The organism is Paenibacillus pedocola (assembly GCF_031599675.1).
Taxonomy (GTDB): Bacteria; Bacillota; Bacilli; order Paenibacillales; family Paenibacillaceae; genus Paenibacillus_AQ; species Paenibacillus_AQ pedocola.
Window position 1 is genome coordinate 3,228,665 of sequence record NZ_CP134223.1, and the last position, 461,373, is coordinate 3,690,037.

At 48.5% G+C, this 461,373-nt stretch carries 432 protein-coding genes, 7 pseudogenes and 5 riboswitches (2 of these 444 only partly in view); of the genes and pseudogenes, 210 read left to right on the forward strand and 229 right to left on the reverse strand.

The genetic code is table 11. The annotated features are described in order from the left end of the window. Positions 1-133: the 3' portion of a sedoheptulokinase gene (locus QU597_RS14025; protein WP_310833181.1), read on the forward strand. 1,856 nt of this gene lie to the left of the window's left edge; the window shows 133 of its 1,989 coding nt (coding positions 1,857-1,989); the start codon falls outside the window, past its left edge; it ends in the stop codon at positions 131-133. Between the two features lie 7 nt (positions 134-140). Here QU597_RS14025 and QU597_RS14030 read toward each other — a convergent pair whose 3' ends face one another. Continuing rightward, the gene (locus QU597_RS14030) at positions 141-1,385 is read right to left on the reverse strand and encodes an MFS transporter (RefSeq protein ID WP_310833182.1); all 1,245 of its coding nucleotides are present in this window, start codon (positions 1,383-1,385) and stop codon (positions 141-143) included. Between the two features lie 116 nt (positions 1,386-1,501). Between QU597_RS14030 and QU597_RS14035 the strand changes: the two genes are divergently transcribed. The 4 genes from QU597_RS14035 to QU597_RS14050 all read left to right on the forward strand — a co-directional run bounded on the left by QU597_RS14035 (position 1,502) and on the right by QU597_RS14050 (position 7,398). Beyond that, positions 1,502-3,283 carry an SgrR family transcriptional regulator gene (locus QU597_RS14035; RefSeq protein ID WP_310833183.1) on the forward strand — a complete coding sequence of 594 codons (1,782 nt, stop codon included), beginning with the start codon at positions 1,502-1,504 and terminating at the stop codon, positions 3,281-3,283. A 119-nt stretch (positions 3,284-3,402) separates the two neighbouring features. Next, positions 3,403-3,867: a hypothetical protein gene (locus tag QU597_RS14040; RefSeq protein WP_310833184.1), complete on the forward strand. Its 465-nt coding sequence runs from the start codon at positions 3,403-3,405 to the stop codon at positions 3,865-3,867. Continuing rightward, entirely contained in the window at positions 3,864-5,636 is a 1,773-nt protein-coding gene (locus tag QU597_RS14045; protein WP_310833185.1) for an ABC transporter ATP-binding protein, read from the forward strand. The genes QU597_RS14040 and QU597_RS14045 overlap by 4 nt, the downstream gene beginning before the upstream one ends. Continuing rightward, positions 5,617-7,398, forward strand: a complete 1,782-nt coding sequence (locus QU597_RS14050) for an ABC transporter ATP-binding protein (protein ID WP_310833186.1) — start codon at positions 5,617-5,619, stop codon at positions 7,396-7,398. Before QU597_RS14045 ends, QU597_RS14050 begins: the two co-directional genes overlap by 20 nt. A gap of 70 nt (positions 7,399-7,468) precedes the next feature. Here QU597_RS14050 and QU597_RS14055 read toward each other — a convergent pair whose 3' ends face one another. From QU597_RS14055 to QU597_RS14065, 3 genes are all read right to left on the reverse strand, one after another. Next, a complete protein-coding gene (locus QU597_RS14055) occupies positions 7,469-8,017 on the reverse strand; it encodes a P-loop nucleotide/nucleoside kinase family protein (RefSeq protein WP_310833187.1) in 549 nt (182 codons plus the stop codon). Then, positions 8,014-8,457 carry a hypothetical protein gene (locus tag QU597_RS14060; protein WP_310828584.1) on the reverse strand — a complete coding sequence of 148 codons (444 nt, stop codon included), beginning with the start codon at positions 8,455-8,457 and terminating at the stop codon, positions 8,014-8,016. The genes QU597_RS14055 and QU597_RS14060 overlap by 4 nt, the downstream gene beginning before the upstream one ends. A 102-nt stretch (positions 8,458-8,559) precedes the next feature. Continuing rightward, the gene (locus tag QU597_RS14065) at positions 8,560-9,282 is read right to left on the reverse strand and encodes a CD3324 family protein (RefSeq protein ID WP_310828585.1); all 723 of its coding nucleotides are present in this window, start codon (positions 9,280-9,282) and stop codon (positions 8,560-8,562) included. Between the two features lie 401 nt (positions 9,283-9,683). Here QU597_RS14065 and QU597_RS14070 point away from each other — a divergent pair, with 401 nt between their 5' ends. Beyond that, on the forward strand, positions 9,684-10,127 hold the full coding sequence (locus tag QU597_RS14070; RefSeq protein WP_310828587.1) for a hypothetical protein: 444 nt from the start codon (positions 9,684-9,686) through the stop codon (positions 10,125-10,127). 202 nt (positions 10,128-10,329) lie between these two features. Here QU597_RS14070 and QU597_RS14075 read toward each other — a convergent pair whose 3' ends face one another. Then, entirely contained in the window at positions 10,330-10,812 is a 483-nt protein-coding gene (locus QU597_RS14075) for a GyrI-like domain-containing protein (RefSeq protein WP_310828588.1), read from the reverse strand. 158 nt (positions 10,813-10,970) lie between these two features. Between QU597_RS14075 and QU597_RS14080 the strand changes: the two genes are divergently transcribed. Beyond that, on the forward strand, positions 10,971-11,396 hold the full coding sequence (locus QU597_RS14080; protein ID WP_310828589.1) for a VanZ family protein: 426 nt from the start codon (positions 10,971-10,973) through the stop codon (positions 11,394-11,396). 17 nt (positions 11,397-11,413) lie between these two features. On the opposite strand, the gene QU597_RS14085 is transcribed toward QU597_RS14080, so the two are convergent. Both QU597_RS14085 and lacZ read right to left on the reverse strand, forming a co-directional pair. Next, positions 11,414-12,040, reverse strand: a complete 627-nt coding sequence (locus QU597_RS14085) for an acetylglutamate kinase (RefSeq protein WP_370656190.1) — start codon at positions 12,038-12,040, stop codon at positions 11,414-11,416. Between the two features lie 150 nt (positions 12,041-12,190). Next, positions 12,191-15,304, reverse strand: coding sequence for a beta-galactosidase, LacZ type (gene lacZ, locus QU597_RS14090; protein WP_310828590.1), 3,114 nt, complete (start codon positions 15,302-15,304; stop codon positions 12,191-12,193). Between the two features lie 117 nt (positions 15,305-15,421). Between lacZ and QU597_RS14095 the strand changes: the two genes are divergently transcribed. Beyond that, positions 15,422-16,234: an AraC family transcriptional regulator gene (locus QU597_RS14095; protein WP_310828591.1), complete on the forward strand. Its 813-nt coding sequence runs from the start codon at positions 15,422-15,424 to the stop codon at positions 16,232-16,234. On the opposite strand, the gene QU597_RS14100 is transcribed toward QU597_RS14095, so the two are convergent. Continuing rightward, on the reverse strand, positions 16,231-16,458 hold the full coding sequence (locus QU597_RS14100) for a DUF6199 family natural product biosynthesis protein (protein WP_310828592.1): 228 nt from the start codon (positions 16,456-16,458) through the stop codon (positions 16,231-16,233). The genes QU597_RS14095 and QU597_RS14100 overlap by 4 nt on opposite strands. A gap of 108 nt (positions 16,459-16,566) precedes the next feature. On the opposite strand from QU597_RS14100, the gene QU597_RS14105 reads away from it, so the two are divergent. Both QU597_RS14105 and QU597_RS14110 read left to right on the forward strand, forming a co-directional pair. Then, positions 16,567-17,139, forward strand: coding sequence for a TetR/AcrR family transcriptional regulator (locus QU597_RS14105; protein WP_310828594.1), 573 nt, complete (start codon positions 16,567-16,569; stop codon positions 17,137-17,139). 149 nt (positions 17,140-17,288) lie between these two features. After that, a complete protein-coding gene (locus QU597_RS14110; protein WP_310828595.1) occupies positions 17,289-18,422 on the forward strand; it encodes an NADH-dependent flavin oxidoreductase in 1,134 nt (377 codons plus the stop codon). Between the two features lie 340 nt (positions 18,423-18,762). Here the strand turns inward: QU597_RS14110 and QU597_RS14115 are convergent, their stop codons facing one another. Then, positions 18,763-19,356, reverse strand: a complete 594-nt coding sequence (locus QU597_RS14115) for a P-loop nucleotide/nucleoside kinase family protein (protein WP_310828596.1) — start codon at positions 19,354-19,356, stop codon at positions 18,763-18,765. 311 nt (positions 19,357-19,667) lie between these two features. After that, a riboswitch (cyclic di-AMP (ydaO/yuaA leader) is annotated at positions 19,668-19,839 on the forward strand. A 60-nt stretch (positions 19,840-19,899) separates the two neighbouring features. On the opposite strand from QU597_RS14115, the gene QU597_RS28870 reads away from it, so the two are divergent. The 7 genes from QU597_RS28870 to QU597_RS14150 all read left to right on the forward strand — a co-directional run bounded on the left by QU597_RS28870 (position 19,900) and on the right by QU597_RS14150 (position 28,340). Next, positions 19,900-20,541: an NfeD family membrane protein gene (locus tag QU597_RS28870; RefSeq protein ID WP_502572711.1), complete on the forward strand. Its 642-nt coding sequence runs from the start codon at positions 19,900-19,902 to the stop codon at positions 20,539-20,541. Positions 20,542-20,563: 22 nt separating this feature from the next. Continuing rightward, positions 20,564-21,985, forward strand: a complete 1,422-nt coding sequence (locus tag QU597_RS14125) for a flotillin family protein (RefSeq protein ID WP_236329804.1) — start codon at positions 20,564-20,566, stop codon at positions 21,983-21,985. A 166-nt stretch (positions 21,986-22,151) separates the two neighbouring features. Next, positions 22,152-22,628 (forward strand): GNAT family N-acetyltransferase, encoded by a 477-nt coding sequence (locus QU597_RS14130; protein WP_310828598.1) that lies wholly within the window; start codon positions 22,152-22,154, stop codon positions 22,626-22,628. 31 nt (positions 22,629-22,659) lie between these two features. Next, entirely contained in the window at positions 22,660-23,466 is an 807-nt protein-coding gene (locus tag QU597_RS14135) for a GNAT family N-acetyltransferase (protein ID WP_310828599.1), read from the forward strand. Positions 23,467-23,501: 35 nt separating this feature from the next. Continuing rightward, the gene (locus QU597_RS14140; RefSeq protein ID WP_054940540.1) at positions 23,502-24,059 is read left to right on the forward strand and encodes a 5' nucleotidase, NT5C type; all 558 of its coding nucleotides are present in this window, start codon (positions 23,502-23,504) and stop codon (positions 24,057-24,059) included. 134 nt (positions 24,060-24,193) lie between these two features. Next, positions 24,194-26,056: a glycoside hydrolase family 13 protein gene (locus QU597_RS14145; RefSeq protein WP_310828600.1), complete on the forward strand. Its 1,863-nt coding sequence runs from the start codon at positions 24,194-24,196 to the stop codon at positions 26,054-26,056. A gap of 25 nt (positions 26,057-26,081) precedes the next feature. Further along, positions 26,082-28,340, forward strand: coding sequence for an amylo-alpha-1,6-glucosidase (locus QU597_RS14150; RefSeq protein WP_310828601.1), 2,259 nt, complete (start codon positions 26,082-26,084; stop codon positions 28,338-28,340). Positions 28,341-28,490: 150 nt separating this feature from the next. Here QU597_RS14150 and QU597_RS14155 read toward each other — a convergent pair whose 3' ends face one another. Beyond that, positions 28,491-28,712 carry a hypothetical protein gene (locus QU597_RS14155; RefSeq protein ID WP_310828602.1) on the reverse strand — a complete coding sequence of 74 codons (222 nt, stop codon included), beginning with the start codon at positions 28,710-28,712 and terminating at the stop codon, positions 28,491-28,493. Positions 28,713-28,888: 176 nt separating this feature from the next. Here QU597_RS14155 and QU597_RS14160 point away from each other — a divergent pair, with 176 nt between their 5' ends. Next, a complete protein-coding gene (locus QU597_RS14160; protein ID WP_310828603.1) occupies positions 28,889-29,785 on the forward strand; it encodes a fumarylacetoacetate hydrolase family protein in 897 nt (298 codons plus the stop codon). Positions 29,786-29,890: 105 nt separating this feature from the next. On the opposite strand, the gene QU597_RS14165 is transcribed toward QU597_RS14160, so the two are convergent. Beyond that, positions 29,891-30,256 carry a winged helix-turn-helix transcriptional regulator gene (locus tag QU597_RS14165; protein ID WP_310828604.1) on the reverse strand — a complete coding sequence of 122 codons (366 nt, stop codon included), beginning with the start codon at positions 30,254-30,256 and terminating at the stop codon, positions 29,891-29,893. A 132-nt stretch (positions 30,257-30,388) separates the two neighbouring features. Here QU597_RS14165 and QU597_RS14170 point away from each other — a divergent pair, with 132 nt between their 5' ends. The 11 genes from QU597_RS14170 (at position 30,389) to hydF (QU597_RS14220) (ending at position 45,815) form a co-directional block, all read left to right on the forward strand. Further along, positions 30,389-31,018 carry an NAD(P)H-dependent oxidoreductase gene (locus QU597_RS14170; RefSeq protein ID WP_310828605.1) on the forward strand — a complete coding sequence of 210 codons (630 nt, stop codon included), beginning with the start codon at positions 30,389-30,391 and terminating at the stop codon, positions 31,016-31,018. A gap of 358 nt (positions 31,019-31,376) precedes the next feature. After that, a complete protein-coding gene (hydE, locus tag QU597_RS14175; protein ID WP_310828606.1) occupies positions 31,377-32,444 on the forward strand; it encodes a [FeFe] hydrogenase H-cluster radical SAM maturase HydE in 1,068 nt (355 codons plus the stop codon). A 78-nt stretch (positions 32,445-32,522) separates the two neighbouring features. Further along, entirely contained in the window at positions 32,523-33,515 is a 993-nt protein-coding gene (locus QU597_RS14180; protein WP_310828607.1) for a 2-oxoacid:acceptor oxidoreductase family protein, read from the forward strand. 22 nt (positions 33,516-33,537) lie between these two features. Continuing rightward, positions 33,538-35,829 carry a thiamine pyrophosphate-dependent enzyme gene (locus QU597_RS14185; protein ID WP_310828608.1) on the forward strand — a complete coding sequence of 764 codons (2,292 nt, stop codon included), beginning with the start codon at positions 33,538-33,540 and terminating at the stop codon, positions 35,827-35,829. Positions 35,830-35,854: 25 nt separating this feature from the next. Beyond that, on the forward strand, positions 35,855-36,355 hold the full coding sequence (gene nuoE, locus QU597_RS14190) for an NADH-quinone oxidoreductase subunit NuoE (protein WP_310828609.1): 501 nt from the start codon (positions 35,855-35,857) through the stop codon (positions 36,353-36,355). 41 nt (positions 36,356-36,396) lie between these two features. Next, a complete protein-coding gene (nuoF, locus tag QU597_RS14195; RefSeq protein ID WP_310828610.1) occupies positions 36,397-38,274 on the forward strand; it encodes an NADH-quinone oxidoreductase subunit NuoF in 1,878 nt (625 codons plus the stop codon). A gap of 8 nt (positions 38,275-38,282) precedes the next feature. Continuing rightward, positions 38,283-40,028 (forward strand): NADH-dependent [FeFe] hydrogenase, group A6, encoded by a 1,746-nt coding sequence (locus QU597_RS14200; protein WP_310833317.1) that lies wholly within the window; start codon positions 38,283-38,285, stop codon positions 40,026-40,028. A gap of 367 nt (positions 40,029-40,395) precedes the next feature. Further along, the gene (hydG, locus tag QU597_RS14205) at positions 40,396-41,829 is read left to right on the forward strand and encodes a [FeFe] hydrogenase H-cluster radical SAM maturase HydG (protein ID WP_310828611.1); all 1,434 of its coding nucleotides are present in this window, start codon (positions 40,396-40,398) and stop codon (positions 41,827-41,829) included. 24 nt (positions 41,830-41,853) lie between these two features. After that, the gene (gene hydF / locus QU597_RS14210; RefSeq protein ID WP_310828612.1) at positions 41,854-43,053 is read left to right on the forward strand and encodes a [FeFe] hydrogenase H-cluster maturation GTPase HydF; all 1,200 of its coding nucleotides are present in this window, start codon (positions 41,854-41,856) and stop codon (positions 43,051-43,053) included. Between the two features lie 20 nt (positions 43,054-43,073). Further along, a complete protein-coding gene (locus QU597_RS14215; protein WP_310828613.1) occupies positions 43,074-44,486 on the forward strand; it encodes an aspartate ammonia-lyase in 1,413 nt (470 codons plus the stop codon). A gap of 45 nt (positions 44,487-44,531) precedes the next feature. Continuing rightward, positions 44,532-45,815, forward strand: coding sequence for a [FeFe] hydrogenase H-cluster maturation GTPase HydF (gene hydF, locus QU597_RS14220; protein ID WP_310828614.1), 1,284 nt, complete (start codon positions 44,532-44,534; stop codon positions 45,813-45,815). A 250-nt stretch (positions 45,816-46,065) separates the two neighbouring features. Here the strand turns inward: hydF (QU597_RS14220) and QU597_RS14225 are convergent. Both QU597_RS14225 and QU597_RS14230 read right to left on the reverse strand, forming a co-directional pair. Then, positions 46,066-46,575: pseudogene (locus QU597_RS14225) on the reverse strand (C40 family peptidase); the annotation flags it as partial. A 166-nt stretch (positions 46,576-46,741) separates the two neighbouring features. After that, positions 46,742-47,602 (reverse strand): helix-turn-helix transcriptional regulator, encoded by an 861-nt coding sequence (locus QU597_RS14230; protein ID WP_310828615.1) that lies wholly within the window; start codon positions 47,600-47,602, stop codon positions 46,742-46,744. Positions 47,603-47,768: 166 nt separating this feature from the next. On the opposite strand from QU597_RS14230, the gene QU597_RS14235 reads away from it, so the two are divergent. The 11 genes from QU597_RS14235 to QU597_RS14280 all read left to right on the forward strand — a co-directional run bounded on the left by QU597_RS14235 (position 47,769) and on the right by QU597_RS14280 (position 61,660). Beyond that, the gene (locus tag QU597_RS14235; protein WP_310828616.1) at positions 47,769-48,317 is read left to right on the forward strand and encodes a hypothetical protein; all 549 of its coding nucleotides are present in this window, start codon (positions 47,769-47,771) and stop codon (positions 48,315-48,317) included. A 157-nt stretch (positions 48,318-48,474) separates the two neighbouring features. Continuing rightward, entirely contained in the window at positions 48,475-48,624 is a 150-nt protein-coding gene (locus QU597_RS14240; RefSeq protein WP_310828617.1) for a hypothetical protein, read from the forward strand. Positions 48,625-49,037: 413 nt separating this feature from the next. Continuing rightward, on the forward strand, positions 49,038-51,740 hold the full coding sequence (locus QU597_RS14245) for an ATP-binding protein (protein WP_310828618.1): 2,703 nt from the start codon (positions 49,038-49,040) through the stop codon (positions 51,738-51,740). After that, positions 51,733-52,449 carry a response regulator gene (locus tag QU597_RS14250; protein ID WP_206104797.1) on the forward strand — a complete coding sequence of 239 codons (717 nt, stop codon included), beginning with the start codon at positions 51,733-51,735 and terminating at the stop codon, positions 52,447-52,449. The genes QU597_RS14245 and QU597_RS14250 overlap by 8 nt, the downstream gene beginning before the upstream one ends. A 180-nt stretch (positions 52,450-52,629) precedes the next feature. Next, positions 52,630-52,803 (forward strand): hypothetical protein, encoded by a 174-nt coding sequence (locus tag QU597_RS14255; RefSeq protein WP_310828619.1) that lies wholly within the window; start codon positions 52,630-52,632, stop codon positions 52,801-52,803. Between the two features lie 225 nt (positions 52,804-53,028). Then, on the forward strand, positions 53,029-53,106 hold the full coding sequence (gene kdpF / locus QU597_RS28780) for a K(+)-transporting ATPase subunit F (RefSeq protein WP_206105117.1): 78 nt from the start codon (positions 53,029-53,031) through the stop codon (positions 53,104-53,106). A 33-nt stretch (positions 53,107-53,139) separates the two neighbouring features. Beyond that, complete coding sequence (gene kdpA / locus QU597_RS14260) at positions 53,140-54,816, forward strand: potassium-transporting ATPase subunit KdpA (protein WP_310828620.1); 1,677 nt, start codon at positions 53,140-53,142, stop codon at positions 54,814-54,816. A gap of 18 nt (positions 54,817-54,834) precedes the next feature. Beyond that, a complete protein-coding gene (kdpB, locus tag QU597_RS14265; RefSeq protein ID WP_310828621.1) occupies positions 54,835-56,868 on the forward strand; it encodes a potassium-transporting ATPase subunit KdpB in 2,034 nt (677 codons plus the stop codon). A 39-nt stretch (positions 56,869-56,907) separates the two neighbouring features. Beyond that, positions 56,908-57,522, forward strand: coding sequence for a potassium-transporting ATPase subunit KdpC (kdpC, locus tag QU597_RS14270; protein WP_310828622.1), 615 nt, complete (start codon positions 56,908-56,910; stop codon positions 57,520-57,522). Positions 57,523-57,589: 67 nt separating this feature from the next. Then, positions 57,590-59,905: a histidine kinase gene (locus QU597_RS14275; protein ID WP_310828623.1), complete on the forward strand. Its 2,316-nt coding sequence runs from the start codon at positions 57,590-57,592 to the stop codon at positions 59,903-59,905. A gap of 276 nt (positions 59,906-60,181) precedes the next feature. Next, a complete protein-coding gene (locus tag QU597_RS14280; RefSeq protein ID WP_310828624.1) occupies positions 60,182-61,660 on the forward strand; it encodes an Lsa family ABC-F type ribosomal protection protein in 1,479 nt (492 codons plus the stop codon). 154 nt (positions 61,661-61,814) lie between these two features. On the opposite strand, the gene QU597_RS14285 is transcribed toward QU597_RS14280, so the two are convergent. After that, positions 61,815-62,711: a LysR family transcriptional regulator gene (locus tag QU597_RS14285; protein WP_310828625.1), complete on the reverse strand. Its 897-nt coding sequence runs from the start codon at positions 62,709-62,711 to the stop codon at positions 61,815-61,817. Between the two features lie 108 nt (positions 62,712-62,819). Between QU597_RS14285 and QU597_RS14290 the strand changes: the two genes are divergently transcribed. After that, positions 62,820-65,012 carry a YhgE/Pip family protein gene (locus tag QU597_RS14290; RefSeq protein ID WP_310828626.1) on the forward strand — a complete coding sequence of 731 codons (2,193 nt, stop codon included), beginning with the start codon at positions 62,820-62,822 and terminating at the stop codon, positions 65,010-65,012. Between the two features lie 159 nt (positions 65,013-65,171). Here the strand turns inward: QU597_RS14290 and QU597_RS14295 are convergent, their stop codons facing one another. Continuing rightward, positions 65,172-66,218, reverse strand: coding sequence for a Rieske 2Fe-2S domain-containing protein (locus QU597_RS14295; RefSeq protein ID WP_310828627.1), 1,047 nt, complete (start codon positions 66,216-66,218; stop codon positions 65,172-65,174). A 108-nt stretch (positions 66,219-66,326) separates the two neighbouring features. Further along, a riboswitch (purine riboswitch) is annotated at positions 66,327-66,429 on the reverse strand. A gap of 269 nt (positions 66,430-66,698) precedes the next feature. On the opposite strand from QU597_RS14295, the pseudogene QU597_RS14300 reads away from it, so the two are divergent. The 9 genes and pseudogenes from QU597_RS14300 (at position 66,699) to QU597_RS14340 (ending at position 76,867) form a co-directional block, all read left to right on the forward strand. After that, positions 66,699-67,195: pseudogene (locus QU597_RS14300) on the forward strand (DedA family protein). A gap of 160 nt (positions 67,196-67,355) precedes the next feature. Next, entirely contained in the window at positions 67,356-70,469 is a 3,114-nt protein-coding gene (locus QU597_RS14305; RefSeq protein WP_310828628.1) for a GNAT family N-acetyltransferase, read from the forward strand. A gap of 20 nt (positions 70,470-70,489) precedes the next feature. Continuing rightward, positions 70,490-71,368 carry an amidohydrolase family protein gene (locus tag QU597_RS14310; protein WP_310828629.1) on the forward strand — a complete coding sequence of 293 codons (879 nt, stop codon included), beginning with the start codon at positions 70,490-70,492 and terminating at the stop codon, positions 71,366-71,368. A 38-nt stretch (positions 71,369-71,406) separates the two neighbouring features. Further along, positions 71,407-72,528 (forward strand): NAD(P)/FAD-dependent oxidoreductase, encoded by a 1,122-nt coding sequence (locus QU597_RS14315; RefSeq protein ID WP_310828630.1) that lies wholly within the window; start codon positions 71,407-71,409, stop codon positions 72,526-72,528. A 30-nt stretch (positions 72,529-72,558) separates the two neighbouring features. Further along, positions 72,559-73,044, forward strand: a complete 486-nt coding sequence (locus QU597_RS14320; RefSeq protein ID WP_310828631.1) for a nitroreductase family protein — start codon at positions 72,559-72,561, stop codon at positions 73,042-73,044. A gap of 32 nt (positions 73,045-73,076) precedes the next feature. Further along, positions 73,077-73,550: a MarR family transcriptional regulator gene (locus QU597_RS14325; protein WP_310828633.1), complete on the forward strand. Its 474-nt coding sequence runs from the start codon at positions 73,077-73,079 to the stop codon at positions 73,548-73,550. Between the two features lie 150 nt (positions 73,551-73,700). Further along, complete coding sequence (locus QU597_RS14330) at positions 73,701-74,936, forward strand: MFS transporter (RefSeq protein ID WP_310828634.1); 1,236 nt, start codon at positions 73,701-73,703, stop codon at positions 74,934-74,936. 94 nt (positions 74,937-75,030) lie between these two features. Beyond that, the gene (locus QU597_RS14335) at positions 75,031-75,261 is read left to right on the forward strand and encodes a DUF2188 domain-containing protein (RefSeq protein ID WP_310828635.1); all 231 of its coding nucleotides are present in this window, start codon (positions 75,031-75,033) and stop codon (positions 75,259-75,261) included. A gap of 163 nt (positions 75,262-75,424) precedes the next feature. Beyond that, positions 75,425-76,867 (forward strand): amino acid permease, encoded by a 1,443-nt coding sequence (locus QU597_RS14340; RefSeq protein ID WP_310828636.1) that lies wholly within the window; start codon positions 75,425-75,427, stop codon positions 76,865-76,867. Here QU597_RS14340 and QU597_RS14345 read toward each other — a convergent pair. The 4 genes from QU597_RS14345 to QU597_RS14360 form a co-directional block, all read right to left on the reverse strand. Next, positions 76,864-77,496, reverse strand: coding sequence for a LysE family transporter (locus tag QU597_RS14345; RefSeq protein ID WP_310833318.1), 633 nt, complete (start codon positions 77,494-77,496; stop codon positions 76,864-76,866). The genes QU597_RS14340 and QU597_RS14345 overlap by 4 nt on opposite strands. A 124-nt stretch (positions 77,497-77,620) precedes the next feature. Next, positions 77,621-78,142 carry a DUF3231 family protein gene (locus QU597_RS14350; protein WP_310828637.1) on the reverse strand — a complete coding sequence of 174 codons (522 nt, stop codon included), beginning with the start codon at positions 78,140-78,142 and terminating at the stop codon, positions 77,621-77,623. A 95-nt stretch (positions 78,143-78,237) separates the two neighbouring features. Next, positions 78,238-79,899: a ribonuclease J gene (locus tag QU597_RS14355; protein ID WP_310828638.1), complete on the reverse strand. Its 1,662-nt coding sequence runs from the start codon at positions 79,897-79,899 to the stop codon at positions 78,238-78,240. Between the two features lie 329 nt (positions 79,900-80,228). Then, positions 80,229-80,828: a TetR/AcrR family transcriptional regulator gene (locus QU597_RS14360; protein ID WP_310828639.1), complete on the reverse strand. Its 600-nt coding sequence runs from the start codon at positions 80,826-80,828 to the stop codon at positions 80,229-80,231. Between the two features lie 129 nt (positions 80,829-80,957). Between QU597_RS14360 and QU597_RS14365 the strand changes: the two genes are divergently transcribed. Both QU597_RS14365 and QU597_RS14370 read left to right on the forward strand, forming a co-directional pair. Next, positions 80,958-81,530, forward strand: a complete 573-nt coding sequence (locus QU597_RS14365) for a cysteine hydrolase family protein (RefSeq protein ID WP_310828640.1) — start codon at positions 80,958-80,960, stop codon at positions 81,528-81,530. 9 nt (positions 81,531-81,539) lie between these two features. Further along, on the forward strand, positions 81,540-81,899 hold the full coding sequence (locus QU597_RS14370) for an MmcQ/YjbR family DNA-binding protein (protein WP_310828642.1): 360 nt from the start codon (positions 81,540-81,542) through the stop codon (positions 81,897-81,899). 74 nt (positions 81,900-81,973) lie between these two features. On the opposite strand, the gene QU597_RS14375 is transcribed toward QU597_RS14370, so the two are convergent. After that, complete coding sequence (locus tag QU597_RS14375; protein ID WP_310828643.1) at positions 81,974-82,813, reverse strand: hypothetical protein; 840 nt, start codon at positions 82,811-82,813, stop codon at positions 81,974-81,976. Between the two features lie 52 nt (positions 82,814-82,865). Continuing rightward, on the reverse strand, positions 82,866-83,729 hold the full coding sequence (locus tag QU597_RS14380) for a MurR/RpiR family transcriptional regulator (protein ID WP_310828644.1): 864 nt from the start codon (positions 83,727-83,729) through the stop codon (positions 82,866-82,868). A gap of 145 nt (positions 83,730-83,874) precedes the next feature. Here QU597_RS14380 and QU597_RS14385 point away from each other — a divergent pair, with 145 nt between their 5' ends. From QU597_RS14385 to QU597_RS14410, 6 genes are all read left to right on the forward strand, one after another. Further along, the gene (locus tag QU597_RS14385; RefSeq protein ID WP_310828645.1) at positions 83,875-84,894 is read left to right on the forward strand and encodes a Gfo/Idh/MocA family oxidoreductase; all 1,020 of its coding nucleotides are present in this window, start codon (positions 83,875-83,877) and stop codon (positions 84,892-84,894) included. 1 nt (position 84,895) lies between these two features. Further along, positions 84,896-85,891, forward strand: a complete 996-nt coding sequence (locus QU597_RS14390; RefSeq protein WP_310828646.1) for a Gfo/Idh/MocA family protein — start codon at positions 84,896-84,898, stop codon at positions 85,889-85,891. Positions 85,892-86,075: 184 nt separating this feature from the next. Beyond that, positions 86,076-88,865 (forward strand): DUF8487 domain-containing protein, encoded by a 2,790-nt coding sequence (locus tag QU597_RS14395; RefSeq protein ID WP_310833319.1) that lies wholly within the window; start codon positions 86,076-86,078, stop codon positions 88,863-88,865. Positions 88,866-89,078: 213 nt separating this feature from the next. Further along, positions 89,079-89,969 (forward strand): hypothetical protein, encoded by an 891-nt coding sequence (locus QU597_RS14400; RefSeq protein ID WP_310828647.1) that lies wholly within the window; start codon positions 89,079-89,081, stop codon positions 89,967-89,969. A gap of 126 nt (positions 89,970-90,095) precedes the next feature. Then, positions 90,096-91,139, forward strand: coding sequence for a LacI family DNA-binding transcriptional regulator (locus QU597_RS14405; protein WP_310828648.1), 1,044 nt, complete (start codon positions 90,096-90,098; stop codon positions 91,137-91,139). A 50-nt stretch (positions 91,140-91,189) separates the two neighbouring features. Continuing rightward, positions 91,190-94,330 (forward strand): alpha-mannosidase, encoded by a 3,141-nt coding sequence (locus QU597_RS14410; RefSeq protein WP_310828649.1) that lies wholly within the window; start codon positions 91,190-91,192, stop codon positions 94,328-94,330. 98 nt (positions 94,331-94,428) lie between these two features. Here QU597_RS14410 and QU597_RS14415 read toward each other — a convergent pair whose 3' ends face one another. Continuing rightward, the gene (locus tag QU597_RS14415; protein WP_310828650.1) at positions 94,429-95,622 is read right to left on the reverse strand and encodes an ROK family protein; all 1,194 of its coding nucleotides are present in this window, start codon (positions 95,620-95,622) and stop codon (positions 94,429-94,431) included. 278 nt (positions 95,623-95,900) lie between these two features. Between QU597_RS14415 and QU597_RS14420 the strand changes: the two genes are divergently transcribed. The 4 genes from QU597_RS14420 to QU597_RS14435 all read left to right on the forward strand — a co-directional run bounded on the left by QU597_RS14420 (position 95,901) and on the right by QU597_RS14435 (position 100,851). Then, entirely contained in the window at positions 95,901-97,658 is a 1,758-nt protein-coding gene (locus tag QU597_RS14420; protein WP_310828651.1) for a methyl-accepting chemotaxis protein, read from the forward strand. Positions 97,659-97,870: 212 nt separating this feature from the next. Continuing rightward, positions 97,871-98,461 (forward strand): YdeI/OmpD-associated family protein, encoded by a 591-nt coding sequence (locus tag QU597_RS14425; RefSeq protein WP_310828652.1) that lies wholly within the window; start codon positions 97,871-97,873, stop codon positions 98,459-98,461. Between the two features lie 20 nt (positions 98,462-98,481). Continuing rightward, positions 98,482-99,147, forward strand: coding sequence for a hypothetical protein (locus tag QU597_RS14430; protein WP_310828653.1), 666 nt, complete (start codon positions 98,482-98,484; stop codon positions 99,145-99,147). Between the two features lie 81 nt (positions 99,148-99,228). Further along, the gene (locus QU597_RS14435; protein WP_310828654.1) at positions 99,229-100,851 is read left to right on the forward strand and encodes a cellulase family glycosylhydrolase; all 1,623 of its coding nucleotides are present in this window, start codon (positions 99,229-99,231) and stop codon (positions 100,849-100,851) included. Positions 100,852-100,867: 16 nt separating this feature from the next. Here QU597_RS14435 and QU597_RS14440 read toward each other — a convergent pair whose 3' ends face one another. Further along, on the reverse strand, positions 100,868-101,458 hold the full coding sequence (locus QU597_RS14440) for a LysE family translocator (RefSeq protein WP_310828655.1): 591 nt from the start codon (positions 101,456-101,458) through the stop codon (positions 100,868-100,870). A gap of 132 nt (positions 101,459-101,590) precedes the next feature. Here QU597_RS14440 and QU597_RS14445 point away from each other — a divergent pair, with 132 nt between their 5' ends. The 7 genes from QU597_RS14445 (at position 101,591) to bshB2 (ending at position 106,510) form a co-directional block, all read left to right on the forward strand. Continuing rightward, positions 101,591-102,475, forward strand: coding sequence for a LysR family transcriptional regulator (locus tag QU597_RS14445; RefSeq protein WP_310828656.1), 885 nt, complete (start codon positions 101,591-101,593; stop codon positions 102,473-102,475). Between the two features lie 241 nt (positions 102,476-102,716). Further along, a complete protein-coding gene (locus QU597_RS14450) occupies positions 102,717-103,487 on the forward strand; it encodes an amino acid ABC transporter substrate-binding protein (RefSeq protein ID WP_310828657.1) in 771 nt (256 codons plus the stop codon). A gap of 29 nt (positions 103,488-103,516) precedes the next feature. Beyond that, positions 103,517-104,176: an amino acid ABC transporter permease gene (locus QU597_RS14455; protein WP_310828658.1), complete on the forward strand. Its 660-nt coding sequence runs from the start codon at positions 103,517-103,519 to the stop codon at positions 104,174-104,176. A gap of 15 nt (positions 104,177-104,191) precedes the next feature. Further along, entirely contained in the window at positions 104,192-104,935 is a 744-nt protein-coding gene (locus tag QU597_RS14460) for an amino acid ABC transporter ATP-binding protein (protein WP_310828659.1), read from the forward strand. Between the two features lie 189 nt (positions 104,936-105,124). After that, entirely contained in the window at positions 105,125-105,433 is a 309-nt protein-coding gene (locus QU597_RS14465; RefSeq protein WP_310828660.1) for a hypothetical protein, read from the forward strand. A gap of 25 nt (positions 105,434-105,458) precedes the next feature. Next, positions 105,459-105,806 carry a YojF family protein gene (locus QU597_RS14470; protein ID WP_310828661.1) on the forward strand — a complete coding sequence of 116 codons (348 nt, stop codon included), beginning with the start codon at positions 105,459-105,461 and terminating at the stop codon, positions 105,804-105,806. 20 nt (positions 105,807-105,826) lie between these two features. Then, positions 105,827-106,510, forward strand: coding sequence for a bacillithiol biosynthesis deacetylase BshB2 (bshB2, locus tag QU597_RS14475; protein WP_310828662.1), 684 nt, complete (start codon positions 105,827-105,829; stop codon positions 106,508-106,510). A gap of 58 nt (positions 106,511-106,568) precedes the next feature. Here bshB2 and QU597_RS14480 read toward each other — a convergent pair whose 3' ends face one another. Next, a complete protein-coding gene (locus QU597_RS14480) occupies positions 106,569-107,882 on the reverse strand; it encodes a uracil/xanthine transporter (RefSeq protein WP_310828663.1) in 1,314 nt (437 codons plus the stop codon). A gap of 245 nt (positions 107,883-108,127) precedes the next feature. On the opposite strand from QU597_RS14480, the gene QU597_RS14485 reads away from it, so the two are divergent. Next, a complete protein-coding gene (locus QU597_RS14485) occupies positions 108,128-109,030 on the forward strand; it encodes a LysR family transcriptional regulator (protein ID WP_310828664.1) in 903 nt (300 codons plus the stop codon). Positions 109,031-109,091: 61 nt separating this feature from the next. Here QU597_RS14485 and QU597_RS14490 read toward each other — a convergent pair whose 3' ends face one another. Further along, positions 109,092-110,456, reverse strand: a complete 1,365-nt coding sequence (locus QU597_RS14490; protein WP_310833320.1) for an MFS transporter — start codon at positions 110,454-110,456, stop codon at positions 109,092-109,094. A gap of 117 nt (positions 110,457-110,573) precedes the next feature. On the opposite strand from QU597_RS14490, the gene QU597_RS14495 reads away from it, so the two are divergent. From QU597_RS14495 to QU597_RS14525, 7 genes are all read left to right on the forward strand, one after another. Next, complete coding sequence (locus QU597_RS14495; protein WP_310828665.1) at positions 110,574-111,461, forward strand: LysR family transcriptional regulator; 888 nt, start codon at positions 110,574-110,576, stop codon at positions 111,459-111,461. A gap of 15 nt (positions 111,462-111,476) precedes the next feature. Further along, positions 111,477-112,025, forward strand: coding sequence for a GNAT family N-acetyltransferase (locus tag QU597_RS14500; RefSeq protein WP_370656267.1), 549 nt, complete (start codon positions 111,477-111,479; stop codon positions 112,023-112,025). A gap of 113 nt (positions 112,026-112,138) precedes the next feature. Beyond that, positions 112,139-113,167, forward strand: a complete 1,029-nt coding sequence (locus QU597_RS14505) for a helix-turn-helix domain-containing protein (RefSeq protein WP_310828666.1) — start codon at positions 112,139-112,141, stop codon at positions 113,165-113,167. Positions 113,168-113,279: 112 nt separating this feature from the next. Further along, entirely contained in the window at positions 113,280-114,074 is a 795-nt protein-coding gene (locus tag QU597_RS14510) for an SDR family NAD(P)-dependent oxidoreductase (RefSeq protein WP_310828667.1), read from the forward strand. Positions 114,075-114,246: 172 nt separating this feature from the next. Then, positions 114,247-116,502: an ATP-binding cassette domain-containing protein gene (locus QU597_RS14515; protein ID WP_310828668.1), complete on the forward strand. Its 2,256-nt coding sequence runs from the start codon at positions 114,247-114,249 to the stop codon at positions 116,500-116,502. Between the two features lie 127 nt (positions 116,503-116,629). Beyond that, positions 116,630-118,072: a cardiolipin synthase gene (gene cls / locus QU597_RS14520; RefSeq protein ID WP_310828669.1), complete on the forward strand. Its 1,443-nt coding sequence runs from the start codon at positions 116,630-116,632 to the stop codon at positions 118,070-118,072. Positions 118,073-118,165: 93 nt separating this feature from the next. Continuing rightward, the gene (locus QU597_RS14525) at positions 118,166-118,336 is read left to right on the forward strand and encodes a hypothetical protein (protein ID WP_310828670.1); all 171 of its coding nucleotides are present in this window, start codon (positions 118,166-118,168) and stop codon (positions 118,334-118,336) included. A 61-nt stretch (positions 118,337-118,397) separates the two neighbouring features. Here QU597_RS14525 and nrdF read toward each other — a convergent pair whose 3' ends face one another. The 3 genes from nrdF to nrdI are packed head-to-tail and all read right to left on the reverse strand — an operon-like array spanning position 118,398 to position 121,828. Continuing rightward, positions 118,398-119,357, reverse strand: a complete 960-nt coding sequence (gene nrdF / locus QU597_RS14530) for a class 1b ribonucleoside-diphosphate reductase subunit beta (RefSeq protein WP_310828671.1) — start codon at positions 119,355-119,357, stop codon at positions 118,398-118,400. Between the two features lie 40 nt (positions 119,358-119,397). Beyond that, positions 119,398-121,482, reverse strand: coding sequence for a class 1b ribonucleoside-diphosphate reductase subunit alpha (nrdE, locus tag QU597_RS14535; protein WP_310828673.1), 2,085 nt, complete (start codon positions 121,480-121,482; stop codon positions 119,398-119,400). Next, complete coding sequence (nrdI, locus tag QU597_RS14540; RefSeq protein ID WP_236329954.1) at positions 121,469-121,828, reverse strand: class Ib ribonucleoside-diphosphate reductase assembly flavoprotein NrdI; 360 nt, start codon at positions 121,826-121,828, stop codon at positions 121,469-121,471. The genes nrdE and nrdI overlap by 14 nt, the downstream gene beginning before the upstream one ends. Positions 121,829-122,150: 322 nt before the next feature. On the opposite strand from nrdI, the gene QU597_RS14545 reads away from it, so the two are divergent. After that, positions 122,151-122,642, forward strand: coding sequence for a pyridoxamine 5'-phosphate oxidase family protein (locus QU597_RS14545; RefSeq protein WP_370656191.1), 492 nt, complete (start codon positions 122,151-122,153; stop codon positions 122,640-122,642). A 109-nt stretch (positions 122,643-122,751) separates the two neighbouring features. On the opposite strand, the gene QU597_RS14550 is transcribed toward QU597_RS14545, so the two are convergent. Continuing rightward, positions 122,752-123,915, reverse strand: coding sequence for an epoxide hydrolase family protein (locus QU597_RS14550; RefSeq protein WP_310828675.1), 1,164 nt, complete (start codon positions 123,913-123,915; stop codon positions 122,752-122,754). Positions 123,916-124,053: 138 nt separating this feature from the next. Next, positions 124,054-124,941, reverse strand: coding sequence for a LysR family transcriptional regulator (locus QU597_RS14555; protein ID WP_310828676.1), 888 nt, complete (start codon positions 124,939-124,941; stop codon positions 124,054-124,056). Positions 124,942-125,040: 99 nt separating this feature from the next. On the opposite strand from QU597_RS14555, the gene zwf reads away from it, so the two are divergent. The 5 genes from zwf to QU597_RS14580 all read left to right on the forward strand — a co-directional run bounded on the left by zwf (position 125,041) and on the right by QU597_RS14580 (position 130,735). After that, positions 125,041-126,570 carry a glucose-6-phosphate dehydrogenase gene (gene zwf / locus QU597_RS14560; protein WP_310828677.1) on the forward strand — a complete coding sequence of 510 codons (1,530 nt, stop codon included), beginning with the start codon at positions 125,041-125,043 and terminating at the stop codon, positions 126,568-126,570. A 39-nt stretch (positions 126,571-126,609) separates the two neighbouring features. Continuing rightward, positions 126,610-127,278 (forward strand): fructose-6-phosphate aldolase, encoded by a 669-nt coding sequence (gene fsa, locus QU597_RS14565; protein WP_310828679.1) that lies wholly within the window; start codon positions 126,610-126,612, stop codon positions 127,276-127,278. A gap of 237 nt (positions 127,279-127,515) precedes the next feature. After that, positions 127,516-128,934, forward strand: coding sequence for an NADP-dependent phosphogluconate dehydrogenase (gene gnd / locus QU597_RS14570; protein WP_310828680.1), 1,419 nt, complete (start codon positions 127,516-127,518; stop codon positions 128,932-128,934). A gap of 185 nt (positions 128,935-129,119) precedes the next feature. Further along, entirely contained in the window at positions 129,120-130,340 is a 1,221-nt protein-coding gene (locus tag QU597_RS14575; RefSeq protein ID WP_310828681.1) for an MFS transporter, read from the forward strand. Between the two features lie 47 nt (positions 130,341-130,387). Then, positions 130,388-130,735, forward strand: coding sequence for a VOC family protein (locus QU597_RS14580; protein ID WP_310828682.1), 348 nt, complete (start codon positions 130,388-130,390; stop codon positions 130,733-130,735). 96 nt (positions 130,736-130,831) lie between these two features. On the opposite strand, the gene QU597_RS14585 is transcribed toward QU597_RS14580, so the two are convergent. Genes QU597_RS14585 through QU597_RS14595 form a run of 3 tightly spaced genes read right to left on the reverse strand, consistent with a single transcriptional unit; the run spans position 130,832 to position 133,697 of the window. After that, a complete protein-coding gene (locus QU597_RS14585; protein ID WP_310828683.1) occupies positions 130,832-131,527 on the reverse strand; it encodes a LutC/YkgG family protein in 696 nt (231 codons plus the stop codon). Then, on the reverse strand, positions 131,524-132,951 hold the full coding sequence (locus QU597_RS14590) for a LutB/LldF family L-lactate oxidation iron-sulfur protein (protein WP_310828684.1): 1,428 nt from the start codon (positions 132,949-132,951) through the stop codon (positions 131,524-131,526). Before QU597_RS14590 ends, QU597_RS14585 begins: the two co-directional genes overlap by 4 nt. Further along, the gene (locus QU597_RS14595) at positions 132,948-133,697 is read right to left on the reverse strand and encodes a (Fe-S)-binding protein (RefSeq protein ID WP_310828685.1); all 750 of its coding nucleotides are present in this window, start codon (positions 133,695-133,697) and stop codon (positions 132,948-132,950) included. Before QU597_RS14595 ends, QU597_RS14590 begins: the two co-directional genes overlap by 4 nt. Positions 133,698-133,862: 165 nt before the next feature. On the opposite strand from QU597_RS14595, the gene aldA reads away from it, so the two are divergent. Both aldA and QU597_RS14605 read left to right on the forward strand, forming a co-directional pair. Next, complete coding sequence (gene aldA / locus QU597_RS14600; RefSeq protein WP_369698821.1) at positions 133,863-135,308, forward strand: aldehyde dehydrogenase; 1,446 nt, start codon at positions 133,863-133,865, stop codon at positions 135,306-135,308. A 200-nt stretch (positions 135,309-135,508) separates the two neighbouring features. Then, positions 135,509-136,420: a glycerophosphodiester phosphodiesterase gene (locus QU597_RS14605; RefSeq protein WP_310828686.1), complete on the forward strand. Its 912-nt coding sequence runs from the start codon at positions 135,509-135,511 to the stop codon at positions 136,418-136,420. Between the two features lie 92 nt (positions 136,421-136,512). Here the strand turns inward: QU597_RS14605 and QU597_RS14610 are convergent, their stop codons facing one another. Further along, a complete protein-coding gene (locus tag QU597_RS14610) occupies positions 136,513-137,688 on the reverse strand; it encodes a serine hydrolase domain-containing protein (protein ID WP_310828687.1) in 1,176 nt (391 codons plus the stop codon). 159 nt (positions 137,689-137,847) lie between these two features. Between QU597_RS14610 and QU597_RS14615 the strand changes: the two genes are divergently transcribed. From QU597_RS14615 to gshAB, 3 genes are all read left to right on the forward strand, one after another. Next, positions 137,848-137,979 (forward strand): DUF6254 family protein, encoded by a 132-nt coding sequence (locus QU597_RS14615; protein ID WP_236329984.1) that lies wholly within the window; start codon positions 137,848-137,850, stop codon positions 137,977-137,979. A 126-nt stretch (positions 137,980-138,105) separates the two neighbouring features. Beyond that, entirely contained in the window at positions 138,106-138,414 is a 309-nt protein-coding gene (locus QU597_RS14620) for an ArsR/SmtB family transcription factor (protein WP_310828688.1), read from the forward strand. Positions 138,415-138,759: 345 nt separating this feature from the next. Further along, a complete protein-coding gene (gene gshAB, locus QU597_RS14625; protein ID WP_310828689.1) occupies positions 138,760-141,069 on the forward strand; it encodes a bifunctional glutamate--cysteine ligase GshA/glutathione synthetase GshB in 2,310 nt (769 codons plus the stop codon). On the opposite strand, the gene QU597_RS14630 is transcribed toward gshAB, so the two are convergent. Further along, on the reverse strand, positions 141,046-141,999 hold the full coding sequence (locus QU597_RS14630; RefSeq protein WP_310828690.1) for a helix-turn-helix transcriptional regulator: 954 nt from the start codon (positions 141,997-141,999) through the stop codon (positions 141,046-141,048). The two genes, gshAB and QU597_RS14630, sit on opposite strands and share 24 nt — an antisense overlap. A gap of 99 nt (positions 142,000-142,098) precedes the next feature. On the opposite strand from QU597_RS14630, the gene QU597_RS14635 reads away from it, so the two are divergent. The 3 genes from QU597_RS14635 (at position 142,099) to QU597_RS14645 (ending at position 144,613) form a co-directional block, all read left to right on the forward strand. Then, positions 142,099-142,578, forward strand: coding sequence for a GyrI-like domain-containing protein (locus QU597_RS14635; RefSeq protein ID WP_310828691.1), 480 nt, complete (start codon positions 142,099-142,101; stop codon positions 142,576-142,578). A gap of 22 nt (positions 142,579-142,600) precedes the next feature. After that, positions 142,601-143,065, forward strand: a complete 465-nt coding sequence (locus QU597_RS14640) for a DUF8821 family protein (protein ID WP_310828693.1) — start codon at positions 142,601-142,603, stop codon at positions 143,063-143,065. 276 nt (positions 143,066-143,341) lie between these two features. Further along, positions 143,342-144,613: a BNR-4 repeat-containing protein gene (locus tag QU597_RS14645; RefSeq protein ID WP_310828695.1), complete on the forward strand. Its 1,272-nt coding sequence runs from the start codon at positions 143,342-143,344 to the stop codon at positions 144,611-144,613. A gap of 97 nt (positions 144,614-144,710) precedes the next feature. On the opposite strand, the gene QU597_RS14650 is transcribed toward QU597_RS14645, so the two are convergent. Together QU597_RS14650 and QU597_RS14655 are read right to left on the reverse strand one after the other, a co-directional pair. Then, positions 144,711-145,040 carry an alpha-glucosidase C-terminal domain-containing protein gene (locus tag QU597_RS14650; protein ID WP_310828696.1) on the reverse strand — a complete coding sequence of 110 codons (330 nt, stop codon included), beginning with the start codon at positions 145,038-145,040 and terminating at the stop codon, positions 144,711-144,713. Continuing rightward, positions 145,037-146,497, reverse strand: coding sequence for a glycoside hydrolase family 13 protein (locus tag QU597_RS14655; RefSeq protein ID WP_310828697.1), 1,461 nt, complete (start codon positions 146,495-146,497; stop codon positions 145,037-145,039). The genes QU597_RS14650 and QU597_RS14655 overlap by 4 nt, the downstream gene beginning before the upstream one ends. Before the next feature lie 186 nt (positions 146,498-146,683). Here QU597_RS14655 and ku point away from each other — a divergent pair, with 186 nt between their 5' ends. After that, on the forward strand, positions 146,684-147,526 hold the full coding sequence (gene ku, locus QU597_RS14660) for a non-homologous end joining protein Ku (protein WP_310828698.1): 843 nt from the start codon (positions 146,684-146,686) through the stop codon (positions 147,524-147,526). Positions 147,527-147,614: 88 nt separating this feature from the next. Here the strand turns inward: ku and QU597_RS14665 are convergent, their stop codons facing one another. Then, positions 147,615-148,469: a manganese catalase family protein gene (locus tag QU597_RS14665; RefSeq protein WP_310828699.1), complete on the reverse strand. Its 855-nt coding sequence runs from the start codon at positions 148,467-148,469 to the stop codon at positions 147,615-147,617. A gap of 169 nt (positions 148,470-148,638) precedes the next feature. Here QU597_RS14665 and bcbE point away from each other — a divergent pair, with 169 nt between their 5' ends. From bcbE to QU597_RS14760, 19 genes are all read left to right on the forward strand, one after another. Continuing rightward, positions 148,639-149,919, forward strand: a complete 1,281-nt coding sequence (bcbE, locus tag QU597_RS14670) for a bacillibactin exporter BcbE (RefSeq protein ID WP_310828701.1) — start codon at positions 148,639-148,641, stop codon at positions 149,917-149,919. 547 nt (positions 149,920-150,466) lie between these two features. Further along, positions 150,467-156,862, forward strand: coding sequence for a rhamnogalacturonan lyase family protein (locus tag QU597_RS14675; protein WP_310828702.1), 6,396 nt, complete (start codon positions 150,467-150,469; stop codon positions 156,860-156,862). Positions 156,863-157,096: 234 nt separating this feature from the next. Beyond that, positions 157,097-158,086, forward strand: a complete 990-nt coding sequence (locus tag QU597_RS14680) for an NAD(P)-dependent alcohol dehydrogenase (RefSeq protein WP_310828703.1) — start codon at positions 157,097-157,099, stop codon at positions 158,084-158,086. 63 nt (positions 158,087-158,149) lie between these two features. Further along, the gene (gene ppsA / locus QU597_RS14685; RefSeq protein WP_310828704.1) at positions 158,150-160,765 is read left to right on the forward strand and encodes a phosphoenolpyruvate synthase; all 2,616 of its coding nucleotides are present in this window, start codon (positions 158,150-158,152) and stop codon (positions 160,763-160,765) included. 117 nt (positions 160,766-160,882) lie between these two features. Further along, positions 160,883-161,146, forward strand: a complete 264-nt coding sequence (locus QU597_RS14690; protein WP_310828705.1) for an FAD/FMN-containing dehydrogenase — start codon at positions 160,883-160,885, stop codon at positions 161,144-161,146. Positions 161,147-161,241: 95 nt separating this feature from the next. Further along, positions 161,242-161,940, forward strand: coding sequence for a response regulator transcription factor (locus QU597_RS14695; protein WP_310828706.1), 699 nt, complete (start codon positions 161,242-161,244; stop codon positions 161,938-161,940). Between the two features lie 7 nt (positions 161,941-161,947). Then, positions 161,948-163,273, forward strand: a complete 1,326-nt coding sequence (locus QU597_RS14700; protein WP_310828707.1) for a sensor histidine kinase — start codon at positions 161,948-161,950, stop codon at positions 163,271-163,273. A 14-nt stretch (positions 163,274-163,287) separates the two neighbouring features. Beyond that, positions 163,288-163,506: an SHOCT domain-containing protein gene (locus tag QU597_RS14705; RefSeq protein ID WP_310828708.1), complete on the forward strand. Its 219-nt coding sequence runs from the start codon at positions 163,288-163,290 to the stop codon at positions 163,504-163,506. A 33-nt stretch (positions 163,507-163,539) separates the two neighbouring features. Further along, positions 163,540-164,973: an MDR family MFS transporter gene (locus QU597_RS14710; RefSeq protein ID WP_310828709.1), complete on the forward strand. Its 1,434-nt coding sequence runs from the start codon at positions 163,540-163,542 to the stop codon at positions 164,971-164,973. A gap of 225 nt (positions 164,974-165,198) precedes the next feature. Beyond that, positions 165,199-165,864 (forward strand): MarR family winged helix-turn-helix transcriptional regulator, encoded by a 666-nt coding sequence (locus QU597_RS14715; protein ID WP_310828710.1) that lies wholly within the window; start codon positions 165,199-165,201, stop codon positions 165,862-165,864. A 139-nt stretch (positions 165,865-166,003) separates the two neighbouring features. Further along, positions 166,004-167,356 carry an MATE family efflux transporter gene (locus QU597_RS14720; protein ID WP_310828711.1) on the forward strand — a complete coding sequence of 451 codons (1,353 nt, stop codon included), beginning with the start codon at positions 166,004-166,006 and terminating at the stop codon, positions 167,354-167,356. Between the two features lie 189 nt (positions 167,357-167,545). Beyond that, entirely contained in the window at positions 167,546-168,790 is a 1,245-nt protein-coding gene (locus QU597_RS14725) for an LTA synthase family protein (RefSeq protein ID WP_310828712.1), read from the forward strand. 87 nt (positions 168,791-168,877) lie between these two features. Then, complete coding sequence (locus tag QU597_RS14730) at positions 168,878-169,066, forward strand: hypothetical protein (protein ID WP_310828714.1); 189 nt, start codon at positions 168,878-168,880, stop codon at positions 169,064-169,066. 358 nt (positions 169,067-169,424) lie between these two features. Beyond that, positions 169,425-170,519: a GerAB/ArcD/ProY family transporter gene (locus QU597_RS14735; RefSeq protein WP_310828715.1), complete on the forward strand. Its 1,095-nt coding sequence runs from the start codon at positions 169,425-169,427 to the stop codon at positions 170,517-170,519. Next, positions 170,516-171,928, forward strand: a complete 1,413-nt coding sequence (locus QU597_RS14740) for a spore germination protein (protein WP_310828716.1) — start codon at positions 170,516-170,518, stop codon at positions 171,926-171,928. The genes QU597_RS14735 and QU597_RS14740 overlap by 4 nt, the downstream gene beginning before the upstream one ends. Continuing rightward, on the forward strand, positions 171,918-173,108 hold the full coding sequence (locus tag QU597_RS14745) for a Ger(x)C family spore germination protein (protein WP_310828717.1): 1,191 nt from the start codon (positions 171,918-171,920) through the stop codon (positions 173,106-173,108). The genes QU597_RS14740 and QU597_RS14745 overlap by 11 nt, the downstream gene beginning before the upstream one ends. Before the next feature lie 132 nt (positions 173,109-173,240). Then, the gene (locus tag QU597_RS14750; RefSeq protein ID WP_310828718.1) at positions 173,241-174,158 is read left to right on the forward strand and encodes a helix-turn-helix domain-containing protein; all 918 of its coding nucleotides are present in this window, start codon (positions 173,241-173,243) and stop codon (positions 174,156-174,158) included. A 166-nt stretch (positions 174,159-174,324) separates the two neighbouring features. Further along, a complete protein-coding gene (locus tag QU597_RS14755) occupies positions 174,325-174,870 on the forward strand; it encodes an NAD(P)H-dependent oxidoreductase (RefSeq protein ID WP_310828719.1) in 546 nt (181 codons plus the stop codon). A 63-nt stretch (positions 174,871-174,933) separates the two neighbouring features. Continuing rightward, entirely contained in the window at positions 174,934-175,926 is a 993-nt protein-coding gene (locus QU597_RS14760; protein ID WP_310828720.1) for an aldo/keto reductase, read from the forward strand. Between the two features lie 79 nt (positions 175,927-176,005). On the opposite strand, the gene QU597_RS14765 is transcribed toward QU597_RS14760, so the two are convergent. Beyond that, positions 176,006-177,223, reverse strand: a complete 1,218-nt coding sequence (locus QU597_RS14765) for an NAD(P)/FAD-dependent oxidoreductase (protein WP_310828721.1) — start codon at positions 177,221-177,223, stop codon at positions 176,006-176,008. A gap of 122 nt (positions 177,224-177,345) precedes the next feature. Here QU597_RS14765 and QU597_RS14770 point away from each other — a divergent pair, with 122 nt between their 5' ends. Beyond that, positions 177,346-178,167: an acyltransferase domain-containing protein gene (locus tag QU597_RS14770; protein WP_310828722.1), complete on the forward strand. Its 822-nt coding sequence runs from the start codon at positions 177,346-177,348 to the stop codon at positions 178,165-178,167. A gap of 65 nt (positions 178,168-178,232) precedes the next feature. Here the strand turns inward: QU597_RS14770 and QU597_RS14775 are convergent, their stop codons facing one another. Then, entirely contained in the window at positions 178,233-178,781 is a 549-nt protein-coding gene (locus tag QU597_RS14775) for a TetR/AcrR family transcriptional regulator (RefSeq protein WP_310828723.1), read from the reverse strand. Positions 178,782-179,196: 415 nt separating this feature from the next. Here QU597_RS14775 and QU597_RS14780 point away from each other — a divergent pair, with 415 nt between their 5' ends. From QU597_RS14780 to QU597_RS14790, 3 genes are all read left to right on the forward strand, one after another. Then, complete coding sequence (locus QU597_RS14780) at positions 179,197-180,042, forward strand: SDR family oxidoreductase (protein WP_310828724.1); 846 nt, start codon at positions 179,197-179,199, stop codon at positions 180,040-180,042. Positions 180,043-180,246: 204 nt separating this feature from the next. Beyond that, positions 180,247-181,227 carry an aldo/keto reductase gene (locus QU597_RS14785; RefSeq protein ID WP_310828725.1) on the forward strand — a complete coding sequence of 327 codons (981 nt, stop codon included), beginning with the start codon at positions 180,247-180,249 and terminating at the stop codon, positions 181,225-181,227. A gap of 58 nt (positions 181,228-181,285) precedes the next feature. Further along, a complete protein-coding gene (locus QU597_RS14790) occupies positions 181,286-181,696 on the forward strand; it encodes a cupin domain-containing protein (protein ID WP_310828726.1) in 411 nt (136 codons plus the stop codon). Between the two features lie 103 nt (positions 181,697-181,799). Here QU597_RS14790 and QU597_RS14795 read toward each other — a convergent pair whose 3' ends face one another. After that, entirely contained in the window at positions 181,800-182,345 is a 546-nt protein-coding gene (locus QU597_RS14795) for a TetR/AcrR family transcriptional regulator (RefSeq protein WP_310828727.1), read from the reverse strand. Between the two features lie 214 nt (positions 182,346-182,559). Here QU597_RS14795 and QU597_RS14800 point away from each other — a divergent pair, with 214 nt between their 5' ends. From QU597_RS14800 to QU597_RS14810, 3 genes are all read left to right on the forward strand, one after another. After that, on the forward strand, positions 182,560-183,135 hold the full coding sequence (locus tag QU597_RS14800) for a cyclophilin-like fold protein (protein WP_310828728.1): 576 nt from the start codon (positions 182,560-182,562) through the stop codon (positions 183,133-183,135). A gap of 52 nt (positions 183,136-183,187) precedes the next feature. Continuing rightward, the gene (locus QU597_RS14805) at positions 183,188-184,201 is read left to right on the forward strand and encodes a cyclophilin-like fold protein (RefSeq protein WP_310828729.1); all 1,014 of its coding nucleotides are present in this window, start codon (positions 183,188-183,190) and stop codon (positions 184,199-184,201) included. Positions 184,202-184,272: 71 nt separating this feature from the next. Continuing rightward, positions 184,273-184,824, forward strand: a complete 552-nt coding sequence (locus tag QU597_RS14810; protein WP_370656268.1) for a sugar O-acetyltransferase — start codon at positions 184,273-184,275, stop codon at positions 184,822-184,824. 196 nt (positions 184,825-185,020) lie between these two features. Here the strand turns inward: QU597_RS14810 and QU597_RS14815 are convergent, their stop codons facing one another. Then, positions 185,021-185,497, reverse strand: a complete 477-nt coding sequence (locus tag QU597_RS14815) for a ferritin-like domain-containing protein (protein WP_310828731.1) — start codon at positions 185,495-185,497, stop codon at positions 185,021-185,023. A gap of 179 nt (positions 185,498-185,676) precedes the next feature. On the opposite strand from QU597_RS14815, the gene QU597_RS14820 reads away from it, so the two are divergent. Then, positions 185,677-185,940 carry a hypothetical protein gene (locus QU597_RS14820; protein WP_310828732.1) on the forward strand — a complete coding sequence of 88 codons (264 nt, stop codon included), beginning with the start codon at positions 185,677-185,679 and terminating at the stop codon, positions 185,938-185,940. Positions 185,941-185,970: 30 nt separating this feature from the next. Here the strand turns inward: QU597_RS14820 and QU597_RS14825 are convergent, their stop codons facing one another. Beyond that, entirely contained in the window at positions 185,971-186,387 is a 417-nt protein-coding gene (locus tag QU597_RS14825; RefSeq protein WP_310828733.1) for a VOC family protein, read from the reverse strand. A gap of 851 nt (positions 186,388-187,238) precedes the next feature. Between QU597_RS14825 and QU597_RS14830 the strand changes: the two genes are divergently transcribed. Beyond that, entirely contained in the window at positions 187,239-187,433 is a 195-nt protein-coding gene (locus QU597_RS14830) for a DUF2933 domain-containing protein (protein WP_310828734.1), read from the forward strand. Between the two features lie 79 nt (positions 187,434-187,512). On the opposite strand, the gene QU597_RS14835 is transcribed toward QU597_RS14830, so the two are convergent. Then, positions 187,513-188,172, reverse strand: coding sequence for a hypothetical protein (locus QU597_RS14835; protein WP_310828735.1), 660 nt, complete (start codon positions 188,170-188,172; stop codon positions 187,513-187,515). Positions 188,173-188,369: 197 nt separating this feature from the next. On the opposite strand from QU597_RS14835, the gene QU597_RS14840 reads away from it, so the two are divergent. The 7 genes from QU597_RS14840 to QU597_RS14870 all read left to right on the forward strand — a co-directional run bounded on the left by QU597_RS14840 (position 188,370) and on the right by QU597_RS14870 (position 193,508). After that, positions 188,370-189,248, forward strand: coding sequence for a hypothetical protein (locus tag QU597_RS14840; RefSeq protein WP_310828736.1), 879 nt, complete (start codon positions 188,370-188,372; stop codon positions 189,246-189,248). A 20-nt stretch (positions 189,249-189,268) separates the two neighbouring features. Further along, a complete protein-coding gene (locus QU597_RS14845; protein WP_310828737.1) occupies positions 189,269-189,826 on the forward strand; it encodes a hypothetical protein in 558 nt (185 codons plus the stop codon). Positions 189,827-189,870: 44 nt separating this feature from the next. After that, a complete protein-coding gene (locus QU597_RS14850) occupies positions 189,871-190,335 on the forward strand; it encodes a cytochrome b/b6 domain-containing protein (protein WP_310828738.1) in 465 nt (154 codons plus the stop codon). A 33-nt stretch (positions 190,336-190,368) separates the two neighbouring features. Next, positions 190,369-190,668 carry a hypothetical protein gene (locus QU597_RS14855; RefSeq protein ID WP_310828739.1) on the forward strand — a complete coding sequence of 100 codons (300 nt, stop codon included), beginning with the start codon at positions 190,369-190,371 and terminating at the stop codon, positions 190,666-190,668. 3 nt (positions 190,669-190,671) lie between these two features. Then, on the forward strand, positions 190,672-191,052 hold the full coding sequence (locus tag QU597_RS14860; RefSeq protein ID WP_310828740.1) for a hypothetical protein: 381 nt from the start codon (positions 190,672-190,674) through the stop codon (positions 191,050-191,052). A gap of 29 nt (positions 191,053-191,081) precedes the next feature. Continuing rightward, on the forward strand, positions 191,082-191,642 hold the full coding sequence (locus QU597_RS14865; protein ID WP_310828741.1) for a hypothetical protein: 561 nt from the start codon (positions 191,082-191,084) through the stop codon (positions 191,640-191,642). Between the two features lie 138 nt (positions 191,643-191,780). Further along, the gene (locus QU597_RS14870; RefSeq protein WP_310828742.1) at positions 191,781-193,508 is read left to right on the forward strand and encodes a multicopper oxidase family protein; all 1,728 of its coding nucleotides are present in this window, start codon (positions 191,781-191,783) and stop codon (positions 193,506-193,508) included. 83 nt (positions 193,509-193,591) lie between these two features. On the opposite strand, the gene QU597_RS14875 is transcribed toward QU597_RS14870, so the two are convergent. The 3 genes from QU597_RS14875 to QU597_RS14885 are packed head-to-tail and all read right to left on the reverse strand — an operon-like array spanning position 193,592 to position 195,853. Further along, positions 193,592-194,215, reverse strand: a complete 624-nt coding sequence (locus tag QU597_RS14875; RefSeq protein WP_310828743.1) for a class I SAM-dependent methyltransferase — start codon at positions 194,213-194,215, stop codon at positions 193,592-193,594. Between the two features lie 14 nt (positions 194,216-194,229). After that, on the reverse strand, positions 194,230-194,703 hold the full coding sequence (locus tag QU597_RS14880) for a hypothetical protein (protein ID WP_310828744.1): 474 nt from the start codon (positions 194,701-194,703) through the stop codon (positions 194,230-194,232). A gap of 10 nt (positions 194,704-194,713) precedes the next feature. Next, positions 194,714-195,853 carry an Alp7A family actin-like protein gene (locus QU597_RS14885; protein WP_310828745.1) on the reverse strand — a complete coding sequence of 380 codons (1,140 nt, stop codon included), beginning with the start codon at positions 195,851-195,853 and terminating at the stop codon, positions 194,714-194,716. A gap of 498 nt (positions 195,854-196,351) precedes the next feature. On the opposite strand from QU597_RS14885, the gene QU597_RS14890 reads away from it, so the two are divergent. Further along, a complete protein-coding gene (locus QU597_RS14890) occupies positions 196,352-196,927 on the forward strand; it encodes a hypothetical protein (protein ID WP_310828746.1) in 576 nt (191 codons plus the stop codon). On the opposite strand, the gene QU597_RS14895 is transcribed toward QU597_RS14890, so the two are convergent. Then, a complete protein-coding gene (locus tag QU597_RS14895; protein ID WP_310828747.1) occupies positions 196,902-197,519 on the reverse strand; it encodes a hypothetical protein in 618 nt (205 codons plus the stop codon). The genes QU597_RS14890 and QU597_RS14895 overlap by 26 nt on opposite strands. A gap of 494 nt (positions 197,520-198,013) precedes the next feature. Here QU597_RS14895 and lgt point away from each other — a divergent pair, with 494 nt between their 5' ends. The 9 genes from lgt (at position 198,014) to QU597_RS14940 (ending at position 203,561) form a co-directional block, all read left to right on the forward strand. Next, entirely contained in the window at positions 198,014-198,808 is a 795-nt protein-coding gene (gene lgt / locus QU597_RS14900; RefSeq protein ID WP_310828748.1) for a prolipoprotein diacylglyceryl transferase, read from the forward strand. Between the two features lie 77 nt (positions 198,809-198,885). Further along, positions 198,886-199,593, forward strand: coding sequence for a response regulator transcription factor (locus QU597_RS14905; RefSeq protein ID WP_310828749.1), 708 nt, complete (start codon positions 198,886-198,888; stop codon positions 199,591-199,593). Beyond that, on the forward strand, positions 199,590-199,871 hold the full coding sequence (locus tag QU597_RS14910; protein ID WP_310828750.1) for a hypothetical protein: 282 nt from the start codon (positions 199,590-199,592) through the stop codon (positions 199,869-199,871). Before QU597_RS14905 ends, QU597_RS14910 begins: the two co-directional genes overlap by 4 nt. Then, positions 199,868-200,074, forward strand: a complete 207-nt coding sequence (locus tag QU597_RS14915) for a hypothetical protein (protein WP_310828751.1) — start codon at positions 199,868-199,870, stop codon at positions 200,072-200,074. Before QU597_RS14910 ends, QU597_RS14915 begins: the two co-directional genes overlap by 4 nt. Before the next feature lie 617 nt (positions 200,075-200,691). Further along, entirely contained in the window at positions 200,692-201,246 is a 555-nt protein-coding gene (locus QU597_RS14920; protein WP_310828752.1) for a hypothetical protein, read from the forward strand. Between the two features lie 52 nt (positions 201,247-201,298). Continuing rightward, the gene (locus tag QU597_RS14925; RefSeq protein ID WP_310828753.1) at positions 201,299-201,736 is read left to right on the forward strand and encodes a hypothetical protein; all 438 of its coding nucleotides are present in this window, start codon (positions 201,299-201,301) and stop codon (positions 201,734-201,736) included. A gap of 207 nt (positions 201,737-201,943) precedes the next feature. After that, the gene (locus tag QU597_RS14930) at positions 201,944-202,144 is read left to right on the forward strand and encodes a DUF2933 domain-containing protein (protein ID WP_310828754.1); all 201 of its coding nucleotides are present in this window, start codon (positions 201,944-201,946) and stop codon (positions 202,142-202,144) included. A 308-nt stretch (positions 202,145-202,452) separates the two neighbouring features. Beyond that, complete coding sequence (locus QU597_RS14935) at positions 202,453-202,935, forward strand: YncE family protein (protein WP_310828755.1); 483 nt, start codon at positions 202,453-202,455, stop codon at positions 202,933-202,935. Further along, a complete protein-coding gene (locus QU597_RS14940; RefSeq protein WP_310833323.1) occupies positions 202,932-203,561 on the forward strand; it encodes a YncE family protein in 630 nt (209 codons plus the stop codon). Before QU597_RS14935 ends, QU597_RS14940 begins: the two co-directional genes overlap by 4 nt. Positions 203,562-204,216: 655 nt before the next feature. On the opposite strand, the pseudogene QU597_RS14945 reads toward QU597_RS14940, so the two are convergent. Then, a pseudogene (locus QU597_RS14945) lies at positions 204,217-204,357 on the reverse strand (metal-sensing transcriptional repressor); the annotation flags it as partial. Positions 204,358-204,455: 98 nt separating this feature from the next. On the opposite strand from QU597_RS14945, the pseudogene QU597_RS14950 reads away from it, so the two are divergent. Further along, positions 204,456-204,722: pseudogene (locus QU597_RS14950) on the forward strand (HAD family hydrolase); the annotation flags it as partial. A gap of 121 nt (positions 204,723-204,843) precedes the next feature. Here QU597_RS14950 and QU597_RS14955 read toward each other — a convergent pair. Next, positions 204,844-205,329, reverse strand: a complete 486-nt coding sequence (locus QU597_RS14955; protein WP_310828756.1) for a DUF6803 family protein — start codon at positions 205,327-205,329, stop codon at positions 204,844-204,846. Positions 205,330-205,511: 182 nt separating this feature from the next. Here QU597_RS14955 and QU597_RS14960 point away from each other — a divergent pair, with 182 nt between their 5' ends. Further along, positions 205,512-206,021: a TVP38/TMEM64 family protein gene (locus QU597_RS14960; protein ID WP_310828757.1), complete on the forward strand. Its 510-nt coding sequence runs from the start codon at positions 205,512-205,514 to the stop codon at positions 206,019-206,021. Between the two features lie 252 nt (positions 206,022-206,273). Further along, a riboswitch (cyclic di-AMP (ydaO/yuaA leader) is annotated at positions 206,274-206,405 on the forward strand. Positions 206,406-206,409: 4 nt separating this feature from the next. Then, entirely contained in the window at positions 206,410-206,877 is a 468-nt protein-coding gene (locus QU597_RS14965; RefSeq protein WP_310833324.1) for a C40 family peptidase, read from the forward strand. A 367-nt stretch (positions 206,878-207,244) separates the two neighbouring features. Here the strand turns inward: QU597_RS14965 and QU597_RS14970 are convergent. Then, a pseudogene (locus QU597_RS14970) lies at positions 207,245-209,166 on the reverse strand (FAD-dependent oxidoreductase); the annotation flags it as partial. 2 nt (positions 209,167-209,168) lie between these two features. Then, entirely contained in the window at positions 209,169-209,450 is a 282-nt protein-coding gene (locus QU597_RS14975) for an ArsR/SmtB family transcription factor (protein WP_310828758.1), read from the reverse strand. Between the two features lie 334 nt (positions 209,451-209,784). Between QU597_RS14975 and QU597_RS14980 the strand changes: the two genes are divergently transcribed. From QU597_RS14980 to QU597_RS15025, 10 genes are all read left to right on the forward strand, one after another. Further along, the gene (locus QU597_RS14980; protein ID WP_310833325.1) at positions 209,785-210,363 is read left to right on the forward strand and encodes a sulfurtransferase TusA family protein; all 579 of its coding nucleotides are present in this window, start codon (positions 209,785-209,787) and stop codon (positions 210,361-210,363) included. A gap of 24 nt (positions 210,364-210,387) precedes the next feature. Further along, positions 210,388-210,783 carry a DsrE/DsrF/DrsH-like family protein gene (locus QU597_RS14985; RefSeq protein ID WP_042236621.1) on the forward strand — a complete coding sequence of 132 codons (396 nt, stop codon included), beginning with the start codon at positions 210,388-210,390 and terminating at the stop codon, positions 210,781-210,783. Positions 210,784-210,802: 19 nt separating this feature from the next. Next, positions 210,803-211,948, forward strand: coding sequence for an MBL fold metallo-hydrolase (locus QU597_RS14990; protein WP_310828759.1), 1,146 nt, complete (start codon positions 210,803-210,805; stop codon positions 211,946-211,948). Between the two features lie 20 nt (positions 211,949-211,968). Beyond that, a complete protein-coding gene (locus tag QU597_RS14995; RefSeq protein ID WP_310828760.1) occupies positions 211,969-212,196 on the forward strand; it encodes a sulfurtransferase TusA family protein in 228 nt (75 codons plus the stop codon). 314 nt (positions 212,197-212,510) lie between these two features. After that, on the forward strand, positions 212,511-213,296 hold the full coding sequence (locus QU597_RS15000; RefSeq protein ID WP_310828761.1) for a sulfite exporter TauE/SafE family protein: 786 nt from the start codon (positions 212,511-212,513) through the stop codon (positions 213,294-213,296). Positions 213,297-213,408: 112 nt separating this feature from the next. Next, positions 213,409-213,672, forward strand: a complete 264-nt coding sequence (locus QU597_RS15005) for a metal-sensitive transcriptional regulator (protein ID WP_310833326.1) — start codon at positions 213,409-213,411, stop codon at positions 213,670-213,672. Between the two features lie 42 nt (positions 213,673-213,714). Beyond that, the gene (locus QU597_RS15010) at positions 213,715-214,032 is read left to right on the forward strand and encodes a rhodanese-like domain-containing protein (RefSeq protein WP_310828762.1); all 318 of its coding nucleotides are present in this window, start codon (positions 213,715-213,717) and stop codon (positions 214,030-214,032) included. 74 nt (positions 214,033-214,106) lie between these two features. Next, on the forward strand, positions 214,107-214,529 hold the full coding sequence (locus QU597_RS15015; protein WP_310828763.1) for a rhodanese-like domain-containing protein: 423 nt from the start codon (positions 214,107-214,109) through the stop codon (positions 214,527-214,529). Continuing rightward, the gene (locus tag QU597_RS15020) at positions 214,507-214,893 is read left to right on the forward strand and encodes a rhodanese-like domain-containing protein (RefSeq protein WP_310828764.1); all 387 of its coding nucleotides are present in this window, start codon (positions 214,507-214,509) and stop codon (positions 214,891-214,893) included. Before QU597_RS15015 ends, QU597_RS15020 begins: the two co-directional genes overlap by 23 nt. Before the next feature lie 54 nt (positions 214,894-214,947). Next, positions 214,948-215,331, forward strand: coding sequence for a DUF302 domain-containing protein (locus QU597_RS15025; protein WP_310828765.1), 384 nt, complete (start codon positions 214,948-214,950; stop codon positions 215,329-215,331). Positions 215,332-215,618: 287 nt separating this feature from the next. Here the strand turns inward: QU597_RS15025 and QU597_RS15030 are convergent, their stop codons facing one another. From QU597_RS15030 to QU597_RS15055, 6 genes are all read right to left on the reverse strand, one after another. Beyond that, positions 215,619-215,915, reverse strand: coding sequence for an ArsR/SmtB family transcription factor (locus QU597_RS15030; RefSeq protein WP_310828766.1), 297 nt, complete (start codon positions 215,913-215,915; stop codon positions 215,619-215,621). 203 nt (positions 215,916-216,118) lie between these two features. Then, entirely contained in the window at positions 216,119-216,568 is a 450-nt protein-coding gene (locus QU597_RS15035; RefSeq protein WP_310828767.1) for a YdeI/OmpD-associated family protein, read from the reverse strand. Positions 216,569-216,800: 232 nt separating this feature from the next. Then, positions 216,801-218,084, reverse strand: coding sequence for an erythromycin esterase family protein (locus QU597_RS15040; protein WP_310828769.1), 1,284 nt, complete (start codon positions 218,082-218,084; stop codon positions 216,801-216,803). A gap of 172 nt (positions 218,085-218,256) precedes the next feature. Then, positions 218,257-219,039, reverse strand: coding sequence for a glutamate racemase (gene murI, locus QU597_RS15045; protein WP_310833327.1), 783 nt, complete (start codon positions 219,037-219,039; stop codon positions 218,257-218,259). Positions 219,040-219,186: 147 nt separating this feature from the next. Beyond that, on the reverse strand, positions 219,187-222,726 hold the full coding sequence (locus tag QU597_RS15050) for an alpha-amylase family glycosyl hydrolase (protein ID WP_310828770.1): 3,540 nt from the start codon (positions 222,724-222,726) through the stop codon (positions 219,187-219,189). A 474-nt stretch (positions 222,727-223,200) separates the two neighbouring features. After that, positions 223,201-226,674, reverse strand: coding sequence for a discoidin domain-containing protein (locus QU597_RS15055; protein ID WP_310828772.1), 3,474 nt, complete (start codon positions 226,672-226,674; stop codon positions 223,201-223,203). A 321-nt stretch (positions 226,675-226,995) separates the two neighbouring features. On the opposite strand from QU597_RS15055, the gene QU597_RS15060 reads away from it, so the two are divergent. The 3 genes from QU597_RS15060 to QU597_RS15070 all read left to right on the forward strand — a co-directional run bounded on the left by QU597_RS15060 (position 226,996) and on the right by QU597_RS15070 (position 230,127). Continuing rightward, the gene (locus tag QU597_RS15060) at positions 226,996-228,714 is read left to right on the forward strand and encodes a methyl-accepting chemotaxis protein (protein WP_369698855.1); all 1,719 of its coding nucleotides are present in this window, start codon (positions 226,996-226,998) and stop codon (positions 228,712-228,714) included. Between the two features lie 242 nt (positions 228,715-228,956). Then, a complete protein-coding gene (locus QU597_RS15065) occupies positions 228,957-229,370 on the forward strand; it encodes a MarR family winged helix-turn-helix transcriptional regulator (protein WP_310828775.1) in 414 nt (137 codons plus the stop codon). Between the two features lie 4 nt (positions 229,371-229,374). Continuing rightward, positions 229,375-230,127 (forward strand): SDR family NAD(P)-dependent oxidoreductase, encoded by a 753-nt coding sequence (locus tag QU597_RS15070; protein ID WP_310828776.1) that lies wholly within the window; start codon positions 229,375-229,377, stop codon positions 230,125-230,127. Positions 230,128-230,212: 85 nt separating this feature from the next. Here QU597_RS15070 and QU597_RS15075 read toward each other — a convergent pair whose 3' ends face one another. Then, a complete protein-coding gene (locus tag QU597_RS15075) occupies positions 230,213-230,557 on the reverse strand; it encodes a hypothetical protein (RefSeq protein ID WP_310828777.1) in 345 nt (114 codons plus the stop codon). Positions 230,558-230,691: 134 nt separating this feature from the next. Then, a complete protein-coding gene (locus QU597_RS15080; RefSeq protein ID WP_310828778.1) occupies positions 230,692-231,015 on the reverse strand; it encodes a metal-sensing transcriptional repressor in 324 nt (107 codons plus the stop codon). Between the two features lie 197 nt (positions 231,016-231,212). Between QU597_RS15080 and QU597_RS15085 the strand changes: the two genes are divergently transcribed. Further along, a complete protein-coding gene (locus QU597_RS15085) occupies positions 231,213-231,830 on the forward strand; it encodes a class I SAM-dependent methyltransferase (RefSeq protein ID WP_310828779.1) in 618 nt (205 codons plus the stop codon). A 72-nt stretch (positions 231,831-231,902) separates the two neighbouring features. Here the strand turns inward: QU597_RS15085 and QU597_RS15090 are convergent, their stop codons facing one another. Continuing rightward, the gene (locus QU597_RS15090; RefSeq protein WP_310828780.1) at positions 231,903-233,855 is read right to left on the reverse strand and encodes a heavy metal translocating P-type ATPase; all 1,953 of its coding nucleotides are present in this window, start codon (positions 233,853-233,855) and stop codon (positions 231,903-231,905) included. A gap of 164 nt (positions 233,856-234,019) precedes the next feature. Between QU597_RS15090 and QU597_RS15095 the strand changes: the two genes are divergently transcribed. Then, a complete protein-coding gene (locus tag QU597_RS15095) occupies positions 234,020-234,883 on the forward strand; it encodes an AraC family transcriptional regulator (protein ID WP_310828781.1) in 864 nt (287 codons plus the stop codon). A 102-nt stretch (positions 234,884-234,985) separates the two neighbouring features. Here the strand turns inward: QU597_RS15095 and QU597_RS15100 are convergent, their stop codons facing one another. Continuing rightward, positions 234,986-235,522 carry a GrpB family protein gene (locus tag QU597_RS15100; protein ID WP_310828782.1) on the reverse strand — a complete coding sequence of 179 codons (537 nt, stop codon included), beginning with the start codon at positions 235,520-235,522 and terminating at the stop codon, positions 234,986-234,988. A gap of 108 nt (positions 235,523-235,630) precedes the next feature. Between QU597_RS15100 and QU597_RS15105 the strand changes: the two genes are divergently transcribed. The 5 genes from QU597_RS15105 (at position 235,631) to QU597_RS15125 (ending at position 239,513) form a co-directional block, all read left to right on the forward strand. Next, on the forward strand, positions 235,631-235,801 hold the full coding sequence (locus QU597_RS15105) for a hypothetical protein (RefSeq protein WP_310828783.1): 171 nt from the start codon (positions 235,631-235,633) through the stop codon (positions 235,799-235,801). Positions 235,802-235,937: 136 nt separating this feature from the next. After that, positions 235,938-236,873, forward strand: a complete 936-nt coding sequence (locus QU597_RS15110; protein WP_310828784.1) for a LacI family DNA-binding transcriptional regulator — start codon at positions 235,938-235,940, stop codon at positions 236,871-236,873. Positions 236,874-236,928: 55 nt separating this feature from the next. Next, positions 236,929-238,191 (forward strand): MFS transporter, encoded by a 1,263-nt coding sequence (locus QU597_RS15115; protein ID WP_310828785.1) that lies wholly within the window; start codon positions 236,929-236,931, stop codon positions 238,189-238,191. Positions 238,192-238,271: 80 nt separating this feature from the next. Then, positions 238,272-239,057: a GNAT family N-acetyltransferase gene (locus QU597_RS15120; protein ID WP_310828786.1), complete on the forward strand. Its 786-nt coding sequence runs from the start codon at positions 238,272-238,274 to the stop codon at positions 239,055-239,057. 99 nt (positions 239,058-239,156) lie between these two features. Then, the gene (locus tag QU597_RS15125) at positions 239,157-239,513 is read left to right on the forward strand and encodes a DUF4190 domain-containing protein (protein WP_310828787.1); all 357 of its coding nucleotides are present in this window, start codon (positions 239,157-239,159) and stop codon (positions 239,511-239,513) included. Positions 239,514-239,603: 90 nt separating this feature from the next. Here the strand turns inward: QU597_RS15125 and QU597_RS15130 are convergent, their stop codons facing one another. From QU597_RS15130 to QU597_RS15175, 10 genes are all read right to left on the reverse strand, one after another. Further along, complete coding sequence (locus QU597_RS15130; protein WP_310828788.1) at positions 239,604-240,812, reverse strand: response regulator; 1,209 nt, start codon at positions 240,810-240,812, stop codon at positions 239,604-239,606. Continuing rightward, a complete protein-coding gene (locus QU597_RS15135; RefSeq protein WP_310828789.1) occupies positions 240,809-242,575 on the reverse strand; it encodes a cache domain-containing sensor histidine kinase in 1,767 nt (588 codons plus the stop codon). Before QU597_RS15135 ends, QU597_RS15130 begins: the two co-directional genes overlap by 4 nt. Before the next feature lie 78 nt (positions 242,576-242,653). After that, a complete protein-coding gene (locus QU597_RS15140) occupies positions 242,654-243,478 on the reverse strand; it encodes a carbohydrate ABC transporter permease (RefSeq protein ID WP_310828790.1) in 825 nt (274 codons plus the stop codon). A 17-nt stretch (positions 243,479-243,495) separates the two neighbouring features. Continuing rightward, on the reverse strand, positions 243,496-244,386 hold the full coding sequence (locus QU597_RS15145; RefSeq protein WP_310828791.1) for a carbohydrate ABC transporter permease: 891 nt from the start codon (positions 244,384-244,386) through the stop codon (positions 243,496-243,498). A 112-nt stretch (positions 244,387-244,498) separates the two neighbouring features. Beyond that, on the reverse strand, positions 244,499-245,872 hold the full coding sequence (locus QU597_RS15150) for an extracellular solute-binding protein (RefSeq protein ID WP_310828792.1): 1,374 nt from the start codon (positions 245,870-245,872) through the stop codon (positions 244,499-244,501). A 500-nt stretch (positions 245,873-246,372) separates the two neighbouring features. Then, positions 246,373-248,571, reverse strand: coding sequence for a DEAD/DEAH box helicase (locus QU597_RS15155; RefSeq protein WP_310828793.1), 2,199 nt, complete (start codon positions 248,569-248,571; stop codon positions 246,373-246,375). Beyond that, positions 248,568-249,887, reverse strand: coding sequence for an ATP-binding protein (locus QU597_RS15160; RefSeq protein ID WP_310828794.1), 1,320 nt, complete (start codon positions 249,885-249,887; stop codon positions 248,568-248,570). The genes QU597_RS15155 and QU597_RS15160 overlap by 4 nt, the downstream gene beginning before the upstream one ends. 8 nt (positions 249,888-249,895) lie before the next feature. Next, positions 249,896-251,479, reverse strand: coding sequence for a TerB N-terminal domain-containing protein (locus QU597_RS15165; protein WP_310828795.1), 1,584 nt, complete (start codon positions 251,477-251,479; stop codon positions 249,896-249,898). Positions 251,480-251,666: 187 nt separating this feature from the next. Then, positions 251,667-252,881, reverse strand: a complete 1,215-nt coding sequence (locus QU597_RS15170) for an MFS transporter (protein ID WP_310828796.1) — start codon at positions 252,879-252,881, stop codon at positions 251,667-251,669. A gap of 78 nt (positions 252,882-252,959) precedes the next feature. Continuing rightward, positions 252,960-253,727: a DUF1836 domain-containing protein gene (locus QU597_RS15175; RefSeq protein ID WP_310828797.1), complete on the reverse strand. Its 768-nt coding sequence runs from the start codon at positions 253,725-253,727 to the stop codon at positions 252,960-252,962. 115 nt (positions 253,728-253,842) lie between these two features. On the opposite strand from QU597_RS15175, the gene QU597_RS15180 reads away from it, so the two are divergent. Further along, positions 253,843-255,165, forward strand: coding sequence for a hemolysin family protein (locus tag QU597_RS15180; protein WP_206100211.1), 1,323 nt, complete (start codon positions 253,843-253,845; stop codon positions 255,163-255,165). A gap of 178 nt (positions 255,166-255,343) precedes the next feature. Here QU597_RS15180 and QU597_RS15185 read toward each other — a convergent pair whose 3' ends face one another. Continuing rightward, positions 255,344-255,850 (reverse strand): GNAT family N-acetyltransferase, encoded by a 507-nt coding sequence (locus QU597_RS15185; RefSeq protein ID WP_206100212.1) that lies wholly within the window; start codon positions 255,848-255,850, stop codon positions 255,344-255,346. Between the two features lie 23 nt (positions 255,851-255,873). Further along, positions 255,874-256,227, reverse strand: coding sequence for a VOC family protein (locus tag QU597_RS15190; RefSeq protein WP_206100213.1), 354 nt, complete (start codon positions 256,225-256,227; stop codon positions 255,874-255,876). Positions 256,228-256,376: 149 nt separating this feature from the next. Here QU597_RS15190 and QU597_RS15195 point away from each other — a divergent pair, with 149 nt between their 5' ends. Then, positions 256,377-257,723, forward strand: coding sequence for a TrkH family potassium uptake protein (locus QU597_RS15195; RefSeq protein WP_310828798.1), 1,347 nt, complete (start codon positions 256,377-256,379; stop codon positions 257,721-257,723). Between the two features lie 70 nt (positions 257,724-257,793). On the opposite strand, the gene QU597_RS15200 is transcribed toward QU597_RS15195, so the two are convergent. Then, positions 257,794-258,069: a hypothetical protein gene (locus QU597_RS15200; RefSeq protein ID WP_206100215.1), complete on the reverse strand. Its 276-nt coding sequence runs from the start codon at positions 258,067-258,069 to the stop codon at positions 257,794-257,796. Between the two features lie 164 nt (positions 258,070-258,233). On the opposite strand from QU597_RS15200, the gene QU597_RS15205 reads away from it, so the two are divergent. The 3 genes from QU597_RS15205 to QU597_RS15215 all read left to right on the forward strand — a co-directional run bounded on the left by QU597_RS15205 (position 258,234) and on the right by QU597_RS15215 (position 261,106). After that, complete coding sequence (locus QU597_RS15205; protein WP_206100216.1) at positions 258,234-259,466, forward strand: aminopeptidase; 1,233 nt, start codon at positions 258,234-258,236, stop codon at positions 259,464-259,466. A 33-nt stretch (positions 259,467-259,499) separates the two neighbouring features. Next, entirely contained in the window at positions 259,500-260,738 is a 1,239-nt protein-coding gene (locus QU597_RS15210; RefSeq protein ID WP_310828799.1) for an aminopeptidase, read from the forward strand. A gap of 194 nt (positions 260,739-260,932) precedes the next feature. Next, complete coding sequence (locus QU597_RS15215; RefSeq protein ID WP_206105357.1) at positions 260,933-261,106, forward strand: hypothetical protein; 174 nt, start codon at positions 260,933-260,935, stop codon at positions 261,104-261,106. Positions 261,107-261,186: 80 nt separating this feature from the next. On the opposite strand, the gene QU597_RS15220 is transcribed toward QU597_RS15215, so the two are convergent. The 7 genes from QU597_RS15220 to QU597_RS15250 all read right to left on the reverse strand — a co-directional run bounded on the left by QU597_RS15220 (position 261,187) and on the right by QU597_RS15250 (position 267,049). After that, positions 261,187-261,876: an AlkZ-related protein gene (locus tag QU597_RS15220; protein ID WP_310828800.1), complete on the reverse strand. Its 690-nt coding sequence runs from the start codon at positions 261,874-261,876 to the stop codon at positions 261,187-261,189. A 49-nt stretch (positions 261,877-261,925) separates the two neighbouring features. After that, a complete protein-coding gene (locus QU597_RS15225) occupies positions 261,926-262,501 on the reverse strand; it encodes a TetR/AcrR family transcriptional regulator (protein ID WP_310828801.1) in 576 nt (191 codons plus the stop codon). Further along, entirely contained in the window at positions 262,502-263,221 is a 720-nt protein-coding gene (locus QU597_RS15230; protein WP_310828802.1) for an MBL fold metallo-hydrolase, read from the reverse strand. A 165-nt stretch (positions 263,222-263,386) separates the two neighbouring features. Next, on the reverse strand, positions 263,387-264,160 hold the full coding sequence (gene pstB / locus QU597_RS15235; RefSeq protein WP_310828803.1) for a phosphate ABC transporter ATP-binding protein PstB: 774 nt from the start codon (positions 264,158-264,160) through the stop codon (positions 263,387-263,389). A gap of 36 nt (positions 264,161-264,196) precedes the next feature. Then, complete coding sequence (gene pstA / locus QU597_RS15240) at positions 264,197-265,093, reverse strand: phosphate ABC transporter permease PstA (protein ID WP_054940782.1); 897 nt, start codon at positions 265,091-265,093, stop codon at positions 264,197-264,199. Beyond that, positions 265,090-265,992, reverse strand: coding sequence for a phosphate ABC transporter permease subunit PstC (pstC, locus tag QU597_RS15245; RefSeq protein ID WP_206100222.1), 903 nt, complete (start codon positions 265,990-265,992; stop codon positions 265,090-265,092). The genes pstA and pstC overlap by 4 nt, the downstream gene beginning before the upstream one ends. Positions 265,993-266,092: 100 nt before the next feature. Continuing rightward, complete coding sequence (locus QU597_RS15250) at positions 266,093-267,049, reverse strand: phosphate ABC transporter substrate-binding protein PstS family protein (protein WP_310828804.1); 957 nt, start codon at positions 267,047-267,049, stop codon at positions 266,093-266,095. Between the two features lie 316 nt (positions 267,050-267,365). Between QU597_RS15250 and QU597_RS15255 the strand changes: the two genes are divergently transcribed. Further along, positions 267,366-268,262, forward strand: coding sequence for a LysR substrate-binding domain-containing protein (locus tag QU597_RS15255; RefSeq protein ID WP_310828805.1), 897 nt, complete (start codon positions 267,366-267,368; stop codon positions 268,260-268,262). 162 nt (positions 268,263-268,424) lie between these two features. Here the strand turns inward: QU597_RS15255 and QU597_RS15260 are convergent, their stop codons facing one another. The 11 genes from QU597_RS15260 to QU597_RS15310 form a co-directional block, all read right to left on the reverse strand. Next, the gene (locus QU597_RS15260) at positions 268,425-269,249 is read right to left on the reverse strand and encodes a class I SAM-dependent methyltransferase (RefSeq protein ID WP_310828806.1); all 825 of its coding nucleotides are present in this window, start codon (positions 269,247-269,249) and stop codon (positions 268,425-268,427) included. Between the two features lie 45 nt (positions 269,250-269,294). Next, the gene (locus QU597_RS15265) at positions 269,295-270,209 is read right to left on the reverse strand and encodes a DMT family transporter (RefSeq protein ID WP_310828807.1); all 915 of its coding nucleotides are present in this window, start codon (positions 270,207-270,209) and stop codon (positions 269,295-269,297) included. 160 nt (positions 270,210-270,369) lie between these two features. Further along, complete coding sequence (locus QU597_RS15270; RefSeq protein ID WP_310828808.1) at positions 270,370-271,506, reverse strand: zinc-dependent alcohol dehydrogenase; 1,137 nt, start codon at positions 271,504-271,506, stop codon at positions 270,370-270,372. A 91-nt stretch (positions 271,507-271,597) separates the two neighbouring features. Beyond that, positions 271,598-271,804 carry a hypothetical protein gene (locus tag QU597_RS15275; protein WP_310828809.1) on the reverse strand — a complete coding sequence of 69 codons (207 nt, stop codon included), beginning with the start codon at positions 271,802-271,804 and terminating at the stop codon, positions 271,598-271,600. After that, positions 271,801-272,652 (reverse strand): VanW family protein, encoded by an 852-nt coding sequence (locus tag QU597_RS15280; protein WP_310828810.1) that lies wholly within the window; start codon positions 272,650-272,652, stop codon positions 271,801-271,803. Before QU597_RS15280 ends, QU597_RS15275 begins: the two co-directional genes overlap by 4 nt. Continuing rightward, complete coding sequence (locus QU597_RS15285; RefSeq protein ID WP_310828811.1) at positions 272,649-273,170, reverse strand: cysteine hydrolase family protein; 522 nt, start codon at positions 273,168-273,170, stop codon at positions 272,649-272,651. The genes QU597_RS15280 and QU597_RS15285 overlap by 4 nt, the downstream gene beginning before the upstream one ends. A gap of 235 nt (positions 273,171-273,405) precedes the next feature. Further along, positions 273,406-274,128 (reverse strand): 7-carboxy-7-deazaguanine synthase QueE, encoded by a 723-nt coding sequence (queE, locus tag QU597_RS15290; protein WP_310828812.1) that lies wholly within the window; start codon positions 274,126-274,128, stop codon positions 273,406-273,408. Next, complete coding sequence (gene queD / locus QU597_RS15295; protein WP_310828813.1) at positions 274,121-274,603, reverse strand: 6-carboxytetrahydropterin synthase QueD; 483 nt, start codon at positions 274,601-274,603, stop codon at positions 274,121-274,123. The genes queE and queD overlap by 8 nt, the downstream gene beginning before the upstream one ends. Further along, positions 274,603-275,271, reverse strand: coding sequence for a 7-cyano-7-deazaguanine synthase QueC (queC, locus tag QU597_RS15300; RefSeq protein WP_310833328.1), 669 nt, complete (start codon positions 275,269-275,271; stop codon positions 274,603-274,605). Before queC ends, queD begins: the two co-directional genes overlap by 1 nt. A 27-nt stretch (positions 275,272-275,298) precedes the next feature. Continuing rightward, positions 275,299-275,799 carry a preQ(1) synthase gene (gene queF, locus QU597_RS15305; protein WP_206100233.1) on the reverse strand — a complete coding sequence of 167 codons (501 nt, stop codon included), beginning with the start codon at positions 275,797-275,799 and terminating at the stop codon, positions 275,299-275,301. 193 nt (positions 275,800-275,992) lie between these two features. Next, positions 275,993-276,036, reverse strand: a riboswitch (PreQ1 riboswitch). Between the two features lie 77 nt (positions 276,037-276,113). Then, entirely contained in the window at positions 276,114-276,854 is a 741-nt protein-coding gene (locus QU597_RS15310) for a ZIP family metal transporter (protein ID WP_310828814.1), read from the reverse strand. A gap of 317 nt (positions 276,855-277,171) precedes the next feature. Between QU597_RS15310 and ymzB the strand changes: the two genes are divergently transcribed. Beyond that, positions 277,172-277,507 (forward strand): protein YmzB, encoded by a 336-nt coding sequence (ymzB, locus tag QU597_RS15315; protein WP_310828815.1) that lies wholly within the window; start codon positions 277,172-277,174, stop codon positions 277,505-277,507. 38 nt (positions 277,508-277,545) lie between these two features. On the opposite strand, the gene murB is transcribed toward ymzB, so the two are convergent. From murB to QU597_RS15415, 20 genes are all read right to left on the reverse strand, one after another. Next, entirely contained in the window at positions 277,546-278,457 is a 912-nt protein-coding gene (gene murB / locus QU597_RS15320) for a UDP-N-acetylmuramate dehydrogenase (protein WP_310828816.1), read from the reverse strand. A 210-nt stretch (positions 278,458-278,667) separates the two neighbouring features. Then, positions 278,668-279,486, reverse strand: coding sequence for a (2Fe-2S)-binding protein (locus QU597_RS15325; protein ID WP_310828817.1), 819 nt, complete (start codon positions 279,484-279,486; stop codon positions 278,668-278,670). Between the two features lie 38 nt (positions 279,487-279,524). Next, positions 279,525-280,331, reverse strand: a complete 807-nt coding sequence (locus tag QU597_RS15330; RefSeq protein ID WP_236330225.1) for an ABC transporter ATP-binding protein — start codon at positions 280,329-280,331, stop codon at positions 279,525-279,527. Positions 280,332-280,361: 30 nt separating this feature from the next. Beyond that, positions 280,362-281,396, reverse strand: a complete 1,035-nt coding sequence (locus tag QU597_RS15335; protein ID WP_310828818.1) for a FecCD family ABC transporter permease — start codon at positions 281,394-281,396, stop codon at positions 280,362-280,364. Next, entirely contained in the window at positions 281,396-282,454 is a 1,059-nt protein-coding gene (locus QU597_RS15340) for a FecCD family ABC transporter permease (protein ID WP_370656192.1), read from the reverse strand. The genes QU597_RS15335 and QU597_RS15340 overlap by 1 nt, the downstream gene beginning before the upstream one ends. 234 nt (positions 282,455-282,688) lie before the next feature. Then, the gene (locus QU597_RS15345; RefSeq protein WP_310828819.1) at positions 282,689-283,708 is read right to left on the reverse strand and encodes an iron-hydroxamate ABC transporter substrate-binding protein; all 1,020 of its coding nucleotides are present in this window, start codon (positions 283,706-283,708) and stop codon (positions 282,689-282,691) included. Positions 283,709-283,920: 212 nt separating this feature from the next. Then, positions 283,921-285,738, reverse strand: coding sequence for a potassium transporter KimA (kimA, locus tag QU597_RS15350; RefSeq protein ID WP_310828820.1), 1,818 nt, complete (start codon positions 285,736-285,738; stop codon positions 283,921-283,923). 124 nt (positions 285,739-285,862) lie between these two features. Further along, positions 285,863-286,020: riboswitch (cyclic di-AMP (ydaO/yuaA leader) on the reverse strand. A 227-nt stretch (positions 286,021-286,247) separates the two neighbouring features. Then, positions 286,248-286,679 (reverse strand): disulfide oxidoreductase, encoded by a 432-nt coding sequence (locus QU597_RS15355; protein ID WP_310833330.1) that lies wholly within the window; start codon positions 286,677-286,679, stop codon positions 286,248-286,250. After that, on the reverse strand, positions 286,679-287,434 hold the full coding sequence (locus QU597_RS15360; RefSeq protein ID WP_310828821.1) for a DsbA family protein: 756 nt from the start codon (positions 287,432-287,434) through the stop codon (positions 286,679-286,681). The genes QU597_RS15355 and QU597_RS15360 overlap by 1 nt, the downstream gene beginning before the upstream one ends. Positions 287,435-287,528: 94 nt before the next feature. Beyond that, positions 287,529-289,445 (reverse strand): ATP-binding protein, encoded by a 1,917-nt coding sequence (locus tag QU597_RS15365; protein WP_310828822.1) that lies wholly within the window; start codon positions 289,443-289,445, stop codon positions 287,529-287,531. A gap of 229 nt (positions 289,446-289,674) precedes the next feature. After that, a complete protein-coding gene (locus QU597_RS15370) occupies positions 289,675-290,991 on the reverse strand; it encodes a hemolysin family protein (RefSeq protein WP_310828823.1) in 1,317 nt (438 codons plus the stop codon). A 415-nt stretch (positions 290,992-291,406) separates the two neighbouring features. Further along, positions 291,407-291,913: a spore coat protein GerQ gene (gerQ, locus tag QU597_RS15375; RefSeq protein ID WP_370656193.1), complete on the reverse strand. Its 507-nt coding sequence runs from the start codon at positions 291,911-291,913 to the stop codon at positions 291,407-291,409. Positions 291,914-292,003: 90 nt separating this feature from the next. Next, entirely contained in the window at positions 292,004-292,426 is a 423-nt protein-coding gene (locus tag QU597_RS15380; RefSeq protein ID WP_310828824.1) for a cell wall hydrolase, read from the reverse strand. Positions 292,427-292,609: 183 nt separating this feature from the next. After that, positions 292,610-293,365 (reverse strand): SDR family NAD(P)-dependent oxidoreductase, encoded by a 756-nt coding sequence (locus QU597_RS15385; protein WP_310828825.1) that lies wholly within the window; start codon positions 293,363-293,365, stop codon positions 292,610-292,612. 147 nt (positions 293,366-293,512) lie between these two features. Next, entirely contained in the window at positions 293,513-293,905 is a 393-nt protein-coding gene (locus tag QU597_RS15390; RefSeq protein WP_310833332.1) for a DUF2500 domain-containing protein, read from the reverse strand. A 227-nt stretch (positions 293,906-294,132) separates the two neighbouring features. Further along, entirely contained in the window at positions 294,133-294,309 is a 177-nt protein-coding gene (locus QU597_RS15395) for a hypothetical protein (protein WP_167347614.1), read from the reverse strand. A gap of 164 nt (positions 294,310-294,473) precedes the next feature. After that, positions 294,474-295,100, reverse strand: coding sequence for a pyridoxamine 5'-phosphate oxidase family protein (locus tag QU597_RS15400; RefSeq protein WP_310828826.1), 627 nt, complete (start codon positions 295,098-295,100; stop codon positions 294,474-294,476). Positions 295,101-295,229: 129 nt separating this feature from the next. Further along, a complete protein-coding gene (locus tag QU597_RS15405; RefSeq protein ID WP_310828827.1) occupies positions 295,230-296,525 on the reverse strand; it encodes a WD40/YVTN/BNR-like repeat-containing protein in 1,296 nt (431 codons plus the stop codon). 26 nt (positions 296,526-296,551) lie between these two features. Beyond that, positions 296,552-297,934, reverse strand: a complete 1,383-nt coding sequence (bcaP, locus tag QU597_RS15410; RefSeq protein ID WP_310828828.1) for a branched-chain amino acid transporter BcaP — start codon at positions 297,932-297,934, stop codon at positions 296,552-296,554. A gap of 41 nt (positions 297,935-297,975) precedes the next feature. Then, complete coding sequence (locus QU597_RS15415; protein ID WP_206100251.1) at positions 297,976-298,602, reverse strand: LysE family translocator; 627 nt, start codon at positions 298,600-298,602, stop codon at positions 297,976-297,978. Positions 298,603-298,748: 146 nt separating this feature from the next. Between QU597_RS15415 and QU597_RS15420 the strand changes: the two genes are divergently transcribed. Next, complete coding sequence (locus QU597_RS15420) at positions 298,749-299,675, forward strand: L-lactate dehydrogenase (protein ID WP_206100252.1); 927 nt, start codon at positions 298,749-298,751, stop codon at positions 299,673-299,675. 296 nt (positions 299,676-299,971) lie between these two features. On the opposite strand, the gene QU597_RS15425 is transcribed toward QU597_RS15420, so the two are convergent. From QU597_RS15425 to QU597_RS15435, 3 genes are all read right to left on the reverse strand, one after another. Continuing rightward, positions 299,972-300,943, reverse strand: a complete 972-nt coding sequence (locus QU597_RS15425) for a glycoside hydrolase family 113 (protein WP_310828829.1) — start codon at positions 300,941-300,943, stop codon at positions 299,972-299,974. A 230-nt stretch (positions 300,944-301,173) separates the two neighbouring features. Continuing rightward, positions 301,174-302,106 carry a tyrosine-type recombinase/integrase gene (locus QU597_RS15430; protein WP_310828830.1) on the reverse strand — a complete coding sequence of 311 codons (933 nt, stop codon included), beginning with the start codon at positions 302,104-302,106 and terminating at the stop codon, positions 301,174-301,176. 88 nt (positions 302,107-302,194) lie between these two features. Next, on the reverse strand, positions 302,195-303,106 hold the full coding sequence (locus QU597_RS15435; RefSeq protein ID WP_310828831.1) for a LysR family transcriptional regulator: 912 nt from the start codon (positions 303,104-303,106) through the stop codon (positions 302,195-302,197). A 133-nt stretch (positions 303,107-303,239) separates the two neighbouring features. Between QU597_RS15435 and QU597_RS15440 the strand changes: the two genes are divergently transcribed. Next, positions 303,240-304,553, forward strand: a complete 1,314-nt coding sequence (locus tag QU597_RS15440; protein ID WP_310828832.1) for an APC family permease — start codon at positions 303,240-303,242, stop codon at positions 304,551-304,553. A 256-nt stretch (positions 304,554-304,809) separates the two neighbouring features. On the opposite strand, the gene QU597_RS15445 is transcribed toward QU597_RS15440, so the two are convergent. Then, the gene (locus tag QU597_RS15445; RefSeq protein ID WP_310828833.1) at positions 304,810-305,019 is read right to left on the reverse strand and encodes a hypothetical protein; all 210 of its coding nucleotides are present in this window, start codon (positions 305,017-305,019) and stop codon (positions 304,810-304,812) included. 250 nt (positions 305,020-305,269) lie between these two features. Between QU597_RS15445 and QU597_RS15450 the strand changes: the two genes are divergently transcribed. Together QU597_RS15450 and QU597_RS15455 are read left to right on the forward strand one after the other, a co-directional pair. Further along, complete coding sequence (locus QU597_RS15450) at positions 305,270-306,217, forward strand: alpha/beta hydrolase fold domain-containing protein (protein ID WP_310828834.1); 948 nt, start codon at positions 305,270-305,272, stop codon at positions 306,215-306,217. A 206-nt stretch (positions 306,218-306,423) separates the two neighbouring features. Continuing rightward, positions 306,424-307,755, forward strand: a complete 1,332-nt coding sequence (locus QU597_RS15455) for an outer membrane protein assembly factor BamB family protein (protein WP_310828835.1) — start codon at positions 306,424-306,426, stop codon at positions 307,753-307,755. 36 nt (positions 307,756-307,791) lie between these two features. Here QU597_RS15455 and QU597_RS15460 read toward each other — a convergent pair whose 3' ends face one another. Beyond that, positions 307,792-309,018 carry an aminotransferase class I/II-fold pyridoxal phosphate-dependent enzyme gene (locus QU597_RS15460; RefSeq protein ID WP_310828836.1) on the reverse strand — a complete coding sequence of 409 codons (1,227 nt, stop codon included), beginning with the start codon at positions 309,016-309,018 and terminating at the stop codon, positions 307,792-307,794. 350 nt (positions 309,019-309,368) lie between these two features. Here QU597_RS15460 and QU597_RS15465 point away from each other — a divergent pair, with 350 nt between their 5' ends. Together QU597_RS15465 and QU597_RS15470 are read left to right on the forward strand one after the other, a co-directional pair. Further along, positions 309,369-309,572 (forward strand): helix-turn-helix transcriptional regulator, encoded by a 204-nt coding sequence (locus QU597_RS15465; protein WP_039873665.1) that lies wholly within the window; start codon positions 309,369-309,371, stop codon positions 309,570-309,572. Beyond that, entirely contained in the window at positions 309,569-309,985 is a 417-nt protein-coding gene (locus QU597_RS15470) for a hypothetical protein (RefSeq protein ID WP_310828838.1), read from the forward strand. Before QU597_RS15465 ends, QU597_RS15470 begins: the two co-directional genes overlap by 4 nt. A gap of 73 nt (positions 309,986-310,058) precedes the next feature. Here the strand turns inward: QU597_RS15470 and QU597_RS15475 are convergent, their stop codons facing one another. Continuing rightward, complete coding sequence (locus tag QU597_RS15475) at positions 310,059-310,634, reverse strand: histidine phosphatase family protein (protein WP_310828840.1); 576 nt, start codon at positions 310,632-310,634, stop codon at positions 310,059-310,061. Positions 310,635-310,783: 149 nt separating this feature from the next. Between QU597_RS15475 and QU597_RS15480 the strand changes: the two genes are divergently transcribed. Continuing rightward, positions 310,784-310,951 (forward strand): hypothetical protein, encoded by a 168-nt coding sequence (locus QU597_RS15480; RefSeq protein ID WP_167347615.1) that lies wholly within the window; start codon positions 310,784-310,786, stop codon positions 310,949-310,951. Positions 310,952-311,040: 89 nt separating this feature from the next. Here QU597_RS15480 and QU597_RS15485 read toward each other — a convergent pair whose 3' ends face one another. Continuing rightward, complete coding sequence (locus tag QU597_RS15485) at positions 311,041-312,036, reverse strand: cation diffusion facilitator family transporter (protein WP_310833333.1); 996 nt, start codon at positions 312,034-312,036, stop codon at positions 311,041-311,043. A gap of 162 nt (positions 312,037-312,198) precedes the next feature. Then, entirely contained in the window at positions 312,199-313,977 is a 1,779-nt protein-coding gene (locus QU597_RS15490) for an ABC transporter substrate-binding protein (RefSeq protein ID WP_310828841.1), read from the reverse strand. Between the two features lie 141 nt (positions 313,978-314,118). Between QU597_RS15490 and QU597_RS15495 the strand changes: the two genes are divergently transcribed. Beyond that, positions 314,119-315,369, forward strand: a complete 1,251-nt coding sequence (locus QU597_RS15495) for an MDR family MFS transporter (RefSeq protein ID WP_310828842.1) — start codon at positions 314,119-314,121, stop codon at positions 315,367-315,369. A 212-nt stretch (positions 315,370-315,581) separates the two neighbouring features. On the opposite strand, the gene QU597_RS15500 is transcribed toward QU597_RS15495, so the two are convergent. From QU597_RS15500 to QU597_RS15510, 3 genes are all read right to left on the reverse strand, one after another. Continuing rightward, positions 315,582-316,667, reverse strand: a complete 1,086-nt coding sequence (locus QU597_RS15500; RefSeq protein ID WP_310828843.1) for an L-dopachrome tautomerase-related protein — start codon at positions 316,665-316,667, stop codon at positions 315,582-315,584. A gap of 101 nt (positions 316,668-316,768) precedes the next feature. Beyond that, positions 316,769-316,897 carry a hypothetical protein gene (locus tag QU597_RS15505; RefSeq protein ID WP_310828844.1) on the reverse strand — a complete coding sequence of 43 codons (129 nt, stop codon included), beginning with the start codon at positions 316,895-316,897 and terminating at the stop codon, positions 316,769-316,771. A 255-nt stretch (positions 316,898-317,152) separates the two neighbouring features. After that, positions 317,153-317,434: a hypothetical protein gene (locus QU597_RS15510; protein ID WP_310828845.1), complete on the reverse strand. Its 282-nt coding sequence runs from the start codon at positions 317,432-317,434 to the stop codon at positions 317,153-317,155. Between the two features lie 163 nt (positions 317,435-317,597). Between QU597_RS15510 and QU597_RS15515 the strand changes: the two genes are divergently transcribed. From QU597_RS15515 to QU597_RS15535, 5 genes are read left to right on the forward strand one after another with little or no spacing between them, the layout of a single operon-like run. Beyond that, entirely contained in the window at positions 317,598-317,840 is a 243-nt protein-coding gene (locus QU597_RS15515) for a spore gernimation protein GerQ (RefSeq protein ID WP_310828846.1), read from the forward strand. Between the two features lie 12 nt (positions 317,841-317,852). Further along, positions 317,853-318,239, forward strand: a complete 387-nt coding sequence (locus QU597_RS15520; protein WP_310828847.1) for a spore coat protein — start codon at positions 317,853-317,855, stop codon at positions 318,237-318,239. Then, entirely contained in the window at positions 318,236-319,372 is a 1,137-nt protein-coding gene (locus QU597_RS15525; RefSeq protein WP_310828848.1) for a zinc-dependent alcohol dehydrogenase, read from the forward strand. Before QU597_RS15520 ends, QU597_RS15525 begins: the two co-directional genes overlap by 4 nt. A gap of 30 nt (positions 319,373-319,402) precedes the next feature. Then, positions 319,403-319,603 carry a hypothetical protein gene (locus QU597_RS15530; protein WP_310828849.1) on the forward strand — a complete coding sequence of 67 codons (201 nt, stop codon included), beginning with the start codon at positions 319,403-319,405 and terminating at the stop codon, positions 319,601-319,603. An 11-nt stretch (positions 319,604-319,614) separates the two neighbouring features. Then, positions 319,615-319,911, forward strand: a complete 297-nt coding sequence (locus tag QU597_RS15535; RefSeq protein WP_310828850.1) for a spore coat protein — start codon at positions 319,615-319,617, stop codon at positions 319,909-319,911. Between the two features lie 337 nt (positions 319,912-320,248). Here the strand turns inward: QU597_RS15535 and QU597_RS15540 are convergent, their stop codons facing one another. Continuing rightward, positions 320,249-321,205, reverse strand: a complete 957-nt coding sequence (locus QU597_RS15540; RefSeq protein ID WP_310828851.1) for a helix-turn-helix transcriptional regulator — start codon at positions 321,203-321,205, stop codon at positions 320,249-320,251. A 116-nt stretch (positions 321,206-321,321) separates the two neighbouring features. On the opposite strand from QU597_RS15540, the gene QU597_RS15545 reads away from it, so the two are divergent. Together QU597_RS15545 and QU597_RS15550 are read left to right on the forward strand one after the other, a co-directional pair. Next, a complete protein-coding gene (locus tag QU597_RS15545) occupies positions 321,322-322,269 on the forward strand; it encodes a Gfo/Idh/MocA family protein (protein WP_310828852.1) in 948 nt (315 codons plus the stop codon). A 419-nt stretch (positions 322,270-322,688) separates the two neighbouring features. After that, positions 322,689-323,084, forward strand: coding sequence for a hypothetical protein (locus QU597_RS15550; protein WP_310828853.1), 396 nt, complete (start codon positions 322,689-322,691; stop codon positions 323,082-323,084). A 478-nt stretch (positions 323,085-323,562) separates the two neighbouring features. On the opposite strand, the gene QU597_RS15555 is transcribed toward QU597_RS15550, so the two are convergent. Beyond that, a complete protein-coding gene (locus tag QU597_RS15555) occupies positions 323,563-324,072 on the reverse strand; it encodes a GNAT family N-acetyltransferase (RefSeq protein WP_310828854.1) in 510 nt (169 codons plus the stop codon). Between the two features lie 169 nt (positions 324,073-324,241). Here QU597_RS15555 and xerS point away from each other — a divergent pair, with 169 nt between their 5' ends. Continuing rightward, positions 324,242-325,324, forward strand: coding sequence for a tyrosine recombinase XerS (gene xerS, locus QU597_RS15560; RefSeq protein ID WP_310833334.1), 1,083 nt, complete (start codon positions 324,242-324,244; stop codon positions 325,322-325,324). Between the two features lie 48 nt (positions 325,325-325,372). Then, positions 325,373-326,242 carry a pentapeptide repeat-containing protein gene (locus QU597_RS15565; protein WP_310828855.1) on the forward strand — a complete coding sequence of 290 codons (870 nt, stop codon included), beginning with the start codon at positions 325,373-325,375 and terminating at the stop codon, positions 326,240-326,242. Between the two features lie 38 nt (positions 326,243-326,280). On the opposite strand, the gene QU597_RS15570 is transcribed toward QU597_RS15565, so the two are convergent. The 10 genes from QU597_RS15570 to QU597_RS15615 all read right to left on the reverse strand — a co-directional run bounded on the left by QU597_RS15570 (position 326,281) and on the right by QU597_RS15615 (position 334,020). After that, complete coding sequence (locus QU597_RS15570; RefSeq protein ID WP_310828856.1) at positions 326,281-326,622, reverse strand: cupin domain-containing protein; 342 nt, start codon at positions 326,620-326,622, stop codon at positions 326,281-326,283. Positions 326,623-326,772: 150 nt separating this feature from the next. Further along, entirely contained in the window at positions 326,773-327,378 is a 606-nt protein-coding gene (gene mobB / locus QU597_RS15575; protein WP_310828857.1) for a molybdopterin-guanine dinucleotide biosynthesis protein B, read from the reverse strand. A 28-nt stretch (positions 327,379-327,406) separates the two neighbouring features. Then, positions 327,407-328,687, reverse strand: coding sequence for a molybdopterin molybdotransferase MoeA (locus tag QU597_RS15580; protein WP_310828858.1), 1,281 nt, complete (start codon positions 328,685-328,687; stop codon positions 327,407-327,409). 222 nt (positions 328,688-328,909) lie between these two features. Further along, a complete protein-coding gene (locus tag QU597_RS15585; RefSeq protein WP_206100270.1) occupies positions 328,910-329,416 on the reverse strand; it encodes a DUF4178 domain-containing protein in 507 nt (168 codons plus the stop codon). A gap of 122 nt (positions 329,417-329,538) precedes the next feature. Continuing rightward, positions 329,539-329,949 carry a DUF350 domain-containing protein gene (locus QU597_RS15590; RefSeq protein ID WP_206100271.1) on the reverse strand — a complete coding sequence of 137 codons (411 nt, stop codon included), beginning with the start codon at positions 329,947-329,949 and terminating at the stop codon, positions 329,539-329,541. A gap of 127 nt (positions 329,950-330,076) precedes the next feature. Further along, a complete protein-coding gene (locus QU597_RS15595) occupies positions 330,077-330,745 on the reverse strand; it encodes a PspA/IM30 family protein (protein WP_236330336.1) in 669 nt (222 codons plus the stop codon). 70 nt (positions 330,746-330,815) lie between these two features. Continuing rightward, a complete protein-coding gene (gene lpdD, locus QU597_RS15600; protein WP_310828859.1) occupies positions 330,816-331,154 on the reverse strand; it encodes a prenylated flavin chaperone LpdD in 339 nt (112 codons plus the stop codon). Positions 331,155-331,251: 97 nt separating this feature from the next. After that, on the reverse strand, positions 331,252-332,184 hold the full coding sequence (locus tag QU597_RS15605) for a dihydroorotate dehydrogenase (RefSeq protein WP_054942093.1): 933 nt from the start codon (positions 332,182-332,184) through the stop codon (positions 331,252-331,254). A gap of 4 nt (positions 332,185-332,188) precedes the next feature. Then, the gene (locus QU597_RS15610) at positions 332,189-332,893 is read right to left on the reverse strand and encodes a dihydroorotate dehydrogenase electron transfer subunit (protein WP_310828860.1); all 705 of its coding nucleotides are present in this window, start codon (positions 332,891-332,893) and stop codon (positions 332,189-332,191) included. 86 nt (positions 332,894-332,979) lie between these two features. Then, a complete protein-coding gene (locus tag QU597_RS15615) occupies positions 332,980-334,020 on the reverse strand; it encodes an NADH:flavin oxidoreductase/NADH oxidase (RefSeq protein ID WP_310828861.1) in 1,041 nt (346 codons plus the stop codon). A gap of 193 nt (positions 334,021-334,213) precedes the next feature. Between QU597_RS15615 and QU597_RS15620 the strand changes: the two genes are divergently transcribed. Beyond that, entirely contained in the window at positions 334,214-335,092 is an 879-nt protein-coding gene (locus tag QU597_RS15620) for a polysaccharide deacetylase family protein (RefSeq protein WP_310828862.1), read from the forward strand. A 73-nt stretch (positions 335,093-335,165) separates the two neighbouring features. On the opposite strand, the gene QU597_RS15625 is transcribed toward QU597_RS15620, so the two are convergent. After that, positions 335,166-335,837, reverse strand: coding sequence for a 3D domain-containing protein (locus QU597_RS15625; RefSeq protein ID WP_310828863.1), 672 nt, complete (start codon positions 335,835-335,837; stop codon positions 335,166-335,168). Between the two features lie 364 nt (positions 335,838-336,201). Between QU597_RS15625 and ppk1 the strand changes: the two genes are divergently transcribed. Beyond that, a complete protein-coding gene (gene ppk1 / locus QU597_RS15630; protein WP_310828864.1) occupies positions 336,202-338,316 on the forward strand; it encodes a polyphosphate kinase 1 in 2,115 nt (704 codons plus the stop codon). Here the strand turns inward: ppk1 and QU597_RS15635 are convergent. The 3 genes and pseudogenes from QU597_RS15635 to QU597_RS28850 form a co-directional block, all read right to left on the reverse strand. Beyond that, positions 338,264-339,793 (reverse strand): Ppx/GppA phosphatase family protein, encoded by a 1,530-nt coding sequence (locus tag QU597_RS15635; RefSeq protein ID WP_310828865.1) that lies wholly within the window; start codon positions 339,791-339,793, stop codon positions 338,264-338,266. The genes ppk1 and QU597_RS15635 overlap by 53 nt on opposite strands. A 117-nt stretch (positions 339,794-339,910) precedes the next feature. Continuing rightward, positions 339,911-340,633: an amino acid ABC transporter ATP-binding protein gene (locus QU597_RS15640; protein WP_054940844.1), complete on the reverse strand. Its 723-nt coding sequence runs from the start codon at positions 340,631-340,633 to the stop codon at positions 339,911-339,913. Continuing rightward, positions 340,620-342,118: pseudogene (locus QU597_RS28850) on the reverse strand (ABC transporter substrate-binding protein/permease); the annotation flags it as partial. The pseudogene QU597_RS28850 and the gene QU597_RS15640, both read right to left, overlap by 14 nt. Positions 342,119-342,775: 657 nt before the next feature. On the opposite strand from QU597_RS28850, the gene QU597_RS15655 reads away from it, so the two are divergent. Next, positions 342,776-344,533 (forward strand): alpha-glycosidase, encoded by a 1,758-nt coding sequence (locus tag QU597_RS15655; RefSeq protein ID WP_310828867.1) that lies wholly within the window; start codon positions 342,776-342,778, stop codon positions 344,531-344,533. Positions 344,534-344,660: 127 nt separating this feature from the next. Here the strand turns inward: QU597_RS15655 and QU597_RS15660 are convergent, their stop codons facing one another. Then, positions 344,661-345,071: a GNAT family N-acetyltransferase gene (locus tag QU597_RS15660; protein ID WP_310828868.1), complete on the reverse strand. Its 411-nt coding sequence runs from the start codon at positions 345,069-345,071 to the stop codon at positions 344,661-344,663. Positions 345,072-345,373: 302 nt separating this feature from the next. On the opposite strand from QU597_RS15660, the gene QU597_RS15665 reads away from it, so the two are divergent. Then, on the forward strand, positions 345,374-345,919 hold the full coding sequence (locus tag QU597_RS15665) for a TetR/AcrR family transcriptional regulator (RefSeq protein WP_310828869.1): 546 nt from the start codon (positions 345,374-345,376) through the stop codon (positions 345,917-345,919). Positions 345,920-345,927: 8 nt separating this feature from the next. Next, positions 345,928-346,674 (forward strand): type I methionyl aminopeptidase, encoded by a 747-nt coding sequence (gene map, locus QU597_RS15670; protein ID WP_310828870.1) that lies wholly within the window; start codon positions 345,928-345,930, stop codon positions 346,672-346,674. 112 nt (positions 346,675-346,786) lie between these two features. On the opposite strand, the gene QU597_RS15675 is transcribed toward map, so the two are convergent. From QU597_RS15675 to glgB, 3 genes are all read right to left on the reverse strand, one after another. Continuing rightward, a complete protein-coding gene (locus tag QU597_RS15675) occupies positions 346,787-347,149 on the reverse strand; it encodes a hypothetical protein (RefSeq protein WP_206100287.1) in 363 nt (120 codons plus the stop codon). A 116-nt stretch (positions 347,150-347,265) separates the two neighbouring features. Next, positions 347,266-348,690: a glycogen synthase GlgA gene (gene glgA / locus QU597_RS15680; protein ID WP_310828872.1), complete on the reverse strand. Its 1,425-nt coding sequence runs from the start codon at positions 348,688-348,690 to the stop codon at positions 347,266-347,268. A 30-nt stretch (positions 348,691-348,720) separates the two neighbouring features. Next, on the reverse strand, positions 348,721-350,649 hold the full coding sequence (gene glgB, locus QU597_RS15685; protein ID WP_310828873.1) for a 1,4-alpha-glucan branching protein GlgB: 1,929 nt from the start codon (positions 350,647-350,649) through the stop codon (positions 348,721-348,723). A 217-nt stretch (positions 350,650-350,866) separates the two neighbouring features. On the opposite strand from glgB, the gene QU597_RS15690 reads away from it, so the two are divergent. Beyond that, a complete protein-coding gene (locus tag QU597_RS15690; protein WP_310828874.1) occupies positions 350,867-352,093 on the forward strand; it encodes a glucose-1-phosphate adenylyltransferase in 1,227 nt (408 codons plus the stop codon). Positions 352,094-352,202: 109 nt separating this feature from the next. Here QU597_RS15690 and QU597_RS15695 read toward each other — a convergent pair whose 3' ends face one another. From QU597_RS15695 to QU597_RS15715, 5 genes are all read right to left on the reverse strand, one after another. Then, positions 352,203-353,633 (reverse strand): sensor histidine kinase, encoded by a 1,431-nt coding sequence (locus tag QU597_RS15695; protein ID WP_310833335.1) that lies wholly within the window; start codon positions 353,631-353,633, stop codon positions 352,203-352,205. Further along, a complete protein-coding gene (locus QU597_RS15700) occupies positions 353,630-354,328 on the reverse strand; it encodes a response regulator transcription factor (protein ID WP_054940854.1) in 699 nt (232 codons plus the stop codon). Before QU597_RS15700 ends, QU597_RS15695 begins: the two co-directional genes overlap by 4 nt. After that, the gene (locus QU597_RS15705; protein WP_310828876.1) at positions 354,321-355,604 is read right to left on the reverse strand and encodes a hypothetical protein; all 1,284 of its coding nucleotides are present in this window, start codon (positions 355,602-355,604) and stop codon (positions 354,321-354,323) included. The genes QU597_RS15700 and QU597_RS15705 overlap by 8 nt, the downstream gene beginning before the upstream one ends. Before the next feature lie 37 nt (positions 355,605-355,641). After that, entirely contained in the window at positions 355,642-356,367 is a 726-nt protein-coding gene (locus tag QU597_RS15710; RefSeq protein WP_310828877.1) for a phosphonate ABC transporter ATP-binding protein, read from the reverse strand. A 90-nt stretch (positions 356,368-356,457) separates the two neighbouring features. Continuing rightward, on the reverse strand, positions 356,458-357,606 hold the full coding sequence (locus QU597_RS15715) for an MFS transporter (protein ID WP_310828878.1): 1,149 nt from the start codon (positions 357,604-357,606) through the stop codon (positions 356,458-356,460). Between the two features lie 164 nt (positions 357,607-357,770). On the opposite strand from QU597_RS15715, the gene QU597_RS15720 reads away from it, so the two are divergent. From QU597_RS15720 to QU597_RS15730, 3 genes are all read left to right on the forward strand, one after another. Then, positions 357,771-358,694 (forward strand): ArsR/SmtB family transcription factor, encoded by a 924-nt coding sequence (locus QU597_RS15720; protein WP_206100294.1) that lies wholly within the window; start codon positions 357,771-357,773, stop codon positions 358,692-358,694. A gap of 50 nt (positions 358,695-358,744) precedes the next feature. Further along, the gene (locus QU597_RS15725) at positions 358,745-359,497 is read left to right on the forward strand and encodes an HAD family hydrolase (RefSeq protein ID WP_206100295.1); all 753 of its coding nucleotides are present in this window, start codon (positions 358,745-358,747) and stop codon (positions 359,495-359,497) included. Positions 359,498-359,595: 98 nt separating this feature from the next. Further along, positions 359,596-360,363, forward strand: coding sequence for a DsbA family protein (locus QU597_RS15730; RefSeq protein ID WP_310828879.1), 768 nt, complete (start codon positions 359,596-359,598; stop codon positions 360,361-360,363). 109 nt (positions 360,364-360,472) lie between these two features. Here QU597_RS15730 and QU597_RS15735 read toward each other — a convergent pair whose 3' ends face one another. The 5 genes from QU597_RS15735 to QU597_RS15755 form a co-directional block, all read right to left on the reverse strand. Beyond that, entirely contained in the window at positions 360,473-362,779 is a 2,307-nt protein-coding gene (locus QU597_RS15735) for a type IA DNA topoisomerase (RefSeq protein ID WP_310828880.1), read from the reverse strand. Positions 362,780-362,983: 204 nt separating this feature from the next. After that, positions 362,984-363,463 carry a YhjD family protein gene (locus tag QU597_RS15740; protein WP_310828881.1) on the reverse strand — a complete coding sequence of 160 codons (480 nt, stop codon included), beginning with the start codon at positions 363,461-363,463 and terminating at the stop codon, positions 362,984-362,986. Further along, a complete protein-coding gene (locus tag QU597_RS15745) occupies positions 363,460-364,719 on the reverse strand; it encodes a DNA polymerase IV (RefSeq protein WP_054940861.1) in 1,260 nt (419 codons plus the stop codon). The genes QU597_RS15740 and QU597_RS15745 overlap by 4 nt, the downstream gene beginning before the upstream one ends. Next, positions 364,712-364,852: a hypothetical protein gene (locus QU597_RS15750; protein ID WP_310828882.1), complete on the reverse strand. Its 141-nt coding sequence runs from the start codon at positions 364,850-364,852 to the stop codon at positions 364,712-364,714. The genes QU597_RS15745 and QU597_RS15750 overlap by 8 nt, the downstream gene beginning before the upstream one ends. A gap of 232 nt (positions 364,853-365,084) precedes the next feature. Continuing rightward, positions 365,085-366,797, reverse strand: a complete 1,713-nt coding sequence (locus QU597_RS15755; RefSeq protein WP_310828883.1) for a proline--tRNA ligase — start codon at positions 366,795-366,797, stop codon at positions 365,085-365,087. A gap of 549 nt (positions 366,798-367,346) precedes the next feature. Here QU597_RS15755 and QU597_RS15760 point away from each other — a divergent pair. After that, on the forward strand, positions 367,347-369,347 hold the full coding sequence (locus QU597_RS15760; RefSeq protein ID WP_310828884.1) for a methyl-accepting chemotaxis protein: 2,001 nt from the start codon (positions 367,347-367,349) through the stop codon (positions 369,345-369,347). Positions 369,348-369,456: 109 nt separating this feature from the next. Here the strand turns inward: QU597_RS15760 and QU597_RS15765 are convergent, their stop codons facing one another. From QU597_RS15765 to pdhA, 8 genes are all read right to left on the reverse strand, one after another. Next, on the reverse strand, positions 369,457-370,944 hold the full coding sequence (locus QU597_RS15765) for a glutamate synthase subunit beta (RefSeq protein ID WP_206100301.1): 1,488 nt from the start codon (positions 370,942-370,944) through the stop codon (positions 369,457-369,459). 232 nt (positions 370,945-371,176) lie between these two features. After that, the gene (locus tag QU597_RS15770; protein WP_310828885.1) at positions 371,177-371,668 is read right to left on the reverse strand and encodes a dihydrofolate reductase; all 492 of its coding nucleotides are present in this window, start codon (positions 371,666-371,668) and stop codon (positions 371,177-371,179) included. 44 nt (positions 371,669-371,712) lie between these two features. Beyond that, positions 371,713-372,507, reverse strand: coding sequence for a thymidylate synthase (thyA, locus tag QU597_RS15775; RefSeq protein WP_206100303.1), 795 nt, complete (start codon positions 372,505-372,507; stop codon positions 371,713-371,715). Between the two features lie 186 nt (positions 372,508-372,693). Then, complete coding sequence (locus QU597_RS15780; protein ID WP_310833336.1) at positions 372,694-373,668, reverse strand: S66 family peptidase; 975 nt, start codon at positions 373,666-373,668, stop codon at positions 372,694-372,696. A gap of 203 nt (positions 373,669-373,871) precedes the next feature. After that, positions 373,872-375,284 carry a dihydrolipoyl dehydrogenase gene (gene lpdA, locus QU597_RS15785; protein ID WP_310828886.1) on the reverse strand — a complete coding sequence of 471 codons (1,413 nt, stop codon included), beginning with the start codon at positions 375,282-375,284 and terminating at the stop codon, positions 373,872-373,874. Positions 375,285-375,287: 3 nt separating this feature from the next. Beyond that, positions 375,288-376,958 carry a 2-oxo acid dehydrogenase subunit E2 gene (locus QU597_RS15790; RefSeq protein ID WP_310828888.1) on the reverse strand — a complete coding sequence of 557 codons (1,671 nt, stop codon included), beginning with the start codon at positions 376,956-376,958 and terminating at the stop codon, positions 375,288-375,290. Between the two features lie 210 nt (positions 376,959-377,168). Then, positions 377,169-378,146 carry an alpha-ketoacid dehydrogenase subunit beta gene (locus QU597_RS15795; protein WP_054940871.1) on the reverse strand — a complete coding sequence of 326 codons (978 nt, stop codon included), beginning with the start codon at positions 378,144-378,146 and terminating at the stop codon, positions 377,169-377,171. 15 nt (positions 378,147-378,161) lie between these two features. After that, positions 378,162-379,229: a pyruvate dehydrogenase (acetyl-transferring) E1 component subunit alpha gene (gene pdhA / locus QU597_RS15800; protein WP_054940872.1), complete on the reverse strand. Its 1,068-nt coding sequence runs from the start codon at positions 379,227-379,229 to the stop codon at positions 378,162-378,164. 266 nt (positions 379,230-379,495) lie between these two features. Between pdhA and QU597_RS15805 the strand changes: the two genes are divergently transcribed. Continuing rightward, a complete protein-coding gene (locus tag QU597_RS15805; RefSeq protein ID WP_206100305.1) occupies positions 379,496-380,227 on the forward strand; it encodes an alpha/beta hydrolase in 732 nt (243 codons plus the stop codon). Positions 380,228-380,375: 148 nt separating this feature from the next. Here QU597_RS15805 and QU597_RS15810 read toward each other — a convergent pair whose 3' ends face one another. Then, positions 380,376-380,840, reverse strand: a complete 465-nt coding sequence (locus tag QU597_RS15810) for a low molecular weight protein-tyrosine-phosphatase (RefSeq protein ID WP_206105150.1) — start codon at positions 380,838-380,840, stop codon at positions 380,376-380,378. Between the two features lie 171 nt (positions 380,841-381,011). Between QU597_RS15810 and QU597_RS15815 the strand changes: the two genes are divergently transcribed. Further along, entirely contained in the window at positions 381,012-381,653 is a 642-nt protein-coding gene (locus QU597_RS15815) for a thiamine diphosphokinase (protein ID WP_206100306.1), read from the forward strand. Positions 381,654-381,932: 279 nt separating this feature from the next. After that, complete coding sequence (locus QU597_RS15820; protein WP_236330439.1) at positions 381,933-382,439, forward strand: C40 family peptidase; 507 nt, start codon at positions 381,933-381,935, stop codon at positions 382,437-382,439. Positions 382,440-382,461: 22 nt separating this feature from the next. Here the strand turns inward: QU597_RS15820 and QU597_RS15825 are convergent, their stop codons facing one another. From QU597_RS15825 to QU597_RS15910, 18 genes are all read right to left on the reverse strand, one after another. Further along, on the reverse strand, positions 382,462-383,211 hold the full coding sequence (locus tag QU597_RS15825; protein WP_310828891.1) for a winged helix-turn-helix domain-containing protein: 750 nt from the start codon (positions 383,209-383,211) through the stop codon (positions 382,462-382,464). Positions 383,212-383,338: 127 nt separating this feature from the next. Next, positions 383,339-384,394 carry a ThiF family adenylyltransferase gene (locus QU597_RS15830; RefSeq protein WP_310828892.1) on the reverse strand — a complete coding sequence of 352 codons (1,056 nt, stop codon included), beginning with the start codon at positions 384,392-384,394 and terminating at the stop codon, positions 383,339-383,341. 76 nt (positions 384,395-384,470) lie between these two features. Continuing rightward, positions 384,471-386,030 carry a ribosomal protection-like ABC-F family protein gene (gene abc-f, locus QU597_RS15835; protein WP_310828893.1) on the reverse strand — a complete coding sequence of 520 codons (1,560 nt, stop codon included), beginning with the start codon at positions 386,028-386,030 and terminating at the stop codon, positions 384,471-384,473. A 145-nt stretch (positions 386,031-386,175) separates the two neighbouring features. After that, positions 386,176-387,675, reverse strand: coding sequence for a serine/threonine protein kinase (locus QU597_RS15840; protein ID WP_310828894.1), 1,500 nt, complete (start codon positions 387,673-387,675; stop codon positions 386,176-386,178). Between the two features lie 159 nt (positions 387,676-387,834). Continuing rightward, on the reverse strand, positions 387,835-388,902 hold the full coding sequence (locus QU597_RS15845; RefSeq protein WP_310828895.1) for an SAM-dependent methyltransferase: 1,068 nt from the start codon (positions 388,900-388,902) through the stop codon (positions 387,835-387,837). Between the two features lies 1 nt (position 388,903). Continuing rightward, the gene (locus tag QU597_RS15850) at positions 388,904-389,680 is read right to left on the reverse strand and encodes an ABC transporter ATP-binding protein (RefSeq protein ID WP_310828896.1); all 777 of its coding nucleotides are present in this window, start codon (positions 389,678-389,680) and stop codon (positions 388,904-388,906) included. Then, entirely contained in the window at positions 389,681-390,013 is a 333-nt protein-coding gene (locus tag QU597_RS15855; protein WP_310828898.1) for a thioredoxin family protein, read from the reverse strand. Next, a complete protein-coding gene (locus tag QU597_RS15860) occupies positions 390,010-390,354 on the reverse strand; it encodes a cyclic-phosphate processing receiver domain-containing protein (RefSeq protein ID WP_310828899.1) in 345 nt (114 codons plus the stop codon). The genes QU597_RS15855 and QU597_RS15860 overlap by 4 nt, the downstream gene beginning before the upstream one ends. Positions 390,355-390,357: 3 nt before the next feature. Next, positions 390,358-391,215 (reverse strand): deoxyribonuclease IV, encoded by an 858-nt coding sequence (locus tag QU597_RS15865; protein WP_310828900.1) that lies wholly within the window; start codon positions 391,213-391,215, stop codon positions 390,358-390,360. After that, positions 391,205-392,020, reverse strand: a complete 816-nt coding sequence (locus tag QU597_RS15870) for an Fpg/Nei family DNA glycosylase (protein ID WP_206100316.1) — start codon at positions 392,018-392,020, stop codon at positions 391,205-391,207. The genes QU597_RS15865 and QU597_RS15870 overlap by 11 nt, the downstream gene beginning before the upstream one ends. A gap of 46 nt (positions 392,021-392,066) precedes the next feature. Continuing rightward, a complete protein-coding gene (locus QU597_RS15875; RefSeq protein WP_206100317.1) occupies positions 392,067-392,855 on the reverse strand; it encodes a TIGR01457 family HAD-type hydrolase in 789 nt (262 codons plus the stop codon). A 349-nt stretch (positions 392,856-393,204) separates the two neighbouring features. Next, entirely contained in the window at positions 393,205-394,134 is a 930-nt protein-coding gene (gene rnz / locus QU597_RS15880; RefSeq protein ID WP_310828901.1) for a ribonuclease Z, read from the reverse strand. Positions 394,135-394,349: 215 nt separating this feature from the next. Continuing rightward, positions 394,350-397,727: a methionine synthase gene (metH, locus tag QU597_RS15885; protein WP_370656269.1), complete on the reverse strand. Its 3,378-nt coding sequence runs from the start codon at positions 397,725-397,727 to the stop codon at positions 394,350-394,352. Positions 397,728-397,904: 177 nt separating this feature from the next. After that, positions 397,905-398,327, reverse strand: a complete 423-nt coding sequence (locus QU597_RS15890; RefSeq protein WP_310828904.1) for a FixH family protein — start codon at positions 398,325-398,327, stop codon at positions 397,905-397,907. 176 nt (positions 398,328-398,503) lie between these two features. After that, positions 398,504-399,289: an HAD family hydrolase gene (locus QU597_RS15895; protein ID WP_206100401.1), complete on the reverse strand. Its 786-nt coding sequence runs from the start codon at positions 399,287-399,289 to the stop codon at positions 398,504-398,506. A 35-nt stretch (positions 399,290-399,324) separates the two neighbouring features. Continuing rightward, positions 399,325-399,852 (reverse strand): hypothetical protein, encoded by a 528-nt coding sequence (locus tag QU597_RS15900; protein WP_310828905.1) that lies wholly within the window; start codon positions 399,850-399,852, stop codon positions 399,325-399,327. A 48-nt stretch (positions 399,853-399,900) separates the two neighbouring features. Then, positions 399,901-400,104: a DUF896 domain-containing protein gene (locus tag QU597_RS15905; protein ID WP_206100403.1), complete on the reverse strand. Its 204-nt coding sequence runs from the start codon at positions 400,102-400,104 to the stop codon at positions 399,901-399,903. Between the two features lie 110 nt (positions 400,105-400,214). Next, complete coding sequence (locus QU597_RS15910) at positions 400,215-400,628, reverse strand: LysM peptidoglycan-binding domain-containing protein (RefSeq protein ID WP_310828906.1); 414 nt, start codon at positions 400,626-400,628, stop codon at positions 400,215-400,217. Between the two features lie 227 nt (positions 400,629-400,855). Here QU597_RS15910 and lexA point away from each other — a divergent pair, with 227 nt between their 5' ends. Further along, positions 400,856-401,482, forward strand: a complete 627-nt coding sequence (lexA, locus tag QU597_RS15915) for a transcriptional repressor LexA (RefSeq protein ID WP_028530732.1) — start codon at positions 400,856-400,858, stop codon at positions 401,480-401,482. Between the two features lie 183 nt (positions 401,483-401,665). Beyond that, the gene (locus QU597_RS15920; RefSeq protein WP_310833337.1) at positions 401,666-402,004 is read left to right on the forward strand and encodes a L,D-transpeptidase; all 339 of its coding nucleotides are present in this window, start codon (positions 401,666-401,668) and stop codon (positions 402,002-402,004) included. Positions 402,005-402,138: 134 nt separating this feature from the next. Here the strand turns inward: QU597_RS15920 and QU597_RS15925 are convergent, their stop codons facing one another. From QU597_RS15925 to mutS, 21 genes are all read right to left on the reverse strand, one after another. Beyond that, positions 402,139-402,288 carry a hypothetical protein gene (locus tag QU597_RS15925; protein WP_310828907.1) on the reverse strand — a complete coding sequence of 50 codons (150 nt, stop codon included), beginning with the start codon at positions 402,286-402,288 and terminating at the stop codon, positions 402,139-402,141. Between the two features lie 144 nt (positions 402,289-402,432). Next, positions 402,433-402,654, reverse strand: coding sequence for a hypothetical protein (locus tag QU597_RS15930; RefSeq protein WP_236330496.1), 222 nt, complete (start codon positions 402,652-402,654; stop codon positions 402,433-402,435). Continuing rightward, complete coding sequence (locus QU597_RS15935) at positions 402,651-402,863, reverse strand: hypothetical protein (RefSeq protein ID WP_206105359.1); 213 nt, start codon at positions 402,861-402,863, stop codon at positions 402,651-402,653. Before QU597_RS15935 ends, QU597_RS15930 begins: the two co-directional genes overlap by 4 nt. 78 nt (positions 402,864-402,941) lie before the next feature. After that, complete coding sequence (locus tag QU597_RS15940; protein ID WP_310828908.1) at positions 402,942-403,166, reverse strand: DUF6199 family natural product biosynthesis protein; 225 nt, start codon at positions 403,164-403,166, stop codon at positions 402,942-402,944. Positions 403,167-403,486: 320 nt separating this feature from the next. Then, a complete protein-coding gene (locus QU597_RS15945) occupies positions 403,487-403,678 on the reverse strand; it encodes a sporulation protein Cse60 (protein ID WP_054940896.1) in 192 nt (63 codons plus the stop codon). Positions 403,679-404,182: 504 nt separating this feature from the next. Beyond that, positions 404,183-404,752, reverse strand: coding sequence for a GNAT family N-acetyltransferase (locus tag QU597_RS15950; RefSeq protein ID WP_310828909.1), 570 nt, complete (start codon positions 404,750-404,752; stop codon positions 404,183-404,185). Positions 404,753-405,259: 507 nt separating this feature from the next. Beyond that, the gene (gene glnA / locus QU597_RS15955; protein WP_206100409.1) at positions 405,260-406,588 is read right to left on the reverse strand and encodes a type I glutamate--ammonia ligase; all 1,329 of its coding nucleotides are present in this window, start codon (positions 406,586-406,588) and stop codon (positions 405,260-405,262) included. Between the two features lie 36 nt (positions 406,589-406,624). Next, a complete protein-coding gene (locus QU597_RS15960) occupies positions 406,625-407,035 on the reverse strand; it encodes a MerR family transcriptional regulator (RefSeq protein ID WP_019910684.1) in 411 nt (136 codons plus the stop codon). A gap of 268 nt (positions 407,036-407,303) precedes the next feature. Next, a complete protein-coding gene (locus QU597_RS15965; protein ID WP_310828913.1) occupies positions 407,304-407,456 on the reverse strand; it encodes a hypothetical protein in 153 nt (50 codons plus the stop codon). A 61-nt stretch (positions 407,457-407,517) separates the two neighbouring features. Beyond that, positions 407,518-408,771: a methionine gamma-lyase family protein gene (locus QU597_RS15970; protein WP_310828914.1), complete on the reverse strand. Its 1,254-nt coding sequence runs from the start codon at positions 408,769-408,771 to the stop codon at positions 407,518-407,520. Between the two features lie 45 nt (positions 408,772-408,816). Continuing rightward, entirely contained in the window at positions 408,817-410,100 is a 1,284-nt protein-coding gene (gene hflX / locus QU597_RS15975) for a GTPase HflX (RefSeq protein ID WP_054940902.1), read from the reverse strand. Positions 410,101-410,176: 76 nt separating this feature from the next. Next, the gene (locus QU597_RS15980; RefSeq protein WP_206100412.1) at positions 410,177-411,148 is read right to left on the reverse strand and encodes an AAA family ATPase; all 972 of its coding nucleotides are present in this window, start codon (positions 411,146-411,148) and stop codon (positions 410,177-410,179) included. A 103-nt stretch (positions 411,149-411,251) separates the two neighbouring features. Next, entirely contained in the window at positions 411,252-411,908 is a 657-nt protein-coding gene (locus QU597_RS15985; protein ID WP_310828915.1) for a YdcF family protein, read from the reverse strand. Positions 411,909-411,910: 2 nt separating this feature from the next. Beyond that, positions 411,911-412,465 carry a ribonuclease FAU-1 family protein gene (locus tag QU597_RS15990; RefSeq protein ID WP_206100414.1) on the reverse strand — a complete coding sequence of 185 codons (555 nt, stop codon included), beginning with the start codon at positions 412,463-412,465 and terminating at the stop codon, positions 411,911-411,913. Positions 412,466-412,675: 210 nt separating this feature from the next. Then, on the reverse strand, positions 412,676-415,300 hold the full coding sequence (locus QU597_RS15995) for a transglycosylase domain-containing protein (protein WP_310828916.1): 2,625 nt from the start codon (positions 415,298-415,300) through the stop codon (positions 412,676-412,678). A gap of 137 nt (positions 415,301-415,437) precedes the next feature. Further along, the gene (gene hfq, locus QU597_RS16000) at positions 415,438-415,677 is read right to left on the reverse strand and encodes an RNA chaperone Hfq (protein WP_054940907.1); all 240 of its coding nucleotides are present in this window, start codon (positions 415,675-415,677) and stop codon (positions 415,438-415,440) included. A gap of 277 nt (positions 415,678-415,954) precedes the next feature. After that, positions 415,955-416,317, reverse strand: a complete 363-nt coding sequence (locus QU597_RS16005; RefSeq protein ID WP_310828917.1) for a YmaF family protein — start codon at positions 416,315-416,317, stop codon at positions 415,955-415,957. A gap of 202 nt (positions 416,318-416,519) precedes the next feature. Continuing rightward, positions 416,520-417,476 (reverse strand): tRNA (adenosine(37)-N6)-dimethylallyltransferase MiaA, encoded by a 957-nt coding sequence (gene miaA, locus QU597_RS16010; RefSeq protein ID WP_310828918.1) that lies wholly within the window; start codon positions 417,474-417,476, stop codon positions 416,520-416,522. Then, positions 417,466-418,245 carry a class I SAM-dependent methyltransferase gene (locus QU597_RS16015; RefSeq protein ID WP_310828919.1) on the reverse strand — a complete coding sequence of 260 codons (780 nt, stop codon included), beginning with the start codon at positions 418,243-418,245 and terminating at the stop codon, positions 417,466-417,468. Before QU597_RS16015 ends, miaA begins: the two co-directional genes overlap by 11 nt. 34 nt (positions 418,246-418,279) lie before the next feature. Then, complete coding sequence (mutL, locus tag QU597_RS16020; protein WP_310828920.1) at positions 418,280-420,313, reverse strand: DNA mismatch repair endonuclease MutL; 2,034 nt, start codon at positions 420,311-420,313, stop codon at positions 418,280-418,282. A 51-nt stretch (positions 420,314-420,364) separates the two neighbouring features. After that, positions 420,365-423,199 carry a DNA mismatch repair protein MutS gene (gene mutS / locus QU597_RS16025; protein ID WP_310828921.1) on the reverse strand — a complete coding sequence of 945 codons (2,835 nt, stop codon included), beginning with the start codon at positions 423,197-423,199 and terminating at the stop codon, positions 420,365-420,367. A 199-nt stretch (positions 423,200-423,398) separates the two neighbouring features. On the opposite strand from mutS, the gene QU597_RS16030 reads away from it, so the two are divergent. After that, positions 423,399-424,208: a GNAT family N-acetyltransferase gene (locus QU597_RS16030; protein ID WP_310828922.1), complete on the forward strand. Its 810-nt coding sequence runs from the start codon at positions 423,399-423,401 to the stop codon at positions 424,206-424,208. Positions 424,209-424,329: 121 nt separating this feature from the next. Here QU597_RS16030 and QU597_RS16035 read toward each other — a convergent pair whose 3' ends face one another. From QU597_RS16035 to QU597_RS16070, 8 genes are all read right to left on the reverse strand, one after another. Next, positions 424,330-424,554 (reverse strand): hypothetical protein, encoded by a 225-nt coding sequence (locus QU597_RS16035; protein WP_310828923.1) that lies wholly within the window; start codon positions 424,552-424,554, stop codon positions 424,330-424,332. A gap of 5 nt (positions 424,555-424,559) precedes the next feature. Continuing rightward, positions 424,560-425,981, reverse strand: a complete 1,422-nt coding sequence (locus QU597_RS16040; protein ID WP_310828924.1) for a putative amidoligase domain-containing protein — start codon at positions 425,979-425,981, stop codon at positions 424,560-424,562. A gap of 502 nt (positions 425,982-426,483) precedes the next feature. Next, entirely contained in the window at positions 426,484-427,041 is a 558-nt protein-coding gene (locus tag QU597_RS16045; protein ID WP_054940911.1) for an outer spore coat protein CotE, read from the reverse strand. Positions 427,042-427,541: 500 nt separating this feature from the next. Next, positions 427,542-428,576, reverse strand: a complete 1,035-nt coding sequence (locus QU597_RS16050) for an HD-GYP domain-containing protein (protein WP_236330563.1) — start codon at positions 428,574-428,576, stop codon at positions 427,542-427,544. A gap of 208 nt (positions 428,577-428,784) precedes the next feature. After that, positions 428,785-429,774, reverse strand: a complete 990-nt coding sequence (locus tag QU597_RS16055; protein ID WP_236330566.1) for an aromatic acid exporter family protein — start codon at positions 429,772-429,774, stop codon at positions 428,785-428,787. A gap of 95 nt (positions 429,775-429,869) precedes the next feature. Continuing rightward, complete coding sequence (locus QU597_RS16060) at positions 429,870-430,706, reverse strand: ABC transporter permease (protein ID WP_310828925.1); 837 nt, start codon at positions 430,704-430,706, stop codon at positions 429,870-429,872. Beyond that, complete coding sequence (locus tag QU597_RS16065; protein WP_236330570.1) at positions 430,703-431,482, reverse strand: ABC transporter ATP-binding protein; 780 nt, start codon at positions 431,480-431,482, stop codon at positions 430,703-430,705. The genes QU597_RS16060 and QU597_RS16065 overlap by 4 nt, the downstream gene beginning before the upstream one ends. A gap of 109 nt (positions 431,483-431,591) precedes the next feature. After that, a complete protein-coding gene (locus tag QU597_RS16070; protein ID WP_206100425.1) occupies positions 431,592-432,605 on the reverse strand; it encodes an ABC transporter substrate-binding protein in 1,014 nt (337 codons plus the stop codon). 378 nt (positions 432,606-432,983) lie between these two features. Here QU597_RS16070 and QU597_RS16075 point away from each other — a divergent pair, with 378 nt between their 5' ends. Next, entirely contained in the window at positions 432,984-434,711 is a 1,728-nt protein-coding gene (locus QU597_RS16075) for an alpha-amylase family glycosyl hydrolase (RefSeq protein ID WP_310828926.1), read from the forward strand. Here the strand turns inward: QU597_RS16075 and QU597_RS16080 are convergent. Beyond that, positions 434,698-435,366 carry a hypothetical protein gene (locus QU597_RS16080; RefSeq protein ID WP_310828927.1) on the reverse strand — a complete coding sequence of 223 codons (669 nt, stop codon included), beginning with the start codon at positions 435,364-435,366 and terminating at the stop codon, positions 434,698-434,700. The two genes, QU597_RS16075 and QU597_RS16080, sit on opposite strands and share 14 nt — an antisense overlap. A 169-nt stretch (positions 435,367-435,535) precedes the next feature. Between QU597_RS16080 and QU597_RS16085 the strand changes: the two genes are divergently transcribed. Continuing rightward, entirely contained in the window at positions 435,536-435,775 is a 240-nt protein-coding gene (locus QU597_RS16085; RefSeq protein ID WP_036687997.1) for a hypothetical protein, read from the forward strand. 106 nt (positions 435,776-435,881) lie between these two features. Here the strand turns inward: QU597_RS16085 and QU597_RS16090 are convergent, their stop codons facing one another. Further along, positions 435,882-436,019 (reverse strand): hypothetical protein, encoded by a 138-nt coding sequence (locus tag QU597_RS16090; protein WP_167347616.1) that lies wholly within the window; start codon positions 436,017-436,019, stop codon positions 435,882-435,884. 329 nt (positions 436,020-436,348) lie between these two features. On the opposite strand from QU597_RS16090, the gene QU597_RS16095 reads away from it, so the two are divergent. After that, a complete protein-coding gene (locus QU597_RS16095; RefSeq protein WP_054940917.1) occupies positions 436,349-436,975 on the forward strand; it encodes an FMN-dependent NADH-azoreductase in 627 nt (208 codons plus the stop codon). Between the two features lie 264 nt (positions 436,976-437,239). Here the strand turns inward: QU597_RS16095 and rsgA are convergent, their stop codons facing one another. The 4 genes from rsgA to QU597_RS16115 form a co-directional block, all read right to left on the reverse strand. Next, entirely contained in the window at positions 437,240-438,334 is a 1,095-nt protein-coding gene (gene rsgA, locus QU597_RS16100; RefSeq protein ID WP_310828930.1) for a ribosome small subunit-dependent GTPase A, read from the reverse strand. A gap of 467 nt (positions 438,335-438,801) precedes the next feature. Further along, a complete protein-coding gene (locus tag QU597_RS16105) occupies positions 438,802-439,473 on the reverse strand; it encodes an HAD family hydrolase (RefSeq protein WP_310828931.1) in 672 nt (223 codons plus the stop codon). A gap of 132 nt (positions 439,474-439,605) precedes the next feature. Continuing rightward, positions 439,606-440,061: a DUF3939 domain-containing protein gene (locus QU597_RS16110; RefSeq protein WP_310828932.1), complete on the reverse strand. Its 456-nt coding sequence runs from the start codon at positions 440,059-440,061 to the stop codon at positions 439,606-439,608. A gap of 192 nt (positions 440,062-440,253) precedes the next feature. Next, positions 440,254-440,853, reverse strand: coding sequence for a DUF2087 domain-containing protein (locus QU597_RS16115; protein ID WP_310828933.1), 600 nt, complete (start codon positions 440,851-440,853; stop codon positions 440,254-440,256). Between the two features lie 192 nt (positions 440,854-441,045). Here QU597_RS16115 and QU597_RS16120 point away from each other — a divergent pair. Together QU597_RS16120 and QU597_RS16125 are read left to right on the forward strand one after the other, a co-directional pair. After that, positions 441,046-442,028 (forward strand): annotated as a pseudogene (locus QU597_RS16120) (YpdA family putative bacillithiol disulfide reductase). Between the two features lie 20 nt (positions 442,029-442,048). Then, positions 442,049-442,492 carry a DUF441 domain-containing protein gene (locus tag QU597_RS16125; protein ID WP_054940923.1) on the forward strand — a complete coding sequence of 148 codons (444 nt, stop codon included), beginning with the start codon at positions 442,049-442,051 and terminating at the stop codon, positions 442,490-442,492. A gap of 92 nt (positions 442,493-442,584) precedes the next feature. Here QU597_RS16125 and QU597_RS16130 read toward each other — a convergent pair whose 3' ends face one another. From QU597_RS16130 to QU597_RS16140, 3 genes are all read right to left on the reverse strand, one after another. Beyond that, a complete protein-coding gene (locus tag QU597_RS16130) occupies positions 442,585-443,133 on the reverse strand; it encodes a hypothetical protein (RefSeq protein ID WP_206100432.1) in 549 nt (182 codons plus the stop codon). A gap of 1 nt (position 443,134) precedes the next feature. After that, on the reverse strand, positions 443,135-443,548 hold the full coding sequence (locus tag QU597_RS16135; protein ID WP_310828934.1) for a MerR family transcriptional regulator: 414 nt from the start codon (positions 443,546-443,548) through the stop codon (positions 443,135-443,137). A 169-nt stretch (positions 443,549-443,717) separates the two neighbouring features. After that, on the reverse strand, positions 443,718-445,466 hold the full coding sequence (locus QU597_RS16140; protein ID WP_310828935.1) for an ABC transporter ATP-binding protein: 1,749 nt from the start codon (positions 445,464-445,466) through the stop codon (positions 443,718-443,720). Between the two features lie 124 nt (positions 445,467-445,590). Between QU597_RS16140 and QU597_RS16145 the strand changes: the two genes are divergently transcribed. Then, entirely contained in the window at positions 445,591-446,106 is a 516-nt protein-coding gene (locus QU597_RS16145; RefSeq protein WP_054940926.1) for a hypothetical protein, read from the forward strand. 104 nt (positions 446,107-446,210) lie between these two features. Here the strand turns inward: QU597_RS16145 and QU597_RS16150 are convergent, their stop codons facing one another. After that, entirely contained in the window at positions 446,211-446,531 is a 321-nt protein-coding gene (locus QU597_RS16150; protein WP_310828936.1) for a HesB/YadR/YfhF family protein, read from the reverse strand. Between the two features lie 522 nt (positions 446,532-447,053). On the opposite strand from QU597_RS16150, the gene QU597_RS16155 reads away from it, so the two are divergent. The 3 genes from QU597_RS16155 to QU597_RS16165 all read left to right on the forward strand — a co-directional run bounded on the left by QU597_RS16155 (position 447,054) and on the right by QU597_RS16165 (position 452,391). Beyond that, a complete protein-coding gene (locus QU597_RS16155; protein WP_310828937.1) occupies positions 447,054-448,796 on the forward strand; it encodes an ABC transporter ATP-binding protein in 1,743 nt (580 codons plus the stop codon). A 31-nt stretch (positions 448,797-448,827) separates the two neighbouring features. Next, complete coding sequence (locus QU597_RS16160; RefSeq protein WP_310828938.1) at positions 448,828-450,918, forward strand: ABC transporter ATP-binding protein; 2,091 nt, start codon at positions 448,828-448,830, stop codon at positions 450,916-450,918. Between the two features lie 192 nt (positions 450,919-451,110). After that, on the forward strand, positions 451,111-452,391 hold the full coding sequence (locus tag QU597_RS16165; RefSeq protein ID WP_310828939.1) for a winged helix-turn-helix domain-containing protein: 1,281 nt from the start codon (positions 451,111-451,113) through the stop codon (positions 452,389-452,391). Positions 452,392-452,548: 157 nt separating this feature from the next. On the opposite strand, the gene QU597_RS16170 is transcribed toward QU597_RS16165, so the two are convergent. From QU597_RS16170 to QU597_RS16190, 5 genes are all read right to left on the reverse strand, one after another. Next, positions 452,549-453,016: a hypothetical protein gene (locus QU597_RS16170; RefSeq protein ID WP_054940931.1), complete on the reverse strand. Its 468-nt coding sequence runs from the start codon at positions 453,014-453,016 to the stop codon at positions 452,549-452,551. Between the two features lie 37 nt (positions 453,017-453,053). Next, the gene (locus tag QU597_RS16175; protein ID WP_310828940.1) at positions 453,054-453,767 is read right to left on the reverse strand and encodes a hypothetical protein; all 714 of its coding nucleotides are present in this window, start codon (positions 453,765-453,767) and stop codon (positions 453,054-453,056) included. Then, entirely contained in the window at positions 453,764-454,690 is a 927-nt protein-coding gene (locus QU597_RS16180) for an ATP-binding cassette domain-containing protein (protein WP_310828941.1), read from the reverse strand. Before QU597_RS16180 ends, QU597_RS16175 begins: the two co-directional genes overlap by 4 nt. A gap of 225 nt (positions 454,691-454,915) precedes the next feature. Further along, positions 454,916-455,263, reverse strand: coding sequence for a four-helix bundle copper-binding protein (locus QU597_RS16185; protein ID WP_054940934.1), 348 nt, complete (start codon positions 455,261-455,263; stop codon positions 454,916-454,918). Between the two features lie 173 nt (positions 455,264-455,436). Further along, on the reverse strand, positions 455,437-456,471 hold the full coding sequence (locus tag QU597_RS16190; protein WP_310828942.1) for a CobW family GTP-binding protein: 1,035 nt from the start codon (positions 456,469-456,471) through the stop codon (positions 455,437-455,439). A 171-nt stretch (positions 456,472-456,642) separates the two neighbouring features. Between QU597_RS16190 and QU597_RS16195 the strand changes: the two genes are divergently transcribed. Then, positions 456,643-457,158, forward strand: coding sequence for a MogA/MoaB family molybdenum cofactor biosynthesis protein (locus tag QU597_RS16195; RefSeq protein ID WP_310828943.1), 516 nt, complete (start codon positions 456,643-456,645; stop codon positions 457,156-457,158). 110 nt (positions 457,159-457,268) lie between these two features. Here the strand turns inward: QU597_RS16195 and QU597_RS16200 are convergent, their stop codons facing one another. The 4 genes in view from QU597_RS16200 to QU597_RS16215 are tightly spaced (at most 27 nt apart) and all read right to left on the reverse strand, a layout consistent with a single transcriptional unit that may run on beyond the window. Further along, entirely contained in the window at positions 457,269-458,591 is a 1,323-nt protein-coding gene (locus tag QU597_RS16200; protein ID WP_310828944.1) for a nitrogenase component 1, read from the reverse strand. Further along, the gene (locus QU597_RS16205; RefSeq protein ID WP_310828945.1) at positions 458,575-460,056 is read right to left on the reverse strand and encodes a nitrogenase component 1; all 1,482 of its coding nucleotides are present in this window, start codon (positions 460,054-460,056) and stop codon (positions 458,575-458,577) included. The genes QU597_RS16200 and QU597_RS16205 overlap by 17 nt, the downstream gene beginning before the upstream one ends. Before the next feature lie 27 nt (positions 460,057-460,083). Beyond that, positions 460,084-460,941: an ABC transporter ATP-binding protein gene (locus QU597_RS16210; protein ID WP_310828946.1), complete on the reverse strand. Its 858-nt coding sequence runs from the start codon at positions 460,939-460,941 to the stop codon at positions 460,084-460,086. Then, positions 460,938-461,373: the final stretch of an ABC transporter permease gene (locus QU597_RS16215; RefSeq protein ID WP_310828947.1), read on the reverse strand. 560 nt of this gene lie beyond the right edge of the window; only the last 436 of its 996 coding nucleotides appear in the window; its start codon lies off the right edge, out of view; it ends in the stop codon at positions 460,938-460,940. Before QU597_RS16215 ends, QU597_RS16210 begins: the two co-directional genes overlap by 4 nt.

Sequence of the window (461,373 nt, forward strand, 5' to 3'; positions counted from 1 at the left end):
CTCCATGGCTCTTACTGAAGCTGATTTACTGACGGACGAGTATCGGTCACTTCCGCCTGATATATACGAGGATGAGAAGCGGCGGCTATATTTTGAATCCGTGTCAGTATTTCCGGTAGAGGTTAAATCATGACTGTTAATTAAACTAGTGCTCCCCGCTGCCGCCAGAGAGGGCTTAACCAGCAGCCGGCGAAGATCAGTAAATTTACAGCAATAGTGATCAAAAATACGGTACGCGGACCGGACAGCTCGGAGATCCAGCCGGAACCCATAATCGCAAACGGCATCCCCAGCTTGAAAATCGAACCGGTAATCCCGCTTACCCGGCCAATGAGATGATAGGGGGTAGTCTCCTGGCGGAACGTCCAGATGCTGACGGTGCTTACCGTCTCGAAACATCCGTACAGGAATAAACCGAGAGCGAGCAAATAAGCAGAGTGGGAGACGAAGAAGATAATACTCGTAAGCCCGGTGAATAAGCTGGACAAGGTCATTAACCGGCCAACCGGAAAATAACGCCGCAGTCTGCCTATCAGCAGGCTTCCAGCTAGCCCGCCGACTCCAGCTGCCGAGAACACAATCCCAAGCTCCAGATTGCTCAGCTTCAGCTCATCCTTGGCGAAGAAGATAATGGTAGTGTCTACCATACCGGATGAGCAGTTGAGGAACACAACAGCGATGCTCATCGCGACCAGCAAACGGTTCGTGCGCAGCTCGGTCCAGCCTGCCTGAAGCTCCTTCCAGAAGCCTTCCCTGCTATGGGCTGCGATTCGTGGAGTTTCCTCCGTTCTAATAAAGCTTAAGGTGACGAACGCCAAGCTGAAGGCGACTGCCGTGAGCAGCAATGCTTCATGCAGCTTTGGCAGCATTAGCAGGAGTCCGGTCAGCACGGGGCCGGTTATTCCGACAAAGGTAGTGACGAAATTATAAGATGCATTAGCCGGAGTAAGCATGGATGTAGGCAGAGAGTGCTTCACCATGGCAACCCTGGCATTGGAGTATGCATATCCAAAGGTCATCAGCAGAAACCCGGCTACATAGAACAGGAGCATTGAGTGGGTGCCCCGCTCAATCGCCAGATAAAGACCGGCAAGTAAAACAATCTGCAGCAGAATGGCGGTTAAGGACCACCTCTTCTTATGCGCTCTGTCAACAAGTACACCTATGAACACTGCGAGCAGCAGGTTTGGCAGAAACTCAATGCCTCTCATTGTGGACATCACGACTGAGGATTTCGTGAGATCATAAAGAATGAGGGGAAGCGCAAGCTCATAAATTTTATTCCCCAGGGCCATTACGGCACCTGCGCCGAGCAGAATCATAAAGGCCGGACTGAGCCAGATCGGCGGGGCAGCTGTGTCAGTCTGTAAATTGGGTTTAGACATATCTGTTTGTACACTCCTCTTTACCTGTTGGTGTCATCAAATTATACTTTTGGAAAAGTGGAAGTAAAATAGAAAAATGGAATTTGAAATTTCGCCTTTTAGGGGAGGGCAAACGGATGGACATGGCGGATTATTATCTGAGGTTAAAAATGCGTTATACAGCAGAAGCAGACGGCACCTGGTTTCCCGTTACAATGGATGAACTGGCAGCTGTCTTTGACTGCACTCGGCGCAATACCCAATTCCTGATCCAAAAGCTGAAAGAGCAGCATTATATCGGCTGGCAACCGGGACTGGGAAGGGGGAATACATCAAAGCTTGTTTTGCTGCGGAATAAGGAAGAGCTGATGCTGGAGAGGGCACAATATTTAGCCTCACATGGCCAGATTAATGAAGCCTTTAAGTCCCTCCGGGAAAGTGACGGGGAGTCGCTGCATGCCGAGTTCCGCACTTGGCTTGTGGAACAGTTCGGTGTGCAAAAGCAGAAGAGTGAGGCGGATGTGCTGCGGTATCCCTTTTACCGTCCTGTCCTTGATCTTGACCCGATGAAGGTGGTGCGGCGGACAGAAGCGCATATGATTCGCCAGCTGTGTGATACCCTGACCCAATATGATGCAGCCAGCGGCCAGCTGAAGGCAGGGCTTGCCCATCACTGGGAACATGACGGAACATGTAGAAGATGGACCTTTTACCTGCGCAAAGGCGTGCTGTTTCATCACGGAAAACATCTGACTGCAGATGATGTGAAGTATACTTTTGCTCGGATCCGGCAGTGGAACCGAAAAGATTGGCTGGTGAAAAGTGTGCAGACAATCGAAGTTTCAGGCACCTATAGTCTTTGCTTTGAGCTGCAGGAGCGAAATGCGCTGTTTGCACATTTTATTGCCACGGAACGGTTTGCCATTGTTCCGGATGATCTGGAGCAGCTGGCGGCAAGACGTGATTTTACGAGGCTGCCGGTAGGGACGGGGCCTTTCAGCATTATCAGCAACACAGAAACTATGCTTGTCTTGGAAGCTAATGAGCATTATTTTGCCGGACGGCCTTTTCTGGACCGGATTGAGATGTGGGTATGGCCCGGTTATGAGGAGGAGCTGCGGCAGGAGCAACCGCTTGCTAATGCGCATCTCCTGTATTTCGAGGCACTTAATAAGGTGGAGTCAGTGCAGACGCTGAATCAGCTCGAGCTGGGGAGCACGGTGCTTACATTCAACCTTTCCAAACCTGGAGTATTGCAGGATTTACAGCTGCGTCAGGCCATTCACCTGGCACTCAGCCGCAAACAAATGATACTGGAGCTGAAAGGCAGGAGGACTCAGCCCGCGTCGGGGTTTGATCCTGCCTTTTATGATGCTGGCTACGCCGGTGACTGTTCAGCCGCAGCGGCACTGGAACTGTTGAAGCACTCCGCATATGCAGGAGAAATTCTTCAGCTGTACACCTATGAATATTTCAGCAATGAAGAGGACGTACGCTGGATTCAGACAGTATGCAGGAACATAGGTGTGCATATTGAGCTTAACGTACTGCCGATCCGGGAGCTGTCACAAGCGGACTTGATCATTCAGGCGGATATGATTTATGCGGGTGAAGTGCTGGGTGATGAACCCTCCATCACGCTGATAGAAATGTATAGGTCGAATAACGGATATATTCAGAACCATCTCGACCCTTCAATAAGACATAAGGTGGAATCTATGCTGTCTGATGCGATTAGTGAACAAGATGAGGAACAGCGGAGGGTTGTGCTAAGAGCGGTTGAGCATGAACTGAAACAGCAGGTGAACGTGCTTTTTTTGTATCACAGTATGCAGGAAGTCGGCCATGATCCGTCACTGCATGGCATCTCGCTGAATGCCTGGGGCAAAATTAATTATAAGGATGTCTGGGTGAAGTGAAAATTACCTGAACTAACAAGATGAAATATCACTATCAATATTTACCAGTGGCGATTACACTTATATATGGTACAAAAATGCATTTTTGGCTGTATATGAAGATAATCGGAAGGTGGATTATGCGAAAACGACTATGGAGGCTTTTTACGTTCACTTGTATCAAAACGCCTATCGCTGCGCTGCTGATTCTTACAGGACTGATCGCTGGAATGCTCACTCTAATGAACAGTATCCGGATTCAGAATTATGCTAAGGTTCAAGGGGAGATGGAACCAGCCGGCAGAGGCACTGTAATTACAGTGCAGGGGAAGTACGATTTTTCCGGAATACATAAGCAAGACAAGATTACGTGGTACGTAGACGAAAACGAAGTACGACTTGAAGGTACTGTTATAAACATCGATACTCTGTCAGCAGAATCAAGTAAGCTTGTAATACATGCGGGAAATACCAACACGTCAGCCGCCAAAAAAGATCCGGATACCGCCGCCTCTGCGCGTTCTGAATCGCCCGTATACGTCGAGCTCCCCCTCGGGAAGCAAACGGTCTTTGCCATGCTGTTCAATAAGGGGGCGGGGCAGTGAGCCATTCAATGCGTAGCCAGCTCGCGGCCTTGTGGCCGATTATCCGCAAATATAAATGGAGCTTCATCAATCTGTTTTTCTGTATCCTGGTCACTTCCGTTATCGGAATGGTGTATCCGTATATTTTTGGGCTGCTGGTAGACGAAGTATTCTATCACCGCAATCTCCAGTTTTTATTTTTTATCGTGATAGGGTACGGGATAATTTTTCTGTCCGAGCAGAGTCTGCATACGGTTCTGAACAGTGTCTGGTCTTACCTAGTGACCCGGTTCTCGTTCGATATCCGCAAAAAGCTGTTTGACAAGCTGATGCTCCTACAGCCTGCTTTTTTTACGCAGAGTAAATCCGGTGAGCTGATGGCGGTGATCAATCGTGATGCCGATGAAGTAATGAATCTGATCCATTGGAATATTTTTTACCTGACAGCCAACAGTATACGCCTGTTGACGGCAATCGCTTTTGTGATGGCCGCCAATGTGTATTTAGGCCTCCTGATGTTGGTGGTTGTGCCGGTCGTTGTGTTTACGATTATGTCATTCAGCCGGGCCATGAAGTCCCGCTTGAAGAATCAGCGCGAGCAGTACGGACAATTCATGAGCTGGACCCTCGAAATGCTGGCCGGCCTGCGTGACGTGCGTCTGCTCGCCGCAGAGAAGTATAGTACGCGAGTTTTTGTCCGGCAGCTCGTTAAGTATATGCGTCTGAAAAACCAGTCAAGCATGATCGATTTTGTCTCGGAGCGCACGATTAGCCTCATTAGTCTGGGCTCAGATCTGACTTTGTACATCACCGCGAGCATTATGATTGTGCAGGGGCACTTAACGATCGGCGCTTTTATCGCAATTATTGAGTATTTCTCTAAAGGAAGCGGCCTGCTGAAAAGTATGAGCGGTGCCAACAGCCGGATCCAGCAGAATAAAGTGTCTATCGAGCGTGTATTCCAGCTGCTCCAGGAAGAGGAGGAGGAGCTGAACAGCAAGGGACCGCAGGTTCAAGTGACAGATGGCGAAATTGAATTTAAAGGGGTCTCCTTCCGTTACCGGGACGAAACGCCTGTCCTTAATCAGGTTAATTTGGTGATCGAAGGCGGGCAGACCGTGGCAATTGTAGGCAAGAGCGGAGGAGGCAAAAGCACACTGATCTCCCTGCTGCTGGGGTTATACCGGGTAGATGATGGCGATATCCTCATTGACGGAACTTCAATTACGGGTTCCGATCTGAAGTCTCTGCGTAAAGCGGTTAGCGTATCTTTTCAAGAGCCTTTTTTGTTTGAAGGTACAGTGCGGGAGAATCTGTTATGGGGCAGCACGGCGCATTCCGACGATGCTTTGTGGGCTGCATGCGATAAAGCCTTTATTACCGATTATGTGCGTGAGCTTCCGCAGGGACTCCATACCATCATCGGCGGGAGCAGCGGAATATCCATGTCAGGAGGACAAAAGCAGCGGATTGCCCTAGCACGGATGTTCCTGAAACAGCCGCGGATTCTGGTCTTCGATGAGGCAACCTCCGCGCTGGATGGAGAGGCCGAGAACGTAATCAAAGACAGTTGGCACAATCTTGATGGCCGCGTGACAACGATTATTATCGCGCACCGGCTGTCGACGATTATCCGTGCCGACAAAGTGGCAGTGCTGGATCAAGGGCGGATCGTCGCGTTCGCTCATCACCGCAAGCTTTTGGCTGAGAGCCCTGTCTACCGCCAGCTTTTTGTAGAGCAATATACAGAAAGTGAGGTGATTGCTGCCGATGAACAAGTCATTTCATAACATTAGAGTCCGCGTGGAGTGGATACGTACCTTTAAAGAGCAGTGGTTTCACCAGCGGAGGCAGTGGCTAGTTCTGATTGCCTTCAAGCTGATGCTCCTGGCTCTTGGGATGGCAGCGCCGCTGCTGTTCAAACTGCTGGTGGACCAGGTCATGGTTGGACGGAAGCTCCAGATGCTGTGGTTTGTTTGCTTAGGATATGTGGGGATCTATATCGCTGAAACAGCTATCATGGGTGGCCAGACCGCGATTGGCAACAAGCTGTCGAACCGGCTGACCTTTGCCGTACGCCTTGCGGTGTGGCGCAGTTATATGCGCTTGCCGTTCAACAAATTAGAGCGGATGAATACCGGCGATATGAAGGCCCGGATAGATCAGGATGTGGAGTCTGTTAACCGGTTATTTAAAGTACAGGCGCTGGACTATGGTTATAGTTGTGCCATGGTTGTTATCGGTGCGGTATTGATGGCCTGGTTCAGCTGGAAGCTGGCTTTATTTGGTCTGCTGATGGTACCCGTCTCCTTCTGGATTACTAGGAAGCTGGGAAAAGGTGCACGAAAAGCGGCTGAAAGAAACCGTAATATCTATGGCCAGTACGAAGGTTGGCTGCAGACTGCGATTCAAGGCTGGCGTGAGATCAAAGCGAATCATATGCAGAAACGGGTATCTCTCAAGTTTACCGAGTACTGGCATGACATCAGTCAATCCTTTTTCCGGCAGCATATGTATTGGTTCGGTAACCGGGCACTGCAGGCATTCAAGGATTTCTTTATCACCCGGATGAATCTCTATTTCATCGGCGGCCTGCTGATTCTGCATGGAGAGATGACGATCGGCAGTCTGCTCGTGTTCATGAAATATTATGAGCAAATGTTCACTCAGCTGGGGATCATTAATGATTTGGATATGCAGTTTACTGGTGAGCTGCCCGGACTTGAGAAGGTGAAGGTTATGATTACAGAAACACCTGCCAAGCGCGCCAAGCGCGGCCAAATACTTGACCGGAGTGCAGAAGAGCAGCGGGATCAACCGGCCTTACTTGTTGCAAACGTTGCTTTCAGCTATAACGGGCTGAATCAGCAAGTGCTGCAGGACGTGTCTTTTGAGATTCAAGCTGGTACAAGAATAGCAATTGTCGGCAGAAGCGGCTCCGGCAAAAGCACACTGGCTAAGCTGCTGTTAGGCATGTATCAGCCGGACAACGGAGAAATCCGGTTATCGGGCAGAAATATATCTGAAGTGAATGAAACGGAACTGCACCGGTATATCGGAGTGGTCATGCAGGACCCGGCTATTTTCAACATGTCGATCCTCGACAATATAAAGCTGGCCCGGCCAAAGGCAACGGATCAGGAAATACAAGAAGCCTGCTGCATGGCAAATATGGGGGAATTCATCGAAAAGCTTCCTCTGCAATACGAAACGGTCATTGGCGAAAAAGGTGTACAGCTGTCCGGCGGACAGAAGCAGCGGCTTGCGCTGGCCCGGGTACTGTGGTCCGATGCCAAAGTAATCGTAATGGACGAAGCCACTTCGATGCTCGATCATGAATCGGAGACGGAAATTAACCGTACACTGGACAGTTTTGCGGGCGAGCGGACCTTTATCGTCATTGCCCACCGTCTTTCCTCGGTCATGCGGTCAGACCACATTATCCTATTGAATGAAGGCAGCGTGGAGGACCGCGGCACGCACAGTGAGCTTTGGCAGCGGAGCACACTTTACCGGACCTTGTTCCAGCAGCATCTGCAGGAATCTGTATAAAATTTAAGGCCATCCTTTGGGGATGGCCTTTTTTTCTTAGTATAACCCCCAACCAGCCTGAGCTGCCAGGTTACACCTCTGTACTCACCTGCCGTTCATTCCACTTTAATAGGATATAGCTTTTGATTTGCTCAGCTACTTGGGAAGGCGGAGTAGAGGTGGTGTCGATTATAGGCATTGGCGGATTATAGTCGGTGTCTGCATGGTCGAGAAGCCACTGTGCAAATTCCTCATGCTGCTTCAGCATATCCTCTGTCCATATGGCCTTATCCTCGCGGCTGCGAAGCCGGGAACTGCGGGTTAGATCATCGCAATGGAGATTAATGAAGCAGACTTCACTAAAGTTAGCGTATGTATCACATTTTTCGGCATCCCAGGTCATAAACGTCCCGCAAATAATGGTACCTCTCCCTGACTTCGCAACGGCGTTGGCAAAATGCAGCAGCAGGTTGTACCTGTCCTGATATTCCAGCTTATCAGCAGTTGAACCGAAATTATCAAGATCAGTGCTGAACACCACAAATTCGGGCAGGATTGTTCTTAATTCATGCATCACGGTTGTCTTACCTACGCCACTGGCACCTGTGATAATAAATAACGGTAATTTCTGTGTCATCATTCAGTACTCCTTATAAATTCTGTGATATAGCGGTGGTCTTCTTCAGAACTTGTCCAAAAGATAACGGGGGCCTGTATAATATTCATTTGATGCAAGGCAATATTACGGTGGCGTCCATCATTGATCTCAAATCTGCCGAAGGCATAATTCACAATCAAAGGAGGGAAATCCCAGTCCGGTATAATGCTTTTCATTCTCTCAACCACCTGAAAAAACCTGTGAATTTCATCTGCTTCCTTCAAATATGAGGGAGCCCCTTCTTCAATGCCGAACACCGTAATATCGGTCAGGATTGGACCTGCATAGTATCTTTTTTCCAGTAATAAGCCATCCGCGAATTCAAGATTCTCTCCGTCATTTCTCAGAAATAACTGGACCCATTCCTCAATAGCGCCTCGTCCTGCGTATTCAAGGGCACAGGTTGTACTGCCATACTTCATAATGGATCACCCTTCTTACATAATACCCTTCTATTACAATCATAGGTGAGAGGGAGGGCAGATGCTATGTCCTGTTTGGGTTAAGCCGTTCTCGACATGTATTCACTGATATCCTGCATACTCCTCCAGAAACCTGTCATGATCCGGTAGGTCGGTAATCCAAATGATGATGGGATGCTCATTCACCTGTGATCGCTTCAACGCCTCCAATAACGGATTATTGCAATTTAGCTCCAGCCTGCCTTTTTCAAAGTTGACGATTAGCGGCGGCGTTTCTGCTTGGCTATCAATCTGATTCATCCAATACTTAACCTTATCTTCAAAAACATCCTGCTGAATCTGCCACTTCATATGATCTTCCGGACCACTGGAGCGTTTAAATAATGACAAGGGCATTATAAGCGGGCCTAAATAATAGCGGTACATGAGCCGCAGGCCGTCCGAGAAAACCTTGTTGCAGCGGTCAAACAGCAGGTAGGTATGAAGCCACTCTTCCAGCATACCTGCTTCCAAATACTTCATGGCAGATTTTGAGGTCGGATGATAATCCAGTTTGCTGGTATCTTTCCTGGAATACACAATCCGTTTAATCGTCTCCTCAGACAGATGGAACTCCGTTGCCAGCTCGCGGATACCGATGCCATGAACAAATTTGTTAAGGATAAACTGGTTACGTCTGACCAAAAAATGGCGGTAGCCAGAAACCTCGCCCCAGGCTTTCTTTTCGTTGTCGAGGGGGATATAGAGCAGCTTGCCTGCCGCATACTTCTTGATTTCTTTTAACAGCTGCTCCGGTAAAACATTCCCGGCATTTTCATAATTCATATGGATCACCACGATTGTAAAAGTATGCTTAATTATATCGGAAATAGTGTGTTCCGGGATAGCTTGTGTTTTTTCTATTTTGGGTCGAGGCGTGACAATAGAGAATGTTTGGACTTCCGGCTGCTGTAAAGTGTTAGACACCACTTCATAAAGGAGGGGCAAGAACCATGCAAGAATATCAGGAAATATTCGCGGGTAATGGATATAACAGGTCGTACGCAATTGCTACGGGTCTGCCGATTTTGAATATTAGGGGTAGCATATCGCGTGAAAGTAACGGCCAACTACCGTTTCCGTGGGTGTCAACGGGCATCAAGATTGATAAAGAACAGATGTTGGAAACCGTTATGAAGCAAAAGACACTCGAGTATTTGTTTAATATGCAATTCAGTAAGGAGGAGATGACCGACCGCAATTTTGTTGTAGGCTGTTATGAATACAGGAATCCGAATGACAAGGAACAAATATTGCTATATGCGCTGGTTTCGTTGAAGGAATTTCTCGCGAGATACGGCGATGAACGGGCATCGGAGATTCTGATGCGAGTTGGCTGCACCTACGAGAAGATTGTGGAGGAATGCGATGAAGCCATTAAAGAACACTATGCAGTGTTGCGCCAGGCACTTCATTTAAAGAATCTGAGGGACAAATATGATGTCGTTTACGCGTGGAGTGAAGAGGAAGGGGTAAAGACGTACTTAATCAGATACACCAAATCGAGTTATACGAAGATTAAAGCTAAATCATTCGAAGAGTTGACCAAACTCTATGATGAGCAACGGAAGAAGGATGCAAAGAAGACGTTCGCGATTCTGGAACCGTTAGAAGCATTCATGAAAGCATAAAGTAGAACGATTTAAGGTGATTGGAAGCCTAGCGATAGAGGGAGAATTCACAAAATTTATTAAAACAGCCTGGCTTATTGCATGGAATATTTTGCACCATTTGTTACGCTAACGGGAAACATTAGTTCAAGGAAAACAGCGACAATTTAGGGCGCTATTTTCTGCTGACAATAAATAGACGCCCGATCAGGCGCCCTTGTGACTACTTTATAGCTATGTAGATCTCGATTTCTAAGTTTACCGGATCGTAGTTTCTGGTATCATAAAGCTCGAAATCTCCCGTGTAAGTTCTGACCTCCGCTGCTTCCTTGAAATAATCCCATATCTCTTGCCAGGCTTCCGCAACGACTTCATACACCGGGCCTTTTCTTGTTTTGAATACAAGGTACTTGCTCTCGGGTATTAGCATAACTTCAAGATTGTTGTCTTCCCGCGTCCGCTCATCGTTAATTTCATGTCCGATAAGGGTAGTATAAGCCCCGGTCGCATCACTTTCATAGTTGGTATACAGCGAGTAGATATAATGCGGATCTCTGATCCCGGGCAGGGAGGGGAGAGTGCTCTGAAAGTAGGTTTCCCATAGCTTTGGCAAGCGCCCATTTGTTCCTGCTTCTTCTGCGTTTGTGGTACGTACCGCTACTCCTGTAAGCAGCAGCTTTTGCTTGTGTGTGGTATAAGTATTCATAGTCTACATCATCTCCTTGCAACAAATTATACAGGGAGTAACTTGACTGCCTAGTGTCAGGTTTAGAAGGGATGTTCTGTTAAATTGATTAAGTAGCCGGCAAAAAGCTATAATAGCTACTATATCTGTTCATTTACGTATCAGAAAGTAGGATCACTATGAAAGCCGTTATGCTGCTCTTTTGGGGAATTGTGCTGTTCATTTTCACTTGTGCCGCCAATTCAAGCTTTTGGAGTACAGGTGCACTGCCGTATTTCCACTGGACGTCCTCACCGGATTTTCATCACTTGCTCCAAATGGATCTTTACCACACTAAGGCTTATATCATCCGGAAAATCGGGCATTTTTCAGGGTTTTCCATTTTCGGAATTCTGCTCTACCGCATCAATAAAAGCTATGGGAAAAGCATTTTGTGGTCTGTGGCTTTTGCCGTCATGACTGAAATATTTCAACTGTATTTTGCGCGCGACGGAAGGCTGTACGATATGGTTATCGACTCCTCAGGTATCCTGACCGGAATGATCCTCCTGGCACTTATGAAGAGCTGGACTAGAACAAGCGGATTGATAAGCCGGCGCAGTTAAATCAGTTAATCATGCGCTTAGGCTGCCCCTGCGTATAAATAGGCACTCAAAAGATCAGCCATGGTTAATGCCTGCCGTTCAAGACGGTCATAGAGCTGAATACTGCCTTTGTAATCCTGCTGCAACATCGTGACTGCTTCTTCCTTTGTCAAGGCAAGATGCTCGTAAAACATTTTCCGGAATTCTTCTGTAGGAAAATAGGGGTTCAAACGGGCGGGGAATTCTATAATCTGATCGGCATTTGCGTACCAACGTTTCTCCGCCGCTGCAGCGGCTGCACTGTCTCCTGCTTTTGCCGCTTTCACAAGCTCGGAGGCGATAACCAAATGCTCATTAATCAGTTTGCTGAAAGCATCCGCTGCGCCAGCTCCATATAAGGGTCTAAGCGCGTTTCCCATATCCGTGGCATTCTGCAGAAGCCGGGCTACCACTGGATCGGTATCGGGCAAGCCGAAGACCAGACTGGTGATCGACATACGGGTCCAAGCGACATGCTGCTCCCATAAAGAGCGCATAGCTTGCTTGAACTCAAACTGACCGGGGGAGAAGCAGAGCAATTGCTGGCCTGTATTTACAGGAGAAATATTAGACCATCCATACTCCGTTCTATTCGTATAAGGGCCGAAGCTGCCATAAGGATACATTAATGATCCTCCCTTGAATTTTGATACCCTATACTATGGGTATTACGCCTATTTGGTTCGATACACTCACTGATTCTCTAGTACAACACATACAAAAGGGGAACTCCTGTCGAAGGAATTCCCCCTTTTGTTGTACCGTCCTAACTTCGGTTATCTTGGTGAGATCGTAAAGCGGAACGAATAAGGCCGGTTGGCAGGCAAAGTAAACTCGTCATGCGTCGGGGCACCCCAGCTGTCATCACCGCCGACACCCATCTGCTTATAGTTCACCCGCAGTACAGTTTTGTCTGAAGCAGGCAATTTATACACATGATCACTTGCTTCCAGTTCGTCCGGGGTCCATGGCAATGCGTTAACCTCAATCGGAACTATTCCCTCGATATGGAAGCCGGATCCGTTCACGCCTTCTGTAAGAGAAGCATATCTGACATCTGTTTTATTGCCGGATTCCTGAGGACGGAGATAAGGGGTGAACTGGTCAATGACCTTTCCGCTATATCGTCCAATTGCAGCGCCGGTATTTCTATCCCAATGGTTCTCGTGCGGACCGCGCCCATACCAGGAGATGGTATCAAGTCCGCCGTCCATCACAAACATCATGCCGAATTCAGGGATTTCCGGCAGGTCACTGCCTCCCGGGTTCAAGTCCTGCGTGATCTCTACTGATCCATCCGTCCGGATCTCATATTTTACCCGCAGAATGGAGTCAGGATTCGTGAACAGAAGGTAGGTGGCTGAGACAAAGCAGCGGCTGCCCTCCGTATGACAGTTGAAATCGATCAAACTCTGGGAGGAAGATGCTTCTTTCCAGACGGCGCAGCGTTTATCCAGGCCGTTACCCAGATCATTATCCGTGACGGCCCGCCAGAAATTCGCTCTTGCAGGCTGCATTAAACGTTCCTGGCCGGCAGTCTGATAGGAGTACAATTCTCCGGTCGTTGTATTGAAGGCTAGAGAGAAGCTATCGCCTGAAATGGTGACGGCGTTTTCTTGTTCGGCAATGTGAAGTGCACCGCCTGTGGATACCGCACGGCTGGATGGCAACCAAGGCACTAGTACAAACTGTTCCCAGGCCATCTCATGATTGGCTTCCGACCATGAAGTTTCTTCAGGCTGGGTAAAGGAAATAGTAAGTACAGCTTCCTTACCATTCACCAATTCATTCAGCTCATAAGGAATAATAAATTCAACCGTTTCGCCGGGTGCTGCAGCAATACGCATAGTACCTTCTTGAGTGGTTTCTCCATCCCGAGCGATTTTCCACTCCAGACTATATTCTTCAATATTGGTGAACAAGAAGGTATTGCGGATCTGGAAATGTCCTTTTTGCAGATCCAGGGAAGAGATTTTGATGCTCTGATAGCATTTCTTCACCTCGAGCAATTTCGGAGTTACTGTACGGTCAGCAAACAATAATCCGTTGCCGCTAAAGTTTCCGTCATGCGGGGTTTCGCCAAAGTCTCCGCCATACGCCAGGTACTCTGTACCTTCCGCTGTGGTAGTGCGGATCGCCTGATCCACCCAGTCCCAGATAAAGGCGCCTTGAATAATATCATATTTATCGAACAGCTCTGTATAGAGATGCAGTCCGCCGCAGGAGTTGCCCATCGCATGGCTGTATTCGCACAGAATATAAGGCTTTTGCGGGTTATTTTTGGCATATTGCTCCACGGCGTCCGGCTTGATGTACATGGTGGACTCGATATCGCTGGCTGCCTCCGATGGTCTGTAGTGGAAAATGCCTTCATAGTGAACAGGCCGGGTCGGATCTGCTTCTCTCAGGTAATCATGCATGGCAAGGAAATTATCGCCCCCGAAGGATTCGTTGCCCAGGGACCAGATGATCACGGACGGATGATTCTTGTCTCTTTGCATCATGGAATTGCAGCGGTCAATGACATTGGCACGCCATTCCGGTCTGCTTGCGGGAACGTTGTATTCATGCAGCTCCTGCTGGCCATACTGCCAGGAACCATGAGTCTCCAGATTCGTCTCGTCAATCACATAGAGGCCGTATTCATCGCACAGCTCATACCATACAGACTGGTTCGGGTAGTGGGAAGTCCGTACTGCATTGATGTTATGGGATTTCATAAGCTGAACATCGCGGATCATATCTTCTTTGGACAGGGCGCGGCCGGTGTCGCAGGAAAATTCATGGCGGTTGGTGCCTTTCAGCACAATCCGTTTGCCGTTGATTTTCATCAGACCGTCCTTGATTTCGAACGTGCGGAAACCAACCTTGCAGCTGACCGCTTCCTGCAGCTGATCCTGATCGTCCACAACGGTGATGAGCAGGGTATATAAATAAGGCTTCTCCGCACTCCACTTCTTAGGGCGTTCGATGTGTGCGGACAGCTTAAGCTGCTGAACCTCACCTTCAGGAAATGTAATATCCGCCGACAACGGTTGTTCCAAGATTGGCTGTTTCTGGTCATCATAGAGCTGAACACGGACCGAGTGAGGGTTTAGCTCATGGTTGAAATAATTTTCCAGCTGCAGGTTCACCTTCAGATCGGCATCCGCAAAATCTTCATCAAGCTCCGTCACTACAGAAAAGTCCGTAAGGTGTACTTGAGGTGCCGTGTATAAATAAACCTCGCGGAAAATCCCGCTAAGCCGCCAGAAATCCTGGTCCTCCAGCCAGCTGGCATCACACCAGCGGTAGACTTCAACAGCAAGCTTATTCTCGCCTTCATGCAGGTAAGCGGTAATATCATATTCTGAAGGGGTGAAGGTGTCTTCACCATAACCCACGAGTTCACCGTTCACCCATACATAAAATGCGGATTCGACCCCCTGGAAGCTAAGGAATACAGGCTGGCCTTCCCAGGCTTCAGATACAGTAAACGTCCGGGTGTACGAGCCGACGGGATTATACACGGTTGGAGCAAATGGCGGCTTCAGGTCAGGCTCGGAAACAGCCCAAGGATAACGCACATTGGTATATTGCGGATAATCATACCCCTGGAACTGCCAATGGGAGGGCACAGGGATTTCGGCCCAGCTGCTGGTATCGTAATCTGATTTATAGAAATCCTTGATGCGCTGCTCAGGGGTCTTCGCGAAGGCAAACTTCCAGCTGCCGTTAAGGGATTGATAATTAGGGGATGCTGTTTTATCTCCATGCAGTGCCTGCTCAACGGTCGTATAGGAGATCATGGATGAATGAGCCGGCAAGCGGTTCAATTCAAAAATTTCGGGATTGTTATTCCATTCAGGATAGCCGTTGGCGGGTGGTTGGTAGTTTAGCTTCTTGCGCACATTAACATCTCCTTGTATTGTTATATTCATATTATAAATTGGCAAATGCCTATAAGATATACAAGGATATTATAGTGATATAACAATATATGAAACAGGTGAAGAGACTTGGAGAGCATGATGGTTTTTTGCGAGACGGATGATATGGTCCAGCTGCCGCTGTACGCTACAACGATCGGATATTGGGAACACCAGGAAGAGACTGAACGCCTGGCAGGGTTTCCGGATTATCAGCTGCATCAGATTCTGGACGGCAAGGGCGAGCTGACGATAAAAGATAAACGGCAGATTGTCGGCCCGGGAGATATATTCATTACCTTTCCGGATATTCCGCATTCCTACATGCCGGTTAGCCGGGAGTGGGAGCTGGCCTGGATCTCCTTTCAGGGGAGAGAGGCCGGAGGGATGCTGTCCTACGCGGGCATTCGCGAGTCAGGTGTCTGGAGACTAAGAGAACCTGAACTTCTCGGTCCGCTTAAGGAAATGCTGCTGCTGCCCGGAGGCAACGATCTCGAGGTGAACCTGGAACGTTCCAAGCTGCTGTACTCGCTGCTACTGGATTTGAAAAGAAATCTGCCTCCCGCCCCGAATAAGGAGGATGAGCTTGTGCGGATCAAACCGGTGCTGGAGCATATTGAACTTCATCTGCACCGGACATTGACCTTAAAAGAGCTGTCTGAGGTAATCTCTGTTTCTCCGCAATATCTGTGCCGGCTATTTCAGCGTACGGTTCATGACCGGCCGGTAACCTATATCAATAAGCAGCGCATTAACCGGAGCAAGCAATTGATGTATCAGGAACGTGAAAAAAAGCTGTACGAAATCGCACAGCTGACAGGCTTTGAGAACGCGAGCTACTTCTGCGCCGTATTCAAACGATTAACCGGAATGAAGCCGGAGCAGTTCAAGCAGCTGCATGGTTTGGATTAAATAAACTGTAAAATACCCAAGGCGATAAAAAATGCTCCTATCCATATTGCCACAGCACCTAAGAACGTTCTTGAATCGATGTAGGCTTTGCTTGGCTCAGCATCACCGTTCACTTTCCATCCTTCATTCATGCGCCAGCCAAAGGTAGGATTCTTACGGATATACAGACCCCAGGCAATTATCCCCAGACCAATAATAAGCAAAAAAATTCCTGTGACAATCATAAGATCAGCTCCTTTAATGGTTATACGGGAACAGTTGGAAAATGTTGCTTAAATGAACAACACGAAAGACGAGTTGACATTAATCGAACGGTCGTTTATTATAGGCGCATGAGATATAAAGATGAGAATAAAAGCGAACGTATTTTTAATGCATCAATTCAGTTGATAAATGAACATGGTTTGTCGGAAACTTCGATGTCGAAGATCGCGAAAAAAGCCGGCGTATCTGCTTCAACGATTTACGTATATTTTGAAAACAAGGAGGATATGCTGAACAAATTATATTTGAATATAAAGAAAGAAATGAGTCTGGAAGTATTTTATGATTACGATGACTCTATGCCGTTAAAGACAGCATTTGAACATGCGTTAGGAAAATATATTGATTTTGTTTTGACGCATAAAGATGAGTTTTTATTTCTGGAGCAGTTTTCAAACTCACCACTTCTTGATAAATTGTCTCGGAATGAAGGATTGGAATATTTTGAGCCGCTCATTAAATTATTTGAAAAAGGCAAAAGCCAAAATGTGTTCAAACAAGTGGATACGAGCCTGCTCCATATGTTTATGTTTAACCCGGTGATGCAATATATTAAAGAATATTTTGGCGGCCGATTAGAGTTGAGACAAGAAAGCTTGAACGAGATCGTTCAGATGACATGGGATGCTTTAAAAGCATAATTTAGACCTTCAGAGGGAATTGGATTGGAGCATGAAGAATCAATCCCTCTGAAATTTAAAAGCTCATTATTAATCGAATGAACGTTTATTTTAACGAATGTTCGATTTAGAAATATTAAATCCAACCTAAAAATGAAAGAGGTAAAAAAATGAACGCAAAATATAACAAATTAATGGAATCATTTACGCTCAATAATGGAATCACTCTTAGAAATCGGGTTGTTATGTCCCCTATGACTACGTGGGCCAGTAATGACGATTACACGATTTCAGATGAAGAAGTGAGATATTATGAAAAAAGAGTAAACGGTGTAGGACTGGTTATTACAGGATGTACGCATGTTCAAGCAAACGGTATAGGTTTTACACATGAGTTTGCAGGTTATAATGATACATTTATTCCAAGTTTACGAAAATTAGCCGATGCGGCGAAAAGTGGAGGAGCTCCTGCGGTTCTTCAAGTTTTCCATGCAGGGAATAAAGCACTGCCGGCTCTGACTCCAAATGGGGATGTAGTGAGTTCAAGCGCTGTAGAGACTGAGGCTACGGCCTTTGCCCCTTCAGTTTTACCGAGAGCACTTTCTCAGGATGAGATCCTGGACGTAATTCGTGCATTTGGAGAAACAACAAGACGAGCCATTGAAGCAGGATTTGATGGCGTTGAAATTCATGGTGCACATGGGTTTTTGCTGCAAAACTTCTTTTCTCCATTCTTCAATAGACGTGAGGATCAATGGGGAGGGACGCTAGAAAATCGTTTGCGTTTCCCGTTGGCTGTCATTCATGAAATGAAATCTGTAATTCAAAAGCATGCCACAAAACCGTTTATTCTCGGCTACCGATTTTCTCCTGACGAACCCATGGAAGGTGGTCTTCGAATGAACGATACCTATACATTGATTGATCGTCTGATTACAGAAGGTGTGGATTATGTGCATGCTTCACTTACGGATGCTCTCACATCAAAGCCGGTGGATAGTCAAAATGAAGAAACATATCTTGAATTAATAGTGGGATATGTAAACGGTAGATTGCCAGTAATGGCTGCTGGTTCTATGGTAACTCCAGATGATGTTGCAGCCGTATTGGATAAAGGATTAACCCTCGCAGCTGTTGGACATACGTTGATTATGAATCCTGACTGGGTAGAAAAAGTTCAGGATGATAAGGAAGCAGAAATTGAGACAGCCATTAGGATTTCAAAGGTAAGCGAGCTTGAGCTTCCTCAAAAACTATGGAATACAATTAAAGCTTCAGGCCCATGGTTTAAAATCGAAGAATAATATCGCAACTAGGAGCCGATGGGCGGTAAACAAGTGGTGATCGAGACAAGCCTGACGAAGGCACTCCTAAGGAGATAAGCTACCGTTAGATTGAATTGCTGAAGCCGATGCAATTGCGGCTGTTGAGCAGAAGCTTGCTGAGCTTAAAGAAGGGACTAATGCTTATCTGGCTCTGTCAGATAGCCCCCTTATATCAACGATACTTTATCGACCGAATATTATCTATATAATACCGACAGCTACCTCCGAGTTAACTTGGGGTAGCTGTTTTTGGATTGAGAGTAAGGAGAATTTGAAGATAAGCATTACTATGGGAATATAAGTTTTACGTCCATTCTCTTTAATTATTATCACTGTAAATAAACCGCTCTACCTGCTCAGCGGTAGCCGCTATATTAGGATGCGAATTGTCGATCAGCGTTACATTTGCTTCCGGCAAAGGCCATGCAAGGGTGCGGCTGCCGAGTGACGAGCGGAAGAGCTCCCAATGACGGAACTTCCAGTCATCCAGCGGAGAATGCCTGCCCTGTATTCGCTTGCGGAAAAGCTCCTCGTCAGCTAATGTGACCATCACGACTTTGACTAGAACGTCCTGCAGTGTTAGGCCGATCCGCTTCAGCTCGCTTTCAATCCAGCCAGGATCCGCTGCTTCCTTAGTGAAGGGTCCAACCACGTAGACATCGCTGTCCAGGCCGAGATTATCGAGAGCGGCATCCATGGTGATCCGGTATCCCAGATCGCGGCACAGTCTTTTGTATTCGGCGGAATCCCTGTCTGTGGGGTCTAGCCCGTGCATAGTCATAATTGCATCTGCCGCAGGCCTTAATAAAATATCCATGTCGAAAAAGGCGGCTTTGCGGCGGGAAGCAACTGCCTTGGCTAATGTAGTTTTACCGGCACCTGCCGGACCCAGGAAAAAGACAAGTTTGTTCATTGTAATAGGCTCCTTATGATCTGAGTCAAGATGAATTCCAGCTACCTTATCGTAACATGCTTGCCGTTTCAGTTGGAAATCAAAAGAGCGCAGATCCGGGGATGTTTTTTGCGGTGTTTACTGGCCGGATGGGACAGCTTGCGAGAAATGGAGTAAAAATGAGCAAATCATCGGGCGCTTAAGAGCGAAGTCAAAGAATACGCCTTCATTCGTGAAGAGACGGCATTATTTGGCTTTTTATTCCATATGGGACGTTTTACATTAAACGAACACAGGCGTAAGATTCAAATCAGCAACCGAATAATATAACTGTTCTCAAATGGCTGAATTCCGTTAACGGGAACGGGGGAACCAATGGTGAACGCTGCTGATAAGACGCTGCGGCCCACCCGGGGTGAATCCTTGCTAAGCTCATTGGCAGGGTAGGGCAATCTCGCTGCCCGAATCCGTCAGCTAACCCCGTAAGCCTCGAAGAGAGAGGATGAGCGCCATGATCGATTAACCGACCACGGAGAGCCCTGCCGCTTCTGTGGTCTTTTTGCTGTGCAAGCAGGAAGAAAAAACGTTCTGTATAAAGACAAAAAGTCTTATAACAACGTAAGAAAGAGTGTTAAATACTATCGCAAATGCTACAAAGGGGGGATTGATATCGTTACTGTATTTATCGTCTGCTTCTGGGTAGGACTACTGCTTCTCCTAAGCGGCGGATTTCATGGGCATGGTCTGGCAAGTCATATGCATGTTGGAGGCGGTGATGCTGGAGGTCCGGGTTTTGTGCCTATACTTCCGCTGATGGTATTTGTCACAGTCTGGGGTGGTACGGGTTATGTCCTGACGCGGTTTAGCGTGATGACTATGCTTGTAGTGGTGCTGATCTGCACCGTGGTTGCCTTATTGGTGGGCAGTCTGATGTATGTAGTGCTGGCCCGGGTGATGACCCGGTATGACAGCAGCATGAATGAAATGGATTATGATCCATCGGGTCTACTTGGATACATCAGTATTCCTGCATTGGATGGAGCGGTTGGGGAAATGAAATATGTGCTGCACGGAACGAAACGATCCATAGGAGTAAGGGCAGAAGCCGGCCAGCAGCTCACCAAGGGCGATAGGGTGATTATTCTGAAGGTGGATAAAGGAATAGCAACAGTAACTCTCTTTGAGAGTGAAATCGGACAATTATAAATAACGGGGAGTGTCGAATGTTATGGTTCTTCTTTATTTAATCTCAGCAATTGTTGTAGTTATCCTGCTTGCATTGTTCAGTATCGTGAATTCTTATAAAAAGGTTCCGCCCAATCAGGCGATGATTGTGTACGGCCTTGGCGGAAAAAGAGTGGTACAGGGCGGCGGGACATTCGTCATCCCCGGCTTCCAGAACAATAAAACGATCTCTATGATGCTGATGAGCTTTGATGTCATCCCGGCGCAGGCAATGTTCTCCCGGCAAGGCATCAAGCTCAACCTGGAGGCAGTCGCTCAGATTAAGATCAAAAGTGATCCTACCGCTATTCTGACTGCCAGCGAGCAGTTTATCGACCGGCCGGAAGAAGACCGCGAGACGATAATCCTGCATTCAGTGGAAGGTCATCTGCGCGGTTTAATCGGGCAATTATCGGTAGAATCGATACTTAAGACACCTGACGAAATTAACAGCAAGATGCGGGAAACCTGCTCGGAAGACCTCGATAAGATGGGGCTGGAAGTAGTCAGCTTCACCATTAAGAAAATTACCGACGACAAAGGCTACATCGACAATATGGGGGTTCCGGAAATTGAGCGCATCCGCCGCGATGCCAGCATTGCCAAAGCGGAAGCAGAACGCGATATTCAGATTAAACAAGCGGAGGCTGAGAAAGAATCCTCCATTGCCAAAGCCAATGCACATCAGGCCACCATTGAAGCGGAAACCGCTGCCCGCGCCAAGGAATCCCTGTTCGAGAAGGATTTGAACATTAAGCAGGCAGACTTTAAGCTGGAGACAGAAGTGAAGAAAGCCCAGGCGGATCTTGCGTACGAATTGCAGCAGAACAAAATCAAGCAGTCGCTGGTTACTGAACAGGTCAAAATAACGCAGATGGAAGCGGAAGCCAACCGGACAGTCCGGGAAATCGAAGTGGAGCTCAGACAGAAGGAGCTGGAGGCAACGGTAATCAAGCCTGCTCAGGCGGAAAACCAGGCTACGATTATGAGAGCGGAAGCAGCCAAGCAGCGGCAAATTCTTGAAGCGGAAGCTGAGGCAGCCACGACAACCAAACGCGGGCTGGCAACGGCCGAAGCAGAGCTGGCGAAGGGTAAGGCTAACGCGGAAATTGTTCAACTGGCTGGAGCGGCGGAAGCAGGTGCACTGGAGAAGAAAGCCGAAGCATACAAACAGTTCACGCAAGCCGCGCTCACAGTAGAATTCCTGAAGGTTCTGCCTGAGCTGGCTGAGAAAATCGCGTCCCCATTGGCTAAGGTTGATAAGATTACAGTGATTTCACAGGATGGAGCTTCATCCGGCGTGAACAAAATTACCGGAGATATCGCCAAAATCATGACCCAGATTCCTGAATTGACTCAGACGCTAACCGGTATGAACGTGACCGAGGCGATTAGCGGGCTGCTCGGCAGAAATAAAGAACAGTAATCCATTATCGAAGTATTATTCAAACCAGCTCTGTACAGCGGCGATAGCTATTCGTGCCGTACAGGGCTGGTTTCGTTTGTTTCGGCCGGGATCAGTAGTTCAGGTCTGTTGAATCCTGTATAATAGCAAAATAAAACAGATTAGGATTGTTGGGGGCAGAATACAGATGAACATAAGACCGATTCAAATTTCAGACAACGGCTCAATCGAACGGATTATCCGTGAATGCCTGATTGAATACGGAGGCAACCGTGACGGGCTGGCCTGGGCTGATGCGAGCATGCATGATCTTTACAGCTATTACAATGCAGCAGAGAACAGGGCTTACTGGATTGTAGAAGAAGACGGGGAAGTGCTGGGAGGCTGTGGAATCGCCGCTTTTGACGGGTCGGATGAAGTGTGTGAATTGCAGAAAATGTACCTCACTACGTCAACCAGAGGTACAGGAATCGCCTCGGAGCTGTTACAGACTGCTCTCGATTTCGCCAAGCTCCACTATAAACAATGTTACCTGGAAACGCTGCAGACCATGGCCGCAGCGAACCGCTTTTATCAGAAGCAGGGCTTCTCACTGCTGGCGGAGCCGCTTGCCGGATCTGAGCATTTTGCCTGTGACGCCTGGTATATTAAGGATCTAAGCTAGCTAGAGTATTAACATGGAGGAGGTGAATCCAGTGGAACTTCCAGTCCTGACCCGCACACTTGCTGCACAAATCCTGCAGTCTGAGACAGACTATCTCACATCAAGAATTCAATCCATCCTAGAGCGGAAAGGGAATCCGGAGGGAGTGGAGATTGCACGTTTCGGGAATGCTGCTGCTTTTTACATCAGGACTATGCCTTGGGCACTGTTCAATTCCGTTAAAGGACTCTCGGATGAAGATAGTGATCAGTTGGAGGCTATCCTTCAGTTCTACCGGTCCAGAGACCGGGCCTTTCAGATCGATATCGATCCGGTCCGTTCCGGTTCCAGGCTATTCACAGCTCTGGCAGAAAAGGGCTTGCATCAAACAGGCTTTCATTCTGTGCTATACGGGCTACCTAAGCAAGAACCGCCTGCGTCACAGTCTAATATAAAGATTACTGAAATAACGCAGCCGTCTGAATTTGACTCTTTTGCCGAAATTCATTGCCTGGGCTCCGGGATGCCGCTATCTGCCAAACCTCATTTCATGAACAATAATATTGGACTACTGAATAGACCGGGCTGGAAGCTGTTTCTGGCTACGCTTGATGATGTGCCGGCTGGAGTAGCAGTGATGCATATTAGCGGGAGTATAGCTTCCTGCACGCTGGCTGCGACCGCGCCGGAATACCGGAACCGTGGTATACAAACCGCACTGATACAACGCAGACTGTACGAAGCTCATTTTGCGGGTTGTCAGCTTGTTGCTGCACAGGCCAGCTTCGGGTCTACCAGCCAGAATAATCTGGAGCGTGCGGGCTTCCAGATCGCCTGGACACGGTCAGTATGGGGCTGAACAGAAAAATAGAATATAGAAATAGGAGACAATCTATGAGAAAACCAATTATCGCAGTCGATATGGATGATACTATCTGCCATCTCGTTAAGCGGGCGATTTATCATAACAATAATGAATTCCCAACCCATCTGCTACGCTACGAGGATATGTTCGACTGGAACAGTGACCACCTGCGCCATCCGGACAGCACGATGGATATCTTTTTTGGAAGACCGGGTCTGTATGAGGAGCTTGAGCTGTTCGATGAGCATGTGGTTGAAGAGATGGAGAAGCTGCACAATGCTTATGATGTTATTATTGTGACTGCAGCTGTACCGAAAACGGTCGTAGAAAAATGGAACTGGCTGCAGAAGCATATGCCGTTTATCCCGGCTGATAACTTCTTTACCTGCAAGCGGAAGCATCTGATCAATTTCGATCTGCTGATTGATGATGGTCCGCATAATCTTCTCCCTGCTGTACAGGAGGGCAAGAAAGTGCTGTGCATTCCGCATCCATGGAATCTGAGAGCACGGGAAGAATATGCGTTCCCGCTTATGACCTCCTGGAAAGGTGCGAAGGAGCGGATTGATGAAATTCTACAATCGTAGCCATACATAGTTGAATGGATGATCCCTATAACCCTGCCGGGCGTGGATTGACAGACCGCCTGCAGGGACTTTATACTTAAATCACTTAAACGTATAAGTTAAGCTCAAATTTCCGCTGTGAGGAGTGTACTGCTATGGATTTAGCGGCATTTATTCATGAACCTAAAGGGGCATTGTCATACGCCTATGATTCGGAGACCCTGCATATCCGCATTAAAACGAAAAAAGATGATATCCAGTCGGTCACCTTGCTGGCTATTGATCCGTTCAACTGGAAACCGGTAGCCAAGGATTCGCATGTCTATGATTTTGCTATTGATACAATGCAGCATGTGGAGATGAAGAAGGAGTATGTTACCCGTTATCATGATTGCTGGTTTGCCGAGCTCCCGGGCTTTAACTGGAGAAGAATTAAGTATGGCTTTGTGCTGAATGACGGCCATGAGTGTTGTTTTGCCGGCTGCCAGCAGTTCGTTCCGCTTCCCGAAGACTGGACACCACCTAAGGATCACACGAACTATTTCTATTATCCTTATATTCTGGAAGAAGATCTGTATGAGGCGCCGACTTGGGTAAAGGATACGGTATGGTATCAGATTTTTCCGGACCGGTTCAACCGGGGTTCTGCTGAAGAGGATGCGAAAGATAGGGAAGATCTACTGGAATGGGGCAGTGATGAGCTGGACGGCGTTCATAAAAAGTTCGGCGGAAATCTGCAAGGCGTCATTGAAAAACTGGACTACATCCGGGATCTGGGCTGTGACGGCATTTATTTCACACCTATTTTTGATTCGCCAAGCTCACACAAATATGATACGAAAGATTATTTCAAGATTGATCCGCATTTCGGTGACAATGATAAACTGGGCCTTCTGGTAGAAGAGGCGCACAAGCGGGGGATACGGGTCATGCTCGATGCGGTGTTCAACCATTGCGGCTATGAGCATCCGTTCTGGCAGGATGTATTGAAGCACGGCAGCAGCTCGCCTTATTTTGACTACTTCTATATCCTGGACGCGGACAAACCAGTGGTACCTGACACTGCGCTTGCGGCCAGGGAAGGCTATTATTTCGGAGAGCATTTGAATTACCGGACGTTTGCGTATACGGAGCAGATGCCCAAGTGGAATACCGCCAATCCTGCGGCAAGGGAGTATCTGATAAGCGCAGCTGTCTATTGGACGGAACACTATAATATTGACGGCTGGCGGCTCGATGTGGCGAACGAAGTTTCCCATGATTTTTGGCGGGAATTCCGGAAACGGATCAAGGCCATCCGCAAAGACATTTATATTCTCGGTGAAAACTGGCTCTATTCGAATCCGTGGCTGCAGGGTGACCAGTTCGATGCGGTGATGAATTACGAGTTCACTGGACCGGTTACCCGCTACTTCGGGACGAATCTTCCGGAACAGGAGCAGTATACTGCTGAGGATTTTGTGAATGCCATCAATCAGCTGCTGGTCAGCTATCCTAAGCATGTGGCGCGGAATATGTTCAATCTGCTCGACAGCCATGATACCGCGCGGATTCTGCACTTTTGCGGAGACGACCCGGAGCTGGTGAAGCTTCCTTATGTTTTCCTGCTGACCTATGGCGGTTCTCCGAGCATCTATTATGGCGGTGAGGTTGGCCTGGGCGGAGACGAACATCATAACCGTCAGTGTATGCCTTGGAAGCCGGAGCAGCAGAATCTGGCGCTATATCAGACGATCCGCAGACTGATCGGGCTCCGCAAGGAGAATCCGCTGTTTAAGGCGATTGATATCGAGTGGTTATCAGCAGGGGGAGCAACTAATACTTTGATTTACAAAAAAGAAAGCAGCAGCGGAACCCTGTATGTACTCATCCATAATTCCAGCGAGCCAGCTGATATTGGGCTCCCTAGCGAATTACAAGGACGGAAAATGAGAGATTTGTACAATGATCAGCCGGTTGAAACCGCTGCGGAAATCCGTATGGAATCTCATTCGTTCAGGCTGCTGGCAGCGGAGTAAACTAAATCATGCAGGAGGAACAGTCATGACATCAGGTACGAAACGGTCTATTCTGGAAAAAATGACGATGACCGTTGAACGGAAGGACAACCGCGCAGTCTCTTTTACCAATAAAGAAGCTGCCTATTACTTTACCCAATCCCATGTAACGGATCATCCTGAACACGCTTATTTTGAGGGATTGAACGTTGCGAAGAACCGGCTCTTTGGCGGGTACACCTTGTATGCAGACCATCAGGAGCTGGATGATCAGGAAGCTGCAGTTGAGGTCAGCCCCTATTCCATGATCCGCACCCACGGCAGTCTGACTGAAGAGCTGTGGCTGTTTGATTACCGGAATGTGCTTGAGGTGAGCCTGAGCGGGGCAGGCCAAGACATTGGGATTGCTCTAAAAGGGAAAGAGCTGGAGTATTTGAAGCTCAGCAGGAATACTGCATATTTCAAGGCAATGGAAGGGGAGTGGGTAATTGCCCTGCGTCCCCGTAATGCCCGTCCGTTATCGCTGCTGAGTAAGGTCTTCCATACAGAAGCCGAAGCCGGGGGATTCTACATTTCCGCTGCCCGGACAGAAGCTGAAGCAGCAGCCTTAATTCAGGATACTGAAGCGCACGCAAACCGTCTGAAGTCTGAGCGCATAAAGCGTATGGAGGATTTTTTACAGCAAAATGTTTATATAAACAGCAGTAACGAACAGCTGACCCTCGCACTGAACTGGCTCAGCTTAACTATGGATCAGCTCGTAACCAGACAACAGGGCGATGGGATCTATGCCGGATTGCCCTGGTTCAATGAATACTGGGGACGCGATCAGTTCATCGCTCTTCCGGGTGCGGTACTGGTCAGCGGCCAGTTTGAAACGGCTAAGCATATTCTCATGTCCTTTGCCGAATACCAGAACACCGATGAGACTTCAAAATATTACGGCAGAGTTCCGAATATCCTGGCACCGGAGAATATCGACTATCATACCACCGACGGGACACCGCGGTTTATTATCCAGCTGCAGGACTATGTAAAATATTCCGGGGACACAGAGATTATTAATAAGCTGTACCCGGCGGTGCGCAGCAGTATCGAGGGTTCGCTCAAGCACTGGGTGGATGCCAAAGGCTATCTTACCCATGACGACAATGAGACCTGGATGGATGCGCGGGATGCTGATTTGAACTCTTACTCTCCAAGAGAAACCCGCGCCAATGATATACAGGCCCTTTGGTATCACCAGCTGCGGGCGGGTGTGTATTTTGCCGAATATATGGGCGATCAGAAGAATGCAGAGCAGTGGGGAAGCCTGGCTGACCGGTTAAAAAGTAATTTCGAGCGGGATTTCCGCGATCCGTCACATCCTTATCTGGCGGATCGTTTGGATGCTGCTGACGAGCCGGAGTTCTCTCTGCGTCCGAACCAGCTGTTTGCTTTTGACATGTTCGAAGATCGTGACTTTAAAGCTGCCGCAGTCCGTACCGCATGGGAGGAGCTGGTATATCCTTGGGGCGTTGCTTCCCTTGACCGGCAGCACCCGTTCTTCCATCCCTTCCACCTGACAGAGAAGTATCATAAAGATGAAGCTTATCATAACGGCACCGTGTGGACCTGGCTGAACGGCATAGCCATGCAGCGCATGATAGAATCCGGGCAGGAAGAAATCGCATACAAGCTCTTCCATAATATGAACTGGCAGGCGCTTCATCTTGGGGTCGTCGGCGGGCTGAGTGAAAACCTGGATGCCTACCCGCACGAAGGAGAGAATTGGGCTAAACTGACTGGGGCTTATCTTCAGGCCTGGTCCAATGCAGAGCAGCTGCGTGTATGGTATCAGTATTTCCTGGGCATCCGGCCTGATATGATCCATCACAAGGTTCTGCTTGCTCCGCGAATTCCGCAGGAAATAACGGATCTCCAATTTCATGTAAAAGTTGGAGAAGGAACACTCGAGGCTGAATATTCAGCAAATCGCAGCGAGCAGCGGTATATCTACCGCTTCAAGGGAGTTAAACTTAAGGCAGTGATCGATATTGCGCCGTTTGCCGAATTGGAGCTTGAGGCCGAAGCGGGAGCTGAGCTACGGCTAAGCCGGACAGGGCTGGAGCTTGAGATTGAACTTGTGAACGAGCGCGGAGAAATCATCAGGAAGCTAACCGTCCAACCTTCTAAGGACAGAATAGAGCAGCAGCTGCACAGTGACCAGCTCTTTGCGGGTGTGCATTTTGCAGAGCCGCTTGCACTAGAGAAGCATCCTGTAATGCAACGGGAAAGTACAACGGTTGTAGGTACAGAGGAATAACCGGATATGTTTGGAGACCCAAAAGACCAGCCTTTATAAGGCTGGTCTTTTGGGAGGTAATCCTAAATTCCGCTGCGTGGATCCGTCAGCTTATGAGAACAGGGGCTTACGATTCTATTTACAAAGAAAGCCCCTATGCGGGGCCGTTTGTTAGAATCTGTGTGCGTATTTGCGGAGTTCCTCAGGAATGCTGATTTCCCCTAAAATAGCTTCAACTGCCTGCCATGCCTCTTGAAAAACACCACCGCTATAACTCGTCCGATTCCGGGCGGGGCCGGTCATTGACATATCAAATACGATATATTCCCCGACATCTTCAATCACTCTAAAGCTTACTGCACGGTCATTTTTCTGAATCCGTACTTCTTCCATGATGCTTCCTCCTCATTGGATGTACCTGTACAAAGGCTTATTCACTACTAGAATTATACTATTAACGTGCATGTGCATCAATTCACAAATGCGATTTGCTATTTTTCGGGGTTGTGTATGATAATCTTGTTAGAGATTAGCTATATAATAACATTAGCGAGAGGAGACAAGATATTATGAAGCTGCTTAGCTATATTCAAAACGGCGGTTACCGCCTGGGAATACATACGGATAACGGCATACTGGACGTTACAGATGCTTCGGTTGTCTATGGACTAGAGGAAACTGCGGAATTAAGTATTCAGGACGTCATAAACGGAGGCGCAGAAATCCTTAAAAGACTGCTGAACCTTCAACAATTGGCTGAAAATGATACTAATGGCAGGCTGCAGCTGCTAGATGAATCCAAGCTGGCCTTTGCGCCCTGCGTAACCAGCCCCGGAAAAATCGTGTGTGTAGGCCTGAACTACCGCAAGCATGCGGAAGAAACGAAGGCAGCGATCCCGCAGACGCCGATTCTATTCAGCAAATTCAATAATGCGCTGGCTGGACATCTGGAGACTGTACCTCTGCCTGCAGCCTCGCAGCAAGTAGACTATGAAGCGGAACTGGCCATAGTGATTGGCCGTAAAGCCTATAATGTAAGCAAAGAGGAAGCGCTGGATTATGTCTTCGGGTACTGCTGTGCGAATGACCTGTCAGCCCGTGATTTGCAGTTCCGGACCCAGCAATGGCTGCTAGGTAAAACCTGTGATAAATTCGCTCCCGTAGGCCCTTATCTGGTTACTGCCGATGAAGTCGGGAACCCGAATAACCTGAGGATCTCCTGTGCGGTTAACGGTGAAGCCCGTCAATCCTCCAACACGGAGGATATGATCTTCCATTGTGATGAGATTATCAGCTACATCTCACAGCATTTGACGCTCGAACCGGGGGACATAATTCTGACTGGTACACCGGAAGGTGTGGTACTCGGCTACCCGACGGAGCAGCAGGTATTCCTGAAGTCTGGCGATATCGTGACCGTGGAGATTGAAAAGCTTGGTAGGCTAACTAATACTATCACTGTGTAAAATTGTGAGCTGCAATATATATCAAATAAAAATGCAAAGCCATAATCATCTGCGTTCCAGCAGAGTTATGGCTTATTTAAATGGGCTATTCCTTCTTTCCGCAGCTTAATCGTCGGATGCGGGTATTTGTTCTTTTTTCGCTTCTCCAAGCTTCTTTCGTTCGATATGAGTCACTCCCCATTGGTGTAAGGCTTCCATAATCGGGGCCAGAGTCATGCCGTATTCCGTGATGGAGTATTCCACTTTCGGCGGAATTTGCGGATAAATGACTCGGGAAAGGATCTCTTCCTCCTCTAATTGGCGCAGATGGAGCGTAAGCATCCTTTGCGTGATATTGGGCAGCAATCTTCTTAGTTCATTGAACCGTAAGGGTTTACCTTGAAGCAAATGATAAATGATACTCGGCTTCCATTTGCCGACGATCGACTCCATTGTCACAACGAATTGACATTGGTCAGGATTCTTTTGCATACTTTAGCCTCCCGTACAGTACCTTTTTTCATACTATACCACATTATTGTTCCTACTTATCAAAAGAAAGTAAATATATTATGATCACCATGAAAGTGTTATTACTCTGATCATAGAAGGGAAGTTTTAATAATGGCAATAGTACTGTACATCACCGCACATCCTCTTGATTCTCAGGCATCCTATAGCCTCGCGGTAGGAGAAGAATTTATTGAAGCGTACCGTGAAGCAAATCCGGCAGATGAAATTGTTCATTTGGATCTGTACAAAGAGAATATCCCGCCAATCGATGCGGATGTTTTACACGGGTGGGAAAAGCTTCGGTCGGGTTCATCGTTCATCCAACTATCGGATGCCGAGAAATCAAAAGTAGACCGTCTTGGGGTGATTGTTGATCAATTCGTGGCCGCTGATAAGTACGTTTATGTTTCCCCGATGTGGAATTTCTCGATCCCGCCAATTTTGAAAGCATACACGGATGCGACTTCAATTCCGGGGAAGACATTCAAATATACTGACAATGGCCCTGTGGGCCTGTTGCCCGGCAAGACAGCCTTGCACATTCAAGCTAGCGGCTCCGTTTATACGGAGGGTCCTCTTGCTCCACTTGAAATGGGATATAGCTATTTGAAAAAGGTTTTGAATTTCTATGGGATATCGATTGAGGCGATATTTGTGGAAGGAACGGCAATATCAGATCGGGCTCTATCTGTAAAAGAAAAAGCAATTGCACATGCAAAGGAAGTTGCCAAACGTTTCTAACAAAGGCTGTTCCAAATGCAGCGCTGGGACCTGTAAGACAATAACCGGCCCCTTTTTGACCTTTTGGGTAACGGATGGCTATGAAAAATTATATTTACTACAAGGGTGGACAGTAGTCCATCCTTTTTTCTATACCGGAAAACGTTAGATATCTCACAAATCCTGTGGGAATATCCGATATGCATAATCTTTTCAACAATTCGCAAAAAGATCAAAAACAAGCAGACAAAACCCGGAATTTAAGTATGGAGTGCTGCATAGTCTAGAGTAATTCTTCTCGCGTAAGCTTTTGTAGAAGGGAAACAGTCAGTGGAGTGGCTGGTTTCGGTCTGCCGTGAGGGATGGAGGCAGTTGTACGATGGACGCCCTATTAAGCAAATTGTCTGAACAGCATATTCTCACAGCAGATGAAATCATCTGGTTTCTCCGGCATTTAACCCCCGACCTTAAGAAACGATTATATCTTTTAGCTTCTGAGACCTGCAAGCAGTATTATGCTGAAAGCGTTTACTCCCGCGGTTTAATTGAGTTCTCAAACTTCTGCAAACAGGATTGTATGTATTGTGGTCTGCGCAGATCCAATTCTCTGGCCCAGCGGTATAGGCTGACGGAGGAAGAAATTCTTGAGTGTGCTGAAGAGGGTTATCAGCTTGGATATCGTTCGTTTGTACTGCAGAGCGGGGAGGATTTCCGGTTTACAGAGCAAGCGATGGTCTCGATTGTCAGAAATCTGAAAAGACTTTTTCCCGATTCAGCGGTTACATTGTCAGTCGGCGAACGAAGTGAAGCCTTTTATCGTGCAATGTATGATGCAGGCGCTGACCGGTATCTGCTGCGGCATGAGGCAGCATCGCGTCCGCTCTATGAGTCGCTGCATCCCGGTATGTCGTATGACAACCGCATGAACTGCCTGCGTGTGCTGAAAGAGATCGGCTATCAGGTTGGGGCCGGCTTTATGGTGGGGCTTCCCGGCCAAACCTATCAGCATCTTGCCGAAGATTTGCTGTTCCTGCAAGAGTTCCGTCCGGAAATGATCGGGATCGGCCCGTTTATCCCTCATAGTGCAACACCGCTTAAAGAGGCTGCCGGCGGAACAGTAGAGGACACTCTGGTCATGATAGCCATGGCAAGGCTAATGGTTCCCGATGCTTTAATGCCAGCTACCACTGCTATGGGCACACTTGATCCTGTTGGACGGGAAAAAGCGATTGCGGCAGGAGCGAACGTGGTTATGCCAATTCTGTCCCCGCTGCAGGTCCGCCGCAAATATGCGCTCTATGAGCATAAAATCTGTATGGGCGATGATCCCGCGCATTGCCGGAGCTGTATTGAGATGCGGATTGCCGTCTCCGGATACAAGCTGGAGCTGAGCCGCGGCGACCACTGTAATTTTCCCCGCTTATCTAAGGAAGAATCCGCAAGGTGAGCTTTCTTATAAGAAAGTAAGTGAAACAATTCACTTACGGTGTATAGAATTCAGCAGCACTACAAAGGAGGAAACCAGTTGTCTACTTTGACGAAGAAAAATGCACTCGGCTTCTTTGAAATCCGGCTTGAATCCATCGGCGGACTTGGCGCCAACCTGGCAGGAAAAATGCTTGCGGAGACCGGCGCGCTCGAACTGGGCTTTAACGCCGCTAACTTCTCTTCCTACGGCTCTGAGAAAAAAGGCTCCCCCGTGAAAACCTTTGTCCGCTTCTGTGATCCGGAGATTGAAATCAGAGATCATAGTCCGATTGAAGAGCCGCATCTGATCGCGGTTTTCCACGAGGCTCTGTACAAGATTGTGAACGTGGCAAGCGGCCTGCAGCCAGACGGGGTCGTCCTGGTCAATACAACCCGCGACTTCGATGAAGTACGTTCAAGTCTGAAGATTGAATCCGGGACAATTGCCCTGATTGATGCCATGGGGATAGCCGTTGAAGAGAGAACCAAGATTAACACCGCGATGCTTGGCGCGATGTTCCGTATTTGTGATTTCCTCGATCCCGAAGCGATGCGTACCGTTATCCGCAGAACGTTCGAGAAGAAATATCCGCAGCTTGTGGAGCCCAACCTCCGTACTTTCGACCGGGGCTACAATGAGGTGCAATTCAAAACCTATGACGTACCGGAAGGTTCGCAGATTAAACCTTTCAAACGTGTACAATCCTTGCTTGGTTACAAAACGCAATTGCCAGGCGGAGTGATCGCCGCACAGGGAAACAGCATTCTTAAGGATCTGGGCGGTTCCCGCGCCGGGCTGCTGCCGGAGTTTCATGCCGCTAAATGCATCAATTGTGCTGCCTGCGATAATGTCTGCCCTGACTATTGCTTCGTATGGGAATCGGCAGAAGACAAGCGCGGCCGCCTGCAGCAGGTTCTTCGGGGCATTGATTATCAATATTGTAAGGGCTGCCTGAAATGTGTTGAAGCCTGCCCTTCTGATGCGCTGACCAGCCTCCGCGAAGAACCCGGCTATGCTGAACTGAACCGTGTTGCCCAAGTGTTCTGTTAAATGAAGAGGGAGGAACCTACTAATGGCTGTTAGTGAAAATAAATTATCTGATGCTGTACCTGCCGAGCAGGTCACATGCTTTGAATCCGGCAATGAGATGGCGGCTACAGCAGCCGCACAGATCAACTACCACATGATGGGCTATTTCCCGATCACTCCATCCACTGAGGTGGCCCAATATCTCGATCAGATGAAGGCCCGCGGGCAGCATGATATTCAGCTCGTTGCAGCGGATGGCGAACACGGCTCCGCAGGCATCTGCTATGGCGCAGCTATGGCTGGGGCACGGGTCATCAACGCCACCAGCTCGCAAGGGTTTCTGTATATGCTGGAGCAGCTGCCTACCCAGTCAGGTACTCGCTTTCCAATGGTCCTAAATCTTGTTACCCGTGCGGTCAGCGGCCCGCTGGATATCCGCGGCGATCATTCCGACCTGTATTACGGCCTGAATACCGGCTGGGTCATTCTGACAGCCAGCACACCGCAGGCTGTATACGATATGAACATTATGGCACTCAGGATTGCCGAGCATTCGGAAGTCCGGCTGCCGGTAATTGTAGCTTATGACGGCTTCTTCACCTCCCATCAAAAACGCAAAGTGAAGTACTTCAAGGATAACGCTGTAGTTCAGCAGTTTGTAGGACCGAATCCGAACCACGCCTACGCGAATGTATCTGACCCGTCCCGGCCGGTGACCATTGGTGCGCATATGGGCGGTGATGACCTGCTCAACAACCATTATCAGCTGTCCGAAGCGCTTGAAAAGGCCGGCGGAGTATACAGTGAGGTAGCCCGGGAATATGCGCTTTTGTCCGGACGTGAATATAAGGTTCTCGATCTGTACCGGATGGAAGATGCGGAATATGCCTTGTTCCTGCTCAATTCTGCGGGAGAGACGGCCAAGGATACCGTCGATGCACTGCGTGCAAAAGGGATCAAAGCAGGGCTGATCCGTCCGAATATCATCCGGCCGTTTCCGGCAGAAGAGCTGCGTACTGCGCTTAAGAATGTCAAGGCCCTGCTTGTTGGCGAACGTGCGGACTCTTATGGTGCACAAGGCGGCAATCTGACCCATGAAATCCGCTCGGCACTGCAAATTGATCCGGACAACAAAACCATGATCCTCTCGCGGATCTTTGGCCTGGGCGGTAAGGATTTCTATGCGGATGATGCAGCTGCTTTCTTCCAGCTGGCCATCGATGCAGCGGAGCAAGGCAGTGCGGAGAAACCTTTTGACTATTACGGCTATTATCCCGGTGAAGAAAAAGACGCACTCGCGCCGGTAATCGAACCGATGCATGGCAATGCATTTAGAACCGGACTGATACAGGTAACCCAAAACGAAGAAACGGGCCTGCTCAAAGTGAAGCTGCCACCGCTGCGGCAATTGACTGTGAAGCCTCACCGTTTAGCTCCCGGACATGGCGCCTGCCCCGGCTGCGGAGCACTTTCTGCCCTGGAATTGTTCTTCAAAGGCATTGAGGGTGACATGGTCGTATTGTTCCAGACTGGCTGCGCGTATGTGGTCACGGCAAGCTATCCGTATTCCTCACACAAACAGACCTTTGTGCACAACCTCTTCCAGAATGGTGCAGCTACACTGGCCGGGATGGTGGATGCTTTCTATGAGCTGAAGCGGCGCGGGGAAATCCAGGTTGCTGATGATGTTACCTTTGTGATGGTCTCCGGTGACGGCGGTATGGATATCGGGATGGGAGCGACCGTTGGCGCAGCCCTGCGCAACCATAAAATGATCATTCTGGAATACGACAATGAAGGCTATATGAACACCGGTTCCCAGCTGTCCTATAGCACGCCGATGGGGCACATGACCAGCACCTCAGGTGTCGGCTCAGCGCAAAAAGGTAAAAAAGGCCACCACAAAGACACCGCGCAAATACTGGCTGCCTGCAATATTCCTTATGTGTTTACCGGTGTGGAGAGCAATCCTCAGGATCTTCTGCAAAAAGCGGCTAAAGCCCAGTGGTATGCGAATAACGTGGGCACGGCCTACGGCAAAATCCTCTGCGCCTGCCCGCTCAACTGGAAAACACCGGATGACCAAGGCAATGAGCTGGTGAAGGCGGCTGTGGATTCCTGCTTCTTCCCGCTGTATGAGATTGAACAGGGGATTACCCGCATTACCTATAATCCGGAAGAGAAGGGCAAGCGGATCCCGGCGGTTGACTGGCTGAAACGTATGGGCAAAACGAAACATCTGGTGAAGGATACCGAGCTGCTGCAGGATTTTGAAAATGAAATCGAACGCCGCTGGAACCGTTTGAAGCTCAGACATGAAAACGCGCTGCTCTAATCTTGATTGAAGGGAGCCTGCCTAAATGGAACACCAACAAACCTGCTCAAGCGCCGACATTGCCGAAGCCGATGAGAGGCTGGAGAAAGTGAAACATGCCATCGAGCAGTTCAAACTCATGAAGGGCGCTTTGATCCCTGTACTTCATGAAGTACAGGATATATACGGCTTTTTGCCGGAGCCTGTGCTCCAGGTGGTTTCGGAAGAGCTTAACCTGCCCTTAAGTGAAATTTATGGGGTAGCTTCGTTTTATCATTTCTTTTCCCTGACTCCGAAAGGAGAGAATGTGATTCATGTCTGCATGGGAACAGCCTGCTACATCAAAGGGGCTCAAGCGGTGCTGGACCGTCTCAGTACAGAGCTGAAGGTTCCTGTGCAAGGAACGACAGAGGACAATAAATTTACGTTAGAAGCGACACGTTGTCTGGGAGCCTGCGGGCTCGCCCCTGTCATGACCATCGGAGAGAAAGTGCATGGACGTTTAGTGCCTAATGCCGTGCCGAAAATTCTTATTGAGTACAAGTGATTCCCGGCAATTCACGCACATTTTTAACGGGAGGTATTGGCATGAAGCTGTTAACGGATCTTGATGCTATCCGCACGCTTACGCAGAGCCGTCTGGATAACCGGAGAATCACCGGGGCCTCCGGCGAGTCCATTACATTCAGATCAGTGATGGTGTGCGGCGGTACAGGATGCACATCCTCGGATTCTAATACAATTATCGCAGCTTTGGAGCAGGAAATATCCAGCCACGGGATTGAGAGCCAGGTGGAGGTCGTACGAACAGGCTGTTTCGGCCTTTGCGAGCTGGGACCAGTCGTGATCGTCTATCCGGAAGGTATTTTTTACAGCCGGGTGGAGGTGAAGGATATTCCTGCTCTGGTGGAGCAGCATTTGCTGAACGGCAAGCCTTATGACAAGAAAATATACGAAAAGACCCGGCATGGCGAAGAAATTCTGAGCTTTGAGGAAACGGACTTTTATAAAAAACAAGTGCGGATCGCGCTGCGCAACTGCGGTACCATTGATCCCGAAGTCATAGATGAGTACATTGCCAGTGACGGTTACAAAGCGCTTGCTCAGGTGCTTACGACGATGAGCCGCGAGCAAGTGATTGACACGGTTAAGCAGTCCGGGCTGCGGGGACGCGGCGGCGGCGGCTTTCTCACCGGTCTTAAGTGGGAGTTCGCGGCCAAACAGAACAAACCGCAGAAGTATGTCATCTGCAATGCCGATGAGGGTGATCCGGGAGCTTTCATGGACCGTTCGATCCTGGAAGGCAATCCGCACTCGGTCATCGAGGCGATGGCCATTGCTGGGTATGCCATTGGCGCGAACCAGGGGTTCATCTATGTCCGAGCAGAATATCCTATCGCGGTACAGCGGTTTACCAAAGCGCTGGATCAGGCGCGAGAGTACGGGCTGCTGGGCGATGATATTTTTGGCACCGGCTTCACCTTTAACATTGATGTGCGCCTTGGAGCGGGGGCGTTTGTCTGCGGTGAGGAGACCGCTTTGATTCACTCCATTGAAGGCCACCGGGGGATGCCGACACCGAAGCCTCCCTTCCCGGCTGTTGAAGGATTGTGGGGGATGCCGACAATCATCAATAATGTGGAAACGCTTGCTAATATTGCACAGATTATTCTGAACGGCGCAGAGTGGTACGCAAGTATCGGAACCGAGAAATCGAAGGGCACCAAGGTGTTTGCACTCGGAGGCAAGGTTGTGAACACCGGACTGGTTGAGGTTCCGATGGGCATTACGCTGCGCGAGGTCATCTTTGAAATTGGCGGCGGGATTCCCGGCGGCAAAAAATTCAAGGCTGTGCAAACCGGAGGCCCGTCGGGGGGCTGCCTGACTGAAGAGCATCTGGACTGTACCATAGATTTTGATACACTGACCAGTCTGGGTTCCATGATGGGCTCCGGCGGAATGATCATTATGGATGAGGACACCTGCATGGTGGATGTCGCCCGGTTCTATCTGGATTTCACCCGTGACGAATCATGCGGCAAGTGCACACCATGCCGGATAGGCACTAAACGGCTGCTTGAGATGCTCGATAAGATTACCGAAGGCAAAGGGACCATGGAGGATCTCGAGAATTTGGAACAGCTGTCGCTGCAGATTAAGAACGCCTCTCTCTGTGCGTTAGGGCAGACTGCCCCCAACCCGGTATTGTCGACCATTAAATATTTCCGCGATGAATATATGGCTCATATTACGGACAGCAAATGTCCGGCCGGTGTCTGCAAATCCCTGATCTCCTATGAAATCGATGCTGAGCTGTGCCGCGGCTGCAGTCTCTGTGCCCGGAAATGTCCAAGCGATGCGATTTCCGGCAAAGTGAAGGAACCGTATGTCATCGATAAGGCAACCTGCATTAAATGCGGCGTCTGCTTCGATGTGTGCAAGTTCAAAGCGGTAGCGATAGTCTGACGATAGGAGTGATCAGGTTGAACACGATTAAAATAATGATCGATGGGGTCGAGACAGAAATCGTCAAAGGCACCACCGTGCTGGAAGCAGCCCGTGATCAGGGCATTAATATTCCATCCCTCTGTTATTTGAAGGGGGTTAACCATTCTTCAAGCTGCCGGGTATGCGTGGTTGAAGTCGGGCCGAGGCTTATCGCCTCCTGTACCCTGATTGCAGAAGAGGGCATGAAGATTCTGACGAACACGAAGAAGGTCCGTGATGCACGCCGAACATCTGTAGAGCTGCTGCTGTCCGATCATGACCGGGAATGCCTCAGCTGCTCCCGCGGGGGCGGCTGTGAGCTGCAGACCGTATCGAATGATCTGAATATCCGTAAAGTTACTTATACCGGTGAACAGTCCAGCCGGGAAAAGGACTATTCTTCACCGGCCATTCTTCGTGACGCCTCCAAATGCATCCTCTGCGGACGCTGCGTCGGTGCTTGCGGCACGGTGCAGACAGTAGGCGCCATAGGCTTCGCCAAACGGGGATTTGATACTGTGATTTCCACAGCCTTTGGCCGGTCGCTGGCGGAATCCACCTGTGTCAACTGCGGACAGTGTATTATGGCTTGTCCGGTAGGCGCACTTACAGAGCATGAGAACATCAGTGATGTATGGAATGCTATCGCTGACCCGGCCAAATATGTTGTCGTGCAGACTGCACCAGCCGTACGTGTTGCGCTAGGAGAAGAATTTGGCATGCCGGTCGGCACACGCACTACCGGCAAGATGGTAGCCGCGCTGCGCAGACTGGGGTTCGATAAAGTGTTCGATACGAACTTCGGGGCGGATCTCACCATTATGGAGGAAGGTACCGAGCTGCTCTCCCGGCTCAGCAGCGGACAGAAACTGCCCCTGATGACCTCTTGCTGTCCGGGCTGGGTGAAGTTTATGGAGCATAACTTCCCGGATATGCTGGATAACCTGTCAACCTGTAAATCCCCGCATGAGATGGAAGGGGCTGTGATAAAATCCTATGTTGCAGGGAAGCTCGGTATCGAACCGCAGAATATTGTCGTCGTCTCGATTATGCCATGTACGGCCAAGAAGTTCGAAGGAGCACGGGAAGAGCTGGCTCATGAAAATATGCAGGATGTGGACTGGGTACTGACGACCCGTGAGCTGGCCGCGATGATCAAAGAAGCCGGGATCGACTTTGGGAACCTGAAGGATGAGGCTTTTGACAATCCGTTAGGCATTGGATCCGGTGCAGGAGCAATCTTCGGGACAACCGGAGGTGTAGCTGAGGCGGCCCTCCGTACGGTTTTCGAGCTGACCTCTGGCAAACCGCTCGAAACGATCGAATATACCGTTGTCCGCGGCATGACTGGAATCAAGGAGAATACCATTGAGCTGCCGGATGGTAAGCAGATTCGTACTGCGGTCGTTCACGGCCTCGGCAATGCCCGTAAGTTAATGGAGGCGATGCAGCGGGGGGAGAAAAGCTATGACTTCATGGAAGTGATGGCCTGCGCCGGCGGCTGCATTACCGGAGGCGGCCAGCCGATCGTAGATGCCAAGACCTCCGAGCAGATCGATATCAAAGCCGCACGCGCTAAGGCGATCTATTCCGAAGATGAGGCGCAGACCATCCGCAAATCGCATAACAATCCTTTTATCAAAATGCTGTACGAGGAGTTTCTGGGCGAACCGAATGGTCATCTTGCCCATGAGCTGCTGCATACGCATTATACGGTGCGCTCGAAGTATTAAGGCAGTTGTGTCCGGAGTGGCGAGGTGTCGGTCAGTAATGCTCTGGGCAGATGGTTTTTGTTGGTCGGTTCTGAGGGTAGGTTCTAGGGTTTAGATGCCCATTTTCGGAACTAGAGGTGTTCGTAGCTATTTTGTTTCAGAAAGAGAAGGATCCAATATTTAATTGGAATATCTCCACTTAATCCTTTCATTTTTCAACATTTATGATAATTAAATGGAAAACCTCCACCTAATTAGGCCTATACACCCTTCTGAGAGGCAATTGGATACATTTAAGTGGAGTTTTTCCCACTAGCATACTTATCCGAGTGTTGGACTGAGAAATAAATGGAGAAATTCCTATTCCGGAAAGTAAGATGTTAGGAGGATGGCGAAATTGCGGAAGGATTGGGAACCGGCGGATTTTATCAATGACGCAGAGATATTATCCAGTCTGGAAGAGGCGAAGAGGCTGGCCGGCGAAGAGGCCGTTGTCCGGTCCATTTTAGAGAAAGCCAGGTCCTGCAAGGGATTAACCCACCGGGAAGCTGCAGTACTCCTGGAGGTTAAGGATAAAGAAATTCTAGCAGAGATTTACAGCTCAGCAAGGGTAATTAAGGAGAAAATATACGGTAACAGAATCGTCTTATTTGCTCCTTTGTATATAAGCAATTATTGTGTCAATAACTGCGAATACTGCGGATATAAGCAATCCAATCAGGATTTTGCAAGGCGGAAGCTGAGCAAGGATGAATTGGCGGATGAAGTCCGTGTGCTGCAGGGTCTGGGGCATAAGCGCCTGGTTATTGAAGCGGGTGAAGACCCGGTGCAATGTGACATTGACTATGTTGTAGATGCGATCAAAACGGTGTACTCCGTAAAGGTCGATAATGGCAGCATCCGCCGCGTGAACATCAATATTGCAGCAACCACAATTGAAGACTACCAGAAGCTGAGGGATGCGGAGATAGGGACCTATATTTTATTTCAAGAGACCTATCACAGACCTACCTATGCAGCGCTGCATCACAATGGTCCAAAACGGGATTATGACTGGCATACCACGGCCATGGACCGCGCCCAAATGGGCGGGATCGATGATGTCGGCGTAGGTGTTCTTTACGGTTTATATGACCACAAATATGACACCATTGCGATGTTAATGCATGCAGAACACCTGGAAGAACGGTTCGGGGTCGGCCCGCATACGGTATCCGTTCCCCGATTGCGTGAGGCGGACAATGTAAATTTGAAAACGTATCCATTCCTCGTAAAGGATGAAGATTTCAAGCAGCTGGTTGCCGTTCTGCGGCTGTCCGTTCCTTATGCAGGAATGATCCTTTCCACCCGTGAAGAGCCGTCTTTCCGCGATGAGGTCATTCAGCTCGGGATTTCCCAAGTGAGCGCCGGGTCCAGTACAGGAGTAGGCGGTTATATGGAGGCAAAGCAGGGAACCGCAGGAATGTTCAAGGAAAAACCCCAGTTCGAAGTGGGTGATCATCGTTCGCCTGAAGAAATTATCCGCGGACTTTGCCGGGATGGCTATGTGCCCAGCTATTGCACCGCCTGTTACCGGGAAGGGCGCACCGGCGACCGGTTCATGCGTCTGGCGAAATCGGGGCAGATTCATAACGTGTGCCAGCCGAACTCGCTTTTAACCTTTAAAGAATATTTACTGGATTATGCAGATGAAGAAACCCGCGCACTCGGTGAAGAAATCATCCGCAAAGGGCTCGATGATATTCCCAAGGAAGCCGCACGGAAAATAACTAAAGACCGGCTGCAGCGGCTCGAAAACGGCGAGCGGGATTTGCGTTTTTAATAGACCCATAAGGAGAGATTCGCAATGCAAACCACACCGCAATCTAACAAAATGCATATTGCTGTTTTTGGCCGGAGAAATTCCGGGAAATCCAGTCTGATCAACGGGCTCACCGGGATGCCTTTTCTGGTTGTTAACGACAAGCCGGGAACAACGACCGAACCGGTCTTTCAGGCTTTTGACATCCCGATAGTGGGTCCCGTTATCATCGTAGATACCGCCGGGATTGATGATGATTCCGATCTTGGCCGTTTCCGTGTGCAGAAGACCCGGGAGGTCATGGATCTGACCGATCTAAGCCTGCTGATTTTCTCGGGGGAGGCAGATGACTATAAGCTGGAAAAGGAATGGTATCATGAGCTGGTGAAACGCAACATTCCCGTGATCGGTGTGATTACGAAAGTAGATGATCATTATGTCGATGTGGATCTGTTAAAAACAGAATTGAAGATTCCGTTCGTCAAAATCAGTTCAAAGAAAAATATAAATTTCGGAAGCCTGCGCCATGCGATACGCGATTTTGCCCCTGCCGAATTTGAGCGTGCCAGTATTCTTGGCGATCTGGTGAGCCCGGGCGAAGTCGTAGTGATGGTTATGCCGGAGACGATTCCTGCACCGAAATACCGGTTAGTGTCCTCCCAGCAGCAGATCCTGCGTGATTTACTGGATCATCATGTAATGGCTTTGTCCGTTACTGAGGTTGAACTTCCGACACTACTGATGAACCTCAAAGGGATGCCGGATCTGGTCATCACGGATTCCCAGGTATACGACAGTGTGAGTGAAATTCTTCCGGCCAACGTACCGTTGACCACCTTTGCCATTCTAATGGCACGGTTTAAGGGAGATTTACCGACCTTCGTATCAGGGGCTGAGACGATTTCCAGCCTGCAGCCGGGGGATAAGGTGCTTCTGTCCGAGGCCTGTATCCATCATCCGCATAACGGCGAGATTGACCGTGAACTGGTGAAAACGAAACTGCAGGAAATAGCCGGAGGCAAACTGGAGATCAGAACTAGTGTAGGACCCGACTTCCCGGCCGATCTTTCCGGGTATAAGCTGATTGTGCACTGCGGCGGCTGTATATTTAACCGCAAGCAGCTGATGAACCGGCTGGCAAGCTCGGGAGAACAGCGGGTGCCGATCACGAACTACGGCATTGCCTTTGCTTATTTCAAAGGAATCCTCCCGCGTGTGCTTGAAATTATGCACGTGAATTCATAACTTAAGGAGTCGGCAAAACGATGGAGCAGGCATGCAGAGCATTACGCCGTGAACAGGATGCATTAGGCAACAGGGATATACCGGAGTCCGCGTATTATGGAATTCATACGGCCCGGGCCATGGAGAATTTTCCTGTAAGCGGGCGGGCTGTTAACCCAAATTTGATCCGGAGCCTGGTCACGGTGAAAAAAGCGTCGGCGCTGGCCCACTTGAAGCTGAATACGTATCCTGCGGAGATTGCTTCGGCCATCGTGCAGGCCTGTGATGACATTCAGGCCGGGAATTACTTGGAGCAGTTTACTGTTGATGCATTGCAGGGCGGTGCAGGCACTTCGACCAATATGAATGTTAATGAAGTATTGGCAAACCGGGCAATTGAGCTGCTGGGCGGAGTGCTTGGAGACTACACAGTGGTGCATCCGCTGGATCATGTCAACTGCTGCCAATCCACAAATGATGTCTACCCGACCGCACTGAGAATTGCGGCTATAGGCCTGGTTCGCAGACTGAGTGAAGCGTTCGCTTCCCTTCAGGAGGCTTTGCAGGAGAAGGAGCTTGAATTTGCGGAAGTGCTGAAGCTGGGACGCACGGAACTGATGGATGCGCTGCCGATGACAGCTGGCCAGGGCTTCGGTGCCTACGCCAAAGCAGTCGCGAGAGACCGCTGGCGAATCTATAAAGCAGAGGAACGGCTGCGGGAAATCAATATAGGCGGTACAGCGATCGGCACCGGAATGAATGCGCCGGCCAAGTATACATTCTATATGACCGATCTATTGCAGGATCTGACCGGCTACGGTCTGGCGCGCAGCGAGTTTCCAATGGACCCGACACAGAATATGGATGTGTTCGTTGAAGTCTCCGGCCTGCTGAAAGCAGCCTCTGTGAATCTGCTGAAAATCTCAGGTGATCTCCGTCTGCTTGCAAGCGGACCTGCGGGGGGGCTTGGAGAGCTCAAGCTGCCGGCGGTGCAGGCAGGATCTTCGATCATGCCCGGTAAGATCAATCCGGTAATAGCCGAGATGACCGGACTCGTAGCGATGCGCGTGATTGCCAATGACGCAGCGGTTACGCTGGCTGCTGCCGGCGGACAGCTTGAGCTAAATGCCTTTGTCCCGCTGATTGCGGAATCACTGCTTGAATCGCTGGAGATTCTGGACCATGCCGTCCGGTTATTCGAGGAACGCTGTGTACGGGGTATTCTTGTCAGTGAAGAGCGGTGCAGTGAGCTGCTGGAGAACTCCACAGTGCTTGCTGCCGCATTCATAGGCCATATCGGTTATGAGAAGAGTGCTGAAGTTGCTAAAAGAGCCAGCCGGGAGGGCAAAACGGTACGCCAAGTCCTTGTGGAATCCCGGCTGCTTCCAGAGGAGCAAATTGATCAGATATTGAATCTTAATCAGATAACGAAACCCGGTGTACCCGGCAAATAAACAATACTTGAGTTCATTTAGACTTTGGCACAAGGAGAGAGTAACGTGAGCCTGAACGAATCCCCCCGCGCAAGCCGCCTCCACATCGCTTTGTTCGGCAGGCGCAATGCCGGCAAATCCAGCCTGATCAATGCGCTGGCCAAGCAGGACATTGCCGTCGTGTCTCCAGTGAAAGGGACGACTACGGACCCTGTCTATAAATCGATGGAGCTGCTTCCGCTCGGACCTGTTGTGCTAATAGATACAGCAGGTCTGGATGATGAAGGGGAGCTTGGAGGCCAGCGCAAAAAGAAAACGCTGGAAGTGTTGAACAAAACTGATATTGCCCTGCTGGTTATCGATGCTGATAGCGGTGTGACCTCCTTTGACAAGGAGATTGCCGGACTTATACAGAGCAAAAACATCCCTGTCATTGGGGTATTAAATAAAATGGATTTGTTAACCAGGACGGATGAACGCAATGGCAAAGACCTTGCGGCGCTGGCGAAAATATCGCAAGAGTTGTTGGGATTCCAAGTCATCCCTGCCTCTGCGGCAGAGCAGCAGGGGGTCAGCAAGCTGAGGAAGGCGCTGACTGCTGCAGTTCCGGAGGAGGATGGCCGCTTCCGCATTGTAGGTGACCTTCTGACTCCCGGAGATCTGGTTGTGCTGGTCGTGCCGATTGACAAAGCAGCCCCCAAAGGCAGGCTCATTCTGCCCCAGCAGCAGACCATCCGTGATATTCTGGAGAGCGATGCCATAGCGGTCGTTACCAAGGAACATGAACTGAAGCAAACCCTGGAGAGCCTCGGCAGGAAGCCGCGTTTGGTGATTACAGATTCGCAGGTTTTTCTGAAGGTTGCCGCCGATACACCCAAGGACATTCCGCTTACCTCATTCTCCATCTTGTTCGCCCGGCACAAGGGGAATTTAGAGGAGCTGGTCAGAGGAGCGCGGGCGATTGACCGGCTGCAGGATGGAGACAAGGTACTGATCGCCGAACCCTGTACTCATCACACTCAGCCGGACGATATCGGCAGTGTGAAGCTTCCTCGCTGGATCAGGCAGGCGACTGGCAGGAATATCGAGTTTCATCATGCGAATGGCATGAGCTTCCCGGAAGACGTGAACGATTATGCGCTCATTGTGCATTGCGGCGGCTGTATGATCAACCGCAGGCAGATGCTCTGGCGGATGGAGCAGGCGGCCCTGAACGGCGTGCCCATCGTGAATTACGGCGTGGCCATTGCCCATATGCAGGGTATCCTGGAGCGGGCGATATCCCCGTTTCCGCTTGCGCGTCTGGCTTGGGAGGAAGAGCAAACGGTCAAATGGAGTAGTGAATGTTAGAAATCCGGTTATGGAATCTATAATCTTTGGTTACGTAAAATAAACAAGCCGATTCTGTTCATTAACAGAATCGGCTTGTTAGCTTGCAGAGATTATGATTCGATTAAGCTGCTTATTCAAAATTGTAGAGCCAATCCCAAGCATCTCCAATGGTCTGATCCTGAGATGAATCATCAGAGGAAGATGGGGTGGCAGTGTCCGGTGAAGCTGAAGCCGATCCGCTATCCGTAGCAGCTTGTCCGTTTGCAGGCAATACGCGGCGGACTGTTGTATAGTGGGAATCCCACCATCCGGTATCCAGTGGAGTGATTGTCACTCCATCATCGCCATACGTGTGAAGTATTTTACCGTCGCCCATATATATAGCTACATGGTGAATCGGGGAATAAAAAAATACAAGATCACCAGGCTGCAGTTCATCTCTTGATACGTAGGTTCCAACCGTCGATTGTTGTTTCGAAGAACGGGGCAGGGAGATTCCATGTTGCTTAAAGACAAATTGCGTAAATGAAGAACAGTCGAAAGAACTCGTAATCCCTGATTCAGCCCCGTACTCATAACGAACACCCTGATACTTCAATCCCGTTTCAATAATCTGATCAGCAATGCTGGAAGAGACGGGGCTCGCAGGAGCTGTAGTTGTTGCTGCATAGGCAGTGCTGCTGTTCCCGGTGAATCCGGTTCCGGCAGTTAGTAAGGCTGCTCCTAAACTAATTCCGAGCGTAAAGTTGCGGAAACGTCTTTTGTGAGTTGTATTCATGTGTTACTTCCTGTTGTTGCAGTCTGGTCTATCACCTGAATCAACCCTAACATAGATTTTCTTAACATAAATTGCTAAGGACCGTGATAGCACGGTGCCCGCAAGGCTTTTAAGCCATTTATTAAAAAACGATGACAATCTTGTCATAAGTTTTTGTTGACATGTGTTAATCCTTATTAAAGAGCTCTTTCTGATTGTTCTCGCGGAACCTACGGGGAGATTCTCCAATGACTCTGGTGAAGAGGATGGAAAAATAATTGGGATTGTCGTACCCGACCATTTTGGCGATCTCCCAGACCTTTTTGTTCGTACTGGCGAGCAGTCTCATCGCTTCACCCATACGGCGCTGAATTAAGTAGTTGATCGGTGAAATGCCGAAGTTGTTCTTATAGATGTGCGCCAGATAATACGAGTCGATATGGAAGAGGTGCGCCAGATCCTTAAGCGTCAGCTTGCGTCTGTAGTTCGTATCTAAATATTCTTTGATCTGATTGGCCAGCGGAGCTTTTTCTTCCTTCTCCGTACGGTGCTGAGAAAGAATCATTCGCTCAAGCAGCAGTAGGATAGCTTCTAATAAATGCTGTGAGATCCGTTCATAACCGCTATTGCGCAGTGAAAACTCGCCAAATAACGTACGCATCAGCAGCGACAGCTCATTGGAATAATGGTTCGCACGGATGACCGGCTCCCTGGCCGGATGAATCACCCAGTCGCGCTGCTCGGCAATCGGGGCATTGAAGCGGAACCCGCAATAATAGGTGAACAACGGTTTCTCAGGATCGGACTGCTCCTCATGCAAAATTCCCCGATTATAGATCAGAACATCGCCTTTTCCTGCCGTATAACCTTTGCCGTCGATGACAAACGAACCGATCCCATCCTCGATAAAAATAATTTCATGAAGATCCTCATGTTTATGAAGTGCAAATTTCCACTCCGGGTTATCACTCAGCTTGCCTGCATAGATCAGCTGGCCGTTGTATGCCGAGGAATTATGGTTTAACAAAAAGGTACCGCTGTCCGGCATAGGTCTCCCACTCTCAATCCATCTAAATTGAATAACTATTCTAATGACAAGATATATCATGTTTTATAGAAAGACAACAATAACCTTTATTGTTCCCTGTCCGGTTCATTTGTAAAATTGATTTGAGCAGAAGGGCAGAGATCAAGCGAAGGGATGTGATGAGGTATTGATACCTAACCACGCAGTTCTCCGGCGTACATGGGAAGAAGTGGGATATATCCGCGTACCCAAAGCAGTTCCGTTTTTCTATGTGCTGCGGTATGCAGCTTGGAGGCAGATGGAGTGCCAGCCGCTGACCGGCTCACATTATCATCATCAATCCATCTGGGACATCCGCTCTATGCCGGAGATTTATTCCGCATTCGCCGTAATTCTGAACTCTCCGGCACTCTGGGCAGAATTATGTAAGCCGGAATCCGCGGATGCCCTGGGGCTCTTATCCGTTAACATAAACGGCAGTAGCGTAACCCTTCAAGAGGAGGAGCAAATTGTTGTTCTTGAAGCCAAACTGGCAGAACTGATCATTCTGGACCAGCGCCGTTTCCGGATAATCGGCCAGCATGAGCCGCACTGGCTGCTGCTCGGATATGTTCCCGCTCAGGAGAATAATTCCGGCTTAGTCAAACAGAGGGAACAGGCGTATCTTGCAGGGCAGGCAACACCGGTATTTCTGACGGAGCTTGGACAAAAGCTGCTTGGACTGCATCGATGGTGAACATACAATTTAGTATTGGAGGAATATTAACATGTGGATTTTACTCGGTGTATTGATCTGGTTGTTTTTATGCGGAACGATAGTCGTCACTGCGGGCTATGCTGTATCTGTGGATGAAAAAGAGCAATATATATAATCATTTATGAAAGAGGGTACTATGAAGACTGTCAATGAACGCGGCTTAGTTTTTCCCTTTACCTTTATGGCTTTTTTGCTCGGGACTACCGAGTACATCATTGTGGGCCTGTTATCCGAGATAGCAGCTTCACTCCGGATTACGCTACAAGAGATTTTGCCTCATCACTGAACCCTGTTGCAGCCAATACCGGCATAGCCGGTGGTTCGGCACTTGCGGACTGGTTGTGGGTGCCGGTGGTTTAGCAGCGCTGCCTTGGGCAGCAGCATGTATCGCATTGTCAGCATTTGCGGTAACCTCAATTAGTTACCGACTTAAATTGAAGTCGGCTTCCCGTAAAGTGCATACTGCTGTTACCTAGAATACTTTCTGATGATCGAGGCGAATAAGGATCGCGGATAATCTTATTAAATTCCTGTACAAGGGAGCTTCTACAGCGGGTAACGGCTGCTTGGAAGCTCCCTTATTTTTACTGCTGGAATCTTAATGCAATCTTAATGCCAGGGTCAAAGTTGTAATACTACGCTGATTTTGTGCATGCTATACTAGCTAACAGCAACTCTATTGTCAGAAAGGGGCTTAACATGGCACCTCACCGAACCGGCGCTGCTGTCCTGATGGAGCAGACTTCAGGGAACCCGGCAGAGAAAAAACGCGGCAGGTTAAAAATCTTTTTTGGATATGCCGAGGGGGTTGGCAAGACCTGTGCCATGCTGTATGCCGCTCTTGAGGAGCAGAAGGAGGGTACGGATGTCGTCGCCGGATACATTGAGGCCCATCACCGTCCGGAAACAGCGGCTCTTGCGGATGGTCTGGAACGGCTTCCATTGCTGGGGCTTCCCTCAAAAACAGCCGTAATCCGTGAATTTGATCTGGATCAGGCGATCCGCAGACGGCCGGACCTGATTCTGCTGGATGAACTGGCTCATCATAACGCTGCCGGCTGCCGGCACAAAAAAAGATACCAGGATGTCGAGGAGCTGCTGCGGTCGGGAATTAACGTATATACAACAATCAATGTCCAGCATATAGAAAGCCTGCATGATGTTGTTTCAGCAATTACCGGCAACCCCGTAACTGAACGCATACCGGATAGTGTATTTGACAGTGCGGATCAGATCGAACTCGTCGACATTCCACCCGATGATCTGATTGAACGTCTGAACAAAGGAAAGCTCTATCCTGGTGAGCAGGGGGAAGAGGCGGCCGGATCTCCTGTATTTGTCAAAAACAAGCTAATCGCCTTGCGGGAAATCGCATTACGTTATACCGCGGATCAGCTGAACCGTATCGCTCAGCGATACAGTGAAAGGGCGAATAAGAATACTTATAACACAGCAGATCATATTCTAGTCTGTCTGTCTTCCGCTGCCTCAAGTAAAAAGGTAATCCGCACAGCAGCTAGGATGGCTGAAGCTTTCCGCGGATCTTTTACGGCACTCTATGTAGAAACGCCAAAAACCAAAGACCTCACACCCAAAAGCAAGGCGGAGCTCAGAGAAAATCTGCGGCTCGCCGAACAGCTTGGTGCGCAGCTTGCCACGGTATATGGTGAAGATGTCTCTGGTCAGATTGCGGAATATGCCAAATCAAGCCGGGTCACCAAGATTGTGATCGGCCGTTCCCAGAGCAGTAAAAAAAGATGGCTCACTAAAACCAGTCTGGTAGATAAGCTGACTGCGCTGGCACCAAATATTGATATACACATTATTCCCGATACCCAACCGGCTCCCTATAACAGATTTCCGGCCTATGTGAAGCCGCGCCTCTCACTGGCAGACACCTTGAAGACGATCGGGATTCTGACGGTTTGCACCTTAATCGGACTGTGGTTTCAATTTCTAGGATTCCGGGAAGCGAATATCATTACGGTGTACATTTTGGGAGTTCTGCTGAATGCTATGGTTACCAGCGGCAGGCTTTACAGTGCGATAACTTCGATCTTAAGCGTGCTTGTCTTCAACTTTTTCTTCACTAAGCCTTATTTCTCTTTAGAAGCGCATGATTCCGGGTATCCGGTTACCTTTCTGGTCATGCTGCTGGCTTCTATTATAAGCAGTACACTTACCATGCGGATCAAGGAACAGGCGCGCCAATCTGCGCAAAAAGCGTACCGGACTGAAGTACTCTTAGAGACAAGCCGTAAGCTGCAGCAGGCGGAGGGTGCCCCGGCGATCGTCAATGAAACTGCAATCCAAATGGTGAAGCTGCTGGACCGGACGGTCATATTCTACCCCGTGGAGCAGGACAACTTAGCCGAGCCGCTTATTTTTCCAAAGTTAGAATCAGCGGTAAATCCCCGGGCATATACCGGTGTGAACGAATGGGCTGTTGCAGATTGGGTGTACAAGAACAATAAGCGGGCCGGAGCAACCACGGATACCTTTTCGGCTGCCAGTTGTCTGTACCATGCCGTCCGTGGCGGGGATACCGTATTCGCAGTAGCTGCCATTGTGATGGACCAGGAAGAGCCATTGGAAATTTTCGAGAAAAGCCTTATGATTGCCATGCTCGGAGAATGTGCGCTCGCACTGGAGAAAGAGCTGCTGAATGAGCGGCAAAAGGAAATCTCGCTGCAAATCCAGCAGGAACAGCTGCGCGCCAATCTGCTGCGGGGGATCTCCCATGATCTGCGTACGCCGCTTACCAGTATTTCCGGTAATGCCGGAATTCTTATGGGAAACTCTATGGTGTTGAGCGAGGAACAGAAAACAGGCTTGTACACGGATATATATGACGACTCCATGTGGCTGATCAACCTGGTGGAGAATTTACTGTCCATTACGCGGATTGACAATGGCAGCTTAAATCTGAATTTTCAGGCGGAGCTGCTGGAAGAGGTTATTGCTGAAGCGCTGATGCATGTTAACCGCAACAGTGTAGAGCACACTATTCAAACGATGCTGGAAGATGAGCTGCTAATGGCCAAAATGGATTCCCGGCTGATTGTTCAGGTTCTCATTAATTTAGTGGACAACGCAATCAAATATACTCAAGCCGGTTCGAAAATCATTGTGTCGGCGAGACGCGAACAACAACGGGTAAGGGTCGAAATATCCGATAACGGCCCCGGGATATCTGAGGAAGCCAAGAGCAAGCTGTTTGATATGTTTTATACGGCAGACAATCAACGCGGAGACAGCCGCCGCGGCTTGGGGCTGGGGCTGTCACTGTGCAAATCGATAGTGCATGCTCATGGAGGTACAATTGAAGTAAAGAATAATGTTCCGCAGGGCACGGTGTTCAGCTTCACCCTGCAGGCTGAGGAGGTGAATGTTCATGAATAAACCATTGATTCTTGTTGTAGAGGATGACAAGCCGATCCGCAAGCTGATTACGACCACGCTGGAGACACAAGGCTACAAATATCATACAGCTGAGACCGGCGAAGCATCGATCTTAGAGGCGGTGTCCCATCAGCCGGATATAATGATTCTGGATTTGGGGCTGCCGGATATGGATGGTGTGGACATTATCAAAAAAGTCCGGTCCTGGTCGAATATTCCCATTATTGTTGTCAGCGCACGCAGCGAGGACCGTGACAAAATTGATGCACTGGATGCAGGTGCAGATGATTATCTGACAAAACCGTTCAGTGTGGAGGAGCTGCTCGCCCGGCTGCGGGTCAGTCTGCGGCGTATCCGCTATGACAGTGACAAGCTGCAGAAGGATGCGTCGGTTTTTACCAACGGGAATTTAAAAATCGATTATGCCGCAGGCTGCGTATGGATGGAACAGGAAGAAATCCACCTGACCCCGATTGAATATAAGCTGCTGTGTCTGCTGGCCAAGAACGCAGGCAAAGTATTGACGCATAATTATATCCTGAAGGAAATCTGGGGCAGTCACACCTATGATATCCCTGCCCTGCGTGTATTTATGGCGACTCTGCGCAAAAAAATCGAAAAATCACCTTCGCAGTCTAAGATCATCCAGACCCACATCGGAGTCGGCTACAGGATGCTGCAGGCAGGAGAAGATAGCAGAGTTATCTGATTTTTTCAAAATTAATATCAATATGAGATGAGCCATGTTCTTCCGGGAGCATGGTTTTTTTGCTGTTGCTTCATCTCTTAATGCAATCTATATTCCCTCGCGGTAACCCTAATCCAGTACTAACGGCCAGAGTGGTACGCTGAACAGGAAGAATATTGCACAGCAGAAGGGGTCTTATTGATGAATGAATGGCTGCAAAATATCGGTCTATTCTCCGTGGTACTGTTACTGCTCTATACCATTAAGAAAGGTTATGATCAATACGACTTAAAAGGGATAGGTGATTATGAGGATGTTGAAGTCACGAGGCAGGCTGAGGAAGTGGTCCAGAGTCTCCGCTCACGCAAATCTTAATGCAATCTTAATTCTGTCAGATTAACCCTAACCCTGAACTAATGGCAGGGGTGTTAAGCTGAAAATCAGAAAGAGATGCTAAAGAGACAGATCATGATGGAGAGGAATGGTGAGGACGATGATGGACGTGTATATGGTAGCAGTGCTCGCTGTAATATTCGGAGTTTTCTACGCATTTGCACAGTGGTGCGGGCATGTGGCTGAGGACAAGGGAGGGACAGAGTTATGACAGTGGTATTAACAGTAACTCTTCTGTTGTTTCTGTATCTGGTATACGCCTTGATTCATCCGGAGAAATTCTAATTAACTAGAGCTATATATTAAGGAGGGTCATTCGTGGGCATTGTGCAAATTATCGTAGTCATTGCCATACTGCTGCTGCTGGTAAAACCGGCAGGTACTTATTTATATCATGTATTCTCAAATGAACCGAACAAGACAGACCGCATTTTCGGCGGTGTCGAACGCGGGATCTTCAAACTAAGCGGCCTTAACAAGCGGGACGGAATGTCGTGGAAAACCTATGCCATAAGCTTTTTGACGACTAACATTGTACTGGTTGCCTTCGGTTACATCGTTCTCCGGTTACAGGCGGGCCTGCCGCTCAATCCAAACGGGACATCCGGAATGGAACAGACGCTTACTTTTAACACAGTGATCAGTTTTATTACCAACACCAATCTGCAGCATTACAGCGGGGAGACAGGACTTTCTTATTTCTCGCAGATGGCTGTAATCACGATGTTCATGTTTACTTCTGCTGCCAGCGGTTTTTCTGTAGCTGTAGCTTTTGTCAGAGGGATTACCGGAAGAAGTTCTCTGGGGAATTTCTTCGAAGACTTTGTCAAGGCGATTACCCGGGTGTTTCTGCCGCTTGCACTGCTTATTACCCTGGTGCTGGTTGGATTGCAGGTTCCGCAGACTTTGAAGCCTACGATTCAGTTAACAACGTTAGAAGGTCAAGTGCAGCAGATTGCTACAGGTCCGGTCGCTTCACTGGAATCGATCAAACATCTGGGTACCAACGGCGGCGGATTCTTCGGAGCCAACTCGGCGCATCCGTTCGAGAACCCGTCACCGCTCACGAATGTAATCGAAATCCTGTCGATGTGGATGCTGCCGGCAGCACTTCCCTATATGTACGGATTGTTCGCCAAAAACAAACGGCAGGGCTGGGGAATTTTCGCTGCCATGATGACACTGTTCGTACTGCTGCTGTCGCTTAACTATTATGCGGAGAGCAGCGGGAATCCTGCGATAAATGCGATGGGAATCGATGCTTCACAGGGCAGCATGGAGGGAAAAGAGGTACGCTTCGGCATACCGCAATCCGCCTTGTTCACAACGGTGACGACTGCGGCTACGACTGGCAGTGTTAACAATATGCATGATACACAGACACCGCTTGGCAGTATAACTCCGCTGGCACTGATGATGCTTAATAATGTGTTCGGAGGCAAAGGCGTCGGCTTGGTGAACATGCTGATGTACGCCATCCTCGCTGTCTTCCTCTGCGGACTGATGGTCGGCAGGACACCGGAATTTCTCGGCCGCAAGATTGAAGCCCGGGAGATGAAGCTGATCGCGGTCGCCATTCTGATCCATCCGCTGATTATTCTGGTTCCTACCGCCGCCTCATTCCTGACGGATTTGGGTCAAGGTGCAATCAGTAATCCGGGATACCACGGTCTTACACAAGTCCTGTACGAATACGTCTCTTCTGCGGCGAACAACGGTTCAGGCTTTGAGGGGCTTGCGGATAATAATACCTTCTGGAATATGATGACCGGGGTGGTCATGCTGCTCGGACGGTATGTTTCCGTTATCGCTCTGCTGGCTGTTGCAGGTTCGCTCCTCCGCAAGCAACCTGTTCCGGAGACGATCGGCACCTTCCGCACAGACAACGGCCTGTTCACCGGTATTCTTATCGCCACGGTGCTGATTATCGGTGCGCTGACATTCCTGCCGGTTGTGGTACTTGGGCCGATTGCTGAACATTTGACTCTACGCTAGGGGAGAGGAAGAACAGAAATGAGTACTGTACAGAAAAAGAAACTGCTGAGTGGCCCGATGATACGAAGTGCGGTCAAGGACAGCTTTGTGAAGCTGAATCCGGTGACCTTAATGAAGAATCCGGTCATGTTCGTTGTTGAAATAGGTACGTTTATTGTCCTGCTGATGGTGATGTTCCAAGGTTACTTTAAGTCAACTGAAGCTATAGGATTCAATATTACGGTATTCTTCATCCTGCTGGTTACTGTATTGTTCGCCAACTTCGCAGAAGCACTTGCGGAGGGGCGCGGCAAAGCGCAGGCGGATTCCCTAAAGAAGACGAAACAGGATATCTCCGCGAACAAGGTGGCTGGAGGTTCGATTAAGGTCGTAGCTTCTTCCGAGCTGCGCAAAGGAGATATCGTCGTAGTCAGCCAAGGTGAACTGATTCCCGGCGACGGTGAAGTCATTGAAGGCTTGGCCTCAGTGGATGAATCCGCGATTACGGGCGAGTCGGCTCCTGTCATTAAGGAAGCGGGCGGAGACTTCAACTCGGTAACCGGCGGCACCAGAGTTGTTAGTGATGAGATTAAGGTGCGGATTACCAGTGATCCCGGCGAGTCCTTCCTGGACCGGATGATTTCCTTGGTCGAAGGGGCGAAGCGCCAGAAGACACCGAACGAAATCGCGCTGAATACCCTTTTGATCAGCTTGACGATTATATTTATGATTGTTGTGGTTACGCTGCGTCCTATTGCGGCCTACCTTAACGTTGATCTGGAAATACCGGTATTGATCGCACTGCTGGTCTGTCTAATCCCAACGACAATCGGCGGACTGCTCTCGGCTATCGGGATAGCGGGGATGGACCGTGTGACCCAATTCAACGTACTGGCGATGTCCGGCAAGGCTGTTGAAGCCGCCGGGGATATCAATACGATGATTCTGGATAAGACCGGGACGATTACCTTCGGGAACCGGATGGCGAGCGAATTTGTTCCTGTTGGCAAGGAGACGGAGGAAGATGTGGCCGTATGGTCAGTGCTCAGCTCACTAAAGGATGAGACCCCGGAAGGACGTTCTGTCATTGAACTCGTCAAAAAGCTGGGATATAACTACGATACCGGACTTGCGTCAGGAGCAGAGTTCATAGAATTCCGGGCTGAAACCAGGATGAGTGGAATGGATCTGTCGGATGGACATAAAGTCCGCAAAGGGGCCGTGGATTCCGTCAAACGTTGGGTGGCTTCTCAAGGAGGAGTCATACCGGATAACCTGGATCAGCAATCGAACATCATTGCCGGCAAAGGCGGCACTCCGCTCGCTGTAGCAGTAGATAACCGCATCTACGGACTCATTTACCTGAAGGATACCGTTAAGCCTGGAATGAAGGAGCGGTTCGAAGAGCTGCGTAAAATGGGAATCAAAACCATTATGTGTACTGGTGACAACCCGCTTACTGCAGCAACGATAGCCGCTGAAGCGGGTGTGGACGGATTTATTGCCGAAAGTACACCGGAGAACAAAATAGAGGTCATTCGCCGTGAGCAGAAGGAAGGCAAGCTGGTGGCCATGACGGGTGACGGCACCAACGATGCGCCGGCACTGGCGCAAGCGGATGTGGGGCTGGCAATGAACAGCGGCACTTCAGCTGCCAAAGAAGCGGCCAATATGGTTGATCTGGACTCCGACCCGTCCAAGATTATTGAGGTTGTGGCGATCGGCAAGCAGCTGCTCATGACACGTGGCGCACTGACCACGTTCAGTATCGCCAATGATATTGCCAAGTATTTTGCCATCATCCCCGCGATGTTCACACTGGCTATTCCGGAGATGGAAGTGCTGAATATTATGGGACTTGGCTCGCCAAGCTCGGCGATTATCTCCGCGCTGATCTTTAACGCGATCATTATCCCGCTGCTGATCCCGCTTGCCATGAGGGGCGTATCCTATAAGCCAATGAGCTCCACCAGGCTGCTGCGGCGCAATATTTTCATCTATGGGTTCGGTGGAGTGGTTGTGCCTTTCCTCGGCATTAAGCTGATTGATATGGTTGTCAGCCTTTGGATCTAGAGTAATTAGTTATAGCGGCAGAAAGGATGAACATTAATAATGTTAAATCATGAATCCAACCAGCAATCTTCCATTTCCAAAACCTCTTATTTCATAAGCATAGTAAGACTCAGCGCCGTATTTATTATTCTTTGCGGAATTGTTTATCCGCTGGCCTCGACTGCGCTTGCCCAGGTATTTATGCCTTCTCAGGCTAACGGCAGCCTGCTGAAGAACAGCAGCGGCGAGGTTGTCGGCTCCGAGCTGATCGGACAGAGCTTCACAGATCCGTCGTTATTTCAAGGCCGGGTATCGAGCATTAATTACAAGGCTGAAGCTTCGGGCTCGAACAATTATGGCCCGTCCAATCCGGATATGCTGCAGCGTACCAGTGAGAGTATCGCACAATGGAAGAAGGATAACCCGGAGGTGCCAATTAGTGAATTGCCCGTTGATCTGATTACGAATTCCGGATCGGGTCTTGATCCCCATATCTCGCCTGCAGCTGCCAGGGTGCAAATTCCCAGAATCAGTAACCTGACCGGCATTCCAGCGGATCAGCTTGAGGAGCTGATAGTGAAGACGACCGAAGGCCGTGACCTGGGCGTGTTCGGCGAGGAACGTGTAAATGTGCTGAAGCTCAATTTGGCTCTTTCAGAATTATCTGCGAAATAATCCGGCTCTTGCCCTGTCCGCGCGGTTTGCGGGCAGGGTACTTGCCGGTTATGGATGGAGGATAGGTATGGCCCCTTATAAACGTAAAAGCCCGGAAGAAATCCTGTATTCCATCTACAAGCTGCACCGGGGCAGATTAAAGATAATCATCGGTTCTGTTAGCGGCTCGGGCAAAACTTATCATATGCTGGAGGAAGGCAAGCTGCTGAAGCAGCAGGGGATTGATGTGGTGATCAGTGCTGTTTCGACTATGGGACGGTCTGAAACTGTCCAGCAGCTGGCGGATCTTGAACGAATACCCAGCATCCATTGGTGGCAGGGCAGCAAGGAGCAGAAGGATCTTCCACTAGAGACCATAATTGAACGCAATCCGGAAGTGGTCCTGGTGGATGGCCTGGCCCACCGTAACCGTGACGGAGCCCGTTTTCCGACAAGACTGGAAGATATCCGCTACTTAATGGACAACGGCATCAGCATTATTACGACGATTAATGTTTATGAGCTGGGTGGAGTAGGCGAAATCATTTTTCAAATGACGGGGATCCGTTCAGAAGAGACGGTTCCGCTGAATACCCTGGAGCTTGCGGATGAAGTGCGGCTGATCGATGTATCGCCAGAGACGATTCTTAAGCGGATTGATGAAGGCATCCTGGGTGATCAGGCGCATCCTGCAATGTCACGCAGAGGAAACCTCGGCGTGCTCCGTGAACTGTCGCTGCGTTTGGTGGCAGAGGGTGTGAATGAATCGCTGGAGAAACACCGCGAAGCTGAAGGACTCACAGGACCCTCGGGTGCAACGGAGCGGATTCTGGTCTCCAGCCAGTACCACTGGAACGGCTCGCTCTACGTAAGGAGAGGCCAGCAGATTGCTAAGCGCCTAAACGGTGATCTGCGGGTTGTAACCTTTGTATTGCCTAACCGCAAACTGACCAAGGATCAGCAGACCTTCAAGCGCTCGATCATGAAGCTGGTTGACCGGGTGGAAGGGAAATTTGAAGAGCTTCCGCTGGACCATATCCGCCAGCTGCCCTCTGTCCTTGTACGGTATGCCACGCAAAATAACGTGACCCGGATTGTGATGGGGCATTCGAAAAAAAGCCGCTGGCAGGAAAAGTGGCAGGGCTCCATTGCGAATCAGGTGCTGCGGAAAACGCGGAATATCGACGTGTTTCTGATGGCAGACCGGGTGCAGCAGGACGGGGAACGGATTTTACCGGTCAAATCGCAATCCGATAGCTCAGAAGAGCCTTTTCACCGTCTGACCCGTCAAGAGCTGGAACGGAAGATTGAAACGATTAGGCGAGGAACCTTCAAGGTCTATATCGGTGCGGCTCCCGGAGTAGGCAAAACCTATAAAATGCTGCAGGAAGGCAATCTTTTGCTAAACCGGGGGATCGACGTGGTAATAGGACTGCTGGAAACCCACGGAAGAAAAGAAACCCAGGCGCAGATTGGCGGGTTACCACTGATTCCGCGGGCTAGGATTCCCTATCAGTCCACTCAGCTGGAAGAAATGGATACTGAGGCAATTATATCCCGCCACCCGGAGGTTGTACTGGTGGATGAGCTGGCCCATACCAATGTGCCCGGCAGTCAGAGCGGTAAGCGGTATGAGGATGTTATCCGTCTTTTAGAAAACGGTATTTCTGTCATCACTACAGTGAATGTTCAGCATCTCGAAAGTCTGAACGATGCTGTAGCCCAGCTAACTGGTGTAAGGGTTCGCGAGACCGTGCCGGATGCGATACTCAAAATGGCTGGAGAAGTCGAGCTGATCGACGTCACGCCGCAAATGCTGCAGGAACGGATGCGGGAAGGGAAAATATACGCCTCCGATAAGGTGAATCAGGCGCTGGAATCCTTTTTTAAGCTCGGCAATCTAATCGCGCTGCGCGAGCTGGCCCTGCGTGAAATTGCTGATGATGTAGATGAACGGCTGGAAGCATGGGACCGGGATACGTCCCTGCGCGGTCCCTGGAGCAGACGTGAGGTTATCTTTGTGTGTGTGGATCTGGGGCCGCAGGCAGAACGGTTGATCCGCCGCGGCTTCCGTATCGCCCACCGCTTAAAGGCAGAATGGTATGTGAATTATGTGCATTGCGGGGCGCCCCTCATGGATGATGAGCAGAAGCGGCTTGAGACACTGCGGCATTTGACAGAAAGGTTAGGCGGAAAAATGGAAACTGCCGAGGCGGGCAGCAGCGGTAATTTTCATGAGCACCTGTTAAGCCGGATAAATGAAGTGCATACGACCCAGCTGATTATCGGGCAATCTCGAAGAGCGGTATGGCAGTCCTTTTTCAAGGAAAGCTTTGTACATTTCCTGCTCCGGAACGCGCGCCATATGGATATGCTGATTGTAGCGGATTTGAGGAAGTGTTGAAATCAAAAAGCGGCAATGTTATGATACGAATACCTAAATGACAGGAGTTGACAAGGATAATGTAGGATTTCTTGCGCTTATATAAAACAATAAAACAGTTCCAGCGAGTTCTATTTCGCTTGTTTTATTCTTTATGTGCAAGAAGGTTACATTATCCGTTCACTCAGAATAATAGCCTTATCCAGTACCGCCAGGTGACTGGGTTTGCTGTATTTATTTGAGCTGCGGAAAGCTAACTTTCTTGCAGCTCATTTTTTTATACAGGAGGATTACTTCATGTCATTAATTAATGTGTCGAACTTAACGTTTGCCTATGACGGCAGCTACGATAACATTTTTGAGAAGGTAAGCTTTCAGCTGGATACGGATTGGAAGCTAGGATTTACGGGAAGAAACGGAAGAGGAAAGACGACCTTTCTGAAGTTGCTGCTCGGTAAATACGAATATAGCGGAAGCATCTCGGCAAAAGTCAGCTTTGAATATTTCCCGTTCACCGTGGAGCACAAAGAATATCTGACCCTGGATGTGATTGAAGAGATTTGCCCGGATGCCCAACAGTGGCAGTTCGTGCGCGAGCTATCCTTGCTGCAGGTTTCAGATGATGTACTGTATCGTCCTTTTGATTCGCTGTCGAACGGAGAGCAGACGAAGGTGCTGCTTGCGGCGTTATTTTTGAAGGAAGACAGCTTTCTGCTGATCGATGAACCGACGAATCATCTCGATATGGAGGCAAGACAGCTTGTCAGTGATTATCTCAAAGGGAAAAGCGGCTATATTCTGGTATCCCATGACAGGGCCTTCCTGGATAATTGTGTAGATCATATTCTCTCCATCAACAAGACCGGTATCGACATTCAAAAAGGCAATTTCTCCGAGTGGTGGGACAATAAAAAGAGGCAGGATGCCTATGAGCTTGCGGAGAATGACAAGCTGCGTACAGACATCAAACGCCTGTCGGATGCCGCCAAACGCACTAGCAACTGGTCACATGAAGTAGAGAAGACAAAAAACGGCACAAGGAATTCAGGTTCGAAGTTAGACAAAGGATATGTCGGACATAAAGCCGCCAAAATGATGAAGCGCTCGAAATCCATCGAGCAAAGGCAGCAGACGGCCATCGACGAGAAATCCAAGCTTCTTCAGAATATAGAGAGCTCCAGCAGCCTGAAAATCACCCAGCTAGCTTATCATAAGAAACAGCTTGCCGAATTCGACCATGTCTCCATTCATTACGGGGAGCGGACGGTCTGTACTGACGTTAACTTTGTAATTGAACAGGGGGAGCGTATTGCCCTCTCCGGCAAAAACGGTTCCGGGAAATCCAGTCTGCTCAAACTGCTCACCGGTGATAATATAAGCTATTCCGGTACTGTCAGAACGGGCAGCCAGCTGAAAATCTCCTATGTATCCCAGGATACTTCATTCCTGCAGGGCAGCTTATCAGAGTATGCTCGGCAGCATGATCTTAATGAAAGCCTGTTTAAAGCGATCCTGAGAAAGCTCGATTTTGCCAGACTGCAGTTTGAAAAAGATTTGTCATCGTACAGCGGGGGCCAAAAGAAGAAAGTGCTGATCGCCCGGAGTCTTAGTGAAAAAGTTCATCTGCATATCTGGGATGAGCCGCTAAATTATATTGATATCATCTCCCGGATGCAAATTGAGGAGCTGCTGCTTGAATTCACACCAACCTTGCTGTTTGTTGAGCATGACCGGGAGTTTTGCAGGAACATTGCTACTAAGGTTATTGAACTTTAATCCGAAATCAGCTCTTCATCTAAAGCATCCGCGCGCCAGTTGACCGGTTACAGAATCATATCCTTTCCCAAGCTATCCACCGAGCATATTCCCGCCAAAAAGCCGCGGTTATCGCGGCTTTTTGGCGGGATGCTTGTATCCGCGAATCTGCACCTCACTTAATGCCTTGGCCCACCCGGTTCATGAAAATATTCAATACCTTGTGGCTGGTGTTCTCAGCCTTCCGGACCCCGTACAGATAGTGCTTCTTGGCATCCGTGATAAGTAGCGGAATCATGGTGATATCGGCCCCGGCCTTTATCCACGGATAGCCCTTAAGGGAGAAGTCGGTAGCTATCGTAACCGCGAGATTCTCTCTTACTGCCCTATGTATCGCTTCCACATGATTGGTGCGGAATAGAACATCTGCTGTATCCCCGAGCTGGGCGACTATATTAGCAATATATTTATCGTCATACAATACAAAGCTGCTGTTCCGCAGATCATCCGGAGTCACACTCTGTTTGGCTGCGAGCGGAGACTGTTTGCTTACCCCGATAACGAGTCCGCCCTCAATGATCTCTTCAAAATACAAATCGGGATATTTCTCATTCATGCTGGACAGCAAAATAAAAGCAAGATCAAGACTGCCATCCGATACTTCCCTCAGCAAATCTACTGTTCCGCCTTCAATAATTTCGAGCTGCAGGCCGGGATAGTCCTTCTTGAGCTGTACCAGCACATCCACCAGCAGGCCCATCGGTCCGGGAATGGTGCCTATCCGGATCTTGGCATTATTAATCCCGTTGTAATTTTGCGCTTCAATGCGCAGCTCCTGTACTTCCTTAAGTATATTCTTCGCCTTCTGGATAATCAGTTCACCTTCCGGGGTTTGAACAGCACCACTGCGGGAGCGGATAAAAATCTGCATGTTCAGTTCCTGCTCCAGCAGGGAAATCGCACGGCTGACACCAGCGACAGTCATTAGCCGGTTCTGTGCGGCGCGGGTAAGCGATCCGCATCGGGCAACTTCCACTATACATTCCAGCTGTTCCAGATTCACAAGGGTCACACTCACTTTCCTTAACTATAAGTTAACTAATATCAATATATTATTAATTTAATTGATTAAAAATATATGTTAGTATGTGCCAGAAGTCAATATAGGAGAACACAGAGAATGAGGAGAAGAATCATGCGTGGATTAAATGTTTTCGTCCAGGATTTGAAGAAGATGCTGCAAAACCGGACCAGCCTGATCACTATGGTCGTCGTCGCCTGTTTGCCGATACTTTATAGCGGAGTGATGATAAAAGGCTCCTGGGACCCTTATGGACAGCTGGATCAGCTTCCGGTAGCCATTGTCAACCTTGACAGGGGAGCGGAATTTGCCGGCAGCGAGCTGCATATCGGTAAAGATGTAGTTGAGGAGCTCAAGAAAAACGGCAGCTTCAAATGGTCGTTTGTGAATGAGGAGCAAGCCCAAAAGGGGATTACCGGCAATGTGTACTATATGACAGTAACCTTACCGGCGGATTTTTCGCAAAAAGCAACAACGTTGATGGATGATCAGCCTGAGCAGGCAGATATCATCTATGAACCGAACTGGAATTACAACTATGTCGGCGGACAGATTGGCAGCAATGCTGTAAAAGAAATCAAATCCAGCATTTCAGCTCAAATAACCGAGTCTTACGCCCGCAGCCTGTTCGATCAAATCAAGGAAATTTCCACAGGGCTGGGCCAGGCAGGCAGCGGAGCTGAGCAGCTTAACAGCGGTGCGGATAAGCTGGAGTCCGGTGCCGGGATGCTGAAAACCAATATCGGCAAGCTGGCTGAAGGGACTCAGCTGGTGGTGAATGGAGTAAAACCGCTAGAGCAGGGAGCTGAGAAGCTGCACAGTGGAGCGGTCTCGTTATCTGCCGGGGCTGGCAGCTTGACGGATGGATTGAAGCAGTTGTCATCTGCTGAAAGCCAGCTGGAAGCAGGCGCCGTGAGTACAAAGGCAGGTGCAGACCAGTTGACCGCAGGCCTGCGGACTTCATCTGCAGGCAGTCAGGCTTTGGCCGACGTACTTGAAGCTTCCTCGGAAGGGGCAGCCAGACTTGCCTCGGGGCTGGATGCCTCAGCTGCAGCCAGCTCGAAGGTGGCCGACGGTGCCAAGCAGGTCGCTGGCGGGCTGGAACAGCTGGCCGGGGCCAATGCCCAGCTGGCCCAGAATCCGCTTATCCAGCAGCTGCTGGAAGCCAGCCGGAAGGTGGCGGAGGGCAGCCAAGCATTAAGCGCCGGGCAGGAACAGCTGCTAACCGGCAGTGAGTCGCTGGCGGCAGGCCAGCAGCAGTTGCTGGGGGGCAGCCGCAGGCTTGCGCAAGGGCAGCTGCTGCTTCTGAACGGAGCTGAACAGCTGGCCGCCGGGAACAGCCGGCTGGCAGACGGAGTGCAGCAGTTCGGCGGCAAGCTGGATCTTGCTGCAGCAGGCAGCGCAGATCTGGCTGCCGGTGCCGTCCGCCTGAGCACAGGAATTACGGAGCTCAGACATGGATTAGCTCAGCTCAGCGGCGGTGCTGCCGAGCTGGCAAGCGGCTCACAGCAGCTCAGCGGTGGAGCCGGGCAGCTGCAAAGCGGTGCAGGGCAATTAACCGGGGGGCTGGATGAGCTTGCCGGGAAGCTGAACGATGCACAAGAGCGGACCTCATCTGTGAAGAATGATGAGGTAACAGTCAGCATGTTTGCTGATCCGGTGAAGCTTACAGAGAACACAGACAGAAAGGTAGAGGTATACGGCCTTGGCATTGCTCCGTATTTCCTGTCTATGGCTCTGTTTGTCGGAGGTCTTGTATTGACAGTGGTAATCCCGGCACGCACCTCAACCGTTACAGGCGCACAGCCGTTTGGCCGCTTCCTGAGCCGGACGCTGACATTCATGATGATGAGCGCCGCCCAATCGCTGATTGCCGCTCTGATTCTGCTGTACGGGATTGGCCTCAAAGTCCAGAATGTCCCGCTCTTTCTGCTGTTTACGTTCTTTACCAGCTTGACCTTCCTTATGATTATACAAACCATTGTCACCTGGCTTGATATGCCAGGCCGGTTCGTCGTAATCATTCTGATGATTCTCCAGCTCACTTCGAGCGCAGGCACATTTCCCCGGGAACTGCTGCCGGAATGGATGCAGCGCTTAAATCCTTATCTGCCGATGACCCATAGCATCCGCGGGCTTAAGGCTGTCATTTCCAGCGGTGATTACAGCTTAATGTGGCATCAGGCCGGTATTCTTTTGTGTTATGCGGCAGGCTTCGTGCTCTTGACGCTGCTTTACTTCTTGCGCCAGAACGGCAACTCTATTGAAAAGGGGGAAGGCGTATCCGCTTAAATTAAAACCGATTGCTGTCACTATTCTCTGGAGGACCTGATACCATAATGGGCAGGAGTAAATTCAGGAATTAATCAATGAAAAGGGTGAATGTACCTGTTCTAAGTATAGAACAGGTACATTCACCCTTATTTGTTCAGTAAATAACTCTATATGAACTCAGGAGGTATAATTTCTTCCAAGCCCTAACTCAGTCAACAGCTGTCTGTACGCGATAGAAGTGCGATCAGCCGGAATATGGGCTTCGGCGGTCAGATCCAGCGGCAGATCCTCCGGTGTCTGTGCTTCGACCATCGCTCTGTCCTCCGAGAACACCTGGAGATTGAAGTTAATCGTATCTTCGGTAGGCACACTCTTGTCAAAGTTACGTGAGATCGGGCAGAACAGCCGGGTATATCTTGCAGATACAGGAGAAGCGCAGTTCAGGATCATCAGCTTTCCATCCTCGGGAAAATGTACGGTAAGCGATGCGGCGAACGGGGCGAATACCCGGAATGCCCGCAGCCACATGAAGCCTTCCGGTGCCGGATTCTCCTGACCTTTACCGTAGTTGCTGACGGTGCTCCAATAATCGGCAAACAGCTCATTTCCTTCACGTCTTACTTTGTACTGCGGAACCTCAGTGTTGTCGGGGTCTGCGAACGAATTTGCATGTACATAAGCGAAGTGTGAGACGTCCAGGAAGCCTTCCATCTGTCTGCCGGACGAACCGGCAATGTCAAAGCTTGGCGGCAGAATGTTAATGAAATCCGGATCATCCCAGCCGGAGAATTCAGGGATTTGCTCCTCAGTTCCTGCCAGCGAGGTCCAGATAAGACCGTATTTCTCCACAGCAGGATACATGATCAGCTTCAGCTTAGGTGAGATTTTGGCGCTCGGATGCGCCGGAACTGAAGTGCAGGCCCCTTCACAGTTGTAGCGGAAACCATGATAAGGGCAGACAATCTCTTCGTTCTCGACCCAGCCCAGACTTAAAGGAGCACCCCGGTGGAAGCAAAGATCACGGGCAATCACAACCTTGCCATGACTGCGGTAACAGACCAGCTTTACATCCAGCAGTTTGACGGAAACCGGCTTATCTTGGATTTCTTCAGCAATAGCCACCGGATACCAGTACTGGGACAGAATCTGCCAGTCATTTGGGGTAAAGGTACAGTCACGGGGAAGCTGCATTTGGAATTCGGCAAGCGCATTGGTCTTAGTCATAGTTGGTTCGCTCCTTCAGAAATTGTAGTAGTAATGCAATAAACCCCAGGCGGAAGAGGCGCCAAGTGAAGCAGCTCTTGTATTCTCGTAATCAAAATACAAGCCTGATCAGCTTATGCATCCTCTTGTAGCCTGGGGCAATTTACGGTTGCCTGGTCGAGACGCCCACTCCGATTAATGGGCTTATACAAGATTTCATATGTTATTTAATGTGACATTTATCATATAATTTATAATAAAACACACCTCTTATTTTTGTCAATGTTATTTTTAATGACATATAATTAGCCTATTTGGGTTAGAGTTATTGAAGTAATTCGTTTCATTGTTAATTTACATATCGGGATGCTTGTAGAAGAAAAAAGTTAGCGAAATCAATCTTAGCTTCGCATCTATTACCTTGCAGTGAAAAGTACTGATGAAGTCGTCTGTTATAGTGTGGTATTTGAACGGAAAAATTCGTCAGCAGGAAGTGAATAGATGCCTTGGGTGATTGAGATGATTTCACAGTACGGATATTTAGCCATATTTGCGATTCTGGCGCTTGGTATTATTGGGCTTCCCGTTCCGGACGAGCTGTTGACGCTGTTTGTAGGTTACTTGTCTTCTGTAATGGTGCTGAATTTTTCGATAACAGTCCTGGTTTGTTTCATAGGTTCAATAACCGGCATGCTAATCAGCTATACCATCGGTTTAAGGCTGGGACAGCCGGCGGTCGATAAATTCGGAAATGGGTAGGGCTTACGCCCAAAAGATTTGCCAGTGTGAAGAGGTGGTTTTCCCGCTTTGGAAACTGGACGATATTCTTTGCCTACTTTATTCCGGGAATTAGACATGTCACAAGCTATATCTCCGGCATCAGTGCCATGTCCTTCAGAAAGTTCCTGCTCGTAACCTTAGCAGGCGCTTTCACCTGGTCGCTTCTGTTTGTTTCTATCGGCTATTTTGCCGGTGCCAGGCTGCCAATCTTGAAATAAAAAAGTAAGCATGAGGGATCTATGATCTCTCTTTTTTACGTAAAGAGCAGTTTCTTTGGATGAAGTTACTAGTATATACTAGAAAAGTAATATACAAGATTATCCATCCCTTACCATGAAAAGTAAGGCGTACACAGTAATCAAAGGAGGTACTATATTAATGGTGCAAGCTGGAGAAGCCGTTATCGAAGAATATGAACCCCGCAAACACGCGAAGTCCATTGCGGAGATGTGGAACAGAAGTTTTGAAAGCTGGGGAGGAGATAATGCGTATCAGACGGAACAGAGTGTGATCGATGAGCACCGCAATAGCACTCACCTCAAACTGTTTCTGGCTGTAGTCGCCGAAGAGGTCATCGGATACTGCAGCTTCTCTCATTACAAAGAAGATACGGGAGCATTATATATACCTTTGTTGAATGTCCGGCCTGATTACCACGGCCGCAAAATCGGCAAAATGCTTGTACGGCGTGCTCTAGAGGAAACTATTAAGCTTGGCTGGCCGCGGCTGGACCTGTATACCTGGCCCGGCAACACCAAAGCGGTTCCGACCTATAAGAAAAGCGGATTTTTCTGGGAAAAACGCGATGACTCCACACACCTAATGAACTTTATCCCTTCTGTCCTGCAAACCGGAGCGGTCAAACATTACTTTGAAACGATAGACTGGTATAAAGACAGTACCCGCGAAATCTCGGTTCAGCCGGACGGGCGGAAGGAAAACGGTTTTGATTATTTTACATATACGTGGAGCAAGGATTCGCTTCAGCTGAAGATGGAGTATGAACGGTCCGGGCGGGGCCTGCGGCTGATTGAAACGGAGGATTATCTGATTCAGGCGACCATTCCGCGGCAGCATAAGCTTCCTTTTGGAAACAGTTATCCTATTGTCTATGAAGCGGTAAATAAAAGCGGACAACCCTTAACCCTACAGGTTAGAAGCATCAGCAATAAGCAAATCAATTTTGAGCTGAATGAATCCAGGGTTATTGCGGCAACGGAGTCTATTGAAGGCAGCTTTTATATCCATCCGGTGGAAGAAGAACAAAATGCTTATCAGACGCATCCGGTCGTGGAAGCCGAACTGCTTATTAACGGCTTAACCGCCGTTTTTAAACTTGGTGTGGAGCCGAAGTTTCCGGTTAAGCTCAAGCTGGAGCTGCCGAATCGGACCATTTTTGCCGGAGAAGACATTGAGCTTGATTTGACTGTGGAGAATGAATATGACACCGAGACGGTTTTCGCTTTTGATTTGCCAAGTGATTCCATTCTAATTTTTAAAGAACCTGGCGTAAGGATAGCGGTTCCGGCTAAAGGCCGGAGAACTATCCCGCTTGCGGCAAAAGTACTGGCGTATGGACTGTGGCATCATCGCGTAAATATTACTGCGAGTGAAGATAGCCGAGAGTCTTCGGTTGTGCAACAAGAGCTTAGTCTAGCATTCCCCGGACTACATACCGCTTTTGGCGGTCAAACGGATATGGGCTGGATGATCAGCAGCGGATCGTATTCTGCATATCTTGACAAATTCAGCAACGCTCTTACATTCTATGAGGGCAGACATTGGGCGTTCAGGCTGTTCCATCCCAAATTCGGTCTGCCTTACACTAATGAATACAAGAAATACCCTGTTTTACAGATGGTTCATTACAGGGAAGAGGAAGCTATGGTGCTGGAAGCCCAGTACGAGCTGGACTCCTCAGCCGGGTTACTATTTACTGTAGTAGTAAAGCTGTACAGCAACGGAATATTTACCCGTCATTACAAAATTCATAATACATCTTCTACAGACAGGAACGAGGATCTATACCTGAAGGACAGCTTTAGCTTTGGTCTTGACGGAGGCGTGATTCCTTATCGCGGAGAGTATATAGACTTGCATCAAGGGGTTCATGCTTCCAGTCCGGATTATTGGGAAGTACAGGAGCTTACGGAGAATTGGCTGTTCGCAGATGACGGTACTTCAACGCGGGGGATTACCTGGCCGTCAGAGTTGAAGCTGATCCGGGACCATTGGATGTATGCCGTTGAGCATCAGTTTAAGGAGATACCTGCCGGCAGCATCCTTCATACCAAGCCGCTCCGTGTTGCTCTGGGAACCTGGAGCAGTTGGCGTGATTTCCGTTCGTTTGCTTTGCTTAAGGGCGATTCACAGGACCTAAATACCTCAACGCAGCTAAAAATCATCTTGAATGACGGGAACCCTTTTGTAAGCGGATCACCGGTAGTGCGGCTTCAGGAGCACAAAAAAATCTTTTTAGACGGCCGGATAGGCGTTTCCTCTGTATTAAACAGCCTCGAGGAACATAGCCTTGATGTGAATGCCGAACAGAAACTCACCGAGGTTAACCTTCCGCTTGTCTCCAATCAACGTGCAGAAGCTGATCTGGTAACCGTGCAGCTTGATTGGGATATTTACGAAATGGATAAGAGTTACCTTATATTCCCGGGCTCCGTCAATGAAATGATCCAAGAGACCAGATATGTAGAACAGGCAGAGGTGCTTATCGCGGATAATGGGGTGCTTAAGATTCAGGCCAGCAGCAGCTTTGCTCCTGCATTGTTTTCGCTACAGTACCACGGCGAGGAGTGGCTTGATTCCTCTTTCCCGCATCCGGCGCCGAAATCCTGGTGGAATCCTTGGATGGGCGGACTTTCAGCCGGCTTCGACGGGATCTCTCCGCTCAGCCTGATCGAAGAGCCGCGGGAAGCTGCTTTTGCTCAAATGAGTGATAATAAAGGGAACCTTTGGTCAGGCATCCGGATGAGTGTAACCATCACGAACAATCCTAAATTCAGGGGGCTTACCCTGCATCATTATTTTCTGCTCCTGCCCGGTGCACCTGTTCTTGCTTCTACAGTAAGGATTGAGCAGCATACCGGATCGCCTCTGTATCCGCTTGAGCTTATCTCATCGGGCTACTATAAGACAGGCAGTGACCTGATAGATAGCAGAGGGCGTGTAAAGAACGCAAGCGGTGAGAACATTATCTATAAAGCGGGCAGAGTACAATGTGAATTGAACAGTCCAAGCGGGATCATTCAATATAGCTCCAGAGAGCGGAAGCGGCAGTTGACCTTAATCGCCAATCCGGAGCTGGATGCTACCGAGCTGATGGTAAACACCCATGTGATAGCATCCTATACAACAGAGAAGCTATATTTGCGGGACGGGATCGGGCAGTTCAGCAAACCTCAGTTTCATCTCATCTCGGACCTGAAGATTCCGGAGCAAGCCTACGAAGATTTGTTAACGATCAAGTTTATGAAGTAAACTGAAGAGAGGACTTTTCCATGAAAATCATAGATGCACATGTTCATTACTCGAATATCGAGGTCTTTCATGAGACGGCGCAGACATTGGCCAATATCGATTACTCCGAAAAAGGACTGCTTGAAGAGTTCCGGCGTACCGGTGTAATTGCCGGAGTGGGGATGGGAGTTACTGAAACTGTGGCAGGTGCCTTTCCTGATGCCGCGGCATTGAATCCGATGCTGCTGGATTTGGGCGGACAGCTTCCGGGCAATCTGTTTACCTGTGTCGGAATCAATCCGCTGACCCTCCATCTGGAGGGCCAGCTTGAAGCGCTGGAAGAATCGCTGCGCCAGGAGAAGACCGTCGGGATCAAACTGTACGCGGGCTATTATCATTTCAATGTCGGAGATGAGATCTACGCGCCGGTGTACAAACTGGCTTGGGCATACCAGCTTCCTATTGTCATACATGGCGGCCTTACCTATTCAGATAGGGGACTGCTTAAATATTCGCATCCGCTGTCTATGGAAGAGACATTCCTGAAGCATCGTGACATTACCTTTATGCTCTGTCATCTGGGTGATCCGTGGGTCATGGACACGGCGGCGCTGCTGGAGAAGAATCCGAATCTGTACACAGATCTGTCCGGCTGGATCGTTGGTGATCCTGCTAAAGTTGACCGCCTTCTGACGGAGCAGACCTATACGGACCATTTCCGCCGCGCCATCGTATTTGCCGAGAAATATGACCGGCTTGTTTTTGGCACCGACTGGCCGCTGGTTCCGCTGGAGGCGTATATTAAGTTTGTAAAACATCTCATCCCTGAAGCTTACTGGGAGGAAGTCTTTTATAAGAATGCACTGCGTGTGTTCCCTAAGCTGGAACAGCTGATCAATGAATTAGAATCAAACGAATAGTAGAAGGAAGCATGTTTGTCCAGGAGAGGAATGTCATCATGAAGAAAGTCATCGTTATCGGAGCAGGGATTCTTGGTGCTTCAGCGGCATATCAGCTGGCAAAAGAGGGAGCAGAAGTGCTGATTATAGACCGTAAGGATCAAGGACAGGCGACGGATGCTGCAGCCGGTATCATTTGTCCCTGGCTGTCGCAGCGGCGTAATCAGGCGTGGTACGGGCTGGCAAAAGCAGGTGCACGGTTTTACCCCGGGTTAATTGCGGAACTCCGTAGCGAAGGTGAAACCGATACAGGGTATGCGAACGTAGGCGCTTTAAGTATTCATCACGATATAGAGAAAATCAGCAGGATGCACGAGCGGGCACAATCGAGGCAAGCGGATGCGCCGGAAATCGGCGGGATTACGGTACTTAATGAAGAAGAAACTCAGAGCCGGTTTCCGTTATTAGCCGAAGGCTACCATTCTGTGCAGATCAGCGGTGCTTCGCGTATAGACGGGCGTGCGCTGCGCGACGCACTGCTGCGTTCAGCCCAGAGAAACGGAGCCGTCCTGATGCACGGGGACGCAGCACTGCAATTTGACAATAATCGTGTCACCGGGGCAGTTGCCGGAGGCAAAAACTTCACTGCTGACACCGTTATTGTCTGTGCAGGCGCTTGGGCGAGTCCTTTGCTGCTGCCCTTGGGCATCCGCTTCAAGGTTCATTTCCAAAAAGCGCAGATCATGCATGTACAGGTTGCTGACCAACAAGATACCGGCGCCTGGCCGGTAATAATACCGCCTACGGATCAATATCTGCTCTCTTTTGAGGACCGGAAAATCGTCATAGGGGCGACTCACGAAAATGAGATCGAAGGCTATGATACAAGGGTCACAGTAGGCGGGATGCAGGAGATACTGAATAAAGGGCTGGAGCTTGCTCCCGGTTTAGCTGACAGTACGTTTCAGGAAGTCAGAGTAGGATTCCGCCCGTTTACCCCGGGTTTTCTTCCGGTGATCGGCGCTTTTCCCGGCTGGGAGGGACTGATCACGGCTAACGGACTTGGAGCATCCGGCTTAACGATGGGGCCGTTTATTGGCAGTCAGCTGGCCAAGCTTGCACTTGGATTAGAATTAGATATTGAACTCCATGATTACGATGTTCAAAAAGCAGTTGAGTGAGCTATACAAGAGAGGAAGGTGCCTCAAGCAATGACAATCATTGACCTAATCCAAACACGGAGAACCATTAAACAATTCAAGCCTGATGCCATTAGTGAAGAGGCTGTGCTCTCCTGGCTGGAAGCTGCAAGCTACGCCCCGAATCACCGGATGACCGAGCCTTGGGAGATTTTATTCATTGGAGCTGAGACCAGGGCTAAGCTGAATCACAAAACAGACTTTGGCGGTGCTCCAGTCGTTCTTGCCTTATTGTCTAAACCCGCGGCTACTCCGTTTGAACGGGACGAGTATGTAATGGCTGCTGCCTGTTTTGCACAAAATTTCTTGTTGGCTGCCCATGAAGCTGGCGTTGGTGCGTACTGGGCATCCTTAGGAGCTCAGCCCCGCAATCGTGCCACTCTAGGTGTGCCGGAAGATTACGATGTAATCGGTATATTCGGTATCGGCTATCCGGAAGAAGTTCCGGCGCTCAAGCCGAGAACTCCGCTAGCCTCCAAAATTACTTATTTGACATAATGGTTATGCATGCGCGGGTAGGGGGACAGGCTATGAACAAAGAAGAACAGCTCACAACCGGTTTCAGGGACTTATATAACAAGATGGTTTCGCTTAATAAAGATAAGATGGAAGATGCTCTGAGGGGTTATAAAGCTTCTGAAGTACACTGCATAGAATACATTGGGAAAAATGCAGATTCCAACGTGACAAAGCTTGCGGAGTCCTTTTATATGACTAGAGGTGCCATAAGTAAAATAACTAAAAAGCTCATCGAAAAAGGCCTAATTGAAAGCTACCAGAAGCCGGAGAATAAGAAAGAAATCTATTTTAGGCTTACTGCACAAGGGGAAGTAATATATAACATCCATGAGGGACTGCACCAAGAATTTCAAGAGCGGGATAGGGCCGTTTTTGAACAAGTCACTGAGGAGCAATTTGACAGTATGCTAAGTTTTGTGGAGAAGTATAATACCCATTTGGATGCAGAAATAAAGAAAAAGGCTATGAACATTAAGCCGGAATAAAATTGAATCGTCAAATCAAACCACAAGCAGCCGGGCTCTACTAAGAGCGGGCTGCTTTTTTTATTATTTTTTGTTGACTAGGAAACAATAATGCGATACGATGTTTTTGTTTCCAAGGAAATAAAATATAGCCTTTGAGAGGAGATTTTCATGTTTAGATCCACATCAAACCCTAAACCAGATGCAGAACAAACTGTAGATAAACACGCTTTAATATTCGGTCTTATCTCAGTGTTTCTTTGCGGATTAGGCTTCAGTATCATCGCACCTGTCGTCCCGTTCATAGTACAGCCCTATATAACTCATCCGGGAGATCAGGCGATTGCAGTTACGCTGTTGACCTCTGTTTATGCAGTCTGTGTGTTTTTTGCGGCTCCCGTCCTTGGGGCTTTAAGCGACAAATATGGCCGTCGTCCACTGCTCCTGATTTGTCTGCTGGGTTCTGCAGCCGGGTACTTCGTTTTTGGCCTGGGTGGAGCGCTATGTGTCCTATTTGCCGGACGTATTATTGAAGGTATAACAGGCGGGAGCATAAGCACCATCTTCGCTTACTTTGCAGACATTATTCCTCCGCAGCAGAGAACCAAATATTTTGGCTGGGTAAGTGCGGTTGTAGGTGCTGGCACTGTGATTGGCCCGACCATAGGCGGATTCCTTGCCAGGTTTGGTTATTCTGTACCCATGTATTTTGGAGCCGCAGTCACTTTATTGAATGTGGTGTACGGATTGTTTTTTATGCCTGAGAGCCTTGAAAAGAAGAATAGACTGAAAGAGATTACCTTGATAAGACTGAATCCATTTACACAGCTTGCAAACCTGCTTTCCATGAAAAATTTAAGAAGACTGCTTATCTCAGCGTTCCTGCTTTGGATACCTAACGGATCTTTACAGGCTGTTTTTTCACAATTTACAATGGATACCTTCAGCTGGAAGCCAGCACTCATCGGACTTATGTTTTCGATTATGGGTTTCCAGGACATCTTTTCCCAGGCTTTCATAATGCCCAAGCTTTTGAAGAAACTTGGTGATCAGCAGATAGCAATCGTCGGAATGGTATCGGAAATTATAGGCTATAGTCTTATTGCGCTATCCGCTTTATTCTCCTTCTATCCGCTCATGATCGCCGGCATGTTTATTTTTGGTTTTGGTGATTCGGTCTTTGGACCTTCATTCAATGGAATGCTCTCCAAATCTGTGGATTCCAGTGAACAAGGAAGGATTCAAGGAGGCAGCCAATCTATTCAGGCTTTGGCAAGAGTGATCGGTCCCCTCATCGGAGGTCAGATCTATGTTTCACTAGGGTCTGCCTCACCCGCTTTTATGGGGATGATCCTTATAGCAGCGGCAATACCTATTTTGTACAAAAGAACGAATGTAAAGGTGTAGCCATTTCATTGATGGCACGATGTACTTATGGTTACGGATTCAATGATCCGGTTAATAAATGGCAAACAGGACTCTGTAGAGGAGGGACTTACCAATGGAAGATCAGCGCAAGCATCAAATTCACACGACCCCAAGTGAGGATGGCGGTTGGGATAATCAGGAGGGCGGAAACAAGCTCAGCCATCACCGCACAAAGGAACAGGCAGAAAAGGCCGGGAAAAGGGAAGCTATAAATGCCCGAACGGAGCTGAAAATTCATAACAGGGACAGTAAAATATCCGATTCAATCAGCTACGGAAATGATCCGTATCCGCCCAAAGGGTAAGTCCCCGATAATCTCCAAGATACCCGCATTATGGAAGCAAGTTGTCCATGTGCGGGTTTTTGCTGTGGATTGAGAATGATTTTTTTTCATGAATTTAGGCTAAAAGGGGATTCTAGATAATGAGAGAACTCTCAAAATTCTAAATGTGATGAGGACGGAATTCATGAACCAAGCTTCAGATAAGGCACAGGAGGGCAAAAAGTTAAAATGGTGGCAGCTAAGTTTGTTAGGAGTAGCTGGAACTATAGGTACAGGGTACTTTCTTGGATCGGGCCTGGCGATCACGATCGGCGGACCCGCAGTACTGCTTGTCTACACGTTAGCGGCAATTGGAACCTATATGGTATTTGATGCATTGGCCCGAATGACGGCACAACATCCCGAGCAGGGCTCATTCCGGTCCTATGCCAAAAAGGCTTTTGGGAGCTGGGCCGGATTCGGGAGCGGCTGGGTATACTGGTTTTCGGAACTGTTAATTATGGGGAGTCAGCTCACGGCCTTGTCCATATTCTCCCGTTTCTGGTTCCCGGCTGTGCCGATGTGGATCTTTGCGGCCGGTTTTGCCGTCTTGGGCTTATGCATAGTTTTTTTCGGCAATAAAGAATTTGACCGGGTTGAAAATGTGCTGGCTGTCATTAAAGTGGCTGCTATTTTGATGTTCCTGGTTGTTGCAGTGGCTCTACTGGCCGGATGGATTGGTGGCAGCAAATATACCCCAAAACTTCCGTTAAGTATGCCCGAACTGTTGCCGTCAGGAACGATTGGATTATGGTCGGCTTTTATTTTTGCTTATTATGCCTACGGCGGCATTGAAGTGCTCGGTATTATGTCCTACAGGCTCCAGAAACCGGAGGAGGCTCCCAAAGCAGGCAAGGTAATGCTGCTGGTCCTGGCGGTGTTATATGTCCTGTCAATCGGACTGGCTGTGACGATGGTGCCGTTAAAGGCCTTCAATCCGAAGGAGAGTCCGTTTGTGCTTGCCCTGCGGAGTGACCACTTGGCTTTTGTGCCGCATGTATTTAACGGTGTATTAATTGTTGCCGGATTCTCTACAATGACCGCATCGCTCTATGCGATAACTTCCATGATGCTCACCCTTGCCCAGGAAGGGGATGCCCCCAAGGTTTTCTCAAAGAAACTGAAGGATAAATATCCGTTATACGCCCTATGCCTGATTGCTGTCGGTTTGCTGGGTGCAATCATGATGTCGCTGTGGTTACCGGGTAAGGTATATGAATACATTACTACAGCCGCCGGACTTATGATTTTGTATAACTGGTCCTTTATTCTGCTCTCGTCTGCAAGACTGCTTAAGCCGGATAAATTGAGCGGAATAAAACGTTGGATCGGATTACTGCTGATTGGCGCTGCAGTTGCGGGTACTCTTTTTCATGCGCTCAGCCGGCCGGGCTTCTACATCAGTCTGTTGATTGTCGCTGTAATTGCGCTGAGTGACTTCATTGTCCAGCGGGTGCGGAAAAAGCATTCTGCCGGTAATGGCAACCAAGAATCGCAGACGGATGGAATGACGGATGCACACCGCAGCCTTCCCGGCGGGCCTGAATTTCGGATTAAAGGCATCCGGCTGCGTAAGAATAAGGTTTAGCTGAAAAATAGCAGCCTGGCAGCCTGTACGCCAAAGTAAAAGCCGAATACGATCAAGGACAGGCCTGATAACACAGAGATAGCCCTCAATACCCGGATAGTCAGCAATTTGCGGAATATACTGGAAGCGGCAGCCATAGTTACATCCCAGAGCAGAATGCCGAGTACAATGGCTCCGCTGTAAATCAATAACTGCTGCATTGGATACTCACTAGCAGCCTTGGCCAGGATAGATCCGTAAATGCCCAGCCAGAACAGGATAGAGAGGGGATTGAACAGCGACATCAGGAATCCCGACAGAAATGATCTGAAGAGTGAAGCATCACTTCCCCGCATTTCTGTCGCGGTAATGTCTCCTGCGTTTCTGATGCTGTCCACACCGGTATAGACCAGGACGAAGAAACCGAATAACCATAAGAATGCTTTGACAAACGGTGCATCAAGCAGATGAATCATACCGAAATAAACGAGCAGCATGTAAATGATATCGGCGCTTATCGCTCCCAGGCCGACAGCCCAGGCGTGCCAAAACCCTCCGCGCAAACCCTTGTCCAGCTGCGCCGCATTAATGGGGCCGAGGGGCGCCGAAAGGGATAACCCCAGAAAAATATACCCGACAAAAATATTAATGGTGTCGTCCTCCTTTTTTAGATAGTCTATTCTGCAAAAGGACGATGTAGGACAACCAAAACAAAGGCCCGCGAAAGTTCGCGGGCCTTCTTCAATTCCTAAATTCGGCAGTAAAACTCATTAATTAAGCATTAACAGGTTCGGGTCTTTTCACTTGAAGCGGTGGAGGAATGAGCCAGCCCTTTTTCTTGGACAGATGAAGGACCTTAAGGCCGATGCCCGCTTTAGTAAGATGATATTTACCAAACAATGCCCCGATATCTTCCCGGATCGATTGGCCCATCATCTGGCTGCAGGCCACAAGTCCGGCTGCATTATCAGCTGCAAGTTTGGCTGCGATTTCGGGATCTGTAAACCGCGCACCAACAGGAATATCCTCCAGCTTAGTCTCTGGCCGGTTAGGATATACCGGAGCTGAAGCCAGCCCCTGCTCTGCCAGCAGCGAATCACATTCACTGATTTCCAGTTCCGCCTGATCAATCATCGTATTTAATATTTTCTTGAGATCATTGTCACCGGCGTGATACAAAAAAGCCCTGTAACAAGAAAGTGCACCCTTAGCCACCATAGAGGCTTGCCATACGCCGTAGATTTCACCATAATGCATCGGTTCTTCTTTTGGATTGCCGCCTAGAATTCCAGTCATAATCAAGCTCCTTTGTCATTAGATTTGAACATAGTTAGCATACCCAATAAGGCGGATCATCTTGCGTAATTTTGATCAAGGAATAAAGTTTGGATCTACACTTCAATAATGATCGGAAGAATCATCGGACGGCGTTTCGTCCGCTCATACAGAAATTTGCCTAAGGTTTCTTTGATGGTCTGCTTCATAATGCTCCATTGGCCAAGGTCGGCTTTACTTAATTTCTCCAGTGTTGCTGCGACCAATTGGTTGATCTCTTCCATCAGCGTGTCTGAATTGCGGACGTAAATGAAGCCCCGGGAGATCGTATCCGGTTCATTCAGCAGCCGTCCATCGGCTTGGCTTAGGGTGATTACAGTGATCAGGACACCGTCTGCAGATAGTTGGCGCCGGTCGCGCAGGACCACATTCCCGATGTCGCCAATCCCTAGCCCGTCGACAAAAATCTGCCCGGCAGGCACTCGGCCTGATTGGCGGACAACACCGCCAGACGACTCCACAAGCTCACCGTTCTTAAGCAGGAAGATTTTATCCCCATCGACACCGACAGCCTCTGCCAACAGACGGTGATGGTGCAGCATCCGGTATTCCCCGTGAATCGGAATAAAGTATTCCGGCTTCATAAGCGTCAGCATCAGCTTTAGCTCCTCCTGGCTGCCATGTCCGGAGACGTGAAGTTCGCTCCGGGAGCCATAAATGACTTTTGCGCCGAGGATATAGAGATTATCTACAATCCGGGACACATTGCGTTCATTACCGGGAATCGGATTAGCGGCGAGCAGCACGGTATCTCCGGCACTGATACTCATCTGCCTGTTGCTCGAATTCGCCAGACGGGATAAGGCAGCCATGGGTTCCCCTTGACTGCCTGTAACCATAACAGCCACCTCATGCGGCGGCAGCTTGGCTGCTTCTGCAGGTTCAACCAGCATGCCTTCTGGAATGTTCAAATACCCCAGTTCCTGGGATACGGCTACAACATTAACCATACTCCGTCCAAGCAGGGCAAGCTTGCGTCCGGTTAAAGCTGCGGCATCAACGATTTGCTGCAGCCGGTGGACATTGGAAGCGAAGGTAGAGACAAAGATTCTGCGGTCCGCTTTTTGAAAGGCTTCTTCCATATGGGCGCCTACAAGCTTCTCAGATGGAGTAAATCCGGGACGTTCAGCGTTTGTGCTCTCCGAGAGCAGAAACCGGACACCTTTTTTGCCGATATCGGCCATTTTATGTATATCCGGGTATTGCCGGTTGACTGGAGTCATATCAAATTTAAAATCACCCGTATGCACAACCGTTCCTTCCGGCGTATCAAAAACGACCCCCAGGCAATCCGGAATGCTGTGGTTGGTGTTGAAGAAGGAAACTGAAATGGAACCAAAGGTGAGAACAGAATCCGAATCAATTCGATGCAGGCTGGTCTGACGAAGCAGTCCATGCTCTTTGAGCTTGTTCTCAATGAGTCCCAGCGTCAGACGGGAGGCGTAAAGTGGCAGGTTTAATTGCTTGAGAAGATAAGGAATGCCGCCAATATGGTCCTCATGCCCATGTGTCACAATCAGTGCTCTTACCTTATCGAGATTATTCAATAAATAAGTAACATCGGGTATGATCAGATCAATTCCAAGCAGACTTTCATCCGGGAATTTAGAGCCGCAGTCAATAACAATAATGTCATCTCCGTATTGCAGGAAATACATGTTCTTGCCAATCTCATGAACCCCCCCCAATGCCGCAATCCACAACCGTTCCTCAGACATATCATTATCCCTCCTTATATAGTTATCAGTAGTATGGGTAGAGCATTGGAGAAGTATCCATTGTTCTGTTACAGCGGAATGTAGCCCTGAGATGTATAAGATGGATTGACTTTTCTGGCGTTTAAATATATTGAAGACACATTAAGTCTTTAATTAACGGAGATGCTCGCTTCATTTTGGATGCTGACGGCAGTAGCCGCAGCCGGCTTATTCTTAGCTCTAAACGTAAAGGAGCAGCCAATAGAGCATGCGAGAGGCCCCCGTAAGCTCTCTGTATGAACCAACAAGCCTTAATCATCCATGTGGCGAGTGGGTGAATAAGGCTTGTTTTAAATATATATCCGGCACAGCTGATCCAGGATGAGATCAGGTGATCTGCCTCGTACATTTCTTTGGAACAGATACGATTTGCTGCTCAGTGCAGCCATCAGCATATCCGTTCTGAACACGCTGTCCGGCTGGGATTGTTCGTTGTCTGCTGCCATTTCATCAAAAAGTCTCACCAGCAGCTCGTGTAATTCCATATAAAACGGACTGCTGCTCATGGAACGGGCCTCTGATAAGGATGTGGCGCCTTCGATTCCGGCAAGCAGCTGTGCATGGTTCTCTTTGAAGCTGATAAATATGGCAAGAAGTCCCCGTAAGCGTAAGGCTGGTGCCTGAGCAGCGTTCGTTTTCATATATTCTTCTATTGTATTGAATAAGAGGAGCTTGCTGTCTTTGATTAAATCCATGCACAGTTCACCTTTATTGCGGTATCTGCGGTAGAGTGTACCTGCTCCAATTCCTGCTTCAGCCGCAATCTGGTTCATACTGACAGGCTCGACTCCATACTGCGCGAATAACTGATTAGCTGCATCCAGTATACGCTGGCGGTTTTCCGCTGCGTCCCGGCGTTCGGTGCGTCCGTTACGATTTGTCTTCTGCATTCTCATCACTTCCCGTTCGTGGTCAGCCCTTGTCTTGACAAGAGGAGAGCTCTCCGTTTAGTATCAAGAAAAGACTAAGCGGAGAATTCTCCACTTAATATTAATCGATAGAAGAGGAGTGTGCAACCCGTGCCTGATCATCAGAACAAAGCTGCACTGCTGGTATTGGATATGCAGAATACAATTGTGTCAATATATGTGAAGCAAGAGGAAGTCCTGCTGCCGTTCCAAAGAGCGGTTGAAGCTGCCCGTAAGCACGGCGTACCGGTTATCTATGCGGGAGTTGCCGTCCGTGAAGATGTTCCCAATAGTCCGCGCAACAAGATTTTCGGCAAAATGACCGGCAACATCGGAATGTCAGCTGTAAATCCTGCGATGCATGTTCATGAATCCGTTAAGCCCCAATCCGGTGAGCCGCTTGTCGACAAATTCCGAGTTAGTGCATTTGCCGGCAGCCAGCTGGAAGCCATTCTTCATGAGCGCGGGATTGAAACGCTGATTCTCAGCGGTATTGCAACAAGTGGAGTGGTACTCTCCACATGGTGTGAAGCGGCGGATAAGGATTTTGCCGTTACCGTTCTTTCAGATGCTTGTGTGGATGCCGATCCGGAGGTTCACCGTGTACTCACCGAAAAGGTATTTCCCCGCCAAGCCGATGTGCTCACCGTGGAGGAATGGATCAGAGAGTTGTCCCAGGAATGAGGTGCTGATATGAAAACGAGTATTATCTCATACGGTCTGAAGAAACAAGGTGCAACGAAGGAGTATCCCTTCGGTCCTGAGGCTATGGTGCTCAAAGTCGGAGGAAAGATGTTCGCGCTTATTTTTGAGGGAGCAGAAGACGAATTTCGCTTAAACCTGAAATGTGATCCGGTAATAGCAGAGAATTTACGGGAGCAGCATGATGCTGTCCGGCCAGGGTACCACATGAATAAGAAGCATTGGAACACAGTGATGGTCGATGGGTCCCTGCCTCTGTCCGATATCTTTGACATGATTAACCACTCTTACGATTTGGTTGTAGGCAAACTCCCCACAAGTGTACGTGAATCCATACTGGAAAAGAAGTAACAACAAGCTCAGGCAGCCAGGGAAGGAGACCGGTTTATAGCCTTGGCTGCCTGAGCACTCCAATTCATAAATTATTATGCTTGGGTTATATCAAAATGTAATCTTCCGTCTTTCTCACTAATGTAAGGTTGGCGTTCTTTTATATGTGCATATTCTGGATATCTGCTCATTAGGTTACGAAGCATACAGATAATGACCGGATGAATAGTTTTATCGTGTTCGCTGTTCATGACAGCACTCTTAGTTGTCAGCCATGGCATAATTTCACCTTTATATTTGTTTATTTCTGATTCAGCCATTATAAATGGCAGTTCAGAGAGGCAGAGCCAGAAATACCATTTGGCAAACCATGGGCGTTTTCTATCTCCGACATGACAATTATAATTATCAATTCTGCCACTTATCCAATCTGTATCATTAGGGAGGACCGAAGCAAGAAAGCGTAATACAACAAGCGATGTATCAAAACATTCCCCTAGTCCGTCATCACAGTTACCAAAGCAAGTGGTTCTTAGGCGTATAAGAGTTTTATCTACTATTTCATTTACAATAGGGTTATTTGGTGCAAGAAGGTAAAGTAAACGGATAATTTCAAGTTCATACATATTAGCGGAGAAAATATGAGTTTTCGGTGTTTGATTAAAAATGGTTTTGAGCTTTACTCCATCAATGAATGGTGGAATAAAGAAAATCGGATACATTTGCCGCCCATGGCTGTCAATGTTATTAGGAAACTTGACACCCTGATAAAACCTTTTCGCCTGTTCTGGTTTGGTTTGTGCCGATAGAAACTGCCAGATAATATTATCTTTTTGTGAGTCAGTTAAACTCCCGTTTTTAATTAAGTAGTGATTAGTTTTTATCATAAGGTTATAAGCATTCATCTGTTCACCCCAAGAAATGATTATATGCATGTGAAATACCTCGGGCTGCCTTTTGATTAGATGCTGTGACGGCATAATGGTGCTATACATCCTCCATCATATCAGTGATGTAGGTGTTTTTCTGTGAATGGGCAGTGAACTCCCTATTTTCATAAGATAGCTTATAGATACAGGAGTAGATCACGTTAAGGACATATTCAAAAGCAATCTGTGATGAAAAGGTTCCTATTTTGGCATGCTTAACTTCATCATCAGGTACATGGATACATAGCGTACTCAGCTGTGCCAATTCACTTTGACTGGCAGCTGTGATCGTGATGAACGGAATCTTCTCCTGTCTGAAATGCCGGGCGGCTCTTAAATAAATCGGTGATTTTCCATGATAGGTCAAAAAAATTGCACAGTCGTCTTCCGTCAGATTAACGGTATGATACGCCCATTCGTACAGCTCCGTGGCAATCACTACATACTTGTTAATTTTTATCAGCTTATTCTGGAAGCTTTTGGCCCGGATTTGGGAATCTCCTAAGGCATAGATAAAGATCCGTTTGGCTTGATCCAGCAACCCGGCTGTTTGTACCAGCAGGTCATTATCCATGTAGGCATAGGTTTTGGAAATCGTTTCCTTCATTAATTCTGCGATATCCATGGCTACTTCAAGCGGCGTCTCCTCAAGACTAAACGGATAGTTGGGATCAACACTGGAAATATTCTGGGTATTTTGCTGGAATTCGCGGGCAAGCTTGATAATGAACTCCTTAAATCCGGACAGCCCAAGCTTATGGGTTAACCGGTTGACCGCCGAGTGGGAAGTATAGGTTGCTTTTGCAAGCTCCTGAACATTGAAGTGGAGCATCCTTTCCTTGTGCAGCAGGATATAGGCGGCGATACTTTTTTCGTTCGGTGTAAAGTTATGCATGTCCGATAATTGCATCAGTAGTTTCAACAGAATCACCTCAGTAAACATTTTGTTTAGTCTTGAACGGTCACGGCTGCGAATAATTGGTTGAATGTACCGTTTTCCCTCCGAATCCTTCACGGCCGGCATTGTTCTTCTATAATAGATGAAAAAGACCTGAGGGGGAATTCACATGTTGACTATCGGCTATATTGGGAACGGCAAAAGCACGAACCGATATCATCTGCCTTTTTCTATGAACCGGGAGCATTTGAAAGTTAAGACGATTTACGCCCGTAATCCGGAGAAAGCGGAATGGGAGAAAGTGCCCGGCGTTCTTTATACAGATGATATTGAAGCCTTAATGAACGATAAGGAAATCGGGCTGATCGTTGTCTGCACTCCTATAGAATCCCATTATGCTTATGCAAAAATGGCGCTTGACCATGGCAAAAATGTGCTTGTTGAGAAACCGTTCATGATGACTAAGGATGAAGCTGTATCCATCTTCCAGTACGCCAAAGAGAAGAGACTCGTTATCCAGAGCTATCAGAATAGACGTTACGACTCGGACTTCCTCACGACAAAGAAGGTTATTGACTCAGGCAAGCTTGGTGAACTACTCGAGGTGGAGATGAATTACGATTATTACCGTCCGCAGACGCCGAATTCCACTACTCATTTTAACAAATACAATAGTTACTTATACGGACATGGTGTGCATACCATTGATCAGGTCTTTTCCTATTTCGGACAACCTGATAACGTACATTACGATGTACGGCAATTGCTGGGCTCCGGCAGAATGAATGATTACTTCGATCTGGATTTCTACTATGGAACGCTTAAGGTATCGGTCAAATCCAGCTTTTTCCGCTTAAAGGCACGGCCGAGTTTTGTGGTATATGGTAAACAAGGCGTATTCGTAAAACATACGGAGGACCGCCAGGAAGAGCATCTTAAGCTATTTTATCTGCCTAAGGGACATCCCGATTTCGGCATTGACGCCCCGGAGCATTATGGCACATTAACCTATTTGGATGCTGAGGGCAACTATCATGAAGAAAAAATCATTTCTGAGCAGGGGGACTATGCCAGGGTATACGATGACATTTATCAAGTGATCGTACACGGCAAGGAGAAGACGGTTAAAGACGAAGAAACGATCGCCGTTATGGAGATCCTGGAGCGCGGAATAGAGGGGTGCAGCTAAAATGAAATTGGGAATTGCGGGCGCCGGGAACATAGTTATGGATTTGTTAAGCTTTGTTGATGAGATTTCCGGCATTAGCTTACAAGCCATTAGTTCAAAGCCGGACCATCAGGAAAAATTGCTATCTCTGCAAAACCAGTTCGGGATCTCGCGGATATATAACAATTACACCGAGATGCTGCTTGATGATGAAGTCGATACCGTCTACATCGGGCTGCCGAATCATCTTCATTATTCTTACACGAAGGAAGCTTTATTACGCGGCAAGCATGTCATCTGTGAAAAACCGTTCACCTCCAATTTGCGTGAATTCCTGGAGCTTAAACAGCTGGCGCTTCAAAGCGGACTCGTCTTGATAGAGGCGATAACGAATCAATATCTGAACAATTATTTATTAATGAAGGAATATCTCTCTAAGCTGGGGCCTGTCAAAATCGTCGAATGCAACTATTCCCAGTATTCGTCCAGATACGATGCCTTCCAGGCGGGTCAGGTAATGCCTGCCTTCAATCCGGAAATGTCCGGAGGTGCGTTGATGGATATCAATATTTATAACATCCATATGGTGGTCGGGTTCTTTGGCAGCCCCGGGAAAGTGGAGTATCTGGCAAATATGGATCGCGGAATAGACACCTCGGGTATTCTGTTGCTCGATTACGGGAATTTCAAATGTGTTTGTATTGGTGCAAAAGACAGTACGGCTCCGAATGCGATGAACATTCAGGGTGTTCAAGGATATTTGCGTATGCACGGCTCAGCGAATATCATCGATAGCTTTGATTATGTTGCCAATAAAGAGAAGCCCGTCCAGGTGGACCATAAACATCATCCCCACCGGATGTATGATGAATTTATTGCTTTTGAACAGATAATCCGCGAGAAGGACATGGATAGGGTATCGCGGATGCTAGAACACAGTGAGCGGGTTATGCGTGTAATAGAGCAGGCTAAACAATCAGCCGGCCTTGTATTTGGTCCAGATAAGCCTGAATATTGAGATTAATCTATTGTTAATGAACTATTGCAACAAGCCATGCGGATAACCGCATGGCTTGTATTGTTATTTATGTTATCGTTGTTATTGTATTAATTGATAACGGATACATGAGAGGCTATAATGATAAACGAAGCTATGATAGGTTTAGAGAGATTAATAATTGGGAGTGATATATTTGCAGACAATGATCAATCTTGAAGGCGAATGGAAGTTGCAGTTAGATGAAGGGAAACAGGGGCTGGTTCTGCCTTTTTCAGATAATATCATTTTGCCGGGTACAACATCGCATGCCCGCAAGGGACCGAAGAATGAAGAGGTTGTAATCAGCGCATTAACAGATGAATATCTATTTGAAGGATCGGCGTGGTATTCGAAGGAGATCGTGATTCCCGAAGAGCTTACCGGTAAGAGATGCCTGCTGTATCTGGAACGGACGCGCCTGACGACTCTGTGGCTGAACGGCCAGGAAATTGGCAGCCGCAACAGCCTGAATACTGCTCATATCTATGAATTGACCGGCCAGTTGAAGGCTGGCACCCAGACAATAACGATCCGGGTCGATAATACCGGATATCCGACTAAGGGCGGACATTTAACCTCACCGGACACCCAGACCAACTGGAACGGGATCACCGGCCGTATGGAGCTTCAGTTTTACGGCAAATCCTATTTAAGCGGAATCCGCCTCGACACGGATGTATCTTCACGCTTGGTCCGGATTTCAGCCACATTGGAAGGCACAGCTGGCAGCACATTGGCAGTGTCGGCTTTAAGTTTCAACAGCGAGCTGGAACATTCGGCTGCAGTTCAGGAATATGCTCTCACACCGGGAGAGTTCAGCATCGAATACAACTTGGGTCCGGATGCGCTGCTTTGGAGTGAAACCGCACCCAATCTTTATAACCTTACACTTTCCCTGACACAAGGGGAAGGAGAGCCAACCGACCAAACCGTACTGGTCCTGGGATTACGTGAATTCAAGGCAGACGGCGATAAGTTTACAATTAATGGACAGAAGACCTTTTTACGCGGCAAGCATGACGGGCTGATCTTTCCTTTGACCGGTTACGCGCCGACTGACGTCGAGGAATGGGTGAGAATTCTTGGGATTTCTAAATCCTACGGCATCAACCATTACCGTTTCCACACCTGCTGTCCTCCTGAAGCAGCCTTCACCGCTGCGGACCTGCTCGGAATCTACATGGAGCCGGAGCTTCCTTTCTGGGGAACGATTACAGAGCCAGCAGATGAAGGGCATAATCAGGCTGAGCAGGACTATCTGGTTAGCGAGGGATACGAGATTCTGAAGGCGTTCGGCAACCATCCATCCTTCGTATTGATGTCGCTCGGTAACGAGCTGTGGGGGAGCAGAACCAAGATCGATTCCATCCTGAAGGAATATAAGACATTTGACAGCCGCCCTTTGTACACACAGGGTTCCAATAACCACCAATGGGTACCGGAAATTCTGGAGCATGAGGATTTCTTCTGCGGCGTGCGCTTCTCCAAAGAGCGGTTATTCCGAGGTTCATATGCCATGTGCGATGCACCGCTGGGTCATGTTCAGACCGGCCTGCCGGGTACGATGAAGGATTATGATGACCAGTTCGTCCCTGCGGCCGGGGCAGCTGCGGAAGCGGAAGGTGGAGGAACTATCCAGATTCAATACGGCACAGAAGCAAAAACCGTTCAGGCGGACGATGCATCCGGAGAATGGATTCCGCATATTCCGGTAATCTCTCATGAGATTGGACAGTACGCAACCTATCCCAATTATGATGAGATCGCAAAATACAGCGGGTCTCTTAAGGCGAAGAATTTCGAAGTCTTCCGTGAACGTCTGGAAGAGAACGGCCTTGGCCATCTCGCGGCTAAATATTTCGCGGCCTCGGGGCAGCTTGCAGCAGCCTGCTACAAAGAGGAACTCGAAGCAGCCTTCCGTACCAAGAAGCTTGCCGGCTTTCAGCTGCTGGATTTGCAGGATTTCAGCGGACAGGGCACAGCCTTAGTCGGCATCCTAGATGCCTTCATGGACTCCAAAGGGATGATTACACCTGAAGAATGGCGCACCTTCTGCAGCGATGCCGTTCTGCTCGCAAGATTCCCGAAATATAACTATGTCTCCGGGGAACGTTTTAGTGCTAGTATCGAGCTGAGCTGGTTCCGGTTCGGAACCCCGGGCACCGTGAAATTAGACTGGGAACTGAAGGCGGGCGATGAAATACTGGCGGAAGGTACGCACGAAACAGAAGTTCCGGCAGGGGAGAATTATATCGATATCTGCCAGCTGGACATTGATCTGCCTACAGTACCGGCCATGACCTCAGCCGTACTTAATCTCCGGATCGCGGGAACCGATATCCGCAAAAGCTACGATCTGTGGATCTATCCGGAACAGAGCGGTACCGGGCTTGACGGGATACGTATCTTCCATACACTTAGTGATGAAGTGCTGGCTCTGCTGGAGCAAGGTGAAAATGTGCTGCTGATGCCGAAGCCGGAGTCCCTGAACAATGCTATCGAAGGCTACTATTGTACAGATTTCTGGTGTTATCCGATGTTCCGTTCGATTTCAGAAAGCATGAACCGGCCGGTACCTGTCGGTACCATGGGTCTGCTGATCGACAACAGCCATCCTGTGTTCCGTAACTTCCCGTGCGAGGAGCACTCCACTTATCCTTGGTGGAATATTATTGAGAACTCAAAGTCGATTATCATGGACGGAACAGATTCAGCATGGAGTCCTTTGGTGCAGACGATTGACAACTTTGAACGCAATCATAAGCTGGGCTTCCTGTTTGAGTGCCGGGTTGGGGCCGGTAACCTGCTGGTCTGCGCCCTGGACGCTGACAAGGCAGGCGCAACGCCGGAAGGCAGACAGTTCCTGTCCAGTCTGGCCGGTTACATGACCTCAGAGGAATTTAAGCCGCAATACGCAGCAACCAAGGAAGAGCTTAAGCGGATTATTCAATAAACCAATAACAGAATACTTCGTTAGTAGTACAACAAGCCAAGCAGCCATTAGTCTAACAATGGCTAGCTTGGCTTGTTTGTTTTTAGTTGGTTACAAAACGCATTATCTCCGCTTATGCGCACCGGAAACATCAGCGGTAGTATATTCCAGTCTACTTTACACAAAAATATTGGTAAGGTAGAGGGTAGCAATTGATACGAGGTGATAATGAATATGATGAAGAAACACTGTTTGTTCTGTGACGAGATTGTTCCCATTGAACAGGAAGGCGATTACGATCGCTATCTTGGCTGCTCCTGTTCACCAGGCGGGGGATATCATCTGCGGCGGGACAGCTACGAGTCCATTAATGCGCTCCCGCATCCGAAGAAACGGGACCTGCTGCATATCATATCTGCTTATATCCGGGAGAAGACAGACTGTAATGACAAGGTCTATCTTAAGGCAGATGATCTGGAATCCATCGCAGATTCCCCAAATATACCTGTAACCATTGAAGATAAAGGTAACCGTCTACTGCAATATTTGTACAGGCATTCCGAAGGCCCTGAGGAACCGGTTGCCATTCACCCGCTCTCCAATAATTATAACCTGACCTATTCTCCCAACCTGCAAGAACTGGTATATATCATAGACAAGCTTGGAAACGAGCAGTTTCTCATTCGGGAAGGCATGAACTTTAAGCTGACGGAAAAAGGGTGGAATGAAGCAGCAGCCAGCACCGGAGGGAAGAAGTTAAAAGCCTGTTCCATTCTCATCCAAGGCGGTAATGAATTACACGGAGAATGGCAGGAGAAGCTGCTGCCCAAAATCGGGCAGTTCGGTTATCAGCCGACTTTGCTGACGCATACCCAGTCACCAGAGAATGAACAATATGATTTGGGGCTAATCGCTGAAAGTAAACTGATTATTGCAGATGTAACCGGTCAGGCGCCCGGGGTGTATTTTGCGGCAGGCTATGCGCTGGGCATAGGTACCCCTGTAATTTGGACCGTGAATAGCAGTGATGCTGATAAGCTTACTGTGCAGTTACAAGAAATCCGCCCGATAGTGTGGGATACCGCTGAAGAACTGGCTGTGCTGATTCAGCAAAAGCTAAGTTAACAGAAAAGTATCCTTTAGGCTAAATATATCTGAAGCCTCTCCGGCCTGTGACAGGAGTTATTCCTGTTGCAGGCTTTTTATATACACTCTTCATAACACGTGTTATACTCTTGCCGAGGTGCTATTATGGTCAAAAAAAGAATCACTAGTCATGATGTAGCTAAGCTTGCCGGTGTATCCCGCAGTGTGGTATCTGCCGTGCTGAACAATACGCCCGGAATCGGGGTCAGTGCCGAAACACGTGAGACCGTGCTGGCCGCCATCCGTGAGCTGAACTATCATGTGGATGCCCAGGCGCGCAGTATGAAGACAGGCCGCAGTATGACTCTTGCTGCGTACGGCGATACACGCCATCCGCTGTTCATGCGGCTGCTTGAGGGGATGCAGCAGGAATGTGAAGCCAGCGGCTATCACATATTGCTCTGCTCACCGGGCCAGAGAAATTCCGGGGACGCGAGAAACGAACTGCTTGATCTGTACCACCAGCGGAAGATCGACGGTATCGTAACACTGGATGACACCAGCTACCGGAACAGAGACTGGGCCCACAAAGTAAAGGAAGCTGGTGTGCCCTATGTCTCTGTGGAAGGGTATGACGGAACGGAAGGAATCTATTCCATTCTGGCCGATTATCGGGGCAGTGTGGGGATGGCGCTTGACTACATGCTTCCGGGAGATTCTGCCGGGACAAACGCTCCAGTGTATGCCGAGGTCTTCCATAGCTCCGCTGGCAGCCGTGTCATTTGGGCAGAGAAGAACCGGAGGGATGCCTATACAGACTGGTGTAACCTGCATGGGATGAAGCCGTCGGTCTCCCGTCATGAGGAGAGAGAGGGACAGGTGGAGTGGCAGGAATGGCTGTCGCAGTTAGGCGAGGGCGGCGGAGAGCTGCCTCCAGTGCTGGTGAACTGGTCCAGTGCTGTTCCCGACTTGTACCGGGCCGCTCACCGCCTAGACCTGCGGATCGGTAAGGATCTGCGGATCATGGCTGCGGACAATACGATCCAAGGCCACAGGCTTAGCCTGCCATCCTTGAGCTGTGTAGAGATCCCTTATGTCGGCATGGGGCAAGAAGCGGTCCGCTGTGTACTGAAGCAGATCGGGCAAGGACCGGGAACGCCGGGTAAGCTATGGCTGCCGGCGCTTCTAAGACCGGGAGAAAGTGCGTAACGTCTTTTTCCCCGGCTTATAACACGTGTTATGAATAGGAGGATAAAGTTATGTTCTGGACAGAAGAAAAACTGGCTGCACGCATTGCAGAACTAGCGGAGTACCGGTACCGCGAAACTTTCCAGTTGGAGGACTGGCTGGCCGCTGAGGATAAGGATGGGGTTAACGGCATGTATCCGCCGGTGTTGGCAGACGGGAAGACGATGCGGCTTGGAGCGTATTGGAGCGGGCGGGATGTATATCTGTGGCTGCATAAGTCAGTAAAGATCCCAGCAGAATGGCAGGGCAGACGTATTGCCGGGCGGTTTGACTTCGGCAGAACCGGAGGCGGCAACAACAGCGGCTTCGAAGCCCTGCTGTTTGTGGACGGTCAGCCTTACCAGGGGGTGGATTCCAATCACCAGGAGGTTTTTCTTGAGACAGATGCCGCCGGACGTACGCTCGATTTCACCTTCCGGCTGTGGTCCGGGCTTGAAGGCGGGGGAAAGCCGGTTCTCCAGGAACACCGGATTAAGCAGGCAGAGCTGGCTTATCTGGATGAAGCAGCAGACAATTTATATTATACAGGCCGGGCCGCGCTTGGGGTCTGTAAGCAGCTTACAGAGAGCCAGCCGGAGAAGCAGGAGCTGCTGATGGCACTGGGCCGTGCATTTAACCTGCTGGATTGGTCGAAGCCCGGCAGTGAAGTCTTTTATTCCTCTGTTACCGATGCAGATGACCTGCTGGCGGCACAGCTGGCTGGAATGAGGCGGGAGCATCCGGTTACGGTAACGGCTATCGGACATACCCATATTGATGTCGCTTGGCTGTGGCGGCTGACGCATACACGGGAAAAAGCAGCCCGCTCGTTCTCCACCGTGCTTCGGCTGATGAAGCAGTTTCCGGAATATATTTTTCTGCAGACCCAGCCGCAGCTGTATGAATACATTAAACGTGATTATCCCGAATTGTATACACAGATCGCCGAACGGGTGGAAGAAGGACGCTGGGAAGCCGGGGGCGCGATGTGGCTGGAGGCTGACTGCAATCTGACCAGCGGGGAATCACTTGTACGCCAGATTCTGTACGGAACGAAGTTCTTCCGGGAAGAGTTCGGAGCCGAATGCAAGTACCTCTGGCTGCCGGATGTTTTTGGCTACAGCTGGGCACTGCCGCAGATCCTGCGCAAATCCGGCATTGATACCTTCATGACGACAAAGATCAGCTGGAATCAGTATAACCGCATGCCGCACGATACCTTCACTTGGAGAGGGATTGACGGCAGTGAAGTGCTGACCCATTTCATTACCACGCCTGAAGGGCCGGATTCCAGTGCCTGGTATTATACCTACAACGGCTTGATTGAGCCATTTTCTGTACAGGGAATCTGGGATCAGTACAGGGATAAGAACCTGAACCGCGAGCTGCTGCTGTCCTACGGGTACGGTGACGGCGGCGGAGGTGTGAACCGTGAAATGCTGGAAATGCGCCGCCGGCTGGAACGTCTCCCCGGCATCCCTACGCTTAAGACCGGCCGGGCTGATGAGTATTTCGAACGTCTAAATGAAACGGTGAAGAACACTGACCAGTATGTCCACACCTGGGATGGTGAGCTTTATCTGGAATACCACAGAGGCACATATACCAGCCAGGCATACAACAAACGGATGAACCGCAAGCTGGAGCTGCTCTACCGTGAAGCGGAATGGCTGCAGGTTATGCTGGCCGCCGAATCAGGCAGCTTCCAGCATTATCCGGCAGAGGAGCTGCTTGAGGGCTGGAAAATTATCCTGCGTAACCAGTTCCATGATATTATACCCGGCTCCTCGATCCGGGAGGTATATGAGGATTCAAGGCTGGAATATATGGAAGCCGAGAAGATAGGGACACAAGCTGCAGATGACGCCGCGGCTGCGCTCATCTCCTCATCAGGAACAGCACGGGAAACAGACTACACTGTTTTCAATGGAGCTTTCTTTAACAGGGCAGGCCTGCTCACCCTGACTTGCACAGATCCTCAGGACAGAGAGTGGAGAGCTGCGGATGGGCATGTACTGCGCTCCCAGCGCCAGAACTGTGAATGGCTGATTGAAATACCCGCGCTCCCAATGATGGGAACGGCAGTAATTACGTCCGTAGCGGCTGCCTCCGTAGAGACGGAAACTCCATTTACATGGGAGAATTCACGGCTGACGACGCCTTTCTACCTTCTGGAATGGAATTCATCGGGGCAGCTGGAACGGATTTACGACCGTGCAGCCAGCCGGGAGGTGTTAGCGGCGGGTGAATGCGGCAATGTGCTGCAGGTGTTCGAGGACAAACCCAAAATGTACGATGCCTGGGATATTGATCTGTATTATCAGGAGAAACAGCGGGAAATCACAGATTTGCTGGCTATAGAATTGACCGAAAACGGACCGCTCGCTGCGGTTCTGCAGTTGAAGTGGAAATACTTGGATTCCTGTATTATTCAAAAAGTAAAAGTGTATGCAGTTAGCCGCCGTATTGATTTCGAGACGACGGTCGACTGGCATGAACAGCATCAGCTGCTGAAAGTAGCCTTTCCGGTTGCTGTGCGGGCGACGGAAGCCACGTACGATATTCAGTTCGGCAATGTGAAACGCCCGACCCACTGGAATACAAGCTGGGATTATGCCCGCTTCGAAAGTGTAGGCCATCAATGGGCTGATTTATCCGAACGGGGCTATGGGGTGAGCCTGCTGAACGACTGCAAATACGGCTACGACATCAAGGATCATGTAATGAGGCTGTCGCTGATCAAATCTGCTACCGAGCCGGACTGGCAGGCGGATCAAGGCGAGCACCAATTCACCTATGCGCTGCTGCCGCATATAGGAGACTGGGCCGCAGGCCAGACGGCCCAGGAGGCGTGGGCACTGAATAATCCGCTTAGAGCGGTACAAGGAGCATACTCCGCAGGAGCCGGCAAATCACTGATCCGAACGGATGCCCCTGGTATCGCGATTGACGCCGTTAAGCTGGCTGAACAGGGGGACGGCTTTATCGTCCGGCTGCATGAATATACGGGCAGCCGCAGCACTGTGTTGTTGGGAAGTGATTATGCTGTGCATTCCTGGCAGCCCTGCGACTTAATGGAACGTCCGCTGGAAGAAGCGGTAGTCGGCCGGGAATTGACCCATGAATTTAAGCCTTATGAAATCAGCACCTTCCTGGTGAAGCTGATAGAATAAGCTGTTAAAGAATTAGTTCCGGATATAAAAAGAGCAGAGATCTTCCCCGTAAAGGGAGCATCTCTGCTCTATTATCATGTGCTGTTACCCCGGGAAGGCTATTCGTTCCCTTCCCATTCATGCAGCACCATGATGGCTGCGCCAGTAGCTACGGCCTCATCCGTAAGCATTCCATGCGAGAAGACCGGGCTATATTCCGGGTAATGGTAGATATTTGATTTCGCAGTCTCCAGTGCAATATTGAAGACCAGGGGATCAGCGCTCACGAGCGGACCGCCCAGAATTACGTATTCAGGATGGAAGGTATTGATCAAATTGGCTAGTCCAATCCCCAGATAGCGGGCCGTTTCAGTAAATTGCTCTTTAACGAGAAGATCACCGCGCGAAAGGGCGTCAACCAGAGTTGCAAAATTAACACGGTCAGGTGAAAAGGGAGACAGCAGGCTGCTGCGCCCGGCCTTAAGCTGGGCACGAACACGATCCACCAGGGATGGCACGGACACAAAAGCTTCCAGCGCTCCATAGTTCCCTTTACCCCGGAGTCTTGGCCCGCCGGTCTGGATGATCATCTGGCCGACCGCCCCTTCCGTATCCACCGCACCCCGGATAAGCTTGCCGCCGGACATCATAGCTGAGCGGATATTGATCCCTGCATGTACATAAAGGGCATGCTCAATATTATCATTCCGGAGCGCCCAATGTTCACCGATGAGTGCGGTATTTGCGCCGTTATCAAGTTTGGCCGGAATGCCCAGCCTTGCCGTAAGCATGTCGCAGATCGGAACGTTCTTCCAATGAGGAGAAGGGAAAAACTCTGGTTCAAGGATGACCCCTTGCTTGCGGTCCAGAGGACCAACCGCACCTATCCCTATACCGAGGACTTGATCCGCGGAGATCCCTTCCTTCGCAAGAAAGTCAGCGGCAGCAGCTTCAACATAATCAGCCAGATGCTCAGGTGTCATCTGTGCGTCCATTTCCCAGCGGATCACAGATAATGTATTAAGATGCAAATCATAGAGGCCGAGCTTAGAATAAATGCGTGATATTTCTAGTCCCAGCAGATAGCGGTATTTCGGGCGCGTCTGGAACAACACTGGCTTTCTTCCTCCGGTTGAGCTGCCGAGTCCGGAAGCGATAATCAGGCCTTGAGAAGTCATCTCTTCAAGTAAGCGTGTCATGCTGCTGCTGGCCAATGCAAAATGTTGCAGCAGATCGGCTTTGGAAACAGTCCCGAGATAGGAAATCCGGTCGTATACCTGTTTTTTTATTGAAGGCGTGGAATGAGTAATCATATGTATTTTCTCCATTTCCAAGTTAAAGAGTCGGGTTATTTTAAGTATACCGGGACATTCCCGTTATTTCCAGTTTAATATCATACGGATCTTCAAAATGGGATGCACAATCAAACAGGTCCTGCAATAGTTTCTAGCGTGAAATTTTTGACAAATGTATAAAGGAATTTGCGATAAATTGTCGAATTTTTCCGGAAGAGGGACATTGGTCATTGATTTATGAACACAACTCCCTACTTCAACAAACGCAATTGCCGTGCGCGAAAGGGAAGGCTTCTATGATCGCTTTTATCCGTAAAAGACTTATTGCCCGTATTCTCATTGTGATGACAGCGGTCATTCTGTGCATCGCAGCCGGAAACATCGCCATTCAATGGGTGAATACCGGTGCTGCAGTAAAAGGAACCATCAGCAGCTACAACATGAACATTGCCAGTCATTATGTCTCTCAGATCGATGTCGGACGCTACAGCGAATTTCTGGCTGATCCGCAGGAGACTGACCTGTACTGGTCACTCCGGAATGAACTGGATCAGTTTCGTGAATCTATCGGTGCCCGTTTTGTATATTTTGTCCGGATTGATGAAGCAGGTCAACCGCTGCTGATGATCGACGGCAGGCCGGAAGGAGATTCGTTAGCCTCACCGATCAATGAGAGTACGGATATGCCCGCTGATGCAGTAAAGGCCGTATTGGCAGGTGAGAATGCAAGCTCCCCGCTGATCAAGAATCCTGAATACGGTGATTACATCTCGGCGTTTGTCCCGATGAAGGACGCACAAGGTACGATGGTCGGGGTATTGGGAATTGATACAGATGTCGCTGTCCTCAGTACTTTGACCCGGGAAGTGCTGCTCCAAAGCCTTCCACTCTACGGGATGATCCTTACTGTTTCTATAGCTGCACTGGCAATCATGGGCTGGTTTGTCACACGGTCCCTGCGACCGCTGCGGACCATTACAGAAAGCGCAGGAGCTATGGCTGAAGGTGATCTGGCTCAGGCTGCCCGGATTCTGCATGCCTCACCGGTCAAGTCCCAGGATGAGATCGGAACGGCTTACCAGGCCATGATCCAAATGTCGGGTGACTTGAATGCAAGAGTGAAGGGAATGGTGTCCCATGTGTCCGCCGCTTCGGATTATCTTTATAGCACCTCAGAGACATTCACCAGGAATGCCGATGATGTCCTGCAGATTAGCGAGACAGTAAACGGCAAAATTGCAGATATCTACGCCGGTGCGAGTACGCAGACAGAGGGCGCTCAGAGTAGCGCCATAGCCATGGAGGAAATGGCACAGGGCATTTCACGGATTTCGGCCTCCTCCGCTTTTGTCTCCGAATCCTCGGTGAATGCACTGGATTTAGTGAACTCCTCACAAGCAGCCATGACTGAAATGAACAGGCAGATGAAATCCATCGCCGAATCTACAGGTCAGACCCTGGATATCACTGTCCTGCTGCAAGGTTATGCGGCGGAAATCGAAGGGGCACTGGCTGCGATCAGGCAATTTGCCGATCAGACCAAGCTTCTGGCACTGAATGCATCCATTGAAGCTGCACGGGCGGGCGAACACGGACGGGGTTTTACCGTTGTTGCCGGTGAGGTGCGCAAGCTGGCAGAAGGTTCGGCTGCTTCGGTGGAGCGCGTCGCGGATCTGCTAATACATATAGGCACAGCCTCGTCAAATATCGGGTCGCAGATGTCAGACGCCTCCAGGGAAGTGGCAGAAGGGGTGCGGATGTCCTCCGCGGCAGAGGAAGCGCTGCTTCATGTCTCCAATGCTTTTCGTGAGGTAGCTGAACAGATCATGGAAGTATCCGCAACAGCAGAACAGCTGTCCGCAGGTTCGGAAGAAGTAGCGGCAACTGTGGGCAGCATGGCTACTATTGCCGGAGATGTATCGGAACAGACGCGCCAGATCCGTGAACTGACTGATCTTCAACTGGAGAAAGTCAAAGAGGTCTATGAGGCTTCGATGGTCATCAGTGCGAATACGGGCGATATGCGGGAAGCTATCCGGCAGGTGAAGGTCTAGCCGGACGGCTTCGCCGGAAATCCACAAAAAATAGTATCAAACGGCTGCAGATCCTTTAAGAGGGACATGCAGCCGTTTTTGCGTATACATAGGATAGGGTTCAAGTAGACATTTTTCAGCTTTTGTGATAAAAATGCAGTACAATTGAACCGGTGTAAGCTGCATCATTTGCATGCATACTATTATGATGAATTTAAGAAGGGTGCTCCTGGATGACAAATGGTACCAAGAATCCTAAAGTTGAGTTTTTTTTCAGAAAAGCCGATAAGTGGAGTGAAGAATTTGCGAAGCTGAGATTGATTATGCTTGAGTGTCAGCTGACCGAAGAACTGAAGTGGGGTGTACCTTGCTACACCTTTCAGAATGGAAACATTCTGTTAATTCATGGATTTAAGGAATATTGTGCGGTTCTATTTGTTAAAGGGGCTTTGCTGCGCGATGTCCACGGGATTCTAACTCAGCAAACGAAGAATGTACAGGCATCTCGTCAGCTCCGGTTCACGAGTATTACAGAAATAACGGAGCTGGAGCCCCTGTTGAAAGACTATATTTATGAAGCAATAGAAGTGGAAACAGCCGGCCTGAAAGTAGAGTTTAAGAGTACAGAATCCGACATCCCTGAAGAACTTCAGTCTAGGTTTGCTGAACTCCCTGGCTTGAAGGCTGCTTTTGAAGCATTAACACCCGGCCGGCAACGGGCATATATTCTTTATTTCTCAGCCCCTAAGCAATCGAAAACGCGGGCAGCACGAGTCGAAAAATATACACACCATATTCTGGACGGCAAAGGTTTAAACGATTAAATCGTCTTGGGGGGATTCAGTTGGTTTCTCGCATGATTTACCGGGGAATTTGGAACGAAGGGCAGCAGGCCGAAGGTCTGAGCGCCTTAAAAGAAGATATCGGAGTTAGACGGCTAGTACAGGAAGGTGTCCTTATGACGGCTGCAGCATTTTCCTGGAAGGATAATGTCTTTCTCTATTATGAATGTGTAGGTGAACAGATTGCACCTGAGGCGCTAACCGGAGCTTCTATAGAGTATCTCAGTGACTGGAAAGGTGAGGCCGCCCCCCGCAAATGGATTCCAATGGTAGATGTATTTCATTTCAATGAACCGGCCGGCTACGAGCATTGGCTGCGCAAGTCACCGGTGGAGCGGCGCGTCGGCCGGGTTGCCCATTTGAAGCGGGAGAAGATGGCAAGCTACATCTATTATCATTACCAGCTGCAGGAGGAACGCGCTTTCTCCGGAAATAAGTATGAAATGATTGCTATGCACGAGAATTTACTGTTCGGCTATCAGGAGTTCCCGCTGGTCATCGAAGACCCGGTAATTCCTGGACGGCTCAGCACAAAAGGGACACCGGTACCGTGGGAGGATTCACGAATGGATCTCCATTTTCAGCCCTGGGAGGACGACGGGTATTTGTATTTCAAGCCGGTCGAACCCGTTTACACCTACTACATAGGCAACATGAATGAAACCTGACATCACTATTTATTGACTATAGAATACCGCATAGACAATTGTAAACGCTTCAATTATAGCCGCGAAAGGGAGTCTACTAAGGTGAATGAAAAATTAAGCAATTCGAGAGTCAAAGGTTTTCTGAGAGCAGAGGACAGATCAGTTGTGAACGAAGAGGGCGAAGAAATTATTTTGTCCGGCTGGGGACTTGGCAACTGGCTGCTTCCTGAAGGGTATATGTGGACGACAGACGGGAACAGCAGATTTGACCGACCCCAGAGAATCGAGGCTGTCATCCGCGAATTAACCGGTACGAAATATTCAGAGCAATTCTGGACCGCATTCAGAAATAACTATATCACCAGAGAAGATATCAGGATGATGGCTGAGCAGGGATATAATTCGGTCCGGATTCCGTTCAACTGGCGTATTTTAATGGAGAATGAGCCTGGAATCACGTGGAAGGAAGAGGGCTTTCAGCTCATTGACCGCTGCTTGGACTGGTGTGAAGAATTTAAGCTCTATGCCTTTTTGGATTTGCACGGTGCACCGGGCGGCCAGACTGGCGCGAATATCGACGACTCCATTGATGATGTACCGCGATTGTTTACAGATAAAGACAGCTGGAACAAGGGGATCGCCCTATGGGAGCAGCTTGCGGACAGATACAAGGACCGCTGGATTGTCGGCGGATACGACCTGCTCAACGAACCGATCAAAACACCTTCTCCAGGGAAAGACTTTGAATATTTAGTTCCTAAGCTTGTGCAGTTTTATGAAGAAGCCATTACTGCGATCCGGACCGTGGATACGAAACATATGCTGTCGATTGAAGGGCATCACTGGGCAACGGACACCAGCATTTTCTTCAAAAAGTATGACGACAACATGGTTGTGCATTTTCACAGATATGCCTGCTACCCGGAGATCAGCTCCTTTTATGAATTCCTGGAAGTATCCGAAAGGCTGAATGCACCCCTGTGGTTAGGGGAAACGGGTGAGAATCTCAATGAATGGTACACAGCGCTCTATCCGCTCGCCGCGGAATTGAATATCGGTTATAATCTTTGGCCGTGGAAGAAAATGGACACCACAAATTCCCCTTATTCGGTTAACCTGCCTGAGGGCTGGGACCAAATCATGGAGTATACCAGAGGGGGAGTTCACCCGGGGTACGAACAGGCTAGCCGCATCTTCGATCAATATCTGGAGAACATGAAGATCGGGAACTGCAGGTATAATGCTGAAGTTACAAGTGCTGTATTTCGAATTCCGGGATGTACCGTCCGGGCGACAGACTTCGATGAGCTTCCGGGGAAAGGAGTGGCCTATAGCGGGCTGCGTACGGAAGGGAATCACTATAATTACCGGTCACGGACAGGGATGCGTATCGTTGAGGACAGCAAATTACAAACGCTCCAGAAACGTTTCTTCTTCGACATTTTGTGGGACCGGTTTGTCCTTGAGCTGCAAGGCGGTGAATTCGCTGTATATTCGATAAATGATACGACAGAGGACAGCAGTCTCTCATTTGTATATAGTGCTGATCAGCCCGTCTCTGTAACGGTTCTCCAGGATGAGCGGGAGCTAGTTACGCTGTCACTGCAATCTAGTGGAAATAAACAAACCATAGCTCCGATTTCTTTGTCAAAAGCAAGTGCGTCCAAGATCAAAATTGCCGTTCATACGGGGATCTTACTTTTAGAAAAGATTATGTTCCTATAATGTGTTTGACTTAAGCCTAGAAATGCGAAAATAATAGATACACAGCTACAATAATTAATGAGCCGCCCATTACAAGGTTAAACACCCTCATACCGTTCTTTACTTTCGTGAGAAATTGCAGCTTGGAGCCTAACAGGGCCCAGGCGGCGAGTGAAAGATAACAAATGAAAAAATAAATACTTACAAAGATAATAAGCAATGAAAGTGAATCGTTTAGACCAAAGGAGGTTACACCGGAAAGACAGGCAATCCAAGCCTTGGGATTAAGCCATTGCATCAGAAAGCCATGACGATAACGCGGCAGCTGTTCATCCTTGACTTCGATTTCCGGACGCGAAATCATAATTTGATAGCCCATATAAATCATATATCCTGTTCCCGCGTACCTTAGTACTTCGTAGAATACAGGGGCTTGTGCTAGAAAACCGGATATTCCTAATCCCACAGCTGACAGCAAGAACGCAAATCCGACGGTTGCCCCGGTTACTAAAATTAAGGAGCGCTTGAAGCCATAAGTGACTCCTGATGTAAGAATCATCATGTTCACCGGGCCTGGAGAAATAGACATGGATAATGAAAAAAAGCACATAGCAAGCAAAATCGACATTAACACTCACTCCTCTTTCAATCTTTCTGGAGTTACTATAATCCATTAAATAACAAACCGTCCAATTTCAAATTCTGATGAGATCCATCAAAAAAACGGATGGTACTGATAAGGTATCCAAGGGGGAATGGCATGTTGGAGCTGTATCAATTGAAAACTTTTATAAAAATAGCTCAAACAGGCAACCTAACCGAGGCGGCAGCCCAGTTAAATACAAGTCAGCCGGCAGTCAGTGCCCACCTCAAATCTTTGGAGAAGGAAGTAGGCTTCTCTCTCTTTCAGCGAACGTCCAAAGGGATGACAATCAGTGAAAAAGGCTCACAGCTGTTAGTAGAAGCGCAAAATATACTCTCTTCTATCGGTAACTTTCAACATAAGGCGAATGAGTTAAAGGCAAATTCAACCGAGCACATTCGAATCGGGTTGAATACTGAGGGGCAGATTCTTCGCGTAAAGAAATTGATTATGTACATTTCGGAAAACCTGCCGCAGGTGGAACTGCATTTTATGGATATAAAAAGTGAAGATTTCGTCCGGGATCTGACCAGTTCCAGGATTAACGCAGGTTTTTACTATGGAAATATCGCCCATCCCTCCATTCACTCCATCAAACTCCACTCCTACAGAATGATTGTGGTATATCCCAACAGCTGGGATGTGCCGGAAAATGGGTTGTCTCTTGAATATTTTGCGGATAAGCCGTGGATCTGGACAACACAAAACTGCCCCTTCTACAAACAGTCCATCGACTATTTCCTGGAGCAGAATATCATTCCACAGAGGATTATGTATGTAGATGATGAATCGCTGATAGGGAATCTGGTTCAACAGGAAATCGGTTGTTCATTGCTGGCAGAGCCAATAGCCATGCGGTTTGCAGAAGACAATAGGCTGAAGATATGGAAGGGCATTGATCTCCATATTGATCTGCACTATGGATACACAAAGGATACCAATAGTGAACCGGTCCTGCTTGAGATAAGCTCAATAGTGGATAGAATCTGGAAGGAGTCCTGATGAGCTTAGATATTTTTACGAATAATTGTAGTTTCCGGTGATATCTTAGGATAATGATCAAGGCTAGGCGGTGTCTTACAGCTGCTTAGCCTTTTTTGTTAATCTACTTTCTATTGACACAAAAGTGTCTTTCTTCTCTATCGACGTAACTAACACGATATGTTATCATGATAAACTGATAACGTGTTACCGAACTAAAGCGCGAGACATCATTTGTAATTTTACTAGGGGGAATAGAGAGATGAAGAGACGGGGATTATGGGTACTATTGGCGGCAGCGGCAATTTCAGTGGTCGCAGGCTGCTCCAATTCAGGGGGTAATGACGGCAAGCTGGTGATCGGTATAGATGATAAGTTTGCTCCAATGGGCTTCCGGGATGACAACAATGAAATTGTCGGTTTCGATATCGATTATGCGAAAGCAGCTGCGGAGAAGATGGGTAAAGAGGTAACCTTCCAGCCGATTGACTGGTCAGCCAAGGAATCCGAACTGAACAGCGGACGTATTGATATGATTTGGAACGGATATACGATCACTGACGAGCGCAAGGAGAAGGTGCTATTCACCAAACCGTATCTGGAGAACAGCCAGGTAGTAGTCGTGCTGGCGGATTCAGAGCTCGCGAAGCTGGATGATCTGGCAGGAAAAGAAATCGGACTGCAAAGTCTTTCGTCGGCTGCAGATGCGCTGGATGCCAGCCCGCTTAAAGCCAAGCTTGCCGGTGTATCCGAATTCCCGGACAATGTGCTTGCACTCACGGACCTGAAATCCAAACGCCTGGATGGTGTGGTGATTGACGAAGTGGTGGCGAAGTATTACATGTCAAAAGAGCAGAATACTTACAAACTGCTGGATGTATCCCTTGCCCCTGAGCAATACGGCATCGGAATTAAAAAAGGTAATGAGGCATTGCTGACTGAGCTGCAGAAAGCACTTGATGAACTAAGCAGTGACGGAACAGCTGCTGAAATTTCCACAAAGTGGTTTGGCGAGAACAAAGTACTGAACTAGATTGTTACCCTTAGGAGTCGGTTGAAGAAATGAATATCGATTATATTATCAAGATAGCCGGGCCGATGCTGGAGGGTGCGCGGACAACGGCCTTGCTATTCCTGATTGTCATTATTTTATCCATCCCGCTCGGAATGCTGGTCACGCTGCTGGCCAAAAGCCGGGTTAAGCCCCTGGCCTGGATGGCGCATACCTATGTTTACGTCATGCGCGGAACGCCGCTTTTGCTGCAGCTGCTATTCTTCTGTTTCGGCTTGCCGCAGATTCCGGTAATCGGACAGTATCTGGTTATGGACCGCTTCGCTGCAGCCTGTCTCGGCTTTATCCTTAATTATGGTGCTTATTTTGCTGAAATTTTCCGCGGCGGGCTGCTTTCGATTGATAAAGGGCAGCATGAAGCGGCTAAAGTGCTTGGACTCAGCAAATGGCAGACCCTTCGTAAGGTGATTCTCGCCCAGATGTTCCGGGTCGCGCTGCCTGCAGTAGCCAATGAATCCATTACACTGGTCAAAGACACTGCATTACTCTATGCTGTAGCCGTACCGGAGCTGCTGAATTATGCAAAGACTGCGGTGAACCGTGATTTTACGGTAACCCCGTTTGTCGTAGCCGGCGTAATTTATTTGCTGATGACCCTGGTGCTGACCTTGTTCTTCAAAGCACTGGAAAAACGTTTCAAATTTGAGTAGAAGGACTGTCCAACTATGAGTAGTATGATTGATGTCAAACAATTACAGAAATCGTTCGGCAGCCTTGATGTGCTGAAGCAGATTACCTTTGAGGTGAACCCGGGAGAGGTCGTGGCGGTGATCGGGCCTTCCGGCTCTGGAAAGAGTACCATGCTGCGCAGTCTGGTGCATCTCGAGGAAGTAACCGGCGGCAGCATCTTCATTCACGGCAAACCGCTGGTAGAGAACGGTAAATATGCCGGGCATGCGGCGATCAGAGATATTACCGCAAGCATGGGCATGGTGTTTCAGCATTTCAACCTGTTCCCTCATCTTACTGTGCGGGGCAATCTCGAGCTTGCTCCAAAAACGCTCAAACGGGAGAACCCGCAGGTTATTACAGCCAGAAGCAGCGAGCTGCTCTCCAAGGTAGGCCTTGCCGATAAGGCGGATGTATATCCGTCCATGCTGTCCGGCGGACAGAAGCAGCGGGTAGCGATCGCCAGAGCGCTCATGCTGAATCCGGACATTCTGCTCTTTGACGAGCCGACCTCGGCACTGGATCCCGAGCTGACCGGCGAGGTACTCCGGGTAATCCGCCAGCTGGCAGAGGAGAACATGACGATGATCATTGTTACCCACGAGATGAACTTTGCCCGCGATGTGGCGGATCGTATATTCTTCATGGACAACGGAGAGATTGCCGAATCAGGCACGCCGGAGCAGATCTTTGGCAGTCCAAAGCTTGAGCGTACCCGGTTGTTTTTGAACCAGGATTAATGAAATAGGGCTATTCGTAAGGTGCATAGCGCTTGCTATGTGCCTTTTTTACATTAATAAACATGAATGGGCATGCATGGTTTTGACAGTGGAGACAAGGAATGAGAAAATAACATTTCGAAGTAATAAGCGTATTGAACGAACAATGATGATGTTTCAGAGCAGATTTCGTACATTTGGAGGTATACAATGAATCAGCGTTTTCGGATCACACGATCTATGCAGGACAACCTTCCGGAGCAAGCGATCACTTTGGAAGAATGTAAGCAGTACTTTGCTTCCCAGTCTGACTTTACGTATTCACAGGTTTTTACCATTAAAGGACCAGAGAGCATCATGACCATCGAAGGTGATTTTTTCATGTGGAGGCTTGGGGACGGCGAAATCCCTTTCCGGCTTTATGAGGGAGATCTATATGTAGCTCTTTCTGCCGAAGCCATCGTTCCCAAAATGCTTGAAATTGCAACGGATCTGCGTGCAGATGTAGTTGAAGGATAGAATACCAGACAACAAGGAGGCTACTATGCAGCTGATAAACCCGCAAGACATCCAGATCCGGATCGACCAGCTTACCGGTCAGGACCTGTTCATTCATCTTGAACTCACGACAGGTGCCTATGCCAATCATTTGGACAGTACAAGACATCCGGCGTCAGCATTCATCAGTAATGCAGGCATCCGTTATACCAATGGTTCGATCTCTGGCACAGGTCCATACCGGGTCGGCTTAAAGACGGAGCAGGGCTGGGTATATGCTGAAGGCCTTACCCATGTAGATGAGACTGAAACAGAACGGCTTATCATGGCCGGGCATGACAGCCAGGGTAAGCTGGTCGTCGCCCTGCAGCTGAGCCGGGACAAGTTCGAATGAGAGCGGAGGTGCATGCAGCTATGAATACTAAACAAGCGGGACATCAGCGCATCTTAGTGGTGTTGCCCCATCCCGATGATGAATCATTCGTTGCCTCAGGAACGCTGGCCAAGTACATAGAAGGTGGAGCGATAGTCACTTTTGCCTGTCTGACACTTGGAGAGATGGGCCGTAACATGGGCATTCCTCCCTTCGCGAACCGGGTCACCTTGCCCGCAATCCGCAAACTGGAACTGGAAGCATCCTGTAATGCAATTGGGATTCAGGATTTAAGAATGCTCGGCTTCCATGATAAAATGATCGAGTTTGAAGACAAGGAACTGCTGGATTCACAGATTATGACGCTGGTAAAGGAGCTGAACCCTTCGCTGGTCATCACTTTTTACCCGGGATACAGTGTGCATCCGGATCATGATGCGACGGGTGCCGCAGTTATACGCACGATTGGCAGGCTTCCTTCAGCTGACCGGCCGCTAGTGTACTGCAGCGCATTCGCCAGCAATCACGAGCAGATGATTGGGAAAGCGGATGTAACCGTTGACGTTACCGCATTTCTTAACAGAAAGATGGCGTCGATTCAGGCGCACCGTTCGCAATTCCAAGCAGCGGAGCTCGTCGGCAACCGGGAGCTGTCTGATGAAGAAATCCGTACACGGTTTGGTACAGAACAGTTCTGGACCTACCGGTTCGATGAATCTCTGTAATAGATTAGATAACAAAACAAGGGAGGAGTTTAGATCTCCCTTGTTTTTGTTATGTTCCTTAACGAAAATACGATTTCTTCGGCATAATAGGTGTAGCGGAAGGCTTGGTCTCGTACCTTCCCCAATGGATCAGGTTCTCCATCACAATAGCCAGGATGACACCAACGACAAGCCCGTTTGAAACGAGCGGCGTCAATAAGGGAGGGAAGTCTGCAAAAGCAGTAACAGGAACGTTCATGATACCTATACCTGTCAATACCGGAAGGGCGACGCGGTAGATCGTTTTGGAGTTTAATGAGGTACTATTGAAGGTATTCAGAGCCGTTCCAAACATTTGCAGGTAGGCTACAAACAACACTGCGCTGCCAACCGACATTGGAAGCAGGGCCAGCCAGCTGCTTAGCACCGGAATGATACCGACAAGAATAAGGAGGGCAGCCCCCGTTACAAGTGCGGCACGTCGCAGCACCTTCGTGTTCTCCAAGAAACCGATGGAGGACGCGAACGTTCCGAATGGAATCAGTCCGAAGCAGGCACCCATGATTGAGAACAAGTTCGTGAACAGCAGCGAACGGATGTATTGTTGATCTCCGGCTTTTTTCTGATACAGTTTATCCGCAGCAATTAGACTCGTTAACGTATTGGTCATGTTCACCAGGCCGGCAACGAGGCCAACCATTAGAATGCCCGGTTCGAAAGCAGGCTTCCCCCATGGCAGCCATTGCCAAATTACTGTTGTCTCCGCAGATTCGCTTCCAGTAATCCCGCTACGGTTAATAAATATCTCGTAAGCGATCCAGCCAATGACGATTCCTATGAGCAGTGAGAATTGCCCCAGCTTCCCCTTCCCCTTTATATGAATGAAGGATACAACTGCGATGATAAACAGGGAGAGTCCGGCAAGCTGCAAGTTCCATTTTCCATCGACACTGTACCCAATCATCCCTTTAAAAAAGGTGTTAGCCAGCTGGAAAGTAAGCAGAAGCAGATAAATACCCATCACAACCGGGGTGAAAATGCGCTGCAGGAGCTTTAAGAAACCAAACAAAGCTAACACAGCGGTGATGATGCCTGAAAGCAGAAATCCTCCGGTCAAGCTGGCGGCAACCGCAGCAGTATCCATACCCATCGCCGGTGCAGAGGCACAGATGCCGAGCACAAGTCCCCACCAGATGCCGGCCGGACCATCCATTAACGCATAGCGGTGCCCCCACAATGCCTGAACGATACACAGCAGGCCAGTCAAAATAAATGAGCGCTGCATTGATGCGGTAATATCCGCTGTCGTCATTCCCAGGGCATGCCCCACCGACAACGGTACCAGCACTGTGTTGGTGAACAAAAAGAAAAGCCACTGCACACCAGCGAGCATTAGGCTTATCCTATCTTTAGATTTATTCCATTGCATAACGTCTTTCCCAGCTTTCTATAATCGTGTTGATATCGTTGGCGAAGGAGCAAACAGCTCACATTATCCCGCCATGAATGTGTAACGTATTTATGGTATCATGGGAAAAACTATATGAATAATATTTAATTTGTTGTAAAAGTATATGAAAATCATATAGCATAGTCGTGGCACTGCATACTTAATGAATAGGATGAGGAGTCAAATCTATGGATGTGAAACAGTTACGCTATTTCATCGCACTTGCGGAGGAAAGGCAGGTCACGTCAGCAGCGCATAAACTGCACATGTCGCAGCCGCCGCTTAGCCAGCAGCTTAAGCTGCTGGAGAACGAGCTCGGCGTCCAATTATTCCACCGGAACGGTCGTCAGCTCGAGCTAACTGCCTCCGGCAAAACATTATATGAACATGCGCTGACGATCACACGACTAATGGACGAAGCAAAAGCGGAGACCCGGGAATCCGGACTGGGTATAAGAGGGAAACTCTCGATCGGAGTCAACACGTTGTCCGATGCCCGTCTTCCCGGAGCACTCAGCATGTTTCGCGGGTTATATCCGAAGGTTACTTTTAAAATCCAGCAGAATGAAACGAATACGCTTCTTAAGCTGATCCGGGAGAAGACACTCGATATGGCCATCATCCGGCTGCCTATCGATCTGGAGGACTTTGATTGTGTGATGCTGGGGGAGGAGCCGCTATATTTCGTAGTAGGGGAAGCTGGCCCGGGTGCTCTTGCAGAAGCTTCTGCTCCCGTCTCTTATGAGACCATTGCAGGTTACCCGCTTTTGCTTCCAAGCACCGAAGGTTTAGGCCTATACAACCTGCTCTTGGAGCATTTCCGATCCAGAGGGCTGTCGCCAGCAATTATTGGTGAATGCTCCGATATCGGAATACTGATGGAGCTTGTCTCATCCGGATTCGGCGCCACTATTTTGCCTGAGACGTCACTTGACAGACACGCAGACAGGCACATCCGCTCCTATCGCATTGACGATCCGCAAGCCGTATCAAGCTCGGCTGTGATCTGGCTGAAGCGGCATTATTTGAGCAAGGCGGCAGTCCTGCTGATCGAAACAATCTCAAAGTGGCAGGGGAGAGAAACGGATTGAGCGGTTGGATTAACCTTTTGATAATCCTCGGTGTTGATTATAGAACGTGCTTATATAGCGGTTAATTGAGGCGCCGCCAGCTCATGATTACCAACGTCAATGCGATTACCGTGAGAATCATCCCAAGGGCCTGCAAGCCTCCGCTGCTGAACTTATCTCCCATTACGATGCTTATCAATAAGGATGAGAGTATCGTCCCCAGGTACCTAGATGTATTAAAGACTCCGGAGGCTACACCAATAATCTCTTTAGGAGAGCTTTTGAACAAGGCAGCCTGTAAGCCAACACTGTTCAGGCCGTTGCTGATGCCGAATGCCGCCAGTGCAATACATACACTGATAACCGGTGAATTTGCGTCCAATGTCACGAGCCACACGGATCCGAAGGTCATCAGTACTGCGGATACCCGTAAGGCTGGTACTGGACCAGATTTATCAATCCATCGTCCTGCAATTGGAGCGGCAACAAGGGAGCATAAGCCTAAGCTCAGCATGAGCATTCCCGTATGGAACTCACTGACACCCCGCACCATTTGCAAATATGATGGCAGACCAAAAAAGAGGGCATAAAACAGCACATTAACAAGCAAGTACTCCACATTGACCCGCATCATCTCAGGATATTTGGCGAAGGTATGCAAAGGAATGAAGGGTGACGCCGCTTTTAGCTCATGTCTTACGAAAGCCGTCAGCAATGCGAGGCCAATCCCCCCTAGAATAACCTGCTGAAGTGCAATTTCTCCGGATGATTTAGCTGATAATACTCCAATGAGCAAGGAGACCAGGCCAACTGAAAAAAGCAGAATCCCCGGCAGATCAATCCATACAAACCACTTATGAACGGACATATCCTTAGCGGTGGTTACTGGCAGGTTGTCCCTTGGTATCGTTCTCCAGGCAAGCACGAAACTAGCCACCACAAACGGAATATTTACGAAAAAGATAGCCTTCCAATCCCACCAATGAATTAATGTCCCGCCAATAAAGGGACCGATTGCTGCTGCTCCTGACAGAAAAATCGACATCACGGACAGCGCGGTGGCCTGTTTCTCCGTGATATGAATCCTAATGATAGCCATTCCAACGGCAACCATCATACTTGTTCCGACGGATTGTACAATACGGAATACAATGAGCCAGCCAAAGCTTGGTGATAACGGAGCCAGTAATGAGGCAGCGAACGCTACAACAAGACCGGCAAGAAAGATTGTTCTGCGCCCGAAAATATCACTGGCCTTTCCCATCACCGGTTGTGCAACAGCACTAGCTATGTAGAATGAAAAAATAACCCAGGACACGTCAGTATAGTTAAGCTCGTATACGTCCTGAAGTCTGGCAATTGCAACGGAAATCATTGAAGAATTTAACGGATTTAAGAGTACTCCTAATCCCACGGAAATCAATAACCACCTGCTGCGGGCATTCATCATTGTTGCCCTCCCTCTATTGTGTGTTAAAGTTAGCGTACTTGAATTCCTTTATTTATTCCAACGCATTTCATGGTATGATTTCATAGACTCAAAGGAATGAATGGAGGATACGCGATGGAACTTCTTCAGCTGCAATATTTTCTTGCGGTTGCCCGGTTAGAGCACATGACCGAAGCTGCACGCATTCTGCATGTTACCCAATCCTCGCTCAGCAAAACGATCGGGCGTCTGGAAGAGGATCTGGGAGTTCCTTTATTTGACCGGAGCGGCCGGAGTCTGCGGTTAAATGAATTCGGCATCCGTTTCCTCCGCCGTGCAGAAAGAGCTTTGTTTGAACTCGAGCAGGGGAAGCAGGAGCTCAGAGATCTGTCCAGCCCGGAACACAGCACACTAGAATTAGCAGTGACTGCGGCAAGTACATTGCCAAATATCCTGAGAGCTTTCCGTAAAAAGCAGCCTAATATCCACTTTCATGTGCAAATGCTAACTACCAAGGAAATGGTTGACCGGTTATTAAGAGGAGAAGTTGACTTCTGTCTATCCTCACCGTCTATAGAAGATGAAGACATTGAGAGCATCATTGTGTTCTTCGATCCGATCCTTGTTGCTGTGCCTAAAGGGCATCATCTGGCAGACCGGACTAGTGTGACCTTGGCAGAATTAAGGGATGAATGGTTTGTTGGTGTAAAGAGAGGGTACGGTACCCGTGATCTGACGGACGCGGTATGCAAGTCATCAGGCTTTATTCTAAACTATGTGTATGAAGGGGATGAACCTTCGAGGTTAGTCTCACTGGTGGAAGCTGAGGTTGGTATTGCCTTCATTCCCGGTACAGCAAGGGATTCACGGGCTTCTCTCAGTTATCTGGAAATAAAGGATCCAGGGATGGTGCGGGAGATCGCATTATTATGGCATAAAAGCAGGTATATTTCCCGGGCTGCCCACGACTTCCGCGAGGTCGTTTTGGACTATTTTGCGGGGATATCCGAACATATAAAATGAACAGAGGTGGAGATGATGAAATTGCTAGAGCAGAGAGTATATATCCGGTTCCCGGAGGAAAAGGATGCCGGAGAATTGACAGCTCTTTACAAGCGTAACCGGGAGTTTTTCGAACAATTCTCGCCAAGCGTCCAGGAGGAATTTTATACTGAGGAGCACCAGTTGCAGACGATAATAAAGGGCAAGGCGGATAGGGAAGAAGACCGGAGATATGACTTTGTGATCTGCCATAAAGCGGATGACCGGATTATTGGCAATGTCGGGCTGTCCTTTGTGGTACGGAGTGCGCTCCAGAGCTGCATGATCGGATACAGCCTGGATCAGGCCTATAACGGGAAGGGCTATATGACGGAAGCCGTGAAACAGGTCGTACGTTATGCCTTCGAGGAGCTGAAATTCCACCGGATTAGCGGCGAAGCTTCGCCCCAGAATCCCGGTTCGATCCGGGTGCTTGAGAATGCGGGCTTCCACAAAGAAGGCATCGCCCGAAGCAACGTGAAGATCAACGGAGTCTGGAAGGATCATCAGGTTCTCGCTATTATTAATCCCTCGGATACTGAATAATAATTTTCAGTTAGCAATTTTAAAAGCGCGTATAATGAAGCTTCCAGTCGTAACAATAGATACTTTTCCCGCTGCCATTTTATACGGCATTAAATTTAGAGAGGACGATCAAGATGGCATTCCATCATCCTTCTGAACGTATAAAGATCCCGCCAGGGTTCTGGGCAGGATTAAGCCATATGGGGCTATCGCTGCACGAAGTCGCTTCGCAAGCAGGATTGCCGCTCACCGTGGTAACGGATTCAACCGGGGTTACCATGGCCCAATATTTTGCAATCTGGCAGTCGTATTCCGATCTTGTAGGAGACATCTCACATAGCATTATCAGGTTATCCAGCGCATTTGAAACAGCGCAGTACCCTCCGTCAGTCTTGGCGACATATCACGCCCGCAGCTATCGTGATGCTCTATACCGTATGGCCCGGTATAAACAAATGTGCCCGCCTGAGAACTTACACATCATTGAAGATGGAGATAGCTGTACGATCGATCTGAACTGGCAGTCCGGTGTACAGACCGGTCTGCCGGTACTAGCCGGGATCACTCTGGCTACTCTGCTGGAGATCGGCCGGCGGGGCACGGGACAACATGTGAATGTCAAACTTGTTGAGTTCACACACCCTATGGGAGACTTGCGGGCGCTGGAGACGTACTTTGGCGCGCGGATTCAGACCGGGGCGAAACATAACCGGTTGACATTGCACCGGATACATCTTGACCTCCCGTTTATCTCCTATAACGAAGAGCTGCTGCAGATATTGACACCCGTGCTGGATCATACCTTGGATGAACGGATAAGCCGCCACTCTTTGACCGGGACTGTCAAATGGATCATGAAACGCAGCTTTACAGCAGGGCGCCAAGATATTCAGGCTGTTGCCAGTGAACTCGGGATGAGCGACCGAACCCTGCAGCGTAGGCTTACTGAAGAAGGGACCAGCTTCAAGCAGCTGTTGACTGAGGCCAGGCATGAACAGGCACTGGAATATTTGGCCGACCCTTCGCTTGATATTAAAGAAGTAGCCTTCCTTATCGGATATGAGGATCAGAACTCGTTCTACCGTGCCTTCCGTTTGTGGGAAGGAGATACTCCAGCCCATTGGCGTTCCGAACATCTAAGTCCTGTTGTGACGACGGTTTAGTAAATTGGCGTGTCCAACAAGTAAGATGGCGGGACAGGCTAGTTACCAGAAGTGCCGGACAAGATATCATAATCTCTATCCAGTGCAGTAAGAACACAAGGAGAGATGAACGATGGATATGGGATTAACGAATACAACGGCTCTAGTAACGGGATCGACAAAAGGGATTGGGAAAGCAATCGCTATCGAGCTTGCCCGGGAAGGTGTACATGTGCTGATCAATGGCCGAAGTGAGGAAGAAGTCGAACGCGTTGTAGAGGAGATCCGACAGCAATTTCCGTCCACCAATCCCCGGAATGCAACCGCTGATATTACAGATGCTCAGCAGAGGGAAGCCTTATATGCGAAGTACCCCGACATTGATATTCTAGTGAATAATACAGGCATATACGAAATCATGCAGTACGAGGATGTTGATGATCAAGTATGGGAGCGATACTTCCGGACGAATGTACTGGCTGCGAACGGATTAGCTAAATTCTATCTTCCCAAAATGCTTGCACACGGTTATGGACGCATTATATTCATCGCGAGTGAAGAAGCAGTGATGCCATCCGGGCAAATGCCGCAGTACTGTATGACCAAATCGATGCTGCTGTCCTTGTCCAAAAGTTTATCGAAGCTGACAATCGGGACCGAAGTTACCATAAACACGATCATGCCTGGGCCAACGCTGTCTGAAAATGTGCAGCAGATCGTTGAAGGTATCTATGCCAATGATGAGAGGTCTTTTGCAGAGAAAGAGCGAACCTTCATGACAACCAATCTTCCCCAATCCGAAATCCAGCGGTTTATCAGACCGAGCGAGATTGGCAGATTAGCTGCGTTCGTATGCAGTCCATTTGCTTCAGCGTTCAAAGGTTCTCCGATCCGCATGGACGGGGGAATGGTGCCAACGATTTTCTAAGACAAGACTACGCATAAAAGACGCAATAACTTACTCCTATGGAGTAGTTCTTGCGTCTTTTCCTATATCTAAAATTTGTGAAGATATATCGACTGGTTATGTATTGACACGGTCCTAAGAGATTGCCTATCATTGAATACTAACATCAATATGAACCGGAAGGATGTCAGGCATGAGCGAAATGAATCAGGAGTATATCGTAATCTCAGGTGCAAGAGAAAATAATCTCAAAAATGTGTCCCTGCGTATTCCGAAACGGAAGATCACGATCTTCACCGGTGTATCCGGCTCCGGCAAGTCATCGATCGTCTTCGATACGATTGCCGCAGAATCCACGCGATTGTTGAATGAGAACTTCAGCATGTTTGTGCGCACTTTCCTGCCGAAATATCCGCAGCCCGATACAGACTCTATTGAGAACCTGAGCATGGCCGTTATTGTAGACCAGAAGCGGCTGGGCGGCGGATCCCATTCGACGATGGGTACGATTACGGATATTTCTCCTATTCTGCGACTGCTTTTCTCCAGGGCGGGCCAGCCCTATGTCGGACAAGCGAATAGGTTCTCGTTCAATGATCCTGCGGGAATGTGTCCCGAGTGTGGCGGTATCGGCCGCAGGCTGGCTGTTGATATGAGCAAGGCACTGGATATGTCGAAGTCTTTGAATGAAGGAGCAATCCATCTTCCCGACTATTCGGTGAACGGCTGGGATTGGAATATGATCACGCAGTCTGGAGACTTCGATCTGGATAAGAAGCTGAGCGATTACTCAGAAGAGGAACTGGAGCAACTGCTGTACGCCGAGGCAAGGAAAGTGCAGATGGATTTCGCCGGTAAAGCAACCAATATTACAGTAGAAGGTGTAATTGAGAAATTCACTAACAAATACATCAAGCAGGATGTGAAACTGAAGTCCGAGCGTACCCAAAAAGCTGTTGCGCCGTATATCACTGAGGGACCCTGCTCCAGCTGTCATGGGGCTAGACTCAGCCAAGCCGCACTCAGCTGCAGAATCAACGGCCGTAACATTGCGGACCTGTCCTCCATGGAGGTAGGACAGCTCATCCATGTCATCCGTGAGATAGATAATCCTGCCGCTGCGCCGGTCGTCAAATCGCTGGTGGAGCGGCTGCAGCATCTGGTCGATATCGGTCTTGACTACCTGACGCTGGACCGTGAAACGGATACATTGTCCGGCGGCGAGTCTCAGCGCGTCAAAATGGTGAAGCACCTGAGCGGCAGTCTGGTGGATGTCACTTACATCTTCGATGAGCCAAGTGTTGGCCTGCACCCGCGTGATGTACACAGGTTAAATGAACTACTGCTGAAGCTGCGCGACAAGGGGAATACAGTGATCGTCGTTGAGCATGATCCCGATGTAATCAAGCTGGCAGATCATATCGTTGATGTCGGTCCTCACGCCGGCAGCCGCGGAGGGAATATCGTATATGAGGGAAGCTTCCAGGGACTGCTGGAGGCAGGTACACTTACAGGCAGTTATATGAAGCGACCGCTTCATTTGAAGCATGTCTGCAGGCAGCCGTCCGGATATCTGCCCATCAAGGAGGCCTCACTACACAACCTGCAGGACGTTAGTGTTAATATCCCAGCCGGAGTGTTGACAGTAGTTACAGGTGTCGCCGGTTCAGGCAAAAGTACGCTGATTAACGATGTCTTCCTCAGCCAGCATCCAGATGCGATCGTCATCGACCAATCTTCAGTAGGAGTGTCAACACGCTCGAATCCTGCAACATACACAGGGATTATGGACGATGTGCGCAAGGCGTTTGCATCCGCGAATAAGGTGAGCCCTGGTTTGTTCAGCTTCAATTCCAAGGGGGCCTGCGAGAACTGCCAAGGGCTCGGAGTTGTCTATACTGATCTTGGCTTCCTTGATAGTATAAAGCTGCCTTGCGAGGTATGCGGAGGCAAACGGTTTAAGGAAGAGGTCCTGGCATATCATCTGAATGGCAAGTCAATTGCCGATGTGCTGGAGATGAATGTGGAGCAGGCTCTGGACTTTTTTCAGTTAAAAGAGGTTGTCCGCAAGCTCCAGGCAATGAGTGATGTGGGCCTCAATTATATTACACTCGGCCAGCCGCTCAGTACACTTTCGGGCGGGGAATGCCAGCGCATTAAACTGGCGAGTGAGCTGTATAAGAAGGGCAGCATCTATGTGATGGATGAACCGACAACGGGCCTGCACATGTCAGATATCGGACATCTTCTCGAGATCATGAACCGCCTCGTGGATGCCGGAAATACAGTGATTGTCATCGAGCACAACCTCGATGTGATCAGCCAGGCTGACTGGATCATCGATATGGGACCGGATGGAGGGGGCAGGGGAGGTCAGGTGGTGTTCGAAGGCCCGCCTCAGCAGATCGTTCAAGCCGAGCTATCAATCACGGGAAAATACTTGAAGTAGAGCGATCCGCTTCTATCTTCCACAACTCCCCATGAAGCTGCTGCTTCGAGTGGGGGGATGTTTGGTTATTAAATAGTTACTGTACAAACTATACGCAGCAAATGCATCTGAAAGGGGCTGGCACGATTTGGAATGGGGGAGCCTCTTCACACTTAGTCTATCTCTTGTAACCATACTCAATATTATTTTGGCTGCAATTGTTGTCTTCATTGAGCGTAGAGATATCGGGTCCACATGGGCCTGGCTGATGGTCTTGTTTTTTATCCCCGTGGTCGGATTTCTGTTTTACATTTTCTTCGGCAGACAGCTTAAGCAGAGAAATTTCTACAATCTAACCGCTGAAGAGCGGATGTACCTTCAATCGGCTATCGATGAACAGCTGATGAATGTAGATTATCAAGGGGGACTTACAGCCAAGTATGCCGATCTGCTAAAGATGAACCTGTTATCCTCCAACGCAATTATCTCATCCGACAACGAAATTGAGATATTTAATGACGGGCGGGAGAAATTTAATTCGTTGTTCGAGGATATCCGCAATGCAACCCAAGAAATCAACGTGCAGTATTATATCATTCAACCCGATGAATTAGGGACCAGGCTACGGGATGAGCTGACACTTAAGGCGAAGGAAGGCGTCCAGGTACGCGTTCTGTATGATGAGATCGGCTCCAAGCGGATATCACGTTCCTTCTTCAAGGAGTTAATCGAATATGGAGGAACGGTAGAAGTATTCTTCCCGTCGCTGTTCCGGCTGATTAATTTCCGGATTAATAACCGCAACCACAGAAAGCTGTGCATTATTGACGGAGAGATTGCCTATATCGGCGGATTTAATGTCGGGGATGAGTACCTCGGTCTCGACAAAAAAATGGGCTATTGGCGGGACACTCATTTCCGGATCAAGGGAGGATCTGTCGATCAGATTCAAGGCCGGTTTTTCCTGGACTGGAACAAGGCTGCGAATCGCAGTGAAAAGCACCCGGAGCAGTTACCGTTCCGTACGGAAAGACATACCGGTGAAAGTGTGGTTCAGATCATCTCCAGCGGCCCCAATTCCCAGACAGAGCATCTGAAAAATATGTATCTGAAATTAATCGGTTCCGCCAAGAAGAGCATCTACATTCAAACGCCTTATTTCGTTCCGGATGCCAGCTTTATGGATGCCTGCAAAATCGCGCTGATGTCCGGAGTGGACGTACGAATCATGATACCCAATAAGCCGGACCATATGTTTGTCTATTCGGCAACCCTGGCGCATGCCGGTGAACTGCTGCCCTATGGCGTCAAAATCCTGCAATATGAAAAAGGATTCATGCATGCGAAGACGATTGTAGTGGATCAGGAGATCGCATCTGTCGGTACAGCGAATATTGATACCCGCAGCTTCCGGCTGAACTTTGAGGTGAATGCACTGGTCTGTGACGAAGTCATTGCCGGTCAGCTGCATGACTTATTCTTAGAAGATAGTACTGAGTGCTCGGAGTTAACACTCGAGAGATACGAGGTACGGCCGAAGCTGGCCAAATTCAAAGAAGCTGTAGCAAGGTTGTTGTCACCTATTCTGTAAAGAACTACGATCACAACTCCGAATTGTATAAAACCACTTGGATATTGGTATCCTATAGGGGCAAATTATGCTTTGAAGGAGTGATCCTTACCTATGGATAAACAGTCAAAACAAACAACGGATCCCAAAGCTACGCCGGTTAAGAAAGTGACTCCTACGATCTCCTCCGGTAAAAATGAACCCGAGTTTGCGGATGAGCTTACCAGTAGCGATATCGAGTCAGCATTCAAAAATCCGATTACCGGTGAAGAACGAATGTATTAAAAGCCAAAAACAGCTGCAGCCCAGGACGGTTTACAAGTCCTGAACTGCAGCTGTTTTATTGTTAAAACTGGAAATCTTCATCCTTCAGCGGCTCCACGTTCAGTGCACGGATATATCCGTTGCCTTTCTTCGAGAAGAAGTCATGCTGCTTCGTGTGGGTACTGATGCCGTTCTGCACAATCGGATTAATCTCTTCCTCATCGAACAGCGGATCATGACCGAGATTCATCATGGCTTTGTTGGCATTGTAGCGCAGGAAGGTCTTAACCTCGTCCACCAGTCCGATAGGAGCATATACCTGTTCCGTATAACGTTCTTCATTCTCATGCAGCAGGCGGAGCAGGCCTACAAGTGTCTGATGCAGGTCACGCTGCTCGTCTTCCTCAAGTCCGTCAAAAATCTCCTGCGCCAGAACACCGACGTACACCCCGTGAATGCTCTCATCGCGCAGAATCAGATCGATGATCTCACCGCTGCAGGTCATTTTGCCCTGGCCGGCCAGATACAGCGGGTAGAAGAAGCCGCTGTAGAACAAGTAGCTCTCCAGCAGCACGGAGGCTGCCATAGCGAGGTACAAGTCTTTAGGCGAATCAATGTTTTTATAATACTGAGAGATGGTCTCCGCCTTAAACTGCAGGTGCGGATTCTCCTCCACCCAGCGGAATACCCCGTCAATTTCTTCCGTAGAAGCGAGGGTGGTAAAAATACTGCTGTACGACTTGGCATGAATCTGTTCCATCATGCCCATGAAGCCCAGCACAGCCTTGCGCTGCAGGCCATCGACATGCTCCATAATCTGCGGCATGCCGACACCGCCCTGAATCGTGTCGAGCAGCGTCAGGCCGCCCAGCACCTTCATATAGGAGTCCTTTTCCTGCTCACTGAGTGTGAGCCAGGACATTTTGTCATCGGATAAGGGGATTTCATCATCCGTCCAGAATTGCATAATGTTTTGGTTCCAGAACATCAATGAGAAATCGTCGTCAGGACGGTTCCAGTTAACGGCTTGGATAGCGCTCATAATCTTGCAATCTCCTTTTCTGCGGCCAGAGCCTTCCTTGTTAGATCGAGCAGGTGAGGCACTCCTCGACGGACAGCTTCTTGGTCCGGGTGTAATACAGCGACTTCAGGCCTTTATGGGCAGCGTACAGGTAGGAGCGGGCCAGTTCCCGAGTAGATACATCGCTGTTAACATGCAGAACCGTCGAGATACCCTGATCTATGTGCGGCTGAATCTCCGCGATCAGGTCAATCACCTTGAACTGGTCCATCTGGTAAGCCGATTTATAGAAGAACACATTATCCGGCCGCAGGTAGGGCATCGGATAGTACGTAGTTGAATTGGCATAAGTCCGTGTTTCGATCTGCTCTACAATCGGCATCACGCTGGAAGTGGCATTCTGAATGTAGGAAATGCTCGCTGTCGGTGCAATCGCTAACCGGTAAGCATGGTAGAGGCCGTTTTCCTTTACCTTATCCCGCAATTGTTCCCAGTCAGCAGGCGAAGGGATGTACATATCCCCGAACAGCTCCTGCACTCTTGGTGTAACCGGACGGTAATCCGTAGTCAGATAACGTTCGAAATAAGCTCCAGTCGCATAATCGGATGCCTCAAACCCCTGGAAAGAGCGGCCGGTTTCCGCAGCAATCTCCATGCTCTTTTCCAGTGAATGATAGTTCATGGTCATGAAGAAGGTCCGGGCAAAATCACGGGCCTGTTCGCTTTCATAAGCGATATTGTTCTTAGCCAGATAACCGTGGAGATTCATGACGCCAAGGCCGACAGAGTGCATTTCCTTGTTAGCTTTGGCTACGCCAGGGGCGTTGGAGACGCTGGTCATATCGCTGACGGCGGTGAGGGCGATCATGCCTTCATGCACGGATTCACGGATTTTGCCATGCTCCATAACGTTAACAATGTTAAGGGAAGCCAGATTGCAGCTTACATCACGGCGGATCGTATCCTCTTGCCCGTAATCGTTAATCTCCGAGGTTTCCTGCAGCTGGAAGATTTCCGTACAGAGGTTCGACATCTTGATCTGGCCGACATTTTTCAGGGCATGCGCTTCATTGGCGTTGCTCTTGTTCATAATATACGGATAGCCGGATTCCAGCTGGATCATGGCGATTTTGGTCAGCATATCCCGTGCATTCATTGCCTTCTTCTTCTTCACACGCGGATCAGCCAGCAGCTTATCGTACATCTCATCCAGATCCATATCATCAAGATGAGTCCCGTAAGCCTTGTATACAGTGTATGGGGCAAAGACATGCAGCGGTTCATTATCCTTAGCAAGCTGGTAGAAGCGGTTCGGTATGATCAGGCCGATGGAGAGGGTTTTAAGTCTTGTTTTCTCGTCGGCGTTAATTTTCTTGCTGTCGAGGAATTCCAGAACATCCCAGCCGAAAATATTGTAGTAGGCTGCTCCGGAGCCTTTACGCTGACCCATCTGATCGGCATAAGAGAAGCCGTCTTCCATCAGCTTGAGCACCGGCATAATGCCCTTAGCCGCATCCTCGACTCCCTTGATCGTCTCCCCGCGCGAGCGGAGCTTGGACAGGTTGACGGCTACACCGCCGCCGATTTTGGACAGCTGCATGCAGGTATTCAGTACATAGTTAATGGAATTAAGCGAATCGTCCATCTCGATAAGGAAGCAGGAGACGAGCTCGCCGCGCCGGCTTTTACCGGCATTCAGGAAGGTGGGCGTTGCCGGCTGCAGACGCTGTTCCATCATCGAGCGGGCTAGTGTACCGGCGGTCTCAACATTGCCGCGTCCCAGGTGAAGTGCGACTGCCGCCACACGGTCCGGATAATGCTCCAGATATTGCTTGCGGTCATTGCTTTTTACAGCATAGTCCGTATAGAACTTCGAAGCTGCCATATAAGAGGGGAACGTAAAGTTGTAGCTGTGGGTAATCCGGTAGACTTCCTCAATCTCAGCCACGCTGTACTGTAAGTAAAAGTTCTCATAGAAATCCTGTTCGATCATGTAGTCAACCTTGGCTTTGGTATCTGCAAACACCAGGCTCCGCCGCTCCACCTCCCGCATGAATTCGACTACCGCCTCAAGGTCTTTATTTAATTGAAAGAAGCCGCTCTCGTCCCGCTTCATCAACATGTTGTTCAGTTCAATATGCCGCAACCCGGCTCACCTCCTGTTTAATCCGTTCCACATCGCCAAATGTGCCGGATAATTCAAATTTCCCAATGACTGGCACATTGTACCGGTCTGCAATCAAATCCGCGCTATGGGCGAACAGCTCGCCCCAGTTCTTATTGCCGCTGGCAGCGATGCCTTTCAGATTGCTGTAATTATTTCTCAAAAAAGCAGACACCTTCTCTGGAATCTGTCCAAAACCGGTGGTGTATGTAATTAGTACATAAGGCTCATCTATAGTCATATGCTCCTCGATCTGCACAGCCGGCAGCTTAAGCTTGCTGATGAACCGTTTGACGTTTCCCGTTTTTGAATCGTATGCGACCAGCATCGTGTCAGTCCTCCTGTAAATATTGTTGCAAATTTTAATAGGATAGTAACCTGGAACCATTGCCAGATGTGCTGAAAATGATTATCACACTATATTTAGTGTGCGTTTCTTATTTTAATCACTATATGTTGGAAAGTCAATATAAGTGCTACAGGATTTTCCTCTTAGAAAAGGTCTGATAAGGGTGTGGGCAGAGCGGATTGCTATAAATAAAGAGGAGTAGATGCACGCCAAAGAGATCGGATTTTTGTAACTTTGGTTAATAATAGGTAGACGATTGGATAACCTATTCCCATAACTCTGAAGAAACGAGGCGATAAGCATGTCAACGATGAACAATAATCATCAGGAAGCGGTTGAGACTGTAAGAGAACTTATCAAAGGGATCGATACGGCAATGTTCACGACGATTTCGCCAGAAGGTCTGGTATCCCGTCCAATGAAGACTCAGGAGGTTGAATTCGATGGAGACTTATGGTTCCTGACGAAAAAAGATACCAGCAAGTTCGGTGAAGTTCTTCATGATCCGAGAGTGAATGTCGTATACGCCGGTAAATCCTATGTATCTATCCGCGGAACAGCGAGAATCGTACAGGATCTGGAGAAGAAAAAAGAATTCTGGAATGCGGGCTATGATGCTTTTTTGAAGACCAGCTATGATGATCCGAATGTGATTCTGATTCAGGTTCACGCCGAAGCGGCAGAATACTGGAAGAGCGGTAACCTGGCTGAAAAGGCTTCCTACCTGTTTAAACGGTTAACGAATCAGGATACGGAAGAGTCCAATCTGAACCAGACCATCGAATTAAAGTAGGCGTACGTATCCATATCAGGCAACAATCAGATACTTGATTCTTTACTATATTCAGACACAAAGATGCCCCCGCACTGCGGCAGAGGGCATCTTTGTGTGTGAGTATCTGTTATTTCTGTTCCATTCCGGTTCTAAAGTGTCTGTAGAAAGCACGAATGTCCTCAGCCAGAAGTTCCGGTTCTTCCATAGCGGTAAAATGCCCGCCTCGAGGCAATGAGGTCCAGCGGGTAATATTCAAATTGCGCATAGCCCAATCTTTGGGCGGTGTTAAGACATCCGCAGGTAAAATGGCAATGCCTGTCGGTACCTCTATCCGGCCAAGTGCCGGCAATGAATGCGTATTCTCATAATACATATGTGCTGTTGAGCCTATCGTATTAGTAATCCAATAGATCATTATATTGGTGAGCAGTTCATCTTCACTAAAGCTGTTCCGGAGGTCACCCTTACAGTCGCTCCACGCACGGAATTTTTCAATAATCCAGCCGGCGAGTCCTACTGGTGAGTCGGAAAGTCCGTACGCAAGGGTCTGAGGTTTGGTCGATTGAAGGGTCATATAGCCCCCCTCCCGGGATATCCATTCCTGAGCACTTCGTTTATATTGCAGTTCTTCCTCAGAAAGCTCTGCCTGATCATTGGGATTCATAAGGCCTTTAATAATACCGATATCGGTGAGATGGATGCCAAATAGAAGCTCCGGATGGTTCGATGCCAAGTATCGGGTCACTCCGGAACCGATATCCCCGCCTGCAGCAGCGAATTTTCTGTAGCCGAGCTCCTCAGTCATTAGTTTGGCCCATACCTCAGAAACACGGAAATTGTTGATCCCGCGATAGTCCGGGCTGCTGGAGAAGCCAAATCCGGGCAATGAAGGGACTATTACATCGAAAGAGTCCTCAGGATCACCCCCGTAACGGGCCGGATCCGTAAGCATAGGGATAATCTTCTGGTACCGCAAATAACTGTCTGGCCATCCGTGAGTTAGGATGATCGGCAAAGGGCTTGGTCCTTTCCCGCGCTCGTGGACGAAATGTACATCTATCCCATCGACATTACTGCGAAACTGTGAAAAGCTGTTGAGCTTAGCTTCTTGTTCACGCCAGTCATATTGCTCCTGCCAATATGTAACGAGTGATTGCAGATAGCTTAAATCAGTACCATGTTCCCATCCGGTTGGTCCTAACGGCTCCGGCCAGCGTACATGTTTCAGCCTGTACTTCAGATCATCAAGTACTTCATCAGGTACCCGGATTTGAAAACTTTCAACAGTCATTATGCTTCCTCCTTAACCCTATCCTTTTTGGTGTCTATCAAAGCTGATTAGGCAACTCCATACTTAAATGCCAATTTAGATCAGCGCTAAACGCGCGATCCTTTTATATTATAGGAAATATTATGCATTTCGCCAAGATCAGGTTCTACGGGTAAGCTCGATGAACTTGCTGGCTGCAGTCGTCAGCGGCATATACCGCATCGTCATCATCCCCACCTGGGCAGGAGGAAGCTGTACATCCAGCTTGATCTCAAAGAGCGAGCCCTCTTCCAGCTCCTTGGATACGAATTCCCGGGTTACGAAGGAAATCCCGAGGCCTTTGCGGGCAAATTCGATCAGCAGTCCCACACTGCCGACTTCGAATTCGGGCTTCAGCTCATATCCGTAGCCCTGGAACAAATCCGTAATGGCCATACGTGCCCGGCTGCTCCGCGAGAACAGGATAATAGGATATTGAAGCAGCTCTTCGATAGAGAGCACCTTCTGGTTCAGCTCGGCATAACGGCTTCCTGCAATGAAGCAGTCCTGCAGCTGGAGCCCTTGACGGACTTCCAGCTGCGGATCGGTGATCGGCATGCGTACTACGCCCAGATCGACGAGACCTTCTTTTAAATAGGAGATCACTTCCGGTGTCGTACCATGGATCAGATGAAGACGGATGCCCGGGTACTGCTGGTGAAAGATTTCAATGAACGGCAGCAGATAATGCTTGAACAGGGAATCACTGCCGCCAATCCGCAGCTCCCCGTTATCGAGGTTTTTGAGCTCGGCCATTTTCTTCTCGGCCTGAGTGATAAGAATATGCGATTGTTCAATATAAGAGTAGAGAGTGGCCCCCTCCGGTGTCAGTGCAACTCCCTTGGAGTTCCGAATGAAGAGGGACAGTCCTAAGCTGTCCTCCAGCTGCTTGATCGCGTGGCTGACACTCGGTTGGGTAATATATAGCGATTTAGCAGCTTGAGTCAGGCTTCCGGTCTTGGCAGCCCAGTAAAAAACCTTGTATAATTCGAAATTTATCATAGACATGGTCTATAGCTCCTGTGAAATATATTAATTACTTGTATGGGTCGTATTTGTATTATAGTGTAACCAGGAAAGATAAACCAGAGCAGAAGGAGAATGGAGATGGAGGCAACCACGTTTGTTTTGTTTGGAGCGACAGGAGATTTGGCCCGGAGAAAAATCTACCCTGCGCTGTATAATCTTTTTCTCGATCACAAGCTTAACCATTCATTCTCTGTGATTGGTCTCGGCCGGAGAGAATTAGCAGACGAAGCCTTTCAGGCGATGGTGGAGCGGTCGATCCGGGACTTTTCCCGGCGGGAAGTGAAAGATTCTGCGTCCGTGCGCAGCTTCCTGAAGTCCTTCCGATATAATGTGCTGGATGTAGGGCATACAGAGGATTATACCAAGCTCCTTCAGCGGGTTGAGCAGCAGGAGAAACGGGCGGGAGGTTCCCCGAACCGGATGTTCTATCTATCTGTTGGCCCGGAGTTTTTTGAGACCATAGCCTTCAATATTAAACAAAGCGGTCTGGGTAACGCCAAGGGCTGGAAGCGCCTGGTGATTGAGAAGCCCTTCGGACATGATCTGTTGTCTGCACAGGAACTGAATCAGAAGCTGAGCGAGGCTTTTACTGAAGATGAAATTTACCGGATCGACCATTACCTCGGCAAACCGATGGTTCAGGAGCTTGATGTGTTCCAGCAGAGTAATCCGGTGCTTCACGCACTTTGGAATAACCGTTACATCTCCAACGTGCAGATTACCGCAGGGGAAACCGTAGGTGTGGAAGAAAGAGCGGGTTATTACGATCATGTAGGAGCACTCCGGGATATGTTCCAGAATCATATGCTGCAGCTGCTAATGATGCTCGCCATCCGCTTGCCGAAGGACAGTTCTCCGGAAGAGGTGCGCTTTAAGAAGAAAGAGGTTATGGAAGCATTAGAGCCGCTGGATGAAGGGGATGTCCAGTTTAACGTGATCCGCGGGCAGTATACTGCTGGCACAATCCAGGGCAAGCCGGTACAGGGCTATCTCTCCGAGCCGGGAATTCCGGCAGGATCAACGAACGATACCTTTATTGCGGCCAGACTACAGATTGACGATCCATTCTGGAAGGATGTGCCGTTCTATATCCGGACCGGAAAGCGCATGAAGGAGAAATCGACGCGGATTGTGATCGAGTTCAAAGAGCCCCTCAAGCAGAGCTCATCGGCCGGAGAGAATGATATCCCCAATCTGCTGGTGTTTGAAATCAGCCCGAACGAAGGGCTAACCCTGCAGCTAAAGGCTAGAGATCCACAGCATAAAGGGAAGTTCAAGGCAATGCATATTGATTTCCACACCAGCTCTATTGAGGTTCCTGAGGCATACGAGAATCTGATACATGACGCTTTACATGGTGATCCGTCATTTTTTGCCCATTGGAATGAGGTTGAGCTATCCTGGAAATGGGTGCAGCCAATCCTGAATGCTTTTGAGAAAAATACCGTTCCGCTTCACACCTATGCTGCGGGTTCATTCGGACCTGCCGAATCAGCTCAGCTGCTGGCCAAGAAAGGACATCACTGGTGGCTTGATACTGCCGAAGCTGCAGACGGTGTTCAAGAAGAAGAAAACGATGTTTCTTTGCCCGATGCTTCAAATTTTTAATACTAAGTTTAGTTCAACTAAAAAATGGAGGTTATCACAATGAAATTTTTCATCGACACAGCGAATGTAGAAGACATCAAAAAAGCATACCAGATCGGCGTCCTATCCGGCGTCACAACGAATCCGTCTCTAGTAGCCAAAGAAGGCGTGAAGTTTGAAGACCGCATTGCGGAAATTCTTCAGACCGTACCTGAAGTAGAGTCCGTATCCGCCGAGGTTACTCCGGATGCCATTACTGCGGAAGAAATGATCGCACAGGCGAACGAACTGATCAAGATCAACAACTACGACAAAAACATTACCATCAAGCTCCCGATGACGCTCGCAGGTCTGGAAGCCTGCCGGTACCTGACTCAAAAAGGCGTAAAAACGAACGTAACGCTGATCTTCACCGTGAACCAGGCGCTACTCGCAGCCCGTGCCGGAGCCACTTATGTATCACCGTTCCTCGGCCGTCTGGATGATATTTCAGAGGATGGGGTTCAGCTTATTGTAAAAGTTGCCGAACTGTTCCGCATTCATAACCTTGACGCGCAGATTATCGCCGCTTCGGTCCGCCATCCGGACCATGTGACCCGTGTAGCGATGGCCGGTGCGCATATCGCCACCATTCCGTTCAGCGTAATCGAGCAAATCTCCAAGCACCCGCTGACCGATCAGGGGCTGGAGAAGTTCGCTGCCGACTGGAAGAAAGCTCCACAGGTCTAAATACAGTTAAAATAAATAACCAAGATTGATCAAGATGCTGAAGTGACGGAGGAGAAGTTTGGAACTGTAGGAGCGTTAGCGACCGCCTTTGTCTGCGGATTTCTACTGCAAACAGCAATATAAATAAAGAAATCTGCAGACAACAGCGGCCGGAAGTCCAAACATTCTCCGCAGTCATAACTACGCCACTTGATCTCATTCTTGGTCTGGTACAAATCATAGGGAGGTCTATTGACGATGGGTAAACAACAGATAGGTGTGGTCGGCTTAGCCGTCATGGGTAAGAATCTGGCCTTGAATATGGAGAGCAAGGGGTTCTCGGTAGCCTTATACAACCGTTCCCGCGAGAAAACAGATGAGCTGCTTGCAGAAGCAGCGGGCAAAAACTTCATCGGTGCCTACAGCATTGAGGAGTTTGTCCAATCGCTCGAGCTGCCGCGCAAAATCATGATTATGGTCAAGGCCGGCAAACCGACTGATGATACGATCCAGCAGCTGGTTCCGCATTTATCGCCAGGGGATATTCTGATCGACGGCGGGAACGCCTTTTTCCCGGATACCCAGAGACGGAACAAAGAGCTGCAGGCGCAAGGTTTACGCTTCATCGGGGCAGGCGTATCGGGCGGTGAAGAAGGGGCGCTGAAGGGGCCGGCGATTATGCCGGGCGGGCAGAAGGATGCCTACGAGCTGGTAGAACCAATCCTGACTGCCATTTCTGCCAAAGTGGACGGCGATCCTTGCTCGACTTATATCGGTGAAGACGGTGCCGGACACTATGTCAAAATGGTTCACAACGGTATCGAATACGGCGATATGCAGCTCATTGGTGAAGCCTATCAGCTGCTGAAGGATGTACTGGGCCTGGACACCCAAGAACTGCATGAGATCTTCACTGAATGGAACAACGGTGAACTCAGCAGCTATCTGATCGAGATTACCGCTGACATCTTCGCCAAAGCTGACCCGGAAACCGGCAAACCAATGGTCGATGTGATCCTGGATTCCGCCGGACAAAAGGGAACCGGCAAATGGACGAGTCAGAATGCGCTCGATCTCGGCGTTCCGTTATCGATCATTACCGAATCCGTATTTGCACGCTTTATTTCGGCGATGAAGGAAGAGCGCGTGGCTGCAAGCAAGCGCCTGAAGGGGCCTGAGGTTAAGGGCTACGACGGCGATGCCAAGGAATTCATTGAGGCTGTCCGCAAAGCGCTGTATGCCAGTAAAATAGCCTCTTACGCCCAAGGTTTTGCCCAGATGAGAGTGGCTTCGGACGAGTATAACTGGAACCTGAACTATGGCAGCATCGCAATGATCTTCCGTGGAGGCTGCATTATCCGTGCCGGCTTCCTTCAGAATATCAAGGATGCTTATGACCGTGACCCTGAGCTCAAAAACCTGTTCCTGGATGAGTATTTCAGCAGCGTCGTTCATAACTACCAGGAAGCGTGGAGAGATGTGGTGGCGATCGCGGTTAAACGAGGCATTCCGGTTCCAGCCTTTGCTTCCGGATTGGCCTACTACGACAGCTACCGCTCCGAACGTCTTCCGGCCAACCTGCTGCAGGCGCAAAGAGACTACTTTGGAGCGCATACTTTTGAACGGGTGGACCAGCCGGGAAGCTTCCATTTTGGCTGGATGAGCAATAACGACTAATTCAGTAACAATCGAATCTATATTATCAGCCAAACCGCACAGCAATGCGGTTTGGCTTTTTATATAACCATGGAATAAAATTAAATTTTACATAATTTATTTTTTATACGATAATGTAACAACCGAAATAAACGAAGACCGCTTGTGCTGAAAAATTAAAAAGATAACGGGGGGGGATCACGGATATGAACCAGACGATAGACCTACAGCAGTATAATAAAAACTATCCTTTCATGACGGTCGTTTTGTTCTGGTGCGGGTTAGTTATTCTGACCAGTATGTATATTACGATTCCGTTAGCGGATGTATTTACCCAGGCGTTCCAGATTAGCTCAGGTCAGGCGGCTTGGATCGGGAGTTCATTCTCTCTCTGCTATGCGCTGGGCTGCCTGCTGTACGGGCCATTCTCCGACCGCTACGGACGTAAAGTATTTCTGGCAGCTAGTATCATCGGGTTAACCGTCGTTACCGTTGCGATAGGTTTTGTGGATAGTTATTACGGGCTTATTGTACTCAGAGGCGTACAAGGATTGGTGGCCGCCGCATTTGCACCGATCTCACTTGTATATGCAGGAGAGATGTTCCCGCCTCCCAAAAGGCTGACCGCTGTTGGTTTTATTAGCTCCGGACTACTAATGGCTGGGATTGTTGGTCAGGTATTTAGCGGCATGGTTCACGAAGCTCTCGGCTGGCGGGCTATTTTTTACATATTAGGGATTGTATACGGGATTACTGCAGTAATCGTCATCGGCTTTCTCCCGAAAGACGAACTGCACAGGCCGAAAGAAAATGTGCTGCTGAAGTTCAGGCAAATGACAGGCTTGCTGAAACAAACCCAGCTGCTGGCGGCCTTTTCTATTACCTTTGTGCTGCTATTAACTCTTGTAGGCATGTATACCGTCTTGGGAGGTTATTTAAGTTCCGCTAAGTTCGGACTATCTGCGCAGGAGATCCTGTGTATCCGGGCCATCGGAATTGCAGGAATGCTATTAGCACCTTTCTCAGGACGAATCGCGCAAAGGCTGGGGATGACAGCTGTGCTGCGGGGCGGATTGGCTTTGTCAGCAATCGGGCTGCTTACGCTGGGTCTAGTCCAGAACCTGTTGTTAATTGTTCTCATGAGCGTTATATTTGTGGCGGGTATTGCGCTGGTAACTCCCGTTATTATCTCCACTGTCAGTCAGCTAGGAGGGAATGCAAGAGGTGCAGCGATCTCATTCAATGCATTTATTCTCTTCCTTGGTGCCAGTACGGGACCGATAATAGCCTTGAGATTATTAAAGACTGAGAACTATCCGCTGTCCTTCAGCGTGTTAGGCGGTATTATTGTATTAGGCTTTGCTATATCGCTGTTTCTTAAATTAGCTTCTGCCAAAGGAACTTCACTTAAAATATCGAATATCTAATGTAACTGGAATGCTACAAAATTTGCTGGCAGAGAGGAGTAGATACGATGATACAAGGTTTTGGAGGCATCTTTTGGAGAACGAAGAATCTGGAAGCTATAAAAAAATGGTACAGCGATGTGCTGCAGATTGAGATAGGAGATTGGAATGGGACTGTGATTAAACCCCAATCAGGAAATGAGACGATCTTTTCTTTCTTCACCGAGAATGACAATTACTTTCCAACCGAACAACAGGTCATGCTAAACTTCCAGGTAAACGATCTGAACGAGACCCTTAAGCATCTTGAACAGATTGGTGTACCACTTGCAAAGCAAAAAGAGGAAAGTGAATATGGAAAGTTTATTTGGATTGAAGATCCTGACGGCCGGCTGATTGAGCTTTGGGAGAAGTAACTAACAGTCTTTACATCAAGTGTGGCTTTTCAAAATATAATGGAAAAGAAGACCGGAATGTACGGTCTTCTTTTTTTATGCGTTCTACAGCATGCTCTATATAAGCACATAAGTGGCGCTCAATGGTCCATGCACCCCGACAACAAGCTTCATCTCAATATCAGCTGAATTAGACGGGCCGGAGATGAGATTTATCGATGAGCCCAGCGGTTCGCCGGCCTGAACCCGCCGGTTCAGCGCTGCTGCTGCCTGTGTGGAGCGAAGAACGATCCGCTCCTTCTCAATAACCGCAATATAATGGGCTGGCAGAAAGTGAAGGGAGCGTCCCTGATCCGGGCGGCTCTCCACAACAATTGTTCCTGACTCGGCAAGAGCATAATCAGCGAAAATAACCGCCGTGTTCGCCGATTCAGCCCGCATAATATTCTGCTCTCTTCCTGCAGCTTCCTCCCACACGAATGAACCCGGGAAGGTGAGTCCGTAAGCGGCAAACCGGGGATCCCCGGAAGTCATTACGCTTCCTCCGCCATTTGCTTCAATCAGATCATCGAGTGTCCTCTGCAGAATCTCCGGCTTCGACTCAATGACCTGAGTGTGTATGAAAAAGCACTGCTCCTTAAGGATATCTATCAGATCGTCTTGAGTTAGACTGCCATAGCTGTCCGGCAGCAAACTCTGAATATCCGGAAGCTGAACCTCGCGCTTGCGTTCCCGTCCCAGCTTGGAGGCAATCGTGTTCAGAAAGGCCTCCTTATTATTCCCTGATGTATGATGATTCCCTGATACTGTCATTGGCCCGACTCTCCTTTACGTTTGTCCAGCCAGGCCCTGAAGCTGTCCTGCTGCTTGACGGGTTGACTAAGATCGCGGGCGCCAATCCAGCCATGGATCAGTTCCGGCCCTCTGACAATTCGGCCATGCCTACTCATCAGCCGGCTGGCCGGATGCGCAAACCGCAGTGTTTTACCGAAGAGAGCAGGGGAGGACAGCAGCCGCCCCGCCGCCTTCATCTGGAATCTTTCCATGGAACCGGTCCGGTTTTCCTTTACGATGTTCTGCCGGTGCAGGATAAGCTGCTCATGCAGCGGGATTCGGACCGGGCATACATCTGTGCAGGCGGCACACAGGCTGGAGGCAAAAGGGAGCTCTTTATAATCATCGTATCCGCCAAGCAGCGGTGTGATGACGGCACCAATCGGCCCCGGATAGATGGACCCGTAGGCATGACCGCCAATATGGCGGTAGACCGGACAGACATTCAGGCAAGCCCCGCAGCGTATACATTGTAAAGCTTCATTGAATTCGCTGCCGAGAATGTCTGAACGGCCGTTGTCCACGACAACCAGATGAAACTCTTCTGGGCCGTCGGTGTCACCGGCTGCAGAGGGTCCCATTACGGTAATGTAGCTTGTTAACTTTTGTCCAACGGCACTGCGGCAGAGGAGATTATCCAGCACCTCCATTTCCGCAAGCGTAGGGACAATCCGCTCCATGCCCATCACGGCGATATGCGTTTTGGGTATGGCCGCTGTCAGATCGCCGTTCCCTTCATTGGTCACCAGGTTAATAGCCCCCAGGTTGGCGACAGCAAAGTTGCAGCCTGTGATTCCGACCTCTGCCTCCAGAAATTTCTGCCGCAGGACCTTCCGGGCAAACCGGGCAAGCTTCTCAGGACTTTCGTCATCTGTATAGTCAAGCTTCTCAGTAAACACACGCTGGATTTGCCGCCGGTCTTTATGGAGTGCAGGAGCCACAATATGCGAAGGCGGGTCCCAATCATCCATTTGCAGGATATATTCACCCAGATCGGTCTCAATCAGCTCACAGCCGGCTTCAATCAGAACATGGTTCAGCTCAATTTCCTCTGTGACCATCGATTTGGATTTAACGATTTTTTTAGCCTGTTTCTGTACGATAACATCCCGGATATAGCTGCTGGCTTCTTCTTTGGTTGCTGCAAAATAAATATGGCCGCCTTTTTTCTCAATGTTTCCCGCGAGCTGCTCCAGATAATAATCCAGATTCTGCAGGGTATGCTGGCGGATTTGCTGGCCTGCAGTCCTCCACTGCTCCCAGTCTCCGAGCGCGGTGGCCGCGGACAGACGCCGGGTCTTGAGACTGTCCTGCGCTGAACCTACGGCATTTCGCATAAATGAATCCCCGAGTCCGTCTGTTGTCCGTTCGCTGAAATCACGTTTATCCGTTTGCAGGCTCAACTTTGGCTTCCTCCTTTGGTAATCACAGGATTCTGGTGGTTCAGCACTTCCGCAATATGCATAATTTTCACAGATTCTCCCTTGCGGGACAGGCGGCCGCCGATGTTCAGCAGACAGCCCATATCAGCGCTGATCAGAATATCCGCTCCGGTGTCTATGATACAGCTGCTTTTTTCATCCACCATCTGCTCGGAAATATCCGGCATCTTCACCGAAAAGGTCCCGCCGAAGCCGCAGCAGTTATCGCTATTTTTGAGCGGCTCCATGTGCAGCCCTTTTACATGCTCCAGCAGTTGAAAAGGGGTTTCCTTCTCACCCAGCAGTCTGGTCATATGACAGGAACGGTGGTAGGTGGCGTTCCCTTCAAGGCTTGCACCCACATCCGTTATGCCGAGTACTTTTACGATGAACTGTGTGAATTCATAAGACTTTTCCTTTAAAGTAATCGCTTTCAATTCCCAGTCCGGATCTCCCTTGAAGATCTTCGGATATTCATGAAACATAGCGATGCAGGAGCCGGAGGGAGCTACGACATAATCGGAGCGCTCAAAGGCAAGTATCATATTCTTCATCGCAAGCTTGGAATCTTCCAGATATCCGCTGTTGTAGGTCGGTTGACCGCAGCAAACCTGCGAAGCCGGATAATCGATTTCACAACCCAGCCGCTCGAGAACCTCAACCATTGCGATCCCGACCTTCGGGGTCATGAGGTCTACTAAACAAGTGGAAAAAATACTGACTTTCACTCCTTATCCCTCCAATCGAAATAACCCTAACCATAGCTTAACTCAAGAAGTCAATAAAAAACAACACAAAAACAAATAAAAAATGTGAATCTTATTGACAATAAATATTGTTAGCGTTTACACTATTGGTGGGAAATGGAACAATCACCTTGAGGGGGAGAAACAGTGACCAAACATTTGATGTACATCAATGGTCAATTTACCGAAGCAGAAGGTAAAGAGTGGATGGAAGTAACGAATCCTGCAACAGATGAAGTGATCTCACAGGTTCCCAAGGCTACTAGGAATGATGTCATTCGAGCAATCAATGCTGCTGAAGAAGCTCAATCTGCCTGGGAGGAGACACCTGCGGTTGAACGCGGGAAGTATCTGCATGCCATAGCAGACGGGATTCGTGCGGAGGCGGACAGCATCGCCAGACTGATCTCCGAGGAAGTAGGCAAAACACTGGAATTATCGGCCGTAGAGGTTAACTTTACAGCAGATTATATGGATTATATGGCTGAATGGGCACGACGCTATGAAGGGGAAATCGTTCAGAGTGACCGCGATAACGAGAACATCTTTGTATTTAAACGCGCAATTGGGGTTACTACAGGTATTCTGCCCTGGAATTTCCCGTTCTTTCTGATTGCGAGAAAGATGGCACCGGCCCTGATCACCGGAAATACAATTGTCGTCAAGCCAAGTGCGGAATCGCCGAACAATGCTGTGGCTTTTAGCAAAATTGTTGACGCAGCAGGGCTGCCCAAAGGGGTATTCAATCTTGTCACTGGCAGAGGGGCTGAGGTGGGCAATGAGCTGGCCAGCAATCCAAAAGTCGGGATGGTCAGCCTTACAGGCAGTGTGCCGGCCGGGCAAAAGGTGATGGAAGCTGCTGCTGAGAACATCATCAAGGTTAGTCTCGAGCTTGGCGGTAAGGCTCCAGCCATTGTTATGGACGATGCCGATCTGGATCTGGCCATCAAAGCCATTGTAGATTCACGGGTAATCAACACGGGCCAGGTCTGCAACTGTGCGGAGCGTGTCTATGTGCATGAGAAGATCAAAGACGAATTCACTGCCCGTCTGGTTGAGGCCATGAAGGCAGTGAAATATGGTGATCCACTGAAAGATAAGGATATCCAAATGGGGCCGCTGATCAACAAGGCCGCACAGGATTCCGTCCAGCAAAAGGTGGACCGGGCGGTTGAAGAAGGTGCAAAAATCCTCCTGGGCGGTAAAAAGGTAGAGGGAGCAGGCAGCTTTTTTGAACCGACGGTTATCTCAGAAGCTACGAATGACATGGAGATTGTACAAGAGGAAATCTTCGGGCCCGTGATCCCGGTGATTACTTTTTCCACCTTGGATGAAGCCATTGCGCTTGCTAATGACAGCGAATTCGGCTTAACCTCTTCTTTATATACGCAAAATCTTAATGTGGCTATGAAGGTCATCAAACGCCTGAAATATGGTGAAACCTATATTAACCGTGAGAACTTTGAAGCGATGCAGGGCTTCCATGCAGGCTGGCGGAAATCCGGCATCGGCGGAGCGGATGGTAAACATGGATTGAACGAATATCTGCAGACGCATGTAGTCTATCTGCAGTATGACAAATCAGTAAACTAAAGAAACAGGAACGCTATTTTTGGATGATCATAATAATAATTAAGAAGCTCCCGGGCTGCCAGGGAGCTTTTGTGATTATTGGCAATAATAAATAGCAAGGATGAATTGTTTCAAGTTAATGAAACCTGTGGCTTTTAATTAGGCCAACTGTTAGTATAATATTCATGTCATTAAGGATAGAGAAGAATGAGGGCAACGGAATGATGAAGGTGTTCAGACATAAAGCTTATTTTACTGGAGTACATGTAATGCTGTTTGTTTCTTTGTTAACAATACTATACGCCTACTCGCCGACAATCCGGGTGAAGGTGAAAGAGATTATTGATCCTGCAGATAAAGTCTACACGATAGCCCACCGCGGCGCTTCCGGATATGCTCCGGAGAACACCATCCCTGCTTTCGAGCTGGCGGCCGAGATGAAGGCGGATATTATTGAGATTGATATCCATTTAACCAAGGATGGGATTCCGGTCGTGATTCATGATGATACTGTTAACCGCACGACAAATGGCAAGGGTTATGTAAAAAACATGACCTTAGAGCAGCTGGAGCGGCTAGATGCAGGAACCTGGTTCAACGAAGCCTACCCGATGTTTGCCCGGGAGAAATATGCTGGCACTACAATTCCCACGCTTGATCAGGTATTTGAAACGTTCGGCAAAGAGATCAAATACATTCTGGAGATCAAGGATTCTGCACCAGGCGCTGGTATTGAAACCCTAATCAATGAATCCATTCAGAAATATGATCTGGAGGATGTGGTAGCTATTCATTCCTTCAGCGCAGGCAATTTACGCAAATTCCACAAAATAAACCCGGACATCCCGTTATATCAGCTGGTCTGGTATGATTACAACGCGGTGAGAGTCTCAGAAACTTATCTGAAAGACATAAAATCATATGCAGTTGGAATTAGCCCGAATTTTCAGGGGATCAGTTCGGCTTATGTAGCTCAGGTTAAGAATTTCGGACTGAAGGTAATGCCCTATACCGTAAATTACCAGCTCAACATGGATAAAGCCTATTCCTGGGGCGTGGATGGAGTATATACCAATTTTCCTGACCGTCTGCTCGAAGTCATTCACACCAACAGAGAGAATGCCCAGTGGTAAAGCGAGTGAGCCCGGAGAAGGTTGCGACTTATATATATAAAAGAGGTCCATTTCTTGTTCTTTACCCGGAACAAGAAATGGACCCTTTTGTCTTACAGCGTGCTGAACACGATGTTGCGGAGCTTGCGGGTAACGGCCATCGTGCCGGCATCCTTTTTCTGGACCATAAACAATACAGTCAGCGCGTCTGCCGGACTGTTGGTGAAATAGGCCCCAAGCCAGCCGTCCCAGCCGTATTCACCACGGCTGCCAAGGCAACCGGCTTTCCCTGGCTCAGTCATGATGCGCATCTGGTTACCATAACTATGTCCGCACAAGGAATGCCACGTATCGAAGCCTTTTTGCTGCCAGCTGCTTAAGGAAGCTGATGTCATATATTGAACCGTTCTAGGCTTCAATAACGTCACGCCGTTTAGAGATCCTTGATTCATCAGCATTGTCGTAAATTTGGCCGCATCGTCAATCGTAGACGCAAGGCCTGCTCCGCCGGACTCAAACAAAGGTTCCCGGTCCATCTGATGGCCGATGCCTAGATGACTTTCCGCGTACAGCTTCAAACCGCCTTCGCCGTCATCCTGATAGGTGTTCACAAGGCGCGCTCTTTTATCTTCAGACAGCCAGAAGCCGGTATCCTGCATTCCCAGCGGCTCGAAAATTTCCTTTTGCAAAAATTGGCCGTAGCGCATGCCGCTAACCGCTTCCACAATTGCGCCAAGAACGTCAGCCGACGTTCCGTATTGCCAGTACGAACCCGGGTCGAACGAAAGGGGGCCTTGACCCAGGCGGTTAGCGAATTCCAGAGTGCTCATCGCGTTATCTGTGTTCAAACGGCTACCCAGTTCCTGGAACAATGCATCTGTATGCTGCCCGGCTTTGTCTGTTCCGCCGTATACCAAACCAGAGGTCATGTTCAGCAAATCGTGTATGCATACCTCCCGGCTGGCAGGTACCAGTTCACCGTTTTTCTCAACCAGCGGGTTCCTGAACCCCGGTATATAGCGGCTTACAGGATCGAACAAATCGATCTCCCCACGCTCGAGCAGCATCATGACGGAAGCGGCGGTGACCGGTTTCGTCATCGAGTATAAACGATAAATCGAATCCCTTGCGATAGGGTGTCCTGACTCTATGTCAGCCAACCCGTCCTCATGGTAAAAAACTTCACTTCCGTCCTTGATCACCATAAAGTTCGCACCGGCGATTTCCTTGTTATCGATGCTTGCTTTTAGCGTTTTTTTCAATTGGTTGGTAACGTTGGGCTCCAGCATGTGGCCTCTGTCTCCTTCTCGAAATCAATTTTCTATAGAAAATAGTAAACGCTTTTTTAGCGGTTGTATAGTCCCGCATCATTTTATGAATGAACGCAGCCCGGGAATGACATCCTAAGGAAGTAGTATACAACTCAGTTTCCCGAGGAGGATTCTTGTATGACTCACCAGTTAAAAAGAAGAGAAGCTGCCTGGAAGTCACGAAAGCAAGAACAGCATCCCCATGGTAAAATCAAATCGCTTAAGACCTTGTCCAGCGAATATGACGAGAAGCATACTACTACTTTGTAAGGAAGAGAAGGGCTGCCTGAGTATTGCCGGCAGTCCTTCTTTTCCTGCATAAAAACACTTTGACGAATTCTATTTTTTGGCGTACGATAAACCCATCAAATAAATTTGATTTGTTGAGGTTAATCTATGGATACAGAACAACAATCACGGATTTTTACGAATTACGAACAAAAGTTCAAGGCACTGGCCGATCAGAAGCGTTTAGCGATTTTACTCGAAATTAATAAACATTCTGAAGTCTGTGTGTGTGATCTGGAGGGAATTGTAGATCTTCCGCAATCTAAGCTGTCTTATCACCTTAAGCTGTTGTTTGATGCAGATTTAATTAAATGCCGCAGAGAAGGCCGCTGGAATTACTACAGTATTAATGAGAAGGTTATGAAGTATCTTTTGCCGGACGACGTATGTTGTGTTTTTTACCCGCCGACTACATAAATCGCGGGTAAAAATTTATTCCATACATCAAAATAATTTGATGGATAGGGAAGGATATTAACACCCTATATATTGAACTTAAAAAATACAATTAGGGAAAAGTGGCGGAGGGGAATTTGGGAACTGGAGGAGCGAATGCGTCCGCCTAAAAGCTTTCCATAGGAAAGCTCGCTTCGAAAGCATAAGCAGGCTGCGGATTTCTACCGATAGTAGCGGTATTAATCAAGAAATCTGCAGACAACAGCGGCCGGAAGTCCAAATATTCTCTGTAGTCACGGCCCATCCCAAATAGAAAAATCACAAGTTCAATCTATATAGATGATTAAATGAAAGAAGGTATATACGATGGTGAAGCTAAACCCGGATTTTGTAAATTACATAATCGGCAACAAATTAAATCAAGACATTCTAAAGGGACAGTTTGGCCTTGAAAAAGAGAACACCAGGGTCGATAAGCGGGGGAATCTTGCCTTAACGCCTCACCCGAAAGCCTTTGGCTCAAAAATGGATAATCCTTATATCAAAACAGATTTTTCGGAAAGCCAAGTGGAGATGATAACCCCTGTCTTCCATACCATTGAGGAGACCTATCATTTCCTGGATGCACTGCAGGATATCGTGACGCTGGAATTGACTGACGAGTATTTGTGGACCAGCAGCAATCCTCCAGCGCTGCCGCGTGAAGAGGATATTCCCGTTGCCCGGATGAATGACCCCATAGAAGACTCTTATAGGGATAAGCTGGCCAGAAAGTATGGAAAAAAGAAGCAGCTGCTCAGCGGAATCCACTATAATTTTTCGTTCGATGAGGGTTTTCTGCAAAGGCTATATCATGCTTCACAAAATCAAGGTGGCTTTAAGCAATTCAAAGACGGAGTTTATCTAAAGGTCGCACGGAATATTCTGAAATACCGCTGGTTACTGATTTATTTGACAGGCGCCAGTCCTGTATTCAATAAATCCTATGTAGAACAATGTGTTTCCTTAAGTGATCGGTTGGATGACGAAAGTCACTTCTTCCCCAATATGAGTTCACTTCGCAATAGTGTGTGCGGTTATCGGAATGAAAAACCTTTGTATGTTTCTTTTCACTCTATAGAGGAATATGTGCGCGATTTGAGGGACTTGGTTCTTTCTAAGGAGTTGCTGAGTGCAAAAGAGTTTTATAGCCCCATCCGGTTAAAGCCGGCGAAAGGAGACCAGCCGCTTCAGGAGCTTCAGGATCACGGGGTAGCTTACATAGAATTACGGATGTTTGATTTAAACCCGCTTTATAAGAACGGAATCGGCCTGCAGACCTTGCAGTTTGTGCATTTATTTCTTGTCTATCTGCTGATGGTACAAGATGAACCCTTTAACCAACAGGAACAGAAGCATGCGGATTTAAATGTGGACCTTCTTCTGATGACAGGGCTCCAAGAGGAACTGCGGGACGAGGGCTTATCCATCATTGATGAAATGCAAAAAATGATAAAAGCACTGCAGCCTGACGATCAGGCAATGGTCCAGTCTCTGGAAGAGCAAAAAAACATATTAATGAATCCGGAGCTTAGTTACGCCTCTGTCATTAAAGCAGAAATTCAGTCTTCATCCTATTTGGATTATCACCTGGACAGGGCGAAGCAATATGCACATGAAAGCTCTGAAGCCGGTTACAAGTTCGCAGGCTACGAAGATTTAGAATTATCGACTCAGCTTTTATTAAAAGCTGCTGTTAAGCGCGGAATCCGTTTTGAGCTCATCGATCGTGATGATAACTTTGTTATCCTTACAAAAGGAGACCATCAGGAATATGTTAAGCAGGCAACAAAAACGTCCCTCGATTCCTATAGCACGGTTCTGATCATGGAAAATAAGATTGTGACGAAGGAAGTTCTGAAGCAACACGGAATTAGGGTTCCGGCCGGAAAAGCTTATCGAAGCCCGCAGGAGGCTATACTGGATTATGAACTTCATCGGGAAAGAAAGATTGTGGTTAAACCGAAATCAACCAATTTTGGACTGGGTATCACCATATTCACCCATAGCTTTACAGAAGAAGATTATCGGCAAGCGATTGAAATGGCCTTTGCTCATGACCAGACGATCTTACTTGAGGAGTTTATAGCCGGAAAGGAATACCGGTTTCTGGTGATGGGGGATGAGGTTGCCGGAATCCTGCATCGGGTACCCGCCAATATTACCGGGGATGGCATTCATACAATTGAACAATTGATCGCCCTGAAAAACAAAGATCCGCTCAGAGGCATAGGATACAGAACCCCGCTTGAACGGATTCAATTAGGCGAAGCCGAAAAGCTGTTTTTGAAAAATCAGTTCCTGAACCCCTCCGATATCCCAGGATCAGGTGAGGTGATTTATTTAAGAGAGAACTCAAATATCAGCACGGGCGGGGACAGTATCGATTATACAGACGATATTCCGGAAAGCTATAAACAAATGGCGATCCGTGCAGCCAAAGCGGCAGGAGCTACCTTTTGCGGAGTGGATATGATGATCGGGGATATTAATGAAGAAGCAAGTAATGATAATTATAGTATTATCGAAATCAATTTTAATCCTGCTATTCATATTCATTGTTATCCTTATCAGGGAATGAATCGCAGAGCAGACGATAAAATACTCGATTTATTATTCGGACCGGTACAAGTGTAATCTCTGTTGTAAACCGGCTAAGATTTCTTCCGGCATTTCTCTAACCTTAATATCCTCGCCCAGGAAAAGCAGCCAGCTGGTTATCTCAGTCAATTCTTCCGGCTTTTCTATATGGATAAAAGTCTTTATAATCGCTGTTGTTTGGTACGGATTCGTATAGGATAGTGACACTTTTAAAGGATGGTATTTCTTAAACTGGGCAATTGCTTTTGGACCGAGCTCCAGAACAAGATTAATTGCTTCTTCCTGCTTACTTAGTTTCTCTAAAATCTTTTTTTTGCTTACTCTTTTTTTCTCCGGGTAGGGAATGACATTAGTAAGATGATCAACAGGATAGATCTCTTTCTTTTCATCCTTCAGGTTAAAGGCTTCAATCATCCAGAGGCTTTTTTCACGGTAAAGGTGCAGGAGATAAATAGGATAGGTTTCTTCCTTAAGGCTAATCAATAAATAGCTGTCCAATAAAAGGATCTGGATCAGCTTTTCCAGCATGGGATGTGGCAGATCCGAAAGATCCAGCAGGTCAGGATTACTCGGATTGGTCCCTTCAAACAGCAGGATCTGATTTAAAAGAAACAGGTCCTCCTGCTGATTTTCGGATATGAGGCCCAGTAATTTTTCAGTTAAAGACTGGCGGCTCTGAAGATAGGGGAGTTGCAGATTTCTTGTGGCCATAAAGGCAATGAATAGAGCTTTGACCTCATTGCCGGTAAAGCGGACAACGGGGAGGACAGAGTTGCGCAAAACCGAGTATCCTCCATCTCTTCCAACTTCTGCGACAAGCGGCATGCCCAAGGCCTCTATTTCTCTAATATCCCTAATAGCGGTCGAACGGGAAATGTTAAATTCACGCATGATTTCAGAAATAGTAAAGTGGGCACGGTTGTTGATATACCGCATGATGATATTAATCCGCTCAACTTTTTTCATGGGAGCTCCTAAACAGTATCATTATTTGACATGATTCAAGGCTATCATATAACTATCAAGTGATAAAGACAAATCCAAAAGAAAAGGAAGGGATAGTACATGACTCCATATACCCTGGAAGAAAAAGAAGGCTTCACTGTTGTAGGATTAGGAACTGAGCTTAAGAGTGATTACACAGATTATGCGGGTATTAACAAGGAAAAGACCGAGTTTTGGGAGGCCGTCAGCCAAGATGGAAGGCTTGATTATTTAAAAGGCATTGCCCTGAATGACTATATTTTTGCCGTGAATGAGGCAGTGAACAGCAAGATGATGCATTATGCAGGCGTCATGACGGAGGCAGCAGCACCCGAAGAAGCCAGAGTGATCCAATTTCCCAAGGGGCCATATCTCGTGGTTAAAGGGGAAGCGAAGACGGCAGATGAATTAAATAATAAGCTGGCCGGGGTTGCCTTTGGTCAAGCCTTGCCTGAAGCTAAGGATTTCGCCTATGTAGGGGGGCCAAACACCACTGCCCTGATGGGGGAGCGGGACGGCTTCGTTTACGGTGAAATGTGGATTCCTGTTGTAAAGAAATAAGGAGCTGAAAGGAGGCAGAGGTATGTCCTATATCGTTGATTTCAAAAATGTGTCTGTGACCGGGTTAGAGTCTTCACCAGTAGCTGAAGCGCTTGCGGGTTTACGTGCGAATGAAGCCCGGTACTTTATGAACAAATACAAGCATGAATTTACGGTTGTACCCGCCAGCGAAAGCCAGGAAACCCTTGAGTATGTGAACCGGATTTTGAAAATAGAACGTGATCTTGAGTTTGCGGCCAAGCCTTTAGAAACGTCGCGCTTTCAAGTGGAGAATATCCGGTTTGCCTACGTTTTTTACGAGGATGGTCTTGCGCTGAATGTTATGTATACAGTTGATGACCCCAAGAAGCGGGCGGTTGGTTTTAAGCTTTCCGAGGGGATGGAGGTTCCAAAGGAGTTAGAAACAAAGTTTAAGTTTGCCCGGCAGAAGTCTAAACTGGCTGGAACGATCCGGGGCTCGTTTTTTGTAATAAAAGGAGAGTATTAATCTAAGCATATACGCATTTCGAAAAGTCCGGATTCCGGGCTTTTCTTTGTTTATATACAATAGTCGGTGCTTGTACAGCATTCTTGCAAAAGTACAGTAACATTTCCGCCGGCCGGATGCTATTCTTAGACCTGCGATACCGGAAGAGCCTACAGAAAAGGAAGTGGTGCCGAGCATTTTTAAAGAGCATTTTTGAATGCGTTTACATTGGCGTGATTTTATTCTGTATCAGTAAGGTGTGCTTACTAGAGGCAAATATATGAGGGAGGCGAAACAATGAACAAAATAAGAACATGGAAGCTCAGTCTCGTCATAATGGCACTGTTGACTCTGCTGCCGGCGGCTACGGGAAATGCGTCTGCTGTGCTTGAAGAGGTTCCTTTCCCGATGGATTCCAGCAATCAGGCCGGTTGGTGGTCTCCTATTGATACGTATGGACTAGGTTTTGAATATGCATACATGGCATATAATGCGCCAGGGTCAACCGCAAGCAAGCATACGGTAGCCATTGCAAGACGGGACAACGACGGCATCTGGAGCAAGCTCCCTCTAATGAACGGCACCACCCCTGCGGAGTTTAATGATGATCTTGGCCATAATCAGCCTTCCATAGCCAGAGACGGAAGCGGACGGTTTCACGTCTTCGCCTCCATGCACAGCAATCCATGGAATTACTACCGCTCGGATACGGTAGGCGGCATCCCACAGAATCATTCGGATGAGCTTCCCCAAGGCATGAATGTAACTTATCCGATAGTTACAACCGCCCCTAACGGAGATTTGTACTTACTGGTCCGTGTCGACAAAGATACTGCAGGCAAGAGGGAGGCCGTCCTGTTCCGCTGGAATAACGCGGAATCGGTGTGGAGCCAGATCAAGGTGATTGCGTCTCACCTTAACCGGTCTGTCTACCCTGATGATCTGGTCTTCGATTCTAACGGAGATCTTCATATCTTGTTCGAGTGGGCGTATTTTGCCGCAAGTCCTCTGCGCCATCAATTATCGTATCTGAAATACAGCCCATCTACGAACATCTTTACTAAGGCGGATGGAACATCTGTAGTGCCGCCAGTCTCACTGACTACAGCGGATATTGTACAGCCCTTGGCTCCTGGCGAAATCTATGTACAGAGTGGCAGTGATCCCGGCGGACCGGGTGTTCAGAGTGCAAAAATGACCGTAGATTCGGATGGCCATCCCTATATCGCATACCGCTATCGGGAAGAAGGAAGTACAAGCTTTTCGGTGAAGCAGGCCACTTATGGTACAGGGGGGTGGACACTGCAAACGGTCTATAATGCTGCTCCGACGAACGCAGCTATTGATGTGACCTGGACAGGAAATGCGGCAAGAATCTACTACGTAAAAAGCAGCGGCAGTGACCGGGCGTTCATGGCAGTAAATACAGGCGGAGCCTTCACTGAAACCTCTCTTGCGCCGGGTATCCCGGTGGAACGGCTGGCAGTGGACCGAAGTCCCAAGGGTGTTGATATTTTGTATCTGGTGGATATAACGAATCTGAAGCTCTATTACGGTCGAAACGAATAAGCTTAGATTGGGAAGAAGAGAAAGAAGGGATGTCAGAACACACAGCCTTATAGGATTTATAGGACTTGACTGTGTGTTCTGACGTGTTTGTTAGTATTTAAACTTTGACAACTATTTTATAGCTGTATGGCTCCAGCTCTACCATAATGTTGCCCTCCGCCGAACTAACAGGTTTGTTGTCCAGCGTATCCTGCCAGCTGCCCTCTAGTGGAAGAGAAAGGGTAACAGGCTGTTCGGAAGCATTCATCCAGATGGTCAAATGGGTATTGTTATCCTTCCGTTCATAGACAAAGGAGCGTTCCTGGGCTTCAGCTTGCAGAAATCTGAAATCACCGGTGCGCAGAGCCGGATATTGCTTACGAAGCCGGATCAGTGCCTTGTAGCAGCTGAACAAGTCCCGATCCTGCCGCTCTTCTTCCCAGATCATACATTTCGGCAATCCGGATCGCCATCGCCCTCAAGGCCAATCTCGTCTCCATAATAAATGCAAGGTGTTCCGGTAAAGGTGAGGAGATAAGCGATGGCCAGCTTAAGCTTTCTTTTGTCGCCTTTAAGCTGGGTAAGGACACGCGGAGTGTCGTGACTGGCCATCAGGTTGAAGAGTACTTCATTAGCCTGTTGCGGATAACGCATCAGCAGGCTGCTAATGTGGGAAGCGAAGGTTTCAGCATCCATGTCATCTGATTTCAGATATTCGAGCAAGCGGTCGGACAGCGGATAGTTCATCACGGAATCAAACTGGTCTCCTTGCAGCCAGCGCAGGGAATCGTTCCATACTTCTCCAATAATAAAGGCATCCGGATTTATCGCTTTGACCCGCCCGCGGAATTCCCTCCAGAAGACATGATCAATCTCACTGGCCACATCCAGACGCCATCCGTCTATACCGACCTCCTTCAGCCAGTATTCTGCAATATCAAGTAAATATTCACGGGTATCCGGATTGGCGGTATTCAGCTTCGGCATTTGTTCAAAGAATCCGAAAGTATCATAGTTCGGATTTCCTTCCCGTACTTTCACCGGAAACTCGTTAATATGGAACCAGTTCACATATTCCGATTGCTCTCCATGCTCAATCACATGCCTGAATTGTGGAGAATTAGCGCTCATATGGTTGAATACGGCATCAAAAACAATTCGGATCCCTTTAGAATGAGATTTCTCCACCAATTTTTTCAACAATTCCAAATCCCCGAAGTGCGGATCGACCTGTTTATAGTCCATCGTATCGTATTTATGATTGGTGGGGGCTTCAAAGATAGGAGTAAGATATATGGCCGTAATCCCCAAGTCCTCCAAATAATCCAGATGATCGATAATTCCTTGCAGATCACCGCCAAAAAAGCTCTCTTCTGTGGGTGTATCTCCCCATGGTGAGGTATTCTCCGGGTCATTGCCGGGATCACCGTTTGCGAAACGGTCCGGCATGATCTGATAGAACACAGCGGACTTCGCCCATTCAGGCGCCTGGAACAAATCAATCTCATGGATGTACGGCCGGTCATAAAATCCAGCAGGAGCCTCCGGCTCTTTGGTTAAAATGTCATTTTCGGTCATCCAAACAGTTTCTTCCCCGCTGTGAAAACGGAATCCGTAGGAGAAGCGCCGATGCTCCGGCCGTATGGCTGTCTGCCAGTAATCAAAGAACCGGTCGGATGACACCTTTCGCATTTCGTACTCATGGTGATAGGTTTCCCAGTCATACTTATCCCCTATAAGTGCAAAAACCCGGTCTACATTCAGCTTCTTGGTCCGGACACGAAGATGGAAGGTATCCTTATCATACAGGTACGCCCAGTTGCTGTGTGGTACATGGTGCAGGCAATCCAGCTTAATGTTTGTTTGAAGTCTTGCAGAGTTGATGGCTTGTTCGTTTGAGATCATGTGGTGTCCCTCCAAAGCGGCTAGTATTGGTTGAATTACTTTTATAGCTACTCCAATTTATTAAAATATTAACAATTACTTGTACACCAGCTTTTGAAAAAATAAACATTCAGGAAACCAATTGATTGCACATTACGGTATAAGGTTAATAATTGACATCCATAAACGAAGAAGGTGGATGTCAATATGCAGGCCATATGGAAAGGGGCTGTCAGCTTCGGGCTGGTGCATGTTCCCGTGAAAATGTATGCCTCTACCGAGGATAAAGATATCACGCTCCGGATGCTCCACAGGGAGTATAAAGAACCGATTCAATATAGACGTACCTGTCCTAAATGCGAACAAGAGGTTCCCTGGAGCGACATTGTCAAAGGCTATGAATATAAAGAAGGACATTATGTTACCTTTGAGCAACAGGAATTAGAAGATCTTGTTTCTGAAACCTCACGGGAAATACGTATTATCGATTTTGTTGATTTGTCCGAGATTGATCCGATCTATTTTCAAAAAACCTACTACCTTTCACCAGAGGAGACCGGCCAGCATGCATATATGCTGCTCGTGAATGCACTGGAATCTACGCAAAAAATCGGAGTTGCCCATGTAACGATACGCCAGAAAAGCAGCTTGGCTGCGGTAAGAGTTATAGACGGAGTACTCTCTCTGGTGACGATGTTCTATGCTGAGGAGTTTCGCGACAGATCTCAAATTCCTAACTTGCCGGATAAGGAGAAGGTAGACCGCAGGGAACTGGATATGGCAAAAATGCTTATAGAACAATTAACTGCCAATTTTGAACCCGAGAAATATAGAGATGAATATAAAGCGCGCTTGCGGAGGGCCATTGAGGATAAGATGGAAGGAAAGGAAGTAAAACCGGCTAACGATGAGAAGACAGCCAATGTGCTCGATCTTATGGACGCTTTGCAGGCCAGCTTGAAGCAGCTGAAGCCGTTTGATGAGACTGATAAGGATAGCAAACCCTCCAATAGACGCGCAGCAAGCCGCACAAAACGCACAGGGGCTTAAATGAAGAAGTTCTCATAGAAAATTGTGAACCCGAAATTTCTCCTGCTTGTTAGGGTAGAAGAGATTTCGGGTTCATTTAATTATTTGCTCAGAAATTCATATCACTCAGACCCGGACTGTGCTCATTCGGCATCTCTGGCATAACTGGAACCGGGAAACCAGGCGGAGGAGGAACGACCTCCAAAGTGCCTTTATTCCGGCTAGGAGAAGTCCCCTGGAAGATTTCGGCCATCCTGGTTGGATCCAGACTAAAGTTGAACTGAGCATTATGGTAGCCCATATCAACAAATTTGCGGCATTCCGGATATTTATTGATGTCATAGTTTGGTATTGGGAATATATTGCCCCAATTCACGCCAAGGGTCTCAAGTGCCTTTGCAAATGCGTTCTGGTGCGCATTATCTCGTACAATAAGGAAAGCCAGAGTTTCACGGAATGTTTTATTGGAGCTCATTTCATAAATCCGCGTTTTCTGGAGTACCCCTGTAGATTCAAGGACAACATTGTTCAAGAGGTCACTGATCAGATTGCCATGGCTATATACATAATTCCCCATCCACGGATTACCCGCCGCATCTACAGGCAGTGAGCTTTGTGCACCCACAATGAAATGATGCGGATTAGCATGCCTCACTGCTTCATCCAGAGGTGCGCCATCAGTGCCTGCATTTCCGGCCTGCGCTTCACCGGATCCGTTCAGAAGCTGGTTGATTGTATGCTGTACCAGATCTACATGGGCAATCTCCTCTAAGAATATGCCGCGAAGCAAATCGCGAAACTGCGTTTCTTTCCCCCGGAAATTACTGCTTTGGAAAAAATACTGCATCATCGTCCGCATTTCCCCATAATGACCGCCCAGAATCTCCTGCAGTACTTTTGCTGCTGCCGGATCTGGCTTATCGACTACAATATCGTTAATCAAACCCTCTTTATAAAAATACAAAAGTACATCCTCCTTGTACATCTGGTGTGAGCTATTTCACTGTAGTTTCCCTTGCAGCAAGAATGTTTATGCACATCCTGTAGTACATCGTCATTTTAACTGACTGAATAAATACAGCCGCAAGAACCACAATAAGCATGTTAGCAATAAATAAGAAGGTGGTTCTTCAATGAAAGGTAATAAAGGGGCCTTAATCGCACTTGCTTCGATTCCATTAATTATGACACTTGGCAATTCCATGTTATTACCTATACTGCCTCAAATATCAAAAGAGCTGGGGATTAATGCTTTTCAAGTAAGTATGATCATCACGGTATATGGCCTTATCGCCATCCTGATGATTCCTATTGCCGGATATTTATCGGACCGCTTTGGACGTAAAATCGTCATATTACCCAGTCTTATCTTGGCGGCCTTAGGGGGCGCAGTCTGTGTTGCGGCTGCTTGGTTTTTCACGGGGGTAACAGCTTATTGGGTAATCCTTGGGGGGCGTTTTCTTCAGGGGATTGGAGCAGCAGGCGCATTTCCGATCGTCCTACCTTTCGTAGGGGATCTGTTCAAGGATGAAAAGGAGGTCAGTAAAGGATTGGGAGTCATTGAGACCTCCAATACCTTCGGTAAAGTACTAAGTCCGATTCTTGGCGCTTATTTGGGTATCGTGCTGTGGTATGCACCGTTTATTGCCATTCCTGTCTTGTGTCTGATTTCGTTTACGCTGGTTGTGTTTCTGGTAAAGAAACCAAAGTCAGAGGAGAAGACTGAAGTCAAAAGCATCGGGCAATTTTTAACTGGCATTAAAGAAATTCTGCATGAAAAGGGCCGGTGGCTGTATGCGATTTTTGCGATTGGCGGAATATGTATGTTTGCAACCTTCGGAGTGTTGTTCTATTTATCCGAGACCTTGGAATCGGAGTATAACCTGCATGGAGCTTCTAAAGGATATGTGCTGGCAATTCCCCTTGCACTGTTGTGTCTGGCTTCATACGGAAGCGGGAAGATTATCGGGAAAAATAAGCTGTTAATGAAATGGCTTGGCTTCGGAGGAATGGTTCTGCTAACGGCGGCAATGCTCATTACAATCTTTAGTCAGAATATATTTTTTATGGTAGGATTCTTAAGTGTAAGCGGTATTGGGATTGGTGTGGTACTGCCTTGCATGGATGCGCTAATTACAGAAGGTATTGAGAAAGATAACCGGGGTACGATCACCTCATTATACAGCAGCATGAGGTTTATCGGGGTTGCGCTGGGACCTCCGGTTGTGTCACTCCTGATGATCCGGGGGCATTGGGTCTTATTCGGCACTATGGCAGCCGTAGGGGCGGTTGGCGGACTGCTGTCCTTATTCGCTGTAACGCCAAGCAAGGAGGAGAATGAAGGAGGAGAACATTCAAGCGAAAGCAGTTTTGGGCAAAAGAAAGGCACTCTGTTCCGTCAGCGGGCGCGGTAGACTGTACTATTTTGCAACAACTGCATATCTTGAACAAAAAAACAGGGGATGTCTAATTGGCCTTAAAAAGGCCGGTTGGACATTCCCTTTTTAAGATGTGCTGTCCAGTTACAGCGATAAAGCCTTATTCGCCGTTGTAACGTCATTGCTGAGCAGCTTTGGAAGATCATAAGACGGGTACAGGCCAATTTTGGTGGCGAAGGAGACTGAGGCACCAGTGATATTAAAAGATTAGCCTAAACAGCAAAGAAGCAAAAAAGTCGATTCTAGGTCTAAAATGCGTTTTTTTGCGAAGAATTGACTACCATTATTTGATACACTTGTGCATATTTGGTGCCGGGACATAACCGAACGATTCTGTAAGATTCGTATAGGAGAAGCCTGCACAATATGAAGGATTCTATGAAAGGGGTGAACATCTCCAGAGAAAGCTGAGAACTTTATAAATAACATAAGGATTCGAAGTTGCGTTGTTCTGCTGGTTTCGTGATCAGATTTTCCCCTGATTTCTAAATTGAATTTTAGATACGTAGGAGGAGTTAAGTACATGGGTAAAAAAGCTAATTCCATCAAGAAACCGGTTCTTGCATTCATGATGTCATTTCTAATGGTAATTTCGCTTGTGGTTCCCCAAACTCCGGGATATGCAGAGACAGCGGACAGTCAGCCCGGCCGTCAGGCAGAATATCTTAACCGCGGATTGGTTGCAGTCCTGCAAGGCAATGGCGTATTCCTCAGCTGGCGGTACTTGAATACGGATTCGGATGAAATCGCTTTCAATGTATATAAAAACGGAAATAAAGTCAATGCGGCACCTATCAGCGAAGCTACGAATTATGTAGATACGACAGGCGCAGACAGCTCGCAATACCAGATTTCCACCGTTGTTGCCGGTAAGGAAGAAATGCAGCCGGAGATCGTATCGGTACTGCATAACAATTATTTACCTATTCCGCTGGATAAACCGGCCGATGGCCGCACGAAGGACGGCGGCACGTATTCCTATTATGCCGGCGATGCCTCTGTCGGAGATTTGGATGGCGACGGCGATTATGAAATCGTTTTCTTGTGGAGCCCGAGCAACTCGAAAGACAATTCTCAGGCCGGTTATACCGGAAATGTCTATATCGACGCCGTTGAGCTTGACGGCACGAGACTATGGAGAATCGATCTGGGTATCAACATCCGTGCCGGAGCACATTATACCCAGCTGATGGTGTATGATCTGGACGGAAACGGCAAAGCCGAAATCGTCGTCAAAACAGCAGACGGCACGAAGGACGGCCAAGGCACTGTCATCGGTGACGGCACTAAGGATTACCGCAACGAAGGCGGGTATATCCTGACGGGTCCGGAATATCTAACACTGTTTGACGGACAAACGGGAGCGGCGGTTTCCTCTGTTGAATATGTACCGCCAAGAGGAGACGTAAGCGCATGGGGTGACGGATACGGCAACCGCGTAGACCGGTTCCTGGGCGGCATTGCCTACTTGGACGGCGTGAAGCCAAGCGTAGTCATGGCCCGCGGATACTATACGCGCACCGTGCTGGCGGCTTTCGATTATATTGGCGGCAAACTTGTACAGCGTTGGACCTTCGACACTAACGAAGCCGGAGCTCAGTATCAGGCACAAGGTAATCATAATTTAAGTGTGCTCGATGTCGACTCCGACGGCAAAGATGAAATCATGTACGGCGCACTGGCAATTGACGACGACGGAAGCCTGATGTACAGCACCGGACTCGGCCACGGCGACGCGATGCATGCGGGTAAGCTCGACCCGAACCGGGAGGGCTACCAGATCGTCAGCGTGCATGAGCATACGAATGCCGAATACGGGCTGGAAATGCGCGATGCCGCTACTGGTGAAATTATCTGGGGACAGTATACGGGCAAAGATACCGGACGGGGGATGTCCGCGGATATCGATCCGAATTATCCCGGATATGAATCCTGGGCGTCTACAATTGTGGATGGACAGATGGATCCCTTAACCAAAGGATATGCAGCTAATGGTGAGGTCATTTATGAACAGAACCAAGTTCCGAAGACTGCCAACTTTGCGATCTGGTGGGATGGGGATCTCCAGCGGGAGCTATTCGACCATGAATGGAACAGCACCACGGCAAAAGGCATTCCGCTCATCTACAAGTGGGATTACGAGAATAAGCAGTTGAAGGAAATCTTCCGGGCAACGGGAGCCTTGACCAATAACCACACCAAAGGTAATCCGGCTCTTCAGGCCGATATATTGGGCGATTGGCGCGAAGAGCTTCTGCTCCGCAGCGAAGACAGCACCGAATACAGACTCTATACGACAACAATACCGACAAGCTACCGTATTCCTGCGCTGATGCAGGATCCGGTATACCGTCTGGGCATAGCCTGGCAAAATGTCGGTTACAACCAGCCGCCGCACACCGGTTTTTATCTCGGGACGGAAGCAACAGCATTCCCTAAAGCGAACTTGGCTCTTACCGGCGGACCGGAAGTACAGGAGCAGGTGTATCACTTTGACTTCGGTACTGACACGGCCGCAGGTACAACCGCTGTGCAGGATAACGTCTATACACAAGAGACGGGTTACGGCTTCGAGAATATAAGCGGCATTACGGTGGGCACCAATAATGTTACCCTGCCGGAAAACGCCAAATTCACTGTTAACCTGCCCAATGCCAATTACAAGGTAACGCTCAAACTGGGCGATGATTCCCGGAGCACGAATGCAGGTGTCAAATCCGAGTATGTTCAGAAACTGGCTATGACCAGCTTGAACACTGGAGAATCCCGGGAATATTCCTATGACGTTGCGCTGGTAGACGGCCAGCTGGAATTTATCTTCTCCGGCTCGGCCATTAACGTTCAGGAACTTATCATCTCGAAGTACCCGGAGAAAACGCAGGGAGCAGGAACTACGATTTATATGGCCGGCGATTCGACGATGCAGTCTTACAGCAGTATGCAGGCTCCGCAGGAAGGCTGGGGTCAGCAATTCGGCCGGTATTTTGACAGTGGCGTAGTGATCCAGAATGATGCAATCGGCGGCAGAAGCAGCAAATCGTTCATGGTTGACGGCCGTCTGGACACGATCCTGCAGCAGATTAAGCCGGGCGACTTCTTCTTTATATCCTTCGGTCATAATGATGCCAGCGCCGGCATTCCTGACCGCTACGCGTCTCCGGCAGATTACAAATTATACTTGACCCGTTATGTGAACGGAGCCAAACAGCGCGGCGCTACACCGGTGCTGCTCACTCCGGTAGGACGCAGAGATTTCAATACGATTACCCAGGAGTTTAACGTTAGCTTCCCGGAATACGTGAAGGCCGCCAAAGAGGTGGCGGAAGAACAGGGTGTGGCACTGGTTGATTTGAGCCAGTTAAGCATCGCGTATTACGATAAAATCGGACTAAGTGCTACGGAGAAAATTTTCCTGTACGCTAATCCCGGTGAGTATCCGAAGTACCCGAACGGCATTAGTGACAATACGCATTTCAGCAGTTACGGTGCGCAGGTCATTGCAGCTTTGGTTGCCGGAGCAGTAAAAGACATGAATTTAAGCATTTCTCCGTCTGTCATCGATCCGGACATCTCGGAACCGGAACCAGAGCCGGAGATCCAGATTTATGAGGAAAACTTTGAGGGAGATCCTGCTGCTGCTCAATACTCAATGGTGAATGCCACAGGTATCGCCGGTCAGATGACGGGTACGGTCGTAGATCAGAGCGGAAACAAGGTATTGTCCGTTGCCGGATCCGGTTCCGGTAATCGTGCGAAGGTATTCCGGTTGTTTGATGCGGTCAACGGCGATATTGTTAATGTCAATTTTGACTGGCATTCCGGAAATGTAAGCGCATCCCCATCGGAAGGACATCTGACGCTGCAGGATGCGAACGAGAATATTATTCTCACTCTGTTAACGAAGACCGGCACTACAGATCCGTATACGAAAATCCATTATTTTGTAGGTCCTTATACTCCAGACTATGGAACCGGTACTACAGCTGTTCCGAATGGTGGAATCGCCACGAACATCCTCAAAAATCAGTGGGTGAATGTAGATGCAAATCTTAACTTTGCCAAGAAAACAATCGATTTGACATTGACGAGTCTTGCGGATTCCAGTATCAAACAGACGATTCAGGATATCCCGATGAGTCCCGGCGTCTACGCCAATAACGTAAGGGGAATCCGGTTCCTGGGGACCAGAAAGGGCGGCGGCGGCACATTGAGCTGGACCACCCAGATCGACAACGTGAAGATTGAAGGTACGAAGCTGCCGCCGGTAGCAGGCGATCAGACGGCCTTGATTGCGCTTCGCGACGAGGTGAAAGCCTTGGATCTGTCGGCTTATTCTGAGGCATCCAAAACCGTGCTTAACAGAGCTTTGGCCGCTGCCGAGGCGGTCATCGGTACGGAAGCGACACAGGCCCAGGTCGACCATGCTTTGAACATGCTGACGGTCGCAAGGGATTCGCTGACGAGTGAACCTGTTGGCGAAATCAGTGAGTACAAGTTTGATTTTGGCTCCGGTAACGCTGCCGAAGGATACTTGAAAGTAGATGCCAAGCGGGCATACGTCGAAGGTAACGGGTATGGCTTTGCCGATACCGCGCTGCTCGAGGATGAGAACCGGGAAACCGGGGATAAACTTAAGGAGGATTTCACCCGCGTGTACGGCACCTCCTTCCGGGTGGAAATGGAGCCAGCCAATTACCGCGTAACGTTAACCATCGGAGATTCGCAAGAATCGACCAACACAGGCGTTGTTGTAGAACAAATGCCTAAATTGCCGGTTGCAACCGTACCGGCAGGCCAGTTTACCGAAGTAACGTACGACATTGCCCTGATTGACGGCGTGTTTGACTTTACGTTCCCGGGCAGCACACCGAAGATTAACGCGATGAAAATCGAACGTCTTCCGGGTAGCGGTGCTGGCGATAAACCAGTCCTTTATCTGGCGAGCGATTCTACGGTGGCCAATTATGCCGAGAGCTATCGTCCGCAGACTGGATGGGGTGAAACACTGGGCGGTTATTTCGATCTGGATAAGATCAGCATCGATAACAGGGCAGTCAGTGGATTAAGCAGCAAAACCTTCCTTGTAGGCGGATATCTCAACGACATTCTGCTAGGCATACACGAAGGGGATTATCTCTTCATGCAGTGGTCGCACAATGATTCCACACCTTCCCGTCCGGAGCGGTACCTTACACCGGAGCAATTTAAGGTCTATCTGAAAGATTACATTAACGGGACTGTACAAAGAGGGGCAACTCCAGTACTGGTTACGCCGGTGAACAGACGCGATTTTACCGGAGAAGTGCTCAATAAGAGCTTCCCGGAATACGTGCAGGCGATGAAGGAAACGGCGCAAGAAACCGGAACCCTGCTCATTGATCTGAATCAGGCCAGCTGGGAAGTTTTCCAGGAGCTCGGTCCTGAAGGCACTAAATCCATTTTCATGTGGGTAGGTACAACAGAAGACAATACCCATCTACAGATGAACGGTGCGATCAAGGTATCCGAGTTGGTGGCACGGCTTGTGCAGGAGCTGGATATACCGCTCTCTGACCTGGTCACCCTGGAAGAGGAACCATCCGATCAGAAAGCACCGCATACGACCGCTACAGTAAAAGGAACATTGCAGAATGGCTGGTATACTTCAGCAGCAGAAGTGACGTTCACCGCGACCGATGAAGACTCCGGAATCGAGTCAACTTCCTTCCAAGTCGACGGCGGTGAGGTCGTGAGCGGTACGCATCTGACCCTGAGCGACGAGGGAAAGCACAACGTGACCTATTGGAGTGTTGATGTGGATGGCAACAAAGAGGCAACACAGACGCTTTCGGTGCCGATTGATCTTGCGCCTCCGGCGATCGACATTCAAGGACAGACGGAATACACGATTGACCAGCATATAAACATCACTTACTCTGCATCCGATACGGTCTCCGGTGTCGCTGAACCTAGCGGCGTACTGGTGAATACATCAGCCTACACGCTGGATCCCGGCTTGAATGTAGTAACCGCTGCTGTCTATGACCTTGCTGGCCGGGAACAGACGGTAGACTTTAGCTTCGGGGTCAGCGCTACCTTCGCAAGCCTGTCCGAACTTACGCGCACCTTTGCAGGCGGCTCGCAAGACCCGAACGCAGGCACGGCCGCCGAGAAGCTTGCCGGTATTCTGCAGCAGGCTGAACAAGCGGCGAATGCACATGAAGGAGCTAAGGCCCGCCAGCTGCTCACTACCTACAGCAATGAGGTTGCTGCCGGCAGAAGTACGGTCTTTACAGCTGAACAGGCTGATGCACTGCTTAAGTGGGCTGCATGGCTCAGCCAGGCGACGCCGCTGGCAAGCAGCGCTCCCGGCACTCCGGTCTTGTCTGATAATAACGGCTACGACACGGGCCTGAAAGACGGAGACTATACCATTACCATGAATCTGTGGTGGGGCAATAACGGAAACCGGTTCAAGCTGTATGAGAACGGTGAACTGATCAAAGAAGTAACCCTAGTTGACCAGTCTCCGTCCGCCCAATCTGTTCAAATCGACGTTGTCGGCAAGAAGAACGGCACCTATGTGTATACCGGCGAATTAATCAATTCACTGGGTACGACCAAGAGCGCTCCGCTCACTGTGACTGTTACAGATGCCGCTCCGGGGAAAGCGGTGTTGTCGAATGACAACTGGGATCGTGACGGAAGCTTTAATGTCAGCATGAATCTGTGGTGGGGAACGAACGCTACCGAATACAAGCTGTACGAGAATGGAATTCTGGTAGATTCACAAACACTGCAGGCTCATACTCCTGGTGCCCAATCGGCAGTAACGGCCATATCCGGCAAAGCTCCCGGAACCTATGAATACGAAGCTGTATTAAGCAATTCGGCGGGTGAAACCAGAACGGCTAAGATGGTCATAACAGTACGAAAGTAACCACAGCAGTACAGCCTATCCAGAAATGAACGGAAGGACCTAACGCAGCAAAAAAGCCCAATGGAACGGCGCAGCCGGTACTTGGGCTTTTTAAGTTGTTATGGGGTGGGAACATTTTCCTGGATGGTTCGTATGAATCCCTAGAAAGATTAACTTAATTATGAATATTAACGAAATTAATTTAATATGAAACTATAGAATAATTCCCTAAATCCGATCGAATGGAGAATGAACATGAGAGAACATGGCTCAATGAAAGCAATGGTCTATGATTCCTATGGAACACCAGAAGTCCTCCGGATAGAATCGGTAGATATCCCTGATCCCAAGGATCATGAAGTGTTAATCGAAGTCCAAGCGGCTTCGGTTAACTCCTGGGACTGGGACCTCCTGCGCGGGAAACCGTTCATAAACCGGGTTGGAGCGTTTCGCAAACCACGTTACCGGATTCTCGGGGCAGATATTGCAGGGAAGGTCATTGCGGTTGGAGCGGCTGCTGCACGATTTAAACCAGGGGATGAGGTTTTTGGTGATCTTTCCGGTTGCGGCTGGGGCGGATTTGCCGAGTATGTATGCGCTGCAGAGGGAGCATTAACACCAAAGCCTGCTGGAATAAGCTTTATAGAGGCGGCAGCCATTCCTCAAGCAGCCGTACTTGCCTTGCAAGGCCTGCGTGATGCAGGGAATTTGCAAAGTGGGCAGCATGTTCTTATTAATGGAGCCGCCGGCGGAGTCGGGTCGTTCGCAATCCAGTACGCCAAATTGCACGGGGCTGAAGTGACCGGAGTTGATAGCACCGGAAAGCTAGAGATACTACGTGCTATAGGTGCGGATCATGTGCTCGATTATACGAAAGAAGACTTCACGGTGAATGGGATACAATATGATTTGATACTTGATGTTGTCGGAAACAAATCCATTTTCAGATTGAAGCGTGCACTAAGGAATGGTGGTGCCTATGTCATGATTGGAGGACCCATGTCGCGGATTATCCTAAATCTGTTGTGGGCTCCGTTTGTTTCTCTGCTTGAAAAGAAGAAGATAAAAGTGCTCGTCCATAAACCCAATCACGGAGATCAGCTGGTTTGGAAAGAGCTTGTCGAATCAGGCCAAGTCACACCCGTCATTGATCGGCAGTACCCGTTACATCAGGCAGCCCAGGCGCTTCAGGATCTTGGAAATGGTTCTGTAAAAGGAAAAGCTGTCGTCTGCCTGAAGCTTTAGACAATATGACGGTAAACTCTTGTCAAACGTTTACTCGCAACCTAATCGTTAGGAGAGATGTGTATGAGTGCTTTGGTTATCGGTTTTGAAGAAGTGGACAATACGCAGCTTTTGCTCGTTGGCGGAAAAGGGCTCCACTTAGGGGAATTATCAAAAGTGGAAGGAATACAGGTGCCCGAAGGCTTTTGTGTTACAACAGCGGGATTTCAACAAGCCCTCGAACATAACGAACCGTATCACGATTTACTGAATCGGCTATCCATGCTAAACGCAGATAATCGGAATCAGATTGATGAAATCAGCAGGAAGATTCGGGACATCATTTTGGAAATCGAAATTCCTTCCGATGTTGTGAAAGCAGTAACTCTTAAACTTTCCCAGCTTGGCGAAGAACACGCTTATGCAGTACGTTCCAGTGCAACTTCTGAAGATTTACCGCACGCTTCTTTTGCTGGTCAACATGACACTTATCTGAATATCATCGGCAAAGAGTCAATCATCCAGCACATTCGCAAATGTTGGGCTTCTCTTTTTACGGAACGCGCGGTAATCTACCGTATACTCAATGGATTTGATCACCATCAAGTTCATTTATCGGTAATCGTTCAAAAGATGGTTCTCCCGCAGGCTTCAGGAATTCTATTCACTGCTGATCCGGTTACTTCTAACCGAAAGCTGCTGTCCATCGATGCCAGTTTGGGACTTGGCGAAGCCTTGGTCTCAGGCCTGGTATCTGCTGATTGCTATAAAGTACAGGGAGAGGATATCGTTAATAAACGGATAGCAGCTAAGAAACTGGCGATTTATGGGGTAAAAGAAGGCGGGACAGTGACCCGTGAGATCGGTCCCGATCTGCAGAAGACGCAAACACTTACGGATGAGCAAATTTTACAGCTCGCACGCATCGGAAGACAGATTGAGGCTTATTTGGGTTGCCCGCAGGATATCGAGTGGTGTCTGGACCAGGATAACTTTTATATTGTCCAGAGCCGGCCCATCACTACGTTATACCCGGTCCCGGAAGCCAATGACCCGGACAATCACGTCTATGTATCTGTCGGTCATCAGCAAATGATGACGGACCCTTTGAAACCACTCGGAATGTCGATTTTCCAGTTCACTTCCTTTGGCCCCCGCTATAAAGCAGGTGGAAGATTATTTGTTGATGTAACACAAATGCTGGCTTCACCGGAAAGCCGGGAAAAGTTATTACATACCTTTGGGCAACACGAGCCGCTCATTCATGATGCAATCTCGACCATAATAAAGCGGGATTTTATACAAATATGGCCAAGAAATGATAAGGACACGCTGAATCCCCCTAAAAGTAATACAGAAATGTCCTCTTCAGGTCTTCAAGCCCGGAGTGAAATCGATCCTGAAATCGTACCCTATTTGATTAAAAACACCCAAACATCAATAGAAGCTTTAAAACAAACGATCCAAACGAAATCCGGATTAGAATTAATGGACTTTATTCAAGAGGACATACAAGAGCTGAAGAAAATTCTCTTCGACAAGCAAAGTTCAGCTGTGATTACGGCTGCGATGGATGCTTCACTATGGATCAATGAAAAGATGAACGAATGGTTAGGTGAAAAAAACGCTGCAGATACCCTATCTCAATCTGTACCAGGCAATATTACTTCGGAAATGGGTCTTGCATTGTTAGAAGTCGCAGATGTGATTCGGCCATTTCCGGAAGTTATTGACTATTTACAGCGTGTTAAAGATGATTATTTCATGGATGAACTGGTTAAGCTTGAAGGCGGCCAGGAAGTCCAAGACGCTTTGTATGATTATCTCAGCAAATACGGAATGCGTTGTGCCGGAGAAATCGATATTACCAGAACCCGCTGGAGCGAACAACCGACTATACTGATCCCAATCCTTCTGGGTAACATTAAGAACCTTGAGCCTAATGCCGGCACGCGGAAATTTGAGCAAGGTCTACAGGAAGCCTTGAACAAAGAGCAAGAGCTATTAGAGCGACTGCTGCAATTACCGGATGGTGCGCAAAAAGCCAAAGAAACCAAAGTAATGATCGACCGTATCCGTAATTTCAGCGGGTATAGGGAATATCCCAATTATGGCATGGTTAATCGGTATTTCATTTATAAACAAGCCTTATTGAAAGAAGCTGAGCAACTCGTACAAGCAGGCGTTATTCATGAACAAGCAGATATTTACTATCTTACGTACGAAGAACTTCAAGAAGTCATTCGCAGCCATAAACTGGATTATCAGACGATCAGCAAACGAAAAGACGAGTATAAAATATATGAAAAACTAACCCCGCCACGTGTAATAACATCTGATGGTGAAATCATTACAGGTGAGTACAAAAGGGGTGATTTACCATCTGATGCTATTATAGGTCTGCCAGTATCTTCAGGAGTAATAGAAGGACGGGCACGGGTCATTATCCATATGGAAGAGGCCAATCTAGATGATGGAGACATACTCGTGACCTCCTTTACTGACCCCAGCTGGACAGCATTGTTCGTATCCATAAAAGGCCTGGTTACCGAAGTTGGCGGATTAATGACCCATGGAGCAGTTATCGCACGCGAATATGGCTTACCCGCAGTTGTCGGAGTGGAGAATGCTACCCAACGGATCCAAGACGGGCAACAAATTCGTGTAAATGGAACTGAAGGGTATATTGAAATATTGTAACTAGCTTATCCGTAAGCATATTCAAGCTTTTGTTCGCAACTTCATAACTTCTTCATAAGCTGCAAATTTGTTCTTCATAACTCTTTTATATAGTGTACCTATAAGGAGGAGATATAAATGAAGAAATTATGGATTGGTTTAACGGCATTGGTACTGGTGATGGGAATTGGAACCGCCGGCGCGTATGCTGCAACAGCAAACAATGATACTAACGACAGCGGATTCTTCAAGAAAATGCTGCCCTTCGCCAAACAAATGCACCCCAACCTGTCAGAGGATCAAATCAAGAACATGCATGACAATTGCAGCACTTCATCCGGAACGGGAATGTCAGAAATGATGCAAAATGCCCAACATGGCCGGAGTATGATGAACTTCTAATCCGATCATGATAAGATAAGACCTCATAGAAATGAGATAGATCTCAAAGAAATGAGGTCTATCTCATTTTTTCAAACAAAGTAGGTGATGAGTCCGTGAAAATTTTAGTGGTGGATGATGAAGAAAATATCCTGCAGGTCATTAAGGCTTATTTGGAAAAAAATAAATATATTGTGTACGAAGCCGATACAGGAAAAGGCGCAATTCATCTTTTTGAAACCTTACAGCCCGATCTGATCGTGCTGGATTTGATGCTTCCGGATATGACCGGAGAGGAAGTATGCAGAACAGTCCGCAAATCATCTAACGTTCCCATTCTCATGTTGACTGCAAAAAGCAGTGAAGACGATATGGTGAACGGGCTAATGATTGGAGCCGATGATTATATTACCAAACCATTCAGCCCAAGAGAGCTGCTCGCTCGGGTGATTAGTCTATTAAGAAGAACCAACCCGCCCCAGCAAGGGAATCAATCACGGCTGTCCTTTGCCCAAGGCTCTTTAACAATGGATTTAGAGCGTTATGAGGTGTTGATGAATAAGGAGGCCGTATCCCTTACCCTTATGGAGTTTAAGCTGCTGGAAATTTTAGCGAAGCATCCCAAGAGAGTGTTCTCACGACTTGAACTGGTTAACCTTACCCAGGGTGATTCTTATGAAGGATTTGAGCGAACCATCGATGTTCATATTAAGAATATTAGACAAAAAATTGGCGATGACCCTAAACACCCTCTTTTTATCGGTACCGTATTTGGAGTAGGTTATAAATTCTTGGTGAATTCAGATGCTACATAGAGGCGGATTGAGCAGAAAGCTACTTATATCCCATGCCGGTGTGGCTCTTGCTGCGCTTCTGTCCATTGTCCTGCTCGTTAACATAGTAATGAATATCTCATTCAACCAATATCAGAAAAACCAGGAACAGGCGGAAATCCAAAGTTTACTGGAAGATCTAAAAGATGCATATCATGAGTCTGCCGGCCAATGGGATCCAAACGTATGGATGATCATTTCGCACCAGGCGATGGTTAATGAATATATCGTTCGTGTCTATGACATAGACCGCCAATTGATTTGGGACACCAGCCAAATGGGGATGCATAATTCTCAGCCGAAGCAAGACACCATTACTAAATCAATTGTTAAAGACAATCAGCAGGTGGGGACATTAGAATTTCAATCATTGGACAAAACGTCCCAGAGTCTGAATCAGCAGTTTCTGCGAATGTTTAATATATTGTTATGGGCTGCAATGTTTCTCGTTATAGCCGGTACGTATCTGTTTAGCCGCTATATGGCTAAAAGCATTAGCCAGCCTCTTTTAGAAATTAAAGATATTGCTTCGCGGATGAGGCAGGGAGATCTCACTTCCCGGGTTGAAGGTTTACATTATAATACGGAGATCGATGATGTGGGGCGTGCACTCAATCATTTGGCTGACGGACTTGAAAAGCAAGAGCAGTTTCGGAAATCACTGACCGCCGACGTGGCACATGAGCTTCGCACACCCATAGCAATAATACAAAGTCATTTGGAAGCCTTTCAGGATGGTATTTGGGAGCCGACACCGGAGAAGATTCAGGTGTGTCATGACCAAGCTTTGCGGCTAGTCCGTCTTATCAGTGATTTGGAAAACCTGGCTAATGCAGAGAATCCCATGATTCAGTTGAAGACGGAGGTCGTATCTCTTAACGAGATTGTAGACGAGTCGTTAAATACTGTATCCAGCCAGTTTTGGCAGAAGGGGCTTTCAGCTGACCTGATAAGTTTAAATGACGTTTGGATCACAGGGGACCGTTCGCGGCTGGTTCAGGTTTTCGTGAATCTGATAAGTAATGCATTTAAATATACGAGTTCTGGACGGATTCAGATTGAAGTGTCAAAAGAGAACACAGAGGCCGTCGTTATTGTATCTGATACGGGGATGGGGATACCTGAAGAGGAACTTCCCTATATCTTTGAACGTTTTTACCGCGGGGAGAAATCACGGAACCGGAAGACTGGCGGAGCCGGAATAGGCCTTGCCGTTGTAAAAGCAATTGTGGATGCTCATGAAGGAGCTATCTATATTGAAAGTGAGATCCATAAGGGGACTACAGTCCATGTTCGTCTCCCAATCGTTCGATGAATGGAGGAGACCCTATGATGATGGGATATGGTTTTGGGTTCGGTATCTTTGGATTGGTCATCAATTTTTTGCTGATACTAGGTGTAGTTTATTGGGTAATAAAATGGGTTAGGGGGGGAGGGGAATCGCATATTAATGACAATACTCCAGAGAGAATCTTGAATGAACGATTTGCAAGGGGTGAAATCACGGAAGAAGAATATCTGCGGATGAAGAGGATCCTCCGGGACTGATCCGTAACCTGTGTATAGGAGTGAGACCGAATAATGAAGAAATACAATACGAGGGCTATCATGGCGTCGCTGCTGATCTGCGGGTTCGTCGGCATGTTCAGCGAAACTGCCCTTAATATTGCGATAAGTAATTTAATGGATGTGTTCCAAATATCCGCGGCGACCGCTCAGTGGCTGACGACAGGATTCTTGCTGACGCTCGGTATACTGATGCCAATGACGGGGTGGTTGCTGCAGAGGTTCACGACGAGACAGCTGTTTATCGCTTCGCTTGCCAGCTCAATCGTGGGTACTCTAATTGCTGCACTCGCATTTAATTTCGAAATGTTGATGCTGGCTCGCGTCTTACAGGCGGTGGGTATGGGGCTGTTAATACCGCTCATGTTCAATACGATTCTTATTGTATATCCGCCGGAGCAGCGCGGAGCGGCAATGGGCTTCGTCGGACTCGTTATCATGTTCGCGCCGGCAACCGGTCCTTCAGTAGCAGGTCTGTTAATCGAATATTTCACTTGGCATTATATTTTTTGGCTGTCGCTTCCGTTTTTGATCGTGGGGTTATTGGTAGGTCTGAAGTATTTGGATAATGTAACCGAGGTCACGAAGTCCCGCATCGATGTAATATCTGTCATACTGTCTACAATCGGGTTCGGCGGGGTAGTGTTCGGCTTCAGTAAAGCAGGGGAAGGTGAAGGGGGCTGGACCAGCGCAGTTGTCGTGTCCTCCATTATCATTGGGCTTATTGCGCTCGTATTATTTGCCTTGCGTCAGAATGTGATGCGTGAACCGATGATGAACCTGCGCGTATTCAAGTATCCGATGTATATCGTTGGATTGGTTCTGGTGCTGGCATGTATGATGATCATCTTGTCGAGTATGATTATTCTGCCGATGTTCCTGCAGAACGGTATGGGGCTAACTGCATTCGCCGCCGGCCTCATGCTGCTGCCGGGCAGTGCGCTGAACGGTATTTTATCGCCGCGAATGGGGCGTTTGTTCGACAAATATGGTCCGAGAGGACTTGTCATTTCGGGCCTCATTATTGTTGTGATAGCGTTATGGTTTTTCTCCAGTATATCCGTTGTATCTTCGGTGGCTTTCCTAGTGACGCTGCATGTCGGACTTATGGTAGGGATCTCTATGGTATGGATGCCGGCGCAAACGAATGGCCTAAACCAGCTGCCCCCTGAGCTGTACCCACACGGTACGGCAATTATGAATACCCTGCAGCAAGTCGCTGGGGCGATCGGCACAGCTGTCGCAATCAGTATTCTTACAGGCGGCATGCAGACTTACTTGCATAGTTCCTCCGCACCGACAGAACAGGCCGAATTAGCAAAAGCATTGACCTTCGGTTCCCAGAATGTGTTCATATTCGCGATGATTGTTACATTAATCGGCCTCTGTACCGGATTCTTCATTCGCCGCGTAATCGTAAAGCACGCGATGATGAACTCTCCGCATTAACGATTCCCAGGGGCTTCCCCCTGATTCAACTCAAACAGCAGCGGCAGACCATGACTTTACGTCTTGGTCTGCCGCTGTTTTTTTTGTATAAATGAAGAGCAAAGAAATATCCTGACGGTACCTGTAAAAAGATTTTGACTTTTCTAACAGGTACCGTTATAATCGAATCAACAGGTACCGTAAGGATATTTGAATCATCCACATTAAGGAGGCTCCATTAGGAACATGAATACTGAACTGTACGAAAAACTCGCTAAACTGCAGTGGCTTTTGCAGAGGAAGCATTTTAGAACCCACACCGCTGTTGGCCCTATGGCTGATACGTCCCGCGGGCAAGGCCGGATACTGGCATTTCTCCGGATGAAGGACGGGATCAGCACCAAAGATTTATCCTATATGCTGGACATCCGTGTATCATCCCTCAATGAATTGCTGGCAAAATTGGAGAAAGCCGAATACATCACCCGTAAACCCTCAGAAACAGATAAACGCATCATGCTGATTTATCTGACGTCCAAAGGGCAAACCGAAGAAGAACATGAAATAGACAGCGGAGACATCTTTTCTTGCTTATCCCAGGATGAGCAGGCTATCTTCGGGGAATATCTCGTACGCGTGAGTACAGCTTTGGAGGAGGAACTGGGAACAGACGTAGAACGTGACGAAATGGCAAGCTGGATGGAGGCTGCAAAGGAGCGTATTGGTGCTGAGGAATTAGAAAAGCTAATGTCCATGCGTGGACAAATGCACAGAATGTGGGCAAATTCCGGAGACGAACGCTTTAACAGAAGATTCCCGGGGTTTGGCGGGGAAGGGTTCGGCAGTGGAATGCAGGGATTTGGCTGGCCCTCCAGGGATGGAAGAAATTCGCCGGACCCTGAGGATAAATAAGCAGAATATTAATAATAAGCAGCAGGGCACTGCCTTACCAAAGCCGTTAGGCGGTGCCCTTATTTAATTTGTCATAGTTAGAATTCTAATTGTTTGACACCAAAAATAAATGATAAAAATGAAGAAAGTGGTGATCCCTATGGATACAGAAAATCTCCATTACTTTGAAAAAGCACCGGTCGCAAAGGCTGTAGCTCATTTCGCTTTACCGATGATGCTAGGCACGTCAATGAGCGTGATCTATTCCATCTTAAACGCCTTTTTCATTGGTACCCTAAATAACACTGCCATGTTAACTGCACTCGCCCTAACCTTGCCGTTATTCGCGGTCATTATGGCACTGGGCAACTTGATTGGCGTCGGCAGCAGTGCATTCATCTCCCGTCTGCTGGGAGAGAAAAGATATGCTGATGTTAAGCATGTTTCTTCATTCGCTTTTTACAGCAGTTTAGTTATCGGACTTATCGCCATGGCACTTGGACTTCCTCTGGTCAATTCCATCGTTCATGGCCTGGGGGCAACGCCTGACTCCTTCGGGTTTACCAAGGACTATGTCACAATAATGCTCATGGGTTCACCATTCGTCGTATTATTCTTCACGCTGGAGAATATCGTACGCTCGGAGGGTGCAGCAATTACATCCATGATTGGTATGCTTCTTAGCGTTGTCGTGAATATTATTCTTGATGCACTGGTCATCTTCGTCTTCCATTGGGATGTGATTGGCGTAGCTTCTGCTACGGTCATTTCTAACTTGGTTGCGAGTGCTTATTACACCTACCATATAGGCTTAAAGAGCCGTTTTTTAACGCTTTCAATCAAACATTTCAAGCCTTCCAAGGAAATTCTGAGTAATGTATTCAAAATTGGAGTCCCCGTCTTTGTAATGAGTATGTTCATGGGTGCAATGTCACTCATCTTCAACCGTTATCTTGTCCAATATGGGGAGCAGGCAATAGCAGGATTTGGAATATCATCGCGTCTACTGCAATTTCCCGAGTTAATTCTGATGGGCTTAAGCGAAGGAGTCGTACCGCTCATTGCCTTCTCTTTTACAGCAAACCGATTGCGCATGAAGCATACCATACAATTCACGATTAAAACGATTGTCGCGTTAGCCGTTGTGTTCGGCGTGATCGTCTATCTGATCTCGGACCATTTAATTGGTTTATTTACGAATGACCCGCAATTAATTGAAATGGGCAGCTACATTCTGCATGTGACGTTCTTGTCCTTGTTCATTACAGGCATGACGTCGTTATTTACGGGAATCTTTCAGGCCACAGCACAAGGGACCGCCGCGTTTATGATGTCAATCATTCAAGGCATTACTCTGATTCCTGTGCTCTACATCGCCAACCGGATGAATGGTTTCCATGGGGTGGTGTGGTCGCTAGTTATTTCGGATATCGTAGCGTTCCTTGTCGGCGCGATCATGCTTTATATGCTGCGTACGAAATTGCAGCCGGATTTAGATCATTTAGCCCAATAGGATGGGGTGGGATGATTGCCTTTCAATCAATGAAGCAGAGATCCTCTCGTTTCTTACTCCAAGCTGCATAATTACAGCTGTAAGAACCACAATAAGCAAAGCAGCATTAAGTATAAGAAAGGGAATCAGATGCTACGTAATTTAATCTTCCGGAGAACGGCTATACTGCTGATGGTGTTTCTCTTCAGTATGGCTGATTTTAAGATATATGAATATAAGAAGGTCAGTCAAAAGGCTTACTTCGGTGCTGGTAACGGATATAACCTGATCGTAGTCCAGCTTGAATCATTTCAGAATTTTCTTGTGAATCTATCCGTCCAAGGGCAGGAAGTCACTCCAAATTTAAATAAGCTATCGGCCAAAAGCATCTATTTCCCTAATGTTTTTTCACAAATAGGGCGGGGGAATACCTCGGATGCCGAATTTACGAGCAACACTTCTATTTACCCTGTTGGTGATCCAGCCATGTCGTCCAAGTATGCTGACCGGGACATTCCAAGCATAGCAAAGCTACTGCACGCCAAGGGGTATATTGCGAACACTTTCCATGTGAATGAGGTAAGCTTTTGGAACCGGGACCGGTTGTATCCGGCATTAGGCTTCGATAAGTATTATGATAAACCCTATTTTAAGCAAGAAATCTTTAACCGTTATGGAGCCTCCGATGAAGAACTGTATACGGTGGCTATCGAAAAGCTGCAGTCACTACATAGAAACAACAAGCTGTTTTATGCACAACTGGTTACTGTATCGAGTCACTCTCCCTTTAATATACCTAAGGCCAGCAGGAGATTGAAGTTAAACCCGGACCTGAACGGAAAACTATTGGGTAATTATCTTACTGCTGTTAACTATGCTGATTATGCGCTTGGCACCTTTATTGAGAAGCTTAAACATGCCGGGCTTTGGAACCAGAGTGTTCTGGTCGTATATGGGGATCATTTCGGATTAAGCAAAAAGAAATATAATCCCGAGAAGATCAGCCAGACCTTTGGCATCCGTTATCACAAGCAGATCAGCACATTAAACATTCCGCTCCTTATTCATCTGCCGGGGAAACGCTCCGGACATAGAATTGAGCTTACAGGTGGGCAAACGGATATCCTTCCTACTGTTGCGAACATTATGGGAATTGATTTGAAAAGCTTAGGATTCACAGCATTCGGTCAAGATTTGCTGAATACAAAGCACAATACAGTAGGAATCCGGTATTATTTGCCGACCGGATCATTCTTAAATGATGAAATCCTCTTCCTACCCGGTAAAAAAGGGTTTGAGGACGGGACTGCGACCTCCATAAAAAGCTTCAAAAAAATTAATAACATTGCGCCCTACAGATCTGAATACGAGGAAATTATTAAACGTATGAAGCAATCTGACAAGTATGTTAAACAACTTCCTATTCGGGAGGGGGCAGGAATTCCGCGTTTGTGAATTTCTTGCATAAGCTCCGCGTTATAATGGAAAACTTCTGTAGTGCGAATCAACACATCGATTCGATATCTTAGGAGGTTAAACCTTATGACAACACAGGATCCGCAAGAGCTTCTTAAGCTTAAGCATGAGCAGGATGAGGAAAAAAGGCAGTTCACAAACTTTGCCCGGGCTGTCTCCGGCCACGGTGAAGTAGAAGCAGGTCAGGAAAACAGTAATGACCGGCTGCCTGACGATCAAAACCGTATGAAATCTGTTGAGAACAGACAAAATTAAGGATGAAATGAGGCCGATCCCACAAAGGATCGGCTTTAAAAGTTGATTTTCATAATAATGAGTTCAAAGGATCATATTAACATTAACTCAAGTGAACGGGGGGACGATGCATTGATTTTTCTTGGCATTTTCGTTCTATCGATTATGGGGACAGTGTTGCTGGTGTTCCTTGACGTATTAGTATATCGTGTTTCATTCCAATCTGCATTGCTACACTTATACTTCATTCCTTCAAATTCTTCATTTCGTTGGTTTCTTGGGGCTGCACTGTTAACGGCAGGGGGAACCGACTTAAAAAACTCAGCTTTTATCAGGCGTTTAGTCTTAATGCTGACGAGAAACAGGGGATGAGACCTTAATGAAAACTACCCGCCTTCAACCTTTTCACACATTTACAATCGTGACTGTCTTTCTGCTCGGTACCTCGATTATTTTCGGAACTCCCCGATTGGTAGAGGACACATGGATTGTAGACCTCATCACCCTTGTTCCTTCCTGCGCTTTATTCCTGTTATATACCCATTTATTAGTGGCTGGTAAGAGTAATGACCTGTATTCGCTTCTTTATAAAATATGGGGACGATTACTGGGCCAGGTTCTTGTATTAGGTTATACCGTTTATTTTTTATATATAGGCTCCCGGAACATCCGCGACATGATTGAGTTAGTCAAGACAACACTTCTTGCGAATACCCCTGAGGAATTGCTCATTCTTTTGTTCACTTTAGTTATTGCTTATGCTTCAGCCGGAGGACTATCCACGATTGGCCGTGTAGCCATCCCCATTTCGGTTATGGTTATCTTTTTCTTTCTCCTGCTTGCGGTACTTCTCGGTTTCAGTGGATCATTGGATACGGAACGAATCCTTCCGCTACTCTCCAAGGGGGTCTCACCTGTTATCAATGCTACATGGAAAAGCACAATATGGTTTCCCTACGGAGAAATTATCGTGTTTCTCGTATTTGTGAATGGACTCGGTAACCCGAGACGATTTCGGGTACTGGGATTAGCCGCGATGATTTGCAGTTGCTTCGTGCTAACCTTCTCTAGCCTCCTGCAGATCTGCACACTCGGGAAGGAGAACATGAAATTCTCAGTCTTTGCATTATTGGACGCAGCAAGACAAATCAACATTGGCGACTTTATTACCCGTATGGATGCACTGGTGGCGTTTATCATCTTCTTTAGTGTTCTTCTAAAATGCTCGATCTTTTTATACGCTGGCACAAAGGGTGCCGCGTTTGTATTTAAGAGAAGCTTTACAAAGTTCACGTTACCATGTGCGTTCCTTATTGGCGGCTATTCCATTTTGGTTACGAACAATTATGGCGAACATATAGAGGAAGGTTTGAACCATGTTATCTTCTGGCTACATATACCGATGCAGCTGGCAATTCCGGTTGCTACTCTGCTTCTTGTCTGGATTCGTAATCTGAAAGGAGAAGAATTATGACTACGGATGAAAAAAAGCCAAGTACCGGCATTCATATGGAGTCTGTAAAAGAGGAAATCGAACGGCGTTTGGGAGCAACCTCTGATTTGGCATCCGTAACGATTAGGATTTTTGGGGAGGCAGGGGTGTTCAGCTATTTGACCTCAATGACTAATACTGCTTTTCTAATGGATAATGTTATAAAACCACTCACTCACGCTGTGAGCCCCGTGGACAAACTGCAAAAGAGCCAGTGGCTTGATCGAATTCGAGAGCAGTATTTGACGGGTCTAACCACGGAGGCATCAAATGACCCAGGACATTTCACAGACTTAATCATGAAAGGTTATGCTGCTTTATATATCTCCGGTATGACAGAAGTTTTAATGATTGATATCAAGGAACTTGAAACGCGCGCCGTTACTGAGCCGACTACACAGAGTGTAGCCATTGGACCTAAGGATGGATTCACGGAATCAGCAGAGACGAATATCAGCTTAATTCGGAGGAAGATTCAGAATTCAAACCTACGCTTTGAGAAATATGAACTTGGCGAGATAACCAAGACGTCCATTTACCTCTCCTATGTAGATGACTTAGTTGAGAAGGAAGTCTTGAATCAAATCCGCGATAAAATTAAGCAGCACAAAATGGATAGTCTGTTCGCTTCCAGCAACCTTGACACCCTGTTCCAGTCCAAAGAACTTTCGTTGTTTCCGACCGTCTATGCAAGTGAAAGGCCAGATAATATTTGTAATGGTTTAATTGATAAGCGTGTCGCCGTTATCGTAAACGGTAGTCCGTTCGTGCTAATGGTTCCCTCACTATTAAATGATTACTTCAGATCACCAGAGGACGTCTACCAATGGTTCTCCTTCGGTGTTTTTATCAGGTACCTGCGATATTTGTCCTTACTGATCTCACTCTGTATGCCGGCACTCTATATCTCAATCACTTGTTATCATCAGGAATTGATTCCGACCATGCTGCTCACGAGCATAGCCGCCCAGCGGCAAGGTATTCCATTCCCGGTTGTTTTTGAGGTTTTGGTGCTCGAGATCACATTTGAAATCCTTAGAGAAGCAGGAACCCGCATGCCGCGCATTATCGGGCAATCCATCTCGATTGCAGGCGCGCTGGTACTTGGACAAGCTGCTGTTTTGGCGGGCTTTGTATCCAATGTCAGCTTAATCGTTGTTTCGTTAACGGTTATTTCAGGTTTTGTATCCCCAATCTACAGCTTTGGTGCAAGAATACGTTTATTCCGATACGGGCTTATCATACTTGGTTCCCTCTTGGGTTTGTTTGGCGTTTTCCTTGCGTGTGCGTTTTTGTTGATTCACTTGTCGCGTATCGAACCTTACGGGATACCCTATCTAACATCCAGTCTTACGAAGCGTGCGAAAAAGGGGGAGCGAAATGCTGCGTAAAGGTTTACTTCTGATTATGGCGGCTACCCTATGTCTGCTTCTAAGCGGCTGCTGGGATTGGGTGGAGGTGAACCAGTCCTCCATGTTAACCGGAATGGCTATTGAGCCAGGGAAGAATGGAATGTTAAAGCTCACCATGGAAGTGTTAAATCCCGCCGAGGCGCAAAGAGTACAAAACGGAAGTGGAGGGCCTCCTACACTTCTATATACCATGGAGGGAAAATCAATCAGTGAAGCTTCTTCCCGCATGAACGAGATGGTTGAACGGAAAATCATCTTCTCTCATATCCATATGGTTGTCATCGATGAAAGCATTGCGCGGAAAGGATTAAGTCAGATTATTGATGTTCTTCAGCGATCCCGCTTTGTTCGCGAGGACGTGCTATTACTGATTGCCAAAGATACACCGGCATCAAATGTACTTAAGATCATGTATCCAAGTGGACAATATGCAAGCTGGAAGCTCAGAATGCAGATCATTCATTTTTACCGTTCTTGGGGCGGCACTCCGAAAAGTACATTGTACAACTATACAGATGCAATGTTGGATGAAGGAAGGGAGCCTGTTCTCGCTGCAATTTCTATAGAAGGAGACGTTAACAACAGCGACAACAGCAAAGCCACAACGTCATCTATTCCTAGAGCCATCGTCAAATGTGCAGGTTCCGCCGTGTTCAGAGAGGACAAGCTTATTGGTTTTATTTCGGTGTCAGATACAAGATTGTTAAACCTGATTAGAGACAAGATTACAGGAACGAGTTTTGCTGTTCCGGTTGACAACAAACAAGGTGTCGCAACGATTCGGATGAACCCGATACACACAAACATTGATGTAACATTGAATAACGGACGCCCGCATGTAAAATTATCTATTGCAGGAGAAGGCCATGTGAGCAGCATTGATACGGATTTACCTCTTGATACTGCGGCAGGGTATCGACAACTGGAACAGCTGGAGTCTAATTACCTGAACGAACAGGTTAGATCCACCATTAGCCGTGTACAAAAAGAGTTTGGTGTGGACATTTTTGGTTTCGGAGAGTATATGAACCGGCATCACAATGCTCAGTATAAGCTTGCGAAGAAAGATTGGAACGGTCATTTTAAAGAAGCTGAAATCGAGGTTTTCAGCAGAGTTGCAATAACCCGGTCGGACTTGAAAACTAGGAGGTTAAACTAAGATTCATCTGAGATGCTAAGCGTAAATCAGTATTTTGGACTAAACAGACAAATAATTTGAGCTACGCAGCAAAGTTTCTTTTCTTGATTCCTGGTATTCTATAGGTAAAAGCTAAAAAAGGCGGAACTCCTCATGTCCATTAGTACCGGAAAAACAGCCAAGGCACCGCAACAACTGATCAATGCACCGGATAAAATAGGAAGCTTACAGCAGAACGGCTTATCTGTAATTACTTTCTGCCTGCATACACAGGGTAAGAAAGGATCGTACTTTCTGAAGGATCATTTGCTGCTGTTCGTGAAATCAGGTATATATACGGTTCGTTTCAGAGATCGCAAGTATACCGTTCGGAGTAACGAAATGTTGTTTATTCACAAAGCAACTCTAATCGAGTATGACAAGTCGGGAGAACCCGGTACCGAGTACATGCTGGATTATATGATGTTCTTCCTAAACGAGAAATTACTCGAGGAGTTTGTACAGTTTGCGAATGTGAAGCCGATTTATCCTGTGAGTGATGTGATTCCGGTATCCATTATTCCGGTTAATGATCTTACCCGAACATATTTCGAGTCTTTGCAACCTTATTTTGATAAACCTGGACAGGTCAGTGACGGGTTAGTTAAGGTCAAACTGATGGAATTACTGTTTCATCTGGCAGATTCAAATGAACGTTTCTTGTATCAGCTGCTGCAACCGGGAAGTAATGATAATAACAGTATCAGCAGAATTATGGAGGAGAATTTCACTAATCCTGTATCCCTTCAGGATCTGGCTTATTTGTCAGGCCGAAGTCTGTCCACGTTCAAGCGGGAGTTTCAGGTAATCTATCATACCTCTCCCCTGAAGTGGATTCGCAACCGGAGATTAGACAAGGCTGAGAACATGTTATTAGAAACTTCGCTTTCCATTACCGATATTTGTTATTCCACCGGATTCGAGAACATCGCCCATTTCTCCAAAGTGTTTAAGCTTCGGTTCGGACTCGCTCCTTCAGAGTTTAGATTAAAGTTTAAGCCGAAGGAGAAAGAAGTGAAGATTATAAGATAAGTGTTAACGTTTCGCGGTAATTACCGTGGAACGTTTTTTGTCGTTCATGAGCCAAATGAACAAACAAAATGAGCCTGTGAGCAAAGAAACGACTGAGTATTCTTGTTATTCTTATATCAGCAGCAGAACGAGTAGATTACTAAACAGAAATAAGGAGAGACTCTAAATGAAAACATTAGTACTCGTATTCCACCCTAACTTATCTAATTCTCGTCTTAACCGCCGCTGGGCGGAAGAAATGGACAAACAAGCCGGTGTAACTGTTCATCGTGTTTATGAAGCTTATCCCAATGAGGAGATCGACGTTACAGCGGAGCAACAACTACTAGAGCAACATGACCGCATCGTAATCCAATTCCCTTTCTATTGGTACAGCACACCATCTTTGCTTAAAAAATGGGAAGATACTGTTCTTACCTATGGATGGGCATATGGAAGCACCGGTAACAAGCTACATGGCAAGGAATTATTGCTTGCTGTTAGCGTGGGGGCTTCTGAAGATTCCTATACACATAATGGTGCCTTCAACTATACTCTTACTGAGTTATTGCGGCCACTTCAGGCAACAAGCAGGATGATCGGTACTCGCTATCTGACGCCTTATGAAGCCTATGGAGTTATGCAGCTATCCGACGAACAAATAGAGCAGACTGCAAAAGACTATCTAGCTTATGTGCTTAATCCTGAAGCTGCAGCCCAGGAAGTACATTAGTAGACCGGTAAGGTTGAGATGTGAAAGGACAATAAGGGGTACAGAAAGTGAGGGATTATTCAGATGCAGTATGTGAAGCTTGGAAATACCGGCTTGGATGTTTCCCGGCTCTGCCTGGGCTGTATGGGCTTTGGTGAACCCGGTCGCGGATTTCATAAGTGGGTACTTGATGAAGAAAACAGCCGGCCCATTATAAAAAAAGCTTTGGAGCTCGGAATTAACTTTTTTGATACAGCAAATGTCTATGCGGAAGGAACGAGCGAGGAAATTGTCGGCCGTGCACTAAAGGACTATGCGAATCGGGATGAGATTGTTCTCGCGACAAAAGTTTTTTCACGCATGCATGAAGGCCCTAACGGTGCCGGGCTATCCCGTAAGGCGATTATGAGTGAGATTGACAAGAGCCTCAAGCGACTCGGAACAGACTACGTGGACCTATATCAAATTCACCGCTGGGATGAACATACACCCATTGAAGAAACGATGGAGGCATTACATGATGTAGTAAAAGCCGGGAAGGCGAGATACATCGGGGCTTCTGTCATGGCTGCCTGGCAGTTCCAAAAGGCACTGCATGTTGCCGAGAAACATGGCTGGACCCGGTTTGTAACGATGCAAAACCACTATAACCTGATCTACCGTGAAGAGGAAAGGGAGATGATGCCGCTATGCATGGAAGAAAGCATCGGTGTCATTCCATTTAGTCCTCTTGCCTCAGGCCGGTTGACTCGTGATTGGCAGGAAACTACACAGCGTTCAGAAACCGATCTGGTGCAAAAAGCTAAGTATGACGCGACTGCAGAAGCCGACCGGGTAATCATTGAACAGGTTGCCCAAATTGCAGCGAAACATAACGTTCCCCGCGCTCAAATTGCACTTGCCTGGTTACTGTACAAACAACCGGTTACTGCTCCCATTATCGGTGCTACGAAAATCTCTCACCTTGAGGATGCCAAAGCTGCGCTTTCAATTACCTTATCCTCTGATGAAATATCATTACTGGAAGATGCATATGTACCACATCCGGTCTATGGGGCAAATGCCGGTTTTAAATAAATGTTATCTTATTGAAATGACGAGAATAAAAGCGATAAGAAAGCCTTTAAATGGCTTACCTATCGCTTTTATATACATCTTACTGGGTAACAAGAGGTCTGCTTTGCAGGTAAATTTCCAAATCCGGGCTGGATCCAGTTAGTATCTTGTCCGAAACAACTTTGGCTAAGACTCCGTTATATACGGTTCCGTTATCTCCATATGCCATAAGGACATAACAATGAGGATAAGTCTCGTATTGGCCGATGACAGGCAATCCGTCATGCGTTCCTCCGTAAAAGGCACCTAAATAGTATTCCGGTATGGCCTGAATTTCCGGGAATAGATGGTTAAACGCATTAATGAGTTTGTCCTTGCTTGCAAGGATTTTGGCATCCCTTGTTTCAGCGTAGGATGTATCCTTATCCATTCCTCCAATAATCACCCGGTTGTCAGCAGTCGTACGCATATAGACATAAGGGCGTGCTGTTTCCCATATCAAGGTTCTTTTATGCCAGCTTGAAAAATCGGCGATCGGCTTCGTAATGACGGCATAGGAGCTTGAGAGTGTAGCATTTTTTTCAGTTTTGAAGTCGCTGTCTTCATAACCGGCCGCGATGATGACATGTCTGGCCCGGATTTCCCGCTTTTCTTTGGTGTAAAACAGGGCATAGTCCTGTTCGAAGCGTCTACCTGTTATTTCTGTATTTTCATAAATCAGTCCGCCCTGTGACTTTACTTTCTCAAGCAGCCCATAAACAAATTTAAGGGGGTTCATCTCGGCATCATCATGATAGTACAGTGCTGCCTCTTTGTGAAAAGGATAATGGCCTGATATCATCTGTGCATCCCAGAAATCTACTTTAAACCCGTGTTTCCTAAGGAGAGCATGTTCTTCGGTTAATTCAGAAATATCCTCCTTGGAGCTTGCGTAATACAAGCTGTCCCGTCTTATAAAATCCGGATCAATGGGTAATTGACCGCTAACCCGCTCAATGTCGGTGATAGACTGCTCACATAGTTTTAGATGACGGGCAGCCACCGCTTCACCAAAAGAGTGGCTCAGCGATACAAAACTTTTTTCTCCGGCATATTGAATCAAAGCGGTATTGCTGCTGGTGCTGCCTTCTCCGGCTTTTCTTTTGTCGACTACAACAACAGACATCCCTTGCTCACAAAGGATATTTGCACACTGGGCCCCGGAGCTGCCCGCACCAATAATTAGAACGTCACAGGATATATCCTCTTCGAGCTTCGGATACGAAGGGGGGTTAACAACCGTTGTCGGCCAGTACAATTTACCACTTTGCAGGTCCATATCAAGCCTCTCCCTTATTCATATTTCGATTCTTAGTATGGACACTTTCCGGCGACTCGATGCAAAACGTATATAATCATGGGTGAGGCTGCCGGCTAAATGATCGCTAAAGGAGAATATAGATGACTTTACTAGAAGTGTGTGAACGTATTTGCTTACCGGATCCAATGAAAAGAAAAGTACTTGAATTTGCAGGCGAATTCGATGAGAGAACAACAGAGTCGCTTTCTGCTGCCCTCTATGACCCATCATCCTGGGGAAAGGGAGTTAAAGAAATAGCCGGGGTACTTGGGGAGGATCCGGATGGGACCAAAATGCTCACTTTTATGCTTTTGCGTGCAGTAGATTCCCATAAGGAGTACGAAAAAAGAGGAATAAGCGAGCGCATTTTTACAGATACAATGAAGTTTTGTACCCGATTCATAGAGGAACATTACAAGCTGTACGGGACATATGCATTCACGTGGGCTTGGTGGTTTCCAAGACAGATTTCACTTCGCGAATACCGAATTGGTGCACTTGAATATGAAATGATCGAGCAGGAAGAAGAGAAATTAATAAATATACATATCCCCGCTGATGCGAATTTGGGGCGTGAGAGTCTGCGGAAGTCATATGAGGAAGCCAGGGGATTTTTCGCCGGATATTATCCGGAGTATGGACAGTCGGATATGGTGTGTGATTCCTGGCTGCTTTCTCCTATCCTGACCAAATTGTTACCTGAGAACTCCAACATAGCGGGCTTTCAAAAGGCATTCGAATTAACGCATGTAGATCATTCTAACGACAGCTCTATTAGATGGGTTTATGGAAGAACTGATATTCCAATACAAGAACTACCGGAACATACATCCTTACAGACAAAAATCAAAACCTATCTGTTGGAAGGCGGTTGCATTGGCGCAGCCAAAGGAAGACTGAAGGAAGACCCCTGGAAGGGTTAATCCTTCGATGTATTCATTAAACAAAGATTTAAATAAAGATAAAGCCACCTTTGCAGGTGGCTTCATTACTCACAAATCCGTTCCAACAAACCTCCGAGCTGTTCGGCCAGCACTTCATGCGGGACAGGTTTTTCATTCGTAAACCACCATTCCACTACGCCCACATAAGAAGAAGCCAGAAAATGAACGACAAGCTCCTTATTAAATCCTTTGTTCTTTCCTTTTGTGTTATCCACTTCGTCTTTGAACTCTTCAATAAGAAACTCCAGAAATTGATTGCGGAAATAGGCTGCTCCTTTACTTGCCAGCATCGTGGAGAAAAAAGCGTAATTCTGATCAAAATATTCTGTCCAAATTACGGACCCTGTTACAAAATCCACATCAGCTACAGCTTTGCATCTTTTACGGAGTTCATTAATATGACTTTCAATAAGTTTATCCAGCAAGTCGTATTTATCCATATAGTGAAGGTAAATCGTACCACGACTGACGTTAGCTCTATCTGATAAATCCTGAACGGTTATATCGTCAAAATTCTTTTCAGACATTAGTTCAATAATTGCTGTTTTTAATGCTTCCTGCGTCTTAAGAATTCTTCTGTCGATTTTCGACATGTTGTTCACCGATCTTTCTTTTTGTCATAAATCGTAATTGATAACAGAGTAGTTTTATACTTACTTATAATTATAAACAAATGTACAATATTTTATCAAATTCTTTATAAGAGAATTTCTAATGATAATTAACAGAATCATAGAATTAGTTCAGTAATATACGAATTGAGTGAAATCAACAATAGGCAAAATCATTAATTCAAATATAATAATAGACGTATGAACATTAAAGTAATAATGAATATTATTTTTTCAGTTCTCCGTGATATTTTATAAAGAAAGGGTGTTGTAACATGTGCAACATAATTTATATATTGTGGCATCTGATGCCTGCCTTTTATCGGTTATCCGCGTAGTCTGAATGCTTTGCGGTGTGTAAATGATGCAGCAGCAAAGTCAGAATAAGGAGGAAGTTATGGAGAGTAATCGTACATGGATGATCACAGGGGTAAGCAGTGGCTTTGGTTATGAGATGACTAAACAACTGCTTGAGAAGGGGGATAAAGTGATCGGCACGGTTCGTGACCTAGTCAAGGTCGCTGACCTTATCGAGAAATATCCTGATACCTTTACTTGCAAAATTCTAGATGTCACCGATGTTCCCGCTATTCGAAAGCTGGTTGACAGCTCCTTTGAGCAGTTTGGACGTATCGATGTTGTTGTAAGCAACGCCGGTTATGGCCTTTTCGGGGCCGCCGAGGAACTCTCTGACGCCCAGGTTGATCACATCATTGCGACCAACTTAACCGGATCTATCCAACTTATCCGTTCCGCTCTTCCGCATCTGCGGAGTCAGGGCGGTGGCCGTATTATTCAGCTATCTACCTATGGAGGACAGGTGGCATTTCCGGGTAATTCGATGTACCATGTAACCAAGTTTGGTATTGAGGGCTTTTGTGAGTCTATTGCCCAAGAGGTAGCACCTTTTAACATTGGTGTTACATTGGTGGAGCCGGGCGGCGCCCGTACTGAATTCCGTTATGGCAGCGCACAGGTTGCAAACCTAATGCCAGAATACGAAGGTAACCCGGCACATGGCTTTTTGACCATGCTGGATGCTTCTAATGGGCTGGCCCCAGGCGATCCTGTACGAATGGCAACCCGTATCATCGAGAGCGTTGACATAGAGCAGGCACCATTACGAATGGTCCTTGGCTCTCAAGCACTGTCAATCACCATTTCAACGCTCAAAAAACGTCTTGCCGATTTCGAAACGCAGACAGCACTTGCAGCTTCTACTGATTTTCCTGCAGGTGAATAAGTCGGACATGTGGTCAGTATTCAGCCTAATCTGAAACATTGGCATGGCGCGACCAAAGACAGCTGGTTTGTGCATCTGCATGACTCCAGGAGAAACGGTATGGTTTGAAGCGGTCGAGGATGAATGGTTTGATCGAGTGTAGGGAATGTTGCCCAGATCTTGTGATCATCTTTACTTATATTAATTGGAAATGGGGTTTGCGTTGTGGAGTATATTAAATTTGGAAATACAGGAATGGATGTTTCCCGGATTTGCCTGGGCTGTATGAGTTTTGGAGAAGTGATGCCGGGAGGACATCAATGGGTGCTTGATGAAGATCGCAGCCGTCCAATAATCAAGAGAGCGCTTGAGCTTGGCATCAACTTTTTTGATACCGCAAATATTTATGCGAATGGGACCAGTGAAGAGATTACCGGACGGGCATTGAAGGATTTTGCGAATCGGGATGAAATTGTGCTCGCTACAAAGGTCTGGGGACGCATGCATCAAGGTCCGAATGGCGCGGGACTTTCACGGAAGTCCATATTGAGTGAAATCGATAAAAGCTTGAAGCGGCTGGGGACTGACTATGTGGATCTCTATATTATCCACCGCTGGGATTACAATACGCCTATTGAAGAAACGATGGAAGCCTTGCACGAGGTAGTGAAGTCTGGAAAGGCTAGATATATTGGTGCTTCTGCCATGTTCGCTTGGCAGTTTCAAAAGGCTTTGCATGTCGCGGAGAAAAACGGCTGGACCCGATTTGTATCCATGCAAAATCACTTAAACCTTATCTACCGCGAAGAAGAACGGGAAATGATGCCGCTTTGCAAGGATCAAAAAATTGCTTCGACTCCTTACAGCCCGTTGGCATCAGGAAGACTGATCCGTGATTGGTCTGAAACCACGCAAAGATCAGAAAGTGATCATATTCAAAAGTTGAAATACGATGCGACTGCCGACGCAGATCGGCTGATCATTGAACGGGTAGCTGCTCTGTCAGAGAAGCGCGGTGTGCCCCGCATTCATATCGCACTCGCATGGCTGCTTCAGAAAGAGAATGTAGCTGCTCCTATTGTTGGTGCGACAAAACTTCCACAGCTTGAAGATGCTGTAGGTGCTCTCTCGGTAAAATTAACCCCTGAAGAAATTTCATTCCTTGAAGAACTGTACGTCCCGCATCCGGTAGTTGGGGCTTCATAATTAATTACATTAAAGTAAGCAGGTACAAATAATAAAGGTATTTATAGGAGGAACTACAGTGGCAAAACATGAGGAAGTCAAAAATGGCGTTATTTTTCCAGTTGGAGAAAAAAATGATGCTTTTGCACAATTTTTTGTGGGACAAAGTTATCTGAAAACCTTAATTGCTGATCCTAAAGTGAATGTAGGTGTTGGCAATGTAACCTTTGAACCAGGCTGCAGAAACAACTGGCATATCCACCGGGATGGGTTTCAAATATTGTTGGTAACCGGCGGTGAGGGATGGTATCAAGAGGAAGGTAAACCCGCACAATCCTTGAAAGCCGGTGATGTAATCGTCACCCATGATGGTGTTAAACACTGGCATGGTGCGGCAAAAGACAGCTGGTTTGAACACATTGCAATCACTGCGGGCAGACCGGAATGGTTAGAGCCTGTATCTGATGAGCAATATACTCATATCGAATAGGTACGGTACAACATCTCTGCTAAACAGGGCTCAGGCTGTCGAGAACGTCTCGACAGCCTGAAGCTGCTGATTTAGCAGCTTTTTTGTTTCGTTTAAGATCCCTTTATACAACCCTCTCAAGCAATACCCCAACCTGGTTCGCCATGACATGGGGAGGATGCGGCATCCCGTTCGTGATCCACCACTCCACTATTCCTACGAAAGCTGTTCCCATAAAAGAGCCCACAATCACTTTATCCAATCCCTGGTTTCTTTCTTCATTCATATTTACTTCACCTTTATATTCTTCAATAAGAAATTCAAGGAACCGGGCACGAAAGGAAGGAGCTCCTTTACTCGCCAACATCGTTGAAAAGAATAAATAATTACGCTCAAAGTATTCGAAATAGACCAGATTTGCTTCACTCCACTCCATTTCACATGCATATTTGTTGATGTCCTTCATGTTGTTAATATGCTCTTCAATCAGTTTATCCAGCAGATCAAATTTATCTGTGTAATGCAGGTAGATGGTTGCCCGGTGAACATTTGCCCTGTTGGAAATGTCCTGGATCGTAATGGAATCGAAATTCTTTTCTGACATCAATTCAATGACGGCCTTTTTTATCGCTTCCTGTGATTTGAGTATTCTTCTATCTATTTTAGTCATATTTGATATCACCAATTTCCTTGTTAATAGTCAATTCAGAGGAATATGTACATTATTCGACAGATACAGATTATTTAACGATTGTAAGATGCTCGATTCTATATATTATTATACACGTGTCGTTTAATCGATCAATATCGTTTAGTATCACACGCTCATCCGTTGCTTAAGCCGGATCGGATGGGCGGGTAATTTCTTATTACAGGAGGTACACATGCGCAAATTCTTATGCTTGCTCTTTGGTATTACTATTCTATTTGCACTGGCAGCCTGCAGCCCGACAAATAATAGGCCAAGTTCCGGAGTTGCTGCGGAAAGCGATGAAGGCAGTCGTCTTGATATCCCGCCGTTGGGCAGTGAACCCGCAGAAGCAACTGAGCAGCCCACAGAGGTGGGAAAGGAAAATAAAGTGAAGGAAAACTCAGGGATTGAAATTCCCATCTATATTATTATTGGCGGCACTACGTTTCCAGCAACATTATATAACAATGAGACGACGCAAGCCCTGGTAGCGCAGTTTCCGATGACCATCCGTATGAATGAACAAAATAGGCTGGAGAAGTATAATGATCTGTCCGAGGAGCTTCCGGCTGCATCTACTGAACGCCCTGCAACCATTCATGCCGGTGACATTATGTCCTGGTCCGGAAATACTCTGGTACTTTTTTATCAGACCTTCTCCAATTCTTACGACGGTTATGTTCCGCTCGGAAGTGTCGACGATCCTGCAAATCTGGCAGCAGCGCTTGGTTCAGGGAATGTACAAGTTACCTGGTCACTTGCAGATTAAACTAGGGTGTTGATTCTAGGGTTAAAGATATTTAGAGAAGGAGATGGATTGCGTGAGGAGTATCCAAACATTAAGGCTAACTAGTCTGCTGCTGGGAACGGCTCTCACTTTCAGTACGGTGAGCACTGCTTTTGCGGCGGACTATAACGATGTTTCAGATAGCGCTTGGTATCGTACCGCTGTAGACTTTGTTACGGAGAGAAATCTGATGAGCGGTAATGGGGCAGGTAATTTCGAGCCGGAAACAACTATGAGCCGGGCAATGCTTGTCACGGTGCTGCACCGTATAGATGGGTCTCCGGCAGCAGCAGGCAACGGTGGTTTTTCGGATGTTCCTGTTGGCAGTTACTTCGCCTCTGCTATAGCTTGGGCGAAAGCCAATCGGATCGTGACCGGTGTAGATGAGAGGAGTTTTTCCCCTCTCAGCCTAATTACCCGTGAGCAATTCTCAACGATCCTGTACCGTTACGCCGAAGCGAAGGGGTATGACATTTCTGGCTATACCACTTTAGATGGTTATACCGACGCATCAGAGGTCAGCGCTTATGCGAAGGCTGCCATGCACTGGATGGTTGGGATCCAGAATATGCAGGGAAGTAGGGGTAAATTATCGCCCTCAGGCTCTGCAACCCGCGCACAGGCTGCAACTATGCTAATGCGCTTTTTAGACAACATATCCATAAAAGAGCAACATAAGGAGAATAATATGATTAACATGACTATCCTTGTCGGGAAAGCGGCTTTCAAAGCTAAAATGTATGACAATGAAACAACAAGGGCATTGATTACTCAGATGCCAATAACAGTAAACATGTCAGAATTGAACGGCCAAGAAAAATACTATCGTTTCCAAAGTGATTTGCCTGTTGGATCTACAGAAGCACCGGCAACCATTCATGCAGGAGAAATCATGTTATGGTATTCCAACAGCCTGGTACTTTTCTACGAAACATTTTCCAATGCATACGGTGGTTACACCAAACTCGGATATATAGAGGACATCTCAGGACTCACAGCGGCACTTGGGCCAGAAGCTGCTCAAGTTACTTATTCCATAGATGACTGATATAACCTCAACTAAAGGCAACAAAAAAACTCTAAAATGGAAAAGGAGTAATGTTAATGAAACCAAAAGGCATTCTTGAGCGAGATAAAAATGGCGAGTTAATTTCTTTAAATGACCCGGAGTATTATAAAGTTCTTGATCTTATTGTTGAAGCACAGAGAATTACAATGCAATTAAACAACTCATATCATGAAGCGGAAGAAGTCAGGGAATTATTTTCGAAATTAACGGGAGTAGAGGTGGATGAATCGTTTGGACTTTTTCCTCCTTTTTACACGGATTTTGGCAAGAATATCAGAGTGGGGAGAAATGTGTTTATCAATCATGCTTGTACTTTTATGGACAGAGGTGGCATAACCCTCGAAGATAACGTTTTGATAGGGCCTAAAGTGAACCTGATTACCATTAACCACCCTCTGGATCCTTCTAAAAGACAATCTACTATCTCTACTCCTATAGTTATCAAGAAAAACGCTTGGCTTGGGGCAGGTGCGATGATCATGCCAGGTGTTACGATCGGAGAAAATTCTATTGTATCCGCAGGTGCAATTGTCACCAAGGATGTACCACCCAATACGGTTGTAGCAGGTGTTCCTGCGAAAATTATTAAGAAGATTGAATAAATGAGAGACTCTGAATGAATAGATGTATGTATATCCCGTGTGGCTGCTGGAATCGCTCATTGTAGAAGACCTTAGTGAGATGCTTAATGCGATTACCGAGCAGAGTTACGCGAATATGTTCGGTACCCACCGCCACCACCGGAAGAGGGCAGAGGCGGCACCATGTGTACTTATAAATGGAAATCCAAGTAAATTACTACTGATTTCCAGCTAAGTTCTGTAGCAATAGATTATTATACTTTGCCGCATGTTTTTGTTCATCGAGAATAATGCCATACAATGTATCCTTATAAACGCCATAAGGAAGGCCGAACCAAATCTTTCGATACTTTTCTACTGCAGACAATTCACCTTGGAAAGCTTTTTGCAAACCGGCAATATACGAATGAACATGTTCAGGAACTTCGTTGCTAACTCCTGTCACTTCATATCCAGTTAATTCTTTGTACATTTGCCGGAACATTTGATTATGCCCTCGTTCATCATTCCGAATAGAGGTGATCACTTCAGCTTGTTGCTGGCTAGGAGTAAGGCGAATGAGTTGGTCATAAAAAAGTTCATCATTTCGTTCCCCTTGGACTGAAGTCCGCATTAATTCAAGCGCGTCTTGCATTGAAGTTGCCCAAACAGGAACGAATGGTGATCTGAACCAATGCGGATAAACCATATTCATGAGCGTAGCCCTCCGATAATGTAAGCAATTTTACTATCAATTATATGCACAAGAGCCTAGGGTGTGATTAATACTGATTTCCAGCCGGATAATCAAAGGTTGAATGTAAGGGGCTACAGGGTGCCAGGTAAAAAAGCAGTGGACAGAAAAGGAGGTTGTTGGAAGAAGGTTAGTATGCTTTGATTAAATGGAGTGGAATTCATCAAAGTTACAAGATTGAATCCAGCGAGGATGTAGTTGAATGGTCCTCCAAGCAGATCGCGAAAACGTTGGCGATGTCGCCGGCAGCGGTGAGCAGCGCCTTGCAAAAAGCCCTTGAGACGATGGACCGGGCCCAGCTTCGCTCGGATGAGCTCAGCAGCAAGGACGTTCAACCGGAGCAGCAACTGCTGTCCGGTATGAGGAGGCCTTCGACGGAAGATGCCCGGTGTCTTTCTTTTTGAACCCTAGTACGAGTGTGCTCTCCGTTAGCCTTATCCTTGTGACGCATCCATGTTCATGTAGTTAATAGCCCACAGATGGCCGTCCAAGTCCACGAAGCCCCAATGATACATGAACCCATGATCTTCAGGTTCAGCGTGCAATTTCCCGCCCAAGGAGAGCGCGGTATTCACGATTTCATCGACCTTTTCCCGGCTCTCGAAAGCCAATGCGATCGTCATCTGCGCATACTTGCTCGTATCGACGGATTCTTTCTCCGTAAGCGTATTAAAGAATGCTTGATTGATCAGCATAACCTGCAGGTTGTCGCCGATCACGATGGCTACCGAATTCTCATTATCGGGGAATTGCGGGTTGAGTTCGAATCCGAGTCCGGTGAAGAACGCTTTCGATTGTTCTACGTTTTTTACAGGCAGGTTGAAGCTCGTGAATGCGGATGTTAATGCCATTTTCAAAACACCTCTTCGTCAAATTAGTTTGTGTTCATTTATGCCTTCGTTTATATAGACGACAGCCGATCCGGGATTTCATCGGTTTCATAGATTCGAAAGCCTGAATTTTGAAAAATAATTTGGTATTAAGCTACTGGAAAATATTTGAGAGAGCTAACGACCGATATGAGTTTCCAATCAAGAAGTGATGATATTTCTAGAACTAAGAAGAGTGGGTTTGAATTTGCAACAGATTTTAATACTAATGAGATCAAAACATTATTTGAGGAATTCATCACCAAAGTAAATAAACGAGGGCTAAATAAAGATGCATTGTTTTGGATTCTCGATCAAGGGACGTTGCGATTTGGAATTAATTTAAATTATGCCTGGCTGAACTGCGCTGAAAACATATGTGCAACAATTAGTTTCATCAGTATAAACAAAACCTGCATTTAAGTATACAACAAGCCAATTAATAAAATCAGAGGGAACACTCAGAAGTAATGATTTATCCTAATTATAGCTGCCCAAATAACACTCCGACAATGTAAGAGGACAAGAACATATATTTATTGAAACCCGCGCTGGTCGCGGTTTTTTTGATTTAAGGATACATGTTCTTGTCCCCAGCAAAGGACAAAAACATGTATCCATTGCCGTAAATGGACAAGAACATGGTACTATTTATCAGTTTATGTAATCTATAATTATTAGTCATATCCTTCCCTTAAGGACAGTGAGTGGGTCATTATTTTGACTAAAATCAATAAATACATAGAATGCGCATTCTTTCAACATTATATCCACATATAAGTTTACTAGAATATAAATATAAAAAGAAAACAACTTAAATAGGAGGAATACAAATGGATTGGTCTTTATTGCTGTTGTTAATTTGTCCGCTGATGATGATATATATGATGATTGGAATGAAAGGACGGCATGGTCCTGAATCTCGGGTAAACCAATCTATGATGGATTGGACACTTCATCAAGATTTTAATGAGTTAACGGTTGAGAACGAACGGCTGGAAAAACAACTCTTAAGCCTTACCAAATAGCAAATAAAGAGATAGCCTTAAGCGACTAGTGCTTATGAGCTATCTCTTTTGCTGATTATCAAAATTCTATATTTCTTTGCTAAAAATTGAGTTTATGTCGGCCTGACCCTATATGAAACATTAAACCGGCAACAGCCCCCAGATCTTTAGAGAGAAGTGAGTGATAGGTTTGGTTCAAATGGATTAGATCTTGCCGCATATCCAAATAAGCAGACCATGAACCTAACTTGATGATACGACCAAATAGAAGGTTATATCCGTTTAAAATCGCTGTATTGAAGGGTGGGAACAAGGTGGGATGAAGGAAATATAAGATGTTAGCTGCCGCGGGACCTAAACCTTTGATACGTAGATTGTCCAAGTGATTAATCTCATCAAGGATATCTTTTTCTTCAGGGGTCTGAGATATCTGCTTTAAAAAATGTCCAAAGGCAAGTTGATGTTCATCATTTTCATAAATATCGGGGATTCCAAGCTTTGGTTTCCAATAAAAAGCGTGGGCTGCTCCTTTAAAAACTTGCTTTTGTTTACATATCGCTTCCATCACCAATTCAAGTGGAGAACCTTTAAAGTCGTTTCCAAACACACTCGATTCAATAGATTGTATGACATCGCTTACTCCGTTTCTTACCGTATCGAATGCATCTATTCGATCCCCGTTGTTTAGGAACCAGGAATTATACACGGATTCTGTATCAGATTTAAACTCCTTAATATGCTTTTCTACATTCATTAGCATTTACTTTGACTCCTCCATTACTTGTATATCCTGAATTATAATCCTGAAAATGAGTAGCGGCAGTGCCATATTTAATTATTTCGAAAAAACATTCTTTACCCATGGTTTCTTCATACTTTCCCCAAATTCCATTGGTATCCTTTAAATACATCAAGAACATGTAGATTATTGTAGAACGATTAAGGGGGTGAAGATTTTTGAAAGCTATTCGCAATATTCTTGGGTTCGCTCTTATCCTGATTATTCTATCGGGACTCGGATACATCGGATGGTTTGTTTCAAAAGAACAGAACATTACATGGTCAAGCCTTTTGGGTTCGCAGTCTGCGGCAAATTCTCATAATCAGCATACTTCAGCAGAAGCAACAACAACTACAACAACACAAAGTGCAGATGTTAATCCAGTGGACAATTTACAGGCGAAGGTCACCAGTTCTTACAAATCTGTTCAGCAGGTAGCGGAATTAATGTCGTCCAGTTCCGTAAACCCATCACTGATTGGGCGTTATCAAAGAGGGCTGTATTCTCTTTCTGAGGGAGTATATCTCATGAATCAGCTGGATCAGAATCTGGTTGAAATGGCCCGTCTGACGGATGCAACGGAACCCACGTATCAAGTGTACGTCAATCGTCATAATGTTATGGTTCAAACCCAGAGTGTATTGAACAATGTTTCACAAAAACTGAGTGACGCCAAAGAAATGTTTTTATCCAATGTAACAACGAACACCGCCGAAGCTTCTATTGAAGCTGGAGATGTACAGCAGGTCAATAAGGCCATATTTCAAATGGCACAAACGGTAATGGAACTTCAAGGCACGAATGAATGGTTGAATAATCAAATTCAGCTGACGATGGGCCAAGCAGAGCAAGCACAACTAGCGGCTGAAGCTTTAGCTGCAGAAAATGCCATGAACAGTCAAACGAGCGGTTTTTCGATTGGTAATGTTCAATTGCCTACTCTTGTAACCTTGCTTACCATACTTTTTGCAGTGTTGATGCTAGTTGGAATCATTGGCGCCACACGCAATCTGGTGTCCAAACAACCAAAGGTTGAAAATGAACAAACAGTTTAATTTTTAGGAGGGGTAAAATAATGATGGATATGAATATGAGTAGTTCAACTCCTATGTCAGGTGCAGGTGTATCCGGCAGCGTCCAGGGAACAATGGAAATGGGGACTTATAGTTCGGGTGGTGTACTTAGCGGGCTTCTATCGACAGTAACTGAGCTGCTGTTTGTTGCGCTAATTCTAAGTCTTGTGGTTGGGCTTGCCGTATGGCTTAAAAACACCTACTTTAAAGAGTCTTATAATAAGGGCAAACAAGTCATTACTAATGATCCGATGTTAAAGATGATTTTCGTTTTGGCTTCGACCTTGGTGGGAGTAATTGTAGTTTTATATCTCCTTGGAATCCTGATGAATGGCGGGATGAATTCGAATCATATCGGATTGGTATCCACTTGGAGCATTACTGGAATTTTAACATTCTTTGTTAAGCTCCTGACCATTGTCTTTGTGGGTGCATTAATCGGTTTCTTGTTCACATACGTGAAGAAAAATATCAATACCGCACCTGCTTCCTCTTCTTCCACAGTTCTACTAACTGCAGGAAATGAGAATAAGACCAACGAAGAAGCTAAGTCGGAATAATAGGTAATGAAATAAAGATAAAATGGATTGAGGTTGATGAGGTAATGAAGTTTGATTTTATCCTTCACTGGTTATGGGCGCTTGTATTCTCGATACTAGCGCTTAGTGGAATTGCTATGGCAGGAGCTAAGTATGGTTGGGTCATGCAATACGATATTGCTACAGCCGATGTTGTACACCGCGTTGCGGCTATCGTGTATGTGCTACTGACACTTATCGTGATCCTCTATGAGATCATCCGAATTCTCAGACGGGATAAGACCATAAAGCCTTGGCTTGTATTCGGCCCATCCGGTTATGGACTCTTCACCTTCATTACCACACTGATCTTCATTATTACGGGCGCTTTTATCTGGCTCTTCATGGATAGCGATAAAGCTGGTACGGCCCTTTCACTATGGATCCACGAAAAGTTGACTTATCTGGCGGTTGCCAGTGTGATCTGGCATATCTACATGAAGACTCATGCGCTTATGTGGCCCAAGAAAAAGATGCAGAAGGCAAAATAACTGACAATCTCAGCGAAGGAGGTGGCCTTTGTCATGTGGATGCAAAAAAAATGGTTCAAGCTATTAATATGGTTTATAACAACTTCCTTTTTCTTCGCTTTTAGCGCGATACTAATTTCCATGCTTCGATTTGGCCCAACGGAGAAGGAAGCGATGGACTTTAAGGGCGGCATGATGAAGGCTATGGAAACCTCTCTAATGGGATTATCCATGCAGGTCAAAGAAGATTCAAATGTACAGAGATTGATGTATGAGAGCGTTCAATTGGTATTTCCTCTACTCGCCATCAGCATTGCCGGCGGAGTGTATGTACGGTGCAGAAGAAAGGTGTAACCCATGTTCAACAAACAAAAAAAGCCGTTTTGGCAGCTGTGTTCAGTATTTGCAGTCATTGTAGGACTGGCGCTGGCACTTTCCTGGGGAAATCGGACAGAAAATGTCGCACAAATGGATCATTCCATGGCCAACATGATGAAAGATGAACATTTGGGGAATACAACCGTACAGGATCTTTTTACCTTTGGAACCAATGACAGTGTCGAAGTGGCTTCTGTGAACAGCGAGCATACCGGACATCACAGTCAAGAAGGCAAGCTTTACACGATGCATATTGTTACAACGGCACTGCTTGTTCTAACATTACCTATTATCCTGGCGGGAACCGTTTTTCTGGCAATCGTATGGCCAAAGCCAAACTACAGGGGGAAAGCGAAATGAATGTTCTCGGGTCCTTCGGGAACTTGTATATGGCAGCATTACTGATTCTAATGGTAGTTGGTATGTTTTATGCCATTTATTATTTAGTTCAAAAGATATATGCACTTCTATCCGGTAAAGATCAATCAAAGGGAAGAGCAGCGATAAAAACAAAAACTGGAGGAGATTCAATAATGAAAAGCGACGGTTGGCTTAAACTGGCATTCATTTCGTTCGTAGGATTAATTATCTCAGTAGTCCTCTTGAACATAACTAACCCCTCAAATGTATCTGGTAATGACGAGCATAGTGCTCACGTTAACGGTACTGCGGCCGTTGGAACGACGGTACAGGGTACTGTGAACGGAGGAGTGACCATGGACCAAATGAATAATATGATGCAGCAAATGAGTCAACTCCAGCAGCAGATGATGCAAATGCAGCAGCAGTTCACAGGTCAGATGGGTTCCAGTATGGGTACTTCTGGAAGCATGGGTAGCTCAGGAAGCATGGGCAGTTCCGGAGGCATGATGAACAACATGAACAACATGAATAACGGCAATTCAAGCAGTGGAAGCAGCAGCAGCAGCGGCGGAATGGGAATGATGTAAGAACGGAAATGGGGCGGTGTTCGGAATTATGTCGAGCGCTGCCTTTTTTAAAGCTTACCGGAAATGCTTTCGAAGCGGGTTTTGCATGAAGAGATCCCAAGAAGGTAATGCTTGCTAAATTTTTAGGAGGAATGTCGTTTGAGTACTAAAGGTCTTATTTGGTTGTTTATCTTTGCTATGATTATCGGAGGAACAGCGGCCGGAATATATTATAGTCAGACATCGGCTTCCAGTACGAGTTCAAGTGCAATGGATGGTATGAATATGGAAGATACTAGTGCAGACGAGCACCTGAATCACGATTCTTCAAATACAAGTGCTTCAGAGAACGATACAATGTCTGAAGAAACACCAGAACCGAGCCCTTCACCGGAAGCAGATATTACAACTTCCCAAGAGGTTAGCAGCAATTCAAATGATACATTAAATGGAGCTAGTCCATCCAATGAACTCATAAATCTACAGCCTAAACCAGGACAACCCGTTAAGGGCTTTACTCTAACTGCCATGGAAAGTAATCTGCAAATTACTGAGGGTGTGACCCTGCCAGTCTGGACCTACAACGGAACTGTGCCTGGTCAGGAAATCCGTGTAACTCAAGGTGATTTTGTGCAGGTAACACTTAAAAATGATTTGAAGGTTCCGGTTACGATTCATTGGCATGGCTATCCAGTGTCATCTGAAACAGATGGAGTGCCTGGAGTCAGTCAGGATGCTGTGCTCCCGGGTGAAACCTTTACCTACAGTTTCTCGGTGGATGTTGCTGGAACCTATTGGTATCATTCACACCAGGAAAGCTCTGAACAAGTAGATAAAGGGCTTTATGGTGCCCTAATTGTAGAACCGAAGGACACCGCAAGACCGGATAAAGACTATACCTTACTATTGGATGAGTGGATTAACCCGGAGGATGCTTCGAATGCTCAAGAAACAACAGGTATGTCAGGCATGGAAGGTATGGCGGGAATGGCTGATACGACAAGTATGAGTGATGAAGAAATGATGTCTTCCATGTATAGCCTATACACCGTCAACGGCAAGTCCGGAGCAATGATCACACCTCTTGAGGCTAAAGTGGGAGATACCGTTAGACTTCGTTTAATCAACGCAGGTTATCGCTCCCATGCCATTCATATCCCTGGCGAATTTAAAGTAGTTAGTACAGACGGACAGGATATTGAGAAGCCCACTACACTCCAGAATCAATTGGTGACGGTTGCCCCTGGAGAGCGTTATGATATCGAGTTTAAAGTAAGCTCACCAGAGGATTTTACCATTGATGCACATGATGACAATAAGTATAATGATCAGCTGGTAATTCCATTTAAAGTTGCTGGCAGCAACGGAAAAGTTAAGGCAGTTCAGCATTCGGATCTAACCGGATTTGATCTGTTTAGTTATGGGAAGCCTGCCACCAAGGCGGGCGCTGCTGCGGCTGAAACATATGCCCTTGAGTATACAGCTGTATTGAATTCCAAAATGAATGGAGATCAGCTAGTGTATACGATCAACGATAAAGTCTTCTCAGACCTGCCGGCACTTCAGGTGAAAACCGGGGATAACGTAAAAATAACGTTTATCAACGAAGGGGAAGTGGATCACCCCATGCATGTACATGGACACTTTTTTCAGGTACTGGAGAAAAACGGGGTGAAAGTAAATAGTACTCTTATGAAGGATACCGTACTAGTTAAACCAGGTGAGAAAATTGTGATTACCTTTAAGGCAGACAATCCCGGAAGTTGGATGATTCACTGCCATGAGCTTCATCATGCAGCTGCAGGGATGGCACAGCAGCTGATATATAGTGATTTTGTCTCCAGCTACACTCCTGATCCCTCCAAGGCAGATAACAAGCCTGAATAACTTTAGATAATGTGACAAAGTAAAGGGAGTATCCCATAAGCCATTTCTTCATGGCTTGATGGAATACTCCCTTTTAGTATAAGCTATAGTTCAGTTTTATTTGGAGACAAAACTAACCGGCGCATAATGGAACCCATTAATGACTTGTTCTCTTTAATAACGAATCCGGCTAACTCTATGTTGCGAAGCGTTCGACGGTTGATATTTGCACCTGACATCCTTACAGCTAAAGGATTCAAGATGTCCATTAGTACTCCTATAAAGGGCTGTTCACTGCGCATATGCTCCAAGAGAAGTACCTTTCCTTCCGGTTTACACACTCTCCTGATTTCCTTGAATCCAGCGTCGGGATCAGGTACCGAACAAAAGACACAGGTAACGATGACGTAATCAAAAGTGTTGTCGGGGAAATCCATACACTGAGCATCCATTTCCAAGAGGGTGATGGGAAGCTCAGAATGCTGCGCTTTTACCTTCGCATACCGAAGCATACCTGGGCTGAAATCAATACCAGTTACAGCGGATACTGGTTTAGCATAAAAGGGCAAATTAGCTCCTGTGCCTACGCCTACCTCTAATACTTCTCCATGTAAGCCATTCAATAGGTCTACTCGCCATTCTTTTTTAATCATGCGCTCCATCAGGTCAAAAATCCTTGAAATCCGGTTATATCTTCTACGGATGATTGTGTTTTGGTTATCCTTCATTGCTAAAGCTCCTTTTAATCGTCATTAATAAAGTATCCCACCAGTTTACTGTGATAGGAAGTGCTGATTTCAAAGGAGTGATTTTCAGCTTGAGGAGGCTCTTTACTGACTCCTATTTTTTCTGGTGCTTTTAGAACGATTGTATTGCCCTCCGGTTTATCCAAGGATCTAGATAGTAAAGGTGAAGAAGAAGGAGAAGGATCTAAAAGCAGTTGAAAAATCCATTTGGCCAGCATTTTCCGAGTATATGGTTGGTTAAACCAGTCCTGCTGTTCCTCCGAAAGGTGTTCGGGAAAAGGAAGCAGTAGCCCTGGTTTCTCCTTGGAACAGGCTAGGCTGACAGAATCGATAAATAGCTGGCTTATTTTTCGATTATAGGTTCTTTCACCAGTGTTCTTTAACTGATCCAAGTATAAAAGGACATTTTGGGGGGTGTCCAAAGGCAAAGAGACGCTTATTGTCTGCCCCGCTTTGATGGATGAATCCATAACTAGGCACCTACTTTGGTGTTACAGGTATTTGCGCATTTTTATATTGGAGATACACGGTCAACAGCTTATAATAGGCTCTGGCAATCATCCAAATGGAGTCTTTTGCTCCAACAAACCGGAGGGGATAGTTATCCTCTTGTTCGTTTATCGCCTCGAGATAAGGTTTAAGCAGTAATGCACCACCACCGATTTGATAAGAAACCCGGATTCCCGGAACCTTATTCCATGAACTTCTGATAAGCTTGTATTCTTCACGGGCAAGTTTAATCAAAATCTCATCAACAATAGACTGGATGCTTGTCCGAATGCCCTTTATCCAAATATGATTGCGTTCTTCGACTTTCTCTGAAGTGATAACCTCAACCAGTTGTTGCCTGTTCAGGAATCGATAACCGAGATCATGATGAACCCTATCCATAATTTCATCCAGATAGGGTGACACCCCTTCTTTAATCCCGTCAGAATAGATATTGTCTACAGTTCCATCCTCATGAATGATGGCTGCATCGGTTGAAAGGCCGCCGATATCATTAATCAGAACCGTCATGCGGGTCAACTCTTCATTACGAACTGTTCCGTCATCATTCGTTGTCAGATCAATTAAGGCTACATGGCCTTCAATATTGACTAATACCTCCTCAAATTTCAGACGAACAAGGGTACCGCCGATTTCTGGTGTTGTTCTAAATCTAATTTCATGAGAATTCGCCTTTAGTTTATCTTTGAATGTTTTACGTTTTCCTCGCTTGGCTTCACTTAATGGTAATCCAGTAGAGAGGTTGTAGGTTGCTTCGATCAACCCGTTTTTAGGGTGAAGTGCTTTCGCTGCATCATAGGCAAGTGCGGTTAACAGCATAATTACAGGCTGGTCTGCTTCTGATTTCTCGCTGTCTGAAGTCAATTCATCATTATGGGCGTAACCTCCAGCTAGCTTCCCAACGGCAAAAACACCTTGTCCGCGTTTCAGCGCCCCGGATACAATCTCCACATGGAGTCCGTCCAAAGGATGTTTTTCAAATTCTACAATATCTCTGGATTCCCCGATTTCAGCAATAACATTTGGGATCCATATTTCTTGATTCAAACCTTGCACATAAGCCTTCAACGTGTCATTACCAATATCAATCGCTGCATTTCGTGTACTCATGAGAATTGCCTCCCTTTTAAAACCCATTTTCATGAAAAGTTGAAACGGTGTCATTGCAAAGGTTGTTCATTCGAACTCTCGGAGCCTTCGATAAAGTTTCGTTTGATATAATCCAAAATCAGGTTGTTGCTTTCTTTCGGATCTGTGGAGGTGCTCGTTGAATGGATTTCTAATGTATTGGAGAAAGTAGACGAGGTGTGGGTGGATTGATGAGTGTAAAGCCGGAAAAATCGTAAACTGCCAATTAATATAATGGATCCAATTAAGAGAATTAAGATGAGAATGACGAAGTTGATCATATTTGCAAAGAAAGGATCAATATACAACGAAATTCCCTCCAGTCAGGAAAACTATTTTCCCTTGCATTAATTCATCCCTTTCACCCAAATTTTTATCAGATTTAGCTTTAATTTACCATACAATTATGTTGATTCTATGGAGAAAGTTAGGAGTATAAAAATAATGTCGCTCGGCTACTCTATTCGTAGATGAATAGAAATGGTGTTGAATTTGAGTTCATTGGGTCATAAAGACGTATATCTACTCTCTCAACTTGCAGATGAAGTGATGTCTAATGAAGAACGAATATATATGGCAAGTGTTTGCTGCGAGGGTGCGAACGAAGAAGATATCCTTCTGCTGATGAATAAGATTGGAACTGTGAATATGGAAAGGTTTGATCTCCGGTCTATAGTGTTTGGATATAAAACGCATGGTTTAGAATGTCTAACTTCCTTTGTCTCGTGGATAGAGAGGGCAGCAGCCGAGGTGAAGGCACTACACTTAACGGGGACATGGAATATACACATCGAAGGTTGCATGAGGAAAGGGGAAACACTCCATCAATTGCTGGCTCCAATTGAATTATATATTTGTGCGGATGAAGTTGATTCCAGCAGTGATGAGAAAGAGTATAACACCCATTATTATTCAGGATTATTTCATGGAACGCGAATGATTGGTGATGAATATTCCAACCTGCAAATTATGGCCAAACCTGCATTGCCGGATAACCAGTGGAGGATAACACTGGGCACACCCTCCATTATTATTGAGCCATATGACGTCCATTAGGCGCATTCATAGGAGATTGTTCAGTTTGCTTAGGCATCTGGATGGAATTAGAGTCTGTGAGAGTCGTTTCAAAACGTCCAAATGTGAAAATGGAGAGAAGGGTAACCGTTACAAACATCATAAGTACTGGGCTGCGATACATCCATGAAGACTGACGAAGGAGGGTTTCCTGAATCTGTCCTTGAAGCATTAACATGTGGACAAACTGAAGAATAGCGCCGATAACCATAAATGCAAAGATCCCTTTCCCCCACTGTGAAGAGGGGAGCATATTCATGAGCATTACCCCCATCATGCCTGCCATCATGCCAGATAGTGCCCCGTTCAAAAAAGCCCCAATACTGATCAACGCCCCTATAATGCCGCCAGCAGTCATCCCGATAATCACGCTGATAAACAGTGAGAGCAGCAAGTTTTGCTCATATAATATCCCCGTGATCGTTCCTCCGCCAATGCCGATAATCATACCGCTGACCATGGGCGATATCATCGTAATGGTGCTTGTAAGATTGGAGCGAAAGCGATGAATGAATCCGAATGTCCAGCACGACATAAAGGAATAAAAGATTGCAACAACGATCCAGCTTGGCATTTGTACAACCTCCTGTGTGTTAATAATGTTATGGTATGGCCAAGCAAGAGGATTCATTCCTTTTCGTTTCTGACGACGGATTCTACCATGATTTAATGAATGTTCAACCAAAATTTCAGAAATCACCATCCGAAGGTATCTATAATCATGCCTGGGTAACCGGTGAGAACTCATCCGTTACTGCTGCTACCCAAAGTGAGATTGATGATATGCTTGAGATTTCCCCTGCATCCGGTGGAAACCCGCATTCCGGACATTAATGCTGAATACGTTTCTTAATCATCAAGATATTTCATTCTTTTGAAGAAGAACAGGCTGGCCCCGGTAATCCTTCGGGTGCCGGCTTGTTTTTTTGTTCAACAGATCGTATGAAGGAACTATGATCAAATACTTGGTTGCCTCAATGTTTCAACATATTTTCTACACATTCAGTCCTTACAATGAAGATATGAAATCACAATTTTTTACCATATGTCATACCTGAGGAGACCAGTGTGAGAGTAGAATTATTTGAAATCGGTGGATTTACACTTCGTTCCTATGGAGTTATCGTTGCGCTGGCAGTTCTGGCAGCGATGGGGGTTGCTATATATCTAGCAAGAGAGACATCATTTCGTAAACATATCCCCAATATGATCTTATATGTTTTGGGCGGAGCCCTATTAGGGGCTAGAATCTGGCATGTATTCTTTTTTCAATGGGATTACTATTCAGAGCATCTTTCGGACATTGTGGCGATATGGAAAGGTGGAATCTCCATACAGGGAGCATTGATCGGCGGGTTTATCACTGCAGCCGTTTATGCCCGCGTACACCAAATCTCATTTTGGGAATTAGCGGACACGCTTGCCCCAGCCATTATTTTGGGACATGCGATCGGGCGCATCGCGTGTTTTTTAAACGGAGATGCATTTGGATCACCGACGAACGCCGGGTTTGGAATTGTTTATCCGGAAGGAACACTAGCCTATGATCAGTATGGAGCAGTTCCACTATGGCCGGCGGAAGTCTGGGAGGGACAGTGGGACTTTATGGTGTTTGCGATTCTGATTTCTTTGAAGAATAGGAAGCTGCCCAAAGGTGTTCTTTTTCTATCGTACAATGTTTTATATGCAGCAGGCCGATTTTCACTGGAGTACCTGCGCGGAGATTCCCCTCGGTATGCGCTTAACTGGACGGCCGGCCAATGGACCAGTGTATCGGTAATTAGTATCGCTTTGGTTTTCATGGTGGTTTTTATACGAAAACATAGATCGGATATACAGATCATTAGCAGTACAGAGATCTAAAACAGTTTTGAAAACGGAAATGGGTACACAATAGGATACATCAATGAAAAACATAAATGACGAAGGTGGACAGGATCATGTCGAAACTGCAGGTATTAATTGTAGATGATGAATGGAACATGAGAAATTTAATTCGTATATATTTGATGAAGGAAGGCTTCCGAATCCAGGAAGCTGCAACCGGTCAAGAGGCTCTGTCGATGATTAAGAAACATTCTTTTGATATTGTATTGCTTGATGTAATGATGCCTGATATGGATGGTTGGCAAGTATGCAAGGAGGTTAGGGAAACCGAAACAGTACCTATCTTGATGCTCACGGCACGCTCTGAAACCAAGGACAAGATTCATGGACTTGGGGTGGGTGCAGATGATTATTTAACGAAGCCGTTTGAGCCTGAAGAGCTATTGGCCAGAATCTATTCATTAATCCGTAGATCAACCATTTCAAAGTCCGTTCAACCTCAACAATGGGTGATGGAATTTCCACAGATAACTATCTTTCCGGATGCCCGAGAGGTTCGTATACAAGATACTTCAGTTGATTTTACCCAGAAGGAATTTGATCTTCTCGTGGTGTTAGCCCAGAGCTGGCAGCGTGCCTATACCAGAGAGGAACTGGTAGAAAGAATTTGGGGTCATGAATATGAGGGTGAGGTTCGGGTTGTCGATACTCATATTAAAAATATTCGTGAAAAATTGCAAAAGGCAGGAATGAGTTATAACCCGATACAAACCGTTTGGGGAGTAGGATATAAATTCCATGCTTCCGGAGACGATGTATGAGACAGAATCGAATCGGCTTTAAAATGGGGATGGTCATTATCACCATATTTTTGATCGTCTTAATATTCCTGGGTTTTGCCATCGATCGAATGTTCACAAGTTTCTATTCTGCTGAGATGCAAAAAGAAACTGAGGAGATTACCTCGCACTTTACGGTGATGGCTAATGCCACAGATACGACATCAGAGCAGACGATGATGACGTTTGCCGAGTTTTCGAATGTAAGTATCTTTAATATACTCAAGAAGCAACCAGAAAAGGAGGAGGGAAGGGTATGAAAAAAGTAGAATGGCTCATTGCTGCTCTCTTTATGGGAGTGGGGATCTTATGTATGACAATTTCAGCAGTTTCATTCCAGAGTAACTCTCTTCTTCAATTTGGCGGTTATGTTAAGACATTTTTATTATGCATTGTACTGCTTGTTGTAAGCCTATTTCTGATGGTGAAATTGATTCGTCTAAACCGGAAGTCAAAAGAATAGGCCTACTCAAAAAGATAGGAGTTATAATTCGAACCCCGCCTGATTTTATGAAATAGGTCTGTAAAACCTTCCCGTTTCCCAAAAAGATACCGTCATGATGCTGACACTAGAAAAAGGGCTATTGTTTTTTTCATGTTGGGTTCCTCCTAAGAGTATCTTTGTGAATCTGATCACATCCTAGCATAGGATTTCAAGGTTTGTTGAGGCGTAATATTTGGTACCATGTTTTTCAATAAACTCCATTAAAACCACATAAATACCACGTGGTTCCCACATAAAAATTAGTTAAAATAATCTGATTGCCTAAAAAATGATGGCTTTCCAATCATTGATGTGAGGCAGTAAACAGGGTGTTTTATTTTTTTTTAAGAACATTCTTTCTTCATACTTTCCCCAAAGTACATTGGTATGCTTTAGCTATAGCAAGAGCATCAGGGCTAAATAAGGGGGGGCATATGGGGGGGTAAGGATTGTTTGAAAGCTTTACATACTATTCTTGGTTGTGCCCTCAATTTGTAACGCCCGCGGTTAACTTCTTACAAAACCATTCATTAAGTGTTAACAAACTCATCAATGAGCAAATCAGACAAACCGTTAACAAAAAAGGAGGATAAAAAATGGATATGGATAATTCAAGTATGATGTCAGGGTTTAGTGTATCTGGAAACGTTGAGGGCATTGCTGGCACGGGGAATTATAATTCAGGAGGTGTAATGAGTAGCCTTCTATCGGGCCTAACTCAATTGCTATTTGTAGTGTTGATTCTCAGCATCGTTATTGGCTTAGTAGTATGGCTGAAGAACAAATATTTCAAAGAATCTTTTGACAAAGGGAAACAGTTTATAAACAATGACCCAATGCTGAAGACGATTTTCGTTCTGGCATCCACTTTGGTGGGTGTACTCGTCGTATTATATCTCTTGGATGTGTTGATGAATGGTGGATTTAACCCGAATCAAATCGGATTTGTTTCAAGCTTGAGTGTTTCAGGAATCATAACGTTTTTCATTAAAGTTTTGACCATTCTTTTCGTCGTAGCCTTGATTGCTTTCTTATACAACTATGTGAAACAAAATCTCAAAAGCACTTACATCGCTTCTTCAACTGGAGTTAACCTTAGCTCTGGAGCAGAAGAGAAGTCTATTCATAAGGATGTAACAGAGAAGGAATAAATGAAGCGTGTGATGAGGTAACTAAAAAAATATATATTGGAGGAAAATTAAAATGAACAACAGTAATGGCTGGTTGAAACTGTCGATCTTCTCTTTTGCTGGACTAATTATCCTGGTAGTACTGATGAATGTAACAAATCCTGCAAAAGCAACAACGACCACGAATCACGTTAATGGAACAGCATCAGTAGGAGGAACAGTACAGGGTACAGTTAACGGCGGTGTATCGATGGACCAGATGGATGATTTGATGCAGCAGATGAATCAATTACAGCAGGGAATGATGCAAATGCAGCAGGGATCTATGGGCCAACAAAGTTCCACTATGGGAAGCTCCGGCAGTATGGGGAGTTCCAGCAATATGGGAAGCTCCGGCGGTATGATGGATGATGATATGGATATGATGGACATGATGGACCAAATGAACAATATGAATAATATGAACAACAGCAATTCTAGCAGCAGTGGCGGCGGAATGGGCATGATGTAATTCTTGTTCTTGAAATTATCAATATATTTGGGTTTCACATAAAAGAACAAGCTGACTCCGGGGAACTGGTTTCAGCTTGTTCTTTTATTAATAAGTATTTCAAATTTTTCTAACTTCATGATTAACCCAATGTTTCAACACATTTTCTACATAGTCATTCCTTACAATGAGGCTATAACAAAATAAGATTTATACGGAGGTAACGATATGGATTGGTCTTGGTTAGTCGCTCTGGTTTGTCCGTTAATGATGATATTTATGATGTTCGGTATGCGAGGAGGACATAGCCATGGGCCTCATAAAAAACAACTTTCTGTTGAAGAAGTACAGCAAGAATTATTGAACTTAAAAGAAAAAAATGAGCTATTGCAAAAAGAAATTCAAGGCCTAAAAGATAAAGCAATTTAGAGGAGGAAGTATCAATGAGTTGTTGCGGAGATCACAAACATGGAGATCAAAACCAAGAAGGTAAGGGTCATAATCACAGTAATATGAAGAAACATAGTTGGTTAATGAAAGTATGCTGCATCTTACCGATTGTTCTGATTGGTATAATGCTTGTAGCGAATTCAGCGAGTGGTATCTCCGGTAATATCCTGACATACAGCTTGTTACTTCTTTGCCCACTCTCACACTTAGTGTTGATGCCACTATTGATGCGAAAGAAAAATATGTAATAATCCTAATTGATTAAATTGGAGGGTGTAACAATACCGATGAATAAAAATATGATCATAGGTCTGTCGAGTCTTATTCTTGTAGTTGGGTTAACCGCATGCGGTAATGGTGCAAGTACGCAGCAAAACTCAGCATTACCAGCTAATAATAGTCAAACGGTAAATTCGAATGAAACCTCCAAAAGTGCAGGGGATTTGGCAGAAGGAGAAATCTACTATACAGCTAATGAAGGAGGAAGTATTTCAAAAATAGATGCGGCCACAAATCAAGTGATAGATACAATTGAAATCGATGGAGCCGTTCATAATGTTCAGATTTCTCCCGATGGAAAAACAGTAGGCGTCACAGTCGTTCCTGAAATGCCGGAGATGGGTGAAAGTGAAAATGATCATGACTCCGATCATGCCATGAACGGATATGCGATATTTTATGATACAGCAACTAACAAAAAATCCACCAAGTTAATGTTGGAGCACACCCTGCTCATATCGTATTTACAGGGGACAATAAGTATATCCTGATCACAAATAATGAAGATAATAATGTAACGGTTCTTGATACGAAGACCCATGAACAAGTAACAACAATTCCTACCGGTAAGGGGCCGCATGGATTTAGAGTTTCTGCGGATAGTAAATTTGCATATGTAGCGAATATGAGTGAAGATACCATCAGCGTGTTAAACCTGGAAACGATGAAGGAAGATGGAAAGATTACAGTCGGTCAAACGCCTGTTACAACGGCTGTGACAAACGATGGTCAAACTTTGATCGCGACACTTAACGCTGAAAATGCCGTCGCCATTGTTGATTTGAAAGATGGGAGTAGTGTGAAAGTACCTGTTGGCAATGGCCCTGCACAAGTATTCGTTCAGTCCGATAACAAATATGCAATTGTTGCAAATCAAGGTACAGAGGAAAACCCTTCAAACAGCATCTCCAAAATTGATTTAAGCACTCAACAGGTCGTAGCTACGATTGAAACAGGTAAGGGCGCTCATGGAGTTGTAACAAATAAAGATAATAGTCGCATATATGTAACGAACATGTTTGAAAATACCGTTAGCGTTATCGATAACCAAGAAAACAAGGTAATTACCCAGGTTAAGGTTGGGACAACTCCGAATGGTATTAGTTTTACGCCCTAAGTTGATATAAAATTAATTGTTATTTTTATATCAACGAATAGCGAAAGGGTAAGAACGTGCAAAAAATGAAAATCGGAGATTTTATAATTCTTGGAATTGTACTTCTGATCGCAGGATTAATTTCCGGTGTAAAATGGTTTGATTCACATAATGAAAAGTATCTTCAAGGTAGTTGACTGCTCAAATCACGGTGGATGGAAAAGCGTATAAAACCGTTACTTTGACTGATGCGATCAAGGAAATGCTGCCATTGATGAGAGAAATGCATCCTAATATATCCGAGGATCAGTTGATTGATATGCATCAATCCAGAGATATGGACAAGATGATGCAATCCATTTAAGAAAAATCATAATAAAACAAGCTGACGCCGAGTTCGGCTTGGTTTAGCTTGTTTTATTATGATTCTTGAAGGGTCAAGCCGGAATATAATACTCGTATAGCGGTAAGATTATTTCATAATTATACGATGTTTATACTTGACACATAGGTTAAGAGGGTAGAGTATATTTTTCGCTCCTGTGCTTCAGCGCAGTTATGAGACCCCTCATCTAACATTTCGTTTCGTTCATATATATCCTCCGCCCAAAGGGCGACTTATGATACCACTTTGAACTTATTTCACTTCTTATCCTTGTTATTCAATCGTTTCTTTTTATTTCATTAATTTTTTTACAGTAAGAAGAAGTTCATCAATGACTGCATGATCACCTTCATTTAATCGATTTATAACACAACTTTTCATGTGATGTTCAAGAAGCATCTTACCCACTCCATTTAGAGCAGATTGAATTGCTTACCGAAGGGATTACTGAAAAAGAGTTGTTAAGACTCGCTGCTTCAGCTGAAAAGAACTCCGAACATCCCCTTGCTGAAGTTAGCGTAACCGGCATTCAACAGGTTGGCATACAGAAGGTCATGGCTGAAATACTTCCAGAAGGAAAAGCAGATGAAGTCAAAAAACTTCAGTCACAAGGTAAAAAGGTAGCTATGGTGGGTGATGGAATCAACGACGCTCCCGCACTACTTGGCTATAATACACTGGGGATTCCTATTGCTGCTATTGGTCTCTTGGCTCCTTGGGTTGTAGGAGCGGTTATGGCACTAAGTTCTGTATCTGTAGTCTTGAATGCCCTTCGCTTACAACGAATTACGCTGTAATAATCTAGTGGTACAGAAATTCTCTACACTAACAAAAGATATGTGCCACCTACATTCGATGTTTTCTATAACAAAAAGACTTCGAAGTATATCTTCGAAGTCTTTTTGTTATCTTTCTTTATTAATGACTCATACCAGCCATTCCGCTTACAATCTCAGGATTAACCATCCCAAAGATCATGGCGATGTGTGCAACAACGAGAAACCCGCTGACGAGAATAAAGTGAAGCTTGAGCTTTCCTTCTTCCGAACGTTTACGGCTGATAAGTCCAAGATCCAAAAGAGCCAGAGGCAGCAGGAAGAATACGCCGCTGAGGTAAAATCCAACCGCGACAACGTCTACCCAAGAATGCCACTCTCCATTTACGGTCAGAGGGACAAAAGCTGTTGGGAAAAGATACAAGAAAACTCCTGTAAAGTAAAGACCAGCCAAAATACTGCAGATTCGGTTAAATGCCTTTAATCCACCCTGGACATTTTTGTTGAAAAGGATAAAGAACTCTGTTACCGTAATTGTCTCAGCAAAAATGACGGGGATTGCCATAAAGATGATCAGATTCCACGGCTGATTGTCCATAAGAAGGGACATGTAATGAGTCATGTTCATTGATTAATTTCCTCCATTTATATAATTACTGCAAGAATTATTATAGGAGATAAATATGTGGAAAGTATGTAGAAGAGATTGGAGAAGGAGTATCAATAGATGGAAAATAGAGTTGAAGATCTGAAGTATAGAATTTGTTTAGAAGATGGGTATACTACGTGGATTGAAAGGGAAGGGGAAGTATGGAATACCTAGTAGTGGATTCAGAATTACTCATGCGGTGGCTGATGGAATGGGGAGCCTGGGCAGTCCTCATAAGTTTATTGATAAATGTGGTCATAAGTGTTGTAGGAATCATTCCATCAGTGGCACTAACGATTGTGAATATGTTAGTCTTTGGCGTGGTTCCTGGATTTCTTCTCTCATGGGTCGGAGAAGTTTTAGGTGCAGCCGTCTCGTATCTTCTTTATCGCAAAGGCACCTTAACCTATAAGGAGAAATATCGCCCGAATAAAACCATCAAATGGCTGTCCCAGATTCAAACATTAAATCCTAAGCGTCAGTTTTTTAGCATAATAATTGCCCGATCAGCGCCGTTAATTCCTTCATCATTAGTCACTTTAATCTGCGTTATATCCAAAATAGGCTTTTCAAATTTTATAGTTGCTTCGGCGATAGGTAAAATACCATCATTGCTACTCGAAGCACTCATTGGCTATGGATATGTTAATCTATTGAACTATAAATTCTAGGTAATGATTACAATTTCGTTTCTTTTATTGATCGCCCTTATTTTTAATCTTGATAGAAAGAATAAGAGGTAATGCATGGATAATAGAAATGAGTTACTTTTATAAAGAGGTTTTTTGCGAATTTAAGCTCAAAACGGGCATTATACACTAAAAATGTGTAGAAACTATGTAGTTTAGAAATAAAATTATAAGATTTGAGAAAGCATTGACAGGCGATTTCTTGATATATTAAAGTGTAACTAGTTACAAAATATTAACCAGCTGCCGAATTTCGTATTGAAAACGGGGGAACCATTCCGGGTGAATTATTCTTGTGAGCAAGAGAATATAGGGAACCTTTAACCGAACCCTCAGCTAACTCCGTAGGCATTGAAGGGAGAACAAGGTTCTGAAGAAAGTCATTTTATCTTTACTAGGAGCTGCAGTTATTTTCACAACAGCTGTACCAAATACTTTCGCAAGTGAGGTAAGCCTGGAGAGTGAAGTGAATCAAGTACTCGGGACACCTTATTTATGGGGTGGAACCACTAAGGCAGGATTCGATTGTTCCGGATTCATCCTGTATGTACTAAAAAAGTTTAATGTGGATGATCTTCCACGCACTTCCCAGTCACAAGCTAAAGTAGGGACACCCGTTGCAAAAGAAAACTTACGATCAGGAGATTTGGTGTTTTTTAATACCTTTGGTAAAGGTATCTCCCATGCCGGAATTTACTTAGGCGATGATCAATTCGCCCACTCCTCAAGCAGTAAGGGAGTAAGCATAAGCAAGTTGTCCGAAGGATACTACAAAGATCGTTATGTTACGGCTCGGCGTGTAGTAGATAAAGAGAGTTATCTTAGTATGGTAAATTAAGAATTAGTTGAGGGGTATCCCAAAAGCCACTTATGGCTGCAGGGATACCCCCTAGTTTTGATTTGCTCAAAAAGAAACTAATCCATCAAGCAATTCTAAACCAGATGCCTGTAAATGTTCACTTGATCAGCGGTGAAACGTATTGTGGTGTTTGTAAGGAGCATGAGAAGCCTGAATTGTTTATCATCATTACGGGGACAGCATCCATAGCTGTTTTTTATTGGGCCATTAAGCGTGTTACATTTACAAATAAGATCGAACAAAAAGGAAAGGAACTGTACTTAATCAAATTGTCTCAATTCAGCGGATCCATTTAATTTTTTTAAGTCACCTGCTAGAACTTACTTACGCTCGCATCATTGATGATTCCTTTGCGGAGGTAAGCCTCGATGGTACCGTCGGCAAGCTTCGTCAACTGAACAAGACTGTTGCGGGACAGCTTTGCCCATGACTTGATATCTTCGAAAAATCCTTGGTCAGAGGCCGTTACTTTTAAGAGTTGCCCGTCTTGCAGTCGGGCATACTCTTTTTTACTTGAACGATCGGACCTGGACAGCAGAGGCCACAGGCGTCAATGACTGCATCAGCATTCAAATTGTCAGTTACAGATAACTTTTCATTTGAAGCCGTATTTTTGTTTTTCGGAACATATTTGCTGATCTGATATGTTTTGTAGCCACCTGTCAGATTCTTCACCTTGAACCCCTTTTGTATTAAGATCCGGGATGCAGTGTAGCCTCTCAAGCCGACCTGGCAATAAACCCATATCTCTTTGCTGGCATCAAGTTCATCCAGACGATTACGCAGATCATCGACAGGAAGGTTAATAGAACCCTCAATATGCCCATTTGCATGTTCTAGTTCGCTTCGTACATCCACTAGCATTGTAGTGTCCAAATTTCGGCTGGTCAAATCTCCAGGTACAAATACTTCAGTCATTCCGTTAATAACATTCTCAGCCGTGTATCCGGCCATGTTAACCGGATCTTTGGCTGAGGAATATGGGGGAGCATAAGAGAGCTCCAGTTCAGTTAAATCCGTAACGGAACCCTTAAAACGGATTACTGTGGCAATATCGTCGATTCGTTTGTCCACCCCGTCATAACCGACAGCTTGTGCACCCAAAACCCTGCCATCCTCGTTAAAAAGAAGTTTTAAGGATAGCGGAGTGGCTCCAGGATAGTAGGAAGCATGGGAGTTTGGATGTACATAGACAACACGATACGGGATACCCAGCCGCTGCAAAGTTTTCTCGTTATTCCCGGTGGATGCACCAGTCAGGCCGAAGACCTTAATAATGGATGTGCCTTGAGTCCCTTTGTAAGTAGTGCCTAATCCGCTGACGTTGTCCGCAGCAATTCGTCCTTGTTTATTTGCAGGTCCAGCCAATGGAACAGCTGTCTTTTGTCCATTCACAAAATCCACGATCTCAACAGCATCACCTACTGCGTAAACATCTTTAAGGTTCGTCTCCATTCTCTCGTTAACCAGGATATGCCCCCTAGGTCCGAATTCAAGGCCGCTATCTTTCAGGAAAGTTGTATCCGGTGCAACGCCGATAGCCAGCAGGACTATCTCGCTTCGTAGAACCGTACCGCTTGCAAGATGAACCTGAATTTGCTCTCCAGACTCCTCAAAGCTCAGCACCATGTCGGAGAAAATTAGATTTACTCCATGATCTTCCAGCTCTTTGGACAATATGGCTGACATTTCGGAATCGAAGGGAGCCAACAGTTGAGGGCCAGCCTCAATTAGTGTTACTTCCAGCCCGGCTTCCTTCAGATTTTCCGCCATTTCTACTCCGATAAATCCGCCGCCGATCACTACTGCTGAACGTGTACGTTCTTCACTAACCTTAGTTTTGATTTTGTCTGTATCGGGAATGTTCCGTAGTGTGTGAATTTTGGAACTCTCTATTCCAGGTAGAGAAGGACGGATTGGTTTTGCGCCTGGCGACAGAATCAGCGCATCATATTTCTCCTCGTAAGAGCCTAGTTCTTTACTTTGTACAATAACTTTCTTACCAACAGGGTCAATAGAGATCACTTCACTTTGAATGCGAACATCAATATTGAAGCGCTTATGCATGGCTTCTGGCGTTTGTACTAGCAATTTGGAACGATCCTGTATGGAACCTCCAATATAGTAGGGAAGACCACAGTTGGCAAAAGAAATATACGGGTCACGTTCAAACATTACAATATGTGCCTCTTCATCCAATCTGCGCAAACGAGCTGCCGCTGAGGCGCCCCCAGCAACTCCACCGACAATCAATACTTTTTTATTCATGTTTATTCTCCCCCTAATATTTGTATCAGATGTTTTATTCGTTCGTCTTTAACGGAATAAATGATATTAAGGCCATTTTTCTCTGTCTCCACAATACCTAGAGATCTAAGCTTCTGGAGATGTTGGGAAACCGTTGATTGTGGAAGTTCCAAACATTCCTGCATGTAGGTCACATTGCAACTTCCATTATCGATGATTCCTTTTACAATACATAATCTAACCGGGTGGGCTAAAGCCTTTAATAATTCAGCCGCCTGAGCATAGGCTTCAAATTGTATTTCCATTGACTGAGAGATCACCTCGATTCACTAAAACGTTATATCGTAATATTAGGATATTGAGATATAAAAAGCAATCCCTACATTTTGTCGAAAGTATGGCAGGTTGTGTGCATGGGTCAAAGTAGTTAATTTTCTAATCCATTGCTTCATCTATGAGCAAGGTTATTCGTGTTTCTATTCTGCATTATCCAAATTAATAAAAAATCAGTTGCTCACAAACACTATTGACAAACGGGTTCAACACAATTATGATTTATTCATGCCAATACCCATACGGGTATAAGTATTAAATTTTAGCATCCAGATAATTTACTTCAAGGAGGTTCTGAAATTGCCAATGATTAAAGCAGATCAATCACTGGATTGCAAAGGACTGGCATGTCCGATGCCGATCGTGAAAACCAAGAAAGCGATGGACCAGCTTGAAGCGGGTCAGGTCATCGAAGTTCAAGCCACCGATAAAGGCTCTCTAGCCGATATTAAGGGATGGGCAAAGAATACCGGACATCAATATTTGGGAACCATTGAAGAGGATAACGTGCTCAAACATTATCTTCGCAAAGCCAGCCCGGATGAGATTAAGGAGCAAAAAAAATATATGCATGTTATCTCTAATGAAGAGCTTGAGAAAAAACTGGCGAGTGATGAGAAGGTGATGGTTCTCGATGTTCGTGAACCTGCTGAATATGCATTTAATCGAATTCCAGGTGCGTTATCCATTCCTCTCGGTGAACTTGAGAATCGTTTGAATGAACTCAATCGAGGAGATAGTATCTATGTTATTTGCCGGACGGGAGCACGTAGTGATCTGGCGTGCCAGCTGCTAGCCGCAAAAGACTTCAAAGATGTGCATAATGTTGAACCTGGCATGTCCGAATGGACAGGATTAACGAAAAATAACGAATACAATAACTAAACACTAAATGGAGGTATTAACGTAATGAGTACAAAAGTAGCTATTATCGCAAGTAACGGTGGTTTGTTTGATGCCTATAAAGTGTTCAATATTGCCACAGCTTCTGCGGCAACCGATGCCGAAGTAGCAATCTTCTTCACCTTCGAGGGATTGAATTTGATTCATAAACAGGCGCATCACCAGCTGCCATTGCCGGCTGGACGGGAGCATTTTGCCGAAGGATTTAAAAATGCCAACGTTCCATCCATTCCTGAGCTGGTTGAAATGGCACAGGAGATGGGCGTCAAAATCATTGCCTGCCAAATGACTATGGATGTAATGAATTTGCAGAAAGAAGATTTTATCGAAGGAATCGAAGTCGGAGGCGCGGTTACATTCCTGGATTTTGCGAAGGATGCCAATGTCTCACTAACATTTTAATTAAAGGAGGAACCGATACATGGAAGCTACAAAAGCACTGAGTGTAATGACAGCCCGGGAACTTACCAGATTGGTTCTGGCCAGAGAAGAACTGTTTATTCTGGATGTTCGTAATGAGAATGACTTTAAAGACTGGAAAATTGAAGGCGAAAAGATTGATGTTATCAATATCCCATATTTCGAACTGCTGGACGGTGTGGATCCTGCACTTGATCAAATTCCCAATGGCAAAAAGATCCTTGTCGTATGTGCCAAGGAGGGTTCATCCAAATTTGTGGCTGAGCAGATTGCCCAGGCGGGAAGAGGTAATGTGCACTATCTGGAAGGCGGAATGAAATCATGGAGTGAGCATCTGGAGCCTGTCAAAATCAGTGATTTGAAGGGTGGGGGATCGCTTTACCAATTTGTTCGAATCGGTAAAGGATGCTTGTCTTATATGGTTGTATCAAACGGTGAAGCGGCCGTAGTGGATACACTCCGGATGACAGATGTCTTCGAAGAATTTGCGAAAAGCCAAGGAGCAACGATCAAGCATACCTTAGACACTCACCTCCATGCCGATCATATCTCAGGCGGCCGGAAATTGGCGGAAAAGATCGGAGGCACCTATTGGTTGCCACCTAAAGATGCTGACGAAGTTACTTTTTCGTATGATAAATTGGAAGAAGGACAGGATATTACTGTTGGAAATACAACGATTCGGATTGAGCCGGTATATTCACCGGGTCACACAATCGGTAGCACTTCGCTTATCGTAGACGAACAATTCCTGTTGACCGGTGACATCTTGTTCATCGAATCGATCGGACGTCCTGATTTGGCCGGCAAAGCAGAAGACTGGGTCGGCGATCTTCGTGAAACACTCTATAACCGTTACAGAGGACTATCTCAAGACTTAATCGTTCTTCCGGCTCATTTCGGAAAAGTATCGGAACTTGGGGAGGAAGGAAAAGTTATGGCGAAGTTGTCGGACCTCTATGGTAAAAATCCAGGTCTGAATATTCAAGAGGAAGCAGCATTCCGGCGCACTGTAACGGAAAACCTCCCACCTCAACCGAATGCATACCAAGAAATCCGTCAAACGAATATGGGAAAAATAACACCTAGTGAAGAAGAACAGCAAGAGATGGAAATCGGTCCAAACCGCTGTGCCGTTCACAATTAATAAGAGGAGGATTTAATAAAATGCAAGTAGATCTTATGGTCGACACGAAAGGATTAGCTTGTCCAATGCCGATCGTAAAAGCAAAAAAAGCCCTGGACGGTCTTACCACTGGTCAAGTCATGGAAGTACAATCAACGGACAAAGGTTCTGTCAATGACTTTCAGGCATGGGTCAAACAAACCAAACATGAGCTTATTCAATATGAGGAAGAAAATGGCATCTATAAATTCTTTGTAAAGAAGATCTAAAAAATAAGCGGACACGCATGAGCGTGTTCGCTTATTTCAAGCAATCATAAACAATTCGTACACCAAGAGAGCCATAGCTCTCCTCTTTATAATGACCTTTAGGGCAAGTCTTGGTACAGCAGGCAGCATTACTGTCGGCATACAATCTATCGCTGCATATTGGACATTTATCTTCAAATAGAGATTTCAACACGCTAAACATGCTTAATCACTCATTTCGCATTATTTTACTTGGTATTATTATACCCGTATATTTCTGATTCGTATACATTTTTATTGTTTTCTTGTTTACCATATAAAGGAAGGTGGGACTGATGGATATACTGCTTTTTATCGTAATGGTATTGCTCGGTCTGGTCGGTTCTTTCTTTTCGGGATTGCTTGGGATTGGTGGAGCGATTATAAATTATCCGCTGCTCTTATATGTCCCCTCCTTACTTGGGGCAGCCCATTTCTCAGCCCATGAAGTGTCGTCGATTAGCATGTTCCAAGTTTTTTTCGCTTCGCTTGCAGGAGTTATTGCTTTTCGCCGAAAAAAAAACAATGGGGCTGTTGTTCATAAGGGTCTAGTAGTATATATGGGGAGCAGCATTCTCGTGGGCAGCCTGGCTGGAGGATATATCTCGGGGCTGCTAAATGGAGAAGTTATCAATTTGATTTACGGAATCCTTGCAGTACTAGCGGTTATACTTATGCTTATCCCGAGAAAAGGAAGCGAAGAACAGTCGGATCATCTAACATTCAATAAAGTCATTGCAATAGGCGCGGCTATATTGGTAGGTATCGTTTCAGGAATTGTAGGAGCAGGCGGCGCATTTATTCTTATTCCTATTATGCTTACTATTCTCAAAATCCCCACTCGTACAACCATTGCCTCCTCGCTTGCTATCGTCTTTATATCAGCAATCGGTGGGTTAATCGGTAAAATCTCGGCTGGGGGTATTCCTCTGGAACCTACAATCTATACTGTAATCGGGAGTCTGCTGGGTGCACCACTTGGATCCAGGATAAGCTCCAAAATGAATGTTAATGTGCTGCGGTATGGATTAGTCGTCTTAATTGCCCTCACGGCAGTCAAGGTATGGTCTTCCATTCTATAATCATGCCGTATAAATCATAAAAAGATTTGTACTAAAGATTTTTCATGTTATAATACCTATAGGGGTATATGTATTAAGTAAAATGAAATAAGAAGAAAGGTGATGATTAATGATGGATTACAATTATCCGGATGAAATGAAAACACGTTTACGCAGAATCGAGGGTCAAGTCCGGGGTGTGCTGCGAATGATGGAAGAAGGACAGCCGTGCAAAGAAGTTGTAGCTCAATTGTCTGCCGTACGCAATGCATCCGATAAAGCCATTGCCCAAATCGTCGCGGAGAATCTGCGTATTTTAGCTGAACAAGCTGAGGGTAACCAAAATACCGAGAAAATGGTCAAGGAAGCCATCGCACTTCTAGTAAAAAGTCACTAACGGATAGCTTTAAATTAATAAAAAAATAAAGGAGAGATTAACATGGCATTCAAAATTTCAAAAGAAATCACACCCCAGAAGGTAGCAGCACAGCTCAAGAAAGGGGAGTCCCTTATTATGCTGGATGTTCGCGAAATGGGAGAATGGGCAGAGGGGCACATCGCCGATGCCAAGCATATTCCTCTTAGACAGCTTTTGGAACGGCAACATGAGCTGGATCCTGCACAAGAAACGATTGTCATCTGTCGAAGTGGGAGCCGGAGCGGTCTGGCTTGCGAACTGCTAACTGAAAAAGGATATAATGTCGTGAATATGACCGGTGGGCTTAATGCCTGGACGGATGTATTAGTTCGTGATTAAATCCTTACAGGACAGTACTGCAGTAACTGGAGGCATAATCAGCTGCTTCAGCGCTATTGAAAGGACAGGACAACATGATAACACTTTTGTACTTTTTGACTGGAGCAGAGGTCTTATGGTTATTGCGCCAGTTATGGCCCGTTCGTTCAGTTTCCTATATGAATGTTCACAACTGGATCCAAGCTAAGGAAAGTTTAAATTTGAAAATGCTCGATGTCAGGGATGCTTCGGATTATTTGGAAGGACATATTTCCGGCTCGATAAATATATCTTTAGGGCGTCTTCCTTATGTATGGCAACACGATCTATTTCCTGATGATAATGTACTAATTCTGTCCAACAATTGGTACCAAAGTAATAAAGCAGCAAGAATCCTCCGTAAGCTTGGATTCCACAGTTTGTTCGCCATACAAGGTAATGTTTGCTCTGCACAAGCAGACTTTCAAAAAACACCAGCAAAAGGAGGAAGGCATTGTGGACACAGGTTTAATCATTAACATTGCAGTGATTGTATTGTTGCTCTGGTTTGTCTATTCCCGTATAAGACCAGCTAAAGGATTAAAGGCGCTCAGCGCTAAAGATTTCCAAAATGTGATGGAGAGCAGTGATAAACGGTTGCTCATAGATGTACGGGAGCCGGGAGAGTATAAGACTGGATATATCAACGGTGCGAAGAACATTCCATTATCCCAGCTGTCGGGTCGCTTAGGGGAAATACCTAAGGAAAAAGATGTTTTTCTATACTGCCGTAGTGGTATGCGAAGCAAGAATGCGGCAAGAATTCTGCTGAAAAACGGTCATACAGAGCTTGTTCACCTGCAAGGTGGCTTAAGCGCGTGGAGCGGTAAGCTGAAACGTTGATAAGGGATTCATCCGTTTAGGATAGAAAAATTAACATCAAGAGGATGATGCGTAGTGTTCCATTACACTGTTGAAACAACCAAATCACCTGAAGAAGCAATCTTAGCACTTACAGAAAACTTGAAAGCAGAGAAGTTCGGCGTTCTTTGGCAGATGGATATGAAGGAGAAACTTCAGGAAAAAGGCGTAGAACTTGAGATGACCTATCATATCCTGGAGGTTTGTAATCCGGTTGAAGCGAAGCGCGTGTTGTCCGAAAATGCTCTCGTTGGTTATTTTCTTCCTTGCAAGCTTGTAGTGTATGAAGAAAACGGTACTACTAAGATCGGGTTGCCGAGACCAACAAGTCTTATTGGGCTAATTGAAAATGACAAGTTAATGTCTATCGCATCCGATATCGAGAAGCGACTTATCTCTTGTGTAGATAAAAGTCAGTAATATGATTTCTACTTTAGTTAGTATGCTCTGATTGAATGGAGTGGATTTCATATTAACTACAGCCTAGTACCGGTCGGTACTGGGCTTGTTTTATTTGGATGTGGCTTAACGGCTGATTGCCACATGTAAGCTGCTCGAAAGCGGGCGGTAAATGTATGCTGTGCACATACTGCTTGGATGGATGACCCTAATAGTTATGATCGTCGGGTACCGTTTATTCATCAATAAGGTTCGTAACAATCAAATTAACTTAAAGGAAATAAGAGGTTAGTGGTGATGAGTAATCTTTATTCAACAACTTCCATGAACTGTATTTGCGGAAATAAAACATTAATCAGTTCCGCAACCTGCGGGTCCTTGATTTGGTAGATAACTTCTAGTCCTTTTCTGGACCCTTCAATGATGCCGGCACCACGCAGCTTCTGTAAGTGCATGGACAGGGTGGATTGAGGAAGCTCTAGGCAGTTTTGCATTTCGGTCACATTACAGTTTGTTTTTTCTATCAACCCTCGAATAATACAAAGGCGAACAGGGTGCGCGATGATTTTTAGCCATTCCGCTTTTCTAATATAGTGTTCTTCCAAAGAGGTCACTCCCTTATTGGTTTAGTCTTACATTATAACATCATGATATTGAGATATAAATACTACCCAATATTACAAGAACCACCAACCCAAATATAAGGGTAGATTCCGACCTAAATACATATGTACAAAATACGGGTTTTGTGAATAAGTTGTCATGCATAATGTTGTACAGCCTGATTAACACTGATTTTCATAAGAATTTATTTAGCTTTGAGCTTATTCATTAATGCTACTATCCGGTTGTTCTTTGTTTCTTCCTTTTTAGCAATTTCAATATAATTGATCTGCTCTCGTTTAAGGTAATCAGGCTGATTTAGAAATGTATTCAGAATGTGATGATCTTCAAGGTTCCTTGTAAGGTAATCTGGCAAAACAATATTACGGTTATTCTCAGATTGTTTAAGAATTACATGGACTTTATCTCCAAGCTCTTTATGCACAGCTCTACGGATAAATTCATTGTATACAAAATAATGCCCATTTTTTGACGGTAATAATGTATGGTCAAACTCGTGCCCGTCAACAATGATTTGAATAGTTACTCTACCGTTAGTATTGAATATTTCCTTTACTGAATAAGGAAAATAAACTACTTTCCATTTCATTTTACCTTCCAGCATCTTGATCTCACTATCAAATTCATAGACCATACTGATTAACACTCCTTAGAATAAGAAAGCTTATTTCCATATTAGGCTAGAACTTTTCACCCTGAATCACTACATTAACAAAATATGGAATGTAGTGACTGTATTCTTGCTCTCCATGAAAAAAACCTTCTCATTCCAGGCAGTGGCTTTGGCAAATTTGTGAACCCCAATTTATTTAACAGTAAACCCTAAATTTCAACATGCAAAACAAACCCTGAATTAATATTGAGGATCAACGGCTGCCCCGTTCCACTCCACCTGAAAGTTCTAATGTTAAGGGTCTCAATGCCTTGGTATGATTCAGGTAGATAAAAGCGTCGTAACGCTTTGAGATCACAGTCGGCACATAGTTACCTCTCTCCCGTTCAGGATGATACACCACTCCAATGGCACGATGCCCTACCATCATCTCATCAAGTGCCGGATTCTCCTTGTCCATTAATAGCAGCTGATCCCGAGCTCCGTTTCTGTGCAGAAGTTCTTCCCAGCTGTTCTTGATTGCGGGTGGCACCTTCATTTCCTGCATGGGTGCACCCCAGCTTTTGCCGGCAATGACAGTACCCTCATAAGTGCCAAAACCGATTGCGTACACTTGGCTGCCATGTTGTTCCCGCAGAAGCTGTCCAACGTTAACCATCCCTTCATCCACCATATCCGTTGCCCGGGCATCTCCGATATGCGTATTATGCTCCCAGACCAGAACCCGTGAATTCTCCCCGTGAAATTCCATCAGCTTCTCCAGTGCCGATACCATGTGCCGGTCACGGATGTTCCAGGAATCCGAGTCGTGGCGGATCATTGTTCGATAATACGATTCCGCACCTTTTACAGCCATTACATTTAATTCGGCACTTAGCGCATTCTCCTGATCGTCCGGATGAGCTTCCTTCCATTTGTCCTGTAGCTTGCCAAGCAGGGTAATGACATCATCCTCACAGCCCTCCCCATACAAGGAAGCAGAAATCCCGTAAGATTGCTCATCTCTGCTAAAAGGTTCGAAGCATTCAAAAGCCTTCCGGGCTGCTTCAAGATCTGCTTGGTCGTGTGTAGCAAGATATTTCAGAATTTCATCCATGGACTCCCACAGACTGTATACATCAATCCCGTAAAAACCGACCTTTTCCTTATCAGGTTTATCCTTATTGAAATCACGAAGCCACTCTGCAAGCTCCTGAATCTCCTTGTTAGCCCACATCCAGGTTGGCCAGCGGTTAAAGTCATTCAATGCTGCTCCCGCATCAGCTGCGGCATCGGGATAACCTTTGATATAACGGTTTAAGGTGTAACAGGAAGGCCAATCCCCTTCTACTGCTATGAACCGGAATCCGTGCTCTGCAATCAGGCGTTTAGACAGCTCTGCGCGGACCGAATAGAACTCCGAGGTTCCATGCGAAGCTTCACCTAAAAGCACATACTGGGCTTTTTCCGCATGCTGTATCAGCTTGTCCATCGATTCTTTAGTTCCAAAGGGTATAGCCAGCTGGCTTATGGATTCCATAATTAACGATTCGCTCATCTTTTATTTCTCCTCACATGATTTCATATTGTTCAAAGTTTGCACGTTTTGGAGTGAAAACATTCGGATTAGGGATTGGACTTGGTTATTTTTAACTGCAAACAAAAAAACGGATACATAGTCCCTACATAGGACTGTATCCGTTTTTTGTCGACGGGAATGCAAATTTAAGTTACGTGGACAATCCATTCAGCATCCGCAGCAGCTTCTGGTATTGGTCTAATGTGTAATCATCTTCTACTCTATAACCGGATTTATAAAATATAATATCTCCCGTGCCATGGTCCAGCTGATGGTTTGCTTCAAGGATCCGTTTCAGGTTCTTAGCGGTTCCAACGCTTCCGGAAATAATATCTACATCGTCAGGAAACAGCTTTCTCAGCTCATTAGTGAAATATGGAAAATGCGTACAGCCTAATACAACAGTCCCGTACTGGCATAAATCAAACCTGGATAATTCATTCTTCAGATAGCCGATAACCTTCTCTTCGTTAAACTCGTACTTCTCCGCAAACTCTACCAGCGCCGGGAGCGCCAGACTGTCGACGATATCCTGATGATCCAGACGCTTCACCAGATTATTGAATTTCTCCTCTTTCAGTGTAAGGTTCGTTGCCAATACAAGCACTTTTTTGCGGTTAACCTCCCACTTTTGCACAGCGGGTTTGACAGCAGGCTCTATACCCAGAATCGGAAAATCATACTTCTCACGGAGCTCCTCTATCGCAATACTGGTCGCAGTATTACAAGCAATCACCAGAGCCTTAACACCCTGCGCAGCAATAAAATCAACGGCATTAAATATATAGTTTTTTACTTCTTCTTTGGGTTTCTCACCATAAGGTACATGTACGGTATCTGCATAAAAAATGTAATCCTCGTTAGGCAGAAGCTGTAGCGCTTGATGAAGTACAGTAATACCACCGATCCCGGAATCAAAAAATCCTATCCGCATCATTTCACTCTTCTCTGTATGTTGTCGAATCTATTTTACCATGCAGCAGTTCTCTGCACCATTTCCAGCGACTAAATAAGTCAAAGCAGCAAATACCCTGTTAGGCAGAGTCATTGCTGCTTTGCTGGTCTCTCCTATTGTATTAGCTTATTTCAAATACGTTCCTGTCTCACCGATTCCGCCGCTGCCATTTAAAACATATACCCGTGCATTACCTTTACCGGAGCAGGTTAATGTGATTGTGCCGTTTGTAACCATTTTGCTGTCACCGGTCACTGCATCTACATAGGTGCCGTTAGGAATCCCGCTAAAAGTAGCATTGCCCGAGATCGTTACGAGCGCAAAGCTGTCTATCCCTTTGGAGGCGTCTGTGTATCTTCTCTTAAAAGCCAATTCACCGCTCACGTTCTCCGTGGAATATTGGCCTTTTTGCAGTGCCGGCACGGCTCTCCGGATCAGATTAAGCTGCCGGATGTGCTTGGCCAGCGGATAATTGAGCGAATCAGCAAGCGTACCGGTTGCATTGGTATATTTCCCGAAATCCTGAACCGTCACGCTGCCTTCAATGTGGTCGCCATAGTAGGCACGTCCGGTTGTGCTGAGCGGCGCATTCGGGCCCGGATCGATAACTTTGCCTTTCTGGAATTCGATTTCGGATCCATAAAATATGGCCGGGATACCCCGGAAGGTGAACATTAGCGCCAGATTCTCAGCCCAGGTATCCTGCGTTCCGGCGAATCTTTGATTCTCCGGCGCCTGATCAGGTGCATAGTCATGGGAGTCCACGTAGGTCACATTCCATGTAGCATCGTTATAATACTGATCACCGCTCCGCATACTGAAGGCTTCCTGCGCAGACTTGAACGCCCAGTGCATCGGAAAATCGATGACATCCATGCCCGATTTCATTGAATAATCCGGAGCGTGATACGTATTGCCGATCAAAAAAGCATTGTTCGAGGTAGGCTGCCCTGCGGTTGTTGAGTTGTCCGCCCATTCCTGTTCAACAGACAGCTTGTTGGAAGCGTAATCATTTTGACCGTCGCCAGGGTACGATTTCGCAGACTTCCAGGTATAGAACGGCGTTGAAATCGCCGGTATTCCGCTGTTCCATACATCTCTGTAGCGGGTGGCCACTTCACCAAAGATGAAGAAGTTAGAACCGCCTCTGGCTTTCCAGGCAGGCACAAAATACTTATTGAAAATATAACGGCTCACATGCTTCACGGTATCCACGCGGAAGGCATCTACGCCCATATCGATATACTGGTTATAGCTGTCGATCAGATACTGATTCACCACTGGGTTCTCGGTGTTGAGATCCACACAGTCACCGGCGATCTGTCCGGTCTGAACCGTGTAGGATTCCCAGGATAAGCTCTTCTCAGTATGATAGATGTTATTGTTGGTTTCTGCTGTTTTCATAAGTGCTAGCCTTGCCTGATATTGCTGGTCGGGTGTCATGGTATCGTAATTGGCAGGCAGCTTATCCGTAATTTTGAGCAGGTTAGCGATCGTATCTGCCTTGGTGGCATCTTTCTTGAACATCGGGAACAGATTCTCTTCCCCGAAGTTACCGGTATGATTAACAACAATGTCCTGGATGACCTTAATTCCTTTGGCATGAGCGGCAGTGATCAAATCCTGATAGGACGCACCAGCCGACTCATATCTTGGATCGACTTTGGCAAAATTGATCGCATGATAGCCGTGGTAATCATAACCGCTGGCATTCTGTACGACAGGCGTAATCCAGATGGCGCTGAAGCCGAGCGCTTTGATATAATCGAGCTTTTGAATCAGCCCTTTGAAATCCCCTCTCCAGGCCGGATCTGAATCCGGATTCCCTGCTTTGGCGTCATCCCAGGCATGAACGTTGTTGCTGGTATCGCCATCGTAGAAGCGGGAAGTGATCACGAAATAAATGGAATCCTCCCGGAAGTCTCCTTTATTGCCAATACTGTACACAAAGCTTTGGGTGGTCCGGTTGCCGGCTGCGTCGATAACAAGGAACTTTAAGGTTGTGGTCTTGGAGATCAGAATCGATGGTCCGGCCAAACCAGCCAACGCATTCCCGGAAATATAGACTTTAGAGCCTGAAGTCGGTTCTGTACCATCATCTGTATAATACGCCGAAGTAGTTGCAGCTTTGTTGTCTTTGATATTGAAAGAGACGGTAACTGCAGTGGTGGATTGCCCCACTGGCAAATTGGCTGTAATGGTTGGAGCCTGCAGGTCGGCATTCAGATCAATTACATAGGCAAAAGATGCCACGCTGCCTGCCTGGCCGCTGCTATTGACTCCAAAAGCCTTGATCGTCAAGGAGGAGGACACTTGAATTGGTGCTGTATACAAAACCGATGCTGTCGTCGGTGTTGTACCGTTGGTTGTGTAATATATTTTATCGCTGCTGTTACTGCTGGTAAGTGCAATCGTTTGTGCGGAATCGTATGTTTTTGGAGCAGGTGAGACTGTGATTACCGGGATCTTAGGCGCTTCCGGATTGGTGTCATACCAGACGTTATCTGTGTAATACCAGCTCTCCTTGATAGTTCGCGCCAAGTCGGCTGTCTGTTTGCCATTGCTGTCGTTGAAGATTAGGCTTGTGCCTGCTGCGCCGGCAATCGTATAGCTGTACCAGTCATTTCCGTCTGAATTCATCAGAATTCCCGGCCATGCCCCACTTATCGGGACCGTCGCCGGATTCAAATTCCAGTAATGAATACGGACCGCTGAATTCCATGTAGAAGGCTTTTTAAAATGAACCGTAATGCCGGTTGCCGTGGATGTTGGCATCGGTGAGACGGTAGCTGTCGGTGTCGCAGTTGGTGTGGCTGTGGGTGTGACTGTTGGGGTTACAGTTGGTGTTACTGTAGGAGTTGGAGTAGCTGTTGGAGTTACAGCTGGTGTGGATGTTGCCGTAGCTGTCGGTGTAGCCGTTGCTGTTGGCGTTGCAGTTGGAGAAGTCCCAGGCAGAACAGTTACATAATCTATATTAATATTTCCGCTGTCAGCCCCATCGTATTTATAGGCAATCGTATTATTGCCTGCCAGCAAGGTAAGCGGTTCTGTTTGATCGGACCAGGTATCCCAATTGGCCAGATTAGCCAAGGTGGTTTGTTTTACCTTTGTGCCGTTAACATAAACAGATAAAGTCTTGGCACTGCCGGAAGCGTTAGCGTAGTGCAGGGTTGCATTATACGCTCCTGCAGCTGAGGCTTGCACAGTGAAGGTTGTAGACGCTCCGCTTGCTGTGTATCCGTCCACAAACCCGGTTCCGGAATAGCCGGAATGATTCGTATTGACTTTGGCGCCGCCTGACAGGACTGCACTTTCCGCTTCGTACTTCCCGGCGGCAGGGATAATGACGGTCCAGTTCTTCCCGCTGTTATTGTCCCAGCTGTCTGCCGGAGCCGTAATATGATAGCAATACGTTAATGTTGCACCTTCAGCGACAGTGATGTTGGCCGTGAATGTTGTTCCGCTCTTGGTCATGGCTGTATCCGTAAACGTCGTCCAGTTACTCGTAGTCCAATGCAAAGTTACAGCGGTCGCTGTAGTGTTTGTGTACGTGACTGTATAATTGGTATTACTGGCAGAAGCTCCGCCTGCTGTCCCGAACAAGCCGAAGCATAGGGCAATAATAACCAACCAAGAAAGAAAACGCCTCGTTTTATTTCTTACCAAATAAATTACCTCCTCATCGAATGTGAATCGATTTTAGAATGCGCAAACGTTTGCAAGAATGAGAATAATAGAACACTTTAAGCATCGATGTTGTAGCATAACCACCCCCAGGGTCCGATGGGAAAGATCCATTGTATGCGTTTGCAAAACAAGATTTACATAAGGTGAAAACACGCCTCCCCTTATCCAATGAATTTTTCTTGATTCTGATTATAGTGTCCCGCCTATTCCCGGTCAATGGATCTTTTGAGCTATAATCACAATTATTTTTCTAAATAATACTCACTCATTCTAATTATTAGGCATATAGAAACCGGTTTCCTATATTTTCAGAAAAACCTTGAGATATATTCTGTTTCTGCAGGAAATAGCCGTCTGGTTTATAGCTTTATTAACGTAAAATTTCTAGTTATTTAAACAAAAAGAGGAGTTCAATTGAACCCCTCCGCTCTTCCTGCTTAACGCCCAATCCTATTAATTGTTGATCGTCAGATTAAACCCGGACTGAATGTAATTCAGGCCCGGATAAGCAATATTGCTGGTGATGAGATTATTGAAGGCAGCTGATCCGTTTCCGGTGTAGGTGTAGATGGCGGCACCTTTATGGGGCCCGGAGAATCGTGATGTGGTGATACCGTCAAGTCCTGTTCCGTTAATATTAATGTTATTAAATACAATATTCTCAAAACCGCCTCCGTATCCGAACTGAATTGCATCACGCTGGGTAGTGATGATATCAATATTGGTGAAGGTAACATTTTTAATTGCATCATTGGAAGCTTCCAGGTCTATCGCACCACGTTCACCGCCGTACAGGTCCTTACTGGTGCCGCTGCCTATAATCGTCGTATCTGAGAACACAACCCCGGTATTATTCTGGAAATGATAGCCCGGGAAGACCGTGTTCATCCGGATGCCGGAACCGCCTACCGTATCAATAATATAGTTATGGTCTGCCTTGTGGCCGCTTCCGCCAAAGAAAGCTATGGCTGCTGCACGCCAGTTATTTTCAATCGTGTTATACGAAAATGTGTTGTTTACTCCTGCCGGTGCACCGTTAGTGTTGCTGGTCCACACCGCTAGCCCGTCATCTCCATTGTTACGGATGCTGCTGTTGCGCACAACCGAGTTGCTGGTACCCTGGGAGAAGTTGATGCCGTCGGCCAGATTATTACGGATACGGCTGTTCTCAACAACCAGCCCGCTGGCATGAATCGCCGGGGTATGCGCATAGTCCCCGACCCACATTCCGCATTCAAAATGCTCCACCCAGACATCATGAATAACCGAATTGGTCCCGAAATTGTCCATGAAGCCTTTATAAATTGCATTCTGTCCGTAACGGGAACGTAAGTTCGAGTTCATGTAAACGTTGCTGAAATCCAGCTTGCCGGTAACCCGCAGCGAGATGCCTCCACCCGCCGCATTAGGATTTGTAAATTGAATATTGGTGTGCCAAAACCCGGCCCCGGTAATTGTGATGTTATTGATTTTATTGCTGACCGAGCCGATTTCCCACATGCTGCTTAAGTTGAAGGTGCCCTCCGGGATATAAAGACTTTTACCGGCTGCAACCGCTGCAGTAACAGCTGCTTTGAAGGCAGCCAGATCATCCTGTCCATCGTTCGCTACAGCACCGTGGTCGGTCACGGATACTGAATTTGCCGGACGGACAATTACCGCAGGAACCGGTTCGATCTCCAGGAAATCCACCCCATATTCGTTGCTGTCCCCGTTGTTCTTCTGAATGCGGATGGTATCTCCGGCCTTGAGTGCAGTATCCAGCTTGAAGTGTACTTCATCAAAGCGGAACAGCGGACGTCCGGCACTTGGAGCATCACCCGGCATATCGCCCGAGAAATACTGCCAGCTGTAGTACGAAGTCAAAGATACAGTTTTGACCTTACTGCCGTTAACATAGACATCCAGCGAACCATTCAGGCCCATACCATCGGCCGAATCTGGCATCGAGAATCGCATGGTAACCCCTGCCCCTCCCTGACCGGATCTAACGATCCATTCAGCATAAGCGCCGTTTGACGGGAGCGCGATATACTTCTGCCCGGAAGCTTCCGAAGCGGTCAGTGACTGGTCGAAGGTAGGGGCTGTTTTGAGTGTTGCAGCTCCGCCTCTTACGGCATCGTCGGTATCATACCGGCTGTAAGGGACACTTGCTCCACGCAAAGCGTAAACCACCAGGTTGGTGGTGTTCACATTATTGGTCTGTTTCGAGGCTAGCTCGTTGGAATCTGCAGAGACGGTCGTAGTCAACGTGTAGTTCCCATTAACCGCCGTCCATGTTCCTGGGATGGCAACATTAACCGATGCATTCGCTGCAATTGTACCGTTATAAGTACCGTTAAATGTCTGCAGGGCTGATCCCGCAGAATTTTTAAGAACTACAGTAATAGCATGTGCGCCGCCGGCAGAGGAAACGGTACCCTGATTTTTGAGGTTTACCGAAAAGCCTACACTGTTGTTGGCCACTGGGGTCCCGGGGCTCCAGGATGTTGTTCCCACCAGATCGGAGCTTGATACCGGACTCACCAATAGCGCAGAGGCATGGTTGTAGCTGTTGTTGGCATCGTTCTGCTCAATAACCGAATTGTTCTCATCCACCTTGGCACTGAGCGTATAGCTGGCTGCGGCTTTAGTTCCGGCATTCAGCGATACCGTTGCAGAAGCCCCAGCAGCAAGGGTACCTACGGAAGCAGAGCCTGCGAGTTCACTGTTCAAGTAGAAATTAACGATGGTCGCTGGAGATGCTGCGCTGCCGTTATTTTTGACAACTGCATTCAGCATAATTGCACTGGATTCATCCGGAGCTGACGGTGTCCAGGACATCCCGGTAATCGTCAAGTCAGGATTGGGTGCCGGGGTACCATAAACCTGAAATTCGGCGATTTGGCCGGCCGGAGCCCCGCTGTTCGAGGTAATGTTCAGCTGCAGGCGTTTCACTGTTGCCGTTACCGGAATAGTAACTGTGTTGCCAGCGGCCGGATTAAAGGTATATACCTGTGCGGATACCAGATTACTAAAGGTTGTGGTCGTCTGGTTATGGCCCAGCACTTGAATGGTTTGGGTACGCATTCCCCATTCGGTTGCCGGATTCAGCTTCAGGACAATGGACGAGATATTCTGATTGGCCCCAAAATCAAGCAGCAACGTACTTGGGTTTCCGCTGCCCTCCCAATAAGTGGCGGTGTTGTTGTCATTCGCATTCGTGGGGACGTAGGTCTGAGTATACGAGGAAGCTGTGATAGTTGCACCGATAGCGATGTTGCCGCCTGGTGAAGCTGTTGCCGCAGGTGTCGGGGTCGGCGTGACGGTTGCAGTCGGGGTCGGGGATGGAGCCGTCGTTGGAGTTGGAGTTACTGTTGGTGTTGAAGTTGCTGTTGGAGTTGCTGTTGGCGCTGGTGTCGGTGTCGCTGCGGCAGTACCATAGATCTCAATTTCAGAGAACTGCGCCGCCGGCCAGCCTGTATTGGCTGTCACGTTCAGCCGGACATACCGGGTGCTTGCTGCGCTGAAATTAATGGTGACGGTGTTGCCACCAACCGAAGGGTTAAACACATAGGCTGCGCTTCCGACAATATTGGTAAAAGACGAGCCGTCTGTACTGCCTTGAACTGCCAGTGTTTGTGTCCGCGATTCCCAGGAGGCCGGCAGCTTTAATACGATCTGGTCGATGCTTGTATTCGCTCCCAGATCAATCTGTATCCACTGGGGAAACGCGCTGTTCGTACTCTCCCAGTAGGTGCCTTGATTACCGTCTTTTACATTATTCGGTTCATACGTCTGTGATTGGCCGCTTGCAGTGATCGTTTTGCCCAGTGTCAGATTCGGTCCGCCGGCTGCAAACACGTTTCCGAAGGTTCCGGCAGCGAGATACAAGCTTGAGATCAGCATAGCCGCTATTAGAGACCATACGACATACTTGTTGCGCATTATAATCCTCCTCAGCAATGTGTGGATAGTAATGGGGTTGAAGTAACTACCGGTCCTCCTTTCCATGAAATACACACTCATTATAGTGACTGATCAGTCCCGGCTATAAGAGGCATTTCTACGAAAAAGATAGGTATTCCCATGTTCTTTGCAATAAAATCCCAACATCGTCTTTATGCAGAAGGATTACTGAGCAATCTACTGTCTCTTTCCCCGATATTTATCTAAATTTTAATTTATCTCTTTAGATTAGCCTTATAATTTACGATATAAATAACGTAGATTTTAAACATCCAGAGATGAGAGAGAGTTGTTGTCGTGATGAGCTTATTGGCGAATCGGAAAGTATCAGTGAAAATTATGGGGTTAGTCGGGTTGTCGATTTTTTTTATGATGCTGATCGGATTTTCAGGACTTCACTACCTTAATAAAATCAATGGTAACGCGAAGCAGATGTACCAGCACTATATGGTTCCCAATGAGCTGCTAAATCAGATTATTATCAACAACGCTCAGATTAACGCTCTACAGCTGGAACTGATGATACCCACTAACCAGACTGTCTCCAGGCAAAAGGACATCAATGACTCCATTAGTTCAATCATCACCGGCAGTATTGCTGCCCAGAAGCAGATTGAAAGCATCGGCATGACGGGCGATGTGAAGCAGCAATACGATACCTTCAAAGGCATGATTGCCAAGAGCAACGAAGCCCGCGATCAGATGTTGGGCAAGCTTGAAGCTAAACAGATGGCGGAGGCTTACACTGTGTTTGCTAAGCAGTTGTCACCTATCCGCACTGAAATTATGAATATCCTAATCTCCATTAAGAATTTGAATCAGGCTTCTGCTGCCGAGCTTAATCATAGCAATAAAAATGATGCCTCAGCGAGTCAACTCAATTTGTTCATACTGTTGGCTGCATCTGTAGCCGTATGCGGAACTATCAGTTTGCTGCTCTCCCGCATGATTACCCGCCCTTTGAACAGACTGAAATCGCTGATGCAGGATGCCCAGAGCGGGAATCTTTCCGTAAAAGGCAGCTATAAATCCAAGGATGAGATTGGTGTGTTGACTATCGGCTTCAATGATATGATTGCCGGGCTGCGGGCAATTATATCGAAGATCGGCGAACATTCCCAGATGCTCTCTGCAAGCTCTGAGGAGCTGCTCGCCAGCTCCATGCAGACCAGTGCGGCCAGCAGCCATATCGCAGAAGAAATTCAAGCGGTAGCAGATGGATCGGCTATGCAGCTCAGCGGTTCACAGGAATGCAGCCGGGCTATGGATGAGGTTGCCACCGGAATTCAACGGGTTGCCGAATCCGCATCTGATGTGTCCAGCATTGCCAGCTATACCACTGAACAGGCAGTGCTGGGCAGCGGGAAAATCACCACGGTCAGCGGCCAGCTGGACATCATCCTTGGCACCTCTCAGGCATCTGCGGCCGTGATCAAAAAATTGGATAATCATTCTCAGGAGATCGGTACAATCGTGGGCTTGATCAGCGGAATTGCCCAGCAGACCAATCTTCTGGCGCTTAATGCTTCCATTGAAGCGGCACGTGCCGGAGAGCATGGCCGTGGGTTTGCTGTTGTGGCTACAGAGGTGCGTAAGCTTGCAGAACAGTCCAATCACTCCTCTGGTCAGATTGCCTCTATTTTGACGGAAATTCAGACGCTGGTGCTGGAAGCCGCCCAAATGATGGACAAGGAAAGCACCGAAATCCAGGTAGGTCTTACGGGCATGCACGAAGCAAAGCAGACGTTTGAGCAGATTGTCGGCTACATTCAGGAATTAAACCAGCAGCTCGAGGAAGTCTCAGCCGCGTCCCAGCAAATCTCAGCAAGCTCTGAAGAGGTTAGCGCCTCCCTTCAGGTCACTAGTGAAATCGCAGGCTCTTCCTTAAATAAAACGCAAAATGTCGCAGCCGCTTCCGAGCAGCAGCTGGCGACGATGTTAGAAGTAGAAGATGCTGTGAAGTCACTTTCGGGGATGGCCGAAGAATTGCAGGAGTTGTCCTCAAAATTTAGAATTTAATATGCACATCTTAACGAAAGAGCCGCCATATCTGCGGCTCTTTTTGGGCTGCCTGTATATAATCCTTCTGGAGACTGGGAATACTAACCAGCACTTCACGGGTTGACTGTATCTATATTAAGGTTTAAATTTAAATTGTTAATATGTATTAACTATTAAAACTTTTAAAGTATTTTTCATAATTTCCGAGGTGATAACTACTGGATAAACACGATCAGCTCTCTGATTTAATCAGCCGGCACATGATGACACTGGTGGCAAGCTACGCTAAGCTGCTGGATAACAACCTGACGGCACCGCAGTATTTCATTCTGCAGACGCTGGCGAAGCAAGATCTGCAGACCAGCTCCTATTTTGCCGGAGTACTGGATGTCACCCTATCAGCTATTACTAACTTAAGCAGCAAGCTAGTTCAGAAAGGTTATATTGAGCGGGTCGTTTCTGAAACTGACAGGCGCCAAGTGATGCTGAAGATTACCGAACAAGGCCGTGAAGTCGAACAAAACATGCTGGAGCGCTACCGTCAGCTGACAGCAGGGTTATGGGATGAATTTAATGAAACGGAACTGGATCTGATGATCGGCTCCTACCAAAAGATGATTGAGCATTTGGAACAGACAATGTATGGAACCAAATTACAACTTCAGGGGGAATAATGTCATGGGAAGATTAGATCATAAGGTAGCTATTATCACGGGAGCCGCGGGCGGTATGGGTAAAGCAGACGCCCTGTTATTCGCCAAGGAAGGTGCTAAGGTTGTCGTTACAGACCTCCAGGAAGAAAAGCTACAAGAAGTTGTGTCGGAGATTAGGGATAACGGCGGCGAAGCCATCGGGCTGAAGCAAAACGTCACTTCTGAAGAGGACTGGGTCAATGTCGTGGAGGAAACGCTTCGCGCTTTCGGCCAGATCAATATTCTTGTTAACAATGCCGGTGTCTCCGACCCTATAACATTCATGGAACAAACCGTAGAGCGCTGGGAGCGGACGATGAGTATTAATGTTACCAGCATTTTTATCGGTCAAAAAGCGGTTATTCCGCACATGATCGCAGCCGGAGGCGGCTCCATTATCAACATTTCTTCGATCGCCGGACTGACCGGCGGCAGCGGTGCAGGACCTTATACAGCCAGCAAAGGTGCAGTCCGTATGCTGACCAAAGCTACAGCGGTCGACTATGCAAAACATAACATCCGCGTGAACTCGATCCATCCCGGTTATATCGAAACGCCAATGACAGAGGATCTGCTGAAGGATGAGAAGATGAAGCAGTGGTTCTATTCACAGACTCCATTGATGCGGCTGGGCACTGCAGATGATATCGCAAAAGGTGTTCTGTTCCTCGCTTCAGATGATTCCTCTTACATTACAGGTGTCGAACTGCCGATTGATGGCGGTTATTACGCTAAATAAGCTGGAGTTATTTCTCCATAACGAAAGCGGCAGGTCCAGACGATAAGATTCGTCCAGCCTGCCGCTTTTTTTTTGTTAAATCCCGCTATACCGCCAGATGCACGGATCCGTCCTCGTAGATGTCCACTCTTTGCGCGCAGAGCAGCATCCCAAGCCCGTTCGCTGTCCCTTTTTCACGGATATCCCTTTGCCGGCGTTCCCAGATCTCCCGGTCATGAATAATGTCGTACTGGTAATAGTTTTCTGTGCCGGCTGTTTCCATCACCTCCACAAAAATGAAGTTATCCTGGAACAATGTGCGGAACCAGTCCGCTGCCTCCGGATGGGAACTAAACCTAGGGAGATCCTGCTCAAAGCGCTCCGGCAAATAACGCTGCTTCAACCTGCCGATCCTGATGTAATACTCTTCCAGATTATCAGAAGTAATCATAGGTTATCCCCCTTGTGATGAAATTTGCATAAAAATATCATATTTAAGGCAGAGCGCCTATGACATTGTGCATTCCACCGGATGAATAATGGCAAAATAAAAGACCGGGAGATCCGCTCTCCCAGCCTTGCCTGTTAACGGATATAGTTATCGAGGGCCTTGTTGAGATCCTCCAGCACCTTGTCCTGATTGCCGTGATGGACGGCTTTGACCACACAGTTCTCCAGGTGATCCTTCAGCAGCAGCTTCGCCGCTTTGTCCAGCGCCTTCTGGATGGCAGCAATCTGCAGCAATACCTCTGAGCAGTCACGGTCTTCAGCGGTCATTACTTTAACAGCACGGACATGCCCTTCAATCCGGGCCAGCCGGTTAACAATCTGCTTACGGTATTTATGCTCGAAATCCTCGTCATGAAAATCCTCATTTGTATCCTGATCCATAATTACCCCCAGCTTCATTCTGTCTTCTCTCACAAATACCAGCTAGAGGTATTATAACAAGAATAGGTATAGTGTGTTAGCTAGTTTGAATATTTGTATTTAAGATTACGTTTTTATCTATGGTTGGTTATACTTGTAAATTAGACATGAGGATTTATAGTTGTAGTAGATGGATGTTATAGTCTCGAATTCACTTATCTTAAGGCGGGGGATACATGGAGAAGCAAAAGTTAATACGTATCTTTGATAAGCAAGCAAACCAATATGAGAAAAAAAGAGAAGATACCACTCAGAAGCGTTGGCGTAAGCATCTTGTAAGTCATGCTAGGGGCGAGGTGCTTGAACTTGCTGTAGGGGCAGGTGCAAATTTCCCGTTCTATCCCCCCGGGATTAAGGTTACCGCAACTGATTTCAGTGAGGCAATGCTGGAGAAAGCAAAACAGGCGGCAACACATTATCATATTGACAGTGATTTCATCTGTTCGGATATTGAAGAAATGAGCTTTCCGGATCAGTCGTTCGATACTATTGTTTCAACCTTATCCTTTTGCAGTTACAATCATCCATTGATGGTATTGGATAAAATCAGCCGCTGGTGTAAACCGGATGGGCAAATTCTTTTCCTGGAGCATGGGGTCAGCTATAATCCTGCATTATCCATTGTTCAAAAAGTATTTAATCCGCTTTTATACCGTGTTTATGGATGTCACCATACAAGAAATATTGTCGGACTAATTCAAGAGTCAGGTCTCGTCATTCATAAGATGGAAAGCTACTGGAAGGGCATGGTCCATCTTATTTGGGCGAAGCCCAAGCAGAAGTTTATTGATTAAAGTAACGGAGAGCTTTAGTTATTAGACCCATAACCCCCGCAGAATACCTGACGGGGGTTATGGGTTGTTATATCATCTCAGCAAGCGCAGCCCGCTCAGAATTACCGCCAGCGTACTTCCCTCATGGCTGACCACACCGGAGGGCAGATTCAGTCCCCCCCAGAAGTTTGATGCAACAAGGATCAGAATCACTACAAGCGCGAATGTAATATTTTGCTTGATCACCCGGCTGGTGCGGCTGCCAAGGGTTATAGCATAAGGGATTCTTGTGATATCATCGTTCATCAGTACCACATTTGCCGTCTCCAGGACTACATCGCTTCCGGCCGCTCCCATGGCAATGCCGATGGAGGCTACAGCCAGCGCAGGAGCATCATTCACACCGTCACCGACCATCGCCACTTTGCCATATTTCCGGGACAATTCCTTAATGATGTTCAATTTGCCGTCAGGCAGCATTTCAGCATGGATCTCTTCAATCCCCACCTGGCGGGCAATGGCTTCCGCAGTATGCCGTGCATCTCCGGTAAGCATAACCACGTGCTTGTTCATGGCCCGGAGCTGTGCAACAGCTTCTGCCGATTGGATACGAACGATATCCTGAACCGCCAGCAATCCGGCAAAACGTCCATCTGCTTCCACGTACACAACGGTTTTCCCGTCCGCTTCAAGTCTTTCTGCCACCGCCTGCTGCTCTTCATCGAGAGTAAGATTACGCAGCAGACTTCTTTTACCGATGAGACAAGTTGTATTATTTACGATGCCGCTAACCCCAAGTCCGGTCACAGCCTGCATCGCAGCAGCCGGTTCAAGCATGATCTGCCTGGCTTCCGCGTGATCTACAATGGCCTTGGCAATCGGGTGCTGGGACAGCTTCTCCAGAGAAGCGGCGAGGCAGAGCAGTTCTGTTTCCGTCAATCCTTGCGCCGGGTATACATCGGTAACCTTCGGTTTCCCTTCAGTAAGGGTTCCGGTTTTGTCGAACACAACCGTCTGTATATTGCCGATTCCCTCCAGATGAATTCCGCCTTTGAACAGAACTCCCTTACGGGCCGCATTGGAGATTCCGGAGAGGATCGCGGGCATAATCGATGAGACGAGCGCACAAGGTGAAGCGACAACAAGGAAAATCATCGCCCGGTAGATTGTTTCCTCCCAGGTCCAGCCGAATAAATACGGCGGCAGAATCATCAGCAGCAGAGCCAGCAGGACAACACATTTTGCGTAAATGCCTTCAAACCGCTCCACAAAAAGCTGGCTTGGCGGAAGCTCGTTTTTAGCCTCCTGCACCATATGTATAATCCTTGAGAGCAAAGTGTCTTCCGCCGCCTTCGTAACCAGAATTCTTAGTGCACCTTGTCCGTTGATAGTTCCTGCAAAGACAGCATCATTCAGAGCTTTGTCTACAGGAATGGATTCGCCGGTTATCGTCGACTGATCCACTGCTGAGCTTCCTTCGAGGATGGTACCGTCGCAAGGAATACGTTCACCCGGCCGGACCAGTACGACGTCATCCTTCTGAAGCTGAGAGGCTTTGATCTTCTCTTCAGACTCCCCCTTTAACAGCACGGCTTCTTCCGGACGGTACTTCAGAATAGCCGCGATATCCTGGTTGGTCTTCTCCATCGAGTATTCTTCCAGCGCTCCGCTTAAGCAAAAAATAAAGATCAGCACCGCCCCGTCCAGCCAGTAACCGATACTTGCTGCACCGACCGCCGCTACAACCATTAAGAGGTCAACATCAAGGTCCTTCTCCTTAATTAAGGTTTCCAGTCCTTCCCAGGCCTTGCGGTATCCGCCGACAACATAGGCCAGTACGAACAAAATAACCGCTCCGGCTTGCATCTCCTGCTTCTCCAGCAGCCAGGCCAAAACAATCAAGACCAGACAAGCTGCGGCTATCAAAATCCCGCCATTCTTCTCCCAAATTGCTCTTATCCCAGATTTCCCTGGTTCACTGGCAAACGTCACTTCTCCCATTGTATCCGCTCCTGTCCCGTTCAAATTAGTGAGAACTATTCTCATTGAATATATCCCCCCCGGGGGCTTATTGTATGTGATTTTTGTCCCACGCCTATCACGATACATGGAAGGCGGTTTATCTCATCCGTTTCTTGCTTTTCTATGCGGACTATTGTAGCTTGATAGTAGTTATTTTTGGGCAAAGCATGTTTTCACAGGAGGCGCTCATGAATTTTGAGCATTATTATTTCACCGCCGGGTTCAATTCGGTACCGGATGAACTTGATCTGGCAGTACTGTTCAGCGGGGAAGGTAAACCTTACCCGGGGCATAAAATGGGACCGGCGGTGCATGATTACTATCTGATCCATACCGTATTGGCAGGTGAGGGCTTCTTTCAGTGCGGCAATATTTCGCAAAAATGCCGCAGCGGCGACACCTTTGTCATTTTCCCAGGTGCACTCTTCAGCTACCAGGCGGATGACACTTTACCCTGGCACTATGTCTGGATAGCCCTCCAAGGCAATTCCGTAGCCGCTCTGCTCTCCGATGCCGGTATTACCAAGGAACGGCCGCTGCTGCATGCTGAGAATGTAGATGAGCTGACCAGTTTATATGAACGGACCCGGCAGTCCTTCCAGCAATCCCCCTATCCGCGTCTGGAGAGTCTGGAGGCTTCGGGCTGGGCACGCCTGCTGCTCCATAAATTCGGGCTTAGCAATCTGGATGTGCTGCCAGCCCGCCCTCAAGAGATGCCGGAGATGATTGACCGGCAGATTGACCAGGCCATCCGCTGGATCTCGCTGCAATTTCACCAGCAGATCAGCATCGACCAGATCGCCGCAACACTCGGCTACCACCGGGCGCATCTGTCCAAGGCTTTCAAGCAAAGGACTGGCCTGTCTCCTAAGCAGTATTTGCTCAAAATGCGGATGGACAAAGCAAAAGGGCTGCTGGAAGGAACGCTGAGCATAGATCAGGTCGCTTCCTCTGTCGGCTTTAACGACGCGCTTTATTTCTCCAAGCAGTTCCGTAAAACCTTCGGTATACCGCCGAGTGAATACCGGGCCGCCCTGCGCAGCAACAATTAAACAGCGGCTTCCCTGAACACAGCAAAACCCCTGCAGCACTTCGCAGGGGTTTTGGATTATGAGGCAAAAAGCGGGCTATCCGGGAATAAAATCCGAAGCTATTTAATGCATAACTTTGTTTAGAATTGAACGGACAAACTCCGTTTTCCCTTCTGTGTAGGCCTCTCTGTCATAGCGGTATTGCCGTGCCAGGGAGAGCTTTACCTGTTCGTATTCTTCCACAGCAGAAGGATGGGTCCGAAGATAGTCACGAAAGGCGATATGCTCCAGATAGCCTTTGCCGTCCTGCGGGCATACATAGAGATGGTAGTTCATGAATCCGTCATCCGCCGTGCGCTCAAAAACCTCCCTGCCTTCAATCCCCTGATTTCCGTGATGCACATAACCAAATTGCTGAAACCGTTCGATAATCTCCGGCAATACGGTATAGCTATCCATTACCAAATCCAGATCGATGATCGGTTTGGCGGACAAGCCTACAACAGAAGTACTTCCAACATGTTCCACGGAGAGGATCAGGTCGCCGACCATCTCCAGCATCCGATCCTTAATCTTGTCGAACTCTTTTTTCCATCCGGGGTTATAAGGAACCACCTCAACAGGGATAACAGAATTTGCGATGACATCCACCTTCTTCACTGAAAAGTTTTCCGCCGATTGTCAACTATATTATAGCAGCACCCGTCAACTGGGATAAAATGCTACCGGCCGTCTCATACTATCCCTAAGCAAATGGAGGTGAAATCAATGCCTAAAAACAGTGCCGATCCCAAGTACGACCGTGACAACAATCGTGCCGATAAGAAGGACAATCAGCAGAATCACGCTTCTATTACTGAAGAACCTCAAATGCTGACCAATGATAAAGCTGCCGATTATGTCCCGAGTCTGAACGGGGTTACCAAAAACGAAACATAACCGTCATTGCCGTGGGGCTGCTCTTTGTCACTATATGACAGGAGCAGCCTTTTAATATTGAATCTTCAGCGGATTGACTTGTCCGGGCTGCGGGTGATAGTCTTTTCTTCTAGGGTCAATTAAAGGAGAATTCAGGATGAAAAAAGCAACGATGAAGGATATCGCCCGCCTGGCGAATGTATCTGTAGCTACGGTCAGCTATGTACTGAATAATGTCAAAAACCAGACGATTCCCGATCCCACGCGCCAGAGTATTCTGCAGATTGCCAAGGAGCTGAACTATGTCCCGAATCTCGCTGCGCGTTCCCTCGTTGTTCAGCGGACAGGAATGGTCGGCATATTAATCAACAAATCTCCCCAGCTTCCATTCTGGAAGCGCCAGAGCTATATGACGCTGGTGGACAGTCTTGAATCAAAGCTTACGGAGTCCGGGTACCATACGCTGCTGATCAGTCTGGATCCCCACAATCCGGCAATGGATGTGATCCGTGAACGGAAGCTGGATGCCGTCTTCGTTGTGGATGTCATGGAAAAGATGTTTTACCGGATTTCTGCTAATTTCGTAGATGGCGTGCCGCTGATTCTGATCGACAGCCTGATCGATGACCGGATGTTTAATCAGGTGAACTATAATTATCCGCTTGCCCTAAAATCTGCTGTATCCGCCGCTGCCGCACCTTCCTGTCTGGTTATGGAGAGCTTTCACAACCAGGCGCTTACAACCTGGATTACGGACAGCTCCGGATTAAGTAAAGAGGATATCTACATTGCTGCTGATCCCGCAGGAGCATCGGGCACGCTGGAGGACTTCTTGCAGCAGAACCGCGGAAAGCATGTCATTGTGATGAATGAATTTCTGGCAAAAGCCGTTGAGCATACCGGACTCGCCTCCTCCATGACAGCACTATGTACCTGCGGCATACCGGAGATTGTCGATGCCGGCACCCGGGTCATCCGATTTCAGAACAACCGGGCGGAGACAGCCTTTGAGCTGATGATGTCGCTGAAGCATATTCAGGAGGATCCAAGAATTTTGGCCGGCAATCAATTTTTGGTTGAAGTTCTCCCCTAAATTTTCTATAATAACTTAAACGTTTAAGTTAAATTAGAATTAGGAGGCTGTTACTATGATCCCTTCTGCTGCCGGTGCTGATAAGCCGTTGTCTGCGGCTCCTATGAAGTATCCAAGTCTGCACAAGAACCGGATATTCCTGCTGCTGTTCTCAGCAAGCACCTTGTCCATTCTGGGAAATGCTTTTCACAGTCTGGCGCTAAGCCTCTGGGTGCTGCAGTCCACCGGCAGCGCAAAAATGATGAGTATCATGACGATTAGTAACCTGATCCTGTGTTCCTTGCTGGGCAGCGTTACCGGTACCCTTGCCGACCGTGTTGACCGCAGAACGCTGGTCCTGTGCTCCTATTTCGTTCAGAGTCTAACGGTGCTGGGTATTGCCTTCACGCTGACACAGCCCTCTCCCTCTTTTCTCCTTATCGTTTGCCTTACCGGAATGGTTACTGCTGCCGGTCAATTTCAGGCTCCGGCATTTCAGGCTTCGCTGCTCACGATTGTTGGCAAAGAGCATATTCAGCAGGCTGCGGGCTGGATGACATTGTCCGAGAATATCTCACGTACGCTGGGTTATGCCCTCGGCGGCATATTTGTCGCTGCTGTAGGCGGAGCCTGGGCGGTATTTGTGGACGGAATGACCTTTCTAATGGCGTTTCTGCTGATTCTGGCCGCCGGTTCCTGGTCAAGCAAATCCGCGGCCGAGAAACCGGCCAAATCATTCAAACAGGACGTTGCCGGCGGCTTCCGCTACATCTGGGGCCACTCTTTTGCCAAAGCGATTACGATCCTCCTTCCCGTGCTTGCCCTATTTTTCCTCTCCTGCCTGATGCTTACCCAAGTGATGGCTGTACAAGTATGGAAGGCGGCACCCTTTCAGTTTGGACTGCTCGAAGGCAGTATTCCGCTGGGGTACATGCTGGGTTCAGGGATGATCATCCTCGCCGGAAGCCGGATCAAGCACCGCGGCCGCGTGGTCTCCGCAAGCTTGCTGCTGTTAGGGCCGCTATACATGCTCCTCTCCATTACCGAATCAATGAATGCTGCACTCCCAATCATCCTACTGATCGGGTTCACCTTCTCTTTCAGTACGCTTCTGATTAACATTATCCTAAGGCTGGAGGTGCCGGAGGAGCTGCAGGGCCGGATGTTCGGTGTGCTCGGTTCACTGATGAGTGTAGCCCCGCCTATGGGGCTGGCGCTATTTTCGGCCGGTGCGGATGAGTTCGGGGTGGCTTCGGTCATGTTCGCTGCGGGGCTGCTGCTCTGTCTATTCGGATTCGTTTCTGTGCTCAAGCTTGAACAAATCCGCAAATATAAATAAAGTCAGGCCGCAGCTTTTGTAGTAAACTGATTTGAATTAGGGATGCAGATGGATAACGAGCAAATAGGAGTGAGCAAGCATTGAACCAATATGATGTTATTATGCGCTACTTGCGCAGTAATCCGCTGAAAAATGTAACGCCCTTAAAAATGATGACCGCCTATCGGGGATTTATTGACAGTTACCTGATCGAACAAGGGGAGCACTGGGGAATTCTGCTGCTGCTGCCGGCAAGCTGCTATTCTTTCGACAAGAAGATGTATCCTGGTGCGGATTCCATAGTACTGATGGATTACAGCAGTCCGGAATTGGTTCCGGCAATCGTTGAACATATTCCAAGAGACGCTAAGCTGGTGTTCAAGCTGCAGCAGGCAGCGCGGATAGCTATTCAGGAAAATTTCCCGCTGCATCCGGTCCGCAGCTTCTATTCGTACTCTACAGAACCGGATCAAAGCTTCAGTCCGGATGAAGCCGCCATAGTAAGTGAACAGATTGATGAGCGGCTGCTTCCGTTATGGTACAGTAACGGTTATACTTTGGAAGAAATCAGGCATTATTTTCAAGATGGGGCTTTTTCAGTGGCCCTGTATGATGGACTTACTCCGCTCAGTACCTGTATCGTGTTCCGTAACGAGGAACAGATCTGGGAGATCGGCGCTGTGCATACAGCCGAAGCAGGCCGGAGAAAGGGGCTGGCAGCACGTATAGTCCGCACAGCCTTACATCACACTCTGCAAAGAGGTTACACACCAAGATATCAGGTACAGGATACCAATACAGCTTCCATCCGGCTGGCTGAAGCAGTTGGTCTAACTCTTGCTGTGAAGCTTGAGCACTGGATGAATTACATAGATCAGCCGAAATAAGTTAAAGCGCTTCTCCTATATGTGGAACTTCTATAATATAATGTTCGTATGAGCTTGTAAGATGTTCAGCGACTACAATTCACTTAAAGGAGTTTACTCATGAGCTATCAACCCTTTGGACAACAAGATTATTACCCGCCTCCTCCTTCCCCGCCGGCTCACACCAATGGTAAATCCATTGCTGCACTGGTACTGGGGATACTATCAATCATAACCCCTTATATTGGCCTGTTATTCGGTATCATTGCCATTATAATGTCAGCCATCTCCCTGAAGGAGATCCGCAACCGTTATGAAGGAGGCAGAGGGCTGGCCATCGCCGGGCTGGTCTGCGGCATTATCGGGACGATTATCTACGCGCTGCTGATCTTGCTGTTTATTATTATTATTTTATTTGCTGCCGGAGCGGGCAACGATGCAATCAACACCTTCAACTTCAGCACGAACAACATCTAAGCGTCCGGCTGATAAGGATAAGACAGACATCTTCTCTTAACCAAAGGAAGCTGACACCGGTTTCGATAACCGGTATCAGCTTCTTTTGGTTTACTGCGGCGGAGTCCCCTTGGACAATAGAATGTTGATGTTCTCCTGCTGGCGGTATTCGGTCGGTGTGAGCTGGAACTTCTTACGGAACATTTGCGTGAAATGCCGCATGTCCTGATAGCCCACACGCTCCGCAATCTCGGCCAGCTTCAGCTTAGGATTAAGCAGTAGCAGCTTCGCCTGCTCCAGCCGCAGGGAGGTGACGTACTCCTTATACCCCTGTCCGGTCTTGTGTTTGAACAGCTGACTGAAATACGCCGGATTGAGGAATACCACCGAGGCCATTTTCTCGAGCGACAGATCCTCGGCGTAGTGCTCCTTGATATAATGGAGGGCGACATCGATTGCCTTCTCCCCGCTGCCCTTGAGCGGCTCCAGCTCAAAAGCCTGTGAGGCCGAAGCCTCCCTCATCCGTTTAACTACCTGAGGAACCGTGCTGAAATCGTAGCTTAAGCCGGAATGCAGGATCTGAAAAGGGACTTTCAAATAATGGGTGAGATGCTCACGGACCTCCTGCTGAAACTCCTCGATCACCGAGTTCTCCCGTAAAGTAACCAGACCCAGCAGACTCTGGCGGTCATAGCTAACCACAAATCCCCGTCCATGCCGCTCGACCAGCTCAGACAGCACATTTTCCACGATAAAGTGCTCCAGCCTGACGCTTCTGTCCCCGGGATCCATCTGCACCATCACCAGATAGTAATTACTGAAGTCTTCGATAAAAGGGCCAATGTCAAGGTTGCCGATATCTAGCCCCGATGCAAGCCGCTGGAACACCCCTTCACGCAAAAACCGCAGGCTCGCCCTCAGCCGTTCGCCCTGCCTGGAAATGTCACTGTCCTTCTGGATCTCCTCAGTGAGATTGTTGATAATCTCCTGCAGCTTGTTCTTGCCGATAGGCTTTAGCAGATAATCCTTCGCCCCGAGGCGAACCGCCTCCTGCGCATAAGAAAACTCGCTGTGTGCCGAGATCACAACCCATTTCACATAGGGATATCTGCGCTTTGAAATCTTCATAAATTCCAGTCCGTTCATTCCCGGCATCAGGATATCGGTCAGGACAATGTGGATATGCTGCTCTTCCATCACCTTAACCGCATCCTCGGCTCTGGCTGCAACATAAACCTGATATTCAGGGTACATATTCTCGATTGTGCGCTTGATGCCTTCACGGATTACCCGCTCATCATCGGCGATGAGAATGTTCACGTAAGCGTGTCTCCTTCCACATTAATCGGCAGCAGGATCGCAACCTGGGTTCCTACTCCGGGAAAGCTCTGGATCTGCAGACCATACGTCTCACCGAACATATGCTGCAGGCGGCGGTGCAGATTCTGAAGTCCGATGCCGCTTTTACCGGCTTCCTTCGGACTGCCGCCCTCGAGAGAATCGTGCAGCCGCTGAAGCTGTCCTTCATCCATCCCGTTCCCGTTGTCTTCCACGATTAATTTCAGAATATTCCCTTCCTCGCGGGTATACACCTTAAGGATCCCCTGGCGGCCAAGGGATTCCAAACCATGTTTGACCGCATTTTCTATGACCGGCTGCACCGTCATCTTAGGAACCCGGATAGGGAGCCACTGTTCATCGATGTCTGTAACAATCACCAGCCTGCCTTCCAGCCGGATTGAAATAATCTTCAGGTAGTGGCCGATCTGTTCCAGTTCTTCCTCTAGCGTGACCTCCGCCCCGTCCTCCCATTGACTGCTGTAACGGAACATGGATGACAGTGACAACACCAGCTCACCAAGCTGCTCATTCCCTTCCTCATCGAGCATCCAGTAGATCATGTCTAAGGTATTGTACAGGAAATGCGGATTCACCTGAGACTGGAGCGCATGCAGCTCCGCGTTCTTCTCGCTGACCGACGACAGCTTCACCCGTTCGATCAGCTCTTCAATCCGCCGCACCATCCGGTTGAAGGAAGCGACAAGGATGTTGATCTCCTGGTATGAGGAAACATTCACCATGCCCCGGAAGTTGCCGACCTCCACCTGCCGCATCTCGCGGATCATCTTCTTCAGAGGGGAGGATATACTCCGCGATACAATGAAAGCGATCAGCGTGGAAACAATAATCAGAATCGAAATGACGATCAGCAGATAACGCTTCATCTCAATCAGTTCCACATTCAAATCTTTATCCGGTGTAATGCTCATAACCCACCAGCCCGAGAATGATAGCTTGGAGGCGACAATCAGACGATCCGGTTCCTGTTGGACCATTACGTCCTCTGCGGTCTGCAAGGAGGGCAGATTCTCTACCACCGGAGACGGATCTGTAGCGGATGAGACAAAACGTCCATCCTGTGACATCAGATAGACCTGGCTGTGTGCACCGAGCTTCAGGTTGTCTAAAGCGTCCAGAACAGGCTGGGGATTCGTCTCATAGAGGACAATACCAATCGGTTTATGCTCATTGAGGTCAAAGATTTGCCGCCCGAAAGCGAATACAGGACTGTCCTCGACCTGGTCGATCAACGAATGCTCGTAGACCCCCAGCCAGACCATTTTCCCTGAAGAAGCGCGCAGCTGTTTATACCAGTCCTCAGTCTTGTAATCCGGATCAACCACATTCATATAGTTGCCGTAATTATAGATTTTCCCCTTATCGGTAATGACATGAATCCCGACCAGATCATCGCGTGAATAAAAGATAGAGCCGATGATATTGGTGATAGTCTGTTCATTGATAAATGCCACTGCCGGTTCATCCGTTGTTTCATTGAGCAGGCGAATCATCTCAAAGTTATTGCTTAGTGATTTCGATAAGGCGTCATACCCTTTATAGAGCAAGGTGAACAGCCCCGCCGTTTGAGCCACATTCTTCTGCGACAAATCGCTGATCTTTTCATGCAATTGAACCGTAGTCCGGTTATAGTACAGCAGGCTGACAATAAGCAGAATACTGGACATGCAAAAAAGAAACAGCAGAAACAACCGGTGATGGATGGAATGAAAGCCGTTTCGCATAGGACTCTCCTCCTTCTTAGCACCCTGTCCTGCCGTTCCCTATTATAAATCCAATGCTTTTTGTAAAGCAACGCTTATCTAACCCTTAACCGCCCCTGCTACCATGCCCTTCGTAATCCGGTTCGACAGGAAGAAGTAGATCAGGATAACCGGCAATGCGCCCATGACGAGAAATGCGCCGATATCGCCGTAGTTGACCGAATACTGGCTAACGAAGGTGTACACCCCGAACGGCAATGTTTTCAGCTTCTCGGAAGAGATAAAGGTGGCTGCGAGAATATATTCATTCCAGATATTGATGAAAGTCAGGATGCACACGGTCATTACCGGCGGTATCGATACCGGAAGAATGATGCTGCGGAAAATCCGGTAGACACTGGCCCCGTCGATGAAGGCAGATTCTTCAATCTCGTGTGGAATGTCCCGCATGAAGCCTGAGAGAATAAAGACGGCGATCGGCGTGGAGAATGCAATGTACGGCAGAATCAGCGACCAATGCGTATTCAGCACATGAATATGTTTGAATATGATCATCAGCGGCAGCAGAGTGGCCTGCATCGGGATCATCATCCCCATCAGGAAAATCGTCATCACGATATTGCCGTACTTCCAGCGGAACCGAGAAATCGCATATGCCACCATCGAGGCCAGCACAATGACGCAAACCATCGTTGTTGCGGTAACAAATACGCTGTTACTCAAGTATTTCAGATAACTGCCGGACGTGTAAGCCTCACTGTAGTTATGCCATTGGAACGATTTCGGGAAGGAAAAGAAGCTGCCGTCCATAATTTCTTCGTTGGTCTTCAGTGAGTAGAGAACTAACCATAAGAGCGGATATAACTGTGTGACTACAGGAATGGCGAAAAGAAGATACACGATTCCTTTTTTAAATTTTCGCATGACCGCGCACTCCTTTTCTAATTAAACTTTCGTTCAATCCGGTTAAAGATCGTATTGATGAATCCGGTAAAGACCAGGCAGACCACAACCAGGAAGGTCGCTATCGCACTACCGTAGCCATACTTGAAGGAACCGAATGAACTGGTATACATATGCGTGGAGATAACATCCGTAGCATGTGCCGGACCGCCGCCGGTCATAACCATAACCAGATCAAATGCCTGCAGGGAACCGATAAATGCCAGTACAATAGATATTTTAAAGATCGGGACAATCAGCGGAAGGGTAATGTAACGGTCCGCTTTGAAGCCGTCTGCCCCGTCTATTTTTGCCGCCTCATAAAGCTCATCCGGAATATTCTGCACCCCGGTATATTGAATCAGCAAATGATAACCGAAGTACTGCCATAGGGATACAAAATAAAGCGCGAACATCGCAATTTTGGGCTCCGTCAGCCAGTTATGTGTCCAGCTGTCCAGTCCCAGGGAGACCAGTACGCCGTTAAGCATACCGCCCATGGATGTAGGGTTGTACACGGTTTTCCACAATTGTCCAATGATAACGACGGACAGAATGACCGGTGTAAAGTAAATGGACACCAGTGTGTTGCCTTTTTTCAAATAACGGTTTAGCAATATCGCCATGAACAGGCACAGCGGAATTTCTATCATGGAAGCAACAGCATATAGCAGGGTTCTTCTTACGGACGGCCAGAACACCGGATCATTAAAGAACATATCCTTGAAATTGCCGAGGCCAATAAACGTTGAAGCCGTTAAGCCATCCCATTTGAGCAGTCCTGTGTATACGGATACCACGATGGGAACAAACACAAGGCACACATACAAGAGCAGACATGGCAATACGAAGACGGCTATTGTACGCGCTGGCACCTTAAGTACTTTCATCTTTCCCGCCTCCTAAACAAGCAGATTCTTTGTCTATATCCATTAGAACCCGGTGCGAAGCAGCTTCTTAAGTCCGCTCCGCACCGGTAATGGTAGCTGTATTTGTTACTTCTTATTCTTTATTTGCTTCATAAGCGGTTTGATGTTCTTTGGCCACAGCCGCGGAATCTACTTTTTGGACGAACAGGTTCTGGATGCTGCTAAGGTGCACTTGGGCTGTGGCCGGGTTCATGGTGTTATCAAATGCCAGGTCGCCGCCCTTAACTTGGTTGAACAGGCCGGCAATGTTAACAGCCAGATCAGAGTAACCGGCAGCTTTCAAGTCGCCGTCTACCTTTTGACCGATACCTACAGCATTTTTCAATTCAAATTGTTTCTTAGGATATTCGGAAGCGAAGAAGTTGAGGAAATCTTTGGTTTCCTGCAGGTGCTCACTATTAGCCGATACGGCAAATGCGCTGCCTGGTGCCAGCATGAATTCGTTAGGGTCACCCTTGCCGTTAACAGTAGGGAATTGGAAGGCTCCAACTTTACCGGCTACAGAAGAAGCGTCAATGGCGCCTGTTTCCCAGGATCCGATGGACCACATTGCGGCTTTACCGGTTTTGAAAATGTTACCGCCGGCATTGGCATCAATTGAAGTTGCACCGTCAGGGAATGCTCCTGCCTGAACCAGCTGCTGGAACGCGTCTACAGCTTCAATGAAGGCCGGATCTTCAAAGGTTTTCTTGCCGTCAAGCACATCCTGGAGGAATCCGGGACCGCCATTGGTGCGCAGCAGGATGTTCATGAAGAGGAACGAACCTGTCCAGGAGTCCTTTTCACCGATGGCCATTGGGGTAATGCCTTTATCTTTCAGGATTTTGACATCCTGCAGCAGTTCTTCGAAGGTGGTTGGTGTATTCTTGATTCCGGCTTGGTCGAAGAGTTCCTTGTTGTAGTAGACCACTTCGATATTGTTGCCGTCAGGGAGCGCATATACATTGTTGTCGAAGCTGTAGTAATCCAGCAGACCTTCCTGGTAGGTATCCTTCAGGCCGTTCTGGTCCAGCATATCGTTCAACGGTGCAAACAATCCGGCGTCTACAAAAGGCTTCATTTGTGCGGCCGGGTTAACAATCGTAATATCAGGTACTTCTTTAGAGGCTGCCTGTGTTTTCAGTTTCACTTTTTGCTGGTCTGTGTTCAGGGTATCCAGCTCGATTTTGACATTTGGATGTTCCTTCATGTACTGGTCAGTCAGCTCATGAATCATTTTGTAAGCTGGTGTAGCCGGGTCGGGATAGATGTTCTGGAAGGTGAGCGTTACCTTTTTGCCGCTGTCAGTAGTTGCAGTAGCTGCGTTGCCGCTGTCAGTGCTCTTCGGTGCGTTAGTGGCTGCGCCTTCATTGGTGTTGTTGTTCGAGTTGCCGCAAGCTGCCAGGCTGAGTGCCATTACTGCGGTTAATCCGATTGCAAATGACTTTTGCATTTTTGTTTTGACCATTTGTTTAATGCCCCCTAACTCGTGATAGGCTTATTATCATCTGATTAAGCGCTTCCAACAAGGTGTGAACTACAGAATAAAGGTTTGTTTTTTCTATATATCCGTTTTATCCTTAGGGGCCTGTTCGGCAGCCGAGACGAGCAAAAAGCGGCAGCTAAAGGGATTATTCCCTTTATAGCTACCGCTTCTGCGATGTGAGAACTATATAATATTTATGGTAAGAAACATTCTGTTGCACTCTCTGCAGCAGATTGCCGGATTATCGGCCAGATTACTCATTCTATTGTACTTTGTACATCAGAAACTTGTTTTTCAAGTGCTTTTGCCCCATACGTCCGAAATCTAATGCACGAAATACAGTAGAATGTGATTTGTCTCCGATTATTGAGAAATCTATTGCACGAAGTGCAATCCTCCAATAAATCCACCTCTAACAATCGGAGCCAGGTCCTAGTTCATAAGCAAGTTTAGCTGAGCTAGTGAAATCGTTAATGAAATTGTTATTGTCCCCGCTTCCACTCCTTCAAGACACTCAGCAGTCCGGGAACATCCAGCCCGTCCAGTGAAAAGGCTTTGCGCAGCAGATCATGGGGAATGAATTCATCATACTTCCCGAGGTAAGGCGCCTCATCCGGCCCGAGCAGAGACAGCGGATCGGTTGCCGCAGTACTCTCGGCAATGATCTCCTCCTCCAGCGTTTCGGCGTCCGTACGTCCGGCCACAACCATATAATACGGCTCCATCGGCACGATGGAACGCAGCCCGAGCCGGCCCTTGAGGTTGTTCTTCAACAGGCGTTCCAGCGTTCGGAACTGCCGGCTTCCCGCCCAGGGCAGAATGAACATGGAATCGCCGCCAGCGGGCAGCACTTCGCGCGTCAGCAGGCCGCTCTCCTTGGCCAATCGGCGCGCCCGTTCAAGCCTTGCTGCTGCGCTTGGCGCAAGATACGGATAGAGTGCCGTCGATCCCAGCACCTCGCGGATCTTGGCCATGATGCGGGTATGCACATCGCCGCCGGCACCCAGCCATAAGGTATCTACCTTACCGCGCGAGCTTTTGACATAGACCGCTTTGTGGCGGGTGTCAACCTCCTCAATCTTCCACAGCTTGCCGGCGAGGGTGAAGCAATAGCCGGGCGGCGGCACCGTCGTAATTGAGCCGATTTCCTCGGTACCGTTGTACACCACATGCTCTTCATCGTCCTTGAACACCGCGTAGAAACGGAAGTTGTTCACGATCTTCTCCCCGGCCAGACCAATCAGCACCGTGCCTTCCTCCATCGTTTCGATATGGCCCATGCCGATCATATATTCCATAAAGGTATCATAGTCAGCAGGATCAATTCCCTTGAAGGAGGGCAGGCTCAGTACTGCTTCCTTCAGATCCTCCGGCTCGGCTTCGCCCATGCTCTTCAGAATGCTCATCGTCTGATGATACAGCAGCCCTACCGGAAGCTGCCGCACATTCAGCGGCTCCACCCATTTCTCGCGCACGTAGAGCTCGATGACCGCGATCGCCCGCAGCAGGGTCCACGGCATCCGCGCCGGAAGCTGCGCTTCCTCGTCCTCTTCCTCCGGCGTGACGAAGATCATCTCCGAGGCGGCATCGCCGCGCCGCCCGGAGCGTCCCAGCCGCTGGACGAAGCTCGCGCAGCTGTAGGGCGCCCCTAGCTGGAGCACGCGCTCCAGCTCGCCAAGGTCAATGCCCAGCTCCAGCGTAAGCGTCGCTGCAGCCACCGCCGGACCGGGACCCTGCCGGAGCGCGGCTTCCGTCTCTTCGCGCAGCATCGCGGAGATGCTCCCGTGATGCACATGGAACACATCCCGCTCGCCGCGCTTCGCGGCCATCCGCCGCATCTCCAGGATGGTCTCCTCCGCATCCGTGCGGCTGTTGGTGAAGACCAGCGCCTTCTTCAGATGCGTATGGTCATAGATGAACCCATAGTAAGCCTGGCGTGCCCGTTCCAGATGCTCGGCCTGCACCTCGTCCCGCGCATCCGGGAACGAGAAATGCTCGACGCTGAGGCGGAGCTTGCGTCCCCCTTGCGGCGCCGAGACCTCCACGCTCTCCCGCGTTCCGGCGGCCAGCCATTCCGTCACGGAGGCGTAATCGCTAAGCGTGGCGGAGAGACCGATCCGGCGCGGATGGCAGCCGGCCATCCGCGAGATCCGCGCCAGCTGGCTGAGCACCTGAATGCCGCGGTCCGCGCCCATAAACGCATGCACTTCATCGACAATGATGAAGCGCAGATCATGGAACAAGGCCGGAATGGCATTCGGCCTGTTCATCAGCAGACCTTCCAGCGACTCCGGGGTAATCTGGAGGACGCCGGAAGGCTTCTGCATCAGCTTCATCTTATCCGCCTGCGGCACGTCGCCATGCCAGTGCCAGACCGGGATGTTGCCTTCGCGCAGCAAATCATTTAACCGTGTGAATTGATCATTAATCAGCGCTTTGAGCGGCGCAATATAGAGGATTCCCACGGAGCCGGACGGACGCTCGTACAGCTCGGTCAGCGCCGGAAAAAATGCCGCCTCCGTCTTTCCGGAAGCCGTGCCGGAGGCAATCAGAAGATGATGCGGCGTATCGAACAGCACGCGGCAGGCATCTACCTGCGCCTCCCGCAGTGTCTCCCAGCGGTTCTTATAGATGAATTCTTTAATGAAAGGAGCCAGCCTGTAGAACGGATTGTCACTCATAGGTCAAACTCCGCGAGCAGCCCGTCCAGCTCATTATCTTCTGCAGCGGCCGGTTTAGAAGTGCGTTCGCCTACCAGCTTCTCGAAGGAAATCTCCGGGTGCTGGCTGAGCGTATGCAGCAGGTCCATGAAGTCGCGCACTACTTCACGCGGGGTCAGCAGCTCATCTGCACCGAGTCTGCCGACAGCCTCCTCCATGAAATACACCAGCTGTTCCTGTGTCAGCCTGGCCTCATAACCGTAATGCAGGGCATGAATATCCCGCAGCTTCTGCAGGAGCACCAGGATCTCTTCATGCGAGAGCATCTCCAGCGCAATGATCGGGCCGGTGAAGTTGTTCAGTCCGGCTGCGCCGTACCGCCCGGCAACAAGCCGGGAACGAAGCGCTTCGTAGCTGAACAGGCCGCGGCGACCGTCCTCAACGAATTGCGGGGTGCCCCCGATGAAGATGCCTAGGCGCTCGGCCTTGCCCTGCATGGTGTCATTGAACATGGTCAGCAGCTTCTCATAGTTACTCTGCCGGGAGATGCTGTTCGTAATCTTGTAGAGGTTCACACCTTCATCAATGAACAGCAGCAGCCCCTTATAACCGATCGCACCGGTGAATTCTGCCCAAAGCTTCATATAATCGTACCAGTTGTCATCGTCGATAATAACGCCTACACCCAGCGCCTTCCGCGCCTCCGTACGGGTGGCGAACTCGCCGCGCAGCCAGCGCAGCGCATCCTGCTTAAGCTCATCCTCTCCAAGCTTATGCCCGTTCCAATACGCAGCCAGCACCTTGGCAAAATCAAAGCCGTGCACCAGCCCCCGCATCTCGGAAGCTACGGTATAGATCCGCTGCTCCACTTCTTCCCCGAGCTTAGGAGAGTCCGGCAAATAACCGTTCTCCTTCATCACTGCCTGCTGGAGGGTAACAATCCATTTCTGCAGCATGATCTCCAGTGCGCCGCCATCGGGACGTGTGCGTGTCGATAGATGGCTCATCAGCTCCCGATAGGTGCCCAGGCCCTGCCCCTTGGTTCCGACCAGCCGGCGTTCCGGCGACAGATCGGCATCGGCGACTACAAAGTCCCGGTCCATCGCATAGTTGCGGATAATCTGCAGCAGGAAGCTTTTTCCGCTGCCGAATTTACCAGTGATCAGCTTGAAAGCGGAGCCTCCCTCAGCAATATTGTCCATATCTCTGAGTATCGCTTCCACTTCCGGCCGGCGGCCGACTGCAATATGCTCCAGCCCGATTCGCGGCACCACCCCTGCGGTCAGCGAGTTAACCAGCGCCGTTGTCATGCGTTTTGGTATTTTCAATTCATTCATTCCGGAATTCACCTCATTAAATAGTGCAGCATAGGTATCCATTCGTCAGCCACTCGCTCTCCGTCGATCAGCAAATCGCCGAGATGGTTCATTGCAAGCTCATTGATTTCATCAAACAGCAGCTCCGGCATCGTTCCTGCGTCGGCTGCCAATTTGTTCACCGTAAGGAGCCCATCCTCCTCAGCCAGCGCTAGCACCGCTTCACGCTGCAATGGAGTCAGCTCCGCATTAAACTGCTCCCATTCCGGATGGTCCCCGGCTTCTGTGTGCGCCATCACGGTTTCCATGTCATCCGCCACTGCCTCCGGTTCATCCGGTTCTAAGCCAGTAACTTGTTCCGCAGGTATGATCGCCTGCTGTTCAATAATATCCGGCTCATCGTTCTCATTGTTATTTTCCGGCTCCGCCGTATCCTCCACCGTAAGCAGCGTACGGACCACCTCGGAATCGTTCTGCAGTTGCTCCAGCTTCCGCTGATCAATGACAACTGCGGGCCCCTTCGCTTCCTGCTCGGCTTTGCGGAACTCCCGCTGCAGATACTTGCCGATCAGCTCGTCCATATCCGCATCGACCTTGATATCCTTCAGCCGTCCGCGATAGCCCATCAGCTCTCGCAGCTTATTCTCGGTCAGACGGAACAGGCGGGTGATCAGGCTGCGCAGCGGCGGTGATTTGCTGATCCTTACCACGGGTACAAGCACTGAATAACCGTAGAGTGAAATGTCATACACTGCACTGCGGAACAAATAACGCTCTCTCATCACCGCCGGACCCGGCGGGAACATTTCTACTAAATTAGATCCGTGTTTACGGGCGACATAAGCATCGATTAAAGCCACAACCAGAGGGATGTATCGTTCTGCAGCTTCTTTACCCTCACCCATATAGAACTTGGACTTGCTGATATCATAGTCAGACATCACCGTTAAGACTTCGAAGGTCAGCTGCTCCGGGGCAGCTGTCAGGCAGCGCATTAATTCAATCTCTGCCAGATCACCGGCAAGTCCGCGGGAACGGGCGACGATGCCCGACAGCGGAACCTCCAGCTTATGGACAAAAGCGAAGTCAGCCATCCAGCCGCCGAGATATTGATCCAGCCGTTTGTACTGATCCCTGTACGCTTCCCATATCAGACCCAGCTGACGGTAACCGTCCTGCGGATCTGTCCAGCCCACCCCGTTGATCAGCTCATACACATGCAGAAAGATATAGGAAAGATCCGTCTTCGGATACCTACCCTGCCTCACCTCATCCCGCCAGAAGAAATACCACCTGCTCTGCGCTCCGGTCATATGCCCGTAGGTCGGCCAATAGCTCTTAAAGGGGACAAACAGCGCCGCCGGCCCCTTTTCTCCGGCCAATTCCCTGGCACGTGCAACAAATTGGCTTTCTGTTGTCGTCACCGGTTCAGGCTTCTCGTCCATATCCCATAGCTGAATCTGCACCGCATCCTCTGAACTTTTTTTGGGTTTAGCGGCGGTAGGAATGGGCATCCCCGATTTCACTTCACTACGCGGAGGGATCGGAACATTCTGCTCCGTGCTTTCCCAGACCAGTTCCGTGAAATGCGGCTGGTTCCTGTCACTTGTCATCTTCATCACTCCAATTCACTTACGGCAGACATGATTTCTTCCAGATCTTATGAAAAAACGGTCCTGTTCACATGGTGTGAAGGAACCGTTCTGTTCGCGAATTATCCGAGCCTCTTGTACAATTCACTATTCATATTAGCACTGTTGCCGGAATGACATCAAGTAGCAGATGGACAAGTTTATGCTCTTAGTCGAGCTCGATCCCTTTGGTCTCTTTTCCCAGCAGTAGTACCGCAAGCGCACCAATGACAATCGTTACGAAAAACAGCAGGAATATCGAGCTGATGCCGACCGATTTCCCTACGAGCACACCTACCAGCAGTGGTGCCAGAATCCCGCCGATCCGGCCAAAGGAGGTGGCCAGCCCCGCACCCGTGGAGCGGATTGCTGTCGGATACAGTTCAGGAGTGTAGGCATACATGCCGCCCCATGCGCCGAGATTGAAGAATGATAGGCAGATCCCGGCAGCCATGAGCATGCCTTCGGTTGTCGCATTCCCGAACCAGGCGGCACTTCCTGCAGTCAGTAGTAAATAAATAACAAGCACAAACTTACGCCCGAACTTCTCTATGAAATACGCGGCTGTGAAGTAACCGGGCAGCTGAGCGAGCGTCATGATGAGCACATATTCGAAGCTCTTGACGAGGCTGAATCCTTTCAGCACCATCACCGTAGGCAGCCACAGGAACATTCCATAGTAAGAGAAGACCACGGTGAACCAAAGAATCCACAGCATAATCGTCGAACGGCGGTACTCCGGTGACCAGACAGTAGCAATCCGCTTACCCAGCGGTACCGGTGCTTTTTTCTTCATTTCCGCAAACCGCGGTGAATCCTCGATGGCACGGCGTAAATAAAGAGCGTATAACGCCGGAACGGCCCCTATGGCAAAAGCTACTCGCCAGCCGTAATCCGGAATGACGAAATAGGCGATTAAGGCCGCAGCGATCCAGCCCACCGCCCAAAAGCTCTCCAGAAGGACGACAGCCCTTCCTCTTTCCGCTGCAGGCATGCTCTCGGATACCAGCGTTGAGGCAACAGGTAATTCTCCGCCCAGGCCGAACCCGGCAATAAACCGCAGTACACACAGTATGGCAAAGCCCGCCGCAAAAGCCGATAAGCCGCTCGCCAGGGAGAAGATCAGCAGCGTCCATAGCAGCACTGATTTGCGGCCGAAACGGTCGGCCAGAATGCCAGCCGCCGCAGCACCGGCAGCCATCCCTAGAGAATTTATACTGGTTAAGAGTCCGATCTTCTCCGGACCCAGCTCCCACTCTTTAGCCAGCGCGGCAACGACAAACGAGATCATCCCGACATCCATGGCGTCGAACATCCAGCTTAAACCAGCGCTCAGCAGCAGCTTGCGCCTCTTCGGATCGCGCAGCAGCGTCATTTGATTCATCCTCAAGCACCTCTTTCTAACTCCGACTATTCTACCTGGAACGATTTGTTACTCCTACACATTTTAATTTTGCAATGATTAAAAATCAAGGAATAACGCAGCATTAAAGTATTGCCTAGCCAGTGATTGAAAATAACAGGTCTGCACGGAAATCGCCGCAATCATCAGCATGTTCTGTACGGCATCCTTTTGCGACCGTGTGAGATGTGTAAGCCTGTCCATTCTTTTCTCCAGAAATCCACTGATGGTTCTGTCCGTTTTCCAGGAATATTCCTTATGGGCACTCCGTTCAGCAATCCCCTGCGCCTGCAGAGCCGGACTTGTCTTGAGGTCTTCAAACAGCTCGGCATACCCGTAGTACAGTTCCGCTGGTTCAACCAGATCATCATCATCACGTTCGGGCTTCAGGAACAGGATGCGGAAGAGCTGGCGGATGCTCTCGAAATCAAGCACTGCTTTGAGGTCATCTATTATAAACAGAAGCGCGGCCTGATTCACAGAATATTTCTTCCCTTCCCGCGGTGAACCTAAATATTCTTTGAAATCGCGTTTCACCCAGTTCTGCATAGCGGTAACAGATAGTGTGGAATACTCAATCAGATGTCCCAGGGCAGCGATATCTGCAAGTGAAAGGCCTTTGACTCTGGTACCTTTAATAATTTTCTGCAGGATCGGCGGGATATCCGTAGATAAAAAAGCAGGCAGGGACAACCCCTTCTGCACCTCTTCCTGATGGAATTTGGTCCAGGCTTCCTGCAATATACGCAGCGGCTTCCGATCACCATTTTCGGTCAGGGACAGCAGCAGACCCGACATTTCTTTGCGGCTCAAAGTAAAAGCTTCCATAGATGGCACCCCTTCGCCATTTGATTTTTCGTTTAAAAGTTCGTACAATAAGTTCATATGAACTCATAAAATGAGTATAACCTATTTTAAAGACGAGAGGGATGGTAAAGATTTTATGGGTATAGGACTTAGTTTGACGTTGGTGGCTATTTTGATTATCTTAACCGCTTTTTTTGTAGCTACGGAATTTGCAGTGGTACGGCTTAGAGGTAGCCAGGTGAGCCAGATGGTCCTCGATGGCAAGAAGAATGCACTTGCTGTGCAGCGGGTTTCCGCTAACCTGGATGGTTACCTGTCCGCTTGTCAGCTTGGGATTACCATCACCGCACTCGGTATCGGGGCGCTTGCTGAACCGGCTTTTGAGCAGCTGCTGCTTCCACTGTTCGATATGGTGAATATCAGCCACAGCGTCAGTGAGCCTATTGCGTTCGCACTAGCCTTCATCATTGCTACCTTCCTGCACGTGGTTGTGGGTGAGCTTGCTCCGAAGACTGCAGCTATAAACATTCCGGAAAAAATCGGTCAATTTACTTCACCGCTGATTATTTGGTTCTACAAAATTCTTTACCCTTTGATTTGGATAATGAACGGCTCCGCCAATATGCTTGTCCGTCTGTTCGGGATGAAGCCGGCCAGTGAGCATGGTGATGCGCATTCCGAGGAAGAAATTCGTCTGATCCTCTCTGAGAGTTATGAGAACGGTAAGATCAACAAAGCTGAATACGGTTATGTGAACCGGATCTTTAATTTTGATGAAATGCTGGCCAAGGAAATTATGGTGCCGCGGACCGATATGATCTGCCTGTTCTCCAACCACTCATTAAAGGAGAATTTCGATATCATCCGCAAGGAACAATACACCCGCTTCCCGGTTGCAGATGGCAGTAAAGACAATATTATTGGCATGATCAACACGAAGCAGCTGTATTTACAATATGATAATGATCCTGATTTCGATTTCAAAAAGCTGATTTTGCCGCTGCTGACCGTATCCGAGGTTACACCGGTCAAAACCCTGCTGACCCGCATGCAGCTGGAGCGTGTGCACATTGCCCTGCTGCTGGATGAATATGGCGGTACCTCAGGTCTGATTACAATTGAAGACATTCTGGAAGAGATTGTCGGTGAGATTCGTGATGAGTTCGACGGGGATGAGAGAAGGAATGTGGAGAAGCTCAGCGATTCCCATTACCTCTTCGACGGCAAGGTTTCACTGCTTGAGATTAAACAGAAGGCCGGCATTGATTTGCATGATGACGAGGTAACGACTATCGGGGGCTGGCTGTACAGCCACTTGGACGAGCCGGCAATCGGCAAAAGCATTGACCATGAGCATATTACCCTTACGGTACGTGAAATGAATAAGAACCGTATCCGCAAGGTTGAGGTGCATATCGGTCAGAAAAATACGGCAGATTCGTCACAGCATCAGGAATAATCAGGCTCATAGTGAAGTAGAAGGATAATTTATAGTATGAATCATATAAACCTTATATAGAAGAAAGGCGCCCCTTTACAGGAGCGCCTTTGTTTTACCCATATTCGAACGGATCCGATTAACGGTTAAATAGAATTTCTCCCGTCAATTCTAACAGAACTACCGGCAGAAATTCCAGTTAATCAATAATCTTGCTCATATAATACTCGTCCACCCATTCTCCGCCGATGTTCAAAGATTTCTTCTTCATGCCTTCAATCTCAAATCCGCATTTCTTATACAGTGCGATCCCCCGCTCATTATGGGTCATAACAGTAAGTTCAAGGCGTACGATACGCGCGGATCGTGCCCAAGCTTCCATTTCCTGAAATAATCCGCTGCCGATCCCCATGCCCTGATACTGCTGCAGGATACCAATAACAATGTAGGCACTATGTTTATTCCGCCTTACACTGCCACCCCTGACCGATAAATAACCGGCCAGCCCCCCATTCACCTCTGCTCCGATCAATATCGAAGTTTCCGAGGCGGTAAAGCTCTCAATCATTTCTTTGACCTGCTGCAGCCCGGTCTGACGTTCATCAGGCTCCAGCAGCATAAATGAAGACTCCCGGTCCAGAGCATGCTGCAGACTTAACAGTCCGGCAGCATCCTCTGGAACGAGCTTACGCAGTGTTACGATCATGGCCAGTCCCCCTCCCGTCACCTTCAACAGCGGCAAATCATCAGAACATTCCCATCCGGGTCTTTGAAATTGAACCAGTGATCATGCTCGATATCTGTGAGTATCTCTGCCCCGCTCGCTTTGACATAATCATAAGCAGCATCAATATCCTCTGTGTTCAAATGAAAGGAAGGTACTTTGAGCACGGATTCAGAAGTGAAAATTTTACTGTCCAGAACAATTCCCGGGCCCTGCATCGGCACCACATATAAATGTCCGAACAATACCTCGCCATCCAGCGGAAGTCCCAATAAGCTGCAGTACCAGTTCTTTGACCTTTCAATGTCGCTGACCGGGATGAAGACGGCGCCAATCTGATTCAGAATCGGACTTGTCACAGCGAGTATAGCCTCCTCTAAGAATTGAAGAATAGGTTTAACACTTATTAATTCGATAAAATCTGCCAATTTCCTGCGCTCTTTAGTGAAGCGGCAACTACTTATGATATAATCTTGGCAAATTATATTATGATGTCAGGAGAATTATTTTGGCTAATTTATCACTCGCGCATCTTAGACTGACACCCCCCAAAATATTATCGCTTGGATTTATCCTGCTGATCGCAGCCGGAACACTGCTATTATATTTACCTGCTGCTTCGACGGGTGACCGTATTTCATTCATCGATGCATTATTCATGGCAACTTCAGCCACCTGTGTTACCGGACTTGCCGTTATTGATACCGGAACCGAATTGACCGTATTCGGCCAGGTTGTGTTACTGGTACTGTTCCAGTTCGGAGGTCTGGGTTTCGTAACAATGGCGACTTTAATTACGCTGGTGCTCAGCAAACGGATTTCACTGAAAGAACGGCTGCTGCTCCAGGAATCGATGAACCAGAATTCGATGCAGGGAATCGTAAAGCTGATCCGCCGGGTATTAATCTACTCGCTCGTCATTCAGCTCAGTGGAGCCATATTGCTTGCTGCAAGATTTTTGATAGATATGCCGGTTGGCAAAGCCTTGTACTACGGATTGTTCCATAGCGTTTCTATCTTCAACAACGCCGGCTTCGATCTCTTCGGAGACGTCCACGGGCCATTCAGCGGCCTTACCCGTTATGTAGAGGATCCGATTGTGAATATTACGTCCATGCTGCTGATCTTCCTCGGCGGCATTGGCTTTATCGTACTGTCAGACGTAGTTGACTTTCCGAAGCGCAAACGGCTGACCCTGCATTCCAAAGTAGTCTTGTCTAGTTCAGCAGCTCTGATCGTGATCGGTGCGGCAGTCTTTTTCTGGCTGGAGCTGAATTCTACGCTGAAACCGCTGCATGCCGGAGGTAAAATTATGGCCTCCTTCCTGCAGGCGATTACCCCGCGTTCCGGTGGCGTCACTACGATTGAGATCCCGCTGCTGCGCGAATCTACCCAGTTTCTGATGATTCTGCTGATGTTCATCGGGGCTGCGCCCGGATCTACCGGCGGCGGTATCAAAATCACCACCTTTGCCCTTCTGGTCGTTACTGTATATGCCAGAATCCGGGGCAAGGAGGATATTGTCATGTTCCGCCACCGGATATCCAAAGACAATGTCTATCGGGCGATTACAATGACGCTGTTGTCACTAATTCTCGTCGTAACCGCGACTATGCTGCTGTCGGTTACAGAGAGTGCAGACTTCCTGACCGTACTGTTTGAGGCTGTGTCCGCATTCGGCACCTCCGGTATAACGATGGGACTGACACCGGAGCTGACGACGGCCGGTAAAATTCTGGTCATCATTCTGATGTTCATCGGGCGGACAGGCCCCCTAACTCTTGCCTATGCGATTAAACCCAAAAAAAATAAAGAGCTTTACCGGTACCCCGAAGGCAACATTACTATCGGCTAAATGAATAAAAATGCGACCCTTAGCAGGCAGGCACTCTTGTCCTCCTCTAAGCGGTCGCATTTTTTGCTTGTTATTCTTCTACGTCCTCCTGGGTGTCCAAAGCGGCATCCAGCAGCTGATTAAAGAAATCATCGTCGTTCTCCAGCAGAGTATCCACTTCCAGGAACTGCTCTTCACTTCCCGGCTCGCCGGCGAAGCTTAGACTGTAATCCCATTCACTACCGCGTTTGCTGAAAAAAGTGATCTCATACGGGAACTTATGCTGCTCAATGGTGAATACTGTTCTCCCGACAAAGCTTTTGTCTTCCTCGCGTTTCAGCTCTGCTTTGACAATTTCTACGTTCATGCTTTTTCCTACCTTTCATCAGTTCAATCTCACATCCCCAGTATAGCATTGATATATGGGCAATTTCCTCTCTTTACTGCGCAATTGACTTTTTTCATCCGGCGGTTAATAATTTAATACAATGCATATATAGAACTAAAAATATACCAAATGGAGGAAAACCAATGATCGATTTTGCAGCAAAGCTTAGTAAGTATGCGGATTTGGCTGTTGAGATTGGAGTTAATGTCCAGCCGGGACAGACTCTGGTCGTGAATGCACCGATTTCCGGAGCCGAGTTTGTCCGTCTGATTACTGCCAAGGCCTACGCCAAGGGAGCAAGTCTGGTCAAAGTAAACTGGAGTGATGAATTCGTCACCCGCCAGCAATTCGAGCATGCCGCTCCGGAAGTATTCACGAAAGCACCTACCTGGTATGCCGGGGAAATGACCGAATTTGCTGAGAATGGCGCTGCCATCCTGAATGTTATCGCAGAAAATCCCGATGCGCTCACAGGTATTGATCCTGAACGTATTGCCAATTTCCAAAAGACACGTGGTGCAGCACTCCAGAGATACCGTGAGCTGCAGATGTCCGATAAAGTCAGCTGGAGTATTGTGGCTATCCCGTCACAGCCCTGGGCTGACAAAGTGTTCCCGGATGTGCCGGCTGAAGAACGCGTGGATAAGCTGTGGGAAGCCATTTTCCATACCGTGCGCTTAGACCGTGAAGACCCGGTAGCCGCCTGGCAGGAGCATTTGGACACCCTGGAGCAGAAAGCCAATGTCCTAAACGCCAAGAAATATAAAAGCTTGCATTACATAGCACCCGGTACCGACCTCACTATTGAGCTCCCGGAAGGCCATCTGTGGGCACAGGGTGACAGCATCAACGCGAAGGGCCATTCCTTCGTCGCCAATATGCCAACCGAAGAAGTATTCACTGCACCGCTTAAGACTGGTGTTAACGGTACTGTTAGAGCTACCAAACCGCTCAGCTACGGCGGGAATATTATTGACGGCTTCTCTATTACCTTTGAGAACGGACGTATCATCAGTGTAAGCGCCGAGCAAGGCCAGGATTCACTGGAATATCTGATCGGCCTGGATGAGGGCGCGAAATACCTGGGTGAAGTTGCGCTTGTACCGCATAAATCCCCGATCTCTGAATCAAACATCCTGTATTTCAATACCTTGTTTGATGAGAATGCCTCCAACCATCTGGCCATTGGCACAGCTTACGCTTTCTGTCTGGAAGGCGGCAAAGAAATGACCCAGGATGAGCTGACTGCACATGGTCTTAACACAAGCGTTACCCACGTTGACTTTATGATCGGATCGCCTGAGATGGATATCTACGGCATTTCCGCAGACGGCTCGCAAGAACCCGTCTTCCTCAAAGGAAACTGGGCGTTTTAATAAATACAGATAAAGATGACAGGAGCTGAACCAATGCTGGATTTCAAGCAAAAGCTGGAGAATTATGCCCTGCTTGCGGTTAAGATCGGGATTAATATTCAACCTGGACAGACGCTGGTGATCAATGCAGATATCGTATCTGCAGAATTAGTCCGCCTTATCGTGCGCCAAGCCTATGAAGCGGGAGCCAAGCTGGTCAAGGTTAATTATAGCGATGAAATCGTCACTCGAACCCGTTACGAACTCGCACCATCCGAAAGCTTCCTTGAACCGCCGAAATGGCAGGCGGATGAACTCGAGGATCTGGCCCGGAATGGCGCAGCCTTCTTGAGCGTCGTATCTGCCAACCCGGATCTACTCAATGGAATCGAGGCAAGCCGGATCGCCGACAATCAGCGTACTGCCGGAACAGCCATGGCCCCATATCGTGAAATGATGATGGCCAATCATGTAAGCTGGAGCATTGTTGCCTACCCTTCCACTACCTGGGCGGCCAAAGTATTCCCAAATGCAGCACCAGAAACACAGGTTGATCTGCTCTGGGATGCAATCTTTAAGGCAGTCCGCGCCGATCAGGAGAACCCCGTGGAAGCCTGGAGCAACCATTTGGCCGGCTTGAAACAACGCTGCGACATCCTGAATGAGCGTAAATACCGCAAACTGCATTTCACTGCAGCAGGCACAGATCTGACTCTTGAGCTGCCGGAAGGACATATCTGGTGTCAGGCCGGTGCTGTAAACGGACGGGGAATTCCCTTCCTCGCCAACATTCCGACTGAGGAAGTGTTCACTGCACCGCTTAAGACCGGTGCCAGCGGCAAGGTGAGCAGTACGAAACCGCTTAGCTACGGCGGGAATATCATCGACAAATTCACCTTAACATTAGAGAATGGCAAGGTAACAGATTTTACAGCAGAAACAGGTCAGGAAGCCTTGGCTTCGCTGCTTGCGATGGATGAAGGCTCTGCTTACTTTGGAGAAGTGGCACTGGTGCCCTTCCATTCTCCAATTTCGGAAAGCGGTATCCTCTATTACACTACCCTTTATGATGAGAATGCCTCCTGTCATCTGGCTCTTGGAGCAGCTTATGCTTTCACTCTGCAGGACGGTATTGCTATGACCAAGGAACAGCTGGCCGGCCATGGAATGAATCAAAGTCTTACCCATGTCGACTTCATGATGGGATCGCCGGAGATGAACATCGACGGCATTACGGATGACGGCAACACAGAACCGATATTCAGAGCAGGAAACTGGGCTTCAAGCATATAATCACCTGCCATATTAATGTAAAAATTAAAGCCCCCCGCTTCTCTTTGGAGACAGCGGGGGGCTTTTTGCTCAAATTTGAAGTTTTGTTCAAATAATATTCACATAATTGTTGAAATTAATTCACAAATATGTCACAATACAATTAAGGTTTGTATTTCCAGTTTAAAGCCTTATCAAATTTAGGAGGGAATCCTATGAAAGAATCATTGTCCCAGAACCTGGAGCCGAGAGAAACAGAGCGGACCAAGATTCAGCCTCCCACGGACGCAAGCATCGTAGCCTCCAATGCAATCAAATACACAGCTTACATCATGCTGCTCTTCGGTTTCCTATACTTCCTGATTGCCTACCTGGCACCAATGCTGTAAGGATGTTAAAATATATATTCACTCTAGAAAGCGCTTACGGCCCATAACTTCCCTTAGGAAGCTATAGGCCGTTTTATTATTTACCAGGACATAACTTTACGGATCCAGGCTATTGCTGCAGGTGTCCATACATCCTCCATTGCTGATTGCAGCCAGGCTGCTGCTTCCTCGCGGGAACCTTGAAACGAAGATAGGTTATTAACCTGCATCCAGTGTCCCGCTGTTTCAAAGGATGTGCTATTCCAGCCGTTAACCTCACCTTCGGCATTAAGCCTTGCTTTCACACCGGAGATAACAATATCCGCTGTTCCTTGCAGCTCAGTGATGGCATTGTCAAACGCTGTTTTCTTTTCTTTCGCTTTCATATCTGCAAGAGCACGCAGCTCACGTGTTTCAATACCTTCGTTGTCCCGGATGATTTGCAGGAGTACTACTGCTTCTCTGCTGGCTAAGCCGTTGTTGTAACGCTCTTCAATCTCCTGTAAGCTGCCGACTGCAGCAGCGAATGCAGGGAACCATTCCCGCGAGACAAGAATCGCTTTTTTCCTGATGAACTTGCCGTAGCCGGCTAATCCTTCTCCCGGGAATCTGGCTCGCCAAGCCCAAGGGTCAAGCTCCGAACCGGTATGCCAATTCTCTGCCTTGGTCAAACCGTTTACCGAGGGATGCTCTGGTATTAGCTGGGCAAGCGGCAGAATCCCCAGTCTGGCAATAACCCCCGCCATTTCTTCGAATGTAGTTACAATGCCTTGCTCTTCCACACTCTTCATCACGTTTCCTCCCTGCGTTTATTATTCATTGAATTACTCTTTACCACCGCTATTCACCGGATCGCATGCACCGGATTCCGGCTATAAACGTGTTGATCAGCCGGGTTAAGCTAACCTCCAGATCTAAAGGCATGCCGAAGCCTCCCTGATTCTTGAGGGAAGCGAATCCGTGCAGGATACTCCTCAGCCCGCGGACTGCATGCAGACCGCCTTCTTCACCAAGCTCATAACCTGCAAGCACATTGATGATTAATGACAAAATCTGTCCGCCCGCCTCCTCAAGAGAAGTGTTTCCCTCTTCCGGAGCCCGTAGCGTAGTTTCGTATAGACCCGGATGCTGCCTGGCAAACTCAACATAAGCTCTACTCATGGCATGAACCGCTGCATCACCGCTGATTCCTTCGATTGAAGCTTCCATAGCCGTTTGGAGCTGCTCCAGCCCGTGGATAGCCAACAGTGTGCGCAGTTCCTTAAGTCCATTAATGTGATTATACAACGATGGTGAGCGAACGCCCAGCTTGGCCGCAAGTCCTGCCAGCGTCACTTCTGAAATGCCTTGTTCATCAGCCAATTCCGCCGCTGCAAGTACCAATGTATGCTTATCTAGCCCTGCTCTGGGTGACATTTAATTTCCGGCCTTTCTCAGCGACTGCTGCGCTGTATTAATGGCCTGCTGCATCGCTACACCAGGTGTTTTTAACAGGTTGCCATGACCGGGTGCGAGAATCGAGGGTGATAATACCAGCAGCTTCTGAGCGCTCGTAAGAGCTAATTCCTTGTTCCAGGTAGCCATAGCCGGAAAAGGGAATAATGGCACTACTGTACCCGATACAGCCGTCCTCCGGAAGGTCTGGAATGCATCTCCGGTAATTAGAGTACCGCTGCGCTGATCCAGGAAGGACATTGATCCCGGGGTATGCCCCGGAGTGCTGACGGCCTGCAGTGACCCAACCTGATCTCCCTCATGCAAAAGTATATCCGCTTGTGTTTTCAGTTTTTTAGGTACCGACCCTTTAATCGGTGTCTGCGGCTCACCTGGCCGTAAAGAACGGTCACCTCTCAACAAGGCAGCATCCCGCTCAGAGATGTAGACTTTGGCCTCAGGGAGTCGTCTCTTAAGCTCGTCTAAGGCCCCCACATGATCGCCATGGGCATGAGTCAGAACAATTCGTGTAATCGGCTTCTGCAGCTTGGCAGCGGCCGCAATAATCCCTTTAGCGCTAAACGGCAACGCCGCATCGATTACAGTAAGTTCTTGTTCTTCTACAACAAGATAACAATTTACAGGAAAGAAATTCGGCATCCAGGTTAATTGCAATAAATCCCCTGCTTGAGTAACTCTCATAATTACCCCTCCCAAAACTAATGTCATTAGTTACAATATAAACTAACACGATTAGTTTTACAAGAGGGATTATCCTTGACCTTCATCCGTACTGCATTCTACATATAAAAAAAGCATCCCGAAGGATGCTTTTTAAAATCAATGAGAATGATTCAGTAAAGTGAATCAGCCAAAACGGCCCATAATGTATTCCTGTGTCATTTGATTCTCCGGATTACTGAATACCTTTTCTGTCTTGTCATATTCGACAAGTGAACCTAGATAAAAGTACGCAGTGTAATCTGAGATGCGCGCTGCCTGCTGCATGTTGTGCGTGACGATAACGATTCTAAGCTCTTCCTTAAGTTCCTTGATCAGCTCTTCGACTTTACCTGTAGATACAGGATCAAGTGCCGATGCCGGCTCATCCAGCAGCAGGATCTGCGGATTAACCGACAATGCGCGGGCGATGCACAGACGCTGCTGCTGTCCGCCTGACAAGGCGAGTGCTGAGTCTTTCAGACGGTCCTTAACCTCATCCCACAGGGCTGCACGGCGCAGGCTGCTCTCCACAATCTCATCCAGTGCAGCCTTACCTTTGATGCCATGGTATTTCGGGCCGAATGCGATGTTGTCATAAATGGATTTATAGAAAGGATTAGGCTTCTGCCAGACCATTCCGATCTTTTGGCGCAGCTTGATAACATCCGTACCGGGTGCATTGATGTCTATACCATCAATCCAGATACTCCCTTTCGTTGTTGAACCGGAGATATCATCATTCATCCGGTTTAAGGAACGAAGGAATGTCGATTTGCCGCACCCCGAAGGCCCGATCAGCGCTGTAACTGTATTCTGGGCAAAAGGAAGGCTGATCCCCTTTACTGCTTCATACGTTCCGTAAAATATGCTCAGGTTTTCTGTTTGAAATGATTCCCGCACCGCTGCCGCTGTTCCCATCTCTTACTCCTCCTATTGATCTCTAATAATTATTGATTAGTTCATTCTTTTGGATGCTGTAAGCTTGCGGTAAATAAATCTGCCGAAGTAACGGGCAAGCAGGTTAAACAGCAGGACCATAATTACGAGCACCGCCGAGGCTCCGGCAGCGATTTGCATAGCATCCGGGGCCAGACCTTCACTGTTAACTTTCCAGATATGCACAGCCAGTGTTTCGGCCGGACGGAACGGGTTAAGCGGTGAGTTCGAATGCAGCGGATTCCAGTCTGAGAAATTCAGACGCGGGCTGCTCATCCCAGCAGTGAACATAAGTGCCGCCGCTTCCCCGAAAACGCGTCCTGCGGACAGGATCGTTCCGGTGATGATCGTAGGCAGGGCTACCGGAAGCAATACTGAAGTTACAATTTTCCATTTGGAAAGCCCGAGCGCAAATCCTGCTTCCTTCTGCTGCTTCGGTACGGTGCGGAAAGCCTGCTCCGTAATCCGCACCATCAGCGGCAGGTTGAAGAATGTCAGGGCTATCGCACCGGAGATCAGTGAGAAGCCAAGATCAAAGTAATTGACGATCAGGAGGAGGCCGAAAAGACCCACAACAATGGACGGGAATGACGAGAGCACCTCTACGATCAGACGAATGAAACCGGTAATCTTACCGGGACGCGCATATTCCGCCATATAGATCCCAGCGCCAAGTCCGAGCGGAACGGTGATGATCAAGGTGAGCACCAGCAAATACAACGAATTGAACAGCTGCGGCCCTACTCCTCCGCCAGCGCGGATTTTTTGCGGTGCTGAGGTCAAGAAGTCCCAGCTGATATGATTGAGTCCACGGACCAGGATGTAACCCAGCAGTCCAACCAGAATGGCTACAATCAGCAATGCGAAAAAGACGATAAGCGTAGTGGCAATTTTGTCTGCAGTTCTCGGCTTCAAATCTTATTTCTCCTTTCGAGCATTCTTACGAGGAGGACGAAGATAAACGTCATCAGCATAAGAACCAGCGCCATACTCCATAGCGCGTTATTTTGCGGCGAGCCCATCGTTGTGTTCCCCATGCTGAGCGTAATTACACTGGTCAATGTGGAAGCCGATTCAAATAGCGAGCGCGGCACGAAAGGCGCATTACCGATTACCATCTGCACAGCCAGGGCTTCACCAAACGCGCGGGCCATCCCCAGAACTACCCCCGTCATAATGGCCGGCAGTGTAGTCGGAAGAATCACCCGGGAGATTGTCTGCCACCGTGTGGCACCGAGCGCAAATGAGGATTCCTTCAAATTTTGCGGCAAAGAAGCAAGCGCGTCTGCAGCCACGCTTGTAATGGTCGGAAGAATCATTACCGACAGCACAAGCGCGCCTGCAGCAACCCCGATGCCCTGGCCGGGAAAGGTGTTCCGCAAAAAGGGAACAATAACACTGAGTCCTACAAAACCGTACACTACGGAAGGTATCCCTGATAGCAGCTCAATTACCGGCTGCAGCAGCTTCTTCCCCCAGCCCGGAACAATTTCAGTCATGAACAGGGCAGCACATATACTTAGAGGACTTGCAATAAGTGCAGCAAGCAGTGTGACGAGAAATGAACCGGTAATAAAGGGCAATGCCCCGTAAGAAGGTGTATCCGCTTCAGGAGCCCACTTACTGCCGAACAAGAAATCTGACACCTTCATTTCACCGCTGATAAAGTTAGCTATCCCTTTAGACGCTACAAAATAGACCATTGATACAATGATCACGATTAGTAACAGCACACAAAAGGACATATAAATACGCCCTAAAAAGTCTTCAATATGATGTTTTTCAATCCGTGTTTTCTTTGGTTTTACCCGCAAGGTGCTCCCTCTTTCTAAAGTGAAAAGAGAGGCAGAAGATTTCCGCCTCTAATCACATGAAGTTCTAATGGATGATATCCAGTGATAAGTGTGTTTTTAATTATTTCGTAGTTACGTTGCCTTCGACATCACGGGAAACCTGCATTTGATTTGCCGGGATGTAGCCCAGATCAACAACGTCACCGTTTTGTACTTCGTCAGTAAGCATGTAATCAAGGAATGCTTTTACGGTTTCATTCGGCTCGCCGTTAGTGTACATGTGCTCATAAGCCCAAACCGGATATTTACCGCTGATTACATTATCTACAGAAGGTTCAACACCGTCATAGTTCAGGGTTTTCACAGAATCATCAAGGTAGGACAGAGCCAGGTAACCGATAGCTCCCGGAGTTTCACCGATCATTTTCTTAACCGTACCGGAGGAATCCTCTTGCACAGAGCCTTGAAGATCTTCCGTTTTGGTTCCAAGCGCAAAGTTTTCAAATGTTGCACGGGTACCGGAGCTGCTCGGACGGTTGATGATTTGAATCGCCTGATCTGCACCGCCTACATCTTTCCAGTTCGTGATTTTTCCTGTGAAAATGTCAACGAGCTGCTGCTTGGTCAAGCTGTCTACGCCTGCATCCGGATTAGATACAGCTGCAATAGCCACAACCGCTACCTGATGATCAACCAGTGCTTTTGCTTTTTCAGCATCGGCATCTTTCAGCTTCTCTTCTGCAAACACATCGGAGTTTCCGATATCCACTTGTTTCTCAGCAACCTGTGTAAGCCCGGTGCCGCTTCCTCCGCCTTGAACCTGAATGTCAACGCCGTTATTAGCGTCCATGAAGCTTTCTGCTACTTGCTCAACGAGCGGCTGCAGAGCTGTAGAGCCCGAAGCCAGAATCGATCCGCTTAATTCACTGCCGCTGCTGCTTTCTGTAGGTGTATTTGTCGCAGCTGCGTTATTGCCCCCGTTATTAGTTGCCGCATTATTTCCGTTGTTGCCGCATGCCGAAAGTGCCACTACGCTTGTTAATGCCAAAGCCATGATCCACGATTTTCTGAATTGCATTGATTTTGTTCCTCCTAAAGTTTTGTTAGCATATGCATTTTTAATTACTCCGCAAAACTCGCTTCGTAAGCATACACTTAGGTTTTGTGTGATTGTGCCCCATCGAATCTGCTTCTGACAAAACTCACTTTGGAAGCTTCCTCTATGTTGTCTCTCTGCTTTACTCTTCTTATTCTAGAGCTCGTTCGTTAGAGAAAAGTCTTGGTTTTGTAAAACGGAAGATAAAAATACTAATAGAAAATGTATATCATTATAGATATAATCTATATTAAAGATATAAAACGAAAATTTTTCAGTACACATCTGGGGGAAAGTCATGAATATAACCAAACTACAAATCGTTGTTCTGATAGAAAAATATAAAAAGGTAACGGATGTGGCTTCTGAAATGGGCTTAAAGCAGCCAACGGTAACCTTTCATATGAAAAGTCTGGAAAGCGAACTGGGAACCTCACTTTTTCAATACCGAAGCGGCCGTGTACTATTGACCGATGCTGGACGTGCGCTGTATCAGTATGCCGTAAGGATCGTCTCCCTGGCTGTTGAAGCAGAGCGCAGCGTTAAGCAGTTCTCTTCTCTTACGTCAGGAAATCTGGAGCTGGAAGCTTCTTATATTCCTGGTACATATGTTTTACCAAAGCTGCTCTCACAATTCATTAATCTGCATCCGGGCATCGATATCTCATTAAAGGTACAAAGCGACCTTCAATTGCGGGAACGGCTGCGCAGCAGGGAAATCCAGCTGGCAGTGCTGCATCTGGCGGGTAGTGGCGATGACTCTTTTCATACGAAGAGTATGGCTGACGATGAGGTAGTACTAATCTTTGCACCGGGTCATCCTTTTGCACAAACTGCGGAATTGACAGCAGAGCTGCTGGCGCTAGAGCCGTGGATTCAACATGAGCCAGCTTCTTATTTGGGGGAGACTGCTGAGAAGTGGGCACAGGCTAACGGTGTCCGGTTATGGAATCATGCTGTGGTGAATTCTCCGGAAGCACATAAAAGGATGGTTAGTGAAGGCGGCTCCGTGGGGTTATTCTCCAAGGCGGGGATCGAAGCGGAGTTGGCGCTGGGAAGTCTGCGATATGCCCCCCTTCCGGGCAATCAGGCGGAACAGGGCGGGTTTGTGCTGGCATGGCGAAAAGATCATACGCTGACACCGTTGCAGCAGGCATTTTTAGAGATCGCCGGGGAAAGTGAGTCCGCAGATTAAGCAACACATCGTTTATTAACAAACATTTTCTATAAATTATCCAAGTGTAGTCGTTATATTTAATAGCATTAATCATTGTAGTTAATATCATTAAATAATAAAAACCGGCATGTCTGCGCTGCTTTATTGAAAGCTCGCTTGATCATGCCGGTCTGTTGTGTTTTAGTTTCTCTCAGCTACCAAGGTAAAGGTCTTGGGAATTCCCTTGTCATACACGTCTGACGACAGGTTCGGCTCTTCTGCCAGCTCACGGATGATAAGTCCGCTCCGTGCTGCCGCTGTCACAAGCTCCCCTAGTGTCCAGCGCCGCCAATAAACCACACTGTGCTTCTGTTCACTTCCAGGCTCCTGCCCTGTAGCAGGCAGATATTTGGAATAGGATACCTTCTTCTCCTCCAGGGTCGTGTCGAAATAATCACCGTCTACCTTATGCTTACGCACTTTGGCCGTCGATCCCTTCGAGGTGATCAGCTTGGTCGTAACCGGATGGAAATCCCGCAGCACGAACCGCCCCCCGGGAGCCAGCAGCTGATAGACCGTGTCCATAAATGGCGTAAGATCGGTAAAATAATGGACAATCCCCATCTCGGCAAAAACAAGGTCATATGAGCTATCCAATATTCCTTCTGGCAGCTTCAGAACATCAGACACGATATACGTAAGCTTCACGCCTGCTTCCTCCGCCAGTTCAGCTGCATAACGAGCGTTGGCTTCAGAGAAATCTGCTACACTCACCTCTGCTCCGAGCAGGCTGAGCGCCACAGCTTTCATGCCGTTTGAACCCATGAGGTTCATAATCTTTTTCCCGCTAACCTCTCCAAAATAAGCATTCAGCGGAAATAGTCTGCCCTGGGGATCTTTAGCCAGCTTAGCCGCAGCTTCCCCGGGTGTGCCGAAACGGCTGGTCCAGGCCGCATACGTATCTTCATTCCATGTCTCCTCACTGGAAGAAGGCGCTGCCGGCTGGTTCAAATCATGATCATTCATTATGTTAAATACCCCTTTTATGTGTGAAGTTAGCTGTTCCTCTGCTTACGATGCGCTGGGAAGAGAATCTTCTATCCCCAGTGTTTTTTTGCGTCCTGCATATAAGTAGACAGCCAGTCCGGCCATTACTAGCAAGCCTCCGGTCCATTGAAGTCCGTTCAGCTTCTCTCCGAGCAGCAGGAAAGCCAGAATACTCGCCCCAACCGGTTCCCCGAGAATATTCATCGAGACTGTTGTAGCCGATACATACTGCATTAGCCAATTAAACAAAATGTGGCCAAAGACCGTCGGTACCACAGCCAGCAGAACGAAAATCCCCCACTCTTTCGGAGGATAATCAAAGAACGGAATACCGGCCAGCACATTATAAACCGCGAATACAATAGATGCGGAGATAAATAAAATTAGGCTGTACAGATATGACGGCATACGGGAAACAAGGCGCTGGCCAACCATCATATGTACCGCAACAGCAGCAGTTCCGCCAATGGACAACAGATCACCTTTTACATTATCCGGAGACAGTCCAATATCACCCCAGCCGATAAATACGGTTCCGAAGATCGCAATCCCAAGTCCGGCAATCGCAGATAGCGTGCTCTTTTCTTTATACAGTACATAGCACCCAATCATAATAAAAACGGGTTCCAGCGCCATTATCATCGTTGAGCTGGCAACGGAAGTGAATTTGAGCGAACCCATCCACAGTAAAAAATGCAAGGCGAGCATCATGCCGGAGAATCCGAGCAACAGCCAGTCTTTACGACGCAAGGCAAAAGCTGCTCCACTGTAAGGCCGGGCAAACGGCAGCATCAGCAGCGAAGTGAACAACAACCGGTACATGCCTTGAACAGAGGCCGGAGCTGAGGACCATTTAATAAAAATGGACGAAAAAGAGATGGCCACAATTCCAATCAGCATTAATAGCGGAACCGGAACGGGCGGTTTTTTAGCATTCACAGCAAAGCGTCCTTTCAGGTCAATTAGATGATACCTATGTAAATTTACCTCAATTTTCGAAAAAATGCAGCTTTTTCAGGAAAAATCATTAGGGTAGAGGCACAAGTTCCTGCTGCCCGCTAGAACTCATGCCTCTGGAATTTACAGCTATTCAGCTACGTTAAGGCTTAAGAATCACCTTGATACAATCCTCTTCTTTCTCTTGAAACACATGGTAGCCATGCTCCGCTCTGCTGATCGGCAGCCGGTGGGTGATGATGTCAGTCGGATCAAACTTATTCTCCTTAATCATCTTGTAGAGGGTCGGCATGTAGTGAATGACCGGCGCCTGCCCCATTTTCAGTGAAATATTACGTTCAAAAAGCTGGCCCAGCGGGAACAAATTATAGTTGAGGCCATACACACCGACTAACTGGATCGTCCCAAATTTACGGACTACCTGAGTCGCAATCCGGAAAGCCCCAAGCGACCCGCCCTGCAGCATCAAGGCTGTCTCCACCTTTTCTGCTACTGTCTTTTTAGCATCCAGCCCTACACAGTCAATGACTACATCCGCTCCGCCGCGGGTAATCTCCTTGAGATGCGCCTCGATGTCCTTGATTTTTTCAAAATTAAAAATCTCCACATTATTTGTCCGTTTGGCGTGCTGCAGACGGTACGGGACATGATCAACGGCGATCACACGGGAAGCTCCCTTCATCCAGGCGAATTTCTGGGTCAGCAGGCCGACCGGACCGCAGCCCAGGACAATTACGGTATCTCCGGGCTTCACACCAGCACTTTCAACACCCCACCAGGCGGTAGGCACAATGTCAGAGAGGAAGAGCAGCTTCTCATCCTCCATCTCCGCATCCTCCGGCACCACGAAGGGTCCGAAATTGCCATAAGGCACTCTAAGCAATTCTGCCTGGCCTCCGGCATAACCTCCGTACGTATCCGAATAACCCAGAAATCCTCCGGTGTCCTTAGCCTCATTCGAATGATCGCACTGGCTTTCCATCTCATGCTGGCAAAAATAACATTGTCCGCAGGCTACGTTAAAAGGAACGATAACACGGTCGCCTCTTTTAACCTTGGTGACCTCCGGCCCCACATCCTCCACAATCCCCATCGGCTCATGCCCGATCACATAATCATGATGCATGCCCGGAATTTCACCGTTATAAATATGCAGATCTGAGCCGCAAATTGCAGTGGAAGTGATGCGTACAATAATGTCGTCCTTTTTTTCCAGCTTGGCGTCGGCTACTTCCTTGACTTCGACTTTCTTTTTCCCCTGATAAGTTACTGCCTTCATGACAAGGACCACTCCTTTGAAGTAGAGTAATAAACTTAGCGGGCTACACTGGTTAGAAGCATACTATGTTATAACCCTAAACTCCTGTGGCTTATCCCCTTATCTGAAAGACTTCACCCTCAATATGCCTGAAAAAGTCAAATACGCCCTCCATCAGGAGCCAAGCCCCCAGAATTACGGCTGTCAGAAGCACAATGGACAACACCAGCCAAACCTTGATATGCCGTTGCCGCCTGCTGGCCTTGCCCAGCCCTACTTCCTCATCCGTCTTCCAATACCAGTCTTTAACGGGTTTCATGAGGGTGTTGACTCTCCTTCCGTACCGGCAGGCGGATACAGCAGCGGAGAATACATCATCAGCGCATGATTCTCCGCCACAGCCTCATCCCCTGCAAGCGCTCCGCTGCGTGTCAGCACTTTGCGCCGGATGATGTTGCTGCGGATGTAGCCGCCCCATGGCTCCAGGCTGATCACATGATCCGCCTCGTATACTTCATAACGGTACATTTGCTCTGCTTCGCATCTCCACTCACCATGCAGATGAGTGTCATCCAGATGAAGCTTCAGCTGATACGTATGCTCTGTATTGTTCTTGAGCTGCAGATCAAGGTAATTATAGGCGCATGTAGCTCCACTGCCAAAAGGCTGAGTCCGGCGCTCATCCGGGAAGACATCATAGCTGTGCCGGTGCCGTTCGGTTACAGTTAGAGGTGTATGCAGCGTTATCCAGTAAATAAGATTGGACAGCTGGCATAAACCGCCTCCCGTTCCGGCACGAAATCCTCCAGAATAGAGAACCATTCCGTCCAGATAGCCCTTGCGGCGGGTCGGCTTGCCGATGCTTCGCCAATAGGAGAAGGTCTCACCGGGACGGATCAGCAGTCCATCCAGTTTCCCCGCAGCTAGTCTCAGGTTCGTGATTTTATTGTACTGCAGCTGCATATCTACATTCCGCAAACTGCGCAGCAGCGGTGTTGCATGACTGGCTGCTTGATAGTCCAATGGGGCAGCCATACGAACCTTAGCCTTCTTACCGGGCCGGGTCAGCCATTGCAAGTATCTTTTCCAGGTAAAATACCGCTTGCCGGCAAACAACCGCAGCCGGGAACGGCGGATTGGCTTCATGGCGGCTTTCACTTGATTCATCGGAACATAATTTCATCAGCAGGACGCAGTTTAACAAATCTTCCGCCGAGGACTCCATTGTGATGCCTCACAATCTCTTCACCGCTTAGGTTTCCATTGTCGAAGGTACTGTGGGCATCCTGGACCAGTATATTGTTGTAACCCATACTGTAAGCACGCCGGCACGTTGTATCCAGACAGAACTCCGTCTGCATCCCGCAGATCACCAGATCTGTAATTCCTTGACGCTGGAGCTCTTCATGCAGCCGGGTCCGGTGAAACGCATCCCAGGTCGGTTTCTCCACGATTGTCTCCCCTTCCTTCGGCTTTACAAGGCTGCTGATCTCCCATGTTGGCAATCCTCTGGTATACTCCTCGTCTTCCGTATGCTGAATATACACAACCGGAATGTTTGCGGATCGTGCTTTGCCGAGCAAAGATACAATCCGCTTCATTACATTGTCCACGTCATACAGCTTCATATCCGGATAAGAAAACATCGCCTCTTGAACATCAATAATGAGCAGTGCAGTTGACATTGATAACTCCTCCTTGGCTCTTCGATACTACTCTACTATTTATACTGTCAAAGATTATATCAGACCTGAAGGCTTAATAGATCCATAACAGTTGAAATTCCTGGATATTCTCAGGACATAACAGTGAATTGAGGGAATGGAGAAACCGCTCATCCAGCAGGATCAGGTGCCATTGCAGAAAAAAAGTATCCCAAAACCATCAAATGGTTCTAGGATACCCCTTCGTTTCCTGTAGTTATTTGCCCCGCTTGTTATGCCAGATCAGCGCATGCAGCTGCGGCAGCACCCGTGCCCTGTTCATCTCCGGATCAGCGATCACAAGATTGAACAGCCATTCCAGCCGGCCGAGGAGACGCGCCGAGATATCTCCCGGCTCAGTAACATCCTCATTCCCGGGCTGCAGGTATAGCGGAACTCCGGGATAGCGCTGGTGCACGCTTTTGGCATAGGCGTAGTCTTGCTCGTCAAACACCACGACCTTCAGGCTGTGCGCAGCCTTACCTTGCTCCTTCAGCTTGCCCATAATGCTGTCCAGCATTGTCCAGTCCGTCTTCATTCCCGAGCTTGGCGGTTTGGGGCTGATCGTCAGCGTATCTATATCATAGAACCAGTCCTGCCAGCGGCTGCCCTGTGTTTCGATAGCCGCCTGAATGCCGCGCTCATGCAGCAGAGCAACAAATTCCGCCATACTGCTGCCGAGCAGGGCCGGGTTCCCACCGGAAATGGTCACAGAGTCAAAGTTCGTGCCTGCCAGCGCAAAAAGCTCATTCATAATTTCTTCCGGATCCAGCATCCGTACAATATCTTTAGCTGAACCATCCCAGGTAAAGGCGGAATCGCACCAGCTGCAGCGGTAATCACAGCCGTAGGTGCGGACGAACATTGTTTTGACACCGATCACGGCGCCTTCCCCTTGAATCGTGGGACCGAAGATTTCGATTACCGGTATTTTACTCACAGTCACAGCCCCCGTGCAGGCGGTAGGCAGGTCCATCCTCCGGAATATCTGCAGCCAGTACCTCTGCCCATGAGGTTGGCGTCTCCCACAACTTGACTGAATACAGCGGCAATGATGCTTGTTTCAGTTGATGGGCCACATAGGCAGACATATTCTCTGCAGTTGTACGGAATCCGAGCAGCGCCACTTTAGAGCCGGTATTCTGAAGAGTCTCCAGCACAGGCTCATTGCCCATCGCCAGAAAAGCATGATCCAGACGGTCTACCAGACTTTGCTGCACAATAGTCTTAATGTCGCTAAAATCAACAACAAAGCCTTCATCAGAGTGCCCAACTTCTGTAGAAGGTTTGCCTTTTAACACGACTTCAAGCTTATAAGTATGCCCATGCAGGTTGCTGCATTTGCCTTTGTGTCCAATCAGCTGATGCGCGGAATCAAAGGTGAAAATTTTGCAGACCGATATTTCGCCCAGCATTATAGACCCCCTTTCGATTGTTCCGCCATGTATTGCTCAAGGCCGCGCTGACGCAGCAGACATGCCGGACATGTGCCGCAGCCGCTGCCGACGATGCCGTTATAGCAGGTCAACGTGTGCTCACGGATATAGTCAAAGTGACCCAGTTCATCGGCCAGCTTCCAGGTTTCTTTTTTGTCCAGCCACATCAGCGGCGTATGAATAACGAATTCATAGTCCATCGACAGATTGAGTGTTACATTCAGGGACTTCACGAACACATCCCGGCAATCAGGATACCCGCTGAAGTCTGTCTGGCATACACCGGTGATGATATTGGCATAGCCCAGCTGTTTGGCCAGAATCGCCGCAAAAGACAGGAACAACAGATTACGCCCATCCACGAACGTACTTGGCAGCTCCCCATCTTCTCCAGCTTCAATCTCAATGTCATCCCGTGTTAAAGCGTTAGGTGCCAGCTGATTGAGCAGACCCAGATCCAGAATATGCTGCTTCACACCAAACTTCGCGGCAATCTCTTTGGCGACTTCAATCTCGGCGGCGTGGCGCTGATTATAGTTAAACGTGACTACCTGAACCTCTTCAAAGTGCTTAATCGCCCATACGAGGCAGGTGGTGCTGTCTTGTCCGCCGCTGAATACGACGAGTGCTTTTTTATTCAATTTCAGTTCTCCTCTCCATTACTGCTACACGGCTTAGCGGTTATCGACCTTTTCAGGATACATGTCATGATTCATCAGCCGGTGCTCGGCCATTGCTTCATACTTGGTTCCCGGACGTCCCCAGTTGCAGTAAGGATCTATGGAAATCCCGCCGCGCGGTGTGAACTTGCCCCACACTTCGATATAACGCGGATTCATCAAGGAAATCAGATCATTCATAATAATGTTGACACAATCCTCATGAAAATCACCATGATTACGGAAGCTGAACAAATAGAGCTTCAGTGATTTGGATTCAACCATCTTGATATCTGGAATGTACGAGATATACATCACGCCGAAATCCGGCTGTCCGGTAACGGGACACAGACTCGTGAACTCCGGACAATTGAATTTCACAAAATAATCACGGCCGGGATGCTTGTTATCGAAGCTTTCCAGGATCTCAGGAGCATACCCGAATTTATATTGTGTTCCCTGATTGCCCAGCAGGGTAACTTCCTTCATTTCCTCTTTCAATCTGCCTTCTGACATGACAAAAAACCCCTCTCTTTTCCTGCGGCTTTCGCCGGATTCGGAAAGAAGAACGAGATTTCGAAAACTTGGCTCTACTAAGAAGACAAGCCTCTATGACACCAGTAAACGGCATTTTTAGCCGTCTGGCGGTCAGGCGTTGTCTTATTGACGCATGGCATAACATGTAAAGTATACTGCAGATATGCTCAAAGCGGCCTTAGTTTTTTATAGAGGGAGTTTGCGAACCTCTCCTGCGGCATATACGCAGAATTCTTCTTATACTTATACTAGCGTCTTGAACTATATCATGTTTCGCAGATCGCTGGCAACCCTTAAAGATGATCCAAAATTAGTGAACACAGCATACCCAGCGCGGCCATAAATCCGGTCAGCGGCCCCCCCTCCTCATATGCCTCCGGCATCATGCTGGAGGATACCATCGAAATGATTCCGCCCCCGGCAAAAGAAGCAATAATCGCCGTTGTAGATCCGTTGGCATGATCCATAAAGCTATAGCCTGCACCCGAGGCGAGCGTTGATATAACAAGTACACTGAGCCATAGCAGCATCACCTTAGTTTTGCTGTAGCCATCCTGTTTGAGCCCGGCTGTACTGGAGAGCCCCTCGGGAATATTACTGATAAAAATAGCAATTACTAGCAGCAGGCTAACTCCCTGGCCGGAGATCAGGCTAGCCCCGATCATAATGGATTCAGGAATCGCATCCAGTACCGTACCAGCAAAAATCGCCAGCCCGCTGCTGCCTTTTCCCTTTGAGCCGCCAGCACCTCTAACGGACCGTTTACGTCCGGAACCGCCTTTTCGCGAGATGTACCAGTCGAACAAGGTGAAAACCAGCGCACCGGCTGTAAATCCGATAATGGTCGGGAACAGCCCGCCATCATTGGCGGAATCGTCCAGCAGCTCATAGGCGGCGGCTCCGATTAACACTCCGGTTCCGAATGCCATAATAAAGCCAATAAGCTTCTTGCGGATAGGCAGAAACAGCGCCATCAGTGCACCAATTAGTACGGCAGAACCACTGACCGCTCCCCATAGGACAGCACTCAACATCAGATTCACCTTCTTCAGTCAGTTGGAATTGCGCCGAATGCGCATGTTAGTATTGTACACTCCAAAATAAGCAGGCAAACATTGCAGCAGTGTTTCCCCCCTGCTTTTATAAATGTTCTGTGAGTTCCCGAATAAATTCATTCAATTAATTATTAATATCATTAAAGATAACTTCATCGTATATTGCAAAAGCTTCCCGTTCATTAGTCGAATTGAAGTTGTCGTGACTTTCAAGCCAATTTTACAATATGGATTCAATTTCAATGAAAGGGGTAACTTAAAAAAAATAATCTCCATAACAAGGATGGGATCAGGCAATGGAACAAAACGTGCAGAAGCTTAAAGAATGGCTTACCTCAGAAGTAAATGAAACGATTGTAATTACTAAAGAGGAGCTTAATGATTTGGATACGGTCCATTTCAGTTTAGAAAGCGTTGATTACCGGGATTCAGAGGATACCCTCGATGATTATCTGAGTGACGCGCTGATCTTGAGAGGTTCGGGAAACACCTTGAACGCTGATGGTGATCTTGTACCGCTTCCGCAGCAAAGCTATGAAATCGCCGTAAGCGGTCTTAAGCTGCAGACCATCGAAGCTGATAAAGTCGAGCTGCAGACGGACCGTGGCAAATATACCCTTGCTCTGAGTTAAACGTAATAAAAGGCCGCGGGAATTCCCCGCGGCCTGATTTATTCTTCTCCGATGATCTTCACTTCGGTCTCCAGTTCAACGCCGAATTTGTCTTTAACTGCAGCACGCACGTGATGAATCAGCCCGATATAATCACTTGCAGTTGCATTATCCGCGTTCACAATAAATCCGGCATGCTTACGGGAAACCTCTGCACCGCCGATCCGTGTTCCCTGCAGACCGCTTTCCTGTATTAACTGGCCGGCATAACGCCCGGGCGGCCGTTTGAAGACACTGCCGCATGAAGGATATTCGAGAGGCTGCTTTGACTCCCGCAAATGGGTAAGCTCATCCATTGACGCTTTGATCTGAGCCGGATCCCCCTGCTTCAGGGCAAACCGCGCCTCCAGCACAATATATTCTCCACTGGCGAAGATGCTGTGCCGGTACCCCCATTCCAGATCATCTCCCCGTAAAGTGACCATTTCACCCGATTGGTTAAGGGCAAGGGCACTCTCCAGTACATCCTTCACTTCTCCCCCGTATGCTCCGGCGTTCATATACAGAGCTCCGCCTACTGTTCCAGGAATACCACAGGCAAATTCCAGACCTGACAGCTGATGCTCCAGGGCATAATAAGAGGCATCAATAATCTTAGCACCGCACTGGGCAACAAGAACCTCGCCTTGAATTTCTATTTGGCTAAGCTCCGAGGTTTGAAGGACAATCCCCCTTATACCGCCATCACGGATAATGACATTCGAGCCGTTACCCAGAATGGTGAGCGGAATGTGATTCTCGCGTGCATATGTAACTATGGTTCGGATTTCCTCATACGAAACGGGCGCAGCCAGGATGTCCGCTTTGCCTCCTATTTGGGTGAACACATAAGATTTCAGCACTTCACCGCTTCTAACTACTCCATTGGGAAGCAGCTTCTGCAAATCTTCTTGAATTTTATTGATATTCATCGTTCATGCTCCTTTAACTACTTGAAAATGATGATCTACATGTATCCGAAGGAAAAAGAATGGCATTAATCTATGCAGAATATACCGAGAACTCTGAGCCTTACTGCGGCAACCACAACTGTAACAACGAACAGGCTCCCTTGTCAATGACGGGAGCCTGTGCTTGAAATTGTCCTATATAAATTATGCGGCAATTTCATAAAATATAATCTAAGCCTGCGCCGAAGCAGTGCTGTTACGGTATTCGGCTCTGCGTTTGGCCCGTTCTTCCTCTGTCAGCCGGGGGCAAGTATAGCAGTAGCTTCCCCCTTCTGTACGGTAGTAAAGGCAGCAGCGGTTGCGCATTTGGACCGTCGAAGCCGGATCGGCAAGTGCTTCCACCTTCCGTACCTTCACGTGAAACGGATTTCTCGCAAGCTGAAATACCGCTGCAGGCATTTCGTCCGTCAGATACCTGTAGTCAGCTTGTATGGTCTGCATGAGGCCGTTATTGCTGCCGGCAGCCAGCATTTCTATATAGTAATTAAATTTGGTTGGCAGCTGGCCCCAAATCTCACTAATCCCAAGGCCAGTGACATTAGATAATACACTCAGCAGAGGTGCTGCAGTTTCCTGGTAGAATTGTGTTAACCTGCCGTTTCGCCAAGAAATCCGCTGTTCAGGATCCGCAGGAGCAGGACTGAAGGTCCATGTGTCCAAGGAAAAGGCTACCCGCCAATACCCTTCAGCAGGAATGAGGTGTACCGACAGGTCGGACAAACTGACCTTCGGCATCGCGGAGTAAACAGAAATTGCGTACTGCACGGCAAGTGCGACGTTGCCAAATGACCCGGCGAAATAAGACGCCGCTACTTTGTCATCCAGCCCCTTGATGATTGGCCGGTAGCAATCTATAAAAGCCCTCATGCCGTCTTCACGGGTCAGCTCTCTGGCGGCAAAAGAATACCTCGCACCCTCTGGTGCTGTAGGATGAAGATCAAATTTGCTGCCAAAGTGTTTTATCAGTTCAGGTGTCTGTGCCTCATCCATAGTAATTCCTCCTTCCTCCCCTGCACCTTAACCCGAATCTACAAACCAGCTGCCTTTGAGGCCGCAAGCTCATAAGGCAGGCACAATGGCACGCCGGTGCGCGGATCTGGAACAATGTCACATTCAATACCAAAAACTTTGCGGAGAACATCGGGTGTCATAACCTCTGCCGGAGTACCTTCACTGATTACCGTACCCGATTTAATCGCCACCATATGCTGTGCATAACGGGAAGCATGGTTCAAATCATGCACAACCATGATGATAGTTCGCCCTTCTTCCTCATTCAATTTCTGTAATAGCTGCAGCACTTCCAGCTGGTGAGCCATATCAAGGAAGGTAGTCGGTTCATCCAGGAACAGAATATCTGTCTGCTGGGCTAGGGCCATAGCTATCCAGGCGCGCTGGCGCTGGCCGCCGGAGAGGCGGTCTATGGGGCGATCGTGGAACTCCTCCATTCCGGTCACCGTAATCGCATTTGCGATAATGCTGCGGTCCTCAGGCGTCATCGTTCCGAATCCTTTTTGGTGCGGATAGCGGCCATACCCAACCAGTTCGGATACCGTTAGTCCGTCGGGAGCTGTCGGATTCTGCGGCAGAATCGCCAACTGGCGGGCCACTTCTTTTGTGGACAGCGTATGAATCGACTTTCCGTCCAGCATGACACTACCGCTCTTAGGCTTCATAATCCGTGCCATGGTTTTGAGAATGGTTGATTTCCCGGAGCCGTTTGCCCCTACCAGCGCCGTGATTTTTCCAGTCGGAAGCGACAGGTTCAAGCCATTAACAATCGTAGCCTCCGCATACCCAATGCTTAGCTGTTCTGTGTTCAATCGTTCTGACATGAAATCCACTCCTTACAAATTTATATTATTTCAGGCCTTTGATCTGGCTAACAAATATAAGAAATACGGTGCGCCGATGATCGCCACAACGATACCGGTTGGTAATTCCGCGGGCTGCAGAATCCACCGGGCGATGGTGTCAGCGGTAATTAACAGCAGGGCGCCCACTAATGCGCATGCCGGCAGCAGTACCTGATGCTTCGGACCAACCAGCCTGCGGGCCAGGTGAGGTGCGATTAGACCCACGAATCCAATACCGCCGCTTACGGCAACACAGGCACCTGACAGAATGACTGCGGCAGCCAGCAGCAGGATACGTTCCTTCTCCACCGGCAGCCCCAGCCCAGCCGAGGTCTGATCGCCGAGACTCAACAGATTAAGCACCCGGGACTTGTAGAAGGTATATGGAAGCAGAATGACAATCCAAGGCAAAAGAGCAAGTACAAACCGCCAATCCCCGCCCCAGATTTTACCGGCCAGCCAAATCGACACGAATTGAAAATTTTGCGGATCCAGCCTTAAGGATAAAATCAGCTGGAAAGCGTAGATACCAGCTCCTACTGCAATCCCAATCAGAATCATTCTGGTGGGTGACAAGCCGTCTTCACGGCGGTAAGACAAACCATAAATCAGTGCTGCAGTAAGCACAGCTCCAACCAGTGCCATCAGCGGAAGTACATAAATATGAGCAGCGGTTGTATCCGGTACAAACGAGATAAAAATGATGACAGCAAATCCCGCACCAGCATTGATGCCCAGTGTGGATGGCTCGGCCAGGGCATTGCGCGACAGACCTTGCAGGATGCAGCCTGATACAGCAAAGCCTGCACCAACGAGTATTGAAATTACGATGCGCGGCAGACGGAAATCAAACAGAATGAGCTTCTGCTGCTCAGTTCCGCCGCCAAGCAATGTATGTAAGACATCAAGCGGCGACAAGCGCATGAGTCCTGTATTCATACTGATAACAAACATGACAATAATGAGAATAGCCAGCAGCGATATTATAGTGATGTCCCTGCTGCGTCTCGGCTTCACTGCGGGAGAGGCTTGGAATCGGTTCATTATAGCTCCCCCTTCCGCTTGCTCGCCAAATATACAAAAAACGGTACGCCGATAACAGCAATTAAAGCGCCAATCGGAGTTTCATAAGGGGCATTAATAAGTCTGGCCGCAATATCAGCAAAAATAATCAGAAGACTTCCCAGCACCGCCGAACAGGGCAGAATCCACCGGTAATCCACGCCGACCAGATATCGTGTTATATGCGGTATTATCAGCCCGACAAAAGCGATAGGTCCTACCGTCGAAACAGCCGCCCCTGCCAGAATCACAACGACTATCATCCCGATAAATTGTACTAGCCTTGTGCGCTGCCCCAGCCCTGCCGCTACATCCCGGCCCAGACTCAGCAGGGTAATCGAGCGTGACAGCAGCATGGCGAGAATCAGTGCTCCTGTAATCCATGGTGTCATGATTCTGAGCTGGGTCCAATTGGCCCCACCAATGCCGCCAGCCATCCAGAAGGCGATGTCTTGGGATAGATGAAACAGAATTGCTACCCCTTGGCTCACGGCAAGTAACAGCGCGCTTACTGCTGCACCTGCCAGAGTCAGCCGCAGCGGCGTCAGGCCGCTGTGGGAAAGTGAACCTATCCCGAATACCAGGATAGATGCGGCTGCGGCACCGATGAAGCAATACAACATGATGTATAAAAAGGATGACGCTGGTGCTAAGGCAAAGGTTAATGCTAAAGCGGCACTGGCACCGGCATTCAGGCCAAGCAGACCCGAGTCTGCCAGCGGATTGCGGGTCATTCCCTGCATAATTGCTCCCGCGACGGCAAGACAGGCTCCGACTAAGGCGCCTGCCAGTGCGCGGGGAATCCGCAGCTCCCTGATGATCTGATGCTGCTGCAGATCCGGGTTAAACCTGAATACAGCTTCCCAGACCGTCGCCAGCTTGATATCTGCCGCACCTACCGATACGGAAAGCGCGAGACCGAAGAGCATTGCTGCAAGTCCGAAAAATAAAATAAAAGCAGCCGCAGCCGGTCTGGATTTCAGTGGCATCGCTCCATCCATCTTTGTAGATTCAGCTGTAGAATGTGTAGATGCGGCCATAAGTCTTCCCCTTAATGGATTAAATTCAAGTCATTGATGATAACGAATCTCACTTGATTGATACTGTATATCATTCTCATTATCGCAAATAAAAGAAACATGTACAAGACTCCAGGTATCTCATGAAAAATTTGTTCTGTTTTTCACAAAACACTTAAAAAAGATGCAGGCCTTATACCCGAAGGTATAAAAACCTGCACATTTCTCGGGCCGCTAAAGAAATTTTCAGCTCCCTTATTTTACAAGCGCGCTAAGCACATCATCAATCGTTTTGGAGTTAGCATAAGCACCGCTGTAGAGCCAGCTGCTGGATGCACTGAGTTCTGTAACATTTCCTGCCTTAACAGCAGGAATCCCCTTCCAGATGGGTCCGTTCAGAATTTCTGATGCATCTGTTTTATCGCTGTTCACAAGGAAAATATGATCAGCAGTCAGTTCAGCCAGTTTCTCAAGTGATATAGGATTCCAGGTCGCTCTGGAGTCAGCCGGAATCTCTGTTACAAGGTTAGGAAGCTTCAAGCCAAGGTCGCCGTATAATACAGAGCCACTGCTGCGTGTTTCATCCACAATAAAGAAGCTCTTTTGCACCAGCCACAAAATGGCAACGGATTTGTCACCGGATGATGCTGTAATTTTTTCCTTAGCGTCTGCAGCCTTTTGGTCGTATTCAGCAATCGCTTGTTCAGCCTCAGGAGTCTTATTCAGCAGTTCACCGATTGTAAGCAGCGTTTTGCGCCAGTCCTTGCTGATCTCATCGCCCAGTACATAGGTAGGCGCGATTTTGTTCAGCTGATCATACAGACCGTTCTGCACACTGCCTTCAGACTGGACGATATGGAAGTCCGGTGCGAAGCTGGTTACAGCCTCCAGCGGAAGATCGTAGCTGATCGTAGGCACATCTTTAAGCGCGTCGGACAAGTAGTCCTGAATCCCGTTTGACACGGACCATTGGGCAACTGGAGTTACCCCGAGTGTTACCAGATAGTCTTCCAGATAAGAACCAAGCACACGCTGTGGATTTGCAGGAACAGTTACTTTATGCCCCATGGCATCAGTCACAGTCTTCTCCGCAGCCGGAGCAGCGGTTTCTGTTGGTGCAGTTGTAGCCTCAGCGGTTGCCGCAGGTGCAGCACTAGAATTTGCCGCATTGCCATTGTTGTTATTGCCGCAAGCGGACAAGAATACAGTCATTGTCAAGAGGCCGGCCAAGACCAGCTTCCTACTCCCGGATTTCTTTTGATCAAACAAAAACATGTAATACCCCTCCTGTATATTTATCCTTTTTGGTCAAAGGTTTTTGAAGTGCCTTCGCCTTAACTCTTTAAATGATATTGATTCTCATTATCTATGTCAATATAATATTTATTTCCCTATCTGTATACTGAGATTCAGATCCGGTTAAAATCCATAAAAAAACGGCTGCCTCCGTGAAATACGGAAACAGCCGTCTGCTGGAATATACCTGTCTATTTGTGCAAATGATAAGGTACTGTCGCTACAACAATATCTTTTTGATTCATTAAATACGAGCGGATGAACAAGCTGGTCTGGTTATGGAGAATCGCCTGCCACCAATGCTTAGTGATAAATTGTGGAATCAGTATTGTAATATGGTCCGTCGAGGCTGTCTTCCACTCTACCGTATCAATAAACTTCACTAACGGACGGATGATGCTGCGGTAACGGGAACGAAGGACAATCAGGCGTACGCCCGGATTCCATTCCTCCCACTTTTGCTCCATCTTGTGAATCTCTTCTTCATCAAAACCAACATACACAGCGACCACATTTTCGGTCAAAGACTTCGCATAGCTGATCGAATGCAGCACGGCACGTGTAACACCAGCGACTGGAACCACTACGGTACTTCCCTTGATACACGGTTTATCTGTAGATGGACAAATGCGCAGCTGATCTGCCGTATTCTGATAATGGCCGTGAATGCGGTGGAATACGATCATAACAACCGGCAGAAAGATGAAAGCCATCCAGACACTTGAGAATTTCGTAATAATGAAAATCAGTGTAATCGTAAGTGTAGTGAGCATACCCACTGTATTGACGGCAAATTTGTTTTGCCAGCCTTTTGGTTTGTCTTTATACCAATGCACCATCATTCCAAGCTGGGATAAAGTGAATGGGATAAATACCCCTACCGCATAGAGCGGAATCAGGCTTTCTGTATTTCCGTGGAATGCAGCAACCAGCAATGCTGATAGCACACCGAGAAAAATAATACCATTAGAGAAGCCCAGCCGGTCTCCGCGGACCATAAAGGCATGGGGCAGATATTTGTCTTTGGCGAACATAAAGGCAAGCAGCGGGAATGCCGAGTATGCCGTATTTGCTGCCAGGAACAAAATCACTGCCGTGATCCCTTGAATGAAGAAGTACAAACCGCCGCGGCCGAAAGTGGATTCAGCAATTTGCGAAACAACGGTTGCTTTTTCATCAGGCATTACTCCGTACCAGTAGGCCAGCAGGGTGATTCCTGTAAACATAATACCAAGGATAAGCCCCATCATCATCAAGGTTTTGGCTGCATTTTTTTCGGCCGGCGCCTTGAAGTTCGGGATAGCATTCGATACCGCTTCTACCCCGGTCAAGGCTGAACAGCCGGAGCTGAACGCCTTAAGCAAGAGGAACAGGCTGACGTTTGATACAGCAGACCCGATTTCAGGCACATTGGCATGAGCGCCGCCGGTCATGTATTTGAATACTCCGGCAACAATCAGGACAAAGATAGATACTACGAACAAATATACCGGGATTGCTATAAAAGAAGCCGATTCCGTAACACCGCGCAGATTGACAATTGTTAACAGTAAAATAACGGATACCGCAATCAGTACAGAATGATCATGCAAACCTGGAAAAGCGGATGTAATCGCGTCTGTACCGGCTGAGGCACTAACCGCAACAGTAAGAATATAATCTACCAATAAAGAGCCTCCGGCTAACAGGCCGGTAGGAACACCGAGATTGCTCTTGGCCACGATGTATGCCCCGCCCCCTTGCGGATAAGCGAAGATCGTCTGGCGATAGGACAAAATAAGTATGGCCAGCAAGCCCAGAACGGCTAATGCAATTGGCAGTGAGTACCAGATGGCAGTGAAACCTGCGGCCACCAGTACAATCAGGATTTGTTCCGTTCCGTAGGCTACAGACGAGAGCGCATCAGAAGACAGGACAGCCAGTGCTTTCACCTTGGATAACTTTTCATGATCGAGTTCGTTCGACTTCATCGGACGCCCGATCAATAGTCGTTTTACCTTGCTTACCATTGTAGTAACAGTTCCTCTCTTTGTGAGTTGAAACGGTAGTACCGTGCGCTGTTTTCATAGGCGGATTTCATAAATGCAGGCACAAAAATAAGCATACGGAAATGATCCGCATGCCTAGGCATGGTCATTATCCCACCCTTGCTTACGAGGTTAGCTGGCGGATTCGGGCTGTGGTAGCCCTACAGTTGCAGTCATTGTGACTGCTTCCGATTCACCCCAATGGCCTTACGGCCAAGTTTGGTTCCCCCGTTTTCCCTTCGGAAAATTCAGCGCATATTCAACTTCTCACAAGGTCTAATGATAGTCTACAATGCATTTACAGTAAAGCTTTGAATCAAATGAAAAAAGAATGAAAAAACATCCAAAACACGCAAATCCAAGATCGGGGATAAGTCGATCTTTCATTCTCTTGCATTATCCCTCATTACCTTGGTTTTAGAGTGTTTTGGATGTAAAATGTGACAAAAAAATCAGGAATAATTTAGGCTTGAATTCAGTCTACCCGCTGCCTATTCCATCTGATCAGTCTTGCGTCCGGTCCACAGCAATATTGTGATCAGCACAAACGCTGTCAGAGCCATTAAAGGAATTGTAATGAACCCCAATAAGTTAATATAATCCTGATTACAAGGAACGCCGATGGTGCAAGGAAGCACTTTGCTCAGCGCAGGAATCTTCTGCTCGGAATAGTGATACAATGAGATGCTCCCGCCAATAATACTTAAAGGCAATACGTAGGGAATGATGCGCTTATCCCCCCGGTACGTGGCAATTCCAAGCAGAAACAGCTGCGGATACATAAAGATACGCTGGAACCAGCACAGCTTACAGGGTTCATATTTGAGGACTTCACTTAAGTACAAGCTGCCGGCAACGGCAATGATGGACACAAACCAGGCCAAATACAGACAGTGGCGGCGGCAAAAGGTAGAGAATTTCATCACTCGGCATCCACCGCATCAGAAGCGACTTTGATCTGGGCGTCGATGGCTTCAATATTAAACGGTTCTTTAACCATCACTCCGTTAACAAATACGGTTGGTGTTGAACTAACTCCTGCGTTTTTAGCAAGGTCAATATCGGTCTGTAGTTCATCCATATAGGTCTTGTCTTCAATATCTTTGCGCAGCAGATCAAAGTCAACCGGCAGGTTTTCCTTTCGGGCCAGATCCACTAAATAGTCTGTGGTCGCCCATTCCTTGTTCTCGTCGCCCTGATTGGCATATAGAGCGTCATAATAGGTCCAGAATGCATCACTGTTCTGATGATAGACAGACAATGCGGCAAGCGAGGCTGTAGTCGAATCCGGTCCGATAAAAGCCATGTTTACAAAATAAAAGGCTGCTTTATCCTGATTCACATACTCCTGGACAATCTGCGGCTTAATGACACCGGTGAATTGAGCGCAGGCCGGGCATTTAAAATCACCGAATTCGACGATTTTGACCGGTGCATCCTCTTTTCCGAGTCTTGGAAGTTCACTGTAGTTAAAACTTAACGGCTCGGCGGAAGAAACCTCATTGGAATTGTCCTTTGCTGCCAGCAAGTATAACCCTACAAAGATAATGACTACTAAAGCTATTGTGCTGACAATCAGGATTCTCGTTTTCTGCTTCTGCTGTTCCAGCTCTGCCTTACGTTTCTCCTGTTTGCTCATTTGGGGAATCGCGGCGGTTTTCCGTTTGTTTTGGCTCAAATGAGAGTTCCTTTCTGTCCATTAGGACCCATAAGATATGAATCATATAATTTAAAATTATATAATTAAACTTCTCACTTTGGCAAACCAGAGCTTACACGGCCTCCGGTTTCATTTGCCTCCCCTTCTGTTCACTCTTATCCTGCACTTGCCGGGGCTCTGTCTCCGCGGACGGCAGCCTAATATTCAAAATAAACTCTGTACCTTTATCAACCTCCGATTCTGCCCAGATTCGTCCATTCATTAGCTCTATCAGCTTCTTGCAAATTGCGAGGCCCAGCCCTGTACCTTGATACTGCCTGCTATGGGAGGCATCCAGCTGGGTGAACGGCTGAAACAGCAGCTCCAGTTTTTCCGGAGGAATTCCGATTCCTGTATCTTTTATCCGGAATGTTAAGCCCTGGCCATTCTCTTGCCCACCAGAGGATTCTACTGTTACATGTATATCACCAAACGGAGTGAATTTCACGGCATTACCGATTAGATTCACCATAATTTGACGGATCCTTAAGCTGTCTCCGACCAAATATTCTGGAATATCCTGCGATACCTGCAAATGGAGCTGCAGATTCTTTTCTCTGGCGGTTGCCTCAAACAAATCAATACATTCCTCCAGCAATACAGGCAGTTGAAAGGTTTCACTACGCAGCTGCATTCCATCTGATTCCAGACGGGAAATATCCAGAACATCACTTATAACATTAAGCAGCGCCTGACTGCTTCTATATTGCAGCCGCAGCATTTCCTGCTGATCCGGATTCTCAATATCCTCTGCCAAAAGTTGATTAATTCCAATAATCCCGTTCAGCGGTGTTCTGATTTCATGGCTCATTATGGCCAGAAATTCACTTTTCATCCGGTCTGCGCTTTCCGCCGCTTCCTTGGCAATAATCAGCTCCTGTTGAAACTTAACAATTGCGGTTACATCCTCAGCAACGATATATACGAGCCGCTGCTTGTCATTGATGAGCGGAAAGACAGTGGTACTGCAGATCAGACTTCCGCCGCTTTTTATTTTCACTGCAAGTTCCAGCTTGGCAGAGTGTCCTTCCACCGCCTGCTTAACCGCTGCCTTAAGTAAGGCCTCATCCTCTGCAGTGCACAGGATTTTTTTGTAATCACCCAGCTCTTCCTTTTCATAGCCGGTCGTTTGCCGCAATGAAGGATTGGCGCTAATGACTTTTTTACGGAACGGATCGATACAGAGCACCATATCCGGGCTGGATTCAAACAATGCCGTATACCGCTGTTCATTGAATTTTGCCGAGAAGAGGACCCGTTTACGGTCTTTATAAAGAAGAATCAGTACGATTAATACGATTAATATAAACGAACCGGCAAGGATCATACCGAGGAACGAATCCGCCAGTAAGGGAGCTGTACTTGAATAAATGAGTGTCTCGTCTGCCGGAAAGGACGCACCTGACATCGCTGCATAATGTGTTCCTGTTAAGGAAGCGGTCAGTACGGATACAAGCAATATTTTTTTCGCCGTGAACATGTTATAGTCATTTTCTATCCATTTGGGTTTATAAGAAGCAGTAATAACTGGAACAGCTAAAGAGAATACAATGGACAGAAGGACAGAAAACTGACTCTGCTCATAATCACCGGCAAACTTCATAGACATAATTCCGCTAAAATGCATGATGAGAATACCGCTGCTGAACAATATACCGCCGAACGCCAAATAACCCTTGCTGCGTGTGTAAGGACTACTAAGGAGCAGAAGAAGCGCGTAAGACGCGGCTATGGACACAACCAGGGACAGCAGCAGCAACGGAAGATCATACGATACAGTGACCTCCAGTTTCATCGCCCGCATGCCGATATAATGCATACTCCACATCCCAGTGCCCAGGATGCAGGATATTACAAGAATAAAGCGATACCCTCGCTTACCGCGAACCAGCCGTTCTGTCAGATCAAGGGTTGCAAAACAGGTAAGTAATGCTATTACAACGGAAAAGAGGACCAGCAGCTCACTGTAATGATCCTGATGATGCAGCATTCGCCCCTCCCCTTTCTTCATCAGTAATGTATAAGTATACTATTTACACTACCTTTACCCGGCAAGAAACGGCACGAATCGGCCAAATATGGTCATTTCATGGTCAATTTTATCAAAAAAAAGAAACGGAATACTCTCCCATGGAGGCAGTATCCGTTCCGCAAGGTCGTTATTTATTGCAAAAGGCACAGCGCAATTACTCCGCACCATGCCTCATGTAGATTTAAATTTATGCTCCGGCTTCCTCCGTCAAAAACTGCATCTTCAGCAGTTTTATCCGGGAAATCCGTTTGTTATCTGTCTCATCCACCACAAACAGATGGCCGTCAAATTCGAAGGTCTGACCTTTTTGCGGCGGATTAACCTCCAGCTTGGAATAAAACCAGCCGCCGATTGTATCATAGTCGTCTGTCTCCATATGAAGTCCCAGCAGGTCATTAATTTCTTCAATCAGCATAAGACCATCAATAGAGTATTCATCCTCCCCCAGCTTCTCAACGCCGGGACGTTCCTCATCGAACTCATCCTGAATCTCTCCGACAATCTCTTCCATAATGTCTTCCAAGGTAACCATGCCCGAAGTCCCGCCATACTCATCAATCAGAATAGCAATTTGAGTCTTGGCACGCTGCATTACCTTTAGAAGCGCACTAATCTGGATCGACTCCGGAACCGTAAGAATAGGACGAATCAATTCATTGTACTTCGGAGCCTGCTCACGGATCATATCCTTAATATGAATGAATCCGAGAATGTGATCTTTATCGCCGTCGCAGACCGGATAACGGGTTCTCATTCCATCGAAGGCGATTTCCAGGTTCTCCTCTGTAGAGAGATGGCTGTTCAAACAGATCATTTCAGTCCGGGGAATCATGATCTCCCGCGCCATAGTATCAGCAAATTCAAAAATATTGTCTACCAGTGTCATTTCGGTATTGTCGATCAGCCCGCTCTTATTGCTCTCCTGCATGATAATACGGATCTCTTCCTCGGTGTGAGCTGTCGCCAGCTCCGAAGCCGGTGACAAGCGGAAAATGCGAAGCAGTCCCCGGGCCAAACCATTGACGATCCAGATAAACGGATACATGATCCGGTAGAACACATTCATGGCTCCCGAGGTTAGCAGAAGTACTGCTTCCGCTTTGTTCACAGCAATGGTCTTGGGAGCAAGCTCTCCAAGGACAATATGCAGAACCGTGATAAACATAAAGGCAATAATCAGTGAAATCACATAAACGGCAGCATCGCCAAAGCCTAAGCTTGTTACAAGCGGCCCCACAATCGTGGCTACTGCAGGTTCTCCAAGCCACCCCAGAGCAAGCGAGGCAAGCGTAATGCCCAGCTGGCAGGCGGACAGATAAGCATCCAGATTGTGTACAATATTTCTTGCTGCGAGCGCTCTTTTGCTGCCTTCCTCAATCAGCGATTCAATGCGGCCACTGCGTACCTTGACCATTGCATACTCTACCGAAACAAAAAAGCCGTTAAACAGCACAAGCAAAATAATAAGACCTACATGTAATATACCGGGTAAAGGGTCGCTCAATTTATACTCCTATCCACCGTCTCCTCATTCGGGCGGATAGGCCCACCTCCTTCGTTTGTTCAAAATGTCAGCCTGCATAACGTCAGCTGTTCCTTTCAGAATCAATTTCCCAATGCCTTCATCTCCTGACTGAAATCACGGATTTATAAATATATACAATATTATATTATTACTCGCAGTACAAAAACAGGTCTAAACCATTGTAAAATATGATCTAGTTGTCTTTCTCTGGGACATCCATTCCCCAAAACGTATAAAATGAAGATATCTGCGTAAAACTTTTAATATATATGTTAAATCCTCAGAGCCCGCGCCGTCAACTTTTGTACTCCAGCATCAAAGAAACAGCAGACCGCTTTGAAGGGGGGCTGCTGTTTCTTTGGATTGTTTTCTATGGATAGTTAGCAGAAGTGAATTAACGCCAGTTGCGGGTTGGCGGATTGCCTATGACCCCTGGATATTGGTAAACGAGCGGTTCATCAAAAGTTGCGTAATCGAAATTGACCATCAGAAGTACGGTCCGCTGACCGGTAGCCGGATCGCTGATTATGATGTGATCACGGCCGGCAGCTTCAAGAACGCCTTTGTATATCTTCGCATTCCACTCTTTGTTGTTCTCATATGTGTAATAGAAAGTACCGATCTTACCCAAGTTAAGACGGAAAATATTCTCGATATAGGATTGTTCGAAGACCGGGGCGGTTGTCGGCATCACCGTTCCAGTCGGAGTCATCGGACTTCCGCTTGTAACTTGAGGCGGCACAGTTCCCATTGTACCCATAGTTCCCCCAGATCCCATAGTTCCCCCAGATCCCATAGTTCCCATTGATCCCATAGTTCCCATCGACCCGGCTGGCATCATGCCACCGGAAGCATTGCTGCCCATCATATAAGTAACGGGGCGGTAAGGTTGACCTATCATTTGTATAAAACCTCCTAATAGTTGTTAGCCAGGGAGACAGACTCTGGAATACTTCCCATCAGTCCGTCTGTCTCCTGCGGGCTGCGTTGCCTAGTATACAGCCGGGCAATCTCCAGCAGTCGGGGTAAAGAAGCAGTGGGCTTTGTAGCGTCCGGTATTCTTCTGGTTATACCACTCGGCAGGACAAGCTCCCACAGGACGGAAGAACCATAAGGCATTGGAAGCCGGCCAGGTTCTTTCACCTCCTATAGCTCTTTGGGCCAAGCGGATGTCCCTGTCCCGCGCCCGCTGATAGAAATATCCCTTCTGCGGGGCTTCGAAGCCGCCCGGACTCTGGTACACCATATCATTCACATTGCGAATGTTTTTGAAGTCCAGACAATTGCCTAGAATCCGGTTCACACCTACATTGCCAACCATCAGCATGCCCGATTCCCCATCCTCTTCGGCCTCAGCCCTCATAAGCCGCGCGAGCACCTTCACATCTCCTGAGTTCGCTTTGATGACGGCCACGCTTTCTCCTCCTTGTACTTGCTCCGTTAAGGTATCCGTGATCCGGACCGCATGAACCGGATTGTCGGTTAACCTGCTTCACAAGCATCCACTTTTCTTAACTGCTCGCTGTATTGTATGTGCATTCGCCTAAGAGGTGACAGTCAGTGCCCAATTTCTCCCGGTACCTTTTATTAGATTGATTTAGGGTTCATAAATCATTTTACGGGTCATACCTCCATCAATCACTAGCTGTGCGCCGGTAATAAAATTATTCTCAGGCGCCGTTAAATAAAGACAGGCCCTTGCAATATCCTCCGGCTTCCCTACCCGTCCGGAAGGATGCTGTTTATGGTCTATTTCACGCAGCTGCGCATAATCACCGGTCTCTATCCAGCCGGGACTGATACAGTTCACCGTGATTCCGTCCTCCCCTAAAGTGACCGCCATGGCATGCGTTAAGGCTGAAATTGCTCCCTTGGAGGCCGCATAAGCTTCCGTATTTGGCTCAGACATTAACGAACGGGTGGAAGACAGATTCACCACAGCGCCTCCTGCCGCATTCTTCCGCATGATTTTAGCTGCCTCACGGGTGGCCAGAAAAACACTCCGGGCATTGGTGTTAAGCACCTTGTCCCATTCGTCCGCCGAGAGCTCGTACAGCGTCTTGGTGTGCGCATTGGCAATCCCTGCATTATTAATCAGGATATCGATGGTACCGTATTTGCGGGCAGTGTGTGCGACTAAGGCAATAATCTGTCCTTCTATACTTACATCACAAGCTACGAATTCAGCAGACCCGCCTCTTCCCGTGATCTCCTCCGCAGATTCCTGCCCAAGAGCCGCATCCAGCTCTGCAATAACAACATTTGCACCTTCAGCAGCATAAGCTCGGGCAATTGCTCTGCCAATACCATGTCCGGCACCGGTAACAATAACTGTTTTATCTGCATATTTCACGAGTATGATTCTCCCTTCAAAAAGTTAGCTTAGCATAATATAAATATCCCCTTGTTCCAAAAGCGGAAACAAGGGGATTGTACAGCAAAATGCATTATATAGTAAACAGGACGCTAGAAGCTCAGCAGCTCTATTTGAAGACAAGATCTATTCCGCAGTAGAGTAATGAGGATGCCGCTGAAAACCATGGTATCTTGTCCCCTGGTATGTCAGTAATCCTCTATCCCCTTCTGCACTCATTCCAAATTCATTCCCGTCCACCTTGAATTCCATCCGCGCACCATCTTGAGCTTCATAGGTTAAAAAGTAGGTCGTGCTGGTCCGGCTGGTCTGGCTCTCATCCTGAACCTGCTGCTGGCGGACTTCACTCCGTTTGCTGACGATGCGGGCGGGGATGGTTAGCAAGGGTGAACTGTTGTTGCGGCTCCATTGAAACAATCCCCTGCCCACTGATACAGCGACTATACCAATCATCACGACGAGGAAAATCGGTATCACCGTCCCGGTAAGATCAAACATCCAAGAAGGATCCGAGCCCATTCCCATGACTTATTCCCCCTTAATCCCCAAATACTTGCGGCTGCTCCCTGAGTCTCTTCAGGGTGCTTCTGTACATGTATATGCCCTTAACCGCAAATACAGCATCATAAATAAGAAAATCAGGGATACGGCAGCTGCTATTCTATAAAACATAAACAAAAAGACCACGCTGTCCTCAGTTTCGAGAACATATGTGGTCTTTACTATCTTCTATTTGATCTAACATATTAAGCATGTACAAGGTCAAGGAGTTGTTTGGTTTCGTTCTCTTCAACTGGAAGCATACCGTTCTCAGCCCAGCAGGCTCTGCATTGTTCTTCGGTTTCACACAGGTGGGCATCATCGCAGTTATAGCACAATTGCAGCAGGTTTCTAGTCGTATAATCCGTTTCAAAAGTTGTCATTGTAATCGCTCCTCTTCGGGATTAAAGTTTGTGAAAAAATGAACTTGCTTTCTATGTGTTAAATATATCACAGGATTCGCCGTTTGTCATGTGATTTTTTTCACATTTTTAAGGAAAATTTTAAATACGTTTTTTTTGCTTAATCATCTTTAGGTAAGCTAGGTTTAATATAACCTTTTAGTATAGCTTTCGTTCAGCGACTCCGCTACCTTGTCTGCACTTATACCAGGCAGCTTCACATGATCAGCTATCATCTGAGCAATATTCGGCAGCTTCTCTTTAGACATCCATGATTCAGGATTCCAGAGGCTGGAACGCTTAAATGCCTTGGCGCAATGACTATAGCACTCCTCTACTTCTATCACAATCCCGACAAGCGGATTGCGGCCATGGGATTCCATTTGCTGCAGCAGATTCTCGTCCTTGACGATATACGCACGGCCGTTCACCCGCAGAGTCTCTTCCAAGCCCGGTATCATAAAGATCAGACCAGCTCTAGGATTAGATAGCAGATTTCGCAGGGAATCCATTCTCCGGTTGCCCGGCCGTTCAGGAATGACCAAATGTCTGTCATCCAGAACAAGTACAAATCCTGGGGCGTCACCCCGGGGAGATACATCACAACGTCCCTCTTGATCAGAAGTAGCTATCATAAGCAGCGGCGACTGGGAGATAAACTGCCGGCAATGCCCATCGAGGATATGAATCACTTTGTTTTTTACGAGTTCGCCAGGGTATCCGAGGATAGTGCGCAATTCTTCTTCCGTTTGGATAGTCTCAAAGTCAGGCACCGTCTTCACTCCGTATGTAGGAATTTATGATACAGAATCTTTCTGCCCATTATATCACATAGAACGTGAACGTTTGAATGCTTCAAAAAAAGAAGGCTGCATGGGCAGCCCTCTTTTCTATCCGCAACACTACATCACCCGCCAGCTGACTCCTCCATTTGTTGTCTGGAGCAGAATCGATCTGCGGTCTACTTCTTTTTGGATTAGAAGCCAGCCTACATCGTCTGAGATGAACTGGAGCTTCACAATCTCCGGATATTCCAGCAGCTTGGATTGCAGTACACTGCTGGCAGGCAGTGATGTCCAAGTATGGCCCTGATTTACCGTTTTGTACATCAGATTTCCATTCAGGATCCAGCCGACCTCGGCATTTAAAAAAACAGGTGGCAGATGGCGGTTGATTCCAGTCTGGCTGCTGAGTGCAAAATTCACAAATTTCCAGTTCTCTCCACCATTCGCTGTAAAATAACCATTATAGGTAACGCTGTTTTTTTTATCAATTTGACAGGCTACCGGCAGCCAGCCGGAGGTGTTATCATCACCGAAAAACTCGGGTTCTCCGGTAATGACCTTATCGCAGCCTTCCCATTCTTCATTTACCAGAATTTCAGGTCCCGGATTCCAGGTTGTCCCGCTATCACTGGTCATATAAATTTTGGGCAGCGCACCCGTCTGGAGTGTCACAAATCCTCGGTTCATATCCTTAAATATCATTCCAGTGATAACCCCTGCCATAGGAATAGTATTGTTAGGCAGATTCGGATTATACTGCTCGTTCTGCATTACCATATTCCAGGTTGCTCCGCCGTCCGCTGTAACGTACAAAGCCTTGCTCTCCTTGGTGGCATTCGCATCCCAGGAGGTCATCAGCCAGCCGGTCTGCGGGGAATTAAAATAAATAGATGATATGGTATTAGAATCAGGAAAGGAAGACACTTTCCAGCTCCGGCCGCCATCTGTTGTACGCAGCACCACTGTCTCTGTCATGCCAAATGCGCTGCGGATAATCCAGCCGTTACTCGGATCCGTGAAAAAAATCTCTTCGCCGTAAACCGGATTGGACAGGAACTGCACATTGGCAGACGGTGATATATTAGCCCATGTCCCGCCGTTATCCCTGGTCATATAGATCCGCAGCTCATTTTTGGTGACGCCCCAGGCCAGACCCACCGATGGATTCAACAGCCGGAAATCAGTCAGCCGGGTCTGAATTTGATATTTAGGTGCACTATCATTCGTCACGTTCTTGGCATCACCAGGTGTAATCAGGGTTATCGTCTGCCCCTCTTCCGGCGCTTCCGTCGGCTGTGGGGGCTGGGATGGCTCAGGCACCGGGGATGAAGAGCAGGCCGAGAGGATCAGCAGGATCATGAGAAAAGCAATCGCTGTTCTCAGAAGCTTGAAGCCTGTTGTTTCGGATGACAAGACTCTCTCCCCTTTTCGTATCTTGATTATTTTCGATTCAATTTACTGTGTTTGTATCCGTACAGCCAATAAATCAGCAGGCCGATAATCAGCCAAAGGATAAAGCCGATCCAAGTCTCTCTGCCCAAATTATACATCAAATACCCGCAGGCTGCTGCACTTAGCAGTGGGATGAACGGTACCCATGGTACTCTAAAGCCTCTTTTAAGGTCTGGGTGAGTCCGGCGCAGCACAATAACACCGAGTGATACGACCAGAAACGCAAAGAGTGTACCGATACTGGTCAGATTAGCCAGCCGGTCGAGTGGGACAAAGCCGGTCAATACCGCGATAATCCCTCCGACCACCCAGGTGCTGCGTACAGGTGTATGAGTCTTCGCATTGACCTTGGATAAAATCTCCGGCAGCAGCCCGTCCCGTGAGATGGCAAACAAGAGCCGGGTCTGGCCAAACAGCAATACGAGCAGAACCGTTGTCATACCGGCAATAGCGCCAATTGAGATTAATCCGGCAATCGTATTCTGATTTACGAAACGCAATGCGAAGGAAACCGGATCACTTACATTCAGGCTCTGGTAGGGAACAATACCGGTCAGTACCAGGGAAACAGTAATATAGAGAACCGTACAGATCGCAAGCGAAGAAATAATACCAATCGGTAAATCCCGCTGCGGACGTTTGACCTCCTCAGCTGCAGTTGACAGGGCATCAAAGCCGATATAGGCAAAAAATACGGTGGCTGCCCCATTCACAACCCCTTGGAAGCCAAACGGAAGAAATGGTGTCCAGTTTTCCGGTTTCACGTAGAACACGCCGGTAAAGATGAACAGAAGCACCACAGATAACTTAATGACAACCATAATAGCATTGAACCGGGCTGTTTCTTTGACCCCGCGGGTTAATAAATAAGAAATTAGCAAAATAATAATCACAGCGGGTAAATTAATAAAAGTTCCTTTGTCCGCATTATAAGCCCCGGAGAGCGCTGTGGGCAAATGTACTCCGAAACCATCCAGGAGTCCCTGGAAATACCCGGACCAACCGCTGCTAACCGCCGCAGCCGCAACTCCATATTCGAGTACCAGATCCCAGCCCAGGATCCAGGCCAGCAGTTCGCCAAAAGAAACATAGCTGTAAGCATAAGCGCTCCCGGATACCGGAAGTGTAGAGGCGAACTCTGAATAACAGAGTGCTGAAAGCACACAGGCGAATCCGGCCAGTACAAAGGATAATACCAGTCCGGGCCCGGCATGCTGTGCAGCTGCAACTCCTGTCATAACAAAAATGCCGGTGCCTATAATCGCTCCTACACCGAGTGTAGTGAGATCAAGTGCCCCCAAGGTTTTGCTGAGGTTGCCGGCATTATCACTAAGAGGTGCAACCAGCGGTTTTTTGCGGAATAAATCCATACTTCTTTTCGCTCCTGTCGATAGTAGATGTGTGTGCCTTACTAGGGTGAGGTGGTCAGCAATTTGATGCCCAGCCCTACAAAAATAACTCCGGCAGCAAGATTGGCGCCCTCTTGCATACGAGGCTTCTCCAAAAACTTACTGCTGAATGCACCTGCAAAATATGCAAGCAGTCCAAAAATCAAAAAAGTCAGAATAATGAAGACCAGTCCCAGCACTACCATTTGCAGCGGTACAAAGCCATGATCATAATTCACAAATTGCGGCAGAAAGGTGAGAAAGAAAATCGCTACCTTCGGATTGAGGATATTCATCAAGAGTCCTTTCCGCAGCAGTACACGCTTGTCTTTCTTCTCTCCTGCCTGCAGTACCATTGCCGTTTTGCGGTACTTTAGGGATTTAAAAGCCAAATTGAACAAATAAACCGCCCCGGCAATCTTGAAAACCGTAAAAAGCACCGGTGACGTAGTCACAATGATCGAGAGCCCAAGTGCAGCGGCCAGTGTATGTACCGTGTTTCCCAGTGCCAGACCGGCAGCTGTATAAACTCCCGCCCTGCGTCCATTCGTAATCCCCTGAGTCACAGCAAAAATAAGATCCGGTCCAGGAATCAAAATCAGCAGCACTGCGGCTCCAATAAACAAAAACAAGGTGGATATCGTAAACATAATTCTCTCCCTTCTGCCAAATATTATAGTTAGCATGCCCGTTTTCGGGTAATGGATTAAAAACAGGATGCTTGAAAACACTATCCTTAGCGATTATGATGTTTAAGATTGGACACAAAAAATTCAAACTCGGAGGAGATGTAACAATGGCCCCCCCATTCAAGCCCAATCGTGTCGTGGTTATCGGCACAGGTGCAGTAGGAACGACAACTGCTTATACCCTGCTTCTACGCAGACGCATGCAAGAATTGGTACTCATAGATGTTAATCATCAGAAAGCACTTGGTGAAGCACTGGACATGAACCACGGCATGCCTTTTGTCGGCGGTGTGAAGCTATGGGCAGGTACCTACGAAGATTGCCGGGAAGCGGATATTATCATTGTAACCGCCGGTGCATCCCAAAAGCCTGGTGAGACCCGAATCGATCTTCTGCGCAAAAACATCTCGATCTTTAAAGACATCATCCAAAAAATTACGAAATACAACCAGCACGCCATTCTGCTGATTGCAACGAACCCGGTCGATATCCTGGCTTACGCCACCCTGAAAATCAGCGGCTTCGACCGCAGACGCGTCATCGGCTCCGGTACAGTGCTCGATAGTGCACGATTCCGTTATCTGATCGGGAAGCATAAAGAAATCGATCCGCGCAGCATTCACGGTCAAATTATCGGTGAACATGGAGATTCCGAGCTTCCGGTATGGAGCTTGTCCAATGTCGCCGGAATTGATCTCGGCTTCGACGAAGCCGAACGCCAGGAAATCTTCGAAGACACCAAAAACGCCGCTTACGAAATAATCGATGCCAAAGGTTCTACTTCTTACGCAATTGCGCTGGCACTTGACCGTATTGTCGTCTCTATCCTGGACAATGAAGGCGCTGTGCTCAACGTCTCCACCCTTCTCAACAACTATAACGGGGTCTCGGATGTGTTCCTGGGTGCTCCATGTGTGGTTGACCGCTCCGGAGTACGCGAAGTCCTTGATTTGCCGCTCAGTGAGGAAGAACAGGCATTGTTCCGGAAATCGGGAGAAAAACTCAAGGCGGAAATCTCCAAGCTTGAACTCTAAACAAAAGTGTTTATGCATAAACACAGGGCTATCTTCTGGCCGCTTCACACGACCAGGGGATAGCTTTTGTTCTGTGGAGCTGCACACAAAAGAAACCGTCCTTCGAGTGTATGGCATACCACCACTGCTAAAGGACGGAGTTTACTCACCATGTCATCTTGATAATATAACATGAAACATTTTTGCCTGACAATGATAATAGTATCTTGGTTGCAATTAACATTCCGCTTGAATGAGAGAAGGAAAAATGATCCGCAGACTGGCGCATTTGCTCCAGCTTGCGGATCATTTCTGCATTATCTGATGACAGGGCGTTTGTAATATTCCCGCAAAACTTGCTCTGCTTCTTTACCATAGATGTCAAAACCGACATTGGAAGAGGCTTCCTCAGCCTTATACAAGCGAGTGCTCCAGTCCCACCAGAAGAATCCCGCAAACCAGGGTTCGTCCCAGAACGTTTCAAGCGCCGAGCGGTAAAAATTCGCCTGCTCCTCTTCGGAAGCGGGAAGTTCTTTATGCGTAAAGTCCCATGGCATAGTAGCGCAGCCAACCGCGCTGCGGCAGCCGATTTCAATAAAGACCAGCGGCTTGCCGAACCGCTCAGCCAATGCCCTCAGCCGCGGCTTCTGTTCCTCCCAGGCCAGGCGCATGTTCTCATAGGAATCACCCGGAACGGAGGCTACCGGATAATAGGCGCTTGTTCCAATATAGTCCACAGCATCAAGCCATTCGATGCCCTCCTCTTTGCCGTGATTCGCATTGTATACGATCGGACCGGTATATAAGCTTTTAACCTCACCTATTAAATGTCGCCACTCTGTTTCCCTTGACTCTGTCGCCACCATTTCACAGCCGATACAGAACATCTCACATTCAAGCTCCTCTGCCAGCTCTGCGTAATGCTTGATGAAATTCGTATAGGATTTAAACCAGGCTTCCCAGTAACTGTCCCCTTCCTCGGGAAAACCGATCCGCGCTCTCCAGATGCCGTCCCTTGAATTTACTACCGGCTTCAGGCATACCTTCAGCCCCAGCTCCTTCGCCAGACGCACAGCATGCTCAATATCCCGGTCAGTCATCGTATATCCGTAATCAAAATAAATATTTGTTGAATGCACCGTATCTTGCCATGTCCAGAAGGATAAAGCAATCCATTCACTTCCGGTCTCTGCCAGTTTACGCAGTGAATCCTCCGCATATGGCTGTCTAAACGCCCCTCGCGTTGATTCCCAGCCATAGGTCATTCCTTTAAAAAACAGTTCTTTCACAGTCCAGTCCTCCTATTAAATGATCGTAACTTGCTTCTCTCAACGCTGCTTATAATAAAAGTTTTTATACCTATCTTTTGTTAGGATAATTCAAAAACAATGTAATAACAAGTTATTTATTTATGAATTATGAGAAAGGCTAATGCAGCAATAATGTAAAGACAAAAAAAGCCGGCGAACTGTTTAGTCCGTCGGCTGTTCCGAGATAAGTTAACATAACTTAGATTATGTTACTTTGATGCTGAGTCTTCCATCATTGGCATGCTGATTTGCAGTTTGGCCATCGCTTCTTCTTTCTCGCGGCTCGTAATATGTGTATACACTGTTGTCGTTTGAATAGACGAATGACCCAGCAGCTCCTGAACCGTACGCAGATCCGCCCCTTTGCGCAGCAGCATAGTAGCGAAGGAATGCCGCAGCTTGTGACTTGAATAGGGCCGGCGGTGCGCCTCAGGTACACCATTCTGGAACCGTCCAAATGTATCGGCTGCGATCCCCTGGATACCACGGATGGAGAGCCTCCGGCCTTTTTGGGAAATGAACATCGCTTCCTCTTTGCTGCGCCACGGGGTTAGCCGCTCTTTCATTGCCTGCTCCAGATAAGGGGCTACATCCTCCGGAACCGGAACATTGCGCCATTTCCGCCCTTTCCCGAATACACGGAGTAAGCGGCGTTCCGCGTTGTAATCACTCAGATTAAGCGTATGAACCTCCCCTACCCGCAGTCCCATATAGGACATGAGTAAAAAGACAGCCAGATTGCGGCTGCGGTATTTGCCGTTTATAGCAGATAAAAACCGCTGCAGGTCGCCTTCATCCAAATAGACAGGTTCACGGTTCTTTTCAGTTTTGGACTTCTTGATGCCTGCCGCCGGATTGACACTAAGCAGCTCAAGCTCAATCAGTGCTTTGAACAGGCAGTTAATCGAGGCATGTTTGCGGTTACGTGTAGCATCACTCACCCCTCGTTCACGTACAGAAGTCAGGTAGGAAACGACATGAAGTTTTTTGACGGATTCAAGCGGCTTGGAGTTTAGGCCCTCCAGGAACTCGCGTACATCGGCCAGATAGGATTTCTGTGTATATGCTGTATAACCGGCATCCTTCATCCAGATCAGAAAAGCCTCCAGCTCTTCCTCATAGTCTGATTCTGAATTATTCATCACTATCCCCCATTTCCGAAATCCTATTGTACCATAGACACAATCCCTGTAAAATCAATTCTCTATCCTATTTCACCTTACGTGAATCTCAGCTGTTGGCCGCCTCTTCCCGCCACTTGAGAGCATGTGTCTGAACTATATTTAAGAATTCATTAAGTGCAGGTGAAATCCATTTTTTGTGATGATAGACGATTTGAGTGGCTACACGCTGTGCTTCGTCATTCCAATTCAGCCGGGCCAGCTTACCCTCTGCCAGCTCACTTCTCACCGTTATCAGCGGCAGGAAGGAGATCCCCAGTCCCGACATCACACACTGCTTAATCGCTTCAATACTCCAAAATTCCAGATTCGGATCGGGAAATACGCCGTGACTGTTCAAATGACGTTCAAAAAGTGTCCGGTAGGTGCAGCCCGTCTCGGTATGGAGAATGGTTTCATTTTTTAGATCCGTCGGTTCAACCTCCGCCGCATTTATTAGCGGGTGATTCAGCGGCGCTATCATGGTCATGGCCTCATGAATCAGCGTTTCACATTGTAAATCCTTATACTCCGTCTCCGGCTGAAGCAGAAAAGCAAGGTCAAGCTCACCTGTACGGACAAAATCGGTCAGCTCCCAGCAAGCGCCGGGCTTCAGCGTAATCTGAACCTGCGGATGACTGCCGCGGAATTCCTTAATAATTCCCGGCAGCCGGAAGGCCGCCAGCGATTCAGGCGCACCAATGCGCAGGACACCGGACAGCTCCGTCTCTGAGCGCAGCGCATCGCGCGCCAGCGAATGCATCCGCGAGATTTCCTGCGCATAGGGTAGTAAGCGGCGTCCGGCATCGGTGAGCATGATTTTTTTGCCGATCCGGTCAAATAAAGGCTGGCCGAGCTCAGCCTCCAGGGACTGGATCTGTGCTGTAATACTGGACTGGGCATAGTCCAGCTTCTGGGCGGCCCGCGTGAAACTGCCAGCTTCCACTACAACCAGGAATGTGAATAAATGCCGTGATTCCATAGAACGTTCATACCCTCCCCTGATTCATGTTATTATCGGTATTTTGAATGGATAGTATTTAATAATTCCGTTTTTCCAATGGATTCATTATCTGATACTCTATACTTAAATACAAGGAAAGCGGGACTATTATATGAAGGAAAATCATTCACTGAAGCGTAATATAGGGATGCCGCAGGCAATTGCCCTTTACATCGGCGCCGTCCTTGGATCGGGGGTACTGATTGTACCCGGTCTGGCGGCGGAAATGTCCGGCCCGGCTTCCTTGCTGGCCTGGGGGTTCATGACCCTGCTCATTCTGCCCCTGGCGTTGTCTATGGGACTGCTCTCCGCCAAATTCCCGAACGCAGGCGGGGTGTCGTATTTCGTCACTTTGGCCTTCGGCCCGAAAGCCGGGAGCCTGGTCGGTTGGTTCTTTCTGATGTCCGTTCCGATCGGCGGGCCGGTAGCTGCTCTGACTGGAGCCGGTTATATGACAGCAGCCCTTGGATGGGGTGACGGCGCAAGAATTGCGATTGCTGCAGGCATGCTGGCCATCGGACTGATCACGAACTGGATCGGCATGCAGGTAGCGGGCAAAGTACAGATCGCTGTCGTAATCGCCATTATTGCCGTATTGGTCTTCTCCTTCGCCGCAGCACTTCCGCGGATGGAAAGTGCACATTTCACACCCTTTATGCCTCACGGCTGGACCAGTATCGGGCAGTCGGCAGCCATTCTTTTCTGGTGCTTTATCGGCTGGGAAGCAGTATCGCATCTGTCTGAAGAATTTAAGGACCCGCAGCGTGCCGCGGTTAAAGGCGTCACAATTGCCGCCATTATCGTCGGAGTCCTCTACTTCCTGTCGGCCCTGGCCACCGTCGGCACCCAAAGTTACCTCCGGGGCGGAGCAGACTCCTCGCTGGTCTGGATCATCAGCCAGCCGCTGGGTTCATGGGGCGGATTCATAGCGGGGCTAACGGGGCTGTTCATCTGTACAGCCACGATTATTGCTTATACCGGTGCAGCTTCACGTGTGGCTTTCGCGTTGTCCCGTCAAGGTTATGCCCCGAAATGGATGGGCCGTTTATCGGAGCGGTATCAAACACCTACCGGGGCTATCGGTTTTTTGCTGGCCTGTTTTGCAGCCGTATTATTCCTGTATGGCAGTGGTCTATTGTCCATTACAACCTTGATCCAGTTTCCGAATGCCACTTTCATTTTGACCTATATCGGCGGCTGCGCTGCTGGCATCCGGCTGCTCAAAGGCCACCGTCCCGGTGTCATAATCAGCTGGATTTCTTTTGCGGCTACGGTGGCTGTGTTCCCTTTTACCGGCTGGGCGATTGGCTATCCGCTGGTCATCACTGCGGTTTTCATAATTATTGTCTTACTAAGAAATAAACATGCTTCTATTGCTGACCTGTCTGAGGTAAATACCCAGCAGGAGAAGTCCAAAGTAATCTAAAAATACACAAACCCGGTTATCTCATACAAACAGGCCGCGTCGTCCTTAACGTTCAAGGATAACGCGGCCTATTCTCTTTTCCATCCTCGAATTTCCACGGCAAAAACAGCTGAGGTCTGATTAAGTGTGTACTTGCCGTCTCCGGTCGTCCATGTCGCAAAATAAGTGTAATAATATACTCCACTCTCTTTAGGAGCTGCAAACCCGCCTTCTGATAAGAGTACGGCTTCGTACGAGTTGTCGTCCTTCATCTCTGCTACATTAACCTTGGATGGCTGGGGCTGATAATCAAGTAGTAATCACGGCAGCCCAGATAATCACAGCAATAACTGTCTTGGACTACAGGAATTTCTGCAGCCCCGGCTATTACTTTGGGTAGCGGAGGCTGTCCCCTGTATGTAATTTCCGCCTTTGGCTCATCCTTTAGTTCAGGCATTTCCGTTTTCTCTGCGATGGTTTCGGTCATAGGTTGCCCGCTGCAGCCAGCCAACAATAAGAATAGTACGGCCACAGCTGCTAATTTCCGGCCGATTATCATAGTAATCACCTCACCTCAACATAAACGCAAAATATGGAAAAATGTTGCTGACACTCTAAATTCTCAGCCCGGCTGTTATGCCTAAAATCAAAGAATCCATGGTTTCAGAAAGTATAAATATGGTTATGGATTGGAGAGAGTCTACCTATATTCAGATAAAAGGAGAGATACACTTACTATGTCAGATAAAAAGATCATTCTAGAGCCTGCCGCCCTAAAATTTGCCAATGACAACGCGGAGCCCCCTTTTCTGCCCGATCTGGGTCCGGAAAAAGGCCGTGAGACTGTTAATAGCGTACAATCCGGCGACATTTATAAGCCAGAGGCTGACATTCAGGATCTTACGGTCACTGGTGGTCCCGGTGGTGAGGTGCGGGTGCGAATTCTCCGTCCGCAGAATACATCTGGCGATGCTCTCCCTGTAATTCTGTATATCCATGGCGCAGGCTGGGTATTCGGCAACAGCCATACCCATGACCGGCTCATCCGTGAACTGGCTGTCGGTGCTGAAGCAGCTGTAGTATTCCCGGAATACAGCCTCTCTCCGGAAGCCAAATATCCAACTGCTATCGAAGAAATCTATGCCGTGCTGGAATGGATTGCCCGGGACGGCGCTGAGTACGGACTGGACAGCGGAAAATTGACGGTAGCCGGTGACAGTGTCGGCGGTAACATGACAGCGGCCATTACACTGATGGCAAAAGAACGCAGCGGGCCGAAGATCGCCAAGCAGCTGCTCTTCTATCCGGTTACGGATGCCTCATTTGATACCGAATCCTATCACTTGTTCGCCGAGGGATATTTCCTCCAGCGGACAGGCATGCAGTGGTTCTGGGATCAGTACACTACTAGTCCCGAGGAACGCGCACAAATCACTGCCTCCCCTCTCCGTGCTAGTCTCGAGCAGCTTAGCGGTCTGCCGGAAGCCCTGATCATTACCGGAGAAGCAGATGTACTCCGCGATGAGGGCGAAGCCTATGCCAATAAATTGCGTGAAGCTGGTGTGGCCGTAACGGCTGTGCGTTTCCAGGGTATCATCCATGATTTTGTTATGCTGAATGCACTGGCGGATACAGAGGCCAAAAAAGGCGCGTTGCTGCTGGCAACCGCTTGGCTGAAGCAATAAATCCTGTCACTACAGATTATAATAGCCTGGCCAGCCCGGAATTCTCCGAGGCTGACCAGGTTTTTTAGTGTGCCTATGAACTAAAATGACTTACTTGTTTACATATTTAATATTATGTTAACTTTATAATGTTTTTCCATAATCAAGAAACTTTATTGTAATCAGGAAGTCTACTTCATATGAGAAGAACTAAGGAGTTGAGCTGCTTGTCAAAATCCAAACTTGGTCTTACAGCAATTCTGGCCTCCGGCCTGCTTGTTTACAGTATGGCTTCTATAACAGATGCCAGATCATCAATTATCAATCCTCTGAATACCCGCTCTGCCCTTTTCGCAGCTGCAAAGGCCTCCCCATCCTCAAAACCTGCAGCCATTCAAGTGCGCTGGCAGGCAAAAGCAGACGGAGGCGGATTCAGTGCCGGGAAACAGCCCGTCTCGAACGGCGTCATCTATTATTCAGCCAACAACATCCTATACGCCAAACATATCAGCACAGGCAAACTGCTCTGGTCTTATAGAAATGCTGCCGATCCGCAAATTGTAACGAACAACTCAGTCTTTGTCTTCGCTAACAGTGATCATTTGCTGAAAATCTCCGCCACTACCGGCAAGCTGATCTGGAAGGTTAAGGTAGCCCGGCTCCCAATGGAAGTCGGCGGGCAAGCCCGTCTGATTAACGGAAAAGTAATTTTTGCCAATGAGCGCGGAGGCATTATCGCCTACAATCCAGTCTCAGGCAAGAAGCTGTGGGAAAATCCGAATATTCCCATGTACGCTGGAAGCATCTACGGTGAATATAAAGGGGTTCTAGTCGTATCCAGCACAGTCGATAATATCCGCTCGCAATTTTATGGTTTGGACCCGGCAACAGGTAAGAAGTTATGGAGAACCGAAGGGATATATAATCTCATCTCTGCAAATGCAGAAAATTTCGTGCTGCAGAAGCGGTCCGTGGAGCAATACAAGACAGTAACGGCCCCTGTACAGGGCCATTTGCTTACTCTGGTACAATTGGACCCTGCAACCGGAAAAATAACAGGGGAGGAAAACTATCAGCCGCTGGATGATGTCAGACGAACAGGCAGCTTCTACACGTTTATCCAAAATCCTTATATCTATGCGGCAAGTGAAGATGCTGATCAGTCTGAAATTTCGCTTACCCGCTTTACACGCGGCCAGGGGGACTCCGCTGCTTCCAAAAGCTATGACGGATTCGGAAGCTGGGTTGCCGGCCCTGTGGAGGGAATGGCATTTTTCCAGCAAGGCACCAAATTAACTGGAGTCAATCTTGCAGATGACCGTATTGTAACGTTCAATTCCCCCTCCAGCAAGGTTGTCAAAGTGGAAAAGAAAGATCATTATGTATTTGCAAGCTATGAGGACGGCAAGTTCTCGGTCATGGATGCGGAGTCTGGAGCATCGCTCGGCCAGTTTAACACCGGATTATCCTATACTTATTTCGGCAATGTAACCATTGATAACGGAACAGCGCTGATTCGGTTTGAAAGTAAACTGTTCGCAGTCTCTTTGCCGAAATAAAAGAAAAGGACTTCCCTCGGAAGTCCTTTTAACTGTCTATCGAATCGACCGCAAATATTCCCCTATTCTTCGGGCAGCCTCAAGAAGCCGTGCTTCATCCTCAACTAGGGCAATTCTTACAAAGCCTTCCCCTCGTGCCCCAAAAGCATCGCCAGGGATGACCACCACGCCGCTCTTCAGCACCAGCTCATGTGCAAACTGCCGTGACCGTCCCTCCAGTTCTGTAAAAGCGTATCCTTCAGGCAGCGGTGCCCAGATGAACATCGTTGCAGCGGGACTGGGAACGGCCCATCCTTCTCTGGTTAGCGCTTCAACAAAAAGATTCCGCCGGCGCTCATAGAGCGGGGCCACCTCAAGCTGGCCATCCCCCTGCATCGCCAGCTCCAGCGCCAGCACCGCAGCTTCTTGCACCGGATTGAACACACCATAATCTACATTGCTTTTTAGCTCCCTAAGTGCTCCAACGGCTTCACGGTTGCCAGTCATAAAACCGATACGGCAGCCGGCCATATTAAAGCTTTTGGAAAAGGAATGGAACTCCACTGCCGTATGTATTGCTTCAGGCACCTGCAGAATGCTTATCGGGCGGTAACCACCAAATCCCATCTCGGAATAGGCGAGATCATGAATGATCAGTACATCCCATTTGTGCGCGTATGTAACCAGCTTCTCCATATAAGCCAGGTCTACGGTTACTGAAATCGGATTTCCGGGGAAGCTGAGCAGAATAAAGACCGCTTCCTGCCATACTGCCTCCGGTATGCTGTCCAAATCCGGCAGGAACGCATTTTCCTCGAGCAACGGAAGCGGCCAGGCTCTAACTCCGGCTAATGCCAGCGCTCCTGTATAAATCGGATAACCCGGGTCAGGTACAATCGCGAGGTCACCCGGATTACATAATGCTAAGGCGAGATGGGCCAAGCCATCCTGCGAACCCATTAACGACACCAGCTCTTCCTCCGGGTCAACCTCTACCCCAAACCGCCAGTTCATCCACTCCGCTGCCCGCTTACGGAATTTAGCACTTCCTTTGGAAGCCGGATAAGCATAACTATCCTCTCTAAGCACTGCCGCACTTAAAGCTTGGCGAATTTCTGGAGCTGGCGCCTGATCGGGGCTGCCGATTCCGAGATCAATCACATCCAGACCTGAACTCCGTGCTTCCTCCTTCCAGCTGGCTACCTCCGAAAATATCGATGAGCCTAAATGTGAAAGCTTGTCCGATCTCCATTTTTGCCTGGAGGCTGCTTTGTCTGTTTTCAAAACTCTCCACCTGCCTGTTTTTGAATCATTATAGCATGGGTCGGGAATAGATGGGGTAGGCCAGTTATCAGATGGTATAAAATAGTAATTTCCACTCTTTTTTAACCAGGCACTTGTGCGTGAACTGTAATTAAAATTGATTTAAGGTGAAATAGCGTATAATTTATGTTATACGCTGTTTTTTCAGCCCAAAATGAGCTGCTTTTTGACCAAAATGACGAGCCATTTAAACAGGCGATACTCTTAATAACTTTCTCAACAAAATGGAAAGCAGGCTTTACATTTATTGTTTTTAATGATATTTTAATTATGGAAAGCATACTTTCCATCTTACGCAGTGAGGTGATTCTTTGAAAAACAGGCTTGAGGAAATACGCAAACAGCACGGTATTAAGCAGGAGGAGCTTGCAGCAGCGCTTGAGGTATCCAGACAGACGATCGGCTCGCTCGAAAATGGGAGATACAACCCTTCCATCATTTTAGCTTTCAAAATCGCCCGTTATTTCAACCTGTCCGTTGAGGAGATTTTTATCTACGAGGAGGAACAGAAATGAGAAGATCATCGGCTTTCTACGCAGTACTGCTGTTCATCGGAATCTGCGCAATTGCAGCAAGCTTCTTTTTTAACAATGAGGAATTCAAGGCTCTCTCGGGTACGTTGATCGGCATCGGGGCGGGCAGTGCAGGGGTTAGCATATCCAGTTTATTAATGAACCGTGCAGCACGCAAAAACCCTGAGCTTGAAAAGCAGGCCGCCATCGATTATAACGATGAACGGAATACGGTTATCCGTAACCGGGCCAAAGCCAAGGCTGCAGACATCACGCAATGGCTGATCATGGGGATCGCCTATATTACGATTCTTATTTCAGCCCCTTTATGGGTGACACTTGCTGTAGTTGTAGTATTTTTGATTTACCATTTCATGAGTCATTATCTGATGGTTCAATACCAGAAAAGTATGTAAAACACTGCAGCGCCAGCCCGCAGGTCAATGATACCTAACGGCTGGCGCTGCCTGTGCTTCAGTTGTTAAACCGCTAATTCCACAATCTGATAACATCAACCAGCTCAGCCCCGTTAAAATCCAGCCTGTATACATCCGGTTTAGACATGTTTAGCAGGAAATCCAAATCGTACTTTTTGTCATAATGATTCATAATCAAAGTCATTACGGCTCCATGTGTGCCTAAAGCTATCTTCCGTCCGTCATAATTCTTTAATAACTCATCTAAAACGGTTACAGCCCGGCTCTGACATTCGGCATTCGATTCTCCCCCCGACAAAGAAAAATCAGGATCAATAAAAGACTTCGCCAATAGTGGAATTAACTCCTCATCAGGCAAGCGTTTATCTTCATTTAAGAAGATTCTTTCTTTGAGGTCTTCGTATAACAGCACCTCTCGGCCGCTGGCACCAGCCAAATCCTCGATGGTTAGAATCGCCCTTAGATAAGGGCTTGAGACAAAAACCTCTATATCTTCTTGTTTCAATAAATCAGTTACTTGAAGTGCGTCCCTTTTCCCTTTTTCCGTCAAACCTCTGGTTCTTTCGTTTGTGCTGCTCTCATTCATAGGTGATTCACCATGTCTTACCATATAAACCGAAGTGTGCATAGCTTCCTCCTGATATATATTTTTTCGGATGATTAATGAAATACAACTTTCACACTATATTAGAAATAACTGGTATGTCAATGTGGAAAGTACTAGTCTTGCCAGGACAGGCATAGGATAGGGTATTACGAGTGAAGGTGGGAAACCTTATGTCCAAGAATAAACGCGGCAAAGCACTCTGGCGGATGCCGTCCCGCAGCAGAGGAACCTGTCCAATCTGTGGAAGCACACGGATTAAACTGCTCTATATCGGCAAAAGTGCCGACGGCGGCAAGCTAGATGTCTGCAAAAAGTGTGACGGCAAGCAGGCGGTTTAATCTCTAAGCCCTGCTTAACGCAGGCTGTGTATAGCACTCATAATAAAGGGGAGCACCGTTTTGTACGGTACTCCCCTTTATGATTACATTCAAGTAAAATCCTGCAATTCATGCTGAGGTACCCAGTTGCGTATGCCGTTATCCTCCAGAATCCCTAAGGTCACATCCGAAATATGCGGATCAGCCAGCAGCTTGTCCCTCACCTGGAACTTGATATCGTCTGCATCAGCCAGCGATAAGCCCCGCCGCAGCTCGATCAGGCCTTCTACATGATAATAACGCCCCTCCTGCAGAATCCGCATCTGAAAAATATCAGTAACCTGCGGCTCGCCGAAGATGATCTTCGCTATCTTATCTTCGATTTCCGGTGGAGCGGCAACACCGATCAGTCCAACCATATTGTCATAACCTACACGGAAGGCTACCCCGATCATCATAAAAGCAATTAAAATGCTCGTGATTCCGTCAAGCAGATGAAAATCACTCAGCGCGGTGACTAGTACGGCAATCATGGCCAGCAGCCCCCCTGTTGTTGCCACCAGATCTTCATAGTAGACAAGCCGGGTCGGGGGAGCCGCCCGTTTCACATTTTTGAGTGACACTGTAAGCTTGCCCAAGCCCTTGGCATCAACCCGTGCTTCATGCAGCACTTCGTTCATCGCCTTCACCCACACAAAACCGTCCGCGGCAATCGACAGCAGCAGGACCAGCACATTGATCCAATAACCGCTGCTCTCCTCTACAGGATGCTTCAGCAGATGGAACCCTTCCAGCATCGTTTCATACGCCATAACCGTAACGACAATGACCGCGACCATGCAGAACAGGTTGATAACCCGTCCGAAGCCGTCGGGGAAGCGGCGCGTGGGCCTTTTCTCCGCCAGCACACTGCCCGTAAAAACAAACATCTGATTGACGGCATCGGCAATCGAATGCATCATGGTTGCGAACATCGAACCGCTTCCGGTCAGAGCAAAAGCAGCCCCTTTAACTATTGCAATACAAGTATTGCCTATAGCTGCCGATCCTGAGGATCTGTTGCCTTTTTTGATCAAGCTTCCAATCGTTTCGCGTTTCTCGTCCATAATTCTGGCAGCCTCCTTGCGCATTTGTCCATTTACCGGCACATCCGCACCGCAAATGATATCCGATTTGTTGTCCACTCAACCTATGTACTTATTTAACCTTGTGAGGGCAAATCCTATCACTTGCATATAGAGGAGACTGTCATCAACTGCAGCACTCCTTTACTGGAATCCCGTTTTAATCCACAGTCTGGAAATATCGAGGAATCCGAAGGATCCGGTGTGCAGGCCGAATAAACTCTGATTTAGCTGCGCTCTTTTGTTCATATGGCATCCATAGAGTAGCCATGCATTGTCGCGGAGAACGTCTTCCATTTGCTCGAGCAGGCGGCATCTGCCATCTTCAGGCAGCTCTGCAAAGTGCTCAAGCTCTTGCTCTATTCTGTCGCGCTGGCTGTCTTCCAGCAACACATGAAGATGATTAGACTTGTTCACAAAATAATTAATCATCCCCCACTGCCAGTCATCCTCCAGCACTTCTTCCGCAAACACAAAATCAGCCTGGCACATGATTTCTTTCAGGTTATAATCCTGGTAATCCAGCAGTCTGAATTGCAGGCCAATCTCGGCTCCGCGCCGCTGAAGCCATTCCGCTTCCTCCCGCTCATCTTTCTTGCGAAGATATCCAAGGATAATGACTTCACCGCTATAGCCGCTTAAATCAAGCAGCTGTTTCGCCTGTTCAAGTGAAGGTTCAACCCATGTGCTCTTCCGGCTTCTCCAGGGAAGGAAGCTGTCAGCAGGGGTAATCCGGTTACCTCCGAGTTCTCTGATCAACGCAAGCGGGTGATATAGAAGTCTCATTGCCTGACGAAAATGAAGATTGTGCTGAAATCCATTTTTGCGGAAATTGGAGAGGATGTATCTGCATCCCAGGGCCGGATAGTCAATGCTGTTATTAGTACATGGCTCCGAGGACGGGCGGAATTCCTCTACTTCCGGAAGCTGGTAATGGCGTTCACTGGCCCTCTGATCCGGCAAATACCAGATCTCAACCCGGTCCAGGAGTGGCCGGATGCCGTAATAATCATCAAATGCAGCAAGCACCAGAACATCATCACTCAGATTCATCACCCGGTATGGCCCCGTTCCGAGTGGTTTTTCCGCAGAAAACTCCACATCACAGGGAAGAACCGACATATAGATTGAACTCAGCAGGTGCAGGAAAAAGCGGTTTGGCCTGGACAGATCAAAGCGGATACGGTGATCCCCTAGCAGCTCCACACCAGAAATGTGACGGAAGTGCCACAAGGCCGGACTATTCCGATCCTTTAGGCTCTGCAGCGTCTCCTTGACATCCCTGGCTGTCATGACCCGGCCATGATGGAACCGCACACCTTTGCGCAGATAAAAAATATAACTGGTATAGGTCTCATTCACTTCCCACATGTGGGCCAGAGCCGGTAAAAACCTGCCGCCGGATGGTTCATAAGTCACCAGTGTGCTGTACATTTGACTGATCAGAAAGGCTTCAAAAGCGGTATATACACAGGAAGGGTCCAGCCTCTGCATATGCCGGTTGCGTGAGATCCGCAGGACATCAAGACCCTCTGTCGATTCAGTCTCACTGTGATAGCCCATTTGTTTGTTCAGCATGGTCAACAGTCTTTCCTTCAAAGGGCCGTTTACCTCAGGCAGACCGATCAGGTCTATGCCCTGCTTAATCTTCCCCCTGCCGATAAGCTCCTGCAGAGCATCTTCCAGTACCTCATCCACGCTGCGTACAAAGGTCAGTTCGGAAATATGGCCTCTGCCTCTTCCCGGCTGCCAGTGAATAAACGACTTTTCTTCAAGCTTGCGCAGGATAAACTTCACATTCCGCGGGGTGCAGCAAAGAACCAGTGCCAGCTGTTCAATACTTACCATCAGGGGCTCATGTATTCTAAAAGGGGTATTAATCTCGGCGGCCAACCGGAGAAAATGAGAGATGTTGTTATCCAAGATTATCACTCCTTTAAAGGTGAAAGGGATTGTGGAAAACTTACACTTTTACTTCCCCCTTTTATCATTACAATTATACATAACAAAGCGTTGATTAACAGTCCCAAAAATCCGAAAACAGACTAGGAGATCTACAAGCTTATGAAACAACATCTACAGCATATTCATCCATTGGCGTGGACAATTATTATCGGGACCATGTTCGGCCGGCTGGTAACATCGATGAGCATTCCTTTTTTATCGATTTATTTGACCCAGGTGCTCGGCGCTTCCCCGACACAGACAGGCTTTACAGTAGCGGTTAGCTCGCTCGCAGGCGTGATGATCAGCTTCTACGGCGGGTATATCTCGGATGTGATCGGGCGCAAAATCGTCATGCTGGTCTCTGTATTCGGCTGGGCCTGTGTCTTCTTCGGCTTCTCTGCCGCACAGCATTTGTGGGTATTTTTCCTCGTGAACACATTGAACGGCATCTGCCGCGCTGTATTCGAGCCTACCTCTCGCGCGCTGCTCTCGGATATTACGCCGCCTGAGCACAAGCTGCTCGTATTCAACTTGAGATACGCCGCCGTCAATCTTGGTGTAGTCTTCGGTCCGATCATTGGTCTTCAGCTGGGTTCAGCTAAGTCGACGTTTCCCTTCCTGATTGCCGGAATCGTCTATATCGCTTATGGACTGGTACTGTTCGCGCAGTTCCGTGTGCACCATTCTACGCTGCCGCAGCGTTCGGAAGTTCATGCACCTAAACTGCGCGCAGCACTGGCTACCGCCGGCCGGGACCGCGTATTCCTTCCCGTGCTTCTCGGTACCATCTTCTGTGTGCTGGGTTATGGACATTTCAGCTCCACACTGGCGCAGTATCTGGCGATGAATACACATTTTACAGATGGCGGGAAGGTCTTCTCGTATATGCTGTCGCTAAATGCAGTGACCGTGCTGGTCGTCCAATATCCGATTGTCCGCACAGCCAGCAAGTTTTCGCCGATTGTCCCCCTAATCCTCGGGAACATCTGCGTAGCGGTGAGTATGCTTCTATTCGGAATCGCCGGAGGAGTGGCTCTCCTCATGACCGGTGTCATCCTGTTCACGATCGGTGAAGTACTGCTCTTCACGATGATGGATATGCTCATCGACCGGATCGCCAAGCCGGAGTGGAAAGGCACTTACTTCGGAACGATCGGCTTCAACGGTCTGGGCGGCGTTATGGCTCCTATCCTTGGCGGAATGCTGCTGGATCAGTTCGGTGCCGCTAACGGTCCTGCAGTGTTTGTGCCGCTGGCACTGACTACCGCCCTCGGGCTTCCGTTTCTGGTCACTGCTCATAGAAGATTTAAGGCCAGGGAGCTGGCCGAATCCGTAATCGTCAAGCCATCCAGCGTTAAAATGGGCTAATGTTAAAAGAACATAAAGTATTAGACTGACCCTATAAAATGAAACAGCGACAGTAAAGGACGAGAATTAAGTCCTTTGCTGTCGCTGTTTCATTCAACTAATGTTCCCCCGTTAGCTGAACAGGCGGCGCTCGGCAGCCTCCAAGTGCTTAAAAATCATAAATTGCATTTTCTTCGCGAATAGAGTCAACTTGGTAAAGTGGGATATATTTATCAGAAGGTAGGAGCTGGTAATTCATCAATTTTCAAACGAAGTAAACCATAAGGTTTTTGTCGCAGGTCTTTTCCATAATGAAATCTTGCCTGCCGATGTAACTGGTTCACAATAACATATAAGTATCGATCCGGACCTATAGAAAAAGTATCCGGCCATAAAATTCTCGGATCATGAGCGATGGTTTCCATTATTCCATTCGGCAATATCTTTCGAATACTATTGTTTTCATAGTCTCCAGCGTAAATGTTTCCTTTAGCATCGGTGATCATTCCATCTGACGCACCTTTTTCTCCCCAATACTTCACGTGATACTGTAAATTCATATCCGGTATCGCTCTGTCTCTTAAGGCTTCCGTTGAGATCGAGTATAGATGACGACTGCTGAGCGGACAAAAAAATAAAATCCTTCCATCAGGGGAAATCGCTATACCATCAGAGGCCAATCGAAAAGGTGAAGTGGTGCCGTCTGGGTTTCGATTCATCAAAATTTCACCTTCCACTTTCGGTAAAAAATACGGATCGGGTGAAGTTGAATTTGCTCCACTTAACCGTCTATACGCATCCCCAGTTTCTAAATTTAAGACTATAATAGCGCCTGGACCTTTGGAAGAAGAATCCGTTATATAGGCGTATCCTGATTTACCCACACGAAAATCAAATCGGACATCATTCAGATACGTTGTCGGCAGCACTACATCTTCTGCAAACGTATATACTTTTCTTATTGTGTTTGTTTTCAAATCTACAGCGACTAATTTTGCCCCTCCTTTAATAGGCTCAGAAAAATTTGGTGCTGCCGTATCCAGTATCCAGAGGGTTCCCCTACCATCAGCAACTACACTTTGGACACTGATGAAAGACATCGTAATATTCAAAGGGTTTATCAAATTCTTTTCTAAATTAGGATAAGGCTGCAACCGACCCTCAACCATTTCCGCTACCGTAAATCTAACGTCATCTCCCCATTTCGGAAAGCAAATGAAGATACGGCCGGTTTCTGATACACTAACGCCTGTAGGCATAGCCCCAAAGAATGAATAAACGAGTTCAAACTTTCCGAAATATTCTTCCATAGATAACATCGGTTTTATGGTATCCTCCCCAACATATTTGAATAGATAATAACTAATAATATGTTTAAGATTTCTTCTAATGCCTGGCTCTTATTTATTCTTTTTCGAATTCATGTGGCCATGAAAAGTACCGGCTTGTTATGGAAACCGATCGTGAATTGGTCCTGTTCCTCGTCGTTAACGCTAAGCACATCAAAGCCGTCCCCGTCAGGAAAGCTCTTGGAAAATATTCTAGACATCTAAAAAATAAAAAGCTCCGGCACCAGCCGAAGCCTTCAGACGGAGACTCTCCGTGTCTATGACAAATACCTTTCTCCGAGCGTCAAAGCAGGTCATTTTCCCATGCGGACAGGATCGGCGTAAGTTCGGAAACATCATCCGCATCGTCTACTCGACATCGATAGACGACCATACCTTGAGATTAGTGATCCTGACTCCACTTGTATCTGTAAAAGAAGGTGAATCTCTGCCAAGCCTATCTGCGCAATACCGTTTTATTGTTGGTCCGGCAGACGTAATGCGTTTGCAGAAGTTTGCGCTTGATCTAAAAATTCCTCTGCTCGGGTCAATTGCTGCCGGGCCGTCTCCAAAGCTTGAGAGTTTGTTGCTGCATTTGACTCACTTATCGAGCTTATCGCCTGATTTAAAGCCGTTTGCACCTCAGAAACTGCGTTAGATGCATGCTGCTCCAGCGTATTGCCGCTCGAGTTAAGTGCGCCTTCTGCCGGTTTTTTTGCATTTTGGGTGGCTAGATCAATTTTGTTTTCATTTGGCAAAGCCAGTCCTCCTCCCTTAAGCAAAGATCATTAATTTAAACAGAAATAAGTATTTGATTAGTATTTTGTTTATATTCCTGCGACTGCATGGGAATATCAGTATAAAACACTATGCGTCTGTTAAATCTAACGTTGATGAAAAAAAGGAGGTGATAGTTCTTCAATGAATACGCAAACGCTAGCGCCGCACGAATCGATGGAACTGCATGAAGCGTTAAACTTTAAAACGCTCTGCCTCGCTAAGTCAAAACTTATGCAAGGCTTGGTTTTTGACCAAGAGCTAAAAGCGTTAATGCAGAAAGACGTAATTCAATCCGCGCAACAGATCGCGGAGCTGCAAGCGATCTACGCAAGAGCTCCTTTCCAAGCTCCTGTTCCGAATAGCCCGACACCTATAACACATTAAAGGGGAACGCAAATGAATACCGATTATTTAGACCCGATTAATTCATTAAATATGCCGGAAATGGCAGATATGACATTTGCAATGGACTTCCTTCTTCGTGCCAAGGAGGGTGTGCGAAATTTGTCCGTCGCCCTGACGGAATCGGCTTCTCCGGATGTAAGAGCGCTGCTGCGCAATCATCTTAAGCAAGGGATAGCAATGCACCAAGAAATCACGGAGCTCATGATTCGCAAAAAATGGTTCCATCCTTACGAGCTGAACGAACAGTACCAACTCGACCAGCTTTCAGCGAAAAATACGGTGATGATCGGGCAGATGAATCTGTTCCCGGATGATACGTCGCGTAAAGGGATGTTTGATCGGATCCCAGATGAACATATTGGAGGACATAAAGCATGAAGGCGGTAACGTATCAAGGGATTAAAAATGTCGTGGTCAAAGAGGTGCCGGATCCGAAGATTGAGAAACCGGACGATATGATCGTAAAGATCACCAGTTCCGCCATTTGCGGTTCCGACCTTCATCTTATTCACGGGATGATCCCTAACCTCCAGGAAAACTATGTCATCGGGCATGAACCGATGGGGATCGTAGAAGAGGTAGGCCCCGGCGTGACAAAGGTAAAGAAAGGCGACCGTGTGATCATTCCGTTCAACATCGCATGCGGAGAATGCTTTTTTTGCAAAAATCAGCTGGAAAGCCAATGTGACAAGTCAAACGAACACGGGGATATGGGTGCTTATTTCGGCTACTCCGGAACGACCGGCGGATATCCTGGCGGGCAAGCCGAGTATCTACGAGTCCCATTTGCAAATTTTACCCACTTCAAGATTCCCGAAAACTGCGAACAACCGGACGAAAAGCTAAGCTTGATCGCCGATGCCATGACGACGGCATTCTGGAGCGTAGATAACGCGGGCGTAAAGAATGGAGATACGGTCATCGTACTCGGCTGCGGTCCGGTCGGCCTTCTGGCCCAGAAATTCTGCTGGCTGAAAGGTGCAAAGCGGGTCATAGCCGTCGACTATGTCGATTACCGCTTACAGCATGCGAAGCGAACGAACCATGTGGAAATCGTAAACTTCGAACAGGATAAGAATATTGGCAACAATCTTAAGGAAATGACCAAAGGCGGCGCCGATGTCGTGATAGATGCAGTAGGAATGGATGGCAAGATGAGCGATCTCGAATTTCTAGCCAGCGGTTTGAAGCTGCAAGGCGGCACCATGAGCGCATTTATCATTGCGTCTCAGGCGGTCCGTAAAGGCGGGACCATCCAAGTCACTGGGGTATACGGCGGACGCTATAACGGGTTCCCGCTCGGCGACATCATGCAGCGCAACGTAAATATCCGTTCCGGACAAGCTCCGGTCATTCACTACATGCCGTATATGTACGAGCTGGTTACTTCGGGCAAAGTGGATCCTGGAGACATTGTTACGCACGTCATTCCGCTCAGCGAGGCCAAGCGCGGCTATGAAGTGTTCGATACGAAAACGGATGATTGCATCAAAGTCGTCTTAAAGCCTTAATATGGATAGATACACGGGAGGACAATTCGAATGAATTCCAATTATGCTTTGCACGAGATGCTGGAGGTTCATGAAATAACTGCGTTCAAAACCGTTTGCCTAACCAAATCCAAAACCATGCAAGTACTGGTAACCGACCCGGAACTCATGCAAATTTTGCAGCAAGACATGCAATTATCACAGCAGCAGCTTCAGGAGCTAGTTGGAGTGCTGTCTAAAGTGACCCAATAGGAGATGAAAACATGAACCCAATCTTAGAACACATGACAGGGCTTCATACGTTGACCGACGATGTGATCGCAATGGATATGTTGATGAACGCCAAGAGCGGAGTCAGAAGCTACGCCATGGCCGTAACCGAATGTGCCACCCCAGAAATCAAGCAAATGTTGATGAAGCAGCTCGACGAAGCCATAGACTCTTATGAAAAGATATCAAATTACATGGTGCAGCATGGCTTATACCATCCCTACCATATTCCAGAGCAAATTCAGCTCGATCTGAAAAATATTCAGACCGCTATGAACATTCCGTCCTGACACCTTATTCCTTCCCGGCAAAACGCGCAAAACCACAATGGTTCAGGCGCGTTTTTGATTTTAGCCAAAACTTCAGAGAATAAATAAAATTACAAAAGCATTTTTATGAACTGGCCCCTTCCGCAAAAACTGCGGAGGGGCTATACTTCTCGGAAGCAAAAGCTTCCCGTCAAGAACACTATCATTTTCTGACCTCAAAAAGACCGTATAAGCATTCCTGCGCAGACCCATACCCAAAAAAAGATTAGTTAACATAATATTTATTATGTTACTTCACCTGTTTGTTGGAAATACTGTTAATGACCAAAATGTCGTATAGACGGCATTTATCTCCATTTTAAATATACATCCGCTGTAGCTCTTCTATACGCTCCTTTATATAAACTCTCACAGTCTGAGGCTCCAGAACCTCAGTATCAACAGGCAGTATAAATACTTTCTCACAGGCTTGTTCAAAACTGTACATGTTCACTGTTACAATCTGCGAGTTCCCGTCTTCCACAGTTTGGATGACATCGAATTTTGCTCCAGGTATCTGCTTTCCTTTATACACTCTGACAGTAACCGGGTAATATTCCTCTGCTCTTCTGGATTGCTTAAAAGCTTCCTCCCCGCTCTTCCAATACATTTCCAGAGAGAAACCAGCAGGCAGCTCATATTTCTCTTCGAGCAGATGTACAACGCTAATCCGCTCACATTTAAATGTCCGCAGCGCCTCCGCTCTCTCACAAAAGGCCACTAAATACCACTCCCCCTGCTTCACAACCAAGCCGTAGGGCTGCAACATACGCATAGAGACATCCCCGCTCACCTTACGATATTCCACTCTGACTTTGTGCCCTTTCCATAGCGCACTACGCAGCGTCTCTAGCCCAGGCAGCGAAGTGGATGCGCTCCACCATGGTGTATCATCGAAGAAAAAGACATTTTTGGCCTTGCGAATATCCGCCTGATAAGGAGCAGGCAGCGTATTTTCCAGTTTCAGAAGTGCATTTTTCAGCTGAATACGGGACTCACTCTGCCTGCCTGTATGAAATCCCATTCCTGTTAAATAAAGATGAATTACTTCATCGCCATTCAGCTGCCGCAGATTGACTGTATAACCCTCCATCAGAGAAATTCCGCCGTTCGGTCCCGTTGAAGTAACTATTGGAATCCCCGCTTCCCCCAGCACATCGATATCTCTGTAAATGGAGCGGACGGAGGTTTCGAGTGCTGCCGCCAGCTCGCTGGCTTTTATCCTCCCCCTGGACTCAATGAGTAATATTATCGCAATTAAACGGTGCACCCGCATATTTGTTCCTCCCCCCTCGCAAACTTTTCGTTCAGTAAGATTCACTATTCTTGCCACTCTGTTGTCAACAATAGCAGTATATTATGGAATGTATCAGAGAGAAGGAGCTGTTGTAAATGAACATTGGCATATTAGGCACCGGATTTGGAGCATATCACGCCTCCATATTTAAGAAATTTCCGGAAATCGGGCGGGTGGTTGTCTTCGGACGGAATGAATCCAAGCTGCAAAAGTTACAGCAAGAATTAGGTGTTGAGGTCACTACCTCCATTAATGAGGTCATCAGTGATCCCGGCCTTGATATCATTGATATTTGTCTGCCCTCCACCCTACATAAACAATATACTTTAGAGTCGTTTCAGGCGGGCAAACATGTGTTTTGCGAAACTCCGGTCTGCTTGTCTGCTGAAGATGCGGCTGCAATGAAACATGCTGAAGAACAATCCGGTAAAAGAGTCCTCGTCAACCAGTTCATCAAATTTGAACCGGCCTATCAGTATCTGTACAAGTCGGCGGCGCAGAAGAAATACGGCAGGCTTCTTAAAGTACGTTTACTGAGGGAAACCGCTCCCTTATGGGGAGATTTGGGACTGGACACTATTACTACAAATTTGATGATTCACGAACTTGATTTCGTAAGCTGGCTTATAGGCGGGACCACTCCATCCGGGGTATGGGGCAGTCAAGGCGGACAAGAAGGACAGGCACTGGTTGAGGCTATTTTCAACAAATCATATGTTTCGGCACAAGTCACTGCTTCATCGTTAATGCCGGCAGCGTATCCTTTTACGGTGGGCTATGAAGCTTATTTTGAACGGGCTAAACTGGAGTTTCATGAAAAAGATGATATGCAGGGCGGCGTAGATATTGCACTTTACGAATACAGTGAAACAGGCAGACAAGAAATTGTCTTGGAAAAAGTTAATCCCTACGAGAAAAGTCTGCAGCATGCGCTGCAGTGCTTCCAAGACGGTTCGGAGTCCATTCTGTCGCTGGAGCAGGCGCTGATCTCTCTACATACTGCACTGGAGCTGAAGAGGCTCCTGGCTGTTCCTGCAAGTTAAGCGGCTTGGGGCTGCGGATTGGCTAAACACTACGGCTTTTTTTCGTAAACGTCTGCGCTACGTAACTGTAAGCTAAATTTAAGGGGGGATCTGGCCCTCCCTTTTTCTCGTTTTGTGGACTTAAGGTGAACTATAGGGAGAGAGTATATGTGAAGTATAGGGGGTGAGTGGATTTTTTAGGTTTATTATTGTGAATTTTTCATATGTTGTAATTGCATAAATAAACCGTCAATTTTGACAGAATTTCCGAAGGGTTTAGACGGAATTGTGGTTTATCGTAAAATAACAGAAACGTAGTTTACATATCTTATATTATGTTAACTAATAATGTTTATGGGATCCTACCCTAGCCGTCTCCCTTATCCTGTTGTTCCATTTTTTGCTATAATCAGGTAAATAAGCTTAGGAGGGGATTGTCAATGAAGGATGACCCTGCCATTCCGCCGGAACGAGATCCGTATAAAGAAGTTATGCGCCCGAAAACGAGCAATGCTTACTGCTATAAGCACATACCTCCGCGTATGGTGCCAAATGATATCGACTGGTATATTGAACCAATGACTTTTGAAACGCAGCATGAAGCCTTTGAATGGATTTCCAGCGGTCCCTATAATGAAATAGGCTATCTATACACCGGATATCAGACAACGGACGAAAAATTGGCTAACATCCTGTTATTTGAGCTCGTCAGAAGCAATACACTCCACGGGCCGCGTTTTCAAGTCCAGGCTGACTACGAATTCCTGAGTGCTGGACAACTCTATAAAGTATGGGTTACTCCCCTTGCTAAGCCTGATGCTGAAGACAAAGCTTGAGTAATTGATGTTCGGAGCCAGCTATTCGCCGAGCATTAAGCACGATTAGCGCTGGATTGCCGCTCGCAATCTTTGGCGGTATCCTTATACAAGTCAACATAATATATAATATGTTAACTTGTAGCTTATAGCTATTCTATTTTATCTTTAAAGATAAGTTTGAACAGGGAAACCGCAGCATTGAAAATAAAGAATGTCCTGGGCAGCGGGTAACGAGCCACCATAGGCAGGGCATACAGGGAGTGATACATCTCCGCTAAAGGTATAATTCCCGGCTATTTAGCTAAAATATACCTTCCCACTCTGCCCTGACGCACCCTAATAACCCAGCATCTATAACCCTTGATATAATTATGCGCAATGCTGTAGGTTCATAGCAGATATGCCCAGCAATCTCAACCCTTGAGTAACGGTTGGAGGCCGACACCAGCACTATCAATGCGATCTATAAGCGGCTGAACAATAAAACGGTGTCCAGCTATTTTTTGAGATTAGTGGCGCTTTCCGTACTGAAATATTGGCTTGGATTCCCCTGTTTCGGATTGAAGCGCTCCTTAAATTCACCATTCGTATAGGCTCCAATAACCCGATGCCAGAAATTACGGGCCGGTGTATTGGCGCGGATCTGCGACACCTTCCAATCACCGGGAAACATATCGAATAGTCTGTGTGCAGCCCAGGTACCCACACCGCTCCGGCGGTATTTTTGCAGCACGAAAAATTCGGTCATATAAAACTGCCCTTCAGGATTACGCAGCAGACGGTCCACCAGGGCGAATCCGGCGATATTACCGTCCGCGGTAAACAGATAAGCGAATTTATTATTACCGCTGTTCCAGTAAGCTTCTAGGCCCGGATAGGAAGGGAAATTGCCGTCACGGTCAACCTCAAGCTCCAGATACCGGGTGAAATCATATAGATAGAACTGCATCAGTCTGCTGATTATCTGTTTATTCTCCTTGGGAACCAATTCGATTCCGAGTTCCATTAGGTTCACCTCTACGATTCACATTTTACTTCACATCATATAACTTTGTCCCCTCGGGGGCAAGGTCAGTGCGTACATCACCATTCCCGGCCAGCTGCGAAACATGATAAGATAAACAGGCACCCGTATCCACGCATCCTTACAGCAAACTAAGAAAAAGGTGATTGTCATCAGCATTCAAAAGAACAGCGACCGTAAAAATCTTGATCAAAGGCTGCATCTCATGCCCTGGTTTGTTCAGCAATTCATAGACTATAAACGCCCTGATCTGTCACCCTCTACCCTTCTGGAATACATCCGTGATTATGAATCATTTTTCGGCTGGTTAAGGGCTGAGGGTCTGTCTGCTGCGGACAGCATTGCTAACATCACCCTGCTTGATCTGGAAACGCTGCATATGGATAGTATCACAGGCTACCGCCTGCATTTGACAACACGTGCCGAAGGGACTAATACCCGGGTGACAGTCTCCCGTAAGCTCTCTGCCCTGCGCTCCCTGTTCCATTATCTCAGCCAGATTGCCGAAGATGAGAATTTCTACCCGCTGTTAAAGCGTAATATTATGGCCAAGGTTGAGATCAAGCGGATTCATAAGCCCAAGGATACCGCTGCCAAGCTGAAAGGAAAAATCCTGGAGGATGAAGAGCTGCTGGAGTTCGTCGGCTATATCTATGAAGGCTATGGACGGGATGTAGAAGCCAATAAGCAGGCTTATTATTCCTTCCAGCTGAACCGTGAACGGGATGCCTGTATAGCCAGTCTGATTCTGAACTCCGGGCTACGTGTATCCGAGGTAGTCAATTTGAACATCGATGACCTGGATATTAATAATAAGCTGCTCTATGTATACCGCAAAGGAAATAACGATGAAACCTTCAAGACACCGGTTTATTTCCGTGAGCAGGCCAAGGACGATCTTGCACTCTATTTAAGTCTGCGCCAGACACGCTACAAAACGCCAAAACGGGAAAAGGCCCTGTTCATCGCTCTGCCAAACGGCAGCCAGGAAGGTAAACGTATGACTAAACGGGCCATCCAGGAGATGATCATCAAATATGCCAAACGGTTTGGCAAACCTTATTTAACAGTTCATAAGCTTCGCCACTCATTCGCTACAGACTATTATCTGCAAAATGATATCTACAAAACCAAAGAGCAGCTTGGACATGCCTCAACAGAAACGACAGAGGTTTATGCCCATCTTACAGACAAAACGATGTCTGAAGCAATTGAGCGGCGTGTGGAAAGCTGATTATCTTATATGCTACTTCTAAAGTATTAGTTATGGAGGGATTTTCTCTTGTCTAAGACTCAAGACTATTCAACTTATTCAGCGGCTGAACCGCCGCTAAATCTGCGTGCAGACTGCGAGCATTGCTTCGGGTTATGCTGTGCCGCCCTGCCCTTTGCCGTATCGGCTGACTTTGCCATGGACAAAGCAGCAGGCCAGCCCTGCCACAATCTGCAGGCGGATTTTCGCTGCGGGATTCATGACCGGCTCCGGGAGACTGGTTTTCGGGGATGTACGGTGTATGACTGTTTCGGCGCAGGACAACAGGTATCCGGCGTCACCTACGGAGGTATTGACTGGCATCAGGCTCCGGCCACGGCGGCTCAGATGTTCGAAGTTTTCCCGGTTATGCGGCAGCTTCATGAATTGCTGTGGTATTTAACTGAAGCACTGGGCTGGCCTGCGGCGGGTCCCATTCAGCATGGAATAGCTGATATGCTGACCAAGACAGAACAGCTCACCATGCTCCCGCCTGAGGCGCTGCTGGAGCTGAATGTTGCGGCCCACCGCGGAGAAGTCAATGAACTGCTGCTGCGGGCAAGCGAGCTTACCCGGGAGGCAGTTCGCCGCAACCTGAAGCAACAACCAAAACGCCAGAAAAATTACGGCCGCGGTGCCGATCTGATTGGAGCCAAGTTAAAAGGCGCCGATCTGCGCTGCGTCAGCCTGCGGGGAGCCTATCTCATTGCAGCCGATCTGAGCGGTGCAGATTTGCGGGCGGCCGACCTGATCGGTGCGGATTTCCGGGATACGAATATCTGCGGTGCCGACCTTTCTTCCAGCCTGTTCCTCACCCAGTTCCAGATTAATGCGGCTAAAGGAGATTCCTCCACAAAGCTGCCTGCAAGACTCACTGCTCCTACCCACTGGCTTGATTAGAGAATTGGATGAACCGAAGGTCTCGGTGAAGACCGGACTTATTCAACCACGATCCGGTCACCTTTGCTTGGAGGCGTAGAAATGACCAGGAATTCTACTTCTGCGCCTGATGTATTAAATATCTGATGCGGGACCAATGGATGAACCTCGATTCCCTCTTGCGGGTTAAGCACAATTTCCGTACCCGCTATTTCGAGAGTAGCCGTACCTGAGAGTACAAAGAAAAATTGCCGGGCTTCCTGATGATAATGCTTCACTTCCGCCGTGTTTGCGGGCATTCTTTCATGAATTACACTCAGATTATTATTTTTAACAAGATGCCAGCCATCGCATAGGTCTCCCCATGTATAGTGTTCCGCATTTTGCTTGCTTATTTTCATCTCGTTCGATCTCTCCTGCTATTCTGTTTCGTTTTGCGGCGCCGCTGCTCTTGTTCCCGAGTAACGGCACCGCTCCTCCTTAAGACCCGTCTTATAAAAAGTATCACACCAGCAGTAAGCTGATTTTTTGACCATTCTATTGTGAATTTTTCATATGTTGAAATTTTGAAAATCAGATCGTTGTTCCCACAAAAGGTTGGCAATTCCTTCACTATCGTTGATACTAAATAGTTTGTCATGCCAATTTTCCGTGATGGCAGCCTGCTCCATCGTCTCCCAGACGGCGATTGCTGCGATATTACTGGCTTGCTTGAGGAGGATTCGATCCTCATCGCTATGCAGAAGCACAATTTTGGGATACGCTTCCTGCTTGAATCCTTCAACGATTACATAATCATAGCCGGAGAAATCAGCAATCAGCTTGGATAAGCTGGAGCCCCGCTCTTCAATAACAGAAGTCCGGGTATTATTCGTTATAGCAACCGCTGCCGCACCTGCCTGACGCTGCTTCCAGGTATCTGTTCCGTGATGATCCATATCATAATTATGGGCATCATGCTTGATGACAGCGACACTGCAGCCCCTTTGCTTCAGCAAGGGAATCAGAGCACAAATCAGCGTCGTCTTCCCGCTGTTCTTGTACCCGACAACCTGGAAAACTGCCGGCAGCTGAACATTTCCCCGCTGTATGCCGTTCCGCTGCTCTCTCTTACCGGTATTTCCCCTGAGTCTTGTCCTTCTCCCAAGTCGCTTCATTCTGCTTCGCCGGCCCTCCATCCCTGCTCTACCCAACAATCTCACCAGGCAATTTCAATACCTTCACCCGATCTCCTGCCGCCAGTCCGCGTGCTTCCGGCGGGACGATGATCAGACAGTCACTGTCTTTAATCGTTACCATGACTGACGATTCATCGATTCCAGCGGGATAGGCGTAAATGCTGCCTTCACGGATTTCCAGCCGGGCACGGACAAACCGGGTATAGTTGTTCACTTTGGTATAATCCGCACCCATAAACGCGGTCCATTCCGGCAAAAGCGGCTGCGCAGCTCCTAGCATCAGTGAAATGACCGGCCGGGCAAAAAGCTGAAACCCGACAAAACAAGCCCCCGGATTGCCGGATAGTGCCAGCAGCAGCTTCCCGCCCCGCACTGCAGCTGTCGTGACGCTCCCCGGGCGCATAGTAACTTTGTTAAAGAGCATTTCGCCTGTTTTTTCCCGGACCAGATCGCCCATAATGTCATAGTCACCAACGGACACACCGCCTGTTGTAATGACGAGATCATGCGTTTCCAGCGCCATCTGCACCTTACTGCGGGCCAGCTCCAGGTCATCAGCGATCGCTCCAAGCATCACTGCCTCCCCTCCGGCCTCCCGTACGAGCGCTTCCAGCATCGGTGAATTGCTGTTGCGGACTTTACCGGGCTGAAGCGGTTCATCTACCGCCAAAAGCTCAGACCCGGTTGCAAAAATCGCTACTTTCGGCCGGCGATGCACCTTCACCATGTGAATCCCAAAAGCAGCCAGCACTGCGATATCACCCGCAGCTATTAAACGGCCGGCCGTAAGTACCAACTGGCCTTCCTTCAATTCAAAGCCGCGCGGTGTGATGTTGCTTCCAGACAGCTGCGGTTTACGGAGTAAGACGAAGGTCTTCCCGTCCCTATCTCTGCTTTCTGTGATTTCGATCATTACCACTGCATCTGCACCTTCCGGCACCTGAGCTCCGGTCATAATACGTGCAGCGGTTCCGGGAGTAAGATCTGCTGAAGGTACAGCTCCGCAGGGAATGTTATCTATGACTTCCAGCCATACCGGATTCTCTGCATTACACTCCTGAGTATCTGCGGCTATAATTGCGTATCCATCCATACCTGAACGGTTAAATGCCGGAAACGGATGCGGGGCGTTGACCGGTTCAGCCAAATAACGCCCGCAGCTTTGGCTAAGCGGGACCTCTTCTATCCCAAGCACTTTGGCATATTGCATTACCCGGGTTTGCGCTTCCTTCACCTGTATCGCTTTGCGCTGAAATTTATGATCCTGCATATTATCTCTATTATTCATTAGTGCCTCCATTCTCCTTCAGATCGCGGGTTAAGTGATGTTCCAGCACTTGTTAGTGTTCTGACTATTTTAACATGCTTATCTATAAAGTGAAATTTCACTTTGCTGCCGCAACCCAAAAAGGATACCTCCGCTGCGGGCGTAGGTATCCTTGATTGTATTGGCACATTATAGATACTCATGTATTGCTTAATCCTGTTGCTGTAATCTGAATATGGCAGGTTACGACGCGCGGATGACCCGTACATCAGCCGGAATGACCTTTTCCCCTTCATAGAGCATAAACCGCCCGTTCTGCCACTCTACCCTCAGCAGCCGGTACTCATCTGACTGATACTGCCACACATGCTGTGTTCCGCCATTCATATAAGGAGTCTGGCCTGTGACAGTCGCATACCCTTCGTATTCTTCCTCAAGAAAATAGGTATAGTCATCCAGCTCCAGCGTGGCCGGAACTTCTGCAGGATTATCCAACCGCCCGTCAATGGGCTGATAGAGGCTGTACTGGAGCTGTTCCCGCTCTTCAATATATAGATAAGCAATCCGGCTTCCGTCACGCAATGTTAATACGACTGCGTTGCGGCCGCTTGTCTGCGTCCGTCCGGTTACCTCATAGGTTACCAGCGAAACCTCACAAATATCACCGGGAGCGAGGTTCAGCATGCTTTTCGGCGCAGCCGGTGCCTGGGGTTTGGAGAAGATATTTCCGATTCGTTTCCAGATGCTCAATTTCCATCATTCCTTTTGAAAAATTTGTAGGCTATGGGATTTGCTCCTGCAGTTTCGATCTTCGCCTCCGCGCTTTTGCCTCTAGCTCGTTCCTTAGTTTAGCTTATATAACCGGGTTAGCCCTATCCGCGGATGAAAGCCGCGATAATTAGAGCACCTGTTACATGCAGCGAGCCGGCCAGCAGCCCGTAGCCTATTTTGCCCAGCCGGGTTCCGTGGTCAAGGTCAATAGTAGCCCATTTGCCAAGCAGCAGCTCTACAGACTTTTCGAGGATAAACAGCATCCAGAAGGAGACTATGGAGACCACAAGTGCATCTCCCAAACGGCTCGATGCGGCAATAGAGGACGATAAGATGTAGCCTTGCGCCACGAGTTTCAGCACAAACCGGGTGGTAACCGCCATATTGCCTGCTTTCAATTCCTCCAGATCGTTATAACGGGTAAACAGCGAATCCACGAACATCAGCACAAAAAGCAGCACTGCGCCGCTCACCGTCCACACAACCATGGACACCAGAGTATGGAAATCCATTGCTTTAGCCCCCGCTTGTTCAGTTTGCCAGCCCGGTATAGAAAGCATAGATAAGGCGAAGGAGAAACGACTCTTCTGTCTCCCCTTCGCCTGTAACCACCGGCTCAGGACCGGCTAATACCCTATGTTATTGTTTCTCGTACTGCTTCATCAGGGCAGCCAGCTCGTCTTCTACAGCCTTATCCTTGTTAAGGTTCTCGAATTCATCGTCCAGCGATTTGTTGCCTGAGCTCATTTCGTTGCTGGCTTCGGCTTGCGCTTCGGCTTGAAGCATCTTGTCTTCCATCCGTTTCAATCCGGCAGAAGCCGAATCGGAGCTGAATCCGCTCATTGCTTTGTTAATCTCGGTCTGCGCCTTGGCAGCATTGTAACGGGCTACCAAAGTTTCACGTTTGTTCTTCATCTGCGTGAGCTGTTTCCGCATTTCCTCCAGCTTGGCGCGCAGGTTGTCAGCAGATGCTTTGTTCTGATCGAAGCTCGTCTTATATTCAACAAGCTTGACCTCTGCGGCTTTCTTCTCTTCCAGGGCGCGGCGGGCCAGATCGGCATTACCTGCCTGAGCAGCGGTATGGGCCTGCTGGTTACGCTTGGCTACCAGTGCCTCCTGTTCTTCGTACAGCTGCTTGAATTTCTTCTCGATGGCGATTTGGGCGGCAACCGCCTTTTCAGCATCTTCCAGATCTTCGGTCATATCCCGGATGTACTGGTCGGTCATCTTTACTGGATCTTCTGCTTTGTCAATAATCGCATTGACGTTAGACATGGTCAGATCACGCAATCGTTTAAATATAGACATGGTTCATTCCTCCAAAATAAAAGTTATTTGCTCATTTGTTATCTTTTACGCAGGGAGTTCCATTATCGTTTCAAAATTGTTGCGCTAAATATTGATCCACCTTGCTGTTTACCGTTTCGACGACTTTCAGAATGCCTTCTTTACTCAGATCGTCGTAATGAATGCCCATGACAACCGTGACCGTCCGGTTCAGCGCCGAAGCGGCTCTCAGGGCGATAGCCTCGCTGATTGTATGCTCTTTGTGATGAGGAACGGCCGAGGTCGTTGCTATCACTGTATCACCATCCGGGTATGCCGTGCTGGCTGCTCCAATATGGCGGACACCGCCGGTAATCAGCAGCAGCAGGTCACGTCCTACGGGTACCGCAGACAGTTCAATATCATCAAGCTCATATTCAAGTGAAGACAACAGTATCCCCCCTACCCATTATATTAACCTCTGCACACGAAGATATCTCAGGGGGACGGAAAAGAAGTACCTCCAAGGCAATTAAATGCCGGATTCATTAAACAATTCCGCGAATTTCGTCCAGTGACGAGATATTCTCCTCATGCATGAACTGCTGCAGTTCTTCCACTAACGAGCTTCCTGCACGCAAATTCATGAAGTTATAAGTTCCCACTTGGATAACCGTAGCTCCGGCCATAATAAATTCAATGATATCCGTAGCGGAAGTAATGCCGCCCATGCCAATCACGGGAATTGATACACGGTGTGCCACTTGATGCACCATGCGCAGAGCCACCGGTTTGATCGCCGGGCCGGACAAGCCTGCGTACAAATTATTGAACACGCTGCTGCGTCGGCGCACATCGATCTTCATACCGGAGATGGTGTTAATCAACGATACGGCATCCGCACCTTCTGCTTCACACATTTCCGCCATCTCCGCGATGTCTTCCGCATTCGGTGACAGCTTCACAGCCAGGGGCAGCTTCGTAGCAGCTCTTACAGCGCGAACAACCTCCTGTGCGGCCGGAGTCTTCACGCCAAAGGCGATACCGCCCTCCTTGACGTTAGGACAGGAAATATTAAGTTCAATCATATCAACCGCAGGCTTACCCGCAAGGGCGCGCTGGTCGGCATCACGCTGAATAAGCTCAGCACCCAGTACATAATCCGGCAGCGTATTCCCGCCAAGATTCACGATCCGGGCTGTATCCAGCGTCTCCCAATAAGGAAGCTCTTTGGCCAAAAACGCTTCAACTCCCGGATTTTCCAGGCCGACACTGTTCAGCATACCGGAAGCTGTCTCATACACGCGGACACCAGGGTTTCCGGCTTTGGCATGGAGAGTCAGCCCTTTGCCGGAGATTCCTCCCAGCAGTGAAACATCATAGAGCTTGCCATATTCTTTGCCGAAGCCAAACGTGCCTGAAGCCATAACAATCGGATTCTTAAAATGAACACCGGCAATAGTTGCCGTGGTATTAGGCATTGTATTAATCATGGAAAAGCACCTCCTCTGCCAGGAACACAGGTCCATCTGCGCAGGCTTTGCGCTGTCCGTCACGGCAGGATACGCTGCATACCAGACAAGCGCCGATTCCGCAGGCCATCCGGTTCTCCAGGGAGAGATACACATTAGGACGTTTGCCGGAAATTTCGGCAGCAATACCCTTCAATTGCGCAGCTTTCAGCATAGGATGCGGACCACAGACGAAGATGTGATCATAACTGTTGAAATCCACACGGTCCAGAATCAGCCCGCCGACGTCCACCGTTAGCTCAGCGGCCAATGGACGGAAGGCCTCCGTACGAAAGGCTTCCCTACTGAACCCAAGATATATATCACTGCCTTGAAGCTCTTTGGCGCAATAATAGAGCGGGGCGATACCGATTCCGCCGCCGATTAAGGCGACTTTACCTTCTACGGCCGGAAAACCATTGCCAAACGGCCCTTCCAGCTGAATCTTGTCCCCCGGAGTCAATTCCGCAAAAATTTCAGTACCTTCTCCAACCACATGATATAGAAATTCGACCCCATCATCGTTCACTTGATGTATGCTGAGCGGTCTGGACAGCAACGGATAGGCCCCCCATGCCCGCAACATGTAGAATTGACCCATTTTTCCGCCGTAATCCCCTTCAACCCGAAGGTGGTATACTCCGTTAACCAGCCGCTCGTTACTTATTACCGTCGCCACGTTATCAAGCTCCTTCAAATTTTATCTTATTAACCATGCCTTAGAAAGAGTTTAAAATCTGTGACAAACTTCACAATAATAAGTGTCTATTTTCGTTTCCAGATTCCGCGTTCATAAGGCCCAGGCACGTTTTCTTTGTCTATTCCCCCGAGGGCTTCCTGAGCATGAAGTGTCCAGTAAGGATCGCTAAGCATCCCTCTGCCAATAGCCACCAGCTCTGCCTTTTTCTCCGCTATCACAGCCTGTGCTTCGGCGAAGTCATCAAGCCGCCCTACGGCAATAACCGGAACCTGGAGGCCGCTGCGGATATACTCTGCCAGATCCACCTGATAGGCCGGCCCAGCATTAGGGCCCCCGTTCGAGCCAATCGGGCCTTCGCCGCCTGAGGATACATGGAATATATCTACACCGGCCGCCTTATACCGCCGGCAGAACTCCAGCGCATAAGCTTCATTATATCCGCCTTCCACGTACTCCTTGGCGGAGACTCTCATGAGCAAAGGCATTTCGGGCGGCAGCACTTCTTTGACGGCCTGGACAACCTGTTCTCCGAACAGTATAGGATCAGCTCCGTATTCATCCTCTCTTATATTCGTTAGCGGGGAATGAAACTGATGGATCAGATATCCGTGCGCACCATGAATCTCGACTGTATCAAATCCGGCCTCTACCGCTCTTCTTGCCCCTTCCCGGTATGCGGCGACCATCTCGGCAATCCCTTCACCGGCAAGGGCCAGCGGAGTTTTGGAGCGTTCATCGAATGGAATGGCCGACGGGGCTACAGGCGGATCGGCATCGAGCGCTTTGCGCCCGGCATGGCCTAGCTGGATTGCTATTTTGGCACCGTAGGAATGTACGGCGTCTGTTATTCTACGGTAGGCCCCGATCTGCTCATCGCTCCAAATCCCGGTATCCTTACTAGTGATCCGGCCATCCGGATGCACGCCGCTCATCTCTACAATAATAAAACCTGCACCGCCTACCGCCCGGCTGACATAATGCACGAAATGCCAGTCATTCGGCGTGCCGTCCTGGCTTTCCACCGCATACTGGCACATCGGCGGCATCACTACCCGGTTTTTCAGGACCAGCGCCTTTAATTCATATGGACTAAATAAATCAGACATTTCCGTTCCCTTCCTTCACTTTTCTCGATGGGGCTGCCGGGCTAATCTCCCGATTAATCAAGTATACACAACTTTTCTGCAGCGTTAAATCTTTACCTGTCAGACAGGAAATCCGGCATAAATCCCCCGCGCCTTGGAGATAACAAGGAAAGAAAATAGTGGCCTGAAGCTGCAATAAGGAGGCGAACCTGCAATGGAGCATCTGTTAAAGAACCGGAAACTCTATATTCTTGCCGGACTGTTCTTTATTCTGTTCAGCCCTGCGGCTTACCCGGGACCCGCTTCAGCCAGCATACCTGCAAGTCAGGAGACATCAGGATATGAACAGCAGCAGGCTGTGGAAAAGGACAAACCGCAGGTTATGCCGGCAAACGCCTCCACTCAAGCTGCGGCACGGCGGAATAAACGGAATAAAAACCTGACACTCAACCAGCTGCTGAAGAAATACCCGGAAACGATCCTGACCCAAGGACCGCGGAACAGAATGATCGCGCTGACCTTTGACGATGTGCCGGATCCGCGGTTTACCCCTCAATTACTGGATGTCCTCCGGAAATACCATGTAAAAGCTACCTTTTTCGTTGTCGGGAGCCGGGCGGAAAAACATCCTGCGCTTATTGCCCGGATCGTCCGGGAGGGGCATGTAATCGGCAACCATTCCTATAACCATCCCCAGTTCGGAAAAATAGGCATGAATGAATTCCGTACCCAGATTATCCGCACCGAAAATATCATTTCGGCCCTGGCCGGGTATAAGCCAAGACTGATACGACCGCCTTACGGCGATATCAGCGAATCCCAGCTGAAATGGGCCAAAGCCCGCGGGTACAAGCTGGTGAACTGGAATGTAGATTCACTGGACTGGAGGAGCCTGCCCAAAGCACAGGTCCGGAACAATATTGTAGCGCATGCTGGGAAAGGTGCTATTATTCTGCAGCACGGCGGAGGCGGCCGGGGAAGCAATCTGCAGGGCACGATCCAAGCGCTTCCGGAAGTGATCACCATTATGCGTAAAAGAGGGTATACTTTTGTTACAGTTCCTCAAATGCTGCAGCTTCCTAAGAATAAATAGCGGATAACAAAAAAACGGATACCCTCCCATTCAGGAAGGTATCCGTTTCTGAGTCCGCAGGCAATTCTACGGGTTATTCAATAATATACAGATTCACGTATTGGAATCCAAACTCCGCTACCGAGCTCTGGCTGCCGGGGATAAAGATATCAATCCGGTTGCCTTTGATCGCGCTTCCCATATCTGTAGCAGTGGCAAGAAACGCCTGCTTTGGCAGACCCGGGTGTGAATGGCCGGTTACCAGTACTTTGGTGCCGAGCGGGATCACACTAGGATCAACAGCAATAGTGCCGAGCTTCAGCGGATTGCCGAAATAATCGACGGCACCCCATTCGCCGTTCTCACTGGCTGCAGAGGAATAAGCGGAAGCTTTGACCTGCAGCACTTTATCATAGCTGAATTCCTTACCCCAAGCCTGGACTGTATTCGTTGCCGCTTCCACAGTCAACCCTGCTGCTGTGATAATGGAAGCTTTGGAAGCTGTAGCTGCCTGGGCAACCAATTTCGGCGAAGTGATGCCGGGGATGGTCAGGTTCAGACCCGGATAAATATTTGTGGCGGAAACCCCCGGGTTGGCGTTCATAATTTTGTCCATGCTTATGCCATAATAGTTGGATAGAGTATAATAGGTTGTACCTGCTCCTGCGGTATGTACGCTATCAGCCTGGGCGGGTGCTGCCTGCAGCAAAGCACTGATCCCGATGGCCGCAGCAAATGCGGTTATGGCGCTGAATCTGATTTTCATATGTGCCTCCTTCATAGCCTTCTTCATGCTGGCATCTAAAGTGCAGAGATTTGTTAACACAGGTATGAATATATCACAATTTTGTAACCTATGCCTAAGAAAATGTTACCAGTCTGTTATTAATACGCTGATTTCCGCTTTTTTAGAGGATACAAAGATTACATAACGTTCATAAAAACCGTACATTTCATAAAATATTAAGGATATACGGCTCAATTAAGCGAAAATTTTACACAGATTTAACATTTCTCGCTTTGGCAAATAGTAGAATGATAGAATATGACAAGAAGAAACGGTTTTGCCGTCCTTCTGGAATGTTATCCGCTAAATTAGACATTGAGGCACACTTGGAGGGTCTACGAACGTGAATACAGATGAGAAAAAAAACAACCACACCAGCCCTGCTACCGCTTATCTTAACCGGGATCTGAGCTGGATCGAATTCAACCGCCGCGTGCTGGCAGAGGCTCAGGACCCGGATAATCCGCTGATGGAACGGGCTAAGTTTCTGGCGATTGTGTCCAGCAATCTAGATGAGTTCATCAGTGTCCGCGTCGCCGGAATCCAGGATCAGATCAGAGCGGGCTATACCAAAAAAGATTTTACCGGCTTTACTCCTTCCGGACTGTACAAACGTCTGGTAAAACGGGTTACCAGGATCATCGCCGACCAATACCGCACCTTCCGCGACCTTTCCCGGCATTTGCATAAAGAAGGGATCGTTTTCGTCAATTACGAAGACCTGACCCACGCCCAGGAGCAGTCCATTGAAGAGTATTACCGTGACATTATTTTTCCTGTACTGACGCCGATGGCTGTTGACCAGAGCCGTCCGTTTCCGCTGGTGCACAGCCAGTTCATCTATCTGGCAGTTGTGCTTACCCGTAAAAACAGCCAGGAGGAGGAGCCTTATTTCGCAATCCTGCAAATCCCGTCTAATCTGCCAAGATGCATTCCGCTGCCCCACCGCTCCAACAGCAAAAAGCGGCAGTTCGTCTTTATCGAGGATGTAATCCGCCATCATATCCAGACCCTGTTCAGCGGTTACGAGCCGGTTGCTGTCAGTGAGTTCCGCTTAACCCGGAATTCGGACCTGACGATTGATGAGGAAGGCGCAGAAGATCTGCTGGAGGAGATTGAAAAAGAGCTGCGTAAACGCCGCCGCGGCGTCCCTGCCCGGCTTGAAGTGCAGAAGGGAATCCATCCCTATGCACTGGAGCAGCTGCAGGCCGAATTCGAGCTGGAGGATTTCGTCTTTGAAATTGAGGGGCCGCTTGATCTCGGCTTCCTGCGCGGTTTCGCAAACAGTCTAAAAGGGTTCAATTATCTGTTCGATGCTCCGATTGAACCGCAGTATCCGGCGGAATTCGATGAGAATGAGGACTTCTTCGAGGTACTCCGTGAACGCGATGTGCTTGTCTACCATCCGTACGAATCCTTTGATGCGATGACCGACTTCATCACCCAAGCCTCCGAGGATGAGCATGTCATGGCCATCAAAATGACACTCTACCGGGTAAGCGGCAACTCGCCGCTGATCGCTGCCCTGGCCCATGCCGCTGAATCCGGCAAGCAGGTCACTGTTGTTGTCGAGCTGAAAGCCCGGTTTGATGAAGAACGGAACATTGCCTGGGCACGTAAGCTCGAGCAATCCGGCTGCCACGTTGTTTATGGTCTCGTTGGCCTCAAAACCCATGCCAAAGTTACCCTGATCGTCCGCCAGGAAGGCAACGAGCTGCGCCGCTATGTGCATGTAGGAACTGGAAACTACAACGATAGTACAGCCAAGGCTTATACCGATCTCAGTCTGTTCACCGCGAACAATGAGATTGGTCTGGATGCTTCCGAGCTGTTCAACCAGATGACCGGCTATTCCGCCAACTTTGACTGGAATGCCTTCATCGTAGCGCCGACCAATATGAGCCTGTCGCTGCAAAAGCTGATTCTGCGCGAAGCCGAGCATGCTGCAGCCGGCAGACCGGCCCGGATTATCGCCAAGATGAACTCCCTGTCCAATCAGGAGGTGATTGACAGCCTGTACAGCGCCGCCCAGGCTGGTGTGTCCATCGATCTGATCGTACGCGGCGTCTGCTGCCTGCGGCCGGGGATTGAGGGCCTCAGTGAGCGGATCAAAGTGCGGAGCATCGTCGACCGGTTCCTGGAGCATTCCCGGATCTATTACTTTGAGAACGGCGGCAAGCCGGAGGTTTACCTGTCCAGCGCAGACTGGATGACCCGCAACTTGACCCGGCGGATTGAACTGATGTGCCCTGTGAAGGATACCGGGATCCGGGGGCAGATTGTGAAGATTCTCGAACTAACGCTTAAAGACAATGTAAAAGCCAGCTTCCTGCAGCCAAACGGATATTATGAACGTCCGGACGACAAAAAGGCCCCTTTCCGGAGCCAGTTCGCCGCTATGGATGTTAGCCGTTGGAAAGGTAGCCGAGTTTTACCTTCACCGCCCAAGCATTCCTGAACGCCTTCAGAGCGTTCTCTATGTCCTCGAGTCCTATAAGGACTGTCGAGGTGCCATGCAGTTCCAAATCAAGCGTGTTACCGTGCAGCTGGACTGTGAGGTCGCGGATGATACCGATTTCGGTACTGTCCAGCGCGATGCTCAGCTGCACAAGTGTACCAAGCTTATGGATCAGCTCTTCGTCGGAAGCCAGTAAAATGTCCTTATGTGCCTGGGACAATTTCTGCTTCCGGCTTTTTGTGCTATAGGATGCGATCAAGGCGCTCAGAATCAGCTGGCGGTGGGTCAATCCGCGGATCGGCGAGTTCATCAGCCAGTAGCGGGTATGCCGCTTGGACTGATAGTAGTTGATGTTGGAGCCTGTACGGTGCAGCATTACAGAGACATAGATCAGCATTTCCTGCTCATTCCTGTCTCCTCCCCCTTCAAAAGCATGAAACAAGCGGAGTGCAAGCTTATAGATATGGTCTAAATGCTGCTTGGAGGTGTGAATGTCAAAGCGGATAATCGTGTCCAGACTGAATTCCAGCGCACTGTCACGCACAGGCTGTTCAGGTCTCAGGAGATCATGCAGCATGCCCTCGCGCAGCCCCTCCCCGCTGATCAGTGCCTCTTTCGCTCCGATATATTGATACACGGTATGGAAAATAATCAGCCCGGAGATGATAATATCCGCACGGCTTTTGGAGAGCCCGTCCAGCTCTTTGCGCTTCTCATAAGGCATGGCCGGGAGCGTCTCCATGAACCGGGCGATGGTCTCACCGGATAAGATATAACCGTGCGAATTCGGCAGTGAATAATCCCGGTTCTTCTGATCGAGCTTGCCGAGTGAACGGAGCGTCCCGCCAAGGCCGTACAAGGGGAGACCTGCTCCGGTGCCCAGCCAGTCATGCTCAACCAGCCTGCCGGTTACATAAGCCTGAAGCTTCTTCACCTGCTCTGCGTTCCAGTTGCCGCTGTGGCTGAACATCAGATTCGTATTGACCGCGCCGAACGGAAAAGAAATACTCTGCTGATAGCGGCGCCCGCGGAACAGGGTAACCTCAGTGCTTCCCCCGCCAATGTCGATGACGAACCCGTCCTGAACGTCCGAAGCGTTGATCACACCCAGAAATCCGAAGTAAGCCTCCTGATAACCGCTGATGACTTCGATGGTAATCGAGGATTCGGCCGACAAATATTCTATAATCTCGGAGGAGTTGGCTGCGTTGCGGATCGCGGCTGTGGCTCCGGCGCGGATTTTCTCCACTCCAAATGCGCTGCAGATTTCCTTGAACTGGCACAGGACCGGAATGATAGTATCCATGTCCTTCCGCTCCAGCCTGCCCTCTTTCGTAATCTTCTCACTCAGACGAGCAGAGTATTTGCACTCCTTGATAATTTTGTAGCCGCCTTCTGGTGTCGTATCATAGATTACAAGCCGTATAGAGTTGGAGCCAATATCGATTATGCCAATCCGGCAAAGATCATCTCTCATCTGTATGTACTCCTTTTCAAGTTGATTGGCCATTTTATATACTATATCACCCATTATTGCCCCAGCCAAAAGAAAAAAACGGCTTCCGGAGTGTATTCCGGGGCCGTTTTCGCATTTTTATAGCACTTTGCTCAAGAAATCCTGGGTGCGGGCATGCTTCGGATTGCCGAATACTTCTGCCGGTGTACCCTGCTCGACAATGTATCCGCCGTCCATAAACAGGATGCGGTCGCCGACCTCACGGGCAAAGCCCATTTCATGAGTTACAATGACCATCGTCATGCCCTGCTCAGCCAGTTTCTTCATTACCTCAAGCACCTCGCCGACCATTTCCGGGTCTAGCGCAGAGGTAGGCTCATCGAACAGCATCACATGCGGCTGCATCGCCAGCGCCCGGGCAATCGCGATCCGCTGCTTCTGTCCGCCGGACAGCTGTGCAGGGTAGGCATCGCGCTTATCTTCAAGCCCTACGGTACGAAGAAGCTCTACGGCGATTTTCTCCGCTTCCGACGTTTGCTGCTTTTTCACTTTCAGCGGAGCCAGCATAATATTCTGCAGTACGGACATATGCGGGAACAGGTTGAACTGCTGGAAGACCATGCCCATTTTTTCACGGGTCTGGTTGATGTCATGCTTCTTATCTGTAATGGATTGGCCTTCAAAGGTAATTTCGCCGCCCGTAGGCTGCTCCAGCAGGTTCAGACAGCGCAAAAAGGTGCTTTTACCCGAACCGCTGGGTCCTATGACGACTACAACCTCGCCTTTTTTGATCTCCAGGTCGATTCCCTTGAGGATCTCCAGCTTGCCAAAATGCTTTTGCAGGTTGTTAACGGCGATCATCCGTATTCAGCCTCCTTTCTAATATGCCGAGTAGCTTGGATAGTGTAAAGGTCAGTATAAAATACATTACGGCGATGACAACCAGCGGAGTTAATCCCTCATAGGTAATGGTCGTAATGGTTCTTGCCTCAAAGAGCAGATCCGCTACCCCGATCATGGAGACGATGGAGGACTCTTTAATAATTGTAATAAACTCGTTTCCGATAGCCGGCAGCACATTTTTGAGCGCCTGCGGAAGCACGATGTACCGCATGGTCATCCCTTGCTTCATTCCGAGCGACCGGGCCGCCTCTACCTGACCGCGGTCTACCCCCTGAATACCCGCGCGGAAGATTTCCGCCAGATAAGCCGAGCTGTTAATGGTCAGGGTAATCGCCCCCGATTGAATCGGAGAAAACTCCAGGCCGAATTCCGGCAAGCCATAGTGGATCAGGAACAGCTGCACCAGCATTGGTGTCCCGCGCAAAAATTCAACCCAGGCGGATGCGATAAAACGCAGAACTCTCCATTTGGACATGCGCAGCAGCGAGACAATAATCCCCAGCACAAAGCCGAAGAAGACGCCCATCACCGCCAGCAGCAATGTATACTTTAAACCGGAGAAGAAAAAATTGCGGTATTCATAAGCCATATCAAAAATATTCATCTCTTGGCAAAACCTCCTGTTCTTCCATTTTCAAAAAAATAGAAAACAGCGAATTATCGCTATTTTCTACTTAAAGAGCATTACTCTGCAGCAAGCCAAGCCGCAGAAAAATTAATGATCTGCATCACAGGTTGTGTCAGGTAAAAAGCTTATTCGCTCTCGGCAAGCTCGCTTGCCGCCGCTACATACTCTTCGATCTTGCCTTCGGAGTTCAGACGGGTCAAGGTAGTATTTACTTGGTTAAGCAGCTCTGTGTTGCCCTTCTTCACGCCGATTACATAACCGTCATCTTCCACTTCAGGTTTAGCATCTGTAATGACAAGGCCTTTAACATTCTTCACAAAGGATTTGGCAACCGGCCCTTCCATAATGGAAGCATCCACACGGTTGGAATTCAGCTGCAGAACGATTTCGGAAATTTTGCCGAGGGAAGTCAGCTGTGCACCTTCAATGCCTTTGGCAATATCTTCCTGGATTGAACCGGTCTGAACACCGATCTTGGCACCCTTCAGGGAATCCATGGTCGCAAATTTATCTTTGTCGGCTTCACGTACTACTACTGCCTGCTCCGCTTTGTAGTAGATGTCGGACAGATCGACTGCTTTTTTGCGTTCTTCAGTCGGGCTCAGGCCGGAGATCACCATATCCACTCTGCCGCTGGACAGCTCATTTAAAAGGGAATCGAAAGGCAGATCCTTGATTACCAGCTCAGCGCCCATATCCGCAGCGATATCCTTGGCAATGTCGATGTCGAAGCCTACGATAGTGTCTTTGCCGTCAATCACTTTATGGAATTCATATGGCGGGAAGTCTGCACTTGTGCCCAGTGTCAGCGTTTTGGCTGCTGTACCGGTATTGCCGGCATTAGTGTCCGTTGATGCAGCATTATCATTGTTGTTGCCACAGCCGGTCATCAGTCCTACCGCAAGCAGCATTCCTAAAGAAAGTTTACCCCATTTGTTCATCTTTATATCTCCCCTATTCTCTCTTAAATTCTCTAAGTTGTCCCATTGACCGATTTATTATAAATCACTGCGCATGAATATGCAAAGACATTTTTGTGACAAGACTCGTTCATTTGAAGGTAAGACATGGTGATTACAGCAGCCTAAAGCCCACCCTGTTTTGCACATGTTAAGGCAAGAGGTATATACTAGGTATCATCTCCAGTTGCTTCCGAAATAACCCGGATAACCTGGACTGGTTCACGGGCTCCATTCGTGTGGTATTAATTACCTAATGCTTACGAAACCGTTTATTACGGTATGGCGCAGGTGAATTTACTCACAAAGCATAGATATATGCTCACAAAGTCATTTTATACGACATCTCAGGAGGATTAGCTCACAAAACTTAAGTTTATGCTTACGAAGCGAGTTTTGTACGATGTGTCTCAGGAGGATTAGCTCACAAAACTTAAGTTTATGCTTTCGAAGCGAGTTTTGTACGATGTGTCTCAGGAGGATTAGCTCACAAAACTTTTAGGAGGTGCTCTCATGCTTTTGGAAGCTATGTACCATGTACCCCGTGACAAGTGGGCTTACGCCTACGATACAAAAACTATACATCTGCGTGTACGCACCAAAAGGGACGATGTGGACTGTGTTACAGCCCTCACCGGAGACAAGTATGACTGGGAACATACCTTTTATGAGATCATGATGGAAAAGGCCGCATCCGACGATAAGTTTGATTACTGGGAATGCGCGGTCCGGCCTAAATATAAACGTCTCAGCTACACGTTCCGTGTCAGCAAAGGCCCGGAGGATGTATATCTCCTTGACAATGGCATCCGCTCGGAGTGTCCGCAGCCGCCAAATCACTTCTACGAGTTTCCCTACATACACCAAATCGACCTGTTTCAGGTGCCTAAATGGGCCAAGGATGCGGTGTTTTATCAGATTATGACCGAGCGCTTCGCTAATGGTGATCCCACCAATGATCCGGAAGGAACCGAGGCTTGGGGCGGAACGCCGAAGCTGGATAATTTTTTTGGCGGAGATCTGCAGGGTGTGCTGGATCATCTGGATGATCTGCAGGAGCTTGGCATCAACGCCGTTTATTTCACACCGCTGTTCGTCTCCCCTTCCAACCATAAATATGACATTGTGGACTATAAAAAAGTGGACCCCCACTTCGGCGATAATGAGCTCCTGAAGCGCGTTGTTGAGGAATGCCATAGACGGGGTATCCGGGTGATGCTCGACGCCGTGTTTAACCATTGCAGTGACAAGTTCCCGCCGTTTCAGGACGTGCTGGAGAAGGGCGAATATTCTGTATACAAAGACTGGTTCCATATGAACTCCTTCCCCGCTGAGGTTGTCGACGGTATTCCTACCTATGACACTTTCGGCTTTTTTGGCAATATGCCGAAGTTCAACACCGCCAACCATGAGGTCAAAACCTATCTGCTTGAGGTGGCCGAATATTGGATCAAGGAGATCAAGGTCGACGGCTGGCGGCTGGATGTCGCCAATGAGGTCGATCACCATTTCTGGCGCGACTTCCGCAAGGTTGTCAAGGCTGCGAACCCGGACGCTTATATCGTCGGCGAGGTGTGGAGTGATTCCCTGACCTGGCTGCTCGGTGACCAGTTTGATTCGGTCATGAACTATCCGTTCTCCGGTACGGTGCTGGAATTCTTCAACGGGGGCATGGACGGCATTACCTTCGGACACCGGATCGGAAGCTTACTGATGCGCTATCCGCAGCAGACGAACGAGGTCGTCTTTAATCTGCTGGGCAGCCATGACACCCCGCGTCTTCTGACGGTTGTCGGGGAGGATAAACGCAGGCTGAAGCTCGCTGTCGTCTTTTTGTTCACCTTTATGGGGACACCTTGCATTTACTATGGCGATGAGATCGGGCTCACGGGCAATGAAGACCCCGACTGCCGCAAATGCATGGAATGGGATGAGGAGAAGCAGGACCGGGAGCTTTATGATTTCTACCGCATGATGATCGCCCTGCGCAAGGAAAACAAGGCGCTGCGCGAAGGCCGCTTCCGCATCCTCCAGGCTTGTGAGAATGATCCGTGCATCGTCTATGAGCGGGCGGATGAAATCATTCATTTCACGGTCTGGATGAACAATTCCCCCGTTCCCCGCATACTCAGCCACCCGATGGAGACCGACGACTGGCAGGATGCGCTGACCGGTGACCCGGTAGCTCCCGTAGATGGAATGATGAATATCTCGCTTGATCCGTACGGTTACCGGATTCTGTGCCGTAATCTGGAGCAGCCTTCGATTTAAAGCTGTTACCTTCAATACAAAAAACCAAAGGCAGCCTTGAACTGGAATTCAGTTCTAGACTGCCTTTGGTTTTGTCTGGCTCAAGTTACCGCTCATTATATTAACTCATAAGGGATAAAACGGTCCGTTAGTTTAAATTTTTGGTGAGGAGTATTTCCAATGGTTGTGTATCAAGAATTAAGCATCCTGCATCTTTATAGCCTAGTTTTCTGTAAAAGTGCTGGGCTCCTTCATCAGCCTGAGTAGATGTCATAATCAGATTGAAGCCCTTTTGTTTCATTTGTTCTTCCCAGAAGAGGACAACTTGCTTTCCTGCCCCCTTGTCTCGATATTGTTCATCGACCCAAATCATGTTCATGAAAGGGGTGTTGTCCCAAAAGTATCCAAACCTCATCCATCCGATATTACTTTCATCCTGATTTCGCAGAATGTATATCTCATTCCCCTTTATTTTTGACAGTATTAAGCTCTCAGAAATATGAGAGTCACGGTTTCGTATGTATTCATAGTCTGAGTCCGTTGCAAAGACGATCTTCAACTTTCTTCCTCCCTTATGTCCCATTAAAAAACCTAATGACATTCTAACAGAACTTTATTAAGCACCGACAATAAATAACATCTTTAATTAAACTCTACTGCCCGTTAGTGTCTACAACTTTGTTTTGACGGCCTAGTGCCTTATTATTCAGATTCATACTATGTTTCGCCGAACACCCAAAGATAATTGCATTTGTTCCCCTCATGCATTACACTCTTTATATTGACAAATTTGCAGGTCTATAAAAGGAGGTCCACGCGTCTATGTGCCCCCGTACTAAAGAACAAAATGAGCGCATACGGATGCAGCGCCGAGAACAGATCCTGGACTTCGCCGCGCGCGCCTACTTCCGCACCGGCGGCAGCTTTGATATTCGCGACGTCGCTCGCGAGGCCGAGCTCGGTTACGGCACGGTATACCATTATTATCCTAACCGGCATTTACTGATAGAAGAGGTGCTGGACAGCGGCTTCGAGCGATGCGAGCAAGCACTTGCAGAATGGTCTAACCTCAGCCGCAGCACCTCGGATAACAGGCAGCTATTGACGTATTGCAAGATGCTGCTCCGGCTGTGGCTGTCGGATGCCCGCGCATATCTCGTCTACAAAATGGCGGCGGAACAATATTCAGGCTTGCCTGAGAAAGATCGGCATCCCGCCCAGAGACGATTCATGGAACAGCTGTACCTTCCGCTCAAATCGATCGCGCAGCGCGAAGACGACAGCGTAGACTATATGCTTGCCGTGCTGGTTGGCTGTTGCGGGGTGCACTACTATGCGGGTACTTCCGAGCTGGACGTCAATCGAATCGCCCAGCTTGCGATGCAAGCTATTACGAAGGAGTATTGATAACAACCATGGTCATCTTAAAAAGCAAGCATGAAATCGAAGGCATCCGCAAGGCATGCCAGGTGGTGGCCGAATGCCACCGTACGATCGCCCCGCTCATCAAACCGGGTATCACGACGAACGAGATAGAGCGCATATTCGAGGACATTATCTTGAAGCACGGCGCCAAGCCATACACGAAGGGCTACAAGGGCTATCCATATGCGACCTGTGCCTCCGTCAACGACGTGATCGCACATGGCTTCCCTACAGATAAACCGCTTGAGGAAGGCGATATTGTGACGATCGACACGGTCGCAGAGCTCGACGGCTGGCTCGGTGATTCAGCCTGGAGCTATGCGGTTGGTGAGATCTCGCCAGCGGCCGAGAAGCTGATGCGCGTCACCAAGGAATGCCTTGACCTCAGCATCGCGCAGGCCCAGCCCGGCAATCGGCTCGGCGATGTGACGAGCACGATCCAGCAGCATGCCGAATCGAACGGCTTCGGCGTCGTGCGCGACCTTCTCGCCCATGGCATCGGCCGGGACCTGCACGAGGAGCCGACCTATATGCATGTCGGTAAGCCCGGCAAAGGCCTCCGCATCAAGGAAGGCATGGTGTTCACGATCGAGCCCATGATCACCGAAGGCACCTACTATATGTCAATCGATCCGGACGGCTGGACCGCCCGAACACTGGACCGCAAGCTCGCCGCCCAATATGAGCATACAATCGCCATTACTGCTGAAGGTCCACAAATCCTGACTGCGCAATAAAATCATTAGAGGCCGGCCAGCGAAATGGCCGACCTCTTTTTTGCGGGCCACGCATAGCCTCTTTCTTCCTCTGATGCATTCGTTTGATTTCACACCCAGCCATCGTCATGGGTTAAGTTGTGAGATCATCAATCGCTTGAACAGCCAGTTCCAAGGCCTTTATTCTTCGCTCCAGCAGTGTTCTTTGCGGACTACCCGTCTTTGACTTCGCATAACTGTTTTGAATAGATGGAAATAAACCTGCAATCACCTTGCGGGCTTCTGCTAAATCTTCCTGTATGTAATGATGAGGCCCTTGATTCCAGACGTGTTCCAGCACGGCTAAACCGATGGAAACAGCTTTAAGCCGTTTCTTTACGAGGGTAGTATTGGCACCATTTTGAGTCATTTGAGACAAAGCATTTTCCAGCTTACGGATGGTCGATTGTAAAGATTTAATGGATTCCAATTGATCTGCTTGTGATACATTTTCCATGCGGGTACTGTCCTTTCTTAGATTCTGTTGATTTGCAAAAAAAGAACACACTGCTAAGATTTGATCCTGGCGGTGTGTTCTTCTGCTTTTGAGGTGTGATCGTTTTTTATTATAAGCTATTCCGTAATGTTATCGTAGATGTCGATGTACTGCTGTGCGGAAACGCTCCAGCTGTAGTCACCGGCGAAGGCGTTTTTCGTAACCTTTTTCCAGTGCTCCGGTTTGTGGTAGTAGGATACGGCCCGGCGCAGTGTATACATCATATCGTGGGCGTTGTAATCCTTAAAGGTGAAGCCGTTGCCCTCGCCTGTCTCCTCGTTATAGGCATGAACTGTGTCGTTGAGCCCGCCGGTTTCGCGCACGACCGGAATACTTCCATACCGCAGGGCCAGCAGCTGGCTGATGCCGCAAGGCTCAAACTTGGATGGCATCAGGAAGATGTCGCTTGCCGCATAGATTTTACGGGATAACGCGTCATTGAACAAAATCTGGGAAGAAAGCTTGGTCGGATAACGCCATGCCGCCTCACGGAACCAGCGCTCATAGGATTCGTCACCTGTACCAAGCAGGACGAATTGGATATCGTCATAATACAGCAGCTCATCGAGTACCCGTGTCAGCAGATCCAGGCCTTTGGAATCGACCAGCCGTGTAACCATCGCAACCATCGGAATGTAGGGTGCCACCGGCAGACCCAGTTCCTGCTGCAGACCCAGCTTGTTCTCGGCTTTTTTGGCCAGATTTGAGCGATATTTCGTGAAGATTTTGCTGTCCGTATTCGGATTATAGCTCTTGGTATCAATGCCGTTTACGATTCCGCTAAGGCTGTCTGCACGGGAATTCAGAAGCCCATCCAAACCGTAGCCGTAATATGCTGTACGGATCTCATCCGCATACGTCGGGCTGACCGTAGTGACATGATCGCTGTGGACGATTCCGCCCTTCATGTAATTCACGTTGCCGTAATACTCTACGCTGGTAAAATAACTGCTGTCCAGACCGAGCAGCTCGCCCAGCACCGAATACGGGAAAACACCCTGATACAGCAGATTGTGAATAGTGAATACCGTGCGCATGTTGCTGTAAAAAGGAATATGGCGGTAGTGCGCCTTCAGCAGCAGCGGAACAACAGCAGCATGCCAGTCATGGCAATGCAGCACATCAGGCTGGAAATTAATACTCGGCAGGCACTCCAGTACCGCGCGGTTAAAGAAGGCAAACCGTTCACCGTCATCCATATATCCGTAGATGCCGTCCCGGCCAAAATAATATTCATTATCGACGAAATAAACAGGAATGCCGTCATAGACGATCTGTTCAATGCCGCAATATTGATTGCGCCAGCCGACAGGCACATCGAGTACAGCCACAGACTCCATCTGCGAGCGGAATTGCTCCGGAATCCCTTTATATTTAGGCAAAATCACCCGTACATCCACCCCTGCACCCTTCAGCGCCTTGGGTAAAGCTCCAATGACATCGGCCAGACCTCCCGTTTTGATAAACGGATGGGCTTCGGCTGCGGCAAATAAAACTTTCATTCCAATTTCCCCCTTCGTTGTACGAATTCTCTATTCCAAACCTGCTTTGGGCTTGCGTCCCGCCTTCTTCAGGACCAGAAAACTAAGCGGCGGAAGCGTCAGCTCCAGGCTGTTCAGCTGGTTATGCCATTCTTTCTTGGTGCTCTTCAGCGGTTCATTATGAATCCCGGAACCCCCAAACTCGATGTTCTCCGAGCTGAAAATTTCTTCATACGTACCCGGCCGCGGAACGCCGATCCGGTAATCACGCCGTTCCACCGGCTGAAAATTAATAATGATGAGCAGGGTATCTACAGGCTTCTTGCCTCTGCGGATATAGGAAACCACACTTTGGCCATTATCGTCTGCATCAATCCACTGGTAGCCTTCCATATCATGATCTAGCTCCCACAGCGCCTTCTCCGTCACGTAGAGTTTGTTAAGTGCAGCTGTAAAAGCAAGCATCCGGCGGTGGCTTTCGTAATCCAGCAGCAGCCAATCGAGCTGCTCCTGATCCTTCCACTCGATAAACTGTCCAAACTCACCACCCATAAACAGCAGCTTCTTGCCGGGATGGGAGATGTGATAACCCAAGAGTACCCTGAGTCCGGCAAACTTTTGCTCATAGGATCCGGGCATTTTGTCTAGCAGTGATTTCTTGCCGTGCACGACTTCATCATGAGACAGCGGCAGAGCATAGTTCTCGGAATAGGCGTAGCAGATGGGAAAGGTCAACAAATTATGATGATAGGGCCGGGCCCCGAAATCATGTTCTATGTAACCCAGTGTGTCATTCATCCAGCCCATATTCCATTTGTAATTAAACCCCAGGCCGCCTTCATGTACAGGCGCAGTAACGCCCGGCCAGGCGCTGGATTCCTCAGCCATCATCAGTGCTTTTGGATAGTAATGGAAAATGGCCTTGTTCAGCTGCTGAATGAAACTGATCGCCTCCAAATTCTCCAGTCCCCCGTTCCGGTTGCGCCGGTACTGGTGGTCCCGCTTCTCAAAATCGAGACGGAGCATGCTTGTCACCGCATCTACACGCATTCCGTCAATGTGATAAACATCGAACCAGAACAGTGCATTTGAGATCAGGAACGAGACAATCTCCGGCTTGCTGAAATCAAAGGACAGGGTTCCCCAGCCCGGCTTCTCGGCCAGCATAGGATCCGCATATTCGTACAGCGGAGTTCCGTCAAACATTCTGAGGCCATGTGCATCTTTGGCAAAATGCGCCGGAACCCAGTCCAGAATAACACCGATACCGGCCTGGTGAAGATGATCAATGAGGTACATCAGCTCCTGCGGCTCTCCATAACGGCTGGTTGCAGCGAAATATCCCGTTCCCTGATATCCCCATGATAAATCATAAGGATGTTCGGCGAGCGGCATAAATTCCACATGGGTATAATTCATCTCCACCAGATAGGGGATCAGCAGATCACTCATCTCACGGTAGGTATAGAATTCACCGTCCTCCTTCTGCTTCCAGGTGCCGAAATGCATCTCATAAATGTTCATCGGCCCGTTGTATGGAGCTTTGTTCTTCCGCTTCCACTGATTGTCGCCCCAGCTATAGCCGCTGATATCCGCAACAACGGAAGCCGTGGCCGGCCGCACCTCTGCCTTAAACGCGTAAGGATCTGCCTTCAAAAAGCTTGCACCTTCAGCGGATACAATCCTGTATTTGTAAAAAGTTCCCGGCTCTATTCCCGGAAAAAAACGACTCCAAAATCCTGAATCGGGTATCTTATATAACGAGTCCACGTCCTGCGTTCCATCCCAGCCGTTATGATTACCAGCCAGTCCTACATATGTCGCATGAGGAGCCCACACGGTAAAGCGTACGCCCGTCATTCCTTCTTCAGCGGCAATGTGCGCGCCCAGCATCGTATAGCTGCGATAATTCGTGCCCTCATGGAACAGGTAAATATCATCAGATGACGGGAGGTTTACTGTCTTAAGTATGTCAGGCAAATCATCACCACCTTATTGTATAGGATGCACCTATAACATTACCCGAATGTTGGGCGTTTGAAAATGATTTATAAGGCAAAAACAGGGTTTCTCTGAATAAAGAAAATTATTCTGTAATTTTTCCTGCTGTACAGCAATATATTTCACCTATGTCGTTTCAAGCGCTTGTAGTGAGTTTATATTACAAGCATTGACAAAAAAATGGGAGGGATAACAAATGAGTAAAAAAGAATGTGTAGCCATGCTGCTGGCAGGCGGGGAGGGCCGGAGATTGGCTCCCTTAACTTCCACTATGGCAAAACCCGCAGTCCCTTTCGGAGGACAGTATAGAATCATTGACTTTCCCCTCAGCAATTGCGTGAATTCCAAGATAGATACCGTTGGCGTACTGACACAGTACGAAGCGAACTCCTTGCATCAGCATATCGGGTCAGGTGAGCCATGGGGGCTTCATTCCAAACCAGATCAGGGAGTAAAGCTGCTGCCCTCCGGAGTTGAAGGCCGTGACACTTATACGGGGACAGCAGATGCCATCTATAAGAACATTGAATTTATTGACAGCCATAATCCGGAACATGTGCTGATTCTTTCAGCTGATCATATTTATCATATGGATTATCGCAAAATGCTCGATTATCACATCGGCAAATCCGCTAAGGCAACCATTTCAGTCATGGAGGTCCCTTGGGATGAAGCCAGCCGCTTCGGTGTGATGAATGTTAACGAAGAACTCCAAATTTCCGAGTTTGCGGAAAAACCAAAAGTGCCGCAAAGTAATCTTGCTTCGATGGGAATTTACTTGTTCGAGTGGGCTTACCTGAAGGATCATTTGCTGCGCGATGCCGCTAATCCGGCCTCCAGCCATGACTTCGGTAAAGACGTTATTCCGACGATGCTTGACGGCAATGATCAGTTGTTTGCTTACCGCTTCAAAGGATACTGGAGAGATGTCGGCACCGTAGACAGCCTCTGGGAAGCTCATATGGACCTTCTGCAGGAGGATGACAACGGCTTTAAGCTGGATAATGCCCAGTGGCCGATGTACAGCCGGGCCCGCCGTAACAAACCGGCGGCTGTTAAACCGCGCGTACAGATCAAAGCAGAAGATTGCCTAGTGAATGAATCTTGCCTGCTCGAAGGCAGCCTGCAGCGTTCAGTGATCTTCGGGGGTGTAGAAATCGGCAAGCTTAGCCGGATTCATCACAGTATTGTAATGCCGAATGTCCGCATCGGGCGCGGCGTCCTGATTGAGAATGCGATCATCGGCGAAGGTGCGGTCATTAAGGACGGAGCAGTCATCAAAGGAAGCAGTGACAATATCGTCGTTGTCGGCCCTAATGAGATTGTGGCCGCCAAACCTGTTATCCGTACACAGCCTTCCCGTCTGCTGCAAGAGGTCTATGAGAAGACCGGCAGACTCCGGGCTGAAGGGCTTCCTTCTTAAGCCTCTTCTTCCTCAGCATAATCAATTAATAAAAGGGCTGAATTACCGGTCTTGCCGACCGGTAATTCAGCCCTTTTAGCTATATCTTAATTAGGAGCGAACGCTCTCGTTATTCGTAGACATTCTCCGGAAGAGCCGCTGCTGGCGGACGCTCCTCGGTGAGCGGCAGAATAACGGTCACCTGCGTACCTTTGCCGAGCTCACTGTCCATTTCCAGCTTTCCGTTATGAAGCTCCACAATCTGCTGGGATATCGCAAGCCCCAGTCCGGTCCCTCCATTCAGCGCATCGACCTGGAAGAACCGGTCACGCACCCTGGAAAGATGCGCTTCGCTGATGCCGATTCCGCTGTCCCGCACGATTACAGCCATTTCACTGGCTGACAGACGCTGGGCGGACAGGACGATGCTGGAATCTTCCGGAGAAAACTTCACGGCATTATCGACAAGATTGAGAAATACCTGCTTCAACCGGTTCGGATCACCTTTGATATAGATCGTGTCCTCACACTCCAGCACCAGATGAATCCGCTTCTTCTCCGCTTTGGCCCATATATTCAGGATCGTCTCCTGCAGCACTACCTTAATGTCCATCAGAACGATGGAGAGCTTCATTTCATTCTGCTGCAGCTTCGAGAAGTCCAGAATCTCTTCAACGAGTCCGATAAGACGGTCACTTTCCTTGGAGATAATCCCCATACCCAGCTTGGTCTCTTCCGGATCGTAGCCGCCCGAAATCAGCGTCTCACTCCAGCCCTTGATACTGGTGAGCGGTGTCCGCAGCTCATGCGAAATCGAGGAGATAAAGTCGTCCTTGATCTGATTGCTGCGGATAATCTCATCCGCCATATAGTTCAAGGTAGAAGCCAAATCGCCGATTTCGTATCTATAGTTACCTTTGATGCGGGCGGTGAACCTCCCCTTCGCCATTTGGGCCGAAACTGCGGTAATATTATTCAGCGGTTTAACGATCGAATTAGCCAGGCCGAAGCTGAACAGGACTACAATCACCATTACGGCCGCACCGATACCGATGGATGCCAGTGTAAGGTTCAGCAGATCTTTATCGATCCGCTCCATCGAGGTGAGATATCTGATTACATACTTGTCGCGGCTGCTGACCTGAATCAACTTGGAGACAGCCATTACACTTTCATTCGTTCCCGCTTGTCTGCCTACCCACCGGCCGATACTGCCGCCTACCGCTTCAGGTACGTCACTGGTAGTAATGGTGCGGTCAGGCTGAAAGCCTGTTGAACTGGTAAGGATATCCCCGCTGGTTGACAGGACTTCCAGCTCTGTATAGTCCATGCTGAAGAAATCGAGCACCTTTTGCAGCTGATTGGGCGACCGCTCACCCGAAATTTCATATTTCAGGAATTCTTCCGCCGTGCTGATGTGGGTCGTAATCTTACTGTACACGCTGTCGTAATAATACGTCCGGATTGCCAGCAGGAAGATAACCTCAACGAGGAGAAGCGCCACAAAGACTACCAGAATATAGTGCAGTACAATCTGTCTGCGCATCCCCTTCTTGATCATTGTCCTTGACCCTTCCATTTATAGCCGTGCCCCCATACAGTCTGCAGGTATTCGGGCTCCGACGGATTGTTTTCGATTTTTTGGCGCAGCCGGCGGATGTTCACATCCACAATTTTGGGATCCCCCATGTATTCCTTACCCCAGACATGATCCAGCAAGGAATCGCGGCTGAGCGGCGTATTTTCTTTCTCCAGGAAAAATTGCACCAGTGAAAATTCAGTTGGTGTCAATTCGATGGCTTCCCCGCCGCGTTTGAACTGCTTAGAGATCAGATCAAGTGTAAACGGACCGGAATGGAAGGACACCTTCGCCGACTGCTCGCGGTGCACATTAACCCGGCGCAGCAGCGATTGAATACGGGCAATCAGCTCCGTCGGACTGAACGGTTTGCTGACATGGTCATCTGCTCCTACGGAGAGCGCGTAGACCTTATCCTGTTCCTGCACCTTTGCCGTCAAAAAGATGATTCCAAGCCGCTCGTTGGTTTCCCGGATACGCCTGCACACCTCAAAACCGTCGATACCCGGAACCATAACATCCAGCAGCGCGATATCAATATCGGGCACTGTAGTCAGCTTATGCAGCGCTTCGTTGCCGTCAGCCGCCTCCAGCACTTCAAACCCGTTGCGTTTAAGATTAATAACAATAAAACTGCGGATAGATTCTTCATCCTCCAGAATAAGTACTTTACTCATCGATTCCCTTCCTTTCGATTGGAGCGGTTATTTTGTCGCTGTCGCTCCCGCCCGTGCTCTGCACCAGTTCTCCCCGGTAGCCGATTACCTTATCCATATCGCGCCCCAGAACTTTCCATCCGCTATTCTTGACGCGGTCCCATTCCATCTGTGTGAAGAAAGATACCTCTACAACCGTTTCTCCCGTATCGGACAGAATAAACTTCAGGGACTTATCCTGGACAGACTTCGTATCGACCGTAATCCTCTCGTGCCACTCCGGCAGGAAATCAATCACGAAACGGTCCGAAGGATCACGGTATTTCTGCGCCGTAAAGGTCAGCCCGTCCTTGCCGTCCCATTTGTAATAGGAAGTGAAATAAGGGATGGTCTCCGGGTCGAAATATTCCCAGCCTTTCGGCGGCTCAAGCAATCCGATCTCAATAATGCCGTCCCCGTCCATGTCTTCACTGATAATTTTTCTGTCCTTAAAGGTACTGGCATCCCCCGGTATCACCACGCGCAGCTTGTTATTCTCCATAACAACCATTGTAGTATAAGCCGAGCGGGAATCCACTGCCGCATCCAGTACTATACCTTCTTTATTCTCTGCTACTTTTCCTGAGACAATATTGTAATAATTATTAAAATAAGGGTCCAGGTTATCGAGCTGATCAAGCACCTTAAACCCGTCATTAAACTGATAGGTGGTGATTTTGTCCACTTCATTGCGTTTGAAGTACACGATCGTAATATCGGAAATCCCGTCCTCGTTCAGGTCATCGATCATGTATTTGGTATAGGGCTGTGCTAGCCGTTCTTCCAGCTCACCGCCGGAATACGAATACACCACTACCCCCTTCTCATCACCGCGTGAATAGCCGGTAATAATGTCCAGCTTCCCGTCACCGGTTACATCCTTCAGATCCACCGATTCCAGCTGCGTGCCGTCACCGTCAAAGACGAGCTTCTTCACCCACCCATCCTCTACCTTCTCCAGAATCATGCCATGGATCAGGACAGACTCGTTCTCGGTTAAGTAAAAAACCAGGGTCTCCATCATTCCGTCCTTATCGAGATCCTCCGTAAAAATGGAGCTGTCCTCATCCCCCGCCGGACGGATCAGCGATGCGCTGGCCGGCATCTGTGATTTAATGGCCATCATCAGCGAAGCTTTGTCGGCAGAGAGCTCCGGCGACTTCATCTTCGAAACAGGATCGCTGATGAAGGTACAGCCCGACAGTAGGGACATGGAAAGAGCTACTGCCGCCAGACGCCTAAGAACACGTATATTCAACTTCATCACTCTTTCCTTGTTTCGTGGCTCAAATAAGCTACAGATGGATACGTTCCTGCGAAGTCAGACGGCGTCCTTTGACATCATGTTTAATTCTGCCGTCTTCCAGTACCCATAAACGTGTGGCATACCGTTCCGCTAGCTCCAGCGGCAGCACGGTCACTACCGTAAGCCCTGTTTCTTTGCACAGCTTGCGCAAGGTCTCCAGAACACTTTCCGCTGTCTTCGGGTCAAGACCGGTTACCGGTTCATCAGCCAGAATCACCTTCGCTCCATGCACAAGCGCACGGGCAATCGCCACCCGCTGGCGCTCACCGCCGCTGAGCTGGCTGGTCTTCATTTTAGCTTTATCAAGCAGCCCGAGCAAATCGAGCTCGTCCATCGCGCCCATATAATCATCCGAGCGGACCATCCCCGTGACCATCCGCCACAGCGGAGTCTGTGAAGATTGGCCGATCAAAACATTCTTCAGTGCAGTGCGGTTCGGATTCAGCTCCGCATTCTGCTCCAGATACGCCCACTCGCGGCGGATCTTCCGTCTGCCGGTGAACATATTTCCCCGAACGTTAACCCCGTCTACTCTAAAGTTCCCCTTGTCCCATTTCTCGCGCAGCGCCAGGCAGCGCAGCAGCGTCGACTTGCCGCTTCCGCTGGCTCCCAGCAGCACAACCAGTTCACCCGGTTCTAATTGAAAGCTAATATCCCGCAGAACAGGAAGTTTATCCTCCCCGACTGCTTTGGCTAAATGTTCAACTGTGATCATAGTTCAGCCTCTCCCTGTCTTCATCTCTAATCTATAGTGTACTCTGAAAGCGGGATCAATTTCCATGCGGACATCCGTTCTTATCTTACCTCAATTCAGCTGCCGTGGCGAGAATAATAACCCCGCTAAGCCGAACAATATATAGAAACCGCCAAGCAGCGCGAACACACCGCCGCCCCAGCCGAACTCAAGCAGCAGGCCGCCAAGACCCGGACCGATTATACTGCCGACACTATAATGAAACGAAGAAACCACATTGGCAGCGGGCAGCAGATTACGCGGCAGAATATCTGCTGCATAGCTAAGTCCCAGTGAGAAAAAGGAACCGACAAGCCCGCCGGCCACCATCAGCAGCAGCAAGGTCAGCAGAAAATGATCTCCTGCAAGCGGCAGCAGCGTAAAGCCCAGCCCGCCGGCCACACCGGCAAAAATCAGTATTTTCTTCCGCCCGTACCGGTCACTCCACAGTCCCAGCGGCAGCTGAAGTACCAGGCCGCCAATGCCTGCGAATGGCAGCAGCGCAGCGATCTGATCCGTGCTGAAGCCTGTGCGCAGTCCATACACCGGGAAATTACTGTTCAGGCTCGCCTCCATATAGCCGTATAGCAGGGCCGGAATCAGTGCATACCAGGCTAACTGGTAGCTCCGTCCAAACCGTCTGGCCTGGCCCTCCCCATGCTCTACTTTATCCGGATGGGAGTCAGGCAGCTTGAGCAGAACCAGCAGCAGAACGAGCACAAACAAGCCGGCAAGGATCAGGAAAGGCGCGGCCTGGCCAAACCGCAGCAGGCTTATGCCAAGCGGCCCGAGGCTGAAGCCCAGGCCGTAGGACATCCCGTAAAGCGAGAGATTACGGCCCCTGTGTTCCGCGGGTGTCATAAGCAATACCCAGAGCTGAGCAGCATAATTAATGGCGGAGTCGCCGATGCCGACGAGCAGACGCAAAATAAACCAGGCCTTGATACCGGGCAGCAGCGGGAACAGAAGCAATGTCACCAGCACAAGGCTGATTCCGGAAGCAATCAGTTTCTTAAAGCCGATTGCGCCTAGTACCCGTTCAGCCACAAGGGTCATAGCGAACGACCCGACATAAAGGGCCGCGGCGTTAAGCCCGTTAAGAGAGGAAGAGACTCCTTTTTGCTCCAGGAGAATGGAGAGCACCGGCAGCAGCAGCCCTTGGCTGAGCCCGGCGGCGATAATAACCGTAATAAGGATGATGTAATTCAGCCTGCTGTTCAAATGAAGTGAAGCCTCCTAAAAGTTTTGTGAGTATATGCTTCCTTGATTAGTTCTTCCAATAAAACTTGCTTCTGAAGACAAACACCGAACATTATAGTGGACAACCTTCTTCAAAACAAGAGATAATATATAGAAGTGACCGATTTCCTGGGGGTGCATGCTGCATGAGTTATGAACTGAAAATTGATGTTTCACCTGTATACGAACTGCTCGACAGTTTCATGTTATATGTAACTAGAAAATGGATTTCCAATCTGGATATGGGTCCCGACTGGATTCGTGATATTGACGGCCGCATTCCTCCGCAGCAGGTAACTGCGCTCAGACAGGCAGCCGATTGGCCTTTTACCGATTATGATGTGCTCTATGTCTGGGCTTACCACCGCCAGCCGGCATCGAAGGTGACGCAGTTTCTGGAGGAGCTCGAAGCTTCTTCACTACAGGAATGTTTTGAACGCACAGCGCCGCTTTTCCCCAACTTTACAATAGAAGAATGCGCGCGGATCAAAAAAGACTATCCCCCGCTTCTGCAGCTATGGTATGAGCAATACTTCCGCCATGTGGAGCCAAAGCTCCTGCCCATACTCATCGAAGACGCTTCAGAGAAAAAGATGCTCGAGAGCAAAATGGGCGCTGCTGCCCTGATTGAGTATGCATCCGGCGGCGTGGTGATCGAGGATATCCCTGATCTGCGGACAGTGGTGCTCCTGCCTACCATACATAACCGGCCGATCAACATGTATTGCTTCTACAATACCCTGATGATTATTCAGTATCCTGTAGATGTTCCCTCGGACAATGAGGACGAACCGCCTACCGTGCTGCTGCGCCTGACCAAGGCGCTGTCTGATCCGACCAGGCTCCGGCTGCTCCGCTATGCGGCCCATGAGCCCAAAACACTGTGGGAGCTGCAGTCTGACCTGAACCAGACCAGTGATATGCTGATGCATCATTTACTTATGCTGCGTGTCGCGGGCCTGCTGCGGGTCCATCTAGGCAGTGAAGGCGAAGGCAACGAACGCTATAGTGTACGTCCGGACGGCGCCTCAGACCTGCAAATGTTCTTAGAGTCGTATATTCGTTTATAATAGTTATACACAGACAGAGACAGCTGACAAAATTTATAGGAGTGAGCGTTATGAAATATTTGACACAACAAGTTATCTTCGATCTGGACGACACCCTGGTCCACTGCAATAAATATTTTGACCTCATTCTGGGGCAGTATTTCGAACTGATGTCCGATTGGTTCAGCGAGTTCGGACCCACAACCAGCGAATTCCGCAGCAAGCAGGTGGAAATCGACGTGGAGACGGTAAGTACCAGCGGTCTTGCCAGCGACAATTTCCCGAAATCCCTGATTGCCACCTACCGCTTTTTCTGCGCCAAATATAACCGTGCGGCCGATCCCTATCAGGAAAAGCAGCTGATGAAGCTCGGTCTCAGCGTCTACGACCAGGAAGTCGAAGCTTATCCGGGCATGGTGGAGACACTCGATGCGCTGAAGCATGACGGTCATGACCTGTACCTCTATACCGGCGGGGACGATACGATCCAGCAGCGTAAAATTGAGCAAATGAAGCTCGACGTTTATTTTGGCGACCGGATTTTTATCCGCCAGCATAAAAATATCGAATCGCTTGAGAATATTCTGACTTCTTATCCTTTTGAACGGAAACGTACCTGGATGATCGGCAATTCACTGCGCACGGATGTGCTCCCGGCCCTGACTGCGGGCATCAACAGCATCTATCTGAAGCAGCAAAATGAATGGCTCTACAACCTGATCGAACTTCAGCGGGAAATGCAGCAGTCGGTCCTGACCATTTCCTCTATTCATGAGGTCCCTCCGGTCATCCGCTCGGCATCGCAGCGCAAAAACCACGGCTGATAATAGACCAGGCCTTCTGTTAGAAATGCCATAGGCAGCCTGCACCCGGTGTGTTTATACTGTTTGAGTAGATTTTTCATCTCATGCAGGAGGTAGAAATGAACAAGAACGCGAATCCTAAACACACACTGAATAAGATGACCTCCCGTACCCCCGCAACGGGCAACAAACGTCTTCTGCCGATGCTGCTGGGCGTCGTGGTGGTCATCCTGATCATTGCACTGGTCTATGTCACTACAGGCGGCAAAGCCAGCGACAGCGATGTTTTTGAGGGGCTGCCCAACTACACGGATGTCAAAGGCACTATTGTGGTTGACGGGCTGAAGGTTGAGAAGCAGCCGCATCTCGGCAGCGGGAACGCCAAGGTCAAGGTCATTGAATTCGCCGATTTCAAATGCCCGGCCTGCAAGAAGTGGACAGCAACTTATCTGGATACCTTCATTAAGGATTATGTAGACACCGGGAAAGCGGATTTCTACTTCATGAATTTCGCCTTTATTGACCGGGACTCCTATCTGGCAGCAAGTGCCGGGGAAGCTATTTATAAACAAAGCAACGAAAAGTTCTGGGAATACGTCCATAAGCTATATGCTAATCAAGGCGACGAAAGCAAAATTTGGGCAACGCAAAAATTCATCCTTAATTTCGTCAAAGAGAACATCGGGGGCATTGATTACGCCCGGTTTGAGCAGGACGTGAAGAACCACACCTATATGTACGATGTTAAGGAAGACTTCAAAATTGCCGGAGCCTACGGCGTAAACGGCACACCTAAATTCATGGTGAACGGTGTTCTGCTGAAGGATTCCTCTTACGAGGGGCTTACCGCAGCGGTGGAGAGCGGACTGGCCGAAACCGCCAAGTAACCCCGCATCATTTAAGCACTCCAGCAAAAAGATAAGGATGCAGCACGGCAGGGAATCCCTGGCCCGGGCCGCATCCTTTTTGGTATTTCTTCAAGGAAAATCTATTAGATCATTCGATGCTAAGCTGCCCCGTATCCATATTGGCCAGTACCAGCTTGCCTTCGAGCGGAGCACCGTCCTCAGCTGTCAGCTTCAGCTTGCCGGTTCTGCCTTTTTCAATCAGCGCCTTCACCTGGGCGTCGGTAAGTGTCCGGCCATGATTTTCTTTCCAGATTACAAATTTACAGCCTTCTTTATAGTGCGAGCAGCCATATCCTTTACGCCCCATGAAGATTGTTCCCCCGCAGCCGGGACGCGGGCAGGCTCCGATGATCTTCGGTCCAGTATCTGCTGCCGTCTCAGCACCAGCTTTAGGCTGCCCTGCACCTGCGGTTGTACCGGCAGAAGCACTGCCTCCTGCTCCACTGCGTTTGCGGGAGGCGCCGGCTGTCCTGTCCGGGCTTGCCTTGGCTACTGAGCCGCCGCTCCGCCCTTTGGAACCTGCCTTAATTGAAGGCGTTTCGCCTTCAAAGGAGGTTTTGGACGCGCGCGACTGAACACGAACCTTCTCTACGATCATCGAGGCGAAACGTTTGACATTCTCCATAAACTGGCCGTCCGCCGCCGTACCTCTGGCAATTTCATTCAGACGCCGTTCCCATTGTCCGGTCATTTCCGGTGAGGTCAGCAGCTCAATCCCCGCTCCGCGGATCAGCTCAATCGCTGTCCGTCCCTTTTGGGTAATCGCGATCTTTTTGCCCTGCATTTCAATGTAGCCGACGTTCTTCAGCCGCTCAATCGTTGCTGCCCGGGTAGCCGGAGTGCCGAGACCTGAATCCTTCATGGCATCGCGCAGCTCCTCGTCCTCTATCTGCTTGCCTGCGCTTTCCATCGCTTTGAGCAGGGTCCCTTCAGTATAATGCTTAGGCGGCTGCGTGTCTTTTTCCTTAACTACCGCATCGCTGCAGAGCACCTCGTCCGTCGGGGAGATGGAGAACGGCTCGTTCACCTCAATCTCCTCTTCCTCCTCGTCTTCCTTGCCCTTCCCCTTAGCCGGCTTCGCTTTATCCTTCTTCTGGTCGCCGTAAATGACCTTCCAGCCGAGACTCAGCAGTTCTTTGACCGTCGTTTTGAAGCTCTCTCCTTCAACTTCAGTAAAGACCGTATGCACCTTATACTCCGCAGCCGGATAGAACTGTGACAGAAAGCGCCGTACAATCAGGTCATACAATTTAGCCTCATCTGCGCTTAGCCCCGATGCTTTGCGGTTCGTCGGCAAAATGGCATGGTGGTCTTCCACCTTTGACGGATTGCAGATAAATTTATTGCCTTTATGGACCAGATTGCGGTTCGCACCTTTTACCCATTCGTCATAGGAAGTCCCTTGCAGCGCAGACAGCGTCTTATGCATCTCAGGGATGTTCTGCTCGGTTACATAGTTGGAGTTGGTCCGCGGATAGGAGATCACCTTATGCTTCTCGTAGAGCGCCTGCGCGATATCGAGTGTTTTTTTGGCGGAGAAAGCGTATTTCCCGTTCGCCTCACGCTGCAGCAGCGTCAAATCGTACAGTTTGTTCGGATACTCTTTGGTGTCCTTGACCTCATACGAAGCAACACGCCCCGGTTTCCCCTTGACCTTGGCAGCCAGCGCTTCCGCCTTCGCACCGTCGGTCAGACGGTCCCCCTGCCACATGCCTTTATAAGCTACCTCGTTCTGCGTAAAATGCCCCTCGACTTCAAAAAACTTAAGCGATGAAAAAGCTTCAATCGTCTTCTGGCGGTCATAAATCAGCGCAAGCACCGGCGTCTGCACCCGGCCCACGGACAGCAGTACATTATGCTTCGTGGTAAATGCGCGGGAACCGTTCATCCCGATCAGCCAGTCCGCCTCACTGCGCGCCCTGGCGGCTTTGGTCAGATTCTCATACTCCGAGCCATCCTTCAGCTCCTGGAATCCTTTGCGGATCGTCTCCGGTGTCAGGTCGGAAATCCACAGCCGCTTCACCGGCTGGCCCAGCTGCAAATGCCGCTGAATCAGCGAAAAAATATGCTGCCCCTCCCGCCCGGCATCACAGGAGTTGACCAGCAGATCGCTGCGTTTGGCCAGCTCGCCGATCACCTTCAGCTGATCAATTGTGCGGGCGTTCGGCACCAGCTTGAACTGGTCGGGAATGATGGGTAAGTCGTTAATATTCCACTTTTTGTATTTGTCGTCATAAGCTTCCGGTTCGGCGAGTCCGATGAGATGACCGATCGCCCAAGTAATGATGTACTGCTCCCCTTCTAAATAGGAACGGTAATTTTTGGCCTTCGGTTCTATTGCGGCGGCGATATTCCGCCCCATATCCGGTTTTTCCGCAATAATGAGTGTCTTCAAAAAAAATCGCTCCTTAACCTTCAATCTTCCAAAATGCGTCCAGTTTTCTATTATACCATTATGTTAAACGAAATTCCTGCTAATAATCAGTATAATCATTAAGAGGGAGACGCGGAATAAGCTTGGGTAAGCCCTTGAAAGTTAGCATGGAGCCATTACTGCATTATGCAAAATAACGAAGAGAACACTCCGGACGGGGATTGCTTATTTCAGCTGCTCTCTTAATACCGCTCCGAGCTCGGAGGTGTAGCGGGTTAATCTCAGGCTTATTTCCGTCCGCATGACATCACGGGTCAGTCCAAACCGCTCCTGGTAGCCGCGAAACAGAATTTTATAGTACAACAAGAAATCCTCCTGCTCATCCTCCAGCACTTTTATATTCCGCTGCTTGAGTTCTCGCTGCAGACGGTAGGTATCCTGCATTACCCGATTCTGGATATACCGTCCGGCCATTAAATACGTCCGGGTAAGCATGTTGCCCGACCTGTCAACCTCCTGCATACTCTTGCTGACCATGGTGTCTATGTAAGGAAGCAAAATAAGATCCCGGACCATCGTGCGTTCCAGGGTAGTGAGCATCTTCCCGCTGTCGCCCTCTTCCTTATCCTTTTGCTCATACAGCTCTACATGCTCAGTCATTAACATTTTGGTTTTCCACCTCTCGTTTCCGTTTAGTTTGCTCATTTATAATGCCCCCCAATCTGTTCGGCGCGTTCCAGAGCAACCCCGGATTCAAGCAAGGAGGACGCGCGGATCAGCGCTTTGCTGCCATACCGTGTTTTGATCTGATCGATGGTACGCTCTCTTCTATACGTCCGTTCCCGGTCGTCAAACAGCGTAAGCTGCAGGACACTGTCATCGGTCAAATGGGAAATAGATATAGATAAACGGCTTAAAGGCATCCCGGTCCAATGGTCGATAAACAGGTGATAAGCCGCTGCTGCAATCTCGTGAGTCAAGGACGACGGCTCCGGCAGGGTCATCTGACGGCTATACGAATTGGACCTGTTACCGTCTGTTTCCGAGACTGCAATAGATACCACTGATCCCATATACCGGTACCGCCGTGCCCGCTGGCAAACCTCAATGACCAGCTCCAGCAGGACGACCTCAATATCCTCCAGCCGGGTGTACAGGTTCCAGCGCAGCGCCTTCCCGTGACCCACCGATTTGATCTGATGGCGGATTCCTGTTACTACCGGGCTAGGATCAATACCGCGGGCAGTCTGCCAATAATACTCCGCCTGGATATCGCTCTGTTTGCCCATTGTCATACGCATTCTCCGCTTAAACTCACCCAGCTCCATCCGCGCAATGTCACCAATGGTGGTTATCCCCATACGATAGAAGTTTTTGCTCATCCGGCCGGCCACCATAAACATTTCATGTACCGGCAAAGGCCAGAGCTCTTCAGACAAATTGTCATACCCGAGCCGGAAAATCCCGCCTTCCCGCTTCTTCGACAGGTTGTTTGCCATCTTGGCAAGTATTTTTGTCGGTCCGATCCCTACCCTGGTCCAGACACCGGTGGATAACAGGACATGCTGCTGGATGCTGCGAATAATCTCCTGCGTTCCTCCCCCAAAAAAGGTCAACGAGCCCGTCACATCCAAGAACTGCTCATCGATGCTGAAAGGCTCCACAAGGTCCGTATATCCATGGTAAATTTGCGAAATAAGCAGTGATACCTTTATATAAGTACTCATTCGCGGCCGTATAACCACAAGTCCGGGGCACTTGGCCATGGCTTCACCCACACGTGAGGCGGTGGTTACACCCTGGGCCTTGGCGATGGGGCAGGCTGCGAGGACAATGCCGTTCATCCGCGTCGGATCCCCCACTGCGACAGGCTTATCTTTATATTCAGGGTGAGCAGCTTTTTCAACGCTGGCGTAAAAGGATTGGCAGTCCGACAGTAAAATAATCCGCTCTTTAGACATAGCGTTTCTCCTGTAACGGTTGCCCTGGCAGCATTTCGTCACAGCTGCCGCAAACCTTGATCTTCCGCTGAGTAATCTTGCCGGCATTGTCCAGGTATATGAGTTCAAGTGTTTGGCCGATACTCATTCTCACGATTGATCGCCTCCGCAAATATAAGAACATTTGTTTGTATTATAACCACGATAGGGATTTTTAAGCAATGGTTTGATTTTCCACGCCAAAAAAAATCCCCCGCCAGCCATTTAAGGTTGACGGGGAAGGAATACGAACGGTTAAAGTGGACTACTTACCAATATAAGCACAGTAATAGGCAGCGGTGTCTGCAGAACCATTCAAACAGCCTCCGCCTTCGGGTTAGCTGTTCTTACTTCCTCTGTGCTGTACTTATCCGGGAGAGCGCCTCTGCGATGCTAATAACTTCCTTCGCACTGCTTCTGCGGTCCCAATACTCTATCTTGCGCTCACCGGCAGACTTGCCGACGACCAGCACAACCGGAATGCCAATCAGACCGGCATCCTTGAATTTAACCCCTGCCCGTTCATCCCGGTCATCCAGCAGCGTCTCAATCCCTTGCCGGGTCAGTTCACCGTATAATTCTTCAGCCAGTGCAGTCTGTTCTGTGTCTTTGGCGGACATCTGGAGGATATGAACACGGTATGGCGCAAGGCTCTCAGGCCAGATAAGACCCTCCTCATCCCGGCTCTGTTCAGCGACTGCCGCCAGCAGACGTGAGACGCCAATGCCGTAACAGCCCATGATCATTGGCTTACTCCGGCCGGAGGCATCCAGGTAGGCGGCACCCAGCTTCTCACTGTATTTGGTACCGAGTTTGAAAACATGGCCGATTTCGATACCCTGCTGGAAGTGCAATACGCCACATTCGCATTTTGGACAAGCCTCTCCTTCTACGGCATTGCGCAAATCAGCCACATGCTCCAGCGGAAAGTCACGTCCAGGTACAACGGACCGCAGATGATAATCCTTTTCCCCCGCTCCCGCTATCCCCTCCGCCATTGCGGCAACAGCTGTGTCAATGACCAGCGGCAGCTGCAGTCCGACCGGCCCGACAAATCCGCTCTCCACTCCGGCAGCAGCCAATACATTACTATATTCAGCGAGGGATACCTCGTTAACGCCGACAGCTTTGGCTACCTTAATCTCATTAACCTCATGATCACCCCGCACAAGTACGGCAAAAGTTTTGCCGTCCCCTTCATAAATCAAGGTCTTGATGATACCCTCCGGCTTAATCTGCAGCTGCTCTTCCAGCTGGGCAATCGTCCGCAATCCTGGTGTATGGAATTTCTCCGCAGCCGCCCACTCCGCCAAGTCCGCATGGATCGCAGCCGCTGGCCTGCTTACCTCAGCCTGCTCAAGATTGGCCGCATAATCACAAGCTGAGCAAACGGCGATCGTATCCTCACCGATATCGGACAGCGCCATAAATTCGTGATTCTCCCCTTCACCGCCGATCGCTCCGGCATTCGCCTGGACGGCCTTGAAATGCAGCCCGCAGCGGGCAAATATCCGCTCGTACGCCTCGTACATCAGCACATAGGCAGCATCCAGCCCTTCCCAATCTGTATCAAAGGAATACGCATCCTTCATCAAAAATTCCCTGCCCCGCAGCAGACCTGACCGCGGCCGGCGTTCATCACGGAACTTGGTCTGAATCTGGTACAGTGTAACCGGCAGCCTGCGGTAAGAACTGATTTCACCACGGACGAGTGCGGTAATCACTTCTTCATGGGTCGGTCCAAGCACAAATTCCCGTTCATGGCGGTCCTGGAGCTTGATCAGGTCTTTGCCGTATACCTCATAGCGTTCCGATTCCTTCCACAGCTCAGCGGGCAGCATGGAGGGGAGCAGCACCTCCTGGGCTCCGGTAAGCTCCATTTCCTCCCGCACAATATTCTCGATCTTGCGCAGCACCCGGCGTCCCAGCGGCAGATAAGTATAAATACCGGCCGCGAGCATGCGGATGTATCCGGCCCGCAGCAGCAGCTGATGGCTAGCTGTTTCGGCTTCAGCCGGCGCTTCGCGGAGAGTAGTCACTAATAGTTTGCTTTGGCGCATAATAATCAACCTCTCTGATTGGATCAGACCTCTCTGGGTCTGCCTTATGGTCTGGAACGCAAAAAAGACACATCCGTCAGGGACGAATATGTCGTGTTACCACCCTAGTTCAACCGTCAGGCTAAGCCTGGCAGTCCTCTATCCGGATAACGGCCGGGGCCGGCAGCACTTCAAAACTCAATACTGCAGCTTCCAAGGCAGGGTGCGCTTCCATCGCTAATTGAAGGACCTTTCAGCCGGTGAGTCCTCTCTCTGTTCTAACGAATTCAGAAAACGCAGATCCTTGATCAACGCTGTTACGTGATTAATATGGTATTCAATGTATATGATATTGCGGAACGCGTCAAGCCTGTCATGAAAATGCCATGAACGGAGCAGCTCATCCCGAAGTTTTTGATGGCTCGGCATAATGAAAGTAAAAAAATGTAAATAAAATTTTTCTTATTCATGATCTTACATATGAAATTATTGTGACTTTATACCGAATATATGATTAGAGCATATCCAGGGCTACTTCAGCCTTTATGCACCCAAGGAGGAGTCATTGCTATGTATACAAAAATAAAACGCCTTATCCGCCAATTCACGTCGCATTCGCTGCAAAGGAAAATGATGCTGCTCTTCGCCATTATGCTGATTATACCAGTCGTCACGGTAAGCTATTTTTCCTATACCACCTCCAGCAAGCAATTGGAGTTCAGAATGCAGGAAGCCACGCACACAAGCGTTGACATGCTGGCCAATAATATCAGTGAAACGGTAACTGCTGCCAAGCAGAATGTACAGCAGCTTAGCCAGCAGCTGGTCTCCGCCAATCTTGACAACAAGACTGCCGAGACCCGTACACTGATTGATTTATTCGTGAAGGAACATCCGGAGCTTGAAATTCTTACTTCGGGGAATGAGAACGGAGCCTGGATGAAGTCACCTGACCCCGGCAAGCAGGATTATGATCCGCGCACCCGCGACTGGTACATCGAAGCGATGAAAAATCCCGGTAAAGTCACACTCACCGGTCCAAGTATATCTGTAACTACCGGCAACTACACCCTGTTCATCTCAGAATCACTAAAAGACGGCAAGGGGGCCGTTGCTACCACTCTCAATCTGAAAGTGATAGGTGAACGGATCAGCAATATTAAGCTTGGCAAAGACGGCTATTACTTTGTGGTTGACCGGAATAACAAGTTTGTCTCCCACCCGGTCAAAAAAGCCGGCGATGATATTGTGGATGATGTCGCTAAGCTTTTGGTTAATGACAGCGGCAGCTTATCCTATACCGCTCCCGATACCGGGGTGGAGATGCGCGGTTATTATACTACCGACCCTACGACAGGCTTTATTGTCGTTGGTGTGCTTCCCGCCCAAGAGTTCTCGGATGCTGCTTTACCGATTGTCTACACGAGCTCAATTGTCCTGGGAATCGCGCTGGTTATCTCCCTGATCCTGATGTTCTTTGTCGTAAGAGCAATCTCCCGGCCGATCAGCAGGCTGAACCACTCCGCCCGCCGTGTGAGTGAGGGGTACCTGAATGAACAGATTAAGATTGACCGTGCCGATGAAATCGGCGAGTTAGCCAAGAACTATAATCTCATGGTGGAATCGCTGCGAAATATCGTGACAGACATCTCGGATACTTCCGGCCTCTTGGCGGCATCCAGCCAGCAGCTGACGGCTACGACCGAAGAGAATGCTAAGGCTACCGCCTATGTGGCTGAGCTCGTTCAGGATTCAGCCTCCGGAGCCGATACACAGACTTCGGCGATGATCGAGACTTCCCGGGCCATGGAGGAAATGTCCGCCGGAATCCAAAAAATTGCCGAAGCCGCAGCTTCCATCGTCAATTCCTCGGGAGACACCGAAGCCGATGTCCACAGCGGCAGCCAGAAGATCGAACAGGTCAGCCGCCAAATGGATGCTATCCGCGAGTCCACTCACCTGTCTTCGGAGCTGATCGGACAATTGAACGGTTTAAACACACAGGTGTCGGCGATGAGCAGTGCGATCTCTAACATTGCTGTGCAGACTAATCTGTTGTCACTCAATGCCGGGATTGAAGCTGCACGCGCCGGAGAACACGGCAGAGGATTCGCCGTAGTTGCAACCGAAGTACGCAAACTTGCCGATCAGTCCAAGTCCACTGCCGGTAATATCCAGGAAACGATTGAGCAAATGACAGTGCTGATTGACCAAACCTATGAAGCGATTCATCACCGGGTTGCCGCTGATGTGGATCTGGGCATTCAAGTGATGGACGAAGCAAAAGCAGCTTTCGTGAATATTGAACAATCCACTGCCAGAATCAACGGCCAGATCCATGACATCTCGGCAATTACCGAAGAAATGTCTGCCGGGGCTGAGGAAGTTGCCGCATCGGTTGTAGAGATTTCGAACATCTCGCGTACCACATCCGACGCTCTACAGAATGTTACGGCGGCAACAGAGCAGCAGCTCGCCTCGATGGATGAGATCACCACTTCTTCCGGTGAGCTGTCCAAAATGGCCGGTGACCTGCAGCAAAAAATCGAACGCTTCAAGCTGGAGGAGTAGGCAAATCGCCTATCCTTCCTCCCCTTCCGGCGGATCCGCCATACCACAAAAAGCCGTCCCTCCAATTCCATTGGGGGGACGGCTTTTTTAGATCCGGCTGAAATATAATTTAGACGAGAACGGTCGATCCCATCAAATATTTGTCAACCTCACGAGCGGCTTCGCGGCCTTCATTAATGGCCCAGACCACGAGACTTTGCCCACGGCGCATGTCGCCGGCGGCAAAGACCTTATCCACATTCGTGTTGAACTTGCCGTAACGGGCTTTCACATTGCTGCGGCGGTCCGTATCCAGGTTCAGCTCCTGAATGATATCCTGTTCCGGTCCGTCGAAGCCGATCGCGATCAGCGCGAGCTGAGCCGGATATACCGCTTCTGTTCCCGGAATAGGCTGATAGATCTTGCGGCCCGTTTCATCCACCATGCGGCGGATTTGCACGGTGTGCAGCTCTTTCAGGTTGCCTTCCTCATCACCGACGAATTTAGTAGTCATGATGGAGAATTCACGCGGATCATCGCCAAAGATTGCTTTGGCTTCCTGCTGTGCATAGTCAAGTGTGTACACATTCGGGAATTGCGGCCACGGGTTCGCGATCGGGTCGCGCTCCAGCGGTGCTTTTTCATGCGTACCGAACTGGGTGATGCTATTACAGCCATGCCGCAGAGAAGTCGCCACACAGTCGGAACCTGTATCCCCGCCGCCCAGTACAATCACATCTTTGCCTGCCGCAGATACGTAATTGCCATCCTCCAGATTGGAGTTCAAATAGCTCTTAATCGTGCCGTTCAGGTAATCCATCGCGTACATTACACCGTTCAGCTCGCTGCCTTCTACATTGAACCGGCGCGCTTTGGTCGCTCCGCCGCACAGGACAACAGCATCGTATTCGTCAACCAGCTGCTGGGCAGGGATATCCTTGCCAATCTCTGTATTCACTACGAAGTTGATGCCTTCAGCAGCCAGCAGATCAACCCGGCGCTGTACCACGCGCTTATCAAGCTTCATGGTAGGAATACCATATGTCAACAAACCGCCGACGCGGTCGCTGCGTTCAAATACAGTCACTGTATGTCCGGCTTTGTTAAGCTGAGCGGCTGCCGCAAGGCCTGCCGGGCCGGAGCCGACGATGGCTACTCTTTTACCGGTGCGTTTCTCAGGAGGATTAGGGACTACCCAGCCTTCCTCAAAGCCTTTATCAATGATTGCAAGCTCAATCGTCTTAATTGTAACCGGCTGGCCGATCAGGCCGACGGTACAGGAACCTTCACAAGGTGCAGGACAGATGCTGCCCGTAAATTCAGGGAAATTATTCGTCTTGTGCAGACGCTCCAGCGCTTCCTTCCACAGTCCCCGGTAAACCAGATTGTTCCACTCGGGAATCAGGTTGTGGACCGGGCAGCCCGATGTGCCGCCGGACATGTCAATGCCGGTATGGCAATAGGGGGTTCCGCAGTCCATGCAGCGGGCGCCCTGCGTCCGAAGCTCGTCCTCGGTAAGATGATGATGGAATTCTTCCCAGTCTTTGACGCGCTGTTCAGGATCCCGGTCACCTGGGAGCTGGCGCTTATACTCCATAAATCCAGTAGGTGTAGACATATTTACGTTTCCCCCATCCGTTCTCTTCGTGTTGATTATAGTACATTGTAGCATACTGCGGCAGATTCATGTCGATCCAGCGCAATGAAGTACCTGCACATTCTATACTATTTTTAAGTTTAGCAATTCTAATTTTAACTATATTAGCATTCAATACTTTCGCACTGTAATGGATTAATCTGCTGATTATTTGTACTATTTCACATGTTGTGTCAGAGAAAACGCTTTTTCGTTAAGCCGTACGTTGATAAACGTAGAATCGGTAATCATACGGGTTCTGCTCATCGCGAATCCCCTGTATATTGGAGACCTCTTCCCATTCATCCCACTCTACTTCAGGAAACTTCGTCTCTCCCGCAAATTCCTCATCAATTCGGGTCACGATCAGCTTATCGGCATACGGGAGCATCATCCGGTAAATCTCAGCTCCGCCGATGACCATCAGTTCATCTTCTTTGCGTCCTTCGGCCAGCGCTTCCTCCAGTGAATGAATCACTTCCGCCCCTTCCGGCTGAAAGCTGGTATCCCGTGTAATCACGATACTCTTTCTGCCTTTTAGCGGCTTCCCGCCGAGCGATTCCCAAGTTTTGCGGCCCATAAGCATCCGTTTACCGAGAGTCTGCTCTTTGAAGTAGGCGAAATCCCGCGGCAGATGCCATGGCATATCATTATCCTTGCCGATAACGCCATTAGCGCCCATCGCCCAAATCATGCTGATACTCATATTTATGCCCTCCTTGTCAAAGAAACATCATGTCCCCAAAAAGATTAGATTGCGACCGGAGCTTTAATTCCCGGATGGTATACATAATTCTCAAACTCGAAATCTTCAAAAGTATAGTCAAAAATACTCTCCGGCTTTCTGCGAATATTCAGCTTCGGCAACGGATGCGGTTCCCTGGACAATTGGGTAGCCACCTGTTCCAGATGATTTGTATAAATGTGCACATCGCCGCCGGACCAAATGAAGTCGCCAACCTCTAATCCCGTCTGCTGCGCTACCATATGTGTAAGCAGTGCGTAGCTGGCAATATTAAAGGGCAGTCCAAGGAAGGTATCTACAGACCGCATGGTCAGCATGCAGGAGAGCTTGCCGTCCGCTACATAGAACTGGAAGACAAAGTGGCAAGGCGGCAGCTTCATCTCCTCAATCTCGCCTACATTCCAGGCACTGACGATATGGCGGCGGGAGTCCGGGTTGTGCTTGATCGATTCGATCACTGCGGAAATCTGGTCAATCGTCCGGCCATCCTTACTCTCCCAGGCACGCCACTGCGAACCGTACACCGGTCCCAGCTCACCGTTCTCGTCGGCCCATTCATCCCAGATGGAGACACCGTTCTCCTTCAGGTACGAAGTATTTGTATCTCCCTTTAAGAACCACAGGAGCTCGTATACTACTGATTTCAGATGGATTCGCTTGGTTGTAACCAGCGGGAACCCTTCGGACAGATCAAAGCGAAGCTGACGCCCAAATACGGAAATTGTGCCGGTTCCTGTGCGGTCGCTTTTTGTCGTGCCATGATCGAGTACATCCTGAAGTAAATCCAAATATTTACGCAAGGTATTCGCTCCCCTCCCCTTTTTTTCTTCTCCCAGTTTACCATGACCTGACCGCCCTTGTAACTTCCTAAAGCGCAGAAAATGCAATTTCCTGATGATCCCTCACGGTCACCCGCACAGCGATTGCCTCTTCCTGTAAATAGTGGAAACTATGCTGCTTATAAAATCCAATTCCGCCAATTTCAGCTACTCCCAGATCTTCAGCTCCACACGTCCCTCTTCAGCAATCAGCTTAGCCTGTCCTCCTATCGGAAAAGTGATCAGCGGCGAAGTATGTCCAAAATTCACATCGGCGATGACCGGAAGCTGCTGCAGCTCCTTTTTACTCCTAATGATCGTAGACAGTAAATCCGGCGTTATCCGCGATGCCCTTTGAAATCTGCCGATTACCAGCCCTCTGACCTGCTCAAAGCCCGGCTGATGAATCAGAGATTGCAGATCCCGGTCGAAGGTTTCCGGACTGGATTCAAAGTCATCCTCCAGAAACAGAATTGCATCCTTAAGGCTTGGCATAAACTCCGTACCTTGAAGCAAATTCAACGTACATAGATTGCCGCCGATAATGATTCCTTCCGCAGATCCTGGATAGATCGTAACCGGACCAGCATTAGGCTCAAACGTACGATTTTCCTGATCCAAGAACCAAGCATCGTCACTCCACTGTGCAGAGGGTTGTACAAGGATCTCCACGTCCTCCGTCATCATCTGGATAAAGTGCCGGATCGTATATTCATTCCCGTACCGCATGGCTAACGTCGAAAAATGAGGACCCGAATACGTAATCAGTCCGGTTCGGGTGTATATCGCACTTCCTAGCGCTGTAATATCCGAGTATCCGCAGAGACGTTTGGGATTAGCGGCAATCAGCTCATAATCAAGCTCACGCAGCAGCTGGTTACAGTTGTGGCCCCCTAGGGTCGTCAGTATCCCCTTAACCTTAGGGTCACGAAAAGCCTCATGGATATCCTCTACTCTGGAGCTGACAGAAGAGGATGAGAACACATCCAACTCATAAGCATGTTCGGCAAAAGAAACCGTGAACCCGAGCCCCTGGAGCAGCCCTTTAGATGCCTCAATTTGTTCAGGGGCTATGATTCCAAGACTATTGGATGGTGAAATGATGCGGATTTCGTCTCCTGCTTTCAGTTTAGCTGCTTTCATAGCTTTCAAACTGCGCTCTCCGCTATCCATAAGGTCGTGTTTCATTTCAATGCCGAAAGTACGGGCTTCTTGTTCAGAAATTCTTTGCATTCATTAAGCCCTCCAAAATAAAAGTATAATTCTCAAAAAAGGGACTCCCTCCGCCATTATTATGACATAGGAAGTCCCTTCTATGATGTGTCGCTTAAGCAGACGGTGATTTATTATTTCACAACGTGGATTGGGTGGCCTTCTACCAGCTCAGCCGCTTCCATGACGATTTCGCCAAGGGTAGGATGCGCGTGGATTGTCAAAGCGATATCTTCGAGCGTAGCGCCCATTTCAATCGCCAGACCCAGCTCAGCAATCAGGTTGGATGCTTCAATACCCACGATTTGTGCACCCAGTACGAGGTTGTTCTCGCTGTTAGCCACAATCTTGATGAAGCCTTCCGGAGCGTTCAAAGAAACCGCACGGCCATTGCCCGCGAACGGGAATTTGCCGGCTTTTACTTTGTAGCCCTTGTCTTTAGCTTCTTTTTCAGTCAGACCTACGCTGGAGCACTCAGGATCGGTAAATACAACCGCCGGAATGACTTTATAGTCGACAACTGATTTGTGGCCGGAAATCGCTTCTGCAGCGATCTTGCCTTCATAGGAAGCTTTGTGTGCCAGGGCCAGCCCTGGAACGATATCGCCGATAGCATAGATGTTAGGGATATTAGTGCGGCCTTGGTGGTCAACTTTGATCAGACCGCGTTCGTCAAGCTCGACACCGATCAGATCAAGACCCAGTTCACCATCTGTGTTTGGACGGCGTCCAACAGTAACGAGCAGGTAATCCGCTGTAATCTCTTTGGAATCGCCGCCCACGGAGTACTTCACGGTTACTTCCTTGTCGTTCTGAACAGCGCTTTCCGCTTTGGCATTCGTTACGATCTCAATGCCTGTCTTCGCCATGTTCTTGGCAACCAGACGGGTCATATCTTTGTCGAAGCCTGGCAGTACAGTATCCAGACCTTCAATGATCGTTACTTTAGTACCGAATTTGGAGTACATCTGGCCAAGCTCGGCACCGATGTAGCCGCCGCCGATAACGATCATGCTCTTAGGGATCTCAGGCAGATCCAGAGCTTCTGTCGAGGACAGGATACGTCCGCCGAACGGGAAAGGCTTCAGCTCAATCGGACGGGAACCTGTCGCGATGATGCAGTTATTGAATTTGTAGCGCGGGGATTCATGCTCATTGAACAAACGGGCTTCATTTGTGCTGATGAACATAGCTTCTCCGCTAAATACTTCGATTTTGTTACCCTTCATCAGGCTGGTAACACCGGTGGTCATTCTTTTCACGACACCGTTTTTGAATTCCATAGTTTTGGACCAGTCTACCTTAACATTCTCGGCAGTTACACCGAAAACTTCGCCGTGCTGTGCAGCTTCATATTGATGGGCTGCAGAGATCAGGGCTTTGGACGGAATACATCCGCGGTTCAAGCAGACACCGCCGAGCTCCGATTTATCCACGATCAGTACCTTCTGGCCGAGCTGGGCGGCACGAATTGCCGCCACATACCCGCCGGGACCTGCACCAATTACCAATGTGTCGATTTCGATTGAAGCGTCTCCGACTACCATTTATTACACCTCCATAACTAACATATCAGGATTTGCAAGCAGGGTCTTAATGTAATTCATGAAGTTCTGGGCTGTTGCACCATCGATAATCCGGTGGTCAAAGCTCAAGGACAGGGCCATTACAGGAGCTGCTACGATTTCGCCGTTCTTAACAACCGGTTTCTCAGTGATACGTCCGGTACCCAGAATGGCAACTTCAGGGAAGTTAATGATCGGAGTGAAGAACATACCGCCGGCGGAGCCGATGTTGCTGATGGAGATCGTGCTGCCTTTCATTTCATTAGGAGCCAGTTTACCGTCGCGTCCGCGAACAGCCAGATCAGTGATGGCACTAGCGATCATCCAGATGCTCTTACGGTCAGCATCCTTGATAACCGGAACAATCAGACCGTTGTCTGTATCTGTTGCGATACCGATGTTGTAGTATTTCTTGTAAACAATTTCGTTAGTGGCTTCGTCAATCATCGCATTAAGCGCAGGGAATTGACGGGAAGCTGCAACCAGTGCTTTGACGATGAACGGAAGGTAAGTAACCTTCACGCCTTTCTTCTCGGCAACAGGCTTCATGCGGGCACGGAAGGCTACCAGCTCGGTAACATCCACTTCGTCCATGATCGTAACATGCGGTGCAGTGTAAGCCGATTTAACCATAGCGTTAGCGATCGCTTTACGGATACCCTTGAATGGTACGCGTTCTTCTTCCAGGCTTACATTGCCGGATGCTGCAGCTGGAGCTGCTGCTTTTGCTGCAGGCGCTGCTGCTGCCGCTGGAGCAGTAGCTGCTGCAGCAGATGCTGCAGGCGCTGCCGCTGCTGGTACCGCCGCAGGTGCTGCGGAGCCGCCCTTCAGGAAGGCTTCAACATCTTCGTGAGTAATCTTGCCGTTCTTGCCGGAGCCATTCACTTTGGAGATGTCAACGCTTTGGTCACGGGCGAATTTGCGTACACTTGGTGTAGCCAGAATGTCACGGTTAGGCGCTGGAGCAGCAGCCTGTGCAGCAGCTGGTGCCGGTGCAGCTTCCTGGGCTGCAGGAGCTTCAGCGTGGCCGCCTTCCTGCTGTGGAACTTCGCCTTCAGCAGCAATAATTGCTACAACTTCGCCTACGCGGCATACCTGTCCGTCTTTCACACGCACTTCAAGGACAGTACCGTTGACCGGGCAAGGAACCTCTACTACTGCCTTATCATTCTGCACTTCCATTACGATATCGTCGTCAGTTACTTTATCGCCGACTTTGATATGCATTTTGATGATTTCGCCTTCGTGCAGACCTTCACCCAATTCAGGGAAACGGTATTCAAAGTTCACAGCGCCGCCGGTTGCCGGGCTGCTTGTTGCAGGAGAAGAAGTAGTATCCGCTCCGCCTTTAGCTGCATCTGCCTCTTGAGTGGACTGCGGTTCTGCATGGCTTGGTTCCTGCTCAGGAACATCGCCTTCTGCATCGATAATTGCCACAACTTCACCTACGCGGCAGACTTGACCGTCTTTAGTGAAAACTTCAAGCACTGTGCCGTTGACCGGGCAAGGTACCTCTACTACTGCCTTGTCATTCTGAACTTCCATTACGATATCGTCATCGGTTACTTTATCGCCGGCTTTGATATGCATTTTGATAATTTCGCCCTCATGCAAACCTTCGCCCAGCTCAGGGAACCGGTACTCAAATTTTGCCACCTTGATAACCTCCTAAAAGTTTTGTTAGCATCTGCTTCTTCGAATCACTCCGCAAAACTTGCTTCGAAAGCATACGCTTAGTTTTGTTAGCATCTGCTTCTTCGAATCACTTCGCAAAACTTGCATCGAAAGCATCCGCCTAGTAAGTATCTTAAATGTATTGCAGAAACGGGTGCCGCCCTTAAATAAGGACGGCAGCTTGAAACTTATTTAGAATTCCATTACTTTCTTCACGGCTGCAATGACGCGTGCCGGTGTAGGAATCCAGGTATCCTCGATTTGCGCGAATGGATAGATGGTATCCGGACCTGCTACACGAAGAACAGGCGCTTCAAGATGCAGAATTGCTTTTTCATTAATTTGAGCGATGACTTCGGCAGCAACGCCGGAGCTCTTTTGTGCTTCTTGAACTACAATGGCACGATTGGTCTTCTTCACAGAAGCAACAATGGTGTCGATGTCAATCGGGCTAACCGTACGCAGATCGATAATTTCAGCCTTGATGCCTTCCTTTTCAAGCTGATCAGCGGCTTTGGTGGCAGTATGTACCATCAGACCGTAAGAGATAATAGTAACATCCGAACCTTCGCGGACAACGTTTGCTTTGCCCAGTTCGACGGTATACTCACCTTCCGGTACTTCTGCGCGGAACGCATGGTACAGGTTCAAGTGCTCCATGAAGAATACAGGGTCATTGTCGCGGATCGAAGCGATCATCAGTCCCTTGGCATCATACGGGTTAGAAGGAATAACAACTTTGATCCCCGGGCTTTGGGCAATCAGGCCTTCAAGAGAGTCAGTGTGAAGCTCAGCAGCCTTGACGCCGCCGCCAAAAGGAGTACGGAACACGACTGGAGCATTATATTTGCCGCCGGAACGGTAGCGCAGGCGTGCAGCCTGAATAACGATCTGGTCGAGGGCTTCAAAAATGAAGCCGACAAACTGGATTTCAGCGATTGGACGGAAGCCCTGTACCCCGAGACCAAATGCCAGACCGCCGATTGCGGACTCGGCAAGCGGTGTATCGAACACACGGTCTTCGCCAAATTCTTTCTGCAGCCCTTCTGTTACACGGAAAACGCCGCCTACATTACCAACGTCTTCTCCAAAGATCATAACATTAGGGTCACGATTCAGTTCAACGCGCATTGCGTCACGGATTGCTTCTTTCATATTCATTTGTGCCATTGCCTGATATCCCCCTTATTCAAAATCGGCTTTTTGCTCTTCCAGATGTTTCGGAGTTACCTCGAACATGCTGTCGATCAAGCCTGAAACGGTCATTTTTTCGGTTTGCTCTGCTTTTTTGATCTGCTCGTTCACAGTCGCTTTCGCTTCTTCTCTTACGCGCAGTGTGTCTTCTTCGGTCCATAGGCCTTTCTTCTCCAAATACTTGGCAAGACGGGCGATAGGATCCTTCTCGTTCCACTGGCCTTCTTCATCCTTGGAACGGTATTTGCTGGCGTCATCAGACAGGGAATGCGGACGGAAACGGTAAGTCACAGCTTCAATCAGCGTAGCACCTTCGCCTTTACGTGCACGTTCTGCAGCTTCCTGCACTGCTGCAATAACTGCGAAGACATCCATACCGTCTACTTTAATACCTGGGATACCGGCTGCTACTGCTTTGTGGGCAATAGATTTGGAAGCCGTCTGCTTAGCGAACGGAGTCGTAATCGCATAGCCGTTGTTCTGTACAAAGAAAATAACCGGTAATTTGAAGCGTCCGGCAAAGTTCAGGCCTTCATAGAAGTCGCCTTCGGAAGAACCGCCGTCACCTGTATAAGTAATTGCAACATTCTGTTGCTTCTTCAGCTTGAAGCCCATTGCGATCCCGGTAGCGTGCAGAATTTGCGCACCGATGATGATTTGTGGCATTAATACATTAACACCATCCGGAATCTGACCGCCGTGCTGGTGGCCGCGGGAATAAAGGAAAGCCTGATATAATGGAAGTCCGTGCCATACCAGCTGTGGAATATCACGGTAGCCCGGGCACACGAAGTCTTCTTTCTGAAGTGCGAACTCACTGCCGATCATGGTTGCTTCCTGGCCGGATACCGGCGCATAGAAACCAAGGCGGCCTTGACGGCCAAGATTGACGGCACGGTCATCCCATGTACGGGTAAATACCATACGGTACATAATTTCTTTCAGTTGATCATCGGTAAGTGCAGGCATCATGTCCTTGTTGATAACTTCTCCATCCGGAGAAAGCACCGTAAGGGCCTCCACGTCCTCTGTATACACTTCATAAGGAACTCTAGTCATCATCTTCACCTCAATAAAAAAATTTGAATATCAGTGGTCTCTGTTATAGAATTATTATACACCTGTTTTATCTGTTTCGTCAAAGAAATACGCATAAAATTTATGTTTCCATAAATTATGTATGTATAACAGGTGATGAAATTCTCTATAACAGATTTGCTTTTTTTCAAGCAGGTAAATGATTTTTGGCACATTTACCACTTGGGTAATTTTAACGCAAGCACACGGTTAATGCAAAATTCGACAAGAAAGGTGACGATTCAGTGATGAGCGAACCTGTTTTTCTGAAACGTACAATCGTTAAACAAACACTTTGGAGCGAACATCTGCAGGAAGAACGCAAGCTCCGGATTTATCTTCCCCCAGGCTATAATGAAGTACTCAGCTATCCTGTTGTCTATTGCCAGGACGGAGAGGAATTCTTTAATTTCGGCCGGATCGCCACCCTCGCCGGGCAGCTCATTATAGAGGAAGACATTGAGCCGTTCATCATCGTAGGCGTTGAAGTGAATGTCGCCGTCCGGACACAGGAGTATGCTCCCTTTGGCAGCCGGTTCAGACAATACCTTGCCTGCTTTGCCGAAGAGATTATTCCCTTCATTGAACATAATTATCCGGTCCGCCGTACCCCGGATGAACGGATCATTGCCGGAGACTCCCTGGGAGGCAGCGTTTCCCTGCACCTCGCCCTTGCCTACCCCCGTCTGTTCAACCGAGTCCTGAGCCTTTCAGGCGCCTATTATCCGGAGTCCCGCGACATCATCGCTCTGGAAGAGGATCTATCCTGGCTGGACATTAATATGGTAGTAGGACTGCAGGAGACAGATTATCAGACGGATACCGGAGTATACGACTTCGTCCAGATGAACCGGGACACCAAGGCTCTGCTTGAATCCCGCGGTGCAACAGTTTCCTACCGTGAAAAGGACGGCAAGCATCTTTGGGGATTTTGGCAAAAAGAACTCCCAGAATCATTACTCTATTTCTTTACCCCATGAAACAGCATAAAAAGGCGAAAACGTGAACATTATGCCGGAGTATGTATATCCACAGCTTGTTTGCGCTTCCATTTTGCGGCGGGCACACGGTGCCCGTCCTCTTTTTTAGGATGGCAGCCGGTTAAGCCCGTATTTCAGTGTACTATAGCTATAGCTTTTCTTTAATAATACGCTCCAGCAAAACATCGCAGCCGGCATTGATAAGGTCATAGACCTGCTCAAAATTTCCTGTAAAATAAGGATCCGGTACCTCACGCAGCTCTTCGTCCGGCAGCAAATCCATGAAAAACAGCAGCTCTGCCTTATCTCCGCCGGGAAGCTTGCGGACATTCACGCCATTGGAGTTGTCCATGCAGACGATATATTGAAACTTCTCAAAATCACCGCTGCTCACCAGACGTGCTGTCATATTCTCATAGCTAATCCCCTTCTGGTCGAGAATACGCCGGGTCCCTTCATGCGGCACTTTACCAATATGCCAATCCCCTGTTCCTGCTGAATCTACACCGATACGCTCTGACAGATGGCGTTCTGCGATTTTGCTGCGGAGAACTGCCTCAGCCATAGGTGAACGGCAGATATTCCCCAGACATACGAATAACACATTTACGATTTCTCTCACCTCCCGGAGATCTTTTTGGCCAGCTAAACTGTGCGGCTTCTATATAGAAGAAACCCGCTCTATACATTTTACCGCTGCCTGGTCCAATTGTACAACTTTTCGATCTGCATTATACTTGTTCAGGATGACAAACTATACATCAGAAGAAGGAGGGGGATTGTTTTGCCATCCAAACGAGTTGTTATATTCGCCGGCGGTGCGCTGTCCGAGGACTTGCTGCACCAAATAGACGAAGATGATTTTATAATCGGTGCTGATCGCGGAGCTTTGTTCCTTGTCTCCCATGGTATTACACCGGATATTGCTGTTGGTGACTTTGATTCCGTCAGCCCGGAAGCGCTGGAACAGATTCAAGCAGGCAGTAAACAAACAATTACCTGCGACCCGATCGACAAGGATTTGACCGACAGTGAAATGGCGCTTGACCTGGCACTAGGCACCCAGCCTGAATCCATCCTGCTGATGGGTGTAACAGGCACACGAATGGACCACACTCTGGCCGGCATCCAGATGATGACGAGAGCAATGCAGCGGCAGGTGAGCTGTTCTGTGATGGATTCACATAATTATATCACCCTTACCGGGTCGCAAGCTCTTGTTCAGGAACGCGGATTCACCTATGTCTCCCTGCTCCCCCTGACACCGGAAGTAACAGGAATCACCCTGCAGGGCTTTCAATATCCTTTGGAGAATGCCACGCTGAAACTGGGCCAATCCCTGGCTGTCAGCAACCGGCTGATCGGGGAGTCCGGCACGGTTACTATCCAAAGCGGACTGCTGCTGATCATCCAAAGCAGGGATTAATACATAGAAATTCGGAGACATCGTTGTAACCTTTGTTTCAAAACTTAAAAACCGGGAATCCCTTGCCAGTAAAGGAGTTCCCGGTTTTTTCGCGCTCATCAGACCGCAAAATATTAATTTTTTGTAACTTTTAATGATTTTTTAATAAAACGCTTCCAACCCACGCCCAGCCTGAATCTAAGACAGTTATGGAAAAATATAGGCGGCTAATAAACTGATATACTACGAAACAGAGAAAGAAGAATACATGATAGATACAAACCTGGGAGGTACTACAACATGAATAAGCAACAATGGTTCAAACAAGCGATTATCGTGGGGATAAGCACTACAATTGGCCTGAGCACTCTGATGGCTACAGGAGCCGGCACAGCACCTGTTGCTGCCGCATCTGTATCGTCCTCTACTGGACAAAGCATTGTAAACTTAGGCAAAAAATACTTGGGTGTGCGTTATCAGTTTGGCGCATCTACTTCTACTACAAGATATTTTGACTGCTCCTCTTTTACTAAATATATCTTTGCCAAATATGGCATTAACCTGCCGCGTACTTCTGTTGCTCAATCAAAAGTCGGAAAAGCCGTATCCAAAGCGAATCTCCGTGTTGGCGATCTGGTCTTCTTCTCCAGCGGCAGCAGAGCTAATGGTAAAAACGTGACCCACGTAGCAGTATACGCCGGCAACGGCAAGATTCTACACACGTACGGTTCCCCCGGCGTCACAGTGTCAAACCTGAATTCCGGCAACTGGAAAAGAACCTACCTGAAAGCACGCCGCGTACTGTAGAACTTCTCCTTATTAAGGACAATCAGCCTGCAGGGCCGCCTTCGGGCGCCCTCATTATATATCCGGTTCCGCGCACCGTATGAATCAGCTTATTGCGATGGCCTTTGTCAACCTTCATGCGGATATGTCTGATATAGACATCTACCACATTGGTGTCCGCAGGAAAGTGATACCCCCACACCTGCCTTAAGATTTCGTCCCGGGGACAAATTTCCCCTTGATGCAGAGCGAGATAATAGAGCAGATCAAATTCTTTGGGGGTCAGCATGAGCTGGATTCCATCCCGGCTGACCAGCCGGCGGCTGGAGTCCAGCATTAGGCCATCAACCTTAAGCAGAGATTCGAGGCCGCGCCGTCGTCCCGTAAGCCAGAGCAGGTTCATTACTCTGCATCTGAATTCACCTGTGTGCAGCGGCTGTTGCATATATTCGTTTCCACCCGCTTCAAATACCGCAACGGCATCTTCGCCAGCACCCTCACTTGCAATAACCATCACCGGCAAAAAGGTCCCCTGAGCCCGGAACTCCGAAACGATGCTCCAACCGGCCCATTCCCCGGCATTTAGCAGCTCCGCCAGAAGCAGAACGGGATGAACTCTGGCTAATAATAAGCGAAGATCCTCGAGATCTTCGCTTATTGCCGTCTGCAGCCCCAGCCTGCCGAGAGCTTCTTCAATCTGCAAATGTACCTTTTCCCTGTTGCGGATGCTTTCCTGTGTTCCACCGGCTTCACGGGCAGCCCCAGATATGTACCAGGCGATGATTTCGTTCATGGATCTCCCCTCCCTGCATCCTTTTCAGCCTTGCGGCAGTATACCCGCCGCAGATCAAGCTTAGAATTCCCCCAAAGCAAAGAGACCATTCCAGATGGGAATGGTCTCCACATTAAGTTCTACCACATTAGCCAAAATACCGGTGATAAACGCTGCGGGCGGCGGCTACATCACTGGTCCCATGAATCAGAGCCCGCCCGTCGGCAAAAATCACCAGACGGTAAGGTTCCTCCGTAAACGAAACGAGATAAGGATTGCTCTCGACCCTTCCGCTTCCCAGCCTGGAGAGCCGGGCAGCCGTCTCCTGCAAATCCAGCTTTTGGCGGTGTGCCGGCCGGATTTGTACAGTATCCCTGCCGCACAGCACATCACTGCGTTCCGTATTGGCCGCGGTCAGGTAAGGATAAATCGCATGGCTGCCACAGGACGGGCAATCCGCCTTCTTCGCCGCCTTTACCCCAATCTCCTGGTGCTCATTGCGCCACACATCAAAGCTGAGCAGCTTGTCCCGCAGCTGGCTCTGCCGCCCCCCAAGCAATTTGAGCGCTTCAGCTGTTCCGTTAGCCGTAACTAGCTGCACCGCCTGCGGCAAAATGCCCGCAGTGTCACAGGTATCTCCGCCCAACGGAACGGTGCCCAGCAGACAGTTCAGGCAAGGCGTCTCTCCCGGCAGAATCGTGTAGGTTATCCCGTAGCTGCCTACACATGCTCCATAAATCCAGGGAATCCCGTGTTTCTGAGCCATATCATTGATTATCAGCCGTGTATCAAAGTTATCTGTACCGTCCATAATGAGGTCCACTCCGGGCAGCAGACCTTCCAGCTCTTCCGCACGAACATCCAGCACATGGGCCTCGATCACGATCCCGGAATTAATCTGTTCCAGCCTGGCTTTTGCAGCCGCAGCCTTAGGCATCCTGCTGCTGGCATCTGCTTCTGTATATAGCTGCTGCCGCTGTAGATTACTCCATTCCACATAGTCCCGGTCGGCAAGAATCAATCTTCCGACACCGCAGCGGGCGAGTGTCTCAGCAATGCCGGTACCGAGCGCACCTGCACCGATAATCAGCACACTAGAACGGGCGAGGCCCTCTTGCCCCTCAGCCCCAAATGGCGCAAAGCGAACCTGGCGCGAATAGCGGCCGTCTCTACCTGAACTATTGATATCTTCACTATGGCTCATTCCTGACAGTCCCCCCATATTGAAAAGCCGGGAAACAGCAGCTGGTCCACTGCTCTTCCCCGGATTTTAAATTAAACTATACCGTCTGTACCTGTGCTGACCACTGCTCAACATCCCAAATCTTCGTAACCCAATCCTCGTAAAAATCAGGTTCATGAGAGACAAGCAGAATCGTTCCTTTATACTCCTGCAATGCACGCTTCAGCTCAGCCTTGGCAACGATGTCCAGGTGGTTCGTAGGTTCATCGAACAGAACCCAGTTGCTCTCGCGCATCATCAGCTTGCACAGACGCACCTTAGCCTGCTCCCCCCCGCTCAGCATGCTCAGCGGACGGGTAATATGCTCGTTTTTCAGACCGCAGCGGGCCAGATGGCCGCGCACTTCATTCTGTGTAAGGCTGGAAAATTCGTTCCACACGTCGTCTATCGGTGTAATATTGGCTGCCTTAACCTCCTGCTGGAAGTAGGCTGCATTCAGATAATCACCCAGGTAGGTTTTACCGCTGTATACCGGAATTACGCCCAGAATCGACTTCAACAGCGTGGATTTACCGACACCATTGCAGCCGACAATCGCAATCTTGTCCCCGCGTTCAATCGTCATATTCAGATTGGGCAGCAGCGGACGGTCGTAGCCGATTTCGAAGTCAATGCCCTCGAATACGGTTTTGCCGCTGGAGCGGCTCTCTTTGAACGAGAAGCTCGGCTTCGCTGCCTCCTCCGGCCTGTCGATCCGCTCTATGCGGTCGAGCTGTTTTTCACGGCTTTTCGCCCGGCCAGAAGTGGAAGCACGCGCTTTGTTTCGCTGGATGAAATCCTCCTGCTTCTTGATATAATCCCGCTGCTTCTCATATGCCTCGATATGCTGGGCCTTGTTCATTTCCGCCATATCCAGAAACTTCTCATAGTTCGCAGTATAACGGGTCAGCTTGGCGAACTCCAGATGGTACACCACATTAACGACTTTATTCATAAATTCAGTATCATGGGAAATCAGCAAAAAAGCATAAGGATACTGCTTCAGGTAGTTGGTCAGCCAGTCGATGTGCTCAACATCCAGGTAGTTGGTAGGCTCATCCAGCAGCAGTACATTCGGCTTCTCCAGCAGCAGCTTGGCCAGCAGAACCTTCGTCCGTTGTCCTCCGCTCAGCGAAGCTACATCTCGATCCAGACCGATTGCTGACAAACCCAGACCGTTACCCATTTCCTCGACTTTAACATCAATCAGATAGAAATCACCCATATCCAGCTGCTCCTGAATCTCACCCATCTGCTCAAGCAGCAGTTCCAGCTCTTCAGGTGAGGCATCGCCCATTTTACCGGTAATCTCTGTCATTTCACTCTCCAGCTCAAGCAGCGGCAGGAAAGCATCCTTCAACACGTCACGCACCGTTTTACCGGGTGTAAGGTTCGTATGCTGATCCAGATAACCGTAACGCACTCTCGGTGTCCATTCTACTTTTCCGCTATCCTTCAGCAAGGTTCCGGTCAAAATATTCATCAGCGTCGACTTGCCGACGCCATTCGCTCCCACCAGTCCAACATGCTCGCCGGCCAGCAGCCGAAAGGACACATTCGTGAATAACTGCCGGTCTCCAAAGTTGTGGGAAACGTCTTCTACTGTAAGTAAACTCATAAATTCTCAGTAAGCTCCTATCTATTTTTAACATGAGGCCAATATTCTGTCAGTACATATAACGACCATTTTAACACAAGTCAGGGCCTCACTGAAATAGGGATTTACCTGTTCCGTGCTCTGCAAGAAAATTAATTTGATATTTTTACATTTTTTTCTGAAATAATCCGCTGCGTTTTGCAGAAATATGGAGTCTGCCAGTCTTCCTCAGCAGCTGCCCAAGGGCCAGAACCAGCTTGCCGTTATGCTCAAAAGGATCCTGTTGCAGCGGCAGGCTGCTCACCTCCACCTGTCCGCCCAATGCTGCAGCCAGCAGCTCCGCGGCCGAGCGGCTCGCCAGCGGCAGGCAAATCTGCCAGTTTGCATGAAGCGGGAGTCTGCTCCGGCGCAGCCAGTGCAGCGTATCCTCCAGCCGCCAGGCTGATCCGGAAGCCAGCAGCAACGGTACGTCACTGCCTGTAAATGCTTCAAGCGCACCTTCATAACCGCCGGTTCCGAGATCCAGCACGAGGTATGCATAGTTTTTATTTAGCAGGTCTGTTAAATCACCCTGCACCGGACGCCGCCAGTAATCAATTCCTTTCCAGCTAAGCGGTGCCTCAGGCAGGCCCGGTTGCCCTGGATGTACCGGATAATCAAGCAGGCTGCAGATCCGGTCATACACGGAAGATTCCGGGCTGAAGTCAACCCATGCGGTGGTCCCCTTTCGGGCCAGCCCGCTGCTTACTGCCAGAGAGGTATGCGTCGTTCCAAGACCAGCGGATACGCCGAGCAGTGCAACAACAGCAGTGTGGCGCTTTACGGATAATGCCGGCCGCATCCCGCTTTTAGACGGTTCATCTACAGAATCTGTAAGAGGCTCAAGCGCCTGTAATACTTCTTCCGCGCTTTGAAATCTTTCCTCCGGATGATAGCGCAGAAGCCGCCGGATAACAGGAATTAAGGCCTCCGGAATTTTGGCGTTTAGCCTGGCTTCCATTCCCGGCACCCAGCGGCTGTACAACCCGCCGGAAACCATATACAGCATAATCGCTCCCAGGCCGTACAGATCCGACGAAGGTCCGCTCTGCCCGCTGCCGTATTGCTCGGGAGCCGCGAAACCGGCGGTACCTAGCTTCTCTGTATCCTCTCCGGCTCCCTTTCTATAGCTGCGGGCGATTCCGAAGTCTATCAGCATCAGCCCGCCTGCTCCGGTCAGCATAATATTAGCCGGCTTCAGATCGCGGTATATAATCGGCGGCTGCTGCCCGTGCAAGAACGCAAGCACTTCCAGCAGCTGGCGGGTATAGGAAATAATACGTCCCGCATCCATCGGCTCTGTATTTGCCTTTATAGCTTCCGCCAGCGTCACCCCCTCAATATAATCCATGATCATATACCAGTAGCCTTCTTCATCCGGCGCAAAAAAATCGGCAACTCTCGGAAGCAGACGGTGGTTCAAAGAGATCAGCAGCTCCGCCTCCGCCTCCACAGCTCCCGCTGTCTTATGATGGCTGATGCTTTCCTTCACCGCCCACCGCTGCCCTGGCAGCCGCGTATCCTCGGCCAGATAAACATGGCTCATTCCGCCGGAGCCGATCAGGCTCATAATCCGGTACCGCTCTCCAATTAACTGTCCGGGTGCCAGTTTTGTTTGAAAGATCATCGTCAACATCCCCCTAATAAAACTCATACAAAACCCTACTTTATAACAAAAAAAGAGAAAGCACGCCGCTGTTGATACCATCCGGCACGAGGCCGGTGGTGCAGACAACGGGATACTTTCCCTTTAGGTGATACAATTGAGTGAGACTATTTCATTTGATTAATATTTAATCATATAAAGTGTTATCTCGTCACGGTTATGAAACAGCTGCTTCGCCCGCTGAACCTGCATCCGCTCACCTTCAAACATGGCGATAATCTCCTTAATTACAGCCAGTGGCTTCTTGTGCATCAGCTTCACTGTGACCACTGCTGTTCCGCCCGGTGAAAGGCTGTGGAGCAGGCCGGTGACCAGCTTCGCCATCAGCTTGGGACTCCAGCTCATATCACAGACCAGCAGATCAAATTCATTATCCCGGAATTTGACTTCCCCGGCATTTTTGCGCAGGATCTTCAGTCCGGGCAGATTGCGGAGCGACTCATGCATCAGCGCAGGATCAACCGCCGTTACCTTGAGACCGCGTTCCAGCAGGAATGAGGTCCATCCGCCGGGTGAAGCACCAATATCAACAGCATTGCGGAAGCTTGAGAACGGAATGGCAAATTCCTTCTCCGCCTCCATCAGCTTGAATTTTGCCCGCGAGATCTGTCCGTCTTCCTTGCGGAAACGGATCATGCCGCCGTTCCAGCTGGACAGATTGTCCTCAGGCCGGGACACCCCGGCATACAGCGCATCTCCGTCCGCATAGACGGAAATCACCCAGGCAGGGTCCTGTACGGTGAAATCAGCCTCCAGGCTCTGCAGCCGCTCCTGCAGCCACTCGCGCAGCTCACCAGGGCTGTCCTGCCAGAACGAGGCTGCTCCCTTGCGGACATGCAGCGACACCTTCTCACCTTCCAGTTCACTGCGGCGGCTTAAATATACGGCCAACCGGTCCAGCGCCGAGAGATCTCCCTGATCCTGAAACTGTACCGGCTGAATATGCCGCAGGAAGATCGGCAGATTCGCGCTAAGCACCCGTGATACCTCTTCCGGTTCACCTTCCAGCGTGGCCAGGAAAATCTCCCCCGGCAGCAGCAGCGTGCTTTTCACCGCCCCGAACAGGCGGCGAAGCTCTTCCTGAGCGTATGGGGCAAAGCCGTGATTGGCCGTGCAGATATAACGTGAAAGAATCTTTTCTTCCGGAGCAGCAGCCTGCTCTCCGGTTGTTTGTGTTAAATCGTTCAAATCATCTGCCTCCAGGTCTGATTTTAATCCAGGGACGACCGTTATCCCATTCAACATCGACGGGAATATCAAAAGTAGCCAAGATCATATCTTTCGTTAACACTTCTTCTTTGGGGCCTGAGCCCGCCAGCTTTCCGTCACGGATCAGCGCCACATGGGAGAAAAGCGGTACGATTTCCTCAACATGATGCGTGACATAGACTACCGAAACATTGCGCTGCTTCAGCTTATCAATCTCCGCAAGCATTTTCTCACGTTCGTACAGATCAAGTCCGGCACAAGGCTCGTCCATGATGAGCAGCTTAGGGTTGGCCATCAGGCATCTCGCCAGCATTGCCTTTTTGCGTTCACCCTGAGACAGGGTACCGAACGGATGATAGGCCAGCTCGCCCAGATTCATATCTTCAAGCAGCTTAACCGCCTGCTCCTGTACCTGCTGCGGAATCGCCTGATAGAAGCGAAGATAGGCGTAGGCGCCGGTGGCAACCACTTCCCATACAGGATCGCTGAGCGAGAGCTTTTCCATCAGCGAAGGGCCGATGTAACCAATCTCTTTGCGTACCTCACGCAGATCGCACTGGCCGTATTTATAACCGAGCACCTCAACGGACCCGCTGCTCGGGAACAGATACCCGGTCATCATCTCCAGGATTGTTGTCTTGCCGGAACCGTTGCGCCCAAGAATGACCCAGTTCTCGCCCTGCTTCATTTCCAGCGATACATCGTCAAGAATCAGGCTTTGTTCTCTCCGCAGCGTTAGATGTTGTAATGATATCATTTATGAGGTCACACTCCTTATGTATTCCAGCATCCGTTCTACAGAGCCCATTGAATAATAGATTTCCGGTTCTACGCTACGGTCAGCACGGGCCACCAGAAGTGCAGGCACGCTTGATATACGGTACCGGCTGACCAGCCCCGGCAGCATGTTCACATTAGCTTCGGCAATAACTAGCCCAGCCGGCAGCAGATGGGACGCTACCTCCAGCATACGCCGGGCGGCCTTGCAGGTACCGCACAGCGGTGTATGCAGAAATACAACCAAGGGCTCACCGGACTGAAGCAGAGCCTTCATTAGTTCCTGCTCGTTCAAGCTTATAAATTCTGTCATTTGCCGGCCGCTCCTGCAGCGATCCCGGCAAGCACTTCATCATTAACCGGGCCATTGTACAATTCGGTTCCCTCTGGTCTAGCGGCATAGAGCAGCTCATACATTTCTTTGCGGCCCCAGCTGCTTGAGGTGTGCAGATAAATTTGGCGCGGAAACAGCCCCTCAAGCACCATACGTCTGCATACCTCATCCCCGCTGTAATCATCCGGCCCCATGTCATAATCGAGCGACAATATATTAACCTCGCACTCACGCAAGAGCAGCAGGCATTCTTCAGTTGTTCTTGCCAGCGTAAAACCCTGCGGCAGCTTGCGGCAATCGTCCATAAATATATTAATCAACGGCTACTCCTCCGCTTCATACCATTTCAGTACGGCTGCAATTTCCTGACGGTGGCTGCCGTCAGGCCCTTTGGCGGTCTCCAAGGCAACAACCGCATGACGGATGGGCTCTGAGAGCAGCAGCTCCCGCAGGCTGTACTCCCCGATATACCCCTCCCCGACCCCGGCATGCCTGTCCCTCCGCAAACCGAAGGGAAATAATGAATCGTTCAGATGAACTGCAGTAAGATTACGCCAATAATCCAGTTCAGTTCCCCGCTGCAGCAGCTTCGCTGTCTGGTCCGGATTCCAGATCCCGGCGGCAAAAGCATGGCATGTGTCGAAACAGAACCCGATCTTCTCCGGAAAGCGGCTAAGCTCACGGACTTTGACCAGCTCTTCCAGTGTCATGCCTTCACTTCCGTGATTACCGGCCTGATTCTCAATCAGCAGCTTTGCCCGGCCATCCCAGGAGCTAAGGGTATCATTCATACATTGTATAATATTTTGGTAGCCTTGTAACGGCTCCATTCCGGCAAAATGTCCAAAATGCACTACAATACCAAGCGAGCCGCAAGCCTCAGCAATCTCCAGATCATTGCGCAGTGACGCCACCATTACCGATCTGGATGCAGCACCAGTTGTATCAGCCGCCATATTAGTCGGATAAGGGGTGTGGGCAATGGAGGCCATATTGTGCTTGCGGCAAAAGGCGGCGCAGTCCTCCGCATCCCGCCTATCAAGCGGTTTCGGCTTCAGACTGCGCGGATTTTTCGGAAAATATTGAAAGCATGCCGCACCGCTCTCCCAGGCAAAACGGGCCGCTCGGCCGTATCCGCCGCGGATGCTGACATGAGCCCCGATTTTGGGGCTACCCTTCATGCTGGCAGTCCGGGCAATAGAACACCTTGCGTCCGGTCAGCTCTGTTTTGACAATGGTTCCCCCGCCGCGCAGGCATGGTTCGCCTTCCCGGTCATATACTTTACACTGATCATTATACGAGCCGGTAACGGTATCGCCGGCCATAAACGGCATCTCCATGTAGCCGCCGATTTCGGTTGCTTCCGTCAGTACTTTGCGCATACTCTCGTATAAGCGGGTGACGGCCTCCGGCGACAGATTCTGCACCAGCGTGGAAGGCAGCAGTCTGGCTTCAAAAGCAATCTCATCCGCGTAGCAGTTGCCGATACCGGCCATAACCTGCTGATTCACAAGCAGACTTTTTAGCGCCCCTCTCCGGCCCTTCAGCAGCGCAGCGAATCGCTCCGCGGTCATCCGGCGGTCCAGCAGCTCAGGTCCCAGCTTGCCCATGGCCGCTTCACTTTCCTTCACCGACAACAGATGCAGGTAACCCAGACGCAGCCCCATGAAGTATAGAATATGGTCACCAAATGCCAATTCCACCTGTGTGCTCCGTTCAGGACGCTCCTCTTCCGTGCCGTAATACAATATGCCGCCCAGCATCAGGTGAAGCAGTAATCTGCGCCCGTCATGCAGGTGGAACAGAATATGCTTCGCCCGGCGTTCCACAAAAACGATACGGGCACCCAGTAATGCGTTCTTAAAGTCCCCGGCCTCCATGTTGATGGTTTTCTCTCTGTTCACGGTCACACCTGTAATCGGAACATTTATAAGATGCTGACTGAGCAGCTTTCTGTAATTCTCCATTTCCGGCAGTTCCGGCATTGTTCATCGTCCCTTCTAGGTTGGTAAAAAACTCACACCTTTGCCATTATACACCGAGCATCGATATAAGTTCAGCTAAATCGCTGCAAATTACATCCGGTGTCACGCCGGTGACCGTCTTATAGTGTTCAAGATTGTCCTGTGTAGTCAAGCCTGTCAGCACAAGGATCGTCCGGCAGCCCGCATTGGCCCCGGCTGAAATATCCGTCCGCATGTTATCGCCGACCACAACAGCCTCATGCTGCTTAATACCCAGCATCGACACGGCATAATTGATCAGGTATGATTCCGGTTTGCCGATAACTACTGGCGACACACCGCTTGCAGCTTCGATGGCAGCACCAAGCGTTCCCGCCCCCGGCATTACTCCGTCATCCGACGGCAGCATCAGATCCGGATTGGTCAGCACAAATTTCGCTCCGCCCATGATCCAGCGTGAAGCCTGTGCCAGTGAATCATATGTAAAAGATCTGTAGATGCCCTGTACAACATATTGCGGGTCATCTGTGACAATCGTCAAGCCAGCTGCGGTGCAGGCTTCGATAAGGCCCTCTTCTCCAAGTATCGCCACCCTTGCTTCCGGTGATTCCTCAGCGATATAGCGTGCAGCTGCCAGCGAGGAAGTGCAGACTTCCTCCGCCTTGGCTTCAATGCCCATTCCGCTCAGATGTGCGGCTACATTAGCGGGTGTCCGCGAAGAATTGTTCGTTACGAACAAAAAAGGTACACCTGCCGCACGAAGCCCTGTTATCAATTTATCAGCGCCGGGGATCATCCGGCCACCGTGAAATAAAGTTCCGTCCAGATCAATGAGTAAGCCTCCGAAATCCTTCATAATCCCCCTCCAGTTCCTCCGGATATTTAATTAATACTATTAATAAGTAATCTCATTAATTTTAAAAAACAGCTTTTATTACCGCTCTAATTTCAGCTGTGCCTTTACAGAACACAGGTTTATATGTTGCTATGAGGCAGGGTAACCCCGTCCTAATTTCGCCATAATCTTCGCTGCTTCGTACGGTTGCCAAGGTTCTTTTGCTTAAATTTTAACATCCTTAGTCGAACGTTAGCGAACCGCTGCAGCGTCAGGCTATTTTTGACACTACCCTGTCATTTCCTGCGCTTTCCCGGAAAATAATTTGATTTCCCCAGCCATTTCCCCGGGGATTTCCCAGCTTTTCCGCTTACTTTCTCCGGTATACGGGGAAGGTGCAGAACTCCTCAGCAAGCAGGGTTTGAGGGAAGATCGCCTGTGCTTCATCCAGTAATGGAGTCAGCTCTTCCTGTGACACATAACGCGAACTGAAGTGAGTCAGCAGCAGTTCCCGGCCTTCCGCTTCTCGGGCCAGTTCTGCAGCCTGGACAGCAGTGCTGTGGTGATATTGGTAAGCCATCTCCGCCAGATCATGGGCAAAGGTTGCTTCATGGATAATCAGATCAGCCCCCTGCGCCAGCGGCAGACTCCCCGGGCAAGGTCTGGTATCCCCCAGAATGGTTACGATACGCCCTTTTTTGGGCTCATGGACCACTTCGGAAGCCCGGATTACTACTCCGCTCTCCGTAGTCACATCTTCGCCCTTCTTCAGCTTGCCGTATAACGGGCCAGGCTTCAATCCATAGCTCCGGAGCAGCTCCGTGTTCAGACTGCCCGGGCTGTCTTTCTCAGTTACCCGGTATCCATAGCTGTCAATCCGGTGCTCCAGCAGACCCGCCTCAACCTTAAAGGTTTCATCCTCAAATACCAGTCCGCCTGTATGCTCCACAATCTCAAGCTTGTAGGGCATGCGTGATTGGCTTACTGACAAGGATACGTCCAGAAAAGCCTTCAGTCCCGGAGGCCCATACACGGTTAGCGGAGCCGTGCCGCCCTGATATCCCCGGCTCGACAGCAGCCCCGGCAAGCCGAATAGATGATCACCATGCAAATGGGTAATAAACAGCTTCTCCAGCTTCCCCAGCCGCAGCGGCGAACGCAGCACCTGATGCTGTGTCCCTTCTCCGCAATCGAACATCCAGAAGCTGCGGCGTTCCTCCATCAGTCTGAGGGCAATTGAGGTTACATTGCGCTGCAGTGTGGGAACACCGGCATTGGTGCCGAGAAAATAAATTTCCATCCTAAATCCTCCCTTCCTGTTTCTTCAAATGAACAAGCGGCCTTTGCCGCTGCATCTCTGAAATGAATTTTACCCTTTTTGGAAGAGGAAATCATCTTTACCTTCATCCTTCCCCAAAATGGCTTAATACTCCAGCAAAAAACCTCCCGGTTACGGGAGGTCCGCTGCGAAGGGGGTCTCTCCCCCTCCGATCAGTTGTGTATCATCAAAAGAGACTATAGCTTCTCCACATTAAAATACTGTGCTTCCGGATGGGCAAAGACCATTGCCGAGACAGAAGCCTCCGGCTCCATCATAAAGCCATCAGTCAGATGAACGCCGATATCCTCCGGGGAGAGGAGCTTAAACAGCGGCCCCTGATCCTCAAGATCCGGACAAGCCGGATAACCGAAGGATACGCGGATCCCCTGATAGCGTGCACCATGTCTCTGCTTCATGGTCATATCGGCAGGATCAGGGAAGCCCCAGGTATCCCGCATCATATGATGGACCCGCTCGGCCAGGCCTTCGGCAACCTCCAGCGCCACGGCCTGCAGGGCGTGGGAGCGGAGATAGTCGCCTTTATCCTTCAGTTCTGTCGACATTTCACGGACCCCATGGCCCGCTGTCACGACCAGGAACCCGACGTAGTCCATAATGCCGCTATCCACGGACTTCAGGAAATCGGCGAGGCAAAGGTAAGGCTCAACATTCTGCCGCGGGAATGTAAAGGTATGCAGAATATTGGCGGTGTTCTGCGGATCGTAGATTAGAATATCATTGCCCCGGGACTGTGCCGGGAAGAACTGGTACATCGCATGAGGCGTAATCGTACCTTCAAGGATTGCCTGATGCAGAATATCGTCCACCGTTTCCTTGAGCTCTACCGTACGCGGATCCCCGGCGGCAAGCTGGGCTTCCACGGAACCGCGCAGACCCAGGTGATGGCCTAGCAGCATCTGCATATTTACATAGGGCACAATATGGCCCAGCGGATAGCTGCGCAGTACATGGCGTTCCAGATCCGGCGGGGTGAACACAGGCGCGTCTGCTGAGATCTTCGAACGGACAGCCCGGGTCAGCACCGGAAGCTCCTGCTGTGGAGCCACAGCCACAGCCGCCTCCGCTTCCTGGCGCACTTCTTCCTCGAGCTTGACCCGTTCATCCGGATTCATCAGCCGGTTAGCGATATCCAATCCATCCATGGCATCCTTGGCGTACAGGACAAGGCCATCATACTCCGGGCGGATGCGTGTCTTGGTGAATTTACGTGTCAGCGCCGCACCGCCTACCATAATTGGCACATCTATTCCTGCAGAACGCAGATCCTGAGCGGTGGTGACCATCTGCTGCGCCGATTTGACTAAGAGGCCCGAGAGCCCAATCGCATCGGCCTTTTCCCGCCGGAATGCTTCAATGATATTCTCCGGTGGTACCTTTATACCCAGATTGATGATCTCATAACCGTTGTTGGACAGGATAATCTCCACCAGGTTTTTGCCGATATCATGCACATCCCCTTTGACGGTGGCCAGCATAATCTTCCCCTTCACAGAGGTCTCATCCTTCTGCATAAATTGCTCCAGATGTCCGACAGAAGCCTTCATCACTTCAGCGCTTTGCAGTACCTCGGCAACGATCAATTCATTGTTATTAAACAATCTTCCAACCTCGGACATTCCGGCCATTAGCGGACCATTGATGATATCCAGCGGGCCGTTTTTCGTCAAGGCTTCATTCAAATCAGGAATCAAACCTTCCTTGGTGCCTTCAACAACGTAAGAGGCGAGCCGTTCCTCCAGCGAAAGATTGGATATCTTCTCTTTCTTCTCCACTTTCTTCTCACGAAAAGCAGCAACGAACGCCGCCAGCGTCTCGTCATTGGTGTTGTAGATCAATTCCTCGGCCAGATGGCGCTCTTCTTCCGGAATGGAGGCATACCGTTCAACCTTCTCCGTATTTACAATCGCATAATCCAGTCCGGCCTTGGTGCATTCATACAGAAAGACTGAGTTCAGGACCTCGCGTCCAGCTTCCGGAAGCCCGAACGAAACGTTACTGATCCCCAGAATCGTATGCACTGCAGGTAAAGCTTCCTTGATCAGGCGGATGCCATCAATCGTTTCTTTGGCGGAGCCGATATACTGCTCATCTCCGGTACCCACAGGAAACACTAGCGTATCAAAGATCAGATCCTCTGCAGCCAGTCCGTACTTGTTCACCAGCAGATCATAGGAGCGTTTGGCAACCTCCAGCTTGTCTGACGCTTTGATCGCCTGTCCGGTTTCATCAATCGTCCCAACGACAATTGCCGCCCCGTATTTATGGATCAGCGGAGTTACCAGCTCGAACTTTTCTTCACCATCTTCAAGGTTAATGGAGTTAATAATCGCCTTTCCCTGGCAATATTGCAGCGCAAGATCGATCACCTTGGGATCGGTGGTATCGATCATCAGCGGAACCTTTACCTTTTTGACTACCAGTTCCAGAAATTGCTTAATGTCTTCGCTCTCATCGCGGTCCGGGTCCTGCACACAGACATCGATCACCTGCGCACCGCTCTTAACCTGAGCACGGGCTATTTCCGAAGCTTCCTCATATTTGCCTTCCACGATCAGACGTTTGAATTTCCGCGAGCCCAGCACGTTCGTGCGTTCACCGACCATGTAAGGACGATTGTCACTCTCTACATACACAGGCTCAATCCCTGACAATGCCGGAGGGTGAGATCCATCCAGCTTGCGGGGTTCGAAGGTTGTTAGCAGTTCGGCCATTGCCCGGATATGATCCGGAGTTGTTCCGCAGCAGCCCCCGGCGATATTCAGCCAGCCCTTTTCAGCAAAGCCTGCCAGCTTACGGGCCAGTGAATCCGGAGATTCATGATAGTTCCCGTTCTCATCCGGCAATCCGGCATTCGGATAACAGCTCACAGCCGCCGAAGAAATCGCTGACAGTGAGCGGATATGATCGCGCATGAACTCCGGTCCTGTCGCACAGTTAAGTCCGATGGAGATCGGCTTCAGGTGCTCAAGCGAGATGTAAAAGGCTTCAATATTCTGACCCGCCAGGGTTGTTCCCATCGGTTCAATCGTTCCCGAGATCATAACAGGCAGTGTAATTCCCGTCTGCTCAAAAGCATTTTTGATCCCGATACTGCCTGCCTTCACATTTAATGTATCCTGGGAAGTCTCCAGCAGCAGAGCATCCACTTTCCCGTCAATAAGTGCAACAGCCTGCTCCTGATAGCTGCTAACCAGCTCTTGAAAAGTCACACCTCCGGTCACGGAGAGCGTCTTCGTGGTTGGCCCCATTGCGCCGATCACATAACGGGGATGTTCAGGCGTATCGTATTTGTCTACGGCGTTCCGGGCAAGTCTTGCTGCCTCCAGATTAATCTCCCGTGCCCGCTGAGGAATATCATATTCAGCAAGCACCACAGAAGTCGCCCCAAATGTGTTTGTCTCGATTAGATCCGCGCCGGCTTCAAGATATTTCTCATGAATATCCTGAATCACCTCAGGACGGGTAAGCACCAGCATTTCATTACAGCCATCCAAGTCTTCTCCGCCAAAATCCTCACCGGTAAGGGGCACTTGTTGAATCATTGTACCCATTGCTCCATCTAAAATCAGTATGCGCTGCTGCAAGCTTTCAGCAAGTGTATATTTAGCCACTTCATATCCCCCCAGAAAAACGTTAGAGTAAGTTTAGCAGAATAAAGCAAAATCGGAAAGCCTTCCTTTCCACTCTGCATAATTGTTATTATTTGTAGGCTATCCTCTTGAACATTATCAAGGTAATACAGTGAGTTCTTTTCTCGGCATGGAATGCTGTGTGCGGGCCGTTACATGCGATGTAACGCTATATTCGCCCTCTTGAGCAAAGCTGCCTTCAGCCTCATATGTACCGCTCCCGGAGGATGTTCCTTTCAGCTCCAGCTTTATAGATCCATCGTTTGTGTTCACGATTTCAAAGAGCACTTCTTTGGCATCATCTACCGCTTCACCCGCCTGCGTCACCACCGCTTTAAAGCTCACCGGCTCATTTACCTTGCCTTGCTCCGGACTCCAGCTCAGCTCGACCTTAATGGGCTCCATAGAGACATTGTCTGCAGCGTGCATATGGTTATGCTCTGCACTGTTTTCGGAACATCCTCCTAGTGTTGACATCATAACAATAAATAATATTGCAATGAACTGCTTAGGTTTGATCATCGGGCATCCTCCAGTCGGATAGTCGGGTTCCTTATGAAGCTTACAGCGCGAGTAATCCATTCTTTCTCTATTATACACATAATATTCACTTTTTCAGAGAATGACTACCTCTTCACACATATTCATAGCATACAAAAAACCGGCTCCCTATCGGGAGACCGGTTCTGAAAGAATTGTTATAGCGATTGTACCAGCGGAAGAAGCTCGGAGAGATGCCCGATCTGATAGTCCGGCCGAATCTCCGGATTAGCTTTTTTACCCGTCCGGTTAATCCAGACCGTGGTAAGACCTGCAGTCAGACCGCCTAGAATATCCGTCGTAAGCTTATCACCGACCATAACTCCTTGTTCCGGAGCAATGTCCAGCAGATCAAGCGCATGTACGAAAATATCCTTGTCCGGCTTACCTTTACCAAAGCTCCCTGAGATGACCACATGATCAAAATAAGGGATAAGCTCCGGAACACCGTCCAGTTTCTCCTGCTGAAGAGCAGGACACCCGTTTGTGAGCAGTAACAGCTTCACCTTACCGCGGAGCTCATCCAACACTTGCAGCGTTTCTTCATACATATAAGGCCGCTTCCGGCGTTCCTCGGCAAATTTGGCGGCTAGTTGTTCAGCCAGTGCTTCATCATTGACTCCAACGGAAGCCAGGCCGCGGCGCCAGGATTCTTTGCGGTATGCCGGAGCAAGCTGCTCCAGTTGCCGGAATTCCGGCTGCTCCCCGGCTGTAAAATTCGCCCATAGCGCTTCGAAAGGATTGATTCCGATCATCTTCGTAAATGGAAACGTCTCATAAGTCTCGTAAAGGCTTCTGGCTTCCCTGCGGACAGCTGCTTCCAGCTCTAAAGGGTCAACATCGTTTCCTGCTGCTTCGCAGGCCGCGCGAAAAGCTTCTTCAACGCTCCGTTCATCCCAGAGCAGTGTATCGTCAAGGTCAAATAGTACGGCGGTAATCGGCATAATAACGCTCCCTCTCCCTATGCTGGTCTATCTTGCTACTCGTACACTACTTCAATATTATTAGCTTTTGCGAACTCTGTAAGGCGTTCACCCATTGCCGCCGTGTCATAACGGTTCAGGAATCTGGAGAACACCCATTGCTTGCGCTTGCCTTTATATTTAAGGGAAACCATACTGCGGGACACAATAATCTTCTCAATCTCTGATGCCTGCAGCCAGCGTTCACGATTATATTTAATAGTAGAAACCCTGGCACGTTCAACCTTCAGGTATGGACGGCGGAAGAACAGAAGTGCAGCCAGTAAAAAGTAAAGAACAACACCCAGCCAGTTGGCGAGAACACCGCTGCCTCTAGCATCATCAACAGAACCGACTACCCAAAACATGATGCCGAGGAGCAGCAGAACTATTGGAAATACGATATTGCGGCCTTTAAAGATATCGCTCTCTTTGGCAGCTGACGCTGATTTTGAAGCATAGATGGTTTCTTTACCTTGCTTCTTCCGTTGCTTATTGACTTGCTGTGTGTTGCGTTGAACCATTCTTTCCCAAGAACGGGCCATGTGAGTTCCCCCTAGTCGTCCTAAAATATCTATGACAAAGGCACCGGACTAATGTTTAAGCCCCTTGTTGCCTTGATCATCGTTATCCACGATTTCAATCGTATCAAGCTGTGCACGGAAGTTGCTGCGGATGTTGCCCAGATAGATCTCGCGGAGCTTAGCGCGTTCTGCTAATTCCTCTTCATTCAGGCCGCTGCTTTTCTGTTTGCGAGCCAATTCATTGATGCGTGCGACCAATTCGTCTATATTCAATGCTTTCCCCTCCCCTATAAATTCATTCTAACTTTGCCATGAGAAAAAGAGCTTGTCAAGGTCTCCTCCCTGAAAGCTCTTCATGTTATTCTATCGTGTTGAAATTACAGTTAATATACAGGCAAGGTCAGCACATCTCCGGCCTGGATGTCACTGCTCTTCAGTCCACTTGTTTCTTTAATTCCTTCTATATATACGACAGTCCTCATGTTATCCGGTTTATGTTCACGTGCAATGCTCCAAAGCGTGTCACCGCGTTCAACAACTACCCGCTTACCTTCTGTCATAGAGGACACCGATCCGGCAAAAACATTTCCTACAACTGTAAAACCTGAAACTACGAGCATAAACACTAAGGCTAGCTTTATAAAGTTATCTTTCACAAATACCTTCATCAGCATACTGAATAAGGACGCTGCAGAATCCTTTAGACTTGAAACATAAGTTGAAGCAGAATCATCTCCGGCAGACTGAACCTCACGGGCTTCATCGTAGATGCTGCGGTATGTACTGTATTTTAACATTATCATCGACCTCCAAACACTTGTTCTTAATTTCAAAAATAATATAACACGAACAAGTGTTTTGATCAATAGTTTTTTCGAACAATTGTTCCCCTAAATTTATTAGCCAGCTTTAGGGTCATTTTCACCTGTTACTATGCCTTTTTGAAAATTTTAGAACTTATGTTTGTACGAACGGAAGTTCTATGTTATAATTTTCCCAAACATACTATATGGGGTTGATTCCAATGTCAAAGATTTCGAGTCGTCAGCTGGCGATCCTGGAATTTATACGTAACGAAGTCCGCAGCAAGGGTTATCCTCCGTCTGTCCGGGAAATTGGGGAAGCTGTCGGTCTTGCATCCAGCTCCACAGTACATGGTCATTTGGATCGTCTTGAGAAGAAGGGCCTTATCCGTCGTGACCCTACGAAGCCGCGTGCGATAGAACTGCTTGGACAGGAAGATTCTGAGAATGTACATCAATTTGTACAAACAGTAACCCGTATTCCTGTTGTAGGTAAAGTCACCGCCGGGGTGCCTATTACAGCTACAGAGAATATTGAAGACTATTTTCCACTACCTAGCCATTATGTAGGAGACAACAAAGTTTTCATGCTCTCTGTACTCGGAGACAGCATGGTGGATGCGGGAATTATGAACGGCGACTATGTTATTGTCCGCCAGCAGCAGACAGCAGATAATGGAGATATCGTCGTTGCGATGACTGAAGAAGATGAAGCTACTGTTAAGACATTCTACAAAGAACGAGACCATATCCGCCTGCAGCCGGAGAATCCGGCTTATGAACCGCTCCGCTTGAACCGTGTTACCATTTTAGGCAGAGTCATTGGACTTTTCCGTGATATCCACTAGAATTACCCCTCCCAAAAGCTGTTTCGCCTTCCAGGTGGAACAGCTTTTTTCCATTTTATTATGCCCCTCGATCCTCTAAGAACCCTTGTTCCCTATAAGGAAATTCGTCACCACTAATCTCTTATAACGGGAACCCCCGCAGCATTCCACACATATCCTGGTAGCAAAGGAGTGCTGATGACTTTGCCCAATTACCGGATAATTGTTGATCTGTCGCAGCGCATGCTGTATTTACTGGATAACGACATTGTGACCCGTGGTTTTCCCGTTGGAATCGGCACCATGCTGACAGTTTCACCTACAGGCGAGTATACCATCATTAACAAGCAGCCCAATCCCGGCGGGCCTTTTGGCGCCTTTTGGATGGGGCTGTCTAAACCGCATTACGGCATTCACGGAACGAATGACCCTGCTTCGATCGGTCATAGGGTCTCCCACGGTTGCATACGGATGTATAATACTGATGTTCTCGCTTTATCTCGTATAGTCCCCATTGGCACGCGTGTAACGATTAGGGAGTAAAGCTATTCATAATTCGCACGTTAGTCCATGTCAAAAGAACACCTCTACCCGCGCTTGTACGGGAAGAGGTGTTCTTCATTTATTCATATGATGTGCAAACAGATTATTAGGGCTATCCCCAACAAGAGCTCCGGCTACAGCACACTGCGCAAGAGTCTGATCGCGATTCGGTTTAGGCGCAATGCTTCCCGGATCGATACACGAGCTGCCAGCAATTCGCGTCTGGCCCGGCTTGGATTGGGTACTCTGCGCAGATTCTCATTAATCTCTTCAAGTCTTTCCAATAAAATGGACCTTTGCGCCAACAATGCTCGAATCGCTCTTCGGATTCTTAACCGTTCTGTTTCTGTCATAATTCCACCTCTTTTACGTTTGATAGTATAAGAGATGCAATTCTGGCTTCATCGGTTTGTGTGAACTGGCATTTGTTATTTTTTGGGCAGACGCACCCGGAATTCATACTCCGTACGTTTATAGGCCATTCCCGCCAGCATGATATAATCTGGTGTCCATTTTTGCAGAGGTCCTGCGTAATCAGCGATAACATGCGGCTTTCCGTCTAGCATCTGTACTACGTATATATTCGCCTCAGCGAGCGCAGCAGTGAAAAGGTCCGCATCGCTTACCAGCACCTTATAAGTCGCATTCAATACGGTCCCTCCTTATTGGCTGATTCATATTTAGCGCGGATTTCAAGGTTTTTGGAATAATTGTACAGGTCAAGGGCCGTTATCCCTCTGCGTGCAAGCTTAACAAACAACACAAAAGCGTAGATACACGCCACAGCAGATACCAGCCAGATCAACACGGCAAACACTCCGAATCCACTCAGAAAATAAGCCCCTGGGGTTACACTCATCGTTCATCTACTCCTTCGGCAAGCCATACAATGGCCTGTAAATGATATTTATATCTATCTGACATAGCCATGGTTCGTCTAACGGCCATGATAGAAAGGAAATAACAATAGTGCAAGGCCAATAACTGCAAAAATCCCTGTGCCGATAGCAGAAAAGATAAAATATGCTTGTGGCGGCTCTTTGAAAGCTTTCCAGCCTTGGGTAATCTGCCAAAAATAGCGCGGTTTAATCGTAGCAAATAACGCCGTTCCCGTCCAAAGTACAAGAAACGCGGTCATAAACCAGGCAATTCCTGCAGGCATCCTTACCACTCCCATTCTAAATTACAGGCTATTGTCCCTACCGTTTATTCACATGATGTGAAGCTTATTTCTCAGCCATTCCAATATAATCCAAATGTGAATGGCTGTAAATGAGAAATCAACTAACCCATGTATACGAAAAGGCATTACCATGAGCTTCTCCCGTTAAAGGAACCCCTCTGATAATGCCTTATTTTATCCGTTCCGGAATTTACTCCGCAAACTATAAACCGCATTCAACTATAGCATAGAAAAGAATCAAAACCACGATGGTCAAGGATGAGGCGAACGACAACCACGTAAAAAAATGTTTCCAGTAGTTATTTTTCATCTGACTTGTATACCACCAATATTGTGCTCCGCTGGTGCTCTGCACCGTCACGCGAAGATTTGACTACTGAGCCATAACAGATGTTAACTACCTGCTCTTCACGTAACCCCTTGAGGAATTCATTCGCCTTGTTCTCCGCATAAAAATTATCGCCGTCCACAAATTCTTTTACCTGTATCATAATATCCTCCTTTAATTGCATTCATTTAACTGCATCAAGCTCATATGGGAATCCCTATATTTAAAAGCGACGAAATGCACATGGCTCATCACCCCTTGGCTAACATTTAATGTAAAATCCATCCAAACGAACAGCAAGGCACTCCGCAGCTATCTGCGAAATGCCTTACTATCAGCCTAGCTTACCATTCCATCTGACATTAATCAAACTTTATTTACTCAATTTTTCCAATTTAAGTGACAGAAAAAAGTAGAATCGTGTTGCTAAAGCATACATCCATTTTTAGGAATCTTTATAAACTGCAACAATTCTATCTTAAGTTGGAAATAATGCATAATAGATTATAATATAATAAAAATTATCAGGAGGATTTCTCTATGCCCAGTTATTATTTTAAAGAAATATGGACTCCTCTAAAGTTGGTTGGGATCAAGTTTTTTCGGGACGACGAGCTAAGGCTTTGGGTTAAATTATGGTCAAGAAAGCGTACGCTGCTTCGTTAAGTTAATATTTGGTCTCATCGCTATCCAGCCGTGAGAACACCTCTAAATCCACTACGCCATGTCCTTTCCAGACCTGACCTTGCCGGATCGTGCCTTCTTGTCTAAAATAATTCCTCAGCAGCACCTTCTGGGATTTGATATTCTCCGGCATTACAAAGGCTTGAATACGATTGATCCCTAACTCCTTGAACAAATATTCCGTTATCGCCTGAACTGCTTCTGTGGCAATCCCCTGACCCCAAAATTTATCGTCAAGCCTGTAACCTATGGTGATCATATTTACGTCCTGCACATAATCAAATATTTCTGCCACGCCAACAATACGTTCAGGCTCTTTGTTCAAGCAGATTCCCAGGAAAATCGTCTTCTTCTTAAGAAAATCTCTTTCAAAATGTCCTATCATATTGGCCACTGTCTCTTTGTTTTTCTTCAGCATTACTGGTGAATGCACAAACAGCTTTTCATTGCTATAGATGTCAAACAGCTCGTCGAGATCAGAATCAGTTATTTTTCTTAATGTAATTGCTGCAGATTCAATTCGTGGAAATTGTTCAAATGGGCTTTTACTCATTTATCCCGCGCCTCTCCGTTTAAAGTCTCATCAAAGTCTAAGTGCAGTAAATTTACCATAAATCTCTATAATTTTCTATGTATTGTAACTAATCGCCAAAAAAAGAATGAGGTACCTCTTAGGCAGCAAAAACAAAAGGTCCTGCACCAATAGCCATATAATCTTTTCTGGGACACCTCTTTTTTTGAGTAGGATCGGCTTGTGCACTTAGGTGGACGCTGCGCAAACGGGCCGTTGTTCCAATCGCTTTGGTCTCCAGATTTTTCTCATTCCCCTTAGCGGTGAAAATCCGGTGACCAAGGCGGCCGCTACCGCTTTTCCACAATCAGTCCGTCCTCTCCGCTGTTTAAGCGGGATATGAAATTCCACTTTATATGAAATCCATCCTCGAATAGTCCTCACAATTTTGCGGGCAATTTGTGGGCACCGTCATATTAAGGGCTCATAGCACCCCCTACGCCCACACAAAAAACCCCCGACGCCAGAGGCGCCAGGGGTTGCTTGCAACTAGTAAAGAGTCATGTACTGAGCTCTTTCCCACTCGTGAACCTGGGTACGATAGATGTCCCATTCGATTTCCTTCAGTTCATAGAAGTGAGCCAAAGCATGTTCACCAAGGGCTTCAGTGATGACATGGCTGCGGATCATTTCATTTAGTGCTTCTTTCAGATCGGACGGCAAGCTTGGAATGCCTTCTTCAATCCGCTCTTCCTCAGACATCACATAGATGTTCCGGTCGATTGGAGCCGGAAGATCAAGCTGGCGCTTGATTCCGTCAAGACCTGCCTTCAACATTACAGCAAGTGCAAGATACGGGTTAGCTGCAGGGTCCGGATTGCGGACTTCAATGCGTGTACTGAGTCCTCTGGAAGCCGGAATACGAATCATCGGGCTGCGGTTGCTCGCAGACCAGGCTACGTAACAAGGGGCTTCATAACCGGGAACCAGACGTTTGTAAGAGTTCACTGTCGGATTCGTGATGGCGGCAAAAGCACGTGCGTGCTTCAGGATACCAGCCATGTAATACCGTGCAGTTTTGCTCAGGCCGAGCGTATCACTTTCATCATAGAATACATTCTCATTGCCTTTGAACAAGGATTGGTGGGCATGCATCCCGGATCCGTTCATACCAAATAGAGGCTTAGGCATAAAAGTAGCATGCAGGCCGTGCTGACGGGCAACCGTCTTCACAACGAGCTTGAAGGTTTGAATTTGGTCAGCGGCTTTGATCGCATCCGCATATTTGAAGTCAATTTCATGCTGGCCGGAAGCCACTTCGTGGTGAGAAGCTTCAATTTCGAAGCCCATTTCTTCAAGAGTCAATACGATTTCGCGGCGGCAGTTCTCCCCAAGATCCATCGGCGCCAAATCGAAATATCCACCCTGGTCATTCAATTCTGTAGTAGGATTACCCTTCTCATCGGTTCTGAACAGGAAAAATTCCGGCTCTGGTCCAACGTTCATGGCAGTGTAGCCCATTTCTTCTGCTTCCTCAAGACAGCGTTTGAGAATGCCGCGCGGATCGCCGGCAAACGGTGTTCCATCAGGCATGTACACATCACAAATCAGACGTGCTACCCGGCTGTCCGTCACCCAAGGGAAAATCACCCATGTGCTGAGGTCCGGATAGAGATACATGTCAGATTCCTCAATACGCACATAACCTTCAATGGACGATCCATCGAACATCATTTTATTGTCGAGCGCTTTTTCAAGCTGGCTTACAGGAATCTCAACGTTTTTGATCGTTCCGAGCAGGTCGGTGAATTGCAGGCGAATAAAACGGACGTTTTCTTCCTTGGCGATGCGGATAATATCCTCTTTAGAAAAGCTCACTTTACCCTCTCCCTTTCAACTCTCTTTGGTTGTTGTTTATTTATTAAAAAACCGGGATAGCTCGCCTTGAATAAGAGATACTTGTCCCGGTCTTTTACCCGAAACCAGTTCCTGCTTAAGCAAACGGTGAAGCTGTGAATCAGACAACTCTCTACGGCGAACCTCTGTGTCAGGGGTAATTACCGTAGCTTCTTCGGATTCCTTCGAGACAGGGTTCATTACCTGCTTAATGCCGGCAATATTAACGCCTTTCTCAATTAATGCTTTGATTTCCAATAGGCGCTCTACATCATTAAATGAGAACAAACGCTGGTTGCCGGAAGTGCGTGCGGGCACGATCAGGCTGTGTTGCTCATAATAACGAATTTGTCTAGCAGATAAATCGGTTAGCTTCATTACGATTCCTATAGGAAATAATGCCATATTTCTGCGGATTTCATCACCCATGACTCATCCAACCTTCCAATGATCTTTTTCTCATCTCATTGTACATTTCTTAATTTGGCGTGTCAATGGTATGTTAGTTTTCTTTACAACATTAGTAGATTACTGCGAAACAGAAGGTGAACTGGGTGTTAGCTACAAAGGATGAAGACTATCGCAGTATATCACATCGAACAATCCAGAAGCAAAAAAGCAGGCAGAAGTACAGAATAAGCGTACAGCCTGGTTGAACAAAAAATAACCCCGCTTCAATAAGCAGGGTTATTAAGTATTATCTTCCGCCTGTAAAAGGATTAACCTCATTCGTAAGGTCTCTTCCGGCTTTTTTCTCCTCAGCGGAAATCCGCTTGCCCAGAGCAGCATAATACCAAGCCATAGGGAGAACAGTTAGCAGCAAAATGCCAATACTTATAAGTGCTGTCATAATTATCAGCTCCATTCTTACTGATAATATAACATATATTCCCATAAAACAAAATGACCTGCTATAAGAGTTTGCGCTCCCGCATACATTGCAATGCCATCAACACGCCGAATTTCACATGAGAGTAGGTTAATCCGCCCTGCATATAGCCGATATACGGCGCCCGGATGGGTGCATCCGCAGATAACTCCAAACTTCCGCCCTGGATGAACGTTCCTGCCGCCATAATGACAGGATGCTCGTAGCCCGGCATATCCCATGCTTCCGGAACGACATGGCTATCCACGGCCGCTGCACGCTGAATGCCTTGTACGAAGGCTATAAGATGCTCCGGACCGTCAAAAGCGACCGCTTGGATCAGATCCGTACGCGGTTCGTTCCAGGCCGGCTTGGTTGTGAAACCGCAGCGCTCGAATACAGCAGCGGCAAAGACACTGCCCTTCACAGCCTGTCCGACTGTATGCGGCGCCATGAACAGCCCCTGGAAAAGACCGCGGGTCGTGCCGAGCATCGCACCAACTTCACCGCCGATACCCGGTGCGGTAAGCCGGTACGCTGCCAGTTCTACAAGGTCACTGCGCCCGCAAATATAGCCGCCGGTCTCTGCAATCCCGCCGCCGGGGTTTTTGATCAGCGAGCCGGCAACAAGATCCGCTCCGACCTGCGGCGGCTCCAGCACTTCGGTGAATTCACCATAGCAATTATCTACAAAAACAATAAGCTCAGGCTTCAAAGCCTTTACTTTGGTCACCATTTCTCCGATTTCAGCAACTGTAAAGGATGAACGCCAGTCATAACCCCGGGATCTTTGAATCCCGATGACTTTTGTCTGGTCGTTAATGGACAGCGCTACTTCATCCCAGTCAATTTTTCCGTCAGAGGTAAGCGCCGTCTCTTTGTAGCCGATCCCAAAATCGGCTAATGAGCCTGTTCCGTCACCCGGCTTGCCCACTACCTTATGCAGCGTGTCATAGGGGCGTCCGGTGATATACAACAGCTCATCTCCTGGACGCAGCACTCCAAAGAGTGCCGTGGAGATGGTATGTGTCCCGGAAGCGAAATGCGGGCGTACCAGTGCGCTTTCTGCGCCGAAGATATCGGCATACACCAGATCCAGGACCTCCCGGCCCCGGTCATTATAGGCATAGCCGGTAGACCCGGCAAAATGAAAGTCGCTGACCTGCTGGCGCTGGAACGCCTCAATCACCTTCCATTGGTTATGGTCCACAATCTTATCAAGCGCTTTAACGGCCCTTTCAATCTCTAGCTCGGCGGCCTCTGCCGCCTGTAAAATATCCTCTGCAAAAACAGCCATTTCCCCTTATTCTCTCCTAACATTACATTTACTTAACACTTGCTGTTACTGCACCACAAACTCAGCAAGTTTGTATCCCCACTTTTCATAATCCTCTTTATTCAAGCGGACATTGTACAGTACATCATTCTCCTCATAATTCAGTTCAAGCACTTCACCTACACGATACAGCAGTGAAGAAAGGTCACCACGGTCTCCGGGAATCCGAAAGACAAGCGTATCTCCAGCCAATTCATCGGCGATCAGTCCAGTAACACGGGTCAGATCCTCGGGGCTAAAAGCGCTGATCTTCAGATAGCCTTGGCCGGTTGGCAGCATCTCCAGCTGTTCCGGCTGGCAGAGATCGCTTTTATTGAACAGAACGACCCTCGGTTTGCCGGCAGCGCCGAGATCCTGGAGAATTGAATCCACAACCTCCATTTGCTCTTCACGCATCGGAGATGAGGCATCTACCACATGGAGCACCAGATTGGCTTCGTTTACTTCTTCCAGGGTTGCCCGGAAGGAGGCTACCAAATCATGCGGCAGGTTCTGAATGAACCCTACCGTGTCAGTGAGTACGACTTCCTTGCCCGCAGGAAGCTGCAGGACACGTGAAGTCGGATCCAGTGTAGCAAATAACTGGTTCTCAATATAAACATCGGCATCCGTCAGCTGCTTCAGCAGCGTGGATTTGCCGGCATTGGTATAGCCGACCAGTGCTACCTGAACAGCGCCGCTCTTGCGGCGGCGTTCGCGGTGCAGCTCACGCGTCTTGACGACATCATCCAGCTGGCGCTTCAGTTCAGTGATCCGATCCCGGATATGACGGCGGTCTGTCTCCAGCTTGCTCTCACCTGGACCTCTCGTGCCTATTCCGCCGCCAAGCCTGGACAAATTCTTGCCGTGACCCGACAGACGGGGCAGCAGATAGGAGAGCTGTGCCAGCTCCACCTGGATGATGCCTTCCCGCGTCTTAGCTCTCCCTGCAAAAATATCTAAAATCAGCTGCGTACGGTCGATGATCTTCAGATCCAGTGCTTCTTCAAGGTTGCGGACCTGGGCACCGGACAGCTCCTGGTCAAAAATCGCCGTATTGGCTCCCAGGCCGTCTGCCGCCATCCGCAGCTCTTCTACCTTGCCTTTGCCGATAAACCATTTCGAATCGGGAGTTTCCTTGTTCTGGCGGAGTACATCCAGCACCTCCACCCCGGCCGTCTCAGCCAGTTGAACCAATTCTTGCAGTGAAAGCTCAGGATCGATGCCCGTGCGTTTGATTTTGTCTGTGACCAGACTGACCAGAATGGCCCGGTCCTGAACATCCGTTTGTGTATCATGTGTTATTGCCATGAATGTAGTACTCCTTATCCTTTTACCTCTTGGGATTTAGCTTTCATTACCTGCGATTTACTCTAACATCTACGGCCTACAGCTTAAAATCCTCCGTCCGCAGCGTCATTAGCTCCTGCTTGCCGGGGCTGTTGCTCTCATATTGATTCAGCAGCCGCACCGCTTGTGACCGTACGGCCTTCTCAATGGAATTACGTACATAGCGGGCATTGCTGAAAGCATGAAGACTTTCCGTCTTCTCGATCAGCAAATGCTGCTTTAGTTTGAGTATAGCCTGCGGCATTAAAATATAGTCCCGCTCTTTGGCCATCAGCTCGGCAATCTGCAGCAGCTGATCGATCGTATAGTCGGGAAACTCTACCTGAATCGGAAAACGCGAAGGCAAGCCTGGGTTGCTCATAAGGAAATAATCGATCTCACCGGAATACCCGGCCAGGATAAGCACAAATTGGCTGCGGTGATCTTCCATAGATTTAACAAGTGTATCTATCGCTTCCTTACCAAAATCCTTATCTCCACCCCGGGCTAGACTGTAGGCTTCATCGATAAACAGGATGCCGCCAAGCGCCTTTTTCACCAGATCTCGTGTTTTTTGTGCGGTATGTCCAATATATTCGCCTACCAGATCCGCACGTTCTACTTCGATCAGGTGCCCTTTGCTCAATACACCCATCCGTTGAAACAGCTTAGCCACGATCCTTGCCACGGTTGTTTTACCGGTTCCGGGGTTCCCCTTAAAAACCATATGATACGCCTGACCGCCACTGGCCAGCCCCGCCTCGCTGCGCATCTGTGCGACTTGCAGGAGCGCGTAGATTTCAAATACAAGTTCTTTGATATTATCCAGGCCGACAAGGGCATCAAGTTCCCGGCTTAATTCCTGGAATAGTCCGCTATGGCCGTGATTTTTGGTGGGCACAGCCCCGCTGCTGTGTTCACCTGCAGCAATGTTTACCGCAGGTGGCTCTTGATTCCGCAGCACAATATTAATCTGGCGTGACGGTCTGCCTTCCTCCCGTCCGCTTGCCGCTGCTACGCGTCCGTTCACCTTGTTCACCTCATTATCCAGGGCTGACTTGCTCTAACTCAAGTCTATTCCGGCTAGTGAGGTCTTATTAGCAGTTTCGGGATATTTATGCTTGCCGCGTTCATTACATGGACAGCTGCTGCATCTTCCATTTGGTATAAGCCAGAATTTCTCGGGTCTTATATTTCAGCATGGACATGGTTTGAGACTCTGTCAGACCCAGCTGCGGTGAGGCATAGCCGATTTCCCTGGCGATCTCCAGCGCCCGCCGCCCGTGATAGGTGTGGGTAATGATCACAACAGAGGTCATTCCCTCCTGCTGCATAATCTTTTGACTGAACTTCAGATTCTCATAGGTGCTGGTAGATTCATTCTCCATCAAGATTGCGTCTTCGGGTACACCTTGCGCCACCAGATAATTCCGCATTCCTTGACCCTCGGTATATTGATAATCTGCCTTGTCCAGACCTCCAGAAACAATAATTCGGCTGAACATCCCTTCATTGTAAAGCTTCAGTCCATAATCCAGGCGCTCCTTGAGACCCGGACTGGGTTCATCTCCCCACATAGCCATCCCGAGGATAATACCGGCATCCGCCTTCGTCATCGGAGCAGTTGTTGCGGTGTTATTAATACGGTTAAATGCAACCGCACACCAAAGCAGACCTGCTGCCGCTACAAAAATACAAACGATCAGCAGATTGCGTTTGAGGTGGGAGCGCCCTCTCCGGGATACCTTTCGGATTGGAGACGAGCCTTTTTGGTATACATACCATTCCATTTCTATTTCCTCCTGAATTCTCCGTGGTGAAACAATTCGGCACGGTGCTTCAGAGAAAGAGCAAAATAAGGAAAGGCGTGTGCGTCTATGCTGCGCAGAATACTCTTGGCTGTTGCCCAGGCCAGATTATAGTCACTGTCCGTAATATCTTCCCGCTCCAGTGCTTCCTCAAGCTCATCCTCATCGAGTAAAAATACTTCACCGTTCCACAGTACTACAACATCCAGATACAGATCGTCAAACCAGGGGACACCTTGATCTGTAACCCCCTGAACCTTGCAGGTGTCTATGTACCATTGTACAATATTCTGCCGTTCATCAAACATGGCCGTGACAATATAATGGCTATCCTTGGGAAAATACTGCAGCCATGAATAGCCTTTGTCCGCGATACGGTATGTATGTCTGCCGTAGCTCTTCCACAGAGGTTCCTTCAGCCCGTAAATAGTATAAAGTGTGATATAACCGCTGAATTCCCGGGTTTCCACATAGCGGCAGGCAAAATGGCGGCGCGTAATCCGGCGCCAGTTGGCCCGGTCTCCGAATTTACGTTTCATATGAATAACCCTCTCGAATAATGGTGTATTCAGCTTAACACATTTGGCAGACACACTCAAAACAAGACTTACATTATACGACTGCCGTCTGTACCACTAGTTCCCCGTACACAAAAAAACGGCAGCCCTACCTCCACAGATTCAGAGGTACGGCCGCCGGATTTATGCCTGACTGGCAAAAGCCATTCTAATACTTGTTACTACTTAATTCTACAAAGCAGCTGCCGGATCCGTTCCCGCTTCGGTACCGTCATCCGGCCCGGTGTTGCCGCTGCCCGGTGTAACTACCGGAGTAGCAGTCGGTGCCAAGGTGGCCGGAGGCGGGGTGGTAGTACTCTCAGGGGGATTTGTAGGTGCTCCGCCGTTGCCGGCTCCATTCCCCGCACCATTACCGTTCCCATTGCCGTTGCCGTTCCCATTCCCTCCACCATTGCCATTGCCATTCCCGTTGCCCCCGCCGTTATTGCCGCCAGGAGCACCGTTTCCGGCACCATTCCCGTTCCCGTTATTTTCACCGTTACCTGGGTTATCCGTCGGTTGATTGGGATCAAGCGTCGGTTCCGGCTCCGTAGTAGGGGCTTCATCCTGTACGGCAACAGTAACAGCTCCGGAAGGCTCGCTTTCCGTATCCAGTTCAGGATAGTATGCTGTCACATAATACTCATACGTCAATCCAGGCATAGCGCTAATGTCGCCTACACTGGAAGACATCGTGTTAAGTAACGGACTATAATCAGCCTCTGAAGTCTCGCGGCGGTAGATGCGGTATTCCACGCCTTCCGTCTGCGCAGGCTCCCAGCTAAGGTTAACGGTCATCGTGGATGGATCATAAGCTGCGGTCAAGCCGTTGACAGGCTGCACCGTTTCAGGTGTTGCTGTTGGTTCAGTCTTCACTGCACCCTCAGGTGTAGGGAACGACTTGCTTGGAACTCCCTCCAGCGCCTCTTTCATCACCTTCCCCCAGAAGGCAGCAGCAAGCGGGCTGCTGTTCTTAAGCAGGTGGGTCTTGTTGGGCTTGTCATACCCCATCCAGACAGCTGCGGTCCATTCCGGTGTATACCCGACGAACCAGACGTCCCGGTTAGAGCTGATTCCTTCGTAACCGCTTTGTGTGGTACCGGTCTTACCGGCAACCGGACGGTTGATTTTTGCTTTTTTACCTGTTCCGTCGGTTACGACCTCTTGCATCATTTGTGTCATCTGATAGGCCGTATTCTCACTCATTACCCGTTCAGGGGTTGTGTTCGCTTTATAGACTGTTTCTCCGTCGCTGTTGGCAATTGACTTAATCGAGTAGGCTTCCCTAAGTTCTCCGCCGTTGGCAAAAGAACTGTAGGCCTGGGCCATTTCCAGTGTATTGGTACCTTTACTCATACCACCGAGCGCGAGCGACAGATTCTTGTCATCATCACTCAGATCAATACCAAGCTTTTTCGCGAACTGGAAGCCGGTATTCACACCAATTTCATTCAGCAGCCAGACTGCCGGAATATTCTCTGACTTCGTAATCGCTGCGCTCATGCTGATCGTTGACGAGTACCCGTGCAGATTGTTCGGACAGTAGGTGCCGAAGCACTGTTTCTCATTGCTGAGCATGGATTCGCTGGTAAACTTGCCTGATTCAAGAGCCGGCGCATAAGCAACCAGAGGCTTAAAGGATGAACCCGGAGAACGACGGCTGCCGTTAACACGGCTAAAGCCTTTTTTCTCATAATTACGTCCGCCCATCAGGGCGACAATGCTGCCATTTTCCTGATTGATGATGGTCATAGAGCCCTGTACAAGCTCATCGTCTACACTTTCCTCAAAGTTATCGCTGTCGGCAAAAGCATCCTCCACCGTTTCCTGGGCATGCTTATCCATCGTGGTATAGATTTTGTAGCCGCCGATGTTCAAATCGTCCTCTGTCAGTCCGAATTTCTCTTCTGCTTCATCAATGGCAAAATCTATAAATGCCTGATAGCGCTGCTTGCTTTCCGGCGGCTTGTAGTTGTAATCTACCACTTTAGCCTCATCCATCTGTTCCTTGGTGATATAACCCTGATCATACATGAGCTGCAGCACTACTCCCCGGCGTTCTTTGGAGAGCTCCGGATTGCGGAGCGGATTGTAGCGGGAAGGCCCCTTTGGCATCGCTGCCAGGGTTGCAATTTGCCACAGTTCCAGATCCTTCAGATTGCTCTTGCCGAAATAACGAATTGACGCTGCCTTGATGCCATACACCGTTCCGCCGAAGGGAATACGGTTAAGATACATCGTGATAATTTCAGGTTTGGTCTTTGTATTCTCCAATGCTACAGCAATTGATACCTCTGTCGCCTTACGGAAAAAGGTCTTATCGCGTGTAAGGAAGATATTCTTTGCCAGCTGCTGGGTAATGGTACTGCCGCCCTCCACCATACTGCGGGCTGCAATATCCTTTACGGCTGCGCGGCCGATCGACCAGAAATCTACACCCTTGTGTTCAAAGAACCGTTTATCCTCTGTTGCGACGAAGGCGTTAATCACCTGTTCAGGAATGTCCTCGTATTCGACCGGATCGCTTTTCTCGAGCGACAGCTCTCCGATCAGGTTCGCATTCCGGTCAAAAATTTGCGTTGGCGGATTCACCGTCAGTTTGTCCTGATTCTCATTCAACAGCTTCTGGCCGTTAAGCATAATGAACAGATAGCCTCCAAGCGCACAAAAAATCGCCAGCGCCATTGCAAAAAACAAACTCCACAGCACACGTTTCTTGGTTAGAAACTTTTTCTTTTTCTTAGACTTCCCTTTGGAATTCGACTGGTTCGGTTGTCTGTTTCTATTGTTCGTCCTGGATATTTCGTCTCTGGACATGCTGCCTCCTGACTCCCTTTCGGAAATATCTTCAAATTTGTCGGCACGAATGAAAAGAACAACCTTCGCAGGTTGCTCTCGCGCACTCTATTCAAACGGTTTATAAACAAAAAAGTTTCGCTTTAAAACAGTAAATGTTATTCTTCGTTGCCGCTATCCTGCATCAAAGAGACGCTGCGCTGCGGTGTGAAGGTCGAGATCGCATGCTTGTACACCATTTGCTGGCGCCCGTCACTGTCGATGACAATTGTAAAATTGTCAAACGCTTTAATGATTCCCCGGATTTGAAAACCGTTGGTTAAATATACTGTAGCAGGGATATTCTCTTTACGCAGCTGGTTCAAGAACGTATCTTGGATGTTAATGGACTTGTTCATATGACGTACCCCCAATGGTTCAATTAGATTGTTCAGAAGTATATTCAACACCTGAGAGAAACTTTCCTGCTATTATACCACGTAATATGCAGTTACATCAATTAAGTAAATAGTGCGGACTGGTTTGTTCGATGTGTACAATTGTGTGATCATAGCCTGTTCTCTCATGTATATGTTAAATCTTCGGCCCCCTTCCCGTCAATCTCGCCGCTTTTGGTTGTTATTGAAACGGCAATAACCCCGCCTGTCTATGGACTGGCGGGGCTCCATTCAAAGGTTAAATAAGCGGAGACTGGATCAACGTCGCAAAATTAAAAGGATGGACATGCCCGTCGTTCCGTGTGGTCTGGCCTGTTACAAAGTGAACGTGCTTTCCATTGCCTACAGATATTGCCGGTCCTGTCCGGATCTTTTTAAGATTGTGAAAATGGCCGGCAAAATCTGTTTTGCTGAGATCAATTTCATGAACATGACTGCTACCGACCCGGATTGCCTGCCCGGTAACTCCTGCGAAGCGGTGGTTATGCCGATCCGCGCCTTCTTCGGCCAGTTTCGTACTGCCTTCAAATTCATGCACATGCCGCTGAGCCCGTTTCGGATATTTTGGCTTTTGCTTAAGAGTAGAACTTCGCTTCTGCATCCTGTGCCCGCCTCCTTACAATTATGAATTCCAATAGCATTCTATTAAAAAAGGTAATTGTTAGTGCTAGGCAAATTTCAGAGAAATAAAGATACTTTTGAATTTATTTTGTTAAAAACAAAAAAAAGATGCCTTAGAGTGCGCATACATACACTTTACAGGCATCTTATAGCTGCAGATAATATTAGTAAAAATTATTGTATCAAAGTGTACCCTCAAAACGGCGGGAGATAATCTCACGTATTTTCACAAGATTCTCCGAATAGTTCTGTTCATTAAAATCTTCAATCCACTGTATTTCCTTCATATGACGGAACCAGGATAGCTGCCGTTTGGCGAACCGGCGGGTATCGCGTTTAAGCAATGTAACTGCCTCTTCCTGCGTCAGCTCTCCAGCCAGATATGCCGCTATTTCCTTATAACCCAGGCCCTGCATTGCTACCAGGCTTCTATTGTAGCCTTTGTCGAGCAGCCCTTGCACTTCTTGGATTAACCCCTGTTCCAGCATCTGGTCAATACGGTCCTCAATACGCTTATACAGGATCTTTCGGTCCATAGTCAGACCTATAAGACACAGCTCGTACGGGGATTCTTTCTTCTGATCTGCCTGCGCAGCGGAAAGGGTGACCTTGGTCTGGTGATGAATTTCCAGTGCGCGGATAATCCGGCGTCGGTCATTGGGATGCAGCCGGGCAGCACTGGCCGGGTCTACGGCAGCAAGCCGGGCATGCAGCGCCTCTGCCCCGTGCTCTTCTGCAAACGCATCCTGCTCACTCCGGAACGCTTCATCCGCAACCGCCTCAGAGAAGCGGAATCCGTAGCACAGAGACTCAATATACAGCCCTGTTCCGCCAACAATAAAGGGCAGCTTGCCTCTGGCACTGATCTCTTCTATCAGTCTTTTGCCCTGCTCCTGAAATTCTGCAGCCGAATAGGCATCCTCGGGATCATGAATATCGATTAGATGATGGGGAATGCCTTTCATTTCGGCGGTGGTGATCTTAGCTGTGCCGATGTCCATTCCGCGATACACCTGCATGGAATCTCCGGATATGATTTCGGCATTATAAGCCGCTGCCAGCTCCAGGCTCAGCCTGGTTTTGCCGACTGCAGTCGGTCCCAGCAGCACCAGTACTTTACGTTTTGTCTCAGTTGTCAATGCGTATCACCCCGTACGATATTTTAGCGCTCCCCCGGAGCAGCTCCTCAAAACCAAGCCGGGCAAATTCGCCGCTTAATGCTTTCTCTTTGAGCAGGACTGTTTTCCGGGCTATCCGGACCGCTTCTGCGACACTCTCAGCCGAAAGGGCTGCCGTGTTGGCAAATTGGCGCAGCGGCGAGATCGCCGAGGAGTCCATTAGGGGGACCCTAAACATCGGGTCAAAATAAACAATATCTATGCTATTGTCCGGAATAGCGCGTAAATACTGTAAATGCTCGCTGTGCACCACCTGGATACGCCGCAGCGCTTCATTTACTTTAATCTGTCCTGAGGTATAATGCCTCATTCCTTCAAGGAGCAGGGTATAGAGCGGCAGTGAGCTCTCCAGCGCTATTACAGCCGACTCGGCTCCACCGTGTACAGCAAACAGGAGGGAGTCACTGCCAAGACCTGCGGTGCAGTCCAGCACACTGTCTCCCGGCTGCATTCCCGCAGCTTCAATCATGGGATCAGGTTCGCCTTTCAATATCCGTTTCGCCCGGACAAAGCCCATGCTGGGATGAAACTCCATCGGCGGCATTCCCGGTGTAATCAGCCGGACTGCTTCCTGGAGCACTACCAGGATTTCCTGATCCCCATACCGCTCTACCAGCTTCTTCATGGACATTTTTCCCCGCGGCTTAAAGCTTGTGCCGGTATGCTCTGCCAGGCCTTCAGCCCGCTGAACAATTTCCGGTATCGGGTCAAAGCCCGTAGTTATAATCATGATGCCTCCGATCTGTCTGCCTTCTTTATCTTTACTACATAACACGTTTGAACAGCTTCTCCAAATCATAGGCGGAAAAGGATACAACGATCGGCCGTCCATGCGGGCAGGTATAGGGCTGCTTGCAGGCTGCCAGCCTTGAGAGAAGCGCTTCTACTTCCGGCTCCGTCAGCTTCTGGTTAGCTTTAATGGAAGCCTTGCAGGAGCAGAGTATGGAGGATTTCTCGCGCAGCTTCGCCAGATCAATCGAACGCTCGCTCAGTACCCATTCTGCCATTTCTTCTACCAGCGCCTTCTCTTCCCCCTCAGGAAACCAGTAAGGCAAAGAGCGGACCAGGAATGTCTGGCCGCCGAAATGCTCCAGAAAGACGCCAGCCTGCTGGAACCAGTGAAGCCGCTCGCTGAGCTGGCGGCTCTCCGATGGAGTAAACTCCAGGGTAATAGGCAGCAGCAGCTCCTGCGAGGCATCCTCCGGACGACCGAACTTCTCATAGTAATATTCGTAGTTAATCCGTTCATGTGCAGCGTGCTGGTCAATCAGATACAGTCCGCTGTCATTCTGGGCAATAATATATGTGCCGTGATGCTGGCCGATATAGTTCAGCTCAGGAAACTGCGGAAGACCGGGATCCGTATTGCCGCTTGGAGCGTATAGCTCCTCTGCCGAAGGCAGGTTTCCTCGTCCGGGCGTGGCTGCCGGCTGCCGGAAGCTGCCGTTACCTTCGCTTGTCCGTGGACGCGCAGCGTTCTGGGGATAGCTGCCGCTATAGGCAGACGCACTCTCCCTGGTCTGCGGCTGGAAGGACTGTAACTGTCCGGGCCGCTGATCGCGGGCGCTGCCAAACAGCGGCGCACTGCTCTCTCCGCCGCCACGGCTCACAGCCGGTGATCCGTAGCCGCTACCGGATACACTTGAATAGGGCTCTCCTCCAGGGACAGGCATGTCCTGTGATACTGGAGTTCCTGCAGCAGACTCCGGTGGCTGCGGTATCGTTCCTTTGGTGAAAGCGAACTGCTCCTGGATGAAGGAGCTGCTGCCTTTTCCGCCGAGCACTTCCTTACCAGGGCGGGGAATCAGGCTTTGGCCGAGAAGGACCTTGCGGAGCTCCTGTTCAACAAAGGTATACAGCTCATTTTCCTTACTAAAGCGGACTTCCAGCTTCGCCGGATGCACATTGACATCAACAAGCGACGGATGCATGTCAAGCTGCAGCACGAGCAGCGGATAACGGTTGATCGGCAGCAGCGTATGATAGGCCCGCAGGATCGCCGCGTTCAGGCCGTTGCTGCGGATATAACGACCGCCCACAATCGTGGTGACCGCATTCCGGTTGGAACGGGTCCATTCCGGCCGGCTGATGTAGCCTGAGATCCGGTAATCCGGATCCTCTGCATTTACCGGCAGCATCGCCTTAGCAGCGGATGTGCCGTAGACGGCAGCGATGACCTGAAGCAGATCGCCGTTGCCGAGGGTATGCAGCAGCTGGTTGCCATTATGATGCAGTGTAAAAGAGATATTCGGATGTGCCAAGGCCATCCGGTACATCGCATCCGAAATATGCCCCAGCTCTGTTTGGATGCTCTTCATGTATTTCAGCCTTGCCGGGGTATTATAAAACAATTCCCGTACAGCCAGATCACTGCCCTTCCCGGACGGATTATCTTCATTCCGGATCAGTTTACCGCCTTCGATATCGATCACTCTGCCTTTACCGTCATCATTGCTTGCAGTCAGCAGTGATACCTTAGACACGGCCGCAATACTGGGCAATGCTTCGCCCCGGAACCCGAGGCTGGTGATCTGGAACAAATCACGGCCATTGGCAATTTTACTCGTTGCATGGCGGTAGAAGGCGGTCTCGCAATCCTCAGGCTCGATGCCTGAGCCGTTGTCTTTAACCCGGATACTCTGCAGGCCGCCCTCTTCTACCGTAACCTCAATGCGGGTACTGCCGGCATCAATCGCATTTTCTACCAGCTCCTTCACAACAGAAGCAGGACGCTCCACCACTTCCCCGGCAGCAATCTGGTTGGCAATATGCTCGTCCAGTACATGAATTTTGGCCATGAATCATTCACCTCGCGGTTAGCATTTTTAATCCGGCAGTCTGCCGCACTATTATAGTCCCTTTGCTTTCAATTTAAGCTCGTTCAGCAGGCTCATAGCCTGCAGCGGAGTCATATTCATGAGGTCAGCGCCCTGCACGGCAGCGACAAGCTCCTTCACCACAGGGTTCTCCTTCACTGTAGGCGCAGCTGCGGTTTCCGCACTGCCCTTCCGGCTCTTGGGCGGCTCTTCTTCCCCGAAAATCGACAGCTGTACTACTTCCTGTCCCGGTGCAGCTTCAAAGGAAGCCAGCGAAACGGCAGACTCGGCATAAGCCGTACTGCCGGAAAGAGCTGCAGAAGCGGAGTGTGAATTCCCTGTTGGCAGAGTGTCCATTGCAGACAAAGCAGCGCTGCCCTGCGGCTGCCCGGAAGACAGCTGAACCTCTCTTAATTCTCCTGAGGAAGTTCGGCCCTCATAACCGGCACCATAATTCAGCACTGCGCTGCCCGGAGGAGCCGCTTGCTCAATGCTTTGGAGTAATCCGTATGCCCGGTCAATAATGCCTTCAGGCAGTCCTGCCAGCCGCGCGCAATAGATGCCGTAGCTGCTATCAGCCGCTCCAGGCACGAGCTTGCGGAGGAAGTTCACTTTGTCGCCGCTTTCCTGGACAGCCATTGAATAATTGCTAAGCCCCTGGAGACTCTCCTCCAGATGAGCCAGCTCATGAAAGTGCGTCGAGACAAGCGCTTTGCAGGCAATCGTATCATGCACATACTCGATAACCGCCTGGGCAATCGCCATGCCCTCGCTGGTCGAGGTTCCCCGGCCCAGCTCGTCGATAATAATCAGACTGCGCGAGGTTGCTTTCTCGGTCATGACCTGAATATCAGCCATCTCCACCATGAAGGTGCTCTGCCCGCCGATCAGGTCATCCGCTGCTCCGATCCGGGTAAAGATCCGGTCGATCAGCGGCACCTCAGCACTCGTAGCCGGTACGAAGCAGCCGATTTGTGCCAGGATACAGATAAGAGCTACCTGGCGCATATATGTGCTCTTACCGGCCATATTGGGTCCGGTAATCAGCAAAATGTTCCCTTCGTCCTTACTGAGTGTACTGCCGTTGGCAATAAAGGCTGAATCCTTCAGCACCGCTTCCACAACAGGGTGACGTCCGCCCTCCAGCCGCAGGTCATATCCGTCCGACAGCTTAGGCTTTACAAAACGATGCTCGGCGCTGACAGCTGCGAGGCATTGATAGACATCGATTTCCGCGACTTTCTCAGCCAAGGCCTGCAGGCGCGGAATTTGTGCGGCGATGCGGTCACGCAGTTCGGTGAAAAGACTGTATTCCAGATCTGTCATCTTATCCTGTGCTTCCAGAATTAAAGCTTCCTTCTCTTTGAGTTCCGGTGTAACATAGCGCTCGGCATTAGCCAGCGTCTGCTTACGCTCATATCTCCCTTCAGGCAGCGAAGAGAGGTTGGAACGGGTGATTTCAATATAATAGCCGAAGATTTTGTTATAACCGATCTTCAGGGACTTAATGCCTGTTGCGACCCGCTCCTTCGCCTCCAGCTCAGCAATCCAGCGTTTGCCGCTCGTGCTGGCTTCACGCAGCTCATCCAGACGCTCATGGTAGCCTGTCCGGATAATCCCGCCGTCCCGCACCGACACCGGCGCATCTTCAACAATGGCCATATCAATATCGTCACGCAGCTCGGCGCACTCATCCATCGAAGCTCCGATTTCCCGCAGCGTCGCGGATCCGGAAGTCATACACATGTCCTTGAGTGCCGGAATCTGCGCCAATGACAGCTTAAGCGCGTTCATGTCGCGGCCGTTGGCACTGCCGAAGGCAATGCGTCCGACCAGCCGTTCCAGGTCATAAATCTCTTTGAGGGCTCCGCGAAGATCTTCACGTACGATAAACTGGTTATATAAATAATCGACAGCTTCCAGCCTCCGCTCAATCGGAGCGCGCTGCAGCAGCGGCTTATCAATTCTCCGGCGCAGCAGACGGCCGCCCATTGAGGTTTCGGTGCGGTCCAGCAGCCAAAGTAGTGAGCCTTTTTTGGAGCGTTCTCGCACGGTCTCGGTCAATTCCAGATTGCGGCGGGTGAACGGATCAAGAATCATATAGTTTCCAGGTTCATAAGGTGAAATCTGGCTTAACTGACCGAGCGAACGGCGCTGGGTTTCGCTTAAATAGGAGATCAGGAGCGCCAGACACTGGCCCCGCTCCTTCTCCAGGCGCACCCATGCTGCTTCTCCGAACTGGCGGCGGGCTAATTCTTCTTCCCGTTTATCCCAAGGGGTGTACACTACAGGCTTGGCCAGCAATGAAGCTTCACTGCGGAGCTGCTCCAGCAGCGCGGCATCCCCGATAATCTCCGCTGGTTCATAAATACCAATCTCGTCACGCAGCCACTCTGCTCCTGACAGAACTGACGTAACGTACAGCTCCCCTGTCGTCAGATCGCAGGCGGCCAGTGCCATCATTCCGTCATCTTCAGTGACACACACGAGATAATTATTGCTTTTATCCGTAATAATCTTCCCGTCCATAACGGTCCCCGGTGTCACCACACGGACGATATCGCGCCGCACCATACCTTTGGTTACGGCCGGATCATCCAGCTGCTCGCAGATCGCGACTTTGTAGCCTTTTTCAATCAGACGCTGTATGTAACCTTCGGCGGCATGATAGGGCACTCCGCACATCGGAATCTTCTCATCACCGCCGCCCTCCCGGCCGGTTAATGTTATCTCAAGCTCCTTCGAGGCAAGAAGCGCATCATCAAAGAACATTTCATAGAAATCGCCCAGCCGAAAAAAAAGGAATGCGTCCTGCGCCCCTTCCTTTACCTTTAAATATTGCTCGATCATCGGCGTATATTTTGCCATTGTTAACCTCCATGCAAATTCTTCTGTATTCTCTATTATACCAGAAACTCGCATAGCAAAGTTACTCTGCCAAATCATTAACCATTATTACCAGTAGTCCGGTGTGCAAAAGACGCCAGACAAATGACCAGTCCATACAATATAATGTAAGATTATGGGCAGACAACAATTTCTAACGCAGACAAGGAGCGGATTTGGGATGATACGAAAATTACATGAAGCTGACCGGACACGGCTGATGGAGCTCGTTGGCCGCAATCCGGCAATCAACCTGTATATTATCGGGGACGTGGAGAATTTCGGCTTTGATCAGGAGTTTTTGGAGCTGTGGGGTGAATGTGATTCTGAGGATGGTCCGCTAAAAGCGATACTGGTCCGTTACTATAACAGTTATCTGCCTTATGGCGAAGGCCCGTTTGACGTTGACGGTTTTGCCGGGCTGGTGCGCATGAATAAAGAGGCTGAAATGATTTCCGGCGCTACAGATGTTGTGCAGGCTTTTAGAGGACGAATGAATATCCGGGATGAAAAGCAAATGTACTTCGCGGAGCTGAAGGAATTGGGAGAAGTAACCCGCCCCGCTGCAGCCGCTTCAATTGACATCCAAAAGGCGACGGTACAACATGTCGATGCCATCTGTACGCTGACAGATCAGATTGAGGAATTTCTCAGCAGACCTGAAGATTCGCGGAAAAGTCTGCACAAAACGCTGGAAAGCGGTACGGGCCGAACCTATTTCGTGGAGCAGGACGGGAAGATTATTGCCTCAGCATCCACCTCTGCAGAGAATTCCATGTCGGCGATGATCGTTGCAGTGGCTACTCATCCGGACTACAGGAATCAAGGGCTCGCGTCCCACTTAATGGCTAAGCTGTGCGCTGATATGCTGGCAGAAGGCAAATCCCTGTGCCTTTTCTACAACAATCCTCAAGCCGGCCTGATCTACAAAAGGCTTGGCTTCCGCGACATCGGCTCATGGACGATGATGTATTTAAATCAGGCGTTTTAATTTGTTTATAACATGAACTAATGAACCGGGTAAAAGCGGCTGAGGAGATTAAAGGGATATGTACCTTTGATTTTGTGCCGGCGGGCTTTGAGAGCAAATCAAAGGGATAAATACCTTTGATTTATGTGCCGGCGGGCTTTGTGAGCAAATCAAAGGGATAAATACCTTTGATTTCGGCGCCGGCGTGCTTTGTGAGCAAATCAAAGGGATAAATACCTTTGATTTCGGCGATGGCGCGCTTCGTGAGCAAATCAGAGGGATAAATACCTTTGATTTCGGCGATGGCGTGCTTTGTGAGCAAATCAGAGGGATAAATACCATTGATTTCGGCGCCGGCGGGATACATTTCATTTAGTCTGTATAGGTTTCTTTGCTCTGCCACAACATGCGGATATCGCGCGACTCATCCCATGTCCGTTCTGCTGCGATGTAGTGCAGCAGCGGTTCAATATACCGGGCGGCCTGCGAATAGCCGCTTAGGGACCTTAGCTGCGCCTGCAGCGGGATAAATGCTGCGCGCAGCGGGGTTTTATTGCCGCTGTAATAAGCGGCATGCAGATCCTCCCGGTCGAGCGGGCGCAGCGTAAGGTCTTCGTAGCGGCTCACAATCAGGTGAGCAAGGAAGACCGCGCCTTTGGCGATGACCGGGGACACCAGGAAGCTCGGCAGGGTCCGGTATTCAAAGCCGCCATGCGGCTGAATCCGGAAATCGCCGAGCACGCCGTAACGCGGACGCCGCGCAGTCGCCCTGGCGTCCTCGAGCAGCATCAGCGGCAGCGCGAGGTAGTTGTCGAGCGCACGCAGCAGCGGCGCCGTCAGCGTCACGCCGCTGAAGTGCAGATGGCCGCCGAGGGCCCAGCCTCTCAGCGGCATCCCTCCCGCACGCCAGCTTAGCGAGCGGTCGGCGACGAGCCGGTCCGCTGCACGGGCGGCGGACATCAGCTGCGCCAGCAGCGCACGCGGTTCCCCGTGCGGCGCAGGGCGCAGCTCGGCGACCGGGAACAGGCCCTGCGTTCCCGGGGGCCCGGCGTCGCAGCCCGCGACGCCATCCAGGGGCAGGAACCGCGACGCGGGCACGACGCGGCCGGAGCTTCCCCGGAGCAGGAGGAACTCCGGGTCCATGCCCATCAGCAGACCGGGGCGGCCTTGCTGCTCCCGGGCCAGTGCCAAGGCCAGCGCCTGGAAAGCGGCCTGGAATGGGGCCGGCAGCGGCTGGCCGGGTGTGTGAAGCAGCGGAATAACATCCTCCACTGCGTAATGCCGGTCGCCCATAGCGGTTAACCACACCTCTCCACTATCCAGCCCCAAACTGTAAAGCGCACGGATCGCAGTGCCCCGCAGCAATCCGGCTGTTCCACGCCGCATGACCGGAAGACTGCTACCCTCCTGCACGCCTTCCCATGCGCCAAAGCCGTTTCCTGCATTCCCAAGCCCGTCACCGGCTGTAAATCCCGCATTGCCTGTCTCCCTCTCTACAGCGGTTCGACGACCTCTGCTATGCCGTTCCTTCCTCATAGCCTGTCCTGTACCAAGTGCCTGGAGCCGGATGACCTCCAGATTGAACACACTAACCCGGTAACGTTGTTTATGAGTAATGCTCTCAGGCTCTGAACCATATGTATTTACTGACTTTTTATTAGAGTTGCCAGCCTCCGCTTGCCGCGGCTTTGCCCGGCCCGCAGGAATCATAGCCGCATGGAGCCCGCATCGCAGCAGTCTGGCTTCCCGCTGACCCGGCGTTAACCCGACGAACACGTTAAGACCTTCATTCATCGCCCTACTCCTTCCCGCCATCGCTCCATTCACTCATCCTCTGACTACTTCCCACCATCGCTACATTCACTCATCCTCTTACTCCTTCCCCCCATCGCTCCATTCACTCATCCTCTTACTCCTTCCCGCCATTGCTCCAATCACTCATCACCTAACTCCTTCCCACCTTCGATCCATTCACTCATCACCTTACTCCTCCCCGCCATTGCCCCATTCATCCCCCTATGACTCCTTCCCTCCGCACCACCCTTCATTCACCCAACTCTTACCCCATAGCTTCCTCATACTTCCCAGTCCTTTTCGCCGTAATCCAATGGCCACCGCCCTTTGCCAGCCTCAAGGTAATCATCAAGGCGTATCCACCTGACCTCTTACCTTCCGGTATTTCCTGCACAAAAATAAAATTAAAAAAGGAGGGCATTCGCCCTCTTCGCCGCCGCCCTCTTTACATATAATGGACCATAACCCATCAGTATTCAGCCGGCGGCGGCGCCTTCCCTTCTTACAGCTCATCATCCAGGGCGTCAGGGTCCAGATCATCATAATCGAAGCTTTCACCATCGAAATCATAATCCTTGTCTTCCAGATCGTCGGCCTGATCACTAACATACACACGGACCTTGGTCTCAGCCACCAGTTCCGCCTCAAATTCCCGTTCCACACGGAGCGTAACACTGCCGCCGCCTGGAGATACTCCCGCTTCCACACAGTTTGGTTCCTGCGTTGCCTCCGCAGAGACCTCAACCGTGGAAGCGCGGTGTCTCGGATCCAGGTATGACAGCGGAATAAGCTCCACGTAGGAAACCGTTTCTTTGGCTACCTCGGTTTGCTTGTTTTTGTCATACGAGTACCAGATGTTTACATCGTAAGTACCAATTACTTCGATTCCGTTCCCGGCGGCAACCGCTTCGTACTGGTGGTTAATGATCCAAGCCCCCAGAATACTAGTCGGATGATGTGGCGGAGTCACGGTATGGGTTGCGGTAGAGAACTTACGACCTTTGCCGCAAATTGCCTTCGTAATGATCTCCCTTGTTTGACGTTTATGGCTTAATGACATCTTTGAACCTCCTCCATACAATCATTCACTATCAAGTGTATGCACGTTCTGGGCATTTGTTGATTGTTAGAGTAGAAATAAATTTGGGTAAGCCCTCCATCCGCCCCGTTATAAGATTCATAGTTCATTTTATTGCTGAAATCACGCAGTTATGATACATAGCTTAAATGGTTTTACCAAGAAGAAACCGCCTTGCAGTCCATTTTGAAATGGAGCCCGTTTCTGGCAGAAATATAAAAGTTGAACTTCAGATTTACATAATCGGTATCGTGCATTGTCTGCGGGGAATGTTTGGACTTGCGGAGGCTGATAGGTTGGGACTGCATGAATATAACCCCTCTGCTGCTTTTGCCTATAAATAGTTCTTTAGTTCAGCTTATATTGAGGGTAAATGTATTACGTATCACTTATAAATCCATATTTATACAAAAAAACATCAGCACCCCCATTCCAGAGAGCGCTGATGTCTATTTAATTTTCAATTATGCTGCCTCAAAGTATTACTGCGGGATGACCCGAACAATCCCCAGATCCCGGTGTCTGCTCAGATCAATGAAATCCTCCTCAATGTTAACGAGCGGACGCAGCGGGTCATGGGCGAGAATCAGGATGATTTTACCGACACGGCCGTCTGTCAGCTCTACATCATTCCCTAACATGGATTGCATCAGCTTATTAATAAAGACACTGCAAATATACGGGTCAAGCTTACCGAATGCATTATCCTCCATCTGCCTCAAAACCTCATATAACGGCGCTGCAGGACGGTAGAACCGTTCGGAGGTCATGGCATGGAAAATATCAGTTACCGCAACAATTTTGCTAAAATCGGTAATCCGGTGTCCAAGTACGCCGAAGGGATAGCCGCTGCCATCCATCCGTTCATGATGCTGCAGGGCCACAAGTGCCTGTTGATGGTTCGTACCTACGGTATCTCTGATCAGTTCATATCCGTACGTAGTGTGCTTCCGCATCAGTGCCATTTCTTCCTCATCCAGCGGTCCGGCTTTAGTCAGTATTTCCGATGGAATCATAATCTTCCCGATGTCATGCAAGGTTGCCGCGATGGTCAGCATACCCAGCTCTTCCGGCTTAAGCTTAAGCCATTTGCCGAGGAGTGTAGACAGAATCCCGACAGCAACATTATGTCTATATGTATAATCGTCTTTCGGCTGCAATGCAGCCAGTATTCCAAAGAAATCGTTCTTCTCGCTGACCTGCTGGATAAAAGGAATAACTTCATTTCTGAGCTCAATCATCGGTAGACGTTTGCTTTTGTTATAGCGCAGCTGTTCAAAAATACTCTCCATTGCAGCAGTACAATCATCGACAGCAATCTGGTAAAAGGTCGCACTATCAACCTGAACGACATCCTGAGGCTGAAGCATAATCCTATGCTGGCTGATCAGACGGATATGGTCACCTGTTAATAGTGTCTTCGCGGGCAGAACAAATACACCCTTATGATTAAAAAGATTGTCTACAAGCTGCTTGCCGAGATATTGTTCATTATTGATGTTGTTTATTGTTCTCACCTGCCAGAGCAGAAATTCACGTGAGCGAACGATCTGCAGAATTGAACTTCTTCAGCCCTATTGCTTCTAATAACAATAACAGTAATCGACTTAATAGAACAAAAACTGAACGGGGGACGATCCAAACTCACTTTTTGTTGCTATATATCTTATCGTTATTTTACACAGTAATGTGAATACCTGTCTTTGAATTCCTACTATGTATGTATTACCAATTGCCCTTGAAGGAGGACAGGCGTTTCACCGGCTTCACTTCAACCGGAACTTTATGGCGTTTGGCAATTTTTAAATACAGCGCCAGCTCACGGCATACCTGCAAAATCGCAGAACGGACCTCGAACTCCTCCCGTGTATCCGGAAGCTCCATCTGCTGAAACTCCTGCTCGACTCCCTCCAGCAGCCGTTCTGTCCGGCCTGTGTATTCCTCCGCCAGCACATCCCCGCTCAATTGGTCGAACAGCTCTGCCACCATGTCCCCATGCGGAAGCTGCCGGTAGACCTGGGAGAGCAGCTGCATCATATTCTGGATTGATTCCAGCTGTTCCTTGCGCATATAGAAGTAGACATTCCATGCTTCGTCCGGATGAATCACATGATTCTCCATTTCTCGTGACGCTGCTGTCAATCCCCGCTGCACGGCCTCATTCGCACCGATCAGCTCCTTGCCATCCCACAAATAGGAAGGATCACGCAGCGTTGTAGCCATCTGTTTGAAAATCACTGAAAAATACCCGTCGACCTCCTTGCGGATGCCGGAAATCACACTTCCAGTCTCCGGCATATAAATCAGATTCACAAGACCGGCCGATCCGAGTCCGATTGCCAACAGTTCGATCTGCTGGAGCAGGACATGCACGGAAAGCTCAGCTTGTCCAAACACGCGGAACACGATAACAGAGCTTGTTACAATCCCTTCCTTGAAGCCCGACTTGACGATCATCGGAAAGCCGAAGAGAACGTAAAGCCCCAGCACCCAATAATGAAAACCCAGCACATAAAAAAGAATACAACCTATTAAGAGTCCCACAAGCGAGGCGGAAAAACGCGCCGTAATCGTTCGAAGACTCCTTTTACGCGTTGTTTCTACCCCGAGAATCGCGAGCAGGCCGGCACTTTGCGCATTAGGTATACCCGCGGCGGCTGCCAGCAGAATTGACAGCAGCGTGGCAGCCGCTGTTTTGATAATCCGAAATCCCATGAAAATACCTCTCCTTGAATGTTTTGCCTCATTTTGCAGGGTAAGATATAGACATGGTACAAGATTTTGCAAGGAGACACAATATGACATAAGTTTCAAATCCTCGACAATAGCAACTTCTCCACGTACACAACCAGTTGATACATTGCTGTAGCAACTGCTGCAATAATCAGCAGGCTCGACATCACGAGCGTAAAATTGAACACCTGAAAGCCGTAAATGATCAGATAGCCGAGTCCCGATTTAGCCACCAGAAACTCGCCGACAATCACTCCCACCCAGGACATGCCCACATTTACCTTCAATGTAGAGACAACTGTAGGAAAAGATGCCGGAAGGATCACTTTGAAAAATTCCTGCACACGCGATGCCCCGAACGAACGCACGACTTTGACCAGATTGGGATCAACACTGCAAAAGCTGTTATAAACCACCAGCGTAGTAATGATTACCGTAATGGATAAAGTGGTGACTACTATCGCAGTAAAGCCTGCTCCGAACATCACGATGAAAATTGGCCCGAGGGCCACTTTCGGCATACTGTTGAACACAACCATATACGGGTCAAGGACTGCGGATAAAAAGGGGGACCACCAGATGACGACGGCCAGCAAGGTGCCGAGCAGGGTTCCCAGCACGAAGCCGACTACCGTTTCTCCTACGGTCATCCCTAAATGCGGCCACAGGCTTCCACTGGCCATATCCTCCCAGATTTGCCGGAAGACCTTAGTCGGATAGCTGAACAGCAGCTCATCGATCCAGCCAAGCCTGGCTCCTACTTCCCACACAAGGAAGAAAAGGACTAGCAGGCTGCCGCGGACGGCCATAACCCTGCTGCGCCAATTCCGTTTTTTCTTCTTATAATCCAGATGCTTCTGCTGCAGCCACTGCTCCCGGGGAGCCGGATTCTCATTCCGTTCGTCTGATTTCACGGGCTTTCCCTCCCTGCCAGCTCCATTTCCTTCCATACCTCATGAAAAAGCTCCGCAAAACCGGGCAAATCCCTCGCATACAGCGGAGGTGTGCTGCGGATGTCTTCAGGCACCTCAAAAATTCTGCGGATCCGCCCCGGATTGCGCTGCAGCAGGATTACTCTGCTGCTGACAGCGATCGCTTCGGACAGATCATGGGTCACTAGAACTGCTGTCGTACCGCGCCGGCGCAGGGTTTCCGATACCAGATCCTCTAATTGCAGCTTGATCTGGTAATCAAGTGCCGAGAATGGTTCATCCAGCAGCAGCAGACCCGGATCCGTGGCCAGTGTGCGCACCAGTGCTACCCGCTGGCGCATCCCTCCGGACAGCTGGGCCGGGTAGGCCTGCTCTTTGCCTGCAAGGCCCATATCCGCCAGAAGCTCCAAGGTTTTTGAGCGGGAAGCTGCATTCAGGTTTCCGGTCAGCTCCAGTCCAAGCAACGCGTTATCAAGGATGGTCCGCCACGGAAACAGATAATCCTGCTGGAGCATATACCCTACCTCGGGAGAGGGTCCCTGGATCAACCGCCCGCAGACCGATACTTCACCGCGTGAAGGCTGCAGCAACCCGGCGATGATGGACAGCAGCGTCGTTTTCCCACAGCCGCTCGGTCCGACGAGGCTGACAAATTCACCTTTTTCCACGTTTAGATTTAAGTCCTCGATGGCAAGAGAAGCCTCGCGGTCACCCAGATAGGCGTGCGTTACTCCCTTCAATTGCACAACTGGAAGCATATCAGCCCCTCCTAAAAGTTTTGTGAGCATCTGCTTCTTCGAATTGCTTCGTACAAAACTCGCTTCGGAAGCAAACGCTTCGTTTTGTTAGCTGCAGCATCCTTCCGGATCACTTGGCTGCTCCTGATTTAATGCCCGCTTCAGCCTTCTCAGCAAAGCTGTTATCGACGATTTTGCCAGCCGGAACCCGTTCCTGCAGTTCTCCGGCATTCTCGATCACATCGAGCAGATTGTTCCATTCCTTGTCATCTATAACCGGATTTACTGCATAAGTGTCCTGTTCCTTGTAGCGCTTAATCGCAGAGATGACGATATTCCGGTCCGTCTTATCAAAATACGGCAGCACTGCATCAGCAATCTCTTCAGGACTATGCTCCTTCACCCACAGCTGCGCCCGCTGGATCGCGTTTGTGAATTTTTGTACGGTGTCGCTATTTTTATTAATGTAGCTTTTCTTCGACATAAAGACTGTGTACGGCAGATATCCGCTTTCTACACCAAACGAGGCGACTACTGAACCGCGCCCTTCACTTTCAAAAATCGATGCCTGCGGCTCGAACAGCTGCACGTAATCACCTGTACCTGAGGCAAACGCACCGGCGATATTGGCAAAATCAATATTTTGGATCAGTGTGAGATCCTTCCCGGCATCAATGCCTTTGTTCAGCAGGGTAAATGCACCGGCCATCTGTGGCATTCCGCCCTTTCTTTGTCCAAGGAAGGTTGCCCCCTTCAGCTGGTCCCAGCTGAATTCACCCTCTGCCTTGCGGGCGAACAGGAATGTGCCATCCCGCTGGGTCAGCTGTGCGAAATTGATTACCGGATCATCAGCTCCCTGCTGGTATACATAGATTGATGTTTCCGATCCGACCAGCGCCACATCAATAGCTCCGGAGAGCAAGGCAGTCATCGTCTTGTCGCCGCCTGGAATGGTCTGCAGCTCGACATCCAGCCCCTCATCCTTGAAGAAGTTCTGCGATAAAGCTACGTACTCTGGCGCATAAAAGACAGAACGGGTAACTTCGCCGACCTTCACCTTTACCGCAGCCGACTCTCCGCCGCAGCCCGCGAGCACTGAGAAACACAAGATGATGATCATGAGCGCCAGTATCTTGTTTTTCATCCTTCATTCTCCTTTCTTCCCGGGTCTCTTGCCCTTACCTAAAGCATATGCACATGCCTATGGAATGGTTAAAGGTGTTAAATAATATCGTTTGCGCATGAATTTCAGCTATATTTCGGGGTCGTTTAACCCATTCCCAAAGGACAGCATGCTTGAACAAAGACATATACAGTCATATACGTATTATATGGAAGTAAAACAATGTATATCGAAGAAATACACTGAATATCATTTAAATTTGGACTTATTTACTCCTATTTCATAATTTTAAGGATGTGCAAACGTTTTACCTAAACCAAATAATCCACTACTATAATTATTAAAACGCTTACCAAGATACATATTATTGAAGAAACTTATTAAAAGGGGTTATTGCAAATGAATCTTGAACTTACCCGGCTCCCGGGACGCCGTATTTGGTATTCTTTGGCTGTGACCGGGCTTGCTGCCGCTGTCTTGGCCGGCTGCTCAAATAACGGGCAGGACAATCTTAATAACAGCAGCCAGACCGCTGTATCCAGCCCGCAGGTTTCACCATCCCCTAGCTCCGCTGCAGCCGAGCAATCCCCGCAGACAGCTGCAGCCTCCGGCACTGCTGTGGATGAACAGCCCTCCACCGTTTTTTATGAGGTTTTCGTCCGTTCCTTCAGTGATTCTGACGGAGATGGTATCGGCGATCTGCGCGGGCTTACCGAAAAGCTCGATTATTTAAATGACGGAAATCCTGACACTACAGACGATCTGGGTATCGGCGGGATCTGGCTGATGCCGGTTAACCCGTCCCCCAGCTATCATGGTTATGACGTCACCGATTATCGGAGCATTAACCCGGACTATGGGACGCTGGAGGATATGCAGCAGCTTGTGCAGGAGGCTCATAAACGGGGAATTAAAGTCATCATGGATCTGGTTGTCAATCATACTTCCAAGCAACATCCATGGTTTGTGGAATCCGCTAAGAATAAAGACAGTAAATTCCGGGACTTCTATGTCTGGGCAGAAGATCAGAACCGCCCGGTTAGCGGAACCAGTGCTGCCGGCAGCGGAAATCCGTGGCACTCCCTGCTGGGCAGCCATTACATGGGCACTTTCTGGGATGGAATGCCGGATCTCAATTTCGACAATCCGGAGGTTCGGAGCAAAATGGAGGATATCGGAAAGTTCTGGCTGACACAAGGCGTAGACGGCTTCCGTCTGGATGCGGCCAAGCATATATATGAAGACCTTTTATCTGACAAAAGCGCTGCTACAACAGCAAAGAACGTTACCTGGTGGCAGGAATTCCGCAAAGCGATGAACGAGGTTAACCCGAAAGCCTATATCGTAGGGGAAGTTTGGGAGAATTCAGCGGTTTCTGTTGGCGCGTATTTGGATCACGCCTTTGACTCAGGCTTCAATTTTGGCCTGGCCGAGACGCTGGTCAATTCCGCCAAGACGGAAAAAGACAGCGGGGTTGTTTTTACCCTCGAGCGTACTTATAAGCTGTATTCACAGATTTCCGGGGGAAGCTTTTCGGATGCTATCTTTCTGACCAATCATGATCAGAACAGGGTGATGAGCCAGCTGGGGAACAATCCGGATCATGCCAAAATGGCTGCAGCTATGCTGCTGACACTGCCTGGTAATCCATTTATTTATTACGGGGAAGAGATAGGCATGCTGGGTCAGAAACCAGATGAGGGGATTCGCGAGCCGATGCAGTGGTCTGCGGACGGGAAAAGTACGGGTCAGACAACGTGGGAGCAGAGCAGCAATAATGCCGGTAATCCGGGCGGTGATGTGGAAAGCCAGCTGCACGGCAGTAGCTCACTGCTGGACTGGTACCGCCAGCTTATTGCACTCCGGAGCAGTGTACCGGCGCTCCAGAGTGGAGGAATACGTGATTTCGTCTCCGGAAATGAGGGGATTATGGCCTTTGAACGTATTACAGCCAGTCAGCAGGTGCTGGTTGCCCTCAATCTGACAGCCAAGCCCCAAACCCTCACCCTTCAGAACGGAGACAAGGGCTACTCCTATTCCAAGATCATAAAAGCCCTTCCGGGGGAAGCGAAACTAACAGGAGAAACGCTCACACTTCCACCGTATACAACAGTCATTCTGGAGTAACTGCATGCGAAGAACATAACATCCACTGGCATAATGCGGAGCACATTTCTGCTTTGGTGGCAGGTATCGCAATCATCCAGTCTTCAGTGGACACGCTGCTCATCCGCAGCAGCCAGCCGCCGCCGGCGTCTTCAATATAACAGGCATGCTGTAATGTCCAGCCGCCCTTGCTGCGGGAACAAAGCTTTAATTCCCCGTCCGCAGTCCGGCCTTTCAATACTCTGGCCAGCTGTGCGGAATTGGCCAGATCGCCTGTCTCTGCAATCAGGCATTCTGCTAAAAAATACAAGGTGTAAGAATCGGCCTTCGCCTTCAGCTCCTCGAACCTCCGTTTGGACATTTGCAGAGCAGGCACATTCGTCGGCACTGATTCCGTATAATCAAAACAATTAAATAAGTAATAGCATGCCCGCTTCACCTTTCCGGGCTCCGTAAGCTCATAGCCGAAGGAGTCCGGATCGTGAATGCTGTAAATATACGTCCGTTCTTTATGTACTTGCAGGCAAAGGTCATGGGTATATTCTCCCTCGCAGTATTTCAACCGGCATATCCGTTCTGCAGATACTGCCATTTGCAGTAAATCCGATACTTCCTTCCCCTCTAAAGCTTCAGGGAACAGAAAACGTCCCAAATATGCCCTCTCATTATTATTCACAGCCCTATTTCCTTCCCGGATTCCCAGGAGCACAGGAATCGCCAGCAATAAAAAGCTTCAATCTACTAAACTTGCAATCTTTATGTTATCATAAGCTAATTTTAAGGTAAAATTAAGAAATGAAGGGTATGATCATAGCATGAAATACTTGTAGCGAGGTGATTTCAAAATGAGAATGCTCATCACATTTCAGAACAAGCTGGTACCGGTTTACTTCACTACAGAAAACAAACAACCTACACAAAAGGTGCTCCGGCTCCTGAACAGTACACTTGAACTCAAGATCCAGAAGGGTAAAAGCGCTCTGCAGAAATGTTTGAATTCACTAATCAGCATCGAAATTAAAGGCTCTGAAGCTATATTGCACAGTTACAGTGAAAATGATTCACTCGCGTTATCCCTCTATTGATAGAGGGATTTTTTTTGCGCAGAAAAAAAGCACAATCTCTCCTTACGCAGAAAGAAGGTGCTCCGCTCTATATGTTGGCCGAGTTGCTGTACGTCAGCGGCAGGCATCAGCTTATCCGGTGGTTTTTGTTTTCTTCCTTTTCAGCCTTCTGAATCCGCAGCTTGAACAACTTCACCAAATTCAGCCGTGTCTGCTCTTCGTGACAGTTGTCCAATTTCTTAATGATAAAACGGTCGATGGACATGTCATTCGCTCCTTTTCCAGATTCTATTACCTGCAAGAGCGGTTAGGAAATTATTCCCTTCCCCCTTGTAACACCTATATAACCGTGACCCGGGAACCTTAAACTCAGCCCGAAAAGGCCAAAAAAGGCCGGTGTCGGAGCATATTCACTACATATTGATGTTCTGTTTCATATTGATTCCATGCAGCTGAAGATATGGTAGTCCCGCAAAGAATAGGGGATTGCTGTCGCTAAAAAAAATTTTTGTTTCGACGGATATTTACAAACTAAATATTAAATGCTATATTATCGATAGTTAATATTAAATATATATTTAAGGAGAAATCATAATGTCTAATGTACTTTTCATCAAAGCAAACAACCGTCCTGCTGAACAAGCTGTAAGTGTTCAACTTTACAACGCATTCCTCGCCAGCTACAAAGAGTCCCACCCGGAGGATCAAATCACGGAGCTTGATTTGTTCGCTGAACAACTTCCTTACTACGACAATACCCTGATCACTGGTATCTACAAAGCAGCCCAAGGATACGAAGCAACCCCTGAAGAAGCTGCCGGTGCTGCACTTGTTAAGAAATATCTGGACCAGTTCGTTGCAGCTGATAAAGTTGTATTCGGATTCCCGCTCTGGAACATGACTGTTCCTGCTGTACTGCACACATACATTGACTACTTGAGCCAGGCAGGTACCACATTCAAATATACTGCTGAAGGTCCAGTAGGTCTCCTCACCGACAAAAAAGCAGCTGTTCTGAACGCCAGAGGCGGTATCTACTCCGAAGGTCCTGCTGCGAGTGCAGAAATGGCTGTCAACTTCGTCAGCGGCCTTCTGAACTTCTGGGGTGTTCAAGATATCACCAAGGTGATCATCGAAGGACACAACCAGAATCCGCAGCAATCCGCTGAGATCATTGCCAAAGGTCTGGAAGCTGCCAAATCCGCTGCTGTATCGTTCTAATACAGCGCCAGCGTTAAAGGTCCGGTACGCAGTTTAGAAATCAGCTTTTCCATCAGGCATCTGTATTATAGAAACCGGACTTTTATTTATATATAGCAAAGGCACAGCTCCCGAGGGCCGTGCCTTTGCACATAAGAAGGCCATCAGAAACCTGAGCAGTCAGCTGCAGGGTTTCTGATGGCCTTCTTCTATTTCATGCGCTAATGGTCAATGAAATCCGGTCTGCACATGATTCCTTTTCTCGACCGTAGGCTGCGTGCCTGATCAATACTCATCGAGCACCCGCTGCCATCCGGAATTACGTATCCGTGGAGCTGCTTTTACTGCTGTGGCAGCCGTCTTCCGTTTTTGCTTTACCTCTTTGCTGTTTTGGTAGCGCAACTCCTTTTGTGTTTTGCGGTAGTTTAGCAGCCTCTTCTCCTCCAAGGTGCCACTGGCTACTGCTTCAAGCACCGCACAGCCTTCCTCCCGCTCATGCTTGCAGTCACTGAAGCGGCAATCTGCCGCCAGGCTGCTGATATCTCCGAAGGCAAGGTCAAGTCCGCCATCATCCTCCCATAACTGCAGTTCACGCATTCCGGGAGTATCGATAATAATCGCTCCGTCCGGCAGGACGAACAGTTCACGGTGGGTTGTTGTGTGCCTACCCCGGCTGTCCCCTTCTCTGACATCCTGGGTCAGCTGCAGGTTCTGACCGCTTAGCCAATTGACCATCGTCGATTTGCCGCAGCCGGAGGAGCCGGTCAGCGCTACGGTCTGCCCGCTGCGGATATACGGCAGCAGCTCATCACGTCCGTCACCGAGCAAAGCGCTGACCGCATGAACAGGTACACCGGGCGCGGCCCGCTCCATCTCCGCAATTTTCCGATCAGCATCCAGACATAGATCAGCTTTGGTCAGCAGGATTACCGGATTGGCTCCGCTGTTCCAGGCCATGATCAGGTACCGTTCCATCCGCCGTACATTAAAATCATCGTTCAGTGCACTAACGAGAAATAAAGTGTCCACATTGGCAGCTACAATCTGCTCTACCTGTGTATTTCCAGCTACTTTACGCGAGATAACGCTGTGACGGGGAAGTACACCATGAATGACGGCATGTTCTCCGCCATCCTGCATTGCAAGGGTGACCCAGTCACCGATTGCCGGGAATTCTCCCGAGTCCGTGAGGGTATGCCGGAGCCGTCCGGCCAGTTCCCCCCAGGTTTCCCCCGTCTCCGTCATGACCCGGTATTTGCTTCCGAAATCACCGGTAATTCTGCCGGGAATACGTTTATTGCCTTCCTGTTCCTGTTCCTGGTGCTTCTCGCTCCACTTGCTTTGCCAGTTTTCATTCCATCCATATTGTTCAATAGTCATTGTAGGTTGGTTCCTCCTGAATAGTTGTGAGTGATTTGGTGCTGTTTTGCTTCATTTATTTCTTCTTCCATCTGTTTTCCGGGAACACAAAAAGCCGCCGGAACAATGTGTTCCGGCGGCGGATTTCAGATCCAAAGAAATGAAATCAGGTGATATAGGCATAACGAATACATGAATCGTATATCATCATGCCAATCCACGCAAAAAAGCCGCCGGAACTCAATACGGTTCCAAGACGGCTCTAAAAGGCATCATAAGAGCTTACCCGCTAAGCTGCGTCAACATTACACTGCAGCCGCTGTTCCCGGAAGACACGTATCCACAACAGTTATTACCGATAGCGAACGTACTGTATAAACTGTCATATGACATCGTCTCCTTCCGAACTAATATGCTGTAACTATAAACGCTCCTGCCGTAAATTGTCAACTGTTAGCAGTAAAATTTTTCTATAACCAGGATTTATCCTAGATCAAATTTTTCAGCTCATCCAGTTCATCAATGGTTTTCCATGGATGCACATCCAGGTTATTGTCCCAAGGATGATTTCGTTTGAGCCAGACCGTCTCCATTCCCACCTTGCCTGCCCCCCAGATGTCATTAACCGGATGATCTCCGATAAACAGCGTATTTTCCGCAGTACTCCCGAGACGTTCCAGCGCCAGCCGGTAAATATCCGGATCAGGTTTGCTGATTCCGGCTTCACCTGAGATCACGATGGCCTTGAAATAGCCGCGTAACCCGAGCAGGTCGATTTTACCGTTCTGCAGATGCTTCTTTCCGTTCGTAACCAGGCCCAGGATATAGCCGCGGTCACGGCAATAATCCAATGTCTCCACCGCATACTTCATAAGTGCCCCGTGGCTGGTGTAAGTCTCGTCATAATATGCGCGGATGTCCGCAGCTACTACCTGCGTTTTCCAGGGGAGCACTTCACTAAGCTCTGCAAAAAATCCGTCTTTATCCCGGTAGCCGTCAGCATCCCGCACAATCATATCCTCCACAACACGCTGAGCTTCCTCCGCAGACAAATGCCCCAGCAGATCCTTTACAAACTGCGTACTGAAGCTGCGGAAGGTATGATCGCGGTCCATTAGTGTGTTATCCAAATCAAACAGCAAGGCCTGCTTTTCCTTCATCCCCTAAATCTCCTTCTTTACTGCATTTCTAGAGATTCATTGTACTATGTCCCCCCGGGCAAAGAAAAGACTGCCCTGCAGCTAAGAAGTCCGGGACTTCATGCTGCAAAGCAGTCTTTCATTACGCTATATCTATTCAAAATGCTCCGGCCGGTGGGTCAGCATCATTTCTTCCTCAGTGATGTAAAGCGGAAACGGTGGTGTTTCCTTCAGATATCGTTCAGTGTGCAATAGACGGTAATGCACTTCAGGCAGCCAGGCGTCCTCAATAAGCGGCAGCTTACCGGTATCGCTAATGTAATTATCTACAGCAGACTGAACCAGGTCTAGGTAATAAGGTACCAGCTTGTCATCTTCCTCGAAAATTTCAAAGGTCTCACGAGACATATAGAACTTCTGCTGCGGCACTCCGCCTAAATAACGTTTCAGCCGCGAAAGATCAATGCTCTTATCCTCCAGAATCAGTGCGGTACGGTTAATCGGCGCTGGCATGTCTTCTTCAAATTGCCTGACAGCCTGCTTAATCTGCGGCAAGGTCACTGTGATCGAATCAGGGATTGTATTTTTTTTAGCGCGTTTGAATATCATACTGAAAGTCTCCTCTCGTAGTATATGTCAGATAACGCTTACAATTCCAGTTTATTCGTTTTTCGGACATTTAATCAACTGACCATTCAACTGTCACAAATTCTCCCCATCTATAAGATCATTAAGTGACATTTTTAAACAAGCAACCGCCAAACCTGAATTTTGGCCTATTTTGCCATACTGCAGCTCCCGTTACTTCACATTTTCCCAATGCGTCCACATCTCGGGCGGGTTAAGTTCGTATTTGTCGTTCTCCCGGTACATGAATTGATGCATAATAAACTCGCGGCGGATCGTAGCAAAGTCCTCATGGAACTGCTGGATGAACTCGTTGATCGACTTCTCGGTATAAACGGTTCCCGGTTCCAGCTTCTCGACAATATACTGCAGGGCAATCAGCTTTTTTTTGTATTGTGCGGGAATCTGGCGGAGCCGTCCGTCTTTGGCAAAAAAGTTGCGCAGCACTGATTCCTTCAGGCTGTTTTCCGGTGACTGCTGTTCCATCTCTTCTGTTCCTTTGGAAAAAATAAAGTTCAGTGAAGCACTCGAGCCGGCCTTAATAAACTCTGGATTCATCTTAAAATACACGGTATTCTTGTCTCTGCGCTCCATGATCATCGAGGCTTCCCGCAGTTTAGCAGCATGATGGGTCACGGTCGGCTGTGACAGATTTAAGCGCTCTGCCAGCGCCTGTCCGTGGATCTCATCCCCTTTGGATAACAACAGCAGAATGCGGAGTCTGGTCGGATCAGATAACGCTTTATGGTAGTTCACAATTTTATCAAGCTGCACTGGGGTCACGCTCCTGTAGAGTTCATAAGCTTACAAATATAGATGAAATTCATTTAGATATATATCTAATTATATCTTAAGAATGAAGGTCCGGCAACTGCGATTCGTGATCTTTCCGCATAGATGGTGTAAAATTTAAATTTAAGGTACCATTTAGGATAGAAATTATCTTTCAGGAGGTCGCAGTTTATTATGAAAGACGTCATTATTATCGGAGCAGGTCCTTGCGGGCTCTCAGCAGCTATAGAGTGTCAGCGCCAAGGGCTATCCAGTCTAATTATCGAGAAAAATTTCATCGTTCATTCCATTTTTCTGTATCCGACCAGCATGCAATTTTTCAGCACAACGGCATTGTTAGAAATCGGAGATGTGCCGTTCACCTCGCCTAATGACAAGCCCTTCCGCCATGAAGCGCTGGTCTATTACCGCCGAGCCGCTGAGCAGCACGGTCTGGAAATCGCTGCTTATGAAGAAGCACTGAGTGTTGAACGCAAGGAGGACGGCAGCTTTACTGTACATACGGTTAACAAACGGGGCGTTCACCAGAGCCGTCAAGCTGCCAATGTGGTTATCTCTACCGGATATTTCGACCAGCCCAATTTAATTGGAATCCCGGGGAGGAGCTCCCGAAAGTTACACATTATTTTGGTGAAGCCCATCCTTACACCGGAATGAAAGTGACCGTCATCGGCGGCAGCAATTCTGCTGTAGATGCAGCGCTGGAGCTTATGCGTGTCGGTGCATCCGTGGATATGGTCTATCGCGGAGCCAGCATTTCGGAGAACATTAAACCTTGGGTCCGGCCGATTTTTGAAAGCATGGTTACCAAAAAGAAAATCACACTCCACCTGGAGTCCCGGGTTACAGAAATTACGCCGGCTTCAGTTACCGTTACCAGACACAGCGGTGAAAGCACCGAGCTCGAAAATGATTTTGTGCTGGCCATGACCGGGTTCCGCCCCAGCCGGACGCTATTATCTTCCGCAGGGGTGCATATGAACGATGATTTGGATAAACCGGCATTCAATCCTGCCACCATGGAGAGCAACATCCCCGGTCTCTATGTCGCAGGAGTTATTGCTTCCGGCCGCAATGCCAACGAGGTCTTTATCGAAACCGGTCGGGGGCACGGCAAGCTGATCGCGGATCATATCGTTACAAAACAGCTTACTTAAGATAAGGAGTCCTCTTGTAGATGGATATCACCTCTCTGCTGCTGCTTGGCCTGGCGGCGCTCGGCGTTATCAGCAGTAATTCACCTATCACAATTGCCATGGTCGTACTGCTATTGCTGAGAGTGCTTGGGCTGCAGCAGACCTTTCCCTGGCTGGAAAAGTACGGCTTAACGCTTGGGATCATCATCCTCACGATCGGTGTGATGACCCCCCTGGCCAGCGGAAAAATCTCGCTTCAGAGTATCTGGCACTCCTTTTTCCACTGGAAATCACTGGCGGCCATCGCTATCGGGATGCTTGTTGCTTACCTCGGCGGGCGCGGCGCTGTGCTGATGGGCAGCCAGCCGACAGTTGTTGCCGGCCTGCTGATTGGAACCGTGCTCGGCGTAGCTTTATTCAAGGGAGTTCCCGTCGGTCCGCTGATAGCGGCCGGCATCCTCTCGCTGATTATCGGCAGGGGGTAAGACTCCTTGCTTCACATCACTGCAATGGCTGCCTTATTCGCTCTAGACGAGCAGGGGCAGCCTTTTCGCAGTTCACTTTTAATAACTCTGTATCAGTAATCCCCGCCTTCTACCCGGTACTGTTTCTCCAGCTCAGAACGGTAGTTCGGGTCATATACAATTTGCTTGGACGGAGTACAGTCGAGAAAACCGGGATTGCCTGATGGCGTCACCAAATCCGTCGGAGACCACACAGCCTCCTTTACTTTACAGACGACTTCTTCGTCAAGATGAATCTCCTCCGCCTCTGCACTTTCTGCTTCAACGATGCTTAGCGGGACCATAAGCCCCTCGCTCAGCTCACAGCTATGCTGATTTGTATAAGTGACAGTGATCCCGAGACTTACCCATCCGCAGTCTATCGGGTGCCGCGTATATATCTCCACGAGCCATTCATTCACCCGGGCTGGCTCAAGTAGAGTAAATCCCTCAGAGTTTTCTTTCAGAGAGCCACCACAGGCTTGCCCTTGGTAGACACCGGCCGGAAGCTGCAGCCTGACCTCAGCATGCTCCACTGCCTCCAGCGGACCGATTTGAATCCACAAGTGATTCAGACCCTCTTCATTCTCGATAGCTGATTTGGCAAAACGCGCTTTAATCATCCTATTGGCCCTCCTTTAGCATTCTGGCGATCGTTTCCTTAAGCTCTAACCTGAGCTCCGGTGTGATACGCGAACTTACTGTCAGCATCACATCTTCACTGACCACCAGCGTCTCACCCGACAGAATCTGCTCAGGCTGAAAAAATCTCAGACGTCCGCCAATCTTCGCTACCTCTTCCTCTGACAACTCCGCCAGCTTGGATTGAATCTCTGCCAGACTCTCCCCGCTCTTGGACAAGGTTAGAATAGCCCGCAGATGCATCAGATGACGGTCTGTATATACACGCTTATTTCCGGCAAGCTCCAGCGCAGGCAGCAGTCCGATCTGTGTGTAGTACCGCACGGTTCTCAGGTTCATAGCCGGTTCTTCCTGCTGCAGCAGTTCCGCCAGCTGTTTGCCGGTATAGGTATTCATTCCTCCCAGCTCCTCTCTGCTTAAGTTACAGTCAAATGTTATAGTTACACTTTACTGTAACCAAAGTATAAATGCAACCAAAAACGGCTCCCCAAGGACTCTTGAGGAACCGCTTATTATTACCATTTGCTCTATTCTTTAAGGCTGTCTATAGTTGTCAACTTTGCTGTCAGCCATCCAGCCGCTGGACATTGAATAACCGGGCATAGCTGCCCTCCAGAGCCATCAGCCCTTCATGCGTTCCGCGTTCAGTGATTTCCCCGTTCTCCAGAACCACGATCTGATCCGCGTGAGTGATGGTCGACAGCCGGTGAGCAACGATCAGCGTTGTACGTTCCGAGGAAAGCGACTGCAGCGACTGCTGTATCAGATGCTCTGATTCCAGATCCAGCGCCGAGGTTGCTTCGTCCAGGATCAGCACCTTCGGGTCTTTTAGGAAGACTCTGGCGATTGCCACACGCTGCTTTTGCCCCCCCGAGAGCTTCACTCCCCGCTCCCCGACCTCTGTGTCATAACCGTCAGGCAGCTGCATAATGAAATCATGGGCATTAGCCGCCTGTGCTGCAAAGATGATCTCTGCTTCACTCGCGTCAGGATTCCCGAACAGAATATTATCGCGTACTGAACCGCTAAACAGGAAATTATCCTGGAGCACCATCCCCACTGTCCGCCGCAGGCTCTCCTGGGTCAACCCTCTGATATCCTGCCCGTCCATCAGCAGGCGTCCCTCAGTGATGTCATAAAAACGGGGAATCAGGCTGATCAGCGAAGACTTGCCTCCACCGCTCATACCGACAAAAGCAACCGTCTGTCCCGGACGGATACTTAGGTTGATCCCCTTCAGCACCCAATCGTGCTCATCGTTGTATTTGAACCATACCTGGTCAAAATCAATTGCTCCTGCTGCATTCTTAAGCGGCTTCGCCCCCGGCTGATCAACAATATCGTAAGGCTCCTCCAGCAGCTCCATAACCCGCTCCAGTGATGCCGAAGCCTGGGTCAGGACCGTTGACGAGTTGATCAGCCGCCGCAGCGGCGCATACATCCGGTCGAGATAGCCAAAGAAAGCGACAAAGGTGCCAAGAGTCAGATTTCCGTGGATGACCTGGTAACCGCCGTATCCGATGACCAGCAGCGGGGCCAAGTCTGTCAGCGTATTGATAATAGCGAAGGTTACCGCGTTCCAGCGGGTCTGGGCCATTGCTTTTTCCAGAAATTTACCGTTGATGCCCTCGAACTGGTTCTGATCCACACGTTCCATGGTAAAGCTGCGGATAATGGCAATGCCCTGAATCCGTTCATGCAGATATCCCTGAATGGCTGCCAGTGCCTGTGACCGGTCCTTGGTCAGCACTTTCAGGCGTTTGTATAAGGTGTTTACAGCAATGCCGTAAAGCGGCAGAACCGCAATGGATACGAGAGCCAAAACCGGATTGAGGTAGAACATGAATGCCAGCGCGATGACAAGCGTAAACATATCCAGCCACACATTCATCATTCCGACTTCGACAAGGTTTTTGGACTGCTCCACGTCATTAATGAACCGGGAGATCGCTTCGCCGACTTTCGTATTCTGATAATACCGCAATGACAGGCGCTGCAAATGACTGTACAGCTTATTGCGCATGTCGAACAGCACTCTGCTGGTGATCAGCTGGGCAAAATATTGGCGGTAATATTCTACCGGCCCTCTGACAAGGACAAACAGCACAAATGCGCCGCTGAGTACAATCATCAGCTTCGACACCCGCTCCGGGACAGTTAATGCTGAATTCGTCAGCAAATCATCAACCACATATTTCAGAATCATCGGCAAGGTCAGCGGAATACTGAATTTGATCATGCCGATAATCAGCGTCAGCACTATCCATTTCATATAAGGACGGACAAAAGTATAATAAGATTTCCATTGCTTCACAAAAGGTTACGCCCTTTCTTTTCCCAAGCACGCTTGGATACTGTTGACATTTCCGCTCTACAGTGTTTTTATATTTTTAAGTCCATAAGTACGATTGCAGTACCCGAACTTCAGGAGGATAATGATGTCTAGACAATTTGTGACGGAAGCCGTCATGATGGCGATCTACGGCCAGCTTCTCGTACCGCAAAGCCCTGTGGAATATATTGTGCCCTATACGACCGTAATGGAATTATATGAACTGCGGGACAGCGAAGAACCGCTCATGAACCGGGCAGACGATGATTTGCACGTCAAACTCAAGATCCGTGAATTGATCGCTTATTTTGAGGAGCCGCTCAATTCCAAGAAGATTAACCGTTGCCTGTCTGTTCCCTGGGCGAAAAGCTCGGGCATTCTGCTCGGCGGGCAAGCGCAGATTACGATCATCAACAGCATTGACAATGCGGCTTACGGAGAGCTGTTCGACCCGATCGAGACCGAACTGCTGCTAACTTCACAGCGGGAGAAGGTACCGATTCTGACCGACCAATTCGAGCTGATCCAGCGCATCATCGAAGGCGGAATCCCGGTACAGGTGTATGACATTGACGATTTTGATTTTGCAATGGAGGAAGAAACCTTTCACCGTTCACAATGATGCTGCCCCCGAATGCGGCAAGGCAGCCTTACCGGTTCTTTTTCCTGCACAAAAAGCCCCTGCCTCTTGGCAAGGGCTTTTTGTGTCAGACTAGGATTTCAGCCTCATACTTGCGAAACATTACCGGCCACTGGCAGAGGAATATACTTATACTCAATATCATCTTCAGCTTCGACATAGATGATCGATAAGCTATAACCTTCCATGTACCAGAGATCCTGCTCCTCCATATAGAAAACAATGCCTTCCTGCTCTACCTGTGTGGCAGGACGCGCAGGCGCTTCAGTAGCGATTCCCAGCGAAAAACCGGGATGCAGCCCTCCGCCTGAGCTGTAACGCGGAAATAAACGGATGTAATCGCCTGTCTGCAGCGTAAGCTCCTTCTTGAACCAGGCAGCGGCTTCCGGACTAATGACCATATCCATCCTTCTTGATGCACCTCCGTTTCTTCTTATCATACTTAAAAGATGGCGGTAATCCAAATCATCCGCTCTATTTTATCATACTGCTTATTCGTAATTTGTTCAAAATTATGTTTGACATCCGTTAGATACTGGTGATAAACTCGGAACATAACGAAGCGTCTTCAAGTTATTACCAAAAAACAATGAAAGGGTGAGCGCGGTGTTGACCATTGTACCAGTTGATTTTAATAACATTGTCGGCAACTACACACAACAGCATACCGAAGCAGCCCAAGTAGTGGAAACCCACTGAATCATGCGCACGGCCGTACTTGATTTCAGTCAGGCTAATCTCTTCCATGTCTTATGTGCTGCATTATAGCACCGTGGACATGATAATCGCTGTATCTTACAGGCATATCATCCGTTTAGCGGAGGATATGCCTTTTTGTATGCTGTTAAAGAGCTGTCCACTATTGACCAGATTCGAAAGCACGCAATGAAACCGACAAAACACCTTAACACGAAAGGAAGGGATTCCCCTTGTTCTCCGTACTCCGCGATCTCGGCTGGTTTTTCCGCCGGGAAAAAAGGCGCTATTCTGTTGGCCTTATTCTATTAATTGTAGTTGGTGTATTGGAACTGCTGCCCCCTCGTCTGCTTGGCAATGCCATCGATGAAATTGTACGCGGTTCGATCACCTCAGGTTCCTTGATGAAATACATCGGACTTATCGTTCTAATGATGCTCATTATTTACTGGATCACTTACATCTGGATGCACAAGCTGTTCGGAGGCTCCAACCTGGTGGAACGCCTGCTGCGCTCCCGGTTCATGAACCATCTGATGACGATGACTCCCTCCTTCTTCGAAAAAAACCGTACCGGTGACCTTATGGCCCGGGCAACCAATGACATCCGCGCTGTAGCCACAACCGTCGGCTTCGGTATGCTGACGCTGGTGGACTCAACGGTCTACCTGTCCGTGGTGCTGCTGGCGATGGGATTTCTGGTCAGCTGGAAGCTGACGCTTGCGGCGGTTCTGCCGCTTCCGCTGATCGCGGTTGCGATGATTTTCTACGGCAAGGCTATCCACGACCGCTACAGCCTGGCACAGGATGCCTTCGGTGACATGAACGACCAGGTGCTGGAATCGGTATCCGGGGTGCGCGTAATCCGTGCTTATGTGCAGGAAAGACTTGATGAGAAACGTTTTGCCGACATTACGGATGATGTATACCGCAAAAATATGGCGGTGGCACGGGTCGATGCCTTCTTTGAGCCGACTATCCGCTTCTGCGTAGGACTGAGCTACATAATTGCCCTCACTTATGGAATCTATCTTGTCTTCCGTAATCAAATTACACTTGGTGACCTTGTCTCCTTCAATATGTACCTCGGGATGATCGTCTGGCCGATGTTCGCCATCGGTGAGCTGATCAATATTATGCAGCGGGGCGGCGCTTCACTTGAGCGGATCGATGAAACCACGAACACCCGTCCGGATGTGGAAGATGTCGCCCAGCCGGTTCCGGTGGCCCAGCCTACCAGTATTGAACTAAAAGATGTAACCTTCCGCTATCCGACTTCAACCGTCGATAATCTCAGCGGAGTGAGCTTCTCTCTGTCCCAGGGGCAGACACTGGGTGTAGTCGGCCGCACCGGCAGCGGTAAATCGACGCTGCTGAAGCAGCTGCTGCATGAGTATCCGGCCGGCCAAGGTGAAATCAGGATCTCCGATGTTCCTATTCAGAACATCGCGCTTGATCAATTGCACAGCTGGATGGGCTATGTGCCGCAGGAGCAGATCCTCTTCTCCAAGTCGGTGCGTGAGAACATCCAGTTCGGCCACCATAACGCCAGTGATGAACTGATTATGCAAGCGATCACTGCAGCCGCCTTCCAGAATGACCTGGGCACCTTGTCTGACGGTCTGGATACACTGGTCGGCGAACGCGGCGTCTCCCTCTCCGGAGGACAGAAGCAGCGCGTCTCCATCTCCAGAGCGTTCATCGCGAATCCGGACATTCTGATTCTGGACGATGCGCTGTCTGCCGTTGATGCGCGTACCGAAGCCCGGATTATCGGGAATATCCGCGAGGAACGCGCCGGCAAAACCACACTGATCTCCACCCACCGCCTCTCTGCTGTTGAGCATGCCGATCTGATCGTCGTGCTGGATAACGGGCATATTATTGAACGCGGAACACATCAGGAGCTGCTGGCCATGAACGGATGGTACCGTGAGCAGTTTGACCGCCAGCAGGTGGAGAACAATCTGGACTAATTCATGAATAACATATAGGGAGGTGTCACCGTTGACACAGAGTACAGGCAAACGTCTGCTGCAGTACGCACTGACTGCCAAAAAAACCTTCATCGCAGCGCTTCTGCTGCTGACCATCGGCGTAGCGGCTGAGCTGGCGGGTCCTTTTATCGCCAAGAACATGATCGACAACCATCTGCTCGGGATTGAGAAGCCATACTTTCAGACCTCCTCTTCCGAAGATGCGGCTGAATATAAGAATAACTTCTATAAACGCGGCGACCGATTTACCGGGGATGAAGCCAAAGGCCAGGAGATCCGCCTGCTGCAGGTAGGCAAGAGCTTCTATTTCATCAATGAAGCAGTCAGCCAGCCCGAAGGGGACCGTTCCTTCAAGGATGGGGAGCTGCAGATCAAGTACGGGGATCAAATCTCCGTCTATCCGGCCGTAAAGCTGTCCGCAGACGAATTATTTGCTTTTTATAAGCCTGAATTTCCGGGGATTTATGAGCTGGTTGGGCTGTATGCCATCTTCCTGGTCATTTCAATTCTGGCCGAATTCGGCAAAACCTACTGGCTGCAATCGTCAGCCAATCAGGTGATCCGCAAGCTGCGGACCGACGTATACGCTCATATCCAGCGGCTTCCGGTATACTTTTTTGACAATCTGCCTGCGGGCAAGGTCGTCTCCCGGGTCACCAATGACACGGAAGCAGTGAAAGACCTGTTTATTGCAGTACTATCCAATTTCAGCACAGGCATTATTAATATCATTGGTGTGTATGTTGCCCTGTTCCTGCTCGATGTGCGGCTTGGCCTGATCAGCTTGTTCATTGTGCCAATTATTGTACTGTGGATCGTGCTGTACCGTAAAGTAGCGACTAAATACAATACGATCATCCGTTCAAGGCTGAGTGAAATCAATGCCATTATTAACGAGTCGATCCAAGGAATGTCGATCATCCGGATTTTCCGCCGCCAGAAGCAGAGCCGCGAAGAATTCGAGCATCTCAACGATGATTATATGAAATATCAGAATAAAATGCTTAATCTGAATGCCCTCACCTCCCACAATCTCGTGAATTCACTGCGTAATCTCTCCTTTGTGCTGGTGCTGTGGTATTTCGGATTCGGCAGTCTAAGCGGCTCCACTTTCGTGTCGCTTGGCGTCCTCTATGCTTTTGTCGATGTGCTCGGACGGATGTTCCAGCCGATTACCGGTATGGTGAACCAGCTTGCGAACCTGGATAGCTCCATGGTCTCCGCAGGCCGCGTATTTACACTGATGGATGAGCCGGGTGAGCCGGTTACAGACGGTACGATGCCGCGCTACAAGGGCAATGTGGTGTTCAATAACGTCTCCTTCGCCTACAAAAAAGACTTCGTCCTGCGTGATATATCCTTTGAAGCGCGTCCGGGTGAAACGGTAGCCTTGGTCGGCCACACCGGTTCGGGAAAAAGCTCGATCATCAATCTGCTGTTCCGCTTCTATGATCCGCAGCGGGGTACAATCACGATTGACGGCCAGGAGGTTACCTCCATTCCCAAGCAGTGGCTGCGCAGCCACATGGGGATCGTGCTTCAGGACCCGTATCTCTTCACCGGCACCATCGCTTCCAATGTCAGTCTCGGGGATGAACGCATCAGCCGGGAGCGGGTAGAACGGGCGCTGCGTGAAGTCGGCGCGGATAAACTGCTGTCCCATCTGCCGCTCGGCTTCGATGAACCGGTAGTAGAGAAAGGCAGTACACTTTCCGCCGGCCAGCGCCAGCTGATCTCCTTCGCCCGGGCACTTTCGTTCGATCCGGCGATTCTTATTCTGGATGAGGCGACCTCCAATATCGATACTGAAACGGAGAGTATTATTCAGGAAGCGCTGGAGGTGCTTAAGAAAGGCCGCACCACCTTTATCATCGCCCACCGCCTGTCGACCATCCGCAGCGCAGACCAGATTCTGGTGCTGCACCACGGAGAGATCGTCGAGCGCGGCAGCCATGATGAACTGATGGCGCTGGGAGGCCGCTACTTCCGGATGTATCAGCTCCAGCTCGGGGCCGGCGCTGCGGGTGCAGCGGAAACTCCAGCTGTGTTTGCAGAGCCTTCCGAAGCTGCGGTACTGCAGCCTTCACTTAAGCAAGGGTAAGTCACACTGCCCATAGCTTGGAATCCAAAAAAGACAGTCCTCAGTTAATGAGGACTGTCTTTTTTACTGTCTTTTTTGAAGAGAAGCGAACCTAATCATGCCCCGCCCGTTGTTGCAGAAGAATTACATTGAAGATGGAACATTTGTTCTATATAATGGTAAACAATACATAAATGAACGGAGGAAACTAATGTGATTACCTATAGACTGAGCAAGCAGCAGGCCCGGATGTTTTTGCTGCATCACCAGCGTCTGGTTCCTGGTGGTCTTCCTGGCGGTAAGCAGAGTATCGTTGAGTATGTCCGTCATGTTGGCTGTATTCAATATGATCCGCTCAGCATTGCCGGACATAATCATGAGCTTGTGCTTCAGGCACGTGTTCCGGGTTTTGTCCCCGGGCTGGCGAATGAACTGCTGTACACAGACAGAATACTGTACGACGGCTGGGACAAGAATATGTCGATCTACTGCACAGAGGACTGGCCCTATTTTCGCCGGTTAAGAGACCAGGCGTTAGCGCGGCAACATGGAAATGAAGTTCTGCTGAAGACGATAATGCAAGTACGGGAAGCGCTAATCGAGCGCGGGCCGCTGTCTTCTCTGGATCTGGAAGGGAAAGAGAAAATGAACTGGGCCTGGGCCCCGGCCAGAATCACACGGGCTGCATTGGAAACGATGTATTTCCGGGGCGAAGTTTCCGTACACCACCGTGTACATACCCGCCGTTATTACGACTTCACCGCCAATCTGCTGCCGGAACGTATTCTAAACGCCGATGAGCCTAATCCCACACAAGAGCAATATAATGACTGGTATGTGCTGCGGCGTATCGGCAGTATCGGGCTGCAATGGAATAAATCCGGTGACGGCTGGCTCGGTATTTCCGGCCTGAAGAGCAAGGAGCGGACTGCGGCTGTACAGCGCCTGCTGCTGAATGACAGTATACGTGAGGTATATGTAGAGGGTCTTAAGCTTCCGCTGTATATGCGGAGTCAAGATGCACCGGAGCTTGAAGCTGTGCTGCTGCGGGAAGCAGAAGGAGCCGATAACCCGGCCGGAGCCAAGAATGGAGGCACGTTCGCGGCTGCGCTGGCTCCGCTTGATAATCTGCTGTGGGACAGAGAGCTGATCCGGCAGCTGTTCGGGTTCCATTACCGCTGGGAGGTATACAAACCTGCAGCAGAACGGGAATTCGGCTATTATGTGCTGCCTCTGCTCTGCGGCGACCGTTTTGCGGCCAGATTTGAGCCGGTAATGAACCGGAAAAACGGTGTTCTGTCGATCAACAGCTGGTGGTGGGAGCCCGGCGAAACCCTTACCGCCGAAATGATTCCGGTGATCGCTGATGCTATCGCATCGCTGGCCCGCTGTAACAGAGCGGTCAGCGTAGCTTTTTCACCTGAAGTCATCCAAGGCTGCGGTCTTCAGGAGTTGTCGGATGCGGTAAGTGACCTGTGCAATGTACAAGCATAGATTATGGTAATTATTCTATAAACAAAGAGACTCTCTATACACAGATAATCTGTGTATAGAGAGTCTCTAATGGACGTTATGTATATCCATATCTTCTTAAATGGCTATTCTAGCTATACGTCCGATGCCTGTAAAGAGAATCCGCTTAATATTCCCTTCATTCAATAAACCGCTCCTCTTCCAGCCCCAGTTTCGTATACATCTCCGTGCAATACCCCTGCAATTTAATTTCCAGTCTGCTGGCCTTGTTCTTAAATCTTTTCAGCTCGCGGATCATATGCGCCCTGCCCCCCGGAGTAAAGGTCTCCTGGATACGCTCCTTGAAATAGTCATGAACGATGTGGTTGCGCTGCTTCCATACGGCCTGCAGCTGGTTCGTCTCTTCTTCCGAGAATGGAAAATGATGCTGGATTTCTTTGATGAGCTGGCCGAGTGAATTGCTGAGTTTGCGCTGATACAAATCTGAGAGATCCGCTTCTGTAGGCGTTTTCCCCTGAGACAGCTTCGTGAGCAGCAGCAGGTTGGTCAACTGCTGTTCCAGAGCCTGACAATAATAGACTGCCAGTCCGAAATAAGCAAATAGCTCTTTGGATTGTTCACTCTCCGGTAGTTGTGTATCCTTCATCTTTCCTCCCCTTCTTTATCTGTATATTTTTATTGTCTCATAAATTCTTACCGTAATCCATGTGGCCCGAGCGGTACAAATAAAACCCGCACAACAGTATAATGTACACCAGAACATGGGCAAAAGAGCCAAGCAGACTCATAAAGGACAGCTCGTCCGCGTTCATTAGCGCATTCATCATCGGTGCTGCCGGAGGTAAGAACACAGGTACCACCGGACCTGGAATGAGCTCTTCCAGCTTCTTGCCGCCGACGGACACAATCAGAATAATCAAGAGAATTCCAATAGCATAGCTGCTTTTGGGAACCCAGGAAGTCTGTAAATAGAGGGCAATGGATATACCGAGCATGCCCAGCAGCATATGCCCGGCAAGAGCCAGTGTCATGTGGTAAAGCCCGGCAGGCTGAGCGAAGCTCCCGGTCATAACCGGATAAACAACCGTCAGCAGTGCCAGCACCAGTGTAAGCAAAGCAAGCGTCAGTATCCCTCCCAGACCATATTTCACGCTACTCCGCAAATGAACAATGGTTACCTGCCGCTGCACCGCCTGTTCATGGTTAAGAAAGCTGAGTCCCATCCAGGCACAGCCGATAAACAGAATGACGGCGGTAGCCGCATAGCTGCTCATTACCGGATTAGGCTTATAGGTATAGAGAAAGAGCACGGAGATTACAATGGAGGCTACTGGTGCAAAATACCGCTGCGATGACGTATAACTCTTCAGCATATAGGTGATAAGCGGTCTCATCATGCGGTGGCCTCCCCGCTCTGTTTTGGATCCATCCACTGTTCAAGTCCGCACTTTCCGCTGCGTTGTTCCAGCGATAGCACCGATCCGCCCAAGTCCAGGATATGACGCAAGAATTCGTCCGTCCAGGCAGTTTCCACTTCCCATTCCATACACTCTTCTCCAGTGTAGCGATGATGAACGTACTGGGAGGAAATATAGCCGGTTAGTTCTGTCATTGCTGTATGTGCCTGTTGCGTAAACGCTGTGCTTAATATGTATGATGAAGGCTTATCCCGAAGCTTCCCTGCATCTGTTATCATCAGTGTCCTGCCCGCCTGAAGCACATGTACTCCGGCATCCAGAGCTTCTACACAGAATGGTTCATGGACGGAGAAGACGAGGGCTGTACCGCTGCATTTCAATTCCTTCAGGAGTTCTATAAGCGTATGCTGTGCCGGGAGATCAAGTCCGGACAAAGGTTCATCCAGCAGCAGCAGCTCCGGCTCACCAAGCAGGCTCTGAATCAGATTCACCTTTTGGAGCATGCCCTTGGAGTACCCTGTCATGGCCTGTTTACGAAACGGCGTAAGCTGAAAAGCCTCAAGCAGCTGAACAATCTTATTCTTAAGCAGCGCCGCTGACATTCCGCTAATCCGGCCCATGCTATTTAAATACTCTTCCGCTGACATCTTGAGCCCGGGAAACGCCTCAGGCGCATAACTAATTCTTAGCTTCTGTTTCGCCGGGAGCAGGCTTCCGGAAGAAAGTTTGAGCAGCCCGGCTAGAATCGCAAGCAGCGTGCTTTTGCCTGAGCCGTTGCGTCCGATTAGAGCTGTGGCTGTTCCGGTATCTATTGTCATGGATATATCATTTAGAACCGGGTGACCATTATACAGCTTGGTTGCCCCGGATAAATGTAACAAGTGCTGCTGTTGAAGTGTCATTCCGCTGACTCCCCCTCAGAGATAAGCTTACCTGCAAATTTCATGATGATAGAAGCGGCAGCAGAAGCCGCCTCATTTACTTCTTAAACTATTCGCCGGATTACCCTTGCTTTCCTCTTGGAGCTGAGAGTTTGACTGACGAATCCAAACAAAAAAGCCAGAATCGCTTCAGTCACTTTACCGAAGGCGGCTCTGGCTTTGTATAGCCTTTATCAGTTCACTGTATTAAGCGTATACCTCTACGGCACCGCTAATCAGGCGGCAAGCCATTGCAGCACTGCGGCAGGCATCAATGCACTCCTGACAGTGTGTTTGCTTATGCCTGCTGCTCTCATCGGCACAGCGTTCGCAGATTTCCGCGCACAGGCGCAGGATTTCAACCACGAACGGACTTTGACGGGTCATTGCCTGGATGGCAAAAGAACAAATATCCGCACATTCCCGGTCAAGACGGATGCTCTCCCGCAGGGTAGCAAGATCATATTCTTTCAGGCTTGAGACATAGCTATAGTTACAGGCATTCATAGATTTGATACATGCGTCAATGCATTCCTGATATTGAATTCGGGTCATAGCCTTATACCTCCTGCAATCATTATAGGTTATGCCTATGTATTAACCTGCAAGATAAAGAACGAACCAAGCGACTCAGGCAGGACCGGATGTGCTGACCGTAATAAGGATTATTGCCTGGGCTGCAAGAGCCTTACGGATGTAGTCCTTATCCTGGACATAGGAAGCCTGTATTACAGGCTTCTCCGGACGGTGCCCGGCCGGATCAGTGTGCGCTTCTCCAGCTGTAGAAGCTGAGTGCGCAGCTCACCGGACGAGAAGTGCTCCCCGATAAATACCGCTACGTCAGGCACCTCACCCTGGGGGGTGATTTTCATGAAATCAGCTTCTCTATAAGCATATTGGAACAAAAACCGGCTCGAAGTGTCGCTGAACGTAACAATCCCTTTGGCCCGGTATACATCACGCGGCAGCTCTTTAACGAACTGCTCGAATTCCTCACTGTTTACGGCACGCTTAAAATAATGGGTATAGGCCATAACATGATCATGGGTAGGGTGGGCATGAACCGTGTGATCCGCAGTCCCTTGGACAGACTCTCCGCCCTCCCTAATCCCTTCCTCTGCTTCCTCATCGTCCCGGCCTTCCAGATGTACCCCGCCAAGGCTTCCCAGTAAAATTTCCGGTTCCAGACCGCAGCGCACTGCCGGCAAAATTTCCGCATAAGCATTCCATTTGCGCAGCACATCCGATATCTCTACAGCTTCTTCAGCTGTGACCCGGTCCGTCTTATTCAAAATAAGCACGGATGCGCAGCGGATCTGCTCCTGCATCAACCGGTAGGTTGAACCCTGCTGTGAGCGGTACAGCTCAAGCAGATGCGCAGCATCGACGACAGTAATCAGACCTTTCAGCTCCACCAGCTGATAGAGTGAGGTTTCAGTAACCGCATCGACGATTTCCAGCGGATTCGCAGCACCAGTGGCTTCAATGACCACAACATCCGGTGATTCTTTCTTCACCAGCGTTGTCAGCTCTGTGCTGAGGTCGCCGCGGCTGGTGCAGCAGATACAGCCGCCGAGCATCTCTGCCATAGGAACCGATTGCTCTACCAGAAGCCCGTCCAGATTAACTTCCCCTAATTCGTTCATCACCACTGCCGGGCGCAGACCCTGGGCTTTCCAGTGGTCCAGCAGCCGCTGCAGTAAGGTTGTTTTGCCGCTGCCCAGAAATCCTGATAATATGTATACCGGCAATGCCTGTTTCATGTTTCATCGCTCCCCAAAAATACCGTTATGGTAGCGAGTTTACTACAAATATGTATACACAAGCAAGGAGCAGCTGCGGAGGACTTGCCCCCGCCCTCTGATGCCCCCGGCTTGTCTTTGCTCTCTTCATCACCTATTATGAGGGTAAAATGACTTATAAGGAGTGGTCCCATGTCATCCGTTGATGAACACCGCCGCGAAGCACCGCAAACGGTATCCTGTTATATTATTACGGTCTCGGACACAAGAACGATGGAAACTGATACCGGAGGAGCGTTGATCGCTTCCATGCTGGAAGAGGCTGGCTATCAGGTTGTGGGCCGCAAGATCGTTAAAGATGACTATGAAGAGATCCGCGAGCTGATCTACAAAAGCTCCGTCCATTCCGGAATCGAAGCCGTGCTGCTGACCGGCGGTACGGGAATATCTCCCCGCGACACCACCTATGAGGCCGTTGCCTCCCTGCTGGACAAATCGCTGCCGGGCTTCGGTGAAATATTCCGCCTGCTCAGCTTCACAGAAGACATCGGCTCCGCCGCCATTCTAAGCCGGGCCATTGCCGGCACTATCGGCAGCACGGCTATTTTCTCGATGCCCGGCTCCACCGGAGCGGTCAAGCTGGCCATGAGCCGGCTGATCCTTCCTGAGCTCCGCCATGTCATGCGCGAGATTTATAAACAGGGTTAACTGGCGATAGAGTTGTTCAAATAGATGGAATAAACCGCTAAAAGGACAGCTCTCAGCTGTCCTTTTTTGGTGGCTTCAACCAATAGCCAGTATGAAGGTTTCCACTCACGTTAGCGGTATGTCCCCAGCACCCGGTCATAAATATCCTCAATCAGCCTTAGGCCGCCGTTATAACCGGCATACCCACCGTTCAGAATGAGCCGGTAGGTAACCGGCACACTGACCGGTAGCAGATCGGCACCCAGCTCCGCAGCCAGATCACGCTCCCAGCCGCTGCCCAGAATCAGTGCACGCTGCTTCGGCCTGCTTGCCCAGATCTCCTCCTGGATGGCTCCACCATCCTCTACAAACTCCACTTTGGCTGAACGCCTGGAGGAAATGTGGCTGAACTGCTCCACGATAGCCGCGCGGTATTCCTCTGGAGTATTGTCCACGACATATTGCGTCTCCGCCGGGAGAATCCCCAGCTCATTCAGCAAATATTTGGAGAAACCAACGGCATAGGTTGCATCCAGCATGGTATAGAATACACGCGGCAATCCATAGCGGAATTCGAGCATGAAGTCAGCAGTCCGCTCAATGTGGGCATAGAACTTTCGTTCCTCGTCTAGTATAAAAGCCTCCGCCTGCTCTTTGTCCAGACTGCTGAATTCCGCCACTTCTCGGAGGAAACGGCCCGTTTCAATCCCGCCGACCGGCAGATAGGGGAAATGGTAATACGGCGTGCCGTATTTCTTCTTCAGCAACTCCGCACTTTTCAGTCCTGGCCATGCCGACACCACGATATTGAATTCCGCCCGGGGAATGCTTAGCCACTCAGTCACGCCGCCGGACTCCGGTCCAAACAGCACATTGGGCTTGAGCCCGAGACCTGTCAGGATTCGCTTCAGTTCCTGCAGATTCCCGATCCAGTACGGATCTTGATATGGCACGGAGGCGAATACATTCACAAGCCCTGGAATGATGTCCTCCTTCTCCTCAGCGTACTTGTCGACATACTGTTCCACAATTGCTTTGATCACCAGATCATGGCTGACATAGTTATTGCTCTTGAAACCGCCGGTTTCCACATAGACCAGCGGCTTATCCAGTACCTGAAAATCCCGGGTCACCTGGCCGACATTATCACCGACGATATCGGAGGTACAGCCGGTCAGCACCACATACAGATCGGCATCGATGACCTTAAAGGCACCGTCGATCACACTGCGCAATTTCCCTTCACCGCCGAAGACAATTTCCGCTTCACTTGAATTCGTGCAAGGAATGGTGCTGCCACCTGCGTACCCCTCCCCCTGACCCAGAAAACCATGAATCTTCGTGCTGCAGCCCGGACCGGCATGAACTACCGGCACTGCGCGGTGGATGGCAATCACCGACTGCTGCACGCCGAGGGCGCAGGAATAACGTGGCTGTTCAATAAGCTTCGACATGGACGTTGCCTCCCAGGAAAGTATACGGCTCCTGCTCCATCCACCATTTGGTGTAGGGCATCGTGCTGTGCTTGGCGAGATTCGTTACGAATTCCCGGTTGTCCAGCGTCTCCAGAATACGCTCCGCATAATTCAGCAGTCCCTGATATCCCCAGCTGAAATGCTCATCGCCGATCAGCAGCGTCGGAATGCCGAGCTTAGCCCCCCAATGCGTCATCCCGCCATGACGGGCGATCATCAGATCGGGACGAACCCGGTTCAGGATATTCGCCAGCTCGTAGGCCTGCTTATTGCAGACGTTGTAATTGGGAACATCCCCGTACGTTTTGACCGTATGATCCAGCATATCCGCTGCCAGATCGCCGTTGTCATAGACAGGGTCATGATGAAAAATCGCCGCCCCCTGTACGTCTATGCCCAGCTCGCGCAACAGCGCAATCAGTGCATGGCCGTGCGCGGAGCCGGCGGTAAGGTAGCAGGTGGTTCCCGTTAACTTTTCTCTGTATTCCTCCAGCTTCGGCAGCACCGCTGCCTTTTCCACAGCGATGATCTCCTCAATCTCGTCTTTACGGTCCAGCACCCGGCCCAGCTCACGCATCCAGGCATCGGTTCCGGCCAGCCCGTAAGCAATCGGTGCCTTGATCTCCGGAACATCATAGACCTGCTCCAGTGCCGCGCCGAGATAGGTCCCGAGGGTAGGGCAGATCTGGATGGTCGCCGCCGCTTCAGAAATGGTCTCCAGCTGGGCAACGGTGGAGAATGGCACGATATAATCAGCCTCGTAGCCCAGCTTGTTCAGCAGGCCGGAGAAGACATCGCTGCCCCAGAAGTTGATGATATTGACCTTGTTCGTTTTCTTTTCCGGCGGCTTAACGATTTTACGGACAATGGAATGGTAAGCTGAATCGAAACCTGAGGTCCAGATCTTCGATTTGAAGCCCTCGCAGAAGCAGGTGACAACAGGAATACCAAGCTCCAGGGTCAGTTTATTCGTTACTCCCTCCACATCATCACCGATAATCCCGGAAGCGCAGGAAGTAGTTACAAATATCGCCTTCGGCTTGGCACGTTCAAAAGCCAGTCTGATTGTAGCCTCCAGCTTGCGGGCTCCACCGAATACCGTGTCCATCTCTTCAAGATTCGTATTGAAATATCTGCCGATAACCGGTGGAAGATCACGCTCCATCTGTCCGACCCGGTAGACAAAATTAAAGCCGAAGAAATCCCCGGCGCAGCCCACCGGAGCATGGTTCACCATCGCGGCGTCCGTAATCATCGACAGCTGGCAAAAAGCATTGCCCGAGCTGCAGCCCATGCACTGGCTGAAGGAGCGGGTACCGTCCTTTAAGCCACCGGCGTTCGAACAGCTTACCAACCCGGCAGCGGTGCCGGAGAAACCGGTAATCGACCCCAGACGTAGCTCGCGGACCGGAACTTCGGGGGTGTTCAAATTCACTTTGCTCATTATTCTCTCCTTTCCTGACCTCCAGGCCTACAAGTAATATTCCAGACTCTTGCTGCTGCCGGCAAAATGCAGGATCTCCAGGATTTTGGAACGCAGGCGGATAAACTCCGAACTGCCTCTATCACGCGGATGCTCCATTCCCACCTCTACAATTTCCTTGATCTGTCCCGGTCTTGCCGACATAATAACAATCCGGTCGCTTAAGTACACCGCTTCATCCACATCATGGGTTACGAGAATCATTGTCGTGCCTCTCAGCCGCCACAGCCGGAGCAGCTCATCCTGCAGGTTCATCCGGGTAAAAGCATCCAGCGCCCCCAGCGGCTCATCGAGCATCAGCACCTTGGGTTCGTTAATCAGGGCCCGGGCCAGGGAAGCGCGCTGCGCCATCCCGCCCGAGACCTGATGCGGGTAGGCATTACCGAATCCTTGCAGCCCGACCATGTCCAGATATTCATCCGGCTTGCTGCGGTTTTCCTTATACACCTTCCGGGCCTTCAGCCCGGCGGCAATATTCTGGCGGATGGTGATCCAGGGGAACAGGTTAGCCTGCTGAAATACGTATCCCCGTTCATGATGCGTGCCGGAAATCCGGGCACCGTCGAGCGTGATTTCACCGGCTGCACATTCGTCCAGTCCGGCGATCAGGCGCATCAGTGTTGTTTTGCCGCAGCCGCTCGGACCAATAATGGACACGAACGTGCCCGGCAAAATATCCAGATTCACCTCTTTCAGCGCTTCTACCTTATGACCGGACTCCTCTTCATAAATGCGGCTGACCCGGCGGATATTTACCGCGCCTTTTGCGTCTTGCGTGTTTCTCGCATCTTTCGTACCTTCCGCCTCTTTCGCATCTTCAGCCGCTTCCACGGCATTCTTAATCATTTCACCAGCCCCTTCTGCCATTTCAGCACCCGGTCCCTGACCCTGAAAATAATCGCCATAACGATCGAGAAGGTCACCGCCATAATGATAATCGATGCATAGACCTTAGCGTAATTGGACCAGCCTTTAGCCCAGTTAATGTACCATCCGAGCCCCGCTCTCGCCCCGATCATTTCAGACACCACCAGTGTGGCAAAAGAAATGCCGGTCGCCGTATAGATTCCGCTGAAGATCGAAGGCATTGCTCCGGGAATCGCCACCCGGAATATCAGAAACCGCTCATCCGCTCCCAGCGTCCGTGCCGCCTCAAAATACGTATTCTGTACATTTGCAATGCCGACACTGGTCATAAAAGCGACCGGAAAGCAGACCGCGATCACAATCAGCAGCACAGCCGCATAGAAACTGGACGGAACGAGAATCATCGCAATC

Bases quoted from the DNA above. Each gene is read 5' to 3' on its own strand.
- QU597_RS14880 (WP_310828744.1), bottom strand. From the start codon at position 194,703: ATGGATTCATCCATCAAAGCGGGGCAGACAATAAGCGTCTCTTTGCCT.
- murB (WP_310828816.1), bottom strand. From the start codon at position 278,457: ATGAATATCAATAAAATTCAAGAAGATTTGCAGAAGCTGCTTCCCAAT.
- QU597_RS14355 (WP_310828638.1), bottom strand. From the start codon at position 79,899: ATGTCTGAGGAACGGTTGTGGATTGCGGCATTGGGGGGGGTTCATGAG.
- QU597_RS15090 (WP_310828780.1), bottom strand. From the start codon at position 233,855: ATGAGAATAGTTCTCACTAATTTGAACGGGACAGGAGCGGATACAATG.
- QU597_RS14930 (WP_310828754.1), top strand. From the start codon at position 201,944: ATGGATTGGTCTTGGTTAGTCGCTCTGGTTTGTCCGTTAATGATGATA.
- QU597_RS14320 (WP_310828631.1), top strand. From the start codon at position 72,559: ATGACAATCATTGACCTAATCCAAACACGGAGAACCATTAAACAATTC.
- hydG (WP_310828611.1), top strand. From the start codon at position 40,396: ATGGCGAAATTGCGGAAGGATTGGGAACCGGCGGATTTTATCAATGAC.
- QU597_RS14385 (WP_310828645.1), top strand. From the start codon at position 83,875: ATGTTGACTATCGGCTATATTGGGAACGGCAAAAGCACGAACCGATAT.
- QU597_RS14750 (WP_310828718.1), top strand. From the start codon at position 173,241: ATGTCCATTAGTACCGGAAAAACAGCCAAGGCACCGCAACAACTGATC.
- QU597_RS14030 (WP_310833182.1), bottom strand. From the start codon at position 1,385: ATGTCTAAACCCAATTTACAGACTGACACAGCTGCCCCGCCGATCTGG.
- QU597_RS14830 (WP_310828734.1), top strand. From the start codon at position 187,239: ATGGATTGGTCTTTATTGCTGTTGTTAATTTGTCCGCTGATGATGATA.
- QU597_RS14755 (WP_310828719.1), top strand. From the start codon at position 174,325: ATGAAAACATTAGTACTCGTATTCCACCCTAACTTATCTAATTCTCGT.
- QU597_RS14255 (WP_310828619.1), top strand. From the start codon at position 52,630: ATGAATGAATGGCTGCAAAATATCGGTCTATTCTCCGTGGTACTGTTA.
- QU597_RS15995 (WP_310828916.1), bottom strand. From the start codon at position 415,300: ATGTCCAGAGACGAAATATCCAGGACGAACAATAGAAACAGACAACCG.
- QU597_RS14905 (WP_310828749.1), top strand. From the start codon at position 198,886: ATGTCGAAACTGCAGGTATTAATTGTAGATGATGAATGGAACATGAGA.
- hydE (WP_310828606.1), top strand. From the start codon at position 31,377: ATGGACGCCCTATTAAGCAAATTGTCTGAACAGCATATTCTCACAGCA.
- QU597_RS14640 (WP_310828693.1), top strand. From the start codon at position 142,601: ATGTCCTATATCGTTGATTTCAAAAATGTGTCTGTGACCGGGTTAGAG.
- QU597_RS15395 (WP_167347614.1), bottom strand. From the start codon at position 294,309: ATGACAACTTTTGAAACGGATTATACGACTAGAAACCTGCTGCAATTG.
- QU597_RS14765 (WP_310828721.1), bottom strand. From the start codon at position 177,223: ATGGACCTGCAAAGTGGTAAATTGTACTGGCCGACAACGGTTGTTAAC.
- QU597_RS15175 (WP_310828797.1), bottom strand. From the start codon at position 253,727: ATGGAAGCTTTTACTTTGAGCCGCAAAGAAATGTCGGGTCTGCTGCTG.
- QU597_RS15820 (WP_236330439.1), top strand. From the start codon at position 381,933: ATGAATAAGCAACAATGGTTCAAACAAGCGATTATCGTGGGGATAAGC.
- QU597_RS14230 (WP_310828615.1), bottom strand. From the start codon at position 47,602: ATGCCGGACAGCGGTACCTTTTTGTTAAACCATAATTCCTCGGCATAC.
- QU597_RS15545 (WP_310828852.1), top strand. From the start codon at position 321,322: ATGAACATTGGCATATTAGGCACCGGATTTGGAGCATATCACGCCTCC.
- QU597_RS14150 (WP_310828601.1), top strand. From the start codon at position 26,082: ATGACATCAGGTACGAAACGGTCTATTCTGGAAAAAATGACGATGACC.
- QU597_RS14390 (WP_310828646.1), top strand. From the start codon at position 84,896: ATGAAATTGGGAATTGCGGGCGCCGGGAACATAGTTATGGATTTGTTA.
- QU597_RS14405 (WP_310828648.1), top strand. From the start codon at position 90,096: ATGGTCAAAAAAAGAATCACTAGTCATGATGTAGCTAAGCTTGCCGGT.
- QU597_RS14050 (WP_310833186.1), top strand. From the start codon at position 5,617: ATGAACAAGTCATTTCATAACATTAGAGTCCGCGTGGAGTGGATACGT.
- QU597_RS15420 (WP_206100252.1), top strand. From the start codon at position 298,749: ATGGCCCCCCCATTCAAGCCCAATCGTGTCGTGGTTATCGGCACAGGT.
- QU597_RS14525 (WP_310828670.1), top strand. From the start codon at position 118,166: ATGGATAAACAGTCAAAACAAACAACGGATCCCAAAGCTACGCCGGTT.
- QU597_RS15005 (WP_310833326.1), top strand. From the start codon at position 213,409: ATGGATTACAATTATCCGGATGAAATGAAAACACGTTTACGCAGAATC.
- QU597_RS15805 (WP_206100305.1), top strand. From the start codon at position 379,496: ATGAGCGAACCTGTTTTTCTGAAACGTACAATCGTTAAACAAACACTT.
- QU597_RS15725 (WP_206100295.1), top strand. From the start codon at position 358,745: ATGAAATATTTGACACAACAAGTTATCTTCGATCTGGACGACACCCTG.
- QU597_RS14710 (WP_310828709.1), top strand. From the start codon at position 163,540: ATGAAGAAATACAATACGAGGGCTATCATGGCGTCGCTGCTGATCTGC.
- QU597_RS14845 (WP_310828737.1), top strand. From the start codon at position 189,269: ATGATGGATATGAATATGAGTAGTTCAACTCCTATGTCAGGTGCAGGT.
- QU597_RS15445 (WP_310828833.1), bottom strand. From the start codon at position 305,019: ATGACCGAAACCATCGCAGAGAAAACGGAAATGCCTGAACTAAAGGAT.
- QU597_RS15035 (WP_310828767.1), bottom strand. From the start codon at position 216,568: ATGGTCTATGAATTTGATAGTGAGATCAAGATGCTGGAAGGTAAAATG.
- QU597_RS15900 (WP_310828905.1), bottom strand. From the start codon at position 399,852: ATGGCCCGTTCTTGGGAAAGAATGGTTCAACGCAACACACAGCAAGTC.
- QU597_RS14240 (WP_310828617.1), top strand. From the start codon at position 48,475: ATGAAGACTGTCAATGAACGCGGCTTAGTTTTTCCCTTTACCTTTATG.
- QU597_RS15535 (WP_310828850.1), top strand. From the start codon at position 319,615: ATGAACCCAATCTTAGAACACATGACAGGGCTTCATACGTTGACCGAC.
- QU597_RS15690 (WP_310828874.1), top strand. From the start codon at position 350,867: ATGAGTAAAAAAGAATGTGTAGCCATGCTGCTGGCAGGCGGGGAGGGC.
- QU597_RS14910 (WP_310828750.1), top strand. From the start codon at position 199,590: ATGAGACAGAATCGAATCGGCTTTAAAATGGGGATGGTCATTATCACC.
- QU597_RS15015 (WP_310828763.1), top strand. From the start codon at position 214,107: ATGATAACACTTTTGTACTTTTTGACTGGAGCAGAGGTCTTATGGTTA.
- QU597_RS15615 (WP_310828861.1), bottom strand. From the start codon at position 334,020: ATGTCTGATTTATTTAGTCCATATGAATTAAAGGCGCTGGTCCTGAAA.
- QU597_RS14080 (WP_310828589.1), top strand. From the start codon at position 10,971: ATGAAAGCCGTTATGCTGCTCTTTTGGGGAATTGTGCTGTTCATTTTC.
- QU597_RS14635 (WP_310828691.1), top strand. From the start codon at position 142,099: ATGACTCCATATACCCTGGAAGAAAAAGAAGGCTTCACTGTTGTAGGA.
- QU597_RS14110 (WP_310828595.1), top strand. From the start codon at position 17,289: ATGAACGCAAAATATAACAAATTAATGGAATCATTTACGCTCAATAAT.
- QU597_RS15605 (WP_054942093.1), bottom strand. From the start codon at position 332,184: ATGCCTAATACCACGGCAACTATTGCCGGTGTTCATTTTAAGAATCCG.
- QU597_RS15850 (WP_310828896.1), bottom strand. From the start codon at position 389,680: ATGATATCATTACAACATCTAACGCTGCGGAGAGAACAAAGCCTGATT.
- QU597_RS14485 (WP_310828664.1), top strand. From the start codon at position 108,128: ATGGATGTGAAACAGTTACGCTATTTCATCGCACTTGCGGAGGAAAGG.
- QU597_RS16130 (WP_206100432.1), bottom strand. From the start codon at position 443,133: ATGATTAAAGCGCGTTTTGCCAAATCAGCTATCGAGAATGAAGAGGGT.
- QU597_RS14860 (WP_310828740.1), top strand. From the start codon at position 190,672: ATGTTCAACAAACAAAAAAAGCCGTTTTGGCAGCTGTGTTCAGTATTT.
- QU597_RS15985 (WP_310828915.1), bottom strand. From the start codon at position 411,908: ATGGAATGGTATGTATACCAAAAAGGCTCGTCTCCAATCCGAAAGGTA.
- QU597_RS16145 (WP_054940926.1), top strand. From the start codon at position 445,591: ATGTCTAGACAATTTGTGACGGAAGCCGTCATGATGGCGATCTACGGC.
- QU597_RS14290 (WP_310828626.1), top strand. From the start codon at position 62,820: ATGAGGAGAAGAATCATGCGTGGATTAAATGTTTTCGTCCAGGATTTG.
- kdpF (WP_206105117.1), top strand. From the start codon at position 53,029: ATGACAGTGGTATTAACAGTAACTCTTCTGTTGTTTCTGTATCTGGTA.
- QU597_RS15755 (WP_310828883.1), bottom strand. From the start codon at position 366,797: ATGCGCCAAAGCAAACTATTAGTGACTACTCTCCGCGAAGCGCCGGCT.
- QU597_RS15635 (WP_310828865.1), bottom strand. From the start codon at position 339,793: ATGAGAGATGATCTTTGCCGGATTGGCATAATCGATATTGGCTCCAAC.
- QU597_RS14770 (WP_310828722.1), top strand. From the start codon at position 177,346: ATGACTTTACTAGAAGTGTGTGAACGTATTTGCTTACCGGATCCAATG.
- QU597_RS15145 (WP_310828791.1), bottom strand. From the start codon at position 244,386: ATGAAAGTACTTAAGGTGCCAGCGCGTACAATAGCCGTCTTCGTATTG.
- QU597_RS14580 (WP_310828682.1), top strand. From the start codon at position 130,388: ATGATACAAGGTTTTGGAGGCATCTTTTGGAGAACGAAGAATCTGGAA.
- QU597_RS14895 (WP_310828747.1), bottom strand. From the start codon at position 197,519: ATGCCAAGCTGGATCGTTGTTGCAATCTTTTATTCCTTTATGTCGTGC.
- bshB2 (WP_310828662.1), top strand. From the start codon at position 105,827: ATGAATACTAAACAAGCGGGACATCAGCGCATCTTAGTGGTGTTGCCC.
- bcaP (WP_310828828.1), bottom strand. From the start codon at position 297,934: ATGGATTTATTCCGCAAAAAACCGCTGGTTGCACCTCTTAGTGATAAT.
- QU597_RS14610 (WP_310828687.1), bottom strand. From the start codon at position 137,688: ATGCTGGAGCCCAACGTTACCAACCAATTGAAAAAAACGCTAAAAGCA.
- QU597_RS15550 (WP_310828853.1), top strand. From the start codon at position 322,689: ATGAAGGATGACCCTGCCATTCCGCCGGAACGAGATCCGTATAAAGAA.
- QU597_RS14730 (WP_310828714.1), top strand. From the start codon at position 168,878: ATGACAACACAGGATCCGCAAGAGCTTCTTAAGCTTAAGCATGAGCAG.
- QU597_RS14095 (WP_310828591.1), top strand. From the start codon at position 15,422: ATGATGGTTTTTTGCGAGACGGATGATATGGTCCAGCTGCCGCTGTAC.
- nuoF (WP_310828610.1), top strand. From the start codon at position 36,397: ATGAAGCTGTTAACGGATCTTGATGCTATCCGCACGCTTACGCAGAGC.
- QU597_RS14630 (WP_310828690.1), bottom strand. From the start codon at position 141,999: ATGAAAAAAGTTGAGCGGATTAATATCATCATGCGGTATATCAACAAC.
- QU597_RS15500 (WP_310828843.1), bottom strand. From the start codon at position 316,667: ATGTTATCTATGGAAGAATATTTCGGAAAGTTTGAACTCGTTTATTCA.
- QU597_RS15910 (WP_310828906.1), bottom strand. From the start codon at position 400,628: ATGTTAAAATACAGTACATACCGCAGCATCTACGATGAAGCCCGTGAG.
- QU597_RS14420 (WP_310828651.1), top strand. From the start codon at position 95,901: ATGATCGCTTTTATCCGTAAAAGACTTATTGCCCGTATTCTCATTGTG.
- QU597_RS16030 (WP_310828922.1), top strand. From the start codon at position 423,399: ATGATACGAAAATTACATGAAGCTGACCGGACACGGCTGATGGAGCTC.
- QU597_RS14725 (WP_310828712.1), top strand. From the start codon at position 167,546: ATGGCTGATTTTAAGATATATGAATATAAGAAGGTCAGTCAAAAGGCT.
- QU597_RS15865 (WP_310828900.1), bottom strand. From the start codon at position 391,215: ATGAAGGGTAGCCCCAAAATCGGGGCTCATGTCAGCATCCGCGGCGGA.
- fsa (WP_310828679.1), top strand. From the start codon at position 126,610: ATGAAATTTTTCATCGACACAGCGAATGTAGAAGACATCAAAAAAGCA.
- QU597_RS15010 (WP_310828762.1), top strand. From the start codon at position 213,715: ATGGCATTCAAAATTTCAAAAGAAATCACACCCCAGAAGGTAGCAGCA.
- QU597_RS15255 (WP_310828805.1), top strand. From the start codon at position 267,366: ATGAATATAACCAAACTACAAATCGTTGTTCTGATAGAAAAATATAAA.
- QU597_RS14510 (WP_310828667.1), top strand. From the start codon at position 113,280: ATGGATATGGGATTAACGAATACAACGGCTCTAGTAACGGGATCGACA.
- QU597_RS16095 (WP_054940917.1), top strand. From the start codon at position 436,349: ATGTCTAATGTACTTTTCATCAAAGCAAACAACCGTCCTGCTGAACAA.
- QU597_RS14975 (WP_310828758.1), bottom strand. From the start codon at position 209,450: ATGGAAATACAATTTGAAGCCTATGCTCAGGCGGCTGAATTATTAAAG.
- QU597_RS14070 (WP_310828587.1), top strand. From the start codon at position 9,684: ATGACCGACCGCAATTTTGTTGTAGGCTGTTATGAATACAGGAATCCG.
- QU597_RS16055 (WP_236330566.1), bottom strand. From the start codon at position 429,774: ATGGGATTTCGGATTATCAAAACAGCGGCTGCCACGCTGCTGTCAATT.
- QU597_RS15085 (WP_310828779.1), top strand. From the start codon at position 231,213: ATGGAGAAGCAAAAGTTAATACGTATCTTTGATAAGCAAGCAAACCAA.
- metH (WP_370656269.1), bottom strand. From the start codon at position 397,727: ATGGGTACAATGATTCAACAAGTGCCCCTTACCGGTGAGGATTTTGGC.
- QU597_RS14935 (WP_310828755.1), top strand. From the start codon at position 202,453: ATGAATAAAAATATGATCATAGGTCTGTCGAGTCTTATTCTTGTAGTT.
- QU597_RS14690 (WP_310828705.1), top strand. From the start codon at position 160,883: ATGAAGAAATTATGGATTGGTTTAACGGCATTGGTACTGGTGATGGGA.
- hydF (WP_310828612.1), top strand. From the start codon at position 41,854: ATGCAAACCACACCGCAATCTAACAAAATGCATATTGCTGTTTTTGGC.
- QU597_RS15135 (WP_310828789.1), bottom strand. From the start codon at position 242,575: ATGCGAAACGGCTTTCATTCCATCCATCACCGGTTGTTTCTGCTGTTT.
- QU597_RS15765 (WP_206100301.1), bottom strand. From the start codon at position 370,944: ATGTCTACACCTACTGGATTTATGGAGTATAAGCGCCAGCTCCCAGGT.
- QU597_RS15675 (WP_206100287.1), bottom strand. From the start codon at position 347,149: ATGGAAAATGTATCACAAGCAGATCAATTGGAATCCATTAAATCTTTA.
- QU597_RS15965 (WP_310828913.1), bottom strand. From the start codon at position 407,456: ATGACAGCACTTATAAGTATTGGCATTTTGCTGCTAACTGTTCTCCCT.
- QU597_RS14675 (WP_310828702.1), top strand. From the start codon at position 150,467: ATGGGTAAAAAAGCTAATTCCATCAAGAAACCGGTTCTTGCATTCATG.
- kimA (WP_310828820.1), bottom strand. From the start codon at position 285,738: ATGGTAAGCAAGGTAAAACGACTATTGATCGGGCGTCCGATGAAGTCG.
- QU597_RS14250 (WP_206104797.1), top strand. From the start codon at position 51,733: ATGAATAAACCATTGATTCTTGTTGTAGAGGATGACAAGCCGATCCGC.
- QU597_RS14125 (WP_236329804.1), top strand. From the start codon at position 20,564: ATGGTTCTTCTTTATTTAATCTCAGCAATTGTTGTAGTTATCCTGCTT.
- QU597_RS14375 (WP_310828643.1), bottom strand. From the start codon at position 82,813: ATGCATATAATCATTTCTTGGGGTGAACAGATGAATGCTTATAACCTT.
- QU597_RS14075 (WP_310828588.1), bottom strand. From the start codon at position 10,812: ATGAATACTTATACCACACACAAGCAAAAGCTGCTGCTTACAGGAGTA.
- QU597_RS15940 (WP_310828908.1), bottom strand. From the start codon at position 403,166: ATGCCTGCAGGAATTGCCTGGTTTATGACCGCGTTTCTTGTACTTTGG.
- QU597_RS15345 (WP_310828819.1), bottom strand. From the start codon at position 283,708: ATGTTTTTGTTTGATCAAAAGAAATCCGGGAGTAGGAAGCTGGTCTTG.
- QU597_RS15840 (WP_310828894.1), bottom strand. From the start codon at position 387,675: ATGATCTTTCAAACAAAACTGGCACCCGGACAGTTAATTGGAGAGCGG.
- QU597_RS14280 (WP_310828624.1), top strand. From the start codon at position 60,182: ATGTCATTAATTAATGTGTCGAACTTAACGTTTGCCTATGACGGCAGC.
- QU597_RS15655 (WP_310828867.1), top strand. From the start codon at position 342,776: ATGCTTTTGGAAGCTATGTACCATGTACCCCGTGACAAGTGGGCTTAC.
- QU597_RS15935 (WP_206105359.1), bottom strand. From the start codon at position 402,863: ATGAGTGTAACCCCAGGGGCTTATTTTCTGAGTGGATTCGGAGTGTTT.
- QU597_RS15495 (WP_310828842.1), top strand. From the start codon at position 314,119: ATGAAACAACATCTACAGCATATTCATCCATTGGCGTGGACAATTATT.
- ku (WP_310828698.1), top strand. From the start codon at position 146,684: ATGCAGGCCATATGGAAAGGGGCTGTCAGCTTCGGGCTGGTGCATGTT.
- QU597_RS15870 (WP_206100316.1), bottom strand. From the start codon at position 392,020: ATGCCGGAACTGCCGGAAATGGAGAATTACAGAAAGCTGCTCAGTCAG.
- QU597_RS16015 (WP_310828919.1), bottom strand. From the start codon at position 418,245: ATGATTATAACTACGGGCTTTGACCCGATACCGGAAATTGTTCAGCGG.
- QU597_RS15525 (WP_310828848.1), top strand. From the start codon at position 318,236: ATGAAGGCGGTAACGTATCAAGGGATTAAAAATGTCGTGGTCAAAGAG.
- rsgA (WP_310828930.1), bottom strand. From the start codon at position 438,334: ATGACTATTGAACAATATGGATGGAATGAAAACTGGCAAAGCAAGTGG.
- QU597_RS15150 (WP_310828792.1), bottom strand. From the start codon at position 245,872: ATGGTCAAAACAAAAATGCAAAAGTCATTTGCAATCGGATTAACCGCA.
- QU597_RS15060 (WP_369698855.1), top strand. From the start codon at position 226,996: ATGAGCTTATTGGCGAATCGGAAAGTATCAGTGAAAATTATGGGGTTA.
- QU597_RS14370 (WP_310828642.1), top strand. From the start codon at position 81,540: ATGAAAACGAGTATTATCTCATACGGTCTGAAGAAACAAGGTGCAACG.
- QU597_RS15830 (WP_310828892.1), bottom strand. From the start codon at position 384,394: ATGAGCCATAGTGAAGATATCAATAGTTCAGGTAGAGACGGCCGCTAT.
- QU597_RS16045 (WP_054940911.1), bottom strand. From the start codon at position 427,041: ATGTCATTAAGCCATAAACGTCAAACAAGGGAGATCATTACGAAGGCA.
- QU597_RS16195 (WP_310828943.1), top strand. From the start codon at position 456,643: ATGTCATCCGTTGATGAACACCGCCGCGAAGCACCGCAAACGGTATCC.
- QU597_RS16005 (WP_310828917.1), bottom strand. From the start codon at position 416,317: ATGCAGAAGCGAAGTTCTACTCTTAAGCAAAAGCCAAAATATCCGAAA.
- QU597_RS14835 (WP_310828735.1), bottom strand. From the start codon at position 188,172: ATGCTAATGAATGTAGAAAAGCATATTAAGGAGTTTAAATCTGATACA.
- QU597_RS16175 (WP_310828940.1), bottom strand. From the start codon at position 453,767: ATGATGAGACCGCTTATCACCTATATGCTGAAGAGTTATACGTCATCG.
- QU597_RS14155 (WP_310828602.1), bottom strand. From the start codon at position 28,712: ATGGAAGAAGTACGGATTCAGAAAAATGACCGTGCAGTAAGCTTTAGA.
- QU597_RS16085 (WP_036687997.1), top strand. From the start codon at position 435,536: ATGAGAATGCTCATCACATTTCAGAACAAGCTGGTACCGGTTTACTTC.
- QU597_RS14425 (WP_310828652.1), top strand. From the start codon at position 97,871: ATGACAAATGGTACCAAGAATCCTAAAGTTGAGTTTTTTTTCAGAAAA.
- QU597_RS15125 (WP_310828787.1), top strand. From the start codon at position 239,157: ATGAGCTATCAACCCTTTGGACAACAAGATTATTACCCGCCTCCTCCT.
- QU597_RS15450 (WP_310828834.1), top strand. From the start codon at position 305,270: ATGTCAGATAAAAAGATCATTCTAGAGCCTGCCGCCCTAAAATTTGCC.
- QU597_RS14795 (WP_310828727.1), bottom strand. From the start codon at position 182,345: ATGACTAAAATAGATAGAAGAATACTCAAATCACAGGAAGCGATAAAA.
- QU597_RS15105 (WP_310828783.1), top strand. From the start codon at position 235,631: ATGCCTAAAAACAGTGCCGATCCCAAGTACGACCGTGACAACAATCGT.
- QU597_RS15435 (WP_310828831.1), bottom strand. From the start codon at position 303,106: ATGGAATCACGGCATTTATTCACATTCCTGGTTGTAGTGGAAGCTGGC.
- QU597_RS14585 (WP_310828683.1), bottom strand. From the start codon at position 131,527: ATGACAGTATCAGGGAATCATCATACATCAGGGAATAATAAGGAGGCC.
- QU597_RS15625 (WP_310828863.1), bottom strand. From the start codon at position 335,837: ATGAAAATCAGATTCAGCGCCATAACCGCATTTGCTGCGGCCATCGGG.
- QU597_RS15620 (WP_310828862.1), top strand. From the start codon at position 334,214: ATGGAGCATCTGTTAAAGAACCGGAAACTCTATATTCTTGCCGGACTG.
- QU597_RS15890 (WP_310828904.1), bottom strand. From the start codon at position 398,327: ATGATCAAACCTAAGCAGTTCATTGCAATATTATTTATTGTTATGATG.
- QU597_RS16180 (WP_310828941.1), bottom strand. From the start codon at position 454,690: ATGACACTTCAACAGCAGCACTTGTTACATTTATCCGGGGCAACCAAG.
- ppsA (WP_310828704.1), top strand. From the start codon at position 158,150: ATGAGTGCTTTGGTTATCGGTTTTGAAGAAGTGGACAATACGCAGCTT.
- QU597_RS14105 (WP_310828594.1), top strand. From the start codon at position 16,567: ATGAGATATAAAGATGAGAATAAAAGCGAACGTATTTTTAATGCATCA.
- QU597_RS14735 (WP_310828715.1), top strand. From the start codon at position 169,425: ATGAAAACTACCCGCCTTCAACCTTTTCACACATTTACAATCGTGACT.
- nrdF (WP_310828671.1), bottom strand. From the start codon at position 119,357: ATGAGCGCTATCCAAGCCGTTAACTGGAACCGTCCTGACGACGATTTC.
- QU597_RS15110 (WP_310828784.1), top strand. From the start codon at position 235,938: ATGAAAAAAGCAACGATGAAGGATATCGCCCGCCTGGCGAATGTATCT.
- QU597_RS15530 (WP_310828849.1), top strand. From the start codon at position 319,403: ATGAATTCCAATTATGCTTTGCACGAGATGCTGGAGGTTCATGAAATA.
- QU597_RS16105 (WP_310828931.1), bottom strand. From the start codon at position 439,473: ATGAAGGAAAAGCAGGCCTTGCTGTTTGATTTGGATAACACACTAATG.
- zwf (WP_310828677.1), top strand. From the start codon at position 125,041: ATGGAGGCAACCACGTTTGTTTTGTTTGGAGCGACAGGAGATTTGGCC.
- QU597_RS14980 (WP_310833325.1), top strand. From the start codon at position 209,785: ATGATTAAAGCAGATCAATCACTGGATTGCAAAGGACTGGCATGTCCG.
- QU597_RS15155 (WP_310828793.1), bottom strand. From the start codon at position 248,571: ATGAGTGACAATCCGTTCTACAGGCTGGCTCCTTTCATTAAAGAATTC.
- QU597_RS14445 (WP_310828656.1), top strand. From the start codon at position 101,591: ATGTTGGAGCTGTATCAATTGAAAACTTTTATAAAAATAGCTCAAACA.
- QU597_RS15165 (WP_310828795.1), bottom strand. From the start codon at position 251,479: ATGACAAGTGACAGGAACCAGCCGCATTTCACGGAACTGGTCTGGGAA.
- gnd (WP_310828680.1), top strand. From the start codon at position 127,516: ATGGGTAAACAACAGATAGGTGTGGTCGGCTTAGCCGTCATGGGTAAG.
- QU597_RS16150 (WP_310828936.1), bottom strand. From the start codon at position 446,531: ATGGATATGGTCATTAGTCCGGAAGCCGCTGCCTGGTTCAAGAAGGAG.
- queD (WP_310828813.1), bottom strand. From the start codon at position 274,603: ATGCTGGGCGAAATATCGGTCTGCAAAATTTTCACCTTTGATTCCGCG.
- QU597_RS15570 (WP_310828856.1), bottom strand. From the start codon at position 326,622: ATGAAAATAAGCAAGCAAAATGCGGAACACTATACATGGGGAGACCTA.
- QU597_RS15070 (WP_310828776.1), top strand. From the start codon at position 229,375: ATGGGAAGATTAGATCATAAGGTAGCTATTATCACGGGAGCCGCGGGC.
- QU597_RS14065 (WP_310828585.1), bottom strand. From the start codon at position 9,282: ATGAATTATGAAAATGCCGGGAATGTTTTACCGGAGCAGCTGTTAAAA.
- QU597_RS14465 (WP_310828660.1), top strand. From the start codon at position 105,125: ATGAATCAGCGTTTTCGGATCACACGATCTATGCAGGACAACCTTCCG.
- QU597_RS15555 (WP_310828854.1), bottom strand. From the start codon at position 324,072: ATGGAACTCGGAATCGAATTGGTTCCCAAGGAGAATAAACAGATAATC.
- QU597_RS14215 (WP_310828613.1), top strand. From the start codon at position 43,074: ATGGAGCAGGCATGCAGAGCATTACGCCGTGAACAGGATGCATTAGGC.
- QU597_RS16065 (WP_236330570.1), bottom strand. From the start codon at position 431,482: ATGCTTCCAGTTGTGCAATTGAAGGGAGTAACGCACGCCTATCTGGGT.
- QU597_RS14915 (WP_310828751.1), top strand. From the start codon at position 199,868: ATGAAAAAAGTAGAATGGCTCATTGCTGCTCTCTTTATGGGAGTGGGG.
- QU597_RS14115 (WP_310828596.1), bottom strand. From the start codon at position 19,356: ATGAACAAACTTGTCTTTTTCCTGGGTCCGGCAGGTGCCGGTAAAACT.
- QU597_RS14825 (WP_310828733.1), bottom strand. From the start codon at position 186,387: ATGGCATTAACATCCGCATTCACGAGCTTCAACCTGCCTGTAAAAAAC.
- lexA (WP_028530732.1), top strand. From the start codon at position 400,856: ATGTCAAAGATTTCGAGTCGTCAGCTGGCGATCCTGGAATTTATACGT.
- QU597_RS15390 (WP_310833332.1), bottom strand. From the start codon at position 293,905: ATGGGCTCGGATCCTTCTTGGATGTTTGATCTTACCGGGACGGTGATA.
- QU597_RS14620 (WP_310828688.1), top strand. From the start codon at position 138,106: ATGGATACAGAACAACAATCACGGATTTTTACGAATTACGAACAAAAG.
- QU597_RS16170 (WP_054940931.1), bottom strand. From the start codon at position 453,016: ATGAAGGATACACAACTACCGGAGAGTGAACAATCCAAAGAGCTATTT.
- QU597_RS14555 (WP_310828676.1), bottom strand. From the start codon at position 124,941: ATGTCTATGATAAATTTCGAATTATACAAGGTTTTTTACTGGGCTGCC.
- QU597_RS15730 (WP_310828879.1), top strand. From the start codon at position 359,596: ATGAACAAGAACGCGAATCCTAAACACACACTGAATAAGATGACCTCC.
- QU597_RS14780 (WP_310828724.1), top strand. From the start codon at position 179,197: ATGGAGAGTAATCGTACATGGATGATCACAGGGGTAAGCAGTGGCTTT.
- QU597_RS15000 (WP_310828761.1), top strand. From the start codon at position 212,511: ATGGATATACTGCTTTTTATCGTAATGGTATTGCTCGGTCTGGTCGGT.
- QU597_RS14490 (WP_310833320.1), bottom strand. From the start codon at position 110,456: ATGAATGCCCGCAGCAGGTGGTTATTGATTTCCGTGGGATTAGGAGTA.
- QU597_RS16090 (WP_167347616.1), bottom strand. From the start codon at position 436,019: ATGTCCATCGACCGTTTTATCATTAAGAAATTGGACAACTGTCACGAA.
- QU597_RS16110 (WP_310828932.1), bottom strand. From the start codon at position 440,061: ATGATATTCAAACGCGCTAAAAAAAATACAATCCCTGATTCGATCACA.
- QU597_RS14245 (WP_310828618.1), top strand. From the start codon at position 49,038: ATGGCACCTCACCGAACCGGCGCTGCTGTCCTGATGGAGCAGACTTCA.
- QU597_RS15040 (WP_310828769.1), bottom strand. From the start codon at position 218,084: ATGAGCGAATCGTTAATTATGGAATCCATAAGCCAGCTGGCTATACCC.
- QU597_RS14055 (WP_310833187.1), bottom strand. From the start codon at position 8,017: ATGATGACACAGAAATTACCGTTATTTATTATCACAGGTGCCAGTGGC.
- QU597_RS16070 (WP_206100425.1), bottom strand. From the start codon at position 432,605: ATGAAAAACAAGATACTGGCGCTCATGATCATCATCTTGTGTTTCTCA.
- QU597_RS14500 (WP_370656267.1), top strand. From the start codon at position 111,477: ATGAAATTGCTAGAGCAGAGAGTATATATCCGGTTCCCGGAGGAAAAG.
- QU597_RS14145 (WP_310828600.1), top strand. From the start codon at position 24,194: ATGGATTTAGCGGCATTTATTCATGAACCTAAAGGGGCATTGTCATAC.
- QU597_RS16210 (WP_310828946.1), bottom strand. From the start codon at position 460,941: ATGATTAAGAATGCCGTGGAAGCGGCTGAAGATGCGAAAGAGGCGGAA.
- QU597_RS15475 (WP_310828840.1), bottom strand. From the start codon at position 310,634: ATGCACACTTCGGTTTATATGGTAAGACATGGTGAATCACCTATGAAT.
- QU597_RS15335 (WP_310828818.1), bottom strand. From the start codon at position 281,396: ATGAACCGATTCCAAGCCTCTCCCGCAGTGAAGCCGAGACGCAGCAGG.
- QU597_RS16200 (WP_310828944.1), bottom strand. From the start codon at position 458,591: ATGTCGAAGCTTATTGAACAGCCACGTTATTCCTGCGCCCTCGGCGTG.
- QU597_RS15285 (WP_310828811.1), bottom strand. From the start codon at position 273,170: ATGTCAACTGCACTGCTCATTATTGATGTTCAAGAGGCGATGTTTTCT.
- QU597_RS15185 (WP_206100212.1), bottom strand. From the start codon at position 255,850: ATGATCGTAACACTGCGTAAGCTCGTTCCAGAGGATGCTGCCGGACTG.
- QU597_RS14615 (WP_236329984.1), top strand. From the start codon at position 137,848: ATGACTCACCAGTTAAAAAGAAGAGAAGCTGCCTGGAAGTCACGAAAG.
- QU597_RS15770 (WP_310828885.1), bottom strand. From the start codon at position 371,668: ATGAGTATCAGCATGATTTGGGCGATGGGCGCTAATGGCGTTATCGGC.
- QU597_RS15200 (WP_206100215.1), bottom strand. From the start codon at position 258,069: ATGAACGTAGAAATTGTCAAAGCAGAGCTGAAACGCGAGGAAGACAAA.
- queF (WP_206100233.1), bottom strand. From the start codon at position 275,799: ATGTCAGAAGGCAGATTGAAAGAGGAAATGAAGGAAGTTACCCTGCTG.
- QU597_RS14400 (WP_310828647.1), top strand. From the start codon at position 89,079: ATGATGAAGAAACACTGTTTGTTCTGTGACGAGATTGTTCCCATTGAA.
- QU597_RS14325 (WP_310828633.1), top strand. From the start codon at position 73,077: ATGAACAAAGAAGAACAGCTCACAACCGGTTTCAGGGACTTATATAAC.
- QU597_RS14650 (WP_310828696.1), bottom strand. From the start codon at position 145,040: ATGATCTGGGAAGAAGAGCGGCAGGATCGGGACTTGTTCAGCTGCTAC.
- QU597_RS15990 (WP_206100414.1), bottom strand. From the start codon at position 412,465: ATGAAACGTAAATTCGGAGACCGGGCCAACTGGCGCCGGATTACGCGC.
- QU597_RS14350 (WP_310828637.1), bottom strand. From the start codon at position 78,142: ATGACTGGAATTCTAGGCGGCAATCCAAAAGAAGAACCGATGCATTAT.
- ymzB (WP_310828815.1), top strand. From the start codon at position 277,172: ATGGAACAAAACGTGCAGAAGCTTAAAGAATGGCTTACCTCAGAAGTA.
- gerQ (WP_370656193.1), bottom strand. From the start codon at position 291,913: ATGATAGGTCAACCTTACCGCCCCGTTACTTATATGATGGGCAGCAAT.
- QU597_RS15580 (WP_310828858.1), bottom strand. From the start codon at position 328,687: ATGAATAATAGAGATAATATGCAGGATCATAAATTTCAGCGCAAAGCG.
- QU597_RS14480 (WP_310828663.1), bottom strand. From the start codon at position 107,882: ATGCTCGCTGGTGTGCAGTGGCTTTTCTTTTTGTTCACCAACACAGTG.
- QU597_RS14775 (WP_310828723.1), bottom strand. From the start codon at position 178,781: ATGTCGAAAATCGACAGAAGAATTCTTAAGACGCAGGAAGCATTAAAA.
- QU597_RS15745 (WP_054940861.1), bottom strand. From the start codon at position 364,719: ATGTCTAAAGAGCGGATTATTTTACTGTCGGACTGCCAATCCTTTTAC.
- QU597_RS15210 (WP_310828799.1), top strand. From the start codon at position 259,500: ATGCTGGATTTCAAGCAAAAGCTGGAGAATTATGCCCTGCTTGCGGTT.
- QU597_RS15205 (WP_206100216.1), top strand. From the start codon at position 258,234: ATGATCGATTTTGCAGCAAAGCTTAGTAAGTATGCGGATTTGGCTGTT.
- QU597_RS16035 (WP_310828923.1), bottom strand. From the start codon at position 424,554: ATGTATCCCGCCGGCGCCGAAATCAATGGTATTTATCCCTCTGATTTG.
- QU597_RS14455 (WP_310828658.1), top strand. From the start codon at position 103,517: ATGAATATCGATTATATTATCAAGATAGCCGGGCCGATGCTGGAGGGT.
- QU597_RS15065 (WP_310828775.1), top strand. From the start codon at position 228,957: ATGATGACACTGGTGGCAAGCTACGCTAAGCTGCTGGATAACAACCTG.
- QU597_RS14035 (WP_310833183.1), top strand. From the start codon at position 1,502: ATGGACATGGCGGATTATTATCTGAGGTTAAAAATGCGTTATACAGCA.
- QU597_RS14450 (WP_310828657.1), top strand. From the start codon at position 102,717: ATGAAGAGACGGGGATTATGGGTACTATTGGCGGCAGCGGCAATTTCA.
- gshAB (WP_310828689.1), top strand. From the start codon at position 138,760: ATGGTGAAGCTAAACCCGGATTTTGTAAATTACATAATCGGCAACAAA.
- QU597_RS15075 (WP_310828777.1), bottom strand. From the start codon at position 230,557: ATGATTACTTCTGATAATCTGGAAGAGTATTACATCAGGATCGGCAGG.
- QU597_RS14085 (WP_370656190.1), bottom strand. From the start codon at position 12,040: ATGTATCCTTATGGCAGCTTCGGCCCTTATACGAATAGAACGGAGTAT.
- QU597_RS14955 (WP_310828756.1), bottom strand. From the start codon at position 205,329: ATGAACATGACTCATTACATGTCCCTTCTTATGGACAATCAGCCGTGG.
- QU597_RS15430 (WP_310828830.1), bottom strand. From the start codon at position 302,106: ATGAATAATTCAGAATCAGACTATGAGGAAGAGCTGGAGGCTTTTCTG.
- hflX (WP_054940902.1), bottom strand. From the start codon at position 410,100: ATGGCAATAACACATGATACACAAACGGATGTTCAGGACCGGGCCATT.
- QU597_RS15595 (WP_236330336.1), bottom strand. From the start codon at position 330,745: ATGTCTATATTTAAACGATTGCGTGATCTGACCATGTCTAACGTCAAT.
- QU597_RS15250 (WP_310828804.1), bottom strand. From the start codon at position 267,049: ATGCAATTCAGAAAATCGTGGATCATGGCTTTGGCATTAACAAGCGTA.
- mutS (WP_310828921.1), bottom strand. From the start codon at position 423,199: ATGGCAAAATATACGCCGATGATCGAGCAATATTTAAAGGTAAAGGAA.
- QU597_RS15970 (WP_310828914.1), bottom strand. From the start codon at position 408,771: ATGGCTGTTTTTGCAGAGGATATTTTACAGGCGGCAGAGGCCGCCGAG.
- QU597_RS14395 (WP_310833319.1), top strand. From the start codon at position 86,076: ATGATCAATCTTGAAGGCGAATGGAAGTTGCAGTTAGATGAAGGGAAA.
- QU597_RS15520 (WP_310828847.1), top strand. From the start codon at position 317,853: ATGAATACCGATTATTTAGACCCGATTAATTCATTAAATATGCCGGAA.
- QU597_RS15215 (WP_206105357.1), top strand. From the start codon at position 260,933: ATGAAAGAATCATTGTCCCAGAACCTGGAGCCGAGAGAAACAGAGCGG.
- QU597_RS14865 (WP_310828741.1), top strand. From the start codon at position 191,082: ATGGCAGCATTACTGATTCTAATGGTAGTTGGTATGTTTTATGCCATT.
- QU597_RS15260 (WP_310828806.1), bottom strand. From the start codon at position 269,249: ATGAATGATCATGATTTGAACCAGCCGGCAGCGCCTTCTTCCAGTGAG.
- QU597_RS15895 (WP_206100401.1), bottom strand. From the start codon at position 399,289: ATGCCGATTACCGCCGTACTATTTGACCTTGACGATACACTGCTCTGG.
- QU597_RS14850 (WP_310828738.1), top strand. From the start codon at position 189,871: ATGAAGTTTGATTTTATCCTTCACTGGTTATGGGCGCTTGTATTCTCG.
- rnz (WP_310828901.1), bottom strand. From the start codon at position 394,134: ATGGAAATTTATTTTCTCGGCACCAATGCCGGTGTTCCCACACTGCAG.
- QU597_RS15665 (WP_310828869.1), top strand. From the start codon at position 345,374: ATGCAGCGCCGAGAACAGATCCTGGACTTCGCCGCGCGCGCCTACTTC.
- QU597_RS15355 (WP_310833330.1), bottom strand. From the start codon at position 286,679: ATGAAATTCTCTACCTTTTGCCGCCGCCACTGTCTGTATTTGGCCTGG.
- map (WP_310828870.1), top strand. From the start codon at position 345,928: ATGGTCATCTTAAAAAGCAAGCATGAAATCGAAGGCATCCGCAAGGCA.
- QU597_RS15440 (WP_310828832.1), top strand. From the start codon at position 303,240: ATGAAGGAAAATCATTCACTGAAGCGTAATATAGGGATGCCGCAGGCA.
- QU597_RS15540 (WP_310828851.1), bottom strand. From the start codon at position 321,205: ATGCGGGTGCACCGTTTAATTGCGATAATATTACTCATTGAGTCCAGG.
- QU597_RS14040 (WP_310833184.1), top strand. From the start codon at position 3,403: ATGCGAAAACGACTATGGAGGCTTTTTACGTTCACTTGTATCAAAACG.
- QU597_RS15855 (WP_310828898.1), bottom strand. From the start codon at position 390,013: ATGACAGAATTTATAAGCTTGAACGAGCAGGAACTAATGAAGGCTCTG.
- QU597_RS14330 (WP_310828634.1), top strand. From the start codon at position 73,701: ATGTTTAGATCCACATCAAACCCTAAACCAGATGCAGAACAAACTGTA.
- QU597_RS14645 (WP_310828695.1), top strand. From the start codon at position 143,342: ATGAACAAAATAAGAACATGGAAGCTCAGTCTCGTCATAATGGCACTG.
- mutL (WP_310828920.1), bottom strand. From the start codon at position 420,313: ATGGCCAAAATTCATGTACTGGACGAGCATATTGCCAACCAGATTGCT.
- QU597_RS15115 (WP_310828785.1), top strand. From the start codon at position 236,929: ATGATCCCTTCTGCTGCCGGTGCTGATAAGCCGTTGTCTGCGGCTCCT.
- QU597_RS15825 (WP_310828891.1), bottom strand. From the start codon at position 383,211: ATGAACGAAATCATCGCCTGGTACATATCTGGGGCTGCCCGTGAAGCC.
- murI (WP_310833327.1), bottom strand. From the start codon at position 219,039: ATGCGGATAGGATTTTTTGATTCCGGGATCGGTGGTATTACTGTACTT.
- QU597_RS14705 (WP_310828708.1), top strand. From the start codon at position 163,288: ATGATGATGGGATATGGTTTTGGGTTCGGTATCTTTGGATTGGTCATC.
- QU597_RS15960 (WP_019910684.1), bottom strand. From the start codon at position 407,035: ATGGGTGATGAAATCCGCAGAAATATGGCATTATTTCCTATAGGAATC.
- QU597_RS15875 (WP_206100317.1), bottom strand. From the start codon at position 392,855: ATGAAGGATTTCGGAGGCTTACTCATTGATCTGGACGGAACTTTATTT.
- QU597_RS14170 (WP_310828605.1), top strand. From the start codon at position 30,389: ATGGCAATAGTACTGTACATCACCGCACATCCTCTTGATTCTCAGGCA.
- QU597_RS14305 (WP_310828628.1), top strand. From the start codon at position 67,356: ATGGTGCAAGCTGGAGAAGCCGTTATCGAAGAATATGAACCCCGCAAA.
- QU597_RS15710 (WP_310828877.1), bottom strand. From the start codon at position 356,367: ATGATCACAGTTGAACATTTAGCCAAAGCAGTCGGGGAGGATAAACTT.
- QU597_RS14885 (WP_310828745.1), bottom strand. From the start codon at position 195,853: ATGAGTACACGAAATGCAGCGATTGATATTGGTAATGACACGTTGAAG.
- QU597_RS14160 (WP_310828603.1), top strand. From the start codon at position 28,889: ATGAAGCTGCTTAGCTATATTCAAAACGGCGGTTACCGCCTGGGAATA.
- QU597_RS14925 (WP_310828753.1), top strand. From the start codon at position 201,299: ATGAACAACAGTAATGGCTGGTTGAAACTGTCGATCTTCTCTTTTGCT.
- QU597_RS15505 (WP_310828844.1), bottom strand. From the start codon at position 316,897: ATGTCTAGAATATTTTCCAAGAGCTTTCCTGACGGGGACGGCTTTGAT.
- QU597_RS15275 (WP_310828809.1), bottom strand. From the start codon at position 271,804: ATGAAACCCGTTAAAGACTGGTATTGGAAGACGGATGAGGAAGTAGGG.
- QU597_RS14415 (WP_310828650.1), bottom strand. From the start codon at position 95,622: ATGATTACTCATTCCACGCCTTCAATAAAAAAACAGGTATACGACCGG.
- QU597_RS14410 (WP_310828649.1), top strand. From the start codon at position 91,190: ATGTTCTGGACAGAAGAAAAACTGGCTGCACGCATTGCAGAACTAGCG.
- QU597_RS14295 (WP_310828627.1), bottom strand. From the start codon at position 66,218: ATGACTAAGACCAATGCGCTTGCCGAATTCCAAATGCAGCTTCCCCGT.
- QU597_RS14745 (WP_310828717.1), top strand. From the start codon at position 171,918: ATGCTGCGTAAAGGTTTACTTCTGATTATGGCGGCTACCCTATGTCTG.
- QU597_RS16125 (WP_054940923.1), top strand. From the start codon at position 442,049: ATGGATATCACCTCTCTGCTGCTGCTTGGCCTGGCGGCGCTCGGCGTT.
- QU597_RS14990 (WP_310828759.1), top strand. From the start codon at position 210,803: ATGGAAGCTACAAAAGCACTGAGTGTAATGACAGCCCGGGAACTTACC.
- abc-f (WP_310828893.1), bottom strand. From the start codon at position 386,030: ATGAGTTTACTTACAGTAGAAGACGTTTCCCACAACTTTGGAGACCGG.
- QU597_RS15270 (WP_310828808.1), bottom strand. From the start codon at position 271,506: ATGAAGGCAGTAACTTATCAGGGGAAAAAGAAAGTCGAAGTCAAGGAA.
- QU597_RS15485 (WP_310833333.1), bottom strand. From the start codon at position 312,036: ATGGACGAGAAACGCGAAACGATTGGAAGCTTGATCAAAAAAGGCAAC.
- QU597_RS14855 (WP_310828739.1), top strand. From the start codon at position 190,369: ATGTGGATGCAAAAAAAATGGTTCAAGCTATTAATATGGTTTATAACA.
- QU597_RS15700 (WP_054940854.1), bottom strand. From the start codon at position 354,328: ATGAGTAAAGTACTTATTCTGGAGGATGAAGAATCTATCCGCAGTTTT.
- QU597_RS15325 (WP_310828817.1), bottom strand. From the start codon at position 279,486: ATGGATGAGGCACAGACACCTGAACTGATAAAACACTTTGGCAGCAAA.
- QU597_RS15695 (WP_310833335.1), bottom strand. From the start codon at position 353,633: ATGATCAAGAAGGGGATGCGCAGACAGATTGTACTGCACTATATTCTG.
- kdpC (WP_310828622.1), top strand. From the start codon at position 56,908: ATGTTAAATCATGAATCCAACCAGCAATCTTCCATTTCCAAAACCTCT.
- QU597_RS14495 (WP_310828665.1), top strand. From the start codon at position 110,574: ATGGAACTTCTTCAGCTGCAATATTTTCTTGCGGTTGCCCGGTTAGAG.
- QU597_RS14720 (WP_310828711.1), top strand. From the start codon at position 166,004: ATGGATACAGAAAATCTCCATTACTTTGAAAAAGCACCGGTCGCAAAG.
- QU597_RS15095 (WP_310828781.1), top strand. From the start codon at position 234,020: ATGAATTTTGAGCATTATTATTTCACCGCCGGGTTCAATTCGGTACCG.
- QU597_RS15415 (WP_206100251.1), bottom strand. From the start codon at position 298,602: ATGTTTACGATATCCACCTTGTTTTTGTTTATTGGAGCCGCAGTGCTG.
- QU597_RS14740 (WP_310828716.1), top strand. From the start codon at position 170,516: ATGACTACGGATGAAAAAAAGCCAAGTACCGGCATTCATATGGAGTCT.
- nrdI (WP_236329954.1), bottom strand. From the start codon at position 121,828: ATGCTGGTCGCATACGATTCAAAAACGGGAAACGTCAAACGGTTCATC.
- QU597_RS15760 (WP_310828884.1), top strand. From the start codon at position 367,347: ATGTATACAAAAATAAAACGCCTTATCCGCCAATTCACGTCGCATTCG.
- QU597_RS14605 (WP_310828686.1), top strand. From the start codon at position 135,509: ATGATGAAGGTGTTCAGACATAAAGCTTATTTTACTGGAGTACATGTA.
- QU597_RS16040 (WP_310828924.1), bottom strand. From the start codon at position 425,981: ATGAATGAAGGTCTTAACGTGTTCGTCGGGTTAACGCCGGGTCAGCGG.
- QU597_RS15945 (WP_054940896.1), bottom strand. From the start codon at position 403,678: ATGATACAGGTAAAAGAATTTGTGGACGGCGATAATTTTTATGCGGAG.
- QU597_RS14680 (WP_310828703.1), top strand. From the start codon at position 157,097: ATGAGAGAACATGGCTCAATGAAAGCAATGGTCTATGATTCCTATGGA.
- hfq (WP_054940907.1), bottom strand. From the start codon at position 415,677: ATGAACAAGTCCATTAACATCCAAGATACGTTCTTGAACCAGCTGCGT.
- pstB (WP_310828803.1), bottom strand. From the start codon at position 264,160: ATGGGAACAGCGGCAGCGGTGCGGGAATCATTTCAAACAGAAAACCTG.
- QU597_RS14185 (WP_310828608.1), top strand. From the start codon at position 33,538: ATGGCTGTTAGTGAAAATAAATTATCTGATGCTGTACCTGCCGAGCAG.
- QU597_RS15310 (WP_310828814.1), bottom strand. From the start codon at position 276,854: ATGTTGAGTGCTGTCCTATGGGGAGCGGTCAGTGGTTCTGCCGTACTA.
- glgA (WP_310828872.1), bottom strand. From the start codon at position 348,690: ATGAAAGTTTTATTTGCCGCAGCCGAAGCCCATCCGTTTATCAAAACG.
- QU597_RS15480 (WP_167347615.1), top strand. From the start codon at position 310,784: ATGTCCAAGAATAAACGCGGCAAAGCACTCTGGCGGATGCCGTCCCGC.
- pdhA (WP_054940872.1), bottom strand. From the start codon at position 379,229: ATGACTAGAGTTCCTTATGAAGTGTATACAGAGGACGTGGAGGCCCTT.
- QU597_RS14985 (WP_042236621.1), top strand. From the start codon at position 210,388: ATGAGTACAAAAGTAGCTATTATCGCAAGTAACGGTGGTTTGTTTGAT.
- QU597_RS15170 (WP_310828796.1), bottom strand. From the start codon at position 252,881: ATGAATCAAATGACGCTGCTGCGCGATCCGAAGAGGCGCAAGCTGCTG.
- QU597_RS14545 (WP_370656191.1), top strand. From the start codon at position 122,151: ATGTCAACGATGAACAATAATCATCAGGAAGCGGTTGAGACTGTAAGA.
- QU597_RS15055 (WP_310828772.1), bottom strand. From the start codon at position 226,674: ATGCGCAACAAGTATGTCGTATGGTCTCTAATAGCGGCTATGCTGATC.
- QU597_RS14100 (WP_310828592.1), bottom strand. From the start codon at position 16,458: ATGATTGTCACAGGAATTTTTTTGCTTATTATTGGTCTGGGGATAATT.
- QU597_RS15230 (WP_310828802.1), bottom strand. From the start codon at position 263,221: ATGAGAGTTACTCAAGCAGGGGATTTATTGCAATTAACCTGGATGCCG.
- nuoE (WP_310828609.1), top strand. From the start codon at position 35,855: ATGGAACACCAACAAACCTGCTCAAGCGCCGACATTGCCGAAGCCGAT.
- QU597_RS14575 (WP_310828681.1), top strand. From the start codon at position 129,120: ATGAACCAGACGATAGACCTACAGCAGTATAATAAAAACTATCCTTTC.
- QU597_RS15515 (WP_310828846.1), top strand. From the start codon at position 317,598: ATGAATACGCAAACGCTAGCGCCGCACGAATCGATGGAACTGCATGAA.
- QU597_RS14760 (WP_310828720.1), top strand. From the start codon at position 174,934: ATGCAGTATGTGAAGCTTGGAAATACCGGCTTGGATGTTTCCCGGCTC.
- QU597_RS16205 (WP_310828945.1), bottom strand. From the start codon at position 460,056: ATGAGCAAAGTGAATTTGAACACCCCCGAAGTTCCGGTCCGCGAGCTA.
- QU597_RS14340 (WP_310828636.1), top strand. From the start codon at position 75,425: ATGAACCAAGCTTCAGATAAGGCACAGGAGGGCAAAAAGTTAAAATGG.
- QU597_RS14875 (WP_310828743.1), bottom strand. From the start codon at position 194,215: ATGAAGGATAACCAAAACACAATCATCCGTAGAAGATATAACCGGATT.
- QU597_RS15160 (WP_310828794.1), bottom strand. From the start codon at position 249,887: ATGAATGAATTGAAAATACCAAAACGCATGACAACGGCGCTGGTTAAC.
- QU597_RS15225 (WP_310828801.1), bottom strand. From the start codon at position 262,501: ATGTCACCCAGAGCAGGGCTAGATAAGCATACATTGGTACTTGCAGCG.
- QU597_RS14440 (WP_310828655.1), bottom strand. From the start codon at position 101,458: ATGTCGATTTTGCTTGCTATGTGCTTTTTTTCATTATCCATGTCTATT.
- QU597_RS14960 (WP_310828757.1), top strand. From the start codon at position 205,512: ATGGAATACCTAGTAGTGGATTCAGAATTACTCATGCGGTGGCTGATG.
- QU597_RS14550 (WP_310828675.1), bottom strand. From the start codon at position 123,915: ATGACTGTTGAAAGTTTTCAAATCCGGGTACCTGATGAAGTACTTGAT.
- QU597_RS15180 (WP_206100211.1), top strand. From the start codon at position 253,843: ATGGGTATAGGACTTAGTTTGACGTTGGTGGCTATTTTGATTATCTTA.
- QU597_RS15080 (WP_310828778.1), bottom strand. From the start codon at position 231,015: ATGAAGCTGGGGGTAATTATGGATCAGGATACAAATGAGGATTTTCAT.
- QU597_RS16190 (WP_310828942.1), bottom strand. From the start codon at position 456,471: ATGAAACAGGCATTGCCGGTATACATATTATCAGGATTTCTGGGCAGC.
- QU597_RS14470 (WP_310828661.1), top strand. From the start codon at position 105,459: ATGCAGCTGATAAACCCGCAAGACATCCAGATCCGGATCGACCAGCTT.
- QU597_RS14315 (WP_310828630.1), top strand. From the start codon at position 71,407: ATGAAGAAAGTCATCGTTATCGGAGCAGGGATTCTTGGTGCTTCAGCG.
- QU597_RS15330 (WP_236330225.1), bottom strand. From the start codon at position 280,331: ATGTCAGAACGATTGAACACAGAACAGCTAAGCATTGGGTATGCGGAG.
- kdpB (WP_310828621.1), top strand. From the start codon at position 54,835: ATGAGTACTGTACAGAAAAAGAAACTGCTGAGTGGCCCGATGATACGA.
- QU597_RS14165 (WP_310828604.1), bottom strand. From the start codon at position 30,256: ATGCAAAAGAATCCTGACCAATGTCAATTCGTTGTGACAATGGAGTCG.
- QU597_RS15740 (WP_310828881.1), bottom strand. From the start codon at position 363,463: ATGAGCAAACTAAACGGAAACGAGAGGTGGAAAACCAAAATGTTAATG.
- QU597_RS14920 (WP_310828752.1), top strand. From the start codon at position 200,692: ATGGATATGGATAATTCAAGTATGATGTCAGGGTTTAGTGTATCTGGA.
- QU597_RS15340 (WP_370656192.1), bottom strand. From the start codon at position 282,454: ATGGCCGCATCTACACATTCTACAGCTGAATCTACAAAGATGGATGGA.
- QU597_RS14715 (WP_310828710.1), top strand. From the start codon at position 165,199: ATGAATACTGAACTGTACGAAAAACTCGCTAAACTGCAGTGGCTTTTG.
- QU597_RS15720 (WP_206100294.1), top strand. From the start codon at position 357,771: ATGAGTTATGAACTGAAAATTGATGTTTCACCTGTATACGAACTGCTC.
- QU597_RS14655 (WP_310828697.1), bottom strand. From the start codon at position 146,497: ATGATCTCAAACGAACAAGCCATCAACTCTGCAAGACTTCAAACAAAC.
- QU597_RS14890 (WP_310828746.1), top strand. From the start codon at position 196,352: ATGGTGTTGAATTTGAGTTCATTGGGTCATAAAGACGTATATCTACTC.
- mobB (WP_310828857.1), bottom strand. From the start codon at position 327,378: ATGAAGCGACTTGGGAGAAGGACAAGACTCAGGGGAAATACCGGTAAG.
- QU597_RS14505 (WP_310828666.1), top strand. From the start codon at position 112,139: ATGGCATTCCATCATCCTTCTGAACGTATAAAGATCCCGCCAGGGTTC.
- QU597_RS14130 (WP_310828598.1), top strand. From the start codon at position 22,152: ATGAACATAAGACCGATTCAAATTTCAGACAACGGCTCAATCGAACGG.
- QU597_RS15795 (WP_054940871.1), bottom strand. From the start codon at position 378,146: ATGGCACAAATGAATATGAAAGAAGCAATCCGTGACGCAATGCGCGTT.
- QU597_RS14335 (WP_310828635.1), top strand. From the start codon at position 75,031: ATGGAAGATCAGCGCAAGCATCAAATTCACACGACCCCAAGTGAGGAT.
- QU597_RS14800 (WP_310828728.1), top strand. From the start codon at position 182,560: ATGCGCAAATTCTTATGCTTGCTCTTTGGTATTACTATTCTATTTGCA.
- QU597_RS14360 (WP_310828639.1), bottom strand. From the start codon at position 80,828: ATGCAGAAGACAAATCGTAACGGACGCACCGAACGCCGGGACGCAGCG.
- QU597_RS15950 (WP_310828909.1), bottom strand. From the start codon at position 404,752: ATGAGTAAAAGCCCATTTGAACAATTTCCACGAATTGAATCTGCAGCA.
- QU597_RS14275 (WP_310828623.1), top strand. From the start codon at position 57,590: ATGGCCCCTTATAAACGTAAAAGCCCGGAAGAAATCCTGTATTCCATC.
- QU597_RS15140 (WP_310828790.1), bottom strand. From the start codon at position 243,478: ATGCGAAAATTTAAAAAAGGAATCGTGTATCTTCTTTTCGCCATTCCT.
- QU597_RS14060 (WP_310828584.1), bottom strand. From the start codon at position 8,457: ATGAAGTATGGCAGTACAACCTGTGCCCTTGAATACGCAGGACGAGGC.
- QU597_RS16075 (WP_310828926.1), top strand. From the start codon at position 432,984: ATGAATCTTGAACTTACCCGGCTCCCGGGACGCCGTATTTGGTATTCT.
- QU597_RS15365 (WP_310828822.1), bottom strand. From the start codon at position 289,445: ATGCTGCATCATCAGGATCATTACAGTGAGCTGCTGGTCCTCTTTTCC.
- QU597_RS15280 (WP_310828810.1), bottom strand. From the start codon at position 272,652: ATGAATCAAGTGAAAGCCGCCATGAAGCCAATCCGCCGTTCCCGGCTG.
- QU597_RS14515 (WP_310828668.1), top strand. From the start codon at position 114,247: ATGAGCGAAATGAATCAGGAGTATATCGTAATCTCAGGTGCAAGAGAA.
- QU597_RS16135 (WP_310828934.1), bottom strand. From the start codon at position 443,548: ATGAATACCTATACCGGCAAACAGCTGGCGGAACTGCTGCAGCAGGAA.
- QU597_RS16185 (WP_054940934.1), bottom strand. From the start codon at position 455,263: ATGACCCGAATTCAATATCAGGAATGCATTGACGCATGTATCAAATCT.
- QU597_RS14460 (WP_310828659.1), top strand. From the start codon at position 104,192: ATGAGTAGTATGATTGATGTCAAACAATTACAGAAATCGTTCGGCAGC.
- QU597_RS15220 (WP_310828800.1), bottom strand. From the start codon at position 261,876: ATGAAGAGTGTGGAAGAGCAAGGCATTGTAACTACATTCGAAGAAATG.
- bcbE (WP_310828701.1), top strand. From the start codon at position 148,639: ATGAAAGGTAATAAAGGGGCCTTAATCGCACTTGCTTCGATTCCATTA.
- QU597_RS14995 (WP_310828760.1), top strand. From the start codon at position 211,969: ATGCAAGTAGATCTTATGGTCGACACGAAAGGATTAGCTTGTCCAATG.
- QU597_RS14310 (WP_310828629.1), top strand. From the start codon at position 70,490: ATGAAAATCATAGATGCACATGTTCATTACTCGAATATCGAGGTCTTT.
- QU597_RS15640 (WP_054940844.1), bottom strand. From the start codon at position 340,633: ATGATCGCCGTTAACAACCTGCAAAAGCATTTTGGCAAGCTGGAGATC.
- lpdA (WP_310828886.1), bottom strand. From the start codon at position 375,284: ATGGTAGTCGGAGACGCTTCAATCGAAATCGACACATTGGTAATTGGT.
- QU597_RS15590 (WP_206100271.1), bottom strand. From the start codon at position 329,949: ATGGATTTCCATACTCTGGTGTCCATGGTTGTGTGGACGGTGAGCGGC.
- QU597_RS15470 (WP_310828838.1), top strand. From the start codon at position 309,569: ATGAGAAGATCATCGGCTTTCTACGCAGTACTGCTGTTCATCGGAATC.
- QU597_RS14140 (WP_054940540.1), top strand. From the start codon at position 23,502: ATGAGAAAACCAATTATCGCAGTCGATATGGATGATACTATCTGCCAT.
- QU597_RS15780 (WP_310833336.1), bottom strand. From the start codon at position 373,668: ATGAAAGCAGCTAAACTGAAAGCAGGAGACGAAATCCGCATCATTTCA.
- QU597_RS14815 (WP_310828731.1), bottom strand. From the start codon at position 185,497: ATGAATATGGTTTATCCGCATTGGTTCAGATCACCATTCGTTCCTGTT.